Raw genomic sequence first — 450,632 nt, 5'->3', positions numbered from 1 at the left:
CGCCTCCGCGCTGACCGACCGGTTCCGCATCACCTCGCTGGTGCCTACTCAACTGCATCGGCTGCTCACCGCCTCGGCGCCGGACACGGTCAAGGCGCTGCGCCGCTTCGACGCGATCCTGCTGGGCGGGGCCCGGATGCCGGCGGCGCTGCGGACGGAAGCGGCCAAGCATTCCCTGAAGATCGTGCGCACCTACGGGATGAGCGAGACCTGCGGCGGCTGCGTGTACGACGGCGTGCCGCTTCAGGGCGTCAGGCTGCAGCTCCAGGAGGGCCGGGTGCTGATCGGCGGCGACGTGGTGGCCGGCGGCTACCTGGGGAATCCGGAGCTGACGGCAGCGCACTTCAGCGAGTCCGGCGGCACCCGGTGGTTCCGCACCGAAGACCTGGGTGAGGTCGACGACGCCGGTACGCTCACCGTGAGCGGGCGCGCGGACGACGTGCTGATCACCGGCGGCGTCAAGGTATCTGCGGCTGCCGTGGCCGAGGCAATTGAAGGGCTCCCGGAGGTGCGGACGGCATTGGTGGCCGGAATCGCGGATCCGGAGTGGGGCACCAAGGTGTGCGCCGCCGTCGTCGGTTCCGCCACCGTGGATCAGATCCGGGCGCGCGTCCGCGCGGCCTTGGGGAGCCCGGCCGTCCCGCGCCACGTTGTGCACCTGGACGCGCTGCCGCTGCTGTCCAACGGGAAACCGGACCGCTTGGCCGTGGCCGATATGCTGCGCCGGTCAGCGGCGGAGGCCGTGCCGCACGGCGACGGGCAGCGTGGCACGGAACCGCCGCAACCGTGACATCCGGCACTCCTGCTCCGCCAGCTGCACGGCCCACCGGCCCCCATGGGCGAGAATAGAACCTTGCTGCGGATGCCCGCAGCCCATGATGTACAAGTCCCCCACAGGTAAGGATCTTCCACAGTGGCTACAGCCGGGCAATGGCTCGAAGGGGCGCGGCCCCGAACGCTTCCGATGTCGATCGCGCCGGTGATCATCGGCAGCGCGGCCGCCTACGAACTGGGTTCCTTCCAGCCGCTGCTTGCCGTACTGGCCGCGCTGGTCGCGACCCTGTTCCAGGTGGGGGTGAACTACGCGAACGACTATTCGGACGGGGTCCGCGGCACCGACGACGTGCGCGTCGGCCCATTGCGGCTGACCGGCTCCGGGCTGGCCACGCCGCAAGCTGTCAAGGCTGCCGCGTTCGGCAGCTTCGGGCTGGCCATGGTGGCCGGGCTTGCGCTGATCATCCTGTCCCAGACCTGGCCGCTGCTGCTGGTGGGCGTGGGCTGCGTGATCGCGGCCTGGGGATATACCGGCGGCAACAACCCTTACGGCTACCGTGGGCTGGGCGAAGTCTACGTGTTCCTGTTCTTCGGCATCGTCGCCACCATGGGAACCACCTACACCCAGGCCCTGCAGGTCAGCTGGCAGTCCTTCATCGGCGCGGTCGGTACCGGGTTGATTGCCACGGCCTTGCTGATGGCCAACAACGTCCGCGACATCCCCACTGACCGCGAGGTGGGGAAAATGACGCTGGCGGTCCGCATGGGCGACGAAGCTGCGCGCATCAGCTACGTCATGATGCTGGCGGTAGCCATCCTGCTGCCGCTGCTTCTGGTCTACGACTACCCGTGGATCCTGCTGGTCCTGCTGCTGGTCCCGGCCTGCCTCACGCCGAGCTGGCTGATGCTCAAGGGCAAAAAGCGCGAGAGCCTGATTCCGGTGCTGAAGCAGACCGGGCTAATCAACCTGGGGTTCGCCGTGGCCTTCGGCCTGGGCCTGGTGCTCAGCGAGATCATGTAGGCAGCTGCCGCGGGCGCACGCCCGCGGTCAACGCCGCGAGCCGGAACCGGACCGGCTGCCGGTACGGGTCAGCGCGGCTGGTCCTCGGGCCGGGGTTCGTTCGGCTGATGTTGTGCCGGTTGCTGCGGTGCCGGCTTGGGCTTGCGGTCGGAATCCACCCGCAACTCGCCGTGCTGTTCGACCGCGGAGTCCTCGGCCAAGGCATCGGAGATCTCCGTGGAGGTCCGCGGTGCCGTCACGCCCTTATTGAAACGGCTGGCGAGTGCCCTCCCGGCTTCGTCCCTCATCTTGCGGAAGAACAGGTAGGTAATGCACCAGCCCATGACCGCGGCCGCTAAGGCGGAGTAGACGATGCCCAGCCTCAGGAACAGGCAAATAACAAAGATGACGGCCATGATGCCGAGCCGCAGGGCGCTGAATTTCCAAAAAGCCACGCCTCAAGTTTACGCTGCCCGCGAGATCACCCGGACAGTCCAAGGTTTCCGCAGTCCGCAGCGCAGCGCTCACCTACAATTAAGTCATGGTCCGTCTCTATGTCCTGCTCGCGGTACTGGCTCTATCGGTGGTGATCTATGCCCTGATCGAGTGCATCCGGTCCAGGTCCCATGAGGTGCGCAGTATCTCCAAACCGGGATGGATCCTCACCATCATCTTGGTCCCGCTGATCGGGGCCCTGATGTGGTTCATGTGGGGCCGCCCGCGCGCGGCGGGCCGGCAAACCCAGCAAGCGCCCCGCCCGGCGGCTCCGGACGATGACATTGCCTTCCTGCGCACGCTCGATGCCAAGCGCCGCGCCAAACAGCGCGAAGAGGAATTGCACCGGCGTGAGCAGGAGCTGAAGAAAACCGAGGACCCGCAGCACGGGAACAAGGACAAGCCCGCCACCCATGACGGCCGGCACTTGAGCGAAGACGACCCGGACAACGGTCCGCACTAATCAGGCTCTTCGCGGTTCGTGCTGAATTGACCTGCTGAAAGGTGTTCACGCTGCGACTCTCGCGGCGCAGGTGGGCAGCGCTCAGTTCGGTCGGTCAACGGCGCACCCGATAGCGCAGGTGAAGCACCCGGTTGCCCTGAATCACCACGTCAGGATCCTCCAACAGGTGCTGCGCCTGGACCGAACCGAAGTAGCGCTTGCCGGACCCGAACACAACGGGTACGACGTCCATGCGCACCTCGTCGATCAGGCCCGCGGCAAGCACCTGGCTACCGACGTCGCCAGCAGCGACCTCGACCAGGCGGTCACCCGCAAGCTCCTGCGCCTTGGCCACGGCTGCCTCGACGCCGTCGACGAAGTGAAACGGCGCCTCGGGGTCCCAGCCCTCAGGCTCCGGCCGGTGCGTCACGACGACCACGTGGTCGACCCCGCCCGGAGGCTTCCCGTCCCAACCATCCGTCATGTCGAAGACGTGGCGGCCCACGACGGTCGCCCCGATCTGGTCCCAGTACGGCCGGGTGTAATCGTAGGACGTCTGCGACACCTTCAACTCACCGCTCTCGTCCAACGGCACGTCGCCGCTGGTCAACCAGTCGAACAGGGGTCCGGGTTGGTCGTTCTCGTCCGCGATGAAGCCGTCCACCGACACCGAGCTATACATGACCACCTGGCCCATGGGACTCTCCTTTGCTTTGGGGTGTCCCCAGATTAGCGTCGAAGAGCGGCTCATCGCCGCTGATGCCCCCCGGTTTTCGAAGAAGGCCCGCAGCTCTGAGTAAATCCAGAGCTGCGGGCCTTCTTTCCTTACGGAGACGGGAACGGTTTCCTTCGGCGAGGCCCGCCCCGGTTGTGTTCTAGACTCCGGCGTAGCTGTGCAGGCCGGCGAAGAAGACGTTGACAATCGTGAAGTTGAAGACCACGCAGAGGTAGCCCACGATCGACAGCCAGGCCGCGCGGGTGCCGGTCCAGCCACGGGTGGCGCGCGCGTGCAGGTAGCCGGCGTAGACCACCCAGATCACGAACGTCCAGACTTCCTTGGTATCCCAGCCCCAGTAACGACCCCAGGCCTCTTCGGCCCAGATGGCGCCGAGCACCAAGGTGAAGGTCCACAAAACAAACGAGACCGCGTTGATCCGGTAGGCGGCGTTCTCCAGCGTCAGTGCGGAGGGGACCAGCCGCATGAAGCCCAGCTTGTCCGCCTTGCCGGCGCGGCCGCGGGCCTCGCGGTTACCCTGGATCAGCTGCAGCACGGACATGGCGAAGGTCAGCGTGAACAGCGCGGACGCCAGCACCGCCACCGAGACGTGGATGATGATCCAGTAGCTCTGCAGAGCGGGAATCAGGTGGGCCACCGGCGTCGGGAATCCAATGGTGGCAGCGATCAGCATGATCACCACAAGGCCGATAACGAACGAGCCGAGGAACCGCAAATCCTTCCGGGTCAGGGCAATCAGGTAGACCACCGCCACCATCAGCGCGCCCGTGGTGCAAAATTCGTACATGTTGCCCCACGGCACCCGGTGCGCGGCCATCCCCCGGGTCACCACGCCAGCGGCCAGGATGACGGTTGCCAGCACGGTGAGGGCCACACCGATTCGCGCGGCGGCGCGGCGTTCCTTGCCGTAGTTCATCGAGTCCGGGGCCATTTCGACCGCGTGCGCCTGATTGCCTGTGCCGCCACCGCTGCCGCCTGCGGCGGACCCTGACGTGGCTCCGGCCGCGCCGACCAGCACTGCCGAGTCCGCCGTGGCGTGCTCGGCGGCCAGGCGGTCTTCGACCGCCTGGATGGTCTTGCTGGATTTCGCCAAATCCCAGCAGAAGGCAATGAAGGCGACGGTGAACGCCATCGCACCGAGCAAGATAAACAGCTCGCTGTACTGGGCCAATGTTTGGTCAATCGTGCGCATGGAAAGAGGTGTCCTTAGGAGTTGTCAACGCCGGCGGCGCTCTTGCTATTGTGCGCCTGTGGGCCGGGATCCGTCAGCCATTGGTCGCGGAGAAGTTTACTGATGGTCGCAGCTTCGGGGGCCAGCCGGTGGTCTTCGCCGCGGGCCAGCAAGCCCCACTCCACCATCGTGCGTCCATCTTCGTGGGTGCCGGCGCGCACCCAGACGCGGCGCCGCCCGATGAACAACGACGCGCCCAAGCCGGCCATCGCCAGCGAGGAGAAGACGAGTGCCCCAAGCTTGCCCGGGTCGTGGTGGATGTCCAGCGCGGCGTAGCGCACCAATCCGTCAAAGGTGATGCTGCCCATTCCGTTGGGCAGTTCCTTCGTCTCGTACGCGGCGAGCTCGATGCCGCCGCTGTCCTGGTTGCGGTCGTTGAGCACCGTGAGGCTGCTGGTGTCCAGGACAAAGACGTTCTTCGGATCACCGTTGTCCAGGCCCAGATCGCCGTAGTAGGAGTTCAAGTACAGCCGCGGGTTTATCGGGTCCGGGTCGCTGCCGTAGGCCACGCCGTCGTCGCCTTCCATCGCAGTCGGCAGGAAGAAGCCCACGAAGCCGAGCTGCTCCGGCTTGGCGTCCGGCACCTTGATCACCATCGTGGAGGTGTAGGCGCCGTCGTTGGGAATGGCGACGACGGGGCCCTGGTGGGCGATGTTGCCGTCGCCGTCCCGGATGGTGACAACGGGCGCGTATCCGTTGCCCATCAGGTAGACGTTGCTGCCGCCGATGGTCAGCGGGTGGTTGACCTTCAGGACCTGCTGCTCGGCGGGTGCCCCCGGCTCATCGCGCACGGACATGGTGGCGGTGAAGTCCAGTGGCTGCCCGTAGTGGGTGGTCGATTCGCGGTCGAACACCACCTCGAACTTATCCAGGGTCAGGGAAAACGGGTCCAGCCGGTCCTCGGTGAAGCCGGTTCCCGGGTTGAAACTGTCGTAGCCGATCAGCGAATTCACGAACGTTTCGCCCTCGACCAGGACCCGCTGGCCGGTGTAACCGAACTGGCCGCCGACCGCCACGGAGACCAGCACGCCGATCAGCGAGGTGTGGAAGATCAGGTTCCCGATTTCCTTGGCGAAGCCGCGTTCGGCGCCGACGGAGGGCCGGTCGGTGTCCGCGTCGCGCACGTTCACCCGGTAGCCGCGGCGCTTCAGCAGCCGGGCGGCCTCTTCGACCGCCGAGCGTGCGGAGACGCCGGCTTCGGCCGGAACAGCCATGGAACCATACTCGGGCAGCCGGGACAGCCGGCGCGGCGTCCGGGGCGGCTGCGACCGCATGGCCTTGTAGTGCTGGATGGCGCGCGGGATGACGCAGCCAATCAGCGACAGGAACAGCAGCAGGTAAATCGCGGAGAACCACACCGAGGAGTACACATCGAAGAGCTGGAAGCGGTCCAGCCACGGTCCGACCTCCGGATTGTCCGTGAGGTACTGGGTCACCACGGCGGGGCTGGCCGGGCGCTGCGGGAACAGCGAGCCCGGGACCGCGGCAACCGCCAACAGCAGCAGCAGGAACAGCGCGGTCCGCATGCTGGTCAGCTGGGTCCACGCCCAGCGCAGCATGCCCAGAAAGCCCAGTGCGGGAACGGCGACGTCGTCCCGCTTGCGGCTGGGCTTGCGGTCGGTGCCGGCACGGCCCTTGCCGCCGCCGGTGCCCGGTCCGCCCGGTGCGGGTGCACCGGCGTCGTCATGGCGCTGAGCGCCGTCGGGGGTCTGACTCATCAGATCGGGAGCCTCACTTCATTTGCAAACCAATCCTGCAATTGCGTCACCCAGTCCCCCCAGAGCCCGGTGGCCATCAGCAGGCCCAAAACTACCAACATGGCTCCGCCCGCCCGCTGCAGGAACAGCCGGTGCTTGCGGAAGAACGCCATGGCGCCCATCCCCCGCCGCACACCGAGCGCGATCAGCAGGAACGGGATGCCCAGGCCCAGGCAGTACACGAAGGCCAGGAAGGCGCCCTTGGCCGCGTCCGCGCCGCCGGAGTACGCCAGCGCCTGGACCGCGGAGAAGGTGGGGCCGATGCACGGCGCCCAGCCCAGCCCGAACGTCATGCCGAGCACCGGGGCACCCCACAGCCCCGCGGGCGGGCGGGAGTGGATTTTGCGGTCCCGCTGGAAGAAGGACAGGCCGCCCATGAAGATGATGCCCATGACCACGACGACGACGCCGAGCAGCTGGGTGATCCAGTCGGCATCGCTGCCCTTAAGCCAGGCGCCCAACTGGCCGAAGACCGCCCCGATGAACACGAAGACGATGGAAAAGCCGAGCACGAACAGGCCAATGCCGGCGAACATCCGTCCGCGTTGCTGGCGTTCCAGGTCCACACCGGTCAGGCCGGTGACATAGCCCATGTAGCCGGGCACCAGCGGCAGTACACACGGGGACAGGAAGGAGACCAGCCCGGCCAGCATGGCCACGGGGATGGCCAGCAGCACGGAGCCGTTCAGCACCGTGTCGCCGAAGGCGCCCCCCAAGGTCATCGGCAGCGAGGCCGTCGCCCACCCCACGGCTACGCGGCCACTGCGTCTTTGATCAGGGCCTTGAGCGTGCCCTTGTCCGCCACGCCCAGGATCCGGGCGGCGACTCGGCCGTCCTTGTCCAGCACCAGCGTGGTGGGGACAGCCTGCGGCGGCACGTAGGACGTCATGGCCAGCAGGATGCCGCCGTCCTTGTCCATGAAACTGGGATAAGTGATGCCGAAGTTGCGCTCGAAGGCCTCGGCGGTGGGCCGCTCGTCCCGAATGTTGACGCCGTAGAACTGAGCGCCGTCGGCGAACTCCTCGCTGAGGGCCTGCAGGTCCGGGGCTTCCAGCCTGCAGGGCGCACAGGAGGCGTACCAGAAGTTCAGCACCGTGACCTGGCCGGCCCAGTCGGCGGCATCGACGGGCGTGCCGTCGAAGAGCTTGGCGGTCAGCTGCACCGGTTCGCCGCGGGATCCGGGCGCGTACTCAGTCACCGACCCGTCGCCGGCGATGTAGTTCTTGTTGTCTCCGGCGTTGGCCTGCTGGGCCAGCGGGTCCTCGACGGAACAGGCAGCCAGCGACAGGGCACCAAACAGCCCCGCACCGACTTTGAACACGGTACGGCGGTTGAACGAACGGGGATTATCGGCAGTCACAGTCACACTCTTCTTCGTGGGGTTGAGGGCATCCCACTTCTACAACGCGTAGTAATTCTATTATGCTCCCGGCAAGTTCGCCGCACCGGGCAGCAAGTCGGCGCAGGGCTCGGCATAACGGACCGCGCTCAGGCGCCCGTCGTCGAATTCAAGGGAGGTCACCGACGCCAGCGTGCACTGCCGGCGGCGGGGATCATGCCAGAGCGGCTTACCCTCGCTGGCCAACCTGGTGACCCAGATGGGCAGCTGGTGGCTGACCAGGACCGCTTCGGCCCCCGGGCCGCCGCGTTCGACTGCCTGGCGCCGGGCGTCAATGATGGCATCACGCATCCGGGCGACCTGCGCCGCATACGGCTCCCCCCAGGACGGCCGGAACGGATTGTAGAGGCGCCGCCAGTACCGCGGCTCGCGCAGGTGGGAGCGGATGTCGCTGAGGCCCTCGAAGTGGTTTTCGGCTTCGATGATCCGCTCGTCGGTGACAATCTCGAGGCCGAGCGCCTCCGCGGTCGGTCCGGCGGTCTCCTGCGCCCGGGTCAACGGCGAGGCGACCAGATAACTGATCGTGGCGCCGTCTTTCCCGCGCTCGGAAAAGTAGTCTGCAGCGCGCCGGGCCATTTCCTGCCCCAGCTCAGACAGTCGGAAGCTCGGCAGCCTGCCATAAAGCACACGGTCGGGGTTGTGGACCTCGCCGTGGCGGAGCAGATGGACAATGGCTTCGGGCATGGGTACAAGTGTCTCAAACTGGGCGTGTTTGCCCAAAAGCCCCCCTCGCCCGCCGGTCCGGGTGGTTCCGTGGCCGGAGGGCCACAAAATCATCCTTCCGGGCGACCGACACGGCGCTGACCTGCATTGTAGTGTGGCAGTAACAGCTGCCAAGAGCCTCCGCGGCCGGCAGACCCGGCCCGAGTGGATGAGATGAAAAGGATCCGGCCATGAGCACCCCCCAGAACGAACCGAACACACCCGGTGACGGGGAAGGCCGGCCCAGCGGCCAGCAACAGCCTCAATACGGACAGAATTTGCCGCAGTACGGGCAGAATGCCCCGCAGTATGGCCAAAACGCACCGCAGCCCGACTCCGCCCAGCCGCAGTACGGGCAGAACGCCCCGCAGTACGGCCAGGGCCAGCCGCAGTACGGGCAGAACGCCCCGCAGTACGGCCAGCAGCCCTATGGACAGGGCCAGCAGGGCCAGTCTCCGTACGGCCAGCAATACGGGCAGCAGCCGTACGGCTACCAGAACGCTGTGCCCGGTCAGTACGGTTACCCGAGCGGCCAGCCGCAGACTGGTGCCAAGCCGACCCGACCGCGTGAAGTGGTCATTGCTTTCTGGCTGATCATCGCGGCGGCGGCGATGACCGCCATCGAGATGCTGACAGAGCTCTCGAACCTCGATGGCACCATGGCAGCGGTGCTTCAGGATCCGTCGGTCCGTGAGGCGCTCGGTGAGCAGGGCGGTCAATTCTCCGACGCAGAGCTCTCGCAGATGATGAGCGGCACGGCGGGAGTGATCATCGTCATCACCGCGGTGATCGCCGTCGGGCTGTACCTGCTGGTGGCCTTCGGCGTGAAGGCAGGCAAGAACTGGGCCCGGATCACCGGCACCGTGTTTGCCGCGCTGTCGCTGTTTGGCCTGTTCAACATCTGGTTCGGCACCTTGTCCGTGCTGCTGGGCATCGCGGCAATCGTGCTGCTGTTCCTGCCGGCGTCGAACCAGTTCTTCAAGGCCACCAAGGCCCACAAGTTCGGCATCTACGGCCGCTAAAACAGTACGCAGCCGGCTGCACCACGTAAGGCTAGGGACGGGCGCTGGACTCGGAGTTGTTCTCTGTTTCCTGCGCCCGTTGCGCGTGGTAGGCCAGAATCTGCAGTTCGGTGGCCATGTCCACCTTGCGCAGCTGCACGGACGCCGGCACCTGGAGCACCACCGGTGCGAAGCTGAGGATGCTCATCACGCCGGCAGCGACCAGCCGGTCGCAGAGTCCTTGGGCCACGCCGGCAGGCACGGCCATCACCGCCATATTGGCCCCGGTCTTCCGCAGCGCGGATTCCAGTTCGGTGATGGGGCTGACCTGCAGCCCTGCCACCTCCGACCCGACGACGAGCGGGTCCGCGTCGAAGAGCGCCACGACGCCGAACCCCTTGGTGCTGAAGCCGGAGTAGCCGGCCAGTGCCCTGCCCAGGTTGCCGACGCCGACGATCGCCACTTTCCACTCATGCATCAGGCCCAAGGCGGCCGAAATCTCCTGGCTGACCAGGCGCACGTCGTAGCCCACGCCGCGGGTGCCGAACGACCCCAGGTGGGACAGGTCCTTGCGCAAGGTGGGCGGGCTGACTCCGGCGGATTCGGCCAACTGCTCGGAGGATATGCGTTCCGTGCCGGCGGCCATCAGCGAATTCAGCACCCGGAGGTAGATGGTCAGGCGTGCGAGTGCAGCCGGCGGGATCTCCTGTCCGGAAGGCTTGGCCGCCTCGGTATCCGTCAGGTGGGTCACTGTTCTCGCTCCGATGCCTGCTGCGGGCTCCGTCCCGGCTGTCTCCAGCCGTTCCGGATCCTGGCTGCCCCGGCGGTTGTCCTACCGAAGGCTGGTGTTCCCCTTAGATTAAGCTCCGCCGCGCCGGTCTCCAATTCCGATGACGCGGGAGCGGTCGCCCTATTGCGTGAGCAGGCGGCGCAAACGCTCCGGATCAATGTGCCAGAAGTCCCGCTGCACGCCGTCGATCATGACCACCGGGATCTCTTCGGCAAAGCGGCGCTCAAGCTCCGGGTCTTCGAGGATGTTTTTTTCCTCCCAGGGCACACCGAGTTCCCCCGCAACACGCTCCACCGTCTCCCGCGCAGCCTGGCACAGATGGCAGCCGGGTTTAGTCAGCAGCACCAATTCGTGGCTGCGGTCCTCGGATCCGTTCATGCCTTCCACGGTAGCCGTCGGCGGCGGTGAACAGGGAATCCCCGGCGCCTCGTTAGACTCGAAGTATGTCCAAGTCCGCCGCCGGCCATGCACAGCGAGCCTCGGTCTCCGCCGACCCGGGGACGGAGGCGGCCTTTTTCGACGTCGACAACACGCTCATGCGCGGCGCCAGCTTGTTCCACGTGGCCCGCAAGATGTACCAGCGGGGCGCCTTCCGGATGCGTGACGCCGCCAGCTTCGGTTTCAAGCAGGCACGCTTCCTGATGCGCGGGGAAAACCTGAAGGACATCCAGTCCATCCGTGACACGGGATTGGCCCTGGCCACCGGCCTGTTGAGCGAGGACGTCAAGCAGTTGGGCGACGAAGTCTACGACGAAGTGATCGCCTCCAAGATCTGGCCCGGCACCCGGGCGCTGGCGGACCAGCACCTGCGCGTGGGCCGGAAGGTCTGGCTGGTCACGGCCACACCGGTGGAGGTGGCCGCAGTGATCGCGGACCGGCTGGGCCTGACCGGCGCCTTGGGTACGGTCGGCGAAGTCGAGAACGGGGCCTACACCGGACGACTGATCGGGGACATCCTGCACGGTCCGGCCAAGGCGGTTGCGGTCGAAGAGCTGGCTGCCCGGCAGGGCCTGGACTTGGCGCGGTGCTGGGCCTACAGCGATTCGTACAACGATGTCCCGCTGCTGACCTTGGTGGGCAATCCGGTGGCCATCAATCCGGATGCCAGGCTTCGCCGGCACGCCCGCGAGAACAACTGGCCGGTCTATGACTTCCGCAGCGGACGCCGCGCGGCCACGCTCGGGCTCAAGGCCGCCACCGGCGCGGGCGCGGTCTACGGGCTCTGGCGCGGCGTGAGCAAATTCCGCCGGCCGGCTGCTTAAGCACCGGCACTCCCCCGGCCAGGCGTGGCGTTAAACGCACACGGTCCGCCAGTTTCCTGACGGACCGTGGAAGAAAAGGGAACCCGCTAACGGGTCCTACTTCTTGTTGCGGCGCTGGTGGCGGGTCTTGCGAAGCAGTTTGCGGTGCTTCTTCTTGGCCATACGCTTGCGGCGCTTCTTGATAACTGAACCCACGAGTCCCTCATTCACTGATAGTTTCCGTGCTGCCGGCGCCCGGCGGGGCACACACCAACTTACGGTTTTTCGACGATGACGTAAAACGTTCCTTAACAGGGTACAGCTTCCGCGCACCCGTCATTGACCGCCCGACGCCGCGGAGTCGGTGCCCGGGCGTCAGGCGGTGCCGGTTTCCCGGTCAATCACCGCGCCGCGCAGGTACTCCTCCACGGCAGACTCGGGCACCCGGTAGGAACGTCCGAAGCGCACAGCGGGCATCTCGCCCGAATGCACCAACCGGTAAACGGTCATCTTGGACACGCGCATGACTGCGGCCACTTCCGACACCGTCAAGAAGCGCACATTCGAGAAGTTGTTCTCGTCAGCCATTTCGCACTGTTCCTTTACTGTAAGCAACGACGACGGCGTGCCGCCTTGCCCTGCCCCAAACCCTCTTCCTAGATACTTTAGAGGCTGTTGTGGCGAAAGTGAAAGCGGCCACTGTAGCTTAAGGGTTTTATTGCTGCACGGTCTTTGTCCGCGGGGCGCCGTTTCCTCCGCGATGTCCGGCCGCTGCAGCCAGCTGCGCCAATACATCGGCCGTTACGCCCCACTCCATGCAGGCGTCGGTCACGCTCTGTCCGTAGACCAGCCCGGCCCCGTCGGCGTTTTCAGACACGTCCATTTTTTGTGCTCCGCCCACCAGGAAGCTTTCCAGCATGATGCCGGCGATGGCACTGCCGCCGGCTTCCAGCTGCGCCGCGATTTCCAGTGCCACCTCGGCCTGGCGGTGGTGGCTCTTGCCGCTGTTGGCGTGGCTGGCGTCCACGATCAGCCTCGGATTCACACCTGCTTTCGTCAGGGCATTGGACGCCGCGGCCACCTGGTCGGCGCCGTAGTTCGGGCCGCTCTTGCCGCCGCGCAGGATCAGGTGGGTGTCCGGGTTGCCGTTGGTGGCCACCAGCGCCGCACGCCCGTCGCCGTCGATGCCCAGGAACGCCTGTGCGGCGGACGCTGCCTGGCAGGCGTCGAGTGCCACCTGCAGGCCGCCGTCGGTTCCGTTCTTGAAGCCCACCGGCATGGACAAGCCGGACACCAGCTGGCGGTGGATCTGGCTCTCCGTGGTCCGCGCACCGATCGCACCCCAGCTGACCAGGTCCGCCAGGTACTGCGGGCTGATCGGTTCCAGGAACTCCGTGGCCACGGGCAGGCCCAGCTCCGCCACCTCCAGCAGGAAGGTCCGTGCCAGCCGCAGCCCGGCGGCGATGTCGTGGGAGCCGTCCAGCCGGGGGTCGTTGACCAGGCCCTTCCAGCCCACCGTGGTGCGCGGTTTCTCGAAGTAGGTGCGCATCACAATCAGCAGCTCTTCGCGGTGTTCCCGTGCCACCTGTGCCAGCCGGCGCGCATAGTCCAGGCCGGCCTCCGTATCGTGGATGGAACACGGACCAACGATCACCAGCAGCCGGTCGTCCACGCCGTCCATGACCGCACGGATTTCCTCCCGGCCCCGGGCCACGACGGCAGCGGCTTCAGCGGTCAGCGGCTGCTCCCCCATAAGCTCTACCGGCGTCGGCAGCGGGCTGAAGCTGCTCACCCGCAGGTTGTTGGTGCCGCGGGGTGTGGTGTGTCCGCCGGCCAGGTCGACCGTGCCCAGCGCCGTCGCGTTGGACTGCGCGGCTGATTCCAAGAGGTGGTTGGCAGCTGCATTCATGGTGGGTGTCCCGTCTGTTGGTGGCGGGACCTCGGATCCAGAACCCGCCGGAGAAATGGCGAAGGGCAGAGAATCATCTCTGCCCTGTTGGCTCTGAAGGTTAGTATGCGTACGCGCTAAGCGGTTACGTCAGGCCCCTCCAGAGCCAACGCAAAATACGCATACCAACGAGTCGTCATACCGGCACTCTACGCCGGACCTGTCGGAGCCGGAAATCCGGCCGTCGCGAGATGACCGATTATGACGACGGCGGCTCGGCCTCCCGCGGGCCGCTGAACCCGTTCGCTGCCCTGGCTGGAAAGATGCTGCCTAGGCCAACCCCGCCAGGACATCGATGCCGAAGACCGGTTCCCGGTCCAGCGGTTGGATGTCGGTGATGCCGTGCGGCTCCAGCGCCGCAGCTACCGACCGCTGGAAGCGCCGGACGTGGACGCCCAGGCCCCCGCCCAGGACCACCGGACCGGCGAAGCCGAGCCGATCTGCCACCAGGCGGATCTGGCCGGCAAGGTCGGCCGCGGCCCGGTCAACCATCGCTTGAGCAGGCACCTCACCGTCTTCGGCGGCGGCCACCACTACCCGGGACTTGCCCGCCCAGAACCGCCGGTCGGTTTGCGGCGAGTGGAACAGTGCTATCAGGTCCACGGGTTTCCGCAGTCCGCAGTCAGCCAGCAGCAGCGCCGACAGCCTGTCCGGCGGGAGGCCGGCGTCCAGCCGGGAGAGCGCATGCCGGACGGCTTCGCGGCCCAGCCAGTAACCGCTGCCTTCGTCCCCCAGCAGGTGCCCCCAGCCGCCGGCGCGGGCTTCCTCGCCGGCGACGTTGATGCCCCACACGGATGTGCCGGTGCCGGCAACCACGCCGATTCCCGTGCTCCGGTGTCCGGCGGCCAGCACCAGCCGGGTGTCGTGGACAACATGGATGTCCGCCCCGGGAGCCAGCGGGGCAATCAGCGCACGCAGCGCATCGGCGTCGCCGTCGGTATCGATTCCACCGGCCCCGGCGTAGACCGCAGCGACCTGGGCTGCGCCGAGCCGGCCAAACACCTCGGACAAGGCGGCTGCGGCCTGGGCCGGGCTGGTGTTCTGGACGTTGGCGCTGCCGGCTGTCGCTTCGGCGGCCACCCGGCCGTCGTCCAGCCGGATACCGTGCGTCTTGCTGCCGCCAATATCCAGCCCGATCAGTGTCTGAACCATGGACTGAGCTTACAGTTCTGCCCCGGGACCAAGTCGACGACGGTGCCCGCCTGAGTGGCGGGCACCGTCGTCGTGATCAGGACTTTGCTGGGTCAGCGGGCTTAGATGAGCCCCTGCGCCAGCATGGCGTCTGCAACCTTTTTGAAGCCCGAGATGTTGGCGCCGGCCACATAGTTGCCGGGCATGCCGTACTTGTCGGCAGTCTCGAAGCAGCGGTCGTGGATGCCGACCATGATGTCCGTCAGGCGCTGCTCGGTGTACTCGAAGCTCCATGCGTCGCGGCTGGCGTTCTGCTGCATCTCCAGAGCGGAGGTCGCCACGCCGCCGGCATTGGCTGCCTTGCCCGGGCCGAACAGCACGTTCGCCTCCTGGAAGATGGAGGCAGCCTCGCTGGTGCAGGGCATGTTGGCGCCTTCGGCCACGGCGATCAGGCCGGATTCCACCAGCCGGCGGGCGGCCTTGTCGTCCAGCTCGTTCTGCGTCGCGCTGGGCAGCGCCACGGTGCAATCGACATCCCAGACGTTGCCCTCGGACACATAGTGAACGGACGCGCCGCGGCGATCGGCGTAGTCGGAGATGCGGCCGCGCTCAACTTCCTTGATCTGGCGCAGCAGTTCGACGTCGATGCCGGCCTCGTCCACCACGTAGCCGCCGGAATCGGAGGCCGTGACGACCTTGGCACCCAGTTCCTGGGCCTTTTCGATGGCGTTGATCGCCACGTTGCCGGAACCGGAGATCACCACGCGCTGGCCGTCGAAGCTCTGGCCCCGGGTCTTGAGCATCTCCTGGGTGAACAGCACGGCGCCGTAGCCGGTGGCTTCGGGCCGGACCAGGGATCCGCCCCAGCCGGTGCCCTTGCCGGTGAGGACGCCGGACTCGTAGCGGTTGGTGATGCGCTTGTACTGGCCGAACAGGTAGCCGATCTCGCGGGTGCCCACACCCATATCGCCGGCGGGAACGTCGGTGTATTCGCCGATGTGGCGGTACAACTCGGTCATGAAGGACTGGCAGAAGCGCATCACTTCGTTGTCGGAGCGGCCGCGCGGGTCAAAGTCGGAGCCGCCCTTGCCGCCGCCGATTGGCATGCCGGTCAGCGCGTTCTTGAAGATCTGCTCGAAGCCCAGGAACTTGACGATGCCCAGGTAGACCGACGGGTGGAAACGCAGCCCACCCTTGTACGGGCCCAGTGCGGAGTTGAACTCGACGCGGAAGCCGCGGTTGATCTGGACGTTGCCGGCGTCGTCCATCCACGGGACCCGGAAGATGATCTGGCGCTCGGGCTCGCAGATCCGCTGCAAAATCGCGGCGTCGGTGTATTCGGGGTGCCGGGCGGAGAGCGGCGCCAGAGTGTCAAAGACTTCGTTGACGGCCTGGTGGAATTCCGTTTCGCCTGGATTGCGGCGGAAGACTTCGTCGCGGACTTCAAGCAGATGGGCATCCATGGGTGCGTCCCTTCCCTAGCTGACGTATTGGGGCACTCAACTTGCTTCAGGCCCTCACAAAGAAAACCATACGGAGGCGGGAACCAAGAAACACATCTGACATATCGCCGAAGCGCCTCGTAACGCGCTGACCGGCGGCGTTACCGGCCATAGCGACCTGCGGAGGCCCAAAATTCAGGCCTTGTCCGGCCTTCAGGGGCACGGATTGTGCGGGCGGTCACGCGCGGTCGGGACAGCCTGCGGGGCTCGGAATGTGCGGGTCATCACCGTCCGGCGTCCGGCGCCGACCGTTGCCGGGCGGCGCTCAGCCGCGGCGTCGGCGCGGCAGTTTGGGCAGATGCGCAAAAAGGTCCGCGGCCTTGGTTGTTGCCTTGTTGGCGGCCTGGCCCAGCGACCGGCTGAGGTTGGCAGGAACCGGAACCTCCAGGCTCCGCCCGGATACGGCATGGCCCGGCTCCTGCGGAGCGACGACGGCGGCCGCCACCGCTGGGGCCACCGGTTCGGCCGCGGGCAGCACATCAATGCCGAAAGCGATGATCCATTCGGCTACATCCTGCAGCGGCCGGGTTTGCAGCGAGTAGTAGCGCTTCTGCCCCTGGGCGCGCATGGACACCAAGCCGGCCTCGCGCAGCACCTTCAGATGCTTGGAGACTGTCGGCTGGCTGACTTCGAGTTCTTCGACCAGTTCGCCGACCGCTTTGTCTCCGCCGCGAAGCGAGCCGAGTATGTCCCGGCGCGTACCTTCAGCAATTACTGCAAAGACGTCATCGATGGCCATTCCATTACCCTAATCGCATATATGCCCTGCAGGCACCCCCGGCGACGGTCTGTCCCGCGCGGAATGGCGAAATCGTTACACCCAGCCGGACGGGACAGCGCCAGGGGCCGTGCGGGGACAGCTCAGTCGAACCACGGATCGAGGCCGTGGTACGGAAAAATTTCCTTGCGGGTCGCCATCACCGTGCGGTCAACGCTGTCGTTCGGGTCGTAGCCGACTTCCCACGAACGCCACCACAGGTCGGCGTCGTCGCCCATGTACAGCGGGGCCTGCTGGCCGTACCGGACCTCCACGTATTCGTGCCAGGACTGCGGCACCTCGCTGTGCAACGGGATGGGTCGGCCGGCAACAATGGCCAGCATGTGGGTCCAGGACCGCGGGACCACGTTGAAGACGTCGTAGCCGCCGCCGCCGGTGGCGATCCACCGGTCGCCGGCGACCTCGCGGGCCAAATCGGCCATGTCCAGCATCATTTGCCGCTGCGCGTCGATGCTCAGCCGCAGGCTGCTCAGCATGTCGCGGGCATGGTTGTCGCACCCATGCTGGCTGACGATCACTTCCGGTGCGAAAGCCCTGATCAGCTGCGGGACCACCGCATGGAAGGCACGCAGGAAGGCGGCATCACCGGTGCGGGGCGGCAGGGCCACGTTCACCGAACTGCCCAGCGCGCCCGGGCCACCGCTTTCGTTGGCAAAACCGGTTCCCGGAAACAGGTGGGTGCCGGTCTCGTGCAGCGAGATGGTCAACACCCGCGGGTCGTTGTAGAAGATCGACTGCACGCCGTCGCCGTGGTGGGCGTCAACGTCCACGTAGGCAACCCGCTGCACACCGCGGTCCAGCAGGTGCTGGATGGCCAGCGCGCAGTCGTTGTAAATGCAAAATCCGCTCGCCTTGCCGCGGGCCGCGTGGTGCATGCCGCCGGCAAAGTTGACCGCATGCAGCGCCGACCCGTCCAGAATGGCGGCCGCGGACTGCAGCGAGGCTCCCGCAATCAGGGCGCTGGCGGCATGCATGCCCGGGAACGCCGGGTCGTCTTCGGTGCCGAGTCCCCGCTCTTCATCCACCACCGCCGGGTTGTCGCTGACCGCCTTCACCGCGGCCACATAGGCCGGATCGTGGACGGTTTCCAGCTGGGCGTCCCCGGCCATCTCGGCCGCGGCCAGGGTGACGTTCGGCCGGTGGAAAATGGCGTATTCGTCGGCCAGCCGCGCGGTCAGCTCCAACCGGATGGGGGACATGGGATGGTGCGCGCCGAAATTGTACGCCAGGAGGGAATCGCTCCACACCGCCAGAGTGGGAACCGCGGGAACTGGGGTAGCTGACATCACAGACAGGCTACGCGAAACCGCTGCCCCGCACGCATTCGTCCCGCCCCTGCGCGGTTAAATGATGATTTACTACTGCAAGGAACACATCAGCGATTTCGGAGCCGGACAGAAGCGATCGGAATGACCAGACAGCAGCCGTCGTGGCTGGCCGAGCGGGAGCACGGACGATTCTGGCTCCTGCGCACGCTCCGCGACTTCGTCGACAGCGTCGCCAATAGCTCGCCGGCGCGGCTGGCCCTGATCGTCTACGTGGCAGTGATCCTGATCTTCACCGGGCTGCTGTCCTTGCCCGCCGCCTCCCGGGACGGGCAAATCACCCCCCTGTACGACGCCTTTTTCACCGCGGTCTCCGCCGTCTGTGTCACCGGGCTGACGGTGGTTTCCACCGCCCTGCACTGGACTTTCCTGGGCCAGGCCGTAATCCTGCTGGCCATCTTCATCGGCGGTTTGGGCACCCTGACGTTGGCCTCGCTGCTGGCACTCATGGTGAGCAAGCGGTTGGGCGTCCGTGGCAAGCTGATCGCCCAGTCAGCCATGAGCAACGCCGGGCGTCTCGGCGAGGTCGGCACGCTGCTGCGGATTGTGATTACCACTTCGGTGATCATCGAAGTGATTCTGGCCCTGATACTGTTCCCCCGCTTCCTGATGCTTGGCGAATCCTTTCCCCAGGCCGCCTGGCACGGCATCTTCTACGCCATTTCGTCCTTCAACAATGCCGGTTTCACCCCGCACACCGATGGTTTGGTCCCCTACGAAACCGACGAGTGGATCCTTATCCCGCTGATGGTGGGAGGGTTCCTGGGCAGCCTCGGCTTCCCCGTGGTCATGGTGCTGCTGGAGCGCGGCGGGCGGTTCAAGAACTGGAACCTTCACACCAAGCTCACCGTCGAGGTGTCGCTGATCCTGCTGGTGGTCGGCACCCTGGTCTGGGGAGCCTTGGAGTGGAGCAATCCGGCGACGATTGGCGGCATGACCGTCTGGGACAAGATCCTCCACGCCACGTTCGCGTCCGTCATGACCCGCTCGCTCGGCTTCAACCTGGTGGACATGAACAACCTGGAGCCCACCACCATGCTGTTCTCCGATGCCCTGATGTTCGCCGGCGGCGGTTCCGCGTCGACCGCCGGCGGCATTAAAGTCACCACCATCGCTATCGTGTTCCTGGCCATCGTCGCCGAGGCCCGCGGCGACCGGGACGTGAAGATCCACGGCCGGACCATCCCCGAAGGCGCCATGCGGGTGGCCATCTCGGTGATCGTCATGGGGGCCACCTTCGTGGCCGGAGCAGCCGGACTGCTGCTGGCCCTCACCGGCGACAGCCTGGACCGGGTGCTGTTCGAGGTCATTTCAGCGTTCGCCACCTGCGGCCTGAGCACCGGCCTGAGTGCCGAACTGCCGCCGGAGGGCAAATACGTGCTCTGCGCGCTGATGTTCGCGGGCCGCGTCGGCACCATCACGCTGGCCGCCGCGCTGGCGCTGCGCGAACGGCGCCAGCTGTTCCACTACCCAGAAGAGAGGCCCATCATTGGCTGACAAGTCCGCATCGAACAAACGCCCCGCCCACAACGCGCCCGTGCTGGTCGTCGGACTGGGCCGGTTTGGCGCGTCCACGGCCGAACAGCTGGTCAGGCAGGGCCGCGAGGTACTGGCGATCGAACGCGATCCGGCCCTGGTGCAAAAGTGGTCGGGTCAGCTGACCCATGTGGTGGAGGCGGACGCCACGAATATCGACGCGCTGCGGCAGCTGGGCGCCCAGGAGTTCAGCGCAGCAGTTGTCGGAGTCGGCACGTCGATCGAATCCTCGGTGCTGATCACCGTGAACCTGGTGGACCTGGGCATCGAACATCTCTGGGTCAAGGCCATCACGCCATCGCACGGCAAGATCCTCTCCCGCATCGGCGCCAACCATGTGATCTATCCGGAAGCCGACGCCGGCCGCCGCGCCGCCCACCTGGTGGGCGGCCGGATGCTGGACTTCATCGAGTTCGACGACGGTTTCGCCATCGTGAAGATGTACCCGCCGAAGGAAACCCAGGGCTTCACGCTCGGTGAGTCACAGGTGCGCTCCAAGTACGGCGTCACCGTGGTGGGTGTGAAGTCCCCGGGCGAAGACTTCACGTATGCGCGCCCGGAGACCAAGGTGTCCAGCCGGGACATGCTGATTGTCTCCGGCCATGTGGACCTGCTGGAGCGCTTCGCCGCCCGCCCCTGACGCGGCCCTGACCCTGCCCTGACGCGGCGCGGACCGATTGGCTGGCCCGATGCCAGGGCAGGCCAGGCTCGCTGGCTCAGGCCAGTTCGCGGGACAGTTCGGCGGCCCGTTCCGCGGCGGCCGCGGCGCCGCGCGCGATGATTTGTGACAGCCCCGCCGCGTCGAAAGCGGCGATGGCCCGCTCCGTGGTTCCGTTGGGGCTGGTGACATTGCGTCGCAGGACCGCCGGGTCAGCGTCCTGCGCCGTCAGCATGATGCCTGCCCCGGCCACCGTTTCGCGGGCCAGCGTCATGGACAGCTCCGGGTCCAGGCCCAGCTCCACTCCCGCGGCAGCCATTGCCTCGGCCAGGTAGAACGCATAGGCGGGACCGGAACCGCTGACCGCGGACACCGCGTCCAGCTGGTCCTCCGGTACGACGACGACGGTGCCGGCTCCGGCGAACACCGCACGGGCGGCGTCCAGCTGGGAATCGGTCACCTGGCTGCCGGCCGAGATGCCAACGGCCCCGCGACCGACCTTGAGCGGCGTATTGGGCATGCTGCGAACCAGCGGCTGGCCTGTCGGCAGCGCCGCTTCCATGGTGGCAATAGTGACTGCCGCCGCCACGGAGACCACCACCGTGGTCGGATCCAACGCAGGTCCGATACTGCGGCACATGTCGGCTATCCCCATCGGCTTGACGCCCAGCACCGCAACGTCTGCGCCTTGCACAGCGGCGGCGTTGGCACCGGCGTCGTCCTGTTCCGCCAGTACCGTCAGGCCCGGATAGCGGCCACGCAGCTCCTCGGCGCGCTCGCTGCGGCGTACTGTTGCCGTCACGTTCTCCGCAGGTGTTCCGGCGGACAGCAGGCCCACGAGAATGGCTTCGCTCATGGAGCCACAGCCCAGAAAGACGGTGCGGCGGGTGGATGGGGTCCCAGTGGCTTCAGCAGTCATGTCTGCCATTGAATCACGCGGGGCAGCCCGGCCCACGCTGTGCGGGGCTTCCCCTCTTCGGCGGCCAGCGACAACAACTCACAGCTGCTTTTCAGGTTCTTAAGGGGGTTATCTCAACTTCGCCCCCTAATGTCTATAAGACCTCATCAAGGTGCGAGTGATGATGGACCGGATCTGCTGGTCCGGTCCGGGCGCCGGCGAACAGCGGTTGACTCCCCCAACCGACCGCAACGTTCGCCGGCGCCGCCATTTAAGCACTGTGCTCCATCAGCACTGTCCTCCGCTACGTGCCACGGCTCCCCTAGCGCCAGGGCTGGCTTATTGGCTTCCCACCGCCTCGACGGCGGGAGCCGGCTCCACGGCCTTCTGCACCAGCATGGTGCCCACCGGGCTGACCGGGGCATCGCTGTCGAAGAGCAGGTGGTCGAAGCGTTTGAGGATCAGGCCTTCGCGGAGCGCCCATGGGCAGATCTGCAAGGTCTCGATCCGGAACATTTCCATCGCCGCTTCGGCAACCATCGCGCCCGCCAACAACTGCGGCGCCCGCACGGCCGAGACCCCGGGCAGATTCACGCGGTCGCTGACCGGCATGGCGGCCAGTCTCCGGGCCCACAGGGACAAGTCGGTGCGGTGCAATTCGCGCCGCACGTAGGGTCCGGCCGCGGAGGGAGCGGCTCCGGCAATCCTGGCCAGCGAGCGGAAGGTCTTGGACGTTCCCACCACCATGTCCGGGCGGCCCAAGGCGGCGAACTCCGCCACGGCGGGCGTCATGGTGTCACGGATATAGGCGTGCAGGTCCTTGATGCTCTTCACGCTCGGCGGGTCCTCGGGTAACCACTGCCTGGTCAGTCGACCGGCTCCCAGCGGAACCGATACGGCCAGGTCGGGCTGTTCGTCGTGCCCCATCGCCATTTCAAAGGAACCGCCGCCAATGTCCAGGTCCAGAACGGTGCCCGAACCCCAGCCGTACCAACGACGGACCGCCACCAGGGTCATGCCGGCCTCTTCCGGGCCGGTCAGCTCCTGCAGCGTGACGTTGGCTTCCGCCTTGACCCGGTCCAGCACGGCCCGGCCGTTGCCGGCCTCGCGGATGGCGGAGGTGCAGAAGGCCAGCATGTCTTCAGCACGGTGCAGTCCGGCGAACCGCCAGGCCTCCCGCACGAAACCGATGAGTTCCTGCTGGCCTTCCTCGGTGATATTGCCGTCGGCGTCCAGGAAGGCCACCAGCGACAACGGCCGCTTGTGCGACGCGAACGGCACCGGACGGGCGCCGGGGTGGGCATCCACCAACAGCAAGTGCACAGTGTTGGAACCGATGTCGAGGACGCCCAGACGCATTCTCATATTATGCAGCGCCGTTGCCCCGGCACTGCAACCGGACCCCGCTTCGGCAGCAGCTGCCGAGGCTGCCGAAGCGGCCGGTCGGCTACTTCTTGGCGGTTGCCTTGCGCCGGGCAGGTTTCTTGGCGGGCCCCTTCGCCGGTCCCTTGGCCCGCTTTTCCGCCAGCAGTTCAACGGCCTGCTCCCGCGTCAGTTCCTCAAGGCTGGTGGAACGCGGCACCGTAATGTTCGTGACACCGTCGGTAATGTACGGCCCGAACCGGCCGTCCTTGACCACGATGTTCTTTTCCGACACCGGGTCCACGCCGAACTCGGCCAGCGGTGCGGCGGCGGTGCGGCCACCGCGGGTCTTCGGCTGCGAGTAGATCTCCAGCGCCTGCTCCAGCGTGATGGTGAAGATTTCCTCTTCCGAACCGATCGACCGCGAATCCGTCCCCTTCTTCAGGTACGGGCCGAAGCGGCCGTTCTGCACGGTGATTTCCGCGCCCTCAGCATCGGTGCCGAGCACACGCGGCAGGCTCAGCAGCTTGAGTGCATCCTCGAGGGTCACCGTGTCCACGCTCATCGACTTGAACAGGGACCCGGTGCGCGGCTTGACCTTGACGGGCTTCTTCGGCGGCTTGGGCTTGCCGTTCTTGTAGTACTCCACCGGCTGCGCGGCCAGTTCCTCAGCCGTCGGCTCGTGGATCACTTCGGTGACGTAGGCGCCGTACCGGCCTTCCTTGGCCACAATGGCCCGGCCCGTCTCCGGATCCGTGCCGAGCTCGCGCTCGCCCGGGCCCTGCGTTTCCATCAGCTCGACGGCTTTCTCCGCCGTCAGCTCGTCCGGCGCCAGATCGTCGGGGACATTGGCACGCTGCGGCTCGTCCCCTTCGCCGTTGCCGTTGCGCTCCAGATAGGGGCCGAATTTACCCACCCGCAGGGTGATGCCGTCGGCAATGTCGATGGAGTTGATCTGGCGGGGATCGATCTCGCCCAGGTCGTTGACCACGGTGTTCAGGCCGGTTTCCTTGCGGTCCCCGTAGTAGAAGCCGGAGAGCCATTCGGTCCGACTGGCCTCGCCGCGGGCAATACGGTCCAGGTCCTCTTCCAGCTCCGCCGTGAAGTCATAATCCACGTAGTCGCTGAAATGTTCCTCCAGCAGCCGGACCACGGAGAATGCGATCCAGCTCGGCACCAGCGCGGAACCCCTGGTGCGCACGTAGCCGCGGTCCATGATGGTGGAGATGGTGGCGGCGTAGGTGGACGGACGCCCGATGCCGCGGTCTTCCAGCGTCTTGATCAGCGATGCTTCGGTGTAGCGCGGCGGCGCGGAGGTCTCGTGTCCGACGGCGTCGACCGACTGGGCTTCCAGGGCGTCGCCTTGGGCGAGGTTCGGCAAGCGGCCGCCGCTGGCGTCGTCGTCCTCCTCCCGGCCGGCGTCCTTGCCCTCCTCATAGGCGGCAAGGAATCCGGGGAAGGTGATCACGGTGCCGGATGCGGTGAATTCGGCGTCCCTGCCGTCACCGGCAATGGCGCCCAAGCGCACCGTCGAGGTGGAGCCCTTGGCATCGGTCATCTGCGAAGCCACGGTGCGCTTCCAGACCAGCTCGTAGAGCCGGTACTCGTCGCTGGACAACTGGCTGCGGACCTGTCCGGGCGTGCGGAACGAATCACCGGCGGGCCGGATGGCTTCGTGGGCTTCCTGGGCGTTCTTATCCTTGCCCTTGTAAACCCGGCGGGAATCCGGGACGTATTCGGGACCGTACAGCTCCGAGGCCTGGCGGCGGGCCGCGTTGACGGCCTGGTCACTCAGCGCCGGCGAGTCGGTACGCATATAAGTGATGTAGCCGTTTTCATACAGTTTCTGCGCCACCTGCATGGTCGAGCGGGCGGAGAACCGGAGCTTGCGGGCCGCTTCCTGCTGCAGGGTGGAGGTGGTGAACGGGGCGGCCGGGCGGCGGGTGTAGGGCTTGTTCTCCACGGCGCGGACGGAGAACTCGGCGCTGCGCAGCGAGTCCGCCAAGCCGGTGGCGGCGGCCTCGTCCAGGTGGACGGCCGAGCGTGCCTTCAGCCGGCCGAGATCGTCGAAGTCCTTGCCGACGGCAACCCGGCCGCCGTCGACGGCAACCAGCTTGGCCTTGAATGCCGTGCCCTTGGAAGCGTCCTCGGGCTGCACCGTGGCCAGCAGGTCCCAGTAGGAGGCCGCTCGGAAAGCCATCCGCTCACGTTCACGCTCCACCACCAGCCGGGTGGCCACCGACTGCACGCGTCCCGCGGACAGGCCCGCCTTGACCTTGCGCCAGAGCACCGGCGAGAGCTCATAGCCGAACAGCCGGTCCACGATCCGGCGGGTTTCCTGCGCGTCCACCAGATCGGTGTCGACGTCGCGGACCTCGGTCAGGGCGCGCTGCAGGGCTTCGCGGGTGATCTCGCTGAAGGTCATGCGGTGCACCGGCACCTTGGGCTTGAGCACCTGGAGCAAGTGCCACGCGATGGCTTCACCCTCGCGATCACCGTCAGTTGCCAGATAGAGTTCGTCGGCGTCCTTGAGCATCGATTTGAGCTCGGCCACCTTCTTCCTCTTGTCCGGCGACACCACGTAATAGGGCTCGAAATCGTTTTCGATGTCCACCGCAAACTTGCCGACCGACGTCTTTTTCAGTTCAGCAGGCAGGTCGGAGGGCTGGGGCAGGTCACGGATATGACCCATGGAGGCCGTGACCTCGTAACCCTCGCCGAGATACCCGGCGATGGTCTTGCCCTTGGCCGGAGACTCGACGATGACGAGTTTCTTGCCGGTTTTTTCGCGGGCCTTGGCTGGCACTGTGCTCCTACGTAAAGAAAGAAAGGTATTGATGCGCTTGTAAGTACGTCCTCCAACCCGGCGGGGTGGAGGACCGTCAGCACTAGGTTAGCCGCAACAGTACCGCGAACCAGAACACGCGATCTGAAGAAGCGGCTGGCTTCGGGGTGCGCGGGAGGCTGGCAGTGGCCCTGCCGGAGCCCTAGTCGTTGTCGATGTCGCCGGGCAGGAAGGAGAAGACATAATAGAGTTTCTCCGCCCCTTCTCCCCTGTTCTCCGGGTTGGTGGTTGGGCTGAATTCCAGCAGGATCTCGCCGATCCGGCGGCCGAGGTCCTTACGCTGTTCTTCGGTCAGATAGAACCTTCCCGTGCTGAGCGCAGCCAGGTGTCCTTCCTGCCGCCAGGTGTCCGGATCGGGCGCTTGCTTGTCCCGTTTGACATATTTGGACAGACGTTCGCGAAGATCGTTCAGTTCCACGTCCACCACACCCAAGGTGGCTGCGCGGCTGTCCGCCACGCTGGTCACGTCCAGCCGCCCCGCGGCCGCCTGCCAGTGCCGCTCCCGCCCGTCGCCCTGGTTGGCGCACCGTTTGACGAAGCCCCATTTCTCCAAGGCGCGCAGGTGGTAGCTCATCGCGCTGGGGGTCAGCCCGTGCCGCTGGGCCAACTCGGTGGCGGTGGCCGGCTGCTGCGTATCGAAGAGCTCCTCGATGACTTTCAACCGCACGTTGTGGGCCAGCGCCCGGATGGCCCGGGCATCGGAGATATTGACCCGGTCCCCGGCTGCAGGCTCCCGCTGGGGGTCTGCTGCAACAGCAGCCGCCCGGCCGGTCGTGGTGGTTGAACCCTTAGTCATGATCAGTAAGTGTAATGCCGCTCACGGCCCATGGCGGCGGTGTTCCTCATTCCCACAGGCTGCAATCAGGAAACGATCAGGCCTACTGGCCGGTAGGAACCAGGAAGCCGTCGGCCACCAGGTTCCGCACCTCCTCCGAAAGCTGCCGGGCGAAGTCGGGTTCCGGGCGGTCCAGCAGCGCGGCCAAGGCGCCGATGATCTGGTCCACGCCAAGTTCGCCGTCGCTGGCAGAAACGAAGCCCGCCAGTTCGGTGCTCATCAGGTTGGTCCGGCGCAGTCCCGCGCCCTGGCGCAACAAGATCACGCCGGGATGTTCTGCTCCGGGCCGCTGGTGCCGCTCCTCGGTCACGTCCTCGGCAACCTGGAGATGCTGGCCGCCGAAGTCCGCAATATGCGTGGCCAGCCAATCGGACCGATCAAGGGCTGCTGCCAGATGCGGCCCAATGGGTTGCTCGATCGGATAGGTGATCTCCTCGAAACGACGCAACGTACCGTTGGCCGTCGCCCCGGGGACTGCTGCGGAACGGCGCAACCAGACCATGCCGAAGCCAATGGCCTCCACTGCGCGGGACTCGAAGTCCTCCAGGTAGGCGGCATAGGCCGACGCGAATAAGGCGGGATCGCGGTTCTCCGAAGCGTCGCGCAGCCAGGTTTCCGCATACTGCGCCGGACTGAGCTGTTCGCGCTGGATCACCCAGGCGTCGGTGTCCGGGGTCAGCCACTGCTCGAGCCTGGCATGCCAGTTGACGGCACCGTCGGGGATTTCCCAGTTGCCCAGCAGTTGTGCAGCCCCGCCGTCGGCCAGCACGGACGGGAGCGTGCGGAAGAGGGAACCCACAATGTCGTCCCCGGGCAGCCCTCCGTCGCGGTACGTGAACTGCTCGTCGGCGCGTTCCGCCGGCAGCCGCGGCGTGATCACGAACGGCGGGTTGGACACCACCAGGTCAAAACGCTCCCCCGCCACCGGCTCCAACAGACTGCCCAGCCGCAGGCTGACCCGCGCCGCCAGATCGTCCGGATCCAGCCCGAGCGCGCCGGCGTTCAGCACCAGATTGAACCGGGTGAACGCCAGCGCCCGATCCGAGATGTCGGTGGCCGTGACGTGCCGGCAGTGGCCCAGCAGATGGAACACCTGGATCCCGCAGCCGGTGCCTAGGTCCAGCGCCCGCTCCACTTCTGTTCGAATGGTCAGCTGGGCCAAGGTCAGCGAGGCCTGGCCGATGCCCAGCACATGGTCGCGCCGAAGGACGCCGGGCCGCTGGTGCGCGCCCAGGTCGCTGGCCACCCACAGTTCGGTGCCGCCAAAGGCGTACGGACGGAGGTCGACGGCGGCACGCAACGCGCCGCCGTCGTGCTCCACCAACCCCAGGGCGGCCAGGCCGTCCAGCCCGGTCCGTGGGAACGCCGGCGCCAACTGCTCCGGCGCCACGGTGCGGCCCAAGAGCCAGCAACGCACGACGGCGGCCAGGCGGCTGTGTGCCGGATCCTCCAGCAAGCGGGCGGTGGTCAGCACGGCCGGGACCAGCTGGTCACGGTCAAAGGCCGCCCAGGCCTGGTCGCCGAGCAGTGCCGCCACCCCGTCCACGCTGTAGTCCAGGGCGGTCAGGTCGGCGGCCAGGTCCACCAGCAGCCGCGGGTCGGTGCTGGCCGGGGCATCGGGCACATCGGAGAAGTCTGCAAAGTCCACCCGCCAAGTCTAGTGAGCCGGCCGGTTTCCCTCCCGTTCACCCGGGAGCCGCAAGCGTGTGGTACTGACTGGGGCATGGATTCACGTACCAACGGGGCGGCCCTGCCCCTCGCGGACCGGCCGCAACGGGTCGGCGACTTGGGCCAGAAGGTCCCGGTGGTGTCCGCCGACACCCTGATCATGGAGGTCAACGGCTGGTTCCAAGCCGACCGCTCGCTGCAAGCCGTGGCGGTGGAGGCCGACGGGCCGCACTGGCTGCTCCTGCGGGAGCGGCTGGAGTCCGAGCTCAGCGGGCGGCTGGGCTATGGGCGCGCGCTGAACAGCCGCACGCGGGTGGGCCAGCTCCGGCCGGACCACTCCTTCGAGGTGGACCCGGGGTTGTCCATGACGCAGGCCGCGCGGCGGATTCTGGCCCGGCCCTCCGGCGCCCGTTACGAGGACTTCCTGGTGGTGGGCCCCGACGGGCCGCGGGTGGTGGCCGTCTCGCGGATCTTCGAAGAGGTTTCGGCGCTGTTCCAGCATGACGCGATGCACGACCCGCTGACCGGGCTGCCCAACCGGCGGCTGCTCGACGAGCGCGGAGCAGAGCTGGTGGGCGACTGCGATCCCGACCGGGTAGCGATCCTGTGCATCGACCTGGACCGGTTCAAGCACGTCAACGACACGTTCGGACATCGGGCCGGCGACAGCATTCTGACGGGCTTCACCAGCCGGCTGCAGCGCACCGTGCGCGGCCGTGACATCGTGGCCCGGCTGGGCGGCGACGAGTTCGCGGTGCTGCTGGTCGATGTCGGCCCTGACCAGGCCCGCAGCATCGCGGACCGCATCCTGGCCGAAGCGATTAAACCTTTCCCCTTCGATGACCACGAGCTGCACATCTCCGCGTCCATCGGCTTGGCGCTGGCATCCGACGTGGTCGAAGAAGAGCAGCTGAGCCAACTGGACGTGCTTTTGCGGCAGGCGGACGGCGCCATGCTGGCGGCCAAGCGGGCAGGGAAGGGCCGGGTGGTCTGGCTCAGCGCCCGCGGCGAAACGGCACCCGTGGCCAGGCAGGCCCAGCTGCGGCGCCGGCTGCAGCTGGCGGTGGCGGCGGGCGGCTTCCGGCTGCATTACCAGCCGCTGCTGGACCTGGCCACCGACGGCAGTCTGGCCGTGGAGGCTCTGCTGCGCTGGCACGACGAGGTGCTGGGCTCGGTACCGCCCTCGGAATTCATCCCGGTGGCCGAAAGCGTGAACCTGATCCAGCAGATCGGCCGTTGGGTTTTCAACGAAGCCTGCGCCCAGGCCGGCGCCTGGCTGGAGGCAGGCAGCCCGCGGACGATCTCCATCAATGTCTCGCCGATCCAGCTGGCCGCGAACAAGGTGGTCGGCGAGCTGTTGGCCGCCATGGCCGCGCACCGCGTTCCGGCGGAACTGATCCGGGTGGAGATCACCGAGAGTTCCGCGATTGCGGATTTCCCCCGCGCGATCAAACAGCTGGCCCAGCTCCGGGAGGCCGGCATCGGCGTCGATCTGGACGACTTCGGCACCGGGTACTCCTCCGTGGGAATGCTGCGGGACCTGCCGCTGAACACCGTCAAGATCGATAAGTCCTTCATCGACAACATCGATACTTCCGAGCGCGAAGCCGCCTTCGTGGGCGGCCTGATCAACATTGCCCACGCGTGGGGGCTGAAAGTGACCGCGGAGGGCGTTGAACGGCCGGAGCAGCTGGAGGTGTTGCGGGAGCTGGGCTGCGACACCGCGCAGGGCTACTACATTTCCCGCCCCGCCAGTGCCTCCGATCTGCCAGGCGCCCAGGCCCTGGCCGCGCTCCAGCGGCCGCAGCCCGCGGCTGTGCTGTGAGACCGGCACCGCGCCCCGGTGGTTAAATGACTGCATGCTCGTCACCACCACCCATCTTGAACAAACCGATCCCGCCCAACTGGTGCCCGGGTCCCGCCCCCTGCCGGACGACGCCGCCGTTGTGCAGGTGCGCCAGATCAGCCCGGAGTTCAGCAAGTTCCTCTACCGGAGCGTAGGCAGCAGCTGGAACTGGGTCGACCGGCTAACGCTCACGCGCAGCGAATGGGAACAGGTGGTCCGCACTCCCGGCTCCGAAACCTGGGTGCTTGACACCGGCGGCGCGCCGGCCGGCTACGTGGAACTGCTGGGCCGCCGAGCCGAGGCGGGCACCGACGTCGAAATCATGTACTTCGGGCTGTTCCCGGAGGCCATCGGCCGCGGTCTGGGCGGGGCGCTGCTGGCCGAAGGCATCCGCCAGGCCTGGCAATTGGACGGACGCTGCGACGGGTTCCCGCCGGTGCGGCGGGTCTGGGTACATACCTGTTCCTTGGACGGCCCGGCGGCCGTTGCCAATTACCAGGCGCGCGGCATGAACGTGTTCAAGACGGAAGTCGAGGAAACCGAACCGCAGGATGCCACCGCCGGGCTGTGGCCGGAGACCGCGGCCGCTTAAACCGCGGCTATGCCGGGCAGCCGTCCGGGCAGCGCTGGGTCTGCGGATCCGCAGCACACGCGGAGCAGTACAGGGTCAGCTGCCGGCATTCGGCATTGGAGCAGTTCTCGAACTTGCTGGTGGGCGCCTGGCAGCGAACGCACTCTCCGATGGTTTTGGCGTCCGGCGTGAACTCAAGATGCATGCGCTGATCAAAGACGTAGAGCGAACCCTCCCACAGCCCGGCGTCGCCGAAGGTTTCGCCGTAGCGGACAATCCCGCCGTCGAGTTGGTAAACCTCTTGGAAACCGCGGTTGACCATCAGGGAGGAGAGGACTTCGCAACGGATCCCGCCGGTGCAGTAGGTGACCACCGGCTTGTCCTTGAGGTCGTCATACTTGCCCGAGTCCAGTTCCTTGATAAAATCGTGGGTGGTGGCCACGTCCGGAACGATGGCGTCTTTGAACTTGCCGATCTGTGCCTCGAACGCGTTGCGGCCGTCGAAGAAGACCACATCGTCGCCGGAGGCCTTCTTTGCGTCGATCAACTGGTGCAGTTCCTCCGGGCGCAGGTGCTTGCCGCCGCCGACCACGCCGTCCTGGTCCACCTTGAGCTCGCCCGGGGCGCCGAAGGAGACGATCTCGTCGCGGACCTTGACGCTCAGACGCGGGAAGTCCTCCGCCCCGCCGTCTGACCATTTCACGTCAAGGTTGCGGAACGCCGGGTGCTCGCGCGTGGTTTTCACATACTGCTTCACCGCGTTCAGCTCGCCGCCGACGGTGCCGTTAATGCCGTCCTTGGAGATCAGGATCCGCCCGCGCAGGCCGAGTTTCTCACCCAGCGCGCGCTGCCACAGCCGGACGGCATCCGGGTCCGGCAGCGGAGTGAAAGCGTAATAAAGCACAATTCGGTTCAAAGCCACCCATCAAGATTACGCGGTGGTAAGGAATCGCTAATTTCCCACCGGGGCGGAATTTGGGATTGTGACAGGGTTGTCATCGCTTTCAGGTGCCGCCGGCGGCCGCTGTTAGGTACAGTCCTGCTATGGGCAACGATTACACGACTGACGTTCCGGACGACGTCCTTTCCGTCTGGGTTGCCGGCTGGTCTGCCTGCCGGGGTTACTCCTCCGAAGAGGTTGCCGGCCACCCCGCGGTGCTGCTGGCCGATAAGACCGGAGACTGGGAATACTTTGCGTTTGAGCCGGGCGATGAAGAGTTCGCCGCGGTGGCCCGCGACACTACCAAGTCCCCGGGACGTATTTTCACGGTACTGACCCGCGATGCGCAGCGGATCCATCAGCTGGCCCCGCAGCATGGTCTCCGCGTGCACCACTATGCCCAGTCGCTGATGGTCACGGACATGTCCGGGCAGGACGCCGAGGATCCGTGGTACCGCGACGCCGATTTCAAAACCGAGGTGGAAAAAACGGGCAACGTCCACCGTGTCCGTGTAGTGCATGAAGGCAACGAGGCGGCACACGGCGTGGTCGCCGTCGTCGACAATTTTGCTGTTTTCGACCACATCGAAACCGACATCAACTACCGCCGCCGCGGATTGGCCACTCACGTGATGCGGGCGCTGATCGCCTCCACCTTCGAACATGTGGTGGAAACCGGTCTGCTGATCGCCTCGTACGACGGACAGATGCTCTACAACCACCTGGGCTGGGACACCGTCTGCGACGTGATGATCCTCAAGCCCGCCGCGGAGAGCTGATCACTTCCGGCTGACGCTGCAGGCGTCTGCGCTGACGCACGGCTGCGGCCGGTCCTGGCCGTCCCGGCGGTCCCGGCTGGAGTGCCGCGTGGCTTCCCGAGGTGATGACACAATATTCGGGTGGCGATGCACGACTCTTTGATTCCGCTGCTCGGTTCCGGTCCGGAGCCCGAGCAGCTGGTGCATGTCCGCGAGCTCCCGGCCAGGGAGGCCGTGGTCGAGCCCTGGCCGGGCTGGGTCCACGACGATGTCCGCGCTGCCTACGCCATGCTTGGCGTGCACCAGCCGTGGCGCCACCAGGTTCAGGCGGCCGAGAGCGCCCACGACGGTCGGCATACGATCATTGCCACCGGCACCGCCTCTGGAAAATCGCTTGCCTACCAGCTGCCGGCGCTGGATGCCATCCACCGGACTGGGCTCGCGGACGCCGTGAGCCTGGAGCCCAATGGTGCCGTCGCCTTGTACCTGGCCCCCACCAAGGCGCTGGCAGCCGACCAGCTGGCAGCGATCAAGTCGCTGAAGCTGCCCACTGTCAGGGCGGAAACCTACGACGGCGACACCGACCCCGGGGCCCGCCGCTGGATCCGGGACCATGCCAACTTCGTCCTGGCGAATCCGGACATGCTGCATTTCGGCATCCTTCCCAATCATGCTTGGTGGGCGCGGTTCTTCCGCCGGCTGCGTTACGTGATCATTGACGAAGCGCACAGCTACCGCGGCGTTTTCGGCTCGAATGTGGCCAACTTGATGCGTCGGTTGCGCCGGATCTGCGCGAGCTACGGGGCCGACCCGGTGTTCATCGGAGCCTCGGCCACCTCCGCGGACCCTGGAACCTCGTTCGGTCGGCTGATCGGCGCCGACGCCGACGCCGTCACCGAAGACTGTTCGCCGCACGGATCCACCACCGTGGCGTTCTGGGAGCCTCAGCTCACGGAGCTTAGAGGCGAGAACGGAGCCAAAGAACGGCGCACGGTGGTGGCTGAGACGTCAGACTTGATGGCCAATTTGGTGTCCGCGCAGGTTCGCACGATCGCTTTCATCAAGTCGCGCCGCGGCGCCGAGACGATTTCCTCTATCACCAAGCGGCTGCTGGACGACGTCCATCCCTCGTTGCCGGGCCGGGTCGCGGCGTACCGCTCCGGCTACCTGCCGGAGGAACGACGCGAGCTGGAAGCCAAGCTCCGGTCAGGGCAATTGCTGGGCGTCTCCAGCACTTCGGCACTGGAACTTGGCATCGATATTTCCGGGCTGGATGCCGTCCTGGTCGCGGGCTGGCCGGGAACCCGCGCCTCGCTGTTCCAGCAGATCGGCCGGGCCGGCAGGTCCGGCCAGGACGCGCTCGCGGCGTTTGTTGCCAGCGACGATCCGCTGGACACGTATCTGGTGCACCACCCCGAAGCGGTATTCGACGTCTCGGTCGAAGCCACCGTGTTCGACCCCTCGAATCCCTACGTCTTGGGCCCCCACCTGTGCGCGGCCGCCCAGGAGCTTCCGTTGACGCCAGCGGACATCGGGTTGTTCGGTGCGGCTGCCCCCGGCCTGCTCGACCGGCTGACGGCCGAGGGCTACCTCCGCCGACGGCCCGCCGGCTGGTATTGGACCCATCCAGAAAGCGCAGCCGCCATGGTCAATCTGCGGGCCGACGGCGGCGGACCGATTAGCATTGTCGAGTCGGAATCCGGCACGCTGCTGGGCACCATGGACTCGCCGCAGTCGCACTATCAGGCGCACAGCGGCGCGGTGTACGTCCATCAGGGCACAACCTACGTGGTGGATGAACTCAACGAGCAGGACCACTGCGCGATGGTGACCCGTGCCAATCCGGACTATTACACGCAGGCCCGCGACATCACGCAGATTGAAGTGCTCGGAGCCGAACGGACCGAGGACTGGGGTGAGGTTCAGGCGTGCTTCGGCGACGTCAAGGTCACCACGAAGGTCATCTCCTTCCAGCGCAAAGCGTTCATCTCCAATGAGATTCTGGGCGAAGAACAGCTGGATCTCGGTGCCCGGGAGCTGTTTACCAAGGCCGTCTGGTTCACCATCGGCGAGCAGCAACTGGCCTCCGCCGGTTTGGTCGCGGCCCGCGTTCCCGGCGCCCTGCATGCCGCCGAACATGCCGGCATCGGGCTGCTGCCGCTGGTGGCCTCCAGCGACCGGTGGGACATCGGCGGAGTCTCGACCGCCCTACACGCCGACACCGGCAAGCCGACGATCTTCGTCTACGACGGGCATCCCGGCGGCGCCGGGTTCGCCGAACGCGGCTTCGAGGCGGCGCGGACGTGGCTGGCCGCCACCCGGGACGCCATCCGTTCCTGCGAATGCGAAACCGGCTGCCCGTCCTGCGTGCAGTCGCCGAAATGCGGCAACAAGAACAATCCGCTGGACAAGCCCGGTGCGGTCACGCTGATCGAGGCGCTGCTCTCCCACGCCGGCCCTGCCCGGGCAGAACGGCACCAGGCAACGGCGGTGTAGCAGGGCGGCACCGCCGCGAAGCCGGACTCCGGCTGCTGCCGCCCCGCCGTCGGTCGTCTATGTCTCCGGCGGCGGCCCAGCCCGTGCCCGGCCTTCGGCATGCGTCCACTCCCCGTTGAGCCATCCAAAGACATCGGGCAGGGCGGTCCGGGAACGCACGTCGACCGCAACACCGCCTGGCCCGGACCGGCTGCACGCGGACAGCTCGGAGCCCTGCTTGCCCGCCACTTCCGCGGCAAGACTGCAAGGGTCGCCTGCCAACAACCCGCGGGCTGCATCGGCACCGGCCAGGGCAGCCAGATCGGCGGCCTTGCCGGCCCGCGCCGATGCCATTCCCGCTTGAAGCACCGAGGCGACCACTGCGAGCATCAGGCACAGCAGCAGCACCAGTCCGACTGCGAGGACCGTTCCGGCCCCGCGGTCCTCGCCGTTTCGGGAGGGAGCGCTGGCACCCGAACGGTGTGAGGCCACCCGCGGCGGCGGAGGCTCGTTATTTGCCACCGCTGCCTGCTCTCGCCGGAACCACCGGCCCGCCGCCTAGCTCGGCGGGTCCGGTGGCTTCGGCGGCCAGCGTCCAGCCGCCGAACTCCGGCCAGGGGCCAGACACCGAGGCTGTGACCCGGACGGTCACCCAGCCGCCGCTGCTGTCCGCAGCCACGACGGCGCCCTCCCCTGCAATCGAGCGGACGGTGTGCGCGGCAGATGCCTCCGACTCGCCGCGGCCCAATTCACGGACCGCCGCCTGCGCCGCCTTCTCCAGATTCAGCTGGACTGCCCCGGCTGCCGCCCCCGCCAACAGGAACGCCAGCACAACGACGACCGCCGGCAGGGCGACGGCGAATTCCGCCGTAACGCTGCCGCGTTCGTCGGCGCCCGGGCCGTTGGCGCTCGCACCGCGCCAAGGGTGACGGCCAGGCCCGCGGCGGCTTCTCATCTGTCAGACCGCCGTTAGCGCCAGTTCCACCAAGCCCGTGAGCATGCCGCGGACTTCGCCGCTGCGCAGGATCAGGACCAAGAGACCGGCGAAGGCTACGGCGGCAAGCGTCGCTATGGCGTACTCGGCGGTAGCCATCCCTGCTTCGGAGCCGCCCAGCTGGCGCCAGGTCTTCCGGGTCAGCCGGTTCTGTCCGCCGCCGGGAAAGGCAATCACCTCCGCCAAATTATCGGTTTCATCATGTTCGGCCTCGGGTCCTTCCGCCGGCGGCGGGTTCAGCGGCAGCCGGTTCGGGGCTGTCCGATCCCGCCAATTAGCCAGTAACAATGACATGTTTTCCTCCTGGATGTGACCGCCGGATTGCGGTTATTCGAGCTTCTCGGACATCGTCATGAACCCGGCAGAGCCCATCTGGTGATGGTGCACAACATGCGGCCTCGGATGCACTGTGGAGGAATGCTTAGAACCGGGGCACGAGGGCGACCAGTACCGGCACAACTCCCAGCGCGATGAAGGAGGGCAGGGCACATAGGCCCAGCGGGAGGACGAGTTTTGTGCCAAGCGCAGCCGCCCGCTGCTGGTCTTCCTGTCGCCGCCGCCGGCGCAGCTGGTCGGCCTGGGCAAACAGCACCGCTGCAGACGGAGCGCCCGTAGCGGCACCGAAGCGTAAAGCGTCGCGGAGCAGGTCCAGCCCGCTTCCGCGTCCGCCGAGCGCCCAGGCCTCCTGCCAGTCCACCCCCAGCAACAGTGCCGAGGCGACCCGTTGCAAGGCTATTTGCTGCGGTCCGCGAGTAGTGGCAGCAAGGGCAGCCACGGCATGAGGCAGGGACAGGCCCGCGGCCAGCATGGCGCCCAGCAGGTCCAGGTGCAGCGCCGGATCTTCGGGCGCTTCGTTCCCACCGTCACTCCCCCGGTCTGCGCTCGTGGCCCGTCTGGCAGCGGTTGGAGCCGCTCCGGACAGCCCCGGCCACAGCAATATGGCGGCGCCAAAGAGCAGCACGCCCGTTAGGACCGCGATCACAGGGCGTCCGGTCCGGCTGCCCGTCGGACAAGTTCGCGCGACCAGAGGCGTGCACCTATCATCAATGCTGCCCCGACGACCAGGACCGGCCACCCCGACGCCGACAGCAGCAGCGTGCCAAGGGGGTCGGCTCCCATGGCGGTTCCGAGGCCGAGTCCCAGCAGCGGCAGCCAGCCGAGCAGGGTGGCCGTCGCCTTCGGTCCCGCCAGCGCAGTCCGGCGCGCAGCCCTGCCATCGAGCCGATCCTGCAGGTGCCGCGCATAATTCTCCAGCAGCAGCGCCAGGGGTGCCCCGGTCCTTTCGGAAACCTCCCAGCAGGAGGCCAGGTCATGCCACATGCGTTGTGTCGCGGCGGCGGCAGCGTCCATCCGCCTGCCCTTGGCCGGCTGCGGTCGGCGCAGAACCGGCCCGATGCCCAGTCCCAGTGCCGCGGCTTGTGCCGCCGCCTGAAGACTGGGCAGCACCAACGCTGCCGCTCCCGCCGGCGCACCTGATTCCGGCCCCGTCCGATCTGGTTTTCGGCTGCCCTGCGGCTCTCCGTCAGGCGGTCCCGGTACAGCGTAGACCGCGAGCATGTCCGGCCACAGCTGTACCGGGGTGCGCCCCGAACGCAGCAGCGCGGCCAACTGCCGCACGAACAGGGGCAACTGGTCCAATTGCGCCGCGGCGACTTGCCGCCGCCTGCCGTTGATGAATGCCCTTCGCCGGGAGCCCGCTTCCATCTCCGCTGGGCCGGCCTGCCTCCACGGCAACAACAGCAGGCAGGCGGTCGCCGTCAGCAGGAACACCACAAACCCGGTCACGGGAACAGCCGTCCGCGGAGTTCGTCCCAGCCATGGCAATGCCGCACACCGGCTCCGTCGGCGGCCAATGCCGTGATCGTGTGCAAGCGTCCGGCATCGTTGGTTTGCAGCAGGCAAACTTCCTGCACGCAACGCCCTGCATCGGTCCGCTGCATCGAAATCACCAGGTCCAGTGCGCTTGCTGCCTGCAGCGCAATCGAGTCGGCGTTCATGCCTGCGAGCGCACCCATGGCAGCCAGCCGCGCCGGTACGGCTGCCGCCGAATTCGCGTGGATGGTGCCCCCGGCGCCGGCATGGCCGGTGTTCATCGCGGCCAGAAACTCCCGGACTTCTCCACCCCGGCACTCCCCGACGACCAGCCGGTCCGGGCGCATGCGCAGGGCCTGCCGGACCAACTCCGCCATCCCGACCGCCCCAGTGCCCTCGACATTGCTGGTCCGGCTCTGCAGACCCACCACATGCGGATGGCCCGGATTAAGTTCGGCGGCGTCCTCCACCAAAACCATCCGTTCCTGGGGGGAAGCGGTCCCCAGCATTGCCGCGAGCATCGTGGTCTTGCCGGATCCGGTTGCGCCACAGATCAGGAAATTCAGGCGCTGGAGCACGATGGCTTCAAGGTACGGCTGCCACTGCGGGGCGGCGACGAGCAGTTCCGCAAGTGCGAAGCGACGCGGCCGGTGGAGACGGATCGACAGCAGTGTGCCGCCGGTCGAAACCGGCGGCAGCACGGCATGGACCCGGTAGCCCGCGAGGTGTACATCCGCGCACGGATTTCCGTCGTCGAGCCTGCGCCCGCCGGCCGCGACCAAACGTGCGGCCAGCGCCCGCACGTCGGCATCGCTGCCAAAAGCGATCTCGGCCCGACGCAGGCCTCCTTCGCCGTCGGTCCAGACGTCGTGCGGGCCGTTCACCAGAATGTCCGTCACCCGGGCCTCGGCCAGCTGCTGCAGAGGCCCAAGCCCGCGTAGCTCCGCGGACAGTGAGTCGACCGCCTGCAGCGTGCCGGCCGTTCCCAGCAGCCGACCGCTCGACTGGACCGCTGCCGCCAGTCGAGCCCCGGTCACCGGCGACGGGTCCGATAACACGGCGCTGCGGAAGGGCTCCAGGCTGATGCCGCGGGCCTCGGCCGGCGCAGCCCGCCGCCCCCGACCAACGCCGTTCATGGCAGCCTCCCCGGTTTGTGTCCCGTATCCAGCCGGTCCAGCACACTGGCACACAAGGACCGGATGCGCCTGTTGGACGCCAACTCCGGCAGTCGTCCGTCGCGCTGGCAGGCCGGCACCGCCCGTAGATGCGGCAGATATCCAGCCAGCGGCACACCCAGCCCATCGGCAATCAGTTGTTCGTCGGTCCCTGCCGGCAGCGGCCCCCTGACCACCACGTGTACATTGGCACCGGTGCCGACTGCAGCCGTTACAGCAGTCGCTGCGGCCCGGCGGGAGCGGCAATCTGCTCTGGTCAGCAGAACAATGTCGTCCGCCGGTGAACCAATGTCATGCCCCGTCCCCAGCCGTCCGGCGTCGATCACCACCAAACCAAAAGCGCCCGCGGCGGCCGCCATGATCGCCGCCGCAGTGTCGATCGCCGGCGTCTCCGGAAGGAATGCTTCCCCTGTCCCGGGCCAGGACAGCAGGGAGAAGCCGGCGATCGCAGGCAGCGACGCCGCCAGTTGCACCGGGTTCACCGTCCCCTGCACTTCCGTCAGATCCGGCCAGACCAGCCCCGGAACGTCGGCGGCGCCCATGGCCGACGAGAGTCCGCCGCCCAGCGGATCCCCATCCACCAGCACCGTGGCTGTTCCGGAACGTGCTGCGGTGGCGGCCAACCATCCGGCCAGAGCCGAAGCCCCCACTCCGCCGCTGGCCCCGTGAACGGCAACCAACTTCCCTGTAGTTTCACGCCGCCAGGTCCGGCTCAAGTATTCAGCCAGCCACGCCGCGCCGTCGGGCAGCACAGCGACCCGGCCCGCACCGGTCGAGGCCGCCAAGTCCCAGAGGGCCGGCGCCTCATCGATGAAACCGACCACGATGACTTCGGCACTGGTCCGCGGTACCCGCGCGTACCCGGTTCCCAACAGCACCGGGGTGGCTCCGGCAGCGGACACCGGCGCTTCCCTCGGGGACTCGGGGCGAAGGGCCAGCCCAGCCGCCGCGGCAATCCGAGCGATGTCATCGCGCAACCGGTCTGTCCCGCCCAGGAGCACGACGTCGGTCGCTTCCGCCGGTCTCCAAAGCGTCCGTTCGTTGACCGTCTGGTGTCTTGGCATGCTCCGATCGTCCCGTGAGTCCGGCCGGTGCCGGTCCCGGGTGCCGACCGATGTGTACGGCGGCGGCCTGCCGTGCCTGTGTGGAGGACAGGTCAGGGGAGAATTGAGGCGTGTACATCGTCCTGGCCCCCGCAGCGCGAAACATTCCTGTGCCCGCGGGGACGGAGCCGGAAGCGTACCTGCAGCGCACCGACGCGCACGGCGCACCCGCCGGGCCACCCGCCGTCGTACCCGCCGGAAAATTGGCCGAGACGGTCCGCGGCCTAGATGCAGGTGCCCCTCGCTGGGTCTTCGACTCCACCCGCGACGCTTATCTGCCGCTGCTCGCCGCCGGAACGGGCGTGGACCGCAGCCACGATCTGGCGTTGGTCCGCAGCATCCTGTCACTGTCCGTCTATACCCCGGACACGGCATACATCCGCGCGCTCAGGGAGGAACCGATAGCGCACCAGGATGATGAACTCCCCCGTCATCTGCCGCCGCTGCAGCAGTCCCCGGACCAATTCACACTTTTCGACGAGCCGCGGGCGGACGGGACGGCTTTGGAGGACCTGGTGGCCGAGTTGCAGGACCAGTTGGCCGCTGTTGCTGCCTCGCCGCAGCGCGCCCGGCTGCAACTGCTGCTGGCAGCCGAATCGGCCGGCGCCCTGATCGCCGCCGAGATGGAGCACTCGGGCGTGCCGTGGAGCGAGGATATCCACTTGGACATTCTCTCTTCCCACTTGGGTGAGCGGCCGAGGGAAGGCCAGCGGCCGGAAAAACTGGAGGATCTCGCCGTCAAGCTCGGACAGGAGCTAGCCAATCCCAGCTTCAGCCCGGACTCCCCGCAGCAGCTCATCCGTGCCCTGCACCGGGCCGGCATCGAGGTCAAAACCACCAGTTCGTGGGAGTTGAAGGAGCATTCCCATCCGGCGATCGAACCGCTGCTGCAGTACCGCAAGCTCTCCCGTCTGTTCACGGCCAATGGCTGGGCGTGGCTCGATGCGTGGGTCCGGGACGGCCGTTTCAGGCCCGAGTACGTTGCGGGCGGCGTGGTCACCGGGCGTTGGGCCTCGCGCGGCGGGGGTGCCCTGCAGATACCCGGCCAGATCAGGGATGCCGTCCGTCCCGACCCCGGCCGCAAGCTCCTCGTCGCTGACGCAGCTCAATTGGAACCGCGTGTGTTGGCTGCACTGGCGCAGGACTCCGCCTTGGCAGCGGCAGGGCGGGACAAAGACCTCTATCAGGGCATTGCCGACGCGGGCTTCGGCGGTGACCGGGCCAAAGCGAAGATCGCCATGCTGGGTGCCATGTACGGTGCGACCACCGGTGAATCCGGCCGGCTGATGCCGCAGCTCACGCGCACTTATCCGCAGGCCATCGCGGTGGTCGAACGAGCGGCACGGGCCGGCGAGGCAGGCCAGGTGGTCAGCAGTTACCTTGGCCGCAGCTGCCCTCCGCCGTCTGACCGGTGGCTGGCCGCGCAACGGACCACCACCGCGGAAGAGCAGCGACGGGCCGACGGCCTGGCTCGAAGCCGCGGCCGCTTCACGCGCAACTTCGTGGTGCAGTCCACTGCTGCGGAGTGGGCACTCTGCTGGCTGGCGGAATTACGACGACGGCTGCGCGGATGCGCTGCCGAGGGCACCTCTGTGGGGGACATGGTGTTCTTCCTGCACGACGAGGTCATGCTGCATGTCCACGAGGACCGGACGGACATGGCCCGTCGGCTGGTCGAAGAATCGGCCGCGGCGGCCACCCGCTTGGTCTTCGGCCGGATCCCCGTGGAGTTCCCGGTCAGTGTTGCCGTCGTCGATTCCTACGCCGACGCCAAGTAAATCCTCCGGGCCCGCTCGGAGTGGAAGGTTATCCACAACGCGGACCTTTGCCATGGTCGGCCTCCTCCTTCCACCGTAGCGTTGAGTCCCTCGGTGGGCGGCCGCCGGTCGGCGGTGCTGGAGGAGGGATGCCGATGGGAATGCTCGCCATTGATACTGCCGCCCTGGCGCAGTCCGCAGCGGCGGCGGGAACGGCAGCCGCGGGCTACGAGAACTTACGGGAATCGGCAAACGGCCGGTTGGGCGTGGGCGCTGGGATGTCGGGATGGGAGGCCGACGCTTCGTCGTGGGGCCATGCCTACGACCGGGACGCAGCGCTGCTGCTGCGCGGAATTGAAGGACTTGTTGGCGCCTACGGCCGGCTCCGCTTCTCCACGCAGTGCGCCGCGGCGCTCTACCGGTTCGCGGAACATGCGGCCGCGGGATCCCCCGCAGCCTTCGAACAACCGGCTCCCCCGCACGGCGAGCGCTGCCTTCCCTTGCCGGAGTCAGCCGTTGGCGGCAGGTTTCCGCTGCCTCCGGAACTCGGGCAGCTGATCGCCGATGCCGCCGGCGTGCTGTGGCCGTCCGGCGACGCCGCCGCAGTGCGCAGCATAGCCGGCGTCTGGCAGGACATCGGCCGAGAGGCCAGGACACATGCGGCCGTCGCCGACCGAGCGGCGACGCACGCGCTGTCCGGCCTTCGCGGGACGGATGTGCTGCTGCTCCTCGATGCACACGGTGAACTCACGACGTGCGCGTCCGTGCTGGCCGACGGTTGTGACGCCCTCGCCGAGGGATGCAACGAGTATGCCGGGGCGGTGGAACTGGCGCACCGGCAACTGGTTGAGGAGGCCACCGCATTTACCCGCGACGTCGCCCTGACCTTGGGTGTGAGCCTCGCGCTGGCACCGGTCAGCGCAGGGCTCTCGGCCTTTATCTCCGGCGCCGCCGGTGCTGCACGGCTGGCTGCTGCGGCATCCATTTTCCGTTCGGTGGTCGGGGCGCTGGGTGCAGCGTCCGCGCGGGCTGTCGGCACCAGTACCGCCGCGATGGCACGGATTGCCGCCGCGTCACACCGCATGCGCGGGATCGCTGCTTCCTCCACAACTGTCACGGCCCGCGGGATGGTCAAGGCCTCCAATCGTGCAAAGCTGGCCCTTGCCTCCGAGAACATGGCGGCCGCCCGGGCTCTGGCGCGCCGCCACGGAGACTCCGTCCTCGGTGTGCTGGCCGCCGGCCCGGAAAGCCTGGTACTGCAGCTTGCCGGCCAGACCGCCCAACGCCGACTGACGGCGCAGCTGGCGCCGCAGCTCTTCTCCCCGGTGCCCACAGCGAACCCAGTGACTTCCGTCCTCAAGCCGGGGAGGTTGGTGCCGTTCGTTTTCTCCGTTTTCACGGCCTACAACTGGGCCCAGCGGGCCGACAGCGCGTGGACGCTTTCGTCGAAGGACTCCTGGTTGAAACAAGTCCTGGGCGGCGGCCGCGCTGTGCCGCCGGCACGGGACCATCACTCGCCAGCGCCGCGCCCCGGGCCTGCGCCAACCCCGATACCGCGCCCGGGACCCGCGCCGACCCCGGCACCCCGCCCGGGACCCGCGCCAACCCCGGCACCCCGCCCGGGACCCGCCCCCATGCCACCGCTAAAACCGGGCTCCGCGCCAACGCCGCCGCGACAACCCACGCCCGCGCCGCTGCCTCGCACAGCGGCCACTGCCGGACCAACGGATCCCTTCCGGTCGTCCGCCGGCCGCCCTGCGCGGCCAGTCCCGCCGCCTGCGACGGCTCCCCCGCCGCGCGCAGACGCGCCTACGCCAGGCATCCGGGATATCGTCAGTCGTCGCCAGGGGGCGAAGCGATCGGGGCCGGGATCTCTTGGGACGTGTCCCATGCCAAAGTCCAGCCCAGATCATCAAAAAGATGGCTCAGTAGGATCGCGGTAAAGCCCCAGACCACCACTCCGTGGACCAAGAACGCCGGACTGCGGAAGATCTGGCCGCCGCGCCGGAGCACCGACATTCGCCGGTTGGCAGGATCCAGCAGGTCCGCGACCGGGACCCGGAAAACCTGTGCGGACTCAGCGAAATCCACCACCGCCACCGGCGAGGGAGAAGCCCACCAGGCAAGGACGGGAGTGACCAGGAAGTTGCTGACCGACAGCGGGATGTCCGGCAGGACTCCCAGAACCTCGACTCCCGTAGCGTCCAGCCCGGTCTCTTCCACCGATTCACGCACGGCGGCAGCGACAGGGCCGTCGTCGTCGGGATCAATGGAACCACCGGGAAAGGCCACCTGACCTGGATGCGAAGAAAGATTGGCCGCGCGCTCCACGAAGAGCACGTCAAGGTCATCCGGTACGGCGGAATCGTGAAAGTGCGCCGGCGCATCGTCCAAGGCACCGAAGAGCAGGAGCACGGCTGCTGGCCGAACCGCTTCCGCGTCCAAGGCGACGTCGTACCACCGCTCGCGTTCACGGACGGAGAGCCGCTGTTCCATCGGCAGCTCCATCAACCGCTGCAGATCCTTTTTGGCGCTCACAGTCAGGCTCCCAGCGGGAAACCTGCGGCGCGAAGCTCCCTGCGGGTCTCACCGGCCATCATCCGGGCCAGGAGTTCTTCACGTCCTGGGGCCAGCTCGTACTTCAGCAGTTTCCGTGCCTTCTCCGGGTCGACTTCCCCTTCGCCATAGGCCGGACACCATTGGGCCACCGGGCAGGCGCCGCAGGCCGGCTTGCGGGCGTGGCACACGCGGCGGCCGTGAAAGACCACGTGGTGGGAGAGCATGGTCCAGTCCTTGGGTTCGAACAGCTCCGCCACGTCGAATTCCACTTTGACTGCATCGGTGGAATCGGTCCAGCCGAAACGGCGCGACAACCTGAGGAAGTGTGTGTCCACGGTGATGCCCGGGATGCCAAAGGCATTGCCAAGCACTACGTTGGCGGTCTTGCGTCCTACGCCGGCGAGCTTGACCAGGTCATCCAGGTTGCCCGGGACCTCACCATCAAACTCATCGACAATCTGGCCGGCCATCTTGAGCAAGCTCTGGCTCTTGGCACGGAAGAAACCGGTGGGCTTGATCAGTTCCTGCAGTTCCAGCTCGTCTGCCTCGGCGAGCGCGCGGGCATCCGGATAGCGAGAGAAGAGCACCGGGGTGGTCATATTGACCCGGACATCCGTGGTCTGCGCGGACAAGATGGTTGCCACCAGCAGCTCGAAGGGATTGCTGAAATCGAGCTCGGCCACCGCGTAGGGGTAGTGTTCGGCGAGTTCCTTGTTGATCCGCCGGGCCCGGCGTTTGCGTGCCAGCAGCGATTCTTCAGTCTTGCGCCGGCGGGTTGCCGGCGCCTTGTCAGGCACGCTCAATGTTCGTCAGGTCTCTCAAGACTCCCACCCTGCCGTCCGTGTGCTGGACCAGGAACTCATCCCCCCGGTCTTGCAACGCCAGGATCCATGACCCCGGCTCGACCGTGAACATGACCTGCCCGGTGTTCTCGTCCAGAACCGGTCGGGTGCGTCCGACGGCAAACCAGAAGGCCTCGTACTCCTCATCGGCTTCCTCGTAGTGTTCACGCGTGGCGCTGATCGGAGAGGACGCCGAGGCAGCCTCAGCGGGGGCGCGGTCAGCGGCATTCGATGCGATGGACGGCATGGCCGCGGTCGCCGTTTCGGGGACGGCGTCGGCACGAGTCGCGCCGGTCCGGGCGGCGGTTGGTTCGGCAGCAGCGGTAGCCCCGTCGGCCCCGGCCTGCTCGGCAGCGGCCCCGCCAACCGCTCCGCCGACCGGGACGGCTGTCTCTGCCTGCGGGTCGCCAGCGCGGGTCTGTGCCGTGCCGTTGCCGCGCTCCTGAGCCTCGACGTCTGCTCGGGCAGACTCCGGGACCCGCCGGCCGTCGCCGGGTCCCGGGTTAGGGCTTCCCACCACCGTTTTGGCGGAGTACCCCACATCGCGGGCAACACCGCCTGCCGCGAGGGCACCTGCCCTTGTGGTTGATGAACCGCTCGAGTCCTCAGTTACGGGGATGCCGACGGCCTCCCCGTCTGCGGCACCCGGCGCAACGGAATCGTCGGCTTCGAGTTCCGTGGCCTGCTGGACGCCGGCCGGGGTGGCAGCGGTTTCCCGCCCCGTGGTGTGCGTCGAGGCGTCTGTGGATGACTCCGGTGATTGCGTTGCTTGGGCAGCTGCGGCAGCACCGGCCACCCCGGCTGCTCCGGTGCCGGACGGCGCGGCAAACTGGCCGGTGGACGGCTGTTGCGCGCTGCTTTGGTCCCAGCCCGCGGCAGCCGGGGCTGCGGAGCCATAGGCACCGGCTGCGCCGGCCGAAACGGTCTGATGCTGGCTAGCAGCGTCCGTCCCGTACTCGGCGGCCGCGGAGGCCGGGCGCTGCGCGGCAGGCTGCGGCGCCTTCGGCCTGTGTGCGGCCGGGACGGCATCCCGCGCCACCGGGTGGGCCGGCGTCTCGGGACGGCCCACAAAATCTGCGGCCAACTGCGGGATCCATCGCGCGCAGACGGTCCCGGCGAAGAGCACCAGTGCGCCGATGAATCCAATGATTCCGCTGACGCTGTAGATGGTGACGATGGTCAGGAAGTAGAAGGCCAAGGCCAGAGATGCCACCACCGAGGCGAATTGATCAACAGACAAGGAGCCGATCCGCAGCGGCGTCTGCGGCGCCAAACGGCGGACCACAAAGAGCACCAGCACCACCGCCGGCAGCAGGATGCCCAGCGCCAGCTGGAACAGTCCTGCCGAGTTCCACAAGTTCACACCGATGCCCCGGAGAACTTCGAGCGGCAGCACTGAGGAGAGGAACAGCAGGATGATGCCGATGCCCACCACCAGGTCTCGCGCGGTGAAGGGGCCGGCCACGGCAGTTCCTGCCGTGCCGTGGGTCTGGGAGCTCTGTGACATCGTCGATCCTCCGGGTCGTTGCGGTTGCAGAGCGGGCCCAGCCCACCGTGCAACGTTCTGGCGCTGGTCTCAGCGTAGTCAAGGAACCCACCCTTCACTAGCCGGATCACCGCCGTCGAACGCACTTGCATGTGCCGTTCAGCGCAGATTTGAGACCTTTTGCATCGAGCATTGTGACGGTCAACACTGAGGGAGGCGTACAAAGGATTAGGCTGAAAAGCAGCAGATGCGCCCGGCCGACGAAAGCCGGTGCACGCCAACGACCGCAGCAAAACGAAGGGGCCTTCATATGTCTGAAGCCAACGGAACGCAGACTTCCACCGCCGCCGGCGATGCTTTGGAGAACCTGCTCCAAGAGAACCGCAAGTTTGCGCCTAGCGCTGAATTCGCTGAGGCAGCGGTGGCCAAGCCGGGTGTCTACGCGGAAGCCGAGGCGGACCGGCCGGCGTTCTGGGCCAAGCAGGCCCGCGAGGTCCTGTCCTGGGACACGGACTTCACTCAGGCCTTGGACTGGTCCGGGGCGCCCTTCGCCAAGTGGTTCGTCGGAGGCGAGCTGAACGCGGCCTACAACGCGCTGGACCGGCACGTGGAGAACGGTCTGGGTGACCGGGTGGCCATCCATTTCGAGGGCGAACCCGGCGACACGCGAACCTACACCTACGCGCAGTTGACCGAGGAAGTGAAGAAGGCTGCGAACGCGTTCGAATCCCTCGGCGTGGCCAAGGGCGACCGTGTTGCCGTCTACCTGCCGATGATCCCGGAAGCGGTGATCACCATGCTGGCCTGCGCGCGGATCGGCGCCGTGCACTCGGTGGTGTTCGGCGGTTTCTCCGCCGATGCGCTGCGTTCCCGGATCGACGACGCCGAGGCGAAACTGGTGGTGACCGCCGACGGCACCTGGCGCCGCGGCAAGCCCTCCCCGCTGAAGCCCGCCGTGGACGAGGCACTTTCCGCCCCCGGCCACACGGTGACCAACGTGGTGGTGGTCAAGCGCAACGGCGAACCGGTGGACTGGCACGAAGGCCGCGACCAGTGGTGGGCGGACACTGTGCAGACCGCGTCCGCGGAGCACACCCCGGTGCCGCACGACGCCGAGCACCCGCTGTTCATCCTCTACACCTCCGGCACCACCGGAAACCCCAAGGGCATCCTGCACACCACCGGCGGCTACCTCACGCAGTGCGCCTACACCCACAAGGTTGTCTTCGACCTGAAGCCGGAAACCGACGTCTTCTGGTGCACCGCCGACATCGGCTGGGTCACCGGCCACTCCTACGTCACGTACGCGCCGCTGATCAACGGCGCCACCCAGGTCATGTACGAGGGCACCCCCGACTCGCCGCACCAGGGCCGCTGGTGGGAGATCGTGGAAAAGTACAAGGTCTCCATCCTCTACACGGCGCCGACGGCGATCCGCACCATGATGAAGTGGGGCGACGACATCCCGGCCAAGTACGACCTGTCCTCCATCCGCGTCCTCGGCTCCGTGGGCGAGCCCATCAACCCCGAAGCCTGGATGTGGTACCGGCGCGTCATCGGCGGCGACAAGGCACCCATTGTGGACACCTGGTGGCAGACCGAGACCGGCGCACACATGATCGCCCCGCTGCCCGGCGTCACCGCCACCAAGCCCGGTTCCGCGCAGGTCGCCGTGCCGGGCATCGCCGTGGACGTGGTGGACGAGCTCGGCGCTTCCGTCCCGGCCGGCCATGGCGGCTACCTGGTGATCCGTGAGCCGTGGCCGGCCATGCTGCGCGGCATCTGGGGCGACCCGGAACGGTTCAAGGAAACCTACTGGTCCCGGTTCGAGAACATGTACTTCGCCGGCGACGGCGCCAAAAAGGACGACGACGGCGACATCTGGCTGCTCGGCCGGGTGGACGACGTCATGAACGTCTCCGGCCACCGGCTCTCCACCACCGAGATCGAATCAGCCCTCGTTTCCCACCCCGCGGTTGCCGAAGCCGCCGTCGTCGGAGCAAAGGACGAAACCACCGGCGAAGCCGTCGTCGCCTTCGTGATCCTGCGCGGCAACGCGGCGGAAGACCCGGACATCGTCGCCACGCTGCGCGCACATGTCGGCAAGGAGATCGGTCCGATCGCGAAGCCGCGCACCATCCTGGTGGTGCCGGAACTGCCCAAGACCCGGTCCGGCAAGATCATGCGCAGGCTGCTCAAGGACGTGGCCGAAGGACGTGAAGTCGGCGACGCCACCACCCTGGCCGACAACACCGTCATGCAGCAGATCGCTGCCTCGCTGAAGGCCTGACACCCAGCCCAGGCACACGCCGGGGGCTGCCCGCTCACCTTCTGGGCGGGAAGCCCCCCGGCGTTGCCTTGCACTGCCACACCACGCGTAACAGGAGATCTCGCCTGCGGCGGGATTGAGGCATAGTAAGGGCATGATTGCAGACACTCCCGGATCTCGCCGACTCTTGGTCCTGAACGGCCCCAACCTGAACCTGCTCGGCACGCGCGAGCCCCAGGTGTATGGCACCGCAACATTGGCGGACGTGGAGAAGCTAACCACCGAGGCCGCAACGGCGCACGGCTGGAGCGCCGAGTGCGTGCAGTCCAACCACGAAGGCGCGCTGATCGATGCGGTCCACGCTGCCCGGGACACTGCCGATGCGATCATCATCAACCCGGGGGGCTACAGCCATACCTCCGTGGCCCTCCGCGACGCGCTAGCCGGTGTGGCACTGCCGGTGGTGGAAGTGCACATCACCAACATCCACAAGCGCGAACAGTTCCGCCACCACTCCTACATTTCCGGTGTGGCCGACGCTGTGATCGCGGGCGCAGGCATTGCCGGCTACCGGTTGGCGGTCGAATACCTAGCCGAGGTCCTCTAGCCGGACAGCCTCTAGCGGGTCACGCACTGGCCGGCGGAGATGGTCTCCTGGTAGCCAGGTGCTGCATCCACCACCGGTTGGACCTCTTCCAGCGTCAGCGCATAACCCACCGGCACGTTCTGGGTGGACTTCGCGAACACCACACCGGCAACGTTGCCGTCGGCGTCCAGCAGCGGCCCGCCCGAGTTGCCTTGCTTCACCTCGGCGGCCAGGGTGTACACCTGAAGCGAGGACGGGTCCGCACCGTAGATGTTCTGGACCAGCACCTGGGATCGGCCTTGGACGGTGGCCGGGTTGCTCTGGAAGGGGCCGCCGGCAGGGTAGCCCTGGAAGGCAGCGAAGTCGCCTTCGGACAGTTCACCGCCCAAGGGCAGCGGCCGAACGTTCAAGTCGTCCACGGCAATCACCGCCAGATCGCGCACCGCGTCGAAGAACACCACTCGGCCGGGCAGCACCCGCCCGTCCGGGATCTCCACCACCGGTTCATTGACGCCGGCCACTACGTGCGCGTTGGTCATCACCCGGTTCGGCGCCACCGCAAAGCCCGAACCCGTCTGGTTCTGTCCGCATTGGAAGGCCGTTCCGGCGATCCGCAGCACCGATGCCGATGCCTCGTTCAGCGCCGCGGTGTCAGTGCTGGCGTCGGGGATCTGCGCCGGTGCCCGCGGCGCCTGCGGATCGAGCACCAGCGGGATGCCGTCGGCCACCACGGCGGAACGCACTTGGGCCGCCCAAGCCTTCACCGGATTCGGGGTCAGGTGCTCGATGGTCGCAATCACCTTTGACCCAGCGATCTGCTGGGAAATAACGGGCACGCCCATGGTGCCCAGGCTGAACGCCAGCATGGACATCACCAGCGCGGTCACGGCCAGGTTCATGGCGCCACCCAGCAAACGGTCCACCGGCCGCAGCGGCGGGAAGTCCATCCGCCGCCGGATGCCGGCGCCGATTCCGGATCCGAGGGCATGACCCAGCACCACCAACAACACCGCCACGGCGATAGTTGCAGTGAGCCGCCATCCGCTGTCCGGCACCCACTGACTGACCAGCGGGATCGCGAAGAAGGCCGCCACCGCTCCGGCGACGATGCCAACAATGCCGCCGAGCGTGACCACAAACCCCTTGCGCAGGCCTGAAACCAGGTAGGACAGGAGGATCAGAAGCAGGACGATGTCCAGGATGGTCAGGCCGAAAATCACACATTCTCCGTAGCGGTCGGATGTGCACTAGTCTAAGCCGTCCACCTGTGGGAATTATTCAGGCAGTCTGGCCGTTGACCACTCCGGTAGATGCTGCGCGGCCGACGACGCCGCCGGTTTTCCCGTCCTCTGGGAGCGAAAAGCCTTGTGGAAGATGTCACAAACGCTTTACATACGGCAAAATGGAGCCAGTGCCCCCACGGGAGAGCAGCCTGACAGACGCCGAACAGTACTAAATTTGGAGAATTCATGGACGTAGAGATCCTTCGCCGCGCACCTCTTTTTGCCACCCTTGACGACGACGTATTTGCAGCGCTGACCGACGAGTTGACCGAGGTCGACCTGTCCCGCGGCGCTTCGGTGTTCCGCGAAGGTGACCAAGGCGACCAGCTCTATTTCATCGTCTCCGGCAAGATCAAGCTGGGCCGCACTGCCAACGACGGCCGCGAGAACCTGGTGGCCATCCTCGGCCCGGGCGAACTCTTTGGCGAAATGGCCCTGTTCGACCCGAGCCCGCGCAGCACCTCGGCAACGGCTGTTTCCGAAACCCGCCTGGCCGGACTGAAGAACGAGAACCTGCGCGGGTTGCTGGAGACCCGTCCCGAGGTTTCGGCGCAACTGCTGCAGGCCTTGGCGCGCCGCCTCCGCCGCACCAATGACTCGCTGGCCGACCTTGTCTTCTCCGACGTTCCGGGCCGTGTGGCCAAGGCCCTGCTGGATCTGGCCGACCGCTTCGGCCGCCCGGCCACGGACGGCATCCTGGTGGCGCACGAGCTGACCCAGGAAGAGCTGGCCCAGCTGGTTGGCGCCTCCCGTGAAACCGTGAACAAGGCCCTGGCCGAGTTCGTCCAGCGCGGCTGGCTGCGCCTGGAAGCACGCGCCGTGGTCATCCTGGACATCCAGCGTCTGCGCCAGCGTTCTCGCTGATTCTCCACTGAAAAGTACGACGGCGGGGGCTCACCTTAAGGTGGGCCCCCGCCGTCGTACTGGCTGCGTGGTGATGGACAGTTCGCTCAGCGCCCCCGCTGAACGGCTCCGCCCTCGGCAGCGGCGCTGGCCACAACCTGCAGCATGGGCACGCCATCCACCAGAACCAGCTCCGGGTGGTAGATCCGCTGCGGACGTTTGTGGGAGAGGTAGGCAATGCAGCCGCGGGCCGACGCGATCTTCTCGACGATGATCTCTACCGCCGGCGACGTCACTTCGCTGAACGTGAGTCCCCGGGTGTCCGGCTGATCCACCAGATCGCCCAACGCCGTGGTTTCCCGCCCCGCCATCAGCTCCTGCGCCGACAGCCAGGCGGCCCACACGCCCTTGCTCTCCAGCAGGGACGGCCGCTGGTTGGCCGGCTGGGCGGCCGCGAAATAGCGCGTGTCGAAGCGGCGGTGGGCGAAGTCCGGGCTCAGCCAGTTGGACAGCGGCTTGAGCAAATCAGTGCGCACACCCAGCCCACGCCGGGAAAGTGCCTCGGCGAAAGACTTTTCCTGTCCGGCCACCGCCTCGCGGGTACGCATCCAGTCGGCGCCGGAGGTTGATTCCGGCAAGCTGGACTCGTCAGGGCCGGCCAACAGCACACCGGTTTCCTCGAACAGCTCGCGGATTGCGGCCACCACATGCCCCTGGGCAACGCGAAGGTCGTTGATCCCCATCGTCTCGGCCCACTTAGCCGGCGACGGCCCGAACCAGGTGACGGGCTCGCCGTCGGCATCGTCCACGCTGCCGCCGGGAAACGCCACAGTGCCCAAAGGAGAGGAGCCCGAACGGTATCCGAGGTAGGTTTCCGTGCCGGCAGCCCCGTCCCGGACCAAGACCACGGAGGACGCCAGGCGCGGCTTCCGCGGTGAGCGTTCCCCGTGCTCGAACCAGCTGTGGGCCGCCCCCAGTTGGTCCGGAGCCAGTGGGAACAGCCGTTGCTCCTCTCGAAGCGGACTAGCTGAATTCGGCAATCAGTTCTACCTCAACCGGCGAATCCAGCGGCAGCACTGCCACGCCGACGGCGGAGCGCGCGTGGGCGCCGGCGTCGCCGAGAACTTGTCCCAGCAGCTCGGACGCCCCGTTGATCACGCCCGGCTGGCCGGTGAAGGCGGGATCGGACGCAACGAAACCTACAACCTTGACGATCCGGGTGATCCGGTCCAAGTCGCCGATGACGCTCTTGACCGCTGCCAGCGCATTCACCGCGGCCGTCGCAGCCAGCTTCTTGGCCTCCTCGGCGCTGACCAGGCCGGCTCCGTCGCCCACCTTGCCCACAGCCGGCAGTTCTCCCTTGACAAACGGCAACTGCCCGGAGGTGTAGACGTAGTTTCCTGTCACTACCGCCGGCACGTAGGCGGCCACCGGAGCAGCGACCTCCGGTACAGACAGGCCCAGGCCGGCGAGCCGCTCTTCGACGGCGGACATCCGGGCTTCGGTCGTTCCGCTCATGGCTACTGCTTCTCCCTCTTCAAATAGGCGACCGGGTTGGTCCCGTTCGGGCCAGGGAACACCTGGACGAGCTCCCAGCCGTCGTCGCCCCACTGGTCAAGAATCTGCTTGGTCGCGTGGATAATGAGCGGAATTGTCGCGTATTCCCATTTGGTCATGAATGAAAGCCTAGCGCTTGCTTGTAAAGTGGACCCCATGGCCGCTCGCAAATCCCCCTTCTTCGACACTGCGACCACCCTCGGCAAGATCGTTGGCTTCCTGGGTATCAGTGCGCTCTGTGGCGTGCTCGCCGCAGGACTGCTGGTCCCGGCCGCTGCCGTAGCCGGTGTCGGAGCGACCTCCTCGATCGAGTACTTCGACCAGCTGCCGGACGAACTCCAGACGCAGCCGCTGTCCCAGCCGTCGCGGATCCTTTCCTCCGACGGCAAACTGATCGCTACGTTCTACGCCGAAAACCGCGTCCCGGTCAGTCTGGACAAGGTTTCCCCGCATATGCAGAACGCCATCACCTCCATCGAGGACGTGCGCTTCTACGAGCACAACGGCGTGGATCCCCAGGGCATCATGCGTGCGGCCGTGACCAACTTGGCGGGCGGAGACCTGCAGGGAGCGTCCACGTTGACCATGCAGTACGTGAACAACGTCCTGATCGACGCCGGTGCGTCCGCGGGCAAGGGAGCCGACGAGCTGACCATCAGCGGCACCAAGGACATTGGCGACAAGCTCCGCGAGGCGAAGCTGGCCATCGCCGTCGAGAAGGAATTCAGCAAGGAAGAGATCCTGCAGGGCTACCTGAACATTGTGCTGTTCAGCGGCCAGGTGTACGGGATTGAAGCCGCTGCCAAGACGTTCTTCGGCGTTTCCGCCGCGAAACTGACCATTCCGCAGTCGGCCATGCTGGCCGGCATGGTGCAGTCGCCGAACTACTTCAACCCGGTGAACAACCCAGAGGCCACACTGGAGCGGCGCAACACCGTGCTGGCGGCCATGCTCAGCGCAGGCAAGATCACCAAGGCGGAATACGACGAAGCCGTCGCCACCGACCTGGATCTCAACCTCAAGCCCGTCCGTTCCGGCTGTGTGGCGGCCAACTTCGCCGATTACTTCTGCAGCTACGTCCAGCACGCGATCATGCAGTCGGACGCCTTCGGGAAGGACTCCACCGAACGCGCCAAGCTGCTGGCCCGCGGCGGCCTGACCATCAAGACCACGCTCGACTCCCGCCTCCAGAAGGAAGCCCAGAAGCAGATCGAGCAGGAAGTCCCGAAGGGCGATAAGTCCGGTGTCGGATCTTCCATGGTTTCGGTTGAGCCGGGCACCGGCAAGATCCTGATGATGGCCCAGAACACCAAATACAGCCCGGAAGACGGGGCGGCCAACACGGAGCTGAATTACAACGTGGACGCTGATATGGGCGGCGGCAACGGCTGGCAGCCCGGCTCCACGATGAAGCCCTACACCACCGTCGCCTGGCTGGAAGCCGGCAAGGCGCTTAATGCCTCGGTCGATGCCCGCCGCACCGAGTACCCGGCGCAATACCCGTGGAAGGCCAGCTGCCTGCCGCCGGACGCCTGGTTCAGCGAGTGGCCGTTCAAGAACGCACTGCCCGGCTACGAGCGCAGCATGACCGCCAGCCAAGGCCTGACCTGGTCGATCAACTCCGCCACAGCCGCAATGGCCGCGCAGTTGGACCTGTGCGACATCCAGGACGCTGCTACCCGGCTTGGGGTACGCACGGCCACGGACAAAGAGCCGATCAGCATCGAGCACCCGTCCTTCATCATTGGCACGACCAACGTGTCCCCGATGACAATGGCCGCCTCCTTCGCGGCATTCGCCAACGGCGGTGTGTACTGCAAGCCGATCGCGCTGGCCTCCGTCACGGACGCCGCGGGCAACAAGTACAAGGTCCCGAAGAAGTCCTGTGACCGGGCGATCTCCGAAGACGTCGCCGCCGCCGTCAGCGTCCCGCTGGAAAACCTGGTCAACCTGCGGCTCGGAGCGATCCACCCGATCGGTGTTCCCGCCGCTGCCAAGACCGGTACCACGGACAAGTCCGAGTACACCTGGACCGTGGGCTACACCAAGGGCATCTCCACTGCTTCCTGGGTGGGCAACCCCCACGCTTACAAGTCGATCAACAACATCCCGATCAACGGCGTGACCCGCAGCTATGTTGACGGCGCGACCATCGCCGGTGGCCAGTGGACCGGCTACATGGAGAAGGTCGCGGGGTTGTACAAGACCGGTGGCTTCGGCTCCGCACCCAGCAGCATGCTCTATCCGCCGCAGCCCAAGAAGGTCGAGACCGACGATAAGAAGAGCTCGGATTCCGGCGACAATGACGGCGGCGGTGACTCCGACAACGACTCCGGCGACTCGGACAACGGCAACGGCAACGGAGGCGGCTCCGACAACGGCGGCGGCAACGGAAACCGCAACGGGAGCGATGACTGACCGTGGACGCTGAAGCGCTGCGAGCACGGCTCCGCACCGCAGGCAAGCTGGCCCTTGGGGCTGCTGCCGCGGGCGGGGCCGCGCTCGTTTACGGCTCGGTCATCGAGCGCAACCTCTTCGGACTGCGCGAAGAAACGCTGCCCATCCTGCCGGCCGGGCAGCGGCCGCTGAAGATCCTGCACCTGGCCGATATCCATATGACGCCCGGACAGACGCTCAAGCAGAAGTGGCTGCGGCGACTGGTTGCACTGGAACCCGATCTGGTGGTCAACACCGGTGACAACCTCAGCCACCGCCAAGCAGTGAAGCCCCTGCTGGACTCGTTGGCTCCACTGATGGACGTGCCGGGGGTTTTCGTTCCCGGCTCCAACGACTACTACGCCCCGGTGATGAAAAACCCGTTCTCCTACCTCACCGGACCGTCGAAACAGCCCGAGGACTACAGTTCACGGGAGCTTCCATGGCGCGAAATGCACGCCGCTTTCGGCACCGCCGGCTGGATTGATTTGACCAACAGGAACCAGTCGTTGGTAGTGGGCCGAGTGCGTTTGGACTTCACCGGCGTGGACGATCCGCACCTGCAGCGTGACCGGTACGTGGGCTTTCCCAACGGCTCCAGTTCTGCGGACAGCGCAGCCCATCTACGCATCGCCGTGGCGCACGCGCCGTACCAGCGTGTGTTGGACCAGTTCACCGCGGGTAACGCCGATTTGATCCTCGCCGGACATACTCACGGAGGCCAAGTCTGCCTGCCCGGTTACGGGGCCCTGATCAGCAACTGCGATCTGCCGACTTGGCGCGCCCGTGGCCTGACGTACTGGGATTATCAGGGGCGCAGCGTCCCGTTGAACGTCTCGGCAGGTTTGGGAACGTCCCGGCTGGCTCCGATCCGGTTCGCATGCCGCCCGGAAGCAGTGCTGCTGACGCTGACGCCTTCACCGTCCGCCACCGCCGGTGGCGCCCCCGCCGGAGGGCTCCGGCTCGGCTGAGCGTTCAGGTCATAGCGCTGCCGCTTCTAGAAAGCACCGCGTTGCCGATTGGCGGCGCACGATTCACCTCACCTTGCGGCGTGCGCCCGCTGCCGTCCCGTTCGCGGCCCGGGGCGGCAACGGCCGGACCGGAACCTGGGTTTGCCAGTACGTGTTTCGGAGCGGTTTGCGGCGGGGATCGATGTAGTCGGGCGGGGTGAACCAGGGGATGTCTTGGAGGACGTTGATTTCCCAGTTGCCTTGCTCGATCAGGTCGTGGTGCGCGCCGCAAAGACAAACGCCGTTGTTGACGTCCGTCCGGCCGCCGGCCCACCAGGGCACGATGTGGTGTGCCTCGGTCCAAAGTGCGGGCATGGTGCAGCCAGGAAAGGCACAACCTTTGTCCCGCGCTATCAGCGCCTTGCGGATGGCCCGGCTGAAAAAGCGTTGGGACCTGCCCAGGTCCAGGACCTCGCCCTCGGAGCCGAGGACCGCGGGAATGATGTCAGCATCGCAGGCCATCCGGCGCACCGTTTTAGCCGAGAGCGACCCGTTGTAGACGGCACTGCCGCCGCCCGAGAGCAGCCCGGCGAGTTGTTCATACCCGCTGGTGACGATCATCTGCGTGCGCAGCCCGCCGGATTCCGGGAGCTTGTCAACGTTCAGGGCGATCCGGCAGGCACCGATCAGGCCTGCCAGAAGTTTCTGCGCCCGGGTGAACTGATCAAGACCCGTTAGGACCACGGGATCGACACCTTCGGGAACTATCCCGTCGGAGTCAGTGCCCTCTGGGACCGCGTCCTCGGGAGCCATGCCTTTGGAGTCGTGGTCCGCAGCGGCTGTATCTGCGTCGGGATTGTCTGTGTTGGCGGCGCCGTCACCGATGCCTCCCTGACCGGGGCCGGTTGCTGCCGCTTCGATGGCTTCCGGGCGGATGCGCGGGTTCGCGGCGCTGTTCATCACCGTGGCGAGGAGTTCGTACTGGTCGTCGGTGGTGTTGATGACGAACTGGTGCAAGCCTCGCCGGCGCCCGCGGTAGAACATGCCCTGCCGGGCCCGCAACTCCTCTTCGGAAGGTTCCGCACCGTCCTGGTCCACGGCTGTTTCCCAGGTCTTGGCGACCATCGCCAGCGTGTCGGTGTCAGTTTCAATGGCCTGGGCGACCAGCGAGGCTTCCATCGCCTCCAGGGTCCCGGGATCAGCGGCGTGACGGGCCCGGCCGAGGGAATCGGTAATGAGGGCCGCGTCTTGGCCGCTGACGTCCCCACGGGCCATGGGGTCTGCCAGTACTGGCAGATCCGGGATACCGGCTCCGCCGTCCAGCCTGGCCGGGGCACTCACGGCCTTGCCGACCCGCAGCCGCCGCCGCGCTTCAACGATGCTGATGCCCAGCCGCGAGCGCAGGTACTCGGCGTTGTTAGGGAATTCGGTCTTGCGGCGGCGCTGCCGTTTCTCCGGCCCAGCACCATCAGAAATGCCGGGGCCGTCAGCACTCTCGGGGAGCTCTCCGCCGCCCGCGGTGATGGCTGCGGCCGGATCAGCCCACTCCCCCGCCATCCCGGGAGCGCAGTAATCGGCGAAGGCTGTGGTGCGGGCGGCGGATTCCCCATTGGCGGCAAGGTCGGCGCGCTCCACGGCATGCGCGCCCGCCGCCTGCAGGTATTCCAGGGTCTTCGAAACGTCCTCGACCGCCACCACCCTGTTGGCCAGATCCCGGGAGGACAGCAACGGCGCTTCCGCCACGAAGCGGTCAGCAATGTCCTGGAGCATGGCGCGCACCTCTGCCAGAGACGTTGCCGTCTCCTCGGTCCGTTCCATCGCTGCAAGCGCCATACCACAATTTTATTCGCACACAGCTTCGACCCCTAGCGAAAGTCCGCAAATGTGTAGGAGTAGTCTGCACCGGCGCCGGGACCCTCGCGAGCAGAGCGAGCCCGAGTTTTAGGGCTACCGCACAAGAAAGCCTCCGACGGCGCACCGAGACTTGCTAGGCGACGGGCTTCGTCTGAGGCCGTCGGAGTTACCGCCGGCGAGCACAATTAGGAAACGGTTGTCTGAGCACGCGCGGCCCGCCATCGGAACCAACCGAAAAGGTAGAGCAGCCCGGACAGCACGGTCATGGTCAGTCCCTCCAGCAACCAGATGACTCCCGGGCCCGCTGAGCCCGGGGTTGCGATGGCATTGGTCAGCCCCATCAGCGACAGGACGATGCCGAGCCACCACGCCTCAACCACTCCACGCGCCAGGCCAAAATACAGCAGCATGGTGAGGGCGTTGACCAACAGCGTCTGGACTATCACGGACACGCCCGTCATGTGCATCATCATCATCGGCAGGGTCTGGATGCAGTCGACCACAACTGTCAGCACAACGAATGCAGCCGCGGCAAGCCAATCCTCCCGCTGCGCAGAATGCACGGCAGGAAACCCGTCGGCCGCGCGCTTGCCCCACCGCCACCAGCCGTACATTGCAACCGCCGGTAGCAGCAGGAATGCGAAGCTGAACCCGCCGCTCGCCGCCATCCAAACCAGAGCCCCGGCCGGTTCCACCAACAGCACCAGCCAGCCTGCCCGTTTCCGCAGCGCCAGCAGTAGCACCGTCAGCATTCTCAACAGTGGGAGGAGCACCCAAATCACGACTGTATCAACGCTGCTGAATGCCTCGATCAGTGCCATGCGCTCCCCTGGTGAACGGTTTCGCCAACACTACCAAGCACTACCGCTGGAGCAGGTGCATCACCGCAGGCACCATCTGGGTGACCGGCGCCTCACGTGGCTCGTTAGGATGGTTGCTGCGGTGCACAAGGCACCACTGACGAACACATCCGATGAATCGATGAAATGACTGAGCTTTCCCTCTGGCGGACCATTGCCAGGCTCAAGGACTATGTACGGCCCATCCTGCCCCGGCTGATTATGGGATTCTTCAGTGCCCTCGGTGCCAGCCTCGTGGCGTTGGCCATTCCGCAGGTGCTCCGCGGGCTCGTCGACACCATCCACACCGGAGGCGATCCTTCCGAAGTCTGGGGCCCCGCCGTCGTCATTGCCGTGCTGGGCCTGGCCGAAGCGGGCCTGGTGTACCTGCGGCGGGTTTTCGCGATCGCGCCGGCCACGGATGTGGAGATGGGCATGCGCACCCGCCTCTACAAGCATGTGCAGCACTTGCCGGCCGCCTTCCACGACCGGTGGGGGTCGGGCCAGTTGCTTTCCCGGGCGATGGCCGACCTGGGGCTGATCCGCCGCTGGCTGGCGTTCGGATCGCTGATGCTGGTGGTCTCCTTCGTGACGGTGGCCGTGGGCCTGGCGTTGATGTTCGCGCTGAACCAACTGCTGGGACTGATCTTTTTGGCCGCTGCCGTGCCGCTTATCTGGCAGGGGTTCCGCTTCCGCACGGCATTCGGTGCCTCCTCCCGGCTCAGCCAGGACCAGGCCGGAGACCTGGCCACCACGGTGGAGGAATCGGTGCACGGCATCCGCGTACTCAAGGCTTTCGGCCGGGGCCCGTACGCCTTGGACAACTTCCACGGGCAGGCGGAAGAACTACGCCAGACCGAACTGGCCAAAGCCCGCACGCTGTCCAAGTTCCTGGCCACCGTTGTTTCCCTGCCGGACCTGGTGCTGGGCGCCGCCCTGGTCATCGGCATCATCCAAGTAGCCGGCGGACACATGACCGTGGGCGAGCTGGTCGCCTTCTTTGCCACCGCGGCAGTGGTGGCCGGGCCGGTGGAAGCGATCGGATCCCTGATGGGCATGACGCTGACGGCCAAGACGGCCCTGGACCGGCACTTCGATGTGATGGACACGGAAAACACCATCACGGATCCGGAAGAACCGCGGCGGGCGGGCTCCGTCAGCGGGGACCTGCGCCTGGCCGGCTTGGTCTTTCGCTATCCGGACGCCGCGCCCGGCACGGCACCGGTCCTCGACGGCGTGGACCTGCACGTACGCGCCGGCGAGACCATGGCACTGGTGGGCGTGACCGGCTCGGGCAAGAGCACGCTGCTGCAGTTGGTCCCCCGGCTGTATGACGTTTCCGACGGCGCCGTGTTCCTGGACGGTACGGACATCCGCCGCTTCCCGCTCACCGAACTGCGCAGCCACGTGTCGGTGGCCTTCGAAGACTCCACACTGTTCTCCACCTCGGTCCGGGAGAATGTGCTGCTGGGCGCCCGGCCCGGCGGCGAAAACCCGGACGAGCTGCTGGCCCGCGCGCTCGAGGTGGCACAAGCCCGGTTCGCCTACGATCTGCCGCACGGGGTGGAGACGAAGATCGGTGAGGAAGGGCTGAGCCTTTCCGGCGGGCAGCGGCAGCGGATCGCGCTCGCCCGGGCCATCGCGGCCCGTCCTGCCGTGCTGGTGCTGGACGACCCACTCTCGGCCCTGGATGTGCGGACCGAAGAAGCGGTGACGCAGCGGCTGCGCGAAGAACTGCAGGGTACGACGACCCTGATTGTGGCCCACCGGCCCTCAACCGTGGCGCTGGCGGACCGGGTGGCGTTGCTGCAGCACGGGCGCATCGCCGCCGTCGGGACCCACTCCGAACTGCTGCGGGCTAACGAACACTACCGCTACGTGATCGCCTCGCTGGCGGCCGAGCCCTCCGTCGAAGACGTCCTGGACGCGAAGGAATCCCGATGAGTTCCATGACCGGAGTCGCCGGCGAAGACAACATCAACCTGGACAAGGCCGACCGCAAAGCCGTCCGCCGGCGGTCGCTGCACCTGTTGGGCGAACTGGTCTCCCCGCACCGGCGGCTGTTCGCGCTGTCCGTAGTGCTGGTGGTGGTCAGCAATGCCGCCCGCGCGGCTGGCCCGGTGCTGGTGGCCTTCGGCATCAACAACGCCCTGCCGGCCTTGACCGGCGGCGACGCTGCCCCGCTGGTGCTGGTAGGCGCCGCCTACGCGGCCATCGCGGTCGCCGGCGGCTCGCTGCTGGCCGCCTACACCTACGTCACCGCCCGGCTCAGCCAGGCCATGCTGCTGGCCCTGCGCGTGCGGGTTTTCCGGCACACCCAGCGGCTCAGTCTGGAGTTTCACGAAACCTACACCTCCGGCCGGATCATCTCCCGGCAGACCTCTGATCTGGAGGCGCTGCGGGAGCTGCTGGACAACGGCGTCACCCAGCTGACCTCCGGGGTGATGTTCATGCTCTTCACTGCCATCAGCATCGTGGGCCTGGACTGGAAGAGCGGCGTGATCATCCTGATCGCCGCCATTCCCATCGCCTTCGTCACCCGGTGGTACCAGAAGGGTTCGGAGCTGGCGAACCGCGCGTCCCGGGTGGTCTCGGCCCGGCTGATCGTGCACTTCGTGGAAACCATGACCGGCATCCGGGCGGTCAAGGCCTTCCGCCGCGAGCGGGACAACGCCGCACGGTTCGACGAGCTGGCCGGCAACTACCGCCGTGCCACCCTGCGGAACATCAAGTACTTCGGCGTGCTCCAGCCGGCATTGAACGGCATCGGCAACCTGACCGTGGCCGCGGTGCTGCTGATCGGCGGCTTCCGCGTGCTGGACGGCGACCTTGCCATCGGCACGCTGGTGGCGGTGCTGCTGGCCACCAAGCAGGTCTTCCGCCCCACCGAACAGATCGCCATGTTCTACAGTTCGTTCCAATCTGCCTCGTCGGCGCTGGAAAAAGTCTCCGGGTTGCTGGAGGAGGAACCCACCGTGGTCCCGCCGGCAACTCCTGTTCCGCTCAAGAACGCCCGGGGCGCAATCCGGTTCCGCGACGCGGTCTTCGGCTACGGCGACGGGCGGCTGGTGCTGCCGCAGCTGAACCTGGACATTCCCGCCGGCCAGACCGTCGCCGTCGTCGGTCAGACCGGAGCCGGCAAGTCCACGGTCGCCAAGCTGATCGCCCGCTTCTACGACCTGACCTCGGGCTCGCTCACCCTGGACGGCGTGGAGCTGCGGCAGCTGTCCAACGAGGACCTGCGCCGCGCCGTCGTCATGGTGACGCAAGAGGCATTCCTGTTCAGCGGCAGCGTCGCGGAGAACATCGCCCTGGGCAACCCGCAGGCCAGCCGCGGGCAAATCGAAGATGCCGCCCGCGCCGTCGGCGCCCACGAGTTCATCCTGTCCCTGCCGGAGGGCTACGACACCGACGTGAACAAGCGCGGCGGTCGCGTCTCCGCCGGCCAGCGGCAGCTGGTCTCCTTCGCCCGCGCGTTCCTGGCGGATCCCGCCGTGCTGATCCTGGATGAAGCCACCGCCTCGCTGGACGTCCCGAGCGAGCGCCAGGTCCAGGAAGGCCTGCAGACGCTGCTCGGCAACCGCACCGCGCTGATCATCGCGCACCGACTGTCCACCGTGGAGATTGCCGACCGCGTGCTGGTGATCCATGACGGCCGGGTGGTGGAGGACGGGTCCCCCGCAGAGCTGATCGCCGGCAGCGGCCGCTTCGCGCAGCTGCACGCCGCGTGGAAGGATTCACTGATCTGATCCCGGCGGGTGGCCGGACGCCGATTTCTCGTTTCGGACCTGTCTCCGCTATCCTTGAACAGTTGCTTTCGCGGTTATCATAACGACGGCGGGGCACCGGTATCGGGGTGTGGCGCAGCTTGGTAGCGCGCGTCGTTCGGGACGACGAGGTCGCAGGTTCAAATCCTGTCACCCCGACCAGATAAGAACTCCCGCTGCTCTCCGGAGCGGCGGGAGTTCTTGCTTTTCCTCCTCCCCAACCCGATTTGTACCGCCGGGAAGTTGTGAACCCGCCCCTAAAGCGGGAAGTATGGACCCATGGCTTCACAGCAGCGCTCGGCGCTCATCGTAGGGGCCGGAATCGCCGGGCTCGCCACTGCGCGGGCCTTGCAGCGAACCGGCTGGAAAGTCCATGTGGTCGAGCGCTCCGGAACGCTGCAGCCGATGGGTACCGGAATAACCATCTGGGCGAACGGGACGCGCGCCTTGGAGCGCCTCGGTTTGCTCGGCGCCTTCCAGGACGCCTCGCTCCCGGTCGGCGGCAGCTCCCACGACCAGTTCGGCAACGTGCTCGCCAGCTTCAGCAGCGATGACATGCGCCACCGGTACGGCCACCCCCTGCGGGCGATCCACCGCTCGGACCTCACCACGCTGCTGAACGACTCGCTGTACGTCAACACCGTCCACCTGGGCCTGCAGGCAGTGAAGTTCCGCCGCGATCCGCACGGCGGCACCGTCATGCTGAACAATGGTGGCAACATGCACGCCGACCTGGTGATCGGCGCCGACGGCCTGCGCTCGCTGGTCCGGCACGATCTGGTGGGCGACGGTGCCCCTCGTGCCTCCGGCATCACCGCGATGCGAGCCGTCTGCCCCATCGGCGATCTTGATCCCGAATGGCTCCCGTGGGGTGAATCCTGGGGCAACGGAGAGGTCTTCGGCATGGTCCCGCTGCCCGGCGGGCTGGTCTACTGGTATGCCACCATGCCGAATGCGGCATTGGCGCAGGACGGCGACGTCCTCTGGCGTACCCTGGCGCTGCAGCGCTTCGACAGTTGGCACCCGGCCATCCGGGGGGTCATCCTCGCCACCAAGAGCCAAGACATCATGGCCCACGAGCTCTTCGACCGGAAGCCGGTCCTGGCTTGGTCCGGCAGCCATGCCACGCTGGTCGGCGACGCCGCACACCCCATGCTGCCGTTCCTCGGCCAAGGTGCGGGCCAGGCCCTCGAGGACGCCGTCGCACTGGCCGATGCACTCGCCGCGGATTGGAACATCACCAGCGCCCTGCGCAGCTACGAACAGGCGCGGGCACCTCACACGGCCAAGGTGGTGAAGGGCTCACGCAAAATGGCCAGCATGGCCCGGGAGCAGAAGCCGTGGAAGCAAAAACTCCAGCGCTCGATGATCAGCATGTTGCCGCAGGCACTGGTGTACCGGCAGTTGGACGACGTCGTCGGCCGCGTTAAAAGCTAATCCGTCACGCACCAGCTGACCGCACCATTGACGGATGCCCGCGCGCGTACTGGAATAGAGGTAACTCCGTCCCTCAGGGGTGCAGATGTTCCTTGCACAGTTCGCGCAGCTGGCCGTGGCCACCGTGGTGCTGGCGGCTGTGGTTTTCCTGACCTCTTACGCGGTCGAACGCGGCCTGCGCCGCTCCCCTGACGCCGATACGGCGTTCTGGTACTGCTTTTCCGGGCTCTGCTGCGCGCTGACCGTGGTGCTCGCCGCCGCTGCGCTCTTCCCGGCGGCCGTGCCGCTCTGGCTGCTGCTCGCCGCCGGTTGCGCCGCTCCCGCTGTCTGGCGGATTACCCGCCGGGCCGCCGCCGCCGTCCGCTACCAGGACACGCGCGACTGGCATGAAGCGGCCGCCCGCCACGATGCTGCCCGCACCCGCTGGCTGGTGTACGAATTGGATCCGGCCCTGGCCATCGACTACCCGGACATGTCGGATGTCTCGCGGCCGGAGACAGCGGCGATGCTCCGTGCCATGAAACGCGCCGATGCGCTGCGCTCCCTGGGTCCGGCCGACGACGGCGGTGCCGGCTGCTTCGCGACGGCGGTCGCCGAAGCCGCGGCACGCCTCACAGAGGCAGAGCGGGCAGCGGGCCGCCTCCCGGAAACCGGCCCGCAAAGCCGTCTCCCGGAAGCCGGCCGAGCTTTCCTGCCGGTCAGGCGAACTTCCGGCCGGTGAGCCGCTCGTAGGCTTCCACGTAGCGGGCCCGGGTTTTCTGCACGATCTCCTCCGGCAGCGCCGGCGGCGGGGTGTTTGAGTTGTTGTTTTTGTCCCAACCGGAGGCCGGCGAGGTCAGCCAGTCGCGCACGAACTGCTTGTCGAAGGACGGCTGCGCCTTGCCGGGTTCGTACGTGTCCGCATCCCAGAACCGGGAGGAGTCAGGGGTCAGCACCTCGTCCCCCAAGGTGATCTCCCCCGTCGACGGATCGATGCCGAACTCCACCTTGGTGTCCGCCAGGATGATTCCGCGTGCGCGGGCTATCTCCTCGGCGCGGGTGTAGATCGTCAGGGTCAGCTCGCGCAGCCGGCCGGCGGTCTCCGCCCCCACGGTCTGCACCACGGCGTCGTAGGTGATGTTCTCGTCGTGCTCGCCGACCTCGGCCTTGGCCGACGGGGTGAAGATGGCCGGCTCCAGCCGGGAGCCGTCCACCAGGCCCGCGCGCAGCGGAAGCTCGCAGACCGTCCGGGATTGCCGGTACTCCTCCAGCCCGGATCCGGTCAGATAACCGCGGGCAATGCATTCCACCGGGAACATGCCCAGCTTCTTGCAGACCATCGCGCGGCCGGCGACGGCTTCGGGCACATCCGTGGACACCACATGGTTGGCTATCGGGCGCTCTCCTGCGGCGAGCTGTTCGAACCACCAGAGGCTCAACTGCGTGAGGATGCGGCCCTTGTCCGGAATCTCGCTGGAGAGCACGTGGTCGAAGGCGCTGATCCGGTCGCTCGCCACCACCAGGACGGTGTCGTTGCGCTGGTCCAGCAGGCCTTCGGCGGCGATGTCCTCGCTGGAGGTCTCCACCTGCTGGGACACGGCCGGCACGTACAGGTCGCGGACCTTGCCGGAGTAGACGTGCTTCCAGCCGGGCAGTTCCAACACGTCGGGGGCGAATGCCATGGCGTTCCTAGTCTCTCTGTGCTTCGGCCTGGGGCACGTCGTGCGTGGCCGGTTCGGGCACGGTGACTTCGCCTTGGGCTGCCAACAAGGCGATGTCGCTGCGGAACTGCGAGCCTTCGAGGCCGATAGTGCCGATGCCGTCGTAGGCCCGCTCGCGGGCTTCCACCAAGTCTTCGCCCAAGGCGACGACGGCGAGCACCCGCCCGCCGGCGCTGGTTACCTTGCCGTTCTCGTCCAACACCGTTCCGGCGTGGATCACATGCACGTTGTCCATTGCGTTGGCCTTCTTCAGCCCGCGAATCCGGTCGCCGGTGCGCGGCGTCCCCGGGTAATTTTCCGAGGCCAGCACCACTGCCACCGCGGACCTCCTGGACCACACCAGCTGTTCGGCGTCGTCCAGTTCCCCCTTGGCCGCGGCCAGTAGCAGTCCGCCCAACGGCGTCCGCAGCCGGGCCAGCACGGCCTGGGTTTCCGGATCGCCGAAGCGGGCGTTGAACTCGATGACGCGTACCCCGCGCCGGGTCACGGCCAGACCGCAGAACAGCACGCCAACGAACGGTGTGCCGCGGTTGGCCATCTCGCGGATCGTGGGCAGCGCAACGCGGTCCATCACTTCATCGACGAATCCGGCCGGCAGCCAGGGCAAAGGAGTGTAGGCGCCCATGCCGCCGGTGTTCGGGCCTTCGTCGCCGTCGAAAATCCGCTTGAAGTCCTGCGCGGGCACCAGCGGGATGGCGCGTTCGCCGTCGGAAATCACAAACAGGGAGACTTCCGGGCCGTCCAGGAATTCCTCGATCACCACGGAGCCTCCGGCGTCGAAGCAGGCCTGGGCGTGGGCCAGGGCGGCCTCGCGGTCCCCGGTCACCACCACGCCCTTGCCGGCAGCCAGTCCGTCGTCCTTGACCACGTACGGCGCGCCGAAGGCATCAAGGGCCTCAGCTGCCTCCTCGGCGTTGGTGGCCACATGCGCCATGGCGGTGGGCACGTTCGCCGCGGCCATGACCTGCTTGGCAAAGGCCTTGGAGCCCTCCAACCGGGCGGCTTCCTTGCTGGGGCCGAACACCGGGATGCCGGCCGCGCGCAACGGGTCCGCCACACCTGCGGCAAGCGGCGCCTCCGGACCCACCACCACCAGGTCGGATTCCAGCCGTTGGGCCAGCGCGGTGACGGCGGCGGGATCGCTGGCGTCCACCGGGTGGGTGGGCACGATCTGCGCGATGCCGGCGTTGCCGGGGGCCGCATGGACCTCGGTCACAAACGGATCGGCCAACAGGGAACGGATTATTGCGTGCTCGCGGCCACCGGGGCCGATCACAAGTACCTTCACAAAGAACTACCCTACTTGGCGCGGGGCGGAGCCTCGAAGTTGTTGCGCCGGACCTAAACTAAGTCCATGCCCGAGACATTCAAAGCCGCGGATGCCGTAGAACTGGCCGTCGTTGAACGCAACGGTTTCATCGAATCCCGCCACCTGGGCTCCGCCGTCGTGATGGCCGCGGACGGCACCGTGGTGACCGAGCTCGGCGACATCACCGCCCCGATCTTCCCGCGCTCCACGCTCAAGCCCTTCCAGGCCCTGGCGGCGATGCAGTCCGGCGTCCCGCTGCGCGGCGACCAGGTGGCCCTGGCCTGTGCCAGCCACGTGGGATCGCTGGAGCACATGGACGTGGTGGAGGGCATGCTCAAGGCCGCCGGCCTGACCGATGCCGATCTGCGCTGCCCGCCGGCCTGGCCGCAGGACGAACAGGCGCGCGGCTGGCTGGTCCGCACCGACCGGGGCCAGCAGCGGCTGGCCTTCAACTGCTCCGGCAAGCACGCCGCCTTCCTGTGGGCCTGCGTGGAGAACGGCTGGAACACCCGCAACTATTTGGAGCCGAACCATCCGCTCCAGCGCCGGGTGATGGAAGTCCTTGAGGAATACGCCGAAGAGAAGATCGAGCACATCGCCGTCGACGGCTGCGGCGCCCCGGCGCCGGCGCTGTCCCTGACCGGCCTCGCCCGGGCCGTCGGCAAGCTGGCCAAGGCCCCGGCGGACAAGAACGCGGATGCCCGCGCGGCCACCATCGCCACCGCCATGCTGGACTACCCGTGGGCGGTCCACGGGTACGGCCAGGAGAACACCGTGGTGATGCAGGAACTGGAGATCATCGCTAAGTCCGGCGCCGAAGGCGTGATGGTGATGGGTACGCAGTCGGGGGTCTCGGTAGCGGTGAAGATCCTGGACGGCAGTTCCCGCGCCGGCTCGCTGATCGCGCTGACCCTGCTGGCCGCCTGCGACGCCATCGACGTGGACAAGGTCGGCCCGGTGCTGGAGGAAGTGGTCAAGCCGGTGCTCGGCGGCGGCCAGCCTGTTGGCCGGCTCCGGCTGGCACCGCCCATGGTCGCCCTGCTGGACTGAGCCGGAGCACCAGCTATGGGAGCACGACGCCGGATCTCGGCGGAAGAGGGCAACGCCGCGTTGGCTGCGTGGCGGGCGGGCGCCACCGACCGGAAGAACACCGCCACGGCGGTGCGGTACGCGCTGGAGGAACTTTCCGAGCGCGCTCCGGGCAACAGTGTGGAAGTGCGGGTACCGCCGTTCGGGGTTGCCCAGTGCATCGAAGGTCCGCGACATACCCGCGGCACTCCCCCGAACGTGGTGGAAACCGATCCCGCCACGTGGCTGGCACTGGTGACCGGCGCCCTCGGGTGGGACAGCGCCGTCGCCGACGGCAAGGTCGCTGCCTCTGGCCTGAGGGCCGGACTGGCTGACAGGCTGCCGCTCTTCGCCCGGTAGGCTGGAATGCATGACTTCTGAGCAAGAACCGGCCCGCGACGACCGGCAGGCTGAGCCGGAACACCGGGACGTCACCGTCCGCCGGGCGCCGAAATTCGTGCCCTTCGTCCTCATCTGGGCGCTGGTGGGCGTCATTGCTGCCGCCGTCTCCGCCTACACCGGACCGGAGAACCCCGACTTCACCCGCGGCACCATTTTCGCCTTCCTGGCCGTGCTGTTCGCACTGGCCGGCGTGCTGATCGGATCGCTGCTGTTCCTGGTCATCGACCGGGTCAGCGTCAAGCGTGCCAAGCCGGCGACGGCCGTTGCCGAGCCGGGGCAGGACGTCTCCGCTGGCTCCGTGGTGGACGCCGGCCAGTCAGATGCTCCGGGTCACGACCAGCCCGCCGCCCCCGCGAACCGCAATGAAGTTCCCGGCGAGTCCACGCAGCGGGACAGCAGCGCAGCTGCCGGCGGCGAACCAGACGGCGAATCCGAAGGCGAACGCCGGACGTAACCTGCCGGCCGACGGCCGTAATTCCCATCACCTCGGTGATGCTGTCCGCCGGGCACATGAGAGAATAAGCGGGTGGCACGCGGTGACGGAAAACTCTCCCATGATCTTCTTCCCGGCGAAAAGGGACCCCAGGATGCCTGTGGCGTCTTCGGCGTCTGGGCCCCCGGTGAAGAAGTAGCAAAAATGACCTACTACGGCCTGTACGCTTTGCAGCACCGCGGACAGGAGTCCGCCGGGATTGCAACCAGCGACGGCAAACGCATCAACGTCTATAAGGACATGGGCCTGGTATCCCAAGTCTTCGACGAAACCACGCTTAACACGCTGACCGGGCACATCGCCGTCGGCCATTGCCGCTACTCCACCACGGGCGACTCCACCTGGGCCAACGCACAGCCCACCCTGGGCGCTACTGCCACCGGCACGGTGGCGCTGGCACACAACGGCAACCTGACCAACTCCGCGGAGCTGTACGAGAAGGTGCTGGAGAAATTCGGCAAGCCCGACCGCGGCGAAATGGCCCAGGGCAATACCACTGACACCGCGCTGGTCACCGCGCTGATGGCCGGTCAGGAAGGCCAGTCGCTCGAAGAGCGCACGCTGGAACTGCTGCCCAAGCTGCGCGGCGCGTTCTGCTTCACGTTCATGGATGAAGGCACCCTGTACGCTGCCCGCGACCCAGCCGGAGTCCGTCCGCTGGTACTCGGCCGGCTGGAGCGCGGCTGGGTGGTGGCCTCGGAGACCGCCGCATTGGACATCGTCGGCGCTTCCTTCGTCCGCGAAATTGAGCCCGGCGAATTCATCGCGATTGACGAGAACGGGCTGCGCTCGCAGCGTTTCGCCGAGAAAAAGGCCGCCGGCTGCGTCTTCGAGTACGTCTACCTGGCCCGGCCGGACACCGCCATCAACGGCCGCAGCATCCACGCTGCCCGGGTGGAGATGGGCCGCAAGCTGGCGAAGGAACATCCCGTCGAGGCCGATCTGGTGATCCCCACGCCGGAGTCCGGAACACCGGCAGCCATCGGCTATGCCGAAGCCTCCGGCATCCCCTACGGCCAAGGCCTGGTCAAGAATGCCTACGTGGGCCGGACCTTCATCCAGCCCAGCCAGACCATCCGCCAACTGGGCATCCGGCTGAAGCTGAACCCGCTGAAGTCCGTCGTGCAAGGCAAGCGGCTGGTAGTGATCGACGATTCGATCGTCCGCGGCAACACCCAGCGGGCCCTGGTCCGCATGCTGCGTGAGGCCGGTGCGGCGGAGGTGCACGTGCGGATCTCATCGCCGCCCATCAAGTGGCCCTGCTTCTACGGCATTGACTTCGCCACCCGGGCCGAGCTGATCGCCAACGGCATCGGCGTCGAAGATGTCCGGGCGTCCCTCGGAGCCGACAGCCTCGGCTACATCTCCGAAGAAGGCATGATCGAAGCCACCGAACAGCCTCGGGAGCAGCTGTGCACCGCCTGCTTTACCGGCGAGTATCCGATCGAACTGCCGTCCGCGGACCGTTTGGGCAAGAATCTGCTCGAGCGCGGCGACGAACCGGAGCACGGCTCCTGCGACCCAGGGCCGGACTCGGACCTGGAGAACCTCCTGACCGCCGAAGACAAGAAAGAGCGAGTATGACCTCCCCCGAACAGGGCCAGATCACCTATGCCAGCGCCGGCGTCGACGTCGAAGCCGGCGACCGGGCGGTTGAGCTGATGAAGGGTGCCATCAAGGCCACGCACAACTCCAACGTGATCGGCGGGGTCGGCGGTTTCGCCGGGCTGTACGACGTCTCGGCGCTGCTGAAGTACCGCAGGCCGCTGCTCGCCACCTCCACCGATGGTGTGGGCACCAAGGTCGCCATCGCCCAGGCCATGGACATCCACGACACCATCGGCTTCGACCTGGTCGGCATGGTCGTCGACGACATTGTGGTGGTCGGCGCGGAACCGCTGTTCATGACCGACTACATCGCCTGCGGCAAGGTGGTCCCCGAGCGCATCGCGGACATCGTTCGCGGCATCGCGGCCGCCTGCGAGGTGGCCGGCACCGCGCTGGTGGGCGGCGAAACGGCTGAACATCCCGGCCTGCTGGGCGAGCACGAATACGATGTTGCCGGAGCGGCCACCGGGGTGGTGGAGGCCGACGCACTGCTCGGTCCGGAGCGGGTCAAGGACGGCGACGTCGTGATCGGCATGGCATCCTCCGGCATCCACTCCAACGGGTACTCCCTGGTCCGACGCGTGATCAACCACGCCGGCTGGGCGCTGGACCGTCAGGTAACCGAGTTCGGCCGGACGCTGGGCGAGGAACTGCTGGAGCCCACCCGCGTCTACGCCGCAGATTGCCTGGATCTGGCCCGCTTTGAAGCGGCCGGAGTCCACGGCTTCAGCCACGTCACCGGCGGGGGCCTGGCCGCCAACCTCGCACGTGTGCTGCCGCAAGGGCTGATGGCCACGGTGGACCGCTCCACCTGGGAGCTGCCGGCCATCTTCAAGCTCATCGCCGAACTCGGCAACGTGCCGCAGGCCGATTTGGAGCGGACGCTCAACCTCGGCGTGGGCATGGTCGCCATCGTGGATGCCGCCGGGGCCGATGCCGCCCTGCAGCGGCTGAACGAGCGCGGCATGCCCGCTTGGGTCATGGGGCAGGTTGCTCCCATTGACGCCTCGCTGGGCGGCGTCGACTTTGTCCAAGGCGCCAAGGGCGTGGACGGCGGGGCCGTCCACCTGGTCAATTCATACGCCTGAGCCGTCCCGGACACCCGACCGCCCCTGCACCGTAATCCGGTGCAGGGGCGGTTTTGCTTTGCCGGACATGTTGACGATCCATACCCGGTGGGACACTGGGCGTATGGGTGCGTACGTGGTGGTGGTGTTCATCCGGCCGGTGCGGGCCGGGCGCACGTTCCCGCGGAGCGACTGGCCGCTGCACATCACGCTGGCGCGCTTCGACAGCAAGGAGCCGGCCGACGGCGTAGGCGAGCGGATCGGCCGCGCATTCGCCGGCCTGCTGGAGTTTGATGTCCGCACCGGAGCGGACGACTTCTTCGGCAGAAACCATTCCGTGCCGGTCTCGCTGCTGGAGCCACATCCCCAACTGCAGCTGCTGCACGACCGCCTGTTCGACGCCCTCGGTACGGACGTCCACCTGCTCAGCCCGCAGCACGCCCGGCAGAACTTCCGCCCCCACATCAGCCACCAGGCGGAAGGACGGCTTCAGCCGGGCGAAGTTGTCCGCGTGGAGCAAGCTGCGCTGGTGGATATGCGGCCCGACGGGGATTCAAAACACCGGCGGGTCCTCGCCGTGTGGAACTTGGCGGGAAGTCTGGGGACAGCGCCGAAGACACCCTCCACCGCCCCTGAGGTCGGGCCAGCTCAGGGAATGGCGCCGAGAAATAGCCCCTACAGCCCCTGACCTGGACGACGGTGGGGGATCTGAATAATCAGCCCCACCGCCGGCAAGGAGACGGACTTTCCACGGTGCCGCGGCTACGCGCAGCCAGATTAAAGCCCCTCGGAGGCAACCCGGAACTGTGTTCAGCCCGGACCCCCTGATGGTTCAGGAGCGTTGAGCCTGACCGAAAGGGCCCTGACAGGAAGTAGCGACCGAAGCTGGCTAACCGACGTTGCGGCTGCCTTCGTCCTCGTCGTCGTCGTACTGATCCGCGTACTTATCCTCATAACCCGAATAATCCGGCTCAGGCGGAATATCGGAGAATGCGTCGGAGGTGTGGCGTTTCGCAGCGCCGAGTTCGCGCTGGAGAGCAGTGAGGTCAGTGGCCGGGCTGTAATACTTCATGTCCCGGGCTTGCCTGGTTGCTTTTGCCTTCTGACGGCCGCGCCCCATGGCGTGACCCCCTTTGTACGTCGATCCGGAGGTGGTCGCACGGCTTGCGCACGAGGCTCCGGAATAATTGATCAATTCTGTCGTACCTCTAGGGTACATGGTTTTCCACTCTGCTCGTGGCAGGGCGGCCAGTCGCCGCGAAGCGGCTCCCCCACGTCCGGAAACGACAAAATCGTGCCGCACAACGGGATTGTTGGCTAAAGTCATCGTGGACCAGTTCTCCTTTTCTCCTGGAGGACAACACGCACGGAAGGCAAGTTTCCCCATGAGCGAACAGGACAAGCGGCCTGACGACCGCGGGAGGCCTCCGCAGGAGCGCCCGGAGAGCCTCGACGCGGAGAACCTCGACCTGCCCGAACCCGATCTCCGCGTCAGTGCCGACGACGTCGAGCTCGAAGTCACTGCCGACGACGTTGAGCTCGAAGTCAGTGCCGACGACGTTGAGCTGGCTGAACCGCACCTGAGCCAGGCACACATCAGCGACGAAATTGCGGCCGAGGCCGACCTGGCGAATGTTGAAGCCGAAGCACAGGCCGTGGAGGAGGAAGCCGAGGCTGTTGGTCGGCTAGCCGGCGGCGAGCTCGGCGACGGTGCTATCAAGGCCAGCGGCACCGCACCTGCCGGAGCAGCGGCGGGCGATCAGGCCCAGGTGGACAACGCTGGGGTGGTCCCGGCCGCCGACGCACCGGCAGCCGGCCTCACATCACCCGCAGTCCCGACCGCGAACGCACCGGAAGCCGTCCCGCCGTCGTCACCCGCCGCCTCCACCACCTCACCCGCGGTCCCGCCGTCGGGTTGGGACTCCGCGCCGGCGAGCACCGACGGTTCCTCGCCGGAAAAGGAATGGTATTCGACCCCCGCCGGAGCCACACCCCCGAACGGCGCGGGCGACGACGCCGCCGCCGAGGATTCCGCTGCCGGCTCGGGTCGGAACATCGACTGGAAGCCGCTGATCATCATCGGCGCGGTGGTCGTTGTAGCCATCGTGATTATCGCCATCATCGTTTCCAGCCTGACCGGCAGCTCGCCGGCCGGCGGGGCGGCCAGCCCCTCGTCGTCCCAGAGCGAGACCGAGACGGCGAATGCCGACGGAGTGGTTGCCGAGGACGTCTCGCCGTTCGACTTCAAGCAGGGCCAGTGCTTCACCGAGTTCGAAGCCGTGATGCGCGACGCCACCGTGGTCACCTGCGACACCCCGCACACGGCCCAGCTGGTCGGAACGTTCTCCTACGGCGCCGATGAAGAGTTCCCGGGTGCCGACGAACTGAACATCAAGGCGCAGGCGGTCTGCACCGCCGTCGTCCTGAACGACGCCGCGGCAGAGGCGCCCGAGCTCAAGGACTCCTACGGGATGCCGTCCAAGGAAACCTGGGCCCAGGGCGACCGCAGGATCGATTGCTTCAAGATCGCCGCCGAAGGCGAACAGATCACCGGCACTCTGATCGGCCAGTAACTCGGCTGAAACCGAAAGTCCGGCGACCACCGCTGATGCGGCGTCGCCGGACTTTTCAGTTCCGGGAGCGCTCAGCGCTCCGGCCTTAGCCGTTGCGGACCGCGCCCACCTGTGCCTGCACGGTGAGGCCGCCGGCCCCGCCCTCGGCGCCGATCTCCGGCGCATCCACCAGCACGGTGTCGCCGTCGCTGATCTCACCGGCCAGCAGGCCGCGCGCCAGCTTGTCGCCGATCTCGCGTTGCACCAACCGGCGCAGCGGCCGGGCACCGAAGGCCGGATCGAAGCCGGTCAGCGCCAGCCATTCCCGGGCCGCGTCCGTGACCTCCAGGGCCAGCCGGCGGTCGGCCAGCCGGGCGCCAAGCGAGGCCACCTGCAGGTCCACGATCCGGGACAGTTCGTCGATGCTCAGCGGGTCGAAGATGATCACGTCGTCCAGCCGGTTGAGGAACTCGGGCTTGAAGCTCGCGTGCACCACGCCCAGGACGGCTTCGCGTTTCTTCTCCTGGTCCAGGGACTGGTCCACCAGGAACTGCGAGCCCAGGTTGGAGGTCAGCACCAGGATCACGTTGCGGAAGTCCACGGTGCGGCCCTGCCCGTCGGTGAGGCGTCCGTCGTCGAGCACCTGCAGCAGAATGTCAAAGGCCTCGGGATGGGCTTTCTCCACCTCGTCCAGCAGCACCACCGAGTAAGGGCGCCGGCGGACTGCCTCGGTGAGCTGGCCGCCCTCTTCATAGCCCACGTATCCGGGCGGTGCGCCGACCAGACGGGACACGGAGTGCTTTTCCGAATACTCGCTCATGTCGATCCGGACCATGGCGCGTTCGTCGTCGAACAGGAAGTCCGCCAGCGCCTTGGCCAGCTCCGTCTTGCCGACGCCGGTGGGCCCCAGGAAGAGGAACGAGCCGGTGGGCCGGTCCGGGTCGCTGATCCCCGCCCTCGCGCGCCGCACGGCGTCGGACACGGAAGCAACGGCTTGGCTCTGGCCGATCAGCCGGGAGCCGATGAACTCCTCCATGTGCAGCAGCTTCTGGCTTTCGCCCTGCAGCATGCGGCCGGCCGGGATGCCGGTCCACGCCGAGATGACTTCGGCGATGTCGTCCGCGGTCACTTCTTCGGAGACCATCAGGTCGCGGCCGGCGCCGCCCTGCTCTTCGGCAGCCTGGGCTTTGGCCAGTTCCTTCTCCAGCGTCGGGATCTCGCCGTACAGGATCCGGGAAGCCTCCGCCAGGTCGCCCTCGCGCTGGGACTTGTCCGCCTGCGAGCGCAGCTCGTCCAGCTTCGCCTTCAGGTCGCCCACTCGGTTCAGCCCGGCCTTCTCCGCTTCCCAGCGGGAGTTGAGGCCGGCCAGTTGTTCCTTCTTGTCCGCCATGTCGGCGCGCAACGCTTCCAGCCGCTCCCGCGAGGCCGCATCCGTTTCATTAGCCAGCGCCAGCTCTTCCATGGTGAGGCGGTCGACGGCGCGGCGCAGCTGGTCGATCTCCTCCGGCGCCGAATCGATTTCCATCCGCAGCCGCGAGGCGGCCTCGTCCACCAGGTCAATGGCCTTATCCGGCAGTTGCCGGCCGGAGATGTAGCGGTTGGACAGCGTCGCGGCGGCCACCAGGGCCGAGTCGCCGATCGAAACCTTGTGGTGCGCCTCGTAGCGCTCCTTGAGCCCACGCAGGATGCCGATGGTGTCCTCCACGCTCGGCTCGCCCACGTAGACCTGCTGGAAGCGGCGCTCCAGCGCCGGGTCCTTCTCGATGTTCTCGCGGTATTCGTCCAGCGTGGTGGCCCCGATCAGCCTCAGCTCGCCGCGGGCCAGCATCGGCTTGAGCATGTTGCCGGCGTCCATCGATCCCTCGGACGCCCCCGCGCCCACCACCGTGTGGATCTCGTCGATGAAGGTGACGATCTGCCCGTCGGAGTTCTTGATCTCCTCCAGCACGGCCTTCAGCCGCTCCTCGAACTCGCCCCGGTACTTGGCGCCGGCCACCATGGCGGCGAGGTCCAGCGACATCAGCGTCTTGCCGCGCAGCGATTCGGGCACGTCGCCGGCCACCATCCGCTGTGCCAGCCCCTCCACCACGGCGGTCTTGCCGACGCCGGGCTCGCCGATCAGCACCGGATTGTTCTTGGTCCGGCGCGAGAGCACCTGGATTACGCGGCGGATTTCAGCGTCGCGGCCGATCACCGGATCCAACTTGCCGGACCGCGCGATGGCGGTCAGGTCGGTGCCGAATTTCTCCAGCGCCTGGAATGTGTTCTCGGGATCCGCGCTGTTGACCTTCCGGTCTCCGCGCACACCCGGCAGGGCGGCGAGCAGCGCCTCATGGGAGGCCCCGGCGTCGCGCAGGATCTTCCCGACGGCGGCACTGTCCGTCGAGAGCCCCAGCAGCAGGTGTTCGGTGGAGACATAGGAATCCCCAAGCTTCTCGGCCTCCTGCTGTGCCGCCTGCACCGCCTGGAGTAAACCCCGGGAATACTGTGCCTGGGCTACGGAAGACCCCGACGACGACGGCAGCGCCTTGATCGCGGTACTCGCCTGCACGCTCACCGAATCCGGATCGGCCCCGGCTGACTTCAGCACGGCAACGGCCACGCCGTCGCGCTGGTCCATCAGCGCCTTGAGCAGGTGGGCCGGCTCGATCTGCGGATTGCCCGCCGTCGACGCATTCATGGCGGCGGCCGACAGCGCTTCTTGGCTCTTGGTGGTGAATTTAGCGTCCAACGTTCATCTCCCTTTTCGCTCCGTGATGGATCCGGCCAGCCGCAGCGGTGCTGGTCAAATTGACTAACTTGAGTCTAGTCAACTCAACTTTCAAAGTAAAGTTATCCACAGGCTGCGGCACCCGTTGACACCTACCATCCTGTCCCTACCCCGGCCTGCCCGGAAGTGCCCCGGACGCCTAGGCTGTAGGCGGGACGTGCTCAAATATTCTGAACCGAGGTGGGCGGTCAATGGAAACGATGCTGGAAACGGCCCGGCTGCTGCTGAACCAGCCGACTCCCGGAGACATCGACGCCATGTTCCGCATCCTTTCCGACCGGCGCACCACGCGCTTCAATCCTTCGGACGCGCTGCAATGGAATGAGGAAGCCGACGGCCTGTTCCAGCGATGGGAAGCGCAGTGGGAGAACCACGGGGTGGGCTACTTCGCCGTCCGCCTGCCCGGCCGCGAAGAACCCATCGGTTTCGCCGGGGTCAAGCACGTCTCGTTGTCCGGCCGGCCGGTGCTGAACCTCTATTACAGGTTCGACCCCGCCGTGTGGCACCGAGGTTACGGGCGCGAGGCGGTGGGTGCCGTCGTCGTTCATATCAATGAGTTCCTGGAGCTGCCGCCCGTCCTGGCGCTGGTTCATCCGGACAACGCCGCCTCCATCCGCATCGTCACGTCGCTGGGCTTCGAACGCCATGCGGCGGCTGCCATCAGCGGCCCGGACGGCTACCAAGATGCATATGTGCTGAACTGGGACCGGCAGCTTTAGTATCCGGACAAGGAGTCCCATGGAAATCATCCCTGCAGCGTCGCTGAAGGAACAGCGGTGGCGGAACGGCGGCGGAGTGACCCGGGAGGTGGCCGCCGGCGACGTTGGCGCTGACGGGCTCCCGGCGTGGCGGCTGAGCCTGGCGGACATCGGTACCGACGGCAGCTTCTCCGAGTTTCCCGGCATGGACCGGATCTTCACCGTGGTGGACGGCGACGTCGCCTTCCTGACCGTGGACGGAACCCAGCACCAGATGGAGCGCTTCCGGCCGTTCCGGTTCGACGGCGGCAGCAGCGCCGAATGCAGCCTGCCCACCGGACCGTGCCGTGCGCTGAACGTGATGGCACGCCGCGGGGCCTGGGGTGCGGGGCTGTTGATCGTCGAACTCTCCAAGAAGCGGCCGCTGGCCGTTGCCGACGGACAGTTCCTGGTGCTGCTGCAGGGCCAGGCGCAGGCGACGGCGGACGGCACGGCCCACCCGCTGAAAGCCTACGACACAGTGGCCGGCTCGGCGGTTCCCGCGGAGGTCAGCGGGCGCGGCTTCGCGGCGCTGGTCTCGGTTTATCCGGACGAGGACTGAGCGCGGCTCATTGACTGGTGACCAAGGCCGGCTGGTGACCAGGCCGGCGAAGGTGGCGGCCTCCGGCCAGGCGTGGTCAGGACTCTCTTACTGCCCGCTTACCGCCCGGCGGCGGACTCTACCTTGACGGCGGAGACCTCGAATTCCAGCATCACGCGGTCCGAAACCAGCATGCCGCCCGAATCCAGTGCCGTGTTCCACTTGACCCCGAACTCTTGGCGGTCGATGCGCCGGGAACCTTCGAAGCCTGCGCGCAGCTGGCCGCCGGGGTCCCGTTCCACGCCGATGAAGTCGATCGGCACCGCCACCTGCTTGGTGACGCCGCGGATGGTGAGGTCGCCGTTCACAATAAAGTTTCCGGCCTCCACCTGGTCGATCCGGGTGCTGACGAACGTGATCTCCGGGTAGTTTGGCGCGTCGAAGAAGTCGTTGGTCCGCAGGTGCTCGTCGCGCTGCGGGCTGCGGGTATCGATGCTGGCGACCTTGATGGTGAGCCTGACCGAGGAATTGGCAGGGTTGTCCACGTCTGCGTGGATGACGCCCTCGATGTCGTTGAACGCTCCCCGGACTTTGGTCACCATGGCGTGGCGGGTGGAAAAGCCGATGCGCGTATGCGCCGGATCGAACCGCCACTCGCCGGATAGATCCGAAGTCAGTTCGGACATGGCAGAGCCTCCTCCTCGTGGGCACAGGCGCTGTCTCCCCCAATGACTGAACGATGCGCCTGGCCGTCCCCTTCAGCCGCGTGCGGCTCGTGTGGTAATTCCAACACATAATGGGGAGCAATGCACCACATTGACGCTGAAATTCCGAGCCGGTCCTCCGGCGGCAAACGCGCGCGCGCCCGGTGTGCTCCAGCCCCTGTCCCGGCCCGCCGGGGACCAATACACTGATGCCATGACCACCGCGAACGAGATGCCGTCATCAACTACCCAGTTACCGGCGGACGATTGCTGGAAATTGTTCCGCAGCGCCGACTTCGGCCGGCTCGGAGTCATCGTCGAGTCCCACCCGGAGATCTTCCCTGTCAATTACGTGGTGGACCACGGAAGCATAGTGTTCCGTTCCGCCCCGGGAACCAAGCTCGACGCTGCCTTAGCGAATGAGGTAGCGATGGAGGTCGACGGCTTCAATCCGGACACCAGCGTCGCGTGGAGCGTGGTGGCGCGAGGCAGCGCCCAGCGGATGACCAGCATCGACGACGTGCTGGAATCGGCCATGCTGCCGCTGTTCCCGTGGCAGTCCGGCGAGAAGAACAATTTCGTCCGCATCGTCCCGTCCGTCGTGACCGGACGGCGGTTTGTGGTGCCGGCCTCGGCCCGCCGCGGCCCGGGGCTCAGCGACAGCCACCGGTTCCGGATCGAGTAGGGCGCTGCCCGGCGGCCGATGCGCGCGGCCCGGTAGGACGCTGTGGGGCGGCCGGCGGTGGCCGCCGGCGCGGGCAAGCCGTGGAGATCAGCGCCAGTTGGCAGTGCCCGGCTGATAGCCGGCGACAAAACCGCGGAACGTCCGGTCGGTGGACACTATCTCCTTGCCCAGCGGCGTGAGGGAGACCGGAATCATTTTCAGGTTCGCAATCGCCAGCGGGATTCCGATGATGGTGATGGCCTGCGCGATGGCGGTCAGCACATGCCCGATCGCGATCCAGATGCCGGCAACCAGTAACCAGATGATGTTTCCCAGCGTGGACAGGAAGTAGGTGCGTCCGCCTCGGTCCACCACCATGCGCCCGAACGGCCACAACGCGTAGCCTGCAATCCGGAACGACGCGATGCCGAATGGGATGGTCACGATCAGCAGGCAGCACACAATGCCGGCCAGGAAGTATCCCAAGGCCAGCCAGATGCCGCCGAAGAGCAGCCAGATAATGTTCAGAAGGGCCTTCATCCCACTATTCTGACTGCTGCTGCCGCCGACCGCTATGCGGGGCGCCCCTGAATAACCCCTGAGCTGCAAGGCCCTGCCCTCCAACGATCGGAAAGCGGGCGTGGCCGCGTGTGGGGCGCCCATCCATCGCCCAGGTCAGGGCTAGGCGCCGAGATCATCCTCCACGGCCCCTGCCCTCGTCGTTAGGACGGGGGTCCTCGCCGAGATCACCCCGCACACCCCCTGATATGGACGACGACGATGCATCTGGCCACGGATCACCCCGCCTGCGGCAGCGAAGGCACCCGGCAGCGAAGGCACCGTGCAGCCAGGGCCGCGGGCAGCACGAAGGCCGCGGGGTAGCCCTTCCAAATGGAGGGTCAGCCCTGCGGCCTTCGTTAGTGCGGATGGGTCCGGAGCCGGGCCCCGGCCTGGCTAGCCGGCTTGGCTAGCTGGTCCGGCGCTTCTCCTGCGACGCCGGAGCCGTTGCGCGGCGCGGTCCACGCCGTGCCGGACGCTCGGCAGCCGGTGTTTCGGAGCGGTACACCGGACGGGTGCCGCCGGCAGAACGCTGCGAACCGCCGGCGGCGCGCTGGGCGCCGCCCGTGCGACCGGCACCGCCGGAGCGTGCACCCGAGCCGGCGCGGCTACCTGCTGCGGCCTGGCCCTGGCGCCCGCCGGAGCCCGAGTTGCCGGTGGCGCTCCGGTGGCTGCCATGGCTGGGGGCCGCAACGTCCTGTGAGCGGCCACCACGGTTCTCGCCGCGCGAGGACTGGCGCTGGCCGCCCTCGGACCGACCGCCACGCGCGGCGCCGGCCTGCTGGCGGGCTTCGCCGGCGCGGGCTCCTTCGCCGGTGCGGGCTCCTCCGCCACTGCGGGAGCCTCCGCCGCTGCGGCCACTGCCGGTTCGCAGGGCACGCTTGCGCTGGGCGTTGGCGCCGGTAGAGGTACCGCCGCCGCGCTGGGGCTGCTTCGATGCCTGCTGCTGGGCCCGCAACTGCGGATCCACCGGTACGGCGACCTCGCCCACCAGGTTCGCCAGCAGTTCGGAGGAGGCGGTGACGTTCTCGAAGGCCACGTCCACGCCGGCGGCCTTCATCAGTTTGCCGACTTCGAGACGCTGTTCCGGCAGCGCCAAGGTCACCACGGTGCCGTCGGAACCGGCGCGGGCGGTCCGGCCGGAGCGGTGCAGGTACGCCTTGTGCTCGGTGGGCGGGTCCACGTGGATCACCAGTTCCACCTCGTCCACGTGCACGCCGCGGGCCGCCACGTCGGTGGCCACCAGCACGCGCACGCTGCCGGTGGAGAACTCGGCCAGGTTGCGGTCACGGGCGTTCTGCGACAGGTTGCCGTGCAGGTCCACCGCCGGGATGCCGGCAGCCGTGAGGGCCTTGGCCAGCTTGCGGGCGTGGTGCTTGGTGCGGGTGAACAGCACGCGTCGGCCGGTGCCGGCGGCGAGCTTGTTGAGCACCTGCTTCTTTTCCGAAGCATCGCGGGTCACCAGCACGTGGTGTTCCATCGTGGTGACCGCGGCCTGCGGGTCGTCCACGGAGTGGGTCAGCGGGCTGGACAGGTAACGCTGCACCAGCTTGTCCACGCCGTTGTCCAGCGTGGCGGAGAACAGCATGCGCTGGCCGCCGGTCGGTGTGGTGTCCAGCAGCTTCTTCACCACGGGCAGGAAGCCCAGGTCGGCCATGTGGTCTGCCTCGTCCAGGACGGTGATTTCCACCGATTCCAGCGTGATGATCTTCTGCTTCATCAGGTCTTCAAGCCGGCCGGGGCAGGCAATCACAATGTCGACGCCGGCGCGCAGCGCCTTTTCCTGCCGCTGCTGCGAAACGCCGCCGTAGATCACGGTGGTGTTCAGGCCCAGCTCGACGGCCAACGGTTCAATGGTGTTGTTAAGCTGCGTGGCCAACTCGCGGGTCGGCGCCAGCACCAGGCCCAGCGGGCGTCCCGGCTTGCGGAAATGGGCGGCTTCGCGCTCGGCCAACCGTGCCACCATCGGCAGCGCGAAGGCCAGGGTCTTGCCGGATCCGGTGCGGCCGCGGCCCAGCACGTCACGGCCGGCCAGCGTATCGGGCAGCGTCTCGGTCTGGATGGGGAAGGGGGCCTCAATGCCATCGGCGGCGAGCTTCGAAACGAGGGGCTTGGGCACGCCAAGGGCAGCAAAAGTAGTCATAATAAAGTGCGAATATCTTCCGGTCAGTGTCCCCGCGGCAGGTTAGCCCAGGGTCGCCGAAGAAAAATCAGACAGTGCCAACCGCCCCGGATCAGCCCGGTCACGTCATCTGACGGAAAAGCGGCGGTGCAAATGAAAGCGTTCATCGACGCAGGAAAACGCGTCTATTGCGTTTTCGAGTACCCCCAGTCTAACAGCACGGCCGGGCCGCACCCGCACTGGCGATACGCTGGTAGGGATGACCAGCAACTCCCCCACCCCTGATTCTTCCGCGTACGACGACGGTGCGCGCCTCACGCCGCCCATCCACCTCGCCCAGCCGGTCAGCTTTGTGCGCCGCGGCTCGCGGCTGCAGGGCCGGCGCCAGCAGGCCTGGGACGAATACGCCCCGAAGTTCGCCGTCGACCTCCCCCGGGACGGCGGCGACACCACCGTGGACCCGGACTACGTCTTTGATGCGGCGGCAGCCTTCGGGCGCTCCGCGCCGCTGGTGGTGGAGATCGGCTCCGGCCTGGGCGAAGCCGTTTGCCATGCCGCCGAACAAGATCCGGAACGGAACTTCCTGGCCCTGGAGGTCTACCGTCCCGGACTGGCGCAGACCCTGCTGCGGATCGGCCAGCGGGATCTGGCCAACGTCCGCGTTGCCCAGGTCAACGCACCGGACGCCCTGGCCACCATGCTGCCCGAGTCTTCGCTGTCCGAGCTCTGGGTGTTCTTCCCCGACCCGTGGCACAAGACCCGCCACCACAAGCGCCGACTGGTGCAGGAAAGCTTCGTGGAGCTCGCTGCGCGGGTGCTGCAGCCCGGCGGGACCTGGCGGCTGGCCACGGACTGGTCCGACTACGCCATCCAGATGCGCCGGGTCGTCGATGCCTCGCCGGACTTCAGCAACCTGCACGAAGGTGAGCGCACCGGCGCGGACAGCCCGTTGACCCAGGTCTGGGAGAGCGGTGTCGAAGGGGTCGTCGGCGGCGCGCCGGTCCGCGAGGGCAAGGTCCCCGTCAGCACCGGCAACGCCAGCACCGGCGAAGGCATGGACGAGCTGGGCGGCTGGGCACCCCGCTTCGACGGCCGGACCATGACCAGCTTCGAGCAGAAGGCGCACGACGCGGGACGGATGATCTTCGACCTCGCCTACCGCAGGAACTGATCCGCTCCGCTCCCCGGCCGGACTCAGTTGGTGGTCACTGCCGCCAGCGTGGCATCCGCGTCGTTGCGCAGTTCCACCAGGGCGATTTCGTCGGTGTCCATGGCGCAGGACGCGGTGAGGGTGGCCCGGCCGGCCGGGGTGGCCTGCCAGGATGCCACCTGGTAGGTGTAACCGGACTTACCGGTCACCCACAGGGTGAGGATGCCGTCCTGGGGCAACTTCTCCCCGGCCACGTCCATCTCCGTCCCCCAGGTCTTGTGCACCAGGGCCAGCTCAACCTGCAGGCCGCCGTCGGCAGTCATGGTGTAGGTATCCGACGGCGGTTGCGGCTGCTGGGCCAGCAGCGGCCCGACCGATGCCCCGGCCACCAGGCACACCCCCGCCACGGCTGCCACCAGCCCGGTCCACCGGCGTCGTTCTTTCCGGCGCCGCAGGGCCAGTTCATCCACGAGTTCGCGGGTGCGTTCCTCGAGTTCTTGCGGCGGCGGGGATTCCAAGTCCAGCGCCGCGCCGCGCGGCAGCGCGTCCAACAGATCCGGCAGCGATTCCAGTTCGGCCGCGTCACGCCGGCACTCCAGGCAGTCCGCCAGATGCTCTTCGAATGCCGCCCGCTCATGACGGTCCAGCCCGCCCAGGATATAGAGGCCGAGCAGTTGGTGCTGTTCCTCGCTGGTGTTCACGACTGACCCACCCCCATCTCATCCAGTACCGACCGCAGGGCCTTCGCGGCATAAAACGCGCGCGACTTCACGGTGCCCAGCGGAATGCCCAGCGACTGCGCAGCCTCGGCAGCGGTGAGCCGCTGGTAGTGCAGGGCCAAAATGATGTTGCGGTGGTCCGTACTGATTCGTGCCAGGGCTTCCTCCATGACCACGCGCAGCAGTAGTCGATCAAACTGGTCTTCTTCAATGGCGGGCTCGTCCTCGCCCCATCCGGTCTCCTCCGGCCTACGGCTGCGGCGCCGGTAACCGTCGATGATGACGTGCCGGGCAGTCTGGTACAGGTAGCCGCGCATATTCTCCGTTTCCGGGCCGCGCTTCCACACCCGCAGGATCGTTTCCTGGACAACGTCCTCCACTTGGTCCGCGTTGGAGGTGGCGGCGCGCACGAACCGCCGCAGCGCTGTGGCATGCTCGCGGTAGAGACGGGCCACAGCCTCGTCATCGAGTGACACGGCCGCCTCCTCCCTGGCCGGGAACCGCCCTGTCGCTAACCGACGGCGGTCGCTAACCGGCGGCGCCGGTGCCGTCCCGGCTCTTCTATCCAGTACGACGACGGCGGCGGCCTTCCGGTTCAGCCGCACCGAAAATCGCCAGTGGCGGAAATCCCGATCGCCCGGCGTTGAACCATTGTGGGCGCGTGCGGCGTCTTTTCCAATAGCGGGTCGCGCCCCGCGGCACCGCACTCCGGGCAGCACCCGGGAGACGGCAAAGGAACCCTCATGAAAATCACACAGACAGCCCGGGCCGCCCTGCTGGCCGCTGGCATGCTGGTCCTGGCCGGTTGTGGCGGCAACTCCGGCACGGAAGAGCCCGCAGCGACACAGGCGCCGCCGGCGAGCGAATCCGGCATGGCCACAGAATCGTCTTCCCCGCAGATGTCGGAGGGCGGGCAGACCGGCGGGGAAATGGCCGGCGCTACCGACACGCTGGCCACCGCGGACACCAACCTCGGCAAAATCGTTGTAGACGGGGCAGGCATGACGGTCTACTACTTCACCAAAGACGTTCCCGACTCGGGCAAGAGCGCCTGCACTGGCGATTGCTTGGCGGCGTGGCCGCCTGTGCTGGCTGAGACAGAGCCGAAACTCGACGGAGTCACCGCCAAGGTCGGGCTCATCGACACTCCCGATGGGAAGCACCAAGTCACCCTCAACGGCATGCCCATCTACTACTGGGCCCAGGACAAAGCCCCCGGCGACACCACCGGGCAGGACGTGAACGAGGTCTGGTACGTCGTCGCCCCCAACGGAGACATGATCAAGTAATCCGCGCCACCATCCGCCCGCAGCTGCCCAGTTGGGGCAGGGTAGCTGCGGGTTCCCTTGCCACGGCACGTCCGCCTGCGCTCCCCGGTCCGTGCTCGCAGAGGCCGCGCCAGCAGCCTGCCTCCACAGGCGCGGTTCGGGAACCGGATGTCCACACCCGTCCGCCCCGGGATAGCTGGCAGGGCTGCCGCCGTCTTACCGTGAAGCCATGGACAGCCATACCAGCATTGCCGAGATGCCCGAAGAAGACCGGCCGCGCGAGCGCCTTGCGCGTTTCGGAATGCGCCGACTGCGCGACGCCGAAGTCATGGCGCTTGTGGTTGGCTCCGGATCGCGCACGGCCAGCAGCGTCGAACTGGCGCACGCGGTCCTGAAGAAACTGGGAGGTCCGGCCGGGCTTCGGGAAGCCTCGGTCGAGGAACTGCTGGCCGTCCCGGGGGTGGGCGGAGCGCTGGCCGCCCGCATTGCCGGCGCCATGGAACTGGCGCGACGGGCGGCTGCACGCGAACGGATCAGCGCTGCGGGCGCCAAACCACCATCGCTTGGCTGCGCGGACGAGGCCGCTGGCCGCGGACCAGACTGACCACGTCGCCGGCAAGCCCGGCGGCGAACACGCGGCTGGAATCGGCGCGGCGCTGCCTGGCCATCAGTTCCTCGGACAGGTCCTGGACCTGGGCCCGCAGGGCTGCCACCTCGTTCTGCAGCTGGAGGATGCGCTTGATCCCTTCCAGTGAGACGCCTTCCTGGGACAGCCGCTGGACTTCGCGCAGCGTGTTCACATCCTGCTGGGAGTAGCGGCGCTGTCTGCCCCGCTGGCGCGATGGGGAGACCAGCCCCAGGCGGTCATACTGGCGCAGGGTCTGCGGGTGCATGTCGGCCAGTTCGGCGGCCACCGAAATCACGAAAATCGGCGCATTCATATCTATACCCACGGTGCTCTCCCTCCTGCGCTGCGCGCGTTTTCCGCCCGGTCCTTCCGGTCTGCTGAAACTCCGACCGGCTACAACCGCGCCTTGGCGGCAAGGTTGCCGCGCGGATCGGATCCGGCGGTCGCCGCCGCGAAGGCGTTGACCGCGTCTTCTGCCTCCTTGCCAAGGTTCTGCGGGACCACCACGTCGATGGTTACCAGCAGGTCACCGGTGTTCTTCGCGGTCTTCACCCCGCGTCCCTTCACGCGCAGCGTCCGACCGGACGGCGTTCCGGCCGGCACCTTGACCTTGACGAGTTCACCGGCCAGTGTAGGCACTTCGATCTGCGCCCCCAGCGCGGCCTCCGGGAAGGTCACCGGGACGTGGATGCGGATGTTGTCGCCGTCACGCTGGAAAAAGGTATGTGGCTTGACGTTGACGGTCACCATCAGGTCGCCTGCACCGGCCGGACCCGGCTGGCCCTTGCCGCGGACGCGGACCTTCTGCCCGTCCTTAATGCCGGCGGGGATCCGCACATCGATGACCTCGCCGCTGGGCTCGCGCAATCCGATGGTGGTGCCGTTGATGGAACCGGCAAAGGAAATGCTGGTGCTCGCGGTGCGGTCCGCACCCTTGCGCGGCGCCTGCTGCTGGTAGCCGCCGAATCCGCCGAACAGGTCGGCGAACTCCGGCGGAACGTTTCCCGAGGAACTGGTGCGGGTGCGGGCACCCTGGCCGAACAGGTTGCCGAAAATGTCCTCGAAGCCGCCGGCCCCCGGCCCACCGGCGCCCCCCGGGCCTCCGGCGCTGAAGCGGGCGCCGCTGCCCATCGCCCGGATCGCGTCGTATTGCTCGCGTTCCTGCGGGTCGGACAGGACCGAGTACGCCTCGGAGACGTCCTTGAACTTCTTCTCCGACGCGGCGTCGCCCGAGTTGGTGTCCGGATGGTGCGTCCGGGCGAGTTTGCGGTACGCCTTCTTGATGTCGGCGTCGGACGCATCTTTGGAGACACCGAGGATCTTGTAGAAGTCTTTCTCGACCCAGTCCTGGCTAGCCATGCAGGCGCCTCCTTTCAGTTTCACAAAGTCTATGGGCCTTCCGGCCCGGACGATGACGGGTTGGCCTCCGGCGGACCGGAAACCAACCCGTCATCTGTTCCGTCATGGCACCCTGGCGGGCGTCATTCAGCCGGTACAGCCACCACTACCTGGGCGGCGCGCAGCACGCGGTCGCCCGACTTGTAGCCCAGGCGCAGGATCTGGCTGACCGAGTCCACTTCCACCTCTGCATCGGGCTGCTGCATCAAGGCCTCGTGGATGTTCGGGTCGAACTCCACGCCGGTCTCCTCGATACGGGTCAGGCCGTAGGTCGCCAGCACGCTGTCCAGCTTGGTGGCAATGGCAGCGAACGGACCGTCGGCCAAGTCGCCGTGCTGGCGTGCCGCGTCGATGTCGTCGAGGACCGGAAGCAGCGAGTTCATAACACCGATGACAGCCATTTCGCCGGCCACCGCACGGTCGCGTTCGACCCGCTTGCGGTAGTTCACGTACTCGGCTTGCAGTCGGAGCAGGTCGTTCTTGAGCTCCTCTGCTTCCTGCGACGTGGTGCCCTGGGCAACGGACTCCCCCGCCGGGACCTCGGCCCCGTTGAGGATCTCCTCAGCCTGGGCCAGCGCGTCCGCGTCCGCACCCTGACCGGCGGCGGGAGTCTTTTCCGCTGCCTGGTCCGCGTTGCCGTTGCCGGCATCGGCGGCAGCTCCGCGGACCTTTCCGGTCTCCGGATCGATCTTGCGGTTGTCGCGGAAGTTCACCGGCTCTGACTGGCGTTCTTCTTCGTTACCGTTTTCCGCCATGGTTACTTCTTCTCGTCTTCTTCGTCGACCACTTCGGCGTCGACGATGTCCTCGTCGGCGCCGGCCTCGGAGGCACCCTCACCGGCGGGAGCGCCGTCGGCACCGGCTGCGCCGGACTGGGCCTGCGAGTAGATGGCCTCGCCGAGCTTGGTCTGGGATGTCTGCAGCTTCTCGAACGCGGCCTTGACCTCGTCGTCGTTGTCCTGCTTTTCCAGGGCTGACTTCAGGGCGTCGACGTCGGCCTTGACCTCGGTCTTGACCGCTTCCGGCAGCTTGTCGTCGTTGTCGGCGAGCAGTTTGTCAACGGAGTAGGCCAGCTGCTCGGCCGAGTTGCGGACATCGGCGGCCTCGCGGCGCTTCTTGTCCTCGGCGGCGTGCTCTTCAGCTTCACGGACCATGCGGTCGATGTCGTCCTTGGACAGCGCGGTGCCGCCGGTGATGGTCATCGACTGCTCGGCGCCGGTGCCCTTGTCCTTGGCGGAGACGTGCACAATGCCGTTGGCGTCGATGTCGAAGGTGACCTCGACCTGCGGCACGCCCCGCGGAGCCGGGGCGATGCCGGTGAGCTCGAAGGTGCCCAGGGGTTTGTTGTCGCGGGTGAACTCGCGCTCGCCCTGGAAGACCTGGATGGCCACGGACGGCTGGTTGTCGTCAGCGGTCGTGAAGGTCTCGGACCGCTTGGTCGGGATCGCCGTGTTGCGCTCGATCAGGTGCGTCATGATGCCGCCCTTGGTCTCGATGCCCAGCGACAGCGGGGTGACGTCGATCAGCAGCACGTCCTTGCGCTCGCCCTTCAGGACGCCGGCCTGCAGGGCTGCGCCCACGGCCACGACCTCGTCCGGGTTCACGCCCTTGTTCGGCTCCTTGCCGCCGGCCATTTCCTTGACCAGGTCAACGACTGCCGGCATGCGGGTGGAGCCGCCCACCAGGACGATGTGGTCGATGTCGGAGACCTTGATGCCGGCTTCCTTGATCACGTCGTGGAACGGCTTCTTGGTCCGGTCCAGCAGGTCCTTGGTGAGGTCCTGGAACTTCGCACGGCTGAGGTGCTCGTCCAGGTGCACCGGACCATCCGGGGTGACCGAGAGGTACTGCAGCGAGATGTTGGTGGAGGAGGCGGAGGAGAGTTCCTTCTTGGCCTGCTCGGCTGCTTCCTTCAGGCGCTGCAGGGCGATCTTGTCCTTGGACAGGTCGGCGCCCTTGGCCTTGGCCTGCTGCAGCAGGAAGTCCACCACGCGCTGGTCCCAGTCGTCGCCGCCGAGGCGGTTGTCGCCCGACGTGGCGCGGACCTGGATGGTGGAGAAGTCGTCCTCGTCCTTGCCGACTTCCAGCAGGGACACGTCGAAGGTGCCGCCGCCGAGGTCGAAGACCAGGATGAGTTCGTCTTCCTTGCCCTTGTCCAGGCCGTAGGCCAGCGCGGCAGCGGTCGGCTCGTTGACAATGCGCAGGACGTTCAGGCCGGCAATTTCGCCGGCTTCCTTGGTGGACTGGCGCTCGGCGTCATTGAAGTACGCCGGCACGGTGATCACCGCGTCGGTGACCTTCTCACCCAGGTAGGACTCGGCGTCGTGCTTGAGCTTCTGCAGCACACGGGCAGAGATTTCCTGTGCGGTGTAGTTCTTGCCGTCGATCTCGACCTTCCAGTCGGTGCCCATGTGGCGCTTGACCGAGGCAATGGTGCGCTCGATGTTGTTCACGGCCTGGCGCTTGGCGATCTCGCCGACCAACACCTCGCCGGACTTGGAAAAAGCGACAACGGACGGAGTGGTGCGGCCACCCTCGGCGTTGGCAATGACGGTGGGTTCGCCACCTTCCAGAACAGAAACAACGGAGTTGGTGGTTCCGAGGTCGATACCTACTGCACGAGACATACGCGTGTCCTTCCTTTGCGGCCGCAGCTACGGCCTTGTTCACTGTGGCGGCCCGGCCGTCGGGGCTAAACCGACGGCTGCCGCCAGGGAACGGCGGCTGTTGAGCCTTCTGCACTCAAGTTTACTCAGGCCCTCGGCTTTGTCAACCAAGTTGAGCGTACTCCACTCAACTTTAGAGGGTGGCCGTGAGACGACGACGGCGGGGGCGCTGGTGGTTACCCCCGCCCCCGCCGTTCGTCAGCGGCCCGCGGCCGCCCCGGTCTCAGTCCGCGGTGTGCCCACTGCCCGCTGCCACCAGTTCGCGCTCCCGCGACTCTTTCCGGGCGAGCTTGGACGGCCACCAGATGTTCGGCCCGATGTCGTACGACAGCGCCGGGATCAGCAGCGAGCGCACCAGCACCGTGTCCAGCAGGACGCCGAAGGCCACGATGAACGCGAGCTGGCCCAGGAACAGAATCGGGATGACGCCGAGGGCGGCAAAGGTAGCAGCCAGCACCACGCCGGCCGAGGTAATGACGCCACCAGTGGAGCCCAGCCCGCGCAGAATGCCGGGCCGGGTTCCCAGCCGCAGCGATTCCTCGCGCACGCGGGTCATCAGGAAGATGTTGTAGTCGATCCCCAGCGCTACCAGGAAGACGAAGCCGTACAGCGGCACCGTGGCATCCGCCCCCGGGAACCCGAAGACATGGTTGAAGACCAGCGCGGAGACGCCCAACGCGGTCAGGTAGGACAGCGCCACGGACAGGATCAACAGCACCGGCGCCAGGATGGAGCGCAGCAGCAAGATCAGGATGAGCAGGATGACGCCGAGCACCATCGGCGTGATCTTCAGCAGGTCGGCCTGCGCCGTGACGTTCGTGTCCAGCGCAACCGCCGTGACGCCGCCAACCAAGGCCTGCGGATCGGCCGCGTCCAGTGCGGTGCGCAGGTCGGCAACGGTGGCCTCGGCCGCGTCTGAGTCCGGCACATCCTGCAGCGTCGCATTAATCATCACCCGGCCGTCGAGCTCCACCACCTGGTCGTCACGGGTGAAGAACTCGGCGGAGGCGACCCCGTCCTCGCTGCGGACCACCTCCAGCACCTGGTCCCGCTTGCCGCTGTCGGCGACGACGACGGCCGGGCTGCCGGCGCCGGCGTCGAAATGGCGAACCAAGGCGTCCTGCCCGTCCGCCGAATCCGTCTTCACCAGGACCAGCTCCGACTGCGGGACACCGTGGGCCTGCAGCTGCAGCACACCCATCGCCCCGGCGACCAGCAGCAGTACCGAAACCATCCAGGTGGCCCGGGGCATCCGTGCCACCAGATTGGCAACGCGGAGCCACAACCCGCGCATACCCTCGGTTCCGGCCACCGCGTTTTCGGGTGGGGCGACGTGGGCGTGGTGCCCCGGGCGGGGCACGATGGGCCAAAAGGCGCTGCGTCCGGTCAACAGCAGGACCGCGGGCAGGAACGTCAGCGCTGCCAGCACCGCGAACACAATGCCAATGGCGGCGATGGGACCCAGGCTGCGGTTGGAGTTCAGGTCGGAGAACAGCAGGCACAGCAGCGCCAGGATCACGGTGGCTCCGGAAGCTGCAATCGGTTCGACCGCACCCCGGTAGGCGGTCTTCATCGCCGCCCACTTCGACTCCTGCTCCCCCAGCGCCTCGCGATATCGGGCCGTCAGCAGCAAGGCGTAGTCGGTGGCGGCGCCGATCACCAGGATGGAGAGGATGCCTTGGCTCTGGCCGCTGAGCTGGATCCAGCCCTGCAGGGCAAACCAGTACACCACCAGGATGGCCGCACAGAGCGCGAACACGGAGGTCAGCAGTACCAGGAAGGGCAGCAGGAGCGCGCGGTAGACCAGCAACAGGATCACGAACACGGCACCCAGCGCCACGCCCAGCAGCAATCCGTCAATGCCGCCGAAGGCCTCCACCAGATCGGCGATGAACCCGGCCGGGCCGGTCACATAGCCGGTGGCGGATTCCGGAAGCTCGGCCGCCAGGACCGCGCGCAGGTCGGTGACCACCTCGCCGGCATCCAGGTCTTCCGGCACCGGCACGATGAACTGCACCGCTTGGAAGTCTTCGGACGGGATCGGCCCCACCACTTGATTCGCACCGCCGCGCTCCAGGCCGGCCGCGTCCGCCAGCCGTTCGGCCAGCGGGGCGTAGTCCGCCAGTTGCTGCGGCTGGATCGGCTCGTCGAATTCGACGACGGCGATGGCCGGCACCGCATCGGAGTCGCGGAAGCGCTCCTGCCATTCGCCTGCGGTGGTTGACTCGGCGCTGGCCGGCAGGAAACCGGCCTGATCGTTGGTGGAGACGTCGGAGAGCTTGCCGAAAGTCGGCCCACCGAGGCCGGCGGCAGCCAACCAGGCTGCCACCACCAAGGCGGGGAGGAGCATTCTGAGCCATCGGGCCATGGCGATCGATCCTTCGGAATCTAGGCAGCGGAAAACAAGCTCCACTATAGATTAGTTCCACGTTAGAGATAAACCCCCAGTGAACTATCCTGTTGTTGGGTTGATGGAAGGGAGGGCCACGTGGAACAACGCACGGACCGGCTGATGCTGCTCTTGCAGCAGTTCGTCGTTGAGAGCGAGCGCTACGTTGAAGCGGTCAGCGAACGGGACGCCCTGCACCGCACCGACCTCAACGCCCTCGCGGCGATGGTCCGGGCCGCCGCGGCCGGCCGCACCGTTACTCCCGGCCTGCTGCGGACCGAACTCCACCTCAGCTCTCCTGCGACCACCGCATTGGTCGACCGGCTGGACCGCTCCGGGCACGTTAATCGCACGCGCAGCGATACGGACCGCCGCAAGGTGCATCTGGAGCTGACGGACAAGGCCCGCGCCACCGGCGGCGCGATGTTCGCCCCGTTGGCTCGCAACATCGGCCAGGTGCTGGACGGCTACCCGGCGGAGGACCGCCAGCGGCTAGCCGGCTTCCTGGCCGACATCATCACCGCCACGTCGGCCGCCTGCGTGGAGGTCACCGGCCGCGACGGGGACCCGGGCGGCGACGGGCACCCAGACGGCGAAGCTGCGACGGGGACCCCCGGCGTCGACAAATAGCGCAACATTCCGGCACGGCAGCTACGTGCCGGCAGGGGCGCAGAGTAGTCTCCCACTATGAAGGACGAGGTCTACTCCCACGGCCACCACAAGAGCGTGGTCAACGCCCATGCGATCCGCACCGCAGAGGACTGCGCAGCCTATCTTCTTCCCGAGCTCAAGCCCGGCATGATGTTGCTGGACGTGGGCTGCGGCCCCGGCAGCATTACGGTTGATTTGGCCGAGCGGGTGGCTCCCGGACAGGTCATCGGCCTGGACCGGTCCGACGATGTGCTGACCCAGGCGGCCGAACTCGCGGCGCTGCGCGGCATCGAGAACGCCACGTTCGTCAGCGGCAACATCTACGACCTCGAGTTCGACGACGACACCTTCGACGTGGTCCACGCCCACCAGGTCCTGCAGCATCTGACCGATCCGGTGGCCGCACTGTACGAGATGCGGCGGGTGCTCAAGCCCGGCGGCATCGTGGCCGTGCGCGACGCCGACTTCCACGGCATGAGCTGGTACCCGGAACTGCCCGAACTCACCGACTGGATGGATACCTATCAGCAGATCGCCCGGGGCAACCGGGCGGAACCGGACGCCGGCCGGCACCTGATTTCCTGGGCGCAGGCGGCAGGCTTCCGCGAGATCACGCCGTCGTCGTCCAATTGGCTGTACGCCACCGAAGAACAGCGCCGCTGGCAGGGCGATGTGTGGTCCGAGCGCGTCCTGCACTCGGCCTACGCGGAACAGTCGCTGGAACGCGGGCTGCTGGACCAGGCCGGGCTGGACCGGATTGCGCAGGGCTGGCTGGCCTGGGCAGACGCCCCGGACGCCTGGTTCCTGATTCCCAACGGCGAGATCCTGGCCCGCAAGCCCTGACCCGACGGCAGACAGGACCTCAGCGGACATGCGCGGACAGTATGACGTAGTGGTCATCGGCGGCGGCCACAACGGTTTGGTCGCCGCCGCCTATCTGGCGCGCGCAGGGCAGAGCGTGCTGGTGCTGGAGCGCGAAGACAGGCTCGGCGGGGCCGCCGTCTCCGCGGAGGTCTTCCCCGGCACCGGGGCCCGCATTTCCAGGTATTCGTATCTGGTCAGCCTGCTGCCCCGGCGAATCATCGAGGACCTGGAGTTGGACCTGCGGCTGCTGCGCCGGCGCTACTCGTCCTACACGCCGTTGCCCGGCACGTCCACCGGGCTGCTGGTGGACAATCAGGACCCGGATGCGACCCGCGCCTCCTTCGGCGCCGTGGACGCCGGTGCAGACTTCGGCACGTTCACCGAGTTCTACCGGCGCACCGGCCGGCTGGCCCAGGCAGTGTGGCCAACGGTCACCGGTCCGCTCCCCCGCCGCTCCGAACTGCGCCGCCGGTTGGGCGATGACGAGTCCTGGAACGACTTCATTGAGACGCCGATCGGCGACGTCCTGGAACGCAGTTTCGCCTCGGATCTGGTCCGCGGCGTGGTCCTCACCGACGCGCTGATCAGCACGTTTGCCAGCGCCCACGACGACGACCTGCAGCAGAACAAATGCTTCCTCTACCACGTGATCGGCGGCGGCACCGGCGACTGGGACGTACCCGAGGGCGGCATGGGGGCGGTCACCGCCGCGCTGGAAACGGCCGCTCGCCACGCAGGTGCCCAACTGCGCACCTCGGCGGAGGCCACCTCGGTGACTCCGGACGGAGAGGTGCGGTACGACGACGGCGGCGGGACCGACGTCGTCGTCTCCGCGAAGCGGGTACTCGCCAACGTCTCGCCCGCGGTCCTCAACGGACTGCTGGCCGCCGGCGGCGCGGAACCGGCCACGCGGCCTGGTCCCCCGTCCGAGGGAGCGCAGGCCAAAGTGAACCTGTTGTTGTCCCGGTTGCCGAAGCTGCGGGACAGCGCCGTGGCGCCGGACGCGGCCTTCGGCGGCACCTTCCATATCAACGAGCTGTACTCACAGCTGGAGCGGGCCTACGCGGAAGGCGCCGCAGGCCGGATCCCGGATCCGCTGCCCGCGGAAATCTACTGCCATTCGCTCACCGACCCGTCCATCCTCTCACCCGAACTGCAGGCAGCCGGTGCCCAGACCCTCACCGTGTTCACGCTGCAAACCCCGCACCGGCTGCTCACCGAGGAGAACAACGACGCGACCCGCGCCCGGCTGCAACAGGCCGTGCTGGACTCGCTCAACTCGGTGCTCGCCGAGCCGATCGAAGACTGCATCCTGCTCGACACCCGCGGAGAGCCGTGCATTGAAACCAAAACCACGCTCGATCTTGAACACGCTCTGAACCTGACCGGCGGGAGCATTTTCCACGGCCCGCTCGACTGGCCGTTCGCCGAAGACGACGAGCCACTCGACACCCCGGCGCAGCGCTGGGGCGTGGCCACGGCCCATGAACGGATCCTGCTCTGTGGGGCCGGCGCGCGCCGCGGCGGCGGCGTCAGCGGCCTCGGCGGCCACAACGCGGCCATGGCTGTGTTGGAAGAGGGCACCCCGAAAACGGGCGCGTAACCTCGTCGAGCGCCTGAGCGGGTTGCGCTGGGCTGCACCGTAGGATCATCTGGTGCAATTCTCGTTATGGCTGGCGCTGCTCGGCGCCACGGTAGTGATTAGCTTCACCCCGGGTGCCGGAGCCATCAACACCATGAGCAACTCGCTCAATGCCGGCTTCGGCCGGTCCATCTGGGGCATCTTGGGCCAGCAGGCCGCCTTGGTGATCCATGTGGCGATTGTGGCGCTGGGCCTCGGCCTGCTCGTCTCCAACTCCCCGGTCCTGTTCGCCGCGATCAAATATGCCGGTGCCGCCTACCTGATTTATCTTGGCCTGCGCCAGTTCCTTGCCAAGCCGACAGGCAACGCGGAGGTCGAAGCGGCGCGCCGCGACGAGCCGGCCTTCTCCATGTTCCGGCGCGGCATGTGGGTCAACCTACTCAACCCGAAGGCCATCGTCTTCTTCCTGGCGTTCATGCCGGGCTTCATCCGGCTGGACCAGCCGCAGCTGACGCAGTACCTGGTCCTGATCGCCACGGTGCTGGCCGTGGACATCCTGGTCATGTGGTTTTTCTTCGCCGCGGCGGCCAGGTCTTTCCAGCGGTTCACCCGGACGGTGCGCGGGCTGACAATGATGAACCGGGCCTTCGGTGTACTTTTCATCGCGGTTGGCCTGATGCTGGCTTTCCTGTAGCCGCCTTCTCATAGACTCGAGTCATGTACCGCATCATCGCTGTCTGCACCGGAAACATCTGCCGCTCCCCCATGGCCGAGCGGATGCTGGCCCGCGCGCTCCAGGAAGCAGGACTGGGCGGCGAGGTCAGCGTGGACTCCGCCGGCACCACCGGCTGGGAGCTGGGGCGGCCGATCGACCAGCGGGCCGGCCAGCGCCTGGAGCAGTCCGGCCTCAGCGCGCTGGACCACCGGGCCCGCAAGTTCGAGGCGTCCTGGTACGACGAGCGCGACCTGATCCTGGCCCTGGACGTGGACCACTACGACCAACTGCGGAACGGTGCACCGCACGACGCCGCCCGGGACAAGGTCAGGCTCTGGCGCTCCTTCGACCCCGCCGTCAGCCATCTTGGTCCGGCGGATCAGGGGATCTACGATCCGTGGTTCGGCGAGGCCTCCGATTTCGACGCCAGCTGGCAGATGATCGACGCCGCACTGAAGGGAATCATCGAGTTCGTGCGCAAGGAACTCGATGCCCGCTAAGCCGGTCCTGATCGCCGTCGACGGACGCTCCGGATCCGGCAAGACCACACTGGCGGTGGAGCTGGCGGCGCTGCTGCGGGTGCACCGCACGGTCTCGCTGTTCCACCTGGAGGACATCTATCCGGGCTGGCACGGCTTGGCCGGCGGACAGCGGCGCTATCTGGAGAGCGTGCTGCGTCCGTTGGCGGCCGGGGAGGCCGCGCACTGGACCGCCTGGGACTGGAACAAGGACGACGACGGTGCCTCCCGTAGCACGGAACCCGCCGACGTGGTGGTCCTCGAGGGCGTCGGGGCTGCGCACGCCGCCGCCCGCGGCCTGCTCGACGCCGTGGTGTGGCTGCAGGCACCGTCCGAGGCCCGGCGGACCAGGGCCTTGTCCCGCGACGGTGCTACCTATGAGCCGTTCTGGGACATCTGGGCAGACCAGGAGGAGGCCTGGCTGGCCGGCGACGACGCGGCCGCCGCCGCGGACGTCGTGGTCGAATCCGGTCCCGCCGGCGCCGCCCCCGAGCAGGTCCTCGCAGCACTGGCCTCGCTGCCGGTGCTCGAACACGCCCTGGCCCCGGAGCGGGCGACCCGCGAGGGCATCCGGCTGGTGGCCGAACGCGTGGATGCCTATCCGGACGCCGAGGCGGTCTACCGCCGCTTGTATGCCGGCGCGGTCCGCAGCGTCTGGCTGGACAGTTCCAACGTCCACGAAGCCGCCGACCGGAACCGGATCAGCATCATGGCCGACGACGGCGGCAGCTTCGGCCAGTGGGCTGAGCACCGGAACGGCACCACGCTGGTGAGCCAGCACAACACCACCGCTCGGATCGGCGGCGGGTTCTTCCGCTGGCTGGACAGCGCCTGGGGACACCGCCCCGCCACCGCCGCCGAGGAGGTGCCCGGCGGCTTCGCCCTGGGCTGGCTGGGCTACCTGGGCTACGAGCTCAAGCGTGAGACCGGCGGCAAGGACACCTCCGCCCCTGTGCAGGACGGGGCGTCGGACAGCCTGCAGGACAACGCCCTCGGCAACGCGCCGGATGCCGCGCTGCTGTTCGCCGGCCGCGCCGTCCTGCTGGACCATGTCCGGCGGTGCACGTGGCTGCTGGCCCTGGCCGGACCGTCCCGCACGGACGAAGCCGCTGAGTGGATCGCCGGCACGGCAGCAGTCATCGGCACCCTGCCACCTGCTTCCGGCCCGTCGCCGGAACCGGCACGGCGGCCTGCCGCTCTGGTTTTCCAACCGCGCGACTCACGCGGGGCCTACTTGGCCAAGATCCGCGAAGCACAGGCGGAAATCAGCGAGGGCAACACCTACGAGGTGTGCCTGACCACCCAGCTGCACGCCACCACGACGGAACCGCTGGATCCGCTGGACACCTACCTGGCCCTCCGCCGTCGCAATCCCGCGCCTTTTGCCAGCCTCTTGCGGTTCGGGACGCTGACCGTGGCGAGCACGTCGCCCGAGCGCTTCCTCAGCATTGCGGCCGACGGCGGTTTGCGGGCCGAACCGATCAAAGGCACCCGGCGGCGCCTGGCGGATCCCGACGCCGATGCGGCAGTGGTCCGGGAGCTCGCCGGCAGCATCAAAGACCGGGCCGAAAACATCATGATCGTTGATTTGCTGCGGAACGACCTGAGCCACTTTGCCATACCGGGTTCGCTGCAGGTCAGCCGGCTGTGCGCCATCGAGTCCTACGCCACCGTGCACCAGATGGTCTCCACCATCGACGCACAACTGCTGCCCGGGGCTGTCCGGGCCGAGGCCGTGGCGGCGGCTTTTCCCGCCGGCTCGATGACCGGCGCACCGAAGATCAGCACCATGGACATCCTGGACCGGCTGGAGACCGGACCGCGCGGCGTCTACTCCGGCGCCGTGGGCTACTTTTCGCTGGACGGGGCCGCGGACCTGTCCGTGGTGATCCGGACGCTGGTGATGGACGGCAGCCGGCTCAGCCTGGGAGTCGGCGGTGCGATCACCGCAGACTCCGTGCCCGACGACGAGTGGGACGAAGTGCGGGCCAAAGCCTTCGGAGTGCTCTCGGCACTGGGGGCGGTGTTCCCGGACTAGCGCACCCGGCTACTGCAGGGTGGCGGTCAGCCGGGCCACGTTATCTACGTAGCGCTGCCAGCGCGGCCGCTGCCGCCATTCCTGAAGCGTGAGTTCCTTGGAGATCACCCGATAGCTGTCCTGGATATCGGACAGCTCCTCCACGATGTGGTCGCCGAGCATCATCACGGAGACCTCCAGGTTCAGCGAGAAGGACCGCATGTCCATGTTGCTGGAGCCGATGACGGCAACTTCGTTGTCCACCGTGAAGTGCTTGGCATGCAGCACCAGCGGCCTCGGGTAGCGGTAGATCCGTACGCCGGCCTCCAAAAGAGCCTGGTAGTAGGACTGTTGGGCATGGTGGACCAGCGCCTGGTCGCCGACCTCGGACACGAAGAGCTCCACCTTCACCCCGCGCTGCGCCGCCGTCGTAATGGCATAGAGCAGCGAATCATCGGGCACGAAGTATGGGCTGCAGATGGACAGTCGCTCGACGGCCGCATAGATCAGCGTGTTGAACAGGCGCAGGTTGTTTTCGGTGACGAAGCCGGGGCCGCTGGGCAAGGCCTGGCACGTCATCGGCCCGGGCTCGCGGGACGGAACCGGAGTGAACAGTTGGGTTTCGAGGATGTCGTCGGTTTCGCTCAACCAGTCGGTGGCGAAGACGACGTTGAGCGCGGTGACGATGGGACCTTCGTAGCGTGCCATCAGCTCCACCCACTTGCGGCCGATCTTTTCGCTGGAGGTGCGCCGGTAGCCGGGTTCGATCAGGTTCTGCGATCCGGTGAAGGCCACGCGCCCGTCCACAACCAGGATCTTGCGGTGGTTACGCAGATCGATCCGGCGCCATTGGCCGCGGACCGGCAGCACCGGCAGCGAACGGCGCCAGTCGATCTGGGTGGTCTCCAGCCAGCGGCGGAACTTGCGGTAGCCGGTCACCCGGAGGGCTCCGATGTGATCGAACAACAGGCGCACGCGGACGCCCCGGGCGGCGGCTTCTTCCAGCGCGGCGAAGAGTTCGCCCGTGGTGTCGTCCCTGCTCATGATGTAGAACTCGATGTTCACGAACTCGCGGGCCTCGCGCACCGCCTCGGTCATGGCGGCAATCGAGGCGTCGTAGTCCGGGTACAGCTCCACGTGGTTGCTGTCCACCATGGGGAAGGCGCCGAGCCGGCGGTTCAGCTCGGCCGCCGAATGCACCCAGGCCGGTGCTTCCCGTTCGCTGCGGGGCTCCTCCAGATCATGGGTGGCGGCCCAGACGCGGCGGTTGATCTCCGCCTGCTTGGCGATCCGGCGTTCCGAGAGCCGGTAGCTGCCGAACATGAAGAACAGCGCAAGGCCGATCAGCGGGATGAAGAAGATGGCGAGCAGCCAGGCCATGGCGGTGTTGGGCCGCCGGTTGCCGGGAATCACGCCCAAGGCGATGATGCGGATCGCCATGTCTATCACGCCGAGAATGGCGACGACCCAGTCGGGGAATGTGCCCAGCCCCGCAAACGACCACAGCACGCGGCTGCTCCTCCCCTCCCGCCGTGTGCCGGCGCAATCCTCCCCAGCCTACCCGGCGGCCAGCGACAAACTAAGCTAGCCGTATGACAGTTCTGGTGTTCTTGGACCCTGCCTACGAGGCGGGGCGCATCGCAGATGCTTCACAGCCTCAGCTCATGGCCACCGATCAAGGGGCCACCCGCGGGGACGGCATTTTCGAGTCCCTGCTGGCCGTGAACGGAATACCGCGTAAGGTGCAGGCGCATCTGGACCGGCTGGCCACATCCGCCCAAACCATGGATTTGCAGCTGCCACCCGCCGACGCGTGGGAGCGTGCGATTAAGACGGCGATCGCGGAGCACCCGCCGGTCGAGGAGCTGGTGATCAAACTGTTGGTGACCCGTGGCGTGGAAGGCGCCGCCGCGCCCACTGCCTGGGTCCAGGCGTCGCTGCCGCCATCGGCCGGTCAGCGCCAGCGCACCGACGGGATCTCGGTGCTGCTGTTGGACCGCGGCTATGACAGCTCGCTGGCCGAACGCGCCCCGTGGTTGCTGATGGGCGCCAAAACGCTCTCCTACGCGGTCAACATGGCGGCCCTGCGCTACGCCCGCAAGAACGACGCCGACGACGTCATCTTCACGTCCAGCGACGGCCGCGTCCTCGAAGGACCTACCTCCACCGTGCTGATGGCCCGGGTGCGCGATGGCGTCAGGACTTTGGTCACGCCGCTGCTGGAGAGCGGAATCCTGCCGGGCACGTCCCAAGCAGTGCTGTTCAAGGCGGCCGCCTCGGCGGGATGGCAGCTGGGCTACGGGCCTTTGGAACCGGACGACCTCTATGAGGCCGATGCCGTCTGGCTGGTCTCCAGCATCCGGCTGCTGGCGCCGGTGAAGAGCATCGACGGCAAGGAAATCCCGGTGTCGCCGGAGCTCACCGAGGAACTGACCGCGCTGCTGGCCGAAGGCAGTCGGGAGTAGCTTCCGCAGGCTCCCGGCGCCGTCCGCGCCAAGCTCACACGAAGATGAAGTTCCAGGTGCCGGCGGCTACAGCGGCCGCGGCCGCCGCACCGGCGATCAGCACGCCGCCCAGCAGCACCCAGACGTCCACCGTGCTGTAGGTGGACTCACGCGCCCAAGTCCGCCGACCTGCACCAAAACCGCGCGCCTCCATGGCAACCGCCAACCGGGTGGCCCGCCGGATGGCCTGCACGATCAGCCCGAACGCCTGGCCCACGAACGCGCCGGCCTTGGCGATGGGCCGGTTCTCGGCACCGACACCACGGGCGCGGCGGGCCAGGCCCAGCGTGCGCCATTCCTCCACTAACAGCCCGACCAACCGCATGGCGGCCAGCGCCCCCAGGACGAAGCGGTGCGGCAGCTTTAGTTTCTGCGCCAGCGCGTCGGCCAAGTCGGTGGGGTCGGTGGTCAGCAGCAGGAAAATGCCCGGCAGGGCGACGGCGAGCGAACGCAGGCCGATGGCGATCCCGCCGGCCACCGAATCCTCGGTGAACACCACCGGACCCAGCTGGAACAGCACGGCTCCGGTCTTCTCCGCCAACAGCGCCGTGGCCCAGGCCCCGGTGGCCGCCGCCGCCAGCAGGGGCCAGCCGCGCTTGAAAAGCAGCCACGGGTTCACGCCCAGCACGGGCATCAGCAGCAACTCGGCCGCGAGCACTACCGACGCGCTGACCCAGTCCACGCTGAGCATGACCACCACGGTGATCACGGCGGCGGCCGCCAGTTTGGACACCGGGTTGGCGCGGCTGAACGGCGAAGCGGTGAGCCGCGGAGTCATCAGATCCACGCTCATGCTGCCCTCCTCAGCGTCTGGACCGGCTGGACTCCGCCGCCGGCCACGCGCACGGCGGCACCGCCGAGCGCTGCCGTGAAATCCGCGTCGTGCGTCACCGATACCACGCTCTTGCCGTCGGCCACCAACTCGGCCAGCAGGGTGACCAGTTCCGCCCAGGTGTTGGCGTCCTGCCCGAAGGTCGGCTCGTCCAGCATCAAGATGTCCGGGCTGGTGGCCAGCATGGTGGCCACCGAGAGCCGGCGCTTCTCGCCGCCGGACAGGGTAAAGGGATTGGCCTGCAGCAGCCGGGTCAACCGGAGCCGTTCGGCGATGGTATCCACTCGCTGCCGGACCACTGCCTCGGGCAGCTTCGCCACCCGCCGCGGGCCGAACTCCAGCTCATCGAGCACCGTGCTGGTCAGGAACTGATGTTCCGGTTCCTGGAACACGCAGCCAATCCGGGCCACCAACTGGGCGGACTTCCATTTCACCGGGGACTGCGCCGCGCCACGGTGCAGCGCCGGGGTGGCGGTCAGCTCCCCCCGGCTGGGCGCCAGCAGGCCGCCCAGCGTGAGTGCCAGCGTCGACTTGCCGGCGCCGTTCGGGCCGGTGATGCTCAGGGCCTGTCCGCTGAGCAGGTCCACGTCCACGCCGCGGAGCACCGGCCCGGTCTTCCGGCTCCGGGCCACGTCCAACCCCACCGCCTGCAGCAACGGTCCGCCGGGTGCCGGAGCGGCGGGCAGCTTCAGCCGGGGAGTGTGTCCGGGGACCCAGACGCCGGCCTCCGCCAACCGGGCGCGGGTGGCGCGTTCGGCCAGCACTTTGGCCGGCGGGCCGTCTGCCAGCATGCCGCCCCCGGCCGCCAGCACGATCACCCGGTCCACCACGTCCGCCCAGACGGCCACCCGGTGCTCCACCACCACCAAGGTGGCGCCGGTGCTGTCCAGCACCCGGGCCACGGCGTCGCGCACTTCCGGCACGCCCTCCGGATCCAGATTCGCGGTCGGCTCGTCCAGCAGCAGCAGTCCCGGCCGCATGGCCAGCACCGAGGCCAGCGCCAGCCGCTGTTTCTGGCCGCCTGACAAGGCCGCGGTGGGATGGTCCAGCGGCACGTCCAGGCCAACATCGGCCAAGGATTCGCGGACCCGGTTCCAGATCTCTGCGCGCGGCACGGACAGGTTCTCCGCCCCAAAGGCCACCTCGTCGCCCACGCGGGCCAGCACCAGCTGGCTTTCCGGGTCCTGCAGCACCAGCCCGGCCCGGCCGCGGGCATCCGAGGGACGCAGCCCGGCCACGGTAAGCCGCCCGGCTTCCTCGCCCTCCCCGTCGTCGCCCAGCACGCCGGCCATGGCGTGCAGCAGCGTGGACTTCCCGGCGCCGGAAGCGCCCAGCAACAAGACCCGTTCCCCGGGTGCAATGCTGAAGCTGGCCCCGCTGACCGCGGGGTCCTTGCGACCGGCATGGCGCCAGCCCCACCCCTCGGCTAGGACCGGCACCGGGCCGGGCACCGCCGTCGTAATCTGCAGTCCCATAACGGCTCAGACGTCTGCCGTGCGGCCCGCCGCGAAGGAGGACAATACGCCGGTCCTCGCCAGGCCCTTGACCGCCAGCCAGGGCAGCAGCCCGGCGATCACCATGCCGGATACGGCGGCGCAGACCACATAGGCCAACTGCCATTCGGGGGCCCAGAGCATGTTGTACAGGATGTTCTCGCTGATCGACAGCGCCAGGCCAGCGCCGAGGCCGGCCAGCATCGCCACCATCACGTTGAACTTCCGGTACAGGAAGAGCAGGAAGATGACTTCGGCGCCGAGGCCCTGAATCAGGCCGGACACCAGCACGCTCATGCCGAAGCTGGTGCCCAGCAGGCCGGAGACGATGGCTGCCAGCATCTCGCAGTAGATCGCGGCGCCGGGCTTGCGGATGATCAGCCCGCCCAGCACGCCGGCCATCAACCAGCCGCCGGTGTACAGGCCGGCAGCGGGCGGGAAGGCAACGGTGAGGCCCTCAACCAGCGGCCAAGCCGCCGACCAGGCCCAGAAGATGACGCCGACGGCCACGGCCACCACCGAGGCGACGACGATGTCCACCACCCGCCAGCCGTAGCGCTGCTTGCGCGCGGGAGTGGGCGTGGTCGGTGCATTCGAAACGGTGCTCATGGAATCCTCCTGGGTGCAGGAGGGGAGGGCGGCCGTGTGGCACACCCCGAGAACTCGACTCCCTTCGCCGGTACTAACCGGAGCAGGTTCGAGGGTCTGCGGTCTTTCCGCACTCTCAGCGTCCCTCCCCGTGTCCGGCGTGTGCCGGTCGGTCGGACGCTCCCCTGTCGTTATTGGTGCTGTCTAGCAGCACGCACCAGTCTACACTCGCCCGGCTTCGCGGGCCCATTCGGCCACCAGCCGTTGGAGAATGCACGACGGCGCCGGGATGGGCGGGTGCGGGCAGTAGGCTGGGAGCGGCAGAGCTGATGACAAGGGGACGCGGCGCCCCGGTAAGGAGCAGGCATGACCGTTGTATTAAAGCTCTTGGGCACCCTGGTGAGTCTTGGTGCGGGTTTAGCAGCCACCCACCTGCTGGGCTACGTGTGGAAGATGGTCACCGGCCGTGACGCACCCCAGGCCGACGATGACCTGGAGAACAGCGTTGCTTCTGCTCTGGTTTTCGCGGTGGTGTCCGGCACGGTTGGCCGGGTGATCCAAGTACTGCTCAAGCGGGCCACAGCCAAGGCAGTCCTGCACTACGAGAAGACCCCGGAAATCGTCTAAGCGGCACGTTCGAGGGGCACGCTGGCGGGGGCGTGGCTGCGGCCCCCGCTAGCGCCGCTAGTCCTTGCGTGTCCCGGTAGCGTCCTGGTCGTTTCGGACCGGACCAGCCGCAGTTGCAGCGGCGTCGGCCTCCGCAGCTTCGATTTCGGCAGCCTCGACGTCACCGGCGTCGAAGTCACCCGCGGTGACGTCACCGGCGTCGATCTCCGCTTCGGGCTCTTCTTCGGCCGCCGCTTCCACCACCGCGTCGAGGTCGTCCACGCTGAGGATTTCCCGGCGCAAATGTTTGGTCCGGTATCCGGCGCGGCCCACCATATGTGCCGAGACCGGCACGGTGAGCAGTTGGAACAGCCACGCGATGAGCAGCAACGGCACGGCCGCCCAACTGCCCAGCTGCAGCCCCAAGCCAGTCAGCAGCAGCAGCAAGCCGAAAACCTGCGGCTTCGTGGCGGCGTGCATACGGGAGAGCAGGTCCGGGAACCGCAGCAGGCCGATGCCCGCGGCCAGGGACATCAGCGCGCCGGTGATCAAGCAAACGGCGGTGACGATGTCGAGGATCAGGTCAGTGTTCACGTGGCCGCCCGTCTGTGACGAACCGGGCCACGGCAACCGAGCCGATGAAACCGACCAGGCAGATCACCACCACCAGCGTCAGATTATTCATGTGGCCACCGGCGGCCATGTCCACAATCAGTCCGGCGCAGACAACCGCCAGCAGCACGTCGATGGCCAGCAACCGGTCCAAGAGGGACGGCCCGCGGGCCAGGCGGACCAGCGCCAGCACCGCGGCCAGGGCCAGGACAGCGCTGACGATGATTTGGGCAACAGCCATGACTTCCACGTTTACGCTGCCCCTCCTCTGCCGGTACCTTCAGCTTTGACCAGTTCCAGTTCTTCCTTGGACCCCATCACCCTGATCAGGCCCGCCTCGATCTTCCGCACTTCCGCCTCAAAGTCCTCGGCGGCTTCCCTGGTTGCCACGTCGATCACGTGCAGGTAGAGCGTGGACGTGGACCGGTCCACATCCACCACGAAGCTGCCCGGGATCAACGAGATGGCATGCCCGGTGGCCGTCACCAATAGGTCCGAGTGGCTTCGCAGGTGTACCGCCACCACGGCGTTGCGCAGCCTCGGGCCGGTGGTCAGGGCCAGCCAGAGTACTTCGAAGCTCGCCACTGCGACTTTCCACACGAAGGTCGCGGCGAAGACCACCGCTGCCAGTGGATTGAAGCGCCCGCTGAGTTCGACCGGCGGCAGATAGAACAGGTTTACGATGACCAGCGCGATCAGCAAACCGAAGATCAGGTTGCCGGCACTGAAATCCTGCCACAGGGCTCCCCAGAGGAAGACCAGCCAAGCCAGCAGGGGCAGCTCGACCCAGATGGAGATGCGCGGTTTCCTCATGGGGCAACTCCCTGCATCGCGCCTTCACCCAGGACCGCCTCGATGTACGGCGTGCGTTGCAGCATCTCCCGCGCCGCCTGGTCGCTCAGCTCGAAGAGCGGCCCGGCGAATACCGTCAGGGCAACGCCCATCACCACCAGACCGATCGTGGGCCAGACCATCGGCATGGGCAGCAGTTGAACGATGCCCCGCCCGGTGAACCGCCCGTGCGGACGCTCCTCCACGTGGCGTGTGGTCCGTACCGCCGACCCGTCGGGCTTGGTGGCCACCAGGACCGGATCCGGGTGCTCGGCGTCTTCCGGGCGCCGCCAGAACACGCGGTTCCAGACTCGGGCCAAGGCAAGCAGCGTCAGCAGCGACGTGATCATGCTGCCCGCCACCAGCACCCAGGCGATCGGACTGCCTAGGTCCACGCCTCCCTGCACCAATCCGATCTTTCCCAGGAAGCCGGAGAACGGCGGGATCCCGGCCAGATTCATGGCCGGCACGAAGAACAGGATGGCCAGCATCGGCGACAGCTTGGCCAAACCGCCCAGCCGGTCCATGTTGGTGGTGCCGCCGCGGCGTTCAACCAGGCCGGCCACCAGGAACAGGCTGGTCTGCACCGTGATGTGGTGCGCCACGTAATAGACAGCTGCGCCCAACCCCACTACCGAGGACATCGCCAAACCGAACACCATGTAGCCGATGTGGCTGACCAGCGTAAACGAGAGCATGCGCTTGATGTCGATCTGCGCCACGGCACCCAGAATGCCGACCAACATGGTCAGCACGGCCACCACCATCAGGAACGTGTTCAGGCGGTCGCCCGGGAACAGCAGCGTCTCGGTCCGGATCAGGGCATAGACCCCGACCTTGGTCAGCAGGCCGGCGAACACCGCGGTGACCGGCGCCGGCGCCGTCGGGTAGGAGTCGGGCAGCCAGAAAGACAGGGGGAAGACCGCCGCCTTGATGCCGAAGGCCACCAGCAGCATCAGGTGCAGCGTCATCTGCGTGGACGGATCCAACTCGCCGAGCTTGATCGCCAGATCGGCCATGTTGATGGTTCCGGTCGCCGCGTAGATCATCGCGATGGACACAAGGAACAGCATCGAGGAGATGACGCTGACGACGACGTAGGTCACCCCTGCGCGGATGCGCGGGCTGGTGCCTCCCAGAGTCATCAGCACGTAGCTGGCCGTGAGCAGCATTTCGAAGCCCACATAGAGGTTGAACAGATCCCCGGTCAGGAAGGCGTTGGACACACCGGCCACCAGGATCAGGTAGGTCGGGTGGAAGATCGAAACCGGGCCCTCTTCGTCGCTGTCCGCCATGCCCTGGCCGGAGGCATACAGCAGCACCGCCAAGCTGACGGCGGAGGAGACCACCAACATCAGTGCGGACAGCTCGTCGACCACCATGGTGATCCCGAAGGGCGGAATCCAGCCGCCGATATTCACGGCCTGGGCACCGTTGGCCCATGCCGAGGCCAGCATGACGACCTCCACCGCCAGCGTCACGGTCAGCGTGATGGCACCGGTACGGCGTTGCGCATTCGGATGGCGGATCAGCACGAACGCCAAGGCAGCGCCCAGCAGCGGCAGGACAACTGCCAGCGGAGCAATCTGTGCGGCGTTCACTTCTCCCTCTCCGTCCGGGCCCTGTTGGTAGCAGGTGTTTCCTCCGCCTCGTCCGGCGGGACGAACTCGGTGGTTTCCGCCGGAATCTCGGCGTCGTCTTCGGCATCGAAGGTCGGCTGGTTGGCCACGCGGCGGTCTTCGATATCGTCCTGGACCTCGTCCTGCCGTCCCAGCACCCAGGAACGGTAAATGATGGCCAGCATGAACGCTGTGACCGCAAAGGAAATCACGATGGACGTGAGGATCAAGGCCTGCGGCAGCGGATCGCTGTAGGCCTCGGCGGGGACGTCAACGCCGAAAATCGGCGCTAGTCCCGCGGGCCCGCCTGTGCTGAGCAGCAACAGGTTGGCGCCGTTGGTGATCAGCATCAGGCCGAGCATCACACGGGTCAGGCTACGTTCCAGGATCAGGTAGACGCCCACTGCGAACAGCACGCCCATCACTAGCAGCAATATCAGGTTGACCGTCATTTGGACACCTCCTCCTCGATCGTTGCCGGCGCGTGGAGCTCCGAAGCCTTGCGGCCGCGGGAGGTACGCTCTTCGGTTCGTTCGTCGATCTCCGAGCCGAAGCTGCGCAGCACGTCCAGCACCAACCCGACCACCACCAGGTAGACGCCGATGTCAAAGATCGTCGAGGTGACGAACTTGTGGTCGCCGAAGACCGGCAGGCTGAACTCGATGATGGCGCTTTGGAAGACCTGGCCGCCCAGGAAGAGCGGGACGACGGCGGTCAGCGCCGCGGCGGCAAGCCCTACGCCCAGCAGCAGGCCGGCACTGACGGGCGTGGCTTCAGCCAGCTCGACCCGCCCTCCGGCCAGATAGCGGATGGTGAGCGCGATGCCGGCCAGCAGCCCGCCCGCGAACCCGCCGCCGGGCAGGTTGTGGCCGGCCAGCAGCAGGTAAACGGAGAAGATCATCACGGAGTGGAAGAGCAGCCGGGTGATCACCTCGAAGATGATGGACCGGCGTTCCGGCGCCAGCGTCCGGCCGGCCACGAGCCAGGCGTCGCGCGGCACAACGGCGAACTTGCGGGCAGTTGCCAGGGCCGCTGCCTCGCGGTCCGAGTGCGCCACCATTTCGTAGCCGCGGCCCACGGAGCCGCTGGCGACGGCGTCAACTGACGGTGGGCGCTGGTCGCCGCGGCCGCGGATGAAGATCAGGCTGGCCACGCCGGTAGCTGCCAGTGCCAGCACGGAAATTTCCCCGAACGTGTCCCACGCACGGATGTCCACGAGGATGACGTTGACGATGTTCCTGCCGCCGCCGTCCTCGTAGGCCAACTTCGGCAGGGCAAGTGATACCGGATCTGCCGTGCGTGCGGCCATCGCCGTCATCGCGATCACAATCATCGTCAAGCCAAAGGCGGCGCCAATGACGGCGCGGAGCAGTTTGAAGCGGCCGGGTGTGCGCAGCCACAGCCGCGCCGGCAGGGAACGCAGCGCCAGCACGATCGCCACCAGGGAGATCGTTTCCACCAGCATTTGGGTCAGGGCCAGATCCGGAGCACCCTGGATGGCGAAGATAAAGGCCAGCCCATAGCCGGTCACCGAGACCATCAGCACGGCCATGAATCGCTTGTTTGCACGGATGGCACCGAGCGCTCCCGCCACCACGATCAGCCCCGCAATAGCCTGCGCCGGCGTATCGAACCACACCAGGCTTTCCGGCAGCGGGGCATCCATCAGAACGACGGCGCTCAGCGGCGTCACGATGGCAACGATCAGGATCACGCACAGATAGAAGACCAACGAACCGCGCTGGGTGCGGCCGGTGACCCAGATGGCCACCTCGTCCAACACGCCGATAATGCCGCGGTAGATCCGATCGGCCTCGGGAATGAAGTGGATCTTGGCTTGGAAGGCGGCCACCGGCGTGCGCAGCAGGAACAAGGCGACTCCGGCGGCAAGCGTGATCGCCGTCAGGCCCAGCGCCGGTGTCAGTCCGTGCCAGAGCGCCAGATGCGTGACGACCGTATCCAGCGGGAAAAGCCCTGCATACGGTTCGACGGCGTTTTCCACCGGAACCGGCCACAGCCCGAACAAGACGGTGGCCACGGCCAGGATGGCCGGCGCCGCCAGGAAGGCCCACGGAACAGGTTTGAACTCGATGGCCGCCAGTCCGGGTTTGGCCGCGAACCCGCCCCAGATAAACCGGGCGCTGTAGGCGAACGTCAGGATGGATCCAACCACAATGCCTGCCAGCAGCAGTCCGCCCACCCAGCCGGAGGCCTCCTCACGGTGGATGAAGGCCTCGTAGACCGACTCTTTGGCGACGAAGCCCAGCAACGGAGGTAGGCCGGCCATGGAGGCGGCGCCTATTAAGGCCACCACGAACAGCTTCGGGGCTTTGCGGTACAGATGGGACAGTTCGCGGATGTCACGCGTTCCGGACTGGTGGTCAATGATGCCCACCACCAGGAACAGCGTCGCCTTGAAGAAGCCGTGGGCCAGCAACAAGCCCAAGCCGGCCAAGGCGGCTTCCTGCGAGCCAAGTCCGACCACGAGGGTCAGGAAACCCAATTGGCTGACCGTGCCGTAGGCCAAGATCAGCTTCAGGTCGTGCTGGCGCAGGGCCTGCCAGCCGCCCACCAGCATGGTCAGCAGCCCGAGTCCCAGCACCACGGGGTGCCAGTAGTCGGTGCTGGAGAATCCGGGAGCCAGCAAGGCCACCAGATAGATGCCGGCCTTGACCATGGCGGCAGCATGCAGGTAGGCGCTGACCGGCGTCGGCGCGGCCATTGCCGCCGGGAGCCAGAAGTGGAACGGCACCAAGGCCGACTTGCTGATCGCCCCAACCAGCATCAGCAGGATGGCGATATCGATGATCTGCCCGTAGGCCATCAGCGAACTGGCTTCTGCGAGGATCTCGGAAATCCGGTAGGTGCCGGCGGTCTGGCCGATCATCAGGATGCCGACCAACATCGCCAGGCCACCAAATGTGGTGACGATCAAGGCCTGCAGCGCCGACCTACGCGCCGAGAGCCGGTGCCTGGCATACCCGATCAGCAGGTAGGAGAGCACACTGGTCAGTTCCCAGAAGATGTACATCAGGATCAGGTCATCGGCGGTGACCAAACCGAACATGGCCCCGGTGAAGGCCAGCAACTGTGCGCCGAAAGGACCGATGTCGGGATCGTCGGCCTTGAAGTAACGGGCGCAGTAGAACAGCACCAAGGCCCCGACACCGAGAATAAGGATGCAGAGCACCGCGGCCAGCGTGTCCATCCGGAAGGCCAGCTCCAGCTGCAGGCCCGGCACCCAGGCGAAGACTTCCGACGGCGGAGCGTTGGGGGCGCCGTCCAGTGCCTTCTGGTTCGCGTTGGTGTAGCTGCCGAACGTGGCGATCAACCAGATGAATCCGGCGGCGGGAACCGCAGCCAGAATGTAGAAGGTTGAGCGACCGAGTTTCCGGAAAATCAAAGGCGCTACAAAGGCCACCGCAAAAAGCAGGGTGAGCACAATCAGCACGGGGATACTCCGGAACTTCCTTCAGCTTTGGGCAAGGATCAGGCGGACGAGGCCATGCTCCATTCTACTCATGGCATAAACGCTTCCCCCCGCCGGGGCGTCACATCCAGCCGCCGGGCCTCCTCCGGCAGGCCTTCAGACTCGCTGTTCGTCAAACATTCACGCGGCTGACGGCGCTGCTCAAAGTTCGCACCGGGCGAAACGGATAGCATCGCGGTATGACTGACTCGGCCGGCATGCCGGCAACCCAAGAAGCGGGCGGTGCGGCAGCGGAACGGCTGAACAAGAAGCACGTCCTGGCCTGGGCGTCCTGGGACTGGGGGTCGGCGGCGTTCAACGCCGTGATGACGACCTTCGTCTTTACCGTCTATCTGACCAGCGATGCCTTCGGCGGCGAGGCGTTCGCCTCGGAAATCCTCGGCTACGGGCTGGCCATCGCCGGGCTGGCCATCGCGCTGCTGGCGCCGGTGACCGGCCAGCGTTCGGACACCGGCGGCCGCCGCAAACTCTGGCTTGGCGTCAACAGTGTGGCGGTGGCGGTGCTGACCGGCCTCTGTTTCTTCGTCTTCCCGTCGCCGGGGTTCCTGTTCCTTGGCGTAGCGCTGATCGCGCTGGCCAACATCTTTTTCGAGTTCGCGAATGTGAACTACTACGCGATGCTGACGCAAATTTCCACCCCGTCAACCATCGGCAAAGTCAGCGGCTTCGGCTGGGCGATGGGTTATGTTGGCGGCGTCGTGGCGCTGGCCCTGGTGCTCGTCGGGTTTGTCCTGCCGGAAGCCGGTTGGTTCGGCGCCACCGCTGACAACGGGCTGAATATCCGCCTGGTGGCCGTGTTCTGTGCCGTCTGGTTCATGGTCTTCGCGCTGCCGGTGCTGTTTGCCGTTCCGGAGGTCCCTCGGCAGCCGGCGGCCGCGTCGCTTGGTTTCTTCGCGTCCTATGGGCTGCTCTTCCGCCGTATCAAGGCGATCTTCCGCTCCAGCCCGCACACGATTTTCTTCCTGATCGCCAGCGCCATTTTCCGCGATGGGCTCGCCGCGGTGTTTACCTTCGGCGGGGTGATTGCCGCCGGCACCTTCGGTTTCTCGCTCAGCCAGGTGATCGTCTTCGCCATCGCCGGCAACGTCGTGGCGGCGCTGGGGGCGGTGTGCGGCGGGGTACTGGACGACCGGGTCGGCCCGAAGAATGTCATCGTCTGGGCCTTGTCCGGACTGATCGTCGCGGCTGCCGCCATCTTCGTCCTGGGCGCCGGCGACCATGTGTTCTTCGGCAACGTCTGGACCGGCGATACCACTTTCTGGGTGTTCGGCCTGCTGCTGTGCCTGTTCGTCGGACCGGCCCAGTCGTCGTCGCGCGCCTATCTGGCCCGGCTCGCGCCGCGCGGCGAGGAAGGCGAGTTTTTCGGCCTCTACGCCACCACCGGGCGAGCCGTCAGCTTCCTGGCGCCGTCGCTGTTCGCACTGTTCATCACCGTCTTCGGCGAACAGCGCTACGGCATCCTGGGCATCCTGGTGGTGCTGCTGGCCGGCCTGCTGCTGCTGCTGCCGGTCAAACCCCCGGCCAAGATCCAGCAGGCCACCACTCCCTCGGCCTGAGTCCCGCGGGACCTGGCTGGGTCCCGCGGGAACCGGTTGCGCCGCCGGGCGCAGCCGGATCAGCGTTCGATGACCGTGCGGTGGAAATTCTGGTAGCTGCGCGAGGCTGTGGGGCCGCGCTGGCCCTGATACCGGTTGCCGTATTCGCCGGAGCCGTACGGGTGCTCTGCCGGCGAGGACAGCCGGAAGAAGCACAACTGGCCGATTTTGGAGCCCGGCCAGAGCTTGATCGGCAGCGTTGCCATGTTGGAGAGCTCAAGCGTCACGTGTCCGGAAAAGCCGGGATCGATGAATCCTGCCGTCGAGTGCGTCAGCAGGCCAAGCCGCCCCAGCGAGGACTTGCCCTCCAGCCGGGCGGCGATGTCGTCGGGCAGCGTCACCGTCTCATAGGTGGAGCCGAGGACAAATTCGCCCGGATGCAGGATGAGAGGCTCCTCCGGGTCCACCTCCACCAGGCGGGTGAGCTCGGGCTGCTCCAATTGCGGGTCGATGTGGGCGTACTTGTGGTTGTCGAACAGCCGGAAGAACCGGTCAAGCCGCACGTCCACGCTCGAGGGCTGGATCATGTCCGGCTGGAACGGATCAAGAATGATGCGTTCGGAGTCCACTTCGGCACGAATATCACGGTCGGAGATCAGCACACTCTAAAAATACACGGGACCGGGCCCCTCCCCTGCCGCATGACGCGGCCGCCCCCTGGAAGCGTCCGCGCTCCGGCCCCTGTCCCGATCCGTGTTCGGGTGCGACCATGGAATCAGTCGGGCCGCACGAGATCCGTTGGCGGCCACCAAACCGCTGCCGGCGGGGGAACGAACGGCCTCCGCCGGCAGCCCTCTTCCGCAGCCCTATTCAGCCGGCCCTGCCCTGCCGATCTCCGTGCGCACCGCATACAGCTCCGGGAAGAACGTGAGCTCCAGCGCCCGGCGGAGGAAGCCGACGCCGGAGGATCCGCCGGTGCCGCGCTTCATGCCGATGGTCCGTTCCACTGTTTTCAGGTGCCGGAAGCGCCAGAGCTGGAAGTTGTCTTCCAGGTCCACCAGTTCCTCGCAGGCCTCGTAGACGTCCCAGTTCCGCCCGGCATTCTCGTAGACGGAGGTGAAGGTCTGCACCAGTTCCGGGTTGAAAACGTGTGCCTCGGTCACGTCCCGGTCCAGCAACTCCGCCGGGATTGGATAACCGTGCCGGTGCAGGTAGGCCAGGAACTCGTCGTACACGCTGCTCTGCTCCAGCAGTTCCGCGAGCAAGGCCTGGGCGGCCGGATCATTCGCGAAGACGTCCAGCATGCCCTTGTTCTTGTTGCCCAGCAGGAACTCCACCGCGCGGTACTGATAGGACTGAAAGCCCGACGACGATCCCAGCGCCCCGCGGAATTCGGCGTATTCGGACGGGGTGAGCGTTGCCAGCACCGACCATTGCTCGGTCAGCGAGCGCTGGATGTGCTTGATCCGGGCGATGCCCTTCATCGCGAAGCGCAAATCGTCGTCGCGCAGTTTTTGCCGTACCGCGCGCAGCTCGTGCAGCACCAGTTTCAGCCACAGCTCGGAGGTCTGGTGCTGGATGATGAACAGCAGCTCGTCGTGGTGCTCCGGACGGCTGACTGGGTGCTGGGCAGCGAGCAACTGGTCCAGTGACAGGTAGGAGCCATAGCTCATCTTGTCCGAAAAGTCGGTCTCGATATTGTCTTCGAGCCGGCGGGTGTTCTTGTCTACGGTCATAGCGGCTTCCGTCGGTTCCCCTGCCTCATTGCAGGACTGCTACCAGCCTACGGCCCGCGCCACGCTCCCGGCCGGTACACTCCCCCTCAGCCGCGGACCGACGAGTCCCATCGCCACTTCTGTCCGCGGGTTTCGGGGGTCCTGCCGCTGGCCCTCAACAGGTCCAGCCAGGGATCGCCGGTCCGCTCCGCAGCCGGGAAGATCCGGTCCAATACCCGACCGGCCACCGCAGCATCCGGACGGTAGTCGATCCCCTGTGCAGCGAGGATATCGAACCCGTGCAGCACGGCTTCAGCCACCCCCATCGCTGCGAAACCGGAAGCGTCCGAGGTTCCCGCCGGATGGTAGCCCCGGTGACCTGCCGGCGCAGTGGCCGTGACGGCATAGAGCAGGCCGGCTGCGGCGTCGAAGCAGCTGACGATTCCGGCAGTCCCCGTGGCGGGATCGGGCCAGAACAAGATGTCCGGCCCGCCCGGCTGCCACGGGGGCGGATCCACCAACACCACGTAGTCATCCTGCGGCGGTCGGCGGCCGGACAATTGCATCGCATAGAAGGCGAAGTCGTCCATCAGGTGTGCGGCCGTCTCGCGGCAGTCCCAGTCCAGCTCGAGCGCAGGCTTGCCCCAGGCAACGTCCGGCAGTTCCGCGAAGCGGCCGGTCAGGTCGTCGGTGATGGTGCGGAAGTCGTCCGCCGTCGGTCCCATCCGACGATCCTCCCGCAGCTTGGCCTCCGGCGCCACCATTCGGCCTGGAAGTCAGCGCGCCCGGCGTTCACCGGCTTCCACCGGGCCGCTATGACGTTGCCGTCAACCGGCATCGGGCAGGTGCCGAAGTCGGTGAACGCGCTGGGAAAATTTGTGGCGCGGTTGAAATCGATCAGCACGGTACCGTCAGGGCCGGGACGGCGGGTCGCAACGGAACGCCAGCCCGCGGTGGTTTCCCCGTTGGTGGCGTCATGGAAGTTCAGCGACAACGCCCCCAGTCTCTCCGGCTCGGCCACCAGCGTGTGCCGGGTACCGTCCAGTTCGAAGCTGACTGTGCCCACCGCGGAGATGGCGCCGGGTACGTCTGGGTTCGACGTGGCGATCGGCAGGGTCCGCGGTTCGTCGTATGCGTCAAACCTGCCGGCCACCACCAGATCCGGGTTGTAGTCGAAGACCGGTACGGCCTCGAAGTCCGCATGCACCGGCGAAGCATTGTCCCGGGTCCGGATGGCATAGCGGTCGCCACGGGCGGCAAGTTCGACGGCGATGCTGCCGCGGCGCACCCAGAGCAGCGATTCCTCGTTGCCCAAAGTGGCCGTAAACGTCCCGACCGCCGGCTCGCCGGTTTCCATGAAGTACAAGCCGTCGTCCGCCTCTGCAGTCAGGGTGGCATGTCCGCCGGCGGATGCCGGACCGTAGGCGCTCCACAGGCCCGTGATCTGGTCCAGCGGTGCCGGCTCGGCGGGCAGCCACTGCAGCGAGGTCAGCGTCAGCCAGCCGTGCTCGACGGCCAGCGCCTGGTTCCGGTGATCCCGGAAGCGCAGCCAGCTTTCCCGGCGTCGGGCGTCGTCACTTGAATTCCCCATGCTCGCCTTCCCTCGCGCTACGCCCGCAGTCGCCGGGCGGTATGCGGCACAACGTTCCTTTCCGTCCACCGTATTCCCCCGGCCAGCCGGTTCCGGGCCCGCGCGAACCATGGCGCATTTGCCTGCAGGAGAATACGCTCTATTTTTACGAGGCTGCGTGGCACATAAGAGCGACAGAAGCCGGGCAGCCGGAGCGTCTACCAGAACGTGGAGGCTAGTGCCGATGCCCAGAGACGGATACCGGCCGCGCTACCGGCGCGGCACAGCTCGAACCGGAGCGGCCGTGGTGCTGGCGCTCGGAGCCACGCTGCTGGCAGGCTGCAGCGCCGAGGAGGGGCCTCCCACTCTGACTTGGTACATCAACCCCGACGCAGGCGGCCAGGCAGCGATCGCCGAAAAATGTACCGAGGCCGCGGGCGGCGAGTACCGGATCGAAACCTCGCTGCTGCCCAATGACGCCGCCTCGCAGCGGGAGCAACTGGCCCGGCGGCTGGCAGCCGGCGACTCGTCGCTGGACATTATGAGCCTGGACCCACCGTTCATCCCCGAACTGGCGGAGCCGGGATTCCTGGCTCCGGTCCCGGACCCTGTGGCGCAGCGGACCACGCAGAACGTGGTGGAGGGTGCTCTCACCGGGGCCACCTGGAAAGACAAACTCGTGGCCGTCCCGTTCTGGGCCAATACTCAATTGCTCTGGTACCGGAAGTCGGTGGCCGAGGCAGCCGGCCTGGACATGACGAAGCCGGTCACCTGGCAACAACTGATCGATGCCGCCGCCAAGGAAGACAAGTTCCTGGGCGTGCAGGGCCAGCGCGGCGAATCCATGACCGTCTGGCTGAATGCCTTGGTCGAATCGGCCGGTGGCCACATTCTGGAGAATCCGGAGGCCACGGCCGACCAGATCGAGCTGGGTCTGGCCAGCAAGGCCGGCACGGAAGCCGCCCAAATCATCTCCACCATCGGCAAGGACGGACTGGGCGGGCCGGGGCTGCCGACCCAGGACGAGAACAATTCGATGATCCTGTTCCAGGGCGACAAGGGCTCGTTCATGGTTAACTGGCCGTTCGTCTGGCCGGCCACCAACGCCTCCGTGGAGGACGGCACACTGGATGCGTCGCTGATCAAGGACATCGGCTGGACTCTGTACCCGCGGATGAACGAAGGCGAGCAATCTGCGCCGCCGCTCGGCGGCATCAACCTGGGCGTGGGGGCCGCCAGCAAACACCCTGATCTGGCTTACGCCGCCATCGAGTGCATCGTCACCCCGGAGAACCAGGCCGAGTACTTCATTTCCAATGGCAACCCGCCCTCGAACACCGAGGCTTACAACGATCCGCGGATCAAGGATTCCTTCCCGATGGCCGACACCATTCGCGAATCCTTGGAACTGTCGGCGCCGCGTCCGCAGACGGTGTTCTACAACGAAGTTTCCACCAGCCTGCAGCAGAATTTCGCTCCGCCGGATCAGGTGGATCCCGCGATCACGCCGCAGGAGACGTCGGACTTCATCGTTTCCGTCCTACGGGGGGAGAACCTGCTGTGAGCACCACGACCGAAACGCCCACGCACCCGAGCGGCCAAGCCGGGCGCACCGGCCGGCGCCGCGCCATCCAACAGTTCAGCGAGCGCGCCAAGGCCGAGCGCCGGCTGGGCTGGTGGCTGGCCGGCCCGGCCTTCGTCATCATGCTGGCCGTCACGGCCTATCCGATCCTGCAGGCGTTGTATGACTCGTTGTTCAGTTACCGGCTGACGGCCCCCGACGAGCGCACGTTCATCGGGCTGGGCAACTATGGCGTGGTTCTCACGGACGTGGTCTGGTGGCGGGACCTCGGGGTGACGCTGCTGATCACGGTGGTGACCGTCGTCGTGGAACTCATCCTGGGTTTCGCGCTGGCGCTGGTGATGCACAAGGCGCTCAAGTCCGTTCGCGGCTGGCTGCGCACCGCGATCCTGGTCCCGTACGGCATCATCACCGTGGTGTCCGCGTTTGCCTGGTTCTACATGTTCGATATCAACTCCGGCTTCGTGAACACCTGGTTCAATTGGGTGCCCGGGATCGATCCGGACCTCAACTGGTTCGCCGGAACGTGGACCTCACTGGCAGTGATCATGGCCAGCGAAATCTGGAAAACCACGCCGTTCATTTCGCTGCTGCTGCTGGCCGGACTGGCGCAGGTGCCCGACGAACTGACCGAAGCCGCGGAAGTGGACGGCGCAAGCTGGTGGCAGCGGATGCGCCGGGTGATCCTGCCGAACATGAAAGCCGCCATCATGGTGGCCGTGCTGTTCCGGGCGCTCGATGCGTTCCGAATATTCGACAACGTCTTCATCATGACCAACGGCGCGTTCAATACCGAGGTGCTCTCGCTGCTGGCCTACCGGACATCTATCGGACGCTTGGAAATCGGCCTGGGCTCCGCGGTGTCGGTGCTGCTGTTCGTCTGCGTGCTGCTGATCTGTTTCATCGCCATCAAGCTGTTCAAAGTGGATCTGGCCAGCCAGAGAGGAGACAAGTGATGAAAGCGTCCCGGACCAAGGAGCGGGTGACCTGGATCATCATTTCCGTACTGGTGCTGCTATATGCGCTGTTCCCGGTGGTGTCCATCATGGCCACGTCGTTCAAGCTGCCCAGCGAGCTGACCTCAGGCAAGTTCCTGCCCAGCAGCTGGACGGGATCCAACTATGAACAGATTCTGGTCGGCTCAGCGCAGGATCTGTTCCTCAGCTCGCTGCGAAATTCCATCGGCATCGCGCTGATCGCAACGTTCATCGCCGTCGTCCTAGCCACACTCTGCGCCTACGCCATTGCCCGGCTGGATTTCCCGGGCAAAAAGGTCATTCTCACCACCGCGCTGGCAGTCTCCATCTTCCCGGTGATCTCGATCGTCACGCCGTTGTTCAATCTCTGGCGGAACATCGGCCTGTACGACACGTGGCCGGGCTTGATCATCCCCTACCTGTCGCTGACCCTGCCCATCTCCATCTGGACGCTGGCGGCCTTCTTCCGCCAGATCCCGTGGGAGCTGGAACAGGCCGCGCAGGTGGACGGAGCCACCACCTGGCAAGCGTTCCGCAAGGCCATCGTGCCGTTGGCCGCGCCCGGCGTCTTCACCACGGCGATCATCGCCTTCTTCATCGCCTGGAACGACTTCGTCTACGGCATCTCGCTGACCTCCACTGAGGCCGCGCGGCCGGTCCCTGCGGCACTGGCCTTTTTCACCGGCGCTTCCCAGTTCGAATCCCCCGTTGGCGCGATCTCCGCGGCGGCAATCATCGTCACCATTCCCATTGTGCTGCTGGTCCTGTTGTTCCAGCGCCAAATCGTCTCCGGCCTGACCCAAGGCGCCGTCAAGGGCTAGGCCCGCGGCAGGAAAGGACATCCCATGGCATCGATCACCTTGCAGAACCTCGTCAAGCAGTATGGCGACGGCTTCCCCGCAGTCAACGACGTCAGCATCGACATCGAGGACGGCGAATTCATCATCCTGGTGGGTCCATCCGGCTGCGGCAAGTCGACACTGCTGCGCATGATCGTGGGGCTCGAGGACATCACCTCCGGCGACTTGCTGATCGACGGTAAGCGTGTCAATGAGAAGGCGCCCCGGGACCGGAATCTGGCCATGGTGTTCCAGAACTATGCCCTCTACCCGCACCTGACCGTGTTCGAGAACATCGCGTTCCCGCTGAGGTTGGCCAAGGGCAAGCACACCGACGACGAAATCCGGAAGCTGGTCACGGACGCCGCAAAGACCCTGGAGCTGACCGATCATTTGGAGCGCAAACCGGGCAATCTCTCCGGCGGCCAGCGGCAGCGCGTGGCCATGGGACGGGCGATCGTCCGGCAGGCCGATGCGTTCTTGTTCGACGAGCCGTTGTCCAACCTGGACGCTAAGCTGCGCGGCCAGATGCGTTCGGAAATCTCCCAGATGCAGCGCCGGCTCGGCGTCACCAGCGTCTACGTCACACACGACCAGACCGAAGCCATGACGCTGGGCGACCGCGTGGCAGTGCTGAAGAAGGGGGTGCTGCAGCAGATCGCCTCCCCGCGTGAACTCTACGAACAGCCGGTCAACCTGTTCGTGGCGGGCTTCATTGGTTCTCCCTCGATGAACTTCTTGCCGGCCACCTTGGAGGGCAATGTCCTGAAGACGGCGGTCGGGGACATCCAGGTCACGGAGGACAAGGCCCGGGCCGCCGCGGGCAAGAAAGTAGTGCTGGTGGGCCTGCGGCCGGAATTCTTCGAGGATGCCTCGCTGGTGGAGGAGCACAAAAAGGACCTGGGTTCCACGTTTATGGCCGAGCTGACCCACACCGAGTGGCTCGGCAACGAACAGTACGGCTACATCAACTTCGACCCGGATCCGGAGGTCCGCGAGCTGCTGAATTCGCTGGCCGCGGAGATGGATGCCGACGAGTTGCGGCCGCAGATCGTGGTCACGCTGGACGCCGCCAGCCGGATCCGCGGCGGGCGCTCGGCGGAACTTTGGCTGGACACCCGCAAGATGCACATATTCGACCCCGAAACCGGCGACAACCTGACTCGTGATGCCGAAGCCGGGGCAGCCCTGACCCAGGAGGCCAACACCGCCCGCGCCGAAGAAATCAGCGAAGCCCGCGAGCGCGAGGCCTCCACGGCCGGGCAGCCGGTGTGAATTCCGGCTGGCCGCTGACCTGGGGTAAACTCGGTTTCGTTGTTTGACCGGATCCGGCTTCCTCGCCGGATTCTGTGCGGGCGTAGCTCAATGGTAGAGCGCTAGCTTCCCAAGCTCGATACGCGGGTTCGATTCCCGTCGCCCGCTCCACTCGCACCGCGCACCCCGGCCCCTGGGCCGGGGTGCTTTTCTTTGCCCTGCCGGCTGTCGGTGGGTGGTGCTACTCGATGTCCTCGTCTGGTTCGAAGCCGGATCGGTCAACGGCGCGGTGGTAGTGCATGCCGGCGGCACCACCCAGCAGTGCCCCGGCCAGGCTGGCCAGCAGCACTACTGCCAGCCCGATCAGGCCCGGAAAAGTCAGCTCTTGGATGGGGCGCCCAACGACCGGCACGGGCGCCGGCCCGGTCAGCACACCCAATCCGCCGGCGGCCAGGCCGATCAGTCCCGCAATAACCGACATCACGATGCCCCACAGCCATACCGCCAGGCCCTGCCTGACGCCGTCGAACCGTGCCATCCGTCCAGCCACGTAGCCGCCGCCGAAATACGCCAGCAAGACGATGACCCCCAGCGCTACCCCTGCGGTGATGGCAGCCGCGCCGCTGCTTTCCGCGATGTTATCCAACCAGCCGCGCACTTCGGCCTCATTGGCCATCCCGAAGGCCGCGGCCACGCCCACCACCACCGACGTGAACAGCACAATGAGGCCCGCTGCCGTCAGCCAGCCGAAGAACGCAGAGCCCAACCTCACCCCGCCGTAGGCATGGTGTTCCCGCAGATACAGCGACTCCGCGTCGAGGGCGGCCTCGGGCCGGTAGGCGCTGGTGTCGCTGTAGTTCCGTTCGGCCGCTATTGCTCCGTTTGGACTGCCGCGGCCGGCGTCCGGGTCCATGCTGTCCGCGGTGGGCCGGCGGTCGAAGACGGCGGCCTGTTGTTGGTCGGAGCCCGCGACCGGGGTCGCCTGCGTGGGCGCAGGTGCCGGTGGTGTGGCGGCCGGCATGGCCTGGGTGGGCGGTTCTGATGCCTCCATCGGCGCTGGTCCGGGTTCTTGAGGTTCCCCCGAACCTGCCGGAGCATCGGCTCCCGGCCGGGGACCACCGTCGTCGTACCGATCTCTGCCGATATCCGAACTCATGATGCCTCCTGCTTCGACGGATCACATCGCTGCTTTCTGGTGGCTTTACCCTAGTCGCGGCGCTACCGGCAAACCAGAACCGGATGCGTTTCACCAACGGCCGGAGGGGGACTAAACTTGGACCCGATGATGCGCAAAATGTTCAAGTCCAAGATCCACCGTGCGACGGTGACGCACGCCGATCTGCATTACGTCGGGTCCGTGACCGTGGACCTCGACCTGCTGGACGCTGCCGACATTCTTCCCGGCGAGCTGGTGTCCATTGTGGATATCACCAACGGATCCCGACTGGAGACCTACACCATCGCCGGTGAACGCGGTTCGGGGGTCGTCGGTATCAACGGCGCCGCCGCGCACCTGATGCATGAAGGCGACCTGGTCATCCTGATCACTTACGCCGACATGACCGACGCCGAGGCGCGGTCCTTCGTTCCCTCCGTGGTGCATGTGGACGCGGACAACAAGATCGTCGAGCTGGGCTCCGACCCCGCTGAGTCAGTGATCGAAGGGCTGATGCGGCCGCCCTACGCGGTTAAGTAGCCTCCCCGGCCCCAGCCGGCAGGCCGTTCAGCGCCGGTGGAACCGCTGGTGCAGCCCACGGACCTCGTCCGCCAGTTCGGCGGACGGTCCGTCGACCTCGATCCCCGGCGCCACCGTCTGGATAGGCAGCGCGGCAACCGGTGCCGGTCCGATGCCCCATTCCGCCAGCCAACGGCCCAGCTGTTCCGACGACGCAGCGTAGACGATCCGGCCCAGCCCCACCCAAGCGTGCGCGGCCGAACACATCGGGCAGTGCTCACCGGAGGTGTAAACGGTCGCACTCAGCCGTTCCCCGGGTGGTAGGTTGCCGGCCGCCCAGCGGGCGATCTCGAACTCCGGATGCCGGGTCTGGTCCCCGTCCTTGACCCGGTTGCGGTCCTCGAACACCACGCTGCCGTGCGCGTCGACCAGCACCGAGCCGAACGGCTCATCGCCGTCGTCCAAGGCTTCACGAGCCAGTTCCACGCAGCGGCGCAGATGCCTGAGGTCCTCCGGTGCCAGTTCCATGCGCTGATTATGGCAGAGACCGGCGCGGCCGGGTCTATGGCTAACAACCGGCGTGGTCTACGCTGCTGCCATGGTGCGGACTCCGGCAGAACATGTGGCAGCAATCCGGCAGGGTTACAGCTTTGACGGGGTGTCCATCCATCTGGGCGCAGCACTGGTGGACGGCCAAGTGCATCCGGAGGCGGCGGTACGGCTGCCGCTGTCCATGATGAACCGGCACGGCCTGATCTCCGGTGCCACCGGCACGGGCAAGACGATCACGCTCCAGGTCGTCGCCGAGCAGCTTTCGGCGCACGGCGTCCCGGTGTTCCTGGCGGACATCAAGGGCGACCTGACCGGCCTCTCCACCCCGTCGGCCGGGAGCACCAAGCTCGCCGAGCGGACGGCAAGCGTCGGGCAGGACTGGAAGCCGTCCGCCTACCCGGTGGAGTACTTTTCGTTGGGCGGTGACGGCGCCGGTGTCCCCGTCCGCGCCCGGATCTCCGACTTCGGCCCGCTGCTGCTGTCCCGGGTGATGGAACTGAACGAGACGCAGGAATCAAGCCTGCAGCTGGTCTTCTACTACGCGGACAAGAACGACCTGGAGCTCTACAATCTGGCGGACCTGCGGGCCGTGATCCAGTTCCTGGTCTCCGACGACGGCAAAGAGGCCCTCGAGAACCTGGGCGGACTGTCCAAGGCCACGGCCGGAGTGATCCTGCGTGAACTGGTGTCCTTGGAGGCCCAGGGCATGGACACGTTCTTCGGCGAGAACGAGTTCGACACCGCCGAGCTGCTGCGTACTGCCGGCGACGGCCGCGGCATCGTCTCCTGCCTGGAGCTGTCCTCGCTGCAACAGCGCCCGCTGCTGTTCTCCACCTTCATGATGTGGCTGATCGCCGACCTGTTTGCGGAATTGCCGGAGGTCGGGGACGCGGAACAACCCAAACTGGTGTTTTTCCTGGACGAGGCGCATCTGCTGTTCCGCGACGCGTCCAAGGCGTTCCTGCAGTCGATCGCCAGCACCGTGCGGCTGATCCGCTCCAAGGGCGTGGGGATCTTCTTTGTCACCCAGACACCGCGCGATGTTCCGGCGGACGTGCTGGGCCAACTGGCCAACCGCGTGCAGCACGCGCTCCGCGCCTTCACCCCCGAGGACGCCAAGGCGCTGAAGTCCACCGTCTCCACCTTCCCGGTCAGCGACTACGACTTGGAGGAAGTGCTGACCAGCGCGGGGATTGGCGAAGCGGTAGTGACCGTGATGAATGAGAAGGGTGCCCCGACGCCGGTGGCCTGGACCCGGCTCTGCTCCCCCGGCTCCACCATGGGCCCCTCCCCTGCTGCCACCGTGCAGGCCATTGTGGACGGTTCGTCGTTGCTGCCGGTGTACGGGCCGATGGTGGACAGCCGCTCGGCGTTCGAGAAACTCACCGGCGCCCCGGTGCCGGCTAGCACGACGGCGGACGGCTCGCCCCCGCAGTCAACCACCCCTCCGACCCCGGCGGACATGGACGCCGAGGCCCGCCGTATTGAAGAAACCATCCTCGGCCGTCCGTCCACACGTCCGGCCGGACCGACCCCGCCGGCACCGGACAGCCAGGCACCCGCGCCCGCCCCGCTGCCGGACGAAGCACCACCGCGGCAGTCCCGGCCGGGCAAAACGCCTTCGTCCCGGACGGAATCTCCGCAGCAGGGCAGTGCCAACAACGACGACCTGAAGGATTTTGCGTTGCAAACCGCCTCGGCCCTGGGGCGTGAACTGATGCGCGGCCTGTTCGGGACCAGGCGGCGCCGCCGGCGCTGATAGGAGGCGCATCCCCGTCGTCGGCACTGGTAGGGGGCGCCCCGCCGTCGTCCGCGCTGCAACCTGCCTCATGCCGATCCCGGCAACCGTCCCGCCAGCGGGTAACGTAGGGTTGGTGGGAAATTCAAAAGTACTGAGGACCGTAGCCACGTGGCTGCTGTGCTTGATGCTTGCCGTGGCCGCTGCCGCGCTGACTATTGTGCTGGTCAATGCGTTCGTGTTCAGTCCGCAGCACCAGGTCAAGGCCTACTTCAATGCTCTGGAAGACGGCGACGGCGGGACCGCGCTCGGTTTGCTCCACGCCACCGTGCCCGACGCCAATGCCGCCATGCTTGACGGCGCCGCGCTCAAAGCCTCCGTGGACACGCTCGACAACCTGGAAATCCAGGATCCGGTTCCGGCGGGCGACAACAGGGTGGACCAGCCGGTCAGCTACACGGTCGACGGCGTTGCCCACAGCACAACCTTCACCCTGGAAAAGACCGGCACCACGTGGCTCTTCTTCAACCAGTGGTCCTTCGTGCCAAGCACGCTGCCCACCATCAGCGTGGACGTGGTCAATGGTAACGAGGCCTCGCTGAACGGCACCCGAGTGGCCCTGCCGGAGGGCAAGAGTTCCTTCGCCGTGTTCTACCCCGGCAGCTTCGAGGCCCACTATGCCAGCGACTACTTCGCCGCGCCGGTGGTCGAATCCGTCCTGACCGGCCCGCAGAACGCCCAGGACGCGCGGCTCTCGCTGGCAACGGAGGCCACGCCCAAGCTGGTGGACGACCTGAGCGGCCAGGTCAATGCCTTCCTTGACTCGTGTGCGGAGCAGCGCGTGCTGCAGCCCTCCGGCTGCCCGTTCAGCGCATCGATGGAGAGGGTCCAGGACAACACCATCGACTGGTCGATCGTGGAGTATCCCGAGGTCAAGGTGGAGCCGTTCAAGGGCAGCTGGGTAATCAGCCCGCTGAGCGGGGTGGTGAAGCTGAACGTGGTGGAAATTGACTTGTTCACCGGCGCCTCCGTGAAACGCGAGCTGAAGCAGGCGTTCGATTTCACCGGCCAGTTGTCCGTCAATGACGGACATGTAACCCTGACCCCCGTGGTGGAGTACTAGCAGCTCGGCCCGCACATAAGTGCCGGGGCGTACAGGGATTCCTGTCCGCCCCGGCACTTATGTGCTGCGGTTGGTTTAGTCCAGCCCGCGCAGGTCCAGCGTCAGGTCTCCGGTGCCCGAGCCGATGACTACCGGGATGCCCCAGTCCTGCTGATACAGGTGGCAGGCGGCGTGGTCCGGGATCTCGCCGCCGGGCTCGCCGTCGCACGCCGCCGCCCGGGCGGTGATGTGCAGGACGCCTTCGGTGACTTCGTCGGACAGCACCAGGTCGCGCAGCAAGCCCACCGAGGTGCCGCCGCCGGAGACCAGCAGGTTCTCCGGCGAGGAGGAGATCTTCAACTGCGTGGGATCGCCCCAGCGGTCGTCCAGCTTCTGGCCCTTGGGGGCGGCGAAGCGGACGGTCAGCGCCAGCGGACCGGCCGATACTTCGGTCTTGGGCCGCTGCGTCTGCGAGGCGCCCTCGTCCACGGTCAGCGCTTCCTTGGGGATGGGCAGCCGGATGAGCTGGTGCTTGTTCGCCTCGACCACCAGCAGCAGCGGTTCGCCGCCGTCGGCCACGGCCGAGGTGTCCAGCAGCACGTCGGACGGCTCGGCCAGGCCCCGCGCCAGCGTGGAGACGGTCTCCGTGGCCGGATCGTAGCGGCGCACCGCACCGTTGTAGGTGTCGGCTACCGCCACGGACCCGTCCGGCAAGACCGCCACACCCAAAGGATGCTGCAGCCGCGCCTCGGCGGCCGCGCCGTCGCGGAAGCCAAAGTCGAAGAGACCGGCGCCGATGGCGGTGGACACCTGCACCCGGTTTTCGCCGTTGACGTCCACGAAGGAGATCTTGCGCAGCGCCGACGTTTCCGAATCCGCAACCCAGATATTGCCGGCCGCGTCACCGGCGAGTCCGGAGGACTGGGCGAACCAGGCCACGGTGGCGTCCCCGTCCTGCAGGCCCTCCAGGCCGCTGCCGGCCAAGATGGCCACCTTGCCGGAGACCGGATCAAGGGTGAAGATCTGGTGCACGCCGGCCATGGCGATCACCACAGCGTTCAGCCGCGTCGACCAATAGACATCCCAAGGCGAACTGAGCGAGACGGCGAGCGGATCGGCAGCCAACTGGGCCCAGTTGGAAGCGATGGCTTCGGCCAGCTCCTCTTCCAGGGCCTCGCCGGATGGGGCTTCGTCCGCGACCGATCCGGGACCCGCTTGCTCCATCCCCGGGCCAGTCCGCTGCGTGTCGGCGTCCAGCAGGCGCTGCACGCCGTTCCCAGCCACCGTGGTCACCTGGCCGGTGGCCAGCGACAGCCCGCGCAGCCGATGGTTCACGGAGTCTGCAATCACGACGTCGTAGCCCGCCTGCGTGCGGATCTCTTCCGGCAGCAGGGCCAGGCCCTGGGGTTCGTTGAACTTGGCCTCGCCGGCAGGTCCGTCCTGCCAGCCCTTGTCGCCGGAGCCGTAGGTCGCGAGCACCGTCGACAGGTCAGCCGCGAGTTCCACCAGCCGGTGGTGTCCGGTGTCAGTCACCAGGAAAGATCCGCCCTGGGACCCGACTCCGTCCGGCAGCGGGATGACCTTGCCCGGGAAGCGCAGGTCGCCGGCGGTGGTCTCCGCGGGGACATAGGGGCCGTCGCCGCGGTGCAGCGTGCCCTTGGCTTCGTGCTCGGCCACCAGTTCCTGCACCAGCGACTCCAGGCCGCCGGCGTGCCCCTCGCCGGACAGGTGCGCCACAATGTAGCCCTCCGGGTCGACAACCACCAGCGTCGGCCACGCCCGGGCGGCGTAGGCCTGCCACGTGTCCAACTCCGGGTCGTCCAGCACCGGATGCTGGATCTCGTAGCGCTCCACGGCCGCGGCCAGCGCCACCGGGTCCGCTTCATGCTCGAACTTGGGCGAATGCACGCCGACCGTGACCAGCACGTCCTTGTACTTCGCTTCCAGCGGCCGCAGCTCGTCCAGCACGTGCAGGCAGTTGATGCAGCAGAAGGTCCAGAAATCCAACAGCACGATTTTGCCGCGGAGGTCATCCAATCCCAGCTGCTTGCCGCCGGTGTTGAGCCAGTTGCGGCCCACGAGGTCGGAACCACGGACCCGGTAGTTAGTGCGGATGGTCTCGGCTGCCTCAGTCATCTGGATTCTCCTTGGGTCCGGCCGGCGTTATCCGGGTCCGGAGCGGGCTCCTGCCCGTTGGTGGTTTTCGGTGCGTCTTGGTTGCCCCCGGACGCGCGGTGACCGGCGGCCGGCCTGACGGCCCCGGGCGGGACCATGCGTTCGTCCTGCCGGGCCATCTTGGCAAACATATCGTTATAAGCTGCCAGCTCGGCGTCGTTATTCCTTTCGGCTGAACGATCTTTACGCTTTGTTTCCCTGGCGTCTGAGCTCGACCACATGATCGCCACCCCGACGGCGACGCAGAGGGTTGGTATTTCACCGACGCCCCACATGATGGCTCCGCCGACTTGCTGGTCGTCCATGGCCGACAGGCCCCACTCACGCCCCATGCTGCCGAACCAGGAGGCCTGGATCAGGGCCGTCGAGCTGGTCAGGGCCACGCCGAAGAAGGCGTGGAACGCCATGGTGGCGAAGAGGATCAACAGCCGCATGGGATACGGGGCGCGCCGCGGCAGCGGGTCCTGGCCGATCATCGTGAGGATGAAGATATAGCCGGTCAGGAGGAAGTGCAGGTTCATCAGCTCGTGGCCGGTGTGTTCGTCCAACGCAAACCGGAACAGCGGTGAGTAATAGAAGATGATGATCGAGCCGGCAAAGTTCGCCGCGGCAAAGAGCGGGTGCGTGATCACCTGCGAGTATTTCGAATGCACCAGCCAGAGGATCCATTCGCGCAGGCCCTTGCTCCCGTCCCCGCGGGGCGGCAGCGCCTTCAGCGCCAGCGTGATCGGCGAGCCCAGGACCAGGAACAGCGGCACCACCATGGTCAGCGCCATGTGGTCGAGCATGTGCGCGCTGAAGAGCACCATCCCGTAAACAGCCGGAGCCCCGGAGGTGACGTAGGTGAGGGCCAGCAAGCCCACAATCCAGCTGACGGTCCTCGCCACCGGCCAGCGGTCGCCGCGGCGGTGCAGCCTCACCGCGGCCACCAGGTAGGCAATGCCGGCGACCAAGGCGAAGGTGACCCACAGCCAGTCCCAGCGCCAGACGGTCAACCAACTGCCGCTCACGAGTTCGGGCGGCAGGTCGTACCCGGTCAGGATGCGGGCCGGGGACGCGTCCACCGGTAATTCTTCCGGCGTGGGCGGCGCCGTGCGCGCCAGCGCCGTGGCGATCCCGAACACGGCCGCCATAACCAGCAGTTCCACCGTGATGAGCTGCCACAGGACCCGCTTGCCGGACTTGGTGCCCAGCTCGGGGATGATCCACTGCCGGTGCATGAAGCCGATCGCGCCCAGCAGCAGCGTGGCCAGGGCCTTGATCACCACCAGCACGCCGTAGGGGCTGGAGAGCTGGTCCAGCGAGGTGATCCGGATCGACGCGTTGATGATGCCGGAGAAGAAGACCAGGAAGAAGCTGATCAGCGCCAGCGAGGAGTAGCGGCGCAGCACCTGTCCGGTGATGTCCTTGGTGCCCAACGTTCCGGAAATGACCGCGAGCACAATGATGCCGCCCACCCAGAGGCAGGCGCCCAGCAGGTGCAGGCCGATCGAGTTGACGGCTCCGTAGTGGTCGTCGCCGCCGGCGGAGTGCCCAATCAGGGCCATCGGCAGCAATCCGCCGATGGTGGCCAGCGCCAGCGTCATGCCCAGCCCCGGAAGCGAGCGGATTCCTAAGATGAGCGTGGCAACAATGGCGGCCACGATGGTGATGGTTAGCCACGCCTGGCCGGTGCCGATATCCGTCATGAATCCCACGAAGCCGGCGGTGTAGCTGGCATCCCCGCTGACCGGCAGGCCGGCGATGTCGGAGAAGCTGAAGACCAGCACGGCCATCGCGGCCAGCGTCCAGACCACCGCCGCAACCGCGGCCAGCCTCAGCGCCGCCGTGAACGCCGGGTGCTCGGGTCCGTCCTCGCCTCTGCCGGGCCTGCGGTTGGGACGCAGTTGCTTGGGCAAGATCCCGACGGCGAACAGCAGCGAAGCGATGACCACGGACAGCGCCGTGTTGTTGGCGGCCTTGGCCACCGGCAGCGCCCAGCGGGTCAGGGCGCCGGGATCGGACAGCTGCCGGGCGGCAGCAGACCCGGAATAGAGCAGGGCGGCCACCAGTGCCAGGACCAAAACAACGGCTCCGGCCAGGACCCATCCCCTGCCGATCCCGTCGGCAGTGATCGCCGCGGGACGTTGTTTAGCCGGTGGAGCCAATCGCTCAGCCACGAGCGTCCGTGCCTCCGCCACGCTTGCTGATCACAAACGCGGCCAGCCCTGCGGCGATGGCCAGTGCGCCGGCGCCCAGCGCGACGAAGAGTCCGGTGCTGCTGGGACCATCATCTTCTCCGGCTGCCTCCGAGGTGTTGTCGGCGCCGTCGGCCGGGGAGGACGCTGCGGGGCTCGACGCCGCCACCGAGAACTTCAGCGTGCCCTCGATCGGGTGGCCGTCACTGGAAACCACGCGCCAGCCCAGCTGGTAGCCACCGTCCGGCATACCCTCCCGCAGCGGAATGCTGACCTGGCTGCCGCTCAGTACCGGCGCTCCGGCTGCCCAATCGGTACCCTCGTCGTCCAGCACCTGGGTGGTTGCGCCGATGTCCATCACGTTCGCGCTGAATTTGAGCGTGACCTCCGCCGGCAGGGTGTTGAGGACGGCCCCGTTCTCAGGTGTCGAACTGATCAGTTCGTCGTGGGCGGCGGCCGGGCGCGCCAGCGCCAGCGCCAAGGCCAACCAGAGCAGCATGGCGATCAGGGCAGCCGCGAGCAGCCGGCGGGCCATCGCTTGCCGGGCAACACGGAGGACTTCCTCCTGGCGTCGCCGGGAGACCGAAGACCGGTCGGTGCTGACACGCACAGGGGCAGGGATGTTCAGGTGGTGGTTCATCACGTTCTTTCGTCGGTGGATGCGCAGTGCGCGGGTCAGAAAGCGTGATGCAACGGCGGCCCCCGGTGCCGCAAGGACAGGAGCGGGATGCCCAAGGCCGCGAAGGGCTGGTTCAGCAGTTTCACCGGGACGGCCAGCCGAACCCGGGGAATCGGGCGCCAACTGCTCAGCCTGCGGGGCGCGGCCAGGGCCACTGTTCCGGCCAGCGCGGCCGCAGCATGCTCGCCTCGGCGCAGCAGCAGCACAGTGGCGGCAGCAGCAGCCAGATGGGCCACCAGCATGGCACCGGTCGCGGCCGTGGCCGTCTGGGCAGATACTTCGGGGACCAGCGAGGCCGGCAGCAGGGCTGGGTGATGGCCCGCATGGCCGACCGCCGCCGGGACGCCGGCAGGCGCGGCGTGGCCCAACTGGAAGAGCAGATGGTAGATCGCTTGGCTGATTCCCACCGCGGCCAGCAGACGTGTCCAGGACAGCGACTTGCCGGCCAATCCGACGCAGACCAACCCGGCGAGGGCAAAGGCCAGAAGCCAGACGGTCGGCTCGGGGACGTGCCCGCCGCCGGACAGGTGCGAGAGCGAGGCGAGGGAAGTGGCTACGGCAGCGCCCAGCCAGCCGCGCAGCAGCCGACCTTCCCGCTGGACCATGCCCTCAGTCCTCCGTCCTGATAATTCTTCGGATGCGGCGCAATACGGCGCACACCCGGCCTCTATTTTACCGCCCGTAGAAGCCAAGGGGTTAAACAGCAGGACCGCCACCGGTTGCCGGTGACGGTCCTGCGGAAGTAAGGGTGTGGACTACTTCTTGGAGACAGCAGCCTTCAGCTTGGAACCAGCGGTCAGCTTGACGCTGTGGCCGGCCGGAATCTGGATGGATTCGCCGGTCTGCGGGTTACGGCCGGTGCGGGCGGCACGGTCGGTGCGCTCGACTGCCAGCCAGCCCGGGATGGTGATCTTCTCGCCCTTGGAGACGGAGGTTGCGAAGATGTCGAAGACAGCGTCCAGGACACCGTTCACTGCGGTCTGGCTGGTGCCAGCCTTCTCTGCAACAGCTGCAACAAGTTCACTGCGGTTGATAGCCAATTTTTGTCCTCCTGGACTGCTTTGGTTTGGTCAGAGCTTCCGCGGCTGCGGAAAGCTACTGTGCGAAAACTTACCAGCTTGGCCACCCAGATCCGGCAAAATCCGCGGAATCTGGCGGAATTTTTAGCGAATTACCCGGAATTTGAGCCGATTCTGCCCCGGGAGGCCCGCTTTTTCCGCCCAGAGCATATGATGTGCGCCCTCCGCGCGCCGCGCGGGCGGCGCCGTTCCCCCGCAGCGGGGCGGGCATCGCCGTCGTGATTTTGAGCGTCCCCGAGGGTGCTCCCGGACGTCCTGAGCGTGCTCCGATGGCGACTTTCGGGCATGAAAAAGGGCGGCGGTCCCGGACTGGGACCGCCGCCCTTCAAGCAGCTTCATGATGAAGCCAGCAGGTTTTTACCAGCTGGACTTCTTGATGCCCGGCAGTTCGCCGTTGTGCGCCATGGTACGGAACCGCACGCGGGAGATGCCGAACTTCTGGAGCGTGCCGCGGGGGCGGCCGTCGATCTGGTCGCGGTTGCGGACGCGGACCGGAGAAGCGTTGCGGGGCAGCTTCTGCAGGCCCAGGCGGGCCTCTTCGCGGGCCTCGTCGGTCGCGTTGGCGTCGACCAAGGTCTTCTTCAGCTCGGCACGCTTCGCGGCGTAACGCTCGACAACGACCTTGCGCTGCTCATTGCGAGCAATCTTGGACTTCTTGGCCATGTTTAGCGCTCCTCTCGGAATTCAACGTGCTTGCGGATGACCGGGTCGTACTTCTTCAGGACAATGCGGTCCGGGTCGTTACGACGGTTCTTCCGGGTCACGTAGGTGAAGCCGGTGCCAGCGGTGGATTTCAGCTTGATGATGGGACGTACGTCCTTGTCCTTTGCCACTAGAGCTTCACACCCTTCGCGAGGAGCTCGGTGACGACTGCGTCAATGCCGCGGACGTCAATGGTCTTGATGCCGCGGGCCGAAACCTGCAGCGTGACATTGCGGCGCAGGGACGGAACCCAGTAGCGCTTCTTCTGAATGTTCGGGTCGAACCGGCGCTTGTTGCGGCGGTGCGAGTGCGAAATGCTGTGGCCAAAGCCGGGCTCGGCTCCGGTCACCTGGCAGTGTGCTGCCATGATCTCTCCTCCAGTTGTAGTAAATATGACGGACCTGACGCAGAGACGAAGTAAAGCGGCCTGCGAATCTGCGTGTAAGAGCGCCCGCCACCAGTTGTGACACCGTTATTACTGCGACTTTCCGGAGGTGAACCTGGCGGGGTGAGATCCAGCCGAAGTGCCTCGCCGCGGGGAAGACGGTGAAGTCAGGTGCAAATAAACCACATCTTCCCGGGGGAAGAACGGCCTATCCGCGATCCTCATTTCTAGGTAAACACGGACGCCACGCAATGCCCGCACCGCCTTACCTTGGCAAGGGGGTGCCGATGCTGCGTGACTTAACGCCTTTCCATCTTAGGGGCAGCAGCCGTTTGGATCAAACCAACGACGAGACTCATCTAATGTGCTCGCGAAACGGGGCGCGTGCCTCATTTGGGAAATGCTCGCGAAAGTCTGGGGCCGAGCGGCGGGCGGCTGGGACCATGGCGGATGGGTCAGGGATTGTCGATGGCGACGAAGCGGGAGATCACGAAGCAGAAGGCCCGGGAGTATGACCGGGCGTCGAAAAAGGAGAAGGGACGGATCCTTGACGAGCTCGCCGCGACGATGGGCTGGTCCCGCGCCAACGCCAGGCGCCAGCTGAAAGCGGCCGGGAAACGGAAAGGACCTGCTTCGGCGGTGAAGCGGAAGCCCAGACCGCGGACCTACGGCTACGACACCCTGAAAGTCCTGCAGCTGGTCTGGACGCTCTCCGGCGAGCCGTGCGGCAAATACCTGGCGCCGATCATGGCTGACATGCTCGAGTCCTTGGAACGTTTCGGCGAGCTGAAACCGGTCGAAGACCGCCTGAACGATCATGTGCGTGGACAGCTGGTGGCCATGAGCGCGGCGACCATCGACCGGTTGCTGAAGCCGGCCAAGGACGCCCGGTATCCCGACGCTGTTTCATCAACCAGGCCCGGTCCGCTCCTGCGTTCGGAGATACCTGTGCGCCAGGCTCTGGACGAGATGGAACAGCGCCCCGGTTTCCTGGAAATCGATCTGGTGGCCCACTGCGGGCATTCGCTGGAAGGCGAGTTCGCCTACACCCTGACCGCGACCGATGTGTTCACCGGCTGGACCGAGAACATCGCGATCAAGAACCGGGCGCATAAATGGGTCGTTCAGGCCATGACCACCGTCGCGAAGCGGTTGCCGTACCCAATGGCCGGACTGGACTGCGACAACGGCGGCGAGTTCATCAACCACGCCCTGGTCGGCTGGGCTGCCGAACGGACCTTGTTCATGACCCGGTCCCGCCCGCATGAGTCCAACGACAACGCCCACGTCGAGCAGAAGAACGGCGACATCGTCCGCAAGAGCGCCTTCCGCTACCGCTACGACACCCCGGCGGAACTGAGCCTGCTCAACGAGCTCTGGGGCTACGTGAACCTGCGCAAGAACCTGTTCCTGCCGACCAAGAAGGCCAACGGCTGGCGCACCACCAGATCCGGGCGGAGCACGCGCACTTACGATGCCCCGAAGACACCCTTCCAACGCGTCATCGACAGCGGCGTCCTCTCCGCGCAGAAGATCGCACAGATCGAAGACCTGCGCAGGAACACCAATCCTGCCGGGCTGACGCGGAACATCGTTAGACTCCAGCAAGAACTCATCAAGGCAGCCAAAACCAAAACACTCGCCTTCAGGAACCGCGTTTCGTGAGCAGATTAGGTGAGGCACGCAGAGAACGTTTCGCGAGCATATTGACGTGAGGCACTACGACCAACGACGGCGGCGGCCCCCTCGGCGGCGAAGGGGCGCCTCAGGCATTCAATCGAGGCTCGCGCAGCACCCAGCTGCCGGGCTCCAACTGCTGCACAATCTTCTTGCCGATCCGCTCCAGGTCCTGCACATCCCGGCGGTCCAGTCCATCGAAAACCGCCTGGCGGACGGCTTCGACATGCCCCGGCGCCAGGGACTGGATCGCTTCCATCCCCGCCTCCGTGAGCAGCGCCATGGTGACCCGGGCATCGTTGGCGCACTGGGCCCGCTCGACCCAGCCGCGTCCCTGGAGCTTCTTGACCACATGCGACAGCCTGGACAGCGAGGAATAAGTCCGCGAGGCCAGCTCACTCATCGGCAGCGAGCGGTCAGGCGCCTCGGACAGCATGGCCAGGACATGGTAATCAAACAGCGTCAGCTTGCCTTCGCGGTACAGCGGGGCGTCAAGCGTGCCGGGCAACAGAGTGGACACCGCCAGCAAAGCCAGCCAGGCCTGGCGTTCTTCGGGATCGAGCCAGCGTGCAGAAGTCATGCCTCCATTCTGCCACAAAACTTGATCCTTCAACTGTTAGCCGCGGAAATGGCCGGCAGGACGCACCTGCCGGCCATTCTCTTGTACTAGGGGTGTCCGGGTTCCCGGGTCATACCCGGGCGGGCTCCTTGGCCCCGCGCTCATCCAGCCCCATGCCCGGTTCCAGAATTCGCTCCAGCGGCATGTGCTCCGGACCGAGCAGCGGGTTTCCGTCCTGCCCCGCGACCAGCTCACGGGCCTCGGCCTGGGTATCCACCGACGGCATCGAACCAGGCATCGGCCGGCAGGAGCTTTCCGGCATCCGCCAGATGGCCACCAGGCCCAGCAAGGACATGGCCACCAGGTAGTACGCCGGCATCAGCTTGTTCCCGGTGGCGTCGATCAGCGCCTGGGTGATCAGCGGGGTGGTGCCGCCGAAGATCGCCACCGCAAAGTTGTAGGCAATGCCCATCGAGCCATAGCGGCTGGCGGTGGGGAACATGGCCGGCAGCGCCGACGCCAGGATGGAAACGTAGAAGGCGGTGGCGCAGCCCAGGATCGCCAGGCCCAGCAGGGTGGCCCAGATTTCTCCGATGCCAATCAGCATGAAGGCGGGCACACCGAGCACCAAGGTGATGGCGGAACCGGTCATCAGCACCGGGCGGCGGCCGACCTTGTCCGACAGCTTTCCGGCGAAGGGAATGGCGGCCGAGAGCAGCACCAGAACCGGGATGGTCAGCAGCGTCCCCTGGAACGCGTCGTAGCCCATGGTGTCCTGCAGGTACGTGGGCATGTACGAGGTCAAGGTATAGCCCACCGTGTTGGCGGCGGCCACCACCAGCATGGCCAGCAGGATCGGGCGCCAGGATCCGGTGATGATCTGGCGGTAGCTCTTGGGTCCGTCCCCGACGGCTGCCTTGGTCTTGCCTTCCTGCGCGTCCTGGGCAGCCTGGAAAGCCGGCGATTCTTCGATCTTCAGCCGGAAGTACAGCCCCACCAGTCCCAGCGGGCCGGCCAGCAGGAACGGCAGGCGCCAACCCCACTCCAGCATCGCGTCGCTTCCCAGCAGGATCTGCAACCCGGACACCACGGCGGCACCGAGGGCGAAGCCCAGATAGCTGCCCGTATCCAGCAGGCTGGCCAGGAACCCGCGGCGCTTGTCCGGGGCGTATTCGCTCACGAACGTGGTGGCGCCGGCGTACTCGCCGCCCGTGGAAAAGCCCTGCACCAGGCGGCACAGCACCAGCAGCACGGTGGCCCATCCGCCCACGGCCAAATACGTCGGCAGCAGGCCGATGGCGAAGGTGGAGGCAGCCATGGCGATCATGGTCAGTGCCAGCGTTTTCTGCCGGCCAATGCGGTCGCCCAGGCGACCGAAGTACAACCCACCGAGCGGCCGGACTACGAAACTGGCAGCAAAGACGGCCAGGCTGCCCAGCAGCCCGTCCCCCTCCTGACCACCGGCGAAGAACAGCTGGCCCATGGTGACGGCCAAGTAGCCATAGATACCGAAGTCGAACCATTCCATGCCGTTGCCCACCACTGTTCCGCCGACGGCACGGCGCAGCATCGGCCGCTCGACAACGGTGACATCGTCCACGCGAAGTCGCCGGCGGCGTAGTCGGGGCAGCCGTGGGGAGGATTTGGCAGTGTTTTTTCCGGCAGGGAAATCTGGCGCTTTTTCTCGCGCGGCGGGCGGATTGTCCTTCAGCATTTGGGCTTCTCTCATAGAGGTCATTTGCTTGTGACGCGTCGTAAGCCCCGAGCCTTCCGGCCGGGGCAGGCACACGACGTTACCGGCTGCGACGTCTTCTCTCCCAGCCGGGACCTCGAAAAACACGCCCCGACGGCAGTCGTTGGGCAGGCTCCGACACCCGCGGCCGGAGCCCGAAATTGCGACTCCGGCGATGCCCGGTTACCCGCAAGATTCCGCGCGAATCTCGGGATGAACGCGGCTGTGCTTCACGCCGCTTGTTGAAGACGGCAGCGCACGAGTTTTGTGAAATGCGCCACCAGCCGCCCGAATTTGGCCTTAAACCACCCCGGTGCCGCCCAGCCAGGTGCCGATCAGCAGGGTGGCCACCAGGGCGAGTGCACCGCCGATCACCACCCGGCAAGCGGCCCGGAAGACCTTGGCGCCGCCCAGCCAGGCGCCGATCGCTCCGGTGGCGGCGAGCGCCACCAGTACCGCTGCGAAGGTGATCGGGATCCGCAGCTCGGCGGGCGGCAGCAACATGGCCAGCATGGGCAAGGCGGCACCGAGCAGGAAGGCAATGGCGGAGGCGAAGGCCGCATGCCACGGGCTGACCAGGTCGTCGTCCTGGATGTTCAGCTCCGCATGCAGGTGCGCCGCCAGCGCATCGTGTGCGGTCAGCTCCTTGGCCACCTGCATGGCCGTCCCCGGCGTCAGCCCGCGTTCCTGGTAGAGCGCGGCCAGTTCGGCAAGCTCTTCTTCCGGCTGTTCCTGCAGCTCCCGCTTTTCCTTGGCGATCAGCGCCTTCTGGCTGTCGCTGGAGCTGGAAACGGAGACATACTCGCCCAAGGCCATGGAGATGGCGCCGCCGATCACCGCTGCCAGGCCCGCCGTCAGCAGCGTCCCGAAGTCGCTGGTGGCACCCGCGACGCCCACTACCAGCGCGGCAACGGAAACAATCCCGTCGTTCGCCCCGAGAACACCGGCGCGCAGCCAGTTCAGACGGGCGGCGAGACCGGCGACGTCGTGCGGTTCATCGTCGTGGAACTCGGGTTGGTTCGCTGGCTGGATCCGGGCATCTGCGTCCATGGTCCAAGCCAAGCACTCCGCGCGCCCAGCTTCCAGACAGGACAGCCAACCCTCAGCAGCTGGCCGGGAACTTTGTCCGGCCCGCCCTGTGTTCAGGCGGTGGCGTGGAGCCCGGTCAACTGGGGGTATTTTGGCGTGAGCGAATCACCGGATGAGGTGCCCCGCAGCCGCCGCCCGATCCACGGGCCCAGGTACTCGCGCGCCCAGCGGACATTGGCCACCATGGCAGCGCGGCGGGACAGCACCGCCAGATCCGGCAGTGCCGGCAGATCGATCACGTCCTCCGCCTGCAGCAGTTCCAGCACCTTTTTGGCCATCAAGGTATGGCCCGCGGTGGACATGTGCAGCCGGTCGGCGTCCCAGTAACGCCAGTCGCGGAACTCGCGCATCCGCCAGTAGTCAACGATTTTCGCTCCGTGCAGGTCGGCAATCTCCCGCACCCATTCGTTGTAGATGGCGGTGCGGCCCCGGGTCTTGCCGAAGACCGCCGAGGCGACGCTGTCAAAGCCGGTGAACAGCACGACGTCGGCGCCGGTGGCAGCCAGCCTGGCCACTCCGGCCTCGTAGCCGGCCATCAGGGCGTCGATGTCCACCCGCGGGCGCAGGATGTCATTTCCGCCGGCGTAGAGGGTGACCATGGTCGGCTTGAGCGCGACGGCGGCGTCAACCTGTTCGTCCAGAACCTGGGTAATCTTCTTGCCTCGGATGGCAAGGTTGGCGTAGCCCCAGCCGGAATCGGCCAGCATGAGCTGCTCGGCCACCCGGTCCGCCCAGCCGCGCACGCCGTTGGGCAAAGTGGGGTCGTAGTCCCCTACCCCTTCGGTGAACGAATCCCCCAGGGCCACAAAACGCTTAGCAAATGTCACCGGAACAGATTAACAAAGAACGGCCGCGGCCCGGTTCACCCAATCTTCCGGCCCGGCTCGGCCCGTCAGCTGCCGCTGCGCGGGGCGTACATGATCACCGCGACGCCGGCGAGTGCGATTCCGGCGCCGATGTAGTCCCAGCGGTCCGGTTGGAAACCGTCCAGCAGCATGGCCCAGGCCAGCGATCCCGCGATGAACACGCCGCCGTACGCGGCCAGCACCCGGCCGAAGTTGGCATCCGGCTGCTGCGCGGCAATGAAACCGTACAGGCCCAGTGCCATCACGCCCAGGCCGGCAAACCACCAGGCCCGGTCCTCGCGCACGGCCTGCCACACCAGCCACGCTCCGCCGATCTCGGCAACGGCGGCCAGGACAAACAGGATGGCGGATTTGGCGAACGTCATGGAGCCATTGTCCCAAGCCGTCAGCCGTCCCGGTGCGGCGTCAGTGGTTGGTTAGCTCCCGGATGGCTTCTTCGAAAATCTCGTGATGCCGTTCGACGTCGGCGCTGGTGGTCTGCGGGCACATCAGGGCCATGTTGTGGAACGGGGTGAGCAGGATGCCGCGGTTGGCCAGATACAGGTGCAGGTAATCTTCCAGCGCACCGTCGTGGCTGGCCGCCGATTCGGTGCCGTTGCGGGGTGCAGGGCTGGCAAATCGGTATTCGGCACGCGCGCCCAGTTGGGACACCGTCCAGGGCAGCGAATAGGAGTCGATCACTCTCTGCACGCCGGCGGCGAACTCCGTGGCCCGGGCGATCATCGCTGCGAAGGCCTGGTCCGTCAAGACGTGTTCCAGTGTGGCCCGCATGGCCGCCACGGACAGCGGGTTTCCTGCCAATGTGCCGCCGACGCCGCCCATGTCCACCAGGTCCAAGTCGGTCCGGCCCAGGGCCCGCTCGGCCAGTTCGGCGCTAAGCCCGTAGGCACCGCACGGAATGCCGCCGCCAATCGATTTCCCGATCACCACGATGTCCGGCTCAAGTCCCCACGCCGCCGTGGCCCCGCCGGGACCGGCGGAGAAGGTGTGCGTCTCGTCGATGATCAGCAGCGTCCCGTGCCGGCGGGTCAGCTCCCGCACACCCTGCAGATAGCCCGTTTCGGGCAGCACGATGCCGATGTTGGTCAGTGCCGGCTCCATCAGCACCGCTGCCACGTCGCCGTGGGCAAGCTGCCGTTCCAAGGCAGCGAGATCGTTGAACTCCGCCACCCTGCTGGTCTCCGTGACGTCCACGGGCGCCCCGACATTGCCCGGGCGGCTCATCCCCTCGCCGTCGGACCGGGCCACGATCAGCGACTCATCCACCGACCCGTGGTAGCAGTACGGATTGAACAGGATCTTGCCCCGGCCGGTCAGCGCGCGGACCAGCCGGATGGCCCAGCGGTTGGCGTCCGTGGCGGTGAGCGAGAAGCTCCAGCGTTCCACGCCGAACCGTCGCGCCAGCTCGGCGCCCACCCACTCTGCATCGGCAGTCGGCAGCATGGTGGCCAGTCCGCCGTCGTCGGCAACACGCCGGATGATGGCGTCGACGGTGGGCTGCGGGGAATGGCCGGCCATCGCGCCGGTGTCCCCCAGCGCGAAATCGACGTACTCCAGGCCGTCCACGTCCCACACCCGGCAGCCGCGTGCGCGCTCCAGATAGATGGGGAAGCCGCCGGCCTTCTTGTTCATCCACGTCATCGGGACCTTGCCGAAGAGGTGGGCGGCGCCGTCGTACAGCGCTTTGGACTGGGGGTGCTTGGCTTCGAAGTCCTGCCGCTCGCGGTCGAACAGCTCGGCCAGCCGGTTCCGATCGATCATGAAGTACTCCTAGCAACGGGCCGGCAGCACGCCGGGCGGCGGGGGCGTCAGCGAGCGGCCAGCATCTTGCGGCGGCGGTGCGCCAGGACCTGGCCGCCGATCACGATCAGCAGCGCGACGATGAACATCGCGGAGCCGATCACATTGGCCTGCGCAGGGATGCCGCGCGTGGCGGCCACGTAGATGAACTTCGGGAAGGTATCCACGTTGCCGGAGTTGAAGTTGGTGATGATGAAATCGTCGAAGCTGATGGCGAAGCTCAGCAGGCCGGCCGCCACGATTCCGGGCAGCAGCAGCGGGAAGGTCACCCGCCAGAACGCCTGCATCGGCGAGGCGTACAGATCGGCCGCTGCCTCCTCCAGTTTCGGGTCGAGGCTGGCCACCCGGGCCTTGACCGTGACCACCACAAACGAGATGCAGAAAACGGTGTGCGCAATGATGATGGTTCCCTTGCCCAGTTCCGCGCCCACATTCAGGAACTGCGCCAGCAGCGAGGCGCCGAGGACAACCTCCGGGGTTGCCAGCGGCAGGAAGATCAGCATGTTGGCGGTGGCATTGAACTTGAACCGGTAGCGGACCAGCCCAATGGCGATGGCCGTTCCGAGGACGACGGCGATCAGCGTCGCCGTGGCGCCGATCTGCAGGCTGTTGCCCAGGGCCGAGCAGACTTCCGGAGCGCCGCACGGGTTGCGCCAGTTGTCCCAGGTGAAGCCGCGCCAGGTGAGGTTGGTTCGCCCGGCGTCGTTGAAGGAAAACACGAAGACGTAGGCGATCGGGACCAGCAGGAAGACGAACGCCAGTCCGCCGATCACCGGGACCAGCCAGCGGCCGAGAGAGTTTTTCACCGTGGTTTCCCCCTACAGCAGTTCTTTGGTGCCGAAGCGGCGGACGTAGATGAAGACCAGGGCGAGGATCGCCAGCATCAGCACGAAGGACAGTGCCGAGGCCCCGGGATAGTCGACCACCCGGAAGAATCTGGAGTCCACGACCTGGCCAATCATGGTGGTGTCCCGGTTGTTGCCCAGCAGAGCGGCGTTGATGTAGTCGCCGGCAGCGGGAATGAACGTCAGCAGCGTTCCGGCGATCACGCCGGGCATCGACAGCGGCAGCGTCACCGTCCGGAAGGTGGTGAAGCCGCTGGCATACAAATCGTTTCCGGCCTCGATCAAGCGGATGTCCAGGCGTTCCAGGTTCGCGTAGATGGGCAGGGCCATGAACGGCAGGAAGTTGTAGGTCAGGCCGCAGACCACGGCGAAGGCGGTGGCGGTGAGCCGTCCGTCGTCGGGCAGCAAAGCGAACGTGCGGAGCACGGAAACCACCGGCCCCTCGTCGGCGAGGATCTGCTTCCAGGCCTGCGTGCGCAAGATGAAGCTGGTGAAGAACGGGGCGATGATCAGCACCAGCAGGATGCCGCGCAGCAACGCATGATGACGCAGCCGGACAGCAATCAGGTAGGCCATCGGATAGCCGATCGCCAGCGCCGCGGCCGTTGCGATCAGGGCGAACCCGAAGGAACGCAGCAGCTCCGGCCAGTAGCTGCCCAACATCCGCACATAGTTGTTGAACTCCAGCGCCGGCACAAACTGGCCGATGTCCGCCCCCGGCGGCTTGGCATAGAGCGACGTCGCGAGCAGCGAGAACACGGGCAGCACAAAGAACAGCAGCAGGAACAAGAACCCCGGCAGGATCAGCCAGTACCCCATCCGCCCCCGGCGGCGCTCCTCCTTGAGTTCGCCGCTGCCGCGCTCACTGCCGCCGCGCTGCTTATCCGGCGCCGGTGTCTTGTCCGCCGCGGCCTGAACGCTCATCAGTCGTCAACCTCTGGCGCCCCGTACTGCGCGTCCTCGGCGCCGTCCAGGCCGAAGGCGTGCTCTGTGTCCCAATTGAGCACCACGCCGTCGCCCGGCTGGGCCAACTGCTGGCCGTGGTTCTGGCTGAACACGCCCACGGTACCGATCCCTGGCACCTCCACCAGGTAATCGGTGCTGACCCCGGTGAACGAGGTGTCCAGCACCGTGCCGTGCAGGACGTTGGCCGCATCGGCCGGCGCGTCCTGCGGCCACATCATCCTCAGCTTTTCCGGCCGGATCCCGATCAGGGCCTTGCCCTGCTGCACAGTGGAGCGCTCCTTGAGCACGGCCAGCCTGTTCCCGTTGGCATTGACGACGACGGCGTCGCCGCGGTCCTCCACAATGTCGCCGGCAACCAGGTTGGACTTGCCCAGGAAGTTCGCCACGAAGACGGTGCGCGGCAGTTCGTACAGTTCGCGCGGTGCGCCCATCTGCTCCACCTTGCCGGCGTTCATGACGGCCACGGTGTCCGCCATGGTCATAGCTTCCTCTTGGTCGTGGGTGACGTGCACGAAGGTCAGGCCGACCTCCGTCTGGATCTTCTTCAGTTCCACCTGCATCTGCCGGCGCAGCTTCATGTCCAGGGCGCCCAGCGGCTCATCCAGCAGCAGCACGGCCGGGTGGTTGACGATGGCGCGCGCCAAGGCCACCCGCTGCTGTTGTCCGCCGGAGAGCTGGGCCGGCCGGCGCGCGGCCAGGTGCGACAACTCGACCAACTCCAGCGCCGCCTCGGCTTGTGCCCGCGCATCGCGGACTTTACGACGCCGGAGCCCGAAGGACACGTTGTCCAGCACGCTCATGTGCGGGAACAGCGCATAGTTCTGGAAGACCGTGTTAACCGGTCGCTGATGGGCGCCGGACCTGCTGATGTCCTTGCCGCCAATGCTGATGGTCCCGGAGGTGGGCTGTTCCAGGCCGGCCACCATGCGAAGCGTTGTGGTCTTGCCGCAGCCGGAGGGCCCCAGCAGGGCAAAGAACTTCCCTGCCGGGATGGTCAGGTCAAGGTCCTCCACCGCGACGAAATCGCCGAACCGCTTGGTGATGGCTCCCAGCACCAAGTCCGCTCCGCTCTCCTCGCCGACGGCGCTGGCATTCTCTGTCCGCAGGGGTGCCTGAGTCATCAGTTGCCAATCGTCTGCTGGAACCGGTCGCTGAAGTCGGTTTCCTCATCGGCGTCCAGGCTGCGGAACACGCTGACTCTGGCCAGGTCCTCCTCGGTCGGGAAGATCAGCGGATTGTCCACCAGCTCCGGATCGATCTTCTCCATGGCCTCCTTAGCGCCCTCCACCGGGCAGATGAAGTTGACATAGGCGGCGGCAGTGGCTGCGTTTACCGGATCGTAGTAGTAGTCCATCAGGGCTTCCGCATTCTTCTTATGCGGCGATCCAATAGGCACCATCAGGTTGTCCGACCACAGGGTGCCGCCGGCTTCCGGAATGGCGAATTCCCATTTGTCGCCTTCCTCGAAGTTCAACTGGGTGATGTCGCCGGACCAGCAGATCACCGCGAGGGCATCTCCGGAGATCAGGTCTTCCTTGTAGGAGTTGCCCTTGACCTGCCGGATCTGTCCACTGGAAATCTGCTTCTGCAGAACCTCCAGCGCCGCGTCGTATTCGTTGGCGCCCCAGCTGCCGGAGATGTCCACGCCGTTCTCCATCATCAGCAGGCCCATGGTGTCGCGCATTTCGTCCAGTACCTCTACGCGTCCCTTGAGTTCCGGCTTCCACAAGTCGCCCACGGTCTTCAGGCCGCCCGGAACGGCTTCCTTGTTCCAGGCAATGCCTGCGTAGCCGGACTGCCAGGTCAGGGAATTCTTCCGGCCGGGATCAAAGTCCACGTTCTTCAGGGTCTCCAACAGATTGGCCGCGTTCGGAATGTTCGCGTGGTCCAGTTCCTGCGTGTACCCCAGCCGGATCAGGCGCGCTGCCATCCAGTCGGTCAGCGTGATGATGTCCTGCCCAATGTCCTGCCCGGCGGCAAGCTGGCCCTGGATCTTGCCGAAGTATGTGTCGTTGCCGTCAATATCCTCGGAGTACTTGGCTTGGATACCGCTCTGCTTGCTGAAGGCCTCGAGTGACGGATACTTCTGGGTGGAGTCGTCATAGTCCAGGTACAGAGTCCAGTTGGCCCAGTTGACTACCTTTTCCTGGTCCGAGAGGTCTTCCGCCGGCGCCAGTCCACCCGCCGAGCCTGTATTCGTCGAGGTTCCGGTGCCGCCGGTGCCGCAGGCAGCGAGCAGCCCGGCCAGGGTTAGCCCCCCGGCCCCCATCAGCACGTTGCGGCGGGACATCTGCGCAGCAATGAGGCCGCGCAGACGTGGGTCTTCAGGTAGTCGTTTCGGCATCTGATGCTCCCAGTTGACGGATTGGACCTCACTCGGTGCGTTGATACTTGCAGACACCGGAGGACCCGACAATAGTTTCAGTTGTAAATTTTTGGTTACACGACGGAATCCGAAGCAGGACACGCCCCCTGGGTTGCGATTGCCCCGACCCTGCCCAGTGCACCCGCGAAGTATGCACCGTTGGGCCGGACCGCCTGCACCAGAAAAGGTTTGTGACCCGCTTCACAACAGATAGTAGCCTCAAGAAGTTCGTATTTCGATAGCTACAGCTGCATATTTTTTCGAATCCACTACTTGCGCAAGCCGCAGACAACGGATTCAATAGCAAGCAATCCCGCCGATGGCGGAGATCCGTTTCACAGGAGGTGGATACGCTTGACCTTGCTGCCCAGCGCCGGACACGGCCACAACGGCAATTCCCACAGCGCTGCGGTTGACGAGGTCTCCAAGGCCATCATCGAGCAATTACAGGAAGACGGCCGGCGCTCTTACGCTGCCATCGGAAAGGCCATTGGACTCTCCGAGGCGGCTGTGCGGCAGCGCGTGCAGAAGCTGACCGATGCCGGCATCGTGCAGATCGTTGCGGTGACCAACCCACTGCAGTTGGGCTTCGCCCGGCAGGCCATGCTGGGCATCAAGACCGCCGCCGATCTACTGGAGGTGTCGGACAAGATCGCCGCACTGGACCAGGTGGATTACTGCCTGGTCACCGCCGGGTCATTCGACATTCTGGCCGAAGTTATTTGCGAAAACGACCAGGATTTGCTGCGGCTGGTTAACCAGATCCGCGGCATTCCCGGCGTCCTGAGCACTGAAACATTCATGTACCTCTCGCTGCGCAAGCAGGAATACAACTGGGGAACCCGATGACACAAACATCCGCATCGCCAAGCACCAGCATTCCGGGCCAAGGCACACCGGCCGGGACCACCACCGACGCCCCGATGCGCCGGACTTACACCACTCCGATGGGAACGGACCGCCAGCAGGCCGCCCGCGACCATTTGTGGATGCACATGGCCCGGCATGCGCCGCTGGCCGCCGGAGGCAACGTCCCGGTGATCACCCGCGGCGAAGGCCACCTCATCTACGACGACCAGGGCCGCGAGTACATTGACGGCCTCGCCGGGCTCTTCGTGGTGCAGGTGGGCCACGGCCGCGAAGAACTGGCCCAGGCCGCCGCCCGCCAGGCCAAGGAATTGGCCTTCATGCCGCTCTGGTCCTACGCCCACCCGGCCGCCATCGAGCTGGCCGAGCGCCTTGCCCACCATGCCCCGGGCGACCTGAACCGTGTCTTCTTCACCACCGGCGGCGGCGAAGCCGTGGAATCGGCGTGGAAGCTGGCCAAGCAATACTTCAAGCTGCAGGGCAAACCCAACAAGACCAAGGTGATCTCCCGCGCCGTCGCCTACCACGGCACTCCTCAGGGCGCGCTCTCCATCACCGGCATCCCGGACATGAAGGCGCCCTTCGAACCGCTGGTCCCGGGCGCTTTCCGCGTTCCCAACACCAACCAGTACCGCGCACCGGCGGGTCTGGAAGACCCGAAGGCGTTCGGCCGCTGGGCTGCCGACCGGATCGGCGAAGCCATTGAGTTCGAGGGTCCGGATACCGTGGCCGCGGTGTTCCTGGAACCGGTGCAGAACTCCGGCGGCTGCTTCCCGCCGCCGCCCGGATACTTCGAGCGGGTGCGCGAAATCTGCGATGAGTACGACGTCCTGCTGGTGTCCGACGAGGTCATCTGCGCGTTCGGCCGGATCGGTTCCATGTTCGCTTCCACCGATTTCGACTACGTGCCGGACATGATCACCTGCGCCAAGGGGATGACCAGCGGTTACTCCCCGATCGGTGCCATGATCGCCTCCGACCGGCTGTTCGAGCCGTTCAAGCACGGCGACACCACGTTCTACCACGGCTACACCTTCGGCGGGCATCCGGTCTCCGCCGCCGTCGCGATGGCCAACCTGGACATCTTCGAACGCGAGGGCCTCAACAACCACGTCAAGGAGAACGCCCCGGCCTTCCGCAGGACCCTGGAAAAGCTGCTGGATCTGCCGATCGTCGGCGATGTCCGGGGCGAGGGCTACTTCTACGGAATCGAACTGGTCAAGGACAAGGCCACCAAGGAAACCTTCAACGACGAAGAATCTGAGCACCTGCTGCGCGGCTACCTGTCCAACGCGCTGTTCGACGCCGGCCTCTACTGCCGCGCCGACGACCGCGGCGACCCCGTGGTCCAACTGGCACCGCCGCTGACCGTGGGCCAGCGCGAGTTCGACCAGATTGAACAGATCCTGCGCTCCGTGCTGGTGGAAGGCATGAACCACCTCTGACCAGCACCCCTTGACCCCCAAGGGGTGGGAGCCCGACCTTGGGATGAGAAGGCGGCGGATGGCCGGCTCACAGCCGGCCACCCGCCGTCGTTGTTAGACTTCGCCGCGCACCTGCCGCAGCCAGACGCGCCGCGCGTCCAGGTACGGTTCGATGTTCTCCACTCTCTGCAGCGCCATCTGGTCCAGGTCGAGCCCGGCCGCCTCGATCATGATGCCGTAGCCGTCACGCTCGGCGCCGGCCCACCATTTGCCGCCCTCCTGCCAGAGCGCAAACTCCACTTCGTCACCGTCGACGGCGATGCCCACCATCCGCGGTTCCTGGAGCTCCAAATCGTTGAGTTTCTGCCGGAAGGAGTCCTTGTCCGGCACCGTCGCGCCCGCTCCCAGCCGCATCGTTCGGATGCTCTGGTTCACGCCGTGCACGGTGGTCAGGACCTGGGCATGGGGCATGCCCAATCCGGGATCGCCATGCAGCAGCCCGTGCGGGCCGTTATCCTCATTCCATTCCCCCACCATGACGGGGCCGTCCCAATGGGCAAGGGTGAAGCAGGGCAGCTCGGGGAAAGTCTCCCGGATGCGCTGTTCACCTTCTGCCACCAGGGTCCAGAACCCGTCCGGCTCCACCTGTCCGTCAACGTCCATGGTTTCAGTATGGCAGTGGCGGGGTCAGCCGCGCCCGGAAACTTTATCGGCAACCCGGGCAATCAGCGAGGTGGATTTCAGCCGGCCGTCCTCGGCGCGGTCGGCCGCGTGGTAGGCGGCGTACATGGCCTGGACGGCGATCCAGCGCAGCGGTTCCACCTCCCAGCGGCGCACCTTCCGGTTGACCCACGGCATCCGCGCCAGCTCGCTGTCCGGATCGACGATGAGGTCACGCAAGGTGCGGGCCGCCAGGTTGGTGGCGGCCACGCCGGTGCCCACATAGCCGCCGGCCCAGCCCAGCCCGGTCTGCGGATCCAGGCCGACCGTGGCCTTCCAGTCGCGCGGGACGCCCAGCACGCCCGACCAGGCATGCTCAAGGCGGGCGGCGCGGGTGGCCGGGAACATCGAATGCAGGATCTCGGCCAGTTGTGCCACGCTTTTCGGCTGCGTGGCGCCGTCGGCGTCCAGTGCGGAGCCGTAGCGGTAAGGCACGCCCCGGCCGCCGAGCGCGATCCGTCCGTCCGCGGTGCGCTGGGCGTACATGTACGCGTGGGCCATGTCGCCCAGGGCTTCTGCCTCTTCCCAGCCGATCTCCGCCCAGACGTCCTTCGGCAGCGGTTCGGTGACAATCAGCGACGAGTTCATCGGCAGCCAGTCCCGGTGCGCCGATTTCAGCCCGGCGGTGAACCCTTCGGTGGCGCGCAGGATGTACCGCGCCTGGACGGTCCCGTGGTCAGTGCGGGCCTGGCCGGGCAGGATCTCGGTGACGGTGGTTCCTTCGTACAGCCGCACCCCCATCCGCCGGACGGCGTCGGCCAGCCCGCGGACCAGCTTGGCCGGCTGGATCCGCGCGCAGTGCGGCTGGAACAGCGAACCCACCGCCCGGTCGATCCGGATCCGCCGGTTGGTCTCCGCCGCGTCCAGCAGCCGGGCACCGGCCTCCGGCCAGACCGACTCCGCCGCGGCCCACGCCTGCAGCCGCTGCAGCTGCGCAGGGTTCCGGGCCACGATCAGTTCGCCGCCCTTGTACATGTCCGCGTCGATTCCTTCGGCGGCGGCCACCCGGATGACCTCGTCCACGGTCTGGTTCAGCAGCGTCTGGAACCGGCCGGTCAGCTCGCGGCCGTGGCTGGCGGCGTAGCCGTCGCGCCCGCCGGTCATGCTGTTGGTCAGCCAGCCGCCGTTGCGTCCCGACGCGCCGAAGCCGGCGAAGCGGCTTTCCAGCACCACCACGTCAAGATCCGGCCGCGCCTGTTTCAGGTAGTAGGCCGTCCACAAACCGGTGTAACCCGCGCCGACCACGGCGACGTCCGCCGTCGTGCCCTCCGTCAGTTCCGGGCCGGGCTCGGGCAGCCCGCCGTCGGCATACCAAAAAGACACCGCGCCGTTGACAATCGCCACACCAACTCCTTGTCCCGGCCGCCGGATCAACGGCCCGCTAGGGACAGGCTAATGGCAACCGCTACAGTTCGGCTTTACCGGCCCGCCAGTACCCCATGAAGGCCACCTGCTTGCGGTCCACGCCCACGTCCCGGACCAGGTAGCGCCGGAGCTCGCGGATCACCGCCGCCTCACCGGCCATCCAGGCATAGAACGGACGGGTGGAACCGGTGGTGGTCTCCCACAGGATCGACTGGTCTACGTCCACTTCCTCGGGATCCTCCCCTGTGACCGGGGCCAGCCCCGCTCCGGGAACAACGACGGCGGTGCGTACCGCTTCGTCCAGCAGCTCGCCGTGCGGGCGGTCGCCTCGCGCCAGCCAGGCGATCTGCACGTCTGCGGCCGAACGGATGTCCTGGAAGTCCGCCGCGTCGGGCACCTCGAGCACGGCGTTACCGGTCATGTCCTCCGGGAGGCTTTCCAGGATGGCCGAGATGGCCGGCAGGGCGGTTTCGTCGCCGGCCAGCAGCACGTGGGAGGCCAGTCCGGGACGCCACTCGATGCCGCCGTAGGCTTTCGCCGTCGCGCACTTGGCGGCCTCGACGTTCGGGCCAATGATGGTGACTTCGTCGCCCGGAACGGCCGCCGCCGCCCAGCACGATGCCGGACCGCCGTTGCCCTCGGCGTCGAAATGCAGCACAAAGTCAACGTCCAGTTCGGCGCCGAGGTTGCCAGCCGCCGGACGGAACTCCCGGACCGTGTAGGTGCGCATCGAACCCCGTTCGGCCGGGTCCATCGCCAGCCATTGCTGGTACCAGCCGCCGCCCAGTTCCACCGCCGTGTCCGGGCCCACCCCGTTGGTCGAGCCCATCCCGTTGGTCGAGCGCACTCCGTTGGTCGAGCTTGTCGAGACCCCAAACGCCGGCAGCGGGATCTGTTGTCCATCGGCGCCGAGGGACGGGATCATCACCTTGATGCGCAGGTCCAGCGTGGGCCCGTCCACGCCGAAACGGCTCAACGATTCGCCGGCGAACGTGATGCGCCGATAGCTCGGCGAGAGGTCCTCCACCCGGCTGACGGCAACGCCGAAGGCCAGCACCGGCACTACCGCGGATGTCTCAGTAGCTACAGCAGTCATCGTGCTCCGTTCTCCGTTTCCAATCCATCCACTGTGCAGATATGGCCCCTCTGCGCGGCTGGCGAGGGCCATATCCGCACAGTCTTTTGGTTAGACCGGCTCATGCTGCCGGTTCCTTGTGCTGGAAGTCCACCTGGGCCAGCGCCGGGCCAGGATCCGCCGGTTCCGCCGGCTCGCCGGCCGGGGCCGGGGCCGGGGCCTCGCAGTGATGCCGTCCTACCGGGACGACCATGGGCGTTCCGGAGACCGGATCCGGGATCACCCGTGACTCCAGCCCGAACACCGTGTGCACCAACTCCGCCGTGACCACCTGGGCGGGCGCGCCCTCGGCCACTACCCGGCCGGACTTCATCGCCACGAGGTGGTCGGCGTAGCGGGCGGCCAGGTTCAGATCGTGCAGCACAATGGCCACCGAGGTACCACGGCGCCGGTTCAGGTCGGTGATCAGGTCCAGCACCTCCACCTGGTGCGACACGTCCAGGAAGGTGGTCGGCTCGTCCAGCAACAGCACGTCGGTCTCCTGCGCCAGCGCCATTGCAATCCAGACCCGCTGCCGCTGCCCACCGGAGAGTTCGTCCACGTTCCGCTCGCCCAGTTCCAAGGTGTCGGTCGCCGCCAAAGCCGTGTTCACGGCGTCGTCGTCCTCCCGTGTCCACTGCCGGAACCAGCCCTGGTGCGGATACCGTCCCCGCCCCACCAGCTCCGCCACCGTGATTCCCTCCGGCGCGGCCGGGCTCTGCGGCAGCAGGCCCAGCACCCTGGCCACCTCCCGGGTGGACTGCCGGTGGATGTCCTTGCCGTCCAGCAGCACCGATCCCCCGGCCGGCTTCAGCAGCCGCGCCAGCCCGCGCAGCAGCGTGGACTTGCCGCAGGCGTTGGCCCCGACAATGATCGTCACCTTGCCCTCGGGCAGCCGGATGGTCAGGTCCTGCACCACCGTGCGCTGGTCGTACGCCAGCGTGAGATTCCGGGATTCGAGCGTACGCACTTAGCCTCCTTGGCCTCGGCGGTTGGTGCTGACCAGCAGCCAGAGCAGGAACGGCGCGCCCAGCGCACCGGTCACCACCCCTACCGGCAGCGTCGTGCCGCTGGTCAGATACATCGGAATGAGATTCGCCGCAGCAAAATCGGCGGCCAACACGATCACGGCGCCCACCAGTGCCGCCGCCGGAAGCGATGCCGCACCGCCCAGCAGCCGGCGGGCGATCGGACCGGACAGGAACGCGATGAAGGCCACGGGCCCCGCCGCGGCAGTGGCGACGGCGGCCAGCAGCACCGCAACCACCATCAGGCCCAGCCTGGCCGGGGCCACGCGGACGCCCAGCGCCGCCGCGGTGTCGTCGCCCATTTCCAGTCCGCGCAGGCTGCGCGCCAGCAAGGCCACCGCCACCACCAGCACGGCCAGGCCGGCAACCAGCACCACGGCGCGGTCCCAGTTGCTGGAGTTCAGCGAGCCGTTCAGCCAGACCAGTGCGCCCTGCGCGGTGCGGATATCCGTGCGGGTCAGCAGGTAGCTGACCACGGCCTGCAGCACGGCTGCGAAGCCAATGCCCACCAGGATCAGCCGCGAACCGGCCGCGCCCGAGACGGTGGCAGGCCGGTAGGAAATCGCGTATATCGCCACGGCCACCACCAGCGCACCTGCCATGGCGGCGGCCGAGACGGCAAGGCCGGCCGCGCCGAAGACCACGATCGCGGTCACCGCAGAGGCGCTGGCCCCGTAGCTGATGCCGATGATGTCCGGGCTGGCCAGCGGATTGCGCAGCATGGTCTGGAAAATGCTGCCGGACAAGCCAAACGCCAGCCCGACCAGCAGCCCGATCACGGCCCGCGGCAGCTTGTGCTCCATCACGATGAAGCTGGCGCCGGGAATCTGCTCGCCGGCCAGCAGCCGGAAGAAATCCGGAACGGTCACGGTGTAGCTGCCCAGCAGCACGTTGACAAAAAACAGTACGACGACGGTGCCCGCCAGGGTGCCGAGGACCACCCGCCGCCGGCTGGAGCGCCCCGCCCTGCCTGGCGTTGCGGTTCCATCGTGGGTGCCGCCGCGAGGGCGGGGTTTGCCGTCGAGGGCACCCTCCATGGACCCTGCCCTCGACGGCAAACCCTGCCCTGGGCGATTTGCGTGCTGCATGTCCAACGTGCTCACAGGCCGGCCGCCTTCCGCCGCCGGACCAGCCAGATGAATACGGGCGCGCCGATGATCGCGGTGGTGATGCCGGCTTCGATTTCGCCCGGCGGCGCCACAAACCGGCCCACCACATCGGCCGCCACCAGCAGCATCGGGGCCAGCAGCATGGAATACGGCAGAATCCAGCGGTAATCGGGACCGGTCAGCGCGCGCACCATGTGCGGAATGACCAGGCCGACGAACGCGATCGGGCCGGCGATGGCGGTGGCCGCGCCGCAGAGGATCACCACGCCGAGCGCGGTGACCGCCCGGGACAGCGCCACCTTTTGGCCGAGGCCGCGGGCCACGTCGTCGCCCAGCGAGAGATTGTTCAGGATCCGACCGGTGAACAGCGTCAGCACCAAGCCCACGGCAATGAACGGGGCTACCTGGCCAATCAGGTCCCAGCCGCGGCCGGAAACGGAACCCACCTGCCAGTACCGGAAACCCTCAAGCGTGTCCTGGTTGGTGACCAGCACGGAGTACATCAGCGAGCTCAGTCCGGCGGACAGCGCCGCCCCGGCCAAAGCCAGCTTGACCGGCGTGGCACCTTCCCGGCCCATGCTGGCGACGCCGTAGACCAGCACGGCGGCGAGCGCGGCACCGGCGAAGGCGAACCAGATGTAGCCGGACAGCTGGGTGACGCCGAACACGAAGATGCCGGCAACCACCGCGAGCGCCGCACCCGCATTCACGCCCAGGATGCCCGGATCCGCCAACGGGTTACGAGCCACGCCCTGCATGGCGGCACCGGCCACGCCTAAGGCAGCACCCACCAGCAGGCCGGTGACGGTGCGCGGGATGCGTGAGTGGACCACGGCGTGATCGCCGTTGGAGGGGTCGAAGCCGGTGAAGGCCTGGATGAAGGTCTCCAGGCTAATGGGACGGGCGCCCAGAGCCAGCGAGGCAAAGCAGACCACGGCCAGCACCATCAGCGCGGCCGGAATGCCGACCAGCGCCCTGCGGGTATTCCGCCGTCCGGCACCGGGAGACGAGGACTGCTGCCCGCTTCCCATCGTGCCGCCGGGCGCGCGGCCGGCAGGTAGGCGGCCGGCGGGGCCATGGGGTAGCTGCTGGGACGGCGCTGTTGCTGCCAGATCAGCTGGCATGCGCACCCCCCTTTGAGCCGGAACAAAGCAACTCAGGTAAGGCTAGCCTATGCTTCTGTAGATTAAGAAACGCTTTGGTGCCCTATTTGCCGTCCGCAACCCGCCTCGGTGTCGCCAGCCTGCTGCACCTTGGGCTGGCACCGGCCCGTGCATAATCAAGTCATGCCACATCCCATCGTCCTGCTCCACGGGTGGGCCTGCTCCGCGGCGTACTGGAAACCGCTGGCGGACCAACTCTCCGCCGGCGGCCGCACGGTGGTGGCCGCGGACCTGCCCGGCTACGGCAGCGACCTACGCGCGGGCTTCGACTGGACGGTGGAGAACGCTGCCACCGCCATGGCCGAACAATTCGGCGGCGGGCCTGCGCACTGGGTGGGGCACTCGCTGGGCGGCAGCATTGCCGCCACCATCGCCGCACGCTTCCCGCGCACGACGGCGTCGCTCACCTTGGTGGGGATGGTCCCGGTGGCACCGTCGGCGGCAACCGTGGACAAGCTGACCCGGCTGTTCGGCGGGGATTCTTCCGATCCGGAAGCAGACCTGGCTGCCGGCGAGGAACTGCTTGGTGCATGGTTTCGGGGCGGCTCCGAGCCGCAAGGCGACGACCGCGAAACGTTCCTGGCCGCCTTCAGGCGACACCCCGCCGTCGTCCGCCAAAGCCTGCCGGCGGGAGTGACCGGCGCGGCGCCGGAGGTGGCACAACTGGTGTCGGCACCCACCCTGGTGGTGACCGGCACGCGGGATGCCACCCGGCCAGCCGCCGCCGTCGCGGATTTCCTCGCCATGCATCCGACCTGGCGGCACGCCTCGGTGCAGGATGCCGGGCACATGGTGCATTGGGAGCAGCCCGCCGCATGCGCCGAGGCGATCCTGGGGCATGTTGAGTCAGCGGAGGACGGCTAGGGCCGTTTGGCCGGGTGGGTTTCGCGCTGGACCACCGGCATGATTTCGGTGGCGAGCAGTTCGATGGAACGGGCGGTGTCCGCGAACGGGAGTCCGCCCAGGCCCACCTGCGCCATGTAGCGGTCGTGGCCGAACAACTGGTACTGCTCCATGATCTTGTCGATCACTTCCTGCGGGCTACCGGCCAAGAGCCCGCCGCCCGGGCCAGCCCACGCCTCGAAGGTCTCACGCGGGAAATGCCCCGCCGGCCGCGGCATGTTCTGCTCGAAGTAGGAGCGGTAGTAAGGATAGAACGTGTCGCGGGCCTGTTGAGAGGTGGGAGCCACGAAGAAGTGGCCACCCGTCCCCACCGGCAGCGTGGCCGGGTCGTGCCCGTGCGCGGACGCGGATTCGCGGTAATACTCAAGGTGGCGGGTGAAGTGCTGCGGCCCGGAGAGCAGCGCCAAGTACAGCGGCAGGCCCAGCCGGCCGGCGCGCTCGAAGGAGGAAGGCGTGCCACCCACGCCTACCCAGACCGGCAGCTTCTCCTGCAGCGGCCGCGGCGACACGTCCATGCCGCGAATGCTGTGGTGGTGCGTTCCGTTCCAGCTCAGGTTCTCCTGCTCGCGGGCGGCCAGCAGCAGCTGCAGCTTCTCTTCGAACAGGCCGTCGTAGTCGGCCATGTCGTATCCGAACAGCGGATAAGACTCGGTGAAGGCCCCGCGGCCGGCGATGATTTCCGCCCGGCCACCGGAGAGCAGGTCCAGCGTGGCGAACTGTTCGAACAGCCGCACCGGGTCCTGGGTGGATAGCACCGTGACGGCGGTGGCCAGGCGCAGCGTAGTGGTCTCGCGGGCGATGGCGGCCAGCACCACTTCGGGTGCCGAGATGGCGAAGTCCTTGCGGTGGTGTTCGCCGAGCCCCAGGAAGGAGATTCCCGCCTGATCGGCGATCTTCGCCAGCTGGACCAGCTCCTCCAGGCGCTGCCGGGGCGACAACGCCTCACCGTCCGGGCCGTGTGTCAGTTCGCCGAAGGTGAAGATGCCGAAGTCCATGAATGCTCCCGGGGTCGCGTGCAGTGTTCCATTAGTTGAAGCTTCAGGTAATCCGGGAAATTCCCGACGTCAAGAAAAGACCCTCGGCAAAAGAGCTACCGGGAAGTAACATGAGGGGACAGCACAGGGCCTGAAGCCCGGCAGGCCCGCGTCGAAGGGGACTGCCATGAGCGCCGAGACCGACCAGAAAAACGCCAGCGCCAGCGAGGAGGCCGCCGCTGGACCGTTGCCAGCCGAGGCAGGGACGGCCGGACCGGCGGAGACCAGCGAACGGGACGCCCGCGAACTTGCCGAGGCGTCGCGCGAAACGGAATGGACCCGGCCGAGCTTCGCCAAGGGCCTGTACATGGGACGGTTCGACCTGGACCTGATCCACCCGCATCCGCTGCCGACCCCGGCCGAGCGTGAGGCCGGCGAGTTGTTCCTGGCGACGCTGGAGGAGTACGCCCGCACCATGGACGGCGCACGGATAGAACGCGACGCGAAGATCCCGGACGAATACATCGCCGGCATGGCCAAACTGGGCACCTTCGGCATGAAGATCCCGGTCGAATATGGCGGCCTGGGGCTGTCACTGCTCTATTACGGCCGCGCCCTGATGCTGCTGGGCTCGGTACATCCTTCGCTCGGGGCGCTGCTCTCGGCCCACCAGTCCATCGGCGTTCCCGAGCCGGTCAAGGTGTTCGGCACCGAGGAGCAAAAGCGCGAATACCTGCCCCGCTGCGCGGCCGGCGCCGTGACCGCCTTCCTGCTCACGGAACCCGACGTCGGCTCCGACCCCGCGCGGCTCGGCACCACCGCCACGCCCACCGAGGACGGCGGGGCGTACCTGCTCAACGGCAGCAAACTCTGGACCACCAACGGTGTGATCGCGGAACTGGTGGTAGTGATGGCCAAGGTCCCGGAGCATGACGGCCAGCACGGCGGCATCTCAGCGTTCGTGGTGGAGGCCGACTCCCCCGGCATCACGGTGGAAAACCGAAACGCCTTCATGGGCCTCAAAGGCATCGAAAACGGCGTCACCCGGTTCGACAACGTCCGCGTGCCCGCGGCCAACCGTCTGGGCCGCGAAGGCCAGGGCCTGAAAATCGCGTTGACCACGCTGAATACCGGCCGCCTCTCCATCCCCGCGCTCTGTGCGGCTGGCGGCAAATGGTCGCTGAAGATCGCCCGGGAATGGTCGAACGCCCGCGTGCAGTGGGGAAAGCCCGTCGGCAAGCATGAGGCGGTCAGCAAGAAGATCGCCTTCATCGCCGCCGGCTCTTTCGCCCTCAACGCAGTCTTCGAACTGTCTGCCGGACTCGCCGATGCCGGCATGAAGGATGTCCGGATTGAAGCGGCGCTGGCCAAGCTGTGGTCCAGCGAATTCGCCTACAAGATTGCCGACGAGCTGGTCCAGATCCGCGGTGGCCGAGGCTTTGAGACCGCCGATTCGCTGGCTGCCCGCGGCGAACGCGCAGTGCCGGCCGAGCAACTGCTGCGCGACATGCGGATCAACCGGATCTTCGAAGGCTCCACCGAAATCATGCATCTGCTGATTGCCCGGGAGGCTGTGGACGCGCACTTGTCCGCCGCCGGAGACTTGGCCTCGGCCGACGCCGATCTTCAGGCCAAGGCAAAAGCGGCCATGGGTGCCAGCGGTTTCTACGCCAAATGGCTCCCTCAGCTGCTCGCCGGCCAAGGCATGAATCCCACGGCCTATAAAGACTTCGGCCTGCTGGCCAAGCACCTGCGCTACATCGAGCGATCTTCACGCCGGTTGGCCCGGCAGACCTTCCTCGGCATGGGCCGATGGCAGGCGGGGCTGGAGAAGCGGCAGGCGTTCCTCGGCAGGATCGTGGATATTGGCGCCGAGCTCTTTGCCATGGCCGCCAGCTGCAGCCATGCCGAGATGCTGCGCAGCCAGGACCCGGCACAAGGCAAGGCAGCGTACCAGCTGGCGGACGCCTTTTGCCTGCAGTCCAGGGAGCGGATCCACCAGCTCTTCGGCGAACTCTGGCGCAATTCGGACGCCAGCGACGGCAAGCTGGCCTCTCGGGTGCTCGCCGGTGACTACACCTGGTTCGAAGCCGGCGTCCTGGATCCTTCGGAGGGCACCGGACCGTGGATCTCGGAGCGCCCAACCGGGGTCTCCAGCAAGGAGAATCTGCACCGCGCCTACCGCTGATTCAACCCGGCCTACAGCACCGGCCACACACGGCGCTGCCCGTCGAAGACGTCCCAGGCCCGCGGCACCAGGCCCAGCGACACGTCGCACATCTGCCGCAACTGCTCCATGCTCCCGGCCCGGAATGGCGCGGTGCCGGATTCGCTGAACGGATCCGGATAGCGGGCCCCGCCCACCGCCGCCCACTCCAGCCCGTGCGAGTGCCCGCTGCAGAACTGCCAGACGTACATCAGCGACGGCGGCAGGTCCTCGGCCCGCAGGTCCTTCAGGATGGAGGTTTGGGTTCGGTTCTTGGTGGCGTAGCCCCAGGAATTGTCGGCCTTTCTGGCAAAGATCGGCGGCAACTCCAACGACTCCGCCACTTCGTTGACCGTGCGGCGCAGCCCGTTGAAATACTCCATCGCCCGGGCATGCCGTTCCGGCCGGAAGTCCGCCAGATAGGCATCCCAGAACGACGCCGCGTTGAACACATCCCGCGCGATGAGCACCAGACTGCGCCGGGCCCGTTCGGTACCCTCGGCCGGCAGCAGCGCCCACAACACGGCGGAAGTGCATTCGATAACCGTCCGCACCAACGAGTACGGCGCGTGCGTCTGCAACCGGTATTCCGCCGGCCCGTGCCCGCCATGTTCCTCGAACAACAGCCGGCGCAGGGCCAGCACATTGTCCGTGGCCGCGGCCAAGGACTGGCGCAGCAGGCTGCTCACACTTTGGGCCGCGTTGAATTGTTCGTCCAGCTGGGCCAGCGGGGACCCCTCTTCAACCGGAGCCTCGCCCCGCTGCAGCCACGGCTGCACGTCCTGCAGCATCTGCAGGATGGCCAACGCCGCCCGGCCTTCCGGATCCGTTCCGCCAACCGAGCGCATCTGGCCGAAGGAGGCACCGCCGTCGTCCATTCGCCCATGGTAGCGCCGCAACGGCGCGTGGTTCCTGCCAGAGGTTATCGTGGGAGCACCCGGCTGCCATCAAGCCGGAATCCTTGTTCCGAGCGAAGGGGCTCCACTTGTCCGCTGAAGCCGATCTGATCAATCTCGACTCGCTGCTGAGTGATGCCGAGCTCGCGCTGCGCAACGACGTCCGGTCTTTTGTGGACAGCGCGATCAAGCCGAACATCGCCGACTGGTACGAGAAGGCGGTCTTCCCGCTGGAGATCGTGCCCGAGATGGCCAAACTCGGCCTGCTCGGCATGCACCTGGACGGCTACGGCTGCGCCGGCCGCTCCGCCGTGGAATACGGACTCGCCGGCGCGGAACTCGAAGCCGGCGACTCGGGCCTGCGCACCTTCGTCTCCGTGCAGGGCTCCCTGGCCATGAGTGCCATCCACAAACACGGCTCCGACGAACAAAACACCAGTGGCTCCCGCAGATGGCCGCCGGCGAAGCGATCGGCTGCTTCGGCCTGACCGAACCCACCGCCGGCTCCGACCCGGGAAGCATGAAAACCTTTGCACGTCGCGACGGCTCCGGTCCCGACGCCGACTGGGTGCTCAACGGCTCCAAGCGCTGGATCGGCCTCGCCTCCGTGGCCAAGGTAGCGATCATCTGGGCCCAAACCGATGACGGTGTGCGCGGCTTCGTGGTGCCCACCGAAACCCCGGGTTTCAAGGCCACCCCGATCGAACCCAAGCTCTCCATGCGCGCCTCCATCCAGTGCGACATCGAACTCACCGACGTCCGCCTGCCCGCCGACGCGCTCCTGCCCGGGGCCAATAGCCTGCGCGGGCCGTTCGAGTGCCTGAACGAAGCCCGCTACGGCATCATCTGGGGCGCCATGGGCGCCGCCCGCGACGCCTGGCAGGCCGCCGTCGACTATTCCAAGGAACGCCTGCAGTTCGACAAACCGCTGGCCGGCTACCAGCTCACCCAGGAAAAACTGGTCAACATGGCGCTGGAAATCAACAAGGGCTTCCTGCTCGCCCTGCACCTGGGCCGACTCAAGGACGCCGGGAACCTGCAGCCCCACCAGATCTCCGTGGGCAAACTCAACAACTGCCGCGAAGCCATCGAAATCGCCCGCGAATGCCGCACCATCCTCGGCGGCAACGGCATCACCCTGGACTACTCACCGCTGCGCCACGCCAACAACCTCGAATCCGTCCGCACCTACGAAGGCACCGACGAAGTCCACACCCTGATCCTCGGCCAGAAAATCACCGGCATCCCCGCCTTCCGCTGACGTGGCCGCTGGGCCTAACCGGTCCCCGGGCAGCAGGCCCAGCGTCCGGATCAGCCGATTCGGCCTGTCAGCGAGCCGACCGCGGGCCGCTGGCACGCGCCGCAATCAGCAGTGCCACGCCGGTCAGTCCGATGCCCAGCAGCGTTTCCGGCCCAACCACGCTGCCCGCAGACGGCCAGAAAATATCCACGGCCAAAGCGCCCACCAACTGTCCGCCGATCACGGTCAGCGTCATGAGCAGCACGCCGGTACTGGCCACACAGATGGTGGCAGCGGCCAGGATCATGGTGCCGAGCGGACCACCCAGATACAGCCACCACTGCCCGGTGAGGAGGTCGGCCCGCCCGATGATCGCCGCCTGCACAACCCAGACCGCCAGCAGGGCCACCGTTCCCACACCGAAGTTCAGAAGGGTGGAGATCACCGGACTGCCATGCGCCGTACCGATCTGGCCCAGGACTCCCTGCTGCACGCTCTGCAACAACCCCGACAGCAGCGGGATCAGCATGAACAACACCAGCGGACCTACTGCCTTCGACGACCCGAAATGGGCACTGGCGGCGAGGACCGCTGCCAGGAAGGCGAGCACGGCACCGGTGATCCGGGCCCCGCTGACCGCAATCTTCCGGCCAGCTCCGATGCCCAACCGGTCCATCAGCAGGCCGGAAGCCATCTGCCCGGTCACGATCGCTATGGTGAACAGGGACAATCCGATTGGCCCCACGGTTGCCGCCTGTGCGAACACGTAGAGGGCACCGACGACGCCGGCCAGCAGGTACCAGCGCGGGTACACCCGCCGTCGCAGCAGTCCTGGGACAGCACGCAATTTTGCCCGCACCTTCGGCCGCACGAGCGCAAAAAGCACTACCGCCGCGAAGCCCGTGCCGAAGCTGACCAAGGCTGCTCCCACACTGTCCTGCAGTTCGATACCCAACTGGCTGTTGATCCGGCTCTGCACGGCCAGCCCCACGCCTGCGACCAGCGCCAGCAGCAGTGCCAGCGCAACCGGCAATTGGATGCCCTCGCGTTTGATGGGAGCCCCCCCCCGCCCGGCAGATGCACCCTCCCACGGCTGCCGCGGGGAGAATCAGCGGGTCGGTCTGCGTGCACGTGCCGATGTTAGCCCTCCCGGCCGTTCCTGTCTGCGCCCGCCCGTGGCAGCCGCACGGTACGAGCCTTAATCAGGCCCCACAGTTCTTGACCTTGACGTTGCGTCAAGCTCCATAGTGGTTGCTATGGGCATGACACCGGAGGTCACAACGTATTCGATTCAGGAAGTCGCCAAAGCAGCCGGGACAACCAGCAGGACCTTGCGCCATTACCAAGACATCGGCCTGCTTGAGCCGAGCCGCACGGGCCACAACGGCTACCGCTATTACGACGACGAGGCCTTGCTTCGGCTGCAGCGGATCCTCCTGCTGCGCCAGCTTGGATTGGGTCTGCGTGAGATCCACAAGGTGCTGGAAGGCACACGGGATACGACGGCCGCCCTGCGCGGGCATCTGGAACTTCTCCTGCAGGAGCGCGATCGACTTGAAAAGCAGATCGCCTCCGTCAAGACCACTATCGACAAGACGGAAAGGGGCGAACAGCTCGTGGCAGAGGAAATGTTCGACGGATTCGACCACACCCAATACAAGGAGGAAGTCGAAGAGCGCTGGGGCAAGGACGCTTATGCCAAGGGCGACCGGTGGTGGCGCGGCATGTCCGACGCCGAGCGGACATCGTGGAGGGAACACTCACAGCAGTTGATGTCAGGTTGGGTTGCCGCAGGTCAGTCCGGGATGGCTGCCGATAGCGATGAGGCGCAGGCTCTGGCACAGCGTCAATTCGACTGGCTGGCCAGCGCGAACGGCGGACAGGAAGTGTCCTTCGGCTATTTCACCGGCCTCGGCGAAATGTACGTGGCCGACCCGCGGTTCAGCGCCAACTATGGCGGGGAGCAAGGCGCAGCCTTCGTCCGGGACGCCATGAAGGTTTATGCCGACAGACACCTGGCATAGGCTCCGCACAAGGGGCGTGGGAACCAGCCGCCCTGGTTGTCCCCACTCCGCTCCCTGCCATCAGGCCGCAGGGCGAATCAGTTCTTTCCGCGGGATACGGACAACCGCCCAGCCACTCTCTGTACCGCTACCGGGTCGGCCGCCGTCGGCAGCACCCGCTTGGCGAAGGGCAGCCCCCACCAAGAGCCGCGGCTCTCGTGCAGTTTGCTGTCCACGCGGTGCAGCCACTGCCGCTGCCATCGGTCCGCTCGGAGTGGTGCCGGGTAGGGGTGGTGCGGTGGAGGTGTAGGTGTGGCCGGTCGGGGTGGTGGTTTCCACGCTGTGCCGGGGTGCGTCGACGGGTTTGGCGGACCAGCCGTCGGCTTCCTTGGCGTGGTTGCAGCGCTCACACAGCCCCTGCCCGTTGGCCAGGGTGGTGGGTCCGCCCTCGGACCAGGCGACGATGTGGTCGATGTGCCGGATCGGCGCGTCGCACCAGGGACCGCCGCAGAACGCGTCCCGGGCCATGACCATCCGCCGGATCCCGTCCGGGAACTTCCGCGCCTTCGAGTCCATGCCCAGCAACTGCCCCGTCCCCGGCGCGGTATACAGCCGCCGGATCCAGACATCCTCCACGCCGCCGACCTTCAGGTTCCGCAGCCTGACCAGCCGGGCCTGCTCGCGGGCGGTCTTCCAGCCCGGCTCCGTCCCGGCCGGCGGCGCCTTCTGCCCGGTTCCCGCACCAGGCGGAGCCTTCTGCCCGAAGCCGCTGCCCGGTGGACCGGACGGGTTCCGAGGCGGTGGGCTTTGGCCGGCTTGATTCCCACCGGTAGCGGCAGTGGCCAGCTCCTGCGGGTCTTGGGGCAGGCGGATCAGGTCGCGGGCGTACTGCGCCGGGACGATGCCGTACCCGGTGAGCCAGGCCGGTTCCCTCTCGCCCTGCAGCAGCGCCCGGTCGGTCATCACCAGCTGCAGTTCCAGGGCGGCGGGGTCGGCGGTGGAACGGCCTGTGACGCGTTCAAACACGGTATCGGCCATCACCTGGCCGCGGGTCCGCGGGTCCCCGGCGTTGGCCAGCCGGTCCGCTTCCTGCTGCAGCGCGGCCATCACCGCGATCCCCTGCACCACCGGCAACAGGGTCCGGACCGAGACCATCACATCCGGTTCGGGCCGGGAGGAGACATACCGGTCCGCTTCGGCCTTCGCGGCCCGCTTCACCACCGCGTGCGGGTCCAACCGGTAGGCGGCGCGTTTGGCTTCGGCTTCCAACTGCCGGTTCCCGAGCCCGTGCAGGCGGTCCGGGTTCCCGGCCAGTTCCTCATCCACCACCGCCCGGTGTTCCAGGTTCAGGCAGTCGGTTTCCCTGACCAGGATCGCCGCCCGATGCTCGTTCAGTCTCCCCGCCCCGAGTGCCTGGAGCGTGTGCGGCATCTGGTTGACCAGCACCTTGGCCCGGCCCAGCAGCAAAGCGCCGTAGTTCGGTGACTCCCGGCGCGCCAACCCGACCTGCTTGGCGATCCCCTCGCCCTGCCGGGCGGCGGGCACGCCCTTGGCGGCCCGCTCGGCCCGGATCCGCTGATCCAGGGCGACCATCAGCCTGGCCTGCTCCGCGGCGATCGCGTCCTTGGCGTTCTCCCTGGCGGTGATCTGGTCCACCAACCCGGCCGCAGGCGCCTCCAGATCGACCGGCGGCAACGCGATCGCAAACCCGTTGCCCGAGGCGGGTGGTTCAGGTGCTGCCGGATCAACCATCAGTGCGTCTCAATCTTCAGCGCGCCCTTAAGAGGCGCGGCATCGACTACGAACGGTCGCGGGACAAAGCCCGCCAACGCCACCAGGAAAACCCCACCCTGATAGCCAACGTTTGGTACTGAACTGCTAATGAAAACAGCCTATAAGCCGGGTCGGACATTTTTCGGATGGAGTCGGATGGCTCCTAGAAACGGCCCGAAGTCCGATGAGAACGGTTCCCGCCGGACTACAGCTAAGAACTGGCTAGTGCCCGCACCGAGCGTTGAGGAATCGGACTATATGAGGCAATTGCCCTACCCGTCCATGCCTAGAGGAGTCTGTCGGCAGGCTTCGACGAAGGGTTTGAGCAACGCTTGAAGTTGGCCGTCGGGTGAGCCGGGTTCTTCGGGATGCCATTGCACTGCGAGCAGCCAGCCTTCATCGGGACGGGCTAGTTCCACGGCTTCGACCACGCCGTCGGCCGCCGTTGCCACCACGCGTAGCCGGTCGCCGAGCCGGCGAACCGCCTGATGGTGGCCGGACTGGACCGGAATGGAGTCCGTGCCGAGTGCGCTGGCCAGCAGGCTGTCACGTGCAATGTGCACCGGGTGGTTCGCCATGGGCGGCTGCGACTGGTGGATCTTGTGGGGGGAATCCGGGCCGAGGTCTTCAATCAGCGAGCCCGCGAAGGCAACGTTAATGAGCTGGAGTCCGCGGCAGATTCCGAGCACGGGTCGGCCGTTTTCGATGGCGCCGTTGACTAAGTCGATCTCGGCCTCGTCCGCTCCGGTATCCACACAGTGCACGGTCGGTTCGTCGGTATCGCCGCCGTAGCGGGCGGGGTCCACGTCGCCGCCCCCAAGGATGACCACGCCGTCGTAGTCCAGCGCACTGAAGACATGTCCGGAGGCCGAATTCAGGACGATGGGTTCCGCTCCGGCGGAACTCAGGCCGACAGCGGCCCGCTGGGCCAAGTCCGCCAGATGCGTTGAGAACCACGCCGGATGGGATGGCGCGTCCCGCGCGTAGCTGACGGCAATCCGCGGGCGGCCGCCGCCGTCGTCATCCAAGGGGCGGGACACGGCGATCAGGCGGGGTAGAGCGGATTGTGGCCGGGGATGACGCGTTCGGATTCCCGCACCGGGCCCGGCGCGGTGCCGTTTCCAAACGGGCTGCCGCCGAGGGCTTCGCGGCCGTGCTCGGTCAGCCAGCCGGAGAGGTCGGGGCCTTGCGGGACGATCCGGGTGGGGTTGATGTCCTCGTGCACGATGTAATAGTGCTGCTTGATCTGCACGAAGTCGGTGGTGTCGCCGAAGCCCGGGGTCTGGAACAGGTCGCGGGCGTAGCCCCACAGCGCGGGCATCTCGCTCAGCTTGTTCCGGTTGCACTTGAAGTGCCCGTGGTAGACAGCGTCGAAGCGGGCCAGCGTGGTGAAGAGGCGGACGTCGGCTTCGGTGATGCTGTCGCCCATCAGGTAGCGCTGGTTGGTGAGGCGCTCCTCGAGCCAATCCATGGCGGCCCAGAGCCGGTCGTAGGCGGCGTTGTAGGCTTCCTGCGAGCCAGCGAAACCGCAACGGTAGACGCCGTTGTTGACCTCGGTGTAGATCCGCTTGATGACCGGCTGCATCTGATCGAGCTTGTCGGCCGGCAGCAGGTCCGGGGCGCCGTCGCGGTGGAAATCCTTCCACTCAGTGGAGAAGTCCAGGGTCATCTGCGGGTAGTCATTGGTGACGACGGCGCCGCTCGCCTCGTCCACCATGGCCGGAACGGTGATGCCGCGGGGGTAGTCCGGGAAGCGTTTGAAGTAGTTCTCCTGCAGGCGCTCGGTGCCCAGCACCGGGTCCCGGCCATCCGGGTCCAGGTCGAAGGTCCAGGAACGGGCGTCGTGGGTGGGGCCGGGCAGGCCCAACGAGATGGCGTCTTCAAGCCCGAGCAGCCGGCGCACGATGATGGCGCGGTTGGCCCAGGGGCAGGCGCGGGCGGCGACCAGGCGGTAGCGGCCGGCCTCCACCGGCCAGGCTTTGGCGCCGTCGCCGAGTCCGCCGTTGGGGTTGCCGATTGTGCCGCCGGTCGGCCCGTCCGAGGCACGGACGGCGTCGGGGTCGGCCACGATCCGGTCCTCGATGTAGCTGGTGTCCCGGTCGAATTCTTCGCCGCTGTGGACGTAGGCGCCCTTGGTGCTGAACTGTGCCGTATCGCTGGTGTGGCTCATGCTTCCACCATATCTGCGGGTTGGCTTCGGTGGGATGGGCCGCGTCCCTTAGTTGGTGCGGTCCCGGATGTTGCGGGATCCAGGTGTTGTACGGTCCGGGTCCGCTGGCTTGGGTCAGCTGCGCAGCCCGCGCAGCAGCAGCGCAACGTGGAGCGAGGTCCGCGACTCGGCGTCGTCGAGCGTGACGCCCAGCTTCTCCTGCAGCCGCGCCAGTTTGGCGTACAGCGTGGGACGGCTGAGGTAGCCGTTGCGGGCCAGTTGGGCCTTGTTCCCACCGGATTCCAGGTAGTGCATGAGCAGGTCGAGGGCTTCGGCGTCCTGGCTGATGGGGGCGAGCTCGGCGTCCGCGAAGGCTGCCGCGCGCGGGTCGTCGCGCAACATAGAGAGCAATCCGCGCAGCCGGACATCGGCCGATCGGTAGAACCGCCGGCTGCCGCCGAGCCCGGCGGCGGAGCCAAGCCCGGCCGCAGATTCGGCCACATGCGCGGCTTCGTCCAGTCCTGCCGCGGCAGCCAGCAGGTCCGGCCGGCCGCGGCCTACGCCAACCGCCCAATCGACGCTGGTTTGCTCGGCCAACTGCCCGCACAGCCGTTCCAGCACAGGGTCTTCGAGTTGTCTGGCGGGCACGGCCACCAACAGCCCGAGGGCACCGGCTTGCAGGCTGGCGGCCAGGGCCGGCACCCGGGCGTTTGCCAGCACGCTGTGCAGCATGTCCAGCAGCGCCCGCTCGCGTCGCTGCACTTCGATCGGTTCTTCGCCGGGCCGCCGGCTCAACCGGAACACCACCGGCAGGTACACCGGAGCCGCGGCGAGGCCCAGGGCGGCCGCGCGCGCTAAGGCTTCGGCTTCCTCCAGCGCACCGGGGCGGCGGAGTTCGTGCAGCAATCCGGCGCGTGCCTGATGGCCGAGTTCGCGCTGGTCCCGTTCGGCCATCCGGTTGATGGTCAACGCTTGGCCGGCCCGTTCCAACACCATGGCGCCGTCGCCGTCTGCGCCCGCCGGTCCCCCGGGAGCAGGCACCACCAGGCGGCCCCAGCGCTGGCCGCGCAGCCCCACGGGCGTCTGCAGCCATCCCGCGGCCCCGGCCCGAGCCGTCTCCTCGCGGTAATGCACCAGCCGCGACCGTTCGGCCCACCCGCTGAGCAGTTCCGAGGCCGGCACCCCGGCGGACGCGAAGGCCAGCACCAGATGCGCCACGTCCTCCAGCACCACCGGCGCGCCCATCAGCTCGGCCGCCCGCGCCACGATCTCCTCCGGCGGCGCATTCTCCAAGCTGAGCATGGTGAAGGTTTCGTGCACCTGCCTGGCCCGCTCCAGCTGCGCCAACTGCCCGGACACCAGCAGGCGGTGCACTACCTCGGTGACCTCTACGAAACGGATGCGCCGGGTCAGCAGAACCACCGGTAGGGCGGCATCCTGTGCGGCCTGGCGCAGTGCCGCTGCGGTCTGCGGCCGCTGCGCGGTGATTTCGACGACGACGCCGGCGGCACCTGCCGCTGCCAGCTCACCGAGATAGCGGGCTGCGTCCGCGGCGGAATCCTCGAACGCCAGGCCGGTGGTGAGGACCAGCTCGCCGCCTTCCAGCAGCCCGGCCAGGCTTTTCAGCTCGGCCACATGCACCCAGCGGACCGGCGAGGACAAGGCTTCCGCTCCGGCGAGTACCTCCGGCGCTCCGGCGCGCACCACGTCCAGGTCCAAGACGTCACGCACAGTCAGCATTGACACAGTGTAAGGCTCCAAAGGCGAGATCCGACAGGGTGTAAGTGGTGGGTTGCGGGCGGCCGGCGGAGGATGTTCCCAAGACCGAGAGGCCGTATCCGGACGATCCGACCACCGGGATGCACCGACCGGCCCTGCCCGCACAGAACTACGCCGCACTGAACCACACCAAGGAGCACCATGCAGACCATCCAGCATTGGATCGACGGCAGCTACGCCAATCCTGATCCCGCGAGCCGGCTGGGCGAGGTGACCAACCCGGCCACCGGCAAGGTCTCCTCCCGCGTGGCGTTGGCGAGCTCCGCCGTCGTGAATCAAGCGGTGCAGGCAGCGGCGGCAGCGTTTCCGGCCTGGCGGGACACGTCGCTGGCGCGGCGCGTGCAGATCCTCTTCACTTTCCGCGAGCTGCTGAACGACCGCAAGGGCGAGCTGGCCGCGATCATCACGGCCGAGCACGGCAAGGTGCTGGACGACGCGCTCGGCGAGGTGTCGCGCGGGCTGGAGGTGGTGGAGTTCGCCTGCGGCATCCCGCATCTGCTCAAGGGCGGCTACACCGAGAACGCTTCCACCAAGGTGGACGTGCATTCGCTGCGGCAGCCGGTGGGACCGGCGGCGATCATCTCCCCGTTCAACTTCCCGGCGATGGTGCCCATGTGGTTTTTCCCGGTGGCCATTGCCGCCGGCAACACGGTGGTGCTCAAGCCGAGCGAGAAGGATCCGACGGCGGCCAACTGGCTGGCCGAGCTGTGGAAGGAGGCAGGGCTGCCGGACGGCGTGTTCAATGTGGTGCACGGCGACAAGGAATCCGTGGACGCGCTGCTGGAGCATCCGGAGATCACGTCCGTTTCCTTCGTCGGTTCGACGCCGATCGCCCGCTACGTCTATGAGCGCGGCACGGCCTCCGGCAAGCGGGTGCAGGCGCTGGGCGGGGCGAAGAACCACATGCTGGTGCTGCCGGATGCGGACCTGGATCTGGCCGCGGACGCCGCGGTCAACGCCGGCTACGGCTCCGCCGGCGAGCGCTGCATGGCGATTTCCGCGGTGGTAGCGGTGGAGTCGGTCGCCGACGAACTGGTGGCCAAGATTGCCGAGCGCACCGCGAAGCTGCGCGTGGGCGACGGCATGCGCGGCACGGACATGGGGCCGCTGGTCACGGCGGCGCACCGGGACAAGGTGGCCGGCTACATTACGGCGGGTGAGGACGCCGGCGCCGAATTGGTACTGGACGGGCGCACAGTGGAACCGGATGCCGAGGGCGATGGCTTCTTCCTGGCCCCCACATTGTTCGACCGGGTGACGCCGGAGATGTCCATCTACACCGACGAGATTTTCGGGCCGGTCCTGTCCGTGGTGCGGGTGCCCGGTTACGACGAGGGGCTGGCGCTGATCAACGAGAACCCGTACGGCAATGGCACCGCGATTTTCACCAACGACGGCGGGGCTGCCCGCCGCTTCGAGAACGAGGTGCAGGTGGGTATGGTGGGCATCAACGTCCCGATCCCGGTGCCGATGGCGTACTACTCGTTCGGCGGCTGGAAGAACTCGCTGTTCGGCGACAGCCACGCACACGGTTCCGAGGGCGTGCACTTCTTCACCCGCGGCAAGGTGGTGACCACCCGCTGGCTGGACCCGAGCCACGGCGGCATCAACTTGGGCTTCCCGCAGAATGCTTGATCCGGTTGGGCCGGCACGCGCCTGCCGCAGCTGCCCCGCCGAGCCGACCATCCGCCGTCGTAGTTTGAGGAGAGACAGATGACCACCACCACCGGCACAGCATTGAGCGCCGAGGAACTGGAAGCCGGCCGCCGCGCGTACCAGTTGGACCGCCGGCATGTGTTCCATTCCTGGTCCGCGCAGGAACTGATCACGCCCATGGTTATTACCCGGGCGGAAGGCTCCTGGGTCTGGGACGGCGAGGGCAACAAGCTGCTGGACTTCTCCTCGCAGCTGGTCAATACGAACATCGGCCACCAACATCCCAAGGTCGTGGCTGCGATCCAGGAGCAGGCGGGGCTGCTGTGCACCGTGGCGCCGCAGCATGTGAACGCCGCCCGCTCGGAGGCCGCCCGGCTGATCGCCGAGCTGACCCCCGGCGACCTGAACCGGATCTTCTTCACGAACGGCGGCGCGGAGGCCGTGGAGCATGCGGTGCGGATGGCCCGGCTGCACACCGGCCGCTACAAGGTGCTCTCCGCCTACCGTTCCTACCACGGTGGCACCGCGCTGGCCGTGAACATCACCGGCGACCCGCGGCGGGTGGCCAACGACTACGGCAATGCGGGTACGGTCCACTTCCATGCGCCGTTCCTGTACCGCAGCCAGTTCCACGCCGAGAACGAAGCGCAGGAATGCCAGCGTGCGCTGGAGCATCTGGAGACCACCATCCAGCTGGAGGGCGCCGACCGCTTTGCCGCGATCGTGCTGGAGTCCATCCCCGGCACCGCGGGCATCATGGTGCCGCCGCCGGGCTACCTGCAGGGTGTTCGCGAACTGGCGACCAAGTACGGGATCGTGTTCATCGCCGACGAAGTGATGGCCGGCTTCGGCCGCTCCGGCAAGTGGTTCGCTATCGACCACGCGGAGGTGGTGCCCGACCTGCTGACCTTCGCCAAGGGCGTGAACTCCGGCTACGTGCCGCTGGGCGGTGTGGCGATCTCCGAGGAGATCTTCGCGACCTTCGCCAAGCGGGTCTATCCGGGCGGCCTGACCTACTCCGGACATCCGCTGGCCTGTGCCGCGGCGGTGGCGACGATCAACGCGATGCGTGAGGAGCAGATGGTGGAGCATGCCGCTTCGCTGGGTACCGATGTGTTCGGTCCCGGGCTCGCGGAGTTGGCGGCGAAACATGAATCGGTCGGCGAGGTGCGCGGCGTCGGGGCCTTCTGGGCAGTGGAACTGGTGAAAAACCGGGCCACGCGCGAGCCGCTGGCACCGTACGGCTCCTCAAGCCCGGAAATGAACGAGCTGATCGCGGCCTGCAAGTCCCGCGGGCTGCTGCCGTTCGCCAACTTCAACCGGATCCACGTGGTGCCGCCGCTGAACATCAGCGTCCAGGACGCCCGGACCGGCCTGGCCATCCTGGACGAGGCGCTGACGCTGGCTGACGCGCACGCCGAGGACTGAGGGCTTCGCGGGCCGGGCCGGGCGAAGCTTCCGGTACCGGCCCTCCCGGCATGCCTTGGTAGGTTGTTCTTCAGCCACACATACCTACCGCAGGAGAGCCAGACGCGCATGGGCATTCATTGGGACCGGTTGGACAAGCGGTTACGTGCGCAGGTGGAGGCCAACACCGCGCAGTACGAGCGGGTGCGCCCGTCGCTGGCAACCGTCACATCCCAATTGCAGTCGGGCATCCGGGACATTTTCCGCTCGGCCGAACTGACGCCGCTGTTCGTCACCGCCCGGACCAAGAGCGTTGAATCGTTCCGGGACAAGGCGTCGCGGATGCTGCAGCCTGCCGAACCGGGTGGTGCCCCGGCGCTGGAGTTCCCCGATCCTTTGCGGGAGATCCACGATCTGGTCGGCGTCCGGGTGATCGTGAGCCTGCCGCACGAAATCCGCGAGGCCGCAGCGTTGATCAAGCGACAGCGCAGCGACTTCGACTGCCGTGCCGACCGCGAGAAGGACATCGGCTCGATCGAGTCCGGCACCTACGGCTACGCCAGCCGCCACTTGATCATGCGCACGCTGCAGAACAACACGGTGAAGGCTTACCAGCAGGCCTTGGGCGAACCGGCCCGCGCCACCGGCAGCTACCTCTTCGAGGTCCAGATCCGGACGATCCTTTCGCACGCCTGGTCGGAGCTGGAGCACGATATCCGCTTCAAGTCCTCGGATCCGCGGGCCTGGAGCCCCTACTTCGACCGCCAGTTCACCGCCACGGCAGCCATGTTGGAGGCGGTCGAGTCGGCCTTTGCCGAACTGCACGAGCGGTACGAGACCGTTACCGGGTACTGGGACGAAGAGGGCGAAGGCGCGGCGCCGCTGACTCCCCGCCGCGTCCGTGAGGTCTGGCAGACCCTGCTGCCGCATGTGGACCGCAAGTCCGACGACGACTGGGGCTGGGCGGCGGAACTGCTGGCCGCGCACGGCCTGAAGACCACCACCGAGCTGGCCGCATTGTTGAATCCGGAAACCATCACGGATGTCCGCGCCGCCCTGGAGCACAGGTACTCCCCCGGCCCGGACCGGCTGCTGGACGACCTGCTGCTCTGGCGCTTCGGCCGGAGCCACATCGAGCTCACCGCCGGTGATGACGAACACCGGCGCGAGTCGCTGCAGCGCCGGTTCCGGCAGCTGGAGACGTACCGCTTGGGCATGTAAGGGCCCCTGCAGCACTCGGAGACCTAGGTTTCGTGACGGCGGTTACTTACGCTGTGGTGAAACGTTGGACGATCCGCTGCGACGTAGGCACGGATCCGAGCAGGAGGTGCCATGTCCCGCACAAGCCAGACGCGATCCAATCCGGTCTCCGCCGCCATGCGGCCGGTCAATTCCCTCGTTGAACGCTTCATCCCTAGTGCACTGGTCTTCGCCATTGTCCTAACGGTCGTCGTGGCCTTGATGGCCCTGGCCCTCACCGGCTCAAGTCCGGTGGAGGTGGTCCAGGGCTGGGGTGACGGGTTGTCCGGCCTGCTGTCCTTCATGACCCAGATGGCGCTGATCCTGCTGCTGGGCCACACGCTGGCGAACACCCGGCCGGTCCGCCGCCTGCTTTCCTTCCTGGGCGGAGTTCCGCGCGGGCCGATCCAGGCCTACGTCTTCGTCTTCGTGGTGGCGGCCGTGGCGTCGCTGATCACGTGGGGTCTGGGCTTGGTGGTCGGCGCCCTGCTGGCCAAGGAAGTCGCCGCACAGCTGAAGGCGAAGGGCATCCGGCTGCATTTCCCCATGCTGGTGGCCGCCGCCTTCTCCGGCTTCGTGGTCTGGCACATGGGCTACTCGGGTTCCGGTCCGCTGACCGCCGCGACGGAAGGGTCCTTCCTGGCGGAGCAGATCGGCCGTACCATTCCGGTCAGCGAAACTACGTTTTCGCTCTGGAACATTCTGGCCGCGATTGCCACGGTGATTGTGGTGGGTGCGGCGCTGTCCCTGGTGGCTCCGCGCGGCGATGACAAGATCGTGGAACTGGAGATCGATGCCCGCGATGGGGAAGCTGATTACGACGACGACGTGGTCACCCCGGCCGATCGGCTCGATGCCAGTCGCATCCTGACCCTGCTTGTCGGCCTGGCACTGGTCGCCTATCTGGCCGTTCACTTCGGCACCGGCGGCACACTGACGCTGGACATCGTCAACTGGTCCTTCCTGGCGCTGATCTTCCTGCTGGTCCGCAACCCGTTCGAACTGATCGCGCTGATCAAGAATGCGGCGTCCAATGTGGGCGATATCCTGCTGCAGTTCCCGCTCTACGCCGGGATCATGGGGATCATGACCGCCACCGGCCTGATCACGGTGCTCTCAGACTTCTTCGTGGACATCTCCACCCCGCAGACCTTCGGCGTGCTGGCGCTGCTCTCCGCCGGGCTGGTGAACTTCTTCGTCCCCTCCGGCGGCGGCCAGTTCGCGGTCCAGGGTCCCATCATGCTCGACGCCGCGGCGCGGCTGGACGTCGACCCCGCCGTCGCCATCATGGCCGTGTCCTACGGCGATCAGTGGACCAACATGATCCAGCCGTTCTGGGCGCTACCGCTGCTGGCCATCGCCGGGCTGAAGATGCGCGACATCCTCGGCTACACCATGGTCACGTTGATCGCCTCCGGTCTGGTGTTCGCGGCAACCATGCTGATAGTCGGCGCGGGCTAGCCGGCGAAGGCGAAGCGGTCCCGTCCAACCAGCAAGCCGGTGGCTGCCTGCAGGACGGCGATGATGCAGAGCAAGGTCAGGGAAGCCGCCCAGGCGCCGGACGCGGCGAAGAGCCCGCCGAAGATCGGCGGACCAGCGGCGGCCAGCAGATAACCGATCGACTGGGCCATGCCGGAGAGCGCGCTCGCCTCGCGGTGCGTGCGGGTGCGCAGGCCGAAGAGCGAGAGCGCGGTGACCAGCGAACTGCCGCAGCCGAAGCCTGCCACCAGCACCCAGAACAGCATGATCTGGGGCATCAGCAGTATGCCCAGCACCCCGGCGAGTACAAGCAGCGGCGGCAGTGAAGCCGCCAGGCGCTGTGTCGGTCCGCGGAGGGCCACCGGCGTCATCAGGCTGGACACCACGCCGATCAGCTGGAACATCATCAGGTCCCAGCCGGACGCCAGCGCGCTGCGGCTGTGGAAGCGTTCCAGCGTGGGCAGCCAGGTGATGAGGATGTAGAAGATCATGGACTGCAAGCCCATGTACAGCGTCACCTGCCAGGCGATCCCGGACTTCCAGACCGAGCCCCTGACCAGGGCCGGCGCGGCAGCCGCTTCCCGGGCCTGATCGGGGTGCCGGCTGCCGCGGCGCAGGCGGGGCAGCCAGAGCAGCACAGCCGGCACCGTCAGCACCACGAAGGCGGTCAGGGCGAAGCGCCAGCCGGCCGGTTCGCCGCCGATCGGAACAAGCGAGAGCGGCACGGCGAGTCCGGCGCCCAGCGAGGCGCAGCCGCCGAGCACGGCGGAATAGCCTCCGGTGAGCGAGGCCATCCGTTCGGGGAAGTCGCGTTTGAGCAGCGCCGGCAGCATCACGTTGCACACGGCGATGGCCGCGCCGATCAGCATGGTGCCGATCCACAGATTCGCGAGGGAGCCCGGAATGGGTCGCAGCAGCGTACCGGCGACCAGCAGCAGCAGGGCGCCGAAGACCGTGCGTTCCACGCCGAACTTCTCGCTCAGGCCGTGCGCCAGTGGAGAGACGGCGCCGAAGGCCAGCAGCGGCACCGCGGCCAGCACGCCCAACGCGGCAACGCCCAGTCCGGTCTCCGCGCCGATCTGGTCCAGCAGCGGGCCCACGCTGGTCAGCACCGGGCGCAGGTTGGCGGCCACCACCAGGATGCCGGCAATCAGCAATCCGGCCGACAGCGCCCGGCTGGTCCCGCGGGTTTCCCGCACGCCCACTCCCTTCCACAATAGGTAGTCTCAGGCAACTGTATGCGACAGGACACAGAAAGGGGCACCCTGTCCGCGCAGGAACTGGAGGTTCCGCGCGGAGGGTGCCCCTCCGCCGTCGTACTGGGGTGGAGGCCGGAGCTGCTACTTGGCAGCGTCCGCCGCGTCAGCCGCCTTGCCGAGCATCGGCAGGAAGGTGTCCAGCGCCCAGGGCAGGCTCAATGGCGAGGCCGCGGAGATGGACAGCGTCAGGGTGTTGTCCGAGTCCGCCACCAGCGCATCGTCCTTGATGGCGGGGATCTGGCCGAGCAGCGGGTCGGTGGTGATCTGCTGGGCGGTCTTGTCATCCGGGACCCAGGTCACGAACACGTCGGATGCCAGCTCGTTGGCCTTCTCCGCGGACCAGGGGATGAAGAATTCGGCGGAGTCCTTGGTGGCCTCGGTGACCACGTCCGCCTGCACCATGCCGATGCTGGTCAGGAACTTCGGCCGGTTGTCATTGGCGGTGTAGACATTGACGCCGTCGCCCTTGGCTGGCTCGAGGTTGCCGTAAATGAAGCTCTTGCCGGCCAGCTGTGGGTACTCGGAAGCCTTGGCCACAATGGTTTGCTCGGTCTGCGCCACCAGGTCCTCGGCCTGCTGGCTCAGTCCCAGCGCCTGGCCGATCATCCGCGTGGAGTCCTGCCAGTCGGTTCCGTAGGGGGTCTCCGGGTAGGCGATCACGGGGGCGATCTTGCTCAGCGTGTCATAGTCCTCCTGGGTCAGGCCGGAGTAGGCCGCCAGGATGACGTCCGGGGCCAGCTCGGCAACCTCGTCGAAAGCTATTCCGTCCACCTCGGAGTACTGCGTGGGCGCGTTCTCGGAGCCGATCGCGGCGCCGAGTTCCTCCAGCTTGGCGTCCCGCCAGGGAGTGGAACCGTTCTCGTTACCGCCCCAGTCCTCCTTCGGCATGCCGACCGGAACCACGCCCAGGGCCAGGGCCACATCGGAATTCACCCAGGACACGGTGGCCACGCGCTCGGGCTGCTCTTCGATCACCGTCTCACCGAACGCGTGTTCAACGGTGACCGGGAACTGGTCCGTCGCTGCGGCTGACTGGCCGCCTTCGGAACCTCCGCCGGCGGGGCCGGTGGAGCAGGCGGTCAGGGACATCAGGACGACGGCGGCGGCAGCTACCAGACCGCGCATGCGTGAAACGGCCAACGTGGGGCCTCCTCGAATCAAAGGGAAACGAACAAAAGTAAGGGTAGCCTATGCTTAGTTGGAATAAGCAACTACTTTGTTGCGTATTTCGACGACGGTGCGCCGCCGCCTTCTCGGCGAACCGTTGACAAAGTCCGCCGCTCCCTGTGTCATAAGTGAAACTCGTTCATTTCCGGCACGCGCCGGGGACCCAGGAGCGGCCATGGCGGCAGGTTGGATTTTCCACTCCGGCAGGATCTTCGATGGCCTGCGCCTGCATCCGGTGGCCTCGGCGGTTGCCGTCACGGACGGGGTGGTCACGGCCGTCGGAACCGATGCCGACGCCCGGGCGGCCGCGGGGCCGGGTGCAACGGGCGTTGACCTGCGCGGCCGGTTGCTGACGCCCGGGTTCACCGATGTGCACGTGCACGCGGTGATGGCGGGGCTGGAACGGCTGGGCTGCGACCTGTCACACTGTGCCGGAGCCGATGCCGTGCTGGCGCAGATCGCCGCATCCGCTGCATCCGACTCAGCCGAGCCCAGCAGCGGCTGGATCGCCGGCGGCGGCTGGCACAAGGCCGATTTTCCGGGCGGCTATCCCACCCGCCAGGCGCTGGACGCGGTGGTTCCGGACCGGCCGGTCTATCTGGTCAACGCCGACCACCACAGCGCGTGGGTCAACACCAGGGCGCTGGAACTGGCGGGAATCAATGCCGCGACGCCCGATCCGGAGGACGGACGGCTGGAGCGCGACGCCGACGGCTTCCCGAGCGGAACGTTGCACGAGGGCGCCATGGACCTGGTGAACCGGGTCATTCCGCGCGCCACGGTAGAGGAGATGCGGGCCGGACTGCTGGAAGCCCAGCGCTACCTCCACTCGGTGGGCGCCACCGGCTGGCAGGAGGCGATCCTGGGCGACTATGCCGGCTATCCGGAGGCCAGCGCCGCCTACCGCACGCTGCTGGACCAGGACCTGCTGACCGGCCGTGCCGCGGGAGCGCTCTGGGTACCGCGGTCCACCACCGTGGAGTCGGTTCCGGCCCTGGTGGCCGAGTTCGTCCAGCGGCGGGAGCAGAATGCGGCCGCCGGATTCCGCACCACCAGCGCCAAAATCATGGTGGACGGTGTGCCGGAGAACCGGACCGCGGCCATGCTGGAGCCGTATCTTCAGCCGTGCGCCTGCGAAGATATGGCGGGGCAGGATGGCATCGCCGTGCTCGACGGCGGTACGCCGGCCGACCGCGGGCTGAGCTACCTGCCGAAGGACGTGTTGGTGGCAGTGGTGGCGGCACTGGATGCGGCCGGATTCGACCTGCATCTCCATGTGATCGGCGACCGCGCGGTGCGCGACGGGCTGGACGCCGTCGAGCACGCCCGCCGTGTCAACGGCCGCGGCACCGGGCGGCATCACATGGCGCACCTGCAGATCATCCATCCCGCCGATGTGCCCCGCTTCGCCGAACTGGACGTCACCGCTAACCTGCAGGCGCTCTGGGCCTGCAACGACGCCCAAATGCGCGAGCTGACCGTGCCATTGATCGGCGAGGAACGCGCCGGCTGGCAGTACCCGTTCCGCTCCCTGGCGGCGTCCGGCGCCCGGCTGGCGATGGGCTCGGACTGGCCCGTTTCCACGCCGGATCCATGGCAGGCCATCCATGTGGCGGTGAACCGTCGGCACCCGGACGACGGCTCGGACGGGCCGCTGCTGCCGGATCAGGCGCTGTCTTTGGAGACGGCGCTGGCCGCCTACACCTCCGGCTCGGCCTGGCTGAACCGCCATGACGACGGCGGCCGGATTGCTCCCGGAGCGCCGGCCGATCTGGTGGTGCTGAGCGCCGATCCGTTCAGCCTGCCGGCGGCGGAACTGCATACAGTCGGCACGGACATGACGTTCGTGGCCGGCGAACCGGTTTTCGAGCTACAGGCGGTGCGGGCATGAAGACGTTCTACGACCGGGCAGAAGAAGAGATCCCCGCCGCCCGAATCGACGCGGCGCTGGCCGGGGCATCCCCCACGCCTTACTGGTTGGACGATCCTTCCCGCCCTGAGTCGCTGCCGCCGCTGCGTGGCCCGGTGACGGCGGACCTGGCCGTGGTCGGCGGCGGCTACACCGGCTTGTGGACCGCGCTGCTGGCCAAGGAACGCGACCCGGACCGTTCGGTGGTGCTGCTGGAGGGCAACCGGATCGGTTGGGCCGCCTCCGGCCGCAACGGCGGATTCTGCGAGGCCAGCCTGACGCACGGCAGCGCGAACGGGCAGAAACATCTGCCGGAGGAAACCGAACTGCTGGGCAAACTGGGCCTGCAGAACCTGGACGAGATCGAACAAACCTTGGCCCGGTACGGAATCGATGCCGGTTTCGAGCGGGCCGGAACACTCTCGGTGGCCACCGAGGAGCACCACGTGGCCTGGCTCCAGGAGGAAGCCGCCGAGGACCCGGCGCTGGAGTTCCTGGACCGGTCCGCCGTGCAGCGGGAGGTCGCCTCGCCGGCCTACCGCGCGGGATTACGGGACCGGCACGGGACGGCGCTGGTGCACCCGGCCAGGCTGGCGTGGGGGCTGCGCGACGCCTGCCTGGGCGCCGGCGTCGAAATCTATGAACACACCCCGGTACGTTCTGTGGCAGGGCGCGCGGGCTTGATGGCGCTGCGTACGGACTTCGGCTCGGTGGCAGCCCAGCGTGTGGCGCTGGCGACCAACGCCTTCCCGTCGCTGTTGGCGCGCACCCGGCTGCACACCGTCCCGGTGTACGACTACGCCCTGATGACCGAGCCGCTCACCGGCGCTCAGCGCGAAGCACTCGGCTGGGCCGAACGGTTCGGCCTCTCGGACAATGACAACCGCTTCCACTACTACCGGCTGAGCACCGACGCCGACGGCCGGGACCGGATACTGTTCGGCGGCTACGACGCGGTCTACCACTACGGCCGGTCGCTCCGGCACAGCCACGAGCAGCGCCCGGAGACGTTCCGCCGCTTGGCCGCCCATTTCTACGCAACCTTCCCGCAGCTGGCCGATGTCCGCTTCAGCCACGCGTGGGGCGGCGCCATCGACACCTGCAGCCGCTTTTTCTCCTTCTTCGAGACCGCGTATGGCGGCCGAGTAGCCTACTGCGCCGGCTTCACCGGCCTGGGCGTGGGGGCCTCGCGCTTCGGCGCCAACGTGATGCTGGACCTGCTCTCCGGCCAACCGACCGAGCGCACCCGGCTGCAGCTGGTGCGGAAGAAGCCGTTGCCGTTCCCGCCCGAGCCGCTCGCCTGGCTGGGCGTCAAGCTCACCACCGCGGCCTTGGTCCGCGCCGACCGCAGCCAAGGACGCCGCGGCCCCTGGCTGAAAGCCATGGATGTGGTCGGCATGGGCTTCGACTCATAATCCGCTAGTCTGCGACGATCGCGCGCCGCTGCAGCAGTATGCCGGCACGGAGACAGGCCGAGTAAGCCACGGCGCAGGCGGTTAGCCCGCGTCCAGACAATCAGAGCTCACGTTTCAACGCGCGGGAACGTCTGCACAGGAGAGAATGGAAGCGGACGAAGGAGCGCCATGACCCGCGTGCACACCCTCATCGATACCCCGATCGGGGAGCTGACGGCCGTCGCCGAGGACGGTTCGCTGACCGCGCTCTACTTCCCCAGCCATAAACGGATGCCGGACGCTGCGACGTTCGGCGAGCGCACCGCCGTCGGCTTCGAAGCAGTCACGGAACAGCTGGCGGAGTATTTCGCCGGCCAGCGCAGGGACTTCGACCTCCCGCTGGCGCCGAAGGGCGACCCCTTCAAACTGAAAGTGTGGGCTTTGCTGCGGGAGATCCCGTACGGCCAGACCCGCTCCTACGGGCAGCTCGCGGCCGCCCTGGGCGATGTGCATCTGGCGCAGGCAGTGGGCCACGCCAACGGCAAGAACCCGATCTCCATTGTGGTGCCGTGCCACCGGGTGGTCGGCGCGGACGGCTCGTTGGTGGGCTACGCCGGCGGGCTGGAACGCAAGCGGTTCCTGCTGGAGCTGGAGGAGTCGGCCGAGGTGAAAGCCGGCAAGCTTTTCTGATGCCCACCCCTCACGAAGCCGGGCCGGCGGCCGTCTACCGGGTGTGCAGATGAAACCCTTCGAGCAACTGGTCACCGACCACGGCCCTACCGTCCTGCGCGTCTGCCGGGCGGTGCTGGGACCCGGCCCGGATGCCGAAGACGCGTGGTCTGAAGCCTTTCTGTCCGCGCTCAAGGCTTATCCCCAGCTGCCTTCGGACGCGAACCACGAGGCCTGGCTGGTGACCATCGCCCACCGCAAGGCCATCGACGTGGTCCGGCGGCGGGCCCGGATCCCGACTCCCACAGAGCACCTGCCCGAATCGCCGTCCTCGCTGGGGCTGCCCGGGAATGACGACGACGCACTGCGCCAGGCGGTCGCGGCCCTGCCCCTGAAGCAGCGCGAAGCCGTGGCGTTGCATTATCTGGCCGGGCTGCCGTACGCCGAGGCCGCCGAACTCACCGGTTCCACGACGGACGCGGTCCGCCGCGCGGCCGCCGACGGCATGGCCAAACTGCGGGCGTTCTACCGGCGTGGCCAGCAGCGCGCCACGGAGGTGGCCGCACCCGATGCAAGCGAAGGAGCATTCCGATGACTGCCGAACGATACGCGGTCCAGAACACTGGGGCCGGAGAAGAACTGGACGTACTGACCCGCCTGGACCCGGCGCAACTGGAGCGGCTGCATAGCCGGCTGGAACACGAGGCGGCGGCCGTCGGCGCCGTCGACCTTGCCTACACCACCACCGACACTCCGGTCGGAAAGCTGCTGCTGGTCGCCACGAATGAAGGCCTGGTCCGTGTGGCCTTTGCCAGCGAGCACCACGACGACGTGCTCGCCGGCCTGGCGGGAATGATCAGCCCGCGCATCCTGCGCTCCCCGGCCCGCCTAGAGCCGGCCGTTCGGCAGTTGGACGAATACTTCGCGGGCCACCGACGCTTCTTCGACCTGCCGCTGGACCGACGGTTGTCCAAAGGATTCCGCGCGGACGTGCTCAACCACCTGCCCGAGATCCCCTATGGCCGGACCGAGAGCTACGCGCGGGTGGCCGCCGCCGTCGGGAATCCCAAGGCCGTCCGCGCCGTGGGCAGCGCCTGCGCCACCAACCCGCTGCCCGTCGTCGTGCCCTGCCACCGCGTGCTCCGCTCGGACGGTGCCTTCGGCGGTTACCTGGGCGGGCCGGATGCGAAGGCCTACCTGCTGGGGCTGGAGTCCGCGGCGTGAGCACCCTGTTCGACGACGCTCCGGCCGGTCACAGCGAGATCGCGCCGGGGGCGGTGCACGTGCCAGGTTGGCTGAGCGTGGAGCAGCAGCGGGAACTGGTCGAAGCCTGCCGCGAATTCGGCCGCGGGCCGGTCCCCTACCGCGCGGCCAAGCTGCCGGGCGGACACGAGATGAGCGTACGGACGCTGTGCCTGGGCTGGCACTGGGCGCCGTACAAGTACACGCGGACGGCCGACGACGTGAACGGCGAGCGCGTGCTGGACTTCCCCGACTGGCTGGCGGAGTGGGGGCGGCGGGCACTCGTCGACGCCTACCAGGACCCGGCCGCGGGCCGGGATTACGAGCCGGACACCGCGCTGATCAACTTCTACGACGACACCGCCAAGATGGGCATGCACCAGGACAAGGACGAGCAGGCAGACTTCCCGGTGGTGTCGCTCAGCGTCGGCGACGACTGCCTGTTCCGCTTCGGCAACACCGAATCACGCACCAGGCCTTACACGGATATCCGGCTGCGCTCCGGCGACCTGTTCGTCTTCGGCGGGCCGGCCCGGTTCGCCTACCATGGCGTCCCCAAGATCTACCCGGCCACCACCGACCCCGCCTGCGGGCTGACCGGAGGCCGGCTGAACCTGACCATGCGGGTGACAGGTCTTGGCTGAACGGCCTTCACCTTGTCCACAGCACTGGGGCAGGACAGGACAACACCCGGCGGGCTAGGAGAGAATCAGTCCATGGAGAAAACCGCTTCCGGCGTCGTGCTCTGCGAGGACGGCCTGGCCCGGCCGGCCTGGGCTGCCACGGATCCGCTGCTGCGCGAGTACTACGACACCGAATGGGGCATGCCGGTCCGCGGCGAGCAAGGCGTCTATGAGCGCATCACGTTGGAGGGTTTCCAGGCCGGGCTCTCTTGGGCCACCATCCTGCGCAAACGCCCGGCCTTCCGGAACGCGTTCCACGACTTCCAGGTGGACACCGTCGCCGCGTTCACCGGGGACGACGTGGAACGGTTGATGCAGGACGCCGGCATTGTGCGCAACCGCGCCAAGATCCGCGCCGCCATCACCAACGCCAACGCCACCATCGAGTTGCGGGCGGAGGGCGGTTTGAGCGAGTTCGTCTGGTCCTTCCAGCCGGAGCGCACACCGTCGCCGCGCCACATCGGGGACGTGCCGACCACGTCGCCGGAATCCGTCGCGCTGTCCAAGGCGCTGCGCAAGCGCGGCTTCGCGTTCGTCGGGCCCACCACCATGTTCGCCCTGATGGAGGCCATCGGCATGATCGACACCCATCTGGTGGACAGCCACCGCCGCGGCTCTTCCGGCGTCTGGAACTAAAGGCCCCGCTTTCACAATCACTTCATGCATCCGGCTGCATGCTGAGATGCGTGCCACAATAAGGTCCACCCGCTGGCTTCGCGGGACCCGGACGTGCCCGCCCGGCCGCAAGCCAGACACTGCAAGAGTTTTCCCGTAAGGAGACCACGTTGACGATTCTTGTCGCCTACGCCCCGCGTCCCGAAGGCCGAGCGGCCCTGAGCAAGGGCATCCAGATGGCCACCCAGAACAACGAGAAGCTGGTGGTCGTTAATGCCAGCCCGGGCGGGACGCAGAAGGACGAATCTTTCTCCAACGCCCACGATTCGGCGTGGGTCCAGCAGGAACTGCACAACTCGGCCCTGGACGCCGAATTCAAGCAGTTTGTCCGCGGCAAGGACGCCGTGGAGGAAATCGTCGACCTGGTCGACGAGCTCTCCGTCTCGCTGCTGGTCATCGGCCTGCGCAAGCGCTCGCCGGTGGGCAAGCTGATCATGGGCAGCACCGCCCAGGAAATCCTGCTGACCGTCGATTGCCCGGTCCTGGCGGTCAAGGCCCGCTGATCCATGCAGGTCAACCTGCCGCTGGCTCCTCCGTTCGACGCCCCCGCCGCGCTGGCAGCCCTGGCCGCCCACGCGGTACCCGGCCTCGAGCGGGTCGATCCAGCGGCCGGCACCTGCAGCCGCCTTTTCAACACCGGCGCCGGCCCGGTGCCGGTCACCGCCACCCTGTCGCCTGACTCCGTCACTCTCGAGGTCGGCAGCAATTCCCCTGCCATCGTGGCGGACATAACGACGGCGGTGCGCGGCTGGCTCGATCTGGAGCTGGAACCGGAGCGGGTGGCGGCGATGTTGGGCGGCGACGCCGTGGTCGGTCCGCTGGTTGCCGCCCGCCCCGGGCTGCGGATCCTCGGCTACCCGGACGGTTTTGAAGGTGGCGTCTCCACCGTGGTTGGCCAGCAGGTTTCGCTGGCCGCAGCCCGCACCTTCACCGGCCGCCTGGTGTCCGCCTTCGGCTCCCCCGTCGGCGGCCTGGCCCTGTTCCCCACCGCGCAGACGCTGGCAGCAGCCGGACCGGACGCCGTCCGCGAGGCCGTTGGCCTGACCAACGCCCGCGCGCGCACCGTCCAGGCCTTGGCCGAAGCCTGTGCTGACGGGTTGCGTATCACCCCCGACACCGACCACGCCGATACCCGCCGCCGCCTGTTGGCGTTACCCGGCATCGGCCCGTGGACGGTCGAATATCTGGCCATGCGCGCACTGCACGACCGCGACGCTTATCCGGAGGGCGACCTGGTGCTGCAACGCGCCCTCGCGGTGAAGACCGCCAAACAAGCCCGCGAGATCGGACAAGCGTGGGCTCCGGTCCGCGCCTACGCGGTCTTCCACCTCTGGACCGCCTCCGCCTACTTGCCGTAGAGCAGTCCGAAGCTCCCCGTGCGTGGTCAGCCCTCGCGCGGTGTCACCCGCGGCCGGCTGATCCTGCCCGTTCGATCCGTTCCAGCAATTCCGCCGGCAGTTGGAGATGGGGAACCCGCAGGTTGGAGCTCAGATGTTCCGGCTTCACCGTGCCGATCACGGCGCTGGAAACCCCCGGATGGTTCAGGGCGAAGGCCAGCGCAATCTCGCTCGCGGCGAGGCCGTCGACGTCGTTGATGAACCGGTATTTCCGTCCCTGGACAAACTTGTGCCGGTGGTTCTTGAGCGCCCGCAGCAGGTACCAGACGTCGCTGGGCCCGCCGATCTTGAAAATGTCCCGCGAGTACAGGGTCTGCGCCAGCGGCGACTTGAGCATGACGCCCACCCCGGCTTCCTGCGCCTCGTAGATCAGACCCTCCAGCGAGCGGTCCACGATGTTGTACTCCACCATCAGTGCGTCGAAGATGCCCAGCTTCAGCGCTTTCCTGGCTCCGCCGCGGCCGGTGGAGACGCCAAGCGCGCCGACCGTCCCCCGCTCCTTGAGCTTCAGCACCGTTTCGATCGCGGGCTCGGCCGGGTGCGGGAATCCGTGGAAATGCAGCAGCGGCAGGTGGTCGATCTGCAGCCTCCGCAGACTGGTGTGCACGCTGTTTTCAATGGCCCGGGGCGAGTAGTCCTTCACATTGCGGTTGTTGATCCAATGGGACCCCGCTTTTGTGGAGATGACCAGGTTCTCCGTCCGGCCCTTGAGGATGCGGCCCAGCCGCTCTTCGGCGTTCCCTCGGCTGTAGTTCGGGCCGGTGTCGAAGACAGTGATGCCGCCTTCGAGGGCCTGATCGACCAGCTGTGCCGCTTGCCGTTCAGGGAATGCCTTCATTCCCCAGTATCCGCCGGCACCGAAGCTGAGTTCGGAGACCTGCAAGCCGGACCGTCCTAGCGAGCGTCGTTTCACCATGCCCCTCTCTGCGGTCCCCGGGACCGCCACAAACCATCTACCCTAGGCCATCGGGGGCCCAAGCCCGGTTCAGCGGACGACGCCGGTGCGGTTGCCGTAGGCGCGCAGAGCGAACCCCAGCGCCGAGCACAGCAGGTAGCCGGCACCGACCAGCAGCCAGCCGGTGTGGAAGCTGCCGGTGGCCTCCAGCAGTAGTCCCATCAGCAGCGGTCCGGCCGCGAAACCGGCATACATTCCCATCGACACGATGCCGGAAGCCGCCCCGACCCGCTGGGCCGGAACCACCCGCATCACGCCCGCCATCACCACCACGTTGGCGCCCAGCACGGTGGCACCGTGCAGGATCACGCCCAGCCAGAGCAGCGCCGGCAGGTCGAGCGCCCCCGCCGCAAAGAAGGCCGCGGCCCCGGTAAGCGCGCCGAACCCTAACAGGATGAGCAGCGTGGAGGCCCGCACACCCTTGGCCATCCGCCGCCCCCACAGCACGCGGGAGGTCACGCCGACGACGCCCGACACGCCAGCCGCCACGCCACCCATGACCAGGCTGAAACCCAGTTCCCGGACGGTGAACAGCGGCAGGTAGACGTTGGTGGCCTGCATGCCCAGGCCGGCGAGCAGGGAGTAGCCGGCGAACAGCCAGACCGAGAGCGGGAACCGGGTCTGGGTACCGGACCCCTTCGGCGTTGCCGCGGACCGGGAGGAGGAGGCAGAGTCAGCGGCAGGCGGTGCGACGCGCGACGGCGGGGTGGCGGCGGAAGGCGCGGGCACCGCCGTCGTTATGGGGTTTTCCGGGAGTTTGCGCAGGCCGTAAAGCAGCAGCCCGACGGCGACGACGGCGGCCAGCGCGGTGGCGCCTTGCCAGCCGGCCCACAGGGCGACGATGGGGAAGAACAGGCCGGAGAAAAGCTGGCTGCCTTGGACGCCGGACTGCTTCACGCCGATCCAGCCGGGCCGCTTGTGAGCAGGGACCTGCGAGATGATGATGCGGTTGGTGGTCGGGTTGGAGATGGCCTGGGCGGGACCGGCCAGCAGCGCGGCGATCACCAAGACCAGGTAGCTGTGGGCCAACGATGCGATCACCAGGGCAACGGCCGTGCCGGCAAAGATCAGCACCAGTTGGGCCCGGTTGGAGATCCTGTCGCTGAGTTTCCCCAGCCACATGCTGCACACCGCGGCGCTGGCGAAGATGGCGGTGGCCAGCAGGCCGAACTGGCCCTCGCTGATGTCCAGGTCCTCGATGACGAGCGGGCTAACGGTGCTCAGGCCGTAGTTGAGCAGCGGGCCCACACCCATGGCGCACGTCAGGACAAAAAGCAGCGCGCCACTGGGCTGTTTGGACATGCTGCACTCCTTGCTGCGCGGATCGGGCTCCGTCCAGCAGGGTACTCCCAGTGCCGGCCTTCCCCGCGGCAGGTGTCGCAGCAGTCCGGACCCGCACCGTAACAATGGAGAGTTAGCTCACCTTTGCCTGCGCCTGCACGACCCAGGTGGCGGGCAGCCGTCCTATTTCTTGCCCTTCTGCGTATCCGCGTGCGCGTCCACGAAAGCCCGCCGCGGATGCCGGGTGGCTCCCATCGACGTGATGTCACGGTCGCCTAGGATCAGCGAGCTCCAGCCGGCCAGCAGGCGCCATTTGTGGATCCAGGTGGGCAGGGCCAGGCCGTGGTAGCCCATCGCCGCGTACCAGGCCGGCTTGCCCTTCATCTCATAGCCCAGGATCTTGGCTGCACCCCGGCCCACGCCGTAGGTCGCCACCGTTCCCAGCGTCTTGTGCCGGTACTCCGCCGGGCCCTGGCCCTGGACCGCGTTGACCACATTCTGGGCCAGCACCTTAGCCTGGCGCACGGCGTGCTGGGCGTTCGGTGGGCAGTAGGCGGGTTGCTGCTCGGCGGCCAGGTCGGGAACCTGGGCGCAGTCGCCGGCGGCCCAGGCGCCGTGGACCACCTGGCCGGCATCGTCGATGACCTGCAGCCTGGCGTTCGCGTTCACATGCCCCTTCGACCCGCGCGGAACATTGGTGTCATCCAGCACCGGGTTGGGTTTCATGCCCGCCGTCCAGATGATCAGCCCGGCGGGAATGCGTTCGCCGGTGCTGAGTTCGGCCACCGAGTCCTCGCAGGACGGCATGGTGGTCTTCAGCCGTACGTCGATGCCGCGCTCGCGTAGGTGTCCCAGCGTCCACTGGGACAGTTTCGGTCCCACTTCGGGAGCCACCCGGTCCAGCGCTTCGATCAGCACCCAGCGCAGCTGGGAGCGGTCCAGTTCCGGGTGTGCGTCGACCGCGAGTTTGGACAGATCGCTGAGTTCGGTCAGGGCCTCGACGCCGGTATAGCCACCGCCGACCACCACGAAGGTGAGCGCCTTGGCCCGCGCCTCCGGGTCGCTGGTGCCGGCGGCAAATGCCACGTTGTCCAGCACCTTGTCCCGGCAGTAGATGGCCTCTTCCACGGTCTTGAAGCCGATGCCGTGTTCCTCCAGCCCCGGCGTGGGGAACGTCCTGGTCACCGCGCCGACGGCGAAGAGCACCTGGTCGTAGTCCAGCGAGAGGTCGCCGCCGCCGATTTCGCGCAGCTTTGCCGTTTTGGCCTGCACGTCCAGGGAAACGAGCTTGCCGCGGACAATGTCAACGTTCTTGAGCGCACTGCGCAGATTGACGGTAACGATCCGCGGTTCGATTTCACCGCCGCCTACTTCGGGCAGCAGCGGCTGGTAGGTCATGTAGGAGTTCGGCTCTACCACGGTGATCCGGGCCGCCTCCGGCCCCAGCCGCTTGCGGATCCCCCACGCCGTGTACAGGCCGACGTAGCCGCCGCCCAAAATGAGTATGTGAGGCGTCGCTGAAGTGGACATGGTCCAGGCTCCCTCCCTGTTGTCGACAGTGAATCAGTCGTCCTGGTGCATCCTTCGCCGGCAGCCTTCCGGGCCAGCCTGCGGCCACACTAGCACCGGCCCGTGCACAGCTAAACCCTCGGTCCGGGCGCAGCCGCCGGCAGGGCCGCATTCCCGTGGGCGAATCCACCGGCGTGCCCTGCCAGTTCCGGCGTCGGCAGCGACTTACAATGTGCTCAAGTGCCTCCGTCAGTGGGGCTGTTGCGGGGGAGCAGGAAGCGGTGGAGGCGGCAAAGCACACGGTGCGCGGACGGTCGCTCCGTACCTACCGCAGGGCACGCACCACCCTGATCTGCGTGGCGATTTTCTGGCTTTGGCTGCTGCTGGGGGCCGCCGCTTTCGTCGCGGGTATGTTCGACTCCCCCACCAAACTCTTCCTGGCCATGTACGCCGGCGCCGTGGCCGTGCTGGTCTCCCTCCCGGTCGGCCTGCTCGCGGCCATCTTCATGCTGCTCAATCGGCCTGCGGCGGAAGACCGCCGGCCCGCTGGGGAACGGCTTTCCTCCGCGGCCCGCTCCGCCGGGTCGGCCGTCACCGCGCTGCCGTGGGCCGCCGCTGCCGGCCGGGCCAAGGAGTTGGGCAGCAGGCTGGGTCCGGCGGCCAGCGGCCTCGGCACAGCCACCAAAGCCGGCGTGGGTCAGCTCCGATCGAGTGCGCGGCAACTGCGCGGAGCCGGGGAACACTTCCGATCGCACACCGGACGGCAGCCGGACGCCCGAGAGCACCCGGCAGTCAAACGTTTGCCCGGCGCCGCTCCCGGCAACGCCCCCAAGCCACCAGCTCCCCGCCGGCCGCCGATGCCGCCACGGCGTCCGTCCGGCACGCCGGGCGGCGGCCGGTCAGGACGGGACGGCCTGGACGGCCGCGGGCTGGATGATGTGGCGTCCTAGCACTCCACCACGTTGACGGCGAGGCCGCCGGTGGCGGTCTCCTTGTACTTGTCGCTCATATCGCGCCCGGTCTCGCGCATGGTCACGATCACCTGGTCCAATGACACCCGGTGCGTGCCGTCGCCCATCAGCGCCATCTTGGCAGCGTTCACGGCTTTGGCGGCGCCGATCGCGTTCCGCTCGATGCACGGGATCTGCACCAGCCCGCCAATCGGATCGCAGGTCAGCCCCAGGTTGTGTTCCATGGCGATCTCGGCCGCGTTCTCCACCTGCATGGGGGTTCCGCCGAGCACCTCCGCCAGGCCCGCGGCAGCCATCGAAGACGCCGACCCGACCTCGCCCTGGCAGCCGACTTCGGCACCGGAGATGGACGCCTGTTCTTTGTAGAGGACTCCGACGGCGCCGGCGGTCAGCAGGAACTTCACCACCACCTGCTCCTTGTCCTCGCGGGTGGCGTGCTCCATACCCGGGGCGTAGTGGGTGGCGTAGAACAGCACGGCGGGGATGATCCCGGCGGCGCCGTTCGTGGGCGCGGTGACCACCCGGCCGCCGGAGGCGTTCTCCTCGTTCACGGCCAGCGCCACCAGGTTCACCCATTCCTGCCAGTATTTGTGGTCCCGGTGGGGGTCTTCCTTGCGCAGCCGCTCATGCCATCCTGGAGCACGACGGCGGACGTTGAGTCCTCCGGGCAGGTCGCCTTCCCGCCGGATCGCCGAATCCTTGCACTCCTCCATCACACCGTAGATATGCACCAGCCCGGCCTCGATCTCCTCGCGCGGGCGGGCGGCCTGCTCGTTGAGCATCATGATGTCGCTGATCCCCAGGCCGGTGCTGCTGCAATGTGCCAGCAGTTCGGCCGCGGTGCGGAACGGATAGGGCAGCTGCTGTTTGGAGGACTCCAGTTCTTCCCGGGCGGCTTCCTCTTCGCCGTCGCGGATAATGAATCCGCCGCCCACGGAGAAAAAGGTGGCTTCGTGCAGAACCTGGGCATTGCCGTCGTCCGCTGCTGACAGCACTTGGAAGCGCATGCCGTTGGTGTGTCGGGGCAGCACGGTGAGCGGATGCAGCACCATGTCCTGCACGCCGTATTCCAGCGGCCGCGCGGTGGCGCCGGGCAATTCCCCGCCCAGCTGCAGCCGGCCGGTCGCGGCGATGTCCGCCAGCCGTTCTTCCACCTGCTGCGGCAGGATCGCCTCCGGTTCGAAGCCCTCCAGTCCCAGCAGCACGGCGGTGAAGGTGCCGTGGCCGTGGCCGGTGGCGGCCAGCGAACCGTACAGGTCCACGCGGAGCCCGCCCACCTTCTCCAGCAGGCCGGCATCGGCCACCTCGCGCACGAACCCGGCGGCGGCCCGCATGGGGCCCACCGTGTGCGAGCTGGAGGGGCCAATGCCCACGGAGAAAAGGTCAAAAACGCCTACAGCCATGTCTTCCCTGTCCTTATCAAGCGGTTGGGAGGTACGGCGGCGCCGTCCCCGCGGTCGCGGGGACGGCAGCTGCCTTGGTGGCGGGAGCGGCTACAGTTCCCGCCGGTAGAAGGGCAGTTCGACGACGTCGAACGGCTCCGGCTTGCCCCGCAGGTCCACCTCCACCCGGGTTCCGGGCTCGGCGTACTCGGCGTCCACATAGGCCAGCGCGATCGGGTAGCCGAGCGTGGGGCTGGGCTGGCCGGAGGTGACTTCGCCGATGGTCCGGCCGTCCTTCAGCACCGGGTAGTGGGAGCGGCCGGCGCGCCGACCGGCGCCCTTGAGGCCCACCAGTTTGCGGGCCGAGCCCTTTTCCTTCTGCGCCTCAAGGGCCGCGCGGCCCACGAAGTCGCTGTCCTTCTTGAGCGAGACCACACCGCCCAGGCCGGCGTCGAAGGGACTTGCCTGCAGGCTGAGCTCGTTGCCGTACAGCGGCATGCCGGCTTCCAGCCGGAGCGAGTCGCGGCAAGCCAGTCCGGCCGGCAACAGGTCCGCGCTCTGCCCGGCTTCCAGCAGGGCGTTCCAGAGCGAGCCGGCGTTGGCGTTCGGGACGTAGATCTCGAAGCCGTCCTCGCCGGTGTAGCCGGTGCGGGCCAGCAGCAGCTTCAGCGGCGCTCCGGCCACGGTGAAGTCCACCTCGTCGGCGGAGTAGTACTTCATCTCCCGCACAGTGGCGTGCTGGGCCGCCGGCACCAACTGGAGCAGGATCTCCACCGACTTGGGACCCTGGACGGCCACCAGCGAGGTGTTGGCCGTCGCGTCCTCCACGGTAACGTCGAAGCCCTTTGCCCGCGCGGCCAGTTCCGCGGCGACCGTCGGGGCGTTGCCCGCATTGGGCACCACCAGGTAGCGGTCCCCGTCCTGGTTCGCGGGACGTCGGTAGATGATCAGGTCGTCGATGATCCCGCCGTCGGCGTTGCAGATCAGCGAGTACTTGGCCCGTCCCTCGGCGACGGAAGAGAGCTTGCCGACCAGGGCGTAGTCCAGGAACTTTCCGGCTTCCGGACCGGTGATCCAGACTTCACCCATGTGCGAGAGGTCGAATAGACCGGCGCTGTTGCGCACGGCATGGTGCTCGGCCAGTTCACTGCTGTACTTCAGCGGCATCATCCAGCCGCCGAAGTCGGTGAAGGAAGCACCCAGCCGCTCGTGTTCCTCGTAGAGCGCGGTGTGCCGGGGCGTGGTGGTCTCGGTAGTCAAAGGGTGCAGACCTTTCCTAGTTCTCGAAAGCTTCGGGCGGCGGGCAGGAGCAGATCAGGTGGCGGTCGCCGGCGGCGCCGTCAATCCGTCCGACCGGAGCGAAGTACTTGTCCACCTGCAGGCCGTGGACCGGGAAGGCGGCCTGTTCGCGGGTGTAGGGGCGGTCCCAGTCGGAGCTGACCACGGCGGCGGTGGTGTGCGGTGCCAGCCGCAGCGGGCTGTTCTCCAACGGGAAGTCGCCGTTGAGTACCTGGTCGATTTCGCCCCGGATCGAGATCATCGCGTCGATGAACCGCTCGATCTCTTCCAGGTCCTCGGACTCGGTGGGTTCCACCATCAGGGTGCCGGCCACCGGGAAGGACAGCGTCGGTGCGTGGAAGCCGTAGTCGATCAGCCGCTTGGCCACATCCTCGGCGGTCACGCCGGACTTGGCGGTCAGTTCGCGCAGGTCCAGGATGCATTCGTGCGCCACCAGGCCGTCGTTGCCGGTGTAGAGCACCGGGAAGTGCTCGTTCAGACGCTTGGCCACATAGTTGGCGGCCAGCAGTGCGCTCTTGGTTGCCTCGGTCAGGCCCTCGGCGCCCATCATCGCCACGTAGGCCCAGGAGATCGGCAGCACACCGGCCGAGCCGTACTCGGTGGCGGAGACCGGAACGCCCTTGCCCTCATGCTCGGCCAGCGCGGCGTTGCCGGGCAGGAACGGCACCAGGTGCTCGGCCACTGCCACCGGGCCGACGCCGGGGCCGCCGCCGCCGTGCGGGATGCAGAAGGTCTTGTGCAGGTTCAGGTGCGAGACGTCGCCGCCGAATTTGCCCGGCTGGGCCAGTCCGACCAGCGCGTTGAGGTTGGCGCCGTCAATGTAGACCTGGCCGCCGGCCGCGTGCACCGCGTCGCAGACGTCGCGCACATCGGCGTCGTACACCCCGTGCGTGGACGGGTAGGTGATCATGATGGCGGAGAGCGCATCTGCGTGCTGGTCGATCTTGGCGCGCAGGTCGGCGTGGTCGATGGTGCCGTCCGGTGCGGTGGCGACCACCACTACCTTCATGCCGGCCAGCACGGCCGAGGCCGCGTTGGTGCCGTGCGCGGAGGCGGGGATCAGGCAGACGTCGCGCTGGTCGTCGCCGTTGGCCAGGTGGTAGCGGCGGATAGCGAGCAGGCCGGCGTATTCGCCCTGCGAGCCGGCATTGGGCTGGATGGAGACGCCCGCATAACCGGTGATCGCGGCGAGGCGTTCCTCGAGGCCGGCGATCAGTTCGCGCCAGCCGGCGGTCTGGCTGGCGGGAGCGAACGGGTGGATGGAGGCGAATTCCGGCCAGGTCATCGCTTCCATTTCCGCCGTGGCGTTCAGCTTCATGGTGCAGGAACCCAGCGGGATCATGGTCCGGTCCAGCGCCAGGTCGCGGTCGGACAGCCGGCGCAGGTAGCGCAGCATCCGGGTTTCGGAGCGGTAGCTGTGGAACACCGGGTGATCCAGGTAGGAGGAGCTGCGCAGCAGGTCTTCCGGCAGCTCGAAGCCAGTTCCAGCAGAGGCATCGACGGTCTTGCCGGCCGCGCCCTCCACGCCGAACGCCTCCGCCACCAGGCCGAGGTGCTCCGCCGTCGTCGTTTCATCGGTGGAAATGCCCACGTGGTCGGCGTCGATGCGGCGCAGGTTCACGCCCTTGGACTCGGCGGCTGCGGCGATCTCCGCGGCCTTGCCCGGAGCCTTCACCGTCAAGGTGTCGAAGAACGTCTCGGCAACCAGGCTGAAACCGGCGCCGGTGAGCACGCCGGCGAGGGTGCGGGCGGCCTCGTTGGCGTGCTGCGCAATCGCCTTCAGCCCCTCGGGGCCGTGGTAGACCGCGTACATGCTGGCCACGACGGCAAGCAGCGCCTGCGCGGTGCAGATATTGGAGGTGGCCTTCTCGCGGCGGATGTGCTGCTCGCGGGTCTGCAGCGCCAGGCGGTAGGCGGGGCGGCCGGCGTCGTCCTTGGAAACGCCCACCAGGCGGCCGGGCAGCGAGCGCTCAAGCCCCTTGCGCACGGCCATGTAGGCGGCGTGCGGGCCGCCGAAGAACAGCGGGACGCCGAAACGTTGGGTATTGCCGACGGCGATGTCCGCCCCCTGCTCCCCCGGAGGCGTGATCAGGGTCAGGGCCAACAGGTCTGCGGCCACGGTGACCATGGCGCCGCGTTCCTTGGCCTGTGCGATCACCGGAGCGTGGTCGAAGACACGGCCGGAGGCTCCCGGCTGCTGCAGCACGATGCCGGAAATGTCGCCGTCGGGCAGCCCGGCGGCGAGGTCGGCCACCTCCACCTCGAAGTCCAGGGCTTTGGCCCGGCCCTTGACCACGGCGATGGTCTGCGGCAGCAGGTCCGCGTCCAGCACGGTCTTGCCGGCCGCCTTGGACTTGTTGGAGCGGCGCATCAGCAGCACGGCTTCGGCCACGGCGGTGGCTTCATCCAGCAGCGAGGCATTGGCGATCGGCAGCGCGGTGAGGTCCTGCACCATGGTCTGGAAGTTGAGCAGCGCCTCCAGTCGGCCCTGCGAGATTTCCGGCTGGTACGGGGTGTAGGCGGTGTACCAGGCCGGGTCCTCCACCACATTCCGGCGGATCACGGCCGGAGTGATGGTGTCGTAGTAGCCTTGGCCGATCATCTGCACGGCCGTCACGTTCTTGGCGGCCAGGGCGCGCAGGTCGCCCAGGACCTGGGCCTCGCTGCGGGCGGCGGGCAGGGCAAGCGGTTCCTGCTGGCGGATGTCTGCGGGTACCGCAGCGTCCACCAGATCGTCGATACTTCCGTAGCCCAACTGCTTGAGCATGGCTTCCGCGTCGTTCCGCCGCGGGCCGATGTGGCGGTCTGCGAAGGAAGTGCTGCCGGGCCGGGTGGCGAGGTTGGCTTTAGCCGTCATTGAGGAACTCCAGTTGATCCCCGGCATGGGGTGGCCATACCGGTAGTGAAGGGTTCCTCCCCGCTCTGTGACTGGACCTGAGAGATTCCGCAGGCGGACGGCCCGGGGGCCGATTCCTGCTTGCACCGTCGGTGAGCCGGTCCAGGGACGGTCCGGCTGCTTTCCAGAGTTGCCTCTCCGCGGCGGTACAGGGGCCTGAGAGATTCCTGGGGAGGTATTGCTCCTACGGCGCCTGCTGACCTAGTGCTCAGCAGGACTCTCCCGCCGCATGTCGAAGGCTGTATGCAGTTGTTTCTAACTCCTTGAATGGTAGTCCAGCCATTGGCGGGCAACAAGGTGATGACCGTGCCGGAACCAGCGTCGGAGCCAGTGCAGGCCCCCTGGGCCAGCCCGCTAGGCTTCCCCGCGGTCGAGCATGCCCTTGACGTACGCGGCCTGGCCGACGTGCTCCAGACAGTCGTCCATGACGCTCACCAGCCGGACGCCCAGCTTCACGTGCGGTTCCCACCGGGTATCAACAATCCGGTCCAGGTCGTCCTCGGTGAGCCCGGCCAGATAGGCCAGCGTGCCCGCATGCACGTCGTCGTAATAGCCGCGCAGCAAGTCTGCCGATTCCACCCGGACGGCCGCCACCTGATCAGAAGTGTGGCCGTAGCCATGGTCCTTCTCGGCCAGCGGCAAGTCGAACTGCTCCGACCAGCCGGCAAGCCAGTACTGACGGGTGCCCGCAACATCGGCAATGTGGTCGTCCTGGATCCGGGTCAGATGCCAGACGAGCCAGGCGATCGAGTTGCTGTCGCCGCCCGGCCGGACAACCAGTTGGTCGGCGTCCAAGCCGGCCAGCACCTGGTGGACGCGTTCCTGGATCCGCCCGTAGGCATCGGCCAGCAGGTCGTTGAACTTCATGGCGCCTCCTCGTGGCGGACTTTGCGTCAGCCTACCGGCGCCGGGCCGGCCGGGGAACGGGCCTACGCTTCAGCCCTGCCCCGAATCCTCCACATAGCGGGGCCTCCCCACGATGACCAGGCCCACCGCCAGAAGAAGCAGTGCGGCGCCCAACAGGCCGAAGGAAGCGCGCCAGTCGCCGCTGACGTCGCGCAGCAGTCCGAAGGCCAGCGGGCCGGCGCAGGCGACGGTGTAGCCGATTCCTTGCGCGAACCCGGACAGCGCACCGGCGCCGGCCGTGGTTCGGGTCCGGAGGTTGACCAGCAGCAGGGCCAGGGCGAAGGTTCCTTGGCCCAGGCCGGCCAGGGTGATCCAAAGCCAGGTGCCGAACGACGGCGACAGCAGCAGGCCGGCGTATCCGGCCGCGTAGAAGCCGATGAAGAGCAGGCCCAGGCCCAATGGATTGCGCAGCCGCGCCGCGATCAGCGGCACCAGCAGGCTGGTCGGCAGCGCCAGGATGGCGTAGTAGGCCAGCATGATGCCCGCCATCGGCGGCAACATTCCGCTATCCACCAGCAGCGGCGGCAGCCAAGTGAACATCGCAAAGGTGTTCGCCGAGGTGCCGGCGAACACCAAGGCCAGGCCCCAGGCGAGCGGCGAACGCCAGACGCGCACCGCCGTCGTGCTGGTGGTTGTGGCTCTGGCTGGCGCTGTGGCCGGCGCTGTGGCCGGCGCTCCCGGAGCGGGACTGCCCGTGCCCGCCACCGAGGACGCACCGGATCCACCCACCCCCGCCGCGGCCAAGGCATGGTGCGACGGGGCGCCGTCGCCATGATCCGGCTCCAGGCCGCCGGGACGGTAGGGCTGCAGCACCAGGCGGGAGATCTTGCGCCGGGAATGTTCTGTCCAGGCCGTCACTAGCCACGGCACCAGGGCGGCCACGCTCACGGCCGCCCAGACCCCGATCGAGAAACGCCAGCCCGCGGCCTGCTCAAGCGGCACTGCCAGCAGCGGGCTGAACGCGGTGCTGACCGCCAGCAGCGTCACGTACAGCGCGGTGATGAGGCCGATTCGGTCGGGGAAATAGCGCTTCACCAGCGGGGGCAGAAGGATGTTGCCGACGCCGTAGCCGGCCATGGTCAGGGCGGACAGGATCAGGAAGGACGGCACGTCGGAGGCCATCGCCCGGCCCAGCTGGCCGACCGCGGCCATGATGATGGCCACCAGCAGCAGGGCTTCCAATCCGATCCGCCGTATCAGTACCGGCACGGCGAACCCGGCGGCGGCGAAGGCCGCGGTGGGCAGCATGCCCAGCACGCCGGTGGAGGCGGTACCGAACGGCAGCTCCGCAACAATGCCCGCCAGCACCGGCGAGACGCCGGAGACGGCCAGCCGCAGGCTCAACGCGAGCAAGAGGATGCCGGCAAGAACGGTCAAGCGGCCAGTAAACGGGGAGGTCTTCCGGGGCGCCGGGCTATGGCTGGAGCGGGAGCGGTCCTCGGAACGCGGTCGGGTATCGGCAGTCTGTTGTGCGGGCGAGGTCAAGCTTGGTCCAGGGGGTCGAACGGCCGGGAGGGACGGCCGTGTGGATCCGGCCGGGTTTCACCTTATCCCTTCACGTCGCCGCCACCCGGTAGACCCGCAGACCGGCTAAGAACTCTCCGGCGCCAGTTCTTCGGCGAGGATCCAGAAGGTCCGGCGCAGCCTTTCCACGGCGGCCTCGGGCTGGCCGCGCTGCAAGTACTGCACGGTCTCGTCCCAACCGTCGGTCCAGATGGGATAGGCCACGGCATGTTGGAAGAGGTGCAGCCGGGCCAGCGAACGGCCGAGCACATGGGTGTTCACGTCCCGCAGTTCCTGATGGTCGCCGGCCTGAAGAATGATGCCCACCAGCTCGCCATTGGCGCGGTGGGACGCCAGCATGTCTTCGAGCTGGAGGGCGGTCCGCAGCTCATCCACCAACGTTGCCATTCTGTCGATTTCGTCGGCTGATAACCGCGGGGCTGCGCGTTCGAACAACGCCACCAGCACCACTCCCATCACATCCAGGAGTTGCACAGCCTGATGCCGGCCGAGGTTGGCGATGCGGTGTTCATGCCCTTCGGCCTCGATCAGCCCCTCTTCCGCGAGGGCCGCGACGGCCTCGTGCATCAGCGCGTCTTCGGTGCCAAAACGCTCGGCGAGCCCGGACACGGTCACCGTGATGCCAGGCGCCAGTCCGCCGGACAGGATCTCGTCCCGCACCCCCTGGACCGCTTTGTCCGCTTTGTCCGCTTTGTCCGCTTGCGCCCGATCGGCCTCGCTGCCCATCATGAAGACCTCCTGCCGATAAGTGATTATGACTGGCGTCACATACAAGTAATGTACGTGAAAAGGTGGATCGGGGTCAGACCGCTGGTTAGTCTGATGAGACCTGCAGCACAGCGTCGTGCGGCAGGTTCTAAACGTGCAGTCAGGAGGTGCCCGGTTGAACGCCATGTACGGTGTTGGGGTAAACGTGAACGCCACCTATACGGCTTCCGCCACCGCCAACAGCAAGAATCCCCACGACTGGGGCCGGGCCATGGCCGCCGCGCTGTCCGACCTGGTGGAGCAGAGCGAAGGCGATGCTGCATCGCCGGACGAACTGTACGGCGAAAATCTGCACCTGGTCATCGAGGAGACGGAGAGCGGCGTGCAGATCCAGCTCTCCTGGTCGCCGGGCGGGCAGGATGCTGATGCCGGAGGCGCGGGAGGCTGAAGCGTATCGGCCGACCGGCAGCGGGCCAAAGACTGTTCCGCAGCAGCCGATACTGCCAAGATGAGTTCATGGTCTACCGCCAGCCGTATGTCCATGACCTCACCGGAGTTTTTGCGGCTCCGCTCCAGGCGTGGAGCGAACCGCACGGACAGATCCGGGGACATGGTGCGCAGGGCGTGTACTTCGGGGACGACAGGGTCCTGGCCCGCTGCCTGCTGACGGTCAACGGCCAAGAGCCGGAATGGATTTCCACCCAATCGCGGTCCGCGGGCCGGGCTGATTTCCTCTCCTTCCTCCGGGCCACAGCGGAAGGAACCGACCCGCTGGTCACCCTGAACCGTTCCCGGGCGGCGCAAGGCGGCCGACTGGGCGAGGCGTTGACTTTTACCTCCGCGCTGCAGGATGAGCTGGAACTTCAGGTCCGGGTTGATCTGGTCGCGGATGCCATCCCGCTGGAGCAGGTGCGTGCTGGGGCGGCCGGCGAGGCCGGTTCGGTGGCGCCCGGCGAGGCCCGGTGGAGCTGGCGCGAGGGTACGCGCGCCGTACTGACGGCCGAGGGCGCCGAGGCCCACTTCGACGGCAGCTTGGTCCGGCTGGAGTGGACGGCGCTGCTCAAGCCGGGCACCGTCGTCGTCCTCTCCTGGGGTATCGATTACGACGACGCCGGGGCTCCCCTCACTGCCGCATCGGCACCGGTGCTGCGCACGCCGTCGGTAACGGGTGACACCCGGCTGCAGCGGCTGATGAGCCGCTCCCTGACGGACCTCAACAGCCTGCGCATGGCCGGGCGGGATGCCCCGGCCGACGTCTTTTTGGCGGCCGGCGCCCCGTGGTTCCTGACGCTGTACGGCAGGGAATCGCTGGTGGCCGCCCGGCTGCTGCTGCCGATCGATTCCGCCGTCGCGGAAGGGACGCTGCGCGCGGTGGCCCGCTGGCAGGGCACCGCGGAGAGCGACGAGGCCGGCGAACAGCCCGGCCTCATGGTCCAGGAAGTGCGGCAACGTCGCCTGTCGATGGCCGTAGACGCCGTGGTCCGGGAGCTTCCGCCGGTCATCTACGGCTCACCGGACGCCACGCTGCTCTGGATCGTCCTGCTGCACGATGCCTGGCATTCCGGCATGCCCGAGGACGCCGTCCGCAACCTGCTGCCCCAGCTGGACGCGGCGCTGGATTGGCTGCGGCGTCACTCCGACCCCGGCGGCGACGGCTTCATCAGGATGCCGGTCCCGCCCCTCCAAGGGCCGGGGCATCAAGGTGCCGGCGACACCCGCGGCGCCTACCTCCATCTGGATGGCAGGGCGGCAACCGGGATCGTTGCGCCGGCCGATGTGCAGGCCTATGCCTACGAGGCGGCACGCGCGGCATCGGTGCTGCTGGACTACTTCGGCGAGGCCGACGCCGGCGACGAGTGGCGGGAGTACGCGTCCCGGCTGGCGGTTAACTTCCGCAACCGGTTCTGGTGTTCGGACGACGCCGGACCTTACCCGGCGATGGCCCTCGACGACCGAAACCAGCCGGTAGACGGCGTCGGATCCGGCATGGGGCATCTGCTGGGCACCGGGCTGCTGGACGCCGAGGAAACCCGGACGGTGGCCGGTCGGCTGATGGACCGCACGCTGTTCACCGGCTACGGCATTCGCACGCTGTCCACCACGAACCCGGGATACTGGCCCACCCGCCGCCGCGCGGGGGCGGTCTGGAGTCAGGACACGGCGTGGATTGTGATGGGGTTGCTGCGCACCGGTTTCCAGGAGGAGGCCGCGCAATTGGCGGCAGGCCTGCTCGATGCCGCCGAGGGTTTCGACTACCGACTGCCGGAACTCTTCAGCGGCCAGCCCGCATTGGAGGTCCGCCCGCCGCTGCCCTACCCGTCGGCCTGCCGCCCGCATGCCGGTGCGGCCGCGGCCGCGGTGCCCGTGGCACTGGCCTTGGGCGGCTTCAGGGCCAGCGCGCTCTAGTACTGACGATCAGTACTGACGATCGCCCGTTCGCCCGGGCAGGAGGGGTCCCGCCCGGGCGGCCTTGGGCTGGTTATTACTGGTTAGGCTGCGGCGACGCTTCGCTGCCAGGCGGTCCAGGCTGCGTAGCTGCCGTCGAGTTCGACGACCTCGTACCCGGCCCGGCGCAGGGCACTGGCCGCCACAGAGTTCCGCACGCCGGACTGGCAGTAGGTCACGATGGTGCCGTCGGCGGGCAGTTCATCCAGGTGCCACATGACGCGGCCGCCGCTGAGCTGGTGCGAGCCGGGGATGTGCCCTGAGGTGTGCTCAGTCTTGTTGCGGACATCCAGGACCATGGCGGCGTCGAACCCGTCGAGTTCCCCGGGCTGGATCAGCTTCGGGACAACGGTGGGCAACCCGTCGATGCCAGTGACATAGCCGGCCACGTTGTCGATGCCCACGCGGACCAGATGGTCCCACATGTCCTGCGCGGCCTCCCGGTCCGGTGCCAGGAGGACCAGCGGGTTCTGGTCCGTCTCCGGGTTGACCACCCAGGCGCCGTAGCTGGCCACGGGCTTGCCGGCCGGAACGTTCAGCGACCGAACCACGGTCCCCCGGTGGACGTCGCCGTTGGAGCGGGTGTCGATGAAGGTCAGCGAGTCTTCGGCCAGACCCTTGGCGACGTCCGCCGTGTTCAGTTCCGCCAGCGGGGCGCGTTCGCCCATCACGGCCGGGCCATCCCGGTTTTCCCGCTTCATCCGCCCGAAGTAGGCGTGCGCATCAGGCTGGCCGTCGAGGAGCTCATCGATGAAGCCCTGCTCATCGTTCGCGTCGAGGTAGGGCCCCCACCAGGCGTAGAGGCGTTCGTAGCCGACGGTGGAGGACGGGATGGCACCCAGTGCCTTGCCGCAGGCGCTGCCAGCGCCGTGGGCGGGGTGGACCTGGACGTAGTCGGGCAGGGTGAGGAACTTGTCCCGCAGGCTGGCGAACAGCTGCTTGGCGCCCTCGAAGCGGGTGTCGATGCCGCCGGCGGCCTCGTCCAGCAGGTCGGGCCGGCCCAGGTCGCCAGAGAAGACGAAGTCTCCGGAGAGCAGGTAGCCAGGCTGCTCACTGAAGGCGCCGTCGGTGAGCAGGAAGGACAGGTGCTCCGGGGTGTGTCCGGGGGTGTGGACCGCCTTGATGCTGATGTTGCCCAAGGTGATGGTGTCGCCGTCGTACAGCCGTTCGCCGTCGAATTGGTATTGCCAGTCCGGCCCACCCTCGCCCGACACGTAAATCTTCGCGCCGGTGGCGGCGGCCAACTCGCGGGTACCGGAGAGGTAGTCGGCATGGATGTGCGTCTCGGTGACCGCCACGATCTTCATGCCGTTCTTTTCGGCGAGATCCTGGTACACCGCGATGTCGCGGCGGCCGTCCACCACAATCGCCTCGCCCTTGGCCTGGCAGCCGATCAGGTAGCTGGCCTGGGCGAGGTCTTCGTCGTAAATGCGCTCGATAAGCATCTGGTGCTCTCCTTCGATTGAAAGGGGTGGGAGGTTTCGGTTTTGGGTAAGCGTCCGGGGTCAGACAGTGACGGTGCCGGCGGTGACCCACGCCGCGACGGCGAAGATGAGTACTGCGAACGAGATGCGGACGTGCTTGTCCTTCAGGCTGCGGGCCAGCCGGGCCGCGACGACGGATCCCACGATTGCGGGAACTGCGAACGCAATGGTGATGGGCCAGTCGATGCTGAGGCCTGCGGCGTGGGCACTGAACCCCGCGGCGGAGTTGATGACGATGATTGCCAAGGAGGTTCCGACGGCCTGCTTCATGCGCAGCCCCAGGAAGATGGTCAGCGCCGGGATGATGAGGAAGCCGCCGCCCACCCCGAGGAGTCCGGTGAGGAACCCGACAAGCAGTCCCACCGCTAACGCCTTGGGGGCACATGCCCGGAATGACCTGCCCGGCCCCATGCCGCAGGACCCGTCGGTTTCGCGGGTCCCAGCGAGCATCCGGATGCCTGCGAGCACCATAATTGCTGAGAATGCCAGCATCAGGACGTTCGGGTCAAGGAGTCGGCCGACGGCGGCGCCGCCCCAAGCGGCCGGGATACCGGCTGCACCCACCAGGGCGATGACCGGCCAGTTCAGGCCTTCCCGGAACCGGGGCAGCAGGGCCGCCAGCGAGGACACCCCCACCACCAGCAACGAGGTGGGAATCGCCTGGGCCGGAATCATGCCCACCCCATACACCAGGGCCGGCACAGCGATGATCGCCCCGCCGCCGCCCACTAGACCCAGGACAACCCCGACGAGGAGCCCCAGGAGCAGGGACAGGGTCATGCCGCCGGGGCTTCTTTAGCCGGGGCTTCTTTAACTGTGGGGACGGGGAGCTGGAGGATGGCGCTCTCCCGGGTGGGCTCTTTGGCTGCCTTGTTCCACGGCATGGCCGAGAGGGCCTTGCCCATGGCACAGGTGTTGGTCGCCGCGGAGAACGTCAGGCCGGTACCAATGGCTCCGGCCAGCATCCGGACCTTCGGGGAAACGAACCTGCCTCCCGCCAGACCCAGCACCACCAAGGAGCCGGCGGCGAGGCGGACCTGGCGTTCCAGGTCCCAGCGGCCCTTGCCATTGACCACGTCGCCGCCGGCGGACGCGTAACCGGGCACGCCGCCGGTCAGGACGTAGGCGGTGCTCATCCCGTACGCGCCCAGCCGCTGGCGGGCCTGCTCGGCGCGCGCTCCCGACTGGCAGACCAGGACCACGCGGCTGCCCAGGCGAGCGGCGAGCTCATCGGTGTGTTCGGACAGCAGCGGCAAGGGCACGTTGTAGGACCCGCGGATGTGCAGGGACTCGAACTCTGCGGCGGAACGGACGTCGATCACGATCAGGTCCTGGTGCTCTGAAACCCAGGAGCGCAGGGTTTCCGGAGTCAGTGCGGTAACGGCATTGGCCGTAGAGGGGGAAGTCATGGATGGCCTCTCGATGGGAAATGGCGGATACCCCACCGAGTATTACAGATACCCCCGGGGGTAAGTCAAACACCCTAGGGGGTATACACTTGTTGGCAGATCCGCCGCCCATGTTTGGAGAAATATCTTGGAACTGAATCCGTCAGAGCTCACGCCCGTCATCAACCGCATGAAGCGGGCCCAGGGCCAGCTGGCCGCAGTCACCCGAATGCTCGAAGAAGGGCGGGACTGCAAAGAAGTTGTCACCCAACTTGCGGCCGTCTCCAAGGCACTTGACCGCGCCGGGTTCGCCATCATCGCTACCGGCCTTGAGCAGTGCCTCGTCCAGAAGGACGCAAGCATGGACAAGAAAGAGCTGGAAAAACTCTTCCTCTCGCTGGCCTAACCACCCACGTTGGAGCTACCCGTGGAGCACCATGACCTATAGCCCGGCCACAACCGTGCAGGGCGGAGCGGGACGGGACCCCCGCTAGCCTCGCGGTACGTCCGGGCCGGTGGGCCAGCGGAGCAAAGCCGCGATGCTCTTCCCGCCCGGCAGCGCACCTTCAGGGACCATGGCCACCCGGGCGTCGGTCAGCGCCGCGGCCCGTACCAGCGCCGCCGGTGCCGGAATTTTGGCCAGCAGCTCGCCGTTGACCGGTTGCTCACCGGCCGTGGCAATCCAGGGTTCCACGTTCAGGACATTCACATTGTGATCGGCGAGAGCGTTGTCGTTCATGATCAGCGTGCCGACCTGCGCCTGCTGTAGCGCGCGGATGCACTCGCCCAAGCCCACGGTCCACTCCGGATGGGCCTGCCCCGTCTGGTTGGCCAGCCGGTTCAGGATGGCTTTGCGCTGTTCGGTCCAGACATGGGCCACCCGGGCGGCGATTTCGGTCCGGAGCGCTTCCTTGTCGGCGCCGCCGGTGCGGGTGTGCGATTCAAAGGTCGATTCGATCGCACGGCTGGCTTCGGACAGCTGCTCGACCACCAGCTCACGGGCCCGGATATCCCCGGCGATGATCAGCAGCCGCGCCTTGCTGGCCTGCACCACGCGATCGATTTCGGCCGCGATCTCATCGGCGTTCTTGCGCCAAATTTCCTCGGTGCGGTGCTGGTAGCGGCCCTGAGACCACCCGCCGCCGGGGATCTTGGTGAGGTTCTCCCGGTCGCCTTCCACCGTCGTCGTCTCCGCCACACCGTTTCGGCGCGCGTACTGCAGGTGAACCTCGCCGCCGTCCCGGCCAACCTCTGCCACAACGTACGGGAAGTCCTCACCGCGCGCCTTCAACAACGGCACCAGGTCGGGAATCGGACCGGCCTCGACGACTTCGGGGCCGGACATGGCACCGGGAAGCACCTCGTTGACCTCTGCCTCGCCCTCGCGGACCAGCACGTAGCGGCTGACCGGCGACGGCATGCCCGTGGCGGGGGAAACGGCGTCGATCACGGCCCGGATGTCCGCTTTCGCGGCGCCTTGCTTTTCGAGCGATTCACGCAGTCTGTCCGGCAGCACGTCCCCCGCGCGGAGCGTTTCCGCAGTCCCGGCGCTCGCATCTACATAGACCGTAATCCACGGTCCCGGCTTCTTGTAGAGCTCGGCATACTTCTTGTTCGCAGCGTGGGTCGTATTGACCTGCTCGGCCATCATGATCACCTTCCCGGGCGAATTGGAAATGCGGGTTTTCTTGATCAGTAGCCCTCACCGTAGCACCGGAAGTTTAGCCCTTGAAGGGGCTGCAGAACTTATCCGGAGCGGCTTGGCGAATCAGTTAACGGGGCCGGTTTCCGCCATCGGTTAACGGCGGCCAGGATGCGGATTTTCGCTGTCCGGACCTGGCCCGCGGCCCCTTCTGGTGGCCGCGGCGCGGCCCCCGCTGACCGCGGCCCCCAGAGCCACGCCGATGGCAATCCACCACCATTGGCCGGTCACCGAGGAGATCACCACGCCCAGCAGGATCCCGAAGATCAGGCCCATCATCAGCGGGTTGCCGGGCTGCCCGCCAGTCCTGCGTTCATCAGCCATGCTTCCACCGTAGGCCGGTCCGGAGGAGCCACACCAGCCCCTCCGGACCTGGCCGGCTTAGCCCCTTTGATACTCCGCGTGCTGGCGGTGCGCTTCGGCCACTTGTTCGCGGATCTTGTCCACGTCCTTGGCCTTGTTGCGGTACTTCGGCTCCATTTGCTCGATCTGGCGCTCTTCCTCCACCAGCAGCCCGTAGATCCGTTCGCGCTCTGCATGGTCTGCAGTGTAGGAGAGATCGATGTAGTTGAGCGCGTGGCGGCGAGCATTGTTGATGGCAGTCTGTGCCTTGCCGGCTTTGCTCAGCAACGAAGCGACGACGGTCACCACCAGGACGCCGATGATCACGGTCAGCGAGAGTCCGGTCGAAATTTCGATGACCGGCACCGGATTGCCGTCGTTGATGAAAGGCAGGTTGTTCTCGTGGAGGGCGTGCAGGATCAGCTTCACGCCGATGAACGCCAAGATGGCTGCCAGCCCGTAGGAGAGGTAGATCAGCCGGTCCAGCAGGCCGTCGATCAGGAAGTACAGCTGGCGCAGCCCCATCAGCGAGAACGCCGTAGCGGTGAAGACGATGTAGACGTTCTGGGTCAGGCCGAAGATCGCGGGGATGGAGTCCAGCGCGAACAGGATGTCAGTGCCGCCGATGGCCACCATGACCAGCAGCATCGGAGTCAGGGCCCGCTTACCGTTCTGGATGGTGAACAGCTTGTCGCCGTCGTAATAATCGGTGGTGTGGAAGAAGCGCCTGGCCATCCGGATGATGAAGTTGTCCGCCTCATCGCCACCATGGGAAGGCTTGAGCAGGTTGCCGGCCGTCACGATCAGAATCAGGCCGAATATGTAGAACACCCACGCGAAGGAATTGATCAGCGCGGCGCCCAGGAAGATGAACCCGGTCCGCGCGATCAGCGAGAAGACGATGCCGAACAGCAACACCTTCTGCTGGTCTTCGCGGGGAACCTTGAAGCTGGCGATGATGATGAGGAAAACAAATAAGTTATCGACCGAGAGCGCTTTCTCGGTGATGTAGCCGGCGAAGTATTCGGAGCCCATCGCAGTCCCGCCGAAGATCAGCACCAGAATCCCGAAGACAACGGCAATGCCCACATAGAGGGCGGACCAAATGGCGGCTTCCTTAAGCGAGGGCACATGCGCTTTGCGGATGTGGAAGAAGTAGTCGAAGGCGAGCAGCGCGACGATAACGGCGATCGTGATGCCCCAGATCAGGGGAGAAACGCTCATGGTTCCCTTTCGTAAGCGGGTAGCGGTCTAGCCCGCAAGTCTCTCCTCCGGCATTGCCGGTCGCTGCAGCCGGCCGGGCGTCGGTGCCCTACGTGTTGACGGCTGCAGCGCATGGGGGATACTCCCTTACGCAGTTGTCAGTCTAACGACGACGGCGGTGCTCGGCTAATGCTGCAAGGGAAATCCAAGGTGGTCCGGGCAGGATCTGTTTATGGAACGGGTCCTGCCGCTGCTGATCGGTGCCGTCCTGCTCGCTGCCCTGGCCGGGTGCTCCGCAGGCGCGGACCACGCCGCCGTGCCGCCCGTGGCCGAACGGGAATTATCCGCGGGAACCGCGACGACGGACGTGGCTGCGTCCGGCAGCATCTCGACGACGAAAGCGGCTTCCGCAGCCAACTCCCCCGGTGCCCCGGCCCGTCCCAGTCCGCGGGCCGACGTGACGCCTCCCAGTACATCCAACTCGCCCACCGGCAAGGCCAAGGCTCGGATCGTAGCTGGAGGCGGCGCCCTCGGCCAGACCAGACACGGTACCTACGTCTGCAAGCTCATTGGCGCCTCCGCTGTCAGCCTTTCTTCGACCGAGGGCTCCATGTCCGGCAGCGGTGACGGTCTGGCCGTTGATGCCAACGAAAGCGGCACCACGGTGCTGGAATTGCCGGCGGGCGAAAATAACCTGGCAACCTACTGCACCGACCCCGGAGGGGTTGGGCCGGACTTCACCGGCACCAGCGCAGCATTCGTCGTCGCAGAAGGCGGCAGCACCGACGTCGAAATCTCCGCGGCTCCACATCCTTGATCGTCTGGGCCCGGCCTCGACTCCTCGGCGCACCCGTCGCCGGGGAACTCACGCGCCGGGGCTTCTCGCCCAAGGCCACTCTGTAGGCAACGCCGGGCCCGGGTGATAGCTTTCGACGAACTGTCGGCCGCGCGACGAACTCGAAGCCGGCCAACGCTGAAGGGAGCACCACCATGTCCTATTACGTGGAGTACGTCGTTCCGGCTGATCCGGCCGAGGGGAACTTCGAGTTTCCGGTCAGCGATGAGCAGCGCGGCTATACCGTGCCGCTGAGCGACACCGATGCCGACGTCATCATCACCGACAACCTGCCCGTCCGCACCGAGGTCTTCGGGGCGTCCCTGGCGGAAGCCAAAGAAGCTGCGGAGTCCATCCTGTCCCACAGCAAGGCGGACCGGGCACGGCTCTTCGACGACCCCGACGACTCAATGCAGCCTGGAGCTGGCACCTTGCTCGCCAGCTACACGGAGAGCGACGGCTGGCAGGACCACGAGTAGCCCGGCTCTCCCGGGTTCCGGCGCTGTAGCTCAGGTCGCGGCGGCGCCGGTCCCCCAGCCATGCTTTCGACTGGGCCTGGACCTTCCCCGCCCCTTAGGATTACCTCCGCCCAGCTTTCGACTCTCGGCCCGGACCTTCCCCGCCCCTTATGGCCCGACACAGCTTTCCCGCCGCGCCCCCGGATTTTTCCCTCCCCCCAGATCGCCGGACGCTGCTATCACCGCCAATTCTGACTTCAGAATTGGCGGTGCCCAAACTGTCATACCCGGCTGGTTGAGTTGGGTTATGGACGGCACGGCGGAGCGGGGACCGGTTTCTGGGGAGGGCCGGCGGTTGCCTACGCAGGAGGAGCGTGAGGCGGCGATCGCGGCGATTCTGGCGCGGATGAAACCGGCCCGGAAAGAGCCGGTGCCGGTGCGGTGGGCGGAGCCGGTGTTCGAGCCGGGTCCCGACCCGTCCGCGGGGCTGGAGGTCCCGCCGGCACCGGAGGAGGAGCTTGACCAGGGGAACCGGGCGTATCGGGAGGACTTCGCGGCCTGGGAGCTCGACGACGGCACCGACCGGCCGCCGGGGGTGGGGCCGGTCCCGGCGGAGTTCGCCGATTTGCCGAACCTGCCCGAGGGGTGCTGGCTGCCGGAGGGTTTGTTCGAGTCGAAAGCGCACGCTGACTATTTCGCCGAGCGCCTGGAAACGCTGGTGGCGGGGGCGGAGCCTGCGGTGCTGCTGGCCATGCTGGCCGGTTCGGGCACCGGCGGGCTGGGGTATCAGGAGACGGTGGAGCATCTGGCCGCGGTGCACCGGGTGAGGTGTTGGCTGGACGGCCGGGAGGTGGCGCTGGAAGCGCGGCTGGGGGAAACGGCGCTGGCGCAGTTGCCGCCGCCGGGGCCGGGCTGCACCACGTTGCGGCAGCGGCAGCTGCTGGCCGCAACGTCGGCGGCGGAGGAACTGGGCTGCCTGCTCGGCCTGCCCGAGGAGCGGGCCCGGGCGAGGCTGGACCAGGCGGGCGACCTGCACCGGTTGTTTCCCGCCACGCTGGCGGCGATGGGCGCCGGGGAGCTGGACCGGGAGCAGGCCGCGGTCATCGTCGTCCAGGGCCGGTCCCTGCCCGAGGAGGCCACGGCCGGGTTTGAACAGGCCTTGTTGGGCCGGGTGAAGGGCAGGTCGCTGCGGTCGCTGCGGGAGATGGCGCGGCGGCTGCGCGAGCGCACGCACCCGGAGACCATCACTCGGCGCCGCCGGACCGCGGAGGAGCGGCGGAACGTGGGCGTGGAACCGGCGCCGGACGGGATGGCGTGGCTGAACGCGTACCTGCCGGCCGAGCAGGCCGCCGCGATCGATGACCGGCTCACCCGGACCGCCGTCCACCTGCGCGGCCAGCACGGCGAGACCCGGTCCAGGGGGCAGCTGCGGGCGGACGTGTTCGCGGACCTGCTGGTGCACGCGGGGATGGATACCGGCCCGGCGGCCGGGATCCACGCCGAACCGTCGGTCACCGTCCCGGTGCTCTCGTTGCTGGGGCTGGGCGAGGAACCGGCCACGCTGGACGGGTACGGTCCGATCCCGGCGGACGCGGCCCGGCAGTTGTGTGCGGATGCGAAGTCGTTTTACCGGATCCTGACGCATCCGGAGACCGGGGCCAGGCTCTCCTACGGCAAGACCCGGTACCGGCCGCCGGCGGATCTGGCCCGGGCGGTGCGGAAACGGGACGAGGTGTGTCCGTTTGCCGGCTGCCGCAAACACGGCAAGGCCTGCCAGATCGACCACACCCAAGCCTTCCGCGCCGACGGCGCGACGGGCGAAACCGATGCCGGGAACCTGGGTCCTCCTTGCGAAACCCACCACGGGCTGAAAACGAACGCGGGCTGGAAAATGGCGCAGCCCTCGCCCGGGGTATTCGAAGTGACCACCCCGGCCGGCCGGACCTACACCGACCGGCCCGGCGAAGACGTCGCCCCGCCCGGCCGACCGGCCTATCCGCCCGCCGTCGCCGTTGCGCTCCCCGAGGATCAGCGCCGGCAAATCGAACCGCTGGTCATTCAACCGCCAACGGGACCCGGGCCGGGGGACGGCTCCACGGCTGACGATTGGCTGCCGCCCTGGCACCCCGCCCGCAAGAACCGTGCAGCCGACAAGGAGCAGGACCAACCGCCGGCAGACAACCGGCAACAGGACACGCCGTCACCGAGCCAACGGCAGGACCCGCCGCCGTTCTGACGCCTGTACGAGCGGTGCGCCGCCGCTCGTGGCATCAAAACCTTATTCGCGCAGGACCACGTCCGTGGCTTCGGTGGAACGGTCGGTGACGGTGGTAGGTGATTCCAGGTGCACGGCGCCAGAGGGCAGGATGCCTGCGCCGCCATAGCGCTCCATGACTTTCAATTGCGCCACCACATCCTCGCCGGCGTGATCGGGCGGCAGTTCCCGCCAGAACTCGAAGCCGCCGCAGTCCAGCAAGGCGTCCCGCCGGTAGAGCACGCAGCCCCCGGCCCACGCGATCTTGTACAGCCGCCAACCGCCGTCGGCAATCCCCAGCTCAGCGGCGATATGGGTCAGGTTGGCCGCGTTGTGCAACTGCCAACGAGCGAACCGTTCGTCGGAGCGCCGGATGTGCTCCGGGGATACCGGACCGTCCCAGAGTTCGAAGGGCTCCTGCTCCCCCGGGCGGACGTCGTCCAGGAACGACATGCCTTGAACGGCCGCCCCGATAAACCCGCAGCCTTCCTGCCGGATGGCCGCAGTCATCCGTGCCAGCATGCCCGGTTCCAGCCACACGTCGTTGTCCAGGAACAGCACGAGTTCGGCGGTGGCAAGACCGAGCAAGAAGTGGCGCTGCTCGGCCAGGCCGTGCCGGGGCAAATGCCGTTCCAGCCGGACCGGCCGGCCTTGGGCCTTCAGAACCCGGGTCATTGCGGCGACTGCCGGGTGCTCCCAGGCGGGCGCTCCGTCGGACTGATCGCTGATCACCACGGAGAACGCCGGGCCGTCCTGGGATGCCAGGCCGGAGAGCGTCACCGCCAGTTCGGCTTCCCGGCCGTAGCTGGGCACCAGCACATCCAGCTCGGGTGCTGAGCCCGGTGGTGGCACGGCCCAACTGCCGGCACTCCTGCGGCTCATGCCGGATCGGCTCCCGCTGCCGGCGCCGGGTTTGTACCGGCCGTCGGCGACGGGTTTGTAATGGCCGTCGGCGCCGAGCCACGGATGCGGCGGACCACGGCCGTCGTGGAATGGTCTGCCACGTAATCCAGGATGCAGACCTCGCCGCCGCAGGCCTCCACCACCGCTGCCTCCTCGAGCATCTCCGGCGAATAGTCGCCGCCCTTGGCGTAGATATCCGGCCGGATCGCTTCGATCAGCGGGATGGGCGTGTCCGTGTCGAACACCGTCACGTAGTCCACGCAGCTGAGCGCAGCGATGATGCCGGCCCGGTCCGCAGCGGCGTTGATCGGCCGGTCGGGCCCCTTCAGGCGCCGTGCGGATGCGTCGCTGTTCAGCGCCACCACCAGCACATCGCCCAACTGCTTGGCTTGGGTCAGGTAGCGGGTGTGTCCGCGGTGCAGCACGTCAAAACATCCGTTCGTCAGCACTATGCGCCGGCCCGCCGCCCGCTCGGTCGCCACTGCCTGGCTGAGCTCTTCCGCGTCCAGTGCTGAGTCGGAAAAGGTGCCCAAGTGCGCGGCCAGGTCGGTGGTGCTGCAGACCGAGGTGCCGCGCCGGTGCACCACCACATCAGCGGCCGCTTGGGCCAAGTCCAGGCTGGTGCTCAGCGGCAGGCCCGCGGCCCGAGCCAGGGTCAGGCACGCCACGTATGTGTCGCCCGCCCCAGATGCCTGCTTCTCGGTGACCGGGCTTGCCCACGTGCGGTGGGTCCCGCCGTCGTGCATCATCAGGAGGGAGCCGTCCTTGTCCAGCGTGACGACGGCGGCGCCGGCCCCGGTTGACTCGAGCAGCTTGCCTGCCTGGCCGGCCACTGCGGCAGCGCGGTCCGTGTCCGGGTCCAGGGTCATGCCCAGCAGGGCGGCTGCCTCTGCCGCATTCGGGGTGACCAGATCCGGTGCGATTCCGGACCAAAGCCGCGGGTCGTGGGCATCGACCACCAGCAGTCGGCCGCCGCGGTGCCGGGCCAGCACGGTGCGCACGGCTTCGCCCAACCCGCCGGTGCCGTAGTCGCAGACCACTACTGCGTCGCTGCCGGCCAGGGCAGTGGGCACAGCCGCGGCCAGTCGTTCCTGGGCGGCTTCGGGCACCCGGTCCATGGTCTCGTCGAGGCGCAGCATGATCTGGTCGCCACCGATGATGCGGTACTTGGTGGTGGTCAGGACGTCTTCGTGTTCCACCAGCCCCGAGGTGTCCGCCCCCGCCCCCTGAAGCAGGGCGCGGAGCCGCCGTCCGGCGTCGTCCGGTCCGATCAAGCCGACGATGCGCACCCGCGCGCCGAGGGCGGCAAGGTTCAGGGCCGTGTTGGCGGCGCCGCCCGGGGCATACTCCCGTTTAGTCATGTCCACCACCGGCGCCGGCGCCTCCCGGCAGAACCGTTCGATCCGTCCGCTGAACCAGCCATCCAGCATCACGTCACCCACCACGGCGACCTGCGGTGCGGCCTCGGCCAGCCGGGACGGCAGCCAGTCGGCGAGCCCGGAGACATCCGACAGCGGGGTGCTCATCACCGCGCTCCGCCGGGCAGGCCCATATGGACCACTTTGACCGCGCTGAATTCGTCCAGCAGTTCAGGCCCGTAGCCGAAGCCTGCGCCGCTGTCCCGGCGGGGCTGGGCGGAACCGCCGGGCGCGCCGCCGAAAACCGCGTTGACCTTGACGGTGCCCACCTGGAGCGCCGCCACTGCGCGGTGGGCGTGTTCCATGTCCGCGGTCAGGACGGTGGCGGCCAGGCCGTACCGGCCCGCCGCCGCGTGCCGCAGCCCGTCGGCGAAGCTGTCCACCACTTGGACCGGGGCGACCGGGCCGAAGGTCTCCTCCTGCATCACGGCCATGTGGTCGGCGCAGTCCAGCAGGACGGTGGCCGGGTAGTGCGCCCCGGGGCCTTCGGGCACCGCACCGCCCTCCGCCACAGCCGCACCGAGCGAAAGCGCCTCAGCCACCTGCCCGTGGACGCTGTCCCTCAGCCTGCGGTCAACCAGCGGGGCCATCAGTCCGCCCACGTTGCGCCTGCGGGCCTCGGCGGCGAGCGCTTCACCGAACGGCCCGGCGACTGCCCGGTGCACATAGATTCGTTCCACCGAGGTGCAAACCTGCCCGCTGTTGGTGAACGCGCCGATGGCAGCCTGTTCGGCGGCCCACGCCGGATCGACGCCATCGTCCACGATCAGCGGATCGTTGCCGCCGTTCTCCCGGATGACATGGGCACCGGTGAGCGCCGCTTCGCGGGCAATCCCGGCGCCGGTGAGGCTGGAGCCCACGTGCGCGATGACGTCCACGTCCGGATGGCTGGCCAGCGTGGCACCCACTGCCGGTCCGCCGGTCAGGGTGGTCATGACCTGGGGCGGCAGCACATCCGAGAGGATCCTTCCCAGCAGCGCACCCAGATGCGGGCAGCGTTCGCTGGGTTTGTGCAGCACGGTGTTGCCGGTCGCCAGCGCCGCGCCGAGCAGTCCGGCCGCCACCGCCACCGGATCGTTCCAAGGCGTCAGCACCACCGCCACGCCGCGCGGTTCGTTGACGGTGTAGTCAACGGCCAGCTGACCACCGCGCAGGCTGCGTCCGCGGTGTACCGGGCCCAGCTGTGCATACTGCCGCAACGTTCCGGCCCCCGCCATGACGCCTTCCAGGGCTTCGTGTTCGGGCCGGCCGGTTTCGCGGGCGTTCATCTCAGCCAACTCCCCGGCACGCTCCTGCATCGCCGCGGCAGCCGCTTCCAGCAGTTCACCGCGGGCGGCAGCGTCGGTGCCGGCCCAACCCGGTTGGGCCGCCTTGGCGACGGCGACGGCGACGCGGACCTCGTCGGGATTGGCTTCCTCCAGCGATCCCACCAGGCTGCCATCCCTGGGGTCGTACACCTCCAGCGAGGCAAGGTTCCGGGCAGTATCGGAATCGGTGGTCATATCGCTCCTCCCGTCCAAGGCGGGGCCAAGGCCCCCGCTGGTCTCTGGTCTGAGTCCACGTTCACGCAGACGCCGGTGCGCTGCGCACAGCGGGCATTCTCCCCGCCGACAGCAACGCCTGCCGCATCGCGTGGTACTGGTCTCCTACCCCTCGCCGGGCGTTTTCAGACGGTCCAGCCGAGGCAGGATTCCGCTGGCTGGGCCTCTGTTTCCTCCGAGGCAAAACGGGGTTGCGGCCGGGCCGGCGGCGCATCCAGGGCGCTGGCGGGCTCTGGCCAGCGGCCGTGATGCGCTTTAGGGTGAAGTGCACGCAGGAGGTGGAGATGACAGATTCCCCTACGGGCGGCGCCGCTTTCGGCGACCAGCGGCTGAGTACCGATGCTGGGCACGGCCTCGGCATCGGACCGGTGCTGCAGCCCTTCGAGGACGTACGCAAGATTGCGGTGCTCCGCGGCGGTGGCCTGGGCGACGTGCTGTTTTCGGTTCCTGCCTTGGAATCGTTGGCTGCCGCCTATCCGGAGGCGACGCTGACCCTGCTGGGCACAGAAGCTCATGCAGCGTTGTTCCGCGGCAGGCCCGGCCCGGTGCACCGGGTGGAGCCGCTGCCGTTCGCGCACGGTGTCCGACCGGGACCGGAGGACCCGCAGGCCGTGGCGCTGTTCCAGCAGCGGATGCGCGCCGAGCAGTTCGACCTTGCGGTGCAGCTGCACGGCGGCGGGAGGTTTTCGAACCCGTTCCTGCTGGAACTGGGCGCACGGCACACGGTAGGCACCCGGACCGAAGACGCGGCGCCGCTTGAGCGGTCCATCCCGTACCTCTACTACCAGCACGAGGTGTTGCGTGCGCTGGAGGTGGTGGGCCTGGCCGGCGCGGCTCCGGCCGCGTTCCAGCCGGAGCTGGAGCCGTTGGCCGGCGAGGAAGCTTTGCTGGCCGGGTTGCTCGCCGACGGCCGGCCGTCACTGGTGACCATCCACCCGGGTGCCACTGACCAGCGGCGGCGGTGGCCGGCGTCGTACTTTGGCGAAGTTGCGGCTCGGGCGGCCGACGATGGGTGCCAGGTCCTGGTGGTGGGCGACCCATCCGACACCGCGCTGGCCAACGAAGTGGTGGAACGCGGCTGCGAGAGAGCTGGATCCGGCAACGGGGGCGGCATCAGCTCCGTGGCCGGCCAGCTAGGGCTGGCTGAGCTGTCCGCGGTGCTGCGGGCCAGCGACGTGATGCTCGGCAACGACAGCGGGCCGCGGCACCTGGCCCAGGCCGTCGGGACCCCGACGGTGGGCATTTACTGGGTGGGAAACATGATCATGGCCGGGCCGCTGGGCCGGACCCTGCACCGGGTCCACCTGTCCTGGCTGACGCGCTGTCCGGTCTGCTCGGCGGATCTGACCCAGGTGGGCTGGACGGCGGAGCGTTGCCCGCACGAATTCTCCCTGACGCGGGAGATCCGCGCAGAGGATGTCTACGCGGATCTGCGCCAGCTTAGGGCCACGAGTCTTCTTCTTCGTGGCAAATGACCATCTCGCGCACTTCGCAGCCCTTCGGCTGTGAGAGCGCGAAGATGATGGCGTCGGCCACGCGTTCCGGGTCGTTGAGCCGGGAGTCGTCCTGCGGCTTGTACTGCTCGGTGCGGTCGTCGAAGAACCTGGTTTTCATGCCTGCAGGGATCATGGTGGTGACGCCGATCTGTCCGCGGGTTTCGGCCGCCAGCGCGCGGCTGAAACCAACCACGCCGAACTTGGAGGCGCAGTAGGCGGTCGCGTCGGAGACGGCCTTGATCCCCAGCGAGGAGGCCACCGTGACCACCCGTCCGTGCGAGGACATCAGGTGCGGGAGGGCCGCCCGCACCACCGAGACCGTGCCTATCAGGTTGACCCCAATGACCTTCTCCCATTCCTCGGCCGGAACGTCCTCCAGCCGTCCGCAGCGGTCAATGCCGGCGGCCGTCACCACGGCGTCCAGCCCGCCGAGCGTGTCCACGGCCTGCCGCACGGCTGTCTCGACGGCGGTGCGGTCGGCGACGTCCACCTCCACGCTCTTGGCCTGGCTGACACTGCTCACGTCGCGGTCCAGTACCACCGGAATGCCGCCGGCCGCCAGGACCGCGTCCACGACGGCGGCTCCCAGTCCGGATCCTCCGCCGGTGACGAGGACACGGCCGGGGTTGGTTGCTGCACTACTCATGTTTTCCTCCTCGGTTTCAGGGATGGTGGTTTCCATCGGGCTGTCGGGTGGAGGGAAAACGGCATCCCGTGCACCCGTGAGTCCACTCTTCTCTCCACTGGATGGTTGATGGTTCGGTGCTTTAGCCAACCTTTTCCAGCGCGGCGGCCAGGCCGGTGGTGGAACGGGCCGGGTAGTAGGGCACGGTGACGGTCTGACCGCCCCACGACTGCAGCAGCCGGGCTTCGGGGAGTTGATCGGCGGTATAGTCGCCGCCCTTGACCCAGATGTCCGGACGCAACCGTTCCAGCGCCGTTTCCGGCGTCGATTCATCGAACACCAGCACGGCGTCCACGCATTCCAGGGCCAGCAGCAGCTCGGCGCGGTCCTCCTGGTTCATGATCGGGCGTTCCTCGCCCTTCAGGCGGCGGACCGAAGCGTCCGAGTTGAGGCAGACGATCAGGCAGTCGCCCAGCTTCCGGGCGGCAGCCAGGGTCCGGGCGTGGCCGGCGTGCAGCAGATCGAAGCAGCCGCCGGTGGCCACCACCGTGCCGCCGGCTTCGCGCGTCTGGGCGGCAACCCGCATGGCGTCCACCCCGGGCCCGCGCAGCTGGACCGGGGCCGCGTCCCGGCGCAGCGAGGCCACGCCGCCGGCCGCGAGGAAGGCCGCGGCCTGCCCTACCGCGTCCTCTACCGAGGCGGTCAGTGAGCGCCCGGAGGCCAGCCCCACCGCCAGCGAGGCGGCGAACCTGTCTCCCGCCCCGCAGGTATCGGCCGCGCCCATCGCGGGGGCGGGAATTGCCTGCGGCAGGTCCCCCTCCTTCTGGATCATCGCCCCTTCCGCGCCCAGCGTGACGACGACGGCGTGGCTGTTCCAGCGTGAGCGCAGTTCGGCGGCGGCGAGCGCTGCTTCGCCGGTTCCGCCCTTCGCCAGTCCGGCCATCCGCAGCGCCTCCGGCAGGTTCGGCGTCGCGGCAGCCACGCCGTCGACCGGATCCGGGCCGGCCGGGTGCGGATCCCAAACCACCGGGATCCGGTGCACCAGCGGCGCGAGCGCATCGCGCAGCGCGGGTGCAGCCGCCAGACCGCGCCCGTAGTCCGCCACGATGATGGCATCGGCCGTCCCGAGCGCCTCCAGCATGTCCGGTGTCGGGACCGGCAGCGGTCCGGGTGCGCAGCCCTCGTCCACGCGGACCACCGACTGGCCGCCGGCGCGGATGCGGGTCTTCACCGGCGTCGGCGCACCCGACGGGCCGGCCACCACGCGGATGCCGTCCAAGGCCTCGCGCAGCCGCGAGGAGGCATCGTCGTCGGACAATGCCGTGACCAGGAGGACGTCCCGGCCGTCACGGGCCAACATCCGGGCAACCAGCCCCGCTCCCCCGGCCCGGTAGGTGGTTTCGGCAGCGTCCACCACCGGCACCGGTCCGTCCGGACTCAGCCTCGTGGCCGCCCCTTCCACATCGGCATCAAGCAGGACGTCGCCCACCACCACAATCCTCATGACCGGGCCGCCCCGCCGTGCGGTCCGCGTTGCGCGCCCGCGGCGGCGTTCGCGTGCCGCGCCACCTCGGCGTCGAACGCCCGGCAGAGGGCGTGCAGCGCCATCAGGTGGCCCTCCTGCACATTGGCGGGCAGCGCGTCCACGGCCACATAGTCGTCGCAGAGCCTGGTCAACGGATTCGGGGCGCTGCCGGTCAGCGCCCAGCTGGTGACGCCGATGCCGCGGGCTGCCTCGGCCGCACGCAGCAGGTTCTCGCTCTTGCCGCTGGTGGTCAGCAGGAGCAGCACATCGCCGGCCCGGCCATGGCCCAGCACCTGCCGGGCGAAGAGATGGTCGTAGCCGTAGTCGTTGGAAATCGCCGTCACGGCCGAGGTGTCCGCGTGCAACGAGATGGCGGAGAAGGCCTGCCGCTCGCCGTCGAAACGGCCCACCAATTCCGCGGTGAGATGCTGGGCTTCCGCCGCGGAGCCACCGTTGCCGGCCGCCAGCAGCCGCCCGCCGTCCAGCAGCCGCCGGGCCAACTCGGTCCCCCAGCCCGCCAGCCGGCCGGCCTGGGCTCGCAGCGACTCCACCGCGGGCCCGACTGCCTGCAGGTGCGCCAGCACGGCATCCACGGCGTGGGATTCAGCCTCGGTTCCGGTGTGCCGGCCGGGAGCCGACGGCAATGGAACGAGTGCGGGGCCCGGCGGCCGCAGATAGGCTTCGGGCGGGGCCGAGGAGGTCGGCGCGGCGAGCGGCGCGGCAGCGGTCAGTGCCCCGGTGCTGGCGGTCGATGGGCTGCCGCCCGAAACTGCGCGTTTCACAGTGCCTCTCCTTCCAGTTGCCGGGCTCCGGCGGTGACTGATCCGGCCCCCTGACTGATCGCCAGGTGATAGGCCTTTTCGGTGTCGGCCGCCACCCGGTCCCAGGAGTAGCGGGTGGCGACGCGTTGTTGACCGGCCCTGCCGAGCTCCATGCGCAGCTGCGGATTGTCCAGCAGCTCGGCCACGGCGTCCGCCACCGCCTGCGGGTCGCGCGGCGGCACGTGCAGACCGGTCTTCCGGTCCACCACGGTGTCGATCAGGCCGCCGACCGAGGCCGCGACCACCGGAACACCGCAGGCCATAGCTTCCAGCGGGACAATCCCGAACGGTTCGTACCACGGCGCGCAGATGACCACGTCGGCGCTGCGCAGCACCGGCGGGATGTGCTCCTGCGAGAGCTGTCCGCGCAGCACCAGTTGGTCTGCCACGGCGAGCTCCCGGGCCAAGCCGCGCAACCGCTGGGCTTCCGGATCGGCGGCCAGTCCCGCCGCCCCGGCAGCTCCGCCGACCACTAGCAGTTCGACGTCGTCGATGCCCTGGTCCTTGAGCAACCGCACGGCCCGTACCGCCAGATCGATCCCCTTGCGCGGAACCAGCCGGCCGAGCGTGACAATCCGGTGGGTCCGGCCGCGCGGTTCGGCCTCGCCGTCGGCGGTGAACAGTCCTAAATCCACGCCGCAGGGGACGATGGACACGTTGCCGCGCGGGATGCCCATGGCGGCCAACTCGAACACCTCGTCCGAGCAGGTGGCGATGATCCGGTCCACGTCGCGGCCCACGGACGGTTCCAGCCAAGCACGCTGTGCCGGGCTGGTGTCCTGCGCGCCCTGGTGGCGCCGCTTCACGGTCCCGAGCGCGTGGAAGGTCTGCAGCACCGACACCGGGCAACTGCCCGGGCGGCGGGCAGCATCGAGGGCGGCGACGCCGGACATCCAGAAGTGCGCATGCACCACGTCCGGCGGGTTCTCCGCCCAGTCGGCGCTGATGCCGTCGGCCAGCTGGCCCATGAACGGCAGCAGCTGGTCCTTGGACACCGGCTCCGGCGGGCCGGCGTTGATGTGCACCACTTCCACCCCGGGCCGCATGGTGACGCGGGCCGGCAGCAGCGGATCATCGCGGCGGGTGTAGACGCTCACGCTGTGCCCGCGCCGCGCCAACGCTGCGGAGAGGGCTGCCACGTGCACGTTTTGGCCGCCGGCGTCAACTCCGCCCAGCGCGGCCAGCGGGCTGGCATGTTCGGAAACCATCGATATCCTCATGGCTCTCTCCTCTAGTTGGCGGCCATGGCGCGTCCGGTACTGGTTGTGGTGTCGGCCAGCAAGCTGTCCCAGTTGTCCAGGAAAGCCTGCAGCCCGTAGTTCTGCAGCACCGCCTCGCGGGCGACGGCGCCGCGTGCCGCGGCCTCGTCCGGGTCCTTCAGCAGGCGGGTCGCTTGGCGGCGCAGCTGGTCCACATCCGTGGAGATGGCCCCTGCTTCCGGCGGAACCGCCCGGGCCGCTTCCGTGCTGGCCAGAGCCACTACCGGCATGCCCAGGTGCATGGCTTCCAGCAGCGCCAGGCCCAACGACGTCCAGCGCAGCGGGTGCAGGTAAAGGCGGCAGCGGGCCAGCTCGGCGTGCAGCAGGTGGCTTGGCAGGTCTCCGCGGACGCGCAGCTGGTCGGGGCCCAGTTCGGTGGCAGCGGCCAGCTGGTCGGTTCCCATGCCGAACACTTCCAGCGGCCCCGCCTGGGCAAAAGCCGGCAGCAGGTCCGTCCCGGTGACGCGCCAGCGGCGTACCGGTTCGTTGACCACCACGCCCTGCCGTTCCAGCTCTCCGGTATAGAGCTTGCCGGGGTCGACGATGCCGTGTTCGATCACGGTGGTCCGGGCCGTTCCGCAGTCCCAGAACAACCGATTGAAGTGGGTGACATGCACGATCGTCATGTCCTGCTGGTCGGCCAGCGGGTGAAGCGAGTTGGGCACATCGCCCTTGGGCGTGTTGTGTTCCAGGAACACCGCGGGAATGTCCCGTCCCGGCCGGCGGCCGAGCAGCCGCTCGCATTCCCCCATCTCCTCGGGCCGCTGCAGCACCACCACGTCCGGTTCCTCGTCGCGCAGCCGGCCCGGCTCCACATCCCGCACCGACGGCGGCCAGTCGCGTCCGGCGCGGCCCAATCCCCACGCGCCGCCCTCGGCCGTGGCCGGAAGCAGGTACTCGTGGCGGCCGCGCACAAAAGCATCGGTCCAGCCGCCGTGGACGTGCCAGAGCAAAATCTTCACGCGTTCCTCGTCTTTCTCCGGGCGGACAGGTACGTCACGCCGCGGGTCAGCCGCTGCACGGCCGCCAGCACTTCTTCGGGGGCCACAGTGGACAGGCAGGGATGCCCGGGGACCGGGCAGATGCGGGCGCGACTGAGCAGGCACGGCGCATGCTGGTCGCCGAGCAGCTCCAGCGGAACCTTGTAGGGCGCCCAGCGGATGGCCGGCACCACCGGCGCGAACAGGGACACCACCGGGGTGCCCACGGCGGCGGCCAGATGCGCGGGTCCGGTGTTCCCCGTGACGACGGCGGAGGCTCCGGAGAGCACCCCGGCCAGGCTCCGCAGATCGGTCCGCCCACCCAGGTCCAGGGCACCGGGGACGGCCACGGTGGCCGTCAGTTCCTGTTCCTGCGGCCCGCCGGTGACCACCACCCGGTATCCGGCTCCGATCAGCAGCTCGACCGCGGCGGCATGGTGCAGGGGCGGCCAGGCACGGGAGGGAACCGCCGCGCCGGGATGGACCGCGATATACGGCTCGTCCCCGGTCAGGAACGAGGTATCCGGTATGTTGCGCACCTGCAGCCGGCCGTCGTCGCCGCCGGGCAGCCGGTAGCCGGCGGCTGCGGCGATGCCCAGCGCACGCTCGGCCTCCGGCTGGTCCTCCGGAAAGTCTTCGCCCGGCCGGAGCCGCCGGTCCAGCAGCGAGCCGGCGTAGTCCACCGAAGCCCCGGTGATGTGCCCGACGCCGGCCAGCCGCAGCAGCAGAGCCAGCGGCAGCGGCGACTGGTGGAAGGAGGTCAGAATAATGGCTTCGGAGATCCGGGTCTTCCGCACCCAGTCCGCCAGCGCGGCAACGTGGTCCTGGGTTGCCGGCGGCGCAGGGTCCACGATCCACGGGCTGGCCCAGCTGAAAACCTCGGCGACGCCGGGCAGCAATTCCGCGGCCGCTTTGCCCTGCGGGCCGCACAGCACCATGACGTCGTTGGGACCGCCGCCGTTGCCGGCCGTCACCGCCCGCACCGCCGGCCCGGCCAGCAGCACGTCTCCGGCGCTGTCCAGCCGCGCCACCAGCACGCGGCTCACGGGCGGCCCTCCAGCAGAAGGGAAATGGCCTCGGCCAGATCCCCTGCCACCAGTCCGGCTGCCTCGACCTCTTCGCGCCGGGTCACCGGCGTCGGCACCAGCACTCCGCTCGCGCCGGCCGCGGCGGCAGCCTCGACGTCGGTCCCGATGTCCCCGATGTAGGCCACCTCGGACGGGTCCAGCCCCAGCCGGCGGCAAGCCGCCAGGATCATCCCGGGCTGCGGTTTGCGGCAGCCGCAGCCGTCGTCGGGGTGGTGCGGGCAGATCTCCCAGACGTCGAAGGGGCCCAACAGCTCTTCGACCCGCGCATTGACCGCGTCGACCTGCTCCCGGTTCAACAATCCGCGTCCGATGCCGGATTGATTGGTCAGTACCCCGCAGGGCAGCCCGGCAGCCCGGACCGCCTCAAGCGCCGTCCGGGCGCCGGCTACCGGCCGGACCTTCGCCGGATCCGGGTTGTACGGCACGTCCGTGACCAGCGTGCCGTCCCGGTCGAACAGGATGGCCCGCGGCGGGGAGAGGGCGGCTGCGCTCATACCAGCACTGTTCCCAGCAAAGCCGCGACCTAAACACTTTGCCGCTACTGGTTTTGCCATCCGCTTTCCCCTCCCGCGGCAGGATGGGGCGGGAAGCGGATGCTGCAGGCATCTGGCAGGATGGGCCACAGCCGGCTGGGAAGGAAGTGCGCAGTGGCCGAACCCCAAGAACTGGAACGGGACGGACGGCCGGAGCTGCTGGTGCTCCGGGCGCTGAAGCTGGGCGATCTGCTGGTGGCGGTTCCTGCGCTGCGGGCATTGCGCGCGGCGTACCCGGACCACCGGATCCTCTACGCCGCCCAGGCCTGGCTGCGGCCCGTCCTCGAACTCACCGGGTCGGTGGACGACCTGCTGCCCACGCACGGGTTGGATGTTCCGGTGGCCTTGGCGCCCGGCCGGGCGGAGATCGCCGTGAACCTGCACGGCAACGGCCCGGAGAGCCGGGGCCGGCTGGAAGCCCTGCAGCCCGCGGTCCGCATCGGCCATCAGGCACCGGGCTGGAACGGCCCCGAATGGCTGGAGGGCGTACACGAACGCGAGCGCTGGGCCCGCCTGCTGCAGTGGCACGGGATTGACGCTGATCCGCTGGACTACCGGCTCATCAAGCCGGTGATGCCGAGCCCATGCCCTGGAGCGGCGGTCCTGCACGTCGGTGCCGCTTACGGTAGCCGGCTCTGGCCGGCCGACCGGTTCGCCGCCGTCGCCCGCGGTCTGGTCTCTCAGGGGCACCGGATCCTGTTCACCGGAAGCACGGCCGAACGGCCGCGGGCACAGGCCGTCGCCGAGCTGGCCGGGCTGGGGCCGGAAACCGTCGTCGCCGGCACTTTGTCGCTGGCGGAATTTGCGGCCGCGGTCGCCGAGGCCGCCGTGGTTATTTCCGCCGACACCGGCGCGGCCCATCTGGCCTCCGCTTACGCCAGACCGTCTGTTGTCATCTTCGGCCCCGCGCCGGTCGGCGTCTGGGGGCCGCCGCCGGGACCGCACACCGTCCTGACCGATGCAAGCCTGCGGCTGGGTGACACGTTCGCCGCGGATCCCGACCCGGCACTGCTGGCCGTCAGCGCCGACGATGTCCTGTCGGCGGTTGCGCTGCTCCCGGTGGCTACGCCGTCCGGATCGGCTGCCGGGCCGGCGCTGGCTGTTCCCCCAGCACCCGGCGCTGAAGCTTGACCAAGATCCGGGCCAGCGCCCGGGACACCTGCATCTGCGTCATGCCGACGCGTTCGCCGATGCGGCGCTGCGATTCTTCCTGGAAGTAGCGGTAAAAGAGCAATTGCCGTTCCCGCGGTTCGAGCTCTTGGATGGCGCTCCGCAGTATCAGCAGTTCTTCGGTCCGTTCGGTCCCGCCGTCCGTCACGGCCAGCGACTCGGCAAGGCTCTGCCCTTCAGGGGTCCCGTCCAGCGATTCCGGCCGCAGGCTGCCGTGGCAATTCAGCGCTTCGGCCACCGTGTCCGGGCTTTCCGCGAGCGCACCGGCCAGCTCCAGGAGCCGAGGTTCGCGGCCCAGGCGCTGGGCTAGTTCCGGCGTCAGCTTGATGGCGGCCGTCCGCAGGTCCTGAAGATGGCGCGGCGGCCGGACCACCCACGAGCTGTCCCGCAGATAGCGCTTCAGCTCGCCGTGCACGGTGGGCACGGCATAGGCAGCAAAGTCGGCGCCGTGGTCCGGATCGAAGCCACGGACCGCCTTGAGCAGTCCCAGCCGGGCCACTTGCTGCAGATCATCGAGCTCCCGGCCCGGACCCGAGTAGTTGCGGGCAATTCTCTCGGCGATGCCCAGGTGCCCCAGCAGCAGCTCCTCTTCCAATGCCGCACGCAAGGACCCCTTGGCGCACCTCGCCCTGCGGAACAAAACCTGCAAGGCTTCCTCGTCGCAATGCATCGTCGGACCACTCTCACTCAGGGAAGTGCGGGATCAGAACCACGTCCCCCCAAGAAATCATAAGCATACTGATTATGCAACAGGTTGGGGTGGGAAAAATGCTCAAAAGCCTTTTCTTCTCCGCGGAGAAGAAGGTATAAGCCGCAGAAGCAGGCAGACGGCGGGCCAAGCAGGCCGACGGCGGGCCGAATTTTTCGGTGCCGAGCGGCTGGCTGGACTACTACGCCTCCGCGGCCCCGGAGGCCGGTGCGGGCTGGGGGAAGTGCCGGGTCAGGACCAGGGAGTCTCCGGCCGGTCCTGCGGGGCGCCGTCAACCACCAGGTCCACGCGCTCGTTAAAGAAGCAGAACAGGTCCCGGATCTTGGGGTTTTCCGGGATTGGATCCGGATAGCTCCACATCACGTCGCGGACCAGGTTCTGGCCGAGCCGGACGGACCAGTACCGGGCCATGCCCTTGTAGGGGCAGCTGGTGACGGTGTCGCTGGCCTCCAGCAGGTCCGTCCGTACGTCTTCGGCCGGCAAGTAGTAGCGGACGGGCAGGTACGTTTCGAAGAGCAGCAGCGGCCGGATGCTGTCGGCCACCTTCTGGCCCTCCAGATAAATCTGGACGCGGCGGGAGCTGCGCAGCGTATCCACCCGTTTGTAGGGATCGCGTGCATGCACCAGCGCCCGTTCGTCTTCCTCGTACCATTCCAGCTGCCGCCAGGAGAAGGTCACGTGTCCGGCCAGATCGGCCAGCTCTCCGGTGGGGTTGGGGTGCTCCCAGGCGCCGGCTTCCGCCCGCTTGCTGCCGAGGGCCACATCCCAGATCTGCTGTCCGGCCGACCCGGCGCGCGGATTGGCGAGCGCTCCCGCTGCCACGTCCTCCCGCGGCAGGTAGTACGTGGGCAGTTCGCCTCGTCCGTACTGGACCAGCAGCCTGGCCCGGGCGCTGTCCGCCACCAAACCTCCGCCCAGCCGGACCCGGATCCGGCGACCGGTGGGCTCCGTAAACGGCTTCTCGAATTCCATGGGGCACACGCTACTCTCCTCGGGCCTTGGCGGGCAGGGTGCCAGAATGGGAATTCACCCCAGTAACAGGAGGCTTGAGTGAGCACCGACGAACGTCGCGCCAATATCTACATCGACAAGCAGAACCCCGCGGCGTACCGCGCCCTCAACGGCCTGGCCCTCAAGGTCGGCGAGGCCGCCGATGCGGCCGGCCTGGACCGGAAGCTGGTCGAGCTGCTCAACCTGCGTATCTCGCAAATCAACGGCTGCTCCTACTGCCTGAACATGCATACCCGGCTTGCGCTGGGCGAGGGAGAAACGGCGCAGCGGCTGTCCGTCCTCCCCTCATGGCGGGACACCGAAGTGTTCACTGACAAGGAACGCGCGGCGCTGGCCCTTGCCGAGGCCTTGACCGAACTGCCGGCCCACCACAGCCAGGAGCGGGAGTACGCTGCCGCCCGTGAACAGCTCACGGACGAGGAGTTTTCCGCGGTCAGCTGGATCACGGTCGCGATGAACGCGTTCAACCGGGTCTCCATCGTCAGCAAGCACCGCGTCCGCCCCAACAAATAACGGACGACGGCGGGGGCGCACCTACCGAAGGTGTCGCACCCCGCCGTCGTGGTGCCTTGGGGTAACGGGGCGCACGGGGGCGGGGTGAGCACCCCGTCCTCGGCCGCGGCGCCGGTGCGCTCGGCCGTGGGGGTTTAGCTCCGGCTACCAGGCGGCTCGCCAGTACTGGTCCGCACGAGGGTTCCCGTCGCGGGCGACGCCGAGGACCTTCGCCGCGTTCGCCGGCCAGTGCGCGTCCTTCAGCGCAGCGCGGCCAACGCTTACCCCGTCGGCCTGCCCGGTGACCACCACATGTTCCGCCTGTGCCGGGTCGGTCAGCAGCCCGACGGCGGTGACGAACGAATCCGTGCCATCCAGCGCCTCGCGCACTGCAGCAGCGAGCGGCACTTGGAAGCCCGGACCGGAGGGGCCGTGATACGCCCCGATGCCTGCGCTGGAGAGGTCGAACGCGGTGACGCCGAGTTCCCTCGCCTCGCGGACAAAGCGGACCGTGTCGGCCAGCCGCCACCCGCCCTCGACCCAGTCGTCTCCGGAGAGGCGGATCGCCAGCGGCTTGTGGTCCGGCCAGACAGCCCGCACCGCCTTGATGACCTCGCGCGCGTACCGTGTGCGGTTTTCGTAGCTGCCCCCGTAGGCGTCTTCACGGTGGTTTGTCAGCGGGGAGAGGAACTGGTGGATGAGGTAGCCGTGGGCGCCATGGATCTGGACAACGTCGAACCCGGCCTCGTCCGCTCGGCGGGCTGCGTCCGCCCAAGCCTGGACGGACGCCTGGATCTCAGGGATGTCCAGGGCGTGCGGCCGCTCCAACCCGAAGATGTCGGTCGTTGAGGGGCCCACCGTCTCCCAGCCGCCGTCGCCCATCGGGATGGAGCCCTCGGCCTGCGCGGGCAACCAAGGGTAGGTGGAGGCCTTGGCGCCGGCGTGTGCCAGCTGGATACCGATCGCCGCCCCCTGCGCGCGGGCGAAGTCCACGACCGGCTTCCAGGCGTCGCGCTGCGCGTCGTTCCACAGTCCGGCGTCCCGGTCGGAGATCCGGCCCTCGGGCACCACGGCGGTTGCCTCGGCGACGACCAGCCCGAAGCCGCCGGCGGCCCGGGCTCCGAGGTGCACCAGGTGCCAGTCGGTGGGCACCCCATCGCGTGCGCTCACCGAGTACTGGCACATCGGTGCCAGTACCGTGCGGTTGCGCAACTGCAGTCCGGTGCCGTCGGGGGTGGTCAGGGTAGCGGGTTCGAAGAGCTTACTCACGATGAGCCCCAACCGTGCCGCCGCAGCAGCTATTCCCGCACGGGCCCCGGGACAGCAACCCGTCCGTCAGACCTGTCCCGGAACCTGCGCGAGGGCATCGATCTCCACGAGCACGCCGGGCCGGGCGGAGCCCACCTGCAGGACGGTGATCGCCGTCGGCACCTGCCCCCAGACCTCGGCGGCGGCCGCGAACCCCTCGTTCGGGTCCTGTCCGGCCGCCAGATAAATATTCAGTTTGGCGACGTCCTGCTGTGTTGCGCCGGCATCCTTGAGGACTGCGAGCACGTTGCGCATTGCCTGCCTGGTCTGGCCGGCGAGGTCGTCGCTGACCATTTCGCCGTCGGCATTGACTCCGTTCTGGCCGCCCACAACCAGCAGTCGCCCGGGTCCGTCGACGAGCACGCCTTGGGAAAAAGCCGGGCTGCGGAACATGCCGTCCGGGTTGATGTGCTTCAGGCTCATGGCGTTCCTCCGTAGCTGCTCCGCGTTGAGGTTCATCACGCTAGGCGGTTACGGCGTCGGGCACCAGACCTGCCGCCGTCGGAGCGCACCCCTGCGCCGTGTTGAACCGGACTGTTGAAACCGGCCGGGATTAACACGCATCGTGTTGAACACCACATGAACGCTTTGTGCCGGATATGAAAACATAGGGCATGCGTCCGATGCAGCATTCCAGCAAACTCCAGAACGTTCGATACGAGCTCCGCGGCCCGATTTTGCACGCGGCCAAGAAGATGGAAGCCGAGGGCCACCGCATCCTGCGGATGAACCTCGGGGACCCAGCGCCGTTCGGGCTGGAAGCGCCGGAATCGATTGTGGTGGACATGATCCACCACCTGCGCGGGGCGCAGGGCTACAGCGATTCCAAGGGCATCTTTTCCGCCCGCACGGCGATCTCGCAGTATTACCAGACCAAAGGCCTGATGCAGATCGGCGTGGAGGACATCTTCATCGGCAACGGGGTCTCCGAACTCATCTCCATGACGCTGCAGGCGTTCCTGGAGAACGGCGACGAAGTGCTGATCCCCGCACCCGACTACCCGCTGTGGACCGCGTCCGTGACCCTCTCCGGCGGCAAGGCCGTCCACTACCTGTGCAACGAAGACAACCACTGGTGGCCGGACATGGCGGACGTCGAAGCCAAAATCACCGGCCGGACCCGCGCGATCGTGCTGATCAACCCCAACAATCCCACCGGCGCCGTCTACCCGCGGCACGTACTGGAGCAGTTCGCGGCGCTGGCACGCAAGCACGATCTGGTGCTGTTCTCGGACGAGATCTACGAAAAGATCACCTACGAGGACGCCGTCCACATCCATACCGCTTCCGTGGCCCCGGACCTGCCCGTGCTCACCTTCAGCGGGCTGTCCAAGGCCTACCGGATGCCCGGCTACCGGGCCGGCTGGGTGGCCATCAGCGGCCCCCGCGCCGAGACCGCCGCGTACCGGGAATCGCTGGAGCTGCTGGCCTCGCTGCGGCTGTGCTCCAACGTGCCGGCGCAGCACGCCATCCAGACCTCATTGGGCGGCTACCAGTCCATCGGCGATCTGGTGAAGCCCGGTGGTCGGCTGCGCGAACAGCGCGATCTGGCCTGCCGGCTGCTCAACCAGATTCCCGGTGTCAGCTGCGTCCCTGCCGCCGGGGCCATGTATCTGTTCCCCAAGCTCGATCCCGCTGTCTACCCCTTCGAGGACGACGAAAAGTTCGTGCTGGACCTGCTCGAGGAGGAGAAGATCCTGGTCTCGCATGGCACGGCCTTCCATTGGCCCACGCCGGACCATTTCCGCTTCGTGATCCTGCCTTCGGTGGAGGACATTGAAGAAGCGGTGCGCCGGATTTCCTCCTTCCTGGCCATCTACCGGAAGAAGACGGCCGACGCCGCAGCCGCCACCGCTGTGTGATCGCACCGGCCGTGACGCAGCGTCCGGATAGAACGGCAGCGCCCTGTTAGGCTGCTGACGTTCCGGCTGCCTGTCGTAGGCGGCCTCGGCGCTGACATCGGGGGACCATGCGGATCCAGCTATCGGCCGCTTTAGCGGTGCTGGCCGCGTTGCTGCTCTCCGGGTGTTCGGGGCCCGCGGCATCCGACGCACGTGCTGCACCTGTTGGAACGGAAAGCCCGACGGCGGTGCCGGCCGCCGGCAGCGGATCGTCCGGTTCTGCGAGTAGCGTTGCCCCGGTGTCCGGCCGCTTCGCCGCTCCCCTGCCCTCCGGTTCCTCCACCGGGTCCTCCATTGAGCCGGAGGTTGCCCTCAGCGAAGAGGAATCAGCGGCCAATACCGCCTACATAGACAGCTTCCTGGCCGAGCAGTGGAAGGCAGGGGCCAAACCTTCGACTGTGAGCGCTGCCCTTCCCGGCGATTGCGTGTTCTTCGACTGGGAATACTCCTCCGGCCCCACGCAGACTGCCCTCTTCCCCGTGCCCTGCGATGAGCCACACGAAGGTGAGGTCTTCGGCGTCGTCACCCATGGGAACCAGCCATATCCGGGAGAGCACTCGCTCAGCCGAGAGTCCAACCGCTTGTGTGCAGATTTTCTGGAACAGCACATCGAGAAGTTGGCTCGCGGTCATAGCTTCCGGCCATTCTCCCCCACCGAAGCGGATTGGAAAGCCGGCGAACGCAGTTCAGTCTGTTTGTATAGCCCGCCCGGGCCCTTGTCGGAGCGAAGCCACTTCACGAATTAGCGCCCCGGCCGCAGCACGGCGTCCTGTGTGAATTCGTCGTAAACATCGGGCGGGTCCCCTTGTGGCCGCCACACACCGCCCGCATTGTCGAGGTAGATGCATCGGCGTTGACCCGACTTGAGGAGCACAACATGCCTGATAACCCGCTCGAAAACTGGGACTTGGTTCCCGGCACCCTGGTGGAAGTCCACAAGGACGGGATGATGCTGCGGACCGGACGGATTGATGCGGTAACCCTCGATGCGGACATCGTCTGGCTCGCCAATAACGGTTCACACCCGCGCAGCCTGTTCGAAAAGTCCGAGGGGTACCAGCTCTGCCTGGCTAGGGACAGGAACTGACCGCGGGCGGAGGCTTGCCCCTATCCCTACATCCATGCCGACGCTAGCGTGTCCGACATGGACATGAAACTCGAACTCGTTGCCGTGCCGGTCACCGACGTCGACCGCGCCAAGAAGTTCTACGTGGAACAGGTGGGCTTCAACGCCGACCACGATTACCAGGTGAATCCGGAGTTGAGGTTCGTGCAGCTCACGCCTCCCGGATCAGCCTGTTCCATTGTCATTGGCGATGGCATCACCCAGATGGCACCCGGCTCGCAGCAAGGCCTGCAGATGGTAGTCGCCGACGCACGGGCAGCACGGGAGGAACTCCTCGGCCGCGGTGTCGAAGCCAGTGACGTGGACGAACAGCCCTGGGGACACTTCGTGTATTTCAGCGACCCGGACGGCAACACCTGGTCGCTGCAGCAGCTGCCGCCCCGGGGCACTCCCTGATCTGGGCACTACAAAAGCCTGGCCTCCGGTTCACCAAGCAGGTTTCCTCCGCCGGCCCGGTGAGTAAAGTCCGCCCGGAACAACGTCCGGGGAGCCAAACTTTTTTGCCCGCATCGGAATAAACCCGATTGGAGGCCCGTTCCCTTAACCGAAACTGCGAATGGACTATTGAGGGATCAGCATGCTTGGAGCAGGAGATCAGCGGAGAAGTTCTTTCCCGCGCCCTGCCGCTTTGCTCCCCCGCCCCCATTGTTAGCGCCTTTCTGCAGCCGGTATGAACCGGCCTTTTTGCCTAACCAGCAGTCCCCGAACGTTGCCGCGGCAGGCCGGCCTCACCGCTGATCCGGCCTACTAGGGCACGCCTTTACCGCCCGCTACACAGGAGGTCATGCATGACACTATCCACAACAAGTCAGTCCCCGCAGGTCAATTCCACCCCCACAAGGATCCGCAACCTCGGGCATCTGCGCCGCGGCGATTCGGTCGAGGCCCGCATGGACAACGCCGTCCAGTACCGGGGCCGCGTCGACCGCACCGCGCCGGGTGTCGGCTTGGTCTGGATCCGCGACGACGCCGACGGCTCTCGGCGCGCCATCAGCACCCAGGATTGCACGGTCTGGCGTTTGCCCAGCCAGCAGGCGTAAAGAGCGGCACCACCACCCCCACAGGCGGACGACGCCGGCACCCACTGCTGTGCCGGTTCGTCCGTTACTGCGTTAAGGCGCCATGACGGTTCCAGTCGGACCTTGTCCAACAGCCGGTCGCGGAGTTGAATAGACCGGGAACCGCCGGACGGGAGAGGTCCGGACACCGCAACCGGAGAGCCTCATGGCCGTCTCGTTCAACCACACCATTGTGTATGCCGCGGATAAGAAAGCGTCGGCTGAATTCTTCGCCGAGATCTTTGGACTCAGTCCGCCGCAGCCGATGTTCGGATACTTCATGACGGTCACCCTGGAGGGCGGCGTGGCGCTGGACTACGCCGACTCGGACGGGAGCGTCCAACCCCAGCACTATGCCTTCCTGGTCAGCGAAGACGAGTTCGACGGAGTCTTCGCGCGCATCCAGTCGGCTGGAATCGACTACTGGGCCGACCCAGCGAGGAGTCGGCCTGGGCAGATCAACCACAACGACGGCGGCCGCGGCGTCTACTTCACCGACCCGTCCGGCCATTTTCTGGAGGCAATCACCCGCCCCTATGGTTCCGGCACCACTGGTTTCGGCACCGCTGGTTTCGGCACCCCCTGAGGCGAGCCGCCGTCGTCGTACGCTGGACGCAGATCCGCGAGGAGGGACGCTTGGACGCACAGCACGGGATCAGCGGGAACGTGCGCCTCAGCGCGACCGTGAGCGGTCGGGTCCAGGGCGTGGGCTTCCGCTACTGGACTCGAGACCAGGCCGAGCAGCTGGGGCTGGTCGGATCGGCGGTGAACCAGCCCGACGGAACCGTCGGCGTGGTGGCCGAGGGCCCGCAGGATGCAGTCGAGCAGCTGGTGTCGGCACTCGAATCCGGCAACGCGCCGGGCCGGGTCAGGCGCGTTGAGAAAACCTACGCGGCCGCGACGGGCGGGCTCAACGGCTTCGACGTGGGCTGAGGCTCCGGCCCCTTGGGTACGATCGGGTCATGAATAACCCAGTAGCCGCCGTCCGGACTGCCTTGGTGGAACGTGGTGTTGCGGATACCGTCACGGTGTTCGACGACGAGGTTCCCACCGCGGCCGAAGCGGCCAGGGTGCTGGACTGCGACGTGGCGGCCATCGCCAACAGCCTGGTGTTCGATTCCGGCGGCAGCCCGCTGCTGATCCTGGCCAGCGGAGCAGCACGGGTGGACACGAAGCTGGTAGCGGCCGAGCTGGGACTGGACCGCATCCGGCGGGCCGATGCGGACTTCGTCCTGACGCACACCGGCCAAGCCATCGGCGGGGTGGCACCGGTGGGACACCCCGCGACGATCCGCACGGTGCTGGACCGGTCCCTGGCCGGCCATCCCGTGCTGTGGGCCGGCGCCGGTGATCATCGGGCGATGTTCTCGATCGGCTTCGACGACCTGCGCCGGATCACTTCAGCCGTGGTGATGGACGTCAGGGCTGACTGACGCCGGCTTCCCAACGCCAGCAGCCCGGTGTGACGTTTAAATCGGCCAGCCCCGCGGGGTGTTCACGCGGGGCTGGCTCTTGGGGGATTCGCCGGCCCGGTAATGATGGGGGTCCGTAACCGGCTAACGCTGAAAGTATGCCACTCGTCGCGCACAAACTACAGCATTGTGATTTATGTTACGTATCCGCGTAACAGTCCGGTTTCCCAGTCGGACGGGACACGGACTGGTCACCGGAAGATCAAGGAAACGCCGGCGGAATCAGCGCTCCGTAACGGTTTCAGCGTCATCTCGAATCCGCCCGGTCCGGCGCCTAAAAACGCTTCTATCCTGAGGGCATCGCTCCCCCGATGAAAGGCGTGCGCCATGAGGAAGCTCCCCACATGGCTTTCCGTGATCCTGCTGGTCCTGGGCCTGGGATTGGTGGCACCGGGCCCCGCGGCCGCCGCTCCCTACTGCGGGATTTCCTGGGGATCGGGGGCAAAATCCGCGCCCGGGAGCACCACCGCCCCGATCACGAATGTCCGCACTGGACGGCACACCTGCTACGACCGCATGGTCATCAGCATCCGCGGTGATGTTGCCGGCTACTCCGTTCGTTACGGAACGGTGCGGGCGCAGGGCTCCGGCCGCGTGATCCCGCTGCGCGGCGGCGCCGACCTGGCCGTGGTCGTTAGGGCGCCGGCCTACAATTCGAGCGGCCGCGCCACCTACCGTCCCGCCAACCCGAAGGAACTGGCCAACGTCCGTGGCTACACCACGTTCCGCCAGCTCGCCTGGGGCGGAAGCTTCGAAGGCTACACCACCATCGGCCTGGGCGTGCGCGCCCGGCTGCCGTTCAGGGTTTTTAGCCTGGATGGCCCGGGCAACATGTCCCGGCTGGTGGTCGATGTGGCTCACCGCTGGTAGGCGGTACCGCAGGCGGTGGGTTAGCCGGCAGCGGCTTCCAGGAAGGCCTCGGCCAGCGGGCCGGCCGTCTCGGCGCCGAGCTTGCCGTCCTCCACGAACACCGCAATGGCAAGGTCGCCATGGCCGGCGATCACCCAGGAGTGGGTCTGCGGCGGGTCCTCGGAGCCGTATTCGGCGGTTCCGGTCTTGCCGATCGCGGGCTTGCCGGGCAGGTCCGCCAGATTGGCCAAGTAGCCGTCCACCACGGCCGAGCGCATCATGGTGCGCAGCTGCTCGGCCTCCTTTTCGGTCAGCTTCGGCACGTCCGGAAGCTTGGCTTGGGGATCGTGTCCGTCCACCAAGGTAGGCACCACGGATTCGCCTTTCACCACGGCCGCCATCAGGGTGGCGAGCGACAGCGGCGACGTTTGCATGCGGGACTGGCCGATCATCGAGGCGGCGTGAGCGGTGCCCTCGGAGTCTTCGCGCGGCACAGTGCCCAGGAAGGCCTCGATCCCGGGGTTGGCCGTCATGCCGACGCCCAGGGCACCGGCGGCATCCGCGAGCTGGTCCTGCGAGAGCTCCTCGTGTTCGGAGATGAACGCCGTATTGCAGGAGTGGGCGATGGCCTCGGTCAAAGTGATCTTGCCGGTGAAGGCCGCGGGGTAGCTGTCCGCGTTCTCGAAGGTGCGGCCGTCCACCACCAGGTCCGGGTCGCAGGTGACGGTGGAATCCGGAGTCATGCCGTTGCGCAGCAGGCCCAGAGCCGTGGCGATCTTGAAGGTGGAACCGGGCGCGTACTGACCCAGGAACGCGGTGTTGTAGCCTTCGCTGTCCGGCCCGTTGGCGGCCGCCAGGACTGCACCCGTGGACGGCCTCAACGCGACGATCGAACTCGGCGACTTGGTGTCGGCCAGAATGTCCTCGGCGGCGGACTGCAGGTCAGGCACCAGCGTGGTCTTCAGGTTCGTGCCGTCGGCCGGGTCCTGGTGAAACAGCTGGCGGGTCGGCGCTTCGGCGCCTTCTTCGGCCGGCTGCGCGACGGCGGAGACCGTAGTTCCCGGGGTGCCGGAGAGCTCCTTGTTGAACGCCGCCTGCAGACCGGACGAGCCGACCGTCTCGCCCGCCACCACCTTGCCTTCGGACTTCTCGATGTCCTCTGCCGTGGCCTCCCGGACAGAGCCCAGCACCGGCCCGGCGAAGGTGCGGCTGGGCGCCAGCGGGATCTGGTCGTCCACGGCCAGGGACCCGTCGATGTCCTCCAGCTTCCCCTGGTCCAGTTCCTTGAAGGCGCCCTCGCGAAGGGTAATCGCGTCAACGAAGGCCTCCGGCCCGTAGGCGGCAACCTTTTTCGCGTAGCCTGCGGCGTCAATCTCGACCAGCGCTGCCAGCTCGCGGGCGGAGTCCTCTGCGGTTGATTCGTCCAGCCCGGTCTTGTCGATCCCGACAATCTTGACCGGGCGGTTCTTGACGATCGCTTCGCCGTCGGCGTCGAGGATCTGGCCGCGCTGTGGCTCTTTGGTGGCCAGCACCAGCCGCTCGCCCTCCGCCAGCGAGGGTTCGAGGACCTGCGGTGTCCACCGCACCTGCCAGCGGTCGTCCGCATAATGCAGGTCCGCCGTCGTGGTGTAGCTCCAGCCCTGCTCCGAGTCCGGCACCGGCCAGTCATAGGAAAGGGTGGCCCGGAACAGGTTGGATTCGACTTCTTCGACGCCGGTCACGGTGACGTCGGGCTGCCACGCGTCCATATCCTTGGTCAGCGCGGCTAACTGCTCCTGCACCTGGGCACCGGTGGCATCGGCGAAGGCCACCGCCGAGACGTCTTTGGCGGCCAGCCCTTCGGCCAGCGCCTGGGCGGTTGGGTCCGGCGATTCCCGCTCGGGTGCACAAGCAGCTATCGCCACCGTCAGCAGCAGGGCCATGATGAGTGCAAGTGCGCGCCGAAGCATTCTTCTCCTGGATCCGAGAGTGTCCTGTTCGAACTTATTATCGCCCCGGGGCGATGTCGAGCCGGACCGCGCCCGGCGAATGCTGCTTGAATGGGTTTCGTCGGGTTGCAAGGCCACGGCCGGCCGGACAGGACCCAGGTAAAGGACATCATGACCGAATTCGCCCCCTCAGGCTCCCGCCGTGCCGCGGTGGTCTGGAATCCATCGAAGAAGTTCAGCTTTGATCTAGTGGCGCTGGTCGAAGGCGCGTGCGCCGAAACCGGCTGGCAGCCGCCGCTGTGGCTGGAAACCACGCTGGAGGACCCCGGTGCCGGACAGACGCAGCAGGCGATGGAAGCCGGAGTCGACCTTGTCATCGCGGCCGGCGGCGACGGCACCGTGCGGCGCGTGGCCGGGCGGCTGGCCGGAACGGACACGCCGCTGGGCGTGATCCCGCTGGGCACCGGCAACCTGCTGGCACGCAATCTGGACCTGCCGGTGGACGACCCGGAGACCGCGGTGCGCATCGCGTTGGCCGGCCGCGACCGGCCTATCGACGCGGTGCTGGCCAAGGTGGACGACTCGGGCAGCGGCGCGGTGTTCCTGGTCATGGCCGGACTCGGCTTTGACGCCGCCGTCATTGGCGGCACGGACGACGGGCTCAAGGACCGAATCGGTTGGCTCGCCTACGTGGAAGCCGGTTTGCGCAATCTCCCGGGCAAGCCGGTCCGTGCCACGCTGTCCATCGACGGCGGCAAACCCATCACCCTGCGGATGCGCAGCGTGATGGGCGGTAACTGCGGCAAGATCCAGGGCGGATTCGAGATGTTCCCCGGTGCGCAGATCGATGACGGGCTATTGGACATCATGACCATTTCCCCGCGCGGCCGGCTCGGCTGGCTCGGCGTGCTGGCCGGGCTGGCCAAGCGCGGCCGGAGCGTGGACCCGTCGGTGGACTACTACCAGGGCAAGGAAGTGGAGATCACCGCCGGCCGGCCACAGGAGATGCAGCTGGACGGGGACCATATTGGCCTGGGTTCCCGGCTCTCCATGCGCGTGGATCCGGGCGCACTGCGGGTCCGGGTAGCGGCGGACTGACCAAGGACGACGGCGGTGCGTGCCGCCGGGCGACGGTGCGGCTGCGTGCCGCCGCGTCCCGGGCGGCGTGCGGCTGCTCACAGTATCGACACAGTTCGGAACATATCTTGAGGTCGCGGTTGTTGTACGTGCTAGCGTTCAGCGTCCGCCGGCCACCCCACCGGCAGGCTTACCGTCCTAGACCACAAGGAATTTCCACCATGATTCGTCGTCGTTTGTCCGTACTCGGTGCCGCCGCAGCTGCCGCCCTGGTGCTGGCCGGCTGCAGCACCTCCTCGCCGTCGGAGTCGCAGCCGTCGACCTCCGCCGCAGCCAGCTCGCTTCAGGAGATCCAGGACGCCGGCGTGATCACCGTGGGGACCGAGGGCACCTACCGCCCGTTCAGCTTCCACGAGGGCGGCCAAGGCGACCTGACCGGTTACGACGTCGAGATCGTCAAGGCCGTAGCGGATAAGCTCGGCGTGGACGTGAAGTTCGAAGAGACCCAGTGGGACGCCATCTTCGCCGGCTTGGATGCCGGCCGGTTCGATGTGATCGCCAACCAGGTCTCCATCAACGAAGAGCGCCAGGCCAAGTACGACTTCTCCGACCCCTACACGGTGAGCACCGGCGTCGTCGTCGTGAAGAGCGATAACAGCGATATTTCCTCGCTGGCCGACCTCAACGGCAAGACCAGCGCCCAGTCGCTCACCAGCAACTGGTATGAGCTCGCCAAGCAGGCCGGCGCCAAGGTCCAGGCCGTCGAGGGCTGGGCGCAGGCCGTTTCGCTGCTGGAGCAGGGCCGCGTGGACGCCACCGTCAACGACAAGCTCACGTACCTGGATTACCAGGCCAGCCATGACAACCAGAACATCAAGGTGGCCGCGGAAACCGATGAAGAGTCGCAGAGCGCCTTCACCTTCCGGAAGGGCAGCGAGGATCTGGTGGAGGCCTTTGACAAGGCGCTCGGGGAGCTGCGCGACGACGGTACGCTGGCCAAAATCTCCGAGAAGTACTTCGGCGCAGACGTCACCAAGTAAACGGACCAAGTAAACGGGCAGGGGCAAGACGCTAACGTAGCCGTATGAACATCGACTGGGAGCTGCTGCGCAGTTCGTTCTGGCCTATCGTCCAGGGCGGGCTGACCGGCACCATCCCGCTGTCGCTGGCCAGTTTCGCCATCGGCTTGGTCCTGGCGCTCCTCCTCGCGTTGATGCGGATCAGCGGCAACCGGATCTTGGCCGGTGCCGCCCGGGCCTACATCTCGGTCATCCGCGGCACTCCCCTGCTGGTCCAGCTGTTCGTGATCTTCTACGGCCTGCCGAGCATCGGCGTGGTGCTCGAACCGTGGCCCAGCGCGATCATCGCGTTCTCGATGAATGTGGGCGGCTACGCGGCAGAGGTGATCAGGGCGGCGATCCTGTCCGTGCCGAAGGGCCAGTGGGAAGCCGGACACACCATCGGCATGGCCCGCACCACCACGCTCCGGCGCATCGTCCTGCCGCAGGCGGCCCGGGTCTCCGTGCCGCCGCTGTCCAACACCTTCATTTCGCTGGTCAAGGACACGTCCCTCGCCTCGCTGATTCTGGTCACCGAAGCGTTCCGGGTGGCCCAGGAAATCGCAGCCTTCAGCCAGGAGTTCCTGCTGCTGTACATGGAGGCCGCGGTGGTCTACTGGGTGTTCTGCCTGGTCCTGTCCGCCGGGCAGACTCGACTTGAGAAGAGGCTGGACCGCTATGTCGCCCATTGAAGTTCCGCCCACGGCGTCGGCCTCCGGCGCCCCAGCCGATCCTGTGCTCTCCGTCGAGGGTCTGCGTAAGTCCTTCGGCGGCAACCAGGTGCTGACGTCCATCGACCTGTCGGTGCAGACCGGAGGCGTGCTGGCGCTGATCGGCCCCTCCGGCTCCGGCAAGACCACCGTGCTGCGGTGCCTGAACGGCTTGGAGATTCCCGACGGCGGACGGGTCGGCTTCGCAGGCGGACCCGCCGTGGACTTCGGCTCGCCCGTGGGCCGCAAGCAGATCTCCGAGCTGCGGGACCGCAGCGCCATGGTGTTCCAGCACTACAACCTGTTTCCGCACATGACCGTCCTGCAGAACATCATCGAGGGTCCGGTCCAGGTCCAGAAGCGGCCCCGGGCCGAAGCTGTACGTGAGGCCATGTCGCTGTTGGAACGCGTGGGGCTGACCGGCAAGGAAGACCAGTACCCGCACCAGCTCTCCGGCGGACAGCAGCAGCGGGTCGGCATTGTCCGGGCGCTGGCGCTTAAACCCTCGCTGCTGCTCTTCGACGAGCCGACCTCGGCGCTGGACCCCGAACTGGTGGGCGATGTGTTGCACGTGATCAAGGAACTGGCCGACGAAGGCTGGACCATGGCGCTGGTGACGCACGAGCTGGCGTTCGCCCGGGAAGTGGCCAGCGAAGTGGTGTTCATGGACGGCGGCGTGGTGGTGGAACGCGGCCACCCCGATCAGGTGCTGCGCGAGCCGCAGGAAGAGCGCACCCGGCAGTTCGTCCACCGGCTGCTGAACCCTTTTTAGGGGCGAACCCCACACCCTGGGTGCGGGCCGGCAGGTCCGCTGTTCAGCAGACGTCCTTCTCGACGCCGAAAAGGGCGCCTGCCGAATATTCGATGGCTGCCGCTACCGGCCGGGCTGCGAGGGCCCGCGCATCGGCATCGGTGGGATTTCCGTGGTTGGGATTCCCGTGGGTGGGATTCCCGGCCCGGGTGAATGAGGGCGTCCGTGACCATGAACCGGAGCCGCCGGCAGCGGCGCCGGGTGTGGTGCGGCCGCGATCCCCAGCTGCAACGTCCGGAACCAGCCGTCGTACCGCTGGTCGGCACGCTTCACGGCGCGCGAAATCCCTACCGTCAGCAGCACAAAGCCGGCGATCGAAACCATCGCGAACAGCACCGCAAAGCCGGTGTAGACGTCCGCGTTCGAGCTGTAGAACACGCTGGTGGCCTCCCGGAAGGACTCGCGGACTGCCGAGGCCCACATCCATCCGCTCATCGCACCTCCAGCAACAAAGAGGACAATGCCCCATACGGTCAGGCCGGCAGCTGGCGGGAAGTAGCGGTAGCTCATGCTTCCCACTATCGGCAACCCGCCCCGGTTACGTCGGTCCCCACTACGTATTCTTGACCACACTCCTCAGCCGCCGATCCCGCCAAATCCGCGCCAGAGCTGCTGAATCGCGAAAGAAGTTACACGGCACGCCGCTTGAAAATTCATCTGATGTCCATTGGAATGGCAGAATGTAAACCTCCATGCACCGTTCCGCATGGCACCACGTTCCGGCCGGAAGCTACCCATCCCGCACTTTCTCCTCTGCGGCGGCCTCCGGTCACGAAAGGCAGAACCATGGCCACGACTTTGGCTACCAAGTCTTTGACGGCACAGACGGCCTCCGAGGCCCACGACCTCCTCAATGCTGCGGTGGAAGAATTGCAATCAATCGCAGCCATCGACGGCGATTGCGGCATTCTGGTCACCCGCACCGGACCCGGGCAGTTCACTGTGGAACTGAGCGACGACGTGCCCTACGGCATCACCCAGGAATCCGACCTCGACTAGGACCCGCCACGCCGGCTGGGCCCACCAGCACGGGCCGCCGCGGGCCTTGACTCCCGAATCTAGGCTGCTAACCCGTCGGCAAGCAGGACCACCTTGCCGAAGCTTTCCCTCGCCTCCAGCGCACGGTGCGCCTCGGCTGCCTGCGACAGCGGGAAGCCGGTGTCCGTCAGCGGGGTCCGTGTGCCGTCCGCCGCGCGTTCCAGCGCTTCCGCCTCCAGCGAGCGCAGCCCTCCTACGCGCGCTGTGAGGGCCGGCCCCAACACCGTGACCGCCGTCTTCCCCTCGTGCCGGTACGTGTTTTCCTCACCCGACGACCAGCCGAACACCAGTTGGGTTCCGCCATCGGCCAGCAGCTCAAAGGCGATCCGCCCCACCTCTCCGCCCACGCCGTCGTACACCACGGTGGGGCGGCCGAGTTTCCGCAGTTGCTGCTGCCAGCCCCGGACACGGTAATCAATAACGACGCCGGCGCCCGCCTTCAGCGCATGGGCCGCCTTCGCCGGCCCGCCGGCAAGTCCGATCACGGTGGCCCCGGCGTTCCGCGCCGCTTGAACCAACAGGATGCCCAGCCCGCCGGCGGCCGACGGAATCAGTACAGTGTCCTCGGCGCTCAGCGTGAGCTGGTCGAGAATGCCGGCGGCGGTCCGGCCGGTGCCGATCGCAGCGACCGCGGCGTCAAAGCCCAGGCCCGCGGTCAGCTCATGCAGGGAGTCCACTGCCGCCAGCGCCTGGTCAGCGTAGCCGCCGCTGGCCATGCCCAGATGAACGGCCACCCGCTTGCCCAGCCACTGCGCGTCCACCCCTGGCCCCACCCGGTCCACCACACCGGCCACTTCCCGGCCCGGGACCATCGGCAGCTCCGGCCGGGGCATCGCACCGAAGTTGGTGCCGCTGCGGATGCTGGTATCGAGCAAGTGCACACCGCTGGCGCTGACGGCAATGCGCACCTCACCGGCATGGGGAGCAAGATCCGGAAGCTCCTCGTAGACCAAAACCTCGGGGCCGCCGAATTCGCGCTGGACTATTGCGTGCATAGTTTCTCCTTGGGTCTGCAGTCCGCAACTACGGGATTTCCCCAGTGGACAACCTCAACTAGGCTTCAGGTCAAGAGGATGGAGGGCGACCATCACCATGCCCGCGGCAAACTTAAAGGAACTGACCCCCGGCGAGCTGTCCGAGCGCAGCGGGGCTGCCGTTTCCGCACTTCATTTTTATGAACGGGAAGGGCTGATCAGCAGCCGTCGCACGTCCGGAAACCAGCGGCGCTATCCGCGGCACATGCTGCGCCGAGTCGCGTTCATCCGGGTCTCGCAGCAGGTGGGCATTCCGCTGCGGGAGATCAAGGCGGCGCTGGACTCGCTGCCACAGGACAGGGCGCCCACCAAGGCCAACTGGGCGAGGCTGTCTGCGGGATGGCGGGATCATCTGGACGCGCGGATCGATGAACTGCAGCGGTTGCGCGACGATCTCACCGGCTGCATCGGCTGTGGCTGCCTCTCCTTACGAACCTGCACGCTCAACAATCCGGCCGACCGGCTGGGGCAAAACGGCCCGGGAGCGCGCCGGCTGTTGCCGAAGGGTCCGCTGGTTGGTCCTGCGGACGACCCCGAAGCCAGCACTATTGGCCAGCCCTTTGGTTGACCCGGGGGCCGGCCCTACCGCCTCCCGGACCGCCTGGCTGCAATAGCCATGCCGGCCAGCGCTCCGGCGCCGATCAGCAGCACCACAGACATTACGATCAGCGGCGGCATCATGTCCAGCCCCATGATGGACGGCATCACGGTCAGACTGACGGCGAAGAGGGCGACGACGGCGGCAGCGAGCCAGAGGGCAACGGCACGGGGGTTGGATCCTTCCACGCCCTCCACTGTATCGGCGTATCGCTCCATCACTCCGGCTTTGTGACGGCGGCCGGACCCCGCCGAATAATGCCCCGGGCTGTCCCGGTGGGATAATTTCGCCCATGGCTCCAGCAATCGCATACCAAGGTGAACCCGGCTCGAACTCGCATATGGCGTGCCTTGCGGTCCGGCCCGGCTGGGACGCGGTGCCGTGCGCCAGCTTTGAAGACGCCTTCGCCGCCGTCACAAGCGGGGAGGCCGAACTGGCCATGATCCCCATTGACAACTCGATCGCCGGCCGGGTGGCGGACATCCATGCCCTGCTGCCCAGGACCACGCTGCAGATCGTGGAGGAATTCTTCCTGCCCATCCGCTTCAGTCTGCTGGGCATTCCGGGGGCCACGGTGGAACAGGCCCGTGAAGTGCACAGCCACATCCATGCGTTGGGACAGTGCCGCAAGCTGATCCGCCGCTTGGGGCTGACGCCGGTCATCGCGGGTGATACCGCCGGCTCCGCCCGTGAGGTAGCCGAATGGAACGATCCGACCAAGGTCTCGCTCGCGCCCCCCATGGCCGCAGAACTTTATGGCTTGGAAGTCTTCGCCGAGAAAGTGGAAGACGATCCAACGAACACCACCCGGTTCGTGGTGCTGGCCGACCGTCGGCCCGTGCCCAGCCGCGAGGAGCTGCCCGGTCCCGCGGTGACCAGCTTTGTCTTCCGGGTGCGGAACGTTCCCTCGGCGCTCTACAAGGCACTCGGCGGCTTCGCGACCAACGGCATCAATATGACCCGGCTGGAGAGCTACATGGTCGGCGGCGAATTCGCGGCCACCATGTTCATGGTGGACGTCGAAGGCCATCCGGAGGACCAGTCAATGGTCCATGCCTTCGAGGAACTGGAATTTTTCACCACCGAAATCCGGATTCTGGGCGTCTATCCCGCGCATCCGTTCCGGCTGCACCGCGACGCGGAACAGCCGGTCGACGCCTAAGGCAGCGGAGCCCCGTGCCGATGCCTGGCACGCGGAGTTCTTGACGGAGTTCTTAACGAACTGTTACCCGCGTTTGACCGGGGCCACGTCCCGCTCTTACCTTGGAAATGAATCACGAGCGCCAACTTCACAGCCCTGGCTAGTTGGCCGGCAACCCTCTACCGTAGCGGGGTGCTCCAGGTGATGATTCGGCCCGCCGGGTTTGTCGGCAGGCAAGTACGCGTATCCTCCGGCAGCAGCGGATGCGCCTGAGTCCCAAGGATGGCCATGTCCCTGCACAACGACTTGACCCCGAACACCCTGCGCTCCGCCTTCGGGCGCTTTCCCTCCGGAATCGCAGCGCTCTGCGCCGTCATCGACGGCAAGCCGCAAGGCATCGTCGCCTCCTCCTTCACCGTGGGCGTTTCGCTGGAGCCGCCGCTGGTGATGTTCGCTGTCCAGAACACCTCCCGGACCTGGCCGCTGGTCCGGCACGCCGGCCGGATCGGTGTTTCGGTGCTGGGCACGGAGCACGACGGCGTCTGCCGCCAGATTGCTTCCAAGAACGGCGACCGCTTCGCCGGGCTGAGCCTGCACCGCACCGACCAGGACGCGCTATTCCTCAACGACGCAGCGTTGTGGCTGGATTGCTCAGTGCATCAGGAGTTCCCGGCCGGTGACCATCAGGTGGTGCTGCTGGAGGTACACGGACTGAGCACGCACGACGGCGCCCACGATCCGCTGGTCTTCCACGACTCCGCGTTCCGCCGGCTGGTACAGCCCGCGTTCGTCTAGGGCAGCGTTCGTTTAGGGCAGCGGGCGCCCTCGGGCCGCCACCCACAGCGCGTACCATTCCTGCCGGGTCATTGCGGCGCCGATCTCCTCGGCCTGGGCGCAGGCCTTGATCCGATCCGCATTGCTGGTTCCAACGACCGGCCGGATCTGGGCCGGATGGCGCAGCAGCCAGCCCAGCACCACCGCTTCCTGCGTGCAGCCCTTGTCCCGGGCCAATTCGGAGACCAGAGCAGCCGTCGCCCCATCCGCGGCTGCCGCACCACCGTCGCCAGCGGTGCCGTCGGCGCCGTCGGCACGCTCCGCCGGCCGGCCGCTGTAGCGGCCCCGCGCCAGCGAGCCCCAGGCCTGCAGCTCCACCGCGTGGGCAGCACAGTACTCCAGGGTGCCGTGCGGGAAGCTGACGGCCGCGCCTTCCGGGTGGTTGACCAGCACGCCTGATTCAAGCCAGTCCCGCCGGTACAGGCTCATTTCCAGTTGGTTCACCGTGAGTGGCTCGTCCAGCGCGGTCTGCAGCCACCGCATCTGCTCGCCGGACATGTTCGAGACACCCAGGCGGCGGACCTTCCCGGCGAGCCTGAGGCCGCTGAACGCCGCGGCAATCTCTTCGGCCGGGGCCAGCGGATCCGGCCGGTGGATCAGCAGCGTGTCCAAGTGATCCGTGTGCAGGCGGCGCAGGCTCTCCTCGGTGCCGGCCACGATCGCCGCGCGGGATGAGTCATACTGGCCGACCAGCCCGGGAACCGGCAGCCGGATGCCGCATTTGCTCTGCAGCTGGATGGTTTGCCGGAGGTCCGGACGCTCGGCCAGCACGCGGCCGAAAGCGGCCTCCGCCTTGCCGTGGGCATAGATGTCGGCGTGGTCGAAAATCCTGATGCCGATGTCCACCGCCGCCTCCACGGCCGTGTGGGCCGCGGCGATGTCGGCTGCCTCCAACGGGCCGCTCCCCCAGCCACCGCCCAAACCCATAGCGCCGAAGATCAGGCGGGATCCGGCGTCGTCCATTGGTGTGTCCCTTCGCTGGGCAGGCTTCCAGCCTACGTCAGCGCCGTGCCGAAAGCCGTGCCGAAATCGGGGGTTGTGCCGCTCCGCGGACGGCAGTACGGTAGCAGTCGCGGGGCGGATAGCGTCCCCAGGCAACCATCATCAGGCCGCCTGCGCCACCCGCACCGCCAGGAAGTTTCACCATGGCAGTTCCTCCCAGCCCGGACCGGGGCCCTCAGCCCTTCGGTCCTTCAACCGCACCGGTTTCCGCACGCACGGATCAGGACCGGGACCATATCCGGGACCGCGCGGCCACCCCGCAGCCGCGGATCATGGTGGTGTTCCTGGGCCTGATGCTCGCCGTCCTGCTGGCCGCGCTGGACCAGACCATCGTGGCGACCGCGCTGCCCACGATCGTCGGGGATTTGAACGGGCTGGAGCACATCTCCTGGGTGATCACCGCCTACATTCTGGCCGCCACCATCGGGCTGCCGATTTATGGCAAGCTCGGCGACCTGTTCGGCCGCAAGAGCATCTTCATCTTCGCGATCGCGGTGTTCCTGGGCGGCTCCATGCTCTCCGGCATGGCCCAGAGCATGCCGCAGCTGATCGCCTTCCGCGCCATCCAGGGGGTTGGCGGCGGCGGGTTGATGATCGGCGCCCAAGCGATCATCGGCGACCTTGTTTCGCCGCGCGAGCGGGGCAAGTACATGGGCCTGATCGGGGCGGCGTTCGGTCTCGCCTCGGTCAGCGGACCGCTGCTGGGCGGGTTCATCACCGACCATTGGAACTGGCGCTGGATCTTCTACATCAACCTGCCGCTGGGGGCCGCGGCGCTGGCCGTCATCTCCACCACCCTGCACCTGCGTAAACCTGGCGGTCCGCGGCCCAAGCTGGACTATCTGGGCACCTTCCTGCTGGCGGTCGCCAGTGCGGCCGTCATCCTGTTCACCAGCTGGGGCGGGACCACCTACCCCTGGGACAGCCCGGTGATCATCGTGCTCGGCGCGGTCACGGTGGTCGCCTCGGTGTTGTTCGTGCTGGCCGAACGCCGGGCCGTGGAACCGGTGCTGCCGCTGCGGCTGTTCCGCGACCGGGACTTCACGCTGCCAACGTTGATGGGCGTGTGCGTGGGCATCGCGATGTTCTCCGCGATCGCCTATCTGCCCACGTTCTTGCAGATGGTCAACGGCGCCAGCGCCACCGAGTCCGGCCTGATGATGATCCCCATGACTGCGGGCATGGTGGGAGCCACCACCGCCACCGGGCAACTGGTGACCCGCACCGGCCGCTACAAGATCTTCCCGATCATCGGCACCATACTGATCGCGGCCGGACTGGTCATGCTCTCGCAGATCTCCGACACCACGCCGTACGCGTTCACCGCCGCCGGGATGCTGGTGCTGGGACTGGGGCTGGGCTCCATCATGCAAAACCTGGTGCTGATCGTGCAGAACAGCGTCCGACGCCGGGATCTGGGCACGGCCACCTCGGCCACCAACTACTTCCGCCAGATCGGCGCCACCTTCGGCATTTCGCTGTTCGGCGCTATTTTCATCAGCCGCCTGACCGAGCAATTCTCGACGGCGCCGCACGACCTGGTGTCGACCATTGGTTCCGGCGGTGGCCAAAGCTTCAGTTCGCTCGGCCCCGCTGCGCTCAAATCGCTGCCTGCCCCGACCCAGGAGTTCATCGCGCATGCCTTCGCCCAGGCGCTGCCGCCGATCTACCTTTACGCGGTGCCGATCGTGCTCGCAGCGCTGGTGCTCGCCTGCTTCGTCAAGGAGATCCCGCTCTCGGAGGAAGTGGGCACCCCGGCCAGCCGGGACCGGCCGGAGTGAGCCGAGAGTGAGCCGGCGGCGGGCCGGCAGGAGTGAGCCGGCGGCGGGCCCGCGGCACGGTGCGTCCCCGGACAGATGTAACGTGAAAGCATGACTACGCGAACGATCGGAACGCTCGACGTCGGCAGCATCGGGCTGGGCTGCATGAACCTCAGCCACGCGTACGGGGTCCCGCCGGCCCGCGAGGATGCGGCGAAACTTCTGCTGCATGCCCTGGACGCGGGCGTGCGGCACTTCGACACCGCCGCGCTGTACGGGGCCACCGCAAACGAGGAGCTGATCGGCGAGGTGCTGGGCCCGCGGCGGGACGAGTTTTTCCTGGCCAGCAAGTGCGGGATGACCAGTGTGGCCGGCCGGCGGGTCATCGACGGGCGCCCGGAGACGCTCAAAGCAACCTGCGACGCGGCACTGCAACGGCTGCGCACCGACCACATTGACCTCTACTACTTGCACCGCTGGGACAAGACCATCCCCGTCGAGGAGTCGGTCGGCGCGCTGGCCGAGCTGGTCGCTGCCGGCAAGATCGGCGCGATCGGCCTGTCCGAGGTCTCCGCCGCAACCCTGCGACGGGCACACGCGGTGCACCCGATTGCGGCCCTGCAGACCGAATACTCGCTGTGGACGCGCAACCCGGAACTGGGAACGCTGGCAGCCTGTGCGGAACTCGGCACGGCCTTCGTCGCCTTCAGCCCGCTGGCCCGCGGATTCCTCACCGGCACCCTGGATGAGCCGTCGGCGCTGCCGGAGAAGGACATCCGCCACGGCATGCCGCGCTTCTGGCCGGAAAACTACCCGCAGAACCTGACGCTGCTCGATGGCTTCCGTGCCATCGCGGACGACGCCGGCTGCTCACCTGCCCAGCTGGCCCTCGCCTGGGTGCTGTCCCGCGGAGAGCACGTGATCGCGCTGCCGGGCACCAGGAGCATCGCCCATTTGGACGAAGACCTGGGTGCCGCGGAGGTGGCACTGGATGCAGACGTGCTGCAGCGGCTGGAGGCGCTGATCAACCAAGACACCGTCCACGGCCCGCGCTACAACGCAGCCACCCGGGCCGACGTGGACACCGAAGAGTTCGCCGCCGTTTAGCAGGGAAGGCGCGGACAGTCAGCCGGTGTGCTGGCGGAGGAAGTGCACGCTGCGCTCCAGCGCCCGCCACGCCGCCTCCAGGTCCAGGTTGAACTGGAATTGGTGCCCCAGCCCGGCAGCCGTCTGCGGGAAGAATTCCTCGACCTTCGTGCCGTTCTTCTTCAGCTCCTTGACCAACGCCAGCGAGTGCGGCAGCAGCGGGTCGGTATTGCCCGCGGAGACGAAAGCCGGCGGGAACTTGTCGCTCACATACCGGGCAACCGAGGCCAAGGCGGTGTACGGCCGCTCCAGGTAATCCTTGGCCCCGGTGTAGGACCACAGCACGGTGCGGAGATAGTTCTGGTTCCCGGCTTGGTCCGCCCCGGTTAGCGACAGATCGTAGCCGCCGCAGTGCAACAGCACCGCGCGCAGCCGGTCCGGAGCCGTCGGCGAGGCGATGCCCAGCTTTTGGGCATAGTCCGGGTCGGAGACCACCAGCGCCAACTGCGCCGCGATCTGGGCGCCGGCCGAGTCCCCCGCGAGCACAATCCGCTCGGTATCTATGTGCAGCCGCTGGGCATTGTGCTCCAGATAGCGCAAGGCGGCGGCGCTCTGGCGCACGGGCGCCGGATAGCGGCGCTTGTGCGCTAGCGAGTAGTCCACGCCCACTGTGGTGAAGCCGTAGGAGGCCAGGATCCGAAGGTAATTGGCGACGTCGTTCTTGGTGCCGGAGATCCACGCTCCGCCGTGGATCCAGACGATAGTTGGCAGGCGCAGCGAATCCCGTGCTGCCTCGTCCGGGAAGAACACGTCCAGGTAGGTGTGGCCATGGTCGCTCAGGTACTGCTGGTCCAGGATCTCGCTGACGCCGTCCGGCACATGGCGGGCCATGGCGCGGGCGGTGCGACGGCCGTCCCGCTCGGCCAACACCCGAAGCAAAACCGCCAGCGGCCGAGGGCTGAAGCGCAGCCAGAAGACCACGCCGCCGGCGAGGGCCGCCGGAACCGCGGCAATCATCGCAAGGGCAATCAGCGCGCGGCGGAAACGAACCTTCATGGCTGCCTCCTGATTGGCCGTAGTGAACCAATCGTGAGGCAGCCGTGCGCTCGGGGCAAGCCCCGATTTTTGTCTCCCCGGCATTGTCTTCCCGGTAAGGCCGGGGACAGTCCGTCAGCCGAGGGCGACCGCCAGGCTGAGCATGCCCAGCACCAGGGCCACCGGCGTCATGGTCCACCGCTCGGGCTTGCTCCGCGAGATGGCGTTCATCAGGACGCCCACGAAAAGGTAGGCCGTCAGGACCCAGATCAACACCACAGACACGGTGTGCGGCAGCGCGTCCAGAAGCTGCGCCCGGTCCAGGATGATGACCCCAAAGAAGGCATACAGGACCACCGAAACGGCGCTGCCAATCCGGAACTTGGCCGGCAGGACACGGTGGCTGCCTCCCCACGCGAACCGGCCCAAGGGCAGGCCTGCGGCAAGCAGGATCTGGAAGAGGGCCAGCAGGGCAAGGACGCAGCAGGCGGCAACGGCCGCAACAGTGATCACGTGGGCAGTGTAGCCGTGCCCGGGCGCGGCGCCCGGCGTTGTGGCAACGGCTGGAGCGTGTCGCGGTTGGCCGCAGCTGGCCTTGCCGGTCAGGCGTCAGGCGTCAGCCGTCAGCCGTCAGCCGTCAGCCGTCAGCGGGAGGTGACCTTGCCGGTCAGCGAGGCGATCGGCCGGAGGAAGATCGGCCGGGCCAGGAGCCACGCCGCCACCGTCACCGCGAGCGAGGCGGCGAAGATCCAGAAGCCGGCCCAGCCGGCGTCGTCCGATGCCGCATACATGTGGTTGAGGTTGCGCAGGGCGCCGGTGGCCAGCACCAGCGTCACGTGGACCACGATGAACGCCACGAAGTAGATCATGACCGGGAAGTGGATGGCCCGGGCGGCCTCGATCGGGTAGTACTTGTTCACCGCGGCCTTCTTGGGCCAGGCGGCCGAGGTCCGGAGGCCGGAAATGATGGCCAGCGGCGCCGCAATGAAGACGGTGGCGAAGTAGGTCAGCAGCTGCAGCGCGTTGTAGTTCACCCAGCCGTTCTCCAGCGGCCAGTCCAGCGAGGCGTACTGCAGGGCCGCGGAGAGCGCGTTCGGGAAGATGTCCCAGCTGGTGGGCACAATCCGCATCCAGTGCCCGGTGGCGAAGATCAGCACCATGAACACGATGCCGTTGAGCACCCACAACGCATCCAGCGTCAGGTGGAACCAGAGATTCAGCGTGATCTTGGTCGGCTTGTTCTTGGTCTTGATCAGGCCCTGGTTGTTGCGCGTCCAGTAGGCCGGCGAGCGCGTGCCGGTGCGCACCTGCAGCCCGGTGCGGATGATCAGCACCAGGAAGAAGAAGTTGAGGAAATGCTGCCAGCCCAGCCAGGCCGGCAGCCCCAGCGGGGCCGACTCGGGAAGTTCGGAGCGGCCCGGGTAGGCGGCCAGGAAGTCCTGCACGCCCGGCATGGTCCGCAGCCACTTGGCCAGCAACACCAACAGCAACAGCACGACGACGGCGCCGGCCACTGCCGCGGTGATCTTCAGCCACGTCTTGCGCGTGCTTCCTGACGGTTTCGTCGAAGTGGACATTGCCAGCTTTCCTCATTCCTGCTTCCCGTGCGTTCCGGGGTTCGTGATTCAAGGTACCCCGGCCGCGCGGGATCGTGCCACAAGCCCCACCGGTGGCCGGTTGTGGCCTGCCCCATGCGCTCCGCTGACCGCGCGATATGGTGCGCGATATGGTGCCCGCTTACGGCCGGGCTGCCCGCCGCCGCGGGACTACGGCTTGCGCGGCGGCATCCATTCCAGGCAGTACCGCAGATTGGCGATGACCGTCTGCGCCGCAGCATCGGCATCGCCCGCCTCTATGGCGTCCGCGAGGTCCTCGTGGCCGGCGCGCAGGCACCCGTCGAAGCCGTCGCGCAAACGCTGGGCCATCTTGGTCCCGTGGAACACGTCGCCAAAACTGGAGTACAGCTCGTGCAGCAGCGGGTTCCCGGAGGCCGCGGCCACCGCCTGGTGGAAGTCCCAATCGGCGGCGATCCAGCCCTCCAGATCGTGCTCTTCCCAGGCCTGCCGGCGCCGGGCGAGCATCTCGCGCAGCGCCGCTACGGCGCCGTCGTCCTTGGCAGACGACTCTTGCGCCTGCGCCGCCAGCCGGGCGGCCTGGGTGTCCAGGGCGAAGCGCACCTGCAGCACGTCCTCGTCGTCGTACTCGCGGTAAGCACGGCGGGCGGTGCCGCTGATCTCGCTGGTGGCGCGCACATAGGTTCCGTCGCCGCGCCGGACCTCCAGCATGCCGGCGTGGGCCAGGGCCTTGACCGCCTCGCGCAGCGTGCCGCGGGAGACCCCCAGGCTGGCCACCAGCTCCGGCTCCGGCGGAATCCGTCCGCCCAGCGGCCAGCGCCCCGCCACAATGGACTCGCGCAGCCGCGCGGTGACTTCCTCCGCCAGCGGTGGCCGGTGCAGGGGGCCCTGCCCCGGAACCGCGGTCATTTCCGCCCCTCCCGTACCAGGGAGCTGACGCCGTGCGCCAGCAGTAGCTGCAGCACCGCGCCGGCCACCAGCAGCACCAGCGGAACGGTCCAGTCCGCCAGCGCGTCATGCAGCAGGCCCAGGCCGAACGGTCCCAGCGCGGCGAACAGGTAGCCCACCGATTGGGCCAGCGTGGAGAGCGCGGTGGTCTCCGCAGCGTCCGAACCGGCGCGGCTGATCACCAGCATCAGCAGCGGGAAGACACCGAAGCCCAGGCCGATCAGCACGGCGGGGACCACGGCCAGCTCCGCGGGCAGCACCAGCAGGGCCAGATAGCCGGCCAACGAGGCGGCGCAGGTAAGCATAAAGGCCGGCCGCAGCAGGCCCGGCCGGGCTGCCATCGCCAGCAGCAGGACGACAGCGGGAATGGAGACCACCTGGACCAGCGCCAGCGTCTGCCCGGCCGCCGCCGGGGCCATCCCGCGGGAGATCAGGATGTACGGGAACCAGCCCATCACGGTGTAGACCAGCAGCGCCTGGATGGTGAACAGCCCGGTCAGCAGCAGGCCCTTCCGCGTGCGCAGCAGGGGCCACGGCGACAGGTGGGCGCGGGTCCCGGGAGCCAGTTGGCGCCTGCCCACGAAGGTCATGGGCAGGAAGACCGCCAGCCCGACGACGGCCAGCAGCGCCCAAGCGGCCAGACCGAGCAGCGGCGAATCCAACTGCATGGCCAGCGGCACGCTGACCGCTGCGGCCACGGTTGCTCCGACGGACATGGAGATGGTGTAGGTACCGGTCATCGCTGACGGCCGGTGCGCGAAGTACTTGCGGATGAACGTCGGCATCGCCACGTTGCAGACCGCCAACCCGGACATGGACACCACCGTGCCCGCCAGCAGGAAGCCGACGGACTGGATGCCGCGCAGCCCCAGCCCCGCGGCCAACAGCGCCAGCGCCAGCGCGATGGCCCGTTCCAGCCCCATCCGGCTGCTCAACCAGGCGGTCGCGGCCCCGGCCAGCGCAAAGCACAGCACCGGGACCGTCGGCAGCAGCGCAGCGACCAGCGGCCCGTAGCCCAACAACTGCTGCAGATCGTGGAACAGCGCCGCCGCGCTGGCAATGCCCGCGCGCAGGTTCAGCCCGATGAGGACGACGGCGGCCACCGCCGCCGCGGTCAACCAGCGTCGGTGGGCGGCAGGAACCGGCTCCGGGGTTGGCTTCTGGGCCGGCTCCGGGGTAGGCTTCCCGGCCGGCTCCGGGACGTCCAGCGCAGGCGCCAGCGCGTCTGCAAACTCCGCCGCCGCGCGGTCTTGGTCGGCGTCCGGCAGGCGGTGGGAGACGTCCGGTGAGGTTCGGTCCAATGTCACCCCTAAACATTAGACGTTTGATGTTTGCGACGAAAGCCCGCGGATCAAACGGAACCTTCGCCGACGGCAGCGGACGCCAGAATGAGGGGACCGCAGGTGCAGCAGGAGCGGACACCCTGGCCGACCGACTCAAACAATGTCGGCACTTGGGGCAGGCAGCGAGCCCGTCCCCAAGCACCGACGTCGTTAGTAGAGAAGGATGCTCCCGGTTAGTTGGCGAAGACGTCCTGCAGCTGGCCCTGCGGGCTCCACAGGGCCACCGAGTCGCCGCCGTTGTTCAGCACGGATGCGGTGCCGCCGTTGTAGTAGGCGTCCGAGCTGTTGGTGCCGGGACCGGTGTAGACGCGCAGTTCGGCGCCCGGGGCAAGGACGTAGCCGTCGCCGATTTCCAGCACGTTGTTGGCGGCGTCGCGGATAATGTAGCCGCTGACGTCCAGGTTGTGCCCGGTGGCGTTGCGCAGCACCACGTGCTCGCCGGTCTCCGGCTGCAAGTCATTGCCGGCCGGATCGTTCACGGCACCGGCGATCTCCACGCCGGCGCCGGCCGGGAAGGGCTTCCGCCCGTCCAGGTAGCGGGCGATCTGGATCGGGAAGTCCCCGGTGACGGCGTCGACACCCAGATCGATGGAATGCTGGACGGCCTCGGGCGAGTTGGCGGTGTACACGCCGATGACCAGGCCGGCCGCCTTGGTGTCGGCCACGTTCTGCGCCGTCAGGGTGCGGTAGTTGGTACCGACCGAATCGGCAAAGCCGGCCCAGGATTCCAGGACGGCCGGACCCGGCACGGTGCTGGAAAGCTGCTGCAGCACAATCTCCGGAGCGATCCGGGCGAAGGTCCGGTTGGAGGCCTCATCGAAGCTGAGGACCTGGATCTTGTCCGCTGCGACGAGCTTCTTCCACCTGGCGTCGGTCCGCAGCTCATCGGCGACGAACTGCTCGATGCCCGGGGAGTTCTTCGGCGACTTGATCTCGATGTACACCCCGGTCTTCACCGTGGCGACCTTCGCGGCGTCGTCCAGATGCGGGATGCGTTCGCCGGCAAACTCGGCACCGAAGTAGGATCCGGCGTCGAGCTGCTGCAGTTCATCCCAGGTGAAGGACGTGACCGGGTCGCCGGCGCGGTCCGGAAAGACCTCTTCCACGTTGGTGGTCCGGGCGGGAGTGTCGTCGTGGAACAGGAACGGCACGCCATCGGCGCTGAGCTGGACGTCGATTTCGAAGAAGTCGGCACCGGAGGCGCGGCCGTCCTTAAACGCGGCCACCGTGTTCTCCGGCGCCGTGCCGGCGGCACCGCGGTGGCCGATCAGCAGCGGAGCTTCTTCCTGCCCGGGCTTGTTCTGTGCGCTGTTCTGCGCGCTGGCCGGAATGGCAGAGAGGGTGGCGCCGACGGCAACGGCCGCGACGGAGCAAGTCAACGTTCTGATCAAGCGAGATGCCATGGGAATGACGCCCTTCGTAGGTGGTGTTCGTGCGGTTCCCCCCTTCGATCGAGCTTCACAGCGGTTGCGAACCTGCTGGCCAACTGGTTGTGAACAGCCGGTGAAAGGAAAAATCACTTCCGTCGGCGGTAGGACGGACGCCTTCTGTCCAGGGGCTCGCATCGTGTCGGCGCTAGACTCGGAAGGGCATGAACACTTCAGCCACAACCCCAAGTTCGGTGCGCGTTGACGCGTGGCTGTGGGCCATCCGCGCCTACAAGACCCGCTCCGCGGCCACCGCAGCCTGCCGCGCCGGACACGTACGGTTGAACGGCAATCCGGTCAAGGCCTCCCAGTCGGTGGTGCCAGGCGACACCCTGCGAGTGCGGCAGCCCGGCTACGAGCGGATCCTGGAAGTACGCCGGCTGATCGCCAAGCGCGTGGGCGCCGAGGCAGCCTCGCATTGCTTCACCGACCACACACCGCCGCGTCCGGTGGCCCCGGCCCTGGGCATCCCGCAGCGCGACCGCGGCACCGGCCGGCCCACCAAGAAGGACCGGCGGGACATGGAGAAGCTGCTCGGCGAACGCTAGGAGCAAGCTGCCCCGCTAGAAGTGGATCGGTCCGGGTGGCTATGGGGCAGCCGCGCCAGGCACCGAATGCGTGCTCTGGCGCCGGGAGTGCCTCAGTTCGCTGGAACAACCAACAGCTGCCGCAGTCGAGCGAGGTCTAATCTCAATCCGCGGCCCAGCTGGAAACCCAAGACCGGCTCAAGCATCCGCAGGGCACCGGCCAGCCTGACTTCGAGGTCCGCCGTCACCTCGGTGCGGTCGCTCAACGGCCGAACGGTGTAGGCACCCGCCACCCTGCCACGGCCCGCCGGTCAACTGCCATGCCACGTGCCGGCCGGGATCGAAGGAACTGATGCGCCAATCCATCCGGACCTGCTTGCCGCCCATCGAGACTTCGGTATAGCCGTCGGTCCCCACCGCAGCGGATCCTTCACCGATGTATCCGGAGCCGGTAACCGAGTCACGCCAGCTGGTTTCGTTGTGCACTTCGGCAAGGAAAGCGAACACTTCATCCGCGGGCCGGTGGATAACGATGGAGCCGGATCGCTTCATTCCGCACCCCTAGTTCTTGTTGCCTCCCGACGCACCGCCAGTGCGGTCATTTTTCCTCTCATGCCGTGAGCGTAACCCACTTCACAGAACCGGCCGGACGGTACAAGATGGGAGTCGGAGACGGCCACGCAGCCGTCCCTCTGATTTGTCATTATCTGAAGGAGACCAGGGCTGTGACCACCACTTCCCCCGCCGCTTCGTCCACCCAGCCGGGCTACCGGGTCCAAAACCCGTCCACCGGTGAGGTGGTAGCGGAGTTCCCCACCGCCACGGATGCCGAGATCCAAGACGCCATCGCCAGGTCCCAGGCCGCCTACACTTCCTGGCGCGAGGTGCCGATCGCGGACCGCGCCAAGGTGGTGGCCCGCCTGGCTGAGCTGTTCACCGAACGCGCCGACGAGCTCGCTGCGATCATCACCGAGGAGATGGGCAAGCCGCTCTCCGAATCCAAGGGCGAGGCCGAGTTCTGCACGGATATCTTCGACTACTTCGCCACCGAGGGGCCCGCGCTGGCTGCGGAGCAGGAGATCAAGGCCATTGGCGGCGGCCGCGCCATGATCCAGCGGCTACCGGTCGGTCCGCTGCTGGGCATCATGCCGTGGAACTATCCCTACTACCAGGTGGCCCGCTTCGCCGCGCCGAACCTGGTGCTGGGTAACACCATCGTCCTGAAGCACGCGGAAACCTGCCCCCGCTCGGCGCTGGCCATCCAGCAGATCATGGACGACGCCGGCGTCCCCGAGGGCGTGTACATCACCGTCTTCGCCAGCCACGAACAGATTGCCGACATCATCGCGGACCCGCGTATCCAGGGCGTCTCTCTGACCGGCTCCGAGCGGGCCGGCGCGATCATCGGGGAGCTGGCCGGCAAGAACCTGAAGAAGGCCGTGCTGGAACTGGGCGGCTCCGATCCCTACGTAGTGCTGGACACCGACGACGTGAAGGCCACGGCTGCCGCGGCCTGGGCCACCCGCATCGAGAACACCGGCCAGGCTTGCAACTCCAACAAGCGCATGATCGTCATGGAGGACATCTACGACGATTTCGTGGCCGAGCTGACCAATCTGGCCAAGGACCTGAAGCCAGGAAACCCGGCCGAGGAACTCGAGGGCACCTACGCCCCGCTGTCTTCCCGGGCCGCCGCCGAAGGACTGCACGAACAGCTCAAGGATGCGGTCAACAAGGGCGCCACCCTGCACGCCGGCGGCACCCTGCACGACGGGCCCGCGGCCTACCTGGCCCCGGCCGTACTCACCGGCGTCACCCCGGAGATGCGCGCCTACCGCGAAGAGCTCTTCGGCCCGGTGGCCGTGGTCTACAAGGTCTCCAGCGACGAAGAAGCCCTGAAGCTGGCCAACGATACCGACTATGGCCTCGGCGGCGCGGTGTTCTCCACCGACGAGGAACGCGCTCGCAAGATCGCCCAGCGTCTGGAGGTCGGCATGGCCAACGTCAACGGCGTGGGCGAGGCAGCGGACCTGCCCTTCGGCGGGGTAAAGCGCTCCGGCTTCGGCCGCGAACTCGGCCCGCTGGGCATGGACGAATTCGTCAACAAGCGCCTCTTCTACATCGGCGACTAAGCCCCGGCAGATTCACATCCATTACTGAGCAGGCTTCCTTTCCACTCGTGGGAAGGAAGCCTGCTCAATAGTCGTTTGGGGTGGGTGGCCGGGTAACCCGGTGAGGGCCGGAACGGGACCGTTCAAACGATGGCAGGCGCCACGACCAACTGTTTCAACCGTGCACCCGGATCCGCGGCCGCGGCGGCGGGAATGTCCTGCCCGTGGGCTAAGGCATTCCGCACTGCCATGAAATCGACTGCAGAGTTGACGCAATCGGCGGCGATGATCCTGCCCTCCCGGTAGTACAGCAGCGAGAACTTGTCAGCCCCAGGGTCACCCCGCAGCACCGTCTCGTCGAAACCGGCGGAGAGGCCTGCGATCTGCAGCTTGATGTCCGCTTGGTCCGACCAGAACCACGGCAGCATCCGGTACGGCTCGCGGCGGCCCAGGAGCGTGGCCGCAGCAGCTTTCGCGTGCTCCATGGCGTGCGGAACGGATTCCATCCGCACCCGGCCGCCGTTCCCCCGGGCATACGGGTTGGGCAGGCTGGCACAGTCGCCGGCCGCCACGGTCATGCCGTCCGAGCACAGTCCGTGCTCATCGACTTCGATCCCGTTCTCCACGGCCAGTCCCAGCTGCTCGGCCAGTTCCGTGCGCGGCACCACGCCAACGCCAATAAGCACGACGTCGGCGCGCACCTGGGTGCCATCGGCCAGTTCGACGCCGGCCACCCGCCCGCCGGTGCCGGTCAACCGGCTGATCCGCGCATCCAGCACCACGTTGGTGCCGCGGCGCTGATGCGCAGCACGGAAGTAATCGCTGGTCTCCTCGGCCACGGCCCGGCCCACCAGCCGTGGTGCGGCCTCCAGGACCGTGACGCGCTTTCCGGTGGTGCGGGCACCGGCGGCTACTTCCAAGCCGATGAAGCCACCGCCGATGACCACAACATCCCGGGCGGTCGCCAGGTCCGCCGCCAGCCGCCGGGCGTCAGAGGCATCGCGCAGATAGTGCACGCCGTCCAGCTCCGCTCCCTCCAGCGGCAGCCGCCGTACCGCGGCCCCGGTGGCCAAGGCGAGCCGGGAGAAGCGGAAGGTGCGGCCGCCCACGGAGGTCGCGACGCCGCCGTCGTTGTTCCGTTCGAGCTGGACAATCCGCTCGCCTGTGATCAGGGAGATGCCCTGGCGCTGGTACCAGTCCGCAGTGCGGAAGGACAGCGCGGCGACGTCGACGGTTCCGGTGTGCAGTTCTTTGGACAGCGGCGGGCGCTGATACGGGGCATGCGGTTCCTCCCCCACCAGGCTGATGGGCGAGGTATCGCCCAACTCGCGCAGGCTCGCCGCCAGTTGCACTCCGGTCTGACACGCCCCGATAATCAGGGTGCCGGTGCTCATCGTCATGGTCAGACCTGCGCGTCCGGGAACCGGACCGCGAGGTCGGACACCACGGGCAGCTGGCAGGAGAGCCGGCTGTTGGCGCAGCGTTCGGCGGCGGTGCAGTCCAGCATCTCGTCCTCCACATCGCTGATCTCCGGGAGTCCGTCAAGGTACCCGTCTTCAACGTAGACGTGGCACGTGGCGCACATTGCCGATCCGCCGCACTCGGCAACGATTCCGGGGAGCCCGTTGGAAACGGCCGTGCGCATCACGCTGGTTCCGGCCTCGGCGTCCAGCACGTTTTGCATGCCGTCGGGCTGGATGAAGGTTACTTTAGGCATGGTTCAATCCTCCGGTGGTGCTCAGGCGGCGGTCAGGCGCAGCGGGAGGCTGTCCAGGCCGCGCAGGGTGTTGTTCAGCTGCTGTTGGGGCTCGCCGGCCAGTTCGATCCGGGACACGTGCCGGGCCAGGGCCGTCAGGAAACACTCGCCTTCCAGCCGGGCCAGCATCTGGCCCAGGCAGGCATGGATGCCGAAGCCGAAGCCCACGTGCCCGGCGGCCTTGCGCCGGATATCGAACGCGGACGGGTTCTCCCACTGGCGCGGATCCCGGTTGGCAGCGGCCAGGAACATCAGGACCTTGGAGCCTTCCGGCAGCGCGATGCCGGAGACTTCGGTGGCTTTGTTGGTGGTCCGGAAGAAGGTCTGCACGGGCGAGGAGTAGCGCACGGTTTCCTCAAAGGCGGCTCGTGCCAGCGAGGGATCTTCCCGCAAGGCCGTGAACTGCTCCGGGTTCTCTGCCAGGCACTGTAAAGCGTTGCCGATGCCGTGCACTGTGGTGTCCACTCCCGCGGAGAGGAAGGAGCGGAGCAGCTTGGCTTGGTCCTCCTCGTTGAACCCGGCCTCCGCCGCAGCGGCGTGGATCTGGGCGCCCAGCCCGTCCGGCGACGGGGAACCCGGCCGGCACTGTTCCATGATCCAGCCTTGCGCTGCGGCTCCACGCTCGAGAGCGCGTTCGAAGTGGCCGTTTCGCGGACCGAAGGTGTTGAAGACCATCGAGCCGTAGGGCAGCAGGTTCTCCCGGCCGTCCTTGGACAGTCCGATAAAATCCGGAAACACTGCCAGCGGATAGGGCTCGGCAAGGTCGTGGACGCCGTCGACGACGCCGCCTTGCGCGGCGACCCGGGCCACCAATTCATCCGCGTGCGCTTGGAAACCGTCCTTTAGCGAGCGCAGCAGCTTCACGGTCAGGATCTTGGTGACCACCTGCCGCGCCTTCGTGTGCTGCGGCGGGTCTGCCTCCAGCAACAGGCTCGGCGGCCGCCAAGGCTTCTCCTTCACGAAGTCGGAAATGCCTACGCCGCGAGAGGAGACGAAGGTTCCGTGATCGGTCAGCACCCGGGCGACTTCATCGTGGCGGGCCACGCCATAGACCCCGTAACGCTCCAGCCAGAAGACAGGGCCGGCTTCACGCATCTGCTCATGCGCGTCGTACGGATCGGTGAGGAAGTCGTCGCTGAACGGATCAAGGTCCAGCACCGGCGCTTTCACGGCGAGGGTTTCGGCGGTCATGGGATTCTCCTACTCCGCGACCAGCGACTGGACGTCCAGCTCGCTGCCGGTGATCTTGTACTTGAGCATCAGGTCGGCGGTTTTTTGCAATTGCTCCACATCCAATTCGCCTTGGAATCGGGGCATTTCCGCGGCCTCGACCACCTCCGCCGTCACCTTGGTGAAGCTCGGCACCAGCTCGACCAGGAGCTCCCGGTTGTCCTGCAGTTCCTGCGCGGATGCCGCGATGGACTTCTTGAAGGCCTCGACTGCCTCCGGGTTCTCTTTGGCGAAGGCCTCCGTGGTGACCCAGCCAGCCACCGGCATGTCCGCCACCGGCCCGCTGAACAAGTCGCCGATCTTGACCAGTCCCGCTGCCTTGGCGCTGGACTGGAAGGGTTCCACCTGCCAGATCGCGTCCACCGCTCCGCGTTCGAGGGCTGCCTGCATGTCCGGGTAGGGCATCTCCACCAACTTCACGTCGTCGGCAGCCAGACCGGCATCTTCCATCAGTGCCTTGATCGCCACGGTTCCGATGTTCTGCAGGTTGTTCACCGCGAACGTCTTGCCTTTCAGATCCGCGACCTCCTCAATACCGGACTCGGCGCTGACGAAAATGCCGTGATCGGCGCTGCCTACGTCATTGCCGGAGACCAACCGGATGGGCAAGCCCTTCTCCACAGCCAGCAACGCCGACGTGTAATTGCTGTAGGTAAAGTCGACGCTCCCAGAGATCAGCGCCGGAATGGCGGCGGCACCACCTTGTGTGGCCACAAGCTCAGCGTCCAGCCCGTTCTCCGCAAAAATTCCGGCCTCATCTGCGTTGACTGCGGTGGAGGTGTGAACCAGCGGGAAGTAGCCCACCTGGACCGGCCCGCCCTCTCCTGCACCGGCTGCCGAGCCTGCCGTCGCATTTCCGCCGCACGCACTCAAGGCGAGCGCCGCCGTCGTCAATACTGCGAAGGTTGCCGCTGTGGTGATGTTTCTCCGTCGAAGCATCTTCATCCTTCCCGCGCCGGGCGTGGTCGCCCCGCATCAGTCCTTCCCGGCACCTCTGCCGGCACTCAGAACTATGAGCTGTGCCACAATTACCCAACAGGGTGCTTTCCGATGAAAGGAAAAAATAGTGGCGAAGTCGTCAGCCGGACGGTCTGCTTTGAGTCGGATCATGCAGATCCTTGCCGCGTTCGACGTTGACGCCGTGTTCCTCACCGTTTCGCAGTTGTCTGTCCGGAGCGGGCTGGCTCTGGCGACCACCCACCGGCTGGTCGCCGAGATGGAACAGTTTGGTTTACTGGAACGCCAGCCGGACAAGACCTACCGCTTGGGCGTGCGGCTGTGGGAAATTGCCTGCCGGACACCGGGCGCGCTGGGGCTACGTGAGATTGCCAAACCGTACCTGCAGGAAGTGCAGGCAAGGGTGCGCCAGCATACTCAACTCGGGATTCTGGAAGGGCACGAAGTGCTGTTTCTGGAGCGCCTGTCCACCAGGGACGCCGTGGTGAACGTGACCTTGGTGGGCGGCCGACTGCCGTTGCATGCCTCCAGCAGTGGCTTGGTGTTGCTGGCCTATGCCGATGCCGCATTTCAAGACGAGGTCCTTGCCAGTGATCTTTTCCGCTACACGGACCAGACTGTCCAGGCACCGGAAGACCTGCGCGGCTTGCTGCAGCAGATCCGCCGCGACGGCTACGCCTGCGGGAGGGGCTACATCCATGCAGAAGCGCGCGGAATCGCTGTTCCCATCCGCGGGGTCAACGAGGTGGTGGTTGCCGCAGTCAGTGTGGTGGTGCCGAACGACGACGCGCCTGTCACCGGGTTCGTGCGGCTGCTCCAAGCCGCGGCGCAGGCCATCAGCAAGGACCTCCATGCCGCGTACGCTCCCCCGAATGACCCGGCTGCGCCTCCCGGCGGCCGCTACCGGACGCTGGTGAGCTCGTCGCTCGATTCGATGGAATATCTGCCCAGCGCACCTCGCCCACGGGTCCGGCGCTGAGCGGAGCGAACGCTTCTCGGGATCCGCGTATGCAAGGCACCCCCCTCTCGGGTATCTGCCTGCCGGCACCGCCGTCGGAGTCCCTATCTCCGTACCCGGTGACAAGCTGGTCCAACAGGAGTAGATTCCAGCCAGAGACCGGTGCTCGTGCGATATTTCTGCTGTACCGCCACCGGTTGGTTTCGAGGTATTCCCATGGACCCCCAGCCCGAGTCAGTCGCGCCCAATTTTCCGGCACCGGCCACCGAAGCTCCGGCCACTAAGCCTCCGAACAATATTGCCGCGGGCTATCTGGCTTTAGCGGAAAAGATCAGACAATCCGGACTGCAGCGACGCCGCCGCTGGTACTACATCACGCTTTTCACGGTCCTGCTGGCCCTGCTTGCCGCGGCCTGGACTGGATTCTCCCTGCTCGGCAACAGCTGGTACCAGCTGCTGATTGCGTCTGCGATAGGGGCGCTGTTCACCCAGTTCGCTTTCCTTTCCCACGAGGCTGCGCATCATCAGGTGTTCAAGTCCAAGCGGGTCAATGAATGGGCAGCCCGGCTGGTCGGCACCAGCCTCGTAGGCATCAGTTACGCCATGTGGATGCGCAAGCACACCCGGCATCATGGCTTCCCTAACACCGTGGATAAGGATCCGGACATCAAGACCGGGGCCATCGCGTTCCATCCGGATGCTGCGGCAGGGCGCCGCGGGGCCATGGCCCGCGTCACGCGGCTCCAGGGATATCTGTTGTTCCCGCTGCTGCCGTTCCTGGGCTTCAGCCTCTATCTGGATTCCTTCAAGTACCTGATCCGGCAGGACAAGGTGGAGCACCGCTGGGTGGAGCTGAGCATCCTCGCTGCCCGCGCCGCGTTGCTGCTCGCGGTTGTCTTCTGGTTGCTCCCGTTTGGGCAGGCGTTCGCGTTCATTGGCGTTCAGATGGCGGTTTTCGGCTTCTACATGGGTGCGTCGTTTGCGCCGAACCACAAGGGCATGCCGATCTATCCCCAGTCCAGCCGGCCGGACTTTGTCACCCGCCAGGTCACAGCGTCCCGCAATATCCGCGGCGGTTGGATGATGGATCTGCTGATGGGCGGCCTGAACCGCCAGACCGAGCACCATCTGTTCCCTGACATGCCCCGTCCTTGCTTGAGCAAGGCGGCGCCGATGGTTCGCCAATACTGCCGCGAACATTCCATTCCGTACACGGAGACCAGCCTGCTGGAGTCCTATGCGGCCATAGTCCGCTATCTTGGGGCGGTCGGACTGGCCGCTTCCGACCCGTTTCATTGTCCAGTGGCAGACATCTACCGCCGGGTCTGAGGCCTCCAGACGGGCGGTGCAGACACAGTGCCGGCCATGCCCGCCGGGATTCCTCCCGGTCCCTGAACCTCATCCCTGACCGCGCGGGCATGGACACTGGCTGGGCCAGCACCCAGAATGGGCGCATGGACCTGCCGCTGATGCCGCCCGTACCGCCCATGCTGGCCAAGGGGGTGGCCAAGATCCCCGACAGCGGGATGAAATACGAGCCGAAGTGGGACGGTTTCCGTTCGATCATCTTCCGCGATGGCGACGCCGTGGAGATCGGCAGCCGGAACGAGAAGCCGATGACCCGCTATTTCCCCGAGCTGGTGGAGGCTTTCCGCGAGCAGCTGCCGGAGCGCTGCGTGGTGGACGGGGAGATCATCCTGGTGGGCGAGGGCGGCGACCGGCTGGACTTCGAGATGCTGCAGCAGCGCATCCACCCGGCGGCCAGCCGGGTCAAGCTGCTCTCGGTGCAGACACCGGCCCGGTTCGTGGCGTTCGACCTGCTGGCCCTCGGCGACGAAGACCTGACCTCCCGCCCGTTCGAGGAACGGCGCGCCGCGCTGGAGAAGGCGCTCTCCGCCGTCGTCAATCCCATCCATCTGACCCGGACCACGGATGATCCGGCACTGGCAGAAAAGTGGTTCCACGAATTCGAGGGCGCCGGGTTGGACGGTGTGGTGGCCAAGCCGCTGGACGGCACCTACCAGCCGGACAAGCGGACCATGTTCAAGATCAAGCACGAGCGCACCGCCGATTGTGTGCTCGCCGGCTACCGCGTGCATAAGAGCGGCCCGGGCCGGGTGGGGTCGCTGCTGCTGGGCATCTACAACGACGGCGGAACACTGGTCCATGTGGGCGTGGCCGGGGCGTTCAGCATGAAGCGCCGCGAGGAGCTGTTCGAGGAGCTGCAACCGCTGATCGCCGATTCGAACGACCATCCCTGGAACCGGGAGCAGCACGAGGCCGGCCAGCGCACGCCGCTCACATCCGAGGGCAGCCGGTGGAGCGGCGGCAAGGACCTGTCGTTCGTGCCGCTGCGGCCGGAGCGCGTGCTGGAGGTCAAATACGACCACATGGAGGGCGAGCGGTTCCGGCACACCACGCAGTTTGTGCGCTGGCGGCCGGACCGCGATCCGGAATCGTGCACCTACGGGCAGCTGGACGAGCCGGTCACCTACGACCTGAACGACGTACTGCTTTAGGTCCGCCGCCGTCCGAGCAGATCCGCTACGCAGATCCGGCCCATCAACGCGCGCTCAACGGGCCAGATGTGCGGAATGGTTTCTTCGGGGTCACCGCCAGCCGGCGGCCGGCGCCACATGCTGCACCATGTTGCCCAGCAGCTTGGCGTTGTAGTCCACGCCCAGGTAGTTCGGCACGGTCAGCAGCACCGTATCCGCGGCTTGCACGGCCCGGTCGGCGGCCAGGGCCGCGGCTATCTTGTCCGGCTCGCCGATGTAGCTCTTGCCGAACCGTGACCGCGTGCCGTCCAGCATGCCGACCTGATCATGCTGGTCAGTCTGGCCGCGCAGCCCGAAGTACCGGCGGTCCTCGTCGTCGACAACGGGCATCACGCTGCGGCTGACGGACACCCGCGGAGCGTGGGCATGGCCGGCCTTCTGCCACGCTTCGTGGAACAGGTGGATCTGTTCGGCCTGGAGCTGGTCGAACGGCACGCCGGTGTCTTCGATCAGCAGCGTGGAGCTCATCAGGTTCATTCCCTGCTCGGCGGTCCAGACCGCCGTAGCCCGGGACCCCGCGCCCCACCAAATCCTCTCGGGCAGCCCCGGAGAGACCGGCTCCACCGGGAGCATGCCGGTATGCCCGCCCTGCATGTGGTTCGGGTCCGCCGGAACCATTCCCGCACCGGTGATGGCGCGGCGGAACACGGTGGTGTGGCGGCGGGCCATGTCCGCGTCGGTCTCGCCCTCGCCCGGCCGGTACCCGAAGGCCGCGGCCCCGTTCAGCGCCGGTTCGGGCGACCCCCGGCTGATGCCCAGCTGCAGGCGCCCGCCGCTGATCAGGTCCGTCGCCGCGGCTTCTTCAGCCATGTACAGCGGGTTTTCGTAGCGCATATCGATCACGCCGGTGCCGATCTCGATCCGACTGGTCCGCGCGGCGATGGCGGCCAGCAGCGGAAAGGGTGAGGACTGCTGGCGGGCAAAGTGGTGCACGCGGAAGTAGGCGCCGTCCACGCCGGCCTCTTCCGCGGCCACGGCCAAATCGATGCTTTGCAGCAGGCCCTCCGCTGCGGTGGGGACGGGCGAGCCGACAGCCGGGCTCCAGTGGCCGAAGGAGAGAAAACCTAGACGCTTCACATTCGGCTCAACACCGCGGGGGCTCCGGTGATTCCGTTGCGCTGATTCCGCCGGGCAGCCCGGCGTCGGACCGCCGCGGGCCCGACGGCTTATCCGTCGACGGCCTGCCATGCGGTGACGGCCACGGCCCCGCCGTTGACGATGTCCAGCAGCACCGGCAGTTTCTCCCGGTCGGTGCCCGCGTACGGTGCCACCAGCACCGCGCCGACCGGGATGTCGCCGGCCGTGGCCATGGCGTTCCAGCCCAGCAGCGCCCGCGCCGAGGCTCCCGGCTGCAGCATGACCGGTTCCAGCCCGGGGTCGTCGGTCATGAAGGTGCCGCCTCGGAAAACCAGCACGCTCATGGCGGAGCCGCCCTCGTCGTCGAACGCCACGTCCGGATAACGGGCCAGCAGGCAGGCTTCTTCGCCGGTGTTACTGATGAGCAGCTCCTGCGCGCGGTGCCCCGTCGCGGCATCGCCCCCTCCCAGAACGACGGCGGTGTCCCCGCCGGTGCACCACGGCTCATCTTCGGGGTTGGGTGATTCCGGTGCCCCGGATTCAACAGCTGCCGACACCAGCGGCGAACCGTAGATCACGGGCTCGGGCAGCGGTTCGGCAGCCGGCGGCGCAGGTGCTGCAGCATCATTCGCGTTCTGTGCCAGCGGAAAAGCCGCGACCAGCAACACCGCGAACAACGCAGCCGGGACCGGCCGGAGCCAGCTCGGAGACCCTGGTTCACGCCGGGTGGCGGAGGCGACGGGGTTGGCGGAACCGTTCAGGCTGGCTGAGCCAGCTGGGTCTGCGCTACCGCTCCACGTTGCGGAGCTGCTCCGGTTGGCGGAGGCCGCTTGCCGCAGCAGCGGGCGTGCCGCCAGGATGGCCGGCAGCCATCCCCAGACCAGCCCCCAATAAGCGGCCGTTGACACCGCTGGCGCTACCGGGCTTGCCAGCTCCAGTAACCGGAGCGGCGGCCAGTTCGCAGCGATCCCGCCGAGTGCTACCAGTCCGCCGGTTGCCGCGGCAGCGAGAACCACGATGAACCACAGCGCCAGGATCAGCGTGCCGCGGCGAAATGTGCCGGCTCGGGTGGTGCCAGCGGCGGTGGCGAGCGGTGCCAGGGCGTAGGCCACGCCGCCGACCACCAGCGCGGAGACCAGCACCGCTGCCAGTGGCCAGGGTGCCACCGACGATGCCAGCCAGCCTGGCAAGGTGGCCGGAAAGACCAAACCAACCACACTCATCGGAAACGGCCGACCGCTGGCAGTCACCAGGGCAAAGGCACTGGCGGTCAGCAGCCAGACCGCCGAAGAAGCCACACCCAAAACCAGCGCCGCGCGCCGACCGGAAAGGTCCGGACGCCGGGAAGTAGGCGCCGCGCGCCGGGATTCAGTCACGGGGCCAGCGTAGTCGAGGCCGCCGACGACGCCTGTGGGCCAATCAACCGCGGCGGTGGGCCATCTATCGCAGCCGACCGACCGCCGTCGGACCATGACCTTGGCTAGCTGCCATGCGGGACCATCACGGCCCGGCCGGAGATCTCGCCGGCCTGCAGCTTGCGGTAGGCGTCCAGCGCCTCATCCATGCTGAAGCGATGGACCTCCGGCACAATCTGGCCTGCCTTGTACATGTCCACCACTTCGTGCAGGTCCTCGATGGTGCCCCAGTAGGTGTTGGTCACGACGGACTCGTACGGGTTGGTGAAGAAGCTCCATTCGAGGGTGCCGCCGGCGATCCCTACGACGGTCAGCCGGGATAGCCGGGCCATCGAGGCTGCGGCTGTCTGGACGGTCGGCCCGACGCCCACAAAGTCGAAGGCGGCATCGACGCCGCGGCCGCCGGTGATGTCCCGGATCCTCTGCGCCTGTCCCTCGCCGCCGGACACTGTCACCGCGCCGGCTTCTTCCGCCTTGCGCATCGCGTCTTCCTTCATGTCAGTGGCAATCACCGTGGCGCCGGTCAGAGCCTTCAGAATCTGCACGGCGATCTGGCCCAAGCCGCCGAGCCCGATCACCAGCGCATACTTGCCGCCGCCGGCCAGGTGAGGCAACGCTTGTTTGATCGCGTGGTACGGGGTGAGTGCGGCGTCGGCCAGCGGCGCCGCGGCAACCGGATCGGCATCGCCCAGCGGCACCAGGTTCCGGGCGGGGACCGAAACATATTCGGCCATCCCGCCGTCGCGCCCCAGGCCGACGCCGAGGTACGGCATCTTGGCGGCGTTCTCGCAGTAGGTGTCCTGGCCGCGCGAACAGGCCTTGCAGTGCCCGCAGCCGATCGGCCCGTAGACCAGGTAGGCGTCGCCGACGTTGAACCCCTCAACACCTTCGCCGAGCTCCTCCACCCAGCCGGAATTCTCGTGCCCCAGCGTGAACGGCGGCGGCACTGCGCCCGGTCCGCCGGCTTCGAAGTCGTTATAGATCGCCACATCGGAATGGCAGGCGCCGGCGCCGGCTACCTTCAGCAGCACCTCACCGGCCCGCGGTTTCGGCCGCTCCACGTCCTTGATCGTGGGGAAGGTCTTGAATTCCTCGAACACTACAGCGCGCATGCTCCACTCCTTCGATCGATTCTGCTGATGCCCCCACCAGCCACCCTACGCACCCCGCCGGAATTAGTCAGCAAGCTGTCTTTTGTGTACCGTGGGCCGTGAGGCCGTCACGAACCCGCAATGGCGGGGCCGGCCCGATTCCAAAGGAGGCAATGAATGCAGACCGTGGAAGAAACCATTGATGTAGCCGTTCCGGTCCGTACCGCGTACGACCAGTGGACGCAGTTCGAGTCCTTTCCCAATTTCATGTCCGGCGTGGAGTCGGTGACCCAGCTGACCGACACCACCAACCACTGGAAGACCAAGATTGGCGGCGTGGAGCGCGAGTTCGATACCGAGATCGTCGAACAGCAGCCGGACCAGCGCATCGCTTGGCGCAGCATCGACGGCAAGTCGCACGCCGGCGTGGTCACGTTCAGCCAGCTCAGTGCCGACAGCACCCAGGTGTCCGTCCGCTTCGAATGGAACCCGGAAACCTTCACCGAGAAGGCCGGTGCGGCCCTGAACCTCGACAACAAGCAAGTGAAGTCGGACATGAAGAAGTTCAAGGAGTTCCTTGAAACCCGCGGCACCCAAACCGGCGCTTGGCGCGGCGAAGTGAGCGACAGCGGCCCTACCGGCACGCAGCTCTAAACCTCGCTACTCCCCATAACGACGGCGGTGGGCCGGCTCTTGGAGCCGGCCCACCGTTGTTTACCCCTGCCAGGAAGCCTTCACGCCCGGGGCAGCGGGAGAATCACGGCCCGGACCGGCCCCAGGACCACAGCGCCGGCTCCGGTAGCTGGCCGTCGTCGCCCGCCGCGGACTGCAGGCCCTCCGCCAGCACCAGCGGCCGGGCAGCGCCCAGATCGTATTTCAAGACTTCGCCCACGAGGAGAACGTGGTCGCCGCCGTCATACACATTCCACGGTGCGCACACGATCGTGGCGGCGTTGCCGCTCAGGACGGGGACACCGCCGTCGTTCCGCCATGCGGGGCCGGAAATCGACCCGCGGGCAATGCGGCGGGCGCCGTCCGCCTGGTCCTGCGAGAGCACGTTGACCGCGAACGTGGAATTGCCCAGCACGCGCCGCGCCGCGGGGCTGCGCCACAAAGTGACTTGGATCAGCGGCGGATCCTGCGACACCGGGCCGGCAGCACTTGCACCGACGCCGCAGGGAACACCGTCTCCGCCGTTCACCGTCACGACGGTAACCGCACTGCCCCAGCCGGTGAAGGCTTCCATCAGCCCCCGGGCATCAAAGGCGGGCAGGGCAGAGTGCAGCGACATGAGGCCCCCTCGGCGTCGGGACGGCCGGCTAGGACGCGGGGTCCAGGACGAAGTCGTAGGTGGTCTGCACGCCGGTGCCGGATTCGGCCGGCTTGATGTCAAGCATCAGTTCCGGCTTGACCGCGGTGGCGATGTCGTCCTCGTTGTGCGGGTCGCCCGGGAAGTACAGCTGGGCGGTCAGCAGTTCGTGGCCGGGCGCGGAGACCTTCAGATGCAGGTGGGCCGGGCGCCAGGCATGCCAGCCGGCGGCGGCGATCAGCTGGCCGCAGGCGCCGTCGGTTGGTATCTGGTACGGCGCCGGCTGCATGGTGTCGATGTGGAAGTTGCCCTGCGCATCGGCAATGAAGCTCCCGCGCAGGTTCCACTCCGGAATGCCCGGAGCGAACTGGGAGTAATAGCCCTCTTCGTCGGCGTGCCACAGCTCGATCTTGGCGTTAGGCAGCGGCGAGCCGTCGGTGGAGCGGACCTGGCCTTGGAAGAGCAGCGGGGTGCCTTTTTCATCCGGGCGCATGCTGATCTTCGCCGGCGACTTCTGCTCCGGGGCTTCGGGGATGTAGTACGGCCCCTCGATGGAGCCCTTGTTCCCATGGCGATGGCTGGTGGCTACATCCTCCACGGAGTGCTCGACCCAGACGTCCAGGAACAGCGGCCATTCGCCGTCCTCGCCCACCTTGATCAGCCACGCCTTGAAGGCGTTGTACTCGTCATACGTCACGCGCTCTTCGAGCACTATGTCGTTGACGGCATTGACCAGTTTGCTGGCCAGCAGGTTCACACGCTCCTGGCTGGCGTGGACCGTGGAGGTCTTGCCCGACTGGCGGAAACGGTCGGTAGCGGCGCTTCCAGAGGCTGCGGCGCTGGCGGTGGATTCGATGGACATGGCGCTCCCTCGTGCAATGTGGTGGATGAGGTGGGGTGTCGGCGAAAGCCGGTGATATGGCTCTCAATTTAGGCCCGCGGCGCCCTCGAGGGAAATACCTATTGGGCCATCATTGGGACCGATTCAATATGAATCGCGCGGCGGTCACTTAATGGAGTTGGGGTGCTTGGCCAGCGGCGTGACCTTGATCTTCATGTAGGGGTACATCGGGAAACCGCTGAGGATTTCGTGGAGCTCGTCGTTCGAGGCCACGTCGAACAGCGAGTAGTTGGCGTACTCCCCCACGACGCGCCAGATGCCGGCGAACCGGCCGTCCCGCTGCAGGCCCTGCGAGTACTCTTTCTCCAGTCCCTGAAGCCGGGTGACCTCCTCCGCGGACAGGTGGGCGGGGAACTGGACTTCCATTCGGGCGAGGAACAGCATCTGTGAATTCTCCTGGGTGTTTGGTGAAGGGTTCAGGACAAGCGGTACTTGGCGAGTTTGCCCTCGTCGATGGCAGCGCCGACGCCGGGCACGTCGCGGACGGAAATGGTTCCGTTTTCAATCCGGATAGGCTCGGCCAGCAGGTCGTCGGCCATGTCCAGGAAGTTGGACAGCTCCCCGGCGCGCCGACTGGTGGCCTCGTGGGCGGCACCGAAAGTGACCGTGGCCAAGGAACCGATCTGGGTGTCGATCTGGTTTCCCATGGTGACGTCCACGCCCAGCCCGGTGCACAGGCCCAGGATCTGCTGCGCCTCGGTGAACCCGCTGCGGGCGGTCTTGACGCAGATTGCGTTACAGCCCCCGGAAAGCAGCTCGCGGGAGACGTCCCCGGCGGTGGGGACGGACTCATCTCCCACAACCGGGATGGGAGATTTCTGCACCAGCCGGCGTCGGCTCATGGCTTCCTTTGCGTCGCACGGCTCCTCCAACAGGCTCAGGCCGAGGCCTTCGGTGCGGCGCAGGACTTCGAGTGCTTCATTCGCGGTCCAGCCGCGGTTGGCATCCAGATAGATGTCGACGTCCTCGCCCAGCCCTTCCCGGAGCACATGGCACGCCTCAATATCCAGGCCCAGCGGCCGGCGTCCTACCTTCAGCTTGAACGTGGTGATCCCGTACTCCTCACCGAACCGCAGGGCCTCGTCCAGCAGCTCCTGGGCCGGACGGAAGCCCAGCATATGACTGACGCGCATGTGGTCCGTGTAACCGCCGAGGAGCTTGTGCACCGGGGTCTGAGTGGCCTTGCCCATCAGGTCCCAGAGGGCGATGTCCAGCGCACCTTTGGCCACCTGGTTGTGGATGGTGCGGTTCAGCACCGCATGGATCTTGCCGCGGTCCAGCACGTCCAGCCCGGTCACCTGCGGGGCGAAGACCTGTTCCACGATGGCCACGATCGATGCCTGGGTCTCGCCGTAGGTATACGGGCGCGGTGGCGCATCCGCAACCCCCACCAGCCCGGTGTCCGTGTGCACGCGCAGGAGAACGTGGTCCGCGGTCGTCACCTCGCCGCTGGCGAACTTGAGCGGGTGCGTGTAAGGGATGGCGTAGGGAATGGCTTCAATCCGCTCAATCTTCACGGGTGGTTCCTTCCGGGACAGTGGATGTTTCGAACAGGTCTACGAAGTTCTTGATCAGCGGGGAATCGCTGCCGCGGCGCCAAGCCAGCGCCAAATCCACCGCCGGGGCGTCGCGCAGCGGGCGCAGCACCGTACCCTGGAGGGCGAACACCCGGCGTGTCATCGGCACGAGCGCCAACCCCATGCCCGAGGCCACGAAGGCCAGCAGGGTGGATGTCTCACTGGCTTCCTGCACAATCCGGGGCCGGAAGCCGACCCGGCGGCAGGCGTCCATGAAGATGCCGCACACGGCCGAGGTCCGCGGATAGGAAACGAACTTCTCTCCGGCCAGGTCGGCCAGCTCCAGCGACCCGTGTGACGCCAAGGGATGGTCTTCCGGAAGCGCCACGACGAGTTCGTCCTGCTCCAAGAACCTCAGTTCAAGCTCTCCGGACCGCACGGGCGGACGCAGCACGGCGACGTCGATGCGGTTTTCCTCCAGCGCCTCTTCCAAGGCAGGGGTGAGCATTTCACCCAGCACATGGAGCTTCAATCCCGGCAACCGCCTTCCTGCCGTCTCGACAATGCGCGGCATCAACCGGTAAGTGGCGGATCCAACCACGCCGACCCGCAGCACGCCGCTGGCGCCCTGGCCCACCAGCTTCACGTCCTGCCCCAGCTGGTCGATCTCGGCCAGCAGCCCGCGGGCCCGGACCAGCAGCAGTTCGCCCGCCGGCGTCACCTCCACCTTGCGGGTGGTGCGGACCAGCAGCTGCGTGCCCAGCTGCTCCTCGAGCTGCTTGATCTGGTGCGAGAGCGGCGGCTGGGCCATGTGCAGGCGCAGCGCGGCACGGCCGAAATGGCGTTCCTCGGCCACGGCCACGAAGTATCGCAGCTGGCGGGTCTCCATGCCGGCCTCCAATCCGTTCCGGTCGCAGCCTGGTCGCTGGCTTCTGACCCACTCTAGGCCGGGGAATTAGGCAGGTAAAATACTTAGCTTCCCGCCACTGATACACGCTGCATATCAATGCCCGCCTCACGTTGTGCCGCGGGTCTCACCCCTCCATGGCCGCGGCAACACGAGGCCGGGGGCGGACTATGACTCCTGACGTATCAATAAGGCCCAAATAAGTACTTCTGTTGGCCCAGTCACCTGACTACGGTTATGTGGTCCCCGTCGCACAACCAAGGACGATCCATGTCACAGGAAACCCAGAACCGCCCCGAGGCGGCCGAAGCGCGCCCCGGCGGCGACGCTGAACAGACCACAGCCCCCGAGACCCGCACCGGCAGGAAGCTCGTAGCGCTGCTCGCCGGGCCGCTGGCCGGGCTGGCCCTTTTCTTCATCCTGCCGGAGTCGCTGGCGTTCGAAGGCCGCGCCGTCGCGGGCTGTGCGCTCTGGATGGCGATCTGGTGGATGACCGAAGCCGCCCCCATCCCGGTGACCTCGCTGCTGCCGCTGGTCCTCTTCCCGCTATTCGGGATGGACAGCATGGCCAATGTCGCCGCACCCTACGCCAACCCGGTGGTCTTCCTGGTGATGGGCGGAGTGATCCTGGGCCTGGCCACGGAGAAGAGCAACCTGCACCGGCGCATTGCGCTCCTGACCATCCGAACCGTCGGAACCCGCCCCGCGCAGATCGTCCTCGGTCTGATGGTCGCCTCGGCCATGATCTCTGCCTGGGTGTCCAACACCGCCACGGCCGTGATCATGGTGCCCATCGGCGTCTCCATCCTCCAGTTGATCCGCAACATCGACCGAGACGCGGTGGACGCCAAGTTCGCCGCGGCCATGATGCTCGGCATCGCCTACGGCGTCACCATCGGCTCCATGGCCACCCTCATTGGCCAGCCGCCCATGGCGCTGATGGCCGCCTACCTCGGTTCTGAACAGAACTACGAGATGCAGTTCGGCCAGTGGATGCTGGTCGGTGTGCCGTTCGCGGCGGTCATGCTGTTCATCGCTTGGTTTGTGCTGACCAAGCTCGTCTTCCGTACCCGGCTGGAGCAGATTCCCGGCGGGGCACAGCTCATCCGCGACGAAATCGCGAAGCTCGGGGCCATGACAACCCCCGAGCGGCGCGTCGGCGCGATCTTCCTGGCCGCCATTTTCTGCTGGGTGGCAGTGCCCTTCATCGCCCAAATTCCCGCAGTAGCCCATGCCCTGCCCTTTCTCGCAACCATCTCGGACACGCAGGTGGCCATGGGCGCTGCCATTGCCTGTTTCCTGGTCCCGGCCAACAAGCGCTCGGCCGGCAAGGGATCGGCACCGCTGCTGCAGTGGTCCTCGGCCCGCGACATCCCGTGGGGCCTGCTCCTGCTGTTCGGTGGCGGCCTCTCGCTCTCTGCCATGTTCACCTCAACGGGCCTGTCAGAATGGATCGGCAATCAGGTCGGCGGACTGAACGGCATGCCTCCCGTGGTTATCGTGCTGGTCGCCGCCGTGGTCGGTCTGGGGCTCACCGAGCTCACTAGCAACACGGCCACCGCGGCGGCATTCTTCCCGATCATGGGTGCCGTCGCCGTCGGCGTCGGCATCGATCCGCTCCTGATGACCATTGTCATGACCCTCGCTGTCTGTTCGGCCTACATGCTGCCCGTGGCCACGCCGTCGAACGCGGTGGCCTTCGGCTCCGGCGAGGTGTCCATCAAACAGATGGTGCGGGCCGGCCTCTGGCTGAATCTAGTCTCCTTGGTGCTGATCGTGGTGACGCTCTACACCCTGCTCCCGTTGGTCTTCGGCGTCAGCCTCTAGCCCTCACGCCTCGACAGAACCCGCATAACGACGGCGGTGGGCCGGCTCTCGGAGCCGGCCCACCGTTGCATGTCACGTCCGTCTGCCTGTTCCCCGCACCGGGTAGGGTTCCGGTGAAGCCATAACCGCGCAACCGAAGGAACCGGACAGATGAAGAGGATGATCGGCACGCTGCTGTTGGTGCTGGCCGGACTGCTGGGTGCGGCACCGGCCGCGCACGCCGTGACTCCCACCGAGGTGGTTGTAGAGGATACTGCCGGCGTCCTCGACCAGGCCACGCTCCTGCCCGCGGTGGAGGCTATCGACTTCTACGAGCCGACCAAGGTGGCCATCTACACCTACAACGGCTCTGCCTCTGCCAACCTCAACGAAGAAGTGCTTCGCTTCGCCCGCGCGGAGCATCCGGAGTGGCTCAGCGCCGACGGCCAGAAGTGGGCGGACGGACTCTTCATCTTCGCGTTGGACCCGGTCGGCCGCTGGGTCGGAACCTATATGGGCGAGGACCGCAAGATCCCGCTGGAGCAGCGCGAGGACATCCAGGAGACTACCAAGGAACTGTTCCGGGACGCCCAGTGGACGGACGGAACCATCGCGGGCATAGAGCGCGGCGCGGAGCTGATCAACCGCCCGTGGTACCGCTCCGGGGCCTTCATCGGCAGCCTCTGGGCGGCGGGCATCGCCGTCGTCGGGTTCTTTGGAGTCCGCTTTGGGGTGCGTCGGCAGAATCTAGCCAGAGCACGTCGCGAGATCGAACGCGGGGACCGCAGCTACTCCAACGTGTCCCTGGACCTCGACGCCACGGAGGTCAACGCGAACACCATTCCCCCGACGTCTGAGTACGGCTCACGGGTGCTGGAAAAATACCGCGGCTTCATGACCGGCTACACCGAAGCCAGCAAGCTCAACGACAGGGTCCACGCCATGAGCGAGAAGGAGCTGAAGTCGGGTAAGAACGTCAAGACGGCCGCCGAGTACGCGCGCATTGCGACGGAGTTGGATGCACTGGACGACGTCATCGCCGACACCAACACGTTCCTGAACCTGGCCTCCGGATGGGAGCGGGCCTGGGACCGGCAGCTAGCGCCCTTGCGCGAGGACCTGGACGGCATCGATACGCTGATAGAGGAGGGGCCGGAGACCGCCAGGTCTGCGGCAACGGCTGCCGCCCTACGCTCCTTCCGCGACCGTACCCGGGAGGATCTGGAGGACTGGGCCGCCGCCCTCACCGACGGAAGGACCACACCGGACACGGCCCTGCGTTTGATCCAGGACAGCCGGAGCGAATTCACCGACCTACTCAAGGCACACGCGGACACGGTCATCGACGCATACGCAAAAACGTCGTCGGAGAAGGACAAGATGCGCGAGGACATGGACGAAGAACTCCGCAGCGGAGACCGCCGGTCCTCCACGATCCTGGACACCGTGTACCCGCCGTACATGTTCTACTCCGCCTACGCCTTCAACGCCGGCTACAGCTCGGCACAAAGCAGCGTCGATTCTTCACGCAGCAGCGGCAGCACCACAGGCTACGGCAGCAGCGGCGGGAGCTTCAGCGGATCGGGCAGCTCGTCCAGATTCTAGGACTTGCGGCCGGGTAGCTTGAGCTCTTGACGGCCCCGCAGACAGGAGTATATTTAAGTCGTAACTTACATAAGGAGTTGCTTACATGGCAGGGGCACCGGACCAGCTAAGCCTGGTCTTTGCCGCCCTGGCGGATCCCACCCGCCGGGCCATCCTGTCCCGATTGCGGCAGGGTTCGGCCACGGCCGGCGAACTGGCAGAACCGTTCCACATCAGCCGGCCAGCCGTTTCACAGCACCTGCGGGTGTTGGAAAAGGCTGGCCTGATTGAGCGGACCGCCTCCGCGCAGTGGCGCAACTGCACGCTCCGCACCGAACCCCTGGACGACGTTTCGGCCTGGATCGACCACCACCGAGGTCTCTGGAACGAGCGCTTTGATTTGTTGGACGAGCGACTCCGCGAACTCAAGGAGAAAGCCGGAAATGACTGAGCAAACCGCTACACAGGACAAGCAATTCACCATTACGCGCACCTTCGACGCGCCGCGCGAGATCATCTGGCGTGCCTGGACCGACCCGGACGAAGCCGCCCGCTGGTGGCATCCCCGCGAAGTCGCCAGCCCGCGCGAGTTCGTCCGGATCAACGCGAGCGTCGGCGGGACCTATGAATACAAGATGATCGCGCCCGACGGCAGCGAGTATCCCACTGCCGGGCAGTATCTCGAAGTGGTGGAACCGGAACGACTCGTCTTCACGTGGGCCTCGCCCGGTGACCGGATCGAAGACTCACCGGTCATCACAGTGCAACTGGCCGAACTTGACGGCGGCCGCACCGAGATGACCTTCAACCTCCGCGGCTTCGCTGGCTTCGCCGGCGACAACAATGTCTACGACGGCTGGAGCGAGGCGCTGGACATCCTCACGGAATCTCTCGGCTGATTCCTGCTATTTCGCCCCTATGATGACGACGGGGTCCGGCCTTTGGCCGGGCACCGCCGATGTAACGATCCGTCGCGCGGAACGACCGGCACAAATTTGTTGAGATTTTCGACCCATTTTCAAGGAAACCGGTTTACTCTAGGCCGCAGGGGAATTACCGAGAAGCCATGGGGGCAATCATGCGGGAAAATCAGGAACAGCCAGTAGCCAATCCGATCGGTCCGATGGAGCGGATGGGACGCAAGCCCCTCCACGGCGAGGGCCACGACATCGGCATGCCGAATCTTGCGGCCGCCCAAATACCCGGTCCGGGGACTGCCCATGTTGTCTTCGGCGAGGACCGGCAGCTCCCGGACGATGCCGCCGACCCGATGGAGAGGGACGGGCACATCTTCCCGGCACGCCGAGCCCGTCGCTGGATTCCGTGGAGCCGCGGAACCGGCCGGCACCGCCTGGCCTGAACGCCGCCCTCACTAGGACCACACACAGAGGAATCGGCGCCTCGAAGTCAGATGACGTCGACGTAGACCACCTCGACGGCGTTGTTGCCGTAGCCGAGCCGGTTCCATGGCGGGACTTCGGGCTGGACATTTCCCGCCGCGTCGGTGGCCCTCACACGCAGGGTGTGACGTCCAATGTCGTGGGCCTCCCATTCGAAGGACCATTCCTGCCAGTGGTACGGGCCGGTCGGGGGCTTAAGGCTGGCCCGGTGCCATTCGCCTTCGCCGGTGAGGCTGACCTCCACGCGTGACACTGGACCCGCACCGGACCAGGCTTTGCCATGCACCGTATAGGTGCCGGCGGGGATGGTCGATCCGGCGGCCGGATCGGTGATGCGCGCCCGTACGTGCATGATGTCGACGGGTTCCGGTGGCCGGTCTGCCCATTCGTACATGTAGTGCCCGGTCTGGAACTCGCCGACAAACGTCTCGGTCAGGACGTCGATTCGTTTGAGCCACTTCACGGAGGCCACGGCGTACCAGCGCGGGACGATGAGCCGGAAGGGCGACCCATGGTCCGGGCCCAGAGGCTCGCCGTTCATCTCGTACGCAATGAGTATCTCTGCGGCCGGATCGGCGGCCTGGGCCAAGGGCAGCGCGCGGACGAAACTCAGGTTGTTCTTGTCGGTGTCGGCCAGCACCGGGGTGAGGTGGTAGGCGCCGTGGTCGGCGCCCTCGAAGCGCACGTCGACGCCGTTTGCGTCCGGGCGCGCTTGTGCCAGCACTTCGTGCAGGAAGGCGCCCTTCCAGCGGGCCGTCGATACGGCGTAGTCGCCCCAGGGCTCACCGCTGGGCAGCGGACGCATTTCCAGCCGCCCGTTCCCGGCGCATTCGAGCGTGACCGCCCGTTTGTGTGCGGGCATGGCCCGTAGGTCGTCGAGTGTCAGTGTCAGGGGTTGGCCGACGGCGCCGCCGATCTCGAGCGTTCCGTCGTGGGCGGGCAGGGCGAAGTTGCTTCGGACGTAGTGGAGCTCGGTGGAGGTGATCTCGCTCAGGAGCGCCGCGGGTGGCGCTTCGGCGTTGTACGGTGCCGGGTTGATCATCTGCAGCGCAGAACGCGCGGCGCCGAGTTCATCGGTCACTTCCATGGCTAATCCTCCTCGTGGGTCCTGATCAGTAGTCGGCGTCGCGGAAGACGGGTACGCGGTCTTCGTTGAAGGCGCCGATGCCTTCGATGCGGTCGGGATGGACGGCCGAGCGCCAGTGCGCTTCCATCATGGTCGCGATTGCCTGTTCCACCGGCTGCCCCTCTCCGAGCTGCACGGCGCGTTTGACGGCCTGGACGGCTGTCGGGGAGTTGCTCGCGATCGTTTCCGCGATGCGATCTGCCGCATCTGCCAACTCGTGCTGGCCATGGATCTCGTTGACCATGCCGAGGCGGTGCGCCTCGGCCGCCGTGATCGGTTCCCCGGTCATGAGCATTTGCATGGCCCGTCCGGTTCCGAGGAGGCGCGGCAGGAACACCGGTGAGCCGCCACCGGCCGAGAGGCCGATCATCGCCTCCGGCTGGCCGAAGGTGGCGTTCTCGGAGGCGATGATGAAGTCACAGCTCTGGGCGAGTTCGCATCCGCCTCCATAGGCGATTCCGTTCACGGCGGCGAAGAGCGGTTTGCGCAGTTGCCTTACGGTGTAGAGCGTGCGATCGAAGGCCTGGCGCTGGCGCAGCCAATCCTCTTTGGTCATTTTGTTGCGCTGTCGCAGGTCGCTGCCAACGGAGAAGGCCCGCTCGCCGGCGCCTGTGAGTACCACGACCCGTACGGCGGTGCGGACGGCGATCGTTTCGACGATTTCAGTCAGACGCGCGCCCATCTCGGTCGTGATCGCATTGTCGGCGTGCGGGCGGTTGAGCGTGATCACCGCAATCTGGTTGTCCTTGCGATAGTCGACGAGAACGGGCGACTCTGGTTCCTCGGCATCCGGGGAGGGGTGGGCGAAATCGAGCTTTTTCCAACGGTCGGCGCCCGCGGAGGTCGTGGTCATATCGTGCTCCCCTGGGTCGGGACGGGTCATGGTAATTCCGCCAGCCAGCGCATCGCCGAGAGGCTCGGGGCGAAGAAGTACTCGCCCCCGCGCGTGGTCACGAATGGTGGAAGGTCGTGCAGCCGGCGCCGGATCGGCCGCTGGGGGATGGTGAAGCTGGTTGTGCCATCGCCCGTGCCGACGAGCGGGTCCGCTTCACTCGGGGCGCCGATGAAAATCCCGTCATTGAGCCATTGGGTCTTGACGAACTCGAACTGGCGCTTGATATGGGCGCCGACGAACACGAAGATGATGCCGCGATCTTTGCCGTCGTCTTCCAGCACTCCATCGGGAAGCTCCGGGCCGTAGCTCGTGCCGCGCCGGATCATTCGGTGCAGGCGGACGTTGACGCTGCCGTCGCTGTCCAGCGCGTCGCGCGGGTTAGCGCGTCGTGCGTGGGCGCCCACCGGGCATTTGAACCCGCGGGGATCGTCGCCGTAAAGGAAGTTGTTGTTCCGTTGCGGGTCGCCGCCAAGCTCCGGATCGTCCCGATCCGGGGAGAGCGGGAGTGGGGCTCCTCCTTGCCAACGCCCGACCATCTTCGCGCCAAGTAGTGCCTCCTCCTCACGGGTTGCAGCCTTCGCGCGGAGGTATTGCCGGTATGCCGCAACCTTTGTGTGCAGCTTTCGGAGGACCACATAGGTGCCGTTTCGGCCCAGGATGTCCGGGGTCGGCATCGCCGGCAACTCGCCCGTCTCGTCGGGGTAGCCGAGGATGATCTCGCCGGCTTTGAGCGGTCGCTCGTGCGGGTTCGATGCTGGCTGGCCGCTGCCCTCGACCGCCGGCTGGCTGATACCGTCCTTGAATCCGAACGAGGTACGCCCGGTCGGGAGCTGGTAGCAGTCCTGACGCCAGAGCACCGAGATGCCGTTCAGCTCCTGATGGGCACGGCGGGCCTTTTCTGTGACGGCCTCGAGGCGACTGAGGTCGGGTGAGAGCACCGCTATGGCGATGTGGACGTCGGGCGTGCCGAGCGGCTGCTCCCAGTGTTCCGGGCTGCTCTCGCCGACGTCCCCGAGGTGCGTCGCACGCGCAGCCATCCCTTCGCGGAATTCAGGGGCGAAGCTGTCAAGTGAGGGCTGCGGCACCCCGAGCGCCTCGAGTCCGCGATAGGTGAACCCGACGGTAATCCAGGCGTCGTGCGCGGGATCGGCCGAGGGCCTCCCGGAGTCGACGACCGCCACCAGCCGCCGGACCAGTTCGCGCCCGTCGGCACGGTCATCGATACGCAGCAGCAGGTAGGCGCCGACATACGGCGAGGGGCGCCCGTGCAGTGCACCGCTTTGAATGTCGTCGAGCTCGAGTTTGACGCCGTCATTCGCGGGCATGGTCAGTGGTGTTCCGGAGGTTCGGGCGGGTTGGGGTTGGGCGGGGAGAGGTAGGGAAAGCTGCGCGAAGCCGGCCGCGAGGACCCATCGACTCCATCGCGGATGATCGGCCCGTTGCCGGCATTGATCAGCGTCGTGAAGAACTTGTCCATCACGTCGTCGTTGAGCGTGCGCCCCCCGCAGCTCTCGTGGGACCGACCTTGGCGGGCGGAAAGTTCGATCTCGAGGAACGAACCCTGTTCCTGATAGGGCTTCGTGACGTCCACGATGAGGAAGTCGGCGAGAACGAGCCCGGTCAGCGGATGGCCGTTGCCGTTGGCCGGCCAGTCGGTCTTCCCGTCGAGGCCGTCCCAGAAGGCGAGGTTGGCGTCTAGCCGCGCGCGGTAGGCACCTTCGTATCCGTGCGCGAGGTGGAACGCGTCCTCCATGTTGTATAGGTCGCGGATCTCGAGGTCTTGATTGACCGGATCGAACTGCTTGGGCCCCAGCATCAGGTTCTTCACCTCGGGCCGTCCGACGCGTTCGATACGCACGTTGAACGTGCCTCGCGTCAGCGTCTCGGCAACCACGCCAACGAGCGTCGCGCCCTCGAACAGGGAACAATCGATTTCGACGACAAGCCCGAGGACGTTCTTGCCGTCAAGGTAGATCGCCCCCGGGTCCATAAAGGCAAGCTGGCCCGTCGCGACCGTCTTCAGCGCAGCCGGAGCGTCCAGGATGAACGGATCCCACCGCGCACCCGCGAAGACCCGCACGCCGTGGCCGGAACCGCCGCCGTCGTCGTTGACTCGGAATGAGACGGTCTCGCCCGACGGAGTGGTGCAGGTCCCCTCCTGCTCGAAGGGCTGCCCGTCCGGGCTGATCGGCGCAGCGAACACGCAGTCGAACACGAACTCCTCGGCGCCGGCAGCGAACGGCACTGCATCGCCGGCTGCGTTCGCCGCCAGCGGTCGCAGGCGGAACCGGTAGAGGAGCCCGTCGGAGAACGCGTTGGAGACCTTGGCGAACGGCAGCGTGTTCATCACGAGAACCAGATGTCCGGCCCGGTCCGGGCTCGGAAATGCGTAGACATCCGTGATGTCTGCGATCGGGTTGGCCAGCGCCCTGGGGCCCGAAATGTGATCCGACATGGCGTCAATCCCCGGCCTCGTCGAGCAGCGGCTGCAGCGCAGGGTGCTGAAGCGCTGCCGCGGCGTCGGGGTGGTCGAGCACGCGCTGGAACGCCGCGTTCACTCGCTGCGCCTTGCGGATTTCCTTCACGGTGCCGGGGTAGTTGCGCGCGTACGCGGCCGCACGTCGTTGCGCGCCGAGAATGAACGCCTTTTCGGTGGCCAGATCGGGCAGGCCGTCGTAGCCCTCCGCGTGCCGGAAGATCACATCGAAGAGCGCGAGCGTCGGCCCCGAGTTGAAGAAATCCTCCATATAGGCGTCCCAGGGGCCATCGAAACTTGTGATGAACGCAAGTCGGGTGTCGTCGTCGAAGAGTACGAACCGCGCCTCGTGAATAGTCGTGATCGCCATGCCGTAATCCCCTGGCCGGTAGCCAGCTGTCTGCTGCAGGTCGTTCAGCGCGGCCCGCAGCGATTCGCTCTGACCGGGTTTGACCCGGAAGAACAGGCTGAACTCGCTCGTGGGTCCGACGCCGACGCCCGGATCGGACGTTGCTGCCTCGGATGTCGCCATTCGATGCTCCCTTGTTGAAGTTCCGCAAGCATGGCATGAACCTCGCGGCGACCACGTCACCCACAGGGGGTGACTTTGATGTGCACACGCTGCGGGTGGTCTCGGCTATCCCAGTACCTTGCGGCGACAGGCAGACTCGCTTGGCCGTCGGTCCCGATCCTTGATGCCTTCTTGACAGGAATCAGGAGGGCCGAATGAATGGACAGCGTCGACATCCGCAGTCCAGCAAAGGAGTACCTCATGGCACGCCCAGTCCACTTTGAGATCCAGGCCGACGACGTCGAGCGCGCCAAGGCCTTCTACACCAAGGCGTTTGGCTGGACGTTCGAGGATTATTCGCAAATGACCGGCACGCCGTATTTTGGCGTCCTGACAGGCCCGGAAGGTGAACCCGGCATCAATGGCGGCCTCCAGCAGCGCCCTGTTCCCGCCCCGGCGGCCGGACAAGGAACCAACGCCTGGGTGGTGACCATGGAGGTGGATGACTACGACGCGACGGAACGGAAGATTCTGGACGCCGGAGGCCAGACAGCTCTGCCAAAGTTCGCCCTGCCAGGCATGGCGTGGCAGGGCTACTACTTGGACACCGAAGGCAACACCATCGGCATTCACCAGCCAGACGAACGAGCCGGAACACAGTAACTGCGAAAAGGCCGGGCTCGACTCTGGCTAATATCGTGCCCCTCTCGGAAGATTTCCCATCCTTCGAGCGATGCGGCTTCTTGTTAGGACAGCACGTCTTTGGTGCTGAAGCGGCTGTAGGCGAGGGCGCAGAAGACGGCGATGTAGCCGCCCTGCAGGAGGGCGTTGGCGCCGAAGGCGTCCCAGGAGATGGGCTGGCGGAGCAGGTCGGCGAAGCCGAGCCAGTGGTGGGTGAACAGCCAAGGGTGCAGCCAGTCGAGCTGCGGCAGCGCGCCGATGATCTGGGTGACGACGGCGAGAACCGCCGTCGTTGCCATCGCCCCGACCGGAACCTCGGTGAGGGTGGAGATAAAGAGCCCGATCGCGGCGAGACCGGCCAGTGACAAAGCGACGTAGGCGGCCACCAGCAGCAGCCGGACCAGGGATTCGCCGACGCCAATGGTGTCGCCGGACAGCAGGGTCACCGGCCCGGTGCCGAACAGGATGGTACCGATGACCGCGCCGGCCACCACGATGGCGAGCGCGGCCGCAATGCAGAAGACGACGGCTGCCCCGTACTTGACCGCCAGCAGCCGCAGCCGGCCCGCCGGGGCCGTCAGCAGGTAGCGGAGCGTGCCGTGGCCGGCCTCGCCGGCGATGGTGTCGCCGGCCACCACGCTGATGGTCAGGGGCAGGAACAACGGGATGGAGACCACCAAACCCGTCAGCGCGACGAACAAGCCGTTCTGCTTGATCTGGTTCAGGAACGGCGGGCCGCCGCCGGGCCCTCCCTCGTCTGCGGCCACCCGGACCACCACGGCGATGAGAACCGGAACGGCCGCCAGGGCCAGCAGCATGGCCCAGGTCCGAAGCCGCCGGAACAGCACGCTGAGTTCGGAGCCGAAGAGCGCCCAGCCGGCGGACGGCCGGCGGTTCTCAGGCGTGGCAGGGGCCAAGCGGCCGGCAGGTCCGGCTCCAGAATGGTGCACAGGTTCGGGGCTTCGGCGATCGGCCTCGGCGGGAACAGACTGCGCGTCACTGGACAACGTCGAACCCCTCCCCCGTCAGCTCCACGTAGCGGTCCTCCAGGCTGCCCGCCTCCACCACGAACCCCCGGAGCCGCACTCCGTCGGCCACCAGCGCGGCGGCGATGTCCTCGGGCAGCAGTTCGGGGCGGTTCATCGGTGTGCTGACCTGCCCGTCGAGAGCCGCCTCCGGTCCTTCCGGCTCCAGGCCGAGCCGGCGCAGCACAGCCCGGGCGGCTTCGGCGTCGGGCGTCTGGATGCTCAGGTGGGTCAGGCCCACGCGGCGCAGTTCGTCCAGGGTCCCCTGAGCCACCAGCTTGCCGGCGCGCATCACGGCGGCGTGACTGCAGATCTGTTCCACTTCGGAAAGCAGGTGGCTGGAGACGAACACCGTGGTTCCTCCCCCGGCCAGCGAGCGCACCAGGCTGCGGACCTCGCGGGTGCCCTGCGGATCCAGCCCGTTGGTCGGTTCGTCCAGCACCAGCAGTTGGCGCGGCATCAGCAACGCGTTGGCGATGCCCAGCCGCTGTTTCATGCCCAGCGAATACGCCCGCACCTTCTTGTTGGCCGCGTGCGTCAGCCCGACCCGCTCCAGCGCCTCGCCGACCCGGCGGCGGCGGGTTGCTGCCGGAGCGTGCCGGTCGGCGGTATCCAACCGGTGCAGGTTCGAAGCGCCGGAGAGGAACGGGTAGAACGCCGGGCCTTCGATCAGTGCCCCGACCTGCGGCAGTACGCTCCGCAAGTGCCCGGGCATCTCCTGGCCAAAGATTCGGACGCTCCCGCTGGTGGCGCCGGCCAGCCCGAGCATCACCCGGATGGTGGTGGTTTTCCCGGAGCCGTTCGGGCCCAGAAAGCCGAAGACCGAGCCGTGCGGAACAGCCAGGTCAAGAGAGTCGACGGCGGTCTGCCGGCCGAAGCGTTTGGTCAGTCCGGAGGTTTCGATGGCCAGCGCGGCGGAAGTGCCGCTGCCGTTCACCGGCCCTCCGCGGCTGCCTGCAGCTGCCCCAGCGGAACGGATCCGGCGAACACGCGGCCGTCATCGGTCAGGTAGACGTTGACCAGTGACGTGGAGATCAGCCGGCCGCCGTCCACGGCTTCGGTGGCCTGGGCCAGCAGCGGAGAATCCGCCCAGCCGTCCGGCAGAGCCGCCGCGGGAACTTCCGTCACGGTCTCCCAGCCGGAGCCATGTTTGGTGACCTGATCCCGAACGCCTGCACCGCCGTCGTTGTTGCCCTTGAGATGTGGCTTCTCAGCCTTCGGGCTGTGCTGCGGCACGGCGTGCTCAGTCACGGTGGCGCCGGCCGGCGGGGTGAAGTCGAACAGCCCGGCGTCCGGTGCCCCAAGGCTCAGCTTGGTGTAGCCCAACCGGAACGCCGGCTCCTGCTGTCCGCGCGCCTGTACTTGCACGTTCAGCGGCAGGCCGGTCTCGGCATCGATGGCCACCACCATGGAACCCACCAGCGTTTCGGTACTGTTGGGCTCCACCACCAACTGGTACGCACTGCGGCCGGCGACTGAAGTGTCGTCGCCGACGGACACCTTGGATTCCGGGGTGATGCTCTGCAGCAACTGCTCGGCGAGCCGCTGCGGCGTATATGCCTCGGCTTGTGGGGAAGCACCGCCGTCGGACGTGTCCCCCTTGCCGGCAGGCAGGGTCAGATGGACAGCCTCGTTCTTCTTGGAGCTGTAGAACCACGCCTCGGCGCCATTGCGGATCAGGTCGCGCTCGGCAAAGCGGTCGAAAAGCTGCAGCCGGACCCGGTCCGGGCCGTCCAGATAGACGCGGGCGGCATGGGAGCCGGTGAGCAACGCAAGCGCGTCCGCCACCTGCCCGCCCTCGCCCGCGGGCTTGTCTTGAGGCAGTTCGGGAAGCCCCAGCGCGGAATCCTGTTCCACGGTCCCGGACAGCTCACGGACGTCGCTGCCCGCCGCCATTTCCAGCAACTGCTGCGGTGTTTTGTCCGGCAAATCGGCTGCGGCGTTGGCCTGCAGCGAACCGGTCAGCACACCGCCGGCAATCACGGCAGGCACGACGGCGGCAGGCAGCCACCGCTTCCAAGTCCCGGCCATGACACATCACCTTCCGATGCTGAAGGGCTCGGTCCCAGACTACGCCAGCGGGAGGCCGCGGTCACTGGTCAAAGCACCCGGAACCCTGCACGGCGTCAGCGGAGTGGGCACCGCAGCCAACATCGTGATGCGCACGTGCTTGTCCCTGCACAGGCCCCGTGTTGTAGTTGACCCACGCAATGACATGCGGATGCTCGGTGGCACGGCGGCGAACCCGCCGGTGCTGCGGACGTCCTGAAGCCGGCCCGCACCCAGGCCGGCAGCCGGAGGGGTGAGTGACGATGGTTGTGCAGCGGTTGTTGCCGACGGAGGAAGCGCAGGAACTGCTTGGGCTGGTGCGGGACATCGCCGCCCGCGAATTGATGCCGCAGGCTGCCGCTGCCGAAGAGGCCGAACGGTTTCCGCGCGATGTCTTCCGGACGCTGGGGGAAGCCGGGCTGCTCAGCCTGCCGTATCCCGAAGAGTTCGGCGGAGGCAGCCAGCCGGCCGAGGTCTATCTGCAGGTCCTCGAGGAACTCGGCGCGGCCTGGAGCAGTGTGGCCGTGGGCGTCAGCGTGCACGCCCTCTCCTGCTTTCCGCTGGTGCACTTCGGCAGCGATACGCAGCGCAAGACCTGGCTGCCGGACATGCTCTCGGGCGACACCCTGGGCGCCTACTGCCTCTCCGAAGCGCACGCCGGCTCCGATCCGGCGGCGATGCGGACCAGGGCCGTGCGGCATGGCGACGGTTACCTGATCCGGGGCGCGAAGGCCTGGACCACCCATGCCGGCCAGGCCGACTTCTATACGGTCATGGCCAGGACTTCCGACGATCCGCGGCGCGGGGTCTCCTGCTTCCTGGTGCCGGCCGACGCCGCCGGGCTGACTGCCGCGCCGCCGGAACACAAGATGGGGCTGACCGGCTCCACCACGGCCACCATGCATTTCGACGACGTGCATGTTGCCGCCGACCGGATGATCGGCGAGGAGGGCCAGGGACTGGCCATTGCTTTCGCTGCGCTCGATTCCGGCCGACTGGGCATTGCCGCCGTGGCCACCGGGTTGGCGCAGGCAGCGCTGGACCTGGCGGCGTCCTACGCCAACGAACGGGAAGCCTTCGGCAAGCGGCTGATCGAGCACGAGGGACTGGCCTTCCTGCTGGCCGACATGGCCGTGGAAACGGAGACCGCGCGTGCTGTGTATCTGTCCGCCGCCCGGTTGAAGGACGCCGGCCTGCCGTACGGCCGGGAGGCCTCCATCGCCAAACTGGTGGCGACCGACAACGCCATGAGCGTGACCACCAACGCGGTGCAGGTGCTGGGCGGGGCCGGCTACACCCGTGACTTCCCGGCCGAACGGTACATGCGCGAGGCGAAGGTGATGCAGATCTTTGAAGGCACCAACCAGATCCAGCGACTGCTGATCTCCCGCCAACTCACGCGGTAGCGCCGCGGCCCTCCTCCCCTGTGCCGGGCTACATCCGGTTCTTGGTCCGGGCGGTGGCCGGCGCCGTCCACGGGTCCTCCGGCCACGGATGCTTCGGGTACCGGCCGCGCATTTCCGCGCGTACCTGCGCATACGGACCGGACCAGAAAGACGCCAGATCGTCGGTCACGGCCAGCGGCCGGCCGGCGGGCGAGAGCAGGTGGAACAGCACCGGGACCCGCCCGTCCACCAGCCGCGGCGTTTCCGCCCAGCCGAAGCATTCCTGCAGTTTCACCGCCACCACCGGGCGGCCGGCGTCCTCCGGTGCCGGGTAATCGATCCGCACCCGCGAACCGCTGGGCACCTGGAGACGCTCGGGCACCAAGTCATCGAAGCGGGCGGCGTCGGGCCAGGGCAGCAGCCGGCGCAGCGGCTCGGCCAGGTTCACCGACGCGGCCGGCTTGCCGCCGGCCAGCGCCTCCAGTTCCGGCGACAGCCAGTCGGCGAGCCGGGCCAGCAGCGCCGGTTCGGCGACATCGGGCCAGGGCTCCCCCAGCTCGCGGTGCAGCATGGCCAGCCGGCGGAGCAGTGTCTCGGCGGATTCCGACCAGCCGATGATGCCCAGCCCGCCGGACGCCAGGGCGCGCGCCACTGCTTCCCGGCCTTCGGCGGCCGAGGGTTTCACCGGCGTGGAGGTCAGCACAATCGCCCCCAGCCGACGCTCGCGGCGGGCCGCAACCCTGCCGGCTTCGAACCGCGCTTCCACCCGGTCGGTCAGCAGCGTTTCGGCGGCGGCTTCCGCGGTGTCCGCCTCCAGCGGGGCCGCGGCACGGATTACCGCCCCGGTCCCGGCGGCATCGCGGCCCTGCGCCCGGGACACTTCGGCCACGGCCAGCCATTCGTGGCCGGCCAGCGGACTGCCCGCCGGCAGGCCGGCGCGGGTCCCGGACGCCAGCAGGTAGGTCTGGCCGCTGGCTCCGTTGACGCGGCGGGCGACCCGTTCGGGGAAGGCCAGCGCCACAATTTGTCCCGCCGTTTCCGCCGCGCCTAGCGGTGCCCCGCTGCGGAAAGGCACGACGGCGGTGCCCTCCTGCCGCGCGATCTCCGCCAGCCGCCGCGCCTCCTCACGCCAGCGCCGGGCCGCTGGGTCGCCCCGGCCGGCCGCGCGGAGGGACGCCAGCAGTTTGGCCAGGTCGGCACCGGGTGCGCGTTGGTCCCCGGCCACCAGCGCAACAACGTCGGCGGCGCCCTGCGGTCCGGCAATCGCCGCGCCGTCCAACAGCGCCCGGCCCAGCCGTGGGTCGGCCGGCACCCGGGACAGGATCTGCCCCAGCTCGGTGGCACGGCCGTTGTCGTCGATGGCGCCCAGATCATGCAGAGTGCGCAGGGCCTCGTCCATGGCCGCGGCCGGCGGCGTGTCCGGAAGCTGCAGCCCCTCGCCGCCGGGGGCGCCCCAGCAGGCCAGCACCAGGGCGGCGGCGGTGAGGTCGGCGACGGCAATCTCCGGCGTGGGGTGCGCCGGCGCGGCGCCGAAAGTCTTCTGGTCGTAGCAGCGCAGCACGGTGCCCGGCCCCTGGCGGGCGGCCCGGCCGGCGCGCTGGTCGGCGGAGGCCCGCGAGGCGGAGACCGTGACCAAACCTGACATCCCGCGGGCGGCATCCCGCCGCGGCTCGCGTGATAAACCGGAGTCGATGACCAGCCGCACACCGGGCACGGTAAGCGAGGACTCGGCCAAGGAGGTGGAAACGATGACGCGCGGCGCCCCGCCGGGTTCCCGGCCGGAAACGGCGCGGTCCTGCGTGCTGGCATCGGCCTGGCCATGCAGTTCCAGCACCTCGGTGTTCCGGGTTCCGGCCTCCTCCGTGCCGGTGCCGCCGCCGGTGCGCCCGCCGGCGCTGGCGATCATGCTCCGGCCGGCGCTTCGAACCTTGTCCCGGATCAGCGCTGCCACCTGCTGGACCTCCCACGCGCCCGGGACGAAGACCAGGGCATCCACGGCGGGATCGCCGGCGAGCGCTTCGGCATGGGCTGCAACCGCGGTGGAGGCAATGTGGTCCAGGAAACCACGCGCCACGCCCCGCTCATCGAGCCGCGGTCCGGCCGCGGGCGCCCACCGTACCTCCAAGGGGTGCAGGGCGGAAGGGCAGTCGACCACCGGAGCCGGCCCAGCGCCGTCGTGCGCGCCGATCAGGGAGGCGAAACGCGGCGCATCCAGGGTGGCGGACATCGCCACCAGCGTGAGGTCCGCGCGCAGTTGGCGCACCTCGCCGAGCATGCCCAGCAACAGGTCGGTTTCCAGCCCGCGCTCGTGCACCTCGTCCAGGATCACCGCGTCCGTGCCTTCCAGCCCGGGGTCGGCGAGCAGCCGGCGGAGCAGGATCCCCGGCGTGACGAACTCGACCAGGGTCTGCGCGCCGGCCTGGCGCTCGCCGCGGACCGTGTAGCCGACCCGACCGCCCAGGTTGCTGCCGTCGAGGAAGGCCAGCCGCCGCGCCGCCGAACGCGCCGCGACCCGGCGCGGCTGGGTGACCACGATGCGCGGCTGGCGGTTGGCCGCGGTCCCGGCGGCCAGGTTCGCCACGAGCGGCGGCACCAGCGTGGTCTTGCCCGTGCCCGGCGGGGCTTGCACGACGGCGGTGCCGCCTGCGCTGGGCTCCGCTGCGGAAGTGCCGGGGCGGGACTCGTCAGGACCCACCGTCAGCGCCGCGGCCAAATCGTCCAGAGACCGGGCGAAGATCAATCCCGCGCCGATGGCCTCCAGATCGAACGGCCGGTACCGGCTGCGGGGAGGTTGGGTGGTGCGGGAGGCTGGCTGGGTCACCCTTCCATTGTGCCGTGGGCGGATGCGGTGGCCCCGCCGTCGCTCTTCCCTCCACAGGCGCGGTTTGTCCCTTGGCAGGGCCGCGGAACTGTGCCACGTTGGAAGTGGAAACGGAAACAATCCTTGGTGAAGGGACGTGGTCCGATGCCTAAGACGAGCAAGAGCGGCAAGCCGAAGCAGAGCGAGCTGCCGAGTACGCTGCAGCGTTCAGGCAAGAAGGCGCAGGAGACGTTCGCCGAGGCCCATGACTCGGCCGCCGATACGTACGGCGACGAGGAACGCGCACACCGTGTGGCCTATAGCGCGCTCAAGCACACGCATGAAAAAGTGGGCGACCATTGGGAGCCGAAGGATAAGTACGGCCCCTCGGACAAGCAGGCCAAGGGCGGCAAGGACACCTCGCGGGAGACCCAGGGCGGTGTGGATGCGAACGCCTCCAAGGAGCATCTCTACGATCTGGCGAAGAAGCTTGACGTCCCCGGCCGGTCGAAGATGGACAAGTCCGAGCTGGTCGAAGCGCTGCGCAAGGCCAACGACCGGGAGACTCGGAAGTCCCGGTAGTCAGCGGCGCCGTGCCTGCGAGGCGCCGGGGACAGGTCCGATTAGGCTAGGCCGCATGGATCTGGAGAGCGCGGCGCGGGAGCTGTATGCGCTGTTGCCCGGTGAGTTCACCGCTGCCCGCAACGCGAAGGCCAAGGAAGCCACGCAGGACGGAGACAAGGCTTTGGCCGCCCGGTTGCGTAGCCTGCCGAAACCGACGGCGGCGGCGTGGCTGCTCAACATGATGGCGCGCCACCGACGCGACGAGATCGACGGGGTCATCGAACTGGGGGCGGCGATGAGCCAGGCGCAGCAGGAGCTGGACCCCGGTCAGATGCGTGCGCTGGGCGATCAACGACGCGGACTTCTGTCAGCCATGGCCTCGAGTGGCCGGCAGTTGGCCGACGAACTGGGTCATCCGGTCAGCCCGGCCGTGGCCACCGAAGTGGAGCAGACGCTGCGGGCCGCGATGTCCGACCCTGCCGCCGGGGCTGCGCTGGCCAGTGGCCTACTCACCGAGTCGTTCTCCTCGACCGGATTGGACCCGGTGGACTTGAACGAGATCGTCGCCGTGCCGGAAGCCGTCGGATCGCCCGCGCCCGCCCCGCCCCGCCGCAGTGCAAAGACTCCGGCGCGGGACGAACTCGCCGAACGCCGGACGGCCAGGGCCGAGCGGGCCGCCAAGCAGGAAGCGGAGGAGGCGGAGCGGCGGCGCCGGCTGGCCCGGGCCGAGGTGGACAAAGCCGAGCAGCGCAAAGTTGATGCCGAGGCCAAAGAACAGAAGGTCCTGGACAAGTTGGACCAGCTGCAGAACCGCCGCGATGCACTCGCCGGCGAAGTGACCGAGCTGAAACAGCGCATCGAGGACCTGAAGCGTGAGGTGGCCTCCACCGACCGCAAGATCGAAGCGGCCGAAGAGGATCTGGTGTCTGCGGCCAAGACCGCCGACCGGACACGGAAAGCTGCCGCCGCCGCACAGCGGGAGTTGGACCAGCAGGCTTAGCCCCTACCCGTCACTGCCGGACCCTCGTCCGCTGCCGGCTGCACCGTGCGGGCCATGTAACCTAGGTCTCAAGTCCAGTCAGCTGCCGCGCGCCGGCCAGAATCTCAGGGGGCACCATGTGGAGCATCGATGCGGCGAGGTCCGCACTGTTGATGATCGATATGCAGAACGACTTTGTGCTGGAAGGCGCGCCGATGGAGGTGCCGATGGCACGCAAGCGGTTGCCCGAGATGGTGACCGCCGTCGCCGCTTGCCGGCAGGCCGGCATCCCGGTGATCTACAGCCGGCACGTGCTGCTTGACTCGTTCGATGTGTCGCCGCTGGAGACCACCTACAACCAGCGGCTGCAGACGGTGGGCATGCGCCGTGGAACCGACGGCGTGGAAGTTGTCGAGGAGCTGAAGCCCGAAGCCGACGACTATGTGCTGGACAAGCACCGTTACGACGCTTTCCACAACACCCAGCTCAAGAGTGTGCTGGCCACCATTCGCGGGCTAAATACCGTGGACACGGTGATCATCGCCGGCACGCTGACCGAAGTGTGCTGCGAATCCACTGCCCGAAGCGCCTACATGAACGACTACAAGGTGGCGTTCCTTTCGGACGCTACCGGGGGCCGGTCCGAGGCAGCCCAAGCCGCCACGCTGGACGCCGTCGGAACGTTTTTCGGCCGGGTGCTGAGCACCGCTGACATGGAACGGGAAATCGGCACCACCGCGTAGGGCGCCCTGCTGCCGGTCAGGCGAAGCGGCGTTCCCGCTGCCGGCGGTATTCGTGCCAGGTCAGCACCACAACCAGTGCGTCGAAGACGGTCAGGGCAACCAAACCCGGCGTGGGCGAGACCGCGAGCTGGTAGAGCTGGTAGGCGATAAACGCCAGCAGGACCGCGATCATCCATGGATAGGCCCAGAGCTTGTTCAGCAGCACGGCCGTCACCAGCACGACCTTCACTGCACCGTGCACCAGCAGGTAGGCGGCCGCGTAGGCTACCGCACTGCCGGTCAAGCCGCCCGACGCATGCAGCAAATGCGTGGCGATGAAGTCCTTCGGGTCTTCAGCGAGTTCGGGCTGGGTCAGCTGCAGGACAAGGCCGTGGATCTGGGCCGGATCAGCTACCAGCAGCAGCAAGCCGCCGATAATTTCGACCGCACCGTCCAGTCCCTTGAGGACCACCCCGGCGATGAACAGCCAGTCCCACCAGTCCTTACCCCCACCCCTCAACAGGCTCACAGGGTGAATGTACAGCTTTCATGCGTAGTGCAGAATGTTTCCATGAGTGAGCTTTTGGAGCACCTGGCTGCCAACGTCCGCCGGTTGCGCGATATCCATGGGATGTCGCTGTCCCAGCTGGGCGAAAAGTCAGGCGTGGCCAAGGGGACCCTGTTCAAGGTGGAGCGGGCCCAAACGAACGCGAACATCGAGACGCTGCAGGCGATCGCGCAGACCTTCGACATCCACGTCACCGAACTGCTGTCACCGCCGCAGGCCCCCGCCGTCGAAATCATGTTGGACGGCGAAGGCGAGGAAATCACCGATGAGGCCGCCGTCGGCCATGTGCTGCGCCGGCAACTGGTCGGCGCCGGAACGGTGGAAATCCACGCCAAGACCTTCCACCACGGGAAAGTACAGCTCTCCGTCTCCCACGGTCCGGGCACGCGCGAGCATGTGTTCATCCGAACCGGCTCCATCCGCCTGGGACCGATCGGACAGGAAGTACTGGTCCACGCCGGCACCTACGTCACCTACCTTGCCGACCAGTCGCACCGCTGGCAGGCCGAGGGCGGCGACTGCACCCTGTGGATCGTGCACACCTTCCCGCGAACGACGGCGCTGAAAGAAGTTCCTGCACCCGAAAACGGCTGAGCCCTCGGCCCTCCCGGCCTGCCCCTGAATGGCCCCGCCGCATCGTGACACGAATGTGATGCAGACCATTTGACCTACGGTGATGCGCACCATATCTTGGTGTGGTCGGTGTTCATTCAACAGTAGTTGGTGTTCATTTGACGGTTACGCCGGGTTCGTGTCCGGCGCTCACCCCCGTTCACTTTTTTGTGCGTCAAAGGAGACACGTATGTCCAAAACGATCGTCGGCGGCATGGACCGCCGCCAGCTGCTCAAGGTCCTGGGCCTGAGCGCCGCCGCGATCGGCGGCGCCTCCACGCTCACGGCCTGCGGCGGCCTCAAAGGTTCGGCGGGCAGCACCAGCGACGTGCTCAAGATCGGCTTCGTCAGCCCGCAGACCGGCCCGCTGGCCAGTTTCGCCAGCGCGGACAACTACGTGGTCAAGCAGGTCCAGCAGGCGCTGGCCAAGGGGTTCACTGCCGGCGGCTCCACCCGGCAGATCGAAATCATTGTCAAGGACACCCAGTCCAACTCCACCCGTGCCACCGCGGTGACCAAGGAACTGATCACCCAGGACCAGGTGGACATTGTGGTGGGCTCCGGCACGCCGGACACCACCAACCCGGTCGCCGACCAGTGTGAAGCGTCCGGCGTCCCGAACATCACCACGATCGCACCGTGGGAGGCCTGGTTCCACGGCCGCAGCGGCGTCTCGGGCGAGGGCTTCAAGTACACCACCCTGTTCTTCTTCGGCATGCAGGAATTCGCCGACTGCTTCACCCCGATGTGGAAGCGCATGGACGTGGCGAACCAGAACGTTGCGGCCCTGTGGCCGGACGACACGGACGCCAATGCCTTCCGCAAGGGCCTGACCCCGCTGGCCGAGGCCCAGGGCTTCAAGATGATCGACGGCGGTGCCTTCCAGAACGGCGCCAGCGACTACAGCTCGCAGATTGCCAAGTTCAAGGGTGAAAACGCCGAGCTGTTCACCTGCACCCCGATTCCGCCGGATTTCCAGACCTTCTGGAAGCAGGCCGCGCAGCAGGACTACCGGCCGAAGCTGGCCACCGTGGCCAAGGTGATGCTCTTCCCGTCCGAGGCCGAGGCGCTGGGCAAGCTCTCCAACAACATCGCCACGGACATCTGGTGGAGCCCGTTCCACCCGTATCAGTCCTCGCTGGACGGCACCACCGCACAGCAGCTGGCCGACGGCTTCGCCGAAGAGACCGGCAACCAGTGGACCCAGGCCCTGGGTTCGGTCTATTCGCTGTTCGAACTGGCAGTGGAAGGCTTCAAGCAGGCCAGCGATCCGAAGGACCGCGACGACGTGGCGGACAAGCTCCGGAACATGAACACCGTGGGCATGTCCGGCCCGCTGGACTTCACCAAGGGACCGGAGCCCGGCATCGCCGTCCAGCACCCGGTGGGCGGCCAGTGGCGCAAGGGCACCAAGTTCGACTGGGACATCACCATTGTGGACAACACGCCCAACCCCGACGTCCCCGTCGGCGGCGATCTGGAAGCGACCAACGCGTGACCCCTTTGCTCCAACTGTCCGGACTGGACAAGCGCTTCGGCCAGGTAGTGGTGGCCGAAGCGCTTGACCTGGCCGTCGCCGAAGGCGAGGCCGTGGGCATCGTCGGCCCCAACGGCGCCGGCAAGTCATCGCTGTTCGCGATGGTTTCCGGGGACCTGAAGCCCGACGCCGGCCGGGTCGCCTTCGACGGCGAGGATGTCACCTCCCGCCCGGCGCACCAACGCTGCCGGGCCGGCATCGGCCGCACCTACCAGGTGCCGCGCCCCTTCGAGGGAATGACCGTATTCGAGAACGTCCTGGTCTCTGCTTCGCAGGGCGGCGGCCTGCACGGCCGCGCTGCGCAGCAGCAGGCTGCCGAGGTGCTGGCCGAATGCGGGCTGGCCGGCGCGGCAAACCAGCGCGCCGGCTCGTTGTCACTGCTGCAGCGCAAGCGGCTGGAGGTAGCCCGAGGCCTGGCCACCGGCCCCAAGCTGCTGCTGCTGGACGAGGTTGCCGGCGGGCTGACCGAGCCCGAAGTGCTCGAACTGGTCGAGCTGATCGGCCGGGTCAAGGCCCGCGGCGTGGCAGTGGTCTGGATCGAACACGTGGTCCACGCCCTGGTGAAGTCCGTGGACCGGCTGCTCTGCCTGGCCGGCGGCCGCTTCATTGCCGACGGCGACCCCGCCACCGTACTGGCCGATCCGCAGGTGCTGGAACTGTACTTCGGTTCCGGCCCCGAGGCCGTCACCATCCCGGACGAGGAGCCGGCCGGCGGTCCAGCGGAAGGCGGGGCACCGGCGTCGCAATCCCTGCCAGCCGCACCCGGAGAGGAGGCGGCGCGATGACGCTGCTGGAAGTTGAGAATCTGGACGTCCACCACGGCCAGCTGCATGCCGTCCGCGGCTTCAGCCTGGCCGTGGAACCCGGCGCCACCGTGGCCGTGATCGGCGCCAACGCCGCCGGCAAGTCCACCCTGATGCGGGCCATCGCCGGCTCGCACCTGCCCACCGCCGGCGCCATCCGCCTCGACGGCAAGGACATCACCCGACTGCCCGCCCACCGCCGGGTGGCCCAGGGCATCTGTCTGGTGCCCGAGGGCCGCCGGCTGTTCAAGTCGCTGAGCGTGCAGGAGAACCTGGAAACCGGCACCTACCGTGCCGGCACCGGCCCGTGGAACGTGAACGCGGTGATGGAGTTGTTTCCGTGGATGCGCGAACGCGCCCGGCAGAACTCCGCCTCGCTCTCCGGCGGCCAGCAGCAGGCCGTCGCCATCGGCCGGGCGCTGGTGGCCAACCCCAAGGTGCTGTTGATCGACGAACTCTCCCTCGGCCTGGCCCCGGCCGTGGTCAAGCAGATGTACGCGCTGCTGCCGCGGATCGTCGAGCGCGGCACCGCCGTGCTGCTGGTCGAACAGGACGTCTCACAGGCCCTGGCCGCCGCCGACCTGGTGCACTGCCTGCTTGAAGGCCGCACCGTGCTCACCGGCAGCCCGCACGATCTCACCTCCGCCCAAGTGGAACAGGCCTACTTCGGCCTGGCCCACGCCGGCGGCGGCCCGGAAGGAAACTGACTACCCCATGGATCTGCTCAATACCCTGGTGCAGGGGCTGATGCTCGGCGGCCTCTACGCCCTGTTCGCCGCCGGCCTGTCCATCATGTTCGGCGTCATGCGCATGGTGAACCTGGCCCACGGCGACCTGGCGGTGGTCGCCGCCTACCTGGTCCTGGTGCTCCTCGGCGGCACCATGTTCCCGCTCTGGCTGGTCGTCCTGGTCACCCTGCCCCTCTTCGCCGTGATCGGCTACGGCATCCACCGCAGCCTGTTCAGCCGCAGCCTCAAGGCCGGCCCGCTCTCCACCCTGCTGGTGACGTTCGGGCTGTCCATCATCATCCAGAACGGACTGCTCGAAGGCTTCTCCGCCGACACCCGCACCATCGACATGGGCGTCCTGAACACCGGCGCGTTCCACCTCAACAACCAACTCTCCATCTCCTACCTGGGCCTGCTCACCCTGGTCCTGGCCGTGGCCGTGATCGCGGGAGTCCAGCTCTTCCTCTCCCGCACCCGGACCGGCAAGATGATGCGCGCGGTCTCCGACGACGCCGACACCGCCTCCCTGGTGGGCGCCAACTCCAAGCACCTTTACGCGATCGCCACCGCCATCGCGTTCGGCACGGTGGCACTGGCCGGCATCATGTCCGGCGCACGCTCCTCCTTCGACCCCTCGATCGGACCGGCGCAGCTGATCTTCGCGTTCGAAGCAGTGGTCATCGGCGGACTCGGCTCGCTCTGGGGAACCCTGGCCGGCGGCGCCGTCCTCGGCCTAACCCAGGCGTTCGCCGCGCACCTGGACCCGTCCCTGACCATCCTGGCCGGACACCTGGTCTTCCTGGCCGTGCTCGCCTTCCGCCCGCAGGGCCTGATCCCGCAAAGGACGGTGTGAGCATGGCACACACCCCCCAACCCACCAAAGACGGCACGACGCCGGTGTCGGCCGCCGCAGCTGCCGTCCCGTTGTTCACCGGTGCCCTGGTCACCCGCGCCGGACGCGCCTCCAAAGCCAGCGCCGGACTGCTGGGCCTGGCCGTCCTCGTCCTCGCGGCCCTGCCCTACATCGCGTTCGCCGGCACCACCAGCTCCATGGTCACCTTCTTCGTGCTGCTGATCATGGCCAGCATGTGGAACCTGCTCGCCGGCTTCGGCGGCATGGTCTCGGTCGGCCAGCAGGCCTTCGTCGGCGTGGGCGCCTACACCGTCCTGGCCTTCGCCAACCTGGGCATGAACCCGTTCGTCGCGCTGCCGCTGGCGGCCCTGACCTGCGCGGTGTTCGCCATTCCCACCTCCTGGCTGGCCTTCCGCCTGCGCGGCGACTACTTCGCCGTCGGCACCTGGGTGATCGCCGAGGTCTACCGGCTGATCATCATCCGCTTCGACAGCCTCGGCGGGCCCAGCGGCATGTCCCTGCCCGGCCTGACCGGCATGGACCCGGTACTGCGCGGCGCCCTGACCTACTGGGCCGCCCTCACCCTGGCCGCGCTGACCATCCTGGGCTGCTACCTGCTGATGCGCGGCCGCACCGGACTGGCCCTGACCGCCGTGCGCGACGACGAAACCGCCGCCCGCGCCAACGGCGTGGACGTCACCTGGTCCAAACGACTGGTCTATCTGGTCTCCGCCGCCGGCTGCGGCGCCGCCGGCGGCATCCTGATCATCGACTCGCTCAGCGTCCAGCCCAACGCCATCTTCTCCGTCCAATGGTCCGCCTACATGATCTTCATCGTCATCATCGGCGGCATCGGCTACCTCGAAGGCCCGCTGCTGGGAGCCATCGTCTTCTACGCGCTCCAACAACTGCTCGCCGGCTACGGCTCCTGGTACATGATCATCCTCGGCGCCATCGGCGTGGCCGGAGCCATCTGGCTCCCCCGCGGCCTCTGGGGCACCATCACCAACAAAACCGGCATCCTGCTCTTCCCAGTCGGCTACCGGCTCAACCAACCATGGACGCTGCCGCCGACCCTGCGGTAGACAGGGAGGGCATCCAGCGGACACCGCCGGAACCGGGAGTTTCCCCTGGTGCCGCCACGCCGGACGGTTTGCACCGCCGTCGCCCGTTGGACTAATGATTGACATATCAACAAAATCTCTCAGGGCTAGGAGCAGGAATATGAAGATCAATGCGCTGGTAGTCGAAGAGAAGAACGCCCCGTTCGCGCCCGAGCAGTTGGAGCTGGACGCTCCCGGACCGGGAGAAGTGCTGGTGAAGGTGGCCGCCGTCGGGCTCTGCCACACGGACCTGATCACCCAGGCCGGCGACATGCCGCTGCCGCTGCCGGGCGTGCTGGGCCATGAAGGCTCCGGCGTGGTGGAGGCCATCGGCGCCGGCGTGACCAACGTTGCCGTGGGCGACCACGTGATCATGGGCTGGCCGCACTGCGGCGAGTGCAAGAACTGTCTGCGCGGCGAGCACCGCTATTGCCTGCGGCTGGGCGAGGCGCTGGTCAGCGGCTCCCGGTTCAAGGGGCCTGACTCGGGGAAGTCCGCGTACACCCGGGCCGACGGCAGCAAGATTTCCGGCCACTTCTTCGGGCAGTCCTCCTTCGCGGACTATTCGCTGGCACTGGCGACCTCGCTGGTGAAGGTGGATCAGGACATCCCGCTGGAACTGGTGGGACCGCTGGCCTGCGGCATCACCACCGGCGCGGGCGCGGTCTTCAACACCGCCAAGCCCGAACCGGGCCAGTCGCTGGTGGTCTACGGTGCCGGCGCGGTGGGCCTGGCCGCCATCATGGCCGCGAAGAACACGCCGGCGGCCACCATCATCGCCATCGACCTGCACGATTCGCGGCTGGAACTGGCGCGCGAACTCGGCGCCACGCACACCATCAACTCCGGCAAGACCAACGCACTGGAAGAAATCGAGCGAATTTGCGGCGGCCCGGCCGACTACGTGCTGGAGTGCACCGGCAACATCAAGGTGCTGGAGGAAGCCGCGGAGGCGGTGGGCATGCTGGGCACGCTGATCCTGATCGGCGGGGCGCCTGCGGAGGCGCGGTTCTCGGTGGACCACCTGCGCACACTCTGGGGCAAGCGGATCATCGGCACCCTGGGCGGCTCCAGCACCTCCGCGCAACTGATCCCCGGCCTGATCGCGCTGTACAAGGCCGGGCGGTTCCCGTTCGACAAGCTGGTGAAGTACTACGACTTCGACCAGATCGACACGGCCGTCGCCGACTCCACCTCCGGCGGCACCATCAAGGCCGTGCTGAAAACTACCTCCTGACCTCATACCCTCGGCCCGCCACGCGGCGGCCGAAACGAACCTACCCATCATTGAAAGGACGGGACATGTCCCTGCTTGATGCTTCCCTGTGGGAGGGCAAGATCTACCTCAACGGCTGGCGCGACGGCGGTGCCGGCACCGCTTCCTCCGTGGAACCGGCCACCGGCGACACGCTGGGCACCTACGGCGTGGCTTCGGTCGAGGACGTGCACGCGGCGGCGGCCGTTGCCGCCGCCGCGCAGAAGGAATGGGCCGCGCGCAAACCCGAGGAACGCGCCGCGGTGCTGCGCCGCGCCGGCGCGCTGTGGGAAGAACACGCCGATGAGATCCAGTCCTGGATCGTCCGCGAATCCGGCGGCATCGGCCCCAAGGCCGGGCTGGAAACCCACATCGCCGCCAACGAATGCTACGAAGCCGCCGCGCTGCCCTCGTTGCCGGCCGGCGACGTGCTGACCTCCAACGAGGACCGCTGGTCGTTCGCCCGCCGCCGCCCGGTCGGCGTGGTCAGCGTGATTGCGCCGTTCAACTTCCCGCTGATCCTCTCCATCCGCGCCGTCGCCCCGGCGCTGGCGCTGGGCAACGCGGTGCTGCTCAAGCCGGACCCCCGGACCGCAGTCTGCGGCGGCGTGACCCTGATGCGCATCTTCGAGGAAGCCGGCCTGCCCGCCGGACTGCTGTCCCTGCTGCCCGGCGGCGCGGACATCGGCGCCGCCGTGGTCGAGGCCCCCGAGGTCCGGGTCATCTCCTTCACCGGCTCCACCGCCGCCGGCCGGAAGATCGGCGAATCCGCCGCCCGCAACCTCAAGCGCGCGCACTTGGAACTGGGCGGCAACAACGCCATGATCGTGCTCCCCGGCGCCGACCTGGCCAAGGCCGCATCCGCCGCCGCGTTCGGCTCGTTCATGCACCAGGGCCAGATCTGCATGACCACCGGCCGGCACATCGTCCACGAAGACATCTACGAGGACTACGTCGCCGCCCTCGCCGAGAAGGCCAAGAACCTGCCCGTCGGCGACCCGAAGACCGGCACCGTCGCCCTCGGCCCGATCATCGATGAGAACCAGCTCAAGCGCATCGACTCGATCGTGCAGGACGCGGTCGCCGCCGGCGCGCGGCTGGCCGCCGGCGGCACTAACGAGGGCCCGTTCTACTCCCCCACCGTGCTCGCCGACCTCGACCCGGAGAACACCGCGTGGAAGGACGAGATCTTCGGCCCCGTCGCCCCGGTGATCAAGTTCTCCACCATCGACGAAGCCGTGGAACTGGCCAACGCCAACGAATATGGGCTCTCGCTCTCCATCCTCGGCGACGTCGGACTGGCCATGCAGGTCGCCGACCGGGTGGACTCCGGCAAGGTCCACATCAACGAACAAACCGTCTCCGACGAAGCCAACTCCCCGTTCGGCGGCACCAAGAACTCCGGCAACGGCTCCCGGATCGGCGGCCACCAGGCCAACATGGAATCCTTCACCGAAACCCAGTGGCTCACCGTCCGCCCCGAGATCGCCAACTACCCGTTCTAAGCAACACCGCTCGTAAACACCGCTCGTACCGATGGCGGTGCGGTCGGCTGACGCCCGCACCGCGCTGCTCACCAAGTCGACGGCACCCGCGTTCCACAGCTGGAACCCGGGTGCCGTCGTCGTGCTGTCCTCCAAGTACGTCGAGAGATCCTACGAATACAGTAGAGTTCCCGTCAGTATCCGAAGTAGTCATTTCCGGGCTGGAGGCCTGACCCGAGAAAGAGCCGATATGCGCATGTCTGCAGCAGCAACCTGGCAGGTGGTCCATTCCGAGAGGCGTCGACTCGCTGCCGATCTCTCCGTCGTGCGAGACGAACAGTGGCTCCTCCCTTCTCTTTGCCCGGGCTGGGATATCCATGATGTCCTTGCCCATCTCGTTGACACGGCGCTCACCAGCAGGCTCTCTTTCGTCCGTGATCTCGTGAAGGCGCGCCTGGACTTTGATCGCGCAAACGAGAATGGCATCGCCCGGGAGAAGCGGCAGGATCCTCAGGATACGATCGCGGCCCTCATGGAAGCGGCGGACCTCACGCGGACACCGCCGGCGCACCTCGCAACACGTCTGGTCGAGGCGATTGTGCACGGAGAGGACATCCGCCGGCCGCTGGGCATTGGCGGAAGCTACCCCGAAGATGCGGTTGCGCAGGCCCTGGCCTACCAATTGCGCACCCCCGTATCCTTCGGAGGAGGACGCGAGCGTGCGGCAGGCCTTCGGCTGATCGACCGGAAGACCGCGGCGGTTTGGGGGCAAGGAGACGCTGTCGAAGCTGATTCCATCGATCTGCTGCTCGCAGTCTCCGGGCGTCAGGTGGACCGGGAACGGCTCAAGGGAAGCGGCGCTTCCCGCCTCGCCGATACAGCAGCGCACACGCCGACGAACCCTGAGTCGCCTCACCGATGAGAAGTGGCGGCGGCGATACGAAGAGCTCGCGGAGCAACCAACTATGGGCGCTGGTGCATGCCGAGCGAGCCGCTTTAGCTGAGGACCTTTCTGGCCTCAAGGCAGAACAGTGGCGGCGCCGCACCCTGTGCGGGCAATGGGACGTCGAGGAGGTCCTCGCCCACCTTACGGCAGCGGCCAGCTTGAACCAGTGGCAGTGGCTTCGAAGCATGCTCGGCGCACGGTTCCGTCCCGACGTACACAATCAGCGCAGGCTGGCCGAGTGCCGCGGTGAAACTCCCGCGGAAACACTGGAGCTTTTCCGTACCATCATCAGGAGCACCACGGCCCCCTCGGGACACACCCCTGCCTATCTTGGCGAAGTCGTCGTGCACGCCCAGGACATCCGCCGGCCGCTCGGGCTTCCCCGGAGACCGGCCGTCGACGCGCTGACACCCGTGGCTGAATTCTTCGCCCGGCGCGATTTCACCGTTGCCAGCCGAACGCACGTCACCGGTCTGGAGCTGCGCGCAAACGACGGGCCGTTCGGAGCGGGCAGCGGGCCGCTGGTTAAGGGCTCGACCCTCGCCTTGGTGATGGGTATGGCTGGCCGCGAAACCTACCTCGATGAGCTCGACGGACCAGGCGTGTCTGTCCTGCGGTCACGCATCCAGGGCCCGGCGGCTGGAAACGCCGGGGGGCCGCATCAACGGTAAAAGACCTTCGGTCGGTCCGCAGCCCTGGGCCGCGGCGTCGTTGTGTGCTGCCGGACCCGGGTCTACGGTTAGTTAAACCGCGCCTCCGGGAGCCGCGTGCCCGCGCTTCCCGTGCCGGCGGACAGGAAGTGCGCACTATGGCGATCGCGGATGACGTTTTCACTTCCCTTGAGCACGGGCTGGAGTGGCAACGGGACCTGTACAAGGAACTGCACCGGAACCCCGAGCTCAGCATGGAAGAACACCGTACAGCGGACCGGATCGAGCAGGAGTTGACCGGCTTCGGTTACCAGGTCCAGCGGATCGGCGGCACCGGCGTCGTCGGCGTCTTGGAGAACGGTTCGGGCCGCACCGTGCTGTCTCGGGCGGACATCGATGCCCTCCCCGTCACCGAGGCCACCGGACTGGACTATGCCTCCGAAAATGAGGGCGTGATGCATGCCTGCGGCCACGACCTGCACATCGCCTCCCTGCTGGGAGCAGCGAAACTGATGGCCGCCCACCGCGACGGCTGGGCCGGCACCCATGTAGCGCTCTTCCAACCCGGCGAGGAAACCGCCGCCGGCGCGCAGGCAATGGTCGACGACGGACTGGCCGCCAAACTGCCCAAGCCCGATGTGGCCTTCGGCCAGCATGTGATGCCTTTTGAGGTGGGCACTATTGGCACGACGGCGGGACCGATCCTCTCGGCCGGTGATTCCCTGAAGGTCACCGTCCACGGACGCGGTGCGCACGGCTCCATGCCGCACAACGCCGTGGACCCGGTGGTGTTGGCCGCGTCGATCGTGCTGCGGCTGCAGACCATCGTCTCCCGCGAGACCAAGCCGGGCGAGTTCGCGGTGGTGACCGTCGGTGCGTCCAACGCGGGCACGAAGTCCAACATTATTCCGGACCGCGCGGAACTGCTGCTGAACCTGCGCACCTACAATGCGGCGCTGCGGGAACGGATCATGGCATCGATCGAACGGATTGTCCGGGGCGAGTGCGCGGCGGCCGGATCACCCCGCGAACCGGAATTCGAGTACTACGACCAGTTCCCGCTAACCAACAACGATGCCGCAACCACCCAGAAGATCACCGCCGCGTTCAACGAGCATTTTGGCGGCAGCCAGGTCTTCCACGCCGAACCGGTCACGGCCTCCGAGGACTTCAGCCGGATTCCAGATGCGTTCGGCGTTCCGTACACCTACTGGACGGTGGGCTCCGTCCCGGCAGACATGTACCGGAAAGCCGTGGAGAACGGCACTGTCTCCCAAGACATTCCGGCGAATCATTCACCGTTCTTCTCCCCCGCCATCGACCCGACGCTCTCCATCGCCACCCAGGCGCAGATCGTGGCCGCACTAGCCTATTTGGCACAGTAAAGGGTTGTTTCCCATGACCTCATCAACTTCAGTCCCGGTCCGGACCGACTGGAAACCGACCGACAAGTGGCTGCTCGGCATCGTCCTGGCCGTCATCAACTTCTGGCTCTTCGCCCAGACCCTCCTCAACGTCATCCCCGGTATCAAGGACCAACTCGGCGTCGAACAAACGCTGGCCAACCTGGCTGTATCGATCACGTCGCTGTTTTCCGGAATTTTCATCGTGGTCGCCGGCGGCCTGGCCGACCGGATCGGTCGGGCCAAGATCATGTACATCGGCATCTACCTGAGCATCCTCGGGTCGCTGCTGATCGCGCTGACGCCGGAAAACCTCGGCGGACTGACGGACTTCATGCTGCTGGGCGGCCGCGCCATCCAAGGACTGTCCGCGGCGTGCATCATGCCCTCGACCATGGCGCTGATCAAGAGCTATTACGAGGGCAAGGACCGGCAGCGCGCACTCTCGTTCTGGTCCATCGGCTCCTGGGGCGGGTCCGGTTTCTGTGCACTGTTCGGCGGGCTGATGGCCTCCTCCTTCCTGGGCTGGCGGTCCATCTTCTGGATCTCGATTGTGCTGTCCGTGCTGGCACTGTTCCTGCTCCGCGGCACGCCGGAATCGCGTGCCGCGGCGGATCCTGACACCGCTGCGCATCACTTCGACTGGGGCGGACTGGCGTGTTTCATCATCATGCTGGTGGCCATCAACGTCTACATTTCGCAAGGCCCCGTTATCGGCTGGTTCAGCGGGGCCGGTCTGGCCCTGGTGGCCGCGTTCGTGGTGTTCGGCCTGCTCTTCCTGCAGATCGAGACGCGCCGCAGCTACTCGTTCGTGGACCTGAAGCTCTTCAGCAACGGCACCTTCACCGGCGCGACGTTGTCCAACTTCCTGCTCAACGGCGCCGCGGGCACCCTGATCGTTGCCCTTGGGCTGGTTCAGGTCGCCGCCGGAATGAATTCGCTGCAGTCGGGCCTGCTGACGCTCGGCTACCTGATCGCCATCCTGGCCACCATCCGCGTGGGTGAGAAGCTGCTGCAGCGGTTCGGTCCGCGGAAGCCGATGCTGTGGGGCAGCATGATCACCGGCATCGGCATCCTGCTGTGCTCCACCACCTTCCTGCGCATCGGCGAGTACATCGTGCTCACCGTCATCGGGTTCACGCTCTTCGGCGTGGGCCTGGGCTTCTACGCCACCCCGTCCACCGATGCCGCCCTGTCCAACGTCCCGGATGCCCAGGTCGGTGCCGCCTCCGGCATCTACAAGATGGCGTCCTCGCTGGGCAACGCCATCGGCGTCGCCATTTCCGCTGCCCTGTACGTGGCGGCCCAGGCGGTGGACCCACAAATCATCCAGTCCTGGGGGCTGTTCCTCGGCCGGCAGGACAACGTGGCGCTGCGCTTCGGCGGGGCGGTCGGGCTGCTGTTCAACGTGTTCATGGTGGTGATCGCGATCGCCTCGATCATCCTCACCGTACCGTCCGAGCGCAGCAAGAAGGAACAAGAAGCACGGCCCGACGAGGTCGCACCGCCTCCCTTCGGCAACTGACGCGCTGACCCTACCGGCGCCGTTGACCCTACCGGCGCCGCGGAGTATTAATGGCCGTTCAGGGCGCCATGCGCCAAACCTTCCAGTGGAGGCACTGCCATGTCGGTCCATGCATCCGGCGGTTCAAGCATTCCGGGCTATGAGTACGGCACGGTGTCCCAATCACCGGTCACTCTGGCCGAGCTCGACGACCTCAAAGCGAGTGTCATGTTCGGAGACGAGGACGCCGCTTCACTGCGCCGTGCCGGCGAGATTTTGGACGATCAGGTGGAGGACGTACTGGACGTCTGGTACGGCTTCATCGCCGGGCAGCCGCATCTGGTGGCCCACTTTTCCCGGCCGGACGGCCCGCCGATCGAGGACTATCTGGCGGCGGTTCGCTTGCGGTTCGGCCAGTGGATCCGGGACACCTGCACCAAGCCCTACGACCAGGAGTGGCTCGACTACCAGAACGAGATCGCCCTGCGCCACACTCCCGAGCATAAGAATGACACCGACCATGTCGGGTCCACCCAGGTTGTTCCACTGCGGTATCTCATCGCGCTGATCGGGCCGGTGGTTACCACCATGCGGCCATTCCTCTCTCGCGGCAGCGATTCCGCACAGGACGTGGATGCCATGATGCAGGCCTGGCTCAAGGCCGTGGTCCTGCAGATAGCGTTGTGGTCCCGGCCCTACGCGCTCCCGGGCGAGTGGTAACCGAGGTTACCCGGCGGTTACCGACGGGGCCCGCCGACCGGCAGGAGGCTCAGCGCCGGTGCCGCTCCGGTTCGACAACGGGCGTCGGCACCCAGCGGCGGGCCGCGGCGATGAGCATGAGTACCAGCAGGACGATCAGGACGCCGTCTGCCGCGATGTAGATGTAGTGGAGGGCGGAACCGCCGTCGTCGGTGCCTGCCAGCACCATATCCGTCCGGCGGTTAAGGAGCGGCCGGATCACCATCACCTTAGCCAACAGCACGACGACGGCGCCGCCCACCAGAGCCCAGAACCTGCGGTCCACGCGCTGCCCAATGAGGGATAACAGCAGCAGCCCGGCGAGGCCCAGTTCCACGATGTTCATTGCGGTGAACACCAACCGGCCGATGCCCAGCCCCAGCGGAATGGTGATGCCGGGAGCCTGGAACTTCAGCGGCGCCTCGATCAGCGAAATTCCGATGATCAGGCCGAGCCAGAGGGCCGGCAGCACCAGCCGAGCCGCAATGCGCAGGCGAACCATGATGGGCCTCCTTATCCGGACCCATCCTACGTTCCGAACGACCTAGCCCGAGATGTCGTCGATCTCTACCAGGAGGTGGGAAGGTCCCCGCAGGAACGGGCTCGGCCGGTATGGAGGCGGATCGTCCACCAGCCTCGGGTTTTCGATTCTGCTGGCAAATCCGGTGAGGGCAATCTGGGCCTCCAGCCGGGCCAGGGGTGCTCCAAAGCAGAGGTGGATGCCGCCGCCGAAGCCCAGATGGCCGTTGTTGGGCCGGTCCGGGATGAAGAGGTCGGGGTCGGTGACGTGGGCGGGGTCGCGGTTGGCGGCGGCCAGGAGCAGCGTGAAGGAGGCCCCTGCCGGGATGGTGGTGCCGCCGATGTCGATATCGTCGAGCGCGGTGCGGAAGGGGACGAAATGCACGGGCGGCTCGTAGCGCAGCAGTTCCTCCACCATGGGGATGGCCAGGTCTGGGTCGTTGCGCAGCCTCTGGAGTTCTTGCGGGTGGCGCAGCAGGGTCAGTGCGCCGTTGGCGATGAGGTTCACGGTGGTTTCGTGTCCGGCGATGAGCAGCAGCAGTCCGGTGCCCACCAGCTGTTCTGCCGGCAAGCTGCCTTCCGGGCTGTCGTCGGTGGCCATCGCCGAGAGCATGTCGTCGCCCGGTGACTTCCGGTGGGATTCGACCAGCTCTTCCATGAAAGCGCGAAGCTCCGCACCGGCTTCCGCCCGCTTTTTCTGCTGGGTTTCGGGATCGAGGCCGGGATCGATGGATTGCAAGGCGATGTCCACCCAGACCCGGAAGCGCTGTCTATCGCTCGGAGGCACACCGAGCAGCTCACAGATCACCGTGACCGGCAGCGGATAGGCCAGCTCATCGACGACGTCGATCCTGCTGCGGCCCGCCATCTTGTCGATCAGTTCGGTGACGATTTCCTCCATCCGGGGCTCCAGCCCGGCGATCCGGCCGGGAGTCGTGGGCGGTCCGAAGTGGCGCATGGTCATCCGGCGAAACTTATCGTGATCCGGCGGATCCATGCTCAGGAACGTTGGCGTCATGTCGGCGCCGTCGCCCTCCTCCGCGGAGACGCCCGCGGCGGCTGTGGCCGGATTGCGGCTGATCTCGGAACTGACCCGCGGATCGTGCAGCAGCGAGGCAATCTCGGCATAGGTGCTGACCAGGTAGGTTCCGTCCGGCAGGCGTGTCACCGGTGACCTGCGGAGTTCAGCGTAAAACGGGTAGGGGTTGGCCCGGTTGGAGTAGTCGAGGACTTGCTCCCAGGAGCTGGCGTGGCTCATGGTGAATGCTCCTTCGATCGCGGGGCGGTTTCCGCCGGTCTCCGGGACGGTGTGTCACCGGCGGCGGGATTGGTCAATCTGGCGCGGCGTTCGTTCGGGTCGTGGCCGGTCACCACTACGGTTGCGTCCTGCGTGGGGCTGACCGCCGGCCTGAAACCGGCGGGTACGGCGTGTCCATCGGCCGACTCGTCCACGTGGTGGAACGAGGGCGGGAAGGGTGCGGCCTGCTCGATCAACGGTTCGTAGAATTCAAGCCACTTGTTCTGGTTGAAGGCAACAGCCGCCACGATGCGGCCCTTGTAGCCGTAGACGGCGAGGAAGCGCCGCTCTGCCACCGATCCCTGGACGATGGCTACCTCATCCGCGGCCGAGGGAACCCCGACGCTCTTGATTTCGGTTCCGAACTGGACCGACCAGAATTGCGGCACCGCCAGATGCGGCCACCGATCGGTCTCGCGGCTGACCATATTGTGCGCCGCGACCTCGGCCTGCGAGATGGCGTTGCCCCAATGCTCAACGGCCAGGAACTGGTAGCCGTACATCGGCTGCGGCGCGCGCGCTATGTCCCCGGCGACGAAGACGTCATCGGTGACCAGCCCGTTCGCGTCGAAGGCCCGGCAGCCGGCGTCGCAGGCAACGCCCCACACGCCGCATGCCAGCCCGGAATCTGCGAGCCACTCGACATTGCGCACGGAGCCCAGCGCGGCGACCGCCACGTCGGCCTCAACCGTTGTCCCGTCGGACAGCACCGCCCGGCGCAGCTGTCCTGCGGCATCACCTTCGAGGGAAGTGACCCGGACGCCGCAGCGCAAATCCACGCCCTTTTCGATGTGCAGCTCACCGGCAATGGCGCCGATCGTGCCGCCGAGGGCAGCGACGAGCGGGGCCGGCCCGGCCTCTGCGACGGTGACCGGCAGGCCGAGTTCGCGGCACACGGACGCGACCTCGCAACCGATGAATCCGGCGCCGATGACCAGCACCCGGCGTGGTCGGCCGGCCAGAAACTGCCGTAGTTTCGAGGCGTCTTCCCGGGTGCGCAACGTTAACACGCCGTCAAGTGCTGCCTCCGCAGGGTTCGGCCATGGGCGCGAGCGCAGGCCGGTAGCGATCAACAACTTGTCGAATTCGATCCGGCTGCCGTCGGCGAGCCGGACGTGCTTCGCCGGCAGGTCCAGACCGGTCGCCGCGACTCCCAGCCGCCACGTGGCACCCACGTCCCGGCGGCGCGGCAATGAGGTATCGGCCGAGCGCATCGACCCGGCCAGGAGCTGTTTGGACAGTGGCGGCCGGTCGTAGGGTTCGTGGGGTTCCTCGCCGACCAGGGTCAGCGAGCCGGCGAAGCCTTCCTCGCGCAGCCGTTCCGCCGCGTGCAGCCCAGTCAGGGAGGCTCCAACGATGACGATTCGCCCAGTTTTCTTGAACGCGTTCTCACCGTCCCCGGCGGGGTGAGCCGGCCCCGGCCGCGTCCTCGGCCGCGTATCGGGATGCTGCGATCCGTTCGGCCCGTCCATCTGTTCGAGGGTGATGGCCTGGACCGGACATGCAGCGGCGGCCCGCCGGATCCGGGTGCGCTGCGCACCGTCAGGATCGGGGTCGTACGTCAGCGCCTCGTCCCCCTGGATCCTGAAGACCTCCGGGGCAAGAAAGGCGCACTGGGCATACCCCTGGCATTTAGTGAGATCGACGGCGATCCGCATGCCGCGCTTCTTCCTCTTGCCGGCTTCCGGCCGCGATCCGCCGATCGGCCGGTGCCTCTCAGGAGTGAACGGCCCCCGTCCCGGCAGGTCTTGTGGCCCCGAGGCGGGCCCGGGCAGGGGCCCCAATGTGATTCATGATCAAGTGAATCGAGTCTAGGCCGCACGGACGGGGCGGCGGAAGGGGCCTGCCTGGTGCTTCAGCGGTGTGCGTCTTCTCGCTCCGTGCCGCCCACCGGGTAAAGCGCGGCCTTGCGCCTGCGGCCGGCTCCCGCCGGGTCCTCAATCCGGCGCGGACCGTTGATCATGACCGCCCCCACCAGCATCACCACGATGCAGACGCCCAGCATGGCAAAGGAAGCGGTCCACGAACCGGTGGATTCGTGAACCACCCCAAACAAGAGCGGGGCCACGCTGGCACCGGCGTAACCGATGCCTTGGCTGAAGCCGGACAGCACGGCCGAGCCGTGGGTGGTGCGCGAGCGCAGGTTGACCATCAGCAGCGCGGTGGCGAAGGTGCCCTGGCCCAGCCCGGACAGTGTCACCCACCACCAGGTGCCGGCGTCCGGCGACAGCAGCAGGCCCGCATGCCCGCCAATCCAGCAAGCAGTGAAGATCAGGATGGCGGTGATCGGCTGCTTCAGCCGCGGCACAATCAGTGGCACCAGCAGGCTGACCGGCAGCCCCAGGATGGCGAAGTAGGCCAAAGCCGAACCGGCCGTCGCGGCGTCGACGCCGTGCTCGGTCAGGTACGGCGGCAACCAGGTGAAGTACACGTAGGTCTGCGCGGAGTTGCCGGCCAGGAAAATCGCCAGCCCCCAGGCCACCGGCGAGCGCCAGGGATTCAGCTTCCCGGGGGCAGGCGAGGAAGCCGCCGAAGCCACGGCACCGCCGTCGTACGTCCTGCCCTTCCGGCGGTCGCGCGCCGCCTGCACCGCCCACGGGACCAGCACCACGGCGCTGACCGATGCCCAGAGCGCCAGCGATACCCGCCAGCCGGCGGCTTCCGCCAACGGGACCGAAAACTGCGGGCTCATCGCGGTGCCCACCGCCAGCAGCGTCACATAGCCGGCGGTGACCACCCCGATGCGGTCCGGGAAGTATTTCCGCACCAGCGGAGGCAGCACCACATTGCCGATCCCATACCCGGCCATCACCACCCCGCTGAGGGCCAGGAAGGGCCAGACCCCGTCGACGGCGGCGCGGCCCAGTTGTCCGGCAACCGCCAGCAGCACGGCCGCCACCAGCACCTTTTCCAGCCCGAGCCATCGGATCAGTGCCGGGGTGCACAAGCCCGCCACCGCGAAAACGAGCGGAGGCAGCATGGCCAGCGCACCAATAGTGGTCGCGTCGAAGCCCAGTTCCGGCCCCAGTTCACCCAGCAGCGGACCCACCGCGGAGACAGCAGCGCGCAAGCTCAGCGCCATGGTCAGGATGCCCAGCAGCGCACCGATCCGTCCGGTCCAGGGCTTGCGGAGGAAGGAGTTCACCTGCCTACCCTAGCCGGGGGCCACCCCGGTCACCGGCAGGATACGGATGGCGGCGCAGCAGCCGGGCGGGATGAACGGCATGGCGAGCCGCAGTCGCCGTGGCTTCGGGATTTCGGCAGGTCCTGGAATTCGGGGCCCTGCATCGCCTCCCTCGTGGATGCCTGGGCGGGGCGGGTGTGCCGGGGCGGCGCAAGGCTGTGCGGGCGGGTGGGTGCCGGGGCGCAAGGCTGTGCCGGCGGCTGGGTGCCGGGGCGCAAGGCTGCGCGGACGGCTGGCCCATCCGAAAGCCGGTGCCACATTGCCCATGGATGTTCAGCAATAATTGCGCTCCGTCCTGCGCTTGATCCGGCCGGCCCGGGGACAGCGAGGGCTCAGCATCAGGTGTCATGGCGCTGGAGAGGTGAATGTGGCGCCGGCTATTCGGCCAGCGGCTGGCCCATCCGAAGCCGGTGCCACATTGCCCATGGATGTTCAGCAATACTTGCGCTCCGTCCTGCGCTTGATCCGGCCGGACCGGGACAGCGAGGGCTCAGCATCAGGTGTCATGGCGCTGGAGAGGTGAATGTGGCGCCGGCTATTCGGCCAGCGCCTGGTCCACGGCTATCCGGCCAAGGACTGGCACCGGCGGCCACGCCGCCCAAGGAGGCCCCGCCGCCCAAGGAGGCGCCGCCGTCGTTGTTCCCTCCCGCCGTAACCAACTTACAAAGGGTGACACGCGCCACCGTAAGATGGTGCTGGCGCCCTCCCCATGCGGCGCCGGGACCGCAGCAACGCCCCTCGGGCAAGGTAGGCGGCCGCCCGAGCAACAAGGAAGTGGTGCCACAAGCATGCTTGACCAGTCAACGATTGAGTCCATCGCCGACGAGCTGGTGGAGGCGGGACGGACCCGGACGCCGGTGCAACGGCTGACCGCCCGGTACCCGGAGATGACCATTGAGGACTCCTACAAGGTGCAGAACCTGTGGCGGGAGCGCAGCGAGGCCGCGGGGCGGACCCTGGCCGGCCGCAAGATCGGGCTGACCTCCAAGGCCATGCAGTACGCCACCGGCATCAGCGAACCGGACTACGGGATCATCTTCGACGACATGATCCTGGAAAACGGCTGCACGGTGAAGTGGGACCAGTACACCCACCCGCGCATCGAAGTTGAACTGGCCTTTGTGCTCAACCGCGACGTCAAGGGTCCCAACGCCACCATTTTCGACGTCCTGAACGCCACCGAATACGTGGTTCCCGCGCTGGAGATCCTGGACTCGCGGATCGAGATGGAGGGCCGCACCATCGTGGACACCATCTCGGACAACGCCGCGATGGGCGCCATGGTGATCGGCGGTAACCCGGTCCGCCCGCAGGACGTGGACCTGCGCTGGATCTCGGCCATCCTGTACAAGAACCAGACGGTGGAGGAGACCGGCGTGGCCGCCGGCGTGCTCAACCACCCGGCCGCCGGCGTCTACTGGCTGGCCAACAAGATCGCCCCGCACGGCGACCACCTCAAGGCCGGCGAAACCATTCTCGCCGGCTCCTTCACCCGCCCCATGTGGGTGCACGAAGGGGACACCGTGTTCGCGGACTACGGACAGCTGGGAACCATCACATGCCGTTTCGAGTAGAACCCGATCCGTCCTTCAAGGACGCGCTGGCCGCCGCCGACCGCCCGCTGGCCGGCATCTGGGTCTGCTCCGGCTCGCCGTTGATCGCGGAGCTGTGCGCCGGTGCCGGCTTCGACTGGATCTTCATCGACGCCGAGCACTCCCCCAACGGGCTGGAGTCCGTGCTGGCCCAGCTGCAGGCGGTGCGCGGCTACCCCGGCATCCCGGTGGTCCGGCCGCCGGTCAACGACACGGTGCTGATCAAGCAGTACCTGGATCTGGGCGCGCAGACGCTGATCATCCCGATGGTGCACACCGCCGAGCAGGCCCGGGCGGCCGTGGCAGCCACCCGCTACCCGCCGGCCGGCGTGCGCGGCGTCGGTTCCGCGCTGGCCCGGTCGGCCCGCTGGAACCGGATCCCGGATTACCTCACCCGGGCGGAGGAAACGCTGACGCTGATCGTGCAGATCGAGTCCGCGGAGGCCGTGGAGAACGCTGCCGACATCGCCGCGGTGGACGGCGTGGACGGCGTGTTTATCGGCCCGTCCGATCTCGCCGCGTCGATGGGCGTGATCGGACAGCAGGAGCACCCCCAGGTGGTTGCCGGCGTGGAGAAGGCGCTGAAGGCTGCCAAGGCGGCCGGCAAGTTTGTGGGGGTCAACGCCTTCGCCGAGGCCTCGGCCCGCCGCTACATGGAGTGGGGCGCCGACTTTGTGGGCGTCGGCGCCGACGTGGCGCTGCTGGCCCGCGGCTCCGAAGCCCTGGCCGCCAAGTACCTCCCCGCGGCCGGGGACGGCGAGGCCGGGACGCCCGCCAGCTACTGATCCAACAGACAACGACGGCGGCGCTTCGGTTGGGTTTCGCAGCCCACCGCAGCGCCGCCGTCGTCGTCAAGCGCCGCACCGGCGTTCAGGCCGCGCGGCGGCGTTAAGATCGGAGCAAGGAATCTGTGCATGGTCGAGGAGGTTGAAAAGTGGCAGCTGCAGGCGGCCGTTCGCTCGGTCATGCGGCCATGAATCCCGCTCTGGCACGCACCTCGGCTGAGCCCGGCGGTGTCGGGCTGATGGACCACCCGCTGCGCGCACCGGGGGCAGACGAGGTGGAGCTGCGGGTCAGCCTCTGCGGGCTGTGCGGATCGGACGTCATTATCTACCGTGCCGACCCAGCTGCGTCGTCGGTTCCGCTCGGCATGGTGATCGGCCACGAGTCGGTCGGCTCGGTGGTCCGCACTGGGCTGCTCGTTCCGGAATGGCTCGCGCCGGGGACCCGAGTGGTGCCGATTTCCACCGTCGGCTGCGGCCACTGCGAGGCCTGCCGGGCGGACCAGCCGCACCTGTGCGCCAGGCGTTCCGGCCTCGGCTTGACCCAGCACGGCCAGGCAGCCGCACGAGCGCTGGTTCCGTGGCGCAATTTAGTACCCGTGCCGGACTCGGTGCCGGATACCACCGCGGTTCTCGCCGAGCCTGCATCCATCGCCTGGCGCGCAGTCTCGACCGTTGCCCGGATCCAGCCCGGGGAGCGGGTGGCGGTTTCGACCACCCGCAGCATTGGCCTGCTCGCCGGCTTGATGGCACAGCGAGCCGGCGCCACGGTGACGATGATCGGCCGCGAAGGTCCCGGGCACGCGGCTCGAGTCGATTTGGCCGCAAGCCTTGGCTTGGACAGCACCACCGGGCGGCAGCCCGACACCTACGATGTGTGGATCGAAGCGACCGGTGCGGGAATACATTTGGCACGGGCCGTCCAGGAACTGCGTCCCCTCGGCCGCCTGGTCATGGTGGCGATGTATGCCACCGGAACCGCCCCGGCGCCCGTGGTCCGGACCAGCAAGAACCTTGACGTCCTGCACAGCTTCATCTCCACCCGACAGGATTTCGAACAGGCCCTTGCTTTCCTCGCCACCCTGCCGGATTTGGGCGAGCGCCTGATAACGACCTATCCGATGGACCGTGCCGTGGAAGCGCTGCGGCTCACCGCGGACGGCAGCACCGACGCCGCCGGACGGCCGCTGATCAAAGCCGTGCTGCAGCCAAACCCTTGACTCGGAAAACCCTCGACATGTGACTATATGGTCACCTATCATGGGTCCTATGGATGCCGTGTTCAAAGCGTTGGCGGATCCCACCCGGCGTGAACTGCTGGATGAACTGTTCCGCGAGGACGGGCAGACCCTCACCGCGCTCGAAGCGCACTTCGACATCACGCGCTTCGGCGTCATGAAGCACCTGAAGCAGCTGGAAGCGGCCAACTTGGTGGTCACCCGCCGCCGCGGCCGGGAAAAACTCCACTTCCTCAATCCGGTGCCCATCCGGCTCATCCACGACCGCTGGGTGAGCAAATATGCACAGCCGTGGGCCGCTGAGCTCAGCGACCTCAAATCCCGATTGGAAAATCCGATGGAAAAGATCTTTGAGATCTACATCCGCACCACCCCGGAAAAGCTCTGGGAGGCCATCACGGACAGCGAGACCAGGAGCAAGTACACTTTCGGCAACCGGATCCAGACCGACTGGACACCGGGCTCCGGCTACACGATGACCAACCCCAGGGCGGATGCCCCGCTGGGCGAAGGCGAGAACCTGGAAGTGGACCCGCCGCGCAAATTGGTGCAGACCATGCGCGCGCTCTGGGGCGAGGACGTGATCGCCGAGGGCACATCTCGGGTGACCTGGGAGATTGAGCAGGTGGAGGACTCCTGCCGGCTCACCGTCACGCACGACCAGCTGCGCGAGGGCGCCAATGACCAGCTATACGGCGGCTGGCCCATGATCCTCTCCGGACTGAAGACCTGGCTGGAAACCGGCGAACTGCTCACCACCCCGGGTTCGTTGATGTACACCTGAGCCGGCCGGAGAGCATCCCGGACTTTTGGCCCCGCCGACGCTCCCGCGCCTAGTCCCATCGAAGAATCAGCAGGCCCCTTTTCACGGCTGAAAAGGGGCCTGCTGAATAGTCATCCCGGGGTTGGGTGTTCCCGGAGCGGATTAAGAGAGCTTGGACGCCACCAGCGAGGTCAGGTCCACCAAGCGGTTGGAGTAGCCCCACTCGTTGTCGTACCAGCCAATGACCTTGACCTGGTTGCCCATCACCTTGGTCAGGCCTGAGTCGAAGATGGCCGATGCCGGATCGGTGACGATGTCCGAGGAGACGATCGGATCCTCGGTGTAGGTGAGGATACCGGCCAGGCGCGGGTCTGCCGCGGCCGCCTTGAACGCGTCGTTGACTTCCTCCACGGTGACCTCGCGGCCCACCGTGACGGTCAGGTCGGTGGCGGAGCCGGTGGGCACCGGCACGCGGATGGCAAAGCCGTCCAGCTTGCCTTTCAGCTCCGGCAGCACCTGCCCGATCGCCTTGGCGGCACCCGTGGAGGTGGGAACCATGTTGATGGCGGCGGCGCGGGCACGGCGCAGGTCGCGGTGCGGGCCGTCCTGCAGGTTCTGGTCGGCGGTGTAGGCGTGGATGGTGGTCATCAAGCCCTGCTCGATGCCGAAGTTTTCGTGCAGCACCTTGGCCAGCGGGGCCAGGCAGTTGGTGGTACAGGAGGCGTTGGAGACGATGTGGTGCGCCCCGTCGTCGTACTCCCCGTCGTTGACGCCCATCACCACGCTGAGCACGTCGCCCTTGGCGGGGGCGGAAATCAGCACCTTGCGGGCGCCGGCCACCAAATGCTTTTCCGCATCAGCTGCACTGGTGAAGCGGCCGGTTGATTCGATCACGATGTCCACGCCGAGTTCACGCCACGGCAGGTTGCCGGGATCGCGTTCGGCGAGGACCTTGACAACCCTGCCGTCCACCACCAGGTCGCCGTCGGCAACCGCAACGTCAGCAGCCAGCCGGCCGACCACCGAGTCGTACTTGAGCAGGTGCGCCAGGGTCTCCGGCGAGCCGAGGTCGTTGATGGCCACGATCTCCAGGTCGGAACCCAGTTTTCCCTGCGCCATGGCGGCCCGGAAGTAGTTGCGGCCGATCCGCCCGAAACCGTTGATACCAATCCGAACTGCCACGGGAACTCCTTTTATTTAGCGTCTAAATTTATGTTCCATTACTATTATCCTGATGCTGCCCGACAAGGTCAAGGGGAACGATGTGAGCACCACAGCCACCACTCCGCAAGTGCTGCGGCTGGCCAACCTGAAAGCCGTGTTGTCCGTGATGCGGGCGAACGGCGCGGTGACCGGCACGGACTTGATCGCGGCCACCGGCCTCACCCGAGCCACGGCCATCGCGGTCTGCGACGACCTGGCGGCCCGGGGCTGGGTCCGCGAGCTGCCGGGTGAACGCCTTGTGGGCACCACGAAGGGCAGACCGGCACGGCGGTTCGAATTCAACCCGGCGGCCGGCTGCGTGCTGGGGATGGACGTGGGCATGGCCACCGCGACCGTGCTGGTGGCTGACCTGAAGGGCCGGACGCTGGCCAGGGTGTCCGAGCGGTTCGAGAAGCCGCCGGCCAGCGCAGCTTCGCGCCGAGCCACGATCAAACAGGTTGTCGCCAGCGCGCTGGATGAGGCCGGGCTGCCGCCGTCAGCCGTGCTGGCCGCCGCAATCGGCGTCTCCACGGTGGTGGATCGTCACGGCAAGGTGGCTGCCGGGCACGAACTCTCCGAGCACTTCGACATCGGCCTGCAGGCCGAAGTATTCGCCGACTATGACTGGCCGGTGCTACTGGAGAACGATGCGAATCTTGCGGCGCTGGCCGAGCGCTGGAGCGGCGTTGGGACAGGCGTCGACGATTTGGCCGTCATGCTGGCCGGCGAGCGCCTGGGCACCGGGCTGATCGAATCGGGCAGGCTGCTGCACGGCTGCAATGGGGGCGCCGGTGAAGTGGGCACGCTCGAACTGGTGGACGGGGTGGGCAGCCAGGACGGCATCGCCCGGCTCGCCCGCTACTGGGGCAACGAAGCCCTCGCCGCGGATAAGCCAACGCTGATCCGCGAACTGGTCGGGCCGGGAACCAGCCGGGTGTCGGCGCGCTTCGTGTTCGAGGCGGCGGCGCGCGGCGACGAGGTGGCCCAGGGGATCCTGGACCGGATCGGCCTGCGCATGGCCCGGGTGATCGCCGTACTGGGGACCTTCTTCAACCCCGAATTGGTGGTCATCGGCGGCGCGGTGGCGGCCTCGGCGTCGGCCCTGCTTCCCACCATCACCCGCGAACTTCCCCGGCTCACCGCCACCCCTCCGCGCGTGGCCGTGTCCGAGTTCGGCGATGTGATTGTGGCCGCCGGCGCGGTTCGCCTGGCGCTGGACTACGTGGAGGAACACGCCATGGAATTGGCCCCGGCCGACGCACCGGCCTGATCCACAGCACGACGGCGGCGTCGCGCCAGCGCCGCCTGGGCGCCCCGGAGCCTCAGCTCTGTCCGTCTCGCCGGGCGCCAGCACCGCCCACCGCCACCCGCTGGCGCGGTCAGGCCAGGACGTTGATCGGTGCGCCGTCGAGGTAGGACAGGATGCTCTCGAGCATCTGGGTGTAGCCCAGCCGGTGGGCCTCCACGGTGACGAAACCGACGTGCGGGCTGAGGATCAGGTTGGGCGCGTCGAGCAGCGGGCTGTCCTGCGGCAGCGGCTCCACGTCGTAGACATCGAGGGCCGCCGCGGCGATCTTCGCTTCGGCCAGCGCCGCGAGCAAAGCCGCCTCATCCACCAGTGGGCCGCGCGAGGTGTTGACCAGCCGGCCTGCCGGACCGAGCAGGTCCAGCTCCGCGGCGCCGACGATCCCCACCGTCGATTCCGCGAGCTTCAGGTGGATGCTGACAATGTCCGAGCGGCGGAACAAGTCCTCCTTGGACACCAACTGCGCCCCGTGCTCCGCGGCGCGTTCGGTGGTCAGGTGCGGACTCCACGCCAGCACCTCCATGCCGAAGGCCGCAGCGTAGCCGGCCATCAGCTGCCCCAACCGGCCGAGTCCAAGCAGCCCGATTGTTGACCCGGCCAGATCGATTCCCATCCGGGCCTGCCAGATTCCGGCACGCACATCCCGGTCATTCTGCGGGATCTCCCGCGCCACCGCCATCACCAGCGCCCAGGCCAGTTCGGCGGGCGCCGCGGTGCCTTTCTGCGTTCCGCACACGGCCACCCCGCGCTCGCGCGCGGCGTCCAGGTCGATCGAGGCGTTGCGCATTCCGGTAGTGGTGACCAGTTTGAGGTCCGGCAGCCGGCCCATCAGCTCGGCGGTAATCGGCGTCCGTTCGCGCATGGTGACCACCACTTGCGCGCCGGCCAGGCGCTCGGCGAGGGCACCGACGTCGTCAACATGGTCAGTAAAACGTTCGACGGCGATGCCCGCCGGCAACTGCTCCCACGGCGCGCTGCTGAGCGCTACGTCCTGATAGTCGTCGAGGATCGCGATCTTCACGAGGCCAGCCTAGCGGCAGGCGGGGCCGGCGCCCCGGATCAGGACGCCCTCCGGATCAGGATGGGGCGCCGGAGCCAACAAGGCGTGTTAAACGCCGCAGGCAGGGACCGGACAATGTCCGGACCCTGCCTGCGTGGCGCGGGAACTAGTTGGACGGCAGAACGAAGGCCGAGTCCACCGTGATGGTGACCTTGTCGCCCACCAGCACGCCGCCGGCTTCCAGGGCAGCGTTCCAGGTGATGCCGAATTCCTTGCGGGAAATCTGCGTGCTGGCGGAGAAGCCGGCGCGGGTCGCACCGAACGGGTCAACCGCCATGCCGCCGAACTCGACATTGAAGACCACGGGCTTGGTGGTGTCCTTGATGGTCAGCTCGCCGGCCAGTTTAAACTCTTCCGGGTTGCCCTCGACGCTGGTGGCCTTGAAGGTCATGTCCGGGTACTGCTCCACATTGAAGAAGTCCTCGCCCTTGACGTGGGCATCGCGGTTGTCATCGTTGGAGTCGAACGAGGCGGTCTTCACGACGGCTTCGACAGAGGACGCGGCCAGGCTGTCGCCGACCACCAGGGTGGCGTCGGCATCGGTGAACTGGCCGCGCACCTTGCTGATGCCGGCGTGGCGGACGGAGAAGCCGACCTCGGTGTGGGACTTATCGAGGTTCCAAGTTCCTGGGGTGAGCTGTACGGCCATGTGGTGCCTCCTGGTTGAAGTCTGGGCTGAAGCTCAGGTGAACTTCATGCTTATGCATCTACAATAACACCTGATGGTTGAAGTGTCAACCAATTTTTTCTGAACGGGCAGGAAACTGATTGCCCGGCGCCACATTGACTCCCGCCGCCCAAGCGGAACTCCGCATACTCGGAACGGCGTCTACTTCAGCGCCGCAGTTGCGGAAGCCCACTATGCTGCTGCGCACCAATGTGACGCCCGGTGAACCAATGTGGCGCCCGTGAGCCAGACCGAGATCCGGCGGGGCGGAGAATCAGCCGGGAGTGGTTGTGTTGCGGTCATGTGGGGTAGATGATCGAACCAGGGCCCGAGGTGTCTCTCGTGCGGTGTCTTTCGTGCGGGGATGCCGGGCCCGGAACCGATGGAAGGGCAAGGACCGGCATGGCAGCACCGCCAGTGTCGAAGGCCGCAGTGTTGACGGCGTGGATGCCCGCGATGTTGGCGGGCATCGTGTCAGCTGCCGTGCTTTTTGCCGTGGCGGAACTGGCTGCGGCATTCTTCGGTCCGGCCGCCTCGCCGTTTGGTTCGGTGGGCGCCGCCGTGGTCGAGCTTTCGCCGCCATGGCTGACCGAGTTTGCCATCTCTACGTTCGCAACGGCGGACAAACTGGTCTTGTTCATCTCCATGGGGATCGGCGCAACTATTCTGGCCGCGGGGATCGGCGTGCTGGCCCTCCGGAACTGGACCGCGGGCGCACTGGCGGTGGCAGCGCTGGGCGTAGGCATGGTGGTGTGTGTCCTGACCCGCGCCGGGGCCGTCCCCGCGGATGCCATCCCGACCGCGCTGGGCACCGCCGTTGGCCTGTTCTGCCTGCGTTGGCTGATCCGGCTCCTGCCAGGTCCGGCCGCCCCAGCCGCCGGAGCGGGAGCCGATTCGGACGCGGCCACGCAGGATTCGGATCAGGGGCGCCGCACATTCCTCGCGACCGCAGGGCTGATGGCTGGCGCCGCCGTGGTTATGGGGATTGCGGCCGGCGCGGTCTCCGCCGCCCGGAACGGTGCACGGCAGGTGCGAGAGGCCTTGGGTCTGCCGGCGCCGGCGCGGCCGGCGAAGCCGTTGCCGGAAGGGGTGCAGGCCCCGGTGGACGGGGCCATTCCGTTCGTGACGCCAAACGCGCAGTTCTACCGCATCGATACCGCACTGTTCGTCCCATCGGTGGATCCCGCGGATTGGCAACTGCGCGTCCACGGGCTGGTGGAGGAAGACTTCAGCATCGGCTTTCAGGACTTGCTCGCGGCCGATCTGGAGGAGAGCTACACCACCCTGACCTGCGTTTCGAATGAGGTGGGCGGGGGGCTGGCGGGCAACGCACGCTGGCTGGGCTATCCGCTGCGCGAACTACTGGCGCGTGCGCGGCCGCTGGCGGAGGCTGACATGGTGCTGTCCACCAGCATCGACGGGTTCACGGCTTCCACTCCGCTGGCCGTGCTCACCGATGCGCGGAACGCGCTGCTTGCGATCGGGATGAACGGCGAGCCCCTGCCACTGGAACATGGTTTCCCGGTGCGAATGGTGGTGCCGGGGCTTTACGGGTACGTGTCCGCCACCAAATGGGTGGTGGACCTGGAAGTCACCCGGTTTGCGGACAAGACTGCGTACTGGACCAGCCGCGGTTGGTCGGACCATGGCCCCATCAAGACCGCCTCGCGGATCGACGTGCCGCGCGCCGGGGCCCGTGTCGCCGCCGGCCGGACGGCCTTCGCGGGAACGGCTTGGGCGCAACACCGAGGCATCTCGAAAGTTCAAGTGCAGTTGGACGACGGCGATTGGGCCGACGCCAAGCTGGCCGCGGAGGCCTCTGTGGACACGTGGCGCCAGTGGTACGTGGTGCGGGACGATGTATCCGCCGGCCAGCACAGGCTGCGGGTACGGGCCTGGGATGGCGACGGCAAGCTGCAGACGGAAACTCCGGCGCCTCCGGCCCCGGATGGCGCCAGCGGTTGGCACAGTATTGAGTTCACCGCGGATTAACGGCCGGGTCATCTTGGTCACAGGCCCGGCATGCCGGGCGCTAGAATCCGCACCGCGGCATCGGGAGGCTCCCAGCTTCGGTTGCTATGCTCAATAGCCCGCCTCCCGCAGCAGGCGGCCGTCCGCCACAGGCGGGCACCGCCGTCGTTCTCGGCAGACCGATTCACCTACCGTTCATTTTCCCTTCCTTCCAGGAGACCCGTACCCCGATGACCAGCCCGGCAGTATCCGATCAGCACAAGGACCTCATGGACCGCAGGTACGATTCCGGCGTGGCCGACATCAACCGCCTGATTGACGAACTGCGCGAGCAGAAGCCGGGCACCGAGGTCCCGTATGTTGACCCGATCCACAACGCCGACGAATGCCGGATTGTGTCGCTTTATTCCAACATCGGGCAGGCCTCGGACACCGGCTTTATCTGGCCGGGCGATCAGGAGGCTGCGACGCGGATGCTCGGGCTGCAGTGGCAGCTGGGCCTGCGCCCGGAATGCGTCATGCCCTGGAACGTGCACCCGTGGTTCACCCCCGGCGAAGCCAACGGCAAGCTGACGCCGAACCAGATCAGCGCCGGACTCAAGCCCCTGCTGCGGATGCTGGCACTGGTGCCGCGGGCGTCGGTGCTGGTAGCCCATGGAACGGAGGCGCAGCGGCTCGCCGCGCTGCTGCTGAAGACCGAGAACCCGCTGCTCTGGCGGCGCGGCTTCAAGACGTTCAAGGTGCGGGCGCTCAGCGGCCGGGCGTTCGCCGGTTCGCCGGCACGCCAGCAGGAATGGCTGGACGTCATGCATGAGGCCTACGCGGATGCGATGGCGCGCACCGGATTGGGCCGCCCCGGCAAGTAGCGCACCTGCGCCCCCGGCACATAGCGTGCCAGCGCGCCGGCCGGTAGCGAATTACCGGCTCCCCGGGACACCCTCCTGCTTGCGACCCCGCTGCTTCGAGCCGTAGCGATATCGCCACCCCGCCGTTAGCCTGAGCTGGACGGGAGGAGCGCCGATGCCCTTGTGGATGACCGCGTTGGCTTTCGGGTTGCTCGGCGGGGCCGCGCTGGTGATTGGCTGTGCCGTCGCCTGGAAGTGGACCCTTCCCGCCAAGGCCGTTTCCACCATCATGGCGTTCGGCGCCGGCGTCCTGATCTCGGCTCTCGCCTTCGAACTGGTCGATGAAGCGGTAACAACCGGCGGAATCGGCGCTACCATCACAGGCTTTCTCGTCGGCGCCAGCCTCTTTGTGGCCGCCAACGTGCTGCTGGCCCGGAAGGGCGCGCAACATCGAAAGCGGTCGGGCGATCAGCAGCCTGCCGAGGGCGAGAATCCGGGCAGCGGCACGGCGATCGCCGTGGGCGCCCTGCTGGATGGGATTCCGGAATCCCTGGTGCTCGGTTTGGGCTTGGTCGCCGGAGGCAGCATCAGCCCGGCGATGCTGGGGGCGGTCTTTATTTCCAATATCCCCGAAGGGCTCTCCAGCACGGCAGGGATGAAGAAAGCAGGACGCAGCGCCCGCTATGTCTTTGGCGTGTGGAGCGGAATTGCTGTTCTTTCCGGCATCAGCGCGCTGGTCGGCTACGTTGCACTCCAAGACGCCCGGGCAGAGACCGTGGCCTTCATCAACGCGCTTGCGGCCGGCGCTATTCTCGCCATGATCGTCGACACCATGATCCCCGAAGCCTTCGAAGAGCATCACCTCCTCACCGGCTTCACCGCGGCGTTGGGTTTCGTCACGGCGCTGGGCCTCGATGCCCTATGACCGCGCCGGAGAAGGTGATCCAGCCATGAAGGCTACGGTGCCCGCCCGCGAGGCGGAGGAGAAGTCGGGCGTCCTGACCGTCATCATCGCCTTTTGCGCCAATGCACTGGTGGCGGTGGCTAAGTCTGTCGCCGCCGTCCTGACCGGGTCTGCGTCGATGACGGCGGAGGCAGCGCACTCGTGGGCGGATACCGGGAACCAAGTCTTCTTACTGATTGCCGAACGCCGGTCTAACAAGCCGCGGGATGCACGCCACCCGCTCGGCTACGGACGCGAAGCCTATGTCTGGTCGATGTTCGCCGCCTTCGGCTTGTTCACCGCGGGTGCGGTCGTCTCGGTGTGGCACGGCATCCAGGTCCTGGCCAACCCCGAGCCGGCCAGCGACTTCATCGTGGCCTATGTGGTGTTGGCGCTGGCGTTTGTGCTGGAAGGGGTTTCCTTTGCGCAGGCGCTGCGCCAGGCCCGGAAGGGCGCCAGACGCTACCGGCGCCACACGCTGGAGTACGTCGTCATCAGTTCAAACCCCACCTTGCGGGCGGTGTTCGCCGAAGACTTTGCGGCCCTCATCGGCATAGCCATTGCGGCTTCGGGCGTCGCCCTGCATCAAATCACCGGATCCCCGGTCCCGGACGCCATCGGTTCCATCCTGGTGGGCCTGCTGCTCGGCACCATCGCGGTGGTGCTGATCGACCGGAACCGCAAGTTCCTGGTCGGTGAACCCGCGACCGGCGAGGCGCGCACCGCCGTCGTTAATCTGCTGTTGCAGAACCCGGACGTGGACCGGGTGACCTACCTGCACATGGAATTCGTCGGACCCTCCCGGCTGTACCTGGTGGCAGCGGTAGACATGGCCGGCGACCTGCCCGAACACGATGTGGCGGTGGCGCTGCGCCGGGTGGAACGCGCCCTCGAGGAGCACGACCTGATCGAAGAAGCCGTCCTGACTTTGGCGACACCGGGGGAAGAGCCCCTGCTGGGAGATTGAGGCGACCCGGCAACCGCTCGTGCCCTGCCCATGACGGATCTATACTGTGGGAACGCCCCGCGACAGGGCCTCAAACCGGGGTCCGCCGGCCGGGGCAACTGGAGAATCCGGTGCGTTGGTCGCTTGAACACACGGTCCCGGCCGTGGTGCCGAGACCGGCTCCCCCGCCGCCGCTCCGCCACCCGCTGAGCCGCTGGCTGGTGAAGGAGAAGGTCCCGCCGGTGGGCCGGGAAAGCGCTCCGGGAACCGCGTCCTACCCCTGGTGGAAGGTCGTCTGCCTGACCGGCGTTGACTATTTTTCGACCCTCTCCTACCTTCCCGGAATCGCCTTGATCGCTGTTGGACCGTTATCGCCGCTGGCCACTCTGCTGATCGTGGGGCTTACCTTGCTGGGCATGCTCCCGCTCTACCGGCGGGTGGCCGTTGAGAGCCCGTATGGACAGGGTTCGGTGGCCATGCTTGACCGGCTGCTGCCGTTCTGGAAGGGCAAGGTGATCATCCTTGTCCTGCTTGGCTTCATCGCTACCTCATGGATCATCACCATCACGCTTTCCGCCGCCGATGCAACCGTGCATGTGCTCGAAAATCCGTATGTCCCCGATTTCCTGCAGGGCGGCGCCGTTCCCGTTACCATCATCCTGCTGCTGGTCCTCGGTGGAATCTTCCTCACGGGCTTCAGCGAGGCGGTGGCCCTTGCCGTACCGCTGGTCTCCGTATTCCTGGTCATGAACGCCATCGTGATCGCGGCGGGACTGGCGACGATCGTCCAGGAACCTGGTCTGCTCTCCGATTGGACCCAAGCGGTGACGTCGGCAGGCTCGGCTCCTGGCAGCCTGGCCTTGACCCTGCTGCTGGCCTTTCCCCTGCTGGTCCTGGGGCTGTCCGGATTCGAAACGGGCGTGAGCATGATGCCGCTGGTCGCCTCCACCGGAGATACCCGGGCCCAGCGTCTGGCCTCGCGCATCCACAACAGCAGGAAGCTGCTCACCTGTGCGGCGGCGGTGATGAGCGGTTTCCTGCTGGGCAGCAGTTTCGTCACGGCGGTCCTGATTCCGCCCGCTGCCTACGCTCCCGGCGGCCCCGCTGACGGCAGGGCGCTCTCCTACCTGGCGCACGGGATGTTTGGCGAAGGAATCGGGACGTTCTATGACGCGGCAACCATCCTGATCCTGTGGTTCGCCGGAGCCTCGGCTATGGCGGGGCTGATCAACATTGTCCCGCGATACCTGCCCCGATTTGGCATGGCACCCGAATGGACCCGGGCCATCCGGCCGGTGGTCCTGGTCTACACCGGCGTCAGCATCCTGATCACCCTGGGTTTCCGAGCCGACGTCAATGCCCAAGCCGGGGCCTACGCCACCGGGATCCTGGCCATGATGGTCTCAGCGGCCATCGCGGTGACGTTCACCGTGGCCCGCCGGAAGAAGCGCCGCGCCGCCGCCGGCTATGCCGCGCTGAGCTTGGTCCTGCTGTACGCGCTGCTGGCCAACATTGTGGAAAAGCCGGACGGCATCGCCATCTGCGGGCTCTTCGTCCTCGGCATGGTCACGGTCTCGCTGGTCTCCCGGGTTGCCCGGACCACTGAACTGCGCACCGAACGAATCGAGTTCGACCAGGCTGCCCGGCGATTCATCAGCGATTCACTGGACTACGACGGCGCGCTGGACTTCATTGCCAAACGCCGGCCCGGCAGCCAGGCCGACTACAGCGCCAAAGAGGCGTCCCAACGGTATATGAATGCCGTCCCGGGAACAGCGGACGTCTTGTTCCTCGAGATCGACATTGTTGACCCGTCTGCCTTCACCAAGGTGCTGCGCGTCCGCGGCGTCGACGTCGATGGGTACCGTGTGCTGCGGGCGGACAGTCCCGCTGTACCAAACGCGATCGCGTCCATTCTCCTGGCGGTCCGGGACGCGACCGGCGTCCGGCCGCATGCCTATTTCGAATGGTCCGAGGGCAACCCGCTGGGCCATCTCTTCCGCTATCTGCTCCTGGGGCAGGGGGACACCGCGCCGGTGGTCCGCGAAATTATCCGCCAAAACGAGCCCGATCCGGCCCGCCGCCCCGGAATCCATGTCGGCTGATAGACCCGGGAGGCATAGGTGGCACCGTTGCGGTCCGACGGGGCGGCGGTTAGATTACTGGCATGTCTCATGCACCAGGAATGGGGGCGCCTGGAGTTCAGGGAACCGGCGATTTGTCCGGCGAACCGGCACGTCCTGCGCCGCCGCGTCCGCCACTGTCCGACCACACACCGGCACCGATCAAAGAGATCCTGACGCCGCCGCCTGCAGTGAAGAGGGTCCGTTTCCTGTGGATCCTGAGTTTCGCTTCCGGGCTGATCGCGGGGATCTTCGCGTTCTTCGCCCAGGACGCGATCCTGGAACACGTGCGGGGCCTGATCAACGGTCTGGAACGGGGCGACGACCAGGAGACCGTGGAGGCCCTCGCGGTGGTGGTCTTTTGGGGGACCTTGGGCATGCTGGCGCTGGTCATCCTGGTCGAAGCAGTGCTGCTGGTTGTCCTGCTACGCCGGCACGGGAAAGTGCGCTTTGTGCTGCTGGCCATGTTGCTGGTCCATGGAGTGGTGACGCTTCTGGCCGATGCCTTCCTGGCGGCCCCCGGCGATCAAGAGCTGGGCATCAGGGTCCTGCTGGTGTTGCAGCTGGCCCTAGCCGGCGCGGCGGTAGTCGCCAGCGTCCTGAACGGGGCCGGCCAATGGTTCCGAGCCGAGAACCAGACGCGCGGCCACCCGGCCACCTGAGGCGGCCTGCATGCCGGCCAGCAGCTCCTCGCAGCTGCGCACAACCGTTTGGCAGGTTTCGGCGACGGCCCGGCCGCGCAGCGGATCAGCCGCCACCGCGTGCCAACGCCGCAGGCGCGCCAGGGCGTGTTCCTGCAGCTCGTCGTCGGGCGTGTCCCGGGGCAGCCCCAGCCGTTCATGGGCAGCAACACCGTCGCCGCCGATCATGCGTTCGGCTTCGGCGGCCAACTGCGGCTCCAGTGGCAGCCCCGTGGTGCGCGCTACGGCCAGCAGCCGCAGTTCGCGGAAGCCATGGGCGCCGGCGAGCAGCCGTTCAAGGGTTGCCGCGACCGCGTCCGTGCCCGAGCGCGGATGGTCCTTCAGCAGCTTTTCGATGCCGACCAGGGCGGTGCGGGCTTTCAGCTGTCCGGCACGGGCCCGGAACTGCCCGGCCATCACGGCCAGCAGTTCGTCCAGCCCACTTCGGCGGGCCAGTTCGTGGGCCAGCACGGTCGGATCCGAGATGCCTCCGCGGAGCAGCGCCGCTGCCAGCCTGAGCCCGAAGACCCCGAACCGGTCCAGCAGGTCCGCGCGCGCCTCCGGCCTCGCCGTCAGCGGCCCCCCGGGGCGGACGAACCGGTCCGCGGACAGCAGGAGGCGCTCCCGCTCCCGTCTGTCCAGGGACGCGAGTTCGGTGAGGATGGAGAACTCCGCCTGCCGCAGGCTGCGGGCCGTCTGCGCCAGCAGGCCCGCAATCGGGACCACCCCCAGCGCCAGCGAGCGCAAGGCGCCATCGCGCCGGTAGCGCGCGGCAATCTCCTGGGCGGAGAGCAGGGCATCGATCCGGCCCGCACCGACCTCGTCCGCGCGGGACAACACCGCCAGCGCGTTCACCGTACCGCTCTGCCCGGCCGCGGTGTCCCGGAACGACTCCAAAAAGCCGAGGTCGGAGGCGTGGAGGTGCCGCAGCAGGTAGATGATGGCGTCCGCTTCCGAGGGCGCGTCGGTGGGCGCCAGGAACTCGGTGGAGCGGGCGGACACGTCCCTGGAGAGCGAGGCGATGCCAGGTGTGTCGATGAGCGTGATGTCCCGTAAGGTCTTGGACGGCCAGTCCACCACCAGCCGTGCGACGTCGGCGGCCTCCATCCCGCCGAGCTCGAAGACCAGCCGGCCGCCCGTTCGCCTGATCGGCACATTCCGTGGCGGTCCAACCCGCGGGTACAGGGTGATCCGCGGAGTGTCGCTGTAGCGATACCAGGTGACCACCCTGGTGCACTCCCCCGTGTCGGTCGGCGCGATCTCCTCACCAATGATGGCGTTGAGCAGCGTCGATTTGCCAGCCTTCACCATGCCGGCAATGGCCACCCGCAGGGGCTCGTCGAGCCGGCGCGCATAGGCCTGAAGCACCTGCTGCACGGCCGGGTCATCACGGTAAGCCTCGATCGCCTCCCGGACCAGCCCGCGGGCCGCTTCCAGGTCCGCTCCCCCTCCGTTCATGCCTGTGCCGCCAGCTGTGGCGCCGGATCCAGCGCCACAGCCTGTTTCCGCAGCGATTCCACCAGGGCGAGCGACGCCTTGATCTCCCGAATCCGCACGTCGCGTTCCTGGTTGAAATGGCTCGCTGCCTTCTGTGCGGCCAGCACCGAATCGGCCAGCGAGCGGTGGTGCTCTTCGGCCAGCGCGGTGAAATGGTCGCGGGTGGCCCGCTGGACCATCCGGAGCCGGTCCTTGAGCTGCTTGCCCACTTGGAACACCACCTCGTCAACCTGTTTCCGGACCAACGCCTTGGCTTCCTGCTGGCGCCGCTTGAGCCGGGCTTCCTTGTCTTCCCGGTACGCCTTGCCGCCGAGCAGCAGGCCGGCGCCGACCGAGATCGGGTTAATCAATGCGAAGCCCATAATTCCGGTCAACAGGCCGAACATCAGCACTCCGCCGTACGAGCCGCGCATGCCGATCAGGATTTTCTGGACCGGCCCCATCCGGCCTGGATCCAGGCCCGGGATCCCCTCCACCGGATCCAGCACGTTCTCCGTAGAGTCCACTTGCAGCAGCGGCAGTGTCACCTCGTCCCGGTTGAAGTGCTCGGCGACGTTTTCCGCCAGCCACAGCGACCGTTCGTTCGTCCATACAAAGGTGTCCGATACGGCCGAAGCGACCCGCTGCTCCAGCCAGTGCGCGAACTGCTCCCACTGCGGCCCGGGATCGCCTGCATCGATGGACTGCTCCGCATCCCGCATAATGCTGCGCAGCCGGTCACGTAGGTCATGTTCCATGTCTGAGATGAGATCGCTCATGCCGTCGTTGAGCGTGACCTGCCAGCGGGAAGAACGACGGCGGAGCTCATCTGCGCGTTCCTTGGCCGCTTCCAGTTCGGCGAGCATTTCCGGCGTGCCGTCCGGATTTTCCAGCGCGCTCAGTTCGGACCTCAGCGAGAGCCGCAAATGATCGGTCGCCGAGACCAGATCCTGCGCCACCGACCGCCGCTGGAGCCGCTCGCTCTGGGCCAGGATGTTGTTGCGCAGGTATGCCACCAGCTCCGGAAAGCCTGATTCGGCATTCAGTTCACTGTCGCGCAGGGCGGCGGCCTGCAGGCGCAGTTCCGAGGAGATCGGGATCAGCGGCATGTCCGCCCCGATCTGCTGCAGATGGCCCCGGTCCAGATCCGCCACCTTCCGCCACCGCGGATACAGGTCGGTCTTGGACAGGACACCGGCCACATTCGGGCAGATCCGCTGGGCCTGCCGGAGAAACCGGAGTTCCGGTTCGGTGAACTCCTGCGATGCATCGGAGACCAGCAGCATGGCGTCCGCCGTCGGCAGTGCGGTCAGCGTGGTCAGGGAGTGCGCCGAGTCCAGTCCGCCGACGCCCGGGGAGTCCACCAGGGCCAGCCCGCCGTCCAAGACCTTGCGCGGCAGCATGACTTCCGCGGCTGCCAATCGGCGCTCATTGCCCGGGTTGCCCCGTTCCGAAACGTGCTGGGCGAGCTCCTCGAGAGCGATCGGATGACGTTCCAGTTCCGCTTCCCCGTCCGCGGATTCGCTGCCGTCCGTCGGCACCAGGATCACGGCCGAGGCGGGATCCCCCTGCTTCACCACGGTAGGCACGGAGGTGGCGACGTCGTCGTCGATAGGACAAACGGGCGCATGCACCAGCGCGTTGATCAACTGGCTCTTGCCCTGCTTGAATTCGCCGACGACGATCACTCTGGTGGTCGGGTCCTTCAGACGCTTGCGGGTTTGTTCAAGGCGCCGCTGCAAGTCTGCGCGTTCGCCCCTCTTGGCCAGTTCCAGGCCCTGTTCCACCAGCTTGACGAGCTCGGCCACCGTATCCCTCCCATTTTCCGGCCCTAGCCGGACCGTGACGCTGTCCAGCAGGAGGTCCCCCGGCCTCCTGCTGGACAGTTGATCCGTCGTGCAGGAGGTCCCCCGGCCTCCTGCACGGCAGCTGATTTATCGTGATTCAGTTGTCAGATCGGTTATTCGACCACAACATCTGCATCGACCACGTCGTTATCGGTCAGCAGATCGTTGTTGTCGTTGTCCGCGATGATGACTGAGTCGTTGACCGACTCGTCAATCCCGGTGAACTCGGCGTCGATGTCTCCGATGGTGGTGGAGTTGTCTTCGTTGCCGACCGCGACCACATTGTCCTGGACGATGAGATCGTTGTCCTCGTTGCCGATGGCATTGCCGTTGCCAACGTTCTCCAGATCGACGTCCACATCGTTGGAGTAGTCGTTTCCAACGTTCTCCAGATCAGCGTCAACATCCACTTCGGTGGAGTTGTCATTGTTGGAGTCGTTCGTGGAATTGTCGGAGTAGTCGTTGCCGACGTTGTCCAGATCGACGTCCACATCCGTGGAGTTGTCGGAATTGTCGTTCCCCACGTTCTCCAGATCAACGTCGGTGGAGTTGTCGTTGAACGAATCTTCTACGTCGACGTCCAGATCGAGGTCCGTGTTATACGAGTCCTCGGTGGAGTGGTCCTCGTTATAGGAGTCGTTGATGGAGTTATCGACGGAATTGTCCGTATTGCCGATCGCGATGCCGCCGCCGAGGTCGCCCGTCGTCAGGTTGATCGAGTGGTTGTTTTCGTCGCCGGTGGAATTATCCACATCGTCGCCGGCCGCGGTCGAGTGGTCGCCCGACGCCACCACGGCGTCGTTGTCGAACCACTGAGTGACGTCGCCGTCGGCCCAGATGTTCTGGTTCACGGACTGGTCGGTGATGGTGTCCCGATCGTCCACGACAGAGGTGTAGGAGTAGTTGTTGACGATGTGCGTCAACTGCTGCACCGCGTGGTCATGGTCGTCATCGCCGTCCCGGCCCCGGCCGCCGCCGTCGCGGTCGTCATCGTCCCTGCCCCGGCCGCCGCGGTCATCGTCGTCGTCCCGGCCACGCCCGTGGCCGCGGTCATCATCGTCGTCGTCCCGGCCCCGGCCGCCGCGGTCATCATCGTCGTCCCGGCCACGTCCATGCCCATGGTCGTCATCGTCGTCCTCGTCGCGTCCGTGGCCCCAGCCGCTGTTGTCGCTGGACCAATCGCCGGAGTTGCCACCATGGTTGCCACCGGTGTTGTACTCGCGGTCGAAGGACGACCCGGAACCAACCGGGGCGTAGTCCAGGATGACAGGCATGATCGCGTCCACATCATCCGAGCACACGTTGGACAGGCCGGCGCTGGCCAAGGCTGCGTCCGGGTTTTCGTTGAATTCGTCGGCAGCGCGCGGATCCCGGAGCAGGTTCATGATGAATTCGAGAAGTGAGCTAGCAAGCGTAGGCATTATGTTGATTCCCCAATCTAGGTCCTACTGGATGTGGCCAAAACTATGGATGGTGGCCCGCCGAGCTAGGTTGCTTGGCTTGATTCAAAGCTACGGTCGGGGTGCTGCTGCCGGCATCGGGGCTTCCTCCCCCGCTCCCCGGCCCCCTGAGGGGGATTGCGGCTTCCGGGGGCTAGGTAGGGCGGGTCCAGATCCCGCTACGACGCGGAACTACGGGCCTTGGGAGCCGTCTTCGCCCAGCGCAAGCCGCAGCTGGGTCAACAGCTCGGAGCGGTTGGAAGCCCCTAACCGCCGGCGGATCCGTGCGATGTGATGTTCGGCGGTCCGCGGCGAAATGAAGATCGCGGCGCCGATCTCCCGGTAGGTCTTGCCCTCCAGAACCAGCCGGGCCACTTCGCGCTCCCGCTCGCTCAAGGCTGGGCCCTCCGGAGCAGATGCTTTTCCGGTGGTCACGGTCATCCGCGGCTCGTGCTCGGCGGCGGTGGACTGGGCTGGATGGTTGGGCTCCGTTGTGGTCGCGCCTCGCGTCCCTGGGTGCAAGTCCCGGGCGCAGGCCAAGAGACGGCTCATGTCCTTGCGCTCTTCGGCGTGCGCTGCCGCATGACCGGCCAGCCGGGCCCCGTCCCAGGTCAGGCCGACGGCTGCGAGCGCACGGGCAGATTCCTCGACGGCCCGCGGTTCGATCCTGCCCGCGAGGACGGATACCCAGGACCGGCCGGCTGACGCAAGCACGGCGGCCAAGTGATGCTTTCCCGATGCGCGCACCAGCGCCGAGGCCTGAGGTGCCAACTCGGTGGGCTTCTCCGCCAGGATGGCCGCCTGAACGGCGTACCAGCGTAGCGGCGTGGACCACAATGCAGGTTGGTCCAGCTTGTCCAACAACGCCCACGCGTCTGCCAAATGCGGCCGAAGCCGTTCGGAATCGCGCAGGCGGGCGGCGGCCACCGCCAGTTCGCCCAGCGGCAACAGGTTATAGAGGTCGACGGCGACGTGCAGCAGCCGTCCCCGAGCCCGTTCCCAGGCACGCACCAAGCCAGCCATGTCATCGGTCCGGCGGGCCAGGCCCACATGCAGAGCGTCCAGCAACAATTCGTCGCGCGGAGCAGGACAGGTTCCGCCGGCGGTCGCCTCCGCTATCGCAGCCCCGGCGTTATCCGGATGATCCTGCAGCATGGCAACCCACGCGCGCAGGAGCAGCAACCGGAGCCGTCCTGCCGGCCCGCCCTGGCCTCCGCGCAGCGCATCGTCGAGCACCGATTCGGCCACCGAAAGCTCCCCGCTGTGCAGTGCCACCAGTGCGGCAAGTGCCGCCGGGCTGTCCGGCAGCGGGATCGCGGCGCCGGAGGCAGTCAGCATGTCGGAAGCACGGACCAGGGCTGGAAGTGCGCGCTCGGTGTGTTCACCAACGGACTCCGCGACACCTTGTCCCATGAGTGAAACGGCCACGTTCGTCAGCGTTGGTGATTCTTCCAGCCGGTCGGCGGCGAGCAGGCTGCGGGCGGCGTCGCGATCACCGGTACCGATCATCACGACGGCGGCGAGAGCCTTGGAGGCATCCGCGGCAGGGGCGCCAACCCAGCGGTAGACCTGGGCACTCCGCGCCAGCATGCCCCGCTGGGCCCACAACGACGCTGCCACATCCGCGCCCCGTTGCTTGTCTGGTGCCTCGGGTTGCGACAGGAGAGGGTCCACAAGCCGACCGGCGCCTTCAAGGTCTCCGGTGGCCAAGGCTGCTTGGGCGCGGCGCGCCGCAGTCGATACTCCCGGCGCACCGGCAGCGGTCGCTTCCTCGTAGAGTGTTGCAGCCAAGTGCGGCTCCGTTGCCAGAGCACTATCACCGGCCGATTGGAGAGTGCTGGCCACCCGCGGATCCTGGAGTCCGCTCTGGGCCAGACCACGGGCCACGTCAGTGGGATCCGGGGTCTCTCCGGTGGACAGGAGGCCGGCCAAGGCATGCTGGGCCGTCCGCACGTGATGCAGCGGGGTGGTCTGAAGAAGGACGCTGCGCATCAGCGGGGGAAGGCTGCCCTCCGGCAGGATCAATCCCGCCGCCGCCGCCTGAGACATCAGCGGGTCGATGCCGCCCAGCGTGTCCTCCACCTCGGCCGGCATAGGCCCGGCTGGATCGAAACCGACCGCCAGTGCCAGCAGCAATTCGCGAAGGTCCGGCGCCAACCGTTCCAGTTCATAGCCCACCTGATCGACTAGTCCGCCGAACTCCAGCGGATCTTGCGGCAGCGTGCGGCCCCTGCTGCTCATCGCTTCCAAAGCATGCTGGACCAACCACGGCATGCCGCCCGTGAGCTCGAAGATCCGATCAACGACGGAACCGGGAAGCGGTTCCCCATGGGTAGTTGCGGTGTGGGCGGCGACCTCGTCCCGGTTCCACGGTCCCAGCAGGACCGGCCGGCGGTGGGTCTCAAGGGTTGTCGTCAGCCGGTTCAAAGCCGGCAGCTGGGGCCACATGCGATACGCGACGACGACGTTGACCGGCTGCCCGTCGACCAGCCGGTGGATGCGCTCCAGTTCAGGGTCGTCCCACTGGTGTGCGTCGTCGATCAGCACGGTGGTGCCCTCGTCCACTGCGCCTTGCTGCAGGACTTGCCTTCCCGTACGGACGGGGATTCCTGCCTCGCTGTAGACAACCGCCAGGTTCTCCAGCAGGGTGCTCTTGCCTGAGCCGCCCGGTCCCGACACGCTGGCCAGCAATTGCGACCGAGGATCTGTCGAGGCCTCGGTCAACAATTGCGCCGCCTTCCGGTTTACCAGCCGTCGCCCAGCGGCCACGTGGACGGTTCTCGCAGCCGTCATGCCGGCACCGAGGGAGTCGACTCGGCGGCCGGAGCAAGCGGTTGTTCGGTGCCGGTCGAAGCCGGTGATGTCGGGGCGTCGGCTGGCGGAGCTTCGACGGCGGCTGTCTCTGACGGCGTCGGCTCCGGCGCAGAGGTTGTCTCCGCCGGCAGGGGTTCTGGTTCGGTTGTCGGATCAGGAGTAACAATCGGGGCCGCCGCGGGACTCGGCTGTGTTGGTTGGGTCGGCACCGGCGTTCCAGGCTGTGCCGGAGCAGGAGAACCGGTGCCGCTGTTGCTGCCGGAATCGGGTGCCGTGTCGGGGGTGCCAAAGGGTGTGCTGCCGGTACCTGTGGTGGGCGTGCCGCCCGGAACAGTCCCCGGTGTGCCGTTCGGCGCCGTCGTTGATGTTCGCGCCGCCTTATCCTGCGGGGTGTTCCCGGTGGTGCCGGACTTGGGCGTGTCCTCGGCGCTCTGGCCGGACTTGTCGGCCGCCTTTGCGTCCGGGGTATCCCACGAAACAACAGGACTCATACCGGGCGGGGGTGTCTCGGCGGCCAGCACGGAATTTGCCGGACCGGCGCCTTCGCTTTGCTGGGGAGCACTTCCGGGCATATAGCTGTTCCGTTCTGCGGCGCTGCCTTGCGCGATGCCCGGCAATGAGCCGAACAGACCGAAATCTTGGGGACTTTGAGCGGCCGTTGCGGTCAACGCGGTCAGGGCGGCCACCGCCACTGTCACAGCGGCGGCGCGCATGGTGAAGGCGGGTTTCCGGGCGGCACCCACGCCGTCGTTAGCCGACGCTACGTCAGCAGGAAGACCGAAGGACGGAACCTTCCGTTCGTCCGCCATATTCGTGCTGGCTGCTCCCGCTTCCGCACTGTGCTCGTGGGCCAGGGCGTGCTCGCGGGCCAAGGCCAGACGGTTCCGGGCCACGTAGTAGGCGGCGCCCAAGCTGATCGAAGCCTTCGGATCCGCGTCTATGGCGATGGGACGCCCCAACTCGGCGGATAGCATTTGGGCGACCAACGGGATCCGGGACGAGCCGCCAGTCAGCAGGACCGCGGTCAGGTCGGCGGCGGCAACCTCCGCCGCCTCAAGTGCCCTGGCCAGGGAACCTACCGTATCGCGCACCAGAGACTCGACCAGGCCTTCGAATTCGGTCCGCACCAGGCGGATTCCAGTCTGCACGTGCGGCAGCAAAACGGGGATCGTCGCCTCGGAGTCCGCAGAGAGGGCTTCCTTGGCTTCGACGCACTCGCGCCTGATTCGCTCCAGGGCCAGCCGCGTCTGCGGCGCGCTGGGGTCTATACCGCTCAGCCCGCCGTCCAGGTTTGCAGCCACGTGGGAAAAGACAAGATCGTCGACGTCCGCTCCACCCACCCGCTCGAGCCCTTCGGGCCTGCCCAGCAAGGTGAATGAGGATGTGTCGTCCTTGCGCAAAACGGCAGCATCAAAGGTGCCGCCGCCGAAGTCATAGACCGCGATCAGGCTTCCGGCCGGCACCCGTGTCTGCGAGGCGTAGTGCAAGGCGGCAGCTTCAGGCTCGCTCAGCAGCACCACGTCAGCCAGTCCGACGGCGGCCAGGGCGTCCCGGATCAGTCCCGCCTTGTAGTCGCCCCAGCTAGCCGGGTGGGAGACCACCACGCTCTCCGGGGCTTCGCCTTCGCGTTCCTGCGTCCGGTCGACAACCCACCGGACTACCGTGGCGAAGATGCTCTCGGGGGTAACGAACAGGTCCCCCACCATGATCGGCACGGAATCGCCGATCCGCCGCTTGAATTCGCGAACCACGCGCTCAGAGGAACTTGTTCCGCGCCTCTCGGCGGCCTCACCGACCAGGACGGTACCGTTATCACCTAGATAGATGACTGATGGCACCGCTGCCGCACGCGAACCCAAAACAACAGCCTGCGGCTGCTGAGCGTCAAGATCCCCTTCCCCGTATCGGACAGTCGCTGCTGCCGTGAAACTTGTGCCGACATCGACACTCAGTACATAGGCCATGAATCCCCCATTGGACGTCCAGCGAGGAACGTCCCCCCACCGCTCTTCAGACTGTTTCCAGAGCCCCGCTCTGCTTCCCCCGCGGCCCGCCCGCGTCCATGTGCAGTCACTGCGAATGACACCCGCAACCGCGTGCCCCAAAAGTGAATCCGGCACCCTTCGCGATGCCGTTCCAACATTGATTAGCGTAGGAGTGCTTCAGAGCTAAGACAAGGGAAGATTTCGGCCCGGAGTGACTGATCCGGTCGTTCCGAAATTGGTTAATGGTTCACTCGGAATGTGGTTAATGGTTACCGCCTACAGCACTAACTTCCCGGACAGTACAACGCTCCTTTGATACATATGCCGTTCTTTGCATCTGCAGGCCGTCAACTGTTCACCCGGCCATCCGGTCAACCGATTACACCTGCCGCATACAACGAAAAACCGACCCGTCCGCGACGCTCAGGGGAGAATGAAAATATGTCTGTCATAACCCGGCCTGCGCACACCTTTGCGATCTTCCTGCGCGGCATCAATGTCGGCGGAATTCGGATTGCCATGAAGGATTTGAGTCAGGTCCTCGCCGAATCCGGCTTCGCGGAGGTGCAGACGGTCCTGGCGTCGGGCAACGTAGTACTCCGCACCGAGACGGATGCTCCGGCAGCCGTCAAGGAAAGCGTCCAAGACACCTTGCGCGCAGCCTTCGGCTACGACGCCTGGGTGATCGTCAAGAGCAGGGAACAAGTGGCGGCCATCATCGACGGCTACCCTTTTACGCCGGCCGACGACGGAGTCCCCCGGCATGCCTACGCGGTGATGACCACCGGCCAGGACGTAGTGAAACAGTTGCTTGCGGACTGCCCCGAGCTTTCACCCGAAGAGCGTGCGGCTGCTGGCGGGGACATCTTGTACTGGGAGGTGCCCAAAGGCAGCACGTTGGAGTCGAAACTTTCCAAGCATCTAGCCAAGGCGAAGTACAAGCCGCTGACCACCACCAGGAACCTCAACACGATGCACAAGGTGCTGGCCAAGTTTCCGCCGCAGAACTAACGGGTCTCCGGCGGCACGTGCTACCCCGGGTGGAGAGGACCAGCACCGAAATTCATCCTCTCGGAGGATAGCCCGCCGCAAGGTGGCGCTTCTAGACTCGTAACAGGCAGTCCATGAGCCGGCGCGGCCGGCTTGAGGGCTATTCAGGGAGGGGGGCCTTTGCTGTTCGACTCAGTCACGTGGATATCAGCGCTTGTCTGTGCCGGCCCGTTTGCCCTTCTCTTGGCAGCCGGAGCGCTGGTCAGCGTTTGGCGCAGCAACCGGCAGCGCACAGCTAAGTCGGGCTGGTCCCTGGTGGTGCTGGCACTGCCACTCCTCGGCCCGTTGGTCTGGTTCCTGACCGCGTCGCGCTGGGCGGCCGCCAATTTGCCCCGACCCGACATCGCTCCCGTAAATCAGGCCACCGGCCCCACTGCACCCTGAGGGTCGTCCAGGATCAGCTCGAGCAAGCGAATCACTGCCGGGTTCGCGGTGGCTTCGCTCCAAGCAACGTGCAGGTCCGCCCGATTGAGGTCGGCGAGCCCGGAAGGCCCCCGCAACTCTTCGAAGCTGACGCCGGGTGGTGCAAAGTCCATGGATGAGCCCGGCACCAAGGTCACCCCCAGGCCGGCGGCCACGAATGCCAACAACGCCGGTGCCTGGCTGGCGAACTGGGTGATGTTCGCTTGCACTCCAGCGCTTTCATAGAGCCGCATGACCAGATCGTGGAAGTAGCGGGCTTCGGCAGTTGAATACATCATCAGTGGCAGCCCGTCCAGCTGTTTGAGGAAAACCCCGTTTCCGGTCGCCAGATCGTGCCCCTCAGGCAAGGCCACCACCAGCCGGTCCTCCATGAACGGCCGCGTGACCACTCCCGGGCGGGCAACGATAGGCCGCAGCAAACCGATGTCGATTGCCCCTCGGGAGAGCGCTTCCAGCTGGTCGACCGAGACCGCTTCACGCAGGACCAGGGACACCCCTGCGATCTGTTCCCCGGCCTTGCGGAGGATGCCCGGCAAAGCCGCCTGGCCGGCTATCGCCGTGTAACCGATAACAATTGAACCGGCATCGCCGGTGGCTACGCGGCGCACATCCAGCGACGTCTTCGTGCACAGGTCCAAGATCCGGCGCGCGCTGGGCAGCAGCACCTTGCCCGCTGCCGTCAGCTCGACCTTCCGGCTGCTGCGCTCGAACAATTGGGCATCGAGGTCACGTTCCAGCAGCTGGATCTGGCGGCTCAGCGGTGGCTGCGTCATGTTGAGACGCGCCGCGGCCGCACCGAAGTGAAGCTCCTCCGCTACGGCCACGAAAGACTCCAGCTGGATCAGCGAAAACATCAATACACTCCTTGCATGGTTTCGTGCATATCTTAGCTTGGACAGGCATGGATCACGGCGTTTAGCGTGAAGGGAGTCACTCTCCCCTCCGCCAGAAAGGACTGCGATGTCCACCGTCTTCGAAACCCAGGGCCGCCGCGACAACAGCGCCTCACCGCTCGGCCAGGCCTCCATCACTGGGGTCACCATCACGCCAGTAGCCTTCGCCGATCCGCCGCTGCTGAATACCGTGGGCGTCCACGAACCATATGCGCTCCGGGCCATCGTGCAACTCCACACGGATGCGGGCGTCACCGGGCTGGGCGAGACCTACGGGGATGCCGCCCATCTGGCGCGTCTCCGGATGGCCGCCAATGCTGTCACGGGTGCCGACCCGTTTAACATCAATGACCTGCGCGCCCGCGTTGCCCGGGCGTTGGCCGCCGACAGCACTCAGGGCGGCCATGGGATGAGCGGTATGGTCACCGGGTCCTCGACCGCGGACCGCGTGCTCTCGCCGTTCGATGTGGCGGCCCTCGATATTCAGGGCAAGCTGCTCGGCTTGCCGGTCAGCGCCCTGCTGGGGGGCGCGGTCCGCGACGCTGTACCGTTCAGCGGTTACCTGTTCTACAAGTGGGCGGGCCACCCGGGGCTGGCCGACGACGAGTGGGGCGCGGCGCTGGATCCCGAGGGAATCGTGGCTCAGGCGCGGCGCATGGTCGACGCCTACGGCTTCACCGCGCTCAAACTCAAGGGCGGCGTCTTTGAGCCCGACGCCGAGGCTGCCGCCATTGAAGCCCTGCGGGCGGAGTTCCCCGACCTCCCGCTGCGGATCGATCCCAATGCCGCGTGGACTGTTGAAACCTCCATCCGCATTGGCCGCCGGCTTGAGGGAATCCTTGAGTATCTGGAGGACCCCACGCCCGGGATCGGGGGCATGGCCGAAGTCCGCCGCCGTGTGCGGCTGCCGCTGGCCACCAACATGTGCGTGGTCAGCTTCAACGACCTCCCGCCGGCGGTGACTGGCGGGGCCGTGGACGTGGTGCTCTCCGACCACCACTTCTGGGGCGGGCTGCGCCGGTCGCAGACGCTGGCTGGCATCGCCGAAACGTTCGGCCTGGGCCTGTCCATGCACTCCAACTCCCATCTGGGCATCAGCCTGGCCGCCATGGTCCATCTGGCCTCGGCCACCCCCAACCTGGACTACGCGTGCGATACCCACTGGCCTTGGAAGCGCGCGGACGAGGACATAGTGCTCCCCGGTGCCTTGGCGTTCCGCAACGGCGCAGTGACCGTCCCCGCTGCGCCCGGACTTGGGGTGGAACTGGACCCGGAGGCCCTGGACCGGTTGCACCGGCAGTACTTGGCCAGCGGCATCACCGAACGCGACGACACCGGCTATATGCGGCGGATCCAGCCCGGCTACGAGCTCAAGAGTCCGCGGTGGTAACCGAGGAAGCCGCCACGCCAGGCGTCCCAGTGCCCGCGGATTCAGCCGTGCTTGACGTGGTGGTCACCGATCCGATCATTTCCCGCTTCGCCGAACGCCTCCAAGCCGGCGCGCCCCGGCACCGGTGGCGGTTCCTAGCCGACGCGCCGCCGGAGGTGAGATCGCATGCCCTGGCGGGCGCCGACGTCGTGGTGTGCGCGCGGATGGACGCGAAGGAGGCCGCCGCCTGCAACGCCCGCCTGGTGCAGGTGACCGGCGCCGGCCTGGACCGGGTGTCGGTGGCCGCGCTGCGGCCGGCCGTGGCGGTTGCCAACACCTTTCATCATGAGAGGCCCATCGCCGAACATGTGCTGATGTCCATCCTGGCGCTGACCCGCCGGTTTCCCGCCGTCAGCGGCGAACTGCGCGCCGGCGTGTGGCGGACCATTGCCACCGACGACGCCGTCCCGCTGCACCGCACGCTGGACAGCATGACGTTGGGGGTCGTGGGCTTTGGTGGCATCGGCCGCGAAACCGCGCGGCTGGCAGCCGCACTCGGCATGGATGTGGTGGCTGTGCGGAACCGGCCGGAGGCCCCGCTGTCAATGGGTGCCCTGCCCCGCTGGGTGGGCGGCGTCGGCGACCTTCCCCGCTTGCTGGCAGAGTCCGACGTCGTGGTGGTCACCGTTCCTCTCAACGACGCCACCGAGGGCCTGATCGGTCCCGCCGAGTTCGCTGCCATGCGGCAGGATGCCGTGCTGGTCAATGTGGCACGCGGGCCGGTGGTGGATCAGGCCGCCCTTTATCGGGCGCTGGTGGACAAGCAGATCGGCGGCGCGGCGATCGACGTCTGGTGGGGTGCGCCGGAAGCCGGACGCACGCCGCCGGCGGACTTTCCCTTCAGCGAACTGCCAAATGTGGTGCTGACGCCGCATTACTCCGGCCATGCACGCTCCACGTTCGAACTGCGGGCCGACGATATCGCGGGAAACGTCAACCGGGTCGCTGCGGGGCAGCCGGTGCGGAACCAGGTGCGCTGACCGGAAGCTGACCAGATGCGCTGCAAACGGGCCGGCTGCCTGCGCCGGCCGCCGACCCGCTGCTTAGCCGCCGAAGACCAGCCGGATGATCAGCAGGACCGCCCCGCCGGCCGAGGCGATCAGTGCAACCAAGCGCAGCCGCCGCGCATCCAGGAAACGATTGAGCCAGCGCGACACCAAGAAGCCAACCAGCACCACCGGGGCCAGCCAGAGGAATGCCGCCACGGTGCCGCTGGTGACGGCTCCGGCTGCCGCCAGCAGGCTCACCGAAACCACGGAACCGACCAGGAAAAATGCGCTCATGGTGCCGCGCAGCCGTGCGGGCGGCTGACCTTGCCAGACGAGAGCCATCGGAGCGCCGCCGATCGCCGTCGCCGTTCCCATCACCCCGGAGAGACCGCCGGCAGCCACCAGGTTTGTCCGGTTCGGTACCGGCCGCCAGCCCAGGAACGCCGAGCCGACGCCTGCCAGGACACAGCCGGCCACCAGCCAGGAGAGTGCCGCCGTGGACATCGCCACAGCCAGCCACGCGCCCAGGACGCTGCCCGGGATCCGTCCCGCCAGCGCCCAGCCGGCACCCTTGAGGTCCAGATGGGCACGTTCACGGACTGTCACCAGCAGGGTGACCAGGCAGGCCAGCATCACGACCAGCGCCGGCAGTAGTTCCGGGGCCACCAAGGCGATCACCGGGGCCGCCACCAGTCCGGCGCCGAACCCGATGGATCCTTGCAGGGCGGTGGCGGCACAGACCGCCACCGCCAGAATCAGATAGTCCGCGGGGTTCACTCCCCAACCGTAGTCGGCTGGAGGCCGGGTTCGGCGGCATCGGTCAGCGGGAAGTGGCATTCGGCGGCGTGGGCCGGTGCTGCTGCCCCGCGCAGCTGCGGGACGCCAAGCTGCACCCGGCCGACGTGTTCTGCCGTCTGGGCAGGCGGTGCCTGCCGCGCACAGATGTCCTCTGCCTTCCAGCAACGCGTGCGGAATCGGCAGCCCGACGGCGGGTCCAGCGGCGAGGGCAGTTCGCCGCGCAGCACAATCCGTTCAGCGGGACGGTCGGCCGGGTCCAGCTTCGGCGATGCCGACATGAGCGCTGCGGTGTAGGGGTGCAGCGGGCGTTCGAAGACGTCTTCGGTGGTGCCGGTTTCGATGATCCGGCCCAGGTACATCACGGCCACCCGGTCCGTGACGTGGCGGACCACCGACAGATCGTGCGAGATGAAAATGTAGCTGACGCCCAGTTTCTCCTGCAGTTCGTTGAGCAGGTTGAGCACCTGGGCCTGCACAGAGAGGTCCAGGGCGGAGACCGGCTCGTCCAGGATGATCAGTTCCGGGTTCAGCGCCAAGGCCCGGGCGATGCCGATGCGCTGGCGCTGCCCACCGGAGAATTCCTGCGGCGATTTCTTTGCGTCCGAGGCGCGCAGACCCACTAGTTCCAGCAGTTCGTGCAGCCGGGCTTCGCGTTCGCGTCCGGTGCGGAAGAGTCCGCGGTGGGTGGCCCAGGGTTCGGCGATGATTTCGCCGGCAGTCATCCGGGCGTTCAGCGACGCGAACGGGTCTTGGAACACCATCTGCACGCGCCGGCGCCAGGCCATGAGTTCCTTACCGCGCAGGCTGAAGGGATCCTTGCCGTCGAAGGCCACGGTGCCGGAGTCCGGCTTTTCCAGCAGCATCAGGGTGCGGGCCAAGGTGGATTTTCCGCAGCCGGATTCGCCGACCAGGCCCAGGGTTTCGCCGCGGCCCACCGAGAGGTTGATGCCGTCCAGGGCGCGCAGCTGGTTGCTGCCAGAGCCGCTGCGGGCCACGTGAAAGGTCTTGGTGACGTCGCGGACCTCGAGGGCCGCGGTCCCGGCCTCCTGCACACTGTCGAGCTGTGCGGTCATGACTGGGTCTCCTGAAGGGACGTCTCGGGATCGAGAAGGTCGGAAAAGTGGCAGGCCGCGTAGCGCCCCGGGGCGGTCTCGCGCAGGGCCGGCCGCTCGGCGCGGCAGAGTTCCTGCGCCAGCGGGCAGCGATCTTGGTAGACGCAGCCGGAGGGGATGTTCTTCAGCTCAGGCGGGCTGCCCGGGATCGAGGCCAACATCGCCCCGCGTTCGGCTTGGGCCGGGACTGACTCCAGCAGGCCCTTGGTATAGGGGTGACGGGGGTTGGCGAACACCTCGGCCACGGGTCCGGATTCGGCCACAGTGCCGGCATACATCACACAGACCGTGTCGGCTTCTTCTGCGACGACGGCGAGGTCGTGCGTGATCAGCACCACGGCCATGTCTTCCTCTTCGCGCAGCCGGCGCAGCAGGTCCATGATCTGGGCTTGGACGGTCACGTCCAGCGCGGTGGTCGGCTCGTCCGCGATCAGCAGGCGCGGGCCCAGAGCCACCGCCATGGCAATCAGGATGCGCTGGCGCATGCCGCCGGAGAATTGGTGCGGGAAGGCATCTACCCGGGATTCCGGATGGGGGATGCCTACCCGGTCCATCAGCGCGATGGCCTCCTTGCGGGCATCCGCGGCGGAGAGGCCGCGGTGGATCCGGAACGCCTCGCCGATCTGAACACCGACCGGATAGACCGGGTTCAGCGCGGTCAAGGCGTCTTGGAACACGATGCCCAGCTCGGCACCGGCGATCTTGCGCCGCTGCTTGGCGCCCATGCCGGCCAGTTCCTTGCCTTCGAGCTCCATCGAGCCGCCGGCCACGTGGGCCACCGGATCCAGCAGCCCGGCAATGGCCTTGGCCGTCATCGACTTGCCACAGCCGGATTCGCCCAGCAGGGCCAGGGTCTGCCCTGCCCGGGCCTCGAAACCGGCCTGGCTGACGGCGCGCACCGTGCCCAGCGGAGTGCGGATGTCGACGTTGAGTCCGTCGACCCGCAGGACCACGGGATGGGCGTCGGAGCGTGTGGTGTCAGTGGTTGCCGTCATGGTCACTTGGACTCCTTGGCAGAAATACGGGTAATGAACTTCTTGCGGCCCGGCAGCGTCAGGCGCCAGCGCTGGCTTGGATCGGTGGCGATGCGCAGCCAGGCGGCCAGCATGTTCGCGGCGATGGCGGTAATCACGATGGCAACGCCCGGGAAGATGGACAGCCACCAGGCGGTCTGCAGGTACTGCCGTCCTTGGGCCACCAGCAGGCCCCAGCTGATGTCCGGCGGCTGAATGCCGATGCCCAGGAAGGACAGCGAGGACTCGGCCAGCATGACGTAGCAGAACTCCAGCGTGGCCAGCGTCAGCAGGGTAGGCGCGACCACCGGAATCACGTGCCGCCGGATGATGGCGTTCGGCGTGGAACCAAAGGTGCGGGCCGCGTCCACGAAGGTGCGGCTTTGCAGCTCGGCGGACTCGGCCCGCGCGGTTCTGAGGTAGATCGGGATGCGGGTCAGCGCCAGGATCAGCACGATGTTGGCGACCGAGGGGCTGAAGACATACAGCACGACGACGGCCAGCAGCAGCGAGGGGAAGCTCATGATCACATCGGCCACCCGCATGGAAACGTTTTCCCGCCAGCCGCGGTGGTAGCCGGCCCACACACCCCAGAGTGAACCGATCAGCAGCGCCGCCGCCACCGCCGGAATGGCTACTAGCAAGGTGGTCCTGGTTGCCACGACCAGGCGAGCCAGCACGGAGCGGCCCAGTGAATCGGAGCCCAGGAAATACTCCCAGCCATTGGCCGGGTCGAACGGGGGCTTGTTCGCGAACATCAGGTTCTGTTTCGTGGCCAGTTCGCCCATCAGCATGGGGCCGAACACCGCCGTGGCGAACACGATCAGCAGGATCACCGCTCCCGTGCTGGCGAACTTGTCGCGGAGCAGCATGCGCAGCATGCTGGGGTCATTGGATTTGGCGGCCATCTTGCCCTTGGCCTGCCGCCGGTCTCCGGCGCCGGGCGCGGCTTCTGTGCGTATGGTTTCGCTCATGGTGTCCTCCTAGACCCGGACCGGAGCGGCAGGGGTGGTTTCAGCAATTTCGGCTTCCGCGGGGACATCGGGCCGGGCCGGAGCCTTCTTCCGCCGCCGCGAACCGGCGCCGGCCGGGCGGACCCGCGGGTCCAGCAGGGCGTAGGCCAGGTCGATCAGGATGTTCAGTACGAAGATCGCGATGGCGGTCAGCAGGACGGCGGCCTGCAGGACGGCGAAGTCCCGCTGCAGGATCGAATCGATCATCAGTTTGCCGATGCCGGGCCAGCCGAAGATGGTCTCCACCACCACGGCACCGTTAATCAGGCCCACGGTCAGGTCACCGGCCACGGTCAGGGCCGGTGCCGCCGCGTTGCGGAGCGCGTGCCGGGTGACCACGCGTGTCTGCGAGGCGCCTTTGCTGCGGGCCAGCTTGATATATGGCTCAGACAAGGCCGAGACCATGGCGCCGCGCACCACCTGGACCAGCGCACCGAACGGGCGCATCAACAAGGTGGCAATCGGCAGCACCCAGGCTTCGGCACCGCCGACGCCTGAGGTCGGGACCCAGCCCAGCGTGATCGCGAAGACCCAGATGCCGACAATCGCAAGCCAGAAATCGGGGATTGAGGCCGCCGCCATCGAAACGAAGCTGGCAACCCGGTCGGCCAGACCGTTGGGCTTCAAGGCCGCCCAGCTGCCCACCAGCACGGCCAGGATGATGGCGATCACCATGGTGGTGGCCGCCAGTTGAAGGGTGGCCGGGAAAGCCCGCAGCGCCATGGCTGCCGCGGACTCTCCCGTCCTGAGGGAAGTGCCGAAGTCCAGTTGTAGGACTCCGCCGAAGTAGTCCGCCATCTGCACCAGCAACGGCTGGTCCAGCCCGTTCCGGGTGGCAAAATCCGCGCGCATCTGTTCGGTGGCATTCAGCGGCAGGTACAGACTGGCCGGATTGCCGGTCAGCCTCGCCAGGGCGAAGACTCCGATGACCACGACCACCAGCGGCAAGGCACTGGAAATGATCCGTTTCCGTAGATAGGTCAGCACAGCTTCCCTCTCCTTCTCAAACTCCGGTAGCCGCGAGGCCTACTGGGCGGGGGTGATCTCGGCCAAGCGCAGCTCGTCACCGCTGGACGAGTTCGGCTCATAGTTCACCGTCGCGGCCTTGCCGATCATGCCGGTCTGGTGCGAGACGTGGGCGAACTGCACAACATCTTCGTTCTGGGCTGTGAAGACCTTTTCGAACGCCGCCTGGCGGTCAGCACCGGTGGCGGCGTTGGCCTCTTCGATCAACTTGTCCAGCTCCGGGGTGCCGAAGGAGCTCTGCGCACCGTCGGTCATCATGTACTGCTCCACGCTGAAGGCAGCGTCACCGGCCTGGTTGCCATGCTGGACCATGTGCATGATGGCTCCCTCGTCGTCGACGAAGGGGCGGACCTGGTACTGCAGGTGCTGGCTGGTTTCCATCATCTTCAGCTTGACGTTCAGGCCGGCCTGGGTGAGCTGTTCCTGGATGACCTGGGCCAGTTCCTCGATCTTCGGGAACTGGGCAGTACGGACAATCAGGCTGATCTGGGCGCTGGTGTCGACTCCATCGGCCTTGGCCTCGGCTACCAGGGACTTGGCCTTCTCCGGATCGTACGGCCAGCCTTCGAGTGCGGCATTGTGGCCGACGACCCCTTCCGGCACCAGCTGCGCTGCCACCTTGTCGCGGCCGCCGTAGAGGCTGGAAACGATGCCTTCCTTATCGATGGCGTAGTTGACGGCCTCGCGGACGCGGATGTCGGTGAACGGAGCCTTGTCGTTGTGCATGCGCAGCGCGACGGTCTCGTTGTTCGGGTACGGCACGCCCAGATCGCCGATGTTGTCCTCCGGGCTCAGGCCCATCGCGATGTCGGCCTCGCCGGAGGTGACCATGGCGGCGCGGACGCTGCCTTCGGAACGCCACTGGTACTCCGCAGCCGCGTAGGCCGGCTTCTCGCCCCAGTAACCGTCATAGGCGGAGACGGTGATCTTCTGGCCGGCCTGCCACTCGTCCAGCTGATAGGGACCGGTGCCGATCGGTTCGCGGACCTTCTCGGTGTCCGAAGTCTCGCTCGGGACAACTTCCAGGAAGGACAGACGCAGCGGCAGGATCGGGTCTGCTTCAGCGGCGGTGACCTTCAGCGTGGTGGCATCGACCACCTCGACGCCGAGGTCGTCGTCGCCGAAGACGTAGCCCTCAACGTTGCAGCCCAGCTTGGAGTTGACCGCGCGCTCGATGGTGTGGGCGGCGTCCTCTGCGGTGAAGTCACTGCCGTCGTGGAAGGTCACTCCCTCGCGGAGCTTGAACGTCCACACGGTGTCGTCTTCCGAGCTCCACTCGGTGGCGAGCTTAGGCTCGAGTTCACCGGTGGACGGGTTGCGCTCAACGAGAGGTTCCGTGATGGTGGACCGGTCGACGACGCCGGTGCTCGTCAGGTTCGATTCACAGGGTTCCAGCGTGGGCGGTTCCTGCTGGAGCACCACGCGGAGGGTTTCCGAAGCCGCGCCGGTGGCTCCGCCGGCCGCGTTCTCCGAGTTGGCCACCGAGCAGCCGCTGAGCACCATGGTGCCGCCGACCGCCGCAGTAGCCACGGCCAGACTCAGGCGACGGCGCTTGGTCGTACCGGTCGTTCCCGACGACCCGGTAAGGGATTCAAACGACATTGTTTCCTCCGAGGGAGCGAATGATAGGGGCCGGGCTTGTCTACATATGAAGCCGGCGGTTGGATTGGTAAGCAACAGCCTTGTGAGCGCGATCACCGTACGTCAAGAGCAGGACTTTTGCGTCGCGCCCGGAACTGCCGCGGAGGGTCGCCGGGAACCGCCGAATTCCGCGCCGTTGCAAGGAAAACCGCGATCCATGCCCCAGGGGTATTGATCAATGCAATCTGCGTGTTGGACGTGAATCACCGGTTTTCTTACTGTTCTTGACATGAGTACCCACGCAGCGGCGCAGGCCGAGAACCACACCGCCATCAGCGGCAAGCAGATCCTTCAGGTCGGACCGGTGAATCCCACCGTGGCCGCTGCACTGGCCGACGAGTTCGGTGCCGCGCGGCTTCCGGATGGTCCCGAGCGCACAGAATTCCTGCAGCGGCACGCCGACGGCGTTCGTGTTGCGGTCTGCTCCGGCCGCTTCGGCGTGGACTCCGACTTGATGCGCCAACTGCCGAATCTCGAGGCCATCGTGAACTTCGGCGTGGGCTACGATGCGACCGACGTCGCGCAGGCAAACGAGCGCGGCATCCCGATCAGCAATACACCCGACGTGCTCACGGACTGCGTGGCCGACACTGCTCTGGCCCTCTACTTGGATGTACTGCGCCAGACCACCGCCGCCGACAGGTTCGTCCGCCGCGGCGAGTGGGAGTCAACCCCCTCCTACCCGCTGGCCACCCGCGCTTCCAGCAAAAAGGTCGGCATCCTCGGCCTCGGCCGGATCGGCAAGGCCATCGCCAAGCGGCTGGAGGCCTTCGGCTGCGAAATCCATTACCACAACCGCCGTCCCGTCGAAGGCTCCGGCTACACTTACCAAGCCTCGCCGACCGAACTGGCCGAAGCCGTGGACGTCTTGGTCATCGCCGCGGCCGGAGGCCCCGAGACGGCCAACCTGGTGGACGCCGCTGTGCTGGCCAAGCTCGGCCCGGAAGGCTACCTGGTCAACATCGCCCGCGGCACCGTGGTGGACGAAGAAGCCCTGGTCTCCGCCTTGACGGAGGGCCGCTTGGCAGGTGCCGGGCTGGATGTCTTCGCGTCCGAGCCCCATGTCCCCGCCGAGCTGATGGAACTGGAGAACGTTGTCCTGCTCCCCCACGTCGGCAGCGGAACCCGCGAGACCCGCGCCGACATGGCCGCGCTGACACTGGAGAACCTGCGCAGCTACCTGCGCGATGCTTCGCTGGTCACCCCGGTGGGTTAAAGCCCGGCAGCGCCCGGACCGCCGTTCGGGCTCCGGGCGCTGCCGCCACCGGCTGCCGCCGCCCCCTAGGATGGGCTCAGACAGTGGGAAAGGGGCGCCATGGCGGATCCAGCCGATCATCCATCCGGAGTGCGCGAAGTGAAATCCGCGGCCCGCACCATCGACATCCTCGAGGTGCTCGCGGCCCGCGGCAATGCACCCGTCACCATACGGGAGCTCTGCTCTGTCCTGGATGCCCCGCGGAGCAGCGTCTACGCGCTGCTTCGGACCCTGATCGACTCGGGGTGGGTCCGCACTGATCCGTCCCGGACCACCTACAGCATCGGCATCCGTGCACTGCTGGCCGGGACCACTTACTTGGATGCGGATCCCTTGCTGAAAGTCATCCGGCCCCAACTCGGTCTGCTCGGCAAGAAGGTGGGCTGCACCGTGAACTTCGGCCGACTGGACGGCGGCCACATCGTCTATCTGGCCACTTGGGAGGCGCCCGGCCAGGAACGCACCGCCGCACGCGTGGGCCGCAGGCTGCCCGCCCATGCCACCGGCCTGGGACAGGCGGCACTCGCGTCGCTGGACCCCGCTGCGCTGCGGTCGCAGCTGCCGGCCGAACTCATCTCCCTGACCGGCAAGACCATCACCTCTCAGGCCGCTCTGGCCCGCGAACTGGCCACCGTCCGCCGCCGCGGCTACGCCGTCGAACGCGAACAGAACACCGCAGGCATCGCCTGTGTGGCGGTCGCTGTCGACTGCGGGCCGGACGGCGTCGACGCGCTCTCCGTATCGCTTCCGCTGTCCAAGCTGCGTTCGGCGCGGGAACGCGACATCGCAGCAGCCCTCCGGGAGACCGCTGCGGTCACGGAGGAGACCGTCGGGGGGCTGGCCGGCCTGCTGGGCTGAAGGGACGGCGCACCGCCGCTCCCTTGGGCCGCCGATACTTGTAGAACAAGTTGGCCACTTGTAGGATGAGTCCATCTGCACATCCCGCGTAAGGACCGTCATGCCCTACACACCCGATGCCATCCGGCACGTCAAGCTTTCTACCGCCACGCTGCCTCTGGCCACGCCGATTTCTGACGCCAAGGTCTTTACCGGTCGCCAGAAGCCGATGACCGAAGTGGTCTTCCTGTTTGCTGAGATCGCCACCGAGCAGGGCCACCAGGGACTGGGCTTTAGCTACTCAAAGCGCGCCGGCGGGCCCGCCCAGTATGCCCACGCCAAGGAAGTTGCCGACACGATGATTGGCGAGGACCCCAACGACATCGCCAAGCTGTATAACAAGCTGCTGTGGGCCGGCGCCTCGGTGGGCCGCTCCGGCGTGGCAACCCAGGCCTTGGCCGCCTTGGACATTGCGCTCTACGACCTCAAGGCCAAGCGGGCCGGGCTGCCGCTGGCCAAGTTCCTTGGTGCCCACCGCGACTCGGTCCGCACCTACAACACCTCCGGCGGTTTCCTCAATGCTTCCATCGACGAGGTCAGGGACCGCGCCAGCCGCTCCATCGAGGAGGGCATCGGCGGCATCAAGATCAAGGTCGGACTGCCCGACACCGCGGAAGACCTGCGCCGTGTTGCCGCCGTCCGCGAGCACATTGGCGACGACGTGCCCTTGATGGTGGACGCCAACCAGCAGTGGGACCGCGCCACTGCCCTGCGCATGGGGCGCCGCCTGGAGCAGTTCGACCTGGTCTGGATCGAAGAGCCGCTGGACGCTTACGACGCCGAGGGCCACGCCGCCCTTGCCGCCGCCTTGGACACACCGATCGCGACCGGCGAAATGCTGGCCTCGGTGGCCGAGCACGAACGGCTGATCGCCGCCCGTGCCTGCGACATCATCCAGCCCGATGCGCCGCGCGTCGGCGGCATCACCCAATTCCTTCGGTTGGCCACTCTGGCCGACCAGGCCGGGCTGGATCTGGCCCCGCACTTCGCCATGGAAATCCACCTGCACCTGGCCGCCGCCTACCCGCGCGAGCCGTGGGTAGAGCATTTCGACTGGCTCGATCCGCTGTTCAACGAGCGCCTCGAGACCCGCGACGGCCGGATGATCGTGCCGGACCGTCCGGGCCTCGGCTTCACCTTCAGCGACCAGGCCCGCGCCTGGACCACGGACAGCGTGGAGTTCGGCCGCGCCTGAGCCGGCCGCGCTTGGTCCACATGACGACGGCGGTGCCCCGCACCGCCGTCGTTCCCCCATTTGTCACGAAGGAAGGCACCGGCGATGAAACCGAACCTGACGGCCGCCCTAGTCGATGAGCTGCGCCGGCGCATTGTCGACGGCGAGATCGCCCCGGGCGACAAGCTGCCCAGTGAGAACACGCTGATCGCCGAGCACGGCGTGAGCCGCACGGTGGTGCGCGAGGCCATCACCCGGCTGCAGGCCGAGGGGCTGGTGCATACCCGGCGCGGCAGCGGCAGCTATGCCCTGACCCCGCCTGTTGAACCGGACGTGTCGCGGACAGCCCGGCCGGTGCGCACGCTCCAGGATCGGCGGGCGCTAGTGGAGTTCCGGACCGGGGTGGAAAGCGAAGCCGCAGCCCTGGCCGCCGTCCGGCGATCAGACCAGCAGGTGGCGTCCCTGCGCGCCGCAAACGAAGACTTCTCCCGCGCCGGTGCCAACCCGGCCGCGGCCTTGGCCCACGACTTCGAGTTCCACCGCACCGTCGCCGAGGCCAGCGGCAACCCCTTCCTGCAGGATGCGATAGCGGCCCTCGGCCCGGCCATGATCGCCATGCCCCGCTACCGGCTGGAGGCCAGCGCGGCCGAGGGGGAAACCAGCCGCCTTGCCGAGGTGGCCGCGGAGCACGCAGCCGTACTGGCCGCGGTCGAGTCCGGTGATGCCATGGCCGCCGCCGCCGCCATGCGCACGCATCTGGTCAACTCGCTGCACCGGCTGGAGCGCGAGTCCGGGCACTGACCCGCCCGGCCCGCGGTGGACAGCAAAGCGGCAGCAGACACTTGTCTGCTGCCGCTTCGTGGTTGCCGCGTGGTGTGGCTGAGGTGGGCTACTCGGCTGCCTTGACGGCCAGCACCGGCCGGTCGGCCTGCAGCAGGATGCGCTGGGCATGCGACCCCATGATGAACTTGCCCACCTGGCTGCGCTGGCGGAGGCCGATAACAATCAGCGAGACCTCGCGTTCGCGGGCCAACTCAAGGATCTCCTCGGCCAGATCATCGCGGTGCGTCGGGCGCAAGACCTCGGCTGTCACGCCGGCCGCATCGGCCGCCGACTTCAGCCGCAGGATGTCGCTCTCGGAGGCGACTGTCTTGTCAACCAGAGCCCCCTCCCGGGTGGAGTTGACGATCAGCAGCTCTTCATCGCGCAGCTTTGCTTCCGCGATCCCGGCGGCCACGGCCGCCTCGCCCACCGGGGTGGGTACATAACCGACCAGGATGCTCATGCGTTCTCCTTAGATTTAATGAGGGGGGCGGTCTGGGAGTTCTTCCGGCGGTCCATGACGGACTTGACCATCGGCCACACGGCGACCAGCACGAAGACCACCAGCAGCGTGGCGGAGATCGGGCGGCCCATGAATCCGGCGACGTCGCCGTCGAGCACCAGCAGCGAGCGCCGCAGGCTGGACTCCAGCAGCGCGCCCAGCACGAAGGCCAGCACCAGCGGTCCCGGCTCGAAGCCGAATTTCTTCATCAGGTAGCCGACGGCTCCGAAGAGGACCACCAGCAGCACATCGAACATCGAGTTGCGGATGGTGTACGCGCCCAGCAGTGTGATCAGGGCGGTAATCGGTGCCAGGATGGCGGCGCGCACCCGCAGGATGCGGACGAACAGGCCGACCAGCGGGATGGACATGATCAGCAGCAGGATGTTGCCGATGTACATCGAGTTGACCACGCCCCAGAACAGGTCCGGGTTGTCGACCATCAGTTGCGGCCCCGGGGTCACGCCCTGGATGAGCAGTGCGCCGAAGATGATGGCCATGGTGGCGTTGGCGGGTATGCCCAAGGTCAGCAGGGGAATGAAGGAACTGGTGGCCGCGGCGTTGTTGGCAGTCTCGGGACCGGCGACGCCTTCGACCGCTCCCTTGCCGAAACGCTCCGGGTTCTTAGCGCGCTTCTTCTCCACCGCGTAGGCGGCGAGTGAGGAGATGGTGGCCCCGCCGCCAGGCAGGATGCCCAGGAAGAAGCCAAGCACCGAGCCGCGCCCGATGGCCCCGGCCGACTGCTTGAGGTCCTTCTTGGACGGCCACACGTTGGCCACGGTTGCAGGTGCCTGTGCCGCACGGTGGCGTTCTTCCAGGTTGTAGAGGATCTCTCCAACACCGAACAGGCCCATGGCCACCGGGACGAAGTCAATGCCGTCCGCCAGGCTCAGGTTGCCGAAAGTGAAGCGTTCGGCACCCGTAAAGATGTCGCGTCCCACTGTGGCGAGCAGCAGGCCGAACGCGGCCGCAATCAGGGCCTTGATCTTGGCGCCGTTGCTGATGGTGGCCACCAGCAGGATGCCGACCAGAGCGAGTGCGGCGTACTCCGGGGGGCCGAAGTCCAGGGCGAAGCTGGCCACCAGTGGAGCCAGGAACGTGAGTCCGATGATGGCCACTGTGCCGCCGATGAACGAACCAATGGCTGCAATCCCCAGGGCTGTTCCGGCTTTACCCTTGCGGGCCAACTGGTAGCCGTCGAAGACGGTGACCACGGAACTCGCCTCGCCCGGCAGCCGCAGCAGCACCGAGGTGATGGTGCCGCCGTATTGCGCCCCGTAGAAAATGCCGGCCAGCATGATGATGGCCGTGACGGGCTCGATCCCGTAGGTCAGCGGCAGCAGGATGGCGATGGTCGCTGCCGGACCGAGGCCCGGCAGCACGCCAATGAGCATGCCGATGACGACACCCAACAGGCAGTACAGCAGGTTGGAGGGCATGAGGACGACGCCGAAGCCGTCAATGACCGGTTGCAGGAAATCCATGCGAATACCTTTGGATCAGTGGGCAAGGGTGGGGCGCAGGGTTCCACGGTGGCGGCGTAGCCGACGCTGTGGGAGCGCACCGCCCGCTAGAACAGGTGGGGAATCGAGGTTCCCAAGGCCAGGATGAAGATGCCGTAGAAGGCCGCGACAACCAGCAGGGAGTATAGGACGGCTCCGCGCCAGGTTTCCCCGCCGAGGAACTTCATCCAGATCAAGCAGAGGAGCAGTGCCGGGACCTCGAAACCGATCATCGGCATAAGCCACACCATGGCCAGCAGGGTCACGAACCCGATGGCAGCCAACCAGGACAGCTTGGAGAATTTCTCGCCGTCGCGGCCCCCGCGCCGCCCATTAATCAGCTGGGCGAGCGCGAGGACAGCGATGATCAGGCTGACCACGAACGGCCACATTCCGGGCCTGGGCTGGGAGGGAGTTCCCAGCCCCAGGCCGATCGACATGACGAGCCCTGCCACGCCCAGCGCGAGCACCACGAGGGATGATGCGAGGTTGGCAATGGGTCCTGCAGGCGGCGGGGCCTCGGCCTCCCATTGGGCTGCCAGTTCCTCCGGTGTCAGGTCATCGTCGATGACGTTGACTGCCTCGCTGCCTTCTGCTGGCGTCTCGCGGTGGGGCGTCATGGTTTACTCGATTCGCTGTGAAGGCCGGTCGGCCTTACGTGGGTGGTGCTACTCGCCGGCCAGCGAGATGTCGTACTTTTCGGTGAGCTCCTTGTACTTGGCAGCCAAGTCGTTCCACTGCTGGACGACTTCCTCGCCGGAGATCTCCTTGGGGGTCAGCATGTTCTTCTCGTTGAACGCCTTGTAGCTGTCGGAGGCCTGGGCGGCTTCGACGGATGCGACAAGTTTCGCCTTCACGTCCTCCGGCAGTCCCTTGGGGGCAGCCAGGGCGCGGTACTGGGACACCGGAACCTCGTAGCCTTCTTCGATGGCGGTGGGGACGTCCGGCAGGAAGGTGTTGCGCTCGTCGGAGAAGACGACAATCGGCTTCACGGTGCCGGCGTCGATCTGCGGCTTGGCTTCACCGAGCTGGATGGTGGCCAGCTGGACCTGGTTGCCCATGACCGCGGTCAGCGCAGGAGAACCGGAATCGAACGGGACCGCGGTGCCCTTGATGTCGGCCTGGGCGAACAGGATGGCCTGCGACAGCTGCGAACCGGTGCCCACTCCTGTGGTGCCGAAGGTGAGCTTCTTGGAGCTGTTCTTGATGTCGTCCAGGTTTTCAAAGCCGGAGTCGGCGCTGGCCACCAGCACGTAGTCGTCCTGGGACAGTCCCTTGATGACGTCAAGCTCGTCCAGGGTGACGGCTTCGCCTTCGGACACTGCCAGCGGCGTGATGGTGATCAGCGAGGCATTCAGCAGAACCAAGTTCTGCCCGTCGGGCTCCATAGCTGCGACTTCCTGGGTCGCGAGGGCTCCGTTGGCACCGGGCTTGTTGACCACCGGTACCGCGACGCCGAGCTCGTCCGCCATGCCTTCGGCCGCGGTGCGCGCGATCAGGTCCGTGGAGCCGCCGGGAGCCTGGCCGACGGTCAGGGTGATGGCGCCCTCGGGGAAAGTTCCCTCTTTGGAGGCGGCGCTGCCGCCCACGTTGCCGCCACAGGCGGTCAACGCCAGCGCAGCAGAGGCGGCGGTCAGACCTAGAACGGTCCGGCGGATGGAGAGTGCTTTCACTACGGGCTCCTTGCTCGATGAACAGCGTTGTTCGAACGGGTATTGGCCGTGACGCGGTTCATATGAAGCAGGTCACTGTGGCTCGGACATCGAGCTTAGAAAGAGACTATGATGCATGTCCAAGCCCATTAGTGCATTGAATGATACTGGAAAGGCATCATGTTCACCTTGGATCAGGCCCGCAGTTTCATCGCCGTCGCCGAAGAATTGCATTTCGGCCGAGCCGCCGAGCGGCTGAGCATGACCCAGCCCCCGCTCAGCCGGCAGATCCAGAAACTAGAACGCAGCATCGGCGTGGAACTCCTGGAGCGGGACAACCGCAAGGTGGCGCTGACGGCTGCCGGACATGCGTTCTTGGCCGAAGCGCGGAAACTGGTGGTCTCGGCGGACCGAGCACCGCGCACCGCACGGCGTATCGCTGCCGGGCGGGCAGGGGAGATCCGCATTGGCTTCACTGCTGCCTCGGCGTTCAGCCTGCTGGGGCCCTTGCTTGCCGAGATAGCCGAGGAACTACCTGACGTTGACGTGGATCTTCGGGAAATGGTGACCGGGGAGCAGGTTCAGGCCCTCGTGGACGGCGACCTTGATCTGGGTCTCGCCCGTCCGCCGTTCGACACCGATCTCTTCGAATCGCACCTGCTGTTCTCGGAAAACCTGATGCTGGCGGTTCCCAGGGGGCACCCGCTGGACCAGTTGGCGCGGCCGCTGGCCGTGTCCGACCTGAAGGACATGCCGCTGATCATGCACTCACCGACCAAGGCCCGCTATTTTTACGATCTGGTGGTGCGCCAGATTCCGATCGAACACGGCAACGTGGTGCACACCGTGAGCCAGATCCTGACCATGGTGGCGCTGGTGGCGGCCGGCCGCGGCGTCGCCTTCGTACCCGAGTCGGCACAGCTGCTGGGAGTCGACGGTGTCAGCTACTTGCATCTGCCCAGGCTGGCGCCGGACTCGGTGGAACTGCACGCCATCTGGAACCGGAACGCGCACAACCCCGCGCTGCGCAGGATGCTCGACAGTGTCTGGACCAAGGCCGCATAGCCACCAGGACGCCGCGCCCGCCCAGCAGGGCAATACTCTTAGTGCATCAATCCATACAAAAGTGGGCTTGGACAGGCATCATCCGGGCTTCCTAGGGTGTAACCAACGCATTCAACCCCGCCGCTACCGGCACCATTGCAAAGGAAGATGCACGTGGCCCAGTACACGCCCCATGAACTCGCAGACAAGCTCAAGGACGGCCTGCTGTCCTTCCCGGTCACGGCCTTCGACGCGGACTTGAACGTTGATGAAGCCGCCTACCGTAAGCACTTGGACTGGCAGTCCAGCTTCGACGTTGCCGGCCTGTTTGCCGCCGGCGGAACGGGAGAAGGCTTCAGCCTGACGCCGGCAGAGTCAGCCCGCGTTGTCCGCATGGCGGTTGAGGAAGCCGGCAGCCGGGTTCCCGTCCTCGCTTCCGCCGGTGGTTCCACCGCGCAGGCAATCCAGAACGCCAAGGACGCCGAGGCCGCTGGCGCCGAAGGACTACTGCTGCTGCCTCCGTACCTGACTGAATGCGACCAGGCCGGCCTGTTGGCCCATGTGTCCGCCGTTTGCGCCGCCACCAACGTTGGCGTCATCGTTTATAACCGCGCTAACGCCATCTACTCCGCGGACACCGTGGCCGCGCTGGCCGACCGTCACGCAAACTTCATCGGTTTCAAGGACGCGCTGGGCGACATCGAACACCTCACCAAGGTCTACGCCAAGAACGGCGACCGACTGTTCTACCTGGGCGGCCTTCCGACGGCGGAAACTTTCGCGCTGCCGCTGCTGCAGCTGGGCATGAGCACCTACTCCTCCGCCATGTACAACTTCGTTCCGGAATTCGCCCTGGACTTCTACCGCGATGTCCGCAACCAAGACCGCGATGCCGTGACCGAGAAGCTCAACCGCTTCGTCCTCCCCTACCTGGAGATCCGCGACCGGGTCAAGGGCTACGGCGTCTCCATCGTCAAGGGTGGATTGAAGGCCATCGGCCGCGACGGCGGCCTGGTCCGCCCGCCGCTGCAGGACCTGACCGAGAAGGACATCGCCGACCTGGCGGCCCTGATCGACGCCGCTGGCATCCGCCCGGCGGACGCTGCCCTGCAGAACGCCTAGGTTCCATGCCCCGAAGCGGCCGCCCGATACGGGCGGCCGCTTTCCGGCCCTCAGCCACAGCCGACCATCCGCAGTAAAGAAGCAGTAAAGAAGGAGCATCCGATGCCCACCACGCAGACAACCCTGACAGGCCATTCGATCATTGCCGGCGAATCCGTCACCGGCACCGGCGGTACCGTCAACGGCTTCGACCCTGCCACCAACGAAGTCCTCGAACCGGCCTACAGCCTCATTGACGCAGCCCAGCTCGCCACCGCCACTGCTGCAGCAGAGGAGGCGTTCGCCTCCTTCAGCTCGCTGGATCCGGAAACGCATGCCGCATTCCTGGAGAAGATCGCCGACAACATCGAAGCCGTCGGCGCCGAACTGGTCGAGCGTGCGATGGCTGAAACCGGACTCCCCGCTGCCCGGCTGAACGGCGAACGCGGCCGCACCACCGGCCAGCTCCGCCTGTTTGCCGCGGTAGTGCGCCAGGGCGACCACCGCGGCGTCCGCATTGATCCGGCCCAGCCGGACCGCCAGCCGATGCCCCGGGCGGACATCCGCCAGCGCAAGGTTCCGCTGGGCCCGGTCGCCGTCTTCGGTGCGAGCAACTTCCCGCTCGCCTTCTCCACTGCCGGCGGCGACACCGCCTCGGCCCTGGCCGCGGGCTGCCCCGTGGTCTTCAAGGCCCACAACGCCCACCCGGGCACCAGCGAAATTGTTGGCCATGCCATTGCCGAGGCCGTCCGGGACTCCGGCCTGCATCCGGGCGTGTTCTCGCTGATCTACGGTCCCGGCGCCAGCATCGGCCAGGCACTGGTCGCCGACCCGGCCATCAAGGCCGTCGGTTTCACTGGTTCCCGCTCCGGCGGCACCGCCCTGGTGGCTACTGCCGCCTCACGCCCGGAACCGATTCCGGTCTACGCGGAGATGAGCTCGATCAACCCGGTCTTCTTTTTCGACGGCGCGCTCAAGGGCGACCTGGACGCGCTGGCCTCCGCCTATGTCGGTTCGGTCACCGGCTCCAGCGGCCAGCTGTGCACGGCGCCGGGCCTGGTCTTCGTTCCGGCCGGCGAAACCGGAGACGCTTTCGCAGTTGCCGTAACCCGCGCCATGGCCCCGGCTGCAGGACAAACCATGCTGACCCGCGGAATCGCCGACTCCTGGACCGCTGGCGTCGATTCCCTCGGCAAGCAGGATGGCGTGGATCTGGTGGCCCGCGGCCAGGACGGAGCCACTGAGAATGCCCCGGCCCCGGCCGTGTTCGGCACCGACATCCCCACCTTCCTGTCCAACAACGTGTTGCACGAGGAAATCTTCGGTGCTGCGTCGCTGATGGTCCGCTACACCTCCACCGACGACCTGCTGGCGGCGGCCAAGAGGCTGGAAGGCCAGCTGACCGCCACCCTGCACATGACCGACGAGGACCAGTCGATGGTGGCTCCGCTGCTGCCGGTACTGGAGCGCAAGGTAGGCCGCATCCTGGCCAACGGCTGGCCGACCGGCGTTGAAGTGGGTCATGCCATGGTCCACGGCGGCCCCTTCCCTGCCACCTCGGATACCCGCACCACATCAGTGGGCACGCTGGCGATCGAGCGGTTCCTCCGCCCGGTGGCGTACCAGAACATCCCGGACGCCCTACTGCCGGCACCCCTACAGCAGTCCAACCCGTGGCGGCTGAACCGGCGCATCGACGGCACCATTGAAGGCGCAGGGGCATGAGCAACCAACCCACCATTGCCGCCGTCGAGGTGGTCCCGGTCGCCGGGCACGACTCGATGCTGCTGAACCTCTCCGGTGCACATGGTCCGTTCTTCACCCGGAATGTGGTCATCGTGACCGATTCCGACGGCCGCACCGGCCTGGGCGAAGTCCCCGGCGGCGAGAAGATCCTCACCACCATCGAGGACGCCGGCGCCATGATCACGGGCCGGCCGGTGGCACGTTTCCGCAGCCTGCTGCGCGAAATTGCCGCCGCCTTCGCCGACCGCGACTCCGGGGGCCGGGGGCTGCAGACCTTCGACCTGCGCACCACCGTGCATGCCGTGACGGCCCTCGAATCCGCGCTGCTGGACCTGCACGGGCAGTTCCTCGGCGTTCCCGTGGCCGAACTGCTGGGCGACGGCCAACAGCGCGATGCGGTGCCGATGCTCGGCTACCTGTTCTACGTAGGCAATCCCGACGCCACCGATCTGCCGTACCTGCGCGAGCCCAACGGGGCGGACGACTGGGAGCGGGTGCGCCGCGAAGAGGCCATGACGCCCGCAACCGTGGTCCGTCTGGCCGAGGCAGCGCAGGCCCGCTACGGCTTCCAGGACTTCAAGCTCAAGGGCGGTGTCCAGGCCGGCGACCTGGAAGTCGACGCGGTGACCGCGCTCAAGGATCGCTTCCCGGACGCACGCATTACGCTGGATCCGAACGGCGGCTGGCTGCTGCAGGACGCCATCCGGCTGGGCAAGCGGATGCAAGGCGTGGTGGCGTACGCCGAAGACCCGTGCGGTGCCGAAGGCAAGTTCTCCGGCCGTGAAGTCATGGCGGAGTTCCGCCGGGCCACCGGACTGCAGACTGCCACGAATATGATCGCCACCGACTGGCGCGAAATGGCCCACGCCGTGCGCACCAACGCCGTCGACATTCCGCTGGCAGATCCGCACTTCTGGACCATGGCCGGCTCCGTCCGCGTGGCGCAGTTGTGCAACGAGTTCGGCCTGACCTGGGGTTCGCACTCGAACAACCACTTCGACATCTCGCTGGCCATGTTCACCCAGGTCGGCGCTGCTGCCCCGGGCGAGATCACCGCGCTGGACACGCACTGGATCTGGCAGGATGGCCAGGGCCTGACCAAGGAACCGTTGCTGATCCGCGACGGCGAGATCAAGGTGCCGCAGGCTCCGGGTCTGGGTGTTGAACTGGATCGCGAGCGGCTGGCCGAGGCGAACGCACTGTATCTGGAGCATGGCCTCGGCGCGCGCGACGACGCCGTCACCATGCAGTACCTGGTGCAGGGTTGGGAATTCGATCCCAAGCGCCCCTGCTTGGTCCGCTAGGATCTTCCGCCCGCTCCGCGCCCGCGGGGCGGGCGGATTTTTGTGTTTTATCGTGTGATGCTCTGTCCGGTCGGCCGTTTCTGGCCGACCGGACATTGCCGTGACTTCAGGAGGTTCCGTGGAAGGAGTGCTGCTCGGCTTCGGCGTAGTGCTGGTGATCGTGGCGGTGGGCTTCTTGGCCGCAGCCATCTTGCCGCAGAAGGCGCCGGACATGCAGCGCGGGCTCACGCCGGTGATCTTCTACATCACCAATCCGGCGCTGATGCTGGTGTTGCTCGCGGACACGGACCTGGCGTCGGTGGTCGGCGTGTACACCCCGATCGCTCTGGTCACTGCCGCTGTTGCCGGCGCGGCCTATGCGCTGTTCAGCCGCTTTGTGCTGCGGCGTTCGGCCGCACAAACGGCCGGTGGCGCCATGGCCTCCACCTACGTGAACGCCGGGAACATCGGTGTGCCCATCGCCCTCTACGCGGTGGGCAGCGCAGACCCGGTGGTCTCGGTGCTGCTGGCCCAATTGCTGGTCATCGCGCCGATCTACTTGTCCATCTTCGCGTGGTGCCAGCGGAAGGCTGAGGCCGTGAAACCCCGTCATCCCGACGGCGGTGCTCCCGCTACTGTGCCGCTGTGGCGCACCGTGGTGAGGTCCATCCTCAACCCCGTCACCGTTGCCACCGCCGTCGGCGCCCTGATGTCATTGACTGGGCTGCACTTTCCGGAGGTGCTCTGGGCACCGATAGAAATGGTGGGCAACGCTTCCATTCCCCTGCTGCTGATGCTGTTCGGCATGAGCCTGTACGGGCAAAAGCCGCTGACCCAGCGGAGCCTGCGTGCGGATGTGGCACTGGGCACCGTAGTGAAGCTCATCCTGATGCCGGCCCTCGCGTGGGCGATCGGGCATTTCCTCTTCCAACTGGACGGCGTCCCGCTGCTGGGCGTTGTGGTCATGGCCGCCTTGCCCACCGCACAGAACGTCTTCCTGTTCGCCAGCCAGTTCAGGATGCAGTCCACCCTGGTGCGGGACATCATCTTCCTCAGCTCAATGCTCTCGCTCCCCGCAGTCCTGCTCGTTGCCCTGCTGCTGGGCTAGCCGGTGGTCCGAGAGCGAAGCGGCCCGCGGCGTCGATGACACCGCGGGCCGCATTGGACTCACCGCATTTATCAGTTCGCCGGGCTGACCGCAGCCAGGCGCAATTCGTCCCCGGTAGCCGAATTCGGCTCATAGGCCACACCCGCGCCCTTCGCCAGCACACCGGTCATCCGCGCGATATAGGCAAACTGCACCACCTCGTTCCGTTCGTACGCGAAGGCGTCGGCAAAGGCTTGCTGCCGTTCCTCGCCAGTCTGTGCCGAGGCTTGGGACAGGACTTCATCGAACGCTTCCGTACCGAACATGCTCATCTGGCCGTCGGTAGTCATGTAGGAGTCGACGCTGAAGGACGCGTCGCCGGCCTGGTTGCCGTGCTGGACGACCATCGCGATGGCTCCCTCGTTCAGGATGAACGGACGCACTTGGTACTGCAGCCCCGTAGAGGTTTCGACGACCTTGGCTTCGGCGTTGAGGCCAATCTGCTTTAACTGTTCCTGCAGCACTTCAGTCAACTGGTCGATCTTGGGGAACTGTCCGCTCCGGGCAACGATGGTGATTTTCTGGTCCACGGGCACACCGTCCGCTTTTGCTGCCGCGACCAGTTCCTTGGCCTTTTGCAGGTTGAACTCCCACGGTTCAAGACCGTCGTTGTAGCCAACTACGCCCGGCGGAATGATCTGCGAGGCCGGCTCGCTCTTGCCCGCGTAGAGAGACTGGGTGATGCCGGTCTTGTCGATGGCAAAGTTGATGGCCTGCCGGACCCGGATGTCATCCAAGGGCGCGATATCGCCGCTGAACCGCAGCGCAACCGTTTCGTTGTTCGGATAGTCGATGCCCAGTTCTCCCGCGCCGTCGTCGGCGCTCAGGCCCATCGCAATGTCGGCTTCGTTTCCAGTGACCATCGCGGCCCGGACGGTGCCCTCCGACCGCCATTGGTACTCGGCACGTTGGTAAGCGGGAGCGTCGCCCCAGTAGTCCTCGTTCCGCTGCAGCGTGATCTTGAGTCCCGCATCCCAGCTGGCGACGGCGTAAGGACCGGTGCCGATGGGTTCGCGCACTTTGGCTTCGGCGTCTGTCGGAGCGCCGATCTCGATGAAGGAAAGGCGAAGCGGCAGAACGGGGTCCGGGTCAGGAGTGCTGACCTTGAGGGTCAGGCTGTCCACCGCTTCGACGACCAGATCCGCGTCGCCAAAAATCTGTCCTTCGACGTCACAGCTGAGGTCACCATTGACGGCGCGGTTGATCGCGAATGCAGCCGCGTCAGCATCGAAGGGCGTCCCGTCCTGGAAGCTGACGCCCTCGCGCAGCGTAAAGGTCCATTCGGTGTCTCCGGTTGCTTCCCAGCTGGTTGCGAGCAGGGGATGGAGTTCGCCGCTGGTCGGATCCCGCTCGATGAGTGGTTCCGTGATGTTGGAGCGGACGACGACGCCGGTGGAGGCCAGCGACGAGTCACACGGCTCAAGCGTCGTCGGTTCCATCGGCAGGACCAGCCTCAGCGCCTGCCCGCTGGCTGCAGTATCGGCCTCCGAATTGGCCACGGAACATCCGCTTAAAGTGAGTGCCGCCGCAGCAGCGATGACGATCGTGGCACGGAACGAACCGCGCCTCGTGTTGTGTTCATCAGAAGAAAACATCGTTGATTCCTTAGGAAGATGGGAAAGATATGGAAGCCGGGCGGCCGGGCCGGTCCGGGAGATCATGAGCGGTGGTCGGCGCCTCGACTCGGGAAAGGTGAACTAAGCTGACCTGCATGACCTCGTTGCCGGACGCTGTTTCCTTGTCCCCGTTGCCCGCTTTGGGGCCGGCACCGACCCGCTCCGGCCTGATCGTCGAGTCCCTGAAGAGCGCCATTTTCTCCGGCAAGCTGAGTCCCGGTGAAACCCTCGTGGAGCGAAGGATTGCCGACCAGTTGGGCGTTTCCAAGACCCCGGTCCGGGAAGCGCTGATCGTCCTGGAACGGTCCGGCTTGGTGGCCACGTTCAACCGGCGCATCGAAGTCCGTCGGCTGAGCTTTACCGATGTCCGCCATATCTACGAGCAGCGGGTCCTGCTTGAGCCGTGGGCCATCGAGGATGCAGCCCGGATCGATCCAGGTTTTGCGGCTGCGCGCCAGGCTCTGGATGATGCCCGGCAGCACGCCAAGGACGGGAATACCGCCGGCCAGGCTCTGGCAAACCGTCGGTTCCACCGCGGAATGTACTCGAGCTGCGAGAACGACTTCGTGGTCAAGGCCTTGGACAGCCTCCAAGACCTCACTGCCCTGGCCGTCGTCGGGGTGCTCTGGGAACGGTGGCCGCGCGGTGCTGCCGAGGCGGCCGAACACGAGGCGATCTACGAGGCTGCACACCGAGGGGATGCCAAGGCGGCCGCTGCCATGATGCGTGACCACATCACGGCCTCCATAGACCTTGTCAGGCGTCACGAGCGCCGCTCGGATGGTCATTCCGCGGAGCGCGACAGCTTGTCCCGGTAAGCCTGGCGCACCTGCTCGTTGGGCGGATAGGTTCCGCGCAACGGCTTTCCGCCTTCAATCTGTTCCAGGATGAACTCTTCAAGCCGTTCTTGCTCCAGGGCGTCCCGGGCAACTTCTTCCGCGAGATGTCGCGGTATACAAACGACGCCGTCCCTATCTCCGACCATAATGTCGCCTGGGTAGATCGGCACCTCGGCACAGCCAATGGGCACTTGGACGTCAACCACGTGGTGCTGCGCCAGATTGGTTGTCGGTGATGCGCCGGCGGAGAAGGTCGGCAGGTCCAGCTCCTCGAACCCTGCCATGTCCCGGAAAGAGCCGTCTGTGACAATCCCCTCGGCTCCTTTGACCTTCAGCCGCGTGGCCAGGATGTGCCCCAGCGACGCCGCCCGCTTGCGCCCGCGTGAATCGACGACCAGAACCTGGCCGGGCTGCACAGATTCGACGCCGGTACGCTGCGGATGATCGTAGTCCTGGAAGATTTCGGGAATGTCGATGTCTTCCCGCGCAGGGATGCACCGCATGGTGAAGGCTTCGCCCACCATGCGCTGACGGGACGGATTCGAGAACGCCAGACCCTCGAGGTAAGTGTTGCGGTAACCGCGGGACATCAGTTGCGTGGTGATGGTCGCCGTACTGACGCGGAACAACGCCTCCCGCACTGTCGAACTCAGCGGGGCGTGAATATGCTGCTCCCCCTCTGCCGGAGCAGCAGGGGCAAGACCTAGGGACATGGACGTTTCCTCTCACAATCGATATCTTGGTATACCAAGATATCGAGGAGCCTAGCGCAGAAGTGGAAGGAACGGAATGCCCACGGGATCGAGCGACTGGGCCTTCCTCGTCGGAAGGGCCCGACCGCTCACGCTGCGCGGAGGCACTCCCCCAAGGAACGCTCCCCGAGCACTACGCTGAGATCAAGGTGTATGCTCTCTTTCGATGCCAAGGTATCCTCCAGATACTCCGCCAGCGCACGGTCGGTGACTGATATGTAGGTTTGGCTGTCAAGAGTCGTAGGTGAGCGGCTCCCGGGTGTTCGGTTCCGGGGCCGCTCACTTTTGTGCCCAATACGGTTGATCGACGGCAGCGGGGCGAGTCATTTTCGACTGGCATGGTCAGACTGATATTCGCGGGTTGGGTACCGCATGACGATTATTCGGCCGGAGCGTTCGGGTGTCTAAAATCGAGCGTCGGAGCGTGTCAGGCGCCTGCTCATAGTCGCGTCTCCGGTTGGCTCCGCGTGCTTGCCACGTCGCTGCCGCGGTCGGCCGGTGGGCACGTTGTTGGGGGGGGCAGGCCGCGTTCATGGGTTCTCCTAGTTGGAGCGGGACTGCCAGCGACCAGCACCAGCCTGCGAGTTCGCGGGCAATCGCGGTGTTGGCTTTGACGGACTTCTTCTTCCGGGCATCGAAATGCTCCCATTTGCGGTGCAGCCGGTGGTTCCCTTCCAGCGCGCGGATCCGGGTTGCCGGGTCGACCAGATCCAGTTGGTGCAGCATCCTGAGGCCGGGGCGGGAGAACGGTCGGCGGTGATGCCAGGCGGCTTCGATCAGGAGTTTACGGGCATAGGTGCTGCCGGCTTTAGTGATCGGGCCCTGACTTCGGGACTGGCCGGAAGACTGTTCGCTGGGAACAAGGCCCAGGTAGGAGCCGATGGAGGATCCGGTGAAACGGGTCCAGTCACCGATCTCGACCGCGAGGCCGAACGCGGTGGTTACCTGGATGCCGCGAAGACACATCAACGCGTTGATGACGGGGGCATACCTGCAGCGTGACGCCGTGGCCATGAGCTGCTTATCGATGCGTTTGAGATGAACGGCGAGCAGTTCGGCCTGTTCCAGGTCGGCGTCGTAGGTGAACTGATCAACGGGGTCGGTAAAGCGCTGTCGGTGCAGCCAGGCATGATGCTCCAGGGTCCACTTGGTGTCTTTGGGGTAGCGGATGCCATGGCGGAGCAGGAAGGCGTTGACGTGTTGGCGGGCGTGGGCAAGGTCCTTGGCCGCTGCCGCACGCAGTCGGGAGAGATCGCGGAGAGCTTCGGTCTCGGCATCGGGTATGCGGACTTCGGTGACACTGCCGACGGCCAGCATCTCGGCCAAAACGCGTGCATCCCGGCGATCGGTTTTCACATGGTCGCCCGGGGCTCGCAGAAGCTTGGACGATGCCGCGACCACGCAATCGATGCCTGCTTCTTGCAGGAACCGAGCCAGGACATAGCCGGTCGGCCCTGATTCGTACACTGCCTTGACTGGCGGTTTAAAACGCCGCACCCATTGAAGGACCACCGCCGGGTCAGGCGGCAGCGTCTTCCGGACGAGTTCCCCGGTTTCCGGGTTGAGGGCGCAGCCAACGACGTCGACGGCGTGAACGTCAAGACCGATGAAAGTATGCTCGAACATAGCCGGGACCTCCCAAGCTTCACATGCGGCACTACCATTGCACCCCCGGCAGCCCCTCGGGCAAAGGGGATAGCCGATGGCAACCCGCGGACCTGTGACAAGGAAGGCCCCGGTTCCAGCGAACGGACATACCTGCTGTCCGTCCGGATACAGGACATCACCGACCGCCGGGCAGCAGGCCGCGGGGGCGCCGCCTGCTGCTGTACTGGACGGACGCTGCCAAGCCGGCGCTACGCGGCCGACCGGCGATAATGGCCATCCGGGCCGACAGCGAGCCAATCACCCGTCCCGTTCATATTGTCTAAACGACGATCGGCGATGATCTCCCCTTGCAAAACCGCCTGTGTGCCGCCGACTTCAAGCGGTATGAAACTGGCACCCCCAACGCCATTTTCCACAACCAGTTCGATGCTGTTGTGGAAGACCTGTTCGCCACCTTTGTGAGGTGACGCTGTCATGGTGAAGACAATCTTGTTCTGAGTCACACTTTTCTCCTTAATCAGTGCTCGGCGCGTCTTTATGCGGACCGCGCCGGCCATGTTGTCGTTAACGCCTTTCCGGCTCTTCCCGGCTTTTGTTCCGCGTGCCGCCCTGAGGGTTTTCAAGACGTGAATTGCTGAGAACTCCGTAGACTCCGGCCGCGGCGAGAATGAATCCTGTGAGGGCGACCACCGCAAGCTTGGCAGCGATACCCACGGGCAGGGCCATGATCACAATCGGCAGCATCAACGGCACCCAGACATTGCGCACATTGCTCGAAGCGGCATGAGATCCTGACCGCAGTTTCTGTGCAAGATCAGGGTCATCCAGGCTGAGGTAGTGCTCAATAGCCTCAAGCTGCTTTTGTTCTTCAGGGGATAAGGGCATCCACATCTCCTTACGGCCTGCACCGCCGAGAGCTTCCGTCGTCGTGGTGGTCTGGAGTGTTCGCCGCGACAAAACGGCCTCACAGAGCTTCATCACGACGTCAGGTGGGTCTTCCTGAATTTTATTTCTGGATCTGCGCCGGAATGCAGGAATTTCGCCACCCACTCGGATTGTATCCAGCGAAATGCTTTAAGGCCAATATTCGGTTTACTGTGAGCGAATACAAAAATGAAGAAAGCCTATTCGCATTTGTTAAATAGTTCGAGAAGCATTCTTTTCTCTGCCTTCCGCACGGATGACCCTACGGGGGGACGAGCCATTAAACGCCGGCGGTGCCCGGACTGGTCAAAACCAGAACCCGGGCGCCGCCGTCATTGTTGATCTGGTGGCTCAGCCCCAGGGGATCGCGCCGAGCAGGATGCCGACCGCCAGCATGACCAGCGAGACAATGGCCGCGCGCCAGAGCACCTTCTTGTGGTGGTCGCCCAGTTCCACGCTGGCCAGCGAGACCAGCAGCAGGATGGCCGGAACCAGCGGGCTCTGCATGTGCACCGGCTGGCCGGTGATCGATGCCCGCGCCATTTCGGCGGGGGCAATGCCGAAGTGGGCGGCGGTCTCGCTCAGCACCGGCAGCACACCAAAGTAGAACGCGTCGTTGCTCATGAAGAAGGTCATCGGGATGCTGAGCAGCCCGGTAATCACGGCCATGAACGGGCCCATGGAATCCGGAATGATGTCCACCAGCCAGGCCGCCATGGCGTCCACCATGCCGGTACCGTTGAGCACACCGGTCAGCACGCCTGCTGCCATCACCATGGAGACGACGGCGACGATGCTCTTGCCGTGCGCCACCAACTGGTTGGCCTGCTCCTTGACGTTCGGGAAATTGACCACCAAGGCGATGGCGGCGCCCACCATGAAGACGTAGGCCAGCGGGACGATGTCCAGCACCAGGATCACCATGACGGCTACGGTCAGGACCAGGTTGAACCAGAACAGGTGCGGGCGCAGGGTGGAGCGGTTGGGGTCCAGGGCCGAATCGGTCAGCGAGCCGCCGGCGGTGTCCTCCTCGGCGGTCGCCTCCAGGACCGCCACCGAACCGCCGGCCGGAGAAGTGCCGGGAACCGGCTTGCCAGCGCCGCGGCTGCCGCGGCCACCGCCGAAGACCGAGCCAGCCTTTCCGCGGGAGGTACCGGCGCCGCCGTCGTTGTTCTCCGCAGCCTCGGCCCACAGGTCGGGCTTGCCCTTGGCCGTGGCCTTCGGGTTGCCGCCGGCCAGGCGCTTGCGCTCGCTCAGGCCGAGCATCCAGGCGAACACCATCACAATGATGATGCCGGCCAGCAGCGAGGGAATCATCGGGACGAAGACATCGGTCGGCGAGACATCAAGTGCCGCGGCAGCGCGCGCCGTCGGGCCGCCCCAGGGAACAATGTTCATGGTGCCATTGGCCAGGCCGGCCACGCAGGTCAGCACTACCGGGCTCATGCCCAGCCGCAGGTAGATCGGCAGCATGGCAGCCGTGGTCAGAATGAAGGTGGTGGAACCATCGCCGTCCAGCGAGACGACGGCGGCCAGCACCGCGGTGCCCAGCACCACCTTGGCCGGGTCATTGCCCAGGGTGCGCAGGATGAAGCGCACCAGCGGGTCGAACAGTCCGACGTCGATCATCAGGCCGAAGAAAATGATGGCGAACATCAGCAGAGCTGCTGTGGACGTCAACGACTTCATCGACTCGAGGACCATGTCGCCCATACCAAGGCCTGCCCCGGCGAAGAGGCCGAAGATCGTCGGCACAATAATCAGGGCCAAAACGGGTGTCAGTTTCTTGGTCATGATCAGCGCCATAAAGACCGCGATCATTGCGAAGCCGAGAAATACCAGCACAGCAACTCCTTTGTTCTAACGCAGCCGGTGTGACCGGCCCTACAGACATTAGGGTGGCGCGGGTCACGGATGGCGGTTTAGCCCCCTTCAGGTGCATACTGCTTATTGCGCACGTTTTGCTCATTTAGCTCACAGTCGGTGGAAGCCGCACCCGGGAGGCACCATGGAGAACGGGGGCCGCCGCCGTCCGTGGATGGGCTTCTCCGGCCGCATGCTGCTCCTCCAAGTAGCCGTTGTGGCCGTGGTGTTGCTGCTTTCCGCCGTCGTGCTTGGCTGGCTCACCTACCAGCGGCTGGGCGAAGATGCCGAGGGCCAGGCCCTCGCCGTAGCCCGCACCGTCGCGGCCTCAGATGCCGTTCGGGCCGGGACCGCCGCGCTGGCTGACGCCGGGCCTGAACAGCTTTCCGGCCAGGCCCTGGCCGACGGACCGCTGCAGGAGTTGGCCGAAGATATCCGGCTGCGGACCGGCGCGCTGTTCGTGGTAATCACCGATGATTCCGGCCTGCGGCTGGCGCACCCCAATCCGGCGGAGCTGGGCCGGATGGTCAGCACCGACCCCTCCGAAGCGCTGGCCGGACGTGAGGTCACCGAACAGGAACAGGGCACGCTGGGCCATTCGGCGCGCGCCAAGGTACCCGTGTACGCCCCGGGGTCCGCATCCGTGGTGGGCGAGGTCAGCGTGGGATTCTCCAGCGAGGACGTCCTGCAGTCCCTGGCCAGCAGCATCCTGCCCATCGCCGCTACCACTGCGGGAGCGCTGGCACTGGGTCTGGCGGCATCGCTGCTGCTGGGACGGCGGCTCAAGCGGCTGACGCTCGGACTCGAACCCGAGGAGATTGCCGCCCTCACCCAGGACCAGGAGGCGGTGCTGCGCGGCGTGGACGAGGGCGTCATCGGCGTTTCCGCCGACCGCAGGATCACCGTGTTCAACCGCGAGGCCAAGCGGTTGCTGGGCTTCGCCATTGATGCCGAGCTGGTCGGCAGTCCGCTGGCGGGGCTGCAGCTGCCCGGCCTGGAGGAATCCGCCCTGCCGGATGCGCTGGGACATCTGCTGGATGACGCCGACCCGCAGTCCCCGACGGTGGAACTGGTGGTCGGTTCCCGCGTGCTGATCCTCTCCGCCCGGGAGGTGCAGGCCAGCCGAACTCCAGGCCGGCGCGGCTACCGCCCCGGGACGGGCACCGGCGCGGTTGTTCCGCGTGCCCCCGAGCTGGGCTGGGTGATCATGTTGCGCGACCGCACCGCTGTCCAGTCCCTGACCCGCCAGTTGGATGCCGTGGGCGCGCTGAGCACCGCGCTGCGGGCGCAACGACACGAGTTCGCCAACCGACTGCACACGATTTCCGGCCTGCTGGCCACCGGGAATCCCGACCAGGCGCAGGACTACCTCACCTCGATCATGCAGACCGGCCCGCTGAACTACCCCGCCGAACAGGCCGAGCTGCTGCAGGATGCGTACCTGCAGGCCTTCATCGGTGCCAAGAGCATGGAGGCGGCCGAACGCGGAGTGACGCTCCGGGTGGGCCCGGAAACGCTGGTCCGCGGCCGGGTCACCGATCCGCAGGACGTGACCACCGTGATCGGGAACCTGGTGGACAACGCGGTCCGGGCGGCGGTGCACGGGAGCGATCCGGACCGGTGGGTGGAGGTGGAGATCATGGACGAACTGACCGACGGCGGCGGAACGCTGCACCTGGTGGTCGCCGACTCCGGGGACGGGCTGCCCGGGCTCGCCGACGGCACGGCCGCAGGCGACGGCGGCTCCGGGCCTGAGCGGATCTTCGCCGAAGGCTATTCGACGGCGGGCGGCTCCCGGAACGGTCCTGCGGAGGCGGCGGCGGACGCGGGTGTGGCGGAGACCGATCCGGCCGGACTGCCGGACATCCACGGCCAGGGCTTCGGTTTGTCGCTGATCCGCAGGCTCGCGCGCCGCCGGGGCGGGGACGTCTGGGTGGCGGATCCCGGGCGTCCGGGCGGCCCCGGAGCCGTATTCTGCGCCCGGCTGCCGGGCACCGTTGAACCCGCATCACCAGGAGCAAACCATGACTGACCTTCAGGTACTGATTGTGGACGACGACTTTCACGTGGGGCGCCTGCACGCCGGCTATGTGGATTCCGTCCCGGGCTTCAGCGCGCTGGCGCCGGTCGGAACGGCGGAACAGGCTTTGCGCACCGTGCATGGGCATGAGCCGGACCTGATGCTGCTGGACGTGTACCTGCCGGATGCGCTGGGGCTGGACTTGCTGCGCAAGGTGGACGTGGACACCATCATGCTGACCGCCGCCGCGGATGCCCCGTCGGTCCGCAAGGCCCTGCGCCGCGGTGCGCTCGGTTACCTGATCAAGCCGTTCACGGCCGAGGCGCTGGCGCGGAAGCTGCGCGCCTACGCCCGCTACCGGCGGCTGTTGGCCGAGCAGCCTGCCGTAGATCAGGACACGGTGGACCGGGCGCTGCATGCGCTGCATCCGGCCGAGGCTGCGGTGGCTGCGCGCACCCGGTCCGCAACCGAGGCCGCAGTGCTGGAAGCGCTGGCATCCGGGCTGCAGCGTTCGGCGGCGGAGGTGGCCCAGTCGGTCGGCGTCTCGCGGGCCACCGCGCAACGCTACTTGTCCGCCTTGGCCGACGACGGCGCGGTGGAGATCCATCTGCGCTATGGCACCACCGGGCGGCCCGAGCACCGCTACGGGCGGGCCGGCTGACGGCGTACGGGCAACCCTGCGGTGCACCGCCATGCTGATCGGGCGGCGGCACCGCGGCGTGAACGGGAGCGAAGAATGATTGGATGGCAGGCATGACCATCGGCTTGGTACTGGACCTCTTCGGCACCTTCTTCTTTGCCATGTCCGGTTGCATCCTGGCGGCCCGCCGGAAGTTCGACATTATCGGGTCGCTGTTCCTGGGCACGCTGGCAGGTTTGGGCGGCGGAATCATCCGGGACCTGATCCTGGGCACCGTCCCCAGTGCCTTCAACAATCCGCTGTATTTCGTCCCGCCGGTGCTGGCCGCGCTGCTGGTGTTCTTCCTGTTCCACAGCGTGCAACGGTTCCAGCGTCCGCTGTTGATCTTCGACGCCGGCGGGCTGGCCCTGTTCTGCATCACCGGAACCGTTAAGGCCCTGAGTCTGGGCATGAACCCGGTTGCTTCGGCGCTGCTGGGTCTGACCACAGCCGTAGGCGGCGGGGTGCTGCGCGACGTCGTCGCCAACCGGGTGCCGCAACTGTTCAATCCGGACGACCTCTACGCTGTGCCGGCCATGCTGGGCTCGGCGCTGGTGGTGGTGTTGTGGTCCGCCGGGATCTACGGAACGGCGGCCGCCATGTGCGTGGCCGCCGTGGTGTTCGGGCTGCGTGTCGTCTCCCTGCATTACGGCTGGCACATTCCGCACGCCGCGCCGGCGCGGTATACGGACCGGAACGACTGACGGGGATCCCCTGCCCGGCACCGCCGCGAGCGGTGCTCAGGCCCGGTTTTGCCGGTGGATCTCCTCGATGACGCGGATGGCATCGAGGGCCTCCGCCGGCTCCACCGGAACGGGCGCGCCGTCGTTGATGGCCTCGGCCAGTTGCCGGTAGAACTCCGGGTAGGCGCCGCGCTCGGACGGGACCTTGCGGGTGTCACCCGGTGTGCCGAGGGTGCCCCACCGCTCTTCGGGTTCCACGCCGTAGCCGTCTGTCCCGGGCACGGCACCCGCGTTCAGTGCGGCCTCCTGGCCGTCTGTCCCCCAGGATGTGAAGGCCGCGGCCGAGCCGAGGACGTGGAACCGCGGCGCCGGCAGCGCGGAGATCAGGTTCATGGACAGCCGCGAGCGGACACCGGATTCGTGCAGTAGCGAGACAAACGCATCCTCGTCCGCGCCGGACCCGGCCGTCGATCCGGGCTCGCCTCCCGCAGCCGAGGTGTGATGGGCGGTCTCGCCGTAGACGGTGGCGGCCGGGCCGAAGAGCGTGAGCGCCTGATCGATCAGGTGAACGCCCAGGTCGAACAGGATGCCGCCGCCCGCGGCGGTGTCAGCCGTGGCCTTCCACGCCCGCAGCCCCTCCGGCTTCCACCGCTCAAAGCGTGATTCGAACGTGTGCACCCGGCCCAGTTCGCCGCCGTCGATCAGCTTCTTCAGGGTCAGGAAATCCGCGTCCCAGCGCCGGTTCTGGTAGACGGAAAGCACCACGCCGGCCTGCCGGGCCTTGGCGATGAGGTCCTCGCCCTGGGTGGAAACCGGGACAAAGGGCTTGTCCACCACCACATGCAGGCCGCGGTCCAGCGCCGCCGCGGCAAGCGGAGAGTGGCTGGCCGGCGGAGTCGCCACCACCACCAGATCCAGCAGCTCCGGGGCCGCGAACAGCTCTTCCGCCGTCGCCACAATCCGCGCCCGGGGGTGCACGGCGGCAGCCTGCGCCGCCCGCTCCGGACTCGACGTCACGATTGCGTCCATCGAATAGCCGCTCGAGGCTTCCAGGAACGGCGCATGGAAGACCCGGCCGGAGAGGCCAAAGCCGATCAAGGCGGTGCGCAGTGGCCGGTGTTCGGCCATGGGTACTCCTCGTGTGCTCCCGATGCCACCCGGAGGTGGCGGCTGTGTCCGAGCCTACCGCTGCTGGCTGCCGGCTGCGTCCGAGCTACCGGCCGGCGTGCGGCTGCTCGCGCAGCTTCTGCGTGAGCTTGTGCGCTTCCTCGAGCAGCAGCTTGCCCAGGAACTCCTGCCGGTCGGGGCGGAAGCGCTGTTCGATGCCGGTCAGCGACAGCGCCCAGGCCGGCCGGCCTTGCCGGTCGAAGACGGCGGCGCCCATCCCCCAGCTGCCTTCCAGGATCAGTCCGGGATTGACCGTGTAGCCGCGCTCCCGGGTCGCCGCCAAGTTGTTGCGGATCTGTTCCGGCGCATGGGCCGGTCCGAACCGCTGCAGCCGAGCACCGCCGTCGTCAAGCAACCGGTCAATCTCCTCAGCCTCCAGGAAGGCCATAATGGCCAGCCCCGCGGAGGCGATGCCCAGCGGGAAACGGACGCCTTCGTGCAGCACGAAGGAGCGCACCGGGAAGCTGCCCTCCACCCGGACCAGGCAGACGGTCTCGTCGCCGCGGCGGATGGAGAGGAACGCGCTCTCGCCGGTCTCGTCCGCCAACCGCTGCAGGCTGGGCCGGGCCAGGTCTTCGATGGCGAACCGGCTGGCGGCCACCGAGCCGAGCACGTAGAGCTCCGGTCCCAGATGCCAGCTGCCGGTCTGGGTGTGGTGGTCCAGCAGGCCTTCGGCGGCGAGCGAGTTCAGCAGCCGGTAGACGGTTGGCCGGGTCAGGCCTGACGCCTGCACAATGTCGCCGAGGGCGGCGCCGGCCTCCGGCGCGCGGCCCACGATCCGCAGCAGCCTGGCCACCCGGCTGACCACCTGGGCGCCTTGCACTTGTTTGTCCGGCATCATGTTCCCTTCTCGACCGGCGGGTGCTCGCTAGCAGCCCTTTACCGGTAGCAATCCACAATGTGGACAGTCTATCCGGCGCTGTCCACAGTGTGAATGGGGCAGCAATGGCCTCGTTGACGTGACCTACGAAACACCTTTAGGCTGCGGGGTAGACGCTGTCCACAAGATGGACAGCACGGCAAGAACCAGTGGACCCACAGCAGGGGAAAGCACTCAACGAGGAGGAAGCAGATGTCCAAACTGACCGCAGGACCCGCCGCCGCGCTGGCAGGCGTGCTGCATGACGGCATGACCATTGCGGTGGGAGGGTTCGGACTCTCCGGCATCCCCGCGGACCTGATCGACGCGGTGCGTGATTCCGGCGTCAAGGACCTGACCGTGGTGTCCAACAACATGGGCATCGACGGCAAGGGCCTCGGCGTACTGATCGAAGCCGGGCAGGTCCGCAAGGTGCTGGCCTCCTACGTGGGCGAAAACAAGCTGTTCGCCCAGCAGTTCCTGGCCGGCACCCTGGAGGTCGAGTTCAACCCGCAGGGCACGCTGGCCGAACGGCTGCGCGCCGGCGGCGCCGGCATCGCGGCCTTCTACACCAAGACCGGCGTCGGCACGGTGATCGCCGAGGGCAAACCGCACCAGGAGTTCGACGGCGAGCTGTACGTGCAGGAGCGCGGCATCGTGGCCGACCTGTCGCTGGTCCATGCGCACACCGCGGACACCGACGGCAACCTGATCTACCGCCACACCGCCCGCAACTTCAACCCGGTGGTGGCCACCGCGGGCCGCGTCACCATTGCCGAGGCCGAGGTGATCGTGGAACCGGGTCAGCTGGACCCGAACCACATCGTCACCCCAAGCGTGTACGTGCAGCGGCTGGTGCAGGCGTCCGGCCGCGTCAAGGACATCGAGCAGCGCACCGTCCGCCCCCGCCCCGCCGTCGTCGGCGCCTGAAGACAAACCCCTGAAGGAGAGAACCATGGCCTGGACACGAGATGAAATGGCGGCCATCGCCGCCAGCGAACTGAACGACGGTGACTACGTCAACCTCGGCATCGGCATTCCCACGCTGGTGGCCAACAACCTGCCCGACGGCGTGCGGGTGGTGCTGCAGAGCGAGAACGGGTTGCTGGGCATGGGCCCGTTCCCGTACGACGGCGACGAGGACGCGGACCTGATCAATGCCGGCAAGCAGACCGTCACGGTGCTGCCCGGCGGCTCCATCTTCGATTCGGCCACCAGCTTCGGCATGATCCGCGGCGGCCATGTGAAGATCGCCGTGCTGGGCGCCATGCAGGTCTCCACCACCGGCGACCTGGCCAACTGGACCATCCCGGGCAAGATGGTCAAGGGCATGGGGGGTGCGATGGACTTGGTGGCCGGCACCCCGCGCGTGCTGGTGCTGACCGAGCACGTGGCCAAGGACGGCACGCCCAAGATCGTCAACGAGTGCTCGCTGCCGCTGACCGGCGTGCGGGTGGTGGACCGGATCATCACGGACCTGGCGGTCTTTGATATTGAGAACGACGGCGGTGCCCCCTCGCTGCGCTTGGTTCGCCTTGCGCCCGGGGTCACCGTGGCAGAGGTGCGGGAGAAGACCGAGCCGGACTTCGCCGTCGCGCCCGAGTTGGAGGAGGCGCCGGACGGGGCGCGGGAAGCCGCATTGGAAGGCCCCCTGGAAGGAGCATACCGATGAGCCTGAGGGAACAATTCGGCAAGGACATCCTGCTCACCGGCTGGGGGCACTCCCCGTTCGGCAAGCTGGCAGATGAGACGCTGGAGTCGCTGATTGTTGGCGTGGCCCGGGAGGCCATCGCCAACGCTGGGCTGGAGCCGGGGCAGATCGACGAGGTCTACCTGGGCCAGTTCAACTCGGGCATGGTGCCGCTGGGCTTCGCGTCCTCGCTGGCACTGCAGGTCTCCGATGAGCTGGCCAACGTACCGGCCACGCGGGTGGAGAACGCCTGTGCGTCCGGCTCCGCCGCTGTGCAGCAGGGTGCCAAGTCGCTGCTGGCCGGGACCGCCCGCAACGTGCTGGTGATCGGCGCGGAGAAGATGACCCACGCCGGTGCCGATGTGGTGGGTGCCGCCCTGCTAGGCGCCGATTATGAGGCGGCGGGCAAGCCGAGTTCCACCGGCTTTGCCGGGCTGTTTGCCGAAACCGCCAAGCACTACCAGAAGCGCTACGGCGACGTGGGCGACGTGCTCGGCTCGATCGCGGCGAAGAACCACCGCAACGGCGTGGCCAATCCGTACGCCCAGCTGCGCAAGGACCTGGGCGAGGAGTTCTGCCAGACCGTCTCGGACAAGAACCCGGTGGTCGCCGAGCCGCTGCGCCGGACCGACTGCTCGCCGGTCTCGGACGGCGCCGCCGCGGTGGTGCTCAGCACGGAAGCGTCGCGTTCCGGTGCCGCAGCCGCCGCCGTGCGGCTGGCCGGATTCGGCCATGCCAACGACTTCATGCCGGCCGAGAAGCGCGATCCCACGGCCTTCGCCGGCAGCCGGGCTGCGTGGCAGCGGGCGCTGGGCATGGCCGGTGTGGGCTTGGAGGATCTGGACCTGGCCGAGGTACATGACTGCTTCACCATCGCCGAACTGATCATGTACGAGGTCATGGGCCTGACCGCTGCCGGCGAGGGCCGCCGGGCCATCGAGGAGGGCATGGTGTACCGCGGCGGCAAACTGCCGGTGAACCTGTCCGGCGGCCTGAAGGCCAAGGGGCACCCGGTCGGCGCCACCGGCGTCTCGCAGCACGTGGTCACGGCCATGCAGCTCTCCGGCACCGCCGGGGACATGCAACTGGCGGGTGCGCGGCGAGCCGCCGTGCACAACATGGGCGGGCTGGCGATCGCCAACTACGTCAGCGTGCTCGAAGCCGTCTAGCCTGACCCGCAGTCCACCATCCATCGACTGCGCGGATCTGGCCCGTCCGGAATCTCTGGGAGGGCCAGATCCGCACAGTCGTTTTTGGCGCAACCCCGGGCGCCCGCTTTTTCTATCGCAACGCCTATCGCAGCGCACGCATATACCGCCGGCGGGCCATGCGCTGCGCGATCAGAAGCAGTGGGTAGAGAGTCCGCCACGGCTGTTGCGGCGCTGCCCGGGTCAGCGAGCGCACCGTGAAATGTACTTCCTCGCCGTCCCGGTGCACGATGAACGCTTCCTCACCATTGACCGGATGACCCGGCCGGGTGCGGTAGCCGAACCCCACCCGGCGGGCGGTTTCGACAACGGCCACGACTTCAACCGGCTCAAGGATTCTCACTCCGAGCAGGCTGGCCGTGATGAGAACCCGATCGCCTTGGCGCACCGGTTCCGCAGAGGACACTGAGAACCCGCTCGCGGTTTTCACCTTCCAGCACAGCACCTCCTTGGTGGCCCGGTCCCAGGAGGTCATCGCCGCTTCCCAATACCGTTGAAACTTCCGCCCGGCGGAACGCGGGGTTGGACGGTGGCCACGCCGGAAGCTGCGGGCTGGTCATTCCGCACGCCCGGGGCCGCAGCTACGAATGGTCATTGGTTCCTCCGGATAACGCCGGCGTCCAGCAGGTCCTGTAGGCCTTGCCGGAAAAGTTCCTTGCCGCCGTGGGCGGGGTGGCGGATCTTGGGCACTTGTAGCCCGCTGGCGGTTACGCTCCGGTGCGCGATGTTCCCCACCGCGACGACGGAGTCGATACCGAACAGCCGGGCCAGGTCCTGCCAGAAGATCGTGCCGGCCGCGATCTCCGGCGCCGACGGCGTGCGGTTGGACTGCGGCCGCCCGGGCTGGTGGGGATGGAACGGATAGGCGCTCCACAGCAGCGGCAGGAAGTCCAGTTCGGCCAGCACGTTCCACATCACCGTGGCGGTGGGCTCTGCCGGCACGGCCAGCACCTCCGGAGGCATCACGTATCCGTTCGCCGGCCCGAACATGCCGAAAGGGTCGTTGCCGGAGATCAGCGCCCTGTTGGTGAACGGGACACCGGTAACGGTCATGCCGCGGTAGCCCGGGGCCTCCCCGACCAGCAGGACGGTCGGCCGGCGTTCCAGCATCTGCTCAAAGTAGCGGGTGACGTTGCGCCGGCGGGCCGCGTTCTCTGGCAACTGTGTGGAGAAGAAGTTGCGGCTCACCGAGCCTGTCTCGAAGCTCCCCAGCCGCTCCACGAACTCCCGGATCCCTTGGCGCGTCGTCACATTCCCAACGTATCCGATCCGCTTCGCAGAACAAGCGAGCCGCAGCTGACCCGGAGTCTGTCTCCGGGATTGTCAGCAATCCAGTGGCGGAAAAACGCAGCGAGATGGCCCCGTTGTGGCGTGTTCGGTGCATCTTTTCGCCACTCGATGAGAACCCGCGAGAACGCACGGCCCCTCGGCGGACTCCGCGGGAGATCCTGCCTCGTCGCTTCAGTTCGGCGAACGCCTCCGGAGACCAAGCGAGCCTGTCCCTAGCTCGGCGGGCGCTGCTTGATCGTATCCGATGGAGTGGGCAGGAAAACGCCATCCCGGACGTGCACAGATGCCATCTTCTTGCCACTCGTTGCGCGGGGTGGCATGCGCGCACAACAAACGCCGGCGCCCAAAGCGAGGAAGAATCCCCGCGTGGGCACCGGCGTCGTGCTGTGAAGTTGTCAGGCTGCAGCGGGCGCGAAGCCTGCTGCCCACACGCTAGGCGCGGGCGGAATCCTTGGGCAGCCGGGCGGCCAGCTTCCACGCGGCGGGCATGGCGGCGGCCGCGATCAAGGACTTCACGATGCCGCCGATGATGAACGGGTACAGGCCCCACTCGAGCGTCTGCTGCAGATCGGCGCCCAGCGAGATGGACAGCCAGGCCATGCCGAAGACGAAGGTGATCACGGTGCCGGCCAGGAAGGAGACCGTGGCGCCCAGGAACTTCTTGTCCCAGTTGCGCTTGGCCAGCCAGCCGGTCAGGCCTGCGGCCGCAACGAAGCCCACCAGGTAGCCGCCGGTCGGGCCGACGGCTGCGGCCAGGCCGGAAGACGCCTCGGAGAACACCGGCATGCCGGCGACACCGGCAACCCAGTACAACGCCATCGCCAACATCCCGCGCACCGGGCCCAGAGTGCTGCCGACCAGCAGCACGGCCAGGGTCTGGCCCGTGATCGGGACCGGCCACAGCGGCACGGCCAGCTGCGCCATCACGGCGGTCAGGCCGGCGCCGCCGACCACCAGCGCGGTGTTGGCCAGGGCGGTGCTGGGAACGAGGGCATCGGCCAGAACACCCTGGCGTGCGACGACGGCTGTACTCATGTTTGCTCCTTCTCGAGGGGTCTATCCCTGCGAAACTCCGGATCCGGATCTGGCACCACTGTACCGGCAGCCCCGATTGGCATCGCGGTTTATGGCGCAGATTACGCCATCTCCACCGGCTCCGAGACAGCCGCCCCCATCGGCTCAGGCGGCAAGGCCTCCGGCCTGCGCGGTCAGCTCCAGGGCACGCAGCCGCTGCGCAACGGTCGGGGCCTGGAACGCCACGATCAGCTCGTCGGCATCGGCGTGCTTGGCGAATCCCTCCAGGTACTCCGTCACGGCATCGGGCGTACCGACGGCCGAGTACTTGACCATCTGCTCCACGTGCTGGCCCTGCGGTGAGTCCAGGATCAGGTCGGCTTCCTCGTCCGTGAACGTCCGGTCGCGGCCGAAAAGCAGCGAGACCCGGCTGCGCCGGACAATCCGGAACTGCTCCTGCGCTTCCTCGTTGGTGTCCGCCGCGATGGCATTCACCCCGGCGATCACGTACGGTTCCGCGAGCTGCTCCGAGGGCTGGAATTCGCGGCGGTAGACGGCCACCGCGTCCTGCAGCGCGTTCGGCGCGAAGTGCGAGGCGAATGAGTACGGCAGCCCCAGCGCGGCGGCCAGCTTGGCGCCGAACAATGAGGAGCCCAGGATGTACAGCGGCACATTGGCGCCCTTGCCCGGTGTCGCATCCACGCCCTTGATCCGGGTTTGTCCGGTGAGATAGCCCTGCAGCTCCAGAACGTCCTGCGGGAAGGAATCGGCGCTCATCGGATCGCGGCGCAGCGCCCGCAGGGTGTTCTGGTCGCTGCCCGGCGCGCGTCCCAGTCCAAGATCGATCCGGCCCGGGTGCAGCGCTTCCAGGGTGCCGAACTGCTCGGCGATGGTCAGCGGCGCATGGTTGGGCAGCATGATGCCGCCGGCGCCCAGCCGGATGGTGCTGGTGTTCGCGGCCACGTGGGCGATCAGCACGCTGGTGGCGGAGGACGCGATCGACGCCATGTTGTGGTGCTCGGCGTACCAGACGCGCCGGTATCCCAGTTCCTCGGCCCGCTGCGCCAGCGCCACGCTGCCGGCCAGGCTTTCGCCCACGGTCTCGTTGGTGCCGATGGTTGCCAGGTCAAGGATGGACAGAGGTACGTTCACGCCGGCGGGCCTTTCGTTGCGGGATGACCCACGGTAGTTGCCGCGGGCACACGTTCGGCATAACGACGGCGGTGCCCGCCTTATTTCTTCCCCCTCCCCTCGGCGGGTCGTGGCTGGTGGCCGGACCGTTCTGCGCGGAGGTCTGCCAGCGTAAAGTCTTCAGGCATGGAACATCGCCATCAAGGCCATGCGGAGGATCCCGACGAGTTCTGGGAATCCTTTTACGCGGAGCGGGACCAGATCTGGAGCGGCCGGCCCAACGCCATGCTGGTCCGCGAACTCTCCGGACTGACCCCCGGCACGGCGCTGGAACTGGGATGCGGCGAGGGCGCGGATGCCATCTGGCTCGCCGAACAAGGCTGGCAGGTCACGGGCCTGGACATGTCCGGGCTCGCACTGCAGCGGGCGGCACTGCATGCCGAAGAAGCCGGCGTCGCGGACCGGGTCCAATGGCATCGGCAGGACCTGGCCGGCTGGGCAGCCGGCGAGCAGTACGATCTGGTCTGTGCGCAGTTCCTCCACTCACCGGTCGAGCTGCCGCGGAACGCGATCCTCGCAGCGGGAGCTCGCGCTGTGTCCCCCGGCGGCCAGCTGCTGATCGTCGGCCACGAATCGTTTCCGCCGTGGTCCAGGCATCCTGAGCCGGAGGAGGCGCTACCCACCGCGGCCGAACTCGCCGCTGAGCTTGGGCTCGACGGTTCGGGCTGGATTCTGGAGACGGTGGACTCGGTGGAGCGCGATGTCACGGGCCCCGACGGTGAACCGGGCACGCTAACCGACAGCGTTCTGCGCGCCCGCCGGCTGGTTCTTTAGCCAGACAGGGCGCTTGGCCTTGCGCCGGGCTCCTTAACCGGGCAGCGCACGTGTATCCGGGCATCGCGTTGGCCTTCGGCGCGCGCTTACTTGGCAGCGTGCTCGATGCTGCAGTCGGTGCCTGGGAAGACCACGCTCTCGTGTCCGTCGTCGAATCTGACGAAGTAAGGCGGGGCGCCGCCGGCGCCGCGGACCTCGATGACTTCACCGTGCCGATCCGCGGATTCCACCGTCTTTCCCCTGATGACGATGCGGTCTCCGGGTGCTGCGATCATGACCGCTCACCTCCCTCCCCCATAGCGTAGGGCAACGAGGTGCCGCCGACCAGAGTCAGCGCACCCAGCGGTGCGGAGCCGGACGACGGGTGCTGGGCAGCGCGTTGTTCTCCCGCCATTCATGCAGCCATTCGGGCAGCACCAGATCGGCAGGCGGTTGCTGGCCGGTTGCCGTGAAGATCTCCTCGTTAGCGACCGGCCCCTGCGCAGACACCAGCCGGGTGGCGATGTAGGCGCGGGCGTAGATCTCGCCGTCGGAAACCATGCGCTGCTCAAAATAGATGGCCCGGTCGTCGAAGCCGATGATCCGGGTTTCAATGTTGTACCGCTGGCCCAGTGTGAGCGACTTGCGGAAGGCTATGGTCTCCGCACTGACCACCGGCGACCAGCCCTTGCGGCGGAAGACGTCCCAGACGCCGGCGCGCACCATCAGCTCGAAGCGCCCGAGGTCCATCAGCGAGAAGTACATCCCGTTGTTGACGTGCATGGCGATGTCGATGTCGGTGGGCAGCACGCGCAAGGGCAGAGAGGACGAATCCCAAATACCCAGCGCGGGCCGGCGGCGCGCCGTGACAAGCAGCAACAGGGTCCGAATGATCAGGTGCATGCCGTCATGCTACCCGGTGGTAACTTAGCTGCCCAGCACCCGAACCTGTCGCTTGAGGCGGCGGGCCTGCGGTGGCAGTCCGGCGGCTCGCGGAAGGTGGACCCGGGAATGGTGGGCCAGCGAGTGGACGGATCTGCGCGCACCCCTGCTCGACCGCCCACCCCGGGCCCTTGCGGACGCCTTCCCGCTCCAGACTTCCGGACTAAACTTCTGCTGTGCAGAACATGAACATCGTGAAGAAGCCCGGCTACGCCGTGGACTCCGTCGACCGGGCACTGCAGTTGATCATGCTTCTCCAGGAGCGGGACTGGCTGCGGATCACCGACGCGGCCAACGCGCTGGACGTGGCTCCGTCCACTGCGCACCGACTCATGGCCATGCTGGTGTACCGCGGCTTTGCCCTGCAGGATGATCAGCGGCGCTACTGCGCCGGCCCTGCCCTGCGGGCCGACACGGCCGCTGGCCCTGCCCGGACCGCCGTCTCGATCGCCCGCCCGCACCTTGTGACGCTGGCCCTCTCGGTCCGTGAAACCGTGAACCTCGTCGAACGGGTCGGCGTCACAGCCCGTTATCTGTTCACGGCTGAGGGTCCGCAGTTGCTCCGGGTAGGCAACCGCACCGGCACGGTTCTTCCGGCGCATCTCTCCTCCGGCGGCAAAGCCATCCTGGCCACGCTTCCGGAGCCGACGGTTGCGCAGTTCTACACCGGCAGGCAGGCACAACAAAGCGGCAGCGGCCTCGCGGTGGCGGAACTGGAGGGCCTGCAGCGCGAACTGGCGGAAGCGCGGACGCAGGGATATGCCGTCAACCTCGGGCGCACCGAAGCGGACCTCGCCGCCGTCGGCGCACCGCTGGCAACCGCAGGCCGGCCCGCCGCCTTGGCCATATCAATCAGCTCTCCGTTGTCCCGCGCCGGCGATATCCAGCAGCCGAAGGTCATCCAGGCCCTCCATGCCACCTGCGAAGCTGTGTTGCGCGAACTTCACGCCGACGGCGTACTGCCCGCCGCCTAGTATTCTGCTGGACAGAATCTCTTGGCTGATCAGTGGCGCCGATCACTACGATGTGATGCGACGCGACAACACCCGGGCCCGGACAAGGCCTGACAGACCACCAGGAGCATCATGCAGTTTTATCTAGACGGCTACCATCCAGGCGATCCTGAACTCCGGCCGGCTGCTGAAGGCCGCCCGGACAGCCAGGGCGCCATGCCGGAAGAAGTGGATGTCCTGGTGGTCGGCACCGGACCGGCCGGGGTGGTGCTGGCCGCCCAGTTGGCCGAGTTCCCGGGCATCACCACGCGTGTGGTCGAACGGCGGGAAGGCCCGCTGGCGCTGGGGCAGGCCGACGGCGTGGCCTGCCGGACGGTCGAGATGTTCAACGCCTTCGGCCTGGCCGAGCGCTTGGTCCGCGAAGGCTACTGGGTCAACGAAACGGTGTTCTGGCGGCCGGATGACCAGGACCGCTCACGGATTGTTCGCAGCGGACGGGTCCAGGACGTTGCGGACGGGCTGTCCGAGTATCCGCACGTGATCGTCAACCAGGCCCGGATGCAGGACTACCTGCTGGAGCACATGCGCAAGTCCCCCAGCCGGCTGGAACCGGACTACGGTCTGGAAGTCACCGGCGTCGAGGTCGAAGGGTCGGGCGACTACCCGGTGCGGGTGACGATGCGCCGGACCGACGCGGAAAACCCGTCGGAAGAGGTGACCGTCCGCGCCAAGTACGTGGTGGGATGCGACGGCGCCCGCAGCGCGGTCCGGAGATCGATGGGCTTGGAACTGCGCGGCGACGCCCGCAACCATGCCTGGGGCGTGGCGGACGTCCTGGCCGTCACGGATTTCCCCGACGTCCGCTTCAAGGCCGCCATCCAGTCGGCCCAGGATGGCAACATCCTGCTGATCCCGCGCGAGGGCGGCTACCTGATCCGGCTCTACGTGGACTTGGGCGATCTTGACCCGGCCGACCGCGAGGCCAGGCAGCGGTTCACTTCCGAAATGATCATCGAGGCGGCTCAGCGGATCCTGCACCCCTACACGCTGGAGGTCAAGGACATCGCCTGGTGGTCGGTCTACGAGGTGGGCCAGCGCATCGCCGACCGGTTCGACGACGTCGTGCCGGAGGAGCGTGGCCGGCGCACCCCGCGCGTCTTCATCGCCGGCGACGCGTGCCACACACACAGCGCCAAGGCGGGCCAGGGCATGAACGTCTCGATGCAGGACGGCTTCAACCTGGGCTGGAAGCTCGCGGCTGTCTTGGAAGGCCGCAGCCCCGAGTCCCTGCTGGACACCTACTCCGGCGAGCGCCACGCCGTGGCCAAGGAACTAATCGATTTCGACATCCGCTGGTCCAAGACCGTGAGTTCCCGCCCGAAGGACCCGAACCGGCCCGACGACGAAGGCCTGGAACCAGCCGAGTTGGAACGGCAGTTCGTTGAGGCCGGCCGCTTTACCGCTGGCTTCGCCACCGATTACACGCCGTCGATGATCACTGGTGAGGACACCCACGAGCATCTGGCCAAGGGTTTCCCGATCGGCGAGCGGTTCTACTCGGCCCCGGTTGTCCGCCTGGCCGACGCCAAACCGGTGGGGTTGGGCCACGTTGCACAGGCGGACGGCCGCTGGCGGATCTACGCCTTCGCCGACTCCGCCCACTCCGGTGCGGCAGACTCCCGGCTGGCCGAACTGTGCCGTTTCCTGGCCGAATCCGAAGACTCTCCGGTCCGGCGCTACACGCCCGCCGGAGCCGACGCCGATGCCGTTTTTGATGTCCGCGCCGTCTTCCAGCAGGGCCACCGGGAACTGGATGCCAACGACGTGCCATCCTTCCTGTTTCCGCAGAAGGCTCCCTTTGGCCTGAAGGACTACGAGAAAGTCTTCACTCCCGACCTGAAGGCCGGCGAGGACATCTTCGACTCGCGCGGCATCGACCGCCAGCAAGGCGCCATGGTGGTGGTCCGCCCAGATCAGTACGTCGCCCACATCCTGCCGCTCGACGCGCATCGGGAACTGGCTGACTTCTTCGCCGGGATCATGCTCGGTTAGCCTTCACTGCCAACAACCTGAAGCAAGGGGGCGGGGCCGGCGACCATTCGCCGGACCCCGTCCCGTCTTACTTACCTACGCATGGTGCCCGTGTTTCCTACCGTCGCCGGTGTCTTCCGGCAGGCCACCCTTGGGATGGTCCGTGCTGCCGGAACCGTCGATGCGTTTTGTTCGGTCGACGTCGACCACCTCGATTTCGGAGGTCGTCGGCACCGCAAACGGCGCGGTGGTGGGCACACTGACCGCGCCGCGCACCGGCCCCATCCGCCGCTGCCGCAACGGATCCCGACGCAGGTCCACGTAAAGCGAGACGCACAACCCGATGATGATCAGCACGAACGGTGTCGAGGCCAGGATGGTGAAAGTCTGCAGGGCATTCAGTCCGCCGACGAACAACAGTACAGCCGCCACCGCGCCGGTGAGCACGGCCCAGAGAATGACCAACGGCGTCCACGGTTCTTTGCGGCCGCGGGAGGATAGTGTTCCGAGCACCACGGCGCCGGCGTCCGCACCACTGACAAAGAACACCGCGGTCAACACCATCACGACGATGGCGGCACCGATGAAGAAGGGATAGTGCTGCAGCGTAGCAAAGAAGGCGGCCGCCTCGTTCCCGGCCCCGGCAATGTCTTCTCCGCCCAGCTGCAGGTAGATGCCGGCGCCGCCGAAGATGGAAAACCAGATCACGCTCACCGAAGTGGGGACCAACAGCACGCCCAGGACGAACTCCTTGATCGTCCGGCCGCGGGAAATCTTGGCAATGAAGGTGCCTACGAACGGCGTCCAGGAGATCCACCAGGCCCAGTAGAAGATGGTCCAGCTGGCCAGCCATTCGGTACCGCCGAAGACGGCCGAGTGGAAACTCATGGGCACCAGGTTGGCCAGGTAGTCACCGATCGAAGCGGGCACCAGGTCAAGGATAAAGACGGTCGGGCCGAGGACGAAAACAAACACGAGCAGGACGGCGGCCAGCACCATGTTCGTGTTGCTGAGCCATTTGATGCCGCGCGAGACGCCGCTCGCAGCCGAAATCACCACGCCCACGGTCAGCACACAAATGATCAGGATGGGGGCAGCCGCTCCCGGGTTTTCCTGGAACTGGCCGGTCCTCAGCAGCGCCAGGCCAGCGGCGATCTGCAGTGCGCCAAGCCCCAGCGAGGTCGCTGAACCGAACTTTGTGCAGATGATCGCCAGGATATCGATAGGCTTCCCCCAGCCCTTTTTCTCGATCCTTTCCTTGCCGAACAGCGCTTGGAACGGCGAGCTCATCAGGTTGCCCCGGCCCATTCGGTAGGTGGAATAAGCGAGCGCCAGGCCCACCACCGAGTAGATGGCCCATGGATGCAGGCCCCAATGGAAGAGGGTGTAGGCCATGGCGCTGTTCGCCGCCTCGGGCGATCCGGGGGCAGCATCCACAAAAGGAGGCGGCGAGGCCAGATGTGTAACCGGCTCATAGACACCGAAGAACATCAGGCCGATGCCCATGCCCGCACTGAACATCATGGCGATCCAGGACAGGGTGGAAAACTCGGTCGTCTCCCCCTCGCGCGAGAGCGGGATATTGCCGTACCGGCCAAAAGCAAGCACCAGCGAAAACAGCACAAAGCCCGTTGCCCCGAGGATGAACAGCCAGCCGAAAGTGCTGGTCACCCATCCGAGAAGGGCCCCGGCGACTTCGGTCACCTGCTCCGTAAAGAAAATGCCCAGCAGGCAAACGACGACAATGATGCCGCCCGAAACAAAGAAAACCGTCTTGTCGACGGTTTGCCAGCCCCGCCTCCCGTCGTCCGATTCCTCGGAGACGGTCGGCAAGGGGCCGGTGTATTCGCTGCTCATCATGGTCCTCACTCTTGTCACCGGGGCGTTGCGCAGCCCCGGGCTTCCTGTGGCTCTTCGATGTGAAACGTCTCGTAAGTATAGTTGCAGGCATGAATGAACGTGGCGAATTTGCAGCGGACAACCAGGCGGAACCCGACCATTATGGTGACTCCGGCCGCACCTTGTTCGGCAGTCACGGCGAGGTGTCGAAGAACGACCTGAGGGTGATCGGGCACGCCGAGGTGGACGCGGCCAACGCCGCCGTAGCGGTGGCCATGGCGGGCGGTGGGCTGCCCCCCGAGGTCAACGCGATGCTGGTCAGCGTGCAGAACGACCTGTTCGACCTGATGGCCGACCTGCAGGTGCCGTATCCCAGCGACCTCCCGGTGGACGCCCGCATCATCCCGGAGCATGCGGAGCGGCTGGAACGCGCCATGGAACACTTTAGGCAGGAAGCCGGCGATCTCAGCGGAATGCTTTTGCCCGGCGGAACGCTTTCCGCCGCCCTGCTCTACCAGGCCCGGACGGCCGTGCGGCGGGCCGAACGCACGGTGTGGGCGGCGCTGGACGAACACGGCGACGTGGTCAACCGCGAGACCGCGGTCTACCTCAACCGGCTTTCGGGTCTGCTGTTCGTGATGGGCCGGGCGGCCAACGCCGAACACGGGGACGTGATGTGGGTTCCGGAGTCCTCCGTGCGGGGCGTACTTGAGGACCAGGCCGGCACCGACTGACGGCGCTACGCACGGTGTAACGAGCATCACGGCCAGAGGGCCGGCCGGGTATCCTCTTCAGTGATGACCATCACCAGCGAGCCCGCTCTCCGGGCCGGCACCGAGACCTCCGTGCGCACTTTGGCGCGCGGGCTGTCCGTGCTGAGCGTGTTCGACCACGGCAATCCGTCCATGCGTGCCGCCGACGTGGCTGCCCGGGCCGGGCTGAACAGGGCGGCGACCGCAAGGGTGCTGCGGACGCTGGTCCAGTTGGGCTACGTGCGCTGCCACGGGGAGAAGTTCGCGCTGACCCACCAGGCACTGGAGCTGGGCTACGGCTACCTGTCCGGCTCCCCCTTGGTGCTGGCCTCCCGACAGGGCGTCGAATGGTTAACCGGCGAGTTCGAGGAACCGTGCACCGCCGGCGTGCTGGCCGACGGCGACGTCATCTGCATCGCGGCCACCCGGGTTCCCGGCATGATCCGCGCGGGGCTGACCGTCGGCGCCCGCATTCCGGCCCACGCCTCCTCCATGGGCAAGGTCTTGATGGCCGGACTCAGCGAAGATGAATTCCGCGCCGCCCTGGACGGCAGCCAATTCAGCCGGCTGACCGAGCAGACCATCGACAGCACCGAACGCTTCCGGCTGGAGATCGAGCAGGTCCGCCGGCAAGGCTATGCGGTCAACGACAGCGAACTACAGTCCGGCCACCGCACCGTCTCCGTGCCGGTCAGGGACGCTGCCGGAGCGGTGGTCGCCGCCGTCGGCGTCAACATGCTGGCCACTCCGGACACCCTCCTGGCGGCGACCGCTGCCCATCTTCCGCTGCTCCGCCGTGCCGCCGAGCAGATCGCCGAAGGCTGCACCCCCGTTTAACGGACGACGGCGGCGCCGAAGGTGGGATGCGAATCCTCACCCGGGCACCGCCGTCGTTATCCGGTGGTTCAGCGCATCAGGACACCGGATCCGCTGCCGCCGCGAACTGGGACATGTAGAGCCGGTAGTAAGGGCCTTCGGCGGCCAGCAGCGTGGCGTGGTTGCCCTGCTCCACGATCTTGCCGTCCTCCATCACCAGGATCACGTCCGCGTCCCGGATGGTGGAGAGCCGGTGCGCAATCACAAAACTGGTCCGGTCGCTGCGCAGCGCGGCCATCGCGTGCTGGACCAGCAGCTCGGTGCGTGTGTCCACCGAGCTGGTGGCCTCGTCCAAGATCAGCAGCGACGGGTTGGCCAGGAACGCCCGGGCGATGGTGATCAGCTGCTTCTCGCCGGCGGAGACGTTGTTGCCCTCTTCGTCGATCACCGTGTCATAGCCGTCCGGCAGCGCCCGGACAAAGCGGTCCACGTAGGTGGCCTTGGCCGCCGCCATGACTTCTTCCTCGGTGGCATCCAGGTTGCCGTAGCGGATGTTGTCGAAGATGGAGCCGCCGAACAGCCACGCGTCCTGCAGCACCATGCCCACCTTGGAACGCAGTTCGGCCCGGCTGAGCGCGGTGATGTCCACGCCGTCCAGCGTGATCCGGCCGGCGTCCAGTTCGTAGAATCGCATCACCAGGTTCACCAGCGTGGTCTTGCCCGCGCCCGTCGGCCCCACGATGGCCACCGTTTGCCCCGGGGCCGCCGAGAAGGAGAGGTCCTCGATCAGCGGCTTGTCCGCGGTGTAGCTGAAGCTGACGTTGTGGAACTCCACGTGCCCGTCGGTCTTGGCCGGCAGTGTCTCGGTGGCCGTGTCCGGCTCCTGCTCATCGGCGTCGAGCAGTTCGAAAACCCGCTCCGCTGAGGCAACGCCGGACTGCAGCATGTTGGCCATGCCCGCCATCTGGCTCAGCGGCTGGTTGAATTCGCGCGAGTACTGGATGAACGCGGTGGCGTCGCCCAGGGTCATGGACCCCGACGCCACCCGCAGGCCGCCGACCACGGCGATGCCCACGTAGCTCAGGTAGGAGATGAACTGCATCACCGGCATGATCATGCCGGAGACGAACTGCGCACCGAACGAGGCCTTGTACAGCTCATCGTTCTTCTCGTCGAACTGTTCCACCGACTGCTGTTCGCGGCCGAAGGCGCGGACCAGATCGTGGCCGCTGAAGGACTCCTCGATGTGTCCGTTCAGCGCACCGGTGTGCTTCCACTGTGCGGTGAACAGTTTCTGGCTGCGGGTGCCGATCAGGCCGGCGCCGACGGCGGACAGCGGCAGCGCGATCAACGCGATCAGGGCCAACTGCCAGGACACGATGAACATCATGATGGTGATGCCCAGCAGGCTCAGCGCTGACATGATCAGCTGTGCGAAGGCCTGCTGCAGTGCCTGCTGGATATTGTCGACGTCGTTGGTCACCCGGGAGAGCATGTCGCCGCGCTGGCGGGTGTCGAAATAGTTCAGCGGAAGCCGGTTCAGCTTGGCTTCCACATCCCGGCGCAGGCCGAAGACCACCCGCATCACGATCTGGTTCAGCAACCAGCCCTGCAGCCACATGAACAGCGACGAGACCACGTACATCCCCAGCACCAGCAGGATCAGGTTGCCCAGCAGCTGGAAGTCGATGCCCACGCCGGGCACCAGTTCCATGCCGGAGAGCAGGTCCGCGAACTGGTCCTGGCCCTGTGCCCGGAGCCCGGCGATGACTTCCGCCTGGCTGGCACCGGCCGGCAGGTTCATGCCGATCGCGCCGTTGAAGATGACGTCCATGGCATTGCCCAGTACCTTGGGCGCAATCACGTTGAGCACCACGGCCACCACCACCATGGCCAGCACCAGGGCGATGCTGGCCTTCTCCGGCTTCAGCAACCCGAACAGGCGTTTGGCGGACGGCCAGAAGTGCTGCGCCTTGCGGACCGGGGTCCCGGTCATGAAGTCCTGGTCCGCCTCGCCCGGCTGGAACTGCTCCTCCAGGATCTCGGCCTCGGCCTCCGCGGCAGCGGCCGGGGTGGGCGCTGTCACCGGGTCGGGCCCGGCGGCCAGTTCGGACTGGGTTTCTCTGTCCGGGCTCATGCCACTTCCTCCACCGCGGTCTGCGAATTGACAATTTCCTGGTAGGTTTCGGAACTTTCCAACAGCTGCTCGTGGGTGCCGCGGGCCACAATCTGGCCGTGCTCCATCACCAGGATCTGGTCCGCCTCGATGATCGTGGCCACGCGCTGGGCCACGATGATCACGGTCGCGTCCTTGGTGGTCCCCTTCAGCGCGGCCCGCAGCCTGGCGTCGGTTGCCACGTCCAGCGCAGAGAACGAGTCGTCGAAAAGGTAGACCTTGGGCTGGGCCACCAGCGCGCGGGCAATGCACAGCCGCTGGCGCTGGCCGCCCGAGACGTTGGTGCCGCCCTGCGAAACCACTGACTCGAGCCCGTGGTCCTTGGCGCGGACAAAGCCGTCGCCCTGGGCCACGCGCAACGCCTCCCAGAGTTCAGCGTCCGTCGCGTCCGGATTGCCGAAGCGCAGGTTATGTGCCACCGTGCCGGAGAAGAGGTACGGCCGCTGCGGCACCAGGGCAACCCGGTCGGTGATGTCGGTCCGGGCCATCCGGGTGACCGGAACGCCGTCGATCAACACGTCGCCGCTGCCGGCGTCGAACAAGCGCGGCAGCATGCTGATCAGCGTGCTCTTGCCGGCGCCGGTACTGCCAATGATCGCCGTCGTCTGACCGGGCCGGGCGGTGAAGCTGACATCGCGCAGCACCGGCACTTCGGCGCCGGGATAGGCGAAGGTCACGTTGCGGAACTCGACCACGCCGGCGGGCTCGCGCGCCGCCTCCGGCTTGGTGGGTTCATGCACCGAGGGCTCGACGTCGAGCACCTCACCGATGCGTTCCGCACAGACCGAGGCGCGCGGGATCATCATCGCCATGAAGGTGCCCATCATCACCGCCATCAGAATCTGCAGCAGGTACTGCAGGAAGGCTGTCAAAGCACCAACCTGGATGTCCCCGGCATCCACGCGCAGGCCGCCGAACCACAGCACCGCGGCCGTGGCCAGGTGCAGGATCATGCCGATCGAGGGGAACATCAGCACGAACAGGTTGCCGACCGAGAGCGAGACGTCGGTCAGTTCACGGTTGGCCTTTTCGAAGCGCTTGGCCTCGTACGGCTCGCGGACGAAGGCCCGGACCACGCGGATACCGGTGATCTGCTCGCGGAGCACGCCGTTGATGCCGTCAATCTTCTCCTGCATAGTCCGGAAGAGCGGCATCAGCTTCCAGACCAGCAGACCGACCACCACGAACAGCAGCGGAACCGAGACCCACACCAGCCAGGACAATTGCAGGTCTTCGCGAACGGCCATGATGATGCCGCCCACGCACATGATGGGAGCCATCACCATGAAGTTCAGGCCCATCAGCACCAGCATCTGCACTTGCTGCACATCGTTGGTGCCGCGGGTGATCAGGCTGGGAGCGCCGAACTGGCCAACCTCGCGGGCGGAAAACCCGGTGACCTTGTGGAAGATACCGCGGCGCAGGTCGCGGCCCATCGCCATCGCGGCCTTGGAACCGAAGTAGACGCCGGCGATCGCGGCGGCCACTTGGACAAAGCTGACGGTCAGCATCACGCCGCCGGTGCTCCAGATGTAGTCGGTATCGCCACGGGCTACGCCCTCGTCGATGATCTGGGCATTCAGGCTGGGCAGATACAACGCCGCGATGGTGGCAATCAACTGCAGCACCACCACGGCAAACACGAGGGGAAGATATGGGCGGCCATAATGGCGAATTAAACGGAGCAGCATCTGGATGTGACGCAACTTTCGGGCAAAGGGTTGAAGTGAGGCCAGATAGAGGCTACACCTTTTCACTGATTGGCGAAACTCAATCGGAGGGTGGGATTCAGCGCCCTCGCGCCTCGCGTGATTAAACGATTTTGTCATGAATCGGGCGGCGGACGGCACTGTGGCTGGTGTCATATGTACGCGTGCTGGAATACTGGGCCGCACCAAACCGCTACTTGGGGAGGACCCAATCTTGGACGACCAGATTTTCCAGATCATCGCGATGCTGATCTATATGGCAGGCATGCTGGCCATCGGCTGGTGGGCCTATCGGCGCACCAGCGATCTTGACGACTACATGCTGGCCGGCCGCGGGCTCAAGCCGGGCGTCGCGGCATTGAGCGCCGGCGCCTCGGACATGTCCGGCTGGCTGCTGATGGGGCTGCCGGGCGCGCTCTACGTCGGCGGCCTGTTCGAGGCGTGGATTGCGATCGGCCTGACCATCGGCGCCTGGCTCAACTGGAAGTTCGTGGCCCCGCGGTTGCGTTCCTACACCGAAGTATCCAATGACTCGATCACTGTTCCCAGCTTCCTGGAGAACCGACTGAAGGACCGGTCGCACCTGCTGCGGGTTGTCTCCGGCGTGATCATTCTGGTGTTCTTCACCTTCTACGTTTCCTCCGGCATGGTGGCCGGCGGCATCTTCTTCGAATCGTCCTTCGGTTCTTCCTATGAGGTCGGCATGCTGGTGGTTGGCGGCGTCACGGTGCTGTACACCTTGTTCGGCGGCTTCCTCGGCGCGAGCTACACCGACGTCGCCCAGGGTCTGCTGATGTTCGCCGCCCTGCTGCTGGTGCCGATCGTGGGAGTCTCCGCCACCGGCGGCCTCGGCGCCACCATCGAATCCATCCGGCAGGTGGACCCGAACCACCTGAGCCTGTTCACCGGCGGTGCCGTCGCCGGCATCTCGGCTGCCGCGTGGGGGCTGGGCTACTTCGGACAGCCGCACATCATCGTCCGCTTCATGGCGCTTCGCACGCCCGGCGAGGCGAAAGCCGCCCGGCGGATCGGCATCGGCTGGATGCTCCTGACCGTCCTGGGTGCCGTGGCCACCGCGCTGGTTGGCGTGGCCTACTTGCAGCAGAACCCGGACGTGGTCCTCACGGACGCCAAGTCGGCCGAGTCGGTCTTCCTGGACCTGTCCCAGATCCTGTTCCATCCGTTCGTCGCAGGTTTTGTGCTGGCGGCCGTACTGGCGGCGATCATGAGCACCGTCTCCTCGCAGCTGATCGTCTGCTCCTCGGCCTTGGTGGAGGACCTGTACAAGATCTTCGCGCGAACGCATGCACCGGCGAAGACCCAGGTGATGCTCGGCCGGATGGGTGTGCTGGTAGTCGCGATTGTGGCCGGCATCCTGGCCTGGGCCCGCAACGACACCATCTTGGGTTTGGTGGCCTTCGCTTGGGCAGGGTTCGGCGCCTCGTTCGGCCCGACCATCATCCTGTCCCTGTTCTGGCGGAAGCTCACCGTGGCCGGCGCGCTCTCCGGCATGGTGGCCGGTGCGGCAACGGTCTTCGTCTGGGGCACGTCGGCGCTGTCCGACACCATGTACGAGATTGTTCCGGGCTTCATCCTCAACGTGGTCGTTGCCGTCGTCGTCAGCCTCCTGACGCACAAGCCCTCACCGGAGATCGAGGCGGAGTTCGACGAAGCCGTCCACCGGGTCCATGCGGCAGAAGCTCCGATGCTTTCCGCCGAGCGCTAACCCGTCCCTAGCCGTCCACACAGGCGCCCTGCCCTGCGACCGCCACTGGCGACGTCGGGAAGGGCGCCTGTCGCGTTGGTGGGGATTCCGTCGTCCGGGACGGGAGCGCCCCGGGTCTCGTCCGGGACGGGCGCCAAGTATCCGGACTATCCGTCGCCCGGACGGTCGCGTCTACCGGTGTGTGTAGGTCAGGCAGTCGGCGTTATCGGCGCCGGGACCCACGTGGACCGCCGGGGCCTGGCACATGAGGTGGTCGTTGTGCGTGCATTCGGCGCGCTGGCAAGCGCCCACTCCGGCCAAAACCTTAGGCAAGCCGCCGTGCACTCCGGTGTCGATGAACGTGGCGCAGGCAGCGTGGTTTTCGCCGCCGGCAACGGTGATGGCCCCGGCGTTGCACTCGGTGTGGTCATTGAAAGAGCAGTTGGTGACGCTGCAATCGGTTACGTGAGCTGTTGTGGTCATGGCGGTTCCTCCATGCTTCTGTCGCCCTAGACGGGCGTCCTGGACAAACTGGCTCATGTCCACGCTATGCCTGTTGCGGCCAATCAAAAAGGCAGATTTTCGTGCCGTATTTCCCGGCCGGCAAATGTTGCCCGGGTAAAAGCCGTCGACATAACTACCTCCATAGATATAGAGTCGTGCTGTCTTGGGATTGTGTACTGCATCACAATCCAGCCGCCATCGAGGAGGACAAGTACCCATGAGCGCAAAGAACCTCCAGGAAGTCCTGGACCAAACCGGCAACACCGTCGAGATGCTGCGGAACTCGCAGCTGGGCGCCTACATCTACCCCGTCGTCGCCCCTGAATTCAGCAACTGGCGCAGCGAGCAGCGCGCCTGGCGTGAGAGCGCCGTGCTGTTCGACCAGTCGCACCACATGGACAACCTGTTCATCAAGGGCAAGGACGCCCTGAAACTAATTTCGGATACGGCCATTAACTCGGTGGCCAACTTCCCCGTTAACAAAGCCAAGCAGTACGTTCCCACCACACCGGCCGGACACGTGATCGGCGACGGCATCCTGTTCCACGAGGCCGAGGGCGAATACGTCTACGTGGGCCGCTCCCCTGCGGCCAACTGGCTGATCTACCACGGTGAAACCGGCGGCTACGACGTGGATATCGAGGTGGACCGCCGGTCCCCGTCGCGGCCCATGGGCCAGCCCGTGAAGCGCAAGTACTGGCGCTTTCAGATCCAGGGCCCCAACGCCTGGAAGATCATCGAGAAGGTCAACGGCGGCCCGGTGGCGCAGCTGAAGTTCTTCAACATGGACCACATGCAGGTGGCCGGCCGCCAGGTCCATACCCTGCGCCACGGCATGGCCGGGGCCCCGGGCCTGGAGATCTGGGGGCCGTATGAGACCTATGACCAGATCCGCGACACCATCCTGGAGGCGGGCCAGGAGTTCGACATGCTCGCCGTCGGCTCCCGTGCCTACCCGTCCAACACGCTGGAATCCGGCTGGATCCCGTCGCCGCTGCCGGCCATCTACACCGGCGAGGAGCTGCGCCCCTACCGCGAGTGGCTCGGCGCCGACAGCTACGAGGCGGTCAACGCCGTGGCGGGCAGCTTTGTCTCAGACAAGATCGAGGACTACTACCTGAACCCGTGGGAGCTCGGCTACGGCCACATGGTGAAGTTCGACCACGACTTCATTGGCCGCGAGGCACTCGAGAAGATCGATCCGGCAACGCAGCGCAAGAAGGTCACGCTCGAGTGGAACGCCGAGGACCTGGCCAAGATCTTCGCCTCGCTCTTCGACGCCGACGGCACGTCGTACAAGTACTTCGACCTGCCGCTGGCCAACTACGGCTCGTCGAACTACGACGCCGTGCTGGACGCCGCGGGCGAGACGATCGGCCTGTCCATGTTCACCGGCTACTCCGCGAACGAGAAGAAGGGACTGTCCTTGGCAACCGTGGACGCGGACGTGCCGGAGGGCACCGAAGTCACCGTGGTCTGGGGCGAACCCGACGGCGGGTCCCGCAAGACCACCGTGGAGCCGCACCAGCAGCTGAACGTGCGCGCCATCGTCAGCCCGGTACCGTACTCCTCGGCGGTCCGCCAGGACTACCCGGGCGGCTGGCGCTCCGGCAAGCAGGCCTGACGTCCGGCTGCTCCTCAGGGGGCACGACGACGAACGGCGGGGAGGGTGCCTCTGGGCACCCTCCCCGCCGCTTGGGTTAATGGGACGCGGGCCGGCGCATCAGCTGGCCGTTCGTTGACCCGCGTCGCCGGCGGGCGCATCAGCGATGAACTGGCGGTTGGCCCGCGTCGCCGGCAATCCCCAGCGAACCCAGGCCGGACGCGTCTGTCAGTCGCCATCCTCCGGCAGGACCGTCTCCTCGACGTAGCGCTCGCCCGACTCGGTCTCGCGGACGCTGTAGTGCTGTTCCATGTGCTCAATGGCGGCGGCGTCCTCGGGGCCAGGCGCGCTGACGGGGTCATCAATGGCGGTCCGATCGGCGTCGCCGTAGACGTTGGCCAGACCCTGTTTGGCGTCCGGGGGTATTTCACCCGGCGCCAGCACCTCTTCATCCCGAGACGTTTCGCCCGCGCTCTCGTCCCGGTCCTTCCGGTCGTAGCGGTCCGGATTGTTGATTTGCTCGCTCATGGAACTCCTCCTGTCAGGCGCCCGTGCGCCTTAACTTCACCTAATCACAGAGCCGCCACGTGCAACAGGGCCGGGATCCGCGCATCACGCTCGCTCGGAGCCCTTCCGGCCGGCTGGAGCGGGACCATCGAGTGACCTAATCCGGCCTCAAGTCCATTCCAATCCGCCCTCAACTCCGGCGAGCGCCGCCAAAGAGCGGCGCTGTCCATGTCTTGTGACCGGCTCAAGCATCGTCCCTTGTCAGGGCGTCACGGTGCACCAAAAGATGGACAAATCCGCCTGAACGTGGACAGCTTCGCGGCGACAACCCGTCACCGTCCGCCCGCGAAAGCCCGTCACCGGCCGCCCGCGAAAGCCCGTAACCGTCCGCCCGTCACCGTCCGCCGCGGAAGCCCTCGACCCATTCCGCGGTGGCCTTCATCCCGCCGAAGGTGTAGAAGTGCAGCTTCACCGTGCCATGGACGGCGGGGTTGTAGCGGCTGGCGAATTCCTCCAGAAACTTGTCCGGCCCGGCGGTGCCCAGCAAGTTGGTCAGCGAGAACCCGTACTTGTGCACAATCCCGGCCGAGGAGGCCACACCGAAGCGCTTGGCATAGTTCAGCAGCCGCTTAACCCCGGCCGGCCCCGGGACGCCGATCCGCACCGGCGCATTGATCCCGCGGCGGCGGACCTCCGCCAGCCACTCGAACACCGGATCGGCGTCGAAGCCGAACTGGGTGATGATGACCGACTCCAGGTTCTGCTGCTGCAATTCGGCGTATTTGTCCTCCAGCGCCTTCCACAGCACGTCGTCGGAAATATCCGGGTGGCCTTCCGGATAACCGCTGATGCCCACCCGGCGGATGCCGTACTTGGGCAGCAATCCGCTGCGGATCACTTCCAGCGAGTCCGCAAAGGGGCCCATCGGTTCCGCCGGATCCCCGCCAACCACAAAAACATCCTCGGGGGCAGCGTCGGCGGACAAGGCCCGCAGAAAATCCTCCAGCTCCGCCTGCGACGCCAACCGTCGGGCGGACACGTGCGGCACCGGCACGAAGCCGTGCCGCTTCACCGCAGCGGCCGCGGAAACTCGCATGGGCAGGTCCTCGTTCCCCAGGAACGTCACGTTGATCAGCGTGCCCGGAGGAATCGTGCCGGCCGCGTCTTCCAGTGCCGGAACATCCTTACCGGTCATCTCCAGCGAGAAGTCGTCGAGCAACGCACGGGCAGCGTCCGATACAGCGTGTTTCGGGTCGGCCATGATCTAAGTCCTTCCACCTGTGGTGCCGGTCACTTCTGTCCGGCCTGCTGCGAGTCTAGCCGCAAACCCACTACGGACATAGAGGGTTGGGAGTGATTTGCTTTTCTCAATCACTGGGCGGATACTGTTGAGGCCTTCCCTTCTAACTACAGGAACCACCATGTCCACGCCCCGCGTGCTGAGGCCCTTCGCCCACCGCAACTACCGGGTCCTCATTTCGGCCCTGGCCATCTCGGTATTCGGCACTGGCATGTGGGCCGTGGCCATGGTCTACCAGGTCATTGCGCTGGGCGGCGGCCCCATCCAGCTCTCGCTCGTCGCCACCTGCTCTAGCATCGGACTGCTGGCCTTCGTGCTGATGGGCGGCATCGCGGCCGACAGGCTTCCGCGCCGCCGCCTGATCATCAGCGTCGAGGCCGCCAACCTGGTGGCCATCGCTGCCGTGACGTTGCTTGCCATGACCGGGCTGCTGCAGCTGTGGCATCTGGCCGCGGCGGCTTTCCTGCTGGGTGTGGGAGCAGCCTTCTTCTTCCCCGCCTACTCGGCCATCCTGCCCAGGATCCTGCCAGCCGAGGACCTGCTGGCGGCCAACGGCATGGAAGGCACCATGCGTCCGCTGCTGCAGCAGGCCGCGGGCCCTGCCGTAGCGGGAATGGTCGTCGCGTCCTTCTCGCCCGGGGCAGCCATCGGCTGGATCTCGCTGTGCCATCTGGCCGCGCTGGTCATCCTGAACTTCCTGGGCCAGGAGCTGGTTCCGGATCCGGGCACCGCCGCGTCCGTCTCCGCTGAGGACGAGCCCACGGCCAAGCGCAGCTCCGTCCTGGCCGACCTGCGCGAGGGCGTGTCCTACACCCTGAAGACTCCCTGGCTGCTGTGGACGCTGCTGTGGGCTGTCGTGAGCGTGCTCATTTTCATCGGCCCGATCGAGGTGCTGCTGCCTTTCGCCGTCGCCGACCAATTGGGCGGGGACTCGAAAACCTTCGGATTCCTGCTCGGTATCTTCGGTATCGGCGGTGCGGTGGGGGCCTTGATCACCGCGTCCCTGCGGCTGCCCAGGCGCTACCTCTCCGTGATGCTGTTGTGCTGGGGTGCGGGCGCCTTGCCTATCGCGGTCATTGGCTTCACCGACAGCTTCTGGGTGATGGCCGTGGCGCTGTTCGTGGTCGGGGCCACCGGCAGCGCGGGCCAGGTGATCTGGGGAACGTTGCTGCAGCGCAGGGTGCCGTCGCACCTGCTCGGCCGCATTTCCAGCCTCGATTTCTTCGTCTCGCTCGCCCTGATGCCGGTGTCCATGGCGCTGGCCGGCCCGCTGGGCGAAGTGGTGCCGATCTGGCTGATCTTCCTGCTGGTGGGCCTGGCCCTGCCGCTCCTGGCGGTGCTGGCGCTCACCTTCGGCGGCATGTTGAAGGACGAGATCGAGCACCCGCTGGAACGCAAACTGGAACCGGTGGAGCCGGCCAGCGCCTAGCGGCAAACCTCAACACCCAACGACGACGGCGCGCTCTCCTGGGTGCCGCCGTTGCCCTCGGCGCTACGAACCTCCCCTCCTTGCCCCGAGCCCGCGGCACTCCGAGCGCTACGCTTGAGCAAGGGGACAGGACCTTTTTGGGACAGTAGCGGAAACCGAACCGCCAGGCGCCGCCCGTGCAAGCGGGCCGCGCCGCCACCTTTGCAGGAGGATCGATGGTTGCACGCCAGGACCTCACCCAGGACCCGGACCTCAACAGCGCGCTGCTGACAGCCCGCCGCGGCACCGCCTTTTTCGGCCGCAAGCTCAACGAGCTCTCCGACCACGACCTCGACGCGCCATCGCTGCTGCCCGGCTGGACCCGCCGTCACGTCATCGCCCATATCGGCTACAACGCCCGCGCCATCGCACGGTTGATCGAGTGGGCCAACACCGGTGTGGAAACACCGATGTATTCCTCCTGGCAGGCCCGGAACGAGGAAATCGACTATGGTGCCACGCTCTCTCCCATCGAGTTGCGCAACCTCTATGAACACTCCGCCACAGACCTCAGTGCCAAATGGCGGGACACAGCGCAAGAAGCGTGGCGGCATGAGGTCAAAACCGCCCAGGGCCGCACCGTCCCGGCCTCCGAAACCGTGTGGATGCGGACCCGGGAAGTCTGGATCCACGCCGTCGACCTCGACAACGGCGCCAGCTTCGACGACGTGCCCGCCGATGTCCTCGAACGCCTGCTCCGAGACATCACCGGAGCCTGGCACCATCGTGGCGACGACAGAGACCTTCGTCTGGAAGTCCTGGGCTCAGGCGGCGTTACGCAACTCGGCGACACCGCGGCGGCAGCCCCGGAAATCATTACCGGCACCCTGCCGGACATCACCGGCTGGGCTGCCGGTCGGTCCACGCACGGCATCACCTCGAACAGGACGGACGTGCCCCAAGCACCGCGCTGGATTTAGGTCGGGCGGCAGTGGCCATTCGGCCGGATCGCCACGCAGGCGCAAGCGCCCGGTTGTCGACCAAGCGAAGCGCGTGGCGACACTATCGCCGCGGATCTCCACGCAGGCGCAAGCGCCTTTGGTCGATCACCGTGCTCAGGTTGTCGACCAAGCGGACGGTCAGGATACGTCGATGGTGACGACGGCCGGGCCGCGGCCGGGGACGGCGTCGGATTGCGCGCCGGTGCCGGAGGTGACGGCCCGGGAGACGCAGCAGCACATCTTTTCCGCTGCATGCTGCTGGCGTTCGCTGTAGAAGACGTCCCGGTGGTCGATCGCGCCGTCCAGGGCCAGGACACGCACTTCGCAGAGCCCGCACTCGCCCTTGCGGCAGTCGAACATCATGTCCGCGCCGGCCTCTTCGAGGGCCTCGAGCATCGAGCGGCCCTGGCCGACCGTGGCCTCGATGCCCAACCGCGGGATCCTCACCACGAACTCCTCCGGGTCGTACCAGCCGCTGTTGCCGAAGGTCTCGTAGCGCAGGTTCGCCACCGGCAGTTCGCGTTCCGTCCAGGCCCGGCGGACCGCGTCCATCAGGCGGATCGGCCCGCACATGTATAGCTCGGTATCCATGTCCGCGCCGACCACCAGTTCGCCCACCTGCAGCGACGTGGCTTCATCGTCCACGTGGACCTGCAACCGGTCCCCGTGCTCCTCGCGCAGCCGGTCCAGATAGGCCATCGCATCGCGGCTGCGGCCGGCATACACCATCCGGTAATCGGCCTTCACGGCCTTGAGCACACGGGCCATGTTGATCATCGCGGTCACGCCGATGCCGCCGGCCAACAGGATGTACTGCTCGGCCCCGACCCGCAGCGGGAAGTTCTGCAGCGGCTGGGTGACCTCCAGCGTGTCGCCGGCGGCCAGCGTGTGCATAAATTCCGATCCACCCCGGGAAGCCGGGGCCTTCAGCACACTCAGCGCGAGGCGGCGTCCGCCGTCGGCCGAGTCCACGATGGAGTAGGACCGTCTATCCTCCTGGCCGGCAATCCGCACCTTCAGGTCGATGTGCGCTCCCGGTTCTGCGGTCTTTGGCAGGGCCGGTTCCAGCACGATGCGGCGGATGCCGGCCGCCACGTCCTGCACGTCCACCACGGTGGCGTGCTGCCAGACTTCTACGTTTGTTGCTGCCATGTTGCCGTCTACACCTTCCTTCAGATGCCGGCCTGGACGGCGGAAGCCATCCGGCCTTCGGCCACCAACATCCGCTCGATCAGCCGGCGCACCCACATGCCGCCGGCGTCGATGTTCAGGTTGTAGAACTCGTAGTCCGGATTGGCGTCGATGGCCTGCTGCTGCGCCTTGAGCATCTCCTCATCCTCGCCGAACACGCCGTGTACGCCGTCCCGCAGCTGGGTGGTGATCAGCTGGCTGTCCAACCGGTAGTTGCGCATGAACGCCCAGAAATAGTGGCAGGACCTGTCGGTCTCCGGCGAGATCGTGTTCATCACGAAACCGTTTACTCCCTGGCTGCGGTCTCCCTCCGGCGCACCGGTGCCGGCCTTGGCCACGCCGACGTCGATGCAGATGGTGGACGGGGCCTGGAAGGTGATGATCTGCCAGCGGTCCACCTTGCCTTCGAATCCGGGAAACTTATCCCGCATGTTCTTCAGCCAGAACGGCGGCGCGTCAATGTTGTGCATCCAGCGCGTCACGGTGACGGTGTTGCCCTCATGGGAAACCACGAAGTCGGACTCGCTGAGCTCCTCCTGCCCGATGGACGACGAGTGCACGAACTCTTCGTGGGTCAGATCCATCAGGTTGTCCAGCACCAACTGGTAATTGCAGTCGGCGTGGATGGTCTCGCCGTCGCCCGCCCATTCGGGCGAGTCCATCTGGTGCATGTCCGGGACCAGATCCGGATCGGCCTGCGTCGGGTCGCCCAGCCACACCCAGACGTACCGGTGGCGCTCCACCACCGGAAAGGACGGCACCGTGGCCGAGGGGTTGATGGTCTCCTGCGCCGGCATTGAGACGCACCGCCCGGCCGAGTTGTAGACGATGCCGTGGTACGGACACTGGATCCCGTCCTTGCCCATGGTCTTGCCCATGGAGAGCGGCGCCAGCCGGTGCCAGCAGGCGTCGGCGAGCGCCACGGCCTTGCCGTCCTCGGTGCGGTACAGCGCCAGCGGCCGGTTGGCGATCCGCCGGGCCATCGGCTTGCGGGTGACCTCGTGGTCCCAGCCCGCCACGTACCACGCGTTCAGCGGGTGGCCCATGACCTTATGGGTGGTGGAGCTGGCGGTCTGCACAGCAGCAGTCACAACTGTTCCTTCCGGTAGCGCGAGCCGACATCAGCAGTGACGCTGGCTCAGTTATATTTGCCCGATGGCGGTGCCGTCTCCGGATCCGCTAACTAACTATCAAAATAGATAGTGGCGTGAATCTCAGACTATCGATGGATATAGTGATTGGCAACACAGTCGACAAGAAAGTTGGATCAATGAGTCTCCGCTACGCCTTGCTGGCGCTGCTCAGCGTTGAACCCATGACCGGCTACGACCTCTACAAGGAATTCGAGTCCTCGGTGGGGCACGTGTGGCACGCTCCGGACTCGCAGATCTACCCGGAGCTGCGGCGGATGGAGAAGGAAGGCCTGCTCGAGGGCGAGGAGGTCACTTGGGGCCAGCGCGGTAAGAAGCGTCGATACCACATCACCAATGCCGGCGTGGAGGCGTTCCGGGACTGGATGAACACCACCCTCGAGTACACCCGGGTGCGGGATCCAGCTCACTTGAAGGCCGCCTACCTTGAATGGGCCGCGCCCGAAGCGGCGCGTGAGCAGATGCGCGCGCACATTGAACACCACACGGGCCTGCGCCAGCAATGGGAGCAGCGGATCCGGGAGATCGACCAGGACCGCAGCGAAATGCTCAACCGCCGCCTGGCCGGCACGCCCGAAGCCGACCGCGACCGGGTCAAGGCCTTCAAACGCTTCACGTATGAAGGCCTTGTGGCCCGGGCCGACCAGGAGATCGCTTGGGCCCAGCACGGGCTGGACCTGATCGACCAGCTCTACGCGAACCGGCCGGGCTCCCGGCAGGCGGCCGGCGCCAAGAAGTAGCCCGATGCCCGGTTCCGGAAGAGGACGGAGCCGGGCACCGCCGTCGTCAGCCGCAGGACGGAGCCGGGCACCGCCGTCGTCAGCCGCAGCGGGTACGAGCCGCGGCACCCGGCCACCGGCAGGCTAGTTGGAGTATTCCTTGCGCAGGTCGGCCTTGCGGATCTTGCCGCTGGCCGTCCGCGGCAGGTCCTCCACAATCACCACGGACTTGGGGATCTTGTAGCGGGCCAGCCGCCCGTCCAGATGCTGCTGGATATCCTCGGCGGTCACCGCAAAGCCTTCGCGGACGGTCACCACCGCGCGCGGGACTTCGCCCCACTTTTCGTCCGGAACACCGATCACGGCCGCACTGCTGACCGCCTCCAACTCCAGAATGACCTGCTCCACTTCGGCCGGATAAATGTTCTCGCCGCCGGAGATGATCATGTCCTTGAGCCGGTCGGAAATGAACAGAAAGCCGTCTTCGTCCACGTAGCCCATGTCGCCGGACTTGAACCAGACGCCGTCGGCATAGCTTTCGACCGTGGCATCGGGCCGGTTCCAGTACTCGCGGATCACGTTGGGACCGGAAATCTGGACCTCGCCCACTTCGCGCGCCGGCAGCACATCGCCCATCGGGTCGGCAATCCGGATGTCGGTGAAGAAGTGCGGAAGTCCCGCGGACCCGGCCTTCGGGCGCGACTTCTCCGCGGCCAGCGTGGTGGCGCCGGGCGCTGTCTCCGTCATGCCGTAGCCGTTGGTGAAGGACAGCCCGCGGGCCTCGTAGGCCTCCAGCACCCGCATCGGCACCGCGGAGCCGCCGCAGGTCAGCTTGTTCAGCGAACTGATGTCGGTCTTGTCCCAGTCGGGGTGCTCGCACAGCAGTTGATAGGTGGTGGGCACGCCGCTGATGCTGGTGGCCTTGTACTTCTCGATTAGCATTAAGGTCCGGCCGGGTTCAAACTTCGGCTCGAGCACCACGGTGGCACCCTTGAGCAGTGCCGGCAGCACGCCCATGCCCAGCGATGCAACGTGGAACATCGGCGCGATCATCAGCGCCACGTCGGTGCTGGCCATGTCGAAATCCACCAGCACATTGATGCTGTTCCAGGTCATGTTGCCGTGCGTGAGCAGCGCACCCTTTGGCCGGCCGGTGGTGCCGGAGGTGTAGAGGATCATGGCCGGATCATCGAGCGAGACGGCCACGTCCCGGCGCTCCTCGCTGCCGGATCCAATAACCTCTTCCAACAGCTCGACGGCGGTGCCCTGCCCGCCTGCCTCCGTTGCGTTTCCGGCGGAACCACCGTTCCCGTTTCCCGCGGGACCGTCCTCGACCACGATCCGGTGAGTGATGCCCAGCAGGGAGCTGCCGCGCACGGCCAGCGGCTCCAACGTGCGGGCATGGATGAGGATGCTGCTGCCGGAGTCCTGCAGGGCGAACTGGACCTCAGGCGGCGCCAAGCGGGTGTTCAGCGGAACGAAAATCGCGCCCAGGGTGCCGCAGGCAAAGAAAGTCTCCAAAAAGGCCGGGTGGTTCTCGCCCAGGTAGGCCACCCGGTCACCCTGGGCGATGCCGCGGTCCGCCAGCGCATTGGCCAGCCGATCGACGCGCTCGGCAAATGCGCCGTAGCTCATCTCGCCCGCGGTGCTAATGATCGCGGTCTTGGCCGCGGACTTCATGCGGCGCTTGTGGATCCAGGCACCGAGCCCCTGATTCTGCATCGTTCAAACCCTTTCGACGTACCCGGCGCCCGGGCTACCCAGCGGAGCCGCCGTGAAGCGCATCACAGCATCACCCCTTCAACCTAATGCGTTTTAGTTGAAAAAGTCAATAGTTGAGATTGCCTTCCCATAATTCCGGGATGGCCGCAGACAACGATGATGCCCCTTCCGCCAGGGAAGAGGCATCATCGACGCTTTGGTGCGGGTCCTACTGCTGCGGCAGCAGCGCCTTCATATCCGGAATTTCTTCGATCAGCCCGTTCTTCAGCGAGATGTCGGCGATCTCCTGGATCGAGTCGGCGTTCACTTCCTGCGGGAACTTCGGCAGGGTCAGCTTCTCAATGGTGGCCGGATCCAGCTTCGTGTACGTGGGCAGGATCTCGCGGACCTTGTCAGGATTCTCATCGGCGAAGGCCAGCGACTTCTTCATGGCGCGGACAAACGCTTCGGTGACTTCCGGCTTCTCCTGCGCGTTCTTGTCCGAGGTGAAGTAGGCAGCGACGGTCAGATCCTTGACCGGATACGCATAGTTGGAGAAGACCGGCACGGCGCCGTCGCCTGCCACAATGGTCGCGAACGGCTCGACGGCGGCAATCGCGTCCACCTGGTCGTTCGCCAGGGCCGCCGGCATGTCCGGGAACGGCATTTCCACGAAGTTCAGGTTGGACGAATCGCCACCGGACTGCTCAACAGCCTCCCGGATAGTGGAATCGCTGATGTTATTGAGCGTGTTAACACCGATCCGCTTGCCCACGAGGTCGGGGATGTCTTTGATGCCACTGTCCGGCTTCACCATGACAGCGGCGAAATCCTTATCCCGGTCGCCCGTTGTCGCGACGCCGTTGGCAACCATCTTCATGTCCAGCCCTTTAGATCGGGCGATGACCAAAGAAGTGACGTTGCTGAAGCCGAAGTCCATCTGGCCGCTGGTGATGGCCGGAATGATGGCCGCACCACCCTGCGCCAAGGTCAGCTCCAGGTCCAGCCCCTCCTCTTCGAAGAAGCCCTCCTCTTTACCCAGGTAGATCGGTGCTACGTCCACGATGGGGATGACACCCACGTTGATTTTCGTCATTCCGCCTGACGCTTCGCCGCCGCCCGCGGGAGCTGTTTCCCCGCCACCGCCCGACGGGCTTCCACCGCCGCACGCCGTCAATGCCAGCACCGCCGCCAGTGCCACTGCTGCCCTGATTTTCTTCACGGATTCCCTCTCCATCACTCCAGAATGCACGAATGTGCCCCAGCTCACTCACAGTATCTACGTCCATAGTGGTCGACGTCAACGAAGCATCCGGATTGTTATCAACGGCGCGCCTACCGCCGTCGGCTCGACGTGGCATGGCCGGTGCGGCCGACTCGTGCGCCTAGCAGCCGGCGGAACCGACAACTGCTGCTACGGCATCACTGGGTTCCTGCCGGCAGCAGGGCGTCGAGGTCTACTTCATTGTCGACGGTGCCGTACTTCAGCGTCGCTTCCGCGAGCGTCTGGGCGGCGTCCCGGTCGAACTCCGGGTCGAAGCGCGGCAGCACAATTTCCTCCAGCAGCGCCGGATCGGTCTTGGTGTAAGTGCCGATGATCTTCCGGACCTCGTCCGGGTTCTCTTGGGCATAGTTCATCGACTTGGTCATCGCCGCGGTGAACTTCTCCACCAATTCCGGATCCTGCTTGATCTTGTCCGCGGAGGTGAAGTAGCCGCCAATATCCAGGTTGGGGTGGGTTTCCCGGTACGGCCAGGACACTACCCGCGCCCCGCTCTTGATCGCGGAGGTCAGGAACGGCTCCAGGATGAGTGCGGCGTCCACCTGGCCGTTCTCCACAGCGGCCAGCGCGTCAGGGAAGGCCACTTCCACGAACTTCAGGCTGGAGCCGTCCCCGCCGGCCTTGTCCACGGCAGTCCGGACGGTGGTGTCGCCGATATTGGCCAGATTGTTGGAGGAGACAGTCTTGCCTTCCAGATCGGTGGCCGTTTGGATGTCCGAATCCTCTGCCACCACTACTCCAGCGAAGTCGACGGCATCCTCGTTGGAGGCACGGGTTCCGTTAACCACGTATTTCAGGTCCAGCCCCTGGTCGCGGGCCACCATCAGCGAGACGGTGTTGCCGAAGGCGAAGTCGAAACTGCCGCTCACCACGCCGGGGACAGAGACGGCACCGCCGGTGGTGTTCTCGATGGTCAGGTCGAGCCCTTCCTCTTCGAAGAACCCTTTGGCCTTGCCCAGGTGGATGGGAGCCACATCGGCGATCGGAATCGCACCCACTGTCACTGCGGTCAGCCCCTGTGCCGGCGAACCGGCGTCGTCAGTTGCCACCGACTGCCCGGACGGCGATCCTCCGCCGCAGGCCGCCAGCATTGCCGCGACGGCGGCGGCACAGACCATGGTGACAAGTCGCTTCATAATGCACTCCCTCGTGTGGTTTCACGGCTTCTTGGGAGTCTAGGCAGCGGCCTTCTGTCAGGCCACCGTATGGGCTGACCAGCCCCGTCAAATGCAGCTAATTCTTTGAGGGCCGCCCGGCCCCTCCGTGCCGCCATGGCATCACACGCCGCAGGGGCGGCCCCTGGCATACCGGGAACCGCCCCTGCTCAATGCTGAATCGAACTACTGCACAACCATGGCCGGCACATCCGGCTGGTTGTCCACGTACTTGTACTTGACCATCAGCTCGCCCATGTCACTGAGCACGTCGACGGGGACTTCGCCGTCGAACGTTTCCATCTTCAGGTTTTTCGCAACTTCTTCAGGCATGCCCATGAATTCCGGCAAGACAGCGCGGACGCCGGCCGGATCCGCTTCCGCGGCAGTAAGGGTTTCCGAAACGGCCGCCTTGAAGTCGGCCACGATCTCCGCATTCTGGTCGGCATAGCTGCCGCTGGTGAAGGTGACCATGGTCGGCAGGCCCGGCAATGCCTTCTGGTTCGGGTAGCCCAGCAGCTTGTAGTCCTTATTAGCCAGGGCCTTCGACTGGAACGGTTCCGGCACCCAGATGGCGTCGACGTTGCCGCGCTCCAGCTGGGCTTCCATGTCAGGGAAAGGCATTTCACTGAACTTCAGCTTGGACGGGTCTCCCCCGTCGATTGCAGCCGATTCCATAATGGTCAGGTCGCCCTGGGTCTTGAGCGTGTTGACGGAGGTGGTCTTGCCTTCCAGATCCGAGAAGTCCTCGATGCCGGAATCAGCCTTGACGATGACCGCGTTGATGTCGTCGCCCTCGGCCTTGGAGTTGCTGTAGCCGGTGACGATGTTCATGTCCAGGCCCTTGTCCACTGCGGTCATCACCGACAGCGGGTTACCCACGGCGAAGTTCATCGTGCCGGTGGAAACGGCCGGCAGCATTGCCGCGCCGCCCTGCCCCGTCTGGAGCTCGACGTCGAGCCCGTGCTTTTCAAAGATGCCTTCATCGATGCCGTATTGCATGGCGGCGGACGGGGCAATCGGCAGGACACCTACGGTGATCTTGGTCAGACCGCTGTCGGCGGCGCCGGACTCGGCGGCCGGGGCTTCGTTGGACCCGGACGGAGAGCCGGATCCGCAACCGGTCAGCGCCAATGCCGCGATGGCGCCGCCAGCCAGAAGTTTAGCCAAATGCTTCTTCATGAATGCTCCTTGTGTTCCGTGGTGCCGTCCCCCGACCATCGGGAGCTGACTGTGACCAGCACCACAGCTAAGTACAACGTAGATACAATAGTTGAATAAATCAATAGTTGTGGCCTGTTTGTAATACTCGCCCAGCTGCGCGGCCGGACGCGGCCTAACTATCAGACGTAGAAGCGCGCAAGGAACTCGGCGATGACCGCGGGACGTTCCTCGCCCTCGATCTCGATGGTGTTGTTGGTCTTGATCTGCACGCCGCCCTTGACTTCGGTGACCTCGGAGATCGTGGAGTGCATGCGGACCTTGGAACCGGCCTTGACCGGATTCGTGAAGCGCACCCGGTCCAGCCCGTAATTGACCTTGGTCTTGACGCCTTCGACGTCGAACAGTTCGCTCCACAGCGGGATGACCAGGGACAGGGTCAGGAAGCCGTGGGCGATCGGCGCACCGAAGGGGCCTTCTTTGGCCTTCTCCACGTCAGTATGAATCCACTGGTGGTCATCGGTAGCGTCCGCGAAGGTGTTGATCTGGTCCTGGGTGATCTCGCGGTAGTCGGTGTAACCGAGGTCCTTGCCGACCAGGCCGGGCAGATCTTCGAAGTTGACGACGGTGTTGCTCATGGTTGCTCCTTAGGGAAGGTGTTGCTGATGTGGTCTAGCGGAATGCGCCGGTGCCGGTGATGGCCCGGCCGACGATCAGGGCGTTGATCTCGTGCGTGCCCTCGTAGGAATAGACGGCCTCTGCGTCGGCGTGGAAGCGCGCGACGTCGGTGTCCAGCGTGATGCCGTTGCCTCCGACCACTTCGCGCGCCAGGGCGACGGTTTCGCGCATCCGGGCGCTGCAGAACATCTTGGCCAAGGCGGAGTTCTCGTCCTTGTAGATGCCTTCCTCCTGCTGCTGGGTCAGCCGCACCGCCATGCCGAGCGACGCGGTGACGTTCCCGAGCATGGTGGCCAGCTTCTCCTGGATCAGCTGGAAGCCGGCCAGCGGCTTGCCGAACTGCTTCCGCTCCTTGACGTAGCGCAGCGCGGCCTCGTAGGCGCCCGCCTGGACGCCGGTGGCGATCCAGGCCACGTCCGAGCGCATGTTCCGCAGCAGCGAGGCCACGTCCGCGAACGAGTTCACATTCTGCAGCCGGGCTGAGTCCGGGACGCGCACGCCGGCCAGCGTGATGTCCGCGTTCTGCATCATCCGCAGCGACGTCTTCCGCAGTATTTTGGAAAGCTCGACGCCGGCGGCATCGGTCGGCACCAGGAAGCACTTGACCTGGCCGTCGGCCTGGTCGCGGGCGAAGATGGCCAGCACGTCTGCGGTAACCGCACCGCCGATCCAGCGCTTGGCGCCGTCGATAACCCACTCATCGCCGTCGCGCCGGGCACTTGTCTCCAGGCCGCCGGCGATGTCAGACCCATGTTCCGGTTCGGTCAGCGCGAAAACGCCCTTGAATTCAAAGCTGCGGATCTTCGGGTCCAGATGGGCCGCCTGCTCGGCGCTGCCGCCCAGGTTGACTGCCGTGCGGAACAGCCCTGACTGTGCGTTGTAGAACGTGGCAACAGACGCGTCCGTCCGGGCGAGTTCGAAGTTGCGGAAGCCCGCATACAGCCCGGACGGCTTGGCGCCGCCTTCGGTCAGCTCCGCCGGAGCCATCAGGTCCAGGTCGTAGAGCGGCTGGGCAATCTGGTACGGAAACTCGCCCTGTTCCCAGTAGTCGGCCAGCAGCGGGTGGACCTGCTCCTCAAGCACCGCGCGCAGCCGGCTGAGGACGCTGCGCTCGGCGTCGGTCAGCAGCGTGGCGTAACCGTACTGGTCGGACGGGTAGAACTGTTCGGCCATGGTCCCGGCCCTTTCTTCGGCGACGGCGCTCATCACTGCGCCCCGTCCAGCCCGAGCAGACGCACGGCGTTGCCCTTGAGGATCTTCGGACGCACCTCGTCCTTCAGCGGCAGGTCCGCGAAGGCACCCAGCCACTTCTGCGGGGTGATCAGCGGGTAGTCGGTGCCGAAGAGCACCTTGTCCTGCAGCACGGAGTTGGACAGCTTCACCAGCGATTCCGGGAAGTACTTGGGCGACCAGCCGGACAGGTCAATGAACACGTTCGACTTGTGCGTGGCGATCGAGTTGGCCTCGTCCTGCCACGGCACCGACGGGTGCGCCATGATGATCTGGAACTGGGGGAAGTCCGCGGCGATCTCGTCCAGCAGCAGCGGGTTGGAGTAACCCAGCTTGATCCCGGATCCCCCAGGCGTGCCGGCCCCCATGCCGTTCTGACCGGTGTGGAACACCGCCGGCAGGCCGAGCGACTGCAGCGCCTCCCACAGCGGGTAATACCGTTCATCGGACGGGTTGAACCCCTGCAGGCTCGGATGGAACTTGAACCCGCGGACCCCGTAGTCCTCGACCAGCTGTTTGGCCCGGTCGATCGCTTCGGCACCGGTGAGCGGATCAACCGAGCCGAACGGGATCAGCACGTCGTTGTTCCGGGCCGCGCCCTCGGCAATGTCCTCGATGCTGTTCGGCTGGTGCTTCAATCGGGTCCGGGCGTCCACGGTGAACACCACGGCCGCCATCTTGAGCTCCCGGTAAGTCGCCGCGATCGCATCGAGCGACGGGGTCCGCTCCTCGGCCTTGAAGTACTTGCTCGAGGCGTCCATCAGGTCCTGCGGCAGCGAGACGTGCCCGTGGCCGTCGATCTCGATATGCACATGCATGTCGATCGCGGTCAGCGAGGCGACGTCCAGGCCCAGTTCGTAGCGCGTGGGTGCCATGGCTACTTCGCCGCCGGCTCGGGCTGCAGTTCGGCCGGCAGCTCGGGGAATTCCTCGCCCACGCTCTGCAGCCGGCCGCCGAACAGGTCCTCGAAGCGCTCGCTCAGGGCTTCGTAGGTCCAGCCGCCGTCCAGGAACTCGGTGGCCACGGCCTCCGGGTGGGACCACAGCTGCAGCCGGTCGCCACCCACGCCGATCGCCTGGCCGGTCACCTTGGCGGCCGCGTCGGAGGCGAGGTAGGCAACCAGGCCGGCAACGTCGTCGGCCGTGCCAAAGCCCAGGTCCTTGCGGAAGAAGTCCGGCATGGCCTCGCCGCGCTCGTCCGCCTCGACAGCCTTCTGAAAGAACGGCACGGTCTTGGTCATGGCCGTTGCAGCCACCGGGATGATGGCGTTGGCGGTGACGCCGGCCCTCTTCATCTCCAGCGCCCAGGTGCGGACCATACCCACAATGCCGGCCTTCGCGGCGGCGTAGTTGGTCTGGCCGAAGTTGCCCCGCTGGCCGGTGGGCGAGCCGATGGTGATGATCCGGCCGGCCACGCCGTTTTCCTTGAAGTACGCGTAGGCCTCGCGGACGCAGGTGAAGGTGCCGCGCAGGTGCACGTTGATCACCAGGTCGAAGTCCTCATCCGTCATCTTCAGCAGCGACTTGTCCCGCAGCACGCCGGCGTTGGTCACCAGAATGTCCAGGCCGCCAAAGGCCTCGACGGCGGTGCTCACCAGCTGCTTGGCGGTTTCGGTGGAGCCCACCGGAGCCACGACGGCGGTGGCCTTGCCACCGGCGGCCGTGATGCTGGCGACGGCCTCCTCGGCCACCTTTGCGTCAACATCATTGACCACGACGGCGGCGCCCTGGCGGGCAAGCTCCTGGGCGTAGGCCAGGCCAAGGCCGCGGCCGCTTCCGGTAACGATGGCTACTTTTCCGGCCAGTGACATTTGATGCTCCTTGTTCCTGCCCCAGAGGGGTTCATGGGTTTATGCTGGTCTAAAACCTATGACAACCCATATGATTGAAAAAGTCAATCATATTTTCCGGTATCAAGACGTAGCGAGGGAACATGCCCGCACCAACCACGGCCGAGGCGACCGCCTCCAGCCAGCCCACGGCAGGAAACGGGCTCGAGCGGCTGTACACCACGGACCTGGCCAGCGAGATCGAATTCCTCACCGCACGGGCGCGGTCGCTTGGCTCCGGTCGCGCCAACAACATGCTGGCCGAACTTGACTTGAAGGTGCGGTCCTACTCGGTCCTCTCGCTGGCCTGCAGCGGACAGAACCCGTCGCAGCGCGAACTGGCAGATTTCCTGAGCCTGGACCCCAGCCAGATTGTGGCGCTGGTGGACCAGTTGGAGAAGCGCGGAGCCGTGACGCGGGAAGCCGATCCGCGCGACCGCCGGTCCAAGGTCATCGCCCCCACGGCCGCCGGCCGCCGGCTCTTCAAGCGGGCCGAAGCAATCATCCGCCAGGCCTCCGACCAATCCCTGGCCCAGCTGAACGACCAGGAGCGCGAGACGCTGCGCGACCTGCTCCGCCGCATCGCCTTCTGATCCCGCTCCAGCTACCCCTGCCTGGGCTCCACCCCCTCCCCGCCTCCAAAGAACTCTCACCCCCACCCCCAACGACTGTGCAGATAACGCCCTTTTCAGCGCTGAAAAGGGCGTTACCTGCGTACTCGATCTCAGAGGTGTCACCGGGGCCGGTGCGCTGGTTAAAGATAAGGAGCCAGCCACCTCCGCGAAGGAAGTGGCCGGCTCCGGCGCGTATCGAACCGTGGCTAGCTTGCGCTGCCGGCCTGCGTGGCGGCGGCGGGGCGGTGGCCCTGCTTGGCCCGCTGGATCTGCTCGTACACGTGGTGGCGCAGCTCGGTGAACCGCGGCAGCGCACGGGTGTTGAGCTGGTCGCGCTCGTCCGGCAGGTCGATCTCCAGGTCTTCCTGGATCACGGTCGGCGAGGAGGACAAGATGATCACGCGCTGGCCCAGGTACACCGATTCGTCGATGTCATGGGTGACGAACAGGACGGTGACGCCCAGTTTCTTCCAGACCGTACGGATCAGGTCCTCCAGATCGGCGCGGGTCTGCGCGTCGACGGCGGCGAACGGCTCGTCCATCAGCAGCACCTCGGGCTGGTAGGCCACTGCGCGGGCGATCGCCACGCGCTGCTGCATACCGCCGGAGAGCTGCCACGGGTAGGACTGCGGCACATGGTCCAGGCCCACGGCCTCCAGCGCCTCGTCCACCAGCTTGTCGCGCTCGGCCTTGCCCATGCCGGCGTTCTTCAGCGGCAGCTCCACGTTCTCGCGCACGCGCATCCATGGGAACAGCGAGCGGCCGTATTCCTGGAACACCACCGCCATCTTCTTCGGCGGGCCGGTCACCCGGGCCCCGTCCAGCAGCACCTCGCCCTCGGTCGGGGCCAGCAGGCCGGAGATGCACTTGAGCAAGGTGGTCTTGCCCGAACCGGACGGGCCCACCAAGCAGGCCAGCTCCCCCGCTTTCAGGTCGAAGGTCAGGTTGCGCACCGCCTCGATGTCGCCGCCGTCGGTGTGATAGACCTTCTTGACACCGCGGACCGAGAGCATCGCCTGGCCCTCGGGCAGGGTCCTGCCGGTCGAAACGGGAGTGGTTTCAGGCTGCATTTTCTACCTCTCGCAGGCCGTGGTACCAGCGCAGGATCCTGCGCTCGGTGAATTGGAAAATGAACGACATGGCAACACCGATCAGGCCCAGCACTACGATGCCCGACCACATCTCCGGAATCGCAAAGGAACGCTGGAACTGCACGATGGTAAAGCCCAGCCCCGAGGACGAGGCGAACATTTCGGAAATAACCATCAGGATCAAACCGATCGACAGGCACTGGCGGACACCGGCCATGATCTGCGGTCCGGCCGAAGGCAGCACCAGGTAACGCACCCGGGCCCAACCGCCGATCCCGTAGGTGTGAGCCGAATCGGAGAGCACCGAGTCAATCGCCCGCACACCCTCGATCGTGTTCAGCAGCACCGGCCAGATGCAGCCGGAGATGATGACCACAACCTTCATCGAGTCGGTGATGCCCATCAGCAGCATCAGGACCGGAATCAGCACCGGCGGCGGGATCGCGCGGAAGAACTCCAGCACCGGCTCGGTGAAGTCACGCAGCCACTTGACCGAACCGATCAGCAGGCCGGCGGCAATACCGATCACGATCGCGGCCACCACACCGATCAGCAGACGGCCGATCGAGGGCAACACGTCGGAGACAATCCGCTCACCGAACCAGGTCTCGGCAAACGCCTCCGCCAGCGTCGCCGGGGTCGGCACAAAGAAGTTGGTCGTGCCCAGCGTGGAGGCCCACCAGATCAGGACCAGGATGACCGGCAGCGCCAGCCCGTAGGCAAAGCCTTTCAGGATTTTCACACGATCACCTCGGAACGGATGGAGGAATGCCAGGACAACGTCTTGCGCTCAATGAAGCGCATCAGCAGGTTGATCAGCACACCGATCAAACCGGTAGCCAATACCAGCGCATACATCCCGGAAATCGCTCCGCCGGACTGCGCCAGCGCGATCTCCCTGCCCAGGCCCGGAGAACCGATCACCAGTTCGGCCGTAATCGCCAGGATCAGCGCGACGGCAGCCGCCAACCGCACCCCGGTCATCAGGTACGGCAACGCCGTGGGGAACACCACGTAACGGACCCGGGCGAACCGGCCCAGACCGTAGGACTTCGCGGTCTGCATCGCCACGTTGTCCACATCGGCCACCCCGTAGAGCACCTGGATAAAGACCTGCCAGAACGATGCGTACACAATCAGCATCAGCGAGGACTCGATCTTCACGCCGAACAGCAGCACGGCCAACGGAATCAGCGCCACCGACGGAATCGGGCGCAGGAACTCCACCGTGGAGTTAGTCACCTTCCGCAGGAAGTTGGACGAACCGATGATGAAACCAAGCACCACCGCCAGCACCACGGCCATCAACAAGCCCAGGAACCAAGCCAGCATGGTCTCGCCCACCGCCAGCCAAAAAGCGGTCAAGCCGAAATCGTTGAACAGCATCGCGATAACCTCGGATGCCGGCGGCAAAAACCGCGCTTCAACAATCCCCACCCGCGGCACCAGCTCCCACACCAGCAAAAACGCCAAAATCCCGGCCAGCCCCAGCAACTGCTTAGTCGGCCTCTTCTTCGCCGGACGCCTGCGCGGCCGGCTGGCCGCGGCCCCCTGGCCGTCTGTTGTCACCGCCGGAGCGCTCATGGCAGCAGCTCATCCTGGTGCGGCGCTTTATTCAGCGCACATTTCATTTCCACTCCTTCTGCCCCGAGGAGAACGGGGATACAGACCGCGCTTGTTCGCTGACCGAACACGCGTTCACTATTTCAAGTGTGGTCGATGCCACTCAGTGACGTCAAACACTCTAGGGCATCGTTACGCAGCCGAAACCCCAAGACAGTGTTTGACGGTGTTTAACCCTCGTAGATTGAAATAGTCAACGATTTGTGGTTAGAGATTCAGCGCTTCCGACCGAAGAGGAAGTAGGCCACTGGGCCGATGAAATTAATGAAGGATGCCGCGAACCACGCCGGCTTCGGCCCGTTGATCAGGGCCGCCGGCCGCTTCTTCAGGTCCCTCAGCGCGGCGGTCTGCAAGGCAATCTGCACAGCGGCCGTCACGGCAACGCGCAGTTTCTGCCCCCCGCTCAGATCCTTGAAGGACTTTTTCTTCGTGGCCCTCTTCAGTGCGTTCTTCATGGCGGTCTCCCGGTCGATGCAGGCAGCAGGTGCCACAAGTCTAGGCGCGCAACCGCGGAGGGAGTAGGGGTTCAGTGGTCCCGTTCGTACCGCCACGGGAGCGAACCGGTGGAGAGCCGATGCCTGGCCCCGGCGGAAGCAGCCGGCCCGGGACCGGGGTAGGCCTCGTCGCCCGCCCAGACGATGGACCGGCCGGTGACCGGATCATCGATCACGTAGCTCTCAAAGTCGAAGGGCCGCGCGCCGCGAGCTGCATCCAAAGCATCGGCTACGGTGGCGAAGCCGCTCAGCTCGTGCAGCGTGACCCAGGTCGGCGGCACCAGTTGCATGCGACCGGACTGGTGCAGGCGGAGCGCTTCCTTTGGCGACAGCCACGCGTAGCCGGCCAGCTCGCCGTCGTTCAGCTGAACCTCTCCGGCCGGCGCGGCTGCCACGAAAAACCAGGTTTGGAAGCGGCGGACCAGGCTGTGCCGGGGCACCCAGTTGGACAGATGGACCAGCTCCCGCCCGGCGATCCGCAGCCCGGTTTCTTCAAACGTCTCGCGGACGCCGGCAGTCCTCGCCGCCGCCAGCTGCTTGGCAAGGTCCTTGACGACGGCGGTGCCCGCCGCTGCGGGCACGCCGGCTTCCGCTTCGGCCTCCAGATAGTCGTCCGGGTCCACCTTGCCGCCGGGGAATACCCAGGCCCCGGCGAAGGTTCCCTTGCCAGGCCGTTCCAGCATCAGGACCTCGAGTCCGTCTGCAGTGTCGCGCAACAAAACGACTGTTGCCGCCAGCTCCGCTTGGTTCGCCTGACTGTCCACCGCGTTGTCCACGTCCCCTAGCTTAGGTCCGTGGCGGAAATCGTTGGTTCCAGTCGACCGCTTCACCCCACGAGAGGACTTCCAGATGAAGATTGCCGTCTACGGCGCCACCGGCATGGTCGGCAGCCAGATCACCGCAGAGGCACTGCGCCGCGACCATCAAGTCACCGCGATTTCGCGCAGCGGCACCGCGATGGACGGCGCCACGGCCCGGGCGGCCGAGCTATCCGATGTGAAGACCTACAAGCAGATTGCCGGCGAGCACGACGTCGTCGTCCTTTCCATTCCGCCGTCGCGCACGGGAGAACCGCACGCGCCGTTCGTGGACGCGCACGAGGCGATCTCCGAGACCCTCATCCCGGCGCGGCTGTTCGTGGTAGGCGGCGCCGGTGCCACCGAGGTAGACGGTGTGCAGCTGAAGGATCTGCCCGGCTTCCCGGAGGACTACAAGCCCGAAGCCACCACCATGGCCGAAGTTTTGGAACTGTACCGCTCCGCGTCCGGTCTGGAGTGGACCATGCTGGCTCCCGCGCCGCAGATCGCGCCCGGCGAGCGCACCGGCACCTACAAGCTGGGTGCCGACTCACCCGTCGGCGAGAGCGTCTCCACCCAGGATTTTGCCGTGGCCGTGCTGGACGAACTGGAGAACCCGCAGCATGAAAACCGGCGTTTCACGGTAGCCAACTAGGACCGCCCCGTGGCCAGGGTGCGGGCACTGCGCAGTGCCCGCACCCTGGCCAAGCCTATTTGCGGGACAACAGGCGTGTGACCCGGGGCTTTACCTCGGCGGCCAGCAACGTGATGGATTCGAGCAGGTGTTCGTGCGGCAGCCCGCCGATGTCGGTCTGGAGGAAGTGCCGCATGTGCCCCAGATAGCCGTGCAGATGGACGATGCGCTCGGCCACTTCATCCGGGTCACCCACGTAGTAAGCGCCGGGGGCATCCGCCTGGGCCAGGAAGGCCCGCTTGTCCGGCGCGGGCCAGCCGCGCAGCCGCCCCATTTCTACGTTGAGGTTGCGCCAGCCGGGGTAGAACCGCTCGAGCGCTTCCTGCTTGGTTGGCGCCACCAGCCCCAGGGCGGCCACCGACACCTGGATCTCCGGACCCGCATGGCCTGCCTGGGCAGCGCTGCGCCGGTACAGCTCGGCCAGCGGCGCGAACCGGTGCGGAGCACCGCCGATGATCCCGAAGGAGACGGGCAGTCCCAGCTGTCCGGCCCGGGCCGATGAACCGGCGTTCCCTCCGGTGGCCAGCCAGATGGGCAGCCGTCCGGAGGCAGGGCGCGGCACCACGGCCAGGTCCGCGATGGCCGGCCGCCGGGAGCCACTCCAAGTCACTTCGGGCGCGGCGCTGTTGTTGATGGTCATCAGCAGGTCCAGCTTCTGCGCATACAGTTCGTCGTAGTCGCCCAGGTCATAGCCGAAGAGCGGGAAGGTTTCGACCGAGGAACCGCGGCCCGCGGTGATCTCGATCCGGCCCCCGCCGGAGATCGCGTCGGCCGTGGCGAACTGTTGGAAGACGCGGACGGGGTCGTCGGTGGAAATGATGCTGGCGGCGCTGCCGAGCTTGATCTGCTTCGTCGCGGCGGCTGCTGCTGCGACGATCGCGCCGGGTGAGGACGCGGGCATGCTGGTGGTGTGGTGTTCGCCGATCCCGAAATAATCCAGACCGGCCACGTCAGCGTGGACGATCGCCTCGAAGAGGTTGCGGACCGCCTCGGACGTCTCGCGCTGCGAGCCGTCCGGATTCAGCTGCGTGTCGCCGAAGCTGTAGGCACCGATTTCCATGGTGGTTCCTGTTCTGCCCGATGACGTCGTCAGGGAAGGGCTGGTTCGTTGGCCTCGGCCAAGAGGCCGCGGAGCTGTTCGGCGGTGTGGGCCGCGTTGAAGATGGCGGTCCCGGGCTGGAAGAGGCGGCCGGCCGACAGCGGGCCGGCATCTATCGGGTCATAGCCGAGCCGGTCGATGAATCCGGCGACCTTGGCCTTGGCGTCGTCGTCATCCGAGGCAAGCGCCAGGGCCCGGCGATCGGCGGAGCCGGCTTCGCGGCCGTCCACTTCAAGCTCCCGATAGCCAATGTGGTTCAGCGATTTCACCAGCCGCGCGCCGGCGAGGAACTCCTGAATGACCTCGCTGCTGCCGCGCGCGTCGTCGTCGAAGTCGGCAATCACACCATCGGTCTGCGCCCAGTAGTTCATCGCGTCGACGACGGTCCTTCCGGCCAACAGGTCCGGACGCAGCGTGCGGTACTTGTGCAGAGGAACGGCCACGACGACGAGGTCCCCGGCCGCGGCTTCGGCCGCATCGACCGCTTCTGCGCCCGGCGTGATGATCTCGGCCAGCAAGGCGATCTCGTCCGCCGACTTGGCCGTGGCGATCCTCACCCGGTATCCGGCTTTGAGCGCCTGCCGGGCCACAGCTGTGCCCACCCGTCCCGCTCCCAGAATGCCAATCACGCCAAGCTCCATGCCAACTCCAGTTGAGAAAAAATATGTTGCTGGACAGACTATATTGTCAACAGATTATCTGCGCAACTTCGTGTAACCGGATATGATGGGTGGCATGACAGGAGCACCCGCAGCGGCCGCCGCCCGGACGCATGGCCAGATCCCCGGCGATCTCGGCTGGAACCTGGGCATGGTGTTGCGCGGCTACCAGTCCAGGTTCGAGGAGGCCGTCGCCGACATGCCCGAGGGGATCCGCGGCTATCAGGTCCTCTCCGCCGTCGTCCACCGGGATCCGCCGAACCAGCAGGCGCTGGGCTCGCATCTGGCCATCGACCGCACGGTGCTCACGTACCTCTTGGACAAACTCGTTGCTGCCCGACTGGTGGAACGCGTTCCCGCGGCCAACGACCGGCGCGCGCGGAAGATCATCCCGACCACGCAAGGGCGCAGGGCGCTCTCGACGTACGAGGTCCGCGTGGCCGCTGCCGAGCAGAGCCTGCTTTCCGGCCTGGCGCAGGAGGAGGTCGCCTTGTTGTCCGGACTCATCCAGCGGCTCGCCATGGAGGTCCATCGAGCCCAGCCGAACTCCAACCCGTGCGAGGCGATGGACCACCTGCCCTAGACTCGTCCGCATGTGGATCGGTTGGATTGAGTTCGACCTGCTCCTGGGCGATGTCCATTCGCTGAAGGAAAAACGATCCGTGCTGCGGCCGATCATCGCCGAGGTGCATAAACGGTTCGATGTTTCCGTGGCCGAGGTCGGCCAGCAAAGCCTCTACCGGCGGGCGGAACTGGGCATCGGCCTGGTCGGCGCCGATCGGGCCCATGTGGTGCAGGTGCTGGACACGGCCGAAAACTACATCGCCTACCGGCCGGGTGTCGACCTGCTGAGCACCAGGCGGAAGGTTCTCTCCAGCGAAGACTGATGTCCGACAGCGGGGCTCCAAGGGGCCGCGGGGCGCATTGTCCGAGGCCGATGTTGGTAGCGTGGGTCACGCCAATGATCCATGCCACGTCCGGGAGGACCCCGTTGACCACCCCCGCCGCCAACGCGCAGTTTGCCACGGTCGAAGACCTTGTCCGCCACCGTTACGCGTCCGACAAAGCATCGCAGCACCTTGGCATTGAGGTGCTCGAAGCCGAAGAAGGCCGAGTGGTCATGGCAATGGCCGTCCAGGACTACATGCTGAACGGCCACCACATTCTGCACGGCGGATACTTGTTCACCTTGGGCGACACGTGCTTCGCGTTTGTGTGCGAGTCGCTGGGCCGCCCGTCCGTCTCCCGGCAGGCCGAAATCACCTATATCGCCCCCGGGGCGGCGGATTCACGGCTGGTCGCCACCGGCATCGAGCGCACCCGCTTCGGCCGCAACAACATTGTGGATATTTCCATCCACGACCAGGACGGGCAGCATCTGGCCGAACTGCGCGTGTTCGGCGTGCTGGTCCCGAAGAAGTAGTTCCGCACCCCCTGCACGAAGGAGCATCCCATGGTCACTGTGCCCACGATCGACCTCAACAACGGCGTCGCCATCCCGCAGCTTGGCTTCGGCGTTTTCCAGGTGCCGCCGGCCGAAACGCAGCAGGCTGTCGAAGCTGCACTTGAAGCGGGCTACCGCCACATCGACACGGCCGCCGCCTACCGGAACGAGTCCGGCGTTGGCGCGGCCATTAAGTCCAGCGGAATCGCGCGTGAGGATCTGTTCATCACCACCAAGCTCCGCAACGGCGAACAGGCCGACGCCCGCCGGGCTTTTGACAACAGCCTGCGCGAACTCGGCTTGGACTTCGTGGACCTGTATTTGATCCACTGGCCGGTGCCGTCGCAGAACCTGTATGTGCAGGCGTGGCGAGCGCTCGAAGAGATCTATACCGAAGGCCTCAGCCGCGCGATCGGCGTCTCGAACTTCCTGGCCGAGCATCTGGAGAACCTGCTGGCCGCCGGGGGCACGGTGCCGGCGGTCAACCAGATCGAGATCCACCCGACCTTCCAGCAGCGCGACGTGGCGGAGAGCAGCCGCCGGCACGGCATCGCCGTCGAGGCCTACAGCCCTCTGGGCCAGGGCGCTGATTTGGAGAGCCGGACGGTCACCTCCATCGCGGCAAAGTATCTGGCCACCCCGGCCCAGGTGGTGCTCGCCTGGCATCTGGCGAACGGCAACATTGTGATCCCCAAGTCCGCCAATCCAGACCGGATGGCGAAAAACCTGGCCGCAGCCCGGCTCACGCTCGATGCGGAGGACCTAGCCGCCATCACTGCGCTCGACGCCGGCGGCCGCGTGGGCGCCGATCCGGCCACGGCCGACTTCACCCAGCTCTAGAAACGACGGTTGCCGGTGTCCGCGTTGGACACCGGCAACCGTCGGGAACCTGCTGAGCGCTAGAGACTGAGGGCTAGAGCCGGCGGTACTCGGCCACCATCGGGCAGTCGAACGGATCCCGGGCGGAGAGTCCCACCTTGTTCAGGTACTGCACCACAATTCCGTAGGACTTGGGCAGCGACGTTTCCGTGTACGGGATCTTGTGGGTGGCGCAGTATTCGCGCACGATCTCGGCGGCCTTGGCCAGATTGGGCCGCGGCATGCTGGGGAAGAGGTGGTGCTCCACCTGGTAGTTCAGCCCGCCCATCAAGGCGTTGATGGAGCCGCTTCCAAACCGGGTACGGCCGATGATGTTACGGCTGGTCAGGACCTGCCGGCTGAGGAAGTCCACCTTGGAATCCTTGGGGATCAACGGCATGCCCTTGTGGTTCGGCGCAAAGGACGCACCCATGTAGACGCCGAAGACGGCCAACTGGACCCCGATGAAAGCGAACGCCATACCGGTGGGCAGGAAGATGAAAATCGCTGCGATGTACAGCGACAACCGGGCGAAGAGGATAGCTAGTTCTCGCTTGCGGCCCTTGACCTGACCGCGGGCAAACAACGATTTGATCGACGTGGCGTGCAGGTTGAGGCCCTCGAGCATCAGCAGCGGGAAGAAAAGGTAGCCCTGGCGGCGGGTGAACCAGGCCATCAGGCCCTTGCGCTCGGCCGCCTGCTCCGGCAGGAAGGAAATGGTGTCCTGTTCGATGTCAGGATCTTTGCCAATAGTGTTCGGGTTGCCATGATGGCGGCTGTGCTTGTTCATCCACCACTGGAAGCTGATTCCCACAACAGCGTTGGCCAGGAACCTTCCGGCACGGTCGTTAGCGGGACCGGACTCGAAGACCTGCCTGTGGGCCGCCTCGTGGGCTAGGAACGCCAACTGCGTGAACAGGATTCCGAGCGCTGCGGCAATCAGTAGCTGGAACCAACTGTCGCCCAGCAGCACGAACCCTGTCACCGCGCCGCCGAGTCCCAGCGCCAGCGCAACGAACAGGCTGATGTAGAAGCCGCTGCGCTTCCTGAGCAGGCCGGCATCCCGGACCGTGTTCAGCAGCTGGGAGTAGCCGGTGGCAGCCGACGAACCGCGCTTGCTGCGGGTGGAGGTTGCTGGTGGAGATACAGATATGCTCATGCGGCCTTCAGTGGATCGAGTCCGACTTCCCAGCCGCTTCAGTAGGGCGGATACCCCGTAGATGAAGATCACTCTACTCGGACATGCTGAACGCACGCTGAACGCCGCACGGCCGTGGTACTGCCATTCGGCATCCCGGCCGCTATCCTGTACAGTGAATCTTGTAGTTGTTGTGTTGCGCATTTGATTTTGAGCAACAGGTCCTTCACCGAAGGACTTGTGCTTCTCTGAACGGCGGACGAAAAACACCGCTGCAAGCGATTCGTGAAGTCCGCGGATTGTGAATTACTCGGAGGAGTACAAAAAATGGCAACTGGAACCGTCAAGTGGTTTAACTCTGAAAAGGGCTTCGGCTTCATCGCTCCGGACGACGGCTCGGCCGACGTTTTCGCTCACTACTCGGCCATCGAGAACAGTGGCGGATACCGCGAACTGCGTGAAGACCAGAAGGTTGAATTCGAAACCGTGCAGGGCCCCAAGGGCCTGCAGGCTGCTAACATCCGCGGCCTCTAAGACGGCAGCGGTAACGCCGCACTAGTCTTTCCAATGGAGCCGGTTCCCGCACGGGAACCGGCTCCATTGTTGTGCCGTCGCTTTCCTGTTTGCCGGCGACTTTCCCTCCCACTGGCAGGAATCGGGTATCCGGGGGCAAACTTAAGGCATGCCCTTGACCCCAGCGACCGCCAGTTCCGGATCCTTCCTGGCCGACATGGTCCTGCAGATCCTCTTGTTTACCGGCATCACCATGCTGTGCGTCGGCACTGCTGCGGCCGTGGGCCTGTGGCTGGTGATTCGCAGGATCCGGCGCTCCCGCAGGCTCCGGAACGGGCTGCGCAGGGGAACCCTGACTGTGCACAGCTATACCAAGGACGACGCCGGCCGCCGCCTTGCGCGGCATCGGCTCGGCCTGCAGCGCTCGGCCGAAGCGACGGAACGTGCGTTGGCCGCTGCCTTCGCGGAAGGCCGCCCCGTCGGCGAACTGCCGCTGGTGGCGGGCAGGCTGCAGGCCGCGTCCCGGTCCTTGGATGAACAGTTGAAGCTGGCCGAGGGAGAGCCGGAGCCAGGGGTGAAGCGCTCGCTGGCCGCCAGCTTGACCGGCCGTACGGAACAGCTGAACAAGCTCTCCGGCGAGCTGCGCCAGCATTTGATGGAGGCCGGCTATTCAGCCGACGCCGAACAGTTGGAACTGGCCAACAGGCACTTGTCCCGCGAGGTCGAAGCGTTGAATGCGTGGTCTTCGTCGTACAGAGGCACCTCTGACGGCCACGGCACCGTTGTCCCGCCACGAGGTTGGCTGTACGTCCAGCCGCGCCGCCAGTCCGCTCCGGCGAAGCGCCGGCCCAACCCCTCCAGGAGCTAATGTGTCCATCAAACGCCGCATCGGACGCATTATCCGTGCCAACCGTACGGCCAAAGAGGCGCCGGTGGATCCACTGGCCACCATCGCGGCCAGCCAGCAACAACAGTATGAAGCCGTGGACCAAGCCCGACGCAGCGTTGCCGACATCGCCGCTGACTGCCGCCGGATCGAGTTGCTGCTGGACGAGGCCAAGGCAGAGCAGGCCTACTGCGACCGCTACGCCGAAGAGTGCGTAGCCAGGGGCGACGACGACGGTGCCCGCGAGGCCCTGCACCGCAGCATCACCGCGTCCAAACGGGTGCAAGCGCTCTCCCGGCAGTATGAGCGCATGGCCGATCAGTGGCGCCAACTGAACGGCGAGCTGGGCCGGCTGTCTCTTCGGATCGACGAAAGTCGGATGCAATTCCAGGCCCTTCAAGCCCGCCACAGCGTGGCCCAAGCCACGCTCGGCATGCAACAGGCCGCGTCGGCGGCAGCCGGCAGCGCAACCGGCATCCAGTCCGCTGCCCGGGATGCCGAGCGGGAGACCCGCCGAATCGAGGCCGAGGCAGCTGCCCGTAATGAAATTGCCTGGTCGGATCCGGACTCGCCCCAGGTACAGGCCGCCTTCGAATGGCTCGAGGCCAGCGCGGAAGTCGAGGGCCAGCTGGGAGAACTCAAGACCAAGGGCAACCAGCCGCCCCGCCCGTGAAACTCTAGGTGCCGAAGAGCTCCGGGCTGTCCTGTTCTTGGCTGGTCGGCCAGCGGATACCCTATGACTCATGCCCGCAGAATCTGCCAACAGCAACCGGATGCTTGACCGCATCACGGCGATCCTCGACGCCGTCGACGGGGGCGCCGCTTCCGCCACCGAGTTGGCGCACCGCACTTCCCTCTCTGTTTCAACGGCGCACCGCCTCGCCCAGGCCATGGCCAACTATGACTATCTGGCCCGCACCCCGTCCGGTGACTTCCGGCTCGGCCCCCGGTTCATCCGCTCGCCGCTTCTGGCCATTGCCGAACCGGCACTTGCCGAGCTGCGCGACGAGACGGGCGAGACGGCGCAGCTCTGGGTCCGCCGCGGATCGCAGCGAGTCTGCCAAGTGAGCGCCGACAGCCGCAGCGAGCTGCGGGTCACCCTGGCACGGGGCAGCAGCCTCCCCCTCCCCGCCGGTTCAAGCGGCCGAATCCTGGCCGGCCTGCCGGAAGCGCTCCAGGCCATTGACGAAAACGGCTGGGATGAAACGGACAGCGAACGCACTCCGGGGCTGGCGTCGGTCAGCGCTCCCGTCCGGGCCGAGGGCGCCATCGTAGCCACGGTCTGCCTTGCCGTTCCAGTGTCACGAATCCGAACCACTGTTGGCCAAGATTACGGCCCCCAGGTGAGTGAAGCCGCGCGCCGCATTACCGAAGCCCTCGCGATTTAACCACGAGATACATTCCGCGTTGGGCGTACTTCCTATATGTTGATAATGTGATTCCCGTCTCGTGGGATTTCGCAAGCGCTTCCCCCCACGATTTCATCTTGGCTGCGTTGGGAAGAACGACTTCCTGCGCCTTCTCGTAGAGGAATGACCTTGAAAACCACTGTTTCCGGCTTGGTGGCCCAGTCCGTGGCCAAGCATGTTTCACATGCTTTCGCACTCATGGGCAATGGCAACGCCTGGTTCCTTGACGCGCTAGCCAAGACTCAGGTGGAAGTCACGGCGGTCCGGCATGAGGCGGGGACGGTGGCAGCCGCCGATGCGTACCACCGGGTGTCGGGCAAACTCGCAGTGGCCACAACCACCTACGGCCCAGGGTTCACCAATGCCATCACCCCGTTGGCCGAGGCGGCCCAGGCCCGCACCCCCCTGGTTCTGGTCACCGGGGATGCACCGACGCCGGGCCCGCGAGCCTGGGATGTGGACCAGGCCGCGATTGCGGCCGCCGTTGGAGTTCCTACCTTCACCGTGGATGCCTCCTCTGCAGGGAAGGTAACCGTTGAGGCCATCCACCATGCGCTGGCCCACCGGACGCCTGTTGTCCTGGCCATTCCCTACGATCTGGCACCTCAGGCGGTCGAGTCGGAGGCCATCCCCGATCTCCCGGCCCTGCCGGCGCCGCTGGCACCGGAGCCAGAGGCCGTGGCGCGTGCTGCCGCCGTGTTGACCTCCGCCCGGCGCCCCCTGGTTCTTGCCGGCCGCGGTGCCAAAGCGGCGGCGGCCGAGTTGCACGGTCTGGTCGGCAAGCTGCGCGCGCTGACTGCCTCCACGGCTCCCGCCCGCGGCTTGTTCGCCGGACAGCCGTGGGACTTGGGCGGAGCCGGAGGCTTCGCGTCGGAAGCATCCGGCTCCCTCATCAAGCAGGCCGACGCCGTCTTGGTGGTGGGGGCAGGACTGAACCAGTTCACGACTGCTTTCGGGCATGCGTTCGCTCCGGATGCAGCGATCATTCAGGTGGACATCGCCGAAGCTCGCACGAACCCGCTCGTGACGGATTTTGTCCGCGGCGATGCGCTGCTGGCCGTCAAGGCGCTGGCCGAGGCGCTCGGAGAGCCGGTTTCGTCCCGTGAGCCTTGGCAGGGAACCGTGTCCGAAGCGAAGAACAGCCGGCACCACTTCGACCGGGAGCCAGGCGAGGTGGCTGCGCCGGACGGCCGGTTGGACCCGCGTAGTGCGATGCGGCAGCTGAACGATATCCTGCCGACAAACCGGGTTGTCGCCTCCGACGGCGGCCACTTCATCGGATGGGCCAACACCTATTTTGACCTGCCTGCCGCCGACAGCATCACGCTGGTCGGCACCGCTTACCAGTCCATCGGTCTTGGCCTGCCGTCCGCCGTCGGCGCCGCCGTCGCCCGGCCGGACGCTACGGTTGTCGCCGTGACCGGGGACGGCGGAGGCCTCATGGCTTTGCCGGACCTGGATTCGCTCATCCGAACAGCCCGCAGCGCCGTCGTGCTGGTCTTCAACGACGCCGCCTACGGCGCCGAGGTACACCAGTACGGGTCGCAGGGCCTGGACCAGGAGATCATGCGAATCAACCAAGTGGATTTTGCTTTGGCCGGCGCATCCTTCGGCGCCCAGTCCGCCGTCATCCAGACACTTGACGACCTGGCTGCTGTACAGGCATGGGTCGACGGCGGCGCCAGCGGCACCTTCGTCGCCGACCTCCGGGTCTCCGGGGGCGTTGTGGCCCCGTACATCCTGGAGATCATCGAAGCGACCTTGAAGAAGCAGTAGCCGGGGCGCCGCTCCGGCGGGCCTCGAGGCGGCGCCCCCGGCCACAACGGAACCGCTGACTCCTCTAGGATGGTCACGGCCACCGGGGCCAAGGCAGCGCGGCAACGGAAAGATGGATGATGGCTGAGATGCGGGAGACCTTACTGCAACGCGAAGCCCTTGAGCCCAGTGCTGCGGAGAGCGCCTGATGGCTGCCGACAAGCCGGTGGTCGCCGTCCTGTACAAGGACAATCTCCCGCCGGGCATGGCGGACGTGGAGGCTGTCGCCGAGGTACGGTATGCCACCGCGGACCAACTGGCCGAGGCGCTCCAGGGGGCGCACGTACTGTTGCTCTGGGACTTCTTTTCCTCCGCGCTGGAGGATGCCTGGCATGCCGCCAGCTCGCTGGAGTGGCTCCATGTGGCCGCCGCCGGCGTCGACAAGCTCCTGTTTGAAGACCTGCGGGAATCCGGCGTGGTGGTGACCAATGCCCGCGGCATCTTCGACCGGCCGATGGCAGAATTCGTACTCACCGGGATGCTGGCCTTCGCCAAGAACCTGCCCGGCCTGCTGTCCCTGCAGCGGGAGCGGACCTGGCAGCATAGGGAGACCGAGCGGCTGGAATCCAGCCGTGCGCTGATCGTTGGCACCGGAGCCATCGGCCGTGAAATCGCCCGCGTCCTCAAAGCCGTGGGCCTGCTCGTCGCCGGGGCCGGGCGCACGGCACGCAGCGGTGATGCGGATTTCGGCGACGTCTACGCATCATCGGAGCTGGCCGCCGTCGTCGATGGTTTTGACTGGGTGGTGGTGGCGGCCCCGCTGACCGAGCAGACCCGGCATCTGGTCGACGCGCCCGTGCTGAAGGCCATGAAACCCACCGCCCGGCTGATCAACGTGGGCCGCGGCGCCAGCGTGGATACCGAGGCGTTGGTGGAGTCGCTTCAGGCTGGCGCCATCGCCGGCGCGGCCCTGGACGTGTTTGAAGTCGAGCCGCTGCCGGCCGACCACCCGTTGTGGACGATGGACAACGTGATCATCTCCCCGCACCTGAGCGGCGACGCCCGGGGCTGGCTGCCGCAGCTCGCCGGCCAGTTCGCGGACAACTTCGGCCGCTACGTCCGGCAGCAGCCGCTGGAGAACGTGATCGACAAAAAGCTGGGCTTCGCCGCACCGTCCTAACCCTGGTTACAGCGACGACGACCGAGATGGCTGCCGCCTGCCAGAGCATCTGGATGGACGGCACCCGCGGCGAAGTACTCGGGTTCAGCCGGCATTCGGAGGAGCAGTAACCCGCCGCTCTGAGGATTCTGGTCCGGAGGTTCCCGACACCGCGCCGCCCATCGTGCCAAGCAGTTCCGCGGCGACCGCGACGGCGATGGCGGCCGGGGCCTTGCCGCCGATGCCGGGCAGGCCAATCGGGCAGCGGATGGAGTCGACGTCCTCATGCCCTTCCACGCGCAGCCGCTGGCGGAACCGAGCCCACTTAGCCGTCGAGCCGATCAGGCCAACGTCCAATCCGCCGCGGCGCAGCGCGGCGTCGCACAGCAGGAAATCCTCGGCGTGGTCATGAGTCATGATGTAGACATGCGAACCGGCCGGCAACGCCTGCAGCACTGTCTCCGGTGCCGGCGTGTGGTGGACCGTGACGGTGGCGCTGCCGGCGGTCACGTCGGCCAGCCGGAGCAGATCGAGCTGCCCGGTCCGGCTGTCGATCAGGTACAGGCGCAGGCGCAGCCGGGAGAGAATCCGGGCCAACTCGAACCCCACGTGCCCGACGCCGAAGATCGCCACTACAGGATCATTGCGCAGCGGCTCCAGGAGGACCTGAACCTCGCCGCCGCAGCACTGGCGTCCGTGCTGGTTTGCCGCGTGCTCGTTGAGGGCAAATGTCAGGGTTTCGGGCGCGCCGGACGCCTCGTCAATCATGCGGCGGGCACGATCGATCACCTCGGCCTCAAGGTTGCCGCCGCCGATGCTGTCCCACAGGCCGTCGGCGGCGATGACCATCTTGGCGCCGGCCTCCCGCGGTGCATGGCCCCGCACGGAGACCACGGTGGCGAGCACGCCGGGGCGTCCGTCGTCGCGCAGATTCTGCACTGCAGAGAGCCAGTCCATCATCAGCCCGCTCCCGATGCGGCCGGCGTCGTCGCGGGTACTGCGCGCCCTCCGGCGGCAGCCCGGGCGTCCTGGACAGCCCAAAACACGGCTTCCGGCGTCGCCGGGCTGGGCAGTTCGAGCGGACGGCCTGCCGGCCCGAAGGCAGCAGCGGCTGCGCGCAGGGCTTCGCGCACGCTGAAGGCAAGCATCAACGGCGGCTCCCCCACCGCCTTGGACCCGTACACCACACCGCTTTCGGTGGCCCGCTCGTACAGGTGGACGTTGAACTCCTCGGGCATCTCGGAGAAGCTGGGGATCTTGTACGTGCTGGCGGCCTGCGTTTCCAGCCGGCCCCGGCCGGGCCCGGCAGACGTGTCCCAGCGCAGTTCCTCCAGGGTCAGCCAGCCGGTGCCCTGGACGAAGCCGCCTTCGATCTGGCCCAGGTCGATCAGCGGGGACAGGCTGTCGCCGACGTCGTGCACTATGTCGGTGCGCAGGAACCGGTAGGCGCCGGTGAAGCCGTCCACCTCCACCTCGGAGACCGCGGCGCCGTAGGAGAAGTACTTGAAGGGCTCCCCCTGCATATTTGCGGCGTCCCAATGGATGCCCTCGGTCCGGTAGAAGCCGGCGGCGAAGAGCGGTGTGCGCTGGAAGTACGCCGTGTGCACCAGCTCGGCAAAGGACAGGCTCTCGGTTGAGCCCAGGCTGGTCACGCGGCCGTCGACGAAGCGCACGTTGTAGGGCTGGGTGTCCAGCTTGCGAGCCGCTACTTCGGCCAGTTGCTCGCGGATCTGCTCGCAGGCGTGCTTCACCGCCCCGCCGTTGAGATCGGCGCCCGAACTCGCTGCCGTGGCCGACGTATTGGGCACCTTGTCCGTCCGCGTCGGGGCCAGCCGCACGAAGTCCAGCGGCACGCCCAGGGCGGTGGCGGCCACCTGGCGCATCTTGGTATGCAGGCCCTGGCCCATCTCCGTGCCGCCGTGGTTGACCAGCACCGAACCGTCCTTGTAGACGTGCACCAGCGCTCCGGCCTGGTTGAAGGCGGTGAAGTTGAAGGAGATGCCGAACTTCACCGGCGTCATTGCCAGCCCGCGTTTGCTGTGCTCGTGGGTGGCGTTGAAGTGCTCCACCGCTGCCCGGCGCCGCTCGACGTCCGCCCGCGATGACAGCTGTGCCCAGATGTCATGCAGCCGTTCGGCGTGCCGGACCGGCTGGCCGTATGGAGTGCTCTGGCCCGGTGCGTACAAATTGCGGCGGCGCAGCTCGGCCGGATCGATGCCCAGTGCCGGAGCGCAGCGACCCAGGATGTCCTCGATGACCAGCATGCCCTGCGGGCCGCCGAACCCGCGGAACGCCGTCTGCGAGGTCTTGTTGGTCTTGGCGATCCGGCCGTGGACCTCAACGTCGGGGATGAAATAGGCGTTGTCGATGTGGCAGAGGGCGCGAGCCAGGACGGGCTCGGAGAGATCCAGGCTCCACCCGCCGTCGGACGTGATGGTGGCGCGCAGCGCGAGCAGGCGCCCGTCGTCGTCGAACCCCACTTCCCAGCTGGCGCACATCGGATGCCGCTTGCCGGTCAGGGTCATGTCCTGGGTGCGGTTCAGCCGCAGCCGGACTGGCCGCCCGGTGAGCACCGCGCCGAGCGCGGCGACGGCAGCCAGCCCGTGCGGCTGCATTTCCTTGCCGCCGAACCCGCCGCCCATCCGCAGGCACTGGACGGTGACCTCGCTGTTGGACAGGCCCAGCACGTGGGCGACGATCTCCTGGGTCTCCGAGGGGTGCTGGGTGGAAGACTGCACGAAGACCTGCCCGGACTCGTCAACGTGGGCCAGCGAGGCGTGGGTCTCCAGATAGAAGTGCTCTTGGCCGCCGAACTCGAACGTTCCGCTGAACCGGCGCGGCGCGCGCTGCAGCCCGGACTCGGCGTCGCCGCGGGCAACCACCGGCTGGTGTCCCTGGTAGCTGGCGGCGTCGATGGCCTCGGTGAGGGTCAGCAGCGACGGCAGTTCTTCGTAGTCGACCTCCACGGCCGCTGCCCCCAGCCGCGCGGCCTCGGCGGTTTCGCCCAGCACCCAGCAGACGGCGTGGCCGTGGTACATCACTTCGCGGGGAAAGAGCGGTTCGTCGTCCTTGGCGCCGGCGTCGTTGACTCCGGGCACGTCAGCGGCCGTCAGGACCCGGACCACACCCGGAATGGCCGACGCCGGCTCGGTGTGCAACGCCGTCACGTAGGCGTGGGCGTGGGGTGCCTGCACGGGCCACGCATGCAGGCATCCGCGCATGCGGCCGACCAGGTCGTCCGTGTACAGGGCGGTTCCGGTCACATGCAGCGCCGCGCTCTCGTGTGACACCGTCTGTCCCACGGCGGGATTGGCTGGCCGGTCGGCAAGCGCGCTCACCGGATCACCTCCAGCTCCGGGGCGCTCTCGGCGTAGAAGCGCAGCATCGCCTGCTCCAGCATCGCGGTGCGGTAGCGGGCGCTGGCCCGGTGGTCGTCCATCGGTGTGCCTTCGCCTGCCAGGATGCCGGCAGCTTCCGCCGCGCTCTCCGCGGTCAGTTCCGTGCCGGTCAGCGCGTCCTCGGCGGCCCGGGCTCGCAGCGGCGTCGCGGCCACGCCGCCCAGTCCAATCTTCAGATCGGTCAGCACGGCGCCGTCGAACCGGGCCGCGAAGGCGACCGCCACGGAGGAGATGTCGTCGAAGCGCCGCTTGGCCACCTTGTGGAAGGCGGTGCTTGGGGCCAGCGGCAGCGGCAGCCGAACGGCGCGGATAATCTCGTCCGGTTCCCGGACGCTCCGGCGGTAACCGGTGAAGTAGTCGGCGAGCGCCACTGGCCGGTCGCCGCGTCTTGAGGTCAGCACCAGGGTGGCGTCGAGGGCCAGCAGGACCGGCGCGGCGTCGCCGATGGGAGATCCGGTCCCGAGGTTTCCCCCGAGCGTGGCGCTGTTCCGGATCAGCCGGGAAGCGAACTGCGGGAAGAGTTTGTTCAGCAGCGGCACCCGCCCGCCCAGTCCCTGCTCCACCTCGGTGAGCGTGAGGGCAGCCCCGATATCCACGTGGTCGGTTCCCACGTCCAGGCGCCGCAGTTCCTCCATCCGGTCGATGGCCAGGACCAACCGCGGGCGGCTGTGCCGCAGGTTCCGTTCAACCCCGACGTCGGTGGCCCCCGCCACGAGGACGGCGTCGGGCTCCTGCTCCAACCGATCCAGGAGTTCCTGCAGCGTCCCGGGACGGATAAATTCCGCCCGCTCGGAGACGAAACGGGTCAACCGGAGGGCCGGCGCCGGCGCCTCCCGCCGGGCGGCCAACTGATCCCCGTCCGCCGGCGCACCTAGGGCATACGCGGCGTCGCGGATGGGTCGGTAGCCGGTGCAGCGGCACAGGTTTCCGCTCAGCGCATGCAGGTCGAACCCGTTGGGGCCGTGGTCGGGAGCAGGCTCGCCGGCGGCGGCGGGCCGCCGTTCGGGACGGTAGTACTCGGCCGCCATGGCGCAGACAAAGCCAGGCGTGCAGTAGCCGCACTGGGAGCCGCCGCGGTCCGCCACTTCGCGCTGGACCGGGTGGAGCTCCTCGGCAGTGCAGGCGCCCGGGGCGCGTCCGAGCCCTTCGGACGTGACAACTTCCCCGCCGTCGAAAGCCAGCGCCGGCGGCAGGCAGGAATTGACCGCGGTCCAGCGGGTGCGGTCCGGACCATCGGCGCGCGCCACCAAAACGGCGCAGGCGCCGCATTCCCCTTCCGCGCAGCCTTCCTTGGCCCCGGTCAGGCCCTGGCCACGCAGCCAGTCAAGCAAGCTGACCTGCGGCCCGGCGGCCAACACCCGCGGCACGCCGTTGACCTTCACCTGATGCGGCTCCATTGCCTCACGCTCCTCCGCCGTCGGAACATGGGGCTGGATCTCAGCAATCTCCGGTCGGCTCGTCGCAGTAACTGCCTCATGATAAAACGTGAACACCTGCATTGGAATGGCTGCCCGGAAACACTTGCTTCAGAGCACGACGGCGAGGCGCCTGCTTCCGCCGGCTGCCGCCAGGCGTGGGCCGTTGCCGTCGCGCCACAAGCTTCAGCGGATTTGCCTCGTGAAGACCTGGGAACAGCTGTTACCGTCGAAGCCGAAAGACGCGCCCAGATGGGACTATCCAGCGAAGGCAGGATCATGGACGAGAACGCGCACAGGGTCGATCGGGGAAGCCTGCTGATCAGCGCGCCGCCGTCAACGATCTACGGGGCCCTGACCGACCCCGAAAGCCTCGAAAAGTGGTTGCCTCCGGAGGGTATGGCGGGCCGCGTGGAGCAGTTCACGCCGGGGGTCGGCGGAGGTTTCCGCATGGTCCTGACCTACCTGGACGCCTCGGGCAACGGCAAGACCTCCGACACGACGGACGTCACCAACGTCGAATTCGTTGGCCTGGTCCCGGACCAGAACATCGTGCAGCAGGTCAGATTCACGTCCGACGACGCCGGCTTCGCCGGAACGATGATCATGACGTGGGAGCTGCAGCCGCACCCGGAGGGAACACTGGTGAGCGTTGCCGCCACCCATGTTCCGCCAGGAATTTCCCCTGCAGATCATGAAGCCGGACTGGCTTCGTCGCTGGCGAACCTCGCCGCCCATGTGGAGCAAGAAGCCAGCGCCAGCTAGTCCCGCCCTCGGGGCTAGCCGAGGGCCTTGGCGATCTTCTCGGCTGTAGTGTGCAGGTGCTCCACGATGCTGGGCAGGCGGCCGGACTTCATCCGCTGGTCCGGCCCCGTCGCGGTGAGTCCGCCGAGGAGGAATCCATCGGCATCCCGGACGGCGACCGCTACGGCAAACAGGCCTTCCTCGAGTTCGTTGTCCAGGACGGAATACCCGTTCCGCCGGACCTCGTGGATCTCCTGCAGCAGGACACCGCGGTCGGTGATGGTTCGCCGAGTGATCGGGGTCAGCGTTTCGGGCAGCAACTGGATGATCTTCTCGTCGTCCAGATCAGCTAGCAGGATTTTGCCTGTCGCACTCGCATACAGCGGGTACTGGCGATGCACATACAGCTGCGAAACGCTGAGTATCCTCGACGCCGAGGCCTCGGCTATGAGGTCGTACTCCGTGGCGCTTTTGTTCAGTGCGAAGGTGACGGTTTCGTTAATCTCCTGGGCGAACCGCTCAAGGATCGGCTGGACCTTCGCGCCCACGCCAGCCGTCGGGTCGGCGAGCCGGCCGAGCCGCGCCATTTCCCAGCCGAGCGTGTAGTTGTTGTCGGACCGGTCGACGAACCCGACCTGCTCCATGCTCAACAGCAGGCGGAAGGCCGTGGGACGCGTCAGGCCTACGTTCTGCGCCAGTTCGGTGACAGTGATCCCCTGGGGGTGGCGGCCCAGCTCGCGCAGCAACGTCATGGCTTTGACGACGGACTTATTGGTGAGGTCCGGCATCTCAGCGCCCTCTGCGACCGAATCTGTCTCCGGCATGGTCATGCATTCCTCTCGGCCGTGCGGGCCCGTGTTGTGGCGGTCACTACTACCCTATGTCGGGAAGAGGCAGCTCCACGTTCACCTACCGAACGTCGTGTTCGACCGGCGACCTCGGCCTTGGCAGACAACATGAGCCAACACCATTGACACTACCCTCACCCATCGCTAAATTGAACGTCACGTTCACAAATTGAACATAAAGCTCTCCTCTTTCCAACGGTGCAAGGAAGTGTCGCTGCTATGAAAGACCAACCCCTGAGCCTCTTCGCCTTCGATACCAACTCCCCGGCTCATCTGACCGCGGGCTCGTGGCGCCACGAGGCGGACCAGGGTCACCGCTACAAGGACTTGTCGTACTGGAAGGACCTTGCCCGGATGCTCGAAACCGCTGGGTTCGACGGGATCTTCCTCGCCGACACCATCGGTTACCACGACGTCTACGAAGGCCGGCCGGACGCGGCACTGCGCGATGCTGCACAGTTCCCCGTCAACGATCCAATGCTGCTGATCAGCGGGATGGCGGCCGTGACCGAGAGGCTCACCTTCGGCGTCACGTCCTCGCTGACCTACGAGCCGCCGTACCTGATGGCGCGGCGCTTCAGCACACTGGACCATCTGACCGGCGGACGCGTGGGCTGGAATATCGTCACTTCATATTCGGAGTCCGCGGCCCGCAACGTGGGGATGTCGCAGCAGCTTGAGCACGATGAGCGCTACGAACTGGCCGAAGAGTACATGGAGGTCCTGTACAAGCTGTGGGAGCAGTCATGGGAGCCCGGCGCCGTCGTGCGTGACCAAAAGGGCGCCACCTTCGTCGATCCGGCCCGCGTCCACCCGATCGAGCACAGCGGCAAGTACTTCACCGTCCCGGGCATCCATCTGTGCGAACCTTCCCCGCAAAGAACTCCCGTGCTGTTCCAAGCCGGCTCCTCACCGCGTGGGATGGCCTTCGCAGGGCGCCACGCCGAGGCCGTGTTTATCAACGCCGTCTCGGTGGAACAAGCCCGCCGCAGCGTCGAGAAGATCCGGCAGGCCGCCGTCGAAAACGGCCGCGACCCCTACGACATCAAGGTGGTGGTCCTGCTGACGGTCATCGTCGCGCCGACCGATGCAGAGGCCGAGGCCCTGCACCAACAGGCCCGCGCCAACGTCAGCGTCGAGGGTGCCCTGGCCCGATTCGCCGGCTGGACCGGCATCGACCTGTCAGCCGCCGATCTCGACGCGCCGCTGCAGCACGTCAAGACACGCGGCGTGCAGTCGATCGTGGACATGTTCTCCAAGGCCGACCCGGACCGCGAGTGGACACCGCGCGCCGTCGCCGAGTTCCTCGGGATCGGCGGCACCGGAAGCACCATTGTGGGCTCGCCCGGTACTGTCGCCGCCGAAATCAGGCGCTGGCGCGACGAAGCGGACGTGGACGGAATCAACCTCAGCTACGCCACCAAGCCCGACAGCTGGAAACGCTTCATCGAGCACGCCCTGCCCGAACTGCGCCGCCAGGGGCTCGCCGCAGAAGCTCCCGAGTCCACCGACGCGCCGCTGACGCTGCGCGAAAAGCTGTACGGCCCCGGGCATCAGTACACACTTCCGGGACATCCGGCCACCGGACATCGCGCGGGCGCCGCCGTCGCGATCGCCTCCTAATCCGGCCCCGGCACGACCCACAAACAGACCAAGCAGGAGAACCACAGATGACTGAAACAACCGATGTCGTCGTTGTCGGCGCCGGATTCGCCGGACTGATCACGGCCCGCGAACTAACGCGCCAGGGCCTGAACGTCGTGGTCTTGGAGGCCCGGGACCGGATCGGCGGCCGCACCTGGACCGACCACCGGCTTGGCCACGACCTGGAGATGGGCGGCACCTGGCTGCACTGGACGCAGCCGCATTCCTGGGCCGAGGTCACCCGCTACGGCCTGGAGGTGACCCGCGGCCCCCGCTCCGAGGAGACCTTTTGGTTGGCAGGCAGCCAGGTGCGTCGCGGCAACCTTGAGGACTTCATGAAGCTCATCGACCCGGGCATGACCCGCCTGCTCGAAGACACCATGAAGTGGATCCCACGCCCGGACATGCCGCTGACGGCGCCCGGGATCGAGGAGGTCGACCAGTTCAACCTGCAGGAGATGCTCGACCAGCTGGATCTCTCGGTGGATGAGCGCAATGCCAACGAAGCGGCCTGGGTTGGCCACTTCAACGCCCCGCTGGAAAGGTGCGCCTATACCAACGCCCTCCGCTGGACGGCCGCTACGGCCGGTTCCTGGCATCTCATGCACGAGGCGTCGGCCATCTTCCGCCTCGCCGGCGGCACCCGCAGCCTGGTCGACGCCATTGCCCGCGACTCGGGCGCCGATATCCGGCTCGACTCCCCCGTCTTCTCGATAGAGCACGACGCCGAGTCCGCCCTGGTCAGCTACGGTGCCGGGCGCAGCATCTCGGCATCCCGAGTCGTCCTCACCGTCCCGCAGAACACCCTGCACCAGCTCGACGTGGCACCCGCCCTGCCGGACGGCAAGATCCGGCCGAGCATCGAGAAGACCGCGTCGCAGGGAGTCAAAGCCTGGATCCGGGTCCGCGGCCCGATCAAACCATTCTTCGCCTACTCCTCCCAGCACCACCCGCTCTCGGTGGTTCGCACGGAATTCATCAGCGAAACCGACGCAGTGCTGGTCGCTTTCGGCGCCGACGCCACACGGCTCGACGTCAACGACATCCAGGCCGTCCGCAGCGCGCTGAAGGTGTGGCGCAATGACCTCGAAGTCCTGGAGACCACCGGCCACGACTGGATGGCGGACCAGTACTCGCAGGAAACCTGGCTGATCCAGCAGCCGGGCCAGCTGACCCGGTATCTCACCGCCCAGCAGGAAAACACCGGCGTGCTGTATTTCGCCAGCAGCGACTACGCCAACATCTGGGCCGGCTTCATCGACGGCGCCATCGAAAGCGGCCTGCGCGCGGCGCGGGACGTCCAGGCCAGCATCACCACAACCACCGCCGAACTCGCCCCCACGAGCTAAGGAAGAGCCATGAGCCTCGCGGCCGTCACCCCGGCAATCCAGCCCGATCAATACCGCGCCGTTATGCGCCACTTCCCCACCGGCGTCGCAGCGATCTGCTCCGCGGATCAGGCCACCGGCAGACCCTGCGGTTTGATCGTGGGAACATTCCAGGCCCTCTCGCTGGACCCGGCGCTGGTCACCTTCAGCATCGCCCGCACGTCCACCAGTTGGCCGAAGATCCGCCGCACCGTCATGTTCAGCGTCAATCTGCTCGCCGACGGACAGCAGCCGGTCTGCAGGGCACTCGCGGGCAAGGCCGAGGACAAGTTCGCGGCCATCGAGTGGAAACACTCCGCGTACGGCACCCCGCACATCGCCGGCTCCCTGGGCTGGATCGATTGCACCATCCAGCAGGAGCTCGACGGCGGCGACCACGTCCTGATCATCGCCAAAGTCCTGGAGATGGCGGCCGACGACGGCGACCCGCTGGTTTTCCACGGCGGCCGGCTCGGCGGCTTCCGCGAAAGCACCGCGGCCTGAGGCCGGACCGCAACCTGACGGACCCGCAATGCGGAGTCGGCCGCGAGACAACTCCGGCGCCTGTCCCTAGACTGATGCCGTATGCCCCGAGCGATCAGGAGTAGGACTTTGGCCGAAAACCCGACCTTTCAGAATGTCACCTTCGAGTCCGCAGGCGGCGAGGCCCACGGTTATCTGGCCCTGCCGGAGTCCGGGTCCGGCCCCGGCGTCATTGTCATCCAGGAGTGGTGGGGTCTAGTGGACCACATCCGCGACGTGGCTGACCGTTTGGCGGCCGAAGGCTTCGTGGCGCTGGCTCCGGACCTGTTCGGCGGGCGCATCGCCCACGACGGCAAGGAAGCGGGGCAGATGATGTCCAAGCTGCCCGAGGCGGAAGGCGCGCGCCTGCTGGCCGGCGCCGTGGACTACCTGCTGGCCCACGAGGCGGTCACCAGTTCCACCGTGGGCACCATCGGCTTCTGCATGGGCGGCGGTTTTGTGCTCGCGCTGGCCGCGCAGCAAGGCGAACGGATCAGCGCCGCCGTTCCGTTCTACGGCGTGGGTCAGGCCGTTCCCAAGTCTTATGAAGGTGTCCGCGCAGCCATCCAGGGCCACTACGGCGAGCGGGACACCTCGTACCCGGCGGAGAAGGCCAAGGCGCAGGAGGAGCAGATCCGCCGCGAATCCGGCGCGGAAGTGAACTACTACTTCTATGACGCCCCGCACGCCTTCCACAATGACGAAAACCCGCAGGGCAACTACCGGCCTGAGGCGGCCAAGCTGGCCTGGAGCCGCGCGGTGCAGTTCCTCAAGGACAAGGTGAAGTAGTCTCCCCGACCGAAAGGTACGACGTCGGTGCTTACCCGAGCGCCGACGTCGTCCTTGCGTGGCTCGGACGTGGGTATGCTGCACAAGACCCTGGGTAGCGACGATCAGTTCCCTGAGACGGAAGAAGAGCCCGTGACAGCTGAAACCAATCCGGCGGGCGTCGAGCAGAGCCCGGACGACGGTCAGGCGTGGCCCCGCAGCATCGCCGTGATCGGTGCTGCCGGGCTCATCGGGTCGGGCGTGGTGTACCAACTCGCACTGGCCGGCGTGGGCAACACGATCCATCTGGTTGATGTGAAAGAGAACGTCGCGCGAGCCCATGCCATCGACATTTCCGAGGCCCAGATCCTGGCCGGCGTCAGGGCACCCCGACTGAGCGTTGTTGATCCATCAGCTACGGACTCCTGGGACGAAGTTGACGTGGTCATCGTGGCCGCGTCTGCCCCGGAAGTGCCAGGTGGGGACCGGCGCGACTTCTTGGCCGCAAATCTGCGGTTACTCAGGCTGCTGGCCCCCACGATTGAGAAGCTGTCTGGCAACGACGGCATAGTCCTGCTGCTATCCAACCCAGTCGACGTCCTCGCCGAGTGCCTGCACCGGATCACCGACATAGCCCCAGACCGGATCCTGGGTTACAGCATCAACGACTCGGTGCGGTTCCAGGCCGCAGTAGCCAGGGAAATCGGAGTAGAACCGCATCGAGTCCGCGCCCAGGTCCTGGGAGAGCATGGCAAGGGACAGGTGCCGTGCTTCAGTTCGGTGCTCATCGACGGCGCACCGGTCACCTTGACCGCTTCCCAGCAGGAACAGATCCGCGAGGACATCGATGGCTGGTTTCAACGCTGGTCTGCCCTAGAGCCGGGCCGGAGTTCGGGCTGGACCACCCCGCTCGGTGTGGTCCGCATGATCTCCATGATGGCCCGCGGCGAAACCTTTCCCGCAGCCGCATGGACCGCGGGAGCTCAAGGGCTTGAGGAGGCCTTCATCGCTCTGCCGGTCACAATGGGCTCCGGCAAGGTCAAAAGGACCGATTGGCAGGGTTCCCCCGAGGAGCAGGCTGCCCTGGTCAAAGCTGCAGCGTCTGTGCGTGAGGCAGCCGCCCTCAATCTTTCGCAGGAGCTTCCTCAAGAGCCGGGCCGCCCCGGCCCGGCCAACGCAGTAACCGCAACCAACGAAAAGACTAGGAAGGCAGACCAGTGGCGAGCATAAAGAAGACGGTACTGGAGACGACCTTGGATGTGTTCCGTGCGCACGGGATGACCACCATCTTCGGCAACCCCGGGTCCAACGAGCTCCCCTTCCTGGCCGGCCTGACCGAAGAATTCGACTTCATCCTGGGCCTGCACGAGCAGGTGGTGGTGGGGATGGCCGAGGGCTATGCGCGAGCCACCGGCAGGCCGGCCCTGGTGAACCTCCACGCCGCCTCCGGGTCGGGCAACGCTATGGGCGCGCTGACCAACGCCCACTACGGCCACATCCCGATGGTCATCCTGGCCGGTCAGCAGGTCCGCCGCACCGTTGGCCAGGAGACGATGCTGGCCAGCGCAGACGCCTCGATGCTGCCGGCACCACTGGTCAAGTACTCGCACGAGCCGCTGGCCGCCGCGGACGTGCCGCGCACGCTCTCCCAGGCCGTGTTCGAGACCTCCGCCCAGCCGCGCGGGCCGGTCTACGTTTCGGTCCCGCTCGATGACTGGGCTGAACCCGCCCTCGACGACGACGCCCTGCTCACCGAGCGATCGGTGGTCACCGCAGGCGGCCTCACCGATGCCCTGGCGCGGGAACTCATCGCGGCAGTCGACGGCGCGAAAAGGCTCGCACTCGTTGTCGGCCCGCAAGTGGACGCCGCCGCCGTCGACGATCCCAGCGTGTTCGACGCCGTCGTGTCACTGGCGGAGAAAACCGGCGCCTCCGTCTTCGTCGCGCCCTCGCCCTCGCGCGGCCCCTTCCCCACCACCCACCCGAACTTCGAGGGCGTCATCGTCCCGGGCATCCAGTCGGTGCGCGACCGCCTCGCCGGCCACGACGTTGTACTGGTCCTCGGTGCCGCCGTCTTCCGGTATCACCGCTGGGAGCCGAGCAACTACCTTGAGGCCGGGACCCAAGTCATCCAGCTGACCCAGGACCCCCGCGAGGCGACCCGCGCGCCGTTCGGCCGGTCCGTCGTCGCCGACGTGGCAGGCGCGGCGAAGACCCTGGCCCAGGGCGTGAGGGACCGGGGCCAGCGGCGCGGCGACCCCGGCAGCCGGGAGCTGCCGGCGGCCAAGACCTCGCCGGACGGCATGACCGGCACCGAAATCCTTGAAGTACTCAATACCCACGTCAATGACACGGTCGCCTACGTCAATGAGACCACCACGCTGGATCTGGACTACCTCGAGCGCATCGCCATCGACCGCCCGGGCATGTACAACTTCCCGGCCTCGGGCGGTCTGGGCTTCGGCCTGCCGGTGGCGGTCGGCATGTCCCTCGGCGATCCCGGAAAGACCGTCGTGGCGACCGTCGGCGACGGCTCCGCGAACTACGGCATCACCGCGCTCTACACCGCGGCCCAGCGGCAGACCCGGACGGTGTTCGTCATCGTCAACAACTCCAGCTACGGCGCCCTCGCCGGCTTCGCCCAGCGGATGGGTGTGCCGGACGTGCCCGGCCTCAAGCTCGGCGGCATCGATTTCGTCTCCATCGCCGAGGGCTACGGAGTGCCCGCCCAGCGGACCAGCACCCGCGAGGAGTTCGACGCGGCCTACCAGAAGGCGCTGCAAGGCACCGGTCCGGTGCTCATCGACGCGCAAGTCGTCGGCGGCTGATCCCTGACAGCGCCTTGCGCGCTTGAGAGGACGACGTCGGTGCCCACCCGGGTGCCGACGTCGTCCTTGTGGTTTCCCCACCATTTCTGCCGCCCACCGCTCACGGTCGGTGTTGTTCGGTCCGGGCGGCCGCTACTCTGTTCCCCCTGGACCCCGAGACGGTGCCACTCGACTGGATGCGCAACTCCGACCCGGCCCTGCGCTGGCAGGTCGAACGGGACCTCGCCCACGCGCCGCCCGAGCAGTGGATGGCAACCAGGGCCCGCGTGGCCACCGAGGGATTCGGGGCGCAGCTGCTGGCGCATCAGGACGCCGACGGCCAGTGGGCCGGCGGCGCCTACTTCCCGGCCGACTTCGACTTTCAGGGCCCGGAAGCAGCCGAGGACGCCGGGCAGCCGTGGACGGCCACCACCTGGACACTGAACACGCTGCGCGATTGGGGGCTCGATGCGGCCGCGCTCGACGGCACCGCCGAACGGCTCGCCGCCAACAGCCGCTGGGAGTATGACAACTTGCCATACTGGGACGGCGAAGTGGACTGCTGCATCAACGCGTTCACGCTCGCCAACGGCGCCTGGCTCGGAGCCGATGTCAGCGGAATCGCCGCCTGGTTCCTTGAGCACCAATTGCCTGACGGCGGCTGGAACTGCGAGTGGGTCGAGGGCTCCACTCGCTCCTCGTTCCACTCCACGCTCAACACGCTGAAGGGCCTGCTGTATTACGAGTCCGCCACCGGCGGATCCGACGAACTCCGCGCCGCCCGCCACACAGGCGAGGAGTACCTGCTGGAACGCCGCCTGCTCTACACCAAGTCCACCGGAGAACTCGTCGGGCCGTGGGCCACCCACTTCGCCTACCCGTTCCGGTTCATCCACAGCGCACTGCACGCAGTGGACTATTTCAGGTCTTCCAACTTGCACGACGGCGGCGCACCCGACCCCCGGCTGGCCGATCCAGTGGAAGTGATCCGCTCCGCCCGCCGGCCCGACGGGACGTGGCTGCAGGAACGCCGCCACCCCGGACGCGTCTGGTTCGAGGTCGACGTGCCGCCCGGCGAGCCGTCCAAATGGCTCACGTTCTACGGCACCCGCGTTTTGGCGTGGTGGGACCAACCTGCTCAGATGTCGGCGTAGAAATGGAGCCGGCCAACCCTCAGCAAAACATCGCCCGGGCAGACCAACAGGATGGCCGTACCGGAGATTCTGATATACCGTGCAGCGATACCTCTCGGAAGGCAGCCGCAGATCTACCGGCAGGGACGAGGACATCATGGATGACGCACAGAACCGCCAGGACCTGACTCGGCAAATCGACGAGCGGCGTGATGACATCAGGGCCTTTCTCCGCCACGCGCGTCCCCGACGCAACCGTTTGACCACCGTCAGCATCGTCGCCAGCGCCGTCGTCGCCGCGTTGACGGCCGGGCCCGGTTTCGGTCAGGACAGTTTCAACGCAGCCGTGGCTGGCATTTTTTCGCTGTCCAGCCCTTCGGTCGTCTGGCAGGTCATCTGCATCCTTGCTTCGATCCTCTCCCTGGTCGCTGCAATAGCGTCCAGCCTTGCCAACTCACGCAACAGCGCAGAGCAGATCTCAACGGCAGAATCGGCCAGCGCGCAGCTCGACGGGCTGCTGACCGCCTTGAAGTACGGCGAGCTGCCGCTGGGCGATGCGGCCAGGCTCTATCAGGAGTACAGCTCGAAGGCCGCCTTCATCGACTAGCCGCGTCCGACCACGATCCAATCGGTTTGCATGCAGCTCATCGTGCTCATCGGAAAAAACCGAGGGCTGCTTCGTTCTGTCAGCCGCAGTCGCCGCCGCCGCCACCGCCGTCTCCTCCGTAGACGGTGGCGCCAAAGCCTGCCGTGCTGGCCGCCTCCGTGTTCACGGGACCCCGGGCACCCTTTGCGCGTCGGCGGTCAGCGCGGGCACCCAGAACCACCCAGGCGATGCACGCCGCAAGAAGGATCGCAATGATGATGGCGAATTCCACGTCTGTCTCCTGTCGTTGAGCTGAGGGTATGGGCGGAGCTGATCAGGGAGTCACCAGCAGGTTCTCGTGCAGCTGGCGCCAGCCTTCCGCCAATTCCTTGCTGGCGTCGTAGTCATCGACAACCAGCTTCGCTTTCACGCCAGCGGCGCCCAGTTCGACACTGGGAAGGTCGCCACAGCCCGCAGAAGCCGTGTCGGCTTTCAGGTTCTCGACGACGACACAGATATCGCCTTTATCGGGATCGTTCGGTATTGCGGCATAGAACGCACGGTCGTCGTCCTTGACCAGCAGCCGTGCACTGTCTGCCTTGACGCCGAATAGATGCTTGGCGTCGGCGGTCAAAGTGTCGGACGGTTCTTCCGGAGCGTCGAGGACCGCCATCCGGGGTTGCGGATCATTCTGGCCGCGCACCAGCAGGTTCTTGTGCAGGTAGCGCCAACCTTCGGCCACTTCCTTGCCAGCGTTGTAGCCATCGAATACCAGCTTCGCTTCCAGAAGGCCGGGATTTCCGTCGACCTCCCAGCCCATGTAGGGGGTGGGCCCGCTGCATCCAACAGCTTCCTGCGTCCCCTTCTGGATGACGACGCACAGGCTGCCGCCGCTGCTCTCGGCGCTGCCCGCCACTGGCACCAAGGAGTAGAACTTGAAATCGCCCTCTTCCGCCAGCAACTGCTTGTTGGATGATTGCACGGGCAACTTCTTGGAATCGCCGGCGGGTGCGTCGTGTCTTCCCGCCGAGACCTCCGAATCGGATGACGCCGAGTTTGGCCCGCTGGTGCAGCCTGCCAGCGTCAGGACTACCGCAGCACCGGCTGCCAGTCTAGTCAAAGTGCGCATCACGTCCCTGTCTGAAGGGGTATTTGCCGCCTCACCGCGTATTTGGCTTCGTGGCAAGGTTTGTCTCAGGCTAACCGCGGGTCGGCTGGCGCGCGAGAGTTCCGATGTTGCGAAGCAATAACTTCCTCAATGAGAGCAGCCATGCTGACTTCGTCTTTAGGTCAGACGTCGGATGCATCCCGGGCGGTGCTGGACGTAGATAGGCAGGGCCAGCTGGATGTGAGTAGTTCCGACCGGCTCGTCCAGCAAGTCGTTGATCGAGGTCTGCCCTTCCAGCTCGACGATGCGACTCTTCTCCATGAATCGAGCCTACGTGCGGATGGGCCGGCCGAATCCTAGACACGCGATGCCTCCCTCTGATTCCGCACACGGGAACGAATGACGGCGATCTGTCTGGGAGCGTAACCAGCAGGGGACCCGATCGGCGATCGAAGAGAAAAGCGGTGGCCCGCAGTATCCTTGCGGTGGCCTAAGCTTCTTGGCTTAGCCTTGCGGTAGGACGCGATCTGCGGGCTGTTCGCCCACATTGGCCAAATAAAAGCTATCCGTAACAGGCCATCCTGAGAATACTGGTCCCATGAGCCTCTTTCGGACCAAGTCAATCGAACAGTCCATGGCGGATTCAGAGGAGCCAGGACGGCAACTTAAACGCACGCTGAGCACCTTCGACCTCATGATCCTCGGCGTGGCGGTTGCCGTCGGGGCCGGTATCTTCTCCGTGGGGGCGAAGGCTGCCGGCAGCTTTGCCGGCCCGGCCGTGACCTTGTCCTTCGTGCTGGCGGCCGTCACCTGCGCGCTGGCCATCATGTGCTATGCCGAGTTCGCTTCAGCCATCCCGGTGGCAGGCAGCGCCTATACCTACACTTACGCGACCTTGGGCGAGTTGCTGGCGTGGATCATCGGGTGGGACCTGATCTTGGAGCTGTTCACGGCAGGGGCGGTCATCGCCAAGTACTGGGGGATTTATCTCAGCAATGTTTTCCTGCTCTTCGACATGGATGTCCCCTCCACGGTCAGTATTTTCGGCCTGGAGCTAACCTGGGGCCCGCTGCTGATCGTTGCCATCTTCACCACCCTTTTGGTGCTCGGCACCGAACTATCGGCCCGGGTGAACAACGTTTTTACCATCATCAAAGTGGCCATTGTCCTGTTCGTGATCGTCATCGGCTTCACGTACGTGCGGGCGGAGAACTACACGCCGTTCGTACCGGATCCGGTTCCCACCGCGAGCACCGGGGGAAGCGTCTGGACCCAGTCGTTGTTCTCCTTCCTCAGCGGTGCTGAGCCTCAGCAGTACGGTGTACTGGGCATTCTGGCAGGCGCGGCGCTGGTGTTCTTCGCCTTTATCGGTTTCGACGTCGTGGCCACCAGCGCGGAAGAGGTGCGCAACCCGCAGAAGACGCTTCCGCGGGGCATCTTCGGCGGCCTGGCCATCGTGACCGTCCTGTACATCCTGGTAGCCCTGGCCCTGACCGGAATGGTTTCCTATAAGGATCTGGCCGAGGCTGATGAGGCCTCCCTGGCCACCGCGTTCATCGACGTCGGGGCAGACTGGGCCGCGCAGGTCATCTCGGTTGGCATCCTGATCGGGCTCACCACTGTCATCATGGTCCTGCTGATGGGCCTCGCCCGGGTTGCCTTCGCGATGAGCCGCGACGGCCTGCTGCCGCGCTGGCTGAGCCACACCACCGAGCATCAAAAAACCCCGGCCCGGGTGCAAATCCTGTCTGGAGCACTGGTGGCCTTGGTCGCCGGCTTCACCAACGTGGACGTGCTGGAAGAGATGATCAACATCGGCACCCTCTCCGCCTTCATTCTGGTGAGCATCGGCGTCGTTGTGCTGAGGAAGAAGCGGCCGGACTTGCCGCGCGCCTACCGCGTGCCGGGCTCGCCGGTGGTGCCGATCCTGGCCGCGGTGCTGTGTTTCTGGCTGATGCTGAACCTGACCACGCTCACTTGGCTGCGCTTTGCGGTTTGGCTGGTCATCGGCCTGGCCATCTACTTCCTGTACGGCCGCCAGCATTCGCGGCTGAACCATCCGGAGCTGATCCCTGTGGAACACGAGCGCGAGGAACATCACCGGCTGGAGCACGAGCAGCGCGTCCGTGAACGAAAGGAACACCGGCGCCCCCCGGAGCAGTAGCCGGTCAAGCGGTGACGATGCCTTCCAGCACTTCAGAGGCGTAGTCCATCACCGCCTGCGCCCGCGCACTCAGGGCCATCCCGTTGGGCCACACTGCGACGACCGAAGTTCCTCCTGCCCGCGGCAGCAGCGGCCGGGAAACGATGGGGAGGCCTTCGGTGGTGACCGGGACTTGGTTGGGCCTGGACATCAGCAGGCTGTATCCCAGGCCGCGGCCCACCAGTGCCCGGACCAGGTCGATCTGCGGCACCTGGGCCGCCAGCGTCGGGGTGAGACCTCGTTCGGCGAACATGAGTTGGGTGTAGCCGGTGCTGGGGACCGATTCCAGCATGATGAGCGGTTCGGGCGCCAAATCGGCCAGGTCGAGTTCCGGCTTGGCGGCCAGCGGATGCGACTCGGCCAGTACGGCCATCACTTCTGTTTGATAGATCGCCTGGCGCTGCAACCCCGCCGGCAGGCCGATGTCGTACACGATGGCCGCGTCCAGGGCACCGGTCTCCAGCCGGGGCAGCAGGTCCCCGTGATCGCCTACGGTAATGCCAATGTCCACGCCTGGCTGCAGCTTGCCGAAGCCCTCCAGCACCGATGGCAGGACATTGCTGGCCAGACCGATGTAGCAGCCCAGTGCCACCGGCCCCCTCAGCACTCCTCCGACACCGGCCAATTCGCTGACCAGCCCGTCGGTTTCTTTCAAGATGGTCCGCGCCCTGCCGGCAAGATATTGTCCGGCCTGAGTCAGCCGCATGCCCCGGGCTTTGCGCCGTACGCACAACTGCTCCCCCACGGCCGCCTCCAGCTCACTCAGAGCATGAGAGAGCGCCGACTCGGAAATATGCAGCGCCGATGCCGCAGAGCTCAGCGTGGGATGGTCGGGCAGCGCGGCGAAGAGTTCCAACTGACGCAAGGTGAACTTGGGCATCTAAACCTACAGAATCGAAGAAGTTGTACGAATATCCACAGTTTACTAGGAGAAGCTGGCGGGTGACACTGGTCTCACTAGTCTTGTTTGATTCCAGGAGGACACATGTCTGCCACCGTCGAAGGCCGCTGCCCGTTCGGCTTCGGAGGAGACTCCGATAGCGCCAGCGTCATGACGCCGTCGGAAAACCTAGGTACCCAGGCCATGGCGCCCGCAGCCCTGCCGGCTAAGGAGTCAGCAGCTAGGGTTCCCTATCCTGTAGCCGACTGGGTTGATCCCGCGGCGCTGATATCCGACCCCTATCCGACCTATGAGCGCCTGCGGCGGGAGGCTCCGGTCGCTTGGGTTCCGGCGCTCAAAAAGTTCCTCGTCACAAGCTACGCCGGCTGCCACGCGGTGGAATTGGATCAGGAAATTTTCAGTGCCAACGTCAGCGGCGCAACCATGAACCGTGCACTCGGAGCCCAGCCAATGCTGCGCAAGGACGACCCGGACCATGCCGCTGACAGGGCTGCCATCAACCCGGTACTGCGGCCCAAGAACATCAAGGAAGCCTGGGCTCCGGTCTTCGAACGCAACGCCCGGACGTACCTCGACGTCCTCGAGGAAAAGGGCCCCGGCCAAGCGGATCTCAACCGTGATTACGCCGCCCCCGTGGCCTCGCAGAACCTGATCGACCTACTCGGGCTGAAAGATGTCAGGGTGGAGCAGATGCGCCGCTGGTCGCACGACTTCATCGCCGGCGCCGGGAACGTACTCGACGACCAGGCCATCTGGGATCGCTGTGAGGCGTCGCGGGCCGAGCTGGACGCGATCCTGGACGAGCTCATCCCGTTCTATCAGCAGCATCCCAACGCGTCGATGACGTCTGCCCTGGCCAACAGCGGACTGCCGTTCGACAACGTTGCCGCCAACGTCAAGCTCACCATCTCCGGCGGCATGAACGAGCCGCAGCACATGGTCACCAACATCGTGTGGGCACTGAGCCGGCATACCGAACAGCTCGACAAGGTGCTCCATGACGATGCCCTCTGGCCGGCCGTGTTCGACGAAACCGTCCGGTGGCTCTCCCCCATCGGCATGTACCCGCGGGAGACCACCCAGGAGACCACGCTCGGCGGAGTGCGCCTGCCGGCGGGCGCGGGCATCGGCGTCGTTGTGGCATCCGCCAACCGGGACGTGGACCATTTCGGCCCCACGGCCGGCGAATTCGACATCTTCCGGCCCAAAACATCCCATCTTGCCTTCGGCAGCGGCGTGCATCTGTGCGCCGGGCACTGGGCCGCGAAGACCTCCATCGGCCAGATCGCCGTCCCCCTGGCTTATCAGCGCTTCCCCGGACTGCGCACCGACGAGACCCGGACCGAGACTTGGGACGGCTGGGTCTTCCGCGGCATCACCAGC

General features: G+C 66.9%; 426 protein-coding genes, 2 tRNA genes, 2 pseudogenes and 4 riboswitches (2 of these 434 only partly in view). Of the genes and pseudogenes, 196 read left to right on the top strand and 234 right to left on the bottom strand.

Annotation, left to right across the window (positions count from 1 at the left end):
- Both MNQ99_RS04365 and MNQ99_RS04360 read left to right on the top strand, forming a co-directional pair.
- A protein-coding gene (locus MNQ99_RS04365) for an AMP-binding protein (RefSeq protein ID WP_241914578.1) crosses the window boundary here: on the top strand, positions 1-790 show its 3' portion. It extends 368 nt beyond the left edge of the window; only the last 790 of its 1,158 coding nucleotides appear in the window; its start codon lies beyond the left edge, outside the window; the stop codon is at positions 788-790.
- 123 nt (positions 791-913) lie between these two features.
- Positions 914-1,795, top strand: a complete 882-nt coding sequence (locus MNQ99_RS04360; RefSeq protein ID WP_241914577.1) for a 1,4-dihydroxy-2-naphthoate polyprenyltransferase — start codon at positions 914-916, stop codon at positions 1,793-1,795.
- A 68-nt stretch (positions 1,796-1,863) separates the two neighbouring features.
- On the opposite strand, the gene MNQ99_RS04355 is transcribed toward MNQ99_RS04360, so the two are convergent.
- Entirely contained in the window at positions 1,864-2,229 is a 366-nt protein-coding gene (locus MNQ99_RS04355) for a DUF4229 domain-containing protein (protein WP_127512882.1), read from the bottom strand.
- An 86-nt stretch (positions 2,230-2,315) separates the two neighbouring features.
- Here MNQ99_RS04355 and MNQ99_RS04350 point away from each other — a divergent pair, with 86 nt between their 5' ends.
- Positions 2,316-2,732, top strand: coding sequence for a PLD nuclease N-terminal domain-containing protein (locus MNQ99_RS04350; RefSeq protein WP_241914576.1), 417 nt, complete (start codon positions 2,316-2,318; stop codon positions 2,730-2,732).
- A gap of 94 nt (positions 2,733-2,826) precedes the next feature.
- On the opposite strand, the gene MNQ99_RS04345 is transcribed toward MNQ99_RS04350, so the two are convergent.
- The 6 genes from MNQ99_RS04345 to MNQ99_RS04320 all read right to left on the bottom strand — a co-directional run bounded on the left by MNQ99_RS04345 (position 2,827) and on the right by MNQ99_RS04320 (position 8,518).
- Positions 2,827-3,408: a dihydrofolate reductase family protein gene (locus tag MNQ99_RS04345; RefSeq protein WP_241914575.1), complete on the bottom strand. Its 582-nt coding sequence runs from the start codon at positions 3,406-3,408 to the stop codon at positions 2,827-2,829.
- Between the two features lie 178 nt (positions 3,409-3,586).
- Positions 3,587-4,639, bottom strand: coding sequence for a c-type cytochrome biogenesis protein CcsB (ccsB, locus tag MNQ99_RS04340; protein WP_241914574.1), 1,053 nt, complete (start codon positions 4,637-4,639; stop codon positions 3,587-3,589).
- A 14-nt stretch (positions 4,640-4,653) separates the two neighbouring features.
- Positions 4,654-6,396 (bottom strand): cytochrome c biogenesis protein ResB, encoded by a 1,743-nt coding sequence (gene resB / locus MNQ99_RS04335; protein ID WP_422387491.1) that lies wholly within the window; start codon positions 6,394-6,396, stop codon positions 4,654-4,656.
- Positions 6,396-7,157 (bottom strand): cytochrome c biogenesis CcdA family protein, encoded by a 762-nt coding sequence (locus tag MNQ99_RS04330; protein ID WP_127513022.1) that lies wholly within the window; start codon positions 7,155-7,157, stop codon positions 6,396-6,398. Before MNQ99_RS04330 ends, resB begins: the two co-directional genes overlap by 1 nt.
- 29 nt (positions 7,158-7,186) lie before the next feature.
- On the bottom strand, positions 7,187-7,801 hold the full coding sequence (locus MNQ99_RS04325; protein WP_127512887.1) for a TlpA family protein disulfide reductase: 615 nt from the start codon (positions 7,799-7,801) through the stop codon (positions 7,187-7,189).
- A 54-nt stretch (positions 7,802-7,855) separates the two neighbouring features.
- Positions 7,856-8,518: a histidine phosphatase family protein gene (locus MNQ99_RS04320; RefSeq protein WP_241914573.1), complete on the bottom strand. Its 663-nt coding sequence runs from the start codon at positions 8,516-8,518 to the stop codon at positions 7,856-7,858.
- Between the two features lie 209 nt (positions 8,519-8,727).
- On the opposite strand from MNQ99_RS04320, the gene MNQ99_RS04315 reads away from it, so the two are divergent.
- Positions 8,728-9,558, top strand: a complete 831-nt coding sequence (locus MNQ99_RS04315) for a hypothetical protein (protein WP_241914572.1) — start codon at positions 8,728-8,730, stop codon at positions 9,556-9,558.
- 31 nt (positions 9,559-9,589) lie between these two features.
- Here MNQ99_RS04315 and MNQ99_RS04310 read toward each other — a convergent pair whose 3' ends face one another.
- Both MNQ99_RS04310 and MNQ99_RS04305 read right to left on the bottom strand, forming a co-directional pair.
- Positions 9,590-10,288 (bottom strand): redox-sensing transcriptional repressor Rex, encoded by a 699-nt coding sequence (locus MNQ99_RS04310; RefSeq protein ID WP_241914571.1) that lies wholly within the window; start codon positions 10,286-10,288, stop codon positions 9,590-9,592.
- Between the two features lie 159 nt (positions 10,289-10,447).
- Positions 10,448-10,705, bottom strand: coding sequence for a glutaredoxin family protein (locus tag MNQ99_RS04305; RefSeq protein WP_127512891.1), 258 nt, complete (start codon positions 10,703-10,705; stop codon positions 10,448-10,450).
- A gap of 65 nt (positions 10,706-10,770) precedes the next feature.
- Between MNQ99_RS04305 and MNQ99_RS04300 the strand changes: the two genes are divergently transcribed.
- Entirely contained in the window at positions 10,771-11,589 is an 819-nt protein-coding gene (locus tag MNQ99_RS04300) for an HAD family hydrolase (protein ID WP_127512892.1), read from the top strand.
- Between the two features lie 96 nt (positions 11,590-11,685).
- Here the strand turns inward: MNQ99_RS04300 and MNQ99_RS04295 are convergent, their stop codons facing one another.
- From MNQ99_RS04295 to MNQ99_RS04265, 7 genes are all read right to left on the bottom strand, one after another.
- Positions 11,686-11,784 carry a 30S ribosomal protein bS22 gene (locus MNQ99_RS04295; RefSeq protein WP_003792170.1) on the bottom strand — a complete coding sequence of 33 codons (99 nt, stop codon included), beginning with the start codon at positions 11,782-11,784 and terminating at the stop codon, positions 11,686-11,688.
- A gap of 159 nt (positions 11,785-11,943) precedes the next feature.
- Entirely contained in the window at positions 11,944-12,156 is a 213-nt protein-coding gene (locus MNQ99_RS04290) for a helix-turn-helix domain-containing protein (RefSeq protein ID WP_127512893.1), read from the bottom strand.
- Between the two features lie 127 nt (positions 12,157-12,283).
- Positions 12,284-13,477: a 3-deoxy-7-phosphoheptulonate synthase gene (locus tag MNQ99_RS04285; protein ID WP_241914570.1), complete on the bottom strand. Its 1,194-nt coding sequence runs from the start codon at positions 13,475-13,477 to the stop codon at positions 12,284-12,286.
- Between the two features lie 309 nt (positions 13,478-13,786).
- A complete protein-coding gene (locus tag MNQ99_RS04280; RefSeq protein ID WP_241914569.1) occupies positions 13,787-14,668 on the bottom strand; it encodes an N-acetylglucosamine kinase in 882 nt (293 codons plus the stop codon).
- Positions 14,669-14,769: 101 nt separating this feature from the next.
- Positions 14,770-16,110: an NADP-specific glutamate dehydrogenase gene (gene gdhA, locus MNQ99_RS04275; RefSeq protein ID WP_127512896.1), complete on the bottom strand. Its 1,341-nt coding sequence runs from the start codon at positions 16,108-16,110 to the stop codon at positions 14,770-14,772.
- A gap of 304 nt (positions 16,111-16,414) precedes the next feature.
- Positions 16,415-16,888 carry an ArsR/SmtB family transcription factor gene (locus tag MNQ99_RS04270; RefSeq protein WP_127512897.1) on the bottom strand — a complete coding sequence of 158 codons (474 nt, stop codon included), beginning with the start codon at positions 16,886-16,888 and terminating at the stop codon, positions 16,415-16,417.
- A 122-nt stretch (positions 16,889-17,010) separates the two neighbouring features.
- Positions 17,011-18,213 (bottom strand): acetoin utilization protein AcuC, encoded by a 1,203-nt coding sequence (locus MNQ99_RS04265; RefSeq protein WP_241914568.1) that lies wholly within the window; start codon positions 18,211-18,213, stop codon positions 17,011-17,013.
- Positions 18,214-18,336: 123 nt separating this feature from the next.
- On the opposite strand from MNQ99_RS04265, the gene MNQ99_RS04260 reads away from it, so the two are divergent.
- Together MNQ99_RS04260 and MNQ99_RS04255 are read left to right on the top strand one after the other, a co-directional pair.
- On the top strand, positions 18,337-19,749 hold the full coding sequence (locus MNQ99_RS04260; RefSeq protein ID WP_241914567.1) for a TrkH family potassium uptake protein: 1,413 nt from the start codon (positions 18,337-18,339) through the stop codon (positions 19,747-19,749).
- A 40-nt stretch (positions 19,750-19,789) separates the two neighbouring features.
- A complete protein-coding gene (locus tag MNQ99_RS04255) occupies positions 19,790-20,428 on the top strand; it encodes a potassium channel family protein (RefSeq protein WP_127512900.1) in 639 nt (212 codons plus the stop codon).
- Positions 20,429-20,504: 76 nt separating this feature from the next.
- Here the strand turns inward: MNQ99_RS04255 and proC are convergent, their stop codons facing one another.
- The 5 genes from proC to MNQ99_RS04230 form a co-directional block, all read right to left on the bottom strand.
- Entirely contained in the window at positions 20,505-21,365 is an 861-nt protein-coding gene (gene proC, locus MNQ99_RS04250; RefSeq protein ID WP_127512901.1) for a pyrroline-5-carboxylate reductase, read from the bottom strand.
- A gap of 318 nt (positions 21,366-21,683) precedes the next feature.
- Positions 21,684-22,703, bottom strand: coding sequence for a Ppx/GppA phosphatase family protein (locus MNQ99_RS04245; protein ID WP_241914566.1), 1,020 nt, complete (start codon positions 22,701-22,703; stop codon positions 21,684-21,686).
- An 88-nt stretch (positions 22,704-22,791) separates the two neighbouring features.
- Complete coding sequence (topA, locus tag MNQ99_RS04240; RefSeq protein ID WP_127512903.1) at positions 22,792-25,512, bottom strand: type I DNA topoisomerase; 2,721 nt, start codon at positions 25,510-25,512, stop codon at positions 22,792-22,794.
- Between the two features lie 181 nt (positions 25,513-25,693).
- Complete coding sequence (locus MNQ99_RS04235; RefSeq protein ID WP_241914565.1) at positions 25,694-26,347, bottom strand: ArsR/SmtB family transcription factor; 654 nt, start codon at positions 26,345-26,347, stop codon at positions 25,694-25,696.
- Between the two features lie 82 nt (positions 26,348-26,429).
- Positions 26,430-28,034 (bottom strand): DUF7059 domain-containing protein, encoded by a 1,605-nt coding sequence (locus tag MNQ99_RS04230; RefSeq protein WP_241914564.1) that lies wholly within the window; start codon positions 28,032-28,034, stop codon positions 26,430-26,432.
- Between the two features lie 75 nt (positions 28,035-28,109).
- Here MNQ99_RS04230 and MNQ99_RS04225 point away from each other — a divergent pair, with 75 nt between their 5' ends.
- Positions 28,110-29,879 carry a putative bifunctional diguanylate cyclase/phosphodiesterase gene (locus MNQ99_RS04225; RefSeq protein WP_241914563.1) on the top strand — a complete coding sequence of 590 codons (1,770 nt, stop codon included), beginning with the start codon at positions 28,110-28,112 and terminating at the stop codon, positions 29,877-29,879.
- Between the two features lie 34 nt (positions 29,880-29,913).
- The gene (locus MNQ99_RS04220) at positions 29,914-30,492 is read left to right on the top strand and encodes a GNAT family N-acetyltransferase (protein ID WP_241914562.1); all 579 of its coding nucleotides are present in this window, start codon (positions 29,914-29,916) and stop codon (positions 30,490-30,492) included.
- Positions 30,493-30,499: 7 nt separating this feature from the next.
- On the opposite strand, the gene trhO is transcribed toward MNQ99_RS04220, so the two are convergent.
- A complete protein-coding gene (gene trhO / locus MNQ99_RS04215; protein ID WP_241914561.1) occupies positions 30,500-31,393 on the bottom strand; it encodes an oxygen-dependent tRNA uridine(34) hydroxylase TrhO in 894 nt (297 codons plus the stop codon).
- Between the two features lie 122 nt (positions 31,394-31,515).
- Between trhO and MNQ99_RS04210 the strand changes: the two genes are divergently transcribed.
- Positions 31,516-32,190 carry a GNAT family N-acetyltransferase gene (locus MNQ99_RS04210; protein WP_127512908.1) on the top strand — a complete coding sequence of 225 codons (675 nt, stop codon included), beginning with the start codon at positions 31,516-31,518 and terminating at the stop codon, positions 32,188-32,190.
- A gap of 120 nt (positions 32,191-32,310) precedes the next feature.
- Positions 32,311-34,665: a DEAD/DEAH box helicase gene (locus MNQ99_RS04205; protein ID WP_241914560.1), complete on the top strand. Its 2,355-nt coding sequence runs from the start codon at positions 32,311-32,313 to the stop codon at positions 34,663-34,665.
- Between the two features lie 57 nt (positions 34,666-34,722).
- On the opposite strand, the gene MNQ99_RS04200 is transcribed toward MNQ99_RS04205, so the two are convergent.
- The 7 genes from MNQ99_RS04200 to ssd form a co-directional block, all read right to left on the bottom strand.
- The gene (locus MNQ99_RS04200; RefSeq protein WP_241914559.1) at positions 34,723-35,166 is read right to left on the bottom strand and encodes an Rv3654c family TadE-like protein; all 444 of its coding nucleotides are present in this window, start codon (positions 35,164-35,166) and stop codon (positions 34,723-34,725) included.
- Entirely contained in the window at positions 35,156-35,599 is a 444-nt protein-coding gene (locus MNQ99_RS04195) for a TadE family type IV pilus minor pilin (RefSeq protein WP_241914558.1), read from the bottom strand. Before MNQ99_RS04195 ends, MNQ99_RS04200 begins: the two co-directional genes overlap by 11 nt.
- Positions 35,600-35,602: 3 nt before the next feature.
- Positions 35,603-35,932, bottom strand: a complete 330-nt coding sequence (locus MNQ99_RS04190; protein WP_241914557.1) for a DUF4244 domain-containing protein — start codon at positions 35,930-35,932, stop codon at positions 35,603-35,605.
- 127 nt (positions 35,933-36,059) lie between these two features.
- Entirely contained in the window at positions 36,060-36,620 is a 561-nt protein-coding gene (locus MNQ99_RS04185; protein ID WP_241914556.1) for a type II secretion system F family protein, read from the bottom strand.
- Positions 36,617-37,423, bottom strand: coding sequence for a type II secretion system F family protein (locus tag MNQ99_RS04180; protein ID WP_241914555.1), 807 nt, complete (start codon positions 37,421-37,423; stop codon positions 36,617-36,619). The genes MNQ99_RS04185 and MNQ99_RS04180 overlap by 4 nt, the downstream gene beginning before the upstream one ends.
- On the bottom strand, positions 37,420-38,586 hold the full coding sequence (locus MNQ99_RS04175) for a TadA family conjugal transfer-associated ATPase (protein WP_241914554.1): 1,167 nt from the start codon (positions 38,584-38,586) through the stop codon (positions 37,420-37,422). The genes MNQ99_RS04180 and MNQ99_RS04175 overlap by 4 nt, the downstream gene beginning before the upstream one ends.
- Positions 38,583-39,689, bottom strand: coding sequence for a septum site-determining protein Ssd (gene ssd, locus MNQ99_RS04170; RefSeq protein WP_241914553.1), 1,107 nt, complete (start codon positions 39,687-39,689; stop codon positions 38,583-38,585). Before ssd ends, MNQ99_RS04175 begins: the two co-directional genes overlap by 4 nt.
- A gap of 110 nt (positions 39,690-39,799) precedes the next feature.
- On the opposite strand from ssd, the gene MNQ99_RS04165 reads away from it, so the two are divergent.
- Positions 39,800-41,506: a bifunctional 3'-5' exonuclease/DNA polymerase gene (locus MNQ99_RS04165; RefSeq protein ID WP_241914552.1), complete on the top strand. Its 1,707-nt coding sequence runs from the start codon at positions 39,800-39,802 to the stop codon at positions 41,504-41,506.
- A 134-nt stretch (positions 41,507-41,640) separates the two neighbouring features.
- Complete coding sequence (locus MNQ99_RS04160) at positions 41,641-43,428, top strand: WXG100-like domain-containing protein (RefSeq protein ID WP_241914551.1); 1,788 nt, start codon at positions 41,641-41,643, stop codon at positions 43,426-43,428.
- Here MNQ99_RS04160 and MNQ99_RS04155 read toward each other — a convergent pair.
- From MNQ99_RS04155 to MNQ99_RS04145, 3 genes are read right to left on the bottom strand one after another with little or no spacing between them, the layout of a single operon-like run.
- Positions 43,319-44,023 carry an NUDIX hydrolase gene (locus MNQ99_RS04155; protein WP_422387490.1) on the bottom strand — a complete coding sequence of 235 codons (705 nt, stop codon included), beginning with the start codon at positions 44,021-44,023 and terminating at the stop codon, positions 43,319-43,321. The two genes, MNQ99_RS04160 and MNQ99_RS04155, sit on opposite strands and share 110 nt — an antisense overlap.
- Before the next feature lie 2 nt (positions 44,024-44,025).
- Positions 44,026-44,841: an endonuclease III gene (gene nth, locus MNQ99_RS04150; RefSeq protein WP_241914550.1), complete on the bottom strand. Its 816-nt coding sequence runs from the start codon at positions 44,839-44,841 to the stop codon at positions 44,026-44,028.
- Positions 44,834-46,393 carry a hypothetical protein gene (locus MNQ99_RS04145; protein ID WP_241914549.1) on the bottom strand — a complete coding sequence of 520 codons (1,560 nt, stop codon included), beginning with the start codon at positions 46,391-46,393 and terminating at the stop codon, positions 44,834-44,836. The genes nth and MNQ99_RS04145 overlap by 8 nt, the downstream gene beginning before the upstream one ends.
- A 289-nt stretch (positions 46,394-46,682) precedes the next feature.
- On the opposite strand from MNQ99_RS04145, the gene acs reads away from it, so the two are divergent.
- Together acs and aroQ are read left to right on the top strand one after the other, a co-directional pair.
- Entirely contained in the window at positions 46,683-48,662 is a 1,980-nt protein-coding gene (gene acs / locus MNQ99_RS04140; protein WP_241914548.1) for an acetate--CoA ligase, read from the top strand.
- A 133-nt stretch (positions 48,663-48,795) separates the two neighbouring features.
- Entirely contained in the window at positions 48,796-49,248 is a 453-nt protein-coding gene (gene aroQ / locus MNQ99_RS04135; protein WP_241914547.1) for a type II 3-dehydroquinate dehydratase, read from the top strand.
- A gap of 11 nt (positions 49,249-49,259) precedes the next feature.
- On the opposite strand, the gene MNQ99_RS04130 is transcribed toward aroQ, so the two are convergent.
- A complete protein-coding gene (locus MNQ99_RS04130; protein WP_241915263.1) occupies positions 49,260-50,444 on the bottom strand; it encodes a MarP family serine protease in 1,185 nt (394 codons plus the stop codon).
- Positions 50,445-50,696: 252 nt separating this feature from the next.
- Here MNQ99_RS04130 and MNQ99_RS04125 point away from each other — a divergent pair, with 252 nt between their 5' ends.
- Positions 50,697-51,374: a Crp/Fnr family transcriptional regulator gene (locus MNQ99_RS04125; RefSeq protein WP_127512919.1), complete on the top strand. Its 678-nt coding sequence runs from the start codon at positions 50,697-50,699 to the stop codon at positions 51,372-51,374.
- Between the two features lie 86 nt (positions 51,375-51,460).
- Here the strand turns inward: MNQ99_RS04125 and MNQ99_RS04120 are convergent, their stop codons facing one another.
- The 3 genes from MNQ99_RS04120 to MNQ99_RS04110 are packed head-to-tail and all read right to left on the bottom strand — an operon-like array spanning position 51,461 to position 53,029.
- Positions 51,461-52,393 carry an NUDIX hydrolase gene (locus MNQ99_RS04120; RefSeq protein WP_241914546.1) on the bottom strand — a complete coding sequence of 311 codons (933 nt, stop codon included), beginning with the start codon at positions 52,391-52,393 and terminating at the stop codon, positions 51,461-51,463.
- Complete coding sequence (locus tag MNQ99_RS04115) at positions 52,377-52,871, bottom strand: RidA family protein (protein WP_241914545.1); 495 nt, start codon at positions 52,869-52,871, stop codon at positions 52,377-52,379. Before MNQ99_RS04115 ends, MNQ99_RS04120 begins: the two co-directional genes overlap by 17 nt.
- Positions 52,872-52,873: 2 nt before the next feature.
- Positions 52,874-53,029 (bottom strand): Sp36 family protein, encoded by a 156-nt coding sequence (locus tag MNQ99_RS04110; protein ID WP_127512922.1) that lies wholly within the window; start codon positions 53,027-53,029, stop codon positions 52,874-52,876.
- Between the two features lie 37 nt (positions 53,030-53,066).
- Here MNQ99_RS04110 and MNQ99_RS04105 point away from each other — a divergent pair, with 37 nt between their 5' ends.
- On the top strand, positions 53,067-55,328 hold the full coding sequence (locus MNQ99_RS04105) for a transglycosylase domain-containing protein (protein ID WP_241914544.1): 2,262 nt from the start codon (positions 53,067-53,069) through the stop codon (positions 55,326-55,328).
- Between the two features lie 2 nt (positions 55,329-55,330).
- Positions 55,331-56,317, top strand: coding sequence for a metallophosphoesterase (locus MNQ99_RS04100; RefSeq protein WP_241914543.1), 987 nt, complete (start codon positions 55,331-55,333; stop codon positions 56,315-56,317).
- A 63-nt stretch (positions 56,318-56,380) separates the two neighbouring features.
- On the opposite strand, the gene MNQ99_RS04095 is transcribed toward MNQ99_RS04100, so the two are convergent.
- The gene (locus MNQ99_RS04095) at positions 56,381-58,129 is read right to left on the bottom strand and encodes a DUF222 domain-containing protein (protein WP_241914542.1); all 1,749 of its coding nucleotides are present in this window, start codon (positions 58,127-58,129) and stop codon (positions 56,381-56,383) included.
- A gap of 206 nt (positions 58,130-58,335) precedes the next feature.
- Positions 58,336-58,971, bottom strand: coding sequence for a hypothetical protein (locus MNQ99_RS04090; protein ID WP_241914541.1), 636 nt, complete (start codon positions 58,969-58,971; stop codon positions 58,336-58,338).
- Between the two features lie 165 nt (positions 58,972-59,136).
- On the opposite strand from MNQ99_RS04090, the gene MNQ99_RS04085 reads away from it, so the two are divergent.
- The 5 genes from MNQ99_RS04085 to MNQ99_RS04065 all read left to right on the top strand — a co-directional run bounded on the left by MNQ99_RS04085 (position 59,137) and on the right by MNQ99_RS04065 (position 64,914).
- Positions 59,137-60,933 carry an ABC transporter ATP-binding protein gene (locus MNQ99_RS04085; RefSeq protein ID WP_241914540.1) on the top strand — a complete coding sequence of 599 codons (1,797 nt, stop codon included), beginning with the start codon at positions 59,137-59,139 and terminating at the stop codon, positions 60,931-60,933.
- Entirely contained in the window at positions 60,930-62,738 is a 1,809-nt protein-coding gene (locus MNQ99_RS04080) for an ABC transporter ATP-binding protein (RefSeq protein WP_241914539.1), read from the top strand. Before MNQ99_RS04085 ends, MNQ99_RS04080 begins: the two co-directional genes overlap by 4 nt.
- 103 nt (positions 62,739-62,841) lie before the next feature.
- A tRNA-Pro gene (locus MNQ99_RS04075) sits at positions 62,842-62,918 on the top strand.
- Between the two features lie 117 nt (positions 62,919-63,035).
- The gene (locus MNQ99_RS04070) at positions 63,036-64,193 is read left to right on the top strand and encodes an FAD-dependent oxidoreductase (protein ID WP_241914538.1); all 1,158 of its coding nucleotides are present in this window, start codon (positions 63,036-63,038) and stop codon (positions 64,191-64,193) included.
- Positions 64,194-64,278: 85 nt separating this feature from the next.
- Positions 64,279-64,914: a hypothetical protein gene (locus MNQ99_RS04065; protein WP_241914537.1), complete on the top strand. Its 636-nt coding sequence runs from the start codon at positions 64,279-64,281 to the stop codon at positions 64,912-64,914.
- Here the strand turns inward: MNQ99_RS04065 and MNQ99_RS04060 are convergent.
- Positions 64,892-65,854, bottom strand: a complete 963-nt coding sequence (locus MNQ99_RS04060; protein ID WP_241914536.1) for a phosphoribosylaminoimidazolesuccinocarboxamide synthase — start codon at positions 65,852-65,854, stop codon at positions 64,892-64,894. The two genes, MNQ99_RS04065 and MNQ99_RS04060, sit on opposite strands and share 23 nt — an antisense overlap.
- A gap of 7 nt (positions 65,855-65,861) precedes the next feature.
- Positions 65,862-67,181 carry a phosphoribosylamine--glycine ligase gene (purD, locus tag MNQ99_RS04055; protein ID WP_241914535.1) on the bottom strand — a complete coding sequence of 440 codons (1,320 nt, stop codon included), beginning with the start codon at positions 67,179-67,181 and terminating at the stop codon, positions 65,862-65,864.
- Positions 67,182-67,247: 66 nt separating this feature from the next.
- Between purD and MNQ99_RS04050 the strand changes: the two genes are divergently transcribed.
- The 6 genes from MNQ99_RS04050 (at position 67,248) to MNQ99_RS04025 (ending at position 72,528) form a co-directional block, all read left to right on the top strand.
- Entirely contained in the window at positions 67,248-68,252 is a 1,005-nt protein-coding gene (locus MNQ99_RS04050) for an asparaginase (protein ID WP_127512934.1), read from the top strand.
- 15 nt (positions 68,253-68,267) lie between these two features.
- Positions 68,268-68,630, top strand: coding sequence for a sterol carrier family protein (locus MNQ99_RS04045; RefSeq protein WP_241914534.1), 363 nt, complete (start codon positions 68,268-68,270; stop codon positions 68,628-68,630).
- 10 nt (positions 68,631-68,640) lie between these two features.
- A complete protein-coding gene (locus tag MNQ99_RS04040; RefSeq protein WP_241914533.1) occupies positions 68,641-69,126 on the top strand; it encodes a hypothetical protein in 486 nt (161 codons plus the stop codon).
- Positions 69,127-69,198: 72 nt separating this feature from the next.
- A complete protein-coding gene (purF, locus tag MNQ99_RS04035) occupies positions 69,199-70,749 on the top strand; it encodes an amidophosphoribosyltransferase (protein WP_127512936.1) in 1,551 nt (516 codons plus the stop codon).
- A complete protein-coding gene (gene purM / locus MNQ99_RS04030; protein ID WP_127512937.1) occupies positions 70,746-71,861 on the top strand; it encodes a phosphoribosylformylglycinamidine cyclo-ligase in 1,116 nt (371 codons plus the stop codon). The genes purF and purM overlap by 4 nt, the downstream gene beginning before the upstream one ends.
- A gap of 103 nt (positions 71,862-71,964) precedes the next feature.
- Positions 71,965-72,528 (top strand): 2'-5' RNA ligase family protein, encoded by a 564-nt coding sequence (locus MNQ99_RS04025; protein WP_241914532.1) that lies wholly within the window; start codon positions 71,965-71,967, stop codon positions 72,526-72,528.
- Between the two features lie 201 nt (positions 72,529-72,729).
- Here MNQ99_RS04025 and MNQ99_RS04020 read toward each other — a convergent pair whose 3' ends face one another.
- Complete coding sequence (locus MNQ99_RS04020; protein WP_127512939.1) at positions 72,730-72,960, bottom strand: DUF3073 domain-containing protein; 231 nt, start codon at positions 72,958-72,960, stop codon at positions 72,730-72,732.
- 265 nt (positions 72,961-73,225) lie between these two features.
- Here MNQ99_RS04020 and MNQ99_RS04015 point away from each other — a divergent pair, with 265 nt between their 5' ends.
- The gene (locus MNQ99_RS04015) at positions 73,226-74,413 is read left to right on the top strand and encodes a septum formation family protein (protein WP_241914531.1); all 1,188 of its coding nucleotides are present in this window, start codon (positions 73,226-73,228) and stop codon (positions 74,411-74,413) included.
- 85 nt (positions 74,414-74,498) lie between these two features.
- Here MNQ99_RS04015 and clpB read toward each other — a convergent pair whose 3' ends face one another.
- Complete coding sequence (gene clpB, locus MNQ99_RS04010) at positions 74,499-77,123, bottom strand: ATP-dependent chaperone ClpB (protein WP_127512941.1); 2,625 nt, start codon at positions 77,121-77,123, stop codon at positions 74,499-74,501.
- A 230-nt stretch (positions 77,124-77,353) separates the two neighbouring features.
- On the opposite strand from clpB, the gene MNQ99_RS04005 reads away from it, so the two are divergent.
- Positions 77,354-77,881, top strand: a complete 528-nt coding sequence (locus MNQ99_RS04005; protein WP_127512942.1) for a GNAT family N-acetyltransferase — start codon at positions 77,354-77,356, stop codon at positions 77,879-77,881.
- A gap of 19 nt (positions 77,882-77,900) precedes the next feature.
- Positions 77,901-78,461, top strand: coding sequence for a HutD/Ves family protein (locus MNQ99_RS04000; protein ID WP_241914530.1), 561 nt, complete (start codon positions 77,901-77,903; stop codon positions 78,459-78,461).
- A 98-nt stretch (positions 78,462-78,559) separates the two neighbouring features.
- On the opposite strand, the gene MNQ99_RS03995 is transcribed toward MNQ99_RS04000, so the two are convergent.
- Positions 78,560-79,126, bottom strand: a complete 567-nt coding sequence (locus MNQ99_RS03995; protein WP_241914529.1) for a YceI family protein — start codon at positions 79,124-79,126, stop codon at positions 78,560-78,562.
- Between the two features lie 232 nt (positions 79,127-79,358).
- Here MNQ99_RS03995 and MNQ99_RS03990 point away from each other — a divergent pair, with 232 nt between their 5' ends.
- Positions 79,359-79,829: a pyridoxamine 5'-phosphate oxidase family protein gene (locus MNQ99_RS03990; protein ID WP_241914528.1), complete on the top strand. Its 471-nt coding sequence runs from the start codon at positions 79,359-79,361 to the stop codon at positions 79,827-79,829.
- A gap of 87 nt (positions 79,830-79,916) precedes the next feature.
- Here MNQ99_RS03990 and MNQ99_RS03985 read toward each other — a convergent pair whose 3' ends face one another.
- Together MNQ99_RS03985 and MNQ99_RS03980 are read right to left on the bottom strand one after the other, a co-directional pair.
- On the bottom strand, positions 79,917-80,348 hold the full coding sequence (locus tag MNQ99_RS03985) for a YccF domain-containing protein (protein ID WP_127512945.1): 432 nt from the start codon (positions 80,346-80,348) through the stop codon (positions 79,917-79,919).
- Positions 80,349-80,775: 427 nt separating this feature from the next.
- Complete coding sequence (locus MNQ99_RS03980; RefSeq protein ID WP_241914527.1) at positions 80,776-82,509, bottom strand: DEAD/DEAH box helicase; 1,734 nt, start codon at positions 82,507-82,509, stop codon at positions 80,776-80,778.
- A gap of 238 nt (positions 82,510-82,747) precedes the next feature.
- Here MNQ99_RS03980 and trmB point away from each other — a divergent pair, with 238 nt between their 5' ends.
- Entirely contained in the window at positions 82,748-83,659 is a 912-nt protein-coding gene (trmB, locus tag MNQ99_RS03975) for a tRNA (guanosine(46)-N7)-methyltransferase TrmB (protein ID WP_127512947.1), read from the top strand.
- Positions 83,660-83,682: 23 nt separating this feature from the next.
- Here trmB and MNQ99_RS03970 read toward each other — a convergent pair whose 3' ends face one another.
- On the bottom strand, positions 83,683-84,339 hold the full coding sequence (locus MNQ99_RS03970; protein WP_127512948.1) for an anti-sigma factor family protein: 657 nt from the start codon (positions 84,337-84,339) through the stop codon (positions 83,683-83,685).
- Positions 84,336-84,833 (bottom strand): sigma-70 family RNA polymerase sigma factor, encoded by a 498-nt coding sequence (locus tag MNQ99_RS03965; protein WP_127512949.1) that lies wholly within the window; start codon positions 84,831-84,833, stop codon positions 84,336-84,338. The genes MNQ99_RS03970 and MNQ99_RS03965 overlap by 4 nt, the downstream gene beginning before the upstream one ends.
- Positions 84,834-85,100: 267 nt before the next feature.
- Between MNQ99_RS03965 and MNQ99_RS03960 the strand changes: the two genes are divergently transcribed.
- A complete protein-coding gene (locus MNQ99_RS03960; protein ID WP_241914526.1) occupies positions 85,101-85,646 on the top strand; it encodes a COG4315 family predicted lipoprotein in 546 nt (181 codons plus the stop codon).
- Between the two features lie 208 nt (positions 85,647-85,854).
- Positions 85,855-86,229, top strand: coding sequence for a UPF0758 domain-containing protein (locus MNQ99_RS03955; protein ID WP_127512951.1), 375 nt, complete (start codon positions 85,855-85,857; stop codon positions 86,227-86,229).
- On the opposite strand, the gene MNQ99_RS03950 is transcribed toward MNQ99_RS03955, so the two are convergent.
- The 5 genes from MNQ99_RS03950 to MNQ99_RS03930 all read right to left on the bottom strand — a co-directional run bounded on the left by MNQ99_RS03950 (position 86,159) and on the right by MNQ99_RS03930 (position 92,684).
- Entirely contained in the window at positions 86,159-86,566 is a 408-nt protein-coding gene (locus MNQ99_RS03950; protein ID WP_241915262.1) for a heat shock protein transcriptional repressor HspR, read from the bottom strand. The genes MNQ99_RS03955 and MNQ99_RS03950 overlap by 71 nt on opposite strands.
- An 80-nt stretch (positions 86,567-86,646) precedes the next feature.
- Entirely contained in the window at positions 86,647-87,612 is a 966-nt protein-coding gene (locus tag MNQ99_RS03945) for a DnaJ C-terminal domain-containing protein (RefSeq protein WP_127512952.1), read from the bottom strand.
- A gap of 122 nt (positions 87,613-87,734) precedes the next feature.
- Positions 87,735-88,406 carry a nucleotide exchange factor GrpE gene (locus MNQ99_RS03940; RefSeq protein ID WP_127512953.1) on the bottom strand — a complete coding sequence of 224 codons (672 nt, stop codon included), beginning with the start codon at positions 88,404-88,406 and terminating at the stop codon, positions 87,735-87,737.
- Between the two features lie 2 nt (positions 88,407-88,408).
- On the bottom strand, positions 88,409-90,277 hold the full coding sequence (gene dnaK / locus MNQ99_RS03935; protein ID WP_241914525.1) for a molecular chaperone DnaK: 1,869 nt from the start codon (positions 90,275-90,277) through the stop codon (positions 88,409-88,411).
- Between the two features lie 262 nt (positions 90,278-90,539).
- On the bottom strand, positions 90,540-92,684 hold the full coding sequence (locus MNQ99_RS03930; protein ID WP_241914524.1) for an MMPL family transporter: 2,145 nt from the start codon (positions 92,682-92,684) through the stop codon (positions 90,540-90,542).
- Between the two features lie 120 nt (positions 92,685-92,804).
- Between MNQ99_RS03930 and MNQ99_RS03925 the strand changes: the two genes are divergently transcribed.
- The 6 genes from MNQ99_RS03925 to pabB are packed head-to-tail and all read left to right on the top strand — an operon-like array spanning position 92,805 to position 99,073.
- Positions 92,805-93,335 (top strand): MarR family winged helix-turn-helix transcriptional regulator, encoded by a 531-nt coding sequence (locus MNQ99_RS03925; RefSeq protein ID WP_241914523.1) that lies wholly within the window; start codon positions 92,805-92,807, stop codon positions 93,333-93,335.
- A gap of 57 nt (positions 93,336-93,392) precedes the next feature.
- Entirely contained in the window at positions 93,393-94,199 is an 807-nt protein-coding gene (locus MNQ99_RS03920) for a class I SAM-dependent methyltransferase (RefSeq protein WP_241914522.1), read from the top strand.
- 28 nt (positions 94,200-94,227) lie between these two features.
- Positions 94,228-95,823 carry a phytoene desaturase family protein gene (locus tag MNQ99_RS03915; RefSeq protein WP_241914521.1) on the top strand — a complete coding sequence of 532 codons (1,596 nt, stop codon included), beginning with the start codon at positions 94,228-94,230 and terminating at the stop codon, positions 95,821-95,823.
- A gap of 52 nt (positions 95,824-95,875) precedes the next feature.
- A complete protein-coding gene (locus tag MNQ99_RS03910) occupies positions 95,876-96,496 on the top strand; it encodes a LysE family transporter (RefSeq protein ID WP_127512958.1) in 621 nt (206 codons plus the stop codon).
- Positions 96,497-96,519: 23 nt separating this feature from the next.
- On the top strand, positions 96,520-97,017 hold the full coding sequence (locus MNQ99_RS03905) for a low molecular weight protein-tyrosine-phosphatase (RefSeq protein WP_241914520.1): 498 nt from the start codon (positions 96,520-96,522) through the stop codon (positions 97,015-97,017).
- A complete protein-coding gene (gene pabB, locus MNQ99_RS03900) occupies positions 97,007-99,073 on the top strand; it encodes an aminodeoxychorismate synthase component I (RefSeq protein WP_241914519.1) in 2,067 nt (688 codons plus the stop codon). The genes MNQ99_RS03905 and pabB overlap by 11 nt, the downstream gene beginning before the upstream one ends.
- A 9-nt stretch (positions 99,074-99,082) precedes the next feature.
- On the opposite strand, the gene cls is transcribed toward pabB, so the two are convergent.
- A complete protein-coding gene (cls, locus tag MNQ99_RS03895; RefSeq protein ID WP_241914518.1) occupies positions 99,083-100,561 on the bottom strand; it encodes a cardiolipin synthase in 1,479 nt (492 codons plus the stop codon).
- Between the two features lie 83 nt (positions 100,562-100,644).
- Here cls and MNQ99_RS03890 point away from each other — a divergent pair, with 83 nt between their 5' ends.
- Entirely contained in the window at positions 100,645-101,517 is an 873-nt protein-coding gene (locus MNQ99_RS03890) for an aminodeoxychorismate lyase (RefSeq protein WP_127512961.1), read from the top strand.
- 34 nt (positions 101,518-101,551) lie between these two features.
- Here MNQ99_RS03890 and MNQ99_RS03885 read toward each other — a convergent pair whose 3' ends face one another.
- Genes MNQ99_RS03885 through MNQ99_RS03875 form a run of 3 tightly spaced genes read right to left on the bottom strand, consistent with a single transcriptional unit; the run spans position 101,552 to position 104,490 of the window.
- Positions 101,552-102,349 carry an energy-coupling factor transporter transmembrane component T family protein gene (locus MNQ99_RS03885; protein WP_127512962.1) on the bottom strand — a complete coding sequence of 266 codons (798 nt, stop codon included), beginning with the start codon at positions 102,347-102,349 and terminating at the stop codon, positions 101,552-101,554.
- A complete protein-coding gene (locus MNQ99_RS03880; protein ID WP_241914517.1) occupies positions 102,346-103,863 on the bottom strand; it encodes an ABC transporter ATP-binding protein in 1,518 nt (505 codons plus the stop codon). Before MNQ99_RS03880 ends, MNQ99_RS03885 begins: the two co-directional genes overlap by 4 nt.
- 6 nt (positions 103,864-103,869) lie before the next feature.
- Positions 103,870-104,490, bottom strand: coding sequence for an ECF transporter S component (locus tag MNQ99_RS03875; protein WP_241914516.1), 621 nt, complete (start codon positions 104,488-104,490; stop codon positions 103,870-103,872).
- 42 nt (positions 104,491-104,532) lie between these two features.
- Positions 104,533-104,666, bottom strand: a riboswitch (TPP riboswitch).
- Between the two features lie 169 nt (positions 104,667-104,835).
- On the opposite strand from MNQ99_RS03875, the gene MNQ99_RS03870 reads away from it, so the two are divergent.
- Positions 104,836-105,096 (top strand): DUF4235 domain-containing protein, encoded by a 261-nt coding sequence (locus MNQ99_RS03870; RefSeq protein ID WP_127512965.1) that lies wholly within the window; start codon positions 104,836-104,838, stop codon positions 105,094-105,096.
- Positions 105,097-105,306: 210 nt separating this feature from the next.
- Here MNQ99_RS03870 and mnhG read toward each other — a convergent pair.
- The 6 genes and pseudogenes from mnhG to MNQ99_RS03840 all read right to left on the bottom strand — a co-directional run.
- A pseudogene (gene mnhG / locus MNQ99_RS03865) lies at positions 105,307-105,654 on the bottom strand (monovalent cation/H(+) antiporter subunit G); the annotation flags it as partial.
- 4 nt (positions 105,655-105,658) lie between these two features.
- Positions 105,659-105,928 (bottom strand): MrpF/PhaF family protein, encoded by a 270-nt coding sequence (locus tag MNQ99_RS03860; RefSeq protein WP_127512966.1) that lies wholly within the window; start codon positions 105,926-105,928, stop codon positions 105,659-105,661.
- An 11-nt stretch (positions 105,929-105,939) separates the two neighbouring features.
- A complete protein-coding gene (locus tag MNQ99_RS03855) occupies positions 105,940-106,500 on the bottom strand; it encodes a Na+/H+ antiporter subunit E (protein WP_241914515.1) in 561 nt (186 codons plus the stop codon).
- A complete protein-coding gene (locus tag MNQ99_RS03850) occupies positions 106,497-108,119 on the bottom strand; it encodes a Na+/H+ antiporter subunit D (RefSeq protein WP_241914514.1) in 1,623 nt (540 codons plus the stop codon). Before MNQ99_RS03850 ends, MNQ99_RS03855 begins: the two co-directional genes overlap by 4 nt.
- The gene (locus tag MNQ99_RS03845) at positions 108,116-108,589 is read right to left on the bottom strand and encodes a Na(+)/H(+) antiporter subunit C (protein ID WP_241914513.1); all 474 of its coding nucleotides are present in this window, start codon (positions 108,587-108,589) and stop codon (positions 108,116-108,118) included. The genes MNQ99_RS03850 and MNQ99_RS03845 overlap by 4 nt, the downstream gene beginning before the upstream one ends.
- Positions 108,586-111,588 carry a Na+/H+ antiporter subunit A gene (locus MNQ99_RS03840; RefSeq protein WP_241914512.1) on the bottom strand — a complete coding sequence of 1,001 codons (3,003 nt, stop codon included), beginning with the start codon at positions 111,586-111,588 and terminating at the stop codon, positions 108,586-108,588. The genes MNQ99_RS03845 and MNQ99_RS03840 overlap by 4 nt, the downstream gene beginning before the upstream one ends.
- 236 nt (positions 111,589-111,824) lie before the next feature.
- Here MNQ99_RS03840 and MNQ99_RS03835 point away from each other — a divergent pair, with 236 nt between their 5' ends.
- The gene (locus MNQ99_RS03835) at positions 111,825-113,183 is read left to right on the top strand and encodes an MFS transporter (protein WP_241915260.1); all 1,359 of its coding nucleotides are present in this window, start codon (positions 111,825-111,827) and stop codon (positions 113,181-113,183) included.
- A 59-nt stretch (positions 113,184-113,242) separates the two neighbouring features.
- Here the strand turns inward: MNQ99_RS03835 and dcd are convergent, their stop codons facing one another.
- The 4 genes from dcd to MNQ99_RS03815 all read right to left on the bottom strand — a co-directional run bounded on the left by dcd (position 113,243) and on the right by MNQ99_RS03815 (position 116,468).
- A complete protein-coding gene (dcd, locus tag MNQ99_RS03830) occupies positions 113,243-113,824 on the bottom strand; it encodes a dCTP deaminase (RefSeq protein WP_127512972.1) in 582 nt (193 codons plus the stop codon).
- A 204-nt stretch (positions 113,825-114,028) separates the two neighbouring features.
- Positions 114,029-114,898, bottom strand: a complete 870-nt coding sequence (kynA, locus tag MNQ99_RS03825) for a tryptophan 2,3-dioxygenase (protein WP_127512973.1) — start codon at positions 114,896-114,898, stop codon at positions 114,029-114,031.
- Between the two features lie 86 nt (positions 114,899-114,984).
- On the bottom strand, positions 114,985-115,602 hold the full coding sequence (locus tag MNQ99_RS03820; RefSeq protein WP_241914511.1) for a DinB family protein: 618 nt from the start codon (positions 115,600-115,602) through the stop codon (positions 114,985-114,987).
- Positions 115,557-116,468 (bottom strand): DUF1684 domain-containing protein, encoded by a 912-nt coding sequence (locus tag MNQ99_RS03815; RefSeq protein ID WP_241914510.1) that lies wholly within the window; start codon positions 116,466-116,468, stop codon positions 115,557-115,559. Before MNQ99_RS03815 ends, MNQ99_RS03820 begins: the two co-directional genes overlap by 46 nt.
- A gap of 223 nt (positions 116,469-116,691) precedes the next feature.
- Between MNQ99_RS03815 and MNQ99_RS03810 the strand changes: the two genes are divergently transcribed.
- The 5 genes from MNQ99_RS03810 (at position 116,692) to MNQ99_RS03790 (ending at position 121,270) form a co-directional block, all read left to right on the top strand.
- Positions 116,692-118,011 carry an extracellular solute-binding protein gene (locus tag MNQ99_RS03810; protein WP_241914509.1) on the top strand — a complete coding sequence of 440 codons (1,320 nt, stop codon included), beginning with the start codon at positions 116,692-116,694 and terminating at the stop codon, positions 118,009-118,011.
- A gap of 65 nt (positions 118,012-118,076) precedes the next feature.
- A complete protein-coding gene (locus tag MNQ99_RS03805) occupies positions 118,077-118,985 on the top strand; it encodes a carbohydrate ABC transporter permease (protein WP_241915259.1) in 909 nt (302 codons plus the stop codon).
- Positions 118,985-119,827, top strand: coding sequence for a carbohydrate ABC transporter permease (locus tag MNQ99_RS03800; RefSeq protein WP_127512978.1), 843 nt, complete (start codon positions 118,985-118,987; stop codon positions 119,825-119,827). The genes MNQ99_RS03805 and MNQ99_RS03800 overlap by 1 nt, the downstream gene beginning before the upstream one ends.
- Positions 119,828-119,851: 24 nt before the next feature.
- On the top strand, positions 119,852-121,120 hold the full coding sequence (locus tag MNQ99_RS03795) for an ABC transporter ATP-binding protein (protein WP_241914508.1): 1,269 nt from the start codon (positions 119,852-119,854) through the stop codon (positions 121,118-121,120).
- A 76-nt stretch (positions 121,121-121,196) separates the two neighbouring features.
- Positions 121,197-121,270 (top strand) — tRNA-Gly (locus MNQ99_RS03790).
- Between the two features lie 70 nt (positions 121,271-121,340).
- Here MNQ99_RS03790 and MNQ99_RS03785 read toward each other — a convergent pair.
- Positions 121,341-122,255 carry a hypothetical protein gene (locus tag MNQ99_RS03785; protein ID WP_241914507.1) on the bottom strand — a complete coding sequence of 305 codons (915 nt, stop codon included), beginning with the start codon at positions 122,253-122,255 and terminating at the stop codon, positions 121,341-121,343.
- A 126-nt stretch (positions 122,256-122,381) separates the two neighbouring features.
- On the opposite strand from MNQ99_RS03785, the gene panD reads away from it, so the two are divergent.
- Positions 122,382-122,795: an aspartate 1-decarboxylase gene (gene panD, locus MNQ99_RS03780; RefSeq protein ID WP_241914506.1), complete on the top strand. Its 414-nt coding sequence runs from the start codon at positions 122,382-122,384 to the stop codon at positions 122,793-122,795.
- A gap of 27 nt (positions 122,796-122,822) precedes the next feature.
- Here the strand turns inward: panD and MNQ99_RS03775 are convergent, their stop codons facing one another.
- On the bottom strand, positions 122,823-123,302 hold the full coding sequence (locus MNQ99_RS03775) for a nucleoside deaminase (protein WP_241914505.1): 480 nt from the start codon (positions 123,300-123,302) through the stop codon (positions 122,823-122,825).
- 70 nt (positions 123,303-123,372) lie between these two features.
- Between MNQ99_RS03775 and MNQ99_RS03770 the strand changes: the two genes are divergently transcribed.
- On the top strand, positions 123,373-125,085 hold the full coding sequence (locus MNQ99_RS03770) for a helicase HerA-like domain-containing protein (protein WP_241914504.1): 1,713 nt from the start codon (positions 123,373-123,375) through the stop codon (positions 125,083-125,085).
- Between the two features lie 115 nt (positions 125,086-125,200).
- Positions 125,201-126,187 (top strand): hypothetical protein, encoded by a 987-nt coding sequence (locus tag MNQ99_RS03765; protein ID WP_241914503.1) that lies wholly within the window; start codon positions 125,201-125,203, stop codon positions 126,185-126,187.
- Between the two features lie 75 nt (positions 126,188-126,262).
- Here MNQ99_RS03765 and MNQ99_RS03760 read toward each other — a convergent pair whose 3' ends face one another.
- The 8 genes from MNQ99_RS03760 to rpmB form a co-directional block, all read right to left on the bottom strand.
- On the bottom strand, positions 126,263-128,302 hold the full coding sequence (locus MNQ99_RS03760) for an NHL domain-containing thioredoxin family protein (protein WP_241914502.1): 2,040 nt from the start codon (positions 128,300-128,302) through the stop codon (positions 126,263-126,265).
- Positions 128,299-130,500 (bottom strand): bifunctional copper resistance protein CopD/cytochrome c oxidase assembly protein, encoded by a 2,202-nt coding sequence (locus MNQ99_RS03755; protein WP_241914501.1) that lies wholly within the window; start codon positions 130,498-130,500, stop codon positions 128,299-128,301. Before MNQ99_RS03755 ends, MNQ99_RS03760 begins: the two co-directional genes overlap by 4 nt.
- Positions 130,493-131,158, bottom strand: a complete 666-nt coding sequence (locus MNQ99_RS03750) for a copper resistance CopC family protein (RefSeq protein ID WP_241914500.1) — start codon at positions 131,156-131,158, stop codon at positions 130,493-130,495. The genes MNQ99_RS03755 and MNQ99_RS03750 overlap by 8 nt, the downstream gene beginning before the upstream one ends.
- A gap of 35 nt (positions 131,159-131,193) precedes the next feature.
- The gene (locus MNQ99_RS03745; protein ID WP_241914499.1) at positions 131,194-131,802 is read right to left on the bottom strand and encodes a hypothetical protein; all 609 of its coding nucleotides are present in this window, start codon (positions 131,800-131,802) and stop codon (positions 131,194-131,196) included.
- A 150-nt stretch (positions 131,803-131,952) separates the two neighbouring features.
- Positions 131,953-132,237, bottom strand: a complete 285-nt coding sequence (locus MNQ99_RS03740) for an HU family DNA-binding protein (protein ID WP_127512987.1) — start codon at positions 132,235-132,237, stop codon at positions 131,953-131,955.
- A gap of 396 nt (positions 132,238-132,633) precedes the next feature.
- Positions 132,634-132,939 carry a 30S ribosomal protein S14 gene (gene rpsN, locus MNQ99_RS03735; RefSeq protein ID WP_127512988.1) on the bottom strand — a complete coding sequence of 102 codons (306 nt, stop codon included), beginning with the start codon at positions 132,937-132,939 and terminating at the stop codon, positions 132,634-132,636.
- Between the two features lie 2 nt (positions 132,940-132,941).
- Positions 132,942-133,109: a 50S ribosomal protein L33 gene (gene rpmG / locus MNQ99_RS03730; protein WP_127512989.1), complete on the bottom strand. Its 168-nt coding sequence runs from the start codon at positions 133,107-133,109 to the stop codon at positions 132,942-132,944.
- Positions 133,109-133,345, bottom strand: a complete 237-nt coding sequence (gene rpmB / locus MNQ99_RS03725; RefSeq protein ID WP_127512990.1) for a 50S ribosomal protein L28 — start codon at positions 133,343-133,345, stop codon at positions 133,109-133,111. Before rpmB ends, rpmG begins: the two co-directional genes overlap by 1 nt.
- Before the next feature lie 486 nt (positions 133,346-133,831).
- Here rpmB and MNQ99_RS03720 point away from each other — a divergent pair, with 486 nt between their 5' ends.
- Positions 133,832-135,028, top strand: coding sequence for an integrase catalytic domain-containing protein (locus MNQ99_RS03720; protein ID WP_241913632.1), 1,197 nt, complete (start codon positions 133,832-133,834; stop codon positions 135,026-135,028).
- A 100-nt stretch (positions 135,029-135,128) separates the two neighbouring features.
- Here the strand turns inward: MNQ99_RS03720 and MNQ99_RS03715 are convergent, their stop codons facing one another.
- The 10 genes from MNQ99_RS03715 to MNQ99_RS03670 form a co-directional block, all read right to left on the bottom strand.
- Positions 135,129-135,620, bottom strand: a complete 492-nt coding sequence (locus MNQ99_RS03715) for a MarR family winged helix-turn-helix transcriptional regulator (RefSeq protein ID WP_241914498.1) — start codon at positions 135,618-135,620, stop codon at positions 135,129-135,131.
- A gap of 109 nt (positions 135,621-135,729) precedes the next feature.
- On the bottom strand, positions 135,730-137,328 hold the full coding sequence (locus tag MNQ99_RS03710; RefSeq protein WP_422387489.1) for an MFS transporter: 1,599 nt from the start codon (positions 137,326-137,328) through the stop codon (positions 135,730-135,732).
- Between the two features lie 303 nt (positions 137,329-137,631).
- Positions 137,632-138,381 (bottom strand): VIT1/CCC1 transporter family protein, encoded by a 750-nt coding sequence (locus MNQ99_RS03705; protein WP_241914497.1) that lies wholly within the window; start codon positions 138,379-138,381, stop codon positions 137,632-137,634.
- Positions 138,382-138,473: 92 nt separating this feature from the next.
- Complete coding sequence (locus MNQ99_RS03700; protein WP_127512994.1) at positions 138,474-139,247, bottom strand: SGNH/GDSL hydrolase family protein; 774 nt, start codon at positions 139,245-139,247, stop codon at positions 138,474-138,476.
- Between the two features lie 65 nt (positions 139,248-139,312).
- Positions 139,313-139,651, bottom strand: coding sequence for a YnfA family protein (locus MNQ99_RS03695; protein ID WP_127512995.1), 339 nt, complete (start codon positions 139,649-139,651; stop codon positions 139,313-139,315).
- 40 nt (positions 139,652-139,691) lie between these two features.
- Positions 139,692-141,047, bottom strand: coding sequence for a transaminase (locus MNQ99_RS03690; RefSeq protein ID WP_241914496.1), 1,356 nt, complete (start codon positions 141,045-141,047; stop codon positions 139,692-139,694).
- A 47-nt stretch (positions 141,048-141,094) separates the two neighbouring features.
- A complete protein-coding gene (locus tag MNQ99_RS03685) occupies positions 141,095-141,892 on the bottom strand; it encodes an ABC transporter permease (protein ID WP_127512997.1) in 798 nt (265 codons plus the stop codon).
- A 12-nt stretch (positions 141,893-141,904) separates the two neighbouring features.
- Positions 141,905-142,855 (bottom strand): ABC transporter permease, encoded by a 951-nt coding sequence (locus MNQ99_RS03680; protein WP_241914495.1) that lies wholly within the window; start codon positions 142,853-142,855, stop codon positions 141,905-141,907.
- The gene (locus tag MNQ99_RS03675) at positions 142,855-144,018 is read right to left on the bottom strand and encodes an ABC transporter ATP-binding protein (RefSeq protein ID WP_241914494.1); all 1,164 of its coding nucleotides are present in this window, start codon (positions 144,016-144,018) and stop codon (positions 142,855-142,857) included. The genes MNQ99_RS03680 and MNQ99_RS03675 overlap by 1 nt, the downstream gene beginning before the upstream one ends.
- Positions 144,018-145,241 carry an ABC transporter substrate-binding protein gene (locus MNQ99_RS03670; protein ID WP_127513000.1) on the bottom strand — a complete coding sequence of 408 codons (1,224 nt, stop codon included), beginning with the start codon at positions 145,239-145,241 and terminating at the stop codon, positions 144,018-144,020. The genes MNQ99_RS03675 and MNQ99_RS03670 overlap by 1 nt, the downstream gene beginning before the upstream one ends.
- Positions 145,242-145,616: 375 nt before the next feature.
- Between MNQ99_RS03670 and MNQ99_RS03665 the strand changes: the two genes are divergently transcribed.
- Both MNQ99_RS03665 and MNQ99_RS03660 read left to right on the top strand, forming a co-directional pair.
- On the top strand, positions 145,617-146,111 hold the full coding sequence (locus MNQ99_RS03665; RefSeq protein WP_422387488.1) for an Lrp/AsnC family transcriptional regulator: 495 nt from the start codon (positions 145,617-145,619) through the stop codon (positions 146,109-146,111).
- Positions 146,112-146,185: 74 nt separating this feature from the next.
- Positions 146,186-147,574, top strand: coding sequence for an aspartate aminotransferase family protein (locus tag MNQ99_RS03660; protein ID WP_241915256.1), 1,389 nt, complete (start codon positions 146,186-146,188; stop codon positions 147,572-147,574).
- Positions 147,575-147,667: 93 nt separating this feature from the next.
- Here the strand turns inward: MNQ99_RS03660 and MNQ99_RS03655 are convergent, their stop codons facing one another.
- The 6 genes from MNQ99_RS03655 to MNQ99_RS03630 all read right to left on the bottom strand — a co-directional run bounded on the left by MNQ99_RS03655 (position 147,668) and on the right by MNQ99_RS03630 (position 153,920).
- Positions 147,668-148,216, bottom strand: coding sequence for a hypothetical protein (locus tag MNQ99_RS03655; protein WP_241914493.1), 549 nt, complete (start codon positions 148,214-148,216; stop codon positions 147,668-147,670).
- Positions 148,217-148,240: 24 nt separating this feature from the next.
- Positions 148,241-149,611: an NAD(P)/FAD-dependent oxidoreductase gene (locus MNQ99_RS03650; protein ID WP_241915255.1), complete on the bottom strand. Its 1,371-nt coding sequence runs from the start codon at positions 149,609-149,611 to the stop codon at positions 148,241-148,243.
- A 67-nt stretch (positions 149,612-149,678) separates the two neighbouring features.
- Complete coding sequence (locus tag MNQ99_RS03645) at positions 149,679-150,734, bottom strand: siderophore-interacting protein (protein ID WP_241914492.1); 1,056 nt, start codon at positions 150,732-150,734, stop codon at positions 149,679-149,681.
- A 100-nt stretch (positions 150,735-150,834) separates the two neighbouring features.
- On the bottom strand, positions 150,835-151,722 hold the full coding sequence (locus MNQ99_RS03640; protein WP_241914491.1) for an ABC transporter ATP-binding protein: 888 nt from the start codon (positions 151,720-151,722) through the stop codon (positions 150,835-150,837).
- Entirely contained in the window at positions 151,723-152,817 is a 1,095-nt protein-coding gene (locus tag MNQ99_RS03635) for a FecCD family ABC transporter permease (protein ID WP_241914490.1), read from the bottom strand. It lies immediately after the preceding gene.
- Positions 152,818-152,879: 62 nt separating this feature from the next.
- Positions 152,880-153,920, bottom strand: coding sequence for a FecCD family ABC transporter permease (locus MNQ99_RS03630; protein ID WP_241915254.1), 1,041 nt, complete (start codon positions 153,918-153,920; stop codon positions 152,880-152,882).
- A 255-nt stretch (positions 153,921-154,175) separates the two neighbouring features.
- Here MNQ99_RS03630 and MNQ99_RS03625 point away from each other — a divergent pair, with 255 nt between their 5' ends.
- Positions 154,176-154,916: an alpha/beta fold hydrolase gene (locus MNQ99_RS03625; RefSeq protein WP_241914489.1), complete on the top strand. Its 741-nt coding sequence runs from the start codon at positions 154,176-154,178 to the stop codon at positions 154,914-154,916.
- Here the strand turns inward: MNQ99_RS03625 and MNQ99_RS03620 are convergent.
- Positions 154,913-155,950, bottom strand: coding sequence for an LLM class flavin-dependent oxidoreductase (locus MNQ99_RS03620; protein ID WP_127513007.1), 1,038 nt, complete (start codon positions 155,948-155,950; stop codon positions 154,913-154,915). The two genes, MNQ99_RS03625 and MNQ99_RS03620, sit on opposite strands and share 4 nt — an antisense overlap.
- 166 nt (positions 155,951-156,116) lie before the next feature.
- Here MNQ99_RS03620 and MNQ99_RS03615 point away from each other — a divergent pair, with 166 nt between their 5' ends.
- Positions 156,117-158,117 (top strand): acyl-CoA dehydrogenase family protein, encoded by a 2,001-nt coding sequence (locus MNQ99_RS03615; RefSeq protein WP_127513008.1) that lies wholly within the window; start codon positions 156,117-156,119, stop codon positions 158,115-158,117.
- An 11-nt stretch (positions 158,118-158,128) separates the two neighbouring features.
- Here the strand turns inward: MNQ99_RS03615 and MNQ99_RS03610 are convergent, their stop codons facing one another.
- Positions 158,129-159,013 carry a hypothetical protein gene (locus MNQ99_RS03610; RefSeq protein ID WP_241914488.1) on the bottom strand — a complete coding sequence of 295 codons (885 nt, stop codon included), beginning with the start codon at positions 159,011-159,013 and terminating at the stop codon, positions 158,129-158,131.
- 107 nt (positions 159,014-159,120) lie between these two features.
- Between MNQ99_RS03610 and MNQ99_RS03605 the strand changes: the two are divergent.
- Positions 159,121-160,292, top strand: a pseudogene (locus tag MNQ99_RS03605) (acyl-CoA dehydrogenase family protein).
- Positions 160,293-160,359: 67 nt separating this feature from the next.
- Here the strand turns inward: MNQ99_RS03605 and MNQ99_RS03600 are convergent.
- Positions 160,360-161,304 carry a DMT family transporter gene (locus MNQ99_RS03600; RefSeq protein WP_241914487.1) on the bottom strand — a complete coding sequence of 315 codons (945 nt, stop codon included), beginning with the start codon at positions 161,302-161,304 and terminating at the stop codon, positions 160,360-160,362.
- 223 nt (positions 161,305-161,527) lie between these two features.
- On the opposite strand from MNQ99_RS03600, the gene MNQ99_RS03595 reads away from it, so the two are divergent.
- Positions 161,528-162,295, top strand: coding sequence for a MerR family transcriptional regulator (locus MNQ99_RS03595; RefSeq protein ID WP_241914486.1), 768 nt, complete (start codon positions 161,528-161,530; stop codon positions 162,293-162,295).
- Between the two features lie 60 nt (positions 162,296-162,355).
- Here MNQ99_RS03595 and MNQ99_RS03590 read toward each other — a convergent pair whose 3' ends face one another.
- From MNQ99_RS03590 to MNQ99_RS03575, 4 genes are all read right to left on the bottom strand, one after another.
- On the bottom strand, positions 162,356-164,026 hold the full coding sequence (locus MNQ99_RS03590; protein WP_241914485.1) for an HNH endonuclease: 1,671 nt from the start codon (positions 164,024-164,026) through the stop codon (positions 162,356-162,358).
- Between the two features lie 293 nt (positions 164,027-164,319).
- Positions 164,320-165,087, bottom strand: coding sequence for a gamma-glutamyl-gamma-aminobutyrate hydrolase family protein (locus tag MNQ99_RS03585; protein WP_241914484.1), 768 nt, complete (start codon positions 165,085-165,087; stop codon positions 164,320-164,322).
- A gap of 5 nt (positions 165,088-165,092) precedes the next feature.
- Positions 165,093-166,217: a glutathione S-transferase family protein gene (locus MNQ99_RS03580; protein WP_241914483.1), complete on the bottom strand. Its 1,125-nt coding sequence runs from the start codon at positions 166,215-166,217 to the stop codon at positions 165,093-165,095.
- A gap of 114 nt (positions 166,218-166,331) precedes the next feature.
- Entirely contained in the window at positions 166,332-167,936 is a 1,605-nt protein-coding gene (locus tag MNQ99_RS03575) for a PucR family transcriptional regulator (RefSeq protein WP_241914482.1), read from the bottom strand.
- Between the two features lie 180 nt (positions 167,937-168,116).
- Between MNQ99_RS03575 and MNQ99_RS03570 the strand changes: the two genes are divergently transcribed.
- From MNQ99_RS03570 to MNQ99_RS03555, 4 genes are all read left to right on the top strand, one after another.
- Positions 168,117-169,610, top strand: a complete 1,494-nt coding sequence (locus MNQ99_RS03570; protein WP_241914481.1) for a CoA-acylating methylmalonate-semialdehyde dehydrogenase — start codon at positions 168,117-168,119, stop codon at positions 169,608-169,610.
- A gap of 78 nt (positions 169,611-169,688) precedes the next feature.
- Positions 169,689-171,059, top strand: a complete 1,371-nt coding sequence (locus MNQ99_RS03565; RefSeq protein ID WP_241914480.1) for an aspartate aminotransferase family protein — start codon at positions 169,689-169,691, stop codon at positions 171,057-171,059.
- A gap of 108 nt (positions 171,060-171,167) precedes the next feature.
- On the top strand, positions 171,168-172,259 hold the full coding sequence (locus tag MNQ99_RS03560; protein ID WP_241914479.1) for a GTP pyrophosphokinase: 1,092 nt from the start codon (positions 171,168-171,170) through the stop codon (positions 172,257-172,259).
- A gap of 111 nt (positions 172,260-172,370) precedes the next feature.
- Positions 172,371-173,738, top strand: coding sequence for a short-chain fatty acid transporter (locus MNQ99_RS03555; protein ID WP_241914478.1), 1,368 nt, complete (start codon positions 172,371-172,373; stop codon positions 173,736-173,738).
- Here MNQ99_RS03555 and MNQ99_RS03550 read toward each other — a convergent pair.
- A complete protein-coding gene (locus tag MNQ99_RS03550; RefSeq protein ID WP_241914477.1) occupies positions 173,735-174,955 on the bottom strand; it encodes an MFS transporter in 1,221 nt (406 codons plus the stop codon). The genes MNQ99_RS03555 and MNQ99_RS03550 overlap by 4 nt on opposite strands.
- A 141-nt stretch (positions 174,956-175,096) precedes the next feature.
- Positions 175,097-176,140 (bottom strand): ABC transporter substrate-binding protein, encoded by a 1,044-nt coding sequence (locus MNQ99_RS03545; RefSeq protein ID WP_241915253.1) that lies wholly within the window; start codon positions 176,138-176,140, stop codon positions 175,097-175,099.
- A 217-nt stretch (positions 176,141-176,357) separates the two neighbouring features.
- Between MNQ99_RS03545 and MNQ99_RS03540 the strand changes: the two genes are divergently transcribed.
- The 9 genes from MNQ99_RS03540 (at position 176,358) to MNQ99_RS03500 (ending at position 184,112) form a co-directional block, all read left to right on the top strand.
- Positions 176,358-178,073, top strand: a complete 1,716-nt coding sequence (locus MNQ99_RS03540; protein ID WP_241914476.1) for an amidohydrolase — start codon at positions 176,358-176,360, stop codon at positions 178,071-178,073.
- A complete protein-coding gene (locus tag MNQ99_RS03535) occupies positions 178,070-179,506 on the top strand; it encodes an NAD(P)/FAD-dependent oxidoreductase (RefSeq protein ID WP_241914475.1) in 1,437 nt (478 codons plus the stop codon). Before MNQ99_RS03540 ends, MNQ99_RS03535 begins: the two co-directional genes overlap by 4 nt.
- A gap of 168 nt (positions 179,507-179,674) precedes the next feature.
- Positions 179,675-180,175 carry a methylated-DNA--[protein]-cysteine S-methyltransferase gene (locus MNQ99_RS03530; RefSeq protein WP_241914474.1) on the top strand — a complete coding sequence of 167 codons (501 nt, stop codon included), beginning with the start codon at positions 179,675-179,677 and terminating at the stop codon, positions 180,173-180,175.
- Positions 180,176-180,224: 49 nt separating this feature from the next.
- Complete coding sequence (locus tag MNQ99_RS03525; protein WP_241914473.1) at positions 180,225-180,749, top strand: RNA polymerase sigma factor; 525 nt, start codon at positions 180,225-180,227, stop codon at positions 180,747-180,749.
- Positions 180,746-181,378, top strand: coding sequence for a methylated-DNA--[protein]-cysteine S-methyltransferase (locus tag MNQ99_RS03520; RefSeq protein ID WP_241914472.1), 633 nt, complete (start codon positions 180,746-180,748; stop codon positions 181,376-181,378). The genes MNQ99_RS03525 and MNQ99_RS03520 overlap by 4 nt, the downstream gene beginning before the upstream one ends.
- Positions 181,375-182,040, top strand: a complete 666-nt coding sequence (locus tag MNQ99_RS03515; RefSeq protein ID WP_241914471.1) for an alpha-ketoglutarate-dependent dioxygenase AlkB family protein — start codon at positions 181,375-181,377, stop codon at positions 182,038-182,040. Before MNQ99_RS03520 ends, MNQ99_RS03515 begins: the two co-directional genes overlap by 4 nt.
- A 72-nt stretch (positions 182,041-182,112) precedes the next feature.
- The gene (locus MNQ99_RS03510) at positions 182,113-182,715 is read left to right on the top strand and encodes a DNA-3-methyladenine glycosylase I (RefSeq protein ID WP_127515517.1); all 603 of its coding nucleotides are present in this window, start codon (positions 182,113-182,115) and stop codon (positions 182,713-182,715) included.
- A gap of 149 nt (positions 182,716-182,864) precedes the next feature.
- Entirely contained in the window at positions 182,865-183,257 is a 393-nt protein-coding gene (locus MNQ99_RS03505; protein WP_127515514.1) for a universal stress protein, read from the top strand.
- Between the two features lie 3 nt (positions 183,258-183,260).
- The gene (locus MNQ99_RS03500) at positions 183,261-184,112 is read left to right on the top strand and encodes a DNA-3-methyladenine glycosylase family protein (RefSeq protein WP_241914470.1); all 852 of its coding nucleotides are present in this window, start codon (positions 183,261-183,263) and stop codon (positions 184,110-184,112) included.
- Positions 184,113-184,155: 43 nt separating this feature from the next.
- Here the strand turns inward: MNQ99_RS03500 and MNQ99_RS03495 are convergent, their stop codons facing one another.
- From MNQ99_RS03495 to MNQ99_RS03485, 3 genes are all read right to left on the bottom strand, one after another.
- On the bottom strand, positions 184,156-185,034 hold the full coding sequence (locus MNQ99_RS03495; RefSeq protein ID WP_241914469.1) for an aldo/keto reductase: 879 nt from the start codon (positions 185,032-185,034) through the stop codon (positions 184,156-184,158).
- Between the two features lie 102 nt (positions 185,035-185,136).
- Positions 185,137-186,408 (bottom strand): MFS transporter, encoded by a 1,272-nt coding sequence (locus tag MNQ99_RS03490; RefSeq protein ID WP_241914468.1) that lies wholly within the window; start codon positions 186,406-186,408, stop codon positions 185,137-185,139.
- A 162-nt stretch (positions 186,409-186,570) separates the two neighbouring features.
- Entirely contained in the window at positions 186,571-187,917 is a 1,347-nt protein-coding gene (locus MNQ99_RS03485; RefSeq protein ID WP_241914467.1) for an NAD(P)/FAD-dependent oxidoreductase, read from the bottom strand.
- A gap of 260 nt (positions 187,918-188,177) precedes the next feature.
- Between MNQ99_RS03485 and MNQ99_RS03480 the strand changes: the two genes are divergently transcribed.
- Entirely contained in the window at positions 188,178-188,846 is a 669-nt protein-coding gene (locus MNQ99_RS03480) for a hypothetical protein (protein ID WP_241914466.1), read from the top strand.
- On the opposite strand, the gene MNQ99_RS03475 is transcribed toward MNQ99_RS03480, so the two are convergent.
- The 6 genes from MNQ99_RS03475 to MNQ99_RS03450 all read right to left on the bottom strand — a co-directional run bounded on the left by MNQ99_RS03475 (position 188,843) and on the right by MNQ99_RS03450 (position 197,603).
- Positions 188,843-190,270, bottom strand: a complete 1,428-nt coding sequence (locus tag MNQ99_RS03475) for an L-serine ammonia-lyase (RefSeq protein WP_241914465.1) — start codon at positions 190,268-190,270, stop codon at positions 188,843-188,845. The genes MNQ99_RS03480 and MNQ99_RS03475 overlap by 4 nt on opposite strands.
- A gap of 90 nt (positions 190,271-190,360) precedes the next feature.
- Positions 190,361-191,509: a glycine cleavage system aminomethyltransferase GcvT gene (gcvT, locus tag MNQ99_RS03470; RefSeq protein WP_127515500.1), complete on the bottom strand. Its 1,149-nt coding sequence runs from the start codon at positions 191,507-191,509 to the stop codon at positions 190,361-190,363.
- 16 nt (positions 191,510-191,525) lie between these two features.
- Positions 191,526-194,405: an aminomethyl-transferring glycine dehydrogenase gene (gene gcvP, locus MNQ99_RS03465; protein WP_241914464.1), complete on the bottom strand. Its 2,880-nt coding sequence runs from the start codon at positions 194,403-194,405 to the stop codon at positions 191,526-191,528.
- Between the two features lie 55 nt (positions 194,406-194,460).
- Positions 194,461-194,578: riboswitch (glycine riboswitch) on the bottom strand.
- Positions 194,579-194,679: riboswitch (glycine riboswitch) on the bottom strand.
- Positions 194,680-194,798: 119 nt separating this feature from the next.
- Positions 194,799-195,311 (bottom strand): mycothiol transferase, encoded by a 513-nt coding sequence (locus tag MNQ99_RS03460; RefSeq protein WP_127515496.1) that lies wholly within the window; start codon positions 195,309-195,311, stop codon positions 194,799-194,801.
- A 69-nt stretch (positions 195,312-195,380) separates the two neighbouring features.
- On the bottom strand, positions 195,381-196,727 hold the full coding sequence (locus MNQ99_RS03455) for an MFS transporter (RefSeq protein ID WP_241914463.1): 1,347 nt from the start codon (positions 196,725-196,727) through the stop codon (positions 195,381-195,383).
- Positions 196,728-196,940: 213 nt separating this feature from the next.
- On the bottom strand, positions 196,941-197,603 hold the full coding sequence (locus MNQ99_RS03450) for an FCD domain-containing protein (protein WP_241914462.1): 663 nt from the start codon (positions 197,601-197,603) through the stop codon (positions 196,941-196,943).
- Between the two features lie 154 nt (positions 197,604-197,757).
- Between MNQ99_RS03450 and MNQ99_RS03445 the strand changes: the two genes are divergently transcribed.
- The gene (locus MNQ99_RS03445; protein ID WP_241914461.1) at positions 197,758-198,030 is read left to right on the top strand and encodes a hypothetical protein; all 273 of its coding nucleotides are present in this window, start codon (positions 197,758-197,760) and stop codon (positions 198,028-198,030) included.
- Between the two features lie 68 nt (positions 198,031-198,098).
- Positions 198,099-199,988 carry a glycogen debranching N-terminal domain-containing protein gene (locus MNQ99_RS03440; protein ID WP_241914460.1) on the top strand — a complete coding sequence of 630 codons (1,890 nt, stop codon included), beginning with the start codon at positions 198,099-198,101 and terminating at the stop codon, positions 199,986-199,988.
- An 83-nt stretch (positions 199,989-200,071) separates the two neighbouring features.
- Here MNQ99_RS03440 and MNQ99_RS03435 read toward each other — a convergent pair whose 3' ends face one another.
- Genes MNQ99_RS03435 through MNQ99_RS03425 form a run of 3 tightly spaced genes read right to left on the bottom strand, consistent with a single transcriptional unit; the run spans position 200,072 to position 202,920 of the window.
- The gene (locus MNQ99_RS03435; protein WP_241914459.1) at positions 200,072-201,472 is read right to left on the bottom strand and encodes an MBL fold metallo-hydrolase; all 1,401 of its coding nucleotides are present in this window, start codon (positions 201,470-201,472) and stop codon (positions 200,072-200,074) included.
- A 60-nt stretch (positions 201,473-201,532) separates the two neighbouring features.
- Positions 201,533-202,291, bottom strand: coding sequence for a sulfite exporter TauE/SafE family protein (locus MNQ99_RS03430; RefSeq protein ID WP_241914458.1), 759 nt, complete (start codon positions 202,289-202,291; stop codon positions 201,533-201,535).
- Positions 202,288-202,920 (bottom strand): rhodanese-like domain-containing protein, encoded by a 633-nt coding sequence (locus MNQ99_RS03425; protein WP_241914457.1) that lies wholly within the window; start codon positions 202,918-202,920, stop codon positions 202,288-202,290. Before MNQ99_RS03425 ends, MNQ99_RS03430 begins: the two co-directional genes overlap by 4 nt.
- A gap of 127 nt (positions 202,921-203,047) precedes the next feature.
- Here MNQ99_RS03425 and MNQ99_RS03420 point away from each other — a divergent pair, with 127 nt between their 5' ends.
- Positions 203,048-203,305 (top strand): metal-sensitive transcriptional regulator, encoded by a 258-nt coding sequence (locus MNQ99_RS03420; RefSeq protein ID WP_127515480.1) that lies wholly within the window; start codon positions 203,048-203,050, stop codon positions 203,303-203,305.
- Positions 203,306-203,389: 84 nt separating this feature from the next.
- Here the strand turns inward: MNQ99_RS03420 and MNQ99_RS03415 are convergent, their stop codons facing one another.
- From MNQ99_RS03415 to MNQ99_RS03405, 3 genes are all read right to left on the bottom strand, one after another.
- Positions 203,390-204,550 carry a baeRF2 domain-containing protein gene (locus tag MNQ99_RS03415; protein ID WP_241914456.1) on the bottom strand — a complete coding sequence of 387 codons (1,161 nt, stop codon included), beginning with the start codon at positions 204,548-204,550 and terminating at the stop codon, positions 203,390-203,392.
- 147 nt (positions 204,551-204,697) lie between these two features.
- A complete protein-coding gene (locus MNQ99_RS03410) occupies positions 204,698-204,925 on the bottom strand; it encodes a hypothetical protein (protein WP_241914455.1) in 228 nt (75 codons plus the stop codon).
- Between the two features lie 57 nt (positions 204,926-204,982).
- Positions 204,983-206,167, bottom strand: coding sequence for a TerC family protein (locus tag MNQ99_RS03405; RefSeq protein WP_127515476.1), 1,185 nt, complete (start codon positions 206,165-206,167; stop codon positions 204,983-204,985).
- A 211-nt stretch (positions 206,168-206,378) separates the two neighbouring features.
- On the opposite strand from MNQ99_RS03405, the gene MNQ99_RS03400 reads away from it, so the two are divergent.
- The 3 genes from MNQ99_RS03400 (at position 206,379) to MNQ99_RS03385 (ending at position 209,675) form a co-directional block, all read left to right on the top strand.
- A complete protein-coding gene (locus MNQ99_RS03400) occupies positions 206,379-206,963 on the top strand; it encodes a hypothetical protein (RefSeq protein WP_241914454.1) in 585 nt (194 codons plus the stop codon).
- Positions 206,964-207,136: 173 nt separating this feature from the next.
- The gene (locus tag MNQ99_RS03395; protein ID WP_127515471.1) at positions 207,137-207,460 is read left to right on the top strand and encodes a hypothetical protein; all 324 of its coding nucleotides are present in this window, start codon (positions 207,137-207,139) and stop codon (positions 207,458-207,460) included.
- A gap of 334 nt (positions 207,461-207,794) precedes the next feature.
- Positions 207,795-209,675 (top strand): HNH endonuclease signature motif containing protein, encoded by a 1,881-nt coding sequence (locus tag MNQ99_RS03385; protein ID WP_277883593.1) that lies wholly within the window; start codon positions 207,795-207,797, stop codon positions 209,673-209,675.
- Positions 209,676-209,717: 42 nt separating this feature from the next.
- Here MNQ99_RS03385 and MNQ99_RS03380 read toward each other — a convergent pair whose 3' ends face one another.
- The 3 genes from MNQ99_RS03380 to MNQ99_RS03370 are packed head-to-tail and all read right to left on the bottom strand — an operon-like array spanning position 209,718 to position 213,516.
- Positions 209,718-210,575, bottom strand: coding sequence for a glycosyltransferase family 2 protein (locus tag MNQ99_RS03380; protein WP_241914453.1), 858 nt, complete (start codon positions 210,573-210,575; stop codon positions 209,718-209,720).
- Positions 210,572-212,122, bottom strand: coding sequence for a D-glycero-beta-D-manno-heptose 1-phosphate adenylyltransferase (gene rfaE2, locus MNQ99_RS03375; RefSeq protein ID WP_241914452.1), 1,551 nt, complete (start codon positions 212,120-212,122; stop codon positions 210,572-210,574). Before rfaE2 (MNQ99_RS03375) ends, MNQ99_RS03380 begins: the two co-directional genes overlap by 4 nt.
- Complete coding sequence (locus MNQ99_RS03370) at positions 212,122-213,516, bottom strand: aldehyde dehydrogenase family protein (protein WP_241914451.1); 1,395 nt, start codon at positions 213,514-213,516, stop codon at positions 212,122-212,124. Before MNQ99_RS03370 ends, rfaE2 (MNQ99_RS03375) begins: the two co-directional genes overlap by 1 nt.
- A 323-nt stretch (positions 213,517-213,839) precedes the next feature.
- Here MNQ99_RS03370 and MNQ99_RS03365 point away from each other — a divergent pair, with 323 nt between their 5' ends.
- Complete coding sequence (locus MNQ99_RS03365) at positions 213,840-215,030, top strand: glycosyltransferase family 9 protein (RefSeq protein WP_127512466.1); 1,191 nt, start codon at positions 213,840-213,842, stop codon at positions 215,028-215,030.
- Here MNQ99_RS03365 and MNQ99_RS03360 read toward each other — a convergent pair.
- The 7 genes from MNQ99_RS03360 to MNQ99_RS03330 all read right to left on the bottom strand — a co-directional run bounded on the left by MNQ99_RS03360 (position 214,996) and on the right by MNQ99_RS03330 (position 221,843).
- A complete protein-coding gene (locus tag MNQ99_RS03360) occupies positions 214,996-215,697 on the bottom strand; it encodes an SDR family oxidoreductase (RefSeq protein ID WP_241914450.1) in 702 nt (233 codons plus the stop codon). The two genes, MNQ99_RS03365 and MNQ99_RS03360, sit on opposite strands and share 35 nt — an antisense overlap.
- Before the next feature lie 121 nt (positions 215,698-215,818).
- Positions 215,819-217,180, bottom strand: coding sequence for a D-glycero-beta-D-manno-heptose 1-phosphate adenylyltransferase (gene rfaE2, locus MNQ99_RS03355; protein WP_241914449.1), 1,362 nt, complete (start codon positions 217,178-217,180; stop codon positions 215,819-215,821).
- A complete protein-coding gene (locus tag MNQ99_RS03350; protein ID WP_422387514.1) occupies positions 217,177-217,845 on the bottom strand; it encodes a D-sedoheptulose-7-phosphate isomerase in 669 nt (222 codons plus the stop codon). The genes rfaE2 (MNQ99_RS03355) and MNQ99_RS03350 overlap by 4 nt, the downstream gene beginning before the upstream one ends.
- 134 nt (positions 217,846-217,979) lie before the next feature.
- Complete coding sequence (locus tag MNQ99_RS03345) at positions 217,980-219,242, bottom strand: glycosyltransferase (protein WP_241914448.1); 1,263 nt, start codon at positions 219,240-219,242, stop codon at positions 217,980-217,982.
- Positions 219,243-219,253: 11 nt separating this feature from the next.
- A complete protein-coding gene (locus tag MNQ99_RS03340) occupies positions 219,254-220,243 on the bottom strand; it encodes a glycosyltransferase family 4 protein (RefSeq protein ID WP_241914447.1) in 990 nt (329 codons plus the stop codon).
- Positions 220,240-221,307, bottom strand: a complete 1,068-nt coding sequence (locus tag MNQ99_RS03335; RefSeq protein ID WP_241914446.1) for a glycosyltransferase family 9 protein — start codon at positions 221,305-221,307, stop codon at positions 220,240-220,242. Before MNQ99_RS03335 ends, MNQ99_RS03340 begins: the two co-directional genes overlap by 4 nt.
- Positions 221,304-221,843, bottom strand: a complete 540-nt coding sequence (locus MNQ99_RS03330; RefSeq protein ID WP_241914445.1) for a D-glycero-alpha-D-manno-heptose-1,7-bisphosphate 7-phosphatase — start codon at positions 221,841-221,843, stop codon at positions 221,304-221,306. Before MNQ99_RS03330 ends, MNQ99_RS03335 begins: the two co-directional genes overlap by 4 nt.
- A gap of 120 nt (positions 221,844-221,963) precedes the next feature.
- Between MNQ99_RS03330 and MNQ99_RS03325 the strand changes: the two genes are divergently transcribed.
- Positions 221,964-223,013: a glycosyltransferase family 9 protein gene (locus tag MNQ99_RS03325; RefSeq protein WP_241915250.1), complete on the top strand. Its 1,050-nt coding sequence runs from the start codon at positions 221,964-221,966 to the stop codon at positions 223,011-223,013.
- Here the strand turns inward: MNQ99_RS03325 and MNQ99_RS03320 are convergent.
- Positions 222,946-223,659, bottom strand: a complete 714-nt coding sequence (locus MNQ99_RS03320) for a sigma-70 family RNA polymerase sigma factor (protein WP_241914444.1) — start codon at positions 223,657-223,659, stop codon at positions 222,946-222,948. The genes MNQ99_RS03325 and MNQ99_RS03320 overlap by 68 nt on opposite strands.
- Before the next feature lie 333 nt (positions 223,660-223,992).
- A complete protein-coding gene (locus tag MNQ99_RS03315; protein ID WP_241914443.1) occupies positions 223,993-224,733 on the bottom strand; it encodes a DUF427 domain-containing protein in 741 nt (246 codons plus the stop codon).
- A 78-nt stretch (positions 224,734-224,811) separates the two neighbouring features.
- On the opposite strand from MNQ99_RS03315, the gene MNQ99_RS03310 reads away from it, so the two are divergent.
- Positions 224,812-225,285 (top strand): carboxymuconolactone decarboxylase family protein, encoded by a 474-nt coding sequence (locus MNQ99_RS03310; protein WP_241914442.1) that lies wholly within the window; start codon positions 224,812-224,814, stop codon positions 225,283-225,285.
- A gap of 144 nt (positions 225,286-225,429) precedes the next feature.
- Here MNQ99_RS03310 and MNQ99_RS03305 read toward each other — a convergent pair whose 3' ends face one another.
- Together MNQ99_RS03305 and MNQ99_RS03300 are read right to left on the bottom strand one after the other, a co-directional pair.
- The gene (locus MNQ99_RS03305; RefSeq protein WP_241914441.1) at positions 225,430-226,533 is read right to left on the bottom strand and encodes an NADH:flavin oxidoreductase/NADH oxidase; all 1,104 of its coding nucleotides are present in this window, start codon (positions 226,531-226,533) and stop codon (positions 225,430-225,432) included.
- A 66-nt stretch (positions 226,534-226,599) separates the two neighbouring features.
- Positions 226,600-226,995: a RidA family protein gene (locus MNQ99_RS03300; RefSeq protein WP_241914440.1), complete on the bottom strand. Its 396-nt coding sequence runs from the start codon at positions 226,993-226,995 to the stop codon at positions 226,600-226,602.
- A 191-nt stretch (positions 226,996-227,186) separates the two neighbouring features.
- On the opposite strand from MNQ99_RS03300, the gene MNQ99_RS03295 reads away from it, so the two are divergent.
- The 9 genes from MNQ99_RS03295 (at position 227,187) to MNQ99_RS03255 (ending at position 232,999) form a co-directional block, all read left to right on the top strand.
- A complete protein-coding gene (locus tag MNQ99_RS03295; protein ID WP_127512454.1) occupies positions 227,187-228,434 on the top strand; it encodes a pyridoxal phosphate-dependent aminotransferase in 1,248 nt (415 codons plus the stop codon).
- A 107-nt stretch (positions 228,435-228,541) separates the two neighbouring features.
- On the top strand, positions 228,542-229,219 hold the full coding sequence (locus MNQ99_RS03290; protein ID WP_241914439.1) for a septum formation family protein: 678 nt from the start codon (positions 228,542-228,544) through the stop codon (positions 229,217-229,219).
- Positions 229,220-229,350: 131 nt separating this feature from the next.
- Positions 229,351-229,560: a hypothetical protein gene (locus MNQ99_RS03285; RefSeq protein WP_241914438.1), complete on the top strand. Its 210-nt coding sequence runs from the start codon at positions 229,351-229,353 to the stop codon at positions 229,558-229,560.
- Between the two features lie 57 nt (positions 229,561-229,617).
- Positions 229,618-229,995 carry a glyoxalase superfamily protein gene (locus tag MNQ99_RS03280; RefSeq protein ID WP_127512451.1) on the top strand — a complete coding sequence of 126 codons (378 nt, stop codon included), beginning with the start codon at positions 229,618-229,620 and terminating at the stop codon, positions 229,993-229,995.
- Positions 229,996-230,387: 392 nt separating this feature from the next.
- The gene (locus MNQ99_RS03275) at positions 230,388-230,639 is read left to right on the top strand and encodes a hypothetical protein (protein ID WP_127512450.1); all 252 of its coding nucleotides are present in this window, start codon (positions 230,388-230,390) and stop codon (positions 230,637-230,639) included.
- Between the two features lie 184 nt (positions 230,640-230,823).
- Entirely contained in the window at positions 230,824-231,243 is a 420-nt protein-coding gene (locus tag MNQ99_RS03270; protein WP_241914437.1) for a VOC family protein, read from the top strand.
- Between the two features lie 50 nt (positions 231,244-231,293).
- Positions 231,294-231,590: an acylphosphatase gene (locus MNQ99_RS03265; RefSeq protein WP_241914436.1), complete on the top strand. Its 297-nt coding sequence runs from the start codon at positions 231,294-231,296 to the stop codon at positions 231,588-231,590.
- 29 nt (positions 231,591-231,619) lie between these two features.
- Positions 231,620-232,090: a YbaK/EbsC family protein gene (locus tag MNQ99_RS03260; RefSeq protein WP_241914435.1), complete on the top strand. Its 471-nt coding sequence runs from the start codon at positions 231,620-231,622 to the stop codon at positions 232,088-232,090.
- 366 nt (positions 232,091-232,456) lie between these two features.
- A complete protein-coding gene (locus MNQ99_RS03255) occupies positions 232,457-232,999 on the top strand; it encodes an AMIN-like domain-containing (lipo)protein (protein WP_241914434.1) in 543 nt (180 codons plus the stop codon).
- Between the two features lie 20 nt (positions 233,000-233,019).
- Here the strand turns inward: MNQ99_RS03255 and MNQ99_RS03250 are convergent, their stop codons facing one another.
- Entirely contained in the window at positions 233,020-234,927 is a 1,908-nt protein-coding gene (locus MNQ99_RS03250; protein WP_241914433.1) for a penicillin-binding transpeptidase domain-containing protein, read from the bottom strand.
- A 150-nt stretch (positions 234,928-235,077) separates the two neighbouring features.
- Here MNQ99_RS03250 and MNQ99_RS03245 point away from each other — a divergent pair, with 150 nt between their 5' ends.
- The 4 genes from MNQ99_RS03245 to MNQ99_RS03230 all read left to right on the top strand — a co-directional run bounded on the left by MNQ99_RS03245 (position 235,078) and on the right by MNQ99_RS03230 (position 238,523).
- Positions 235,078-236,004 (top strand): diacylglycerol/lipid kinase family protein, encoded by a 927-nt coding sequence (locus tag MNQ99_RS03245; protein ID WP_127512444.1) that lies wholly within the window; start codon positions 235,078-235,080, stop codon positions 236,002-236,004.
- A gap of 200 nt (positions 236,005-236,204) precedes the next feature.
- Entirely contained in the window at positions 236,205-237,023 is an 819-nt protein-coding gene (locus tag MNQ99_RS03240; protein WP_241914432.1) for an amino acid ABC transporter substrate-binding protein, read from the top strand.
- Between the two features lie 44 nt (positions 237,024-237,067).
- A complete protein-coding gene (locus MNQ99_RS03235) occupies positions 237,068-237,733 on the top strand; it encodes an amino acid ABC transporter permease (protein WP_241914431.1) in 666 nt (221 codons plus the stop codon).
- Positions 237,720-238,523: an amino acid ABC transporter ATP-binding protein gene (locus MNQ99_RS03230; RefSeq protein WP_277883592.1), complete on the top strand. Its 804-nt coding sequence runs from the start codon at positions 237,720-237,722 to the stop codon at positions 238,521-238,523. The genes MNQ99_RS03235 and MNQ99_RS03230 overlap by 14 nt, the downstream gene beginning before the upstream one ends.
- A 102-nt stretch (positions 238,524-238,625) precedes the next feature.
- Here the strand turns inward: MNQ99_RS03230 and MNQ99_RS03225 are convergent, their stop codons facing one another.
- Entirely contained in the window at positions 238,626-239,072 is a 447-nt protein-coding gene (locus tag MNQ99_RS03225; RefSeq protein ID WP_241914430.1) for a hypothetical protein, read from the bottom strand.
- Between the two features lie 276 nt (positions 239,073-239,348).
- Between MNQ99_RS03225 and MNQ99_RS03220 the strand changes: the two genes are divergently transcribed.
- Positions 239,349-239,561: a hypothetical protein gene (locus MNQ99_RS03220; protein WP_127512440.1), complete on the top strand. Its 213-nt coding sequence runs from the start codon at positions 239,349-239,351 to the stop codon at positions 239,559-239,561.
- Positions 239,562-239,620: 59 nt separating this feature from the next.
- On the opposite strand, the gene MNQ99_RS03215 is transcribed toward MNQ99_RS03220, so the two are convergent.
- Entirely contained in the window at positions 239,621-240,595 is a 975-nt protein-coding gene (locus tag MNQ99_RS03215; protein WP_241914429.1) for a zinc-binding dehydrogenase, read from the bottom strand.
- Positions 240,596-240,692: 97 nt separating this feature from the next.
- Here MNQ99_RS03215 and soxR point away from each other — a divergent pair, with 97 nt between their 5' ends.
- Entirely contained in the window at positions 240,693-241,202 is a 510-nt protein-coding gene (soxR, locus tag MNQ99_RS03210) for a redox-sensitive transcriptional activator SoxR (protein ID WP_241914428.1), read from the top strand.
- A 14-nt stretch (positions 241,203-241,216) separates the two neighbouring features.
- On the opposite strand, the gene MNQ99_RS03205 is transcribed toward soxR, so the two are convergent.
- Complete coding sequence (locus MNQ99_RS03205; RefSeq protein ID WP_241914427.1) at positions 241,217-241,420, bottom strand: hypothetical protein; 204 nt, start codon at positions 241,418-241,420, stop codon at positions 241,217-241,219.
- A 104-nt stretch (positions 241,421-241,524) separates the two neighbouring features.
- On the opposite strand from MNQ99_RS03205, the gene MNQ99_RS03200 reads away from it, so the two are divergent.
- Both MNQ99_RS03200 and MNQ99_RS03195 read left to right on the top strand, forming a co-directional pair.
- Entirely contained in the window at positions 241,525-242,394 is an 870-nt protein-coding gene (locus MNQ99_RS03200) for a prephenate dehydratase (protein WP_241914426.1), read from the top strand.
- 110 nt (positions 242,395-242,504) lie between these two features.
- Positions 242,505-242,619, top strand: a riboswitch (SAM riboswitch).
- A 42-nt stretch (positions 242,620-242,661) separates the two neighbouring features.
- On the top strand, positions 242,662-243,168 hold the full coding sequence (locus tag MNQ99_RS03195) for a flavin reductase family protein (RefSeq protein WP_241914425.1): 507 nt from the start codon (positions 242,662-242,664) through the stop codon (positions 243,166-243,168).
- Positions 243,169-243,180: 12 nt separating this feature from the next.
- On the opposite strand, the gene MNQ99_RS03190 is transcribed toward MNQ99_RS03195, so the two are convergent.
- Positions 243,181-244,170 (bottom strand): aldo/keto reductase, encoded by a 990-nt coding sequence (locus tag MNQ99_RS03190; RefSeq protein ID WP_241914424.1) that lies wholly within the window; start codon positions 244,168-244,170, stop codon positions 243,181-243,183.
- Positions 244,171-244,352: 182 nt separating this feature from the next.
- On the opposite strand from MNQ99_RS03190, the gene MNQ99_RS03185 reads away from it, so the two are divergent.
- A complete protein-coding gene (locus MNQ99_RS03185; RefSeq protein WP_241914423.1) occupies positions 244,353-245,990 on the top strand; it encodes an MDR family MFS transporter in 1,638 nt (545 codons plus the stop codon).
- A gap of 90 nt (positions 245,991-246,080) precedes the next feature.
- Entirely contained in the window at positions 246,081-247,076 is a 996-nt protein-coding gene (locus MNQ99_RS03180; RefSeq protein WP_241914422.1) for an aldo/keto reductase, read from the top strand.
- Positions 247,077-247,094: 18 nt separating this feature from the next.
- On the opposite strand, the gene MNQ99_RS03175 is transcribed toward MNQ99_RS03180, so the two are convergent.
- From MNQ99_RS03175 to MNQ99_RS03150, 6 genes are all read right to left on the bottom strand, one after another.
- Positions 247,095-248,111 carry an alpha/beta hydrolase gene (locus tag MNQ99_RS03175; protein ID WP_164745415.1) on the bottom strand — a complete coding sequence of 339 codons (1,017 nt, stop codon included), beginning with the start codon at positions 248,109-248,111 and terminating at the stop codon, positions 247,095-247,097.
- Positions 248,112-248,225: 114 nt separating this feature from the next.
- A complete protein-coding gene (locus MNQ99_RS03170; RefSeq protein WP_241914421.1) occupies positions 248,226-248,603 on the bottom strand; it encodes a hypothetical protein in 378 nt (125 codons plus the stop codon).
- Positions 248,604-248,734: 131 nt separating this feature from the next.
- A complete protein-coding gene (locus MNQ99_RS03165; protein ID WP_241914420.1) occupies positions 248,735-249,667 on the bottom strand; it encodes a cytochrome b/b6 domain-containing protein in 933 nt (310 codons plus the stop codon).
- A 189-nt stretch (positions 249,668-249,856) separates the two neighbouring features.
- Positions 249,857-250,573: a FadR/GntR family transcriptional regulator gene (locus tag MNQ99_RS03160; RefSeq protein WP_127512429.1), complete on the bottom strand. Its 717-nt coding sequence runs from the start codon at positions 250,571-250,573 to the stop codon at positions 249,857-249,859.
- On the bottom strand, positions 250,570-251,919 hold the full coding sequence (locus MNQ99_RS03155) for an MFS transporter (RefSeq protein ID WP_241914419.1): 1,350 nt from the start codon (positions 251,917-251,919) through the stop codon (positions 250,570-250,572). Before MNQ99_RS03155 ends, MNQ99_RS03160 begins: the two co-directional genes overlap by 4 nt.
- Positions 251,920-252,128: 209 nt before the next feature.
- Entirely contained in the window at positions 252,129-253,358 is a 1,230-nt protein-coding gene (locus tag MNQ99_RS03150) for a glycerophosphodiester phosphodiesterase family protein (protein ID WP_241914418.1), read from the bottom strand.
- A gap of 188 nt (positions 253,359-253,546) precedes the next feature.
- Here MNQ99_RS03150 and MNQ99_RS03145 point away from each other — a divergent pair, with 188 nt between their 5' ends.
- Positions 253,547-253,930, top strand: a complete 384-nt coding sequence (locus MNQ99_RS03145; RefSeq protein WP_241914417.1) for an RNA-binding S4 domain-containing protein — start codon at positions 253,547-253,549, stop codon at positions 253,928-253,930.
- A 92-nt stretch (positions 253,931-254,022) separates the two neighbouring features.
- On the opposite strand, the gene MNQ99_RS03140 is transcribed toward MNQ99_RS03145, so the two are convergent.
- Entirely contained in the window at positions 254,023-254,175 is a 153-nt protein-coding gene (locus tag MNQ99_RS03140; RefSeq protein WP_241914416.1) for an SRPBCC family protein, read from the bottom strand.
- The gene (locus MNQ99_RS19135; protein WP_422387487.1) at positions 254,108-254,461 is read right to left on the bottom strand and encodes an SRPBCC family protein; all 354 of its coding nucleotides are present in this window, start codon (positions 254,459-254,461) and stop codon (positions 254,108-254,110) included. Before MNQ99_RS19135 ends, MNQ99_RS03140 begins: the two co-directional genes overlap by 68 nt.
- Before the next feature lie 173 nt (positions 254,462-254,634).
- Here MNQ99_RS19135 and MNQ99_RS03135 point away from each other — a divergent pair, with 173 nt between their 5' ends.
- The gene (locus MNQ99_RS03135) at positions 254,635-256,041 is read left to right on the top strand and encodes an NAD-dependent succinate-semialdehyde dehydrogenase (protein ID WP_241914415.1); all 1,407 of its coding nucleotides are present in this window, start codon (positions 254,635-254,637) and stop codon (positions 256,039-256,041) included.
- 122 nt (positions 256,042-256,163) lie between these two features.
- Here the strand turns inward: MNQ99_RS03135 and MNQ99_RS03130 are convergent, their stop codons facing one another.
- The 4 genes from MNQ99_RS03130 to MNQ99_RS03115 are packed head-to-tail and all read right to left on the bottom strand — an operon-like array spanning position 256,164 to position 259,945.
- Positions 256,164-257,420: an NAD(P)/FAD-dependent oxidoreductase gene (locus tag MNQ99_RS03130; RefSeq protein WP_241914414.1), complete on the bottom strand. Its 1,257-nt coding sequence runs from the start codon at positions 257,418-257,420 to the stop codon at positions 256,164-256,166.
- 2 nt (positions 257,421-257,422) lie between these two features.
- A complete protein-coding gene (locus MNQ99_RS03125; protein ID WP_241914413.1) occupies positions 257,423-257,737 on the bottom strand; it encodes a 2Fe-2S iron-sulfur cluster-binding protein in 315 nt (104 codons plus the stop codon).
- Positions 257,738-257,758: 21 nt separating this feature from the next.
- On the bottom strand, positions 257,759-258,967 hold the full coding sequence (locus MNQ99_RS03120; RefSeq protein ID WP_241914412.1) for a cytochrome P450: 1,209 nt from the start codon (positions 258,965-258,967) through the stop codon (positions 257,759-257,761).
- Positions 258,968-258,976: 9 nt separating this feature from the next.
- Entirely contained in the window at positions 258,977-259,945 is a 969-nt protein-coding gene (locus MNQ99_RS03115; protein ID WP_241914411.1) for an ABC transporter substrate-binding protein, read from the bottom strand.
- 127 nt (positions 259,946-260,072) lie between these two features.
- Here MNQ99_RS03115 and MNQ99_RS03110 point away from each other — a divergent pair, with 127 nt between their 5' ends.
- The 3 genes from MNQ99_RS03110 (at position 260,073) to MNQ99_RS03100 (ending at position 263,440) form a co-directional block, all read left to right on the top strand.
- A complete protein-coding gene (locus MNQ99_RS03110) occupies positions 260,073-260,942 on the top strand; it encodes an IclR family transcriptional regulator (protein WP_277883591.1) in 870 nt (289 codons plus the stop codon).
- A 195-nt stretch (positions 260,943-261,137) separates the two neighbouring features.
- Entirely contained in the window at positions 261,138-262,250 is a 1,113-nt protein-coding gene (locus MNQ99_RS03105; protein WP_241914409.1) for a fatty acid desaturase family protein, read from the top strand.
- A gap of 125 nt (positions 262,251-262,375) precedes the next feature.
- Positions 262,376-263,440, top strand: a complete 1,065-nt coding sequence (locus MNQ99_RS03100) for an ATP-dependent DNA ligase (RefSeq protein WP_127512413.1) — start codon at positions 262,376-262,378, stop codon at positions 263,438-263,440.
- Positions 263,441-263,530: 90 nt separating this feature from the next.
- Here the strand turns inward: MNQ99_RS03100 and MNQ99_RS03095 are convergent, their stop codons facing one another.
- The 3 genes from MNQ99_RS03095 to MNQ99_RS03085 all read right to left on the bottom strand — a co-directional run bounded on the left by MNQ99_RS03095 (position 263,531) and on the right by MNQ99_RS03085 (position 267,083).
- A complete protein-coding gene (locus MNQ99_RS03095) occupies positions 263,531-264,556 on the bottom strand; it encodes an LLM class flavin-dependent oxidoreductase (RefSeq protein WP_241914408.1) in 1,026 nt (341 codons plus the stop codon).
- Between the two features lie 89 nt (positions 264,557-264,645).
- The gene (locus MNQ99_RS03090) at positions 264,646-265,932 is read right to left on the bottom strand and encodes a DUF4232 domain-containing protein (protein ID WP_241914407.1); all 1,287 of its coding nucleotides are present in this window, start codon (positions 265,930-265,932) and stop codon (positions 264,646-264,648) included.
- A gap of 104 nt (positions 265,933-266,036) precedes the next feature.
- A complete protein-coding gene (locus MNQ99_RS03085) occupies positions 266,037-267,083 on the bottom strand; it encodes an NAD(P)-dependent alcohol dehydrogenase (protein ID WP_241914406.1) in 1,047 nt (348 codons plus the stop codon).
- Positions 267,084-267,239: 156 nt separating this feature from the next.
- Between MNQ99_RS03085 and MNQ99_RS03080 the strand changes: the two genes are divergently transcribed.
- Positions 267,240-267,716 carry an SRPBCC family protein gene (locus MNQ99_RS03080; RefSeq protein ID WP_241914405.1) on the top strand — a complete coding sequence of 159 codons (477 nt, stop codon included), beginning with the start codon at positions 267,240-267,242 and terminating at the stop codon, positions 267,714-267,716.
- A gap of 103 nt (positions 267,717-267,819) precedes the next feature.
- Here MNQ99_RS03080 and MNQ99_RS03075 read toward each other — a convergent pair whose 3' ends face one another.
- The 5 genes from MNQ99_RS03075 to MNQ99_RS03055 all read right to left on the bottom strand — a co-directional run bounded on the left by MNQ99_RS03075 (position 267,820) and on the right by MNQ99_RS03055 (position 271,678).
- Positions 267,820-268,353: a flavin reductase family protein gene (locus MNQ99_RS03075; RefSeq protein ID WP_241914404.1), complete on the bottom strand. Its 534-nt coding sequence runs from the start codon at positions 268,351-268,353 to the stop codon at positions 267,820-267,822.
- Positions 268,354-268,381: 28 nt separating this feature from the next.
- Positions 268,382-269,233: a catechol 1,2-dioxygenase gene (gene catA, locus MNQ99_RS03070; RefSeq protein ID WP_127512407.1), complete on the bottom strand. Its 852-nt coding sequence runs from the start codon at positions 269,231-269,233 to the stop codon at positions 268,382-268,384.
- A gap of 144 nt (positions 269,234-269,377) precedes the next feature.
- Entirely contained in the window at positions 269,378-269,656 is a 279-nt protein-coding gene (catC, locus tag MNQ99_RS03065; RefSeq protein WP_127512406.1) for a muconolactone Delta-isomerase, read from the bottom strand.
- 32 nt (positions 269,657-269,688) lie between these two features.
- Positions 269,689-270,789: an enolase C-terminal domain-like protein gene (locus tag MNQ99_RS03060; RefSeq protein ID WP_241914403.1), complete on the bottom strand. Its 1,101-nt coding sequence runs from the start codon at positions 270,787-270,789 to the stop codon at positions 269,689-269,691.
- Positions 270,779-271,678 (bottom strand): LysR substrate-binding domain-containing protein, encoded by a 900-nt coding sequence (locus MNQ99_RS03055; protein ID WP_127512404.1) that lies wholly within the window; start codon positions 271,676-271,678, stop codon positions 270,779-270,781. The genes MNQ99_RS03060 and MNQ99_RS03055 overlap by 11 nt, the downstream gene beginning before the upstream one ends.
- 288 nt (positions 271,679-271,966) lie before the next feature.
- Here MNQ99_RS03055 and MNQ99_RS03050 point away from each other — a divergent pair, with 288 nt between their 5' ends.
- From MNQ99_RS03050 to MNQ99_RS03030, 5 genes are all read left to right on the top strand, one after another.
- Positions 271,967-273,523 carry an SLC13 family permease gene (locus MNQ99_RS03050; protein ID WP_241914402.1) on the top strand — a complete coding sequence of 519 codons (1,557 nt, stop codon included), beginning with the start codon at positions 271,967-271,969 and terminating at the stop codon, positions 273,521-273,523.
- Positions 273,524-273,673: 150 nt separating this feature from the next.
- Positions 273,674-275,107, top strand: coding sequence for a DUF5129 domain-containing protein (locus tag MNQ99_RS03045; RefSeq protein ID WP_241914401.1), 1,434 nt, complete (start codon positions 273,674-273,676; stop codon positions 275,105-275,107).
- Between the two features lie 85 nt (positions 275,108-275,192).
- Entirely contained in the window at positions 275,193-275,537 is a 345-nt protein-coding gene (locus MNQ99_RS03040) for an ArsR/SmtB family transcription factor (RefSeq protein ID WP_241914400.1), read from the top strand.
- A complete protein-coding gene (locus tag MNQ99_RS03035) occupies positions 275,530-275,985 on the top strand; it encodes an SRPBCC family protein (protein WP_241914399.1) in 456 nt (151 codons plus the stop codon). Before MNQ99_RS03040 ends, MNQ99_RS03035 begins: the two co-directional genes overlap by 8 nt.
- 179 nt (positions 275,986-276,164) lie before the next feature.
- Positions 276,165-276,446, top strand: coding sequence for a hypothetical protein (locus MNQ99_RS03030; RefSeq protein ID WP_164745411.1), 282 nt, complete (start codon positions 276,165-276,167; stop codon positions 276,444-276,446).
- 47 nt (positions 276,447-276,493) lie between these two features.
- Here MNQ99_RS03030 and MNQ99_RS03025 read toward each other — a convergent pair whose 3' ends face one another.
- Genes MNQ99_RS03025 through MNQ99_RS03005 form a run of 5 tightly spaced genes read right to left on the bottom strand, consistent with a single transcriptional unit; the run spans position 276,494 to position 281,515 of the window.
- On the bottom strand, positions 276,494-277,573 hold the full coding sequence (locus tag MNQ99_RS03025) for a sulfite oxidase (protein ID WP_241914398.1): 1,080 nt from the start codon (positions 277,571-277,573) through the stop codon (positions 276,494-276,496).
- Between the two features lie 25 nt (positions 277,574-277,598).
- The gene (locus tag MNQ99_RS03020) at positions 277,599-278,465 is read right to left on the bottom strand and encodes an enoyl-CoA hydratase/isomerase family protein (protein WP_241914397.1); all 867 of its coding nucleotides are present in this window, start codon (positions 278,463-278,465) and stop codon (positions 277,599-277,601) included.
- 26 nt (positions 278,466-278,491) lie between these two features.
- The gene (locus tag MNQ99_RS03015) at positions 278,492-279,832 is read right to left on the bottom strand and encodes a Dyp-type peroxidase (RefSeq protein WP_241914396.1); all 1,341 of its coding nucleotides are present in this window, start codon (positions 279,830-279,832) and stop codon (positions 278,492-278,494) included.
- A 2-nt stretch (positions 279,833-279,834) separates the two neighbouring features.
- A complete protein-coding gene (locus MNQ99_RS03010; RefSeq protein ID WP_241914395.1) occupies positions 279,835-280,962 on the bottom strand; it encodes a DUF4331 family protein in 1,128 nt (375 codons plus the stop codon).
- Positions 280,963-280,966: 4 nt separating this feature from the next.
- Positions 280,967-281,515, bottom strand: a complete 549-nt coding sequence (locus tag MNQ99_RS03005; protein ID WP_241914394.1) for a hypothetical protein — start codon at positions 281,513-281,515, stop codon at positions 280,967-280,969.
- A 198-nt stretch (positions 281,516-281,713) separates the two neighbouring features.
- Here MNQ99_RS03005 and MNQ99_RS03000 point away from each other — a divergent pair, with 198 nt between their 5' ends.
- The gene (locus MNQ99_RS03000) at positions 281,714-282,157 is read left to right on the top strand and encodes a VOC family protein (RefSeq protein WP_241914393.1); all 444 of its coding nucleotides are present in this window, start codon (positions 281,714-281,716) and stop codon (positions 282,155-282,157) included.
- Between the two features lie 83 nt (positions 282,158-282,240).
- Here MNQ99_RS03000 and MNQ99_RS02995 read toward each other — a convergent pair whose 3' ends face one another.
- Genes MNQ99_RS02995 through MNQ99_RS02985 form a run of 3 tightly spaced genes read right to left on the bottom strand, consistent with a single transcriptional unit; the run spans position 282,241 to position 285,231 of the window.
- Entirely contained in the window at positions 282,241-283,125 is an 885-nt protein-coding gene (locus MNQ99_RS02995; protein ID WP_241914392.1) for an ABC transporter permease, read from the bottom strand.
- 46 nt (positions 283,126-283,171) lie between these two features.
- Positions 283,172-284,137 carry an ABC transporter ATP-binding protein gene (locus MNQ99_RS02990; protein ID WP_241914391.1) on the bottom strand — a complete coding sequence of 322 codons (966 nt, stop codon included), beginning with the start codon at positions 284,135-284,137 and terminating at the stop codon, positions 283,172-283,174.
- A complete protein-coding gene (locus MNQ99_RS02985; RefSeq protein WP_241914390.1) occupies positions 284,134-285,231 on the bottom strand; it encodes a LolA family protein in 1,098 nt (365 codons plus the stop codon). Before MNQ99_RS02985 ends, MNQ99_RS02990 begins: the two co-directional genes overlap by 4 nt.
- Here MNQ99_RS02985 and MNQ99_RS02980 point away from each other — a divergent pair.
- A complete protein-coding gene (locus MNQ99_RS02980; RefSeq protein WP_241914389.1) occupies positions 285,230-285,469 on the top strand; it encodes a hypothetical protein in 240 nt (79 codons plus the stop codon). The two genes, MNQ99_RS02985 and MNQ99_RS02980, sit on opposite strands and share 2 nt — an antisense overlap.
- A gap of 43 nt (positions 285,470-285,512) precedes the next feature.
- Positions 285,513-286,655 carry an acyl-CoA dehydrogenase family protein gene (locus MNQ99_RS02975; RefSeq protein WP_241915248.1) on the top strand — a complete coding sequence of 381 codons (1,143 nt, stop codon included), beginning with the start codon at positions 285,513-285,515 and terminating at the stop codon, positions 286,653-286,655.
- Between the two features lie 28 nt (positions 286,656-286,683).
- On the opposite strand, the gene MNQ99_RS02970 is transcribed toward MNQ99_RS02975, so the two are convergent.
- Entirely contained in the window at positions 286,684-289,455 is a 2,772-nt protein-coding gene (locus tag MNQ99_RS02970; RefSeq protein WP_241914388.1) for an ATP-dependent RNA helicase, read from the bottom strand.
- 144 nt (positions 289,456-289,599) lie between these two features.
- Between MNQ99_RS02970 and MNQ99_RS02965 the strand changes: the two genes are divergently transcribed.
- The 3 genes from MNQ99_RS02965 (at position 289,600) to MNQ99_RS02955 (ending at position 291,720) form a co-directional block, all read left to right on the top strand.
- Complete coding sequence (locus MNQ99_RS02965; RefSeq protein WP_241914387.1) at positions 289,600-290,016, top strand: ChaB family protein; 417 nt, start codon at positions 289,600-289,602, stop codon at positions 290,014-290,016.
- Positions 290,017-290,071: 55 nt separating this feature from the next.
- Positions 290,072-290,998, top strand: a complete 927-nt coding sequence (locus MNQ99_RS02960; protein ID WP_241914386.1) for a coiled-coil domain-containing protein — start codon at positions 290,072-290,074, stop codon at positions 290,996-290,998.
- A 116-nt stretch (positions 290,999-291,114) separates the two neighbouring features.
- Positions 291,115-291,720 (top strand): isochorismatase family protein, encoded by a 606-nt coding sequence (locus MNQ99_RS02955; RefSeq protein WP_127512390.1) that lies wholly within the window; start codon positions 291,115-291,117, stop codon positions 291,718-291,720.
- 16 nt (positions 291,721-291,736) lie between these two features.
- Here the strand turns inward: MNQ99_RS02955 and MNQ99_RS02950 are convergent, their stop codons facing one another.
- Positions 291,737-292,228, bottom strand: coding sequence for a DUF2127 domain-containing protein (locus MNQ99_RS02950; protein WP_241914385.1), 492 nt, complete (start codon positions 292,226-292,228; stop codon positions 291,737-291,739).
- A gap of 42 nt (positions 292,229-292,270) precedes the next feature.
- Here MNQ99_RS02950 and MNQ99_RS02945 point away from each other — a divergent pair, with 42 nt between their 5' ends.
- The 13 genes from MNQ99_RS02945 (at position 292,271) to MNQ99_RS02885 (ending at position 305,865) form a co-directional block, all read left to right on the top strand.
- Entirely contained in the window at positions 292,271-292,861 is a 591-nt protein-coding gene (locus MNQ99_RS02945) for a helix-turn-helix domain-containing protein (RefSeq protein ID WP_127512388.1), read from the top strand.
- 208 nt (positions 292,862-293,069) lie between these two features.
- Positions 293,070-294,377, top strand: coding sequence for an ABC transporter substrate-binding protein (locus MNQ99_RS02940; RefSeq protein ID WP_164745409.1), 1,308 nt, complete (start codon positions 293,070-293,072; stop codon positions 294,375-294,377).
- On the top strand, positions 294,374-295,201 hold the full coding sequence (locus MNQ99_RS02935) for an ABC transporter ATP-binding protein (RefSeq protein WP_241914384.1): 828 nt from the start codon (positions 294,374-294,376) through the stop codon (positions 295,199-295,201). The genes MNQ99_RS02940 and MNQ99_RS02935 overlap by 4 nt, the downstream gene beginning before the upstream one ends.
- Entirely contained in the window at positions 295,198-295,926 is a 729-nt protein-coding gene (locus MNQ99_RS02930) for an ABC transporter ATP-binding protein (RefSeq protein WP_241914383.1), read from the top strand. Before MNQ99_RS02935 ends, MNQ99_RS02930 begins: the two co-directional genes overlap by 4 nt.
- A 7-nt stretch (positions 295,927-295,933) precedes the next feature.
- A complete protein-coding gene (locus MNQ99_RS02925; protein WP_241914382.1) occupies positions 295,934-296,800 on the top strand; it encodes a branched-chain amino acid ABC transporter permease in 867 nt (288 codons plus the stop codon).
- Between the two features lie 2 nt (positions 296,801-296,802).
- Positions 296,803-297,885: a branched-chain amino acid ABC transporter permease gene (locus tag MNQ99_RS02920; protein WP_241914381.1), complete on the top strand. Its 1,083-nt coding sequence runs from the start codon at positions 296,803-296,805 to the stop codon at positions 297,883-297,885.
- Positions 297,886-298,024: 139 nt separating this feature from the next.
- Entirely contained in the window at positions 298,025-299,140 is a 1,116-nt protein-coding gene (locus MNQ99_RS02915; RefSeq protein ID WP_241914380.1) for an NAD(P)-dependent alcohol dehydrogenase, read from the top strand.
- Positions 299,141-299,205: 65 nt separating this feature from the next.
- Entirely contained in the window at positions 299,206-300,663 is a 1,458-nt protein-coding gene (locus MNQ99_RS02910) for a benzaldehyde dehydrogenase (protein ID WP_241914379.1), read from the top strand.
- A gap of 235 nt (positions 300,664-300,898) precedes the next feature.
- Entirely contained in the window at positions 300,899-301,564 is a 666-nt protein-coding gene (locus tag MNQ99_RS02905; protein ID WP_241914378.1) for a maleylpyruvate isomerase family mycothiol-dependent enzyme, read from the top strand.
- Positions 301,561-302,259 carry a maleylpyruvate isomerase family mycothiol-dependent enzyme gene (locus MNQ99_RS02900; protein WP_241914377.1) on the top strand — a complete coding sequence of 233 codons (699 nt, stop codon included), beginning with the start codon at positions 301,561-301,563 and terminating at the stop codon, positions 302,257-302,259. Before MNQ99_RS02905 ends, MNQ99_RS02900 begins: the two co-directional genes overlap by 4 nt.
- 137 nt (positions 302,260-302,396) lie before the next feature.
- A complete protein-coding gene (locus tag MNQ99_RS02895; protein WP_241914376.1) occupies positions 302,397-303,623 on the top strand; it encodes an amidohydrolase in 1,227 nt (408 codons plus the stop codon).
- Positions 303,624-303,636: 13 nt separating this feature from the next.
- Positions 303,637-305,166, top strand: a complete 1,530-nt coding sequence (locus tag MNQ99_RS02890; protein WP_127512378.1) for an MFS transporter — start codon at positions 303,637-303,639, stop codon at positions 305,164-305,166.
- Between the two features lie 99 nt (positions 305,167-305,265).
- The gene (locus MNQ99_RS02885) at positions 305,266-305,865 is read left to right on the top strand and encodes a protoglobin domain-containing protein (protein WP_241914375.1); all 600 of its coding nucleotides are present in this window, start codon (positions 305,266-305,268) and stop codon (positions 305,863-305,865) included.
- A gap of 49 nt (positions 305,866-305,914) precedes the next feature.
- Here the strand turns inward: MNQ99_RS02885 and MNQ99_RS02880 are convergent, their stop codons facing one another.
- From MNQ99_RS02880 to MNQ99_RS02865, 4 genes are all read right to left on the bottom strand, one after another.
- Entirely contained in the window at positions 305,915-306,385 is a 471-nt protein-coding gene (locus tag MNQ99_RS02880) for a hypothetical protein (RefSeq protein ID WP_241914374.1), read from the bottom strand.
- Between the two features lie 42 nt (positions 306,386-306,427).
- Positions 306,428-307,660 carry a cytochrome P450 gene (locus MNQ99_RS02875; protein ID WP_241914373.1) on the bottom strand — a complete coding sequence of 411 codons (1,233 nt, stop codon included), beginning with the start codon at positions 307,658-307,660 and terminating at the stop codon, positions 306,428-306,430.
- Positions 307,657-309,357 carry an FAD-dependent oxidoreductase gene (locus MNQ99_RS02870; RefSeq protein ID WP_241914372.1) on the bottom strand — a complete coding sequence of 567 codons (1,701 nt, stop codon included), beginning with the start codon at positions 309,355-309,357 and terminating at the stop codon, positions 307,657-307,659. The genes MNQ99_RS02875 and MNQ99_RS02870 overlap by 4 nt, the downstream gene beginning before the upstream one ends.
- 197 nt (positions 309,358-309,554) lie before the next feature.
- Positions 309,555-310,844, bottom strand: a complete 1,290-nt coding sequence (locus MNQ99_RS02865) for an MFS transporter (protein WP_241914371.1) — start codon at positions 310,842-310,844, stop codon at positions 309,555-309,557.
- Positions 310,845-311,671: 827 nt separating this feature from the next.
- Here MNQ99_RS02865 and hpaH point away from each other — a divergent pair.
- The 4 genes from hpaH (at position 311,672) to MNQ99_RS02845 (ending at position 315,279) form a co-directional block, all read left to right on the top strand.
- Positions 311,672-312,457, top strand: a complete 786-nt coding sequence (gene hpaH, locus MNQ99_RS02860) for a 2-oxo-hept-4-ene-1,7-dioate hydratase (protein WP_127512373.1) — start codon at positions 311,672-311,674, stop codon at positions 312,455-312,457.
- The gene (locus tag MNQ99_RS02855; protein WP_241914370.1) at positions 312,442-313,260 is read left to right on the top strand and encodes an HpcH/HpaI aldolase family protein; all 819 of its coding nucleotides are present in this window, start codon (positions 312,442-312,444) and stop codon (positions 313,258-313,260) included. Before hpaH ends, MNQ99_RS02855 begins: the two co-directional genes overlap by 16 nt.
- Before the next feature lie 149 nt (positions 313,261-313,409).
- Entirely contained in the window at positions 313,410-314,477 is a 1,068-nt protein-coding gene (locus MNQ99_RS02850; RefSeq protein ID WP_241914369.1) for a zinc-dependent alcohol dehydrogenase, read from the top strand.
- Between the two features lie 49 nt (positions 314,478-314,526).
- The gene (locus MNQ99_RS02845; RefSeq protein ID WP_241914368.1) at positions 314,527-315,279 is read left to right on the top strand and encodes an ArsR/SmtB family transcription factor; all 753 of its coding nucleotides are present in this window, start codon (positions 314,527-314,529) and stop codon (positions 315,277-315,279) included.
- Between the two features lie 141 nt (positions 315,280-315,420).
- On the opposite strand, the gene gap is transcribed toward MNQ99_RS02845, so the two are convergent.
- A complete protein-coding gene (gene gap / locus MNQ99_RS02840) occupies positions 315,421-316,440 on the bottom strand; it encodes a type I glyceraldehyde-3-phosphate dehydrogenase (protein WP_241914367.1) in 1,020 nt (339 codons plus the stop codon).
- A gap of 82 nt (positions 316,441-316,522) precedes the next feature.
- On the opposite strand from gap, the gene MNQ99_RS02835 reads away from it, so the two are divergent.
- A complete protein-coding gene (locus tag MNQ99_RS02835; protein ID WP_241914366.1) occupies positions 316,523-317,731 on the top strand; it encodes an ROK family transcriptional regulator in 1,209 nt (402 codons plus the stop codon).
- 109 nt (positions 317,732-317,840) lie between these two features.
- On the opposite strand, the gene MNQ99_RS02830 is transcribed toward MNQ99_RS02835, so the two are convergent.
- On the bottom strand, positions 317,841-318,788 hold the full coding sequence (locus MNQ99_RS02830; RefSeq protein ID WP_241914365.1) for a D-2-hydroxyacid dehydrogenase family protein: 948 nt from the start codon (positions 318,786-318,788) through the stop codon (positions 317,841-317,843).
- Positions 318,789-318,933: 145 nt separating this feature from the next.
- On the bottom strand, positions 318,934-319,476 hold the full coding sequence (locus tag MNQ99_RS02825) for a YceI family protein (RefSeq protein ID WP_127512368.1): 543 nt from the start codon (positions 319,474-319,476) through the stop codon (positions 318,934-318,936).
- A 420-nt stretch (positions 319,477-319,896) separates the two neighbouring features.
- Between MNQ99_RS02825 and MNQ99_RS02820 the strand changes: the two genes are divergently transcribed.
- The 6 genes from MNQ99_RS02820 to MNQ99_RS02795 all read left to right on the top strand — a co-directional run bounded on the left by MNQ99_RS02820 (position 319,897) and on the right by MNQ99_RS02795 (position 326,984).
- The gene (locus tag MNQ99_RS02820) at positions 319,897-321,486 is read left to right on the top strand and encodes a molybdopterin-dependent oxidoreductase (protein WP_241914364.1); all 1,590 of its coding nucleotides are present in this window, start codon (positions 319,897-319,899) and stop codon (positions 321,484-321,486) included.
- Positions 321,487-321,695: 209 nt separating this feature from the next.
- Positions 321,696-322,331, top strand: coding sequence for a uracil-DNA glycosylase family protein (locus tag MNQ99_RS02815; protein WP_127512367.1), 636 nt, complete (start codon positions 321,696-321,698; stop codon positions 322,329-322,331).
- Between the two features lie 154 nt (positions 322,332-322,485).
- A complete protein-coding gene (locus tag MNQ99_RS02810; RefSeq protein WP_127512366.1) occupies positions 322,486-323,235 on the top strand; it encodes a ZIP family metal transporter in 750 nt (249 codons plus the stop codon).
- Positions 323,236-323,260: 25 nt separating this feature from the next.
- Entirely contained in the window at positions 323,261-324,220 is a 960-nt protein-coding gene (locus tag MNQ99_RS02805) for a cation diffusion facilitator family transporter (protein ID WP_241914363.1), read from the top strand.
- A gap of 110 nt (positions 324,221-324,330) precedes the next feature.
- Positions 324,331-326,304: an APC family permease gene (locus tag MNQ99_RS02800; protein ID WP_241914362.1), complete on the top strand. Its 1,974-nt coding sequence runs from the start codon at positions 324,331-324,333 to the stop codon at positions 326,302-326,304.
- A gap of 62 nt (positions 326,305-326,366) precedes the next feature.
- Positions 326,367-326,984, top strand: a complete 618-nt coding sequence (locus MNQ99_RS02795; protein WP_241914361.1) for a hypothetical protein — start codon at positions 326,367-326,369, stop codon at positions 326,982-326,984.
- Here MNQ99_RS02795 and MNQ99_RS02790 read toward each other — a convergent pair.
- The 5 genes from MNQ99_RS02790 to MNQ99_RS02770 form a co-directional block, all read right to left on the bottom strand.
- A complete protein-coding gene (locus tag MNQ99_RS02790; protein ID WP_241914360.1) occupies positions 326,892-328,460 on the bottom strand; it encodes a dynamin family protein in 1,569 nt (522 codons plus the stop codon). The two genes, MNQ99_RS02795 and MNQ99_RS02790, sit on opposite strands and share 93 nt — an antisense overlap.
- Positions 328,457-330,286, bottom strand: coding sequence for a dynamin family protein (locus MNQ99_RS02785; RefSeq protein WP_241914359.1), 1,830 nt, complete (start codon positions 330,284-330,286; stop codon positions 328,457-328,459). Before MNQ99_RS02785 ends, MNQ99_RS02790 begins: the two co-directional genes overlap by 4 nt.
- A 152-nt stretch (positions 330,287-330,438) precedes the next feature.
- Positions 330,439-331,746: an IniB N-terminal domain-containing protein gene (locus MNQ99_RS02780; protein ID WP_241914358.1), complete on the bottom strand. Its 1,308-nt coding sequence runs from the start codon at positions 331,744-331,746 to the stop codon at positions 330,439-330,441.
- A gap of 210 nt (positions 331,747-331,956) precedes the next feature.
- A complete protein-coding gene (locus tag MNQ99_RS02775; RefSeq protein ID WP_479683788.1) occupies positions 331,957-334,038 on the bottom strand; it encodes a helix-turn-helix transcriptional regulator in 2,082 nt (693 codons plus the stop codon).
- 515 nt (positions 334,039-334,553) lie between these two features.
- The gene (locus tag MNQ99_RS02770) at positions 334,554-336,329 is read right to left on the bottom strand and encodes an Hsp70 family protein (protein ID WP_241914356.1); all 1,776 of its coding nucleotides are present in this window, start codon (positions 336,327-336,329) and stop codon (positions 334,554-334,556) included.
- A 675-nt stretch (positions 336,330-337,004) separates the two neighbouring features.
- Between MNQ99_RS02770 and MNQ99_RS02765 the strand changes: the two genes are divergently transcribed.
- Both MNQ99_RS02765 and MNQ99_RS19130 read left to right on the top strand, forming a co-directional pair.
- Positions 337,005-337,574, top strand: coding sequence for a DUF1697 domain-containing protein (locus MNQ99_RS02765; RefSeq protein WP_241914355.1), 570 nt, complete (start codon positions 337,005-337,007; stop codon positions 337,572-337,574).
- A gap of 132 nt (positions 337,575-337,706) precedes the next feature.
- Positions 337,707-337,997, top strand: a complete 291-nt coding sequence (locus tag MNQ99_RS19130) for a PLD nuclease N-terminal domain-containing protein (protein WP_422387486.1) — start codon at positions 337,707-337,709, stop codon at positions 337,995-337,997.
- Here MNQ99_RS19130 and MNQ99_RS02760 read toward each other — a convergent pair.
- Positions 337,970-338,890 (bottom strand): LysR substrate-binding domain-containing protein, encoded by a 921-nt coding sequence (locus MNQ99_RS02760; RefSeq protein WP_241914354.1) that lies wholly within the window; start codon positions 338,888-338,890, stop codon positions 337,970-337,972. The two genes, MNQ99_RS19130 and MNQ99_RS02760, sit on opposite strands and share 28 nt — an antisense overlap.
- Positions 338,891-338,996: 106 nt before the next feature.
- Between MNQ99_RS02760 and MNQ99_RS02755 the strand changes: the two genes are divergently transcribed.
- Together MNQ99_RS02755 and MNQ99_RS02750 are read left to right on the top strand one after the other, a co-directional pair.
- The gene (locus MNQ99_RS02755; RefSeq protein WP_241914353.1) at positions 338,997-340,319 is read left to right on the top strand and encodes a glucarate dehydratase family protein; all 1,323 of its coding nucleotides are present in this window, start codon (positions 338,997-338,999) and stop codon (positions 340,317-340,319) included.
- 29 nt (positions 340,320-340,348) lie between these two features.
- Positions 340,349-341,338 (top strand): 2-hydroxyacid dehydrogenase, encoded by a 990-nt coding sequence (locus tag MNQ99_RS02750; RefSeq protein WP_241914352.1) that lies wholly within the window; start codon positions 340,349-340,351, stop codon positions 341,336-341,338.
- Positions 341,339-341,401: 63 nt separating this feature from the next.
- Here the strand turns inward: MNQ99_RS02750 and MNQ99_RS02745 are convergent, their stop codons facing one another.
- Genes MNQ99_RS02745 through MNQ99_RS02720 form a run of 6 tightly spaced genes read right to left on the bottom strand, consistent with a single transcriptional unit; the run spans position 341,402 to position 347,911 of the window.
- A complete protein-coding gene (locus tag MNQ99_RS02745; RefSeq protein ID WP_241914351.1) occupies positions 341,402-342,124 on the bottom strand; it encodes a sulfite exporter TauE/SafE family protein in 723 nt (240 codons plus the stop codon).
- Positions 342,121-343,218, bottom strand: coding sequence for an ABC transporter ATP-binding protein (locus MNQ99_RS02740; protein WP_241914350.1), 1,098 nt, complete (start codon positions 343,216-343,218; stop codon positions 342,121-342,123). Before MNQ99_RS02740 ends, MNQ99_RS02745 begins: the two co-directional genes overlap by 4 nt.
- Positions 343,215-344,252, bottom strand: a complete 1,038-nt coding sequence (locus tag MNQ99_RS02735) for an ABC transporter ATP-binding protein (RefSeq protein WP_241914349.1) — start codon at positions 344,250-344,252, stop codon at positions 343,215-343,217. The genes MNQ99_RS02740 and MNQ99_RS02735 overlap by 4 nt, the downstream gene beginning before the upstream one ends.
- A gap of 2 nt (positions 344,253-344,254) precedes the next feature.
- Positions 344,255-345,244 carry an ABC transporter permease gene (locus tag MNQ99_RS02730; RefSeq protein WP_241914348.1) on the bottom strand — a complete coding sequence of 330 codons (990 nt, stop codon included), beginning with the start codon at positions 345,242-345,244 and terminating at the stop codon, positions 344,255-344,257.
- Positions 345,245-345,253: 9 nt separating this feature from the next.
- On the bottom strand, positions 345,254-346,270 hold the full coding sequence (locus MNQ99_RS02725; protein WP_241914347.1) for an ABC transporter permease: 1,017 nt from the start codon (positions 346,268-346,270) through the stop codon (positions 345,254-345,256).
- Positions 346,271-346,309: 39 nt separating this feature from the next.
- A complete protein-coding gene (locus MNQ99_RS02720) occupies positions 346,310-347,911 on the bottom strand; it encodes an ABC transporter substrate-binding protein (protein ID WP_241914346.1) in 1,602 nt (533 codons plus the stop codon).
- 268 nt (positions 347,912-348,179) lie between these two features.
- Here MNQ99_RS02720 and MNQ99_RS02715 point away from each other — a divergent pair, with 268 nt between their 5' ends.
- The 4 genes from MNQ99_RS02715 (at position 348,180) to MNQ99_RS02700 (ending at position 352,077) form a co-directional block, all read left to right on the top strand.
- On the top strand, positions 348,180-349,166 hold the full coding sequence (locus tag MNQ99_RS02715; protein WP_241914345.1) for a 2-hydroxyacid dehydrogenase: 987 nt from the start codon (positions 348,180-348,182) through the stop codon (positions 349,164-349,166).
- Positions 349,167-349,265: 99 nt separating this feature from the next.
- Entirely contained in the window at positions 349,266-350,063 is a 798-nt protein-coding gene (locus MNQ99_RS02710) for an IclR family transcriptional regulator (RefSeq protein WP_241914344.1), read from the top strand.
- A 100-nt stretch (positions 350,064-350,163) separates the two neighbouring features.
- Positions 350,164-351,297, top strand: a complete 1,134-nt coding sequence (locus MNQ99_RS02705; protein WP_241914343.1) for an L-talarate/galactarate dehydratase — start codon at positions 350,164-350,166, stop codon at positions 351,295-351,297.
- Positions 351,298-351,381: 84 nt separating this feature from the next.
- A complete protein-coding gene (locus MNQ99_RS02700) occupies positions 351,382-352,077 on the top strand; it encodes a FadR/GntR family transcriptional regulator (RefSeq protein WP_241914342.1) in 696 nt (231 codons plus the stop codon).
- A gap of 88 nt (positions 352,078-352,165) precedes the next feature.
- On the opposite strand, the gene MNQ99_RS02695 is transcribed toward MNQ99_RS02700, so the two are convergent.
- The 4 genes from MNQ99_RS02695 to MNQ99_RS02680 all read right to left on the bottom strand — a co-directional run bounded on the left by MNQ99_RS02695 (position 352,166) and on the right by MNQ99_RS02680 (position 355,775).
- A complete protein-coding gene (locus MNQ99_RS02695; protein ID WP_241914341.1) occupies positions 352,166-352,561 on the bottom strand; it encodes a universal stress protein in 396 nt (131 codons plus the stop codon).
- Positions 352,558-354,084, bottom strand: coding sequence for a tripartite tricarboxylate transporter permease (locus tag MNQ99_RS02690; protein ID WP_241914340.1), 1,527 nt, complete (start codon positions 354,082-354,084; stop codon positions 352,558-352,560). The genes MNQ99_RS02695 and MNQ99_RS02690 overlap by 4 nt, the downstream gene beginning before the upstream one ends.
- A gap of 86 nt (positions 354,085-354,170) precedes the next feature.
- A complete protein-coding gene (locus MNQ99_RS02685; protein WP_241914339.1) occupies positions 354,171-354,722 on the bottom strand; it encodes a tripartite tricarboxylate transporter TctB family protein in 552 nt (183 codons plus the stop codon).
- A 48-nt stretch (positions 354,723-354,770) separates the two neighbouring features.
- Entirely contained in the window at positions 354,771-355,775 is a 1,005-nt protein-coding gene (locus tag MNQ99_RS02680; RefSeq protein WP_241914338.1) for a tripartite tricarboxylate transporter substrate binding protein, read from the bottom strand.
- 159 nt (positions 355,776-355,934) lie between these two features.
- On the opposite strand from MNQ99_RS02680, the gene MNQ99_RS02675 reads away from it, so the two are divergent.
- From MNQ99_RS02675 to MNQ99_RS02655, 5 genes are all read left to right on the top strand, one after another.
- Entirely contained in the window at positions 355,935-356,819 is an 885-nt protein-coding gene (locus MNQ99_RS02675) for a LysR family transcriptional regulator (RefSeq protein ID WP_241914337.1), read from the top strand.
- Between the two features lie 153 nt (positions 356,820-356,972).
- The gene (gene kdgD / locus MNQ99_RS02670) at positions 356,973-357,920 is read left to right on the top strand and encodes a 5-dehydro-4-deoxyglucarate dehydratase (protein WP_241914336.1); all 948 of its coding nucleotides are present in this window, start codon (positions 356,973-356,975) and stop codon (positions 357,918-357,920) included.
- A gap of 102 nt (positions 357,921-358,022) precedes the next feature.
- Complete coding sequence (locus tag MNQ99_RS02665) at positions 358,023-359,624, top strand: aldehyde dehydrogenase (NADP(+)) (RefSeq protein WP_241914335.1); 1,602 nt, start codon at positions 358,023-358,025, stop codon at positions 359,622-359,624.
- On the top strand, positions 359,621-360,949 hold the full coding sequence (locus tag MNQ99_RS02660) for an enolase C-terminal domain-like protein (RefSeq protein WP_241914334.1): 1,329 nt from the start codon (positions 359,621-359,623) through the stop codon (positions 360,947-360,949). Before MNQ99_RS02665 ends, MNQ99_RS02660 begins: the two co-directional genes overlap by 4 nt.
- 118 nt (positions 360,950-361,067) lie before the next feature.
- Positions 361,068-362,036: an AEC family transporter gene (locus MNQ99_RS02655; protein WP_241914333.1), complete on the top strand. Its 969-nt coding sequence runs from the start codon at positions 361,068-361,070 to the stop codon at positions 362,034-362,036.
- Between the two features lie 71 nt (positions 362,037-362,107).
- Here the strand turns inward: MNQ99_RS02655 and MNQ99_RS02650 are convergent, their stop codons facing one another.
- The gene (locus MNQ99_RS02650; protein WP_241914332.1) at positions 362,108-363,670 is read right to left on the bottom strand and encodes an ABC transporter substrate-binding protein; all 1,563 of its coding nucleotides are present in this window, start codon (positions 363,668-363,670) and stop codon (positions 362,108-362,110) included.
- Between the two features lie 116 nt (positions 363,671-363,786).
- Here MNQ99_RS02650 and MNQ99_RS02645 point away from each other — a divergent pair, with 116 nt between their 5' ends.
- Positions 363,787-364,509: a GntR family transcriptional regulator gene (locus MNQ99_RS02645; RefSeq protein ID WP_127512353.1), complete on the top strand. Its 723-nt coding sequence runs from the start codon at positions 363,787-363,789 to the stop codon at positions 364,507-364,509.
- On the opposite strand, the gene MNQ99_RS02640 is transcribed toward MNQ99_RS02645, so the two are convergent.
- The 5 genes from MNQ99_RS02640 to MNQ99_RS02620 form a co-directional block, all read right to left on the bottom strand.
- Entirely contained in the window at positions 364,476-365,243 is a 768-nt protein-coding gene (locus tag MNQ99_RS02640) for a ribonuclease activity regulator RraA (RefSeq protein ID WP_241914331.1), read from the bottom strand. The two genes, MNQ99_RS02645 and MNQ99_RS02640, sit on opposite strands and share 34 nt — an antisense overlap.
- A gap of 381 nt (positions 365,244-365,624) precedes the next feature.
- Entirely contained in the window at positions 365,625-366,908 is a 1,284-nt protein-coding gene (locus tag MNQ99_RS02635; RefSeq protein ID WP_241914330.1) for an IS110 family RNA-guided transposase, read from the bottom strand.
- A 230-nt stretch (positions 366,909-367,138) separates the two neighbouring features.
- On the bottom strand, positions 367,139-367,393 hold the full coding sequence (locus MNQ99_RS02630) for a hypothetical protein (protein WP_241914329.1): 255 nt from the start codon (positions 367,391-367,393) through the stop codon (positions 367,139-367,141).
- 61 nt (positions 367,394-367,454) lie between these two features.
- A complete protein-coding gene (locus MNQ99_RS02625) occupies positions 367,455-367,940 on the bottom strand; it encodes a DUF3040 domain-containing protein (RefSeq protein WP_241914328.1) in 486 nt (161 codons plus the stop codon).
- 225 nt (positions 367,941-368,165) lie between these two features.
- Positions 368,166-369,659, bottom strand: coding sequence for a CitMHS family transporter (locus MNQ99_RS02620; RefSeq protein WP_241914327.1), 1,494 nt, complete (start codon positions 369,657-369,659; stop codon positions 368,166-368,168).
- A 163-nt stretch (positions 369,660-369,822) separates the two neighbouring features.
- On the opposite strand from MNQ99_RS02620, the gene MNQ99_RS02615 reads away from it, so the two are divergent.
- The 3 genes from MNQ99_RS02615 (at position 369,823) to MNQ99_RS02605 (ending at position 373,080) form a co-directional block, all read left to right on the top strand.
- The gene (locus MNQ99_RS02615) at positions 369,823-371,709 is read left to right on the top strand and encodes a sensor histidine kinase (RefSeq protein WP_241914326.1); all 1,887 of its coding nucleotides are present in this window, start codon (positions 369,823-369,825) and stop codon (positions 371,707-371,709) included.
- A complete protein-coding gene (locus MNQ99_RS02610) occupies positions 371,702-372,358 on the top strand; it encodes a response regulator (protein WP_127512347.1) in 657 nt (218 codons plus the stop codon). Before MNQ99_RS02615 ends, MNQ99_RS02610 begins: the two co-directional genes overlap by 8 nt.
- 83 nt (positions 372,359-372,441) lie before the next feature.
- A complete protein-coding gene (locus MNQ99_RS02605) occupies positions 372,442-373,080 on the top strand; it encodes a trimeric intracellular cation channel family protein (RefSeq protein WP_127512346.1) in 639 nt (212 codons plus the stop codon).
- 36 nt (positions 373,081-373,116) lie between these two features.
- Here the strand turns inward: MNQ99_RS02605 and MNQ99_RS02600 are convergent, their stop codons facing one another.
- Positions 373,117-374,187 (bottom strand): Gfo/Idh/MocA family protein, encoded by a 1,071-nt coding sequence (locus MNQ99_RS02600; RefSeq protein ID WP_241914325.1) that lies wholly within the window; start codon positions 374,185-374,187, stop codon positions 373,117-373,119.
- An 85-nt stretch (positions 374,188-374,272) separates the two neighbouring features.
- Positions 374,273-375,064: an IclR family transcriptional regulator gene (locus tag MNQ99_RS02595; RefSeq protein WP_241915247.1), complete on the bottom strand. Its 792-nt coding sequence runs from the start codon at positions 375,062-375,064 to the stop codon at positions 374,273-374,275.
- Positions 375,065-375,298: 234 nt separating this feature from the next.
- On the opposite strand from MNQ99_RS02595, the gene MNQ99_RS02590 reads away from it, so the two are divergent.
- The 3 genes from MNQ99_RS02590 to MNQ99_RS02580 are packed head-to-tail and all read left to right on the top strand — an operon-like array spanning position 375,299 to position 377,944.
- Complete coding sequence (locus MNQ99_RS02590) at positions 375,299-376,015, top strand: CoA transferase subunit A (RefSeq protein ID WP_241914324.1); 717 nt, start codon at positions 375,299-375,301, stop codon at positions 376,013-376,015.
- A 25-nt stretch (positions 376,016-376,040) separates the two neighbouring features.
- The gene (locus MNQ99_RS02585; RefSeq protein WP_241914323.1) at positions 376,041-376,757 is read left to right on the top strand and encodes a CoA transferase subunit B; all 717 of its coding nucleotides are present in this window, start codon (positions 376,041-376,043) and stop codon (positions 376,755-376,757) included.
- Positions 376,754-377,944, top strand: coding sequence for an acetyl-CoA acetyltransferase (locus MNQ99_RS02580; protein ID WP_241914322.1), 1,191 nt, complete (start codon positions 376,754-376,756; stop codon positions 377,942-377,944). Before MNQ99_RS02585 ends, MNQ99_RS02580 begins: the two co-directional genes overlap by 4 nt.
- Before the next feature lie 124 nt (positions 377,945-378,068).
- Here the strand turns inward: MNQ99_RS02580 and MNQ99_RS02575 are convergent, their stop codons facing one another.
- The 4 genes from MNQ99_RS02575 to MNQ99_RS02560 all read right to left on the bottom strand — a co-directional run bounded on the left by MNQ99_RS02575 (position 378,069) and on the right by MNQ99_RS02560 (position 381,439).
- On the bottom strand, positions 378,069-378,458 hold the full coding sequence (locus MNQ99_RS02575; RefSeq protein ID WP_241914321.1) for a DUF1990 family protein: 390 nt from the start codon (positions 378,456-378,458) through the stop codon (positions 378,069-378,071).
- Between the two features lie 116 nt (positions 378,459-378,574).
- A complete protein-coding gene (locus MNQ99_RS02570; RefSeq protein ID WP_241914320.1) occupies positions 378,575-379,234 on the bottom strand; it encodes a uracil-DNA glycosylase in 660 nt (219 codons plus the stop codon).
- Positions 379,235-379,705: 471 nt separating this feature from the next.
- A complete protein-coding gene (locus MNQ99_RS02565) occupies positions 379,706-380,308 on the bottom strand; it encodes a biotin transporter BioY (RefSeq protein ID WP_241914319.1) in 603 nt (200 codons plus the stop codon).
- 144 nt (positions 380,309-380,452) lie between these two features.
- A complete protein-coding gene (locus MNQ99_RS02560) occupies positions 380,453-381,439 on the bottom strand; it encodes an LLM class flavin-dependent oxidoreductase (protein ID WP_241914318.1) in 987 nt (328 codons plus the stop codon).
- A gap of 165 nt (positions 381,440-381,604) precedes the next feature.
- Between MNQ99_RS02560 and MNQ99_RS02555 the strand changes: the two genes are divergently transcribed.
- Positions 381,605-382,252, top strand: a complete 648-nt coding sequence (locus MNQ99_RS02555) for an SAM-dependent methyltransferase (RefSeq protein WP_241914317.1) — start codon at positions 381,605-381,607, stop codon at positions 382,250-382,252.
- An 86-nt stretch (positions 382,253-382,338) separates the two neighbouring features.
- On the opposite strand, the gene MNQ99_RS02550 is transcribed toward MNQ99_RS02555, so the two are convergent.
- Both MNQ99_RS02550 and MNQ99_RS02545 read right to left on the bottom strand, forming a co-directional pair.
- On the bottom strand, positions 382,339-382,527 hold the full coding sequence (locus tag MNQ99_RS02550) for a DUF1918 domain-containing protein (RefSeq protein WP_127512336.1): 189 nt from the start codon (positions 382,525-382,527) through the stop codon (positions 382,339-382,341).
- Positions 382,528-382,582: 55 nt separating this feature from the next.
- Positions 382,583-383,134 carry an acyl-CoA thioesterase gene (locus tag MNQ99_RS02545; RefSeq protein WP_127512335.1) on the bottom strand — a complete coding sequence of 184 codons (552 nt, stop codon included), beginning with the start codon at positions 383,132-383,134 and terminating at the stop codon, positions 382,583-382,585.
- Between the two features lie 224 nt (positions 383,135-383,358).
- Here MNQ99_RS02545 and MNQ99_RS02540 point away from each other — a divergent pair, with 224 nt between their 5' ends.
- Together MNQ99_RS02540 and MNQ99_RS02535 are read left to right on the top strand one after the other, a co-directional pair.
- On the top strand, positions 383,359-384,147 hold the full coding sequence (locus MNQ99_RS02540) for an IclR family transcriptional regulator (RefSeq protein ID WP_241915246.1): 789 nt from the start codon (positions 383,359-383,361) through the stop codon (positions 384,145-384,147).
- A gap of 111 nt (positions 384,148-384,258) precedes the next feature.
- Positions 384,259-386,178: an FAD-binding monooxygenase gene (locus MNQ99_RS02535; RefSeq protein ID WP_241914316.1), complete on the top strand. Its 1,920-nt coding sequence runs from the start codon at positions 384,259-384,261 to the stop codon at positions 386,176-386,178.
- Positions 386,179-386,253: 75 nt separating this feature from the next.
- Here MNQ99_RS02535 and MNQ99_RS02530 read toward each other — a convergent pair whose 3' ends face one another.
- Positions 386,254-388,017 carry a BCCT family transporter gene (locus MNQ99_RS02530; RefSeq protein WP_241914315.1) on the bottom strand — a complete coding sequence of 588 codons (1,764 nt, stop codon included), beginning with the start codon at positions 388,015-388,017 and terminating at the stop codon, positions 386,254-386,256.
- Positions 388,018-388,106: 89 nt separating this feature from the next.
- Between MNQ99_RS02530 and MNQ99_RS02525 the strand changes: the two genes are divergently transcribed.
- Positions 388,107-388,730, top strand: a complete 624-nt coding sequence (locus MNQ99_RS02525; RefSeq protein ID WP_241914314.1) for a cob(I)yrinic acid a,c-diamide adenosyltransferase — start codon at positions 388,107-388,109, stop codon at positions 388,728-388,730.
- 63 nt (positions 388,731-388,793) lie between these two features.
- Positions 388,794-389,585, top strand: coding sequence for an IclR family transcriptional regulator domain-containing protein (locus MNQ99_RS02520; protein WP_241914313.1), 792 nt, complete (start codon positions 388,794-388,796; stop codon positions 389,583-389,585).
- Between the two features lie 76 nt (positions 389,586-389,661).
- Here MNQ99_RS02520 and MNQ99_RS02515 read toward each other — a convergent pair whose 3' ends face one another.
- The gene (locus MNQ99_RS02515; RefSeq protein WP_422387485.1) at positions 389,662-391,701 is read right to left on the bottom strand and encodes an ABC transporter ATP-binding protein; all 2,040 of its coding nucleotides are present in this window, start codon (positions 391,699-391,701) and stop codon (positions 389,662-389,664) included.
- Entirely contained in the window at positions 391,698-393,431 is a 1,734-nt protein-coding gene (locus MNQ99_RS02510) for an ABC transporter ATP-binding protein (protein WP_241914312.1), read from the bottom strand. The genes MNQ99_RS02515 and MNQ99_RS02510 overlap by 4 nt, the downstream gene beginning before the upstream one ends.
- A gap of 232 nt (positions 393,432-393,663) precedes the next feature.
- Here MNQ99_RS02510 and putP point away from each other — a divergent pair, with 232 nt between their 5' ends.
- Positions 393,664-395,175: a sodium/proline symporter PutP gene (gene putP / locus MNQ99_RS02505; protein ID WP_277883586.1), complete on the top strand. Its 1,512-nt coding sequence runs from the start codon at positions 393,664-393,666 to the stop codon at positions 395,173-395,175.
- A 171-nt stretch (positions 395,176-395,346) separates the two neighbouring features.
- On the opposite strand, the gene MNQ99_RS02500 is transcribed toward putP, so the two are convergent.
- Positions 395,347-395,637, bottom strand: coding sequence for a DUF1540 domain-containing protein (locus MNQ99_RS02500; RefSeq protein WP_241914311.1), 291 nt, complete (start codon positions 395,635-395,637; stop codon positions 395,347-395,349).
- A 238-nt stretch (positions 395,638-395,875) separates the two neighbouring features.
- On the opposite strand from MNQ99_RS02500, the gene ligM reads away from it, so the two are divergent.
- Positions 395,876-397,282 (top strand): vanillate/3-O-methylgallate O-demethylase, encoded by a 1,407-nt coding sequence (gene ligM, locus MNQ99_RS02495; protein ID WP_241914310.1) that lies wholly within the window; start codon positions 395,876-395,878, stop codon positions 397,280-397,282.
- Positions 397,283-397,489: 207 nt separating this feature from the next.
- On the opposite strand, the gene MNQ99_RS02490 is transcribed toward ligM, so the two are convergent.
- Positions 397,490-397,789 carry a hypothetical protein gene (locus MNQ99_RS02490; RefSeq protein WP_127512326.1) on the bottom strand — a complete coding sequence of 100 codons (300 nt, stop codon included), beginning with the start codon at positions 397,787-397,789 and terminating at the stop codon, positions 397,490-397,492.
- A 373-nt stretch (positions 397,790-398,162) separates the two neighbouring features.
- On the bottom strand, positions 398,163-399,029 hold the full coding sequence (locus tag MNQ99_RS02485) for a methylenetetrahydrofolate reductase (protein WP_127512325.1): 867 nt from the start codon (positions 399,027-399,029) through the stop codon (positions 398,163-398,165).
- A gap of 160 nt (positions 399,030-399,189) precedes the next feature.
- Between MNQ99_RS02485 and MNQ99_RS02480 the strand changes: the two genes are divergently transcribed.
- The gene (locus MNQ99_RS02480) at positions 399,190-400,497 is read left to right on the top strand and encodes an MFS transporter (RefSeq protein WP_241914309.1); all 1,308 of its coding nucleotides are present in this window, start codon (positions 399,190-399,192) and stop codon (positions 400,495-400,497) included.
- Positions 400,498-400,712: 215 nt separating this feature from the next.
- A complete protein-coding gene (locus tag MNQ99_RS02475) occupies positions 400,713-401,456 on the top strand; it encodes a maleylpyruvate isomerase family mycothiol-dependent enzyme (RefSeq protein ID WP_241914308.1) in 744 nt (247 codons plus the stop codon).
- 159 nt (positions 401,457-401,615) lie between these two features.
- Here the strand turns inward: MNQ99_RS02475 and MNQ99_RS02470 are convergent, their stop codons facing one another.
- Both MNQ99_RS02470 and MNQ99_RS02465 read right to left on the bottom strand, forming a co-directional pair.
- Complete coding sequence (locus MNQ99_RS02470) at positions 401,616-402,629, bottom strand: PDR/VanB family oxidoreductase (protein ID WP_241914307.1); 1,014 nt, start codon at positions 402,627-402,629, stop codon at positions 401,616-401,618.
- 20 nt (positions 402,630-402,649) lie between these two features.
- Complete coding sequence (locus MNQ99_RS02465; RefSeq protein ID WP_241915243.1) at positions 402,650-403,714, bottom strand: aromatic ring-hydroxylating oxygenase subunit alpha; 1,065 nt, start codon at positions 403,712-403,714, stop codon at positions 402,650-402,652.
- A 224-nt stretch (positions 403,715-403,938) separates the two neighbouring features.
- On the opposite strand from MNQ99_RS02465, the gene MNQ99_RS02460 reads away from it, so the two are divergent.
- A complete protein-coding gene (locus MNQ99_RS02460; RefSeq protein WP_241914306.1) occupies positions 403,939-404,559 on the top strand; it encodes a PadR family transcriptional regulator in 621 nt (206 codons plus the stop codon).
- A 123-nt stretch (positions 404,560-404,682) separates the two neighbouring features.
- Here the strand turns inward: MNQ99_RS02460 and MNQ99_RS02455 are convergent, their stop codons facing one another.
- From MNQ99_RS02455 to MNQ99_RS02420, 8 genes are all read right to left on the bottom strand, one after another.
- Positions 404,683-406,260, bottom strand: coding sequence for an acyl-CoA synthetase (locus MNQ99_RS02455; protein WP_241914305.1), 1,578 nt, complete (start codon positions 406,258-406,260; stop codon positions 404,683-404,685).
- 208 nt (positions 406,261-406,468) lie between these two features.
- On the bottom strand, positions 406,469-407,476 hold the full coding sequence (locus tag MNQ99_RS02450; protein ID WP_127512319.1) for an ABC transporter substrate-binding protein: 1,008 nt from the start codon (positions 407,474-407,476) through the stop codon (positions 406,469-406,471).
- 185 nt (positions 407,477-407,661) lie between these two features.
- Positions 407,662-408,657, bottom strand: coding sequence for an ABC transporter substrate-binding protein (locus MNQ99_RS02445; protein WP_241914304.1), 996 nt, complete (start codon positions 408,655-408,657; stop codon positions 407,662-407,664).
- 204 nt (positions 408,658-408,861) lie between these two features.
- Positions 408,862-409,857 carry an ABC transporter substrate-binding protein gene (locus MNQ99_RS02440; RefSeq protein ID WP_127512317.1) on the bottom strand — a complete coding sequence of 332 codons (996 nt, stop codon included), beginning with the start codon at positions 409,855-409,857 and terminating at the stop codon, positions 408,862-408,864.
- Between the two features lie 161 nt (positions 409,858-410,018).
- Positions 410,019-410,474 (bottom strand): MaoC family dehydratase, encoded by a 456-nt coding sequence (locus tag MNQ99_RS02435; RefSeq protein WP_127512316.1) that lies wholly within the window; start codon positions 410,472-410,474, stop codon positions 410,019-410,021.
- Between the two features lie 34 nt (positions 410,475-410,508).
- Positions 410,509-411,720, bottom strand: a complete 1,212-nt coding sequence (locus MNQ99_RS02430) for an acyl-CoA dehydrogenase family protein (RefSeq protein WP_422387484.1) — start codon at positions 411,718-411,720, stop codon at positions 410,509-410,511.
- Positions 411,720-412,619: an amidohydrolase family protein gene (locus tag MNQ99_RS02425; protein ID WP_241914303.1), complete on the bottom strand. Its 900-nt coding sequence runs from the start codon at positions 412,617-412,619 to the stop codon at positions 411,720-411,722. Before MNQ99_RS02425 ends, MNQ99_RS02430 begins: the two co-directional genes overlap by 1 nt.
- A gap of 2 nt (positions 412,620-412,621) precedes the next feature.
- On the bottom strand, positions 412,622-413,554 hold the full coding sequence (locus MNQ99_RS02420; RefSeq protein WP_241914302.1) for an SDR family NAD(P)-dependent oxidoreductase: 933 nt from the start codon (positions 413,552-413,554) through the stop codon (positions 412,622-412,624).
- Positions 413,555-413,676: 122 nt separating this feature from the next.
- On the opposite strand from MNQ99_RS02420, the gene MNQ99_RS02415 reads away from it, so the two are divergent.
- A complete protein-coding gene (locus tag MNQ99_RS02415) occupies positions 413,677-414,165 on the top strand; it encodes a MarR family winged helix-turn-helix transcriptional regulator (protein ID WP_127512312.1) in 489 nt (162 codons plus the stop codon).
- 227 nt (positions 414,166-414,392) lie between these two features.
- Here MNQ99_RS02415 and MNQ99_RS02410 read toward each other — a convergent pair whose 3' ends face one another.
- From MNQ99_RS02410 to MNQ99_RS02390, 5 genes are all read right to left on the bottom strand, one after another.
- Positions 414,393-415,256, bottom strand: a complete 864-nt coding sequence (locus tag MNQ99_RS02410) for an ABC transporter ATP-binding protein (RefSeq protein WP_127512311.1) — start codon at positions 415,254-415,256, stop codon at positions 414,393-414,395.
- A complete protein-coding gene (locus tag MNQ99_RS02405) occupies positions 415,246-416,019 on the bottom strand; it encodes an ABC transporter permease (protein ID WP_241914301.1) in 774 nt (257 codons plus the stop codon). Before MNQ99_RS02405 ends, MNQ99_RS02410 begins: the two co-directional genes overlap by 11 nt.
- Positions 416,016-416,861 carry an ABC transporter permease gene (locus MNQ99_RS02400; protein WP_241914300.1) on the bottom strand — a complete coding sequence of 282 codons (846 nt, stop codon included), beginning with the start codon at positions 416,859-416,861 and terminating at the stop codon, positions 416,016-416,018. The genes MNQ99_RS02405 and MNQ99_RS02400 overlap by 4 nt, the downstream gene beginning before the upstream one ends.
- Before the next feature lie 254 nt (positions 416,862-417,115).
- The gene (locus MNQ99_RS02395; RefSeq protein ID WP_241914299.1) at positions 417,116-417,355 is read right to left on the bottom strand and encodes a PLD nuclease N-terminal domain-containing protein; all 240 of its coding nucleotides are present in this window, start codon (positions 417,353-417,355) and stop codon (positions 417,116-417,118) included.
- A gap of 71 nt (positions 417,356-417,426) precedes the next feature.
- The gene (locus MNQ99_RS02390) at positions 417,427-418,170 is read right to left on the bottom strand and encodes an NUDIX hydrolase (RefSeq protein WP_241914298.1); all 744 of its coding nucleotides are present in this window, start codon (positions 418,168-418,170) and stop codon (positions 417,427-417,429) included.
- Positions 418,171-418,243: 73 nt separating this feature from the next.
- On the opposite strand from MNQ99_RS02390, the gene MNQ99_RS02385 reads away from it, so the two are divergent.
- Positions 418,244-418,846: an NAD(P)-dependent oxidoreductase gene (locus MNQ99_RS02385; protein ID WP_241914297.1), complete on the top strand. Its 603-nt coding sequence runs from the start codon at positions 418,244-418,246 to the stop codon at positions 418,844-418,846.
- 55 nt (positions 418,847-418,901) lie between these two features.
- On the opposite strand, the gene MNQ99_RS02380 is transcribed toward MNQ99_RS02385, so the two are convergent.
- Together MNQ99_RS02380 and MNQ99_RS02375 are read right to left on the bottom strand one after the other, a co-directional pair.
- Entirely contained in the window at positions 418,902-419,945 is a 1,044-nt protein-coding gene (locus tag MNQ99_RS02380) for an LLM class flavin-dependent oxidoreductase (protein ID WP_241914296.1), read from the bottom strand.
- Between the two features lie 29 nt (positions 419,946-419,974).
- On the bottom strand, positions 419,975-420,613 hold the full coding sequence (locus MNQ99_RS02375) for an NADPH-dependent F420 reductase (protein ID WP_241914295.1): 639 nt from the start codon (positions 420,611-420,613) through the stop codon (positions 419,975-419,977).
- A 106-nt stretch (positions 420,614-420,719) separates the two neighbouring features.
- Here MNQ99_RS02375 and MNQ99_RS02370 point away from each other — a divergent pair, with 106 nt between their 5' ends.
- The 4 genes from MNQ99_RS02370 (at position 420,720) to MNQ99_RS02355 (ending at position 422,927) form a co-directional block, all read left to right on the top strand.
- The gene (locus MNQ99_RS02370; RefSeq protein ID WP_127512303.1) at positions 420,720-421,226 is read left to right on the top strand and encodes a MarR family winged helix-turn-helix transcriptional regulator; all 507 of its coding nucleotides are present in this window, start codon (positions 420,720-420,722) and stop codon (positions 421,224-421,226) included.
- A gap of 10 nt (positions 421,227-421,236) precedes the next feature.
- Positions 421,237-421,530, top strand: a complete 294-nt coding sequence (locus tag MNQ99_RS02365) for a DUF503 domain-containing protein (RefSeq protein ID WP_127512302.1) — start codon at positions 421,237-421,239, stop codon at positions 421,528-421,530.
- A gap of 104 nt (positions 421,531-421,634) precedes the next feature.
- Positions 421,635-422,066 carry a hotdog fold thioesterase gene (locus MNQ99_RS02360; RefSeq protein WP_164745404.1) on the top strand — a complete coding sequence of 144 codons (432 nt, stop codon included), beginning with the start codon at positions 421,635-421,637 and terminating at the stop codon, positions 422,064-422,066.
- A 30-nt stretch (positions 422,067-422,096) separates the two neighbouring features.
- A complete protein-coding gene (locus MNQ99_RS02355; protein WP_241914294.1) occupies positions 422,097-422,927 on the top strand; it encodes an aldo/keto reductase in 831 nt (276 codons plus the stop codon).
- A 73-nt stretch (positions 422,928-423,000) separates the two neighbouring features.
- Here MNQ99_RS02355 and MNQ99_RS02350 read toward each other — a convergent pair whose 3' ends face one another.
- Positions 423,001-424,104: a fatty acid desaturase family protein gene (locus tag MNQ99_RS02350; RefSeq protein ID WP_127512300.1), complete on the bottom strand. Its 1,104-nt coding sequence runs from the start codon at positions 424,102-424,104 to the stop codon at positions 423,001-423,003.
- A 306-nt stretch (positions 424,105-424,410) separates the two neighbouring features.
- Here MNQ99_RS02350 and MNQ99_RS02345 point away from each other — a divergent pair, with 306 nt between their 5' ends.
- The 6 genes from MNQ99_RS02345 to MNQ99_RS02320 all read left to right on the top strand — a co-directional run bounded on the left by MNQ99_RS02345 (position 424,411) and on the right by MNQ99_RS02320 (position 429,826).
- Complete coding sequence (locus tag MNQ99_RS02345; protein ID WP_127512299.1) at positions 424,411-424,617, top strand: cold-shock protein; 207 nt, start codon at positions 424,411-424,413, stop codon at positions 424,615-424,617.
- A gap of 148 nt (positions 424,618-424,765) precedes the next feature.
- Entirely contained in the window at positions 424,766-425,464 is a 699-nt protein-coding gene (locus tag MNQ99_RS02340) for a hypothetical protein (protein WP_241914293.1), read from the top strand.
- A gap of 1 nt (position 425,465) precedes the next feature.
- Positions 425,466-426,155 carry a PspA/IM30 family protein gene (locus MNQ99_RS02335; RefSeq protein WP_241914292.1) on the top strand — a complete coding sequence of 230 codons (690 nt, stop codon included), beginning with the start codon at positions 425,466-425,468 and terminating at the stop codon, positions 426,153-426,155.
- A gap of 70 nt (positions 426,156-426,225) precedes the next feature.
- The gene (locus MNQ99_RS02330) at positions 426,226-426,870 is read left to right on the top strand and encodes an IclR family transcriptional regulator (protein ID WP_241914291.1); all 645 of its coding nucleotides are present in this window, start codon (positions 426,226-426,228) and stop codon (positions 426,868-426,870) included.
- Positions 426,871-427,014: 144 nt separating this feature from the next.
- Positions 427,015-428,667, top strand: a complete 1,653-nt coding sequence (locus MNQ99_RS02325; RefSeq protein WP_241914290.1) for a thiamine pyrophosphate-binding protein — start codon at positions 427,015-427,017, stop codon at positions 428,665-428,667.
- 187 nt (positions 428,668-428,854) lie between these two features.
- Positions 428,855-429,826 (top strand): D-2-hydroxyacid dehydrogenase, encoded by a 972-nt coding sequence (locus MNQ99_RS02320; protein ID WP_241914289.1) that lies wholly within the window; start codon positions 428,855-428,857, stop codon positions 429,824-429,826.
- An 84-nt stretch (positions 429,827-429,910) separates the two neighbouring features.
- Here the strand turns inward: MNQ99_RS02320 and xdhC are convergent, their stop codons facing one another.
- The 3 genes from xdhC to MNQ99_RS02305 are packed head-to-tail and all read right to left on the bottom strand — an operon-like array spanning position 429,911 to position 434,600.
- On the bottom strand, positions 429,911-430,765 hold the full coding sequence (gene xdhC / locus MNQ99_RS02315; RefSeq protein WP_338423112.1) for a xanthine dehydrogenase accessory protein XdhC: 855 nt from the start codon (positions 430,763-430,765) through the stop codon (positions 429,911-429,913).
- Entirely contained in the window at positions 430,765-433,143 is a 2,379-nt protein-coding gene (gene xdhB / locus MNQ99_RS02310; protein WP_241914288.1) for a xanthine dehydrogenase molybdopterin binding subunit, read from the bottom strand. The genes xdhC and xdhB overlap by 1 nt, the downstream gene beginning before the upstream one ends.
- On the bottom strand, positions 433,140-434,600 hold the full coding sequence (locus MNQ99_RS02305; protein ID WP_241914287.1) for a xanthine dehydrogenase small subunit: 1,461 nt from the start codon (positions 434,598-434,600) through the stop codon (positions 433,140-433,142). The genes xdhB and MNQ99_RS02305 overlap by 4 nt, the downstream gene beginning before the upstream one ends.
- Positions 434,601-434,870: 270 nt before the next feature.
- Between MNQ99_RS02305 and MNQ99_RS02300 the strand changes: the two genes are divergently transcribed.
- The gene (locus MNQ99_RS02300) at positions 434,871-435,383 is read left to right on the top strand and encodes an SRPBCC family protein (RefSeq protein WP_241914286.1); all 513 of its coding nucleotides are present in this window, start codon (positions 434,871-434,873) and stop codon (positions 435,381-435,383) included.
- Between the two features lie 14 nt (positions 435,384-435,397).
- On the opposite strand, the gene MNQ99_RS02295 is transcribed toward MNQ99_RS02300, so the two are convergent.
- Positions 435,398-436,186 carry an IclR family transcriptional regulator gene (locus MNQ99_RS02295; RefSeq protein WP_241914285.1) on the bottom strand — a complete coding sequence of 263 codons (789 nt, stop codon included), beginning with the start codon at positions 436,184-436,186 and terminating at the stop codon, positions 435,398-435,400.
- Positions 436,187-436,429: 243 nt separating this feature from the next.
- Between MNQ99_RS02295 and MNQ99_RS02290 the strand changes: the two genes are divergently transcribed.
- The 8 genes from MNQ99_RS02290 to MNQ99_RS02255 all read left to right on the top strand — a co-directional run bounded on the left by MNQ99_RS02290 (position 436,430) and on the right by MNQ99_RS02255 (position 445,058).
- Positions 436,430-437,833 (top strand): LLM class flavin-dependent oxidoreductase, encoded by a 1,404-nt coding sequence (locus MNQ99_RS02290; protein WP_127512292.1) that lies wholly within the window; start codon positions 436,430-436,432, stop codon positions 437,831-437,833.
- Between the two features lie 47 nt (positions 437,834-437,880).
- Positions 437,881-439,203, top strand: coding sequence for a flavin monoamine oxidase family protein (locus MNQ99_RS02285; RefSeq protein WP_241914284.1), 1,323 nt, complete (start codon positions 437,881-437,883; stop codon positions 439,201-439,203).
- A 9-nt stretch (positions 439,204-439,212) separates the two neighbouring features.
- Complete coding sequence (locus tag MNQ99_RS02280) at positions 439,213-439,725, top strand: flavin reductase family protein (protein WP_127512290.1); 513 nt, start codon at positions 439,213-439,215, stop codon at positions 439,723-439,725.
- Positions 439,726-439,833: 108 nt separating this feature from the next.
- A complete protein-coding gene (locus MNQ99_RS02275) occupies positions 439,834-440,532 on the top strand; it encodes a dienelactone hydrolase family protein (RefSeq protein ID WP_241914283.1) in 699 nt (232 codons plus the stop codon).
- A 132-nt stretch (positions 440,533-440,664) separates the two neighbouring features.
- Positions 440,665-441,741, top strand: a complete 1,077-nt coding sequence (locus tag MNQ99_RS02270; protein ID WP_241914282.1) for a malate dehydrogenase — start codon at positions 440,665-440,667, stop codon at positions 441,739-441,741.
- Complete coding sequence (gene mdlC, locus MNQ99_RS02265) at positions 441,729-443,339, top strand: benzoylformate decarboxylase (RefSeq protein WP_241914281.1); 1,611 nt, start codon at positions 441,729-441,731, stop codon at positions 443,337-443,339. The genes MNQ99_RS02270 and mdlC overlap by 13 nt, the downstream gene beginning before the upstream one ends.
- 176 nt (positions 443,340-443,515) lie before the next feature.
- Entirely contained in the window at positions 443,516-444,472 is a 957-nt protein-coding gene (locus tag MNQ99_RS02260; RefSeq protein ID WP_241915240.1) for a squalene cyclase, read from the top strand.
- A gap of 136 nt (positions 444,473-444,608) precedes the next feature.
- A complete protein-coding gene (locus MNQ99_RS02255) occupies positions 444,609-445,058 on the top strand; it encodes a hypothetical protein (protein WP_127512285.1) in 450 nt (149 codons plus the stop codon).
- Positions 445,059-445,137: 79 nt separating this feature from the next.
- Here the strand turns inward: MNQ99_RS02255 and MNQ99_RS02250 are convergent, their stop codons facing one another.
- The 3 genes from MNQ99_RS02250 to MNQ99_RS02240 all read right to left on the bottom strand — a co-directional run bounded on the left by MNQ99_RS02250 (position 445,138) and on the right by MNQ99_RS02240 (position 446,466).
- Positions 445,138-445,329: a hypothetical protein gene (locus MNQ99_RS02250; RefSeq protein WP_127512284.1), complete on the bottom strand. Its 192-nt coding sequence runs from the start codon at positions 445,327-445,329 to the stop codon at positions 445,138-445,140.
- Between the two features lie 42 nt (positions 445,330-445,371).
- A complete protein-coding gene (locus MNQ99_RS02245; RefSeq protein ID WP_241914280.1) occupies positions 445,372-446,019 on the bottom strand; it encodes a hypothetical protein in 648 nt (215 codons plus the stop codon).
- A 303-nt stretch (positions 446,020-446,322) separates the two neighbouring features.
- Entirely contained in the window at positions 446,323-446,466 is a 144-nt protein-coding gene (locus MNQ99_RS02240) for a hypothetical protein (RefSeq protein ID WP_164745400.1), read from the bottom strand.
- Positions 446,467-446,743: 277 nt separating this feature from the next.
- Here MNQ99_RS02240 and MNQ99_RS02235 point away from each other — a divergent pair, with 277 nt between their 5' ends.
- Positions 446,744-448,309, top strand: coding sequence for an APC family permease (locus MNQ99_RS02235; protein ID WP_127512282.1), 1,566 nt, complete (start codon positions 446,744-446,746; stop codon positions 448,307-448,309).
- 4 nt (positions 448,310-448,313) lie between these two features.
- Here MNQ99_RS02235 and MNQ99_RS02230 read toward each other — a convergent pair whose 3' ends face one another.
- On the bottom strand, positions 448,314-449,228 hold the full coding sequence (locus MNQ99_RS02230) for a LysR substrate-binding domain-containing protein (protein WP_241914279.1): 915 nt from the start codon (positions 449,226-449,228) through the stop codon (positions 448,314-448,316).
- A 105-nt stretch (positions 449,229-449,333) separates the two neighbouring features.
- Between MNQ99_RS02230 and MNQ99_RS02225 the strand changes: the two genes are divergently transcribed.
- Positions 449,334-450,632: the 5' portion of a cytochrome P450 gene (locus MNQ99_RS02225; protein ID WP_241914278.1), read on the top strand. It continues 21 nt past the right edge of the window; only the first 1,299 of its 1,320 coding nucleotides appear in the window; its start codon is at positions 449,334-449,336; its stop codon lies beyond the right edge, outside the window.

Origin of the sequence: Arthrobacter sulfonylureivorans, from assembly GCF_022637435.1 — a bacterium.
Lineage (GTDB): Bacteria > Actinomycetota > Actinomycetes > Actinomycetales > Micrococcaceae > Crystallibacter > Crystallibacter sulfonylureivorans.
This window is presented reverse-complemented; position numbering and strand designations above follow the sequence as displayed.

Excerpts from the sequence above, each read along its gene's own strand:
- MNQ99_RS04350 (WP_241914576.1), top strand. The coding sequence starts at position 2,316 with ATGGTCCGTCTCTATGTCCTGCTCGCGGTACTGGCTCTATCGGTGGTG.
- MNQ99_RS04345 (WP_241914575.1), bottom strand. The coding sequence starts at position 3,408 with ATGGGCCAGGTGGTCATGTATAGCTCGGTGTCGGTGGACGGCTTCATC.
- ccsB (WP_241914574.1), bottom strand. The coding sequence starts at position 4,639 with ATGCGCACGATTGACCAAACATTGGCCCAGTACAGCGAGCTGTTTATC.
- resB (WP_422387491.1), bottom strand. The coding sequence starts at position 6,396 with ATGAGTCAGACCCCCGACGGCGCTCAGCGCCATGACGACGCCGGTGCA.
- MNQ99_RS04330 (WP_127513022.1), bottom strand. The coding sequence starts at position 7,157 with ATGACCTTGGGGGGCGCCTTCGGCGACACGGTGCTGAACGGCTCCGTG.
- MNQ99_RS04320 (WP_241914573.1), bottom strand. The coding sequence starts at position 8,518 with ATGCCCGAAGCCATTGTCCATCTGCTCCGCCACGGCGAGGTCCACAAC.
- MNQ99_RS04315 (WP_241914572.1), top strand. The coding sequence starts at position 8,728 with ATGAGCACCCCCCAGAACGAACCGAACACACCCGGTGACGGGGAAGGC.
- MNQ99_RS04305 (WP_127512891.1), bottom strand. The coding sequence starts at position 10,705 with ATGAACGGATCCGAGGACCGCAGCCACGAATTGGTGCTGCTGACTAAA.
- MNQ99_RS04300 (WP_127512892.1), top strand. The coding sequence starts at position 10,771 with ATGTCCAAGTCCGCCGCCGGCCATGCACAGCGAGCCTCGGTCTCCGCC.
- MNQ99_RS04290 (WP_127512893.1), bottom strand. The coding sequence starts at position 12,156 with ATGGCTGACGAGAACAACTTCTCGAATGTGCGCTTCTTGACGGTGTCG.
- MNQ99_RS04285 (WP_241914570.1), bottom strand. The coding sequence starts at position 13,477 with ATGAATGCAGCTGCCAACCACCTCTTGGAATCAGCCGCGCAGTCCAAC.
- MNQ99_RS04280 (WP_241914569.1), bottom strand. The coding sequence starts at position 14,668 with ATGGTTCAGACACTGATCGGGCTGGATATTGGCGGCAGCAAGACGCAC.
- gdhA (WP_127512896.1), bottom strand. The coding sequence starts at position 16,110 with ATGGATGCCCATCTGCTTGAAGTCCGCGACGAAGTCTTCCGCCGCAAT.
- MNQ99_RS04270 (WP_127512897.1), bottom strand. The coding sequence starts at position 16,888 with ATGGCCATCGATGACGTCTTTGCAGTAATTGCTGAAGGTACGCGCCGG.
- MNQ99_RS04265 (WP_241914568.1), bottom strand. The coding sequence starts at position 18,213 with ATGTCAGCTACCCCAGTTCCCGCGGTTCCCACTCTGGCGGTGTGGAGC.
- MNQ99_RS04260 (WP_241914567.1), top strand. The coding sequence starts at position 18,337 with ATGACCAGACAGCAGCCGTCGTGGCTGGCCGAGCGGGAGCACGGACGA.
- proC (WP_127512901.1), bottom strand. The coding sequence starts at position 21,365 with ATGACTGCTGAAGCCACTGGGACCCCATCCACCCGCCGCACCGTCTTT.
- MNQ99_RS04245 (WP_241914566.1), bottom strand. The coding sequence starts at position 22,703 with ATGCGTCTGGGCGTCCTCGACATCGGTTCCAACACTGTGCACTTGCTG.
- MNQ99_RS04235 (WP_241914565.1), bottom strand. The coding sequence starts at position 26,347 with ATGACTAAGGGTTCAACCACCACGACCGGCCGGGCGGCTGCTGTTGCA.
- MNQ99_RS04225 (WP_241914563.1), top strand. The coding sequence starts at position 28,110 with ATGGATTCACGTACCAACGGGGCGGCCCTGCCCCTCGCGGACCGGCCG.
- MNQ99_RS04220 (WP_241914562.1), top strand. The coding sequence starts at position 29,914 with ATGCTCGTCACCACCACCCATCTTGAACAAACCGATCCCGCCCAACTG.
- MNQ99_RS04210 (WP_127512908.1), top strand. The coding sequence starts at position 31,516 with ATGGGCAACGATTACACGACTGACGTTCCGGACGACGTCCTTTCCGTC.
- MNQ99_RS04195 (WP_241914558.1), bottom strand. The coding sequence starts at position 35,599 with ATGAGAAGCCGCCGCGGGCCTGGCCGTCACCCTTGGCGCGGTGCGAGC.
- MNQ99_RS04190 (WP_241914557.1), bottom strand. The coding sequence starts at position 35,932 with ATGTCATTGTTACTGGCTAATTGGCGGGATCGGACAGCCCCGAACCGG.
- MNQ99_RS04175 (WP_241914554.1), bottom strand. The coding sequence starts at position 38,586 with ATGAACGGCGTTGGTCGGGGGCGGCGGGCTGCGCCGGCCGAGGCCCGC.
- ssd (WP_241914553.1), bottom strand. The coding sequence starts at position 39,689 with ATGCCAAGACACCAGACGGTCAACGAACGGACGCTTTGGAGACCGGCG.
- MNQ99_RS04160 (WP_241914551.1), top strand. The coding sequence starts at position 41,641 with ATGGGAATGCTCGCCATTGATACTGCCGCCCTGGCGCAGTCCGCAGCG.
- MNQ99_RS04145 (WP_241914549.1), bottom strand. The coding sequence starts at position 46,393 with ATGTCACAGAGCTCCCAGACCCACGGCACGGCAGGAACTGCCGTGGCC.
- acs (WP_241914548.1), top strand. The coding sequence starts at position 46,683 with ATGTCTGAAGCCAACGGAACGCAGACTTCCACCGCCGCCGGCGATGCT.
- aroQ (WP_241914547.1), top strand. The coding sequence starts at position 48,796 with ATGATTGCAGACACTCCCGGATCTCGCCGACTCTTGGTCCTGAACGGC.
- MNQ99_RS04125 (WP_127512919.1), top strand. The coding sequence starts at position 50,697 with ATGGACGTAGAGATCCTTCGCCGCGCACCTCTTTTTGCCACCCTTGAC.
- MNQ99_RS04115 (WP_241914545.1), bottom strand. The coding sequence starts at position 52,871 with ATGAGCGGAACGACCGAAGCCCGGATGTCCGCCGTCGAAGAGCGGCTC.
- MNQ99_RS04110 (WP_127512922.1), bottom strand. The coding sequence starts at position 53,029 with ATGACCAAATGGGAATACGCGACAATTCCGCTCATTATCCACGCGACC.
- MNQ99_RS04105 (WP_241914544.1), top strand. The coding sequence starts at position 53,067 with ATGGCCGCTCGCAAATCCCCCTTCTTCGACACTGCGACCACCCTCGGC.
- MNQ99_RS04095 (WP_241914542.1), bottom strand. The coding sequence starts at position 58,129 with ATGGCGCTTGCAGCGATGGAACGGACCGAGGAGACGGCAACGTCTCTG.
- MNQ99_RS04090 (WP_241914541.1), bottom strand. The coding sequence starts at position 58,971 with ATGGCACTGATCGAGGCATTCAGCAGCGTTGATACAGTCGTGATTTGG.
- MNQ99_RS04085 (WP_241914540.1), top strand. The coding sequence starts at position 59,137 with ATGACTGAGCTTTCCCTCTGGCGGACCATTGCCAGGCTCAAGGACTAT.
- MNQ99_RS04080 (WP_241914539.1), top strand. The coding sequence starts at position 60,930 with ATGAGTTCCATGACCGGAGTCGCCGGCGAAGACAACATCAACCTGGAC.
- MNQ99_RS04070 (WP_241914538.1), top strand. The coding sequence starts at position 63,036 with ATGGCTTCACAGCAGCGCTCGGCGCTCATCGTAGGGGCCGGAATCGCC.
- MNQ99_RS04065 (WP_241914537.1), top strand. The coding sequence starts at position 64,279 with ATGTTCCTTGCACAGTTCGCGCAGCTGGCCGTGGCCACCGTGGTGCTG.
- MNQ99_RS04060 (WP_241914536.1), bottom strand. The coding sequence starts at position 65,854 with ATGGCATTCGCCCCCGACGTGTTGGAACTGCCCGGCTGGAAGCACGTC.
- MNQ99_RS04050 (WP_127512934.1), top strand. The coding sequence starts at position 67,248 with ATGCCCGAGACATTCAAAGCCGCGGATGCCGTAGAACTGGCCGTCGTT.
- MNQ99_RS04045 (WP_241914534.1), top strand. The coding sequence starts at position 68,268 with ATGGGAGCACGACGCCGGATCTCGGCGGAAGAGGGCAACGCCGCGTTG.
- MNQ99_RS04040 (WP_241914533.1), top strand. The coding sequence starts at position 68,641 with ATGACTTCTGAGCAAGAACCGGCCCGCGACGACCGGCAGGCTGAGCCG.
- purM (WP_127512937.1), top strand. The coding sequence starts at position 70,746 with ATGACCTCCCCCGAACAGGGCCAGATCACCTATGCCAGCGCCGGCGTC.
- MNQ99_RS04025 (WP_241914532.1), top strand. The coding sequence starts at position 71,965 with ATGGGTGCGTACGTGGTGGTGGTGTTCATCCGGCCGGTGCGGGCCGGG.
- MNQ99_RS04020 (WP_127512939.1), bottom strand. The coding sequence starts at position 72,960 with ATGGGGCGCGGCCGTCAGAAGGCAAAAGCAACCAGGCAAGCCCGGGAC.
- MNQ99_RS04015 (WP_241914531.1), top strand. The coding sequence starts at position 73,226 with ATGAGCGAACAGGACAAGCGGCCTGACGACCGCGGGAGGCCTCCGCAG.
- MNQ99_RS04005 (WP_127512942.1), top strand. The coding sequence starts at position 77,354 with ATGGAAACGATGCTGGAAACGGCCCGGCTGCTGCTGAACCAGCCGACT.
- MNQ99_RS04000 (WP_241914530.1), top strand. The coding sequence starts at position 77,901 with ATGGAAATCATCCCTGCAGCGTCGCTGAAGGAACAGCGGTGGCGGAAC.
- MNQ99_RS03995 (WP_241914529.1), bottom strand. The coding sequence starts at position 79,126 with ATGTCCGAACTGACTTCGGATCTATCCGGCGAGTGGCGGTTCGATCCG.
- MNQ99_RS03990 (WP_241914528.1), top strand. The coding sequence starts at position 79,359 with ATGACCACCGCGAACGAGATGCCGTCATCAACTACCCAGTTACCGGCG.
- MNQ99_RS03985 (WP_127512945.1), bottom strand. The coding sequence starts at position 80,348 with ATGAAGGCCCTTCTGAACATTATCTGGCTGCTCTTCGGCGGCATCTGG.
- MNQ99_RS03980 (WP_241914527.1), bottom strand. The coding sequence starts at position 82,509 with ATGACTACTTTTGCTGCCCTTGGCGTGCCCAAGCCCCTCGTTTCGAAG.
- trmB (WP_127512947.1), top strand. The coding sequence starts at position 82,748 with ATGACCAGCAACTCCCCCACCCCTGATTCTTCCGCGTACGACGACGGT.
- MNQ99_RS03960 (WP_241914526.1), top strand. The coding sequence starts at position 85,101 with ATGAAAATCACACAGACAGCCCGGGCCGCCCTGCTGGCCGCTGGCATG.
- MNQ99_RS03955 (WP_127512951.1), top strand. The coding sequence starts at position 85,855 with ATGGACAGCCATACCAGCATTGCCGAGATGCCCGAAGAAGACCGGCCG.
- MNQ99_RS03950 (WP_241915262.1), bottom strand. The coding sequence starts at position 86,566 with ATGAATGCGCCGATTTTCGTGATTTCGGTGGCCGCCGAACTGGCCGAC.
- MNQ99_RS03945 (WP_127512952.1), bottom strand. The coding sequence starts at position 87,612 with ATGGCTAGCCAGGACTGGGTCGAGAAAGACTTCTACAAGATCCTCGGT.
- MNQ99_RS03940 (WP_127512953.1), bottom strand. The coding sequence starts at position 88,406 with ATGGCGGAAAACGGTAACGAAGAAGAACGCCAGTCAGAGCCGGTGAAC.
- dnaK (WP_241914525.1), bottom strand. The coding sequence starts at position 90,277 with ATGTCTCGTGCAGTAGGTATCGACCTCGGAACCACCAACTCCGTTGTT.
- MNQ99_RS03930 (WP_241914524.1), bottom strand. The coding sequence starts at position 92,684 with ATGGCCCGATGGCTCAGAATGCTCCTCCCCGCCTTGGTGGTGGCAGCC.
- MNQ99_RS03920 (WP_241914522.1), top strand. The coding sequence starts at position 93,393 with ATGAAGGACGAGGTCTACTCCCACGGCCACCACAAGAGCGTGGTCAAC.
- MNQ99_RS03915 (WP_241914521.1), top strand. The coding sequence starts at position 94,228 with ATGCGCGGACAGTATGACGTAGTGGTCATCGGCGGCGGCCACAACGGT.
- MNQ99_RS03905 (WP_241914520.1), top strand. The coding sequence starts at position 96,520 with ATGTACCGCATCATCGCTGTCTGCACCGGAAACATCTGCCGCTCCCCC.
- pabB (WP_241914519.1), top strand. The coding sequence starts at position 97,007 with ATGCCCGCTAAGCCGGTCCTGATCGCCGTCGACGGACGCTCCGGATCC.
- MNQ99_RS03890 (WP_127512961.1), top strand. The coding sequence starts at position 100,645 with ATGACAGTTCTGGTGTTCTTGGACCCTGCCTACGAGGCGGGGCGCATC.
- MNQ99_RS03885 (WP_127512962.1), bottom strand. The coding sequence starts at position 102,349 with ATGAGCGTGGATCTGATGACTCCGCGGCTCACCGCTTCGCCGTTCAGC.
- MNQ99_RS03880 (WP_241914517.1), bottom strand. The coding sequence starts at position 103,863 with ATGGGACTGCAGATTACGACGGCGGTGCCCGGCCCGGTGCCGGTCCTA.
- MNQ99_RS03875 (WP_241914516.1), bottom strand. The coding sequence starts at position 104,490 with ATGAGCACCGTTTCGAATGCACCGACCACGCCCACTCCCGCGCGCAAG.
- MNQ99_RS03870 (WP_127512965.1), top strand. The coding sequence starts at position 104,836 with ATGACCGTTGTATTAAAGCTCTTGGGCACCCTGGTGAGTCTTGGTGCG.
- MNQ99_RS03860 (WP_127512966.1), bottom strand. The coding sequence starts at position 105,928 with ATGGCTGTTGCCCAAATCATCGTCAGCGCTGTCCTGGCCCTGGCCGCG.
- MNQ99_RS03855 (WP_241914515.1), bottom strand. The coding sequence starts at position 106,500 with ATGAGGAAACCGCGCATCTCCATCTGGGTCGAGCTGCCCCTGCTGGCT.
- MNQ99_RS03845 (WP_241914513.1), bottom strand. The coding sequence starts at position 108,589 with ATGACGGTCAACCTGATATTGCTGCTAGTGATGGGCGTGCTGTTCGCA.
- MNQ99_RS03835 (WP_241915260.1), top strand. The coding sequence starts at position 111,825 with ATGCCGGCAACCCAAGAAGCGGGCGGTGCGGCAGCGGAACGGCTGAAC.
- kynA (WP_127512973.1), bottom strand. The coding sequence starts at position 114,898 with ATGACCGTAGACAAGAACACCCGCCGGCTCGAAGACAATATCGAGACC.
- MNQ99_RS03820 (WP_241914511.1), bottom strand. The coding sequence starts at position 115,602 with ATGGGACCGACGGCGGACGACTTCCGCACCATCACCGACGACCTGACC.
- MNQ99_RS03815 (WP_241914510.1), bottom strand. The coding sequence starts at position 116,468 with ATGGGGAATTCAAGTGACGACGCCCGACGCCGGGAAAGCTGGCTGCGC.
- MNQ99_RS03810 (WP_241914509.1), top strand. The coding sequence starts at position 116,692 with ATGCCCAGAGACGGATACCGGCCGCGCTACCGGCGCGGCACAGCTCGA.
- MNQ99_RS03800 (WP_127512978.1), top strand. The coding sequence starts at position 118,985 with ATGAAAGCGTCCCGGACCAAGGAGCGGGTGACCTGGATCATCATTTCC.
- MNQ99_RS03795 (WP_241914508.1), top strand. The coding sequence starts at position 119,852 with ATGGCATCGATCACCTTGCAGAACCTCGTCAAGCAGTATGGCGACGGC.
- MNQ99_RS03785 (WP_241914507.1), bottom strand. The coding sequence starts at position 122,255 with ATGAGTTCGGATATCGGCAGAGATCGGTACGACGACGGTGGTCCCCGG.
- panD (WP_241914506.1), top strand. The coding sequence starts at position 122,382 with ATGATGCGCAAAATGTTCAAGTCCAAGATCCACCGTGCGACGGTGACG.
- MNQ99_RS03775 (WP_241914505.1), bottom strand. The coding sequence starts at position 123,302 with ATGGAACTGGCACCGGAGGACCTCAGGCATCTGCGCCGCTGCGTGGAA.
- MNQ99_RS03770 (WP_241914504.1), top strand. The coding sequence starts at position 123,373 with ATGGTGCGGACTCCGGCAGAACATGTGGCAGCAATCCGGCAGGGTTAC.
- MNQ99_RS03760 (WP_241914502.1), bottom strand. The coding sequence starts at position 128,302 with ATGACTGAGGCAGCCGAGACCATCCGCACTAACTACCGGGTCCGTGGT.
- MNQ99_RS03750 (WP_241914500.1), bottom strand. The coding sequence starts at position 131,158 with ATGAACCACCACCTGAACATCCCTGCCCCTGTGCGTGTCAGCACCGAC.
- MNQ99_RS03745 (WP_241914499.1), bottom strand. The coding sequence starts at position 131,802 with ATGGTCCAGCGGGAAGGTCGGCTGCTGCGCGGCTGGCTGGGCGCTGCC.
- rpsN (WP_127512988.1), bottom strand. The coding sequence starts at position 132,939 with ATGGCCAAGAAGTCCAAGATTGCTCGCAATGAGCAGCGCAAGGTCGTT.
- rpmB (WP_127512990.1), bottom strand. The coding sequence starts at position 133,345 with ATGGCAGCACACTGCCAGGTGACCGGAGCCGAGCCCGGCTTTGGCCAC.
- MNQ99_RS03720 (WP_241913632.1), top strand. The coding sequence starts at position 133,832 with ATGGCGACGAAGCGGGAGATCACGAAGCAGAAGGCCCGGGAGTATGAC.
- MNQ99_RS03715 (WP_241914498.1), bottom strand. The coding sequence starts at position 135,620 with ATGACTTCTGCACGCTGGCTCGATCCCGAAGAACGCCAGGCCTGGCTG.
- MNQ99_RS03710 (WP_422387489.1), bottom strand. The coding sequence starts at position 137,328 with ATGAGAGAAGCCCAAATGCTGAAGGACAATCCGCCCGCCGCGCGAGAA.
- MNQ99_RS03705 (WP_241914497.1), bottom strand. The coding sequence starts at position 138,381 with ATGGACGCAGATGCCCGGATCCAGCCAGCGAACCAACCCGAGTTCCAC.
- MNQ99_RS03695 (WP_127512995.1), bottom strand. The coding sequence starts at position 139,651 with ATGACGTTCGCCAAATCCGCCATCCTGTTTGTCCTGGCCGCCGTTGCC.
- MNQ99_RS03690 (WP_241914496.1), bottom strand. The coding sequence starts at position 141,047 with ATGATCGATCGGAACCGGCTGGCCGAGCTGTTCGACCGCGAGCGGCAG.
- MNQ99_RS03680 (WP_241914495.1), bottom strand. The coding sequence starts at position 142,855 with ATGAGCGTTCAGGCCGCGGCGGACAAGACACCGGCGCCGGATAAGCAG.
- MNQ99_RS03675 (WP_241914494.1), bottom strand. The coding sequence starts at position 144,018 with ATGACTCAGGCACCCCTGCGGACAGAGAATGCCAGCGCCGTCGGCGAG.
- MNQ99_RS03670 (WP_127513000.1), bottom strand. The coding sequence starts at position 145,241 with ATGCCGAAACGACTACCTGAAGACCCACGTCTGCGCGGCCTCATTGCT.
- MNQ99_RS03660 (WP_241915256.1), top strand. The coding sequence starts at position 146,186 with ATGCGCCGGACTTACACCACTCCGATGGGAACGGACCGCCAGCAGGCC.
- MNQ99_RS03655 (WP_241914493.1), bottom strand. The coding sequence starts at position 148,216 with ATGGACGTTGACGGACAGGTGGAGCCGGACGGGTTCTGGACCCTGGTG.
- MNQ99_RS03645 (WP_241914492.1), bottom strand. The coding sequence starts at position 150,734 with ATGACTGCTGTAGCTACTGAGACATCCGCGGTAGTGCCGGTGCTGGCC.
- MNQ99_RS03635 (WP_241914490.1), bottom strand. The coding sequence starts at position 152,817 with ATGGAGGGTGCCCTCGACGGCAAACCCCGCCCTCGCGGCGGCACCCAC.
- MNQ99_RS03630 (WP_241915254.1), bottom strand. The coding sequence starts at position 153,920 with ATGGGAAGCGGGCAGCAGTCCTCGTCTCCCGGTGCCGGACGGCGGAAT.
- MNQ99_RS03625 (WP_241914489.1), top strand. The coding sequence starts at position 154,176 with ATGCCACATCCCATCGTCCTGCTCCACGGGTGGGCCTGCTCCGCGGCG.
- MNQ99_RS03620 (WP_127513007.1), bottom strand. The coding sequence starts at position 155,950 with ATGGACTTCGGCATCTTCACCTTCGGCGAACTGACACACGGCCCGGAC.
- MNQ99_RS03615 (WP_127513008.1), top strand. The coding sequence starts at position 156,117 with ATGAGCGCCGAGACCGACCAGAAAAACGCCAGCGCCAGCGAGGAGGCC.
- MNQ99_RS03610 (WP_241914488.1), bottom strand. The coding sequence starts at position 159,013 with ATGGACGACGGCGGTGCCTCCTTCGGCCAGATGCGCTCGGTTGGCGGA.
- MNQ99_RS03595 (WP_241914486.1), top strand. The coding sequence starts at position 161,528 with ATGGGCATGACACCGGAGGTCACAACGTATTCGATTCAGGAAGTCGCC.
- MNQ99_RS03590 (WP_241914485.1), bottom strand. The coding sequence starts at position 164,026 with ATGGTTGATCCGGCAGCACCTGAACCACCCGCCTCGGGCAACGGGTTT.
- MNQ99_RS03580 (WP_241914483.1), bottom strand. The coding sequence starts at position 166,217 with ATGAGCCACACCAGCGATACGGCACAGTTCAGCACCAAGGGCGCCTAC.
- MNQ99_RS03575 (WP_241914482.1), bottom strand. The coding sequence starts at position 167,936 with ATGCTGACTGTGCGTGACGTCTTGGACCTGGACGTGGTGCGCGCCGGA.
- MNQ99_RS03570 (WP_241914481.1), top strand. The coding sequence starts at position 168,117 with ATGCAGACCATCCAGCATTGGATCGACGGCAGCTACGCCAATCCTGAT.
- MNQ99_RS03565 (WP_241914480.1), top strand. The coding sequence starts at position 169,689 with ATGACCACCACCACCGGCACAGCATTGAGCGCCGAGGAACTGGAAGCC.
- MNQ99_RS03560 (WP_241914479.1), top strand. The coding sequence starts at position 171,168 with ATGGGCATTCATTGGGACCGGTTGGACAAGCGGTTACGTGCGCAGGTG.
- MNQ99_RS03555 (WP_241914478.1), top strand. The coding sequence starts at position 172,371 with ATGTCCCGCACAAGCCAGACGCGATCCAATCCGGTCTCCGCCGCCATG.
- MNQ99_RS03545 (WP_241915253.1), bottom strand. The coding sequence starts at position 176,140 with ATGCGCGGTCTGGTAGCTGCCGCCGCCGTCGTCCTGATGTCCCTGACC.
- MNQ99_RS03540 (WP_241914476.1), top strand. The coding sequence starts at position 176,358 with ATGGCGGCAGGTTGGATTTTCCACTCCGGCAGGATCTTCGATGGCCTG.
- MNQ99_RS03535 (WP_241914475.1), top strand. The coding sequence starts at position 178,070 with ATGAAGACGTTCTACGACCGGGCAGAAGAAGAGATCCCCGCCGCCCGA.
- MNQ99_RS03530 (WP_241914474.1), top strand. The coding sequence starts at position 179,675 with ATGACCCGCGTGCACACCCTCATCGATACCCCGATCGGGGAGCTGACG.
- MNQ99_RS03525 (WP_241914473.1), top strand. The coding sequence starts at position 180,225 with ATGAAACCCTTCGAGCAACTGGTCACCGACCACGGCCCTACCGTCCTG.
- MNQ99_RS03520 (WP_241914472.1), top strand. The coding sequence starts at position 180,746 with ATGACTGCCGAACGATACGCGGTCCAGAACACTGGGGCCGGAGAAGAA.
- MNQ99_RS03510 (WP_127515517.1), top strand. The coding sequence starts at position 182,113 with ATGGAGAAAACCGCTTCCGGCGTCGTGCTCTGCGAGGACGGCCTGGCC.
- MNQ99_RS03500 (WP_241914470.1), top strand. The coding sequence starts at position 183,261 with ATGCAGGTCAACCTGCCGCTGGCTCCTCCGTTCGACGCCCCCGCCGCG.
- MNQ99_RS03490 (WP_241914468.1), bottom strand. The coding sequence starts at position 186,408 with ATGTCCAAACAGCCCAGTGGCGCGCTGCTTTTTGTCCTGACGTGCGCC.
- MNQ99_RS03485 (WP_241914467.1), bottom strand. The coding sequence starts at position 187,917 with ATGTCCACTTCAGCGACGCCTCACATACTCATTTTGGGCGGCGGCTAC.
- MNQ99_RS03475 (WP_241914465.1), bottom strand. The coding sequence starts at position 190,270 with ATGGCTGTAGGCGTTTTTGACCTTTTCTCCGTGGGCATTGGCCCCTCC.
- gcvP (WP_241914464.1), bottom strand. The coding sequence starts at position 194,405 with ATGACGGCTAAAGCCAACCTCGCCACCCGGCCCGGCAGCACTTCCTTC.
- MNQ99_RS03460 (WP_127515496.1), bottom strand. The coding sequence starts at position 195,311 with ATGAAGTTCAACGACCTGCTGGCCGATGCCTACGGGCGGATCCAGGAA.
- MNQ99_RS03450 (WP_241914462.1), bottom strand. The coding sequence starts at position 197,603 with ATGATGGGCAGCGAGGCCGATCGGGCGCAAGCGGACAAAGCGGACAAA.
- MNQ99_RS03440 (WP_241914460.1), top strand. The coding sequence starts at position 198,099 with ATGGTCTACCGCCAGCCGTATGTCCATGACCTCACCGGAGTTTTTGCG.
- MNQ99_RS03435 (WP_241914459.1), bottom strand. The coding sequence starts at position 201,472 with ATGCTTATCGAGCGCATTTACGACGAAGACCTCGCCCAGGCCAGCTAC.
- MNQ99_RS03430 (WP_241914458.1), bottom strand. The coding sequence starts at position 202,291 with ATGACCCTGTCCCTGCTCCTGGGGCTCCTCGTCGGGGTTGTCCTGGGT.
- MNQ99_RS03425 (WP_241914457.1), bottom strand. The coding sequence starts at position 202,920 with ATGACTTCCCCCTCTACGGCCAATGCCGTTACCGCACTGACTCCGGAA.
- MNQ99_RS03415 (WP_241914456.1), bottom strand. The coding sequence starts at position 204,550 with ATGATGGCCGAGCAGGTCAATACGACCCACGCTGCGAACAAGAAGTAT.
- MNQ99_RS03410 (WP_241914455.1), bottom strand. The coding sequence starts at position 204,925 with ATGGCTGATGAACGCAGGACTGGCGGGCAGCCCGGCAACCCGCTGATG.
- MNQ99_RS03405 (WP_127515476.1), bottom strand. The coding sequence starts at position 206,167 with ATGAGCGTTTCTCCCCTGATCTGGGGCATCACGATCGCCGTTATCGTC.
- MNQ99_RS03400 (WP_241914454.1), top strand. The coding sequence starts at position 206,379 with ATGGAACGGGTCCTGCCGCTGCTGATCGGTGCCGTCCTGCTCGCTGCC.
- MNQ99_RS03395 (WP_127515471.1), top strand. The coding sequence starts at position 207,137 with ATGTCCTATTACGTGGAGTACGTCGTTCCGGCTGATCCGGCCGAGGGG.
- MNQ99_RS03380 (WP_241914453.1), bottom strand. The coding sequence starts at position 210,575 with ATGAGCCGCAGGAGTGCCGGCAGTTGGGCCGTGCCACCACCGGGCTCA.
- rfaE2 (WP_241914452.1), bottom strand. The coding sequence starts at position 212,122 with ATGAGCACCCCGCTGTCGGATGTCTCCGGGCTCGCCGACTGGCTGCCG.
- MNQ99_RS03370 (WP_241914451.1), bottom strand. The coding sequence starts at position 213,516 with ATGACCACCGATTCCGATACTGCCCGGAACCTTGCCTCGCTGGAGGTG.
- MNQ99_RS03365 (WP_127512466.1), top strand. The coding sequence starts at position 213,840 with ATGACAGATTCCCCTACGGGCGGCGCCGCTTTCGGCGACCAGCGGCTG.
- MNQ99_RS03360 (WP_241914450.1), bottom strand. The coding sequence starts at position 215,697 with ATGAGTAGTGCAGCAACCAACCCCGGCCGTGTCCTCGTCACCGGCGGA.
- rfaE2 (WP_241914449.1), bottom strand. The coding sequence starts at position 217,180 with ATGAGGATTGTGGTGGTGGGCGACGTCCTGCTTGATGCCGATGTGGAA.
- MNQ99_RS03345 (WP_241914448.1), bottom strand. The coding sequence starts at position 219,242 with ATGAGGATATCGATGGTTTCCGAACATGCCAGCCCGCTGGCCGCGCTG.
- MNQ99_RS03330 (WP_241914445.1), bottom strand. The coding sequence starts at position 221,843 with ATGAGCGCAGCCGCCCTCTCCCCGCCGCGGGCCATCCTGTTCGACCGG.
- MNQ99_RS03325 (WP_241915250.1), top strand. The coding sequence starts at position 221,964 with ATGGGCCACAGCCGGCTGGGAAGGAAGTGCGCAGTGGCCGAACCCCAA.
- MNQ99_RS03315 (WP_241914443.1), bottom strand. The coding sequence starts at position 224,733 with ATGGAATTCGAGAAGCCGTTTACGGAGCCCACCGGTCGCCGGATCCGG.
- MNQ99_RS03300 (WP_241914440.1), bottom strand. The coding sequence starts at position 226,995 with ATGAGCCTGAAGCACATCAACCCGGACGGCATGTTCCGCAGCCCGGCT.
- MNQ99_RS03295 (WP_127512454.1), top strand. The coding sequence starts at position 227,187 with ATGCGTCCGATGCAGCATTCCAGCAAACTCCAGAACGTTCGATACGAG.
- MNQ99_RS03290 (WP_241914439.1), top strand. The coding sequence starts at position 228,542 with ATGCGGATCCAGCTATCGGCCGCTTTAGCGGTGCTGGCCGCGTTGCTG.
- MNQ99_RS03285 (WP_241914438.1), top strand. The coding sequence starts at position 229,351 with ATGCCTGATAACCCGCTCGAAAACTGGGACTTGGTTCCCGGCACCCTG.
- MNQ99_RS03280 (WP_127512451.1), top strand. The coding sequence starts at position 229,618 with ATGGACATGAAACTCGAACTCGTTGCCGTGCCGGTCACCGACGTCGAC.
- MNQ99_RS03275 (WP_127512450.1), top strand. The coding sequence starts at position 230,388 with ATGACACTATCCACAACAAGTCAGTCCCCGCAGGTCAATTCCACCCCC.
- MNQ99_RS03270 (WP_241914437.1), top strand. The coding sequence starts at position 230,824 with ATGGCCGTCTCGTTCAACCACACCATTGTGTATGCCGCGGATAAGAAA.
- MNQ99_RS03260 (WP_241914435.1), top strand. The coding sequence starts at position 231,620 with ATGAATAACCCAGTAGCCGCCGTCCGGACTGCCTTGGTGGAACGTGGT.
- MNQ99_RS03255 (WP_241914434.1), top strand. The coding sequence starts at position 232,457 with ATGAGGAAGCTCCCCACATGGCTTTCCGTGATCCTGCTGGTCCTGGGC.
- MNQ99_RS03250 (WP_241914433.1), bottom strand. The coding sequence starts at position 234,927 with ATGCTTCGGCGCGCACTTGCACTCATCATGGCCCTGCTGCTGACGGTG.
- MNQ99_RS03245 (WP_127512444.1), top strand. The coding sequence starts at position 235,078 with ATGACCGAATTCGCCCCCTCAGGCTCCCGCCGTGCCGCGGTGGTCTGG.
- MNQ99_RS03240 (WP_241914432.1), top strand. The coding sequence starts at position 236,205 with ATGATTCGTCGTCGTTTGTCCGTACTCGGTGCCGCCGCAGCTGCCGCC.
- MNQ99_RS03235 (WP_241914431.1), top strand. The coding sequence starts at position 237,068 with ATGAACATCGACTGGGAGCTGCTGCGCAGTTCGTTCTGGCCTATCGTC.
- MNQ99_RS03230 (WP_277883592.1), top strand. The coding sequence starts at position 237,720 with ATGTCGCCCATTGAAGTTCCGCCCACGGCGTCGGCCTCCGGCGCCCCA.
- MNQ99_RS03225 (WP_241914430.1), bottom strand. The coding sequence starts at position 239,072 with ATGAGCTACCGCTACTTCCCGCCAGCTGCCGGCCTGACCGTATGGGGC.
- MNQ99_RS03220 (WP_127512440.1), top strand. The coding sequence starts at position 239,349 with ATGGCCACGACTTTGGCTACCAAGTCTTTGACGGCACAGACGGCCTCC.
- MNQ99_RS03215 (WP_241914429.1), bottom strand. The coding sequence starts at position 240,595 with ATGCACGCAATAGTCCAGCGCGAATTCGGCGGCCCCGAGGTTTTGGTC.
- soxR (WP_241914428.1), top strand. The coding sequence starts at position 240,693 with ATGCCCGCGGCAAACTTAAAGGAACTGACCCCCGGCGAGCTGTCCGAG.
- MNQ99_RS03200 (WP_241914426.1), top strand. The coding sequence starts at position 241,525 with ATGGCTCCAGCAATCGCATACCAAGGTGAACCCGGCTCGAACTCGCAT.
- MNQ99_RS03195 (WP_241914425.1), top strand. The coding sequence starts at position 242,662 with ATGTCCCTGCACAACGACTTGACCCCGAACACCCTGCGCTCCGCCTTC.
- MNQ99_RS03190 (WP_241914424.1), bottom strand. The coding sequence starts at position 244,170 with ATGGACGACGCCGGATCCCGCCTGATCTTCGGCGCTATGGGTTTGGGC.
- MNQ99_RS03185 (WP_241914423.1), top strand. The coding sequence starts at position 244,353 with ATGGCAGTTCCTCCCAGCCCGGACCGGGGCCCTCAGCCCTTCGGTCCT.
- MNQ99_RS03180 (WP_241914422.1), top strand. The coding sequence starts at position 246,081 with ATGACTACGCGAACGATCGGAACGCTCGACGTCGGCAGCATCGGGCTG.
- MNQ99_RS03175 (WP_164745415.1), bottom strand. The coding sequence starts at position 248,111 with ATGAAGGTTCGTTTCCGCCGCGCGCTGATTGCCCTTGCGATGATTGCC.
- MNQ99_RS03165 (WP_241914420.1), bottom strand. The coding sequence starts at position 249,667 with ATGTCCACTTCGACGAAACCGTCAGGAAGCACGCGCAAGACGTGGCTG.
- MNQ99_RS03160 (WP_127512429.1), bottom strand. The coding sequence starts at position 250,573 with ATGACCGCGGTTCCGGGGCAGGGCCCCCTGCACCGGCCACCGCTGGCG.
- MNQ99_RS03150 (WP_241914418.1), bottom strand. The coding sequence starts at position 253,358 with ATGGCATCTCGCTTGATCAGAACGTTGACTTGCTCCGTCGCGGCCGTT.
- MNQ99_RS03145 (WP_241914417.1), top strand. The coding sequence starts at position 253,547 with ATGAACACTTCAGCCACAACCCCAAGTTCGGTGCGCGTTGACGCGTGG.
- MNQ99_RS19135 (WP_422387487.1), bottom strand. The coding sequence starts at position 254,461 with ATGAAGCGATCCGGCTCCATCGTTATCCACCGGCCCGCGGATGAAGTG.
- MNQ99_RS03130 (WP_241914414.1), bottom strand. The coding sequence starts at position 257,420 with ATGACGATGAGCACCGGCACCCTGATTATCGGGGCGTGTCAGACCGGA.
- MNQ99_RS03125 (WP_241914413.1), bottom strand. The coding sequence starts at position 257,737 with ATGCCTAAAGTAACCTTCATCCAGCCCGACGGCATGCAAAACGTGCTG.
- MNQ99_RS03120 (WP_241914412.1), bottom strand. The coding sequence starts at position 258,967 with ATGACCGCCGAAACCCTCGCCGTGAAAGCGCCGGTGCTGGACCTTGAT.
- MNQ99_RS03115 (WP_241914411.1), bottom strand. The coding sequence starts at position 259,945 with ATGCTTCGACGGAGAAACATCACCACAGCGGCAACCTTCGCAGTATTG.
- MNQ99_RS03105 (WP_241914409.1), top strand. The coding sequence starts at position 261,138 with ATGGACCCCCAGCCCGAGTCAGTCGCGCCCAATTTTCCGGCACCGGCC.
- MNQ99_RS03100 (WP_127512413.1), top strand. The coding sequence starts at position 262,376 with ATGGACCTGCCGCTGATGCCGCCCGTACCGCCCATGCTGGCCAAGGGG.
- MNQ99_RS03085 (WP_241914406.1), bottom strand. The coding sequence starts at position 267,083 with ATGCGCGCTGTAGTGTTCGAGGAATTCAAGACCTTCCCCACGATCAAG.
- MNQ99_RS03080 (WP_241914405.1), top strand. The coding sequence starts at position 267,240 with ATGCAGACCGTGGAAGAAACCATTGATGTAGCCGTTCCGGTCCGTACC.
- MNQ99_RS03075 (WP_241914404.1), bottom strand. The coding sequence starts at position 268,353 with ATGTCGCTGCACTCTGCCCTGCCCGCCTTTGATGCCCGGGGGCTGATG.
- catA (WP_127512407.1), bottom strand. The coding sequence starts at position 269,233 with ATGTCCATCGAATCCACCGCCAGCGCCGCAGCCTCTGGAAGCGCCGCT.
- catC (WP_127512406.1), bottom strand. The coding sequence starts at position 269,656 with ATGCTGTTCCTCGCCCGAATGGAAGTCCAGTTCCCCGCCCACCTGTCC.
- MNQ99_RS03055 (WP_127512404.1), bottom strand. The coding sequence starts at position 271,678 with ATGGAGACCCGCCAGCTGCGATACTTCGTGGCCGTGGCCGAGGAACGC.
- MNQ99_RS03050 (WP_241914402.1), top strand. The coding sequence starts at position 271,967 with ATGTCACAGGAAACCCAGAACCGCCCCGAGGCGGCCGAAGCGCGCCCC.
- MNQ99_RS03045 (WP_241914401.1), top strand. The coding sequence starts at position 273,674 with ATGAAGAGGATGATCGGCACGCTGCTGTTGGTGCTGGCCGGACTGCTG.
- MNQ99_RS03040 (WP_241914400.1), top strand. The coding sequence starts at position 275,193 with ATGGCAGGGGCACCGGACCAGCTAAGCCTGGTCTTTGCCGCCCTGGCG.
- MNQ99_RS03035 (WP_241914399.1), top strand. The coding sequence starts at position 275,530 with ATGACTGAGCAAACCGCTACACAGGACAAGCAATTCACCATTACGCGC.
- MNQ99_RS03030 (WP_164745411.1), top strand. The coding sequence starts at position 276,165 with ATGCGGGAAAATCAGGAACAGCCAGTAGCCAATCCGATCGGTCCGATG.
- MNQ99_RS03025 (WP_241914398.1), bottom strand. The coding sequence starts at position 277,573 with ATGGAAGTGACCGATGAACTCGGCGCCGCGCGTTCTGCGCTGCAGATG.
- MNQ99_RS03020 (WP_241914397.1), bottom strand. The coding sequence starts at position 278,465 with ATGACCACGACCTCCGCGGGCGCCGACCGTTGGAAAAAGCTCGATTTC.
- MNQ99_RS03015 (WP_241914396.1), bottom strand. The coding sequence starts at position 279,832 with ATGCCCGCGAATGACGGCGTCAAACTCGAGCTCGACGACATTCAAAGC.
- MNQ99_RS03010 (WP_241914395.1), bottom strand. The coding sequence starts at position 280,962 with ATGTCGGATCACATTTCGGGCCCCAGGGCGCTGGCCAACCCGATCGCA.
- MNQ99_RS03005 (WP_241914394.1), bottom strand. The coding sequence starts at position 281,515 with ATGGCGACATCCGAGGCAGCAACGTCCGATCCGGGCGTCGGCGTCGGA.
- MNQ99_RS03000 (WP_241914393.1), top strand. The coding sequence starts at position 281,714 with ATGGACAGCGTCGACATCCGCAGTCCAGCAAAGGAGTACCTCATGGCA.
- MNQ99_RS02980 (WP_241914389.1), top strand. The coding sequence starts at position 285,230 with ATGACACATCACCTTCCGATGCTGAAGGGCTCGGTCCCAGACTACGCC.
- MNQ99_RS02985 (WP_241914390.1), bottom strand. The coding sequence starts at position 285,231 with ATGGCCGGGACTTGGAAGCGGTGGCTGCCTGCCGCCGTCGTGCCTGCC.
- MNQ99_RS02975 (WP_241915248.1), top strand. The coding sequence starts at position 285,513 with ATGGTTGTGCAGCGGTTGTTGCCGACGGAGGAAGCGCAGGAACTGCTT.
- MNQ99_RS02965 (WP_241914387.1), top strand. The coding sequence starts at position 289,600 with ATGCCTAAGACGAGCAAGAGCGGCAAGCCGAAGCAGAGCGAGCTGCCG.
- MNQ99_RS02960 (WP_241914386.1), top strand. The coding sequence starts at position 290,072 with ATGGATCTGGAGAGCGCGGCGCGGGAGCTGTATGCGCTGTTGCCCGGT.
- MNQ99_RS02955 (WP_127512390.1), top strand. The coding sequence starts at position 291,115 with ATGTGGAGCATCGATGCGGCGAGGTCCGCACTGTTGATGATCGATATG.
- MNQ99_RS02945 (WP_127512388.1), top strand. The coding sequence starts at position 292,271 with ATGAGTGAGCTTTTGGAGCACCTGGCTGCCAACGTCCGCCGGTTGCGC.
- MNQ99_RS02940 (WP_164745409.1), top strand. The coding sequence starts at position 293,070 with ATGTCCAAAACGATCGTCGGCGGCATGGACCGCCGCCAGCTGCTCAAG.
- MNQ99_RS02930 (WP_241914383.1), top strand. The coding sequence starts at position 295,198 with ATGACGCTGCTGGAAGTTGAGAATCTGGACGTCCACCACGGCCAGCTG.
- MNQ99_RS02925 (WP_241914382.1), top strand. The coding sequence starts at position 295,934 with ATGGATCTGCTCAATACCCTGGTGCAGGGGCTGATGCTCGGCGGCCTC.
- MNQ99_RS02920 (WP_241914381.1), top strand. The coding sequence starts at position 296,803 with ATGGCACACACCCCCCAACCCACCAAAGACGGCACGACGCCGGTGTCG.
- MNQ99_RS02915 (WP_241914380.1), top strand. The coding sequence starts at position 298,025 with ATGAAGATCAATGCGCTGGTAGTCGAAGAGAAGAACGCCCCGTTCGCG.
- MNQ99_RS02910 (WP_241914379.1), top strand. The coding sequence starts at position 299,206 with ATGTCCCTGCTTGATGCTTCCCTGTGGGAGGGCAAGATCTACCTCAAC.
- MNQ99_RS02905 (WP_241914378.1), top strand. The coding sequence starts at position 300,899 with ATGTCTGCAGCAGCAACCTGGCAGGTGGTCCATTCCGAGAGGCGTCGA.
- MNQ99_RS02900 (WP_241914377.1), top strand. The coding sequence starts at position 301,561 with ATGAGAAGTGGCGGCGGCGATACGAAGAGCTCGCGGAGCAACCAACTA.
- MNQ99_RS02895 (WP_241914376.1), top strand. The coding sequence starts at position 302,397 with ATGGCGATCGCGGATGACGTTTTCACTTCCCTTGAGCACGGGCTGGAG.
- MNQ99_RS02890 (WP_127512378.1), top strand. The coding sequence starts at position 303,637 with ATGACCTCATCAACTTCAGTCCCGGTCCGGACCGACTGGAAACCGACC.
- MNQ99_RS02885 (WP_241914375.1), top strand. The coding sequence starts at position 305,266 with ATGTCGGTCCATGCATCCGGCGGTTCAAGCATTCCGGGCTATGAGTAC.
- MNQ99_RS02880 (WP_241914374.1), bottom strand. The coding sequence starts at position 306,385 with ATGGTTCGCCTGCGCATTGCGGCTCGGCTGGTGCTGCCGGCCCTCTGG.
- MNQ99_RS02875 (WP_241914373.1), bottom strand. The coding sequence starts at position 307,660 with ATGAGCCACGCCAGCTCCTGGGAGCAAGTCCTCGACTACTCCAACCGG.
- MNQ99_RS02870 (WP_241914372.1), bottom strand. The coding sequence starts at position 309,357 with ATGCGGATCGCCGTCGATCTCACTAAATGCCAGGGGTATGCCCAGTGC.
- hpaH (WP_127512373.1), top strand. The coding sequence starts at position 311,672 with ATGCTTGACCAGTCAACGATTGAGTCCATCGCCGACGAGCTGGTGGAG.
- MNQ99_RS02855 (WP_241914370.1), top strand. The coding sequence starts at position 312,442 with ATGCCGTTTCGAGTAGAACCCGATCCGTCCTTCAAGGACGCGCTGGCC.
- MNQ99_RS02845 (WP_241914368.1), top strand. The coding sequence starts at position 314,527 with ATGGATGCCGTGTTCAAAGCGTTGGCGGATCCCACCCGGCGTGAACTG.
- MNQ99_RS02825 (WP_127512368.1), bottom strand. The coding sequence starts at position 319,476 with ATGGCCGTACAGCTCACCCCAGGAACTTGGAACCTCGATAAGTCCCAC.
- MNQ99_RS02820 (WP_241914364.1), top strand. The coding sequence starts at position 319,897 with ATGGCAGCACCGCCAGTGTCGAAGGCCGCAGTGTTGACGGCGTGGATG.
- MNQ99_RS02815 (WP_127512367.1), top strand. The coding sequence starts at position 321,696 with ATGACCAGCCCGGCAGTATCCGATCAGCACAAGGACCTCATGGACCGC.
- MNQ99_RS02810 (WP_127512366.1), top strand. The coding sequence starts at position 322,486 with ATGCCCTTGTGGATGACCGCGTTGGCTTTCGGGTTGCTCGGCGGGGCC.
- MNQ99_RS02805 (WP_241914363.1), top strand. The coding sequence starts at position 323,261 with ATGAAGGCTACGGTGCCCGCCCGCGAGGCGGAGGAGAAGTCGGGCGTC.
- MNQ99_RS02795 (WP_241914361.1), top strand. The coding sequence starts at position 326,367 with ATGTCTCATGCACCAGGAATGGGGGCGCCTGGAGTTCAGGGAACCGGC.
- MNQ99_RS02790 (WP_241914360.1), bottom strand. The coding sequence starts at position 328,460 with ATGAACGGAGGGGGAGCGGACCTGGAAGCGGCCCGCGGGCTGGTCCGG.
- MNQ99_RS02780 (WP_241914358.1), bottom strand. The coding sequence starts at position 331,746 with ATGCCTACGCTTGCTAGCTCACTTCTCGAATTCATCATGAACCTGCTC.
- MNQ99_RS02775 (WP_479683788.1), bottom strand. The coding sequence starts at position 334,038 with ATGCCGTGGTTGGTCCAGCATGCTTTGGAAGCGATGAGCAGCAGGGGC.
- MNQ99_RS02765 (WP_241914355.1), top strand. The coding sequence starts at position 337,005 with ATGTCTGTCATAACCCGGCCTGCGCACACCTTTGCGATCTTCCTGCGC.
- MNQ99_RS02760 (WP_241914354.1), bottom strand. The coding sequence starts at position 338,890 with ATGTTTTCGCTGATCCAGCTGGAGTCTTTCGTGGCCGTAGCGGAGGAG.
- MNQ99_RS02755 (WP_241914353.1), top strand. The coding sequence starts at position 338,997 with ATGTCCACCGTCTTCGAAACCCAGGGCCGCCGCGACAACAGCGCCTCA.
- MNQ99_RS02740 (WP_241914350.1), bottom strand. The coding sequence starts at position 343,218 with ATGACCGCACAGCTCGACAGTGTGCAGGAGGCCGGGACCGCGGCCCTC.
- MNQ99_RS02735 (WP_241914349.1), bottom strand. The coding sequence starts at position 344,252 with ATGACGGCAACCACTGACACCACACGCTCCGACGCCCATCCCGTGGTC.
- MNQ99_RS02730 (WP_241914348.1), bottom strand. The coding sequence starts at position 345,244 with ATGAGCGAAACCATACGCACAGAAGCCGCGCCCGGCGCCGGAGACCGG.
- MNQ99_RS02720 (WP_241914346.1), bottom strand. The coding sequence starts at position 347,911 with ATGTCGTTTGAATCCCTTACCGGGTCGTCGGGAACGACCGGTACGACC.
- MNQ99_RS02715 (WP_241914345.1), top strand. The coding sequence starts at position 348,180 with ATGAGTACCCACGCAGCGGCGCAGGCCGAGAACCACACCGCCATCAGC.
- MNQ99_RS02710 (WP_241914344.1), top strand. The coding sequence starts at position 349,266 with ATGGCGGATCCAGCCGATCATCCATCCGGAGTGCGCGAAGTGAAATCC.
- MNQ99_RS02705 (WP_241914343.1), top strand. The coding sequence starts at position 350,164 with ATGCCCTACACACCCGATGCCATCCGGCACGTCAAGCTTTCTACCGCC.
- MNQ99_RS02700 (WP_241914342.1), top strand. The coding sequence starts at position 351,382 with ATGAAACCGAACCTGACGGCCGCCCTAGTCGATGAGCTGCGCCGGCGC.
- MNQ99_RS02695 (WP_241914341.1), bottom strand. The coding sequence starts at position 352,561 with ATGAGCATCCTGGTCGGTTATGTACCCACCCCGGTGGGCGAGGCGGCC.
- MNQ99_RS02690 (WP_241914340.1), bottom strand. The coding sequence starts at position 354,084 with ATGGATTTCCTGCAACCGGTCATTGACGGCTTCGGCGTCGTCCTCATG.
- MNQ99_RS02685 (WP_241914339.1), bottom strand. The coding sequence starts at position 354,722 with ATGACGCCCCACCGCGAGACGCCAGCAGAAGGCAGCGAGGCAGTCAAC.
- MNQ99_RS02675 (WP_241914337.1), top strand. The coding sequence starts at position 355,935 with ATGTTCACCTTGGATCAGGCCCGCAGTTTCATCGCCGTCGCCGAAGAA.
- MNQ99_RS02665 (WP_241914335.1), top strand. The coding sequence starts at position 358,023 with ATGCCCACCACGCAGACAACCCTGACAGGCCATTCGATCATTGCCGGC.
- MNQ99_RS02660 (WP_241914334.1), top strand. The coding sequence starts at position 359,621 with ATGAGCAACCAACCCACCATTGCCGCCGTCGAGGTGGTCCCGGTCGCC.
- MNQ99_RS02650 (WP_241914332.1), bottom strand. The coding sequence starts at position 363,670 with ATGTTTTCTTCTGATGAACACAACACGAGGCGCGGTTCGTTCCGTGCC.
- MNQ99_RS02645 (WP_127512353.1), top strand. The coding sequence starts at position 363,787 with ATGACCTCGTTGCCGGACGCTGTTTCCTTGTCCCCGTTGCCCGCTTTG.
- MNQ99_RS02640 (WP_241914331.1), bottom strand. The coding sequence starts at position 365,243 with ATGTCCCTAGGTCTTGCCCCTGCTGCTCCGGCAGAGGGGGAGCAGCAT.
- MNQ99_RS02635 (WP_241914330.1), bottom strand. The coding sequence starts at position 366,908 with ATGTTCGAGCATACTTTCATCGGTCTTGACGTTCACGCCGTCGACGTC.
- MNQ99_RS02615 (WP_241914326.1), top strand. The coding sequence starts at position 369,823 with ATGGAGAACGGGGGCCGCCGCCGTCCGTGGATGGGCTTCTCCGGCCGC.
- MNQ99_RS02610 (WP_127512347.1), top strand. The coding sequence starts at position 371,702 with ATGACTGACCTTCAGGTACTGATTGTGGACGACGACTTTCACGTGGGG.
- MNQ99_RS02605 (WP_127512346.1), top strand. The coding sequence starts at position 372,442 with ATGGCAGGCATGACCATCGGCTTGGTACTGGACCTCTTCGGCACCTTC.
- MNQ99_RS02600 (WP_241914325.1), bottom strand. The coding sequence starts at position 374,187 with ATGGCCGAACACCGGCCACTGCGCACCGCCTTGATCGGCTTTGGCCTC.
- MNQ99_RS02595 (WP_241915247.1), bottom strand. The coding sequence starts at position 375,064 with ATGCCGGACAAACAAGTGCAAGGCGCCCAGGTGGTCAGCCGGGTGGCC.
- MNQ99_RS02590 (WP_241914324.1), top strand. The coding sequence starts at position 375,299 with ATGTCCAAACTGACCGCAGGACCCGCCGCCGCGCTGGCAGGCGTGCTG.
- MNQ99_RS02585 (WP_241914323.1), top strand. The coding sequence starts at position 376,041 with ATGGCCTGGACACGAGATGAAATGGCGGCCATCGCCGCCAGCGAACTG.
- MNQ99_RS02580 (WP_241914322.1), top strand. The coding sequence starts at position 376,754 with ATGAGCCTGAGGGAACAATTCGGCAAGGACATCCTGCTCACCGGCTGG.
- MNQ99_RS02575 (WP_241914321.1), bottom strand. The coding sequence starts at position 378,458 with ATGACCTCCTGGGACCGGGCCACCAAGGAGGTGCTGTGCTGGAAGGTG.
- MNQ99_RS02565 (WP_241914319.1), bottom strand. The coding sequence starts at position 380,308 with ATGAGTACAGCCGTCGTCGCACGCCAGGGTGTTCTGGCCGATGCCCTC.
- MNQ99_RS02555 (WP_241914317.1), top strand. The coding sequence starts at position 381,605 with ATGGAACATCGCCATCAAGGCCATGCGGAGGATCCCGACGAGTTCTGG.
- MNQ99_RS02550 (WP_127512336.1), bottom strand. The coding sequence starts at position 382,527 with ATGATCGCAGCACCCGGAGACCGCATCGTCATCAGGGGAAAGACGGTG.
- MNQ99_RS02545 (WP_127512335.1), bottom strand. The coding sequence starts at position 383,134 with ATGCACCTGATCATTCGGACCCTGTTGCTGCTTGTCACGGCGCGCCGC.
- MNQ99_RS02540 (WP_241915246.1), top strand. The coding sequence starts at position 383,359 with ATGAACATCGTGAAGAAGCCCGGCTACGCCGTGGACTCCGTCGACCGG.
- MNQ99_RS02535 (WP_241914316.1), top strand. The coding sequence starts at position 384,259 with ATGCAGTTTTATCTAGACGGCTACCATCCAGGCGATCCTGAACTCCGG.
- MNQ99_RS02530 (WP_241914315.1), bottom strand. The coding sequence starts at position 388,017 with ATGATGAGCAGCGAATACACCGGCCCCTTGCCGACCGTCTCCGAGGAA.
- MNQ99_RS02525 (WP_241914314.1), top strand. The coding sequence starts at position 388,107 with ATGAATGAACGTGGCGAATTTGCAGCGGACAACCAGGCGGAACCCGAC.
- MNQ99_RS02520 (WP_241914313.1), top strand. The coding sequence starts at position 388,794 with ATGACCATCACCAGCGAGCCCGCTCTCCGGGCCGGCACCGAGACCTCC.
- MNQ99_RS02515 (WP_422387485.1), bottom strand. The coding sequence starts at position 391,701 with ATGAGCCCGGACAGAGAAACCCAGTCCGAACTGGCCGCCGGGCCCGAC.
- MNQ99_RS02510 (WP_241914312.1), bottom strand. The coding sequence starts at position 393,431 with ATGCTGCTCCGTTTAATTCGCCATTATGGCCGCCCATATCTTCCCCTC.
- MNQ99_RS02500 (WP_241914311.1), bottom strand. The coding sequence starts at position 395,637 with ATGACCACAACAGCTCACGTAACCGATTGCAGCGTCACCAACTGCTCT.
- ligM (WP_241914310.1), top strand. The coding sequence starts at position 395,876 with ATGAGCGCAAAGAACCTCCAGGAAGTCCTGGACCAAACCGGCAACACC.
- MNQ99_RS02490 (WP_127512326.1), bottom strand. The coding sequence starts at position 397,789 with ATGAGCGAGCAAATCAACAATCCGGACCGCTACGACCGGAAGGACCGG.
- MNQ99_RS02485 (WP_127512325.1), bottom strand. The coding sequence starts at position 399,029 with ATGGCCGACCCGAAACACGCTGTATCGGACGCTGCCCGTGCGTTGCTC.
- MNQ99_RS02480 (WP_241914309.1), top strand. The coding sequence starts at position 399,190 with ATGTCCACGCCCCGCGTGCTGAGGCCCTTCGCCCACCGCAACTACCGG.
- MNQ99_RS02475 (WP_241914308.1), top strand. The coding sequence starts at position 400,713 with ATGGTTGCACGCCAGGACCTCACCCAGGACCCGGACCTCAACAGCGCG.
- MNQ99_RS02470 (WP_241914307.1), bottom strand. The coding sequence starts at position 402,629 with ATGGCAGCAACAAACGTAGAAGTCTGGCAGCACGCCACCGTGGTGGAC.
- MNQ99_RS02465 (WP_241915243.1), bottom strand. The coding sequence starts at position 403,714 with ATGGGCCACCCGCTGAACGCGTGGTACGTGGCGGGCTGGGACCACGAG.
- MNQ99_RS02460 (WP_241914306.1), top strand. The coding sequence starts at position 403,939 with ATGAGTCTCCGCTACGCCTTGCTGGCGCTGCTCAGCGTTGAACCCATG.
- MNQ99_RS02455 (WP_241914305.1), bottom strand. The coding sequence starts at position 406,260 with ATGCAGAATCAGGGGCTCGGTGCCTGGATCCACAAGCGCCGCATGAAG.
- MNQ99_RS02450 (WP_127512319.1), bottom strand. The coding sequence starts at position 407,476 with ATGGAGAGGGAATCCGTGAAGAAAATCAGGGCAGCAGTGGCACTGGCG.
- MNQ99_RS02445 (WP_241914304.1), bottom strand. The coding sequence starts at position 408,657 with ATGAAGCGACTTGTCACCATGGTCTGTGCCGCCGCCGTCGCGGCAATG.
- MNQ99_RS02440 (WP_127512317.1), bottom strand. The coding sequence starts at position 409,857 with ATGAAGAAGCATTTGGCTAAACTTCTGGCTGGCGGCGCCATCGCGGCA.
- MNQ99_RS02435 (WP_127512316.1), bottom strand. The coding sequence starts at position 410,474 with ATGAGCAACACCGTCGTCAACTTCGAAGATCTGCCCGGCCTGGTCGGC.
- MNQ99_RS02430 (WP_422387484.1), bottom strand. The coding sequence starts at position 411,720 with ATGAGCGCCGTCGCCGAAGAAAGGGCCGGGACCATGGCCGAACAGTTC.
- MNQ99_RS02425 (WP_241914303.1), bottom strand. The coding sequence starts at position 412,619 with ATGGCACCCACGCGCTACGAACTGGGCCTGGACGTCGCCTCGCTGACC.
- MNQ99_RS02420 (WP_241914302.1), bottom strand. The coding sequence starts at position 413,554 with ATGTCACTGGCCGGAAAAGTAGCCATCGTTACCGGAAGCGGCCGCGGC.
- MNQ99_RS02415 (WP_127512312.1), top strand. The coding sequence starts at position 413,677 with ATGCCCGCACCAACCACGGCCGAGGCGACCGCCTCCAGCCAGCCCACG.
- MNQ99_RS02410 (WP_127512311.1), bottom strand. The coding sequence starts at position 415,256 with ATGCAGCCTGAAACCACTCCCGTTTCGACCGGCAGGACCCTGCCCGAG.
- MNQ99_RS02400 (WP_241914300.1), bottom strand. The coding sequence starts at position 416,861 with ATGAGCGCTCCGGCGGTGACAACAGACGGCCAGGGGGCCGCGGCCAGC.
- MNQ99_RS02395 (WP_241914299.1), bottom strand. The coding sequence starts at position 417,355 with ATGAAGAACGCACTGAAGAGGGCCACGAAGAAAAAGTCCTTCAAGGAT.
- MNQ99_RS02385 (WP_241914297.1), top strand. The coding sequence starts at position 418,244 with ATGAAGATTGCCGTCTACGGCGCCACCGGCATGGTCGGCAGCCAGATC.
- MNQ99_RS02380 (WP_241914296.1), bottom strand. The coding sequence starts at position 419,945 with ATGGAAATCGGTGCCTACAGCTTCGGCGACACGCAGCTGAATCCGGAC.
- MNQ99_RS02370 (WP_127512303.1), top strand. The coding sequence starts at position 420,720 with ATGACAGGAGCACCCGCAGCGGCCGCCGCCCGGACGCATGGCCAGATC.
- MNQ99_RS02365 (WP_127512302.1), top strand. The coding sequence starts at position 421,237 with ATGTGGATCGGTTGGATTGAGTTCGACCTGCTCCTGGGCGATGTCCAT.
- MNQ99_RS02355 (WP_241914294.1), top strand. The coding sequence starts at position 422,097 with ATGGTCACTGTGCCCACGATCGACCTCAACAACGGCGTCGCCATCCCG.
- MNQ99_RS02350 (WP_127512300.1), bottom strand. The coding sequence starts at position 424,104 with ATGAGCATATCTGTATCTCCACCAGCAACCTCCACCCGCAGCAAGCGC.
- MNQ99_RS02345 (WP_127512299.1), top strand. The coding sequence starts at position 424,411 with ATGGCAACTGGAACCGTCAAGTGGTTTAACTCTGAAAAGGGCTTCGGC.
- MNQ99_RS02340 (WP_241914293.1), top strand. The coding sequence starts at position 424,766 with ATGCCCTTGACCCCAGCGACCGCCAGTTCCGGATCCTTCCTGGCCGAC.
- MNQ99_RS02330 (WP_241914291.1), top strand. The coding sequence starts at position 426,226 with ATGCCCGCAGAATCTGCCAACAGCAACCGGATGCTTGACCGCATCACG.
- MNQ99_RS02325 (WP_241914290.1), top strand. The coding sequence starts at position 427,015 with ATGACCTTGAAAACCACTGTTTCCGGCTTGGTGGCCCAGTCCGTGGCC.
- MNQ99_RS02320 (WP_241914289.1), top strand. The coding sequence starts at position 428,855 with ATGGCTGCCGACAAGCCGGTGGTCGCCGTCCTGTACAAGGACAATCTC.
- xdhC (WP_338423112.1), bottom strand. The coding sequence starts at position 430,765 with ATGATGGACTGGCTCTCTGCAGTGCAGAATCTGCGCGACGACGGACGC.
- MNQ99_RS02305 (WP_241914287.1), bottom strand. The coding sequence starts at position 434,600 with ATGGAGCCGCATCAGGTGAAGGTCAACGGCGTGCCGCGGGTGTTGGCC.
- MNQ99_RS02300 (WP_241914286.1), top strand. The coding sequence starts at position 434,871 with ATGGGACTATCCAGCGAAGGCAGGATCATGGACGAGAACGCGCACAGG.
- MNQ99_RS02295 (WP_241914285.1), bottom strand. The coding sequence starts at position 436,186 with ATGCCGGAGACAGATTCGGTCGCAGAGGGCGCTGAGATGCCGGACCTC.
- MNQ99_RS02290 (WP_127512292.1), top strand. The coding sequence starts at position 436,430 with ATGAAAGACCAACCCCTGAGCCTCTTCGCCTTCGATACCAACTCCCCG.
- MNQ99_RS02285 (WP_241914284.1), top strand. The coding sequence starts at position 437,881 with ATGACTGAAACAACCGATGTCGTCGTTGTCGGCGCCGGATTCGCCGGA.
- MNQ99_RS02280 (WP_127512290.1), top strand. The coding sequence starts at position 439,213 with ATGAGCCTCGCGGCCGTCACCCCGGCAATCCAGCCCGATCAATACCGC.
- MNQ99_RS02260 (WP_241915240.1), top strand. The coding sequence starts at position 443,516 with ATGCGCAACTCCGACCCGGCCCTGCGCTGGCAGGTCGAACGGGACCTC.
- MNQ99_RS02255 (WP_127512285.1), top strand. The coding sequence starts at position 444,609 with ATGGATGACGCACAGAACCGCCAGGACCTGACTCGGCAAATCGACGAG.
- MNQ99_RS02240 (WP_164745400.1), bottom strand. The coding sequence starts at position 446,466 with ATGGAGAAGAGTCGCATCGTCGAGCTGGAAGGGCAGACCTCGATCAAC.
- MNQ99_RS02235 (WP_127512282.1), top strand. The coding sequence starts at position 446,744 with ATGAGCCTCTTTCGGACCAAGTCAATCGAACAGTCCATGGCGGATTCA.
- MNQ99_RS02230 (WP_241914279.1), bottom strand. The coding sequence starts at position 449,228 with ATGCCCAAGTTCACCTTGCGTCAGTTGGAACTCTTCGCCGCGCTGCCC.